The 461,373-nt window shown below is 44.6% G+C and carries 412 protein-coding genes, 29 tRNA genes, 7 rRNA genes, 1 other RNA gene, 1 pseudogene and 2 riboswitches (2 of these 452 only partly in view); of the genes and pseudogenes, 259 read left to right on the top strand and 191 right to left on the bottom strand.

Going from position 1 to position 461,373, the window contains the following annotated elements; translation table 11 throughout:
• The 6 genes from argF to aspA all read right to left on the bottom strand — a co-directional run.
• Positions 1-831 carry the 5' portion of an ornithine carbamoyltransferase gene (gene argF / locus Q5H80_RS13325; RefSeq protein ID WP_139685897.1) on the bottom strand. Its footprint begins 180 nt before the window's first position, so only the first 831 of its 1,011 coding nucleotides appear in the window; the start codon lies at positions 829-831; its stop codon lies off the left edge, out of view.
• Positions 832-1,022: 191 nt separating this feature from the next.
• Positions 1,023-1,934 (bottom strand): carbamate kinase, encoded by a 912-nt coding sequence (gene arcC, locus Q5H80_RS13320; RefSeq protein WP_009844708.1) that lies wholly within the window; start codon positions 1,932-1,934, stop codon positions 1,023-1,025.
• Positions 1,935-2,006: 72 nt separating this feature from the next.
• Positions 2,007-3,230 carry an arginine deiminase gene (gene arcA, locus Q5H80_RS13315; protein ID WP_304565493.1) on the bottom strand — a complete coding sequence of 408 codons (1,224 nt, stop codon included), beginning with the start codon at positions 3,228-3,230 and terminating at the stop codon, positions 2,007-2,009.
• An 803-nt stretch (positions 3,231-4,033) separates the two neighbouring features.
• Positions 4,034-5,482 carry a YfcC family protein gene (locus Q5H80_RS13310; protein ID WP_304565491.1) on the bottom strand — a complete coding sequence of 483 codons (1,449 nt, stop codon included), beginning with the start codon at positions 5,480-5,482 and terminating at the stop codon, positions 4,034-4,036.
• A gap of 510 nt (positions 5,483-5,992) precedes the next feature.
• Positions 5,993-7,300: an anaerobic C4-dicarboxylate transporter gene (locus Q5H80_RS13305; RefSeq protein ID WP_304565489.1), complete on the bottom strand. Its 1,308-nt coding sequence runs from the start codon at positions 7,298-7,300 to the stop codon at positions 5,993-5,995.
• Between the two features lie 182 nt (positions 7,301-7,482).
• The gene (aspA, locus tag Q5H80_RS13300; RefSeq protein ID WP_009844714.1) at positions 7,483-8,934 is read right to left on the bottom strand and encodes an aspartate ammonia-lyase; all 1,452 of its coding nucleotides are present in this window, start codon (positions 8,932-8,934) and stop codon (positions 7,483-7,485) included.
• 284 nt (positions 8,935-9,218) lie between these two features.
• Between aspA and Q5H80_RS13295 the strand changes: the two genes are divergently transcribed.
• Complete coding sequence (locus tag Q5H80_RS13295) at positions 9,219-9,743, top strand: FxsA family protein (protein ID WP_017077583.1); 525 nt, start codon at positions 9,219-9,221, stop codon at positions 9,741-9,743.
• Positions 9,744-9,928: 185 nt separating this feature from the next.
• Here the strand turns inward: Q5H80_RS13295 and trmL are convergent, their stop codons facing one another.
• The 4 genes from trmL to Q5H80_RS13275 form a co-directional block, all read right to left on the bottom strand.
• Positions 9,929-10,408: a tRNA (uridine(34)/cytosine(34)/5-carboxymethylaminomethyluridine(34)-2'-O)-methyltransferase TrmL gene (gene trmL, locus Q5H80_RS13290; RefSeq protein WP_009844716.1), complete on the bottom strand. Its 480-nt coding sequence runs from the start codon at positions 10,406-10,408 to the stop codon at positions 9,929-9,931.
• A gap of 77 nt (positions 10,409-10,485) precedes the next feature.
• Complete coding sequence (locus Q5H80_RS13285; RefSeq protein ID WP_304565462.1) at positions 10,486-11,103, bottom strand: superoxide dismutase; 618 nt, start codon at positions 11,101-11,103, stop codon at positions 10,486-10,488.
• Between the two features lie 76 nt (positions 11,104-11,179).
• Positions 11,180-12,559, bottom strand: a complete 1,380-nt coding sequence (cpxA, locus tag Q5H80_RS13280; protein ID WP_304565460.1) for an envelope stress sensor histidine kinase CpxA — start codon at positions 12,557-12,559, stop codon at positions 11,180-11,182.
• Positions 12,559-13,248, bottom strand: a complete 690-nt coding sequence (locus tag Q5H80_RS13275; protein ID WP_304565459.1) for a response regulator — start codon at positions 13,246-13,248, stop codon at positions 12,559-12,561. The genes cpxA and Q5H80_RS13275 overlap by 1 nt, the downstream gene beginning before the upstream one ends.
• Before the next feature lie 178 nt (positions 13,249-13,426).
• Between Q5H80_RS13275 and Q5H80_RS13270 the strand changes: the two genes are divergently transcribed.
• From Q5H80_RS13270 to pfkA, 3 genes are all read left to right on the top strand, one after another.
• Positions 13,427-13,936: a CpxP family protein gene (locus tag Q5H80_RS13270; RefSeq protein ID WP_012604971.1), complete on the top strand. Its 510-nt coding sequence runs from the start codon at positions 13,427-13,429 to the stop codon at positions 13,934-13,936.
• A 163-nt stretch (positions 13,937-14,099) separates the two neighbouring features.
• Positions 14,100-15,008 carry a CDF family cation-efflux transporter FieF gene (fieF, locus tag Q5H80_RS13265; protein ID WP_304565457.1) on the top strand — a complete coding sequence of 303 codons (909 nt, stop codon included), beginning with the start codon at positions 14,100-14,102 and terminating at the stop codon, positions 15,006-15,008.
• A 316-nt stretch (positions 15,009-15,324) separates the two neighbouring features.
• Complete coding sequence (pfkA, locus tag Q5H80_RS13260; RefSeq protein ID WP_304565455.1) at positions 15,325-16,287, top strand: 6-phosphofructokinase; 963 nt, start codon at positions 15,325-15,327, stop codon at positions 16,285-16,287.
• A gap of 150 nt (positions 16,288-16,437) precedes the next feature.
• On the opposite strand, the gene tpiA is transcribed toward pfkA, so the two are convergent.
• Positions 16,438-17,208, bottom strand: coding sequence for a triose-phosphate isomerase (tpiA, locus tag Q5H80_RS13255; RefSeq protein ID WP_012604968.1), 771 nt, complete (start codon positions 17,206-17,208; stop codon positions 16,438-16,440).
• Between the two features lie 249 nt (positions 17,209-17,457).
• Here tpiA and Q5H80_RS13250 point away from each other — a divergent pair, with 249 nt between their 5' ends.
• Both Q5H80_RS13250 and Q5H80_RS13245 read left to right on the top strand, forming a co-directional pair.
• Positions 17,458-17,805, top strand: coding sequence for a 5-carboxymethyl-2-hydroxymuconate Delta-isomerase (locus Q5H80_RS13250; protein WP_004729703.1), 348 nt, complete (start codon positions 17,458-17,460; stop codon positions 17,803-17,805).
• Positions 17,806-17,891: 86 nt separating this feature from the next.
• Positions 17,892-18,314, top strand: coding sequence for a DUF805 domain-containing protein (locus Q5H80_RS13245; RefSeq protein WP_009848873.1), 423 nt, complete (start codon positions 17,892-17,894; stop codon positions 18,312-18,314).
• A 103-nt stretch (positions 18,315-18,417) separates the two neighbouring features.
• Here the strand turns inward: Q5H80_RS13245 and Q5H80_RS13240 are convergent, their stop codons facing one another.
• From Q5H80_RS13240 to glpX, 3 genes are all read right to left on the bottom strand, one after another.
• Complete coding sequence (locus Q5H80_RS13240) at positions 18,418-18,765, bottom strand: DUF3135 domain-containing protein (RefSeq protein WP_304565445.1); 348 nt, start codon at positions 18,763-18,765, stop codon at positions 18,418-18,420.
• A gap of 136 nt (positions 18,766-18,901) precedes the next feature.
• Positions 18,902-19,528 carry a metalloregulator ArsR/SmtB family transcription factor gene (locus Q5H80_RS13235; protein WP_304565443.1) on the bottom strand — a complete coding sequence of 209 codons (627 nt, stop codon included), beginning with the start codon at positions 19,526-19,528 and terminating at the stop codon, positions 18,902-18,904.
• A 199-nt stretch (positions 19,529-19,727) separates the two neighbouring features.
• Positions 19,728-20,735 (bottom strand): class II fructose-bisphosphatase, encoded by a 1,008-nt coding sequence (gene glpX, locus Q5H80_RS13230; protein WP_009848876.1) that lies wholly within the window; start codon positions 20,733-20,735, stop codon positions 19,728-19,730.
• 324 nt (positions 20,736-21,059) lie between these two features.
• On the opposite strand from glpX, the gene zapB reads away from it, so the two are divergent.
• Entirely contained in the window at positions 21,060-21,302 is a 243-nt protein-coding gene (zapB, locus tag Q5H80_RS13225; RefSeq protein WP_009848877.1) for a cell division protein ZapB, read from the top strand.
• A 109-nt stretch (positions 21,303-21,411) separates the two neighbouring features.
• On the opposite strand, the gene rraA is transcribed toward zapB, so the two are convergent.
• The 7 genes from rraA to priA all read right to left on the bottom strand — a co-directional run bounded on the left by rraA (position 21,412) and on the right by priA (position 29,371).
• The gene (gene rraA, locus Q5H80_RS13220; protein WP_304565440.1) at positions 21,412-21,930 is read right to left on the bottom strand and encodes a ribonuclease E activity regulator RraA; all 519 of its coding nucleotides are present in this window, start codon (positions 21,928-21,930) and stop codon (positions 21,412-21,414) included.
• 73 nt (positions 21,931-22,003) lie between these two features.
• Positions 22,004-22,921 (bottom strand): 1,4-dihydroxy-2-naphthoate polyprenyltransferase, encoded by a 918-nt coding sequence (locus Q5H80_RS13215; protein WP_304565438.1) that lies wholly within the window; start codon positions 22,919-22,921, stop codon positions 22,004-22,006.
• Between the two features lie 155 nt (positions 22,922-23,076).
• Positions 23,077-24,417 (bottom strand): HslU--HslV peptidase ATPase subunit, encoded by a 1,341-nt coding sequence (hslU, locus tag Q5H80_RS13210; protein WP_304565436.1) that lies wholly within the window; start codon positions 24,415-24,417, stop codon positions 23,077-23,079.
• A gap of 58 nt (positions 24,418-24,475) precedes the next feature.
• Positions 24,476-25,024 carry an ATP-dependent protease subunit HslV gene (gene hslV, locus Q5H80_RS13205; RefSeq protein ID WP_004729692.1) on the bottom strand — a complete coding sequence of 183 codons (549 nt, stop codon included), beginning with the start codon at positions 25,022-25,024 and terminating at the stop codon, positions 24,476-24,478.
• A gap of 238 nt (positions 25,025-25,262) precedes the next feature.
• Entirely contained in the window at positions 25,263-25,802 is a 540-nt protein-coding gene (locus Q5H80_RS13200) for an SPOR domain-containing protein (protein ID WP_304565428.1), read from the bottom strand.
• 122 nt (positions 25,803-25,924) lie between these two features.
• Positions 25,925-26,929, bottom strand: coding sequence for a DNA-binding transcriptional regulator CytR (gene cytR / locus Q5H80_RS13195; RefSeq protein WP_086048605.1), 1,005 nt, complete (start codon positions 26,927-26,929; stop codon positions 25,925-25,927).
• Positions 26,930-27,169: 240 nt separating this feature from the next.
• The gene (gene priA, locus Q5H80_RS13190; protein ID WP_304565425.1) at positions 27,170-29,371 is read right to left on the bottom strand and encodes a primosomal protein N'; all 2,202 of its coding nucleotides are present in this window, start codon (positions 29,369-29,371) and stop codon (positions 27,170-27,172) included.
• Between the two features lie 330 nt (positions 29,372-29,701).
• Between priA and rpmE the strand changes: the two genes are divergently transcribed.
• Together rpmE and Q5H80_RS13180 are read left to right on the top strand one after the other, a co-directional pair.
• Positions 29,702-29,920, top strand: a complete 219-nt coding sequence (rpmE, locus tag Q5H80_RS13185) for a 50S ribosomal protein L31 (protein ID WP_009848884.1) — start codon at positions 29,702-29,704, stop codon at positions 29,918-29,920.
• A 331-nt stretch (positions 29,921-30,251) separates the two neighbouring features.
• Positions 30,252-31,559: a malic enzyme-like NAD(P)-binding protein gene (locus Q5H80_RS13180; RefSeq protein ID WP_304565421.1), complete on the top strand. Its 1,308-nt coding sequence runs from the start codon at positions 30,252-30,254 to the stop codon at positions 31,557-31,559.
• Between the two features lie 223 nt (positions 31,560-31,782).
• On the opposite strand, the gene metJ is transcribed toward Q5H80_RS13180, so the two are convergent.
• Entirely contained in the window at positions 31,783-32,103 is a 321-nt protein-coding gene (metJ, locus tag Q5H80_RS13175) for a met regulon transcriptional regulator MetJ (protein ID WP_004729686.1), read from the bottom strand.
• A 208-nt stretch (positions 32,104-32,311) separates the two neighbouring features.
• Here metJ and Q5H80_RS13170 point away from each other — a divergent pair, with 208 nt between their 5' ends.
• The 3 genes from Q5H80_RS13170 (at position 32,312) to metF (ending at position 37,105) form a co-directional block, all read left to right on the top strand.
• Positions 32,312-33,493, top strand: a complete 1,182-nt coding sequence (locus Q5H80_RS13170) for an O-succinylhomoserine (thiol)-lyase (protein ID WP_304565409.1) — start codon at positions 32,312-32,314, stop codon at positions 33,491-33,493.
• Between the two features lie 2 nt (positions 33,494-33,495).
• Complete coding sequence (locus Q5H80_RS13165) at positions 33,496-35,907, top strand: bifunctional aspartate kinase/homoserine dehydrogenase II (protein WP_304565407.1); 2,412 nt, start codon at positions 33,496-33,498, stop codon at positions 35,905-35,907.
• 298 nt (positions 35,908-36,205) lie between these two features.
• Positions 36,206-37,105, top strand: a complete 900-nt coding sequence (gene metF / locus Q5H80_RS13160) for a methylenetetrahydrofolate reductase (RefSeq protein WP_009848888.1) — start codon at positions 36,206-36,208, stop codon at positions 37,103-37,105.
• 146 nt (positions 37,106-37,251) lie between these two features.
• Here metF and Q5H80_RS13155 read toward each other — a convergent pair whose 3' ends face one another.
• From Q5H80_RS13155 to argE, 3 genes are all read right to left on the bottom strand, one after another.
• Complete coding sequence (locus Q5H80_RS13155; protein ID WP_009848889.1) at positions 37,252-37,791, bottom strand: PadR family transcriptional regulator; 540 nt, start codon at positions 37,789-37,791, stop codon at positions 37,252-37,254.
• A 371-nt stretch (positions 37,792-38,162) separates the two neighbouring features.
• Positions 38,163-40,799: a phosphoenolpyruvate carboxylase gene (ppc, locus tag Q5H80_RS13150; protein WP_304565403.1), complete on the bottom strand. Its 2,637-nt coding sequence runs from the start codon at positions 40,797-40,799 to the stop codon at positions 38,163-38,165.
• 251 nt (positions 40,800-41,050) lie between these two features.
• Complete coding sequence (gene argE / locus Q5H80_RS13145; RefSeq protein ID WP_004729680.1) at positions 41,051-42,187, bottom strand: acetylornithine deacetylase; 1,137 nt, start codon at positions 42,185-42,187, stop codon at positions 41,051-41,053.
• Positions 42,188-42,340: 153 nt separating this feature from the next.
• Here argE and argC point away from each other — a divergent pair, with 153 nt between their 5' ends.
• The 4 genes from argC to argH all read left to right on the top strand — a co-directional run bounded on the left by argC (position 42,341) and on the right by argH (position 47,684).
• Entirely contained in the window at positions 42,341-43,345 is a 1,005-nt protein-coding gene (gene argC, locus Q5H80_RS13140; RefSeq protein ID WP_304565400.1) for an N-acetyl-gamma-glutamyl-phosphate reductase, read from the top strand.
• Between the two features lie 12 nt (positions 43,346-43,357).
• Positions 43,358-44,146, top strand: a complete 789-nt coding sequence (argB, locus tag Q5H80_RS13135) for an acetylglutamate kinase (RefSeq protein WP_304565398.1) — start codon at positions 43,358-43,360, stop codon at positions 44,144-44,146.
• 113 nt (positions 44,147-44,259) lie between these two features.
• Positions 44,260-45,471, top strand: a complete 1,212-nt coding sequence (locus Q5H80_RS13130; RefSeq protein WP_192889519.1) for an argininosuccinate synthase — start codon at positions 44,260-44,262, stop codon at positions 45,469-45,471.
• 338 nt (positions 45,472-45,809) lie between these two features.
• The gene (gene argH / locus Q5H80_RS13125; RefSeq protein WP_086048612.1) at positions 45,810-47,684 is read left to right on the top strand and encodes an argininosuccinate lyase; all 1,875 of its coding nucleotides are present in this window, start codon (positions 45,810-45,812) and stop codon (positions 47,682-47,684) included.
• Positions 47,685-47,943: 259 nt separating this feature from the next.
• Here the strand turns inward: argH and Q5H80_RS13120 are convergent, their stop codons facing one another.
• The gene (locus tag Q5H80_RS13120) at positions 47,944-48,192 is read right to left on the bottom strand and encodes a DUF3624 domain-containing protein (protein ID WP_304565387.1); all 249 of its coding nucleotides are present in this window, start codon (positions 48,190-48,192) and stop codon (positions 47,944-47,946) included.
• 87 nt (positions 48,193-48,279) lie between these two features.
• On the opposite strand from Q5H80_RS13120, the gene Q5H80_RS13115 reads away from it, so the two are divergent.
• Complete coding sequence (locus Q5H80_RS13115) at positions 48,280-48,627, top strand: RidA family protein (protein ID WP_004729674.1); 348 nt, start codon at positions 48,280-48,282, stop codon at positions 48,625-48,627.
• A 256-nt stretch (positions 48,628-48,883) separates the two neighbouring features.
• On the opposite strand, the gene Q5H80_RS13110 is transcribed toward Q5H80_RS13115, so the two are convergent.
• Entirely contained in the window at positions 48,884-50,350 is a 1,467-nt protein-coding gene (locus tag Q5H80_RS13110) for a dihydrolipoyl dehydrogenase (RefSeq protein ID WP_304565369.1), read from the bottom strand.
• A 306-nt stretch (positions 50,351-50,656) separates the two neighbouring features.
• The gene (locus Q5H80_RS13105; protein ID WP_010435300.1) at positions 50,657-51,385 is read right to left on the bottom strand and encodes a glutathione peroxidase; all 729 of its coding nucleotides are present in this window, start codon (positions 51,383-51,385) and stop codon (positions 50,657-50,659) included.
• 221 nt (positions 51,386-51,606) lie between these two features.
• Between Q5H80_RS13105 and oxyR the strand changes: the two genes are divergently transcribed.
• On the top strand, positions 51,607-52,500 hold the full coding sequence (gene oxyR / locus Q5H80_RS13100) for a DNA-binding transcriptional regulator OxyR (RefSeq protein WP_009848900.1): 894 nt from the start codon (positions 51,607-51,609) through the stop codon (positions 52,498-52,500).
• Between the two features lie 111 nt (positions 52,501-52,611).
• On the opposite strand, the gene Q5H80_RS13095 is transcribed toward oxyR, so the two are convergent.
• Entirely contained in the window at positions 52,612-55,170 is a 2,559-nt protein-coding gene (locus Q5H80_RS13095) for a penicillin-binding protein 1A (protein ID WP_304565365.1), read from the bottom strand.
• A gap of 151 nt (positions 55,171-55,321) precedes the next feature.
• Between Q5H80_RS13095 and pilM the strand changes: the two genes are divergently transcribed.
• The 13 genes from pilM (at position 55,322) to Q5H80_RS13030 (ending at position 69,983) form a co-directional block, all read left to right on the top strand.
• On the top strand, positions 55,322-56,347 hold the full coding sequence (pilM, locus tag Q5H80_RS13090) for a type IV pilus assembly protein PilM (protein ID WP_304565363.1): 1,026 nt from the start codon (positions 55,322-55,324) through the stop codon (positions 56,345-56,347).
• Entirely contained in the window at positions 56,331-56,945 is a 615-nt protein-coding gene (locus Q5H80_RS13085) for a PilN domain-containing protein (RefSeq protein ID WP_304565361.1), read from the top strand. Before pilM ends, Q5H80_RS13085 begins: the two co-directional genes overlap by 17 nt.
• A complete protein-coding gene (locus Q5H80_RS13080; RefSeq protein ID WP_304565359.1) occupies positions 56,938-57,567 on the top strand; it encodes a type 4a pilus biogenesis protein PilO in 630 nt (209 codons plus the stop codon). Before Q5H80_RS13085 ends, Q5H80_RS13080 begins: the two co-directional genes overlap by 8 nt.
• Positions 57,554-58,072: a pilus assembly protein PilP gene (locus tag Q5H80_RS13075; protein WP_304569420.1), complete on the top strand. Its 519-nt coding sequence runs from the start codon at positions 57,554-57,556 to the stop codon at positions 58,070-58,072. The genes Q5H80_RS13080 and Q5H80_RS13075 overlap by 14 nt, the downstream gene beginning before the upstream one ends.
• A gap of 59 nt (positions 58,073-58,131) precedes the next feature.
• Positions 58,132-59,826: a type IV pilus secretin PilQ gene (locus tag Q5H80_RS13070; protein ID WP_369809718.1), complete on the top strand. Its 1,695-nt coding sequence runs from the start codon at positions 58,132-58,134 to the stop codon at positions 59,824-59,826.
• A 176-nt stretch (positions 59,827-60,002) separates the two neighbouring features.
• Positions 60,003-60,521 carry a shikimate kinase AroK gene (aroK, locus tag Q5H80_RS13065; RefSeq protein WP_009848907.1) on the top strand — a complete coding sequence of 173 codons (519 nt, stop codon included), beginning with the start codon at positions 60,003-60,005 and terminating at the stop codon, positions 60,519-60,521.
• A gap of 24 nt (positions 60,522-60,545) precedes the next feature.
• Positions 60,546-61,634 carry a 3-dehydroquinate synthase gene (aroB, locus tag Q5H80_RS13060; RefSeq protein WP_304565351.1) on the top strand — a complete coding sequence of 363 codons (1,089 nt, stop codon included), beginning with the start codon at positions 60,546-60,548 and terminating at the stop codon, positions 61,632-61,634.
• Positions 61,635-61,713: 79 nt separating this feature from the next.
• Positions 61,714-63,231 (top strand): SPOR domain-containing protein, encoded by a 1,518-nt coding sequence (locus Q5H80_RS13055; protein WP_304565349.1) that lies wholly within the window; start codon positions 61,714-61,716, stop codon positions 63,229-63,231.
• A gap of 69 nt (positions 63,232-63,300) precedes the next feature.
• Positions 63,301-64,152: a Dam family site-specific DNA-(adenine-N6)-methyltransferase gene (locus tag Q5H80_RS13050; protein ID WP_304565348.1), complete on the top strand. Its 852-nt coding sequence runs from the start codon at positions 63,301-63,303 to the stop codon at positions 64,150-64,152.
• A gap of 197 nt (positions 64,153-64,349) precedes the next feature.
• Positions 64,350-65,024, top strand: a complete 675-nt coding sequence (gene rpe / locus Q5H80_RS13045) for a ribulose-phosphate 3-epimerase (protein ID WP_029222055.1) — start codon at positions 64,350-64,352, stop codon at positions 65,022-65,024.
• Between the two features lie 102 nt (positions 65,025-65,126).
• A complete protein-coding gene (locus Q5H80_RS13040) occupies positions 65,127-65,813 on the top strand; it encodes a phosphoglycolate phosphatase (RefSeq protein ID WP_304565345.1) in 687 nt (228 codons plus the stop codon).
• Between the two features lie 174 nt (positions 65,814-65,987).
• Entirely contained in the window at positions 65,988-67,004 is a 1,017-nt protein-coding gene (trpS, locus tag Q5H80_RS13035) for a tryptophan--tRNA ligase (RefSeq protein ID WP_304565343.1), read from the top strand.
• 384 nt (positions 67,005-67,388) lie between these two features.
• Positions 67,389-69,983, top strand: a complete 2,595-nt coding sequence (locus tag Q5H80_RS13030; protein WP_304565340.1) for an ExeM/NucH family extracellular endonuclease — start codon at positions 67,389-67,391, stop codon at positions 69,981-69,983.
• 52 nt (positions 69,984-70,035) lie between these two features.
• Here Q5H80_RS13030 and Q5H80_RS13025 read toward each other — a convergent pair whose 3' ends face one another.
• A complete protein-coding gene (locus tag Q5H80_RS13025) occupies positions 70,036-72,519 on the bottom strand; it encodes an EAL domain-containing protein (RefSeq protein ID WP_304565338.1) in 2,484 nt (827 codons plus the stop codon).
• Between the two features lie 348 nt (positions 72,520-72,867).
• Here Q5H80_RS13025 and Q5H80_RS13020 point away from each other — a divergent pair, with 348 nt between their 5' ends.
• From Q5H80_RS13020 to Q5H80_RS13000, 5 genes are all read left to right on the top strand, one after another.
• Complete coding sequence (locus tag Q5H80_RS13020) at positions 72,868-73,446, top strand: aminodeoxychorismate/anthranilate synthase component II (RefSeq protein ID WP_304565335.1); 579 nt, start codon at positions 72,868-72,870, stop codon at positions 73,444-73,446.
• Positions 73,447-73,910: 464 nt separating this feature from the next.
• Positions 73,911-75,122, top strand: a complete 1,212-nt coding sequence (locus tag Q5H80_RS13015; RefSeq protein WP_304565333.1) for an aspartate aminotransferase family protein — start codon at positions 73,911-73,913, stop codon at positions 75,120-75,122.
• A gap of 106 nt (positions 75,123-75,228) precedes the next feature.
• Positions 75,229-76,248, top strand: a complete 1,020-nt coding sequence (gene astA, locus Q5H80_RS13010; RefSeq protein ID WP_304565331.1) for an arginine N-succinyltransferase — start codon at positions 75,229-75,231, stop codon at positions 76,246-76,248.
• 39 nt (positions 76,249-76,287) lie between these two features.
• Positions 76,288-77,745, top strand: coding sequence for a succinylglutamate-semialdehyde dehydrogenase (gene astD, locus Q5H80_RS13005; RefSeq protein WP_304565329.1), 1,458 nt, complete (start codon positions 76,288-76,290; stop codon positions 77,743-77,745).
• 219 nt (positions 77,746-77,964) lie between these two features.
• A complete protein-coding gene (locus tag Q5H80_RS13000) occupies positions 77,965-78,756 on the top strand; it encodes a DUF1338 domain-containing protein (RefSeq protein WP_304565327.1) in 792 nt (263 codons plus the stop codon).
• Between the two features lie 185 nt (positions 78,757-78,941).
• Here the strand turns inward: Q5H80_RS13000 and crp are convergent, their stop codons facing one another.
• The 6 genes from crp to Q5H80_RS12970 form a co-directional block, all read right to left on the bottom strand.
• Positions 78,942-79,574, bottom strand: coding sequence for a cAMP-activated global transcriptional regulator CRP (crp, locus tag Q5H80_RS12995; protein WP_004729651.1), 633 nt, complete (start codon positions 79,572-79,574; stop codon positions 78,942-78,944).
• A gap of 241 nt (positions 79,575-79,815) precedes the next feature.
• Positions 79,816-80,685: a phosphoribulokinase gene (locus Q5H80_RS12990; RefSeq protein ID WP_012604929.1), complete on the bottom strand. Its 870-nt coding sequence runs from the start codon at positions 80,683-80,685 to the stop codon at positions 79,816-79,818.
• Between the two features lie 77 nt (positions 80,686-80,762).
• Positions 80,763-80,975 (bottom strand): YheU family protein, encoded by a 213-nt coding sequence (locus Q5H80_RS12985; protein ID WP_304565291.1) that lies wholly within the window; start codon positions 80,973-80,975, stop codon positions 80,763-80,765.
• A gap of 94 nt (positions 80,976-81,069) precedes the next feature.
• Positions 81,070-82,062, bottom strand: coding sequence for a hydrolase (locus Q5H80_RS12980; RefSeq protein ID WP_012604928.1), 993 nt, complete (start codon positions 82,060-82,062; stop codon positions 81,070-81,072).
• Between the two features lie 276 nt (positions 82,063-82,338).
• The gene (locus tag Q5H80_RS12975; RefSeq protein WP_009848923.1) at positions 82,339-82,809 is read right to left on the bottom strand and encodes a TIGR02444 family protein; all 471 of its coding nucleotides are present in this window, start codon (positions 82,807-82,809) and stop codon (positions 82,339-82,341) included.
• Entirely contained in the window at positions 82,806-84,728 is a 1,923-nt protein-coding gene (locus Q5H80_RS12970; protein ID WP_304565287.1) for an ABC transporter ATP-binding protein, read from the bottom strand. The genes Q5H80_RS12975 and Q5H80_RS12970 overlap by 4 nt, the downstream gene beginning before the upstream one ends.
• A 174-nt stretch (positions 84,729-84,902) precedes the next feature.
• On the opposite strand from Q5H80_RS12970, the gene kefG reads away from it, so the two are divergent.
• The 5 genes from kefG (at position 84,903) to Q5H80_RS12945 (ending at position 89,533) form a co-directional block, all read left to right on the top strand.
• Positions 84,903-85,487 carry a glutathione-regulated potassium-efflux system ancillary protein KefG gene (gene kefG, locus Q5H80_RS12965; RefSeq protein ID WP_304565285.1) on the top strand — a complete coding sequence of 195 codons (585 nt, stop codon included), beginning with the start codon at positions 84,903-84,905 and terminating at the stop codon, positions 85,485-85,487.
• The gene (gene kefB / locus Q5H80_RS12960; RefSeq protein WP_304569419.1) at positions 85,474-87,270 is read left to right on the top strand and encodes a glutathione-regulated potassium-efflux system protein KefB; all 1,797 of its coding nucleotides are present in this window, start codon (positions 85,474-85,476) and stop codon (positions 87,268-87,270) included. The genes kefG and kefB overlap by 14 nt, the downstream gene beginning before the upstream one ends.
• 176 nt (positions 87,271-87,446) lie before the next feature.
• A complete protein-coding gene (locus Q5H80_RS12955; protein WP_009848927.1) occupies positions 87,447-87,647 on the top strand; it encodes a YheV family putative zinc ribbon protein in 201 nt (66 codons plus the stop codon).
• A gap of 94 nt (positions 87,648-87,741) precedes the next feature.
• Positions 87,742-88,332, top strand: a complete 591-nt coding sequence (gene slyD, locus Q5H80_RS12950; RefSeq protein WP_009848928.1) for a peptidylprolyl isomerase — start codon at positions 87,742-87,744, stop codon at positions 88,330-88,332.
• A 235-nt stretch (positions 88,333-88,567) separates the two neighbouring features.
• Complete coding sequence (locus tag Q5H80_RS12945) at positions 88,568-89,533, top strand: isoaspartyl peptidase/L-asparaginase family protein (protein WP_304565277.1); 966 nt, start codon at positions 88,568-88,570, stop codon at positions 89,531-89,533.
• 181 nt (positions 89,534-89,714) lie between these two features.
• On the opposite strand, the gene Q5H80_RS12940 is transcribed toward Q5H80_RS12945, so the two are convergent.
• A complete protein-coding gene (locus Q5H80_RS12940) occupies positions 89,715-89,942 on the bottom strand; it encodes a SlyX family protein (protein WP_009848930.1) in 228 nt (75 codons plus the stop codon).
• Between the two features lie 5 nt (positions 89,943-89,947).
• Positions 89,948-90,925 carry a WD40 repeat domain-containing protein gene (locus Q5H80_RS12935; protein ID WP_304569418.1) on the bottom strand — a complete coding sequence of 326 codons (978 nt, stop codon included), beginning with the start codon at positions 90,923-90,925 and terminating at the stop codon, positions 89,948-89,950.
• 131 nt (positions 90,926-91,056) lie between these two features.
• Here Q5H80_RS12935 and fkpA point away from each other — a divergent pair, with 131 nt between their 5' ends.
• The 37 genes from fkpA to rplQ all read left to right on the top strand — a co-directional run bounded on the left by fkpA (position 91,057) and on the right by rplQ (position 112,640).
• Positions 91,057-91,833, top strand: a complete 777-nt coding sequence (fkpA, locus tag Q5H80_RS12930; RefSeq protein ID WP_304565233.1) for an FKBP-type peptidyl-prolyl cis-trans isomerase — start codon at positions 91,057-91,059, stop codon at positions 91,831-91,833.
• Positions 91,834-92,038: 205 nt separating this feature from the next.
• Entirely contained in the window at positions 92,039-92,764 is a 726-nt protein-coding gene (locus tag Q5H80_RS12925; protein WP_012604921.1) for a transcriptional regulator, read from the top strand.
• Positions 92,758-93,147: a sulfurtransferase complex subunit TusD gene (gene tusD / locus Q5H80_RS12920; protein WP_304565230.1), complete on the top strand. Its 390-nt coding sequence runs from the start codon at positions 92,758-92,760 to the stop codon at positions 93,145-93,147. The genes Q5H80_RS12925 and tusD overlap by 7 nt, the downstream gene beginning before the upstream one ends.
• Complete coding sequence (gene tusC / locus Q5H80_RS12915; protein ID WP_304565228.1) at positions 93,144-93,500, top strand: sulfurtransferase complex subunit TusC; 357 nt, start codon at positions 93,144-93,146, stop codon at positions 93,498-93,500. Before tusD ends, tusC begins: the two co-directional genes overlap by 4 nt.
• Positions 93,501-93,508: 8 nt before the next feature.
• On the top strand, positions 93,509-93,784 hold the full coding sequence (gene tusB, locus Q5H80_RS12910; protein WP_304565226.1) for a sulfurtransferase complex subunit TusB: 276 nt from the start codon (positions 93,509-93,511) through the stop codon (positions 93,782-93,784).
• 181 nt (positions 93,785-93,965) lie between these two features.
• Positions 93,966-94,340, top strand: coding sequence for a 30S ribosomal protein S12 (rpsL, locus tag Q5H80_RS12905; protein ID WP_012604917.1), 375 nt, complete (start codon positions 93,966-93,968; stop codon positions 94,338-94,340).
• Positions 94,341-94,443: 103 nt separating this feature from the next.
• Positions 94,444-94,914, top strand: a complete 471-nt coding sequence (gene rpsG / locus Q5H80_RS12900) for a 30S ribosomal protein S7 (protein ID WP_012604916.1) — start codon at positions 94,444-94,446, stop codon at positions 94,912-94,914.
• Between the two features lie 166 nt (positions 94,915-95,080).
• Positions 95,081-97,177, top strand: coding sequence for an elongation factor G (fusA, locus tag Q5H80_RS12895; RefSeq protein ID WP_012604915.1), 2,097 nt, complete (start codon positions 95,081-95,083; stop codon positions 97,175-97,177).
• A 146-nt stretch (positions 97,178-97,323) separates the two neighbouring features.
• Positions 97,324-98,508 (top strand): elongation factor Tu, encoded by a 1,185-nt coding sequence (tuf, locus tag Q5H80_RS12890; RefSeq protein WP_012604914.1) that lies wholly within the window; start codon positions 97,324-97,326, stop codon positions 98,506-98,508.
• A gap of 480 nt (positions 98,509-98,988) precedes the next feature.
• The gene (gene rpsJ / locus Q5H80_RS12885; RefSeq protein ID WP_004736761.1) at positions 98,989-99,300 is read left to right on the top strand and encodes a 30S ribosomal protein S10; all 312 of its coding nucleotides are present in this window, start codon (positions 98,989-98,991) and stop codon (positions 99,298-99,300) included.
• A 14-nt stretch (positions 99,301-99,314) separates the two neighbouring features.
• Positions 99,315-99,944, top strand: a complete 630-nt coding sequence (gene rplC / locus Q5H80_RS12880) for a 50S ribosomal protein L3 (protein ID WP_004736763.1) — start codon at positions 99,315-99,317, stop codon at positions 99,942-99,944.
• A gap of 16 nt (positions 99,945-99,960) precedes the next feature.
• The gene (gene rplD / locus Q5H80_RS12875) at positions 99,961-100,563 is read left to right on the top strand and encodes a 50S ribosomal protein L4 (RefSeq protein ID WP_004736764.1); all 603 of its coding nucleotides are present in this window, start codon (positions 99,961-99,963) and stop codon (positions 100,561-100,563) included.
• Positions 100,560-100,862, top strand: a complete 303-nt coding sequence (rplW, locus tag Q5H80_RS12870; RefSeq protein ID WP_004736765.1) for a 50S ribosomal protein L23 — start codon at positions 100,560-100,562, stop codon at positions 100,860-100,862. Before rplD ends, rplW begins: the two co-directional genes overlap by 4 nt.
• A gap of 14 nt (positions 100,863-100,876) precedes the next feature.
• Positions 100,877-101,701, top strand: a complete 825-nt coding sequence (gene rplB / locus Q5H80_RS12865) for a 50S ribosomal protein L2 (protein ID WP_017076297.1) — start codon at positions 100,877-100,879, stop codon at positions 101,699-101,701.
• A gap of 19 nt (positions 101,702-101,720) precedes the next feature.
• Positions 101,721-101,999: a 30S ribosomal protein S19 gene (gene rpsS, locus Q5H80_RS12860; protein ID WP_004736729.1), complete on the top strand. Its 279-nt coding sequence runs from the start codon at positions 101,721-101,723 to the stop codon at positions 101,997-101,999.
• Between the two features lie 10 nt (positions 102,000-102,009).
• Positions 102,010-102,342 (top strand): 50S ribosomal protein L22, encoded by a 333-nt coding sequence (rplV, locus tag Q5H80_RS12855; RefSeq protein WP_004736732.1) that lies wholly within the window; start codon positions 102,010-102,012, stop codon positions 102,340-102,342.
• A gap of 18 nt (positions 102,343-102,360) precedes the next feature.
• Positions 102,361-103,059 (top strand): 30S ribosomal protein S3, encoded by a 699-nt coding sequence (gene rpsC, locus Q5H80_RS12850; protein WP_004736734.1) that lies wholly within the window; start codon positions 102,361-102,363, stop codon positions 103,057-103,059.
• Positions 103,060-103,070: 11 nt separating this feature from the next.
• Entirely contained in the window at positions 103,071-103,481 is a 411-nt protein-coding gene (gene rplP, locus Q5H80_RS12845) for a 50S ribosomal protein L16 (RefSeq protein WP_004736736.1), read from the top strand.
• Positions 103,481-103,672, top strand: a complete 192-nt coding sequence (gene rpmC / locus Q5H80_RS12840) for a 50S ribosomal protein L29 (RefSeq protein ID WP_004736737.1) — start codon at positions 103,481-103,483, stop codon at positions 103,670-103,672. Before rplP ends, rpmC begins: the two co-directional genes overlap by 1 nt.
• On the top strand, positions 103,672-103,926 hold the full coding sequence (gene rpsQ / locus Q5H80_RS12835; protein WP_004736739.1) for a 30S ribosomal protein S17: 255 nt from the start codon (positions 103,672-103,674) through the stop codon (positions 103,924-103,926). The genes rpmC and rpsQ overlap by 1 nt, the downstream gene beginning before the upstream one ends.
• A 162-nt stretch (positions 103,927-104,088) precedes the next feature.
• Complete coding sequence (rplN, locus tag Q5H80_RS12830) at positions 104,089-104,460, top strand: 50S ribosomal protein L14 (protein ID WP_004736740.1); 372 nt, start codon at positions 104,089-104,091, stop codon at positions 104,458-104,460.
• 11 nt (positions 104,461-104,471) lie between these two features.
• Positions 104,472-104,789 (top strand): 50S ribosomal protein L24, encoded by a 318-nt coding sequence (rplX, locus tag Q5H80_RS12825; RefSeq protein WP_004736742.1) that lies wholly within the window; start codon positions 104,472-104,474, stop codon positions 104,787-104,789.
• A gap of 24 nt (positions 104,790-104,813) precedes the next feature.
• Positions 104,814-105,353: a 50S ribosomal protein L5 gene (gene rplE, locus Q5H80_RS12820; RefSeq protein WP_004736744.1), complete on the top strand. Its 540-nt coding sequence runs from the start codon at positions 104,814-104,816 to the stop codon at positions 105,351-105,353.
• Between the two features lie 16 nt (positions 105,354-105,369).
• Positions 105,370-105,675 carry a 30S ribosomal protein S14 gene (rpsN, locus tag Q5H80_RS12815; protein WP_004736747.1) on the top strand — a complete coding sequence of 102 codons (306 nt, stop codon included), beginning with the start codon at positions 105,370-105,372 and terminating at the stop codon, positions 105,673-105,675.
• A gap of 29 nt (positions 105,676-105,704) precedes the next feature.
• Positions 105,705-106,097: a 30S ribosomal protein S8 gene (gene rpsH / locus Q5H80_RS12810; protein ID WP_009847785.1), complete on the top strand. Its 393-nt coding sequence runs from the start codon at positions 105,705-105,707 to the stop codon at positions 106,095-106,097.
• Positions 106,098-106,107: 10 nt separating this feature from the next.
• Positions 106,108-106,641, top strand: a complete 534-nt coding sequence (gene rplF / locus Q5H80_RS12805) for a 50S ribosomal protein L6 (protein ID WP_009847784.1) — start codon at positions 106,108-106,110, stop codon at positions 106,639-106,641.
• A 9-nt stretch (positions 106,642-106,650) separates the two neighbouring features.
• Complete coding sequence (gene rplR / locus Q5H80_RS12800; protein WP_009847783.1) at positions 106,651-107,004, top strand: 50S ribosomal protein L18; 354 nt, start codon at positions 106,651-106,653, stop codon at positions 107,002-107,004.
• Between the two features lie 14 nt (positions 107,005-107,018).
• Entirely contained in the window at positions 107,019-107,519 is a 501-nt protein-coding gene (gene rpsE, locus Q5H80_RS12795; RefSeq protein WP_004736754.1) for a 30S ribosomal protein S5, read from the top strand.
• Between the two features lie 7 nt (positions 107,520-107,526).
• A complete protein-coding gene (gene rpmD / locus Q5H80_RS12790; protein ID WP_004736756.1) occupies positions 107,527-107,703 on the top strand; it encodes a 50S ribosomal protein L30 in 177 nt (58 codons plus the stop codon).
• A 5-nt stretch (positions 107,704-107,708) separates the two neighbouring features.
• On the top strand, positions 107,709-108,143 hold the full coding sequence (rplO, locus tag Q5H80_RS12785; protein WP_004736758.1) for a 50S ribosomal protein L15: 435 nt from the start codon (positions 107,709-107,711) through the stop codon (positions 108,141-108,143).
• Positions 108,144-108,163: 20 nt separating this feature from the next.
• The gene (secY, locus tag Q5H80_RS12780) at positions 108,164-109,498 is read left to right on the top strand and encodes a preprotein translocase subunit SecY (RefSeq protein WP_004736759.1); all 1,335 of its coding nucleotides are present in this window, start codon (positions 108,164-108,166) and stop codon (positions 109,496-109,498) included.
• Positions 109,499-109,539: 41 nt separating this feature from the next.
• Entirely contained in the window at positions 109,540-109,653 is a 114-nt protein-coding gene (gene rpmJ, locus Q5H80_RS12775) for a 50S ribosomal protein L36 (RefSeq protein ID WP_000868186.1), read from the top strand.
• A 149-nt stretch (positions 109,654-109,802) separates the two neighbouring features.
• Positions 109,803-110,159, top strand: coding sequence for a 30S ribosomal protein S13 (rpsM, locus tag Q5H80_RS12770; protein ID WP_004738779.1), 357 nt, complete (start codon positions 109,803-109,805; stop codon positions 110,157-110,159).
• A 19-nt stretch (positions 110,160-110,178) separates the two neighbouring features.
• Positions 110,179-110,568, top strand: coding sequence for a 30S ribosomal protein S11 (gene rpsK / locus Q5H80_RS12765; protein WP_004738778.1), 390 nt, complete (start codon positions 110,179-110,181; stop codon positions 110,566-110,568).
• A 31-nt stretch (positions 110,569-110,599) separates the two neighbouring features.
• Complete coding sequence (gene rpsD, locus Q5H80_RS12760) at positions 110,600-111,220, top strand: 30S ribosomal protein S4 (RefSeq protein ID WP_004738777.1); 621 nt, start codon at positions 110,600-110,602, stop codon at positions 111,218-111,220.
• 22 nt (positions 111,221-111,242) lie between these two features.
• The gene (rpoA, locus tag Q5H80_RS12755; RefSeq protein ID WP_004729813.1) at positions 111,243-112,235 is read left to right on the top strand and encodes a DNA-directed RNA polymerase subunit alpha; all 993 of its coding nucleotides are present in this window, start codon (positions 111,243-111,245) and stop codon (positions 112,233-112,235) included.
• A 24-nt stretch (positions 112,236-112,259) separates the two neighbouring features.
• Positions 112,260-112,640 (top strand): 50S ribosomal protein L17, encoded by a 381-nt coding sequence (rplQ, locus tag Q5H80_RS12750; RefSeq protein ID WP_004729812.1) that lies wholly within the window; start codon positions 112,260-112,262, stop codon positions 112,638-112,640.
• A 222-nt stretch (positions 112,641-112,862) separates the two neighbouring features.
• On the opposite strand, the gene Q5H80_RS12745 is transcribed toward rplQ, so the two are convergent.
• Both Q5H80_RS12745 and Q5H80_RS12740 read right to left on the bottom strand, forming a co-directional pair.
• Positions 112,863-113,369, bottom strand: coding sequence for a DUF2780 domain-containing protein (locus Q5H80_RS12745; protein WP_304565095.1), 507 nt, complete (start codon positions 113,367-113,369; stop codon positions 112,863-112,865).
• 134 nt (positions 113,370-113,503) lie between these two features.
• A complete protein-coding gene (locus Q5H80_RS12740) occupies positions 113,504-114,124 on the bottom strand; it encodes an FKBP-type peptidyl-prolyl cis-trans isomerase (RefSeq protein WP_008220519.1) in 621 nt (206 codons plus the stop codon).
• Positions 114,125-114,337: 213 nt separating this feature from the next.
• Here Q5H80_RS12740 and Q5H80_RS12735 point away from each other — a divergent pair, with 213 nt between their 5' ends.
• Positions 114,338-114,922, top strand: coding sequence for a LysM-like peptidoglycan-binding domain-containing protein (locus Q5H80_RS12735; protein WP_304565039.1), 585 nt, complete (start codon positions 114,338-114,340; stop codon positions 114,920-114,922).
• 60 nt (positions 114,923-114,982) lie between these two features.
• Here the strand turns inward: Q5H80_RS12735 and Q5H80_RS12730 are convergent, their stop codons facing one another.
• The 11 genes from Q5H80_RS12730 to Q5H80_RS12680 form a co-directional block, all read right to left on the bottom strand.
• Positions 114,983-115,831, bottom strand: coding sequence for a DMT family transporter (locus tag Q5H80_RS12730; RefSeq protein ID WP_304565037.1), 849 nt, complete (start codon positions 115,829-115,831; stop codon positions 114,983-114,985).
• On the bottom strand, positions 115,831-116,283 hold the full coding sequence (locus tag Q5H80_RS12725; RefSeq protein ID WP_304565035.1) for a GNAT family N-acetyltransferase: 453 nt from the start codon (positions 116,281-116,283) through the stop codon (positions 115,831-115,833). The genes Q5H80_RS12730 and Q5H80_RS12725 overlap by 1 nt, the downstream gene beginning before the upstream one ends.
• 57 nt (positions 116,284-116,340) lie before the next feature.
• The gene (locus Q5H80_RS12720) at positions 116,341-116,907 is read right to left on the bottom strand and encodes a Crp/Fnr family transcriptional regulator (protein WP_304565033.1); all 567 of its coding nucleotides are present in this window, start codon (positions 116,905-116,907) and stop codon (positions 116,341-116,343) included.
• A gap of 71 nt (positions 116,908-116,978) precedes the next feature.
• Complete coding sequence (locus Q5H80_RS12715) at positions 116,979-118,733, bottom strand: lysophospholipid acyltransferase family protein (protein WP_304565032.1); 1,755 nt, start codon at positions 118,731-118,733, stop codon at positions 116,979-116,981.
• Positions 118,734-118,745: 12 nt separating this feature from the next.
• Positions 118,746-119,189 carry a hypothetical protein gene (locus Q5H80_RS12710; protein ID WP_304565030.1) on the bottom strand — a complete coding sequence of 148 codons (444 nt, stop codon included), beginning with the start codon at positions 119,187-119,189 and terminating at the stop codon, positions 118,746-118,748.
• Positions 119,190-119,199: 10 nt separating this feature from the next.
• Entirely contained in the window at positions 119,200-119,637 is a 438-nt protein-coding gene (locus tag Q5H80_RS12705; protein WP_012604897.1) for a YHS domain-containing (seleno)protein, read from the bottom strand.
• Between the two features lie 12 nt (positions 119,638-119,649).
• Positions 119,650-120,399 (bottom strand): NRDE family protein, encoded by a 750-nt coding sequence (locus Q5H80_RS12700; protein WP_304565027.1) that lies wholly within the window; start codon positions 120,397-120,399, stop codon positions 119,650-119,652.
• A gap of 2 nt (positions 120,400-120,401) precedes the next feature.
• Positions 120,402-120,944, bottom strand: a complete 543-nt coding sequence (locus tag Q5H80_RS12695; RefSeq protein WP_304565025.1) for a hypothetical protein — start codon at positions 120,942-120,944, stop codon at positions 120,402-120,404.
• Between the two features lie 19 nt (positions 120,945-120,963).
• A complete protein-coding gene (locus Q5H80_RS12690) occupies positions 120,964-122,097 on the bottom strand; it encodes an ATP-grasp domain-containing protein (protein ID WP_304565023.1) in 1,134 nt (377 codons plus the stop codon).
• Entirely contained in the window at positions 122,094-122,681 is a 588-nt protein-coding gene (locus tag Q5H80_RS12685; protein WP_304565021.1) for a DedA family protein, read from the bottom strand. The genes Q5H80_RS12690 and Q5H80_RS12685 overlap by 4 nt, the downstream gene beginning before the upstream one ends.
• 283 nt (positions 122,682-122,964) lie before the next feature.
• A complete protein-coding gene (locus Q5H80_RS12680; RefSeq protein ID WP_304565019.1) occupies positions 122,965-124,941 on the bottom strand; it encodes a bifunctional 2',3'-cyclic-nucleotide 2'-phosphodiesterase/3'-nucleotidase in 1,977 nt (658 codons plus the stop codon).
• Between the two features lie 451 nt (positions 124,942-125,392).
• Here Q5H80_RS12680 and cysD point away from each other — a divergent pair, with 451 nt between their 5' ends.
• From cysD to cysC, 4 genes are all read left to right on the top strand, one after another.
• The gene (gene cysD / locus Q5H80_RS12675) at positions 125,393-126,301 is read left to right on the top strand and encodes a sulfate adenylyltransferase subunit CysD (protein ID WP_004735271.1); all 909 of its coding nucleotides are present in this window, start codon (positions 125,393-125,395) and stop codon (positions 126,299-126,301) included.
• Between the two features lie 18 nt (positions 126,302-126,319).
• Positions 126,320-127,750 (top strand): sulfate adenylyltransferase subunit CysN, encoded by a 1,431-nt coding sequence (cysN, locus tag Q5H80_RS12670; protein WP_304565006.1) that lies wholly within the window; start codon positions 126,320-126,322, stop codon positions 127,748-127,750.
• Positions 127,751-127,815: 65 nt separating this feature from the next.
• Positions 127,816-129,540: an SLC13 family permease gene (locus tag Q5H80_RS12665; RefSeq protein ID WP_304565004.1), complete on the top strand. Its 1,725-nt coding sequence runs from the start codon at positions 127,816-127,818 to the stop codon at positions 129,538-129,540.
• Between the two features lie 24 nt (positions 129,541-129,564).
• Positions 129,565-130,185: an adenylyl-sulfate kinase gene (cysC, locus tag Q5H80_RS12660; protein WP_304565003.1), complete on the top strand. Its 621-nt coding sequence runs from the start codon at positions 129,565-129,567 to the stop codon at positions 130,183-130,185.
• Positions 130,186-130,352: 167 nt separating this feature from the next.
• Here the strand turns inward: cysC and Q5H80_RS12655 are convergent, their stop codons facing one another.
• The 7 genes from Q5H80_RS12655 to Q5H80_RS12625 form a co-directional block, all read right to left on the bottom strand.
• On the bottom strand, positions 130,353-131,261 hold the full coding sequence (locus Q5H80_RS12655) for a TIGR03899 family protein (protein ID WP_304565002.1): 909 nt from the start codon (positions 131,259-131,261) through the stop codon (positions 130,353-130,355).
• A 351-nt stretch (positions 131,262-131,612) separates the two neighbouring features.
• A complete protein-coding gene (locus Q5H80_RS12650; protein WP_304565000.1) occupies positions 131,613-132,128 on the bottom strand; it encodes a DUF3299 domain-containing protein in 516 nt (171 codons plus the stop codon).
• A gap of 14 nt (positions 132,129-132,142) precedes the next feature.
• On the bottom strand, positions 132,143-133,402 hold the full coding sequence (locus Q5H80_RS12645; RefSeq protein WP_304564998.1) for an ABC transporter permease: 1,260 nt from the start codon (positions 133,400-133,402) through the stop codon (positions 132,143-132,145).
• Positions 133,399-134,115 (bottom strand): ABC transporter ATP-binding protein, encoded by a 717-nt coding sequence (locus Q5H80_RS12640; RefSeq protein ID WP_304564996.1) that lies wholly within the window; start codon positions 134,113-134,115, stop codon positions 133,399-133,401. The genes Q5H80_RS12645 and Q5H80_RS12640 overlap by 4 nt, the downstream gene beginning before the upstream one ends.
• A 139-nt stretch (positions 134,116-134,254) precedes the next feature.
• Positions 134,255-134,992, bottom strand: coding sequence for a DUF2796 domain-containing protein (locus tag Q5H80_RS12635; RefSeq protein ID WP_304564994.1), 738 nt, complete (start codon positions 134,990-134,992; stop codon positions 134,255-134,257).
• Positions 134,993-135,033: 41 nt separating this feature from the next.
• Entirely contained in the window at positions 135,034-135,324 is a 291-nt protein-coding gene (locus tag Q5H80_RS12630) for a DUF2607 family protein (RefSeq protein WP_304564992.1), read from the bottom strand.
• A 90-nt stretch (positions 135,325-135,414) separates the two neighbouring features.
• Positions 135,415-135,966, bottom strand: coding sequence for a YtfJ family protein (locus Q5H80_RS12625; RefSeq protein ID WP_304564990.1), 552 nt, complete (start codon positions 135,964-135,966; stop codon positions 135,415-135,417).
• Positions 135,967-136,218: 252 nt separating this feature from the next.
• On the opposite strand from Q5H80_RS12625, the gene Q5H80_RS12620 reads away from it, so the two are divergent.
• The gene (locus Q5H80_RS12620; RefSeq protein WP_004735283.1) at positions 136,219-136,419 is read left to right on the top strand and encodes a DUF1107 family protein; all 201 of its coding nucleotides are present in this window, start codon (positions 136,219-136,221) and stop codon (positions 136,417-136,419) included.
• A 109-nt stretch (positions 136,420-136,528) separates the two neighbouring features.
• Here the strand turns inward: Q5H80_RS12620 and msrA are convergent, their stop codons facing one another.
• Complete coding sequence (msrA, locus tag Q5H80_RS12615; RefSeq protein ID WP_304564980.1) at positions 136,529-137,158, bottom strand: peptide-methionine (S)-S-oxide reductase MsrA; 630 nt, start codon at positions 137,156-137,158, stop codon at positions 136,529-136,531.
• Between the two features lie 212 nt (positions 137,159-137,370).
• Between msrA and Q5H80_RS12610 the strand changes: the two genes are divergently transcribed.
• The 4 genes from Q5H80_RS12610 (at position 137,371) to Q5H80_RS12595 (ending at position 143,680) form a co-directional block, all read left to right on the top strand.
• Entirely contained in the window at positions 137,371-139,083 is a 1,713-nt protein-coding gene (locus Q5H80_RS12610) for an autotransporter assembly complex family protein (RefSeq protein WP_304564977.1), read from the top strand.
• A complete protein-coding gene (locus tag Q5H80_RS12605; RefSeq protein ID WP_304564976.1) occupies positions 139,080-142,838 on the top strand; it encodes a translocation/assembly module TamB domain-containing protein in 3,759 nt (1,252 codons plus the stop codon). The genes Q5H80_RS12610 and Q5H80_RS12605 overlap by 4 nt, the downstream gene beginning before the upstream one ends.
• A 48-nt stretch (positions 142,839-142,886) precedes the next feature.
• Entirely contained in the window at positions 142,887-143,249 is a 363-nt protein-coding gene (locus Q5H80_RS12600) for a gamma-glutamylcyclotransferase (protein ID WP_304564974.1), read from the top strand.
• A gap of 74 nt (positions 143,250-143,323) precedes the next feature.
• Positions 143,324-143,680, top strand: a complete 357-nt coding sequence (locus tag Q5H80_RS12595; RefSeq protein WP_304564973.1) for a DUF2799 domain-containing protein — start codon at positions 143,324-143,326, stop codon at positions 143,678-143,680.
• Positions 143,681-143,772: 92 nt separating this feature from the next.
• On the opposite strand, the gene fbp is transcribed toward Q5H80_RS12595, so the two are convergent.
• Entirely contained in the window at positions 143,773-144,783 is a 1,011-nt protein-coding gene (gene fbp / locus Q5H80_RS12590) for a class 1 fructose-bisphosphatase (RefSeq protein WP_304564971.1), read from the bottom strand.
• Between the two features lie 268 nt (positions 144,784-145,051).
• Between fbp and mpl the strand changes: the two genes are divergently transcribed.
• The 5 genes from mpl (at position 145,052) to thiQ (ending at position 150,723) form a co-directional block, all read left to right on the top strand.
• Positions 145,052-146,410: a UDP-N-acetylmuramate:L-alanyl-gamma-D-glutamyl-meso-diaminopimelate ligase gene (mpl, locus tag Q5H80_RS12585; RefSeq protein ID WP_304564970.1), complete on the top strand. Its 1,359-nt coding sequence runs from the start codon at positions 145,052-145,054 to the stop codon at positions 146,408-146,410.
• A gap of 37 nt (positions 146,411-146,447) precedes the next feature.
• Positions 146,448-147,071 carry a flavin prenyltransferase UbiX gene (locus tag Q5H80_RS12580; RefSeq protein ID WP_304564969.1) on the top strand — a complete coding sequence of 208 codons (624 nt, stop codon included), beginning with the start codon at positions 146,448-146,450 and terminating at the stop codon, positions 147,069-147,071.
• A 43-nt stretch (positions 147,072-147,114) separates the two neighbouring features.
• Positions 147,115-147,234, top strand: a riboswitch (TPP riboswitch).
• A 53-nt stretch (positions 147,235-147,287) separates the two neighbouring features.
• The gene (gene thiB, locus Q5H80_RS12575) at positions 147,288-148,280 is read left to right on the top strand and encodes a thiamine ABC transporter substrate binding subunit (RefSeq protein ID WP_304564968.1); all 993 of its coding nucleotides are present in this window, start codon (positions 147,288-147,290) and stop codon (positions 148,278-148,280) included.
• Positions 148,281-148,405: 125 nt separating this feature from the next.
• Positions 148,406-150,019, top strand: coding sequence for a thiamine/thiamine pyrophosphate ABC transporter permease ThiP (gene thiP / locus Q5H80_RS12570; protein ID WP_304564967.1), 1,614 nt, complete (start codon positions 148,406-148,408; stop codon positions 150,017-150,019).
• The gene (thiQ, locus tag Q5H80_RS12565) at positions 150,019-150,723 is read left to right on the top strand and encodes a thiamine ABC transporter ATP-binding protein (protein WP_304569417.1); all 705 of its coding nucleotides are present in this window, start codon (positions 150,019-150,021) and stop codon (positions 150,721-150,723) included. The genes thiP and thiQ overlap by 1 nt, the downstream gene beginning before the upstream one ends.
• Before the next feature lie 105 nt (positions 150,724-150,828).
• Here thiQ and yjgA read toward each other — a convergent pair whose 3' ends face one another.
• Positions 150,829-151,353, bottom strand: a complete 525-nt coding sequence (gene yjgA / locus Q5H80_RS12560; protein WP_017097545.1) for a ribosome biogenesis factor YjgA — start codon at positions 151,351-151,353, stop codon at positions 150,829-150,831.
• Positions 151,354-151,471: 118 nt separating this feature from the next.
• Here yjgA and pmbA point away from each other — a divergent pair, with 118 nt between their 5' ends.
• Positions 151,472-152,815, top strand: a complete 1,344-nt coding sequence (gene pmbA / locus Q5H80_RS12555; protein WP_304564965.1) for a metalloprotease PmbA — start codon at positions 151,472-151,474, stop codon at positions 152,813-152,815.
• Between the two features lie 136 nt (positions 152,816-152,951).
• On the opposite strand, the gene mgtE is transcribed toward pmbA, so the two are convergent.
• From mgtE to Q5H80_RS12495, 12 genes are all read right to left on the bottom strand, one after another.
• Complete coding sequence (mgtE, locus tag Q5H80_RS12550) at positions 152,952-154,307, bottom strand: magnesium transporter (protein ID WP_048605905.1); 1,356 nt, start codon at positions 154,305-154,307, stop codon at positions 152,952-152,954.
• Positions 154,308-154,455: 148 nt separating this feature from the next.
• Positions 154,456-154,731, bottom strand: coding sequence for an HPr family phosphocarrier protein (locus tag Q5H80_RS12545; protein ID WP_009847745.1), 276 nt, complete (start codon positions 154,729-154,731; stop codon positions 154,456-154,458).
• Between the two features lie 2 nt (positions 154,732-154,733).
• Positions 154,734-155,603 (bottom strand): RNase adapter RapZ, encoded by an 870-nt coding sequence (gene rapZ / locus Q5H80_RS12540; protein ID WP_304564961.1) that lies wholly within the window; start codon positions 155,601-155,603, stop codon positions 154,734-154,736.
• Between the two features lie 4 nt (positions 155,604-155,607).
• A complete protein-coding gene (gene ptsN / locus Q5H80_RS12535) occupies positions 155,608-156,066 on the bottom strand; it encodes a PTS IIA-like nitrogen regulatory protein PtsN (protein ID WP_009847743.1) in 459 nt (152 codons plus the stop codon).
• Between the two features lies 1 nt (position 156,067).
• On the bottom strand, positions 156,068-156,355 hold the full coding sequence (hpf, locus tag Q5H80_RS12530; protein ID WP_009847742.1) for a ribosome hibernation promoting factor: 288 nt from the start codon (positions 156,353-156,355) through the stop codon (positions 156,068-156,070).
• A 90-nt stretch (positions 156,356-156,445) separates the two neighbouring features.
• A complete protein-coding gene (locus Q5H80_RS12525; RefSeq protein ID WP_304564956.1) occupies positions 156,446-157,915 on the bottom strand; it encodes an RNA polymerase factor sigma-54 in 1,470 nt (489 codons plus the stop codon).
• 54 nt (positions 157,916-157,969) lie between these two features.
• On the bottom strand, positions 157,970-158,695 hold the full coding sequence (gene lptB, locus Q5H80_RS12520; protein ID WP_304564954.1) for an LPS export ABC transporter ATP-binding protein: 726 nt from the start codon (positions 158,693-158,695) through the stop codon (positions 157,970-157,972).
• Between the two features lie 2 nt (positions 158,696-158,697).
• Positions 158,698-159,192 (bottom strand): lipopolysaccharide transport periplasmic protein LptA, encoded by a 495-nt coding sequence (lptA, locus tag Q5H80_RS12515; RefSeq protein ID WP_304564952.1) that lies wholly within the window; start codon positions 159,190-159,192, stop codon positions 158,698-158,700.
• Positions 159,173-159,736: an LPS export ABC transporter periplasmic protein LptC gene (gene lptC, locus Q5H80_RS12510; protein ID WP_304564950.1), complete on the bottom strand. Its 564-nt coding sequence runs from the start codon at positions 159,734-159,736 to the stop codon at positions 159,173-159,175. Before lptC ends, lptA begins: the two co-directional genes overlap by 20 nt.
• Positions 159,733-160,290: a 3-deoxy-manno-octulosonate-8-phosphatase KdsC gene (gene kdsC / locus Q5H80_RS12505; protein WP_304564948.1), complete on the bottom strand. Its 558-nt coding sequence runs from the start codon at positions 160,288-160,290 to the stop codon at positions 159,733-159,735. The genes lptC and kdsC overlap by 4 nt, the downstream gene beginning before the upstream one ends.
• Positions 160,290-161,261 (bottom strand): arabinose-5-phosphate isomerase KdsD, encoded by a 972-nt coding sequence (gene kdsD / locus Q5H80_RS12500; RefSeq protein WP_304564947.1) that lies wholly within the window; start codon positions 161,259-161,261, stop codon positions 160,290-160,292. The genes kdsC and kdsD overlap by 1 nt, the downstream gene beginning before the upstream one ends.
• Positions 161,262-161,295: 34 nt before the next feature.
• Positions 161,296-162,261 (bottom strand): calcium/sodium antiporter, encoded by a 966-nt coding sequence (locus Q5H80_RS12495; protein WP_009847735.1) that lies wholly within the window; start codon positions 162,259-162,261, stop codon positions 161,296-161,298.
• A 263-nt stretch (positions 162,262-162,524) separates the two neighbouring features.
• On the opposite strand from Q5H80_RS12495, the gene mlaF reads away from it, so the two are divergent.
• The 8 genes from mlaF to Q5H80_RS12455 all read left to right on the top strand — a co-directional run bounded on the left by mlaF (position 162,525) and on the right by Q5H80_RS12455 (position 168,022).
• Positions 162,525-163,331 carry a phospholipid ABC transporter ATP-binding protein MlaF gene (gene mlaF, locus Q5H80_RS12490; protein ID WP_304564944.1) on the top strand — a complete coding sequence of 269 codons (807 nt, stop codon included), beginning with the start codon at positions 162,525-162,527 and terminating at the stop codon, positions 163,329-163,331.
• Entirely contained in the window at positions 163,321-164,100 is a 780-nt protein-coding gene (gene mlaE / locus Q5H80_RS12485) for a lipid asymmetry maintenance ABC transporter permease subunit MlaE (protein ID WP_304564942.1), read from the top strand. The genes mlaF and mlaE overlap by 11 nt, the downstream gene beginning before the upstream one ends.
• A 2-nt stretch (positions 164,101-164,102) precedes the next feature.
• Positions 164,103-164,594: an outer membrane lipid asymmetry maintenance protein MlaD gene (gene mlaD / locus Q5H80_RS12480; protein WP_304564940.1), complete on the top strand. Its 492-nt coding sequence runs from the start codon at positions 164,103-164,105 to the stop codon at positions 164,592-164,594.
• A 4-nt stretch (positions 164,595-164,598) separates the two neighbouring features.
• Positions 164,599-165,294: a phospholipid-binding protein MlaC gene (locus Q5H80_RS12475; protein WP_304564938.1), complete on the top strand. Its 696-nt coding sequence runs from the start codon at positions 164,599-164,601 to the stop codon at positions 165,292-165,294.
• Complete coding sequence (locus Q5H80_RS12470; RefSeq protein ID WP_004735315.1) at positions 165,294-165,602, top strand: lipid asymmetry maintenance protein MlaB; 309 nt, start codon at positions 165,294-165,296, stop codon at positions 165,600-165,602. The genes Q5H80_RS12475 and Q5H80_RS12470 overlap by 1 nt, the downstream gene beginning before the upstream one ends.
• 13 nt (positions 165,603-165,615) lie before the next feature.
• Positions 165,616-165,870, top strand: coding sequence for a BolA family iron metabolism protein IbaG (ibaG, locus tag Q5H80_RS12465; protein WP_017058924.1), 255 nt, complete (start codon positions 165,616-165,618; stop codon positions 165,868-165,870).
• Positions 165,871-165,878: 8 nt separating this feature from the next.
• Positions 165,879-167,144 (top strand): UDP-N-acetylglucosamine 1-carboxyvinyltransferase, encoded by a 1,266-nt coding sequence (murA, locus tag Q5H80_RS12460; protein WP_304564924.1) that lies wholly within the window; start codon positions 165,879-165,881, stop codon positions 167,142-167,144.
• A gap of 152 nt (positions 167,145-167,296) precedes the next feature.
• Positions 167,297-168,022, top strand: a complete 726-nt coding sequence (locus Q5H80_RS12455; protein WP_004735318.1) for a 1-acylglycerol-3-phosphate O-acyltransferase — start codon at positions 167,297-167,299, stop codon at positions 168,020-168,022.
• 123 nt (positions 168,023-168,145) lie between these two features.
• On the opposite strand, the gene Q5H80_RS12450 is transcribed toward Q5H80_RS12455, so the two are convergent.
• The 5 genes from Q5H80_RS12450 to arcA (Q5H80_RS12430) form a co-directional block, all read right to left on the bottom strand.
• Positions 168,146-168,535 carry a RidA family protein gene (locus Q5H80_RS12450; RefSeq protein ID WP_004735319.1) on the bottom strand — a complete coding sequence of 130 codons (390 nt, stop codon included), beginning with the start codon at positions 168,533-168,535 and terminating at the stop codon, positions 168,146-168,148.
• Positions 168,536-168,670: 135 nt separating this feature from the next.
• A complete protein-coding gene (pyrI, locus tag Q5H80_RS12445) occupies positions 168,671-169,132 on the bottom strand; it encodes an aspartate carbamoyltransferase regulatory subunit (protein ID WP_004735320.1) in 462 nt (153 codons plus the stop codon).
• A gap of 12 nt (positions 169,133-169,144) precedes the next feature.
• Positions 169,145-170,074, bottom strand: a complete 930-nt coding sequence (gene pyrB / locus Q5H80_RS12440) for an aspartate carbamoyltransferase (RefSeq protein WP_004735321.1) — start codon at positions 170,072-170,074, stop codon at positions 169,145-169,147.
• Between the two features lie 266 nt (positions 170,075-170,340).
• A complete protein-coding gene (locus Q5H80_RS12435) occupies positions 170,341-171,345 on the bottom strand; it encodes an ornithine carbamoyltransferase (protein WP_304564923.1) in 1,005 nt (334 codons plus the stop codon).
• A gap of 156 nt (positions 171,346-171,501) precedes the next feature.
• Positions 171,502-172,722: an arginine deiminase gene (gene arcA / locus Q5H80_RS12430; RefSeq protein ID WP_009847726.1), complete on the bottom strand. Its 1,221-nt coding sequence runs from the start codon at positions 172,720-172,722 to the stop codon at positions 171,502-171,504.
• Positions 172,723-173,299: 577 nt separating this feature from the next.
• Between arcA (Q5H80_RS12430) and rraB the strand changes: the two genes are divergently transcribed.
• Both rraB and Q5H80_RS12420 read left to right on the top strand, forming a co-directional pair.
• Positions 173,300-173,716, top strand: a complete 417-nt coding sequence (gene rraB, locus Q5H80_RS12425; RefSeq protein ID WP_004735324.1) for a ribonuclease E inhibitor RraB — start codon at positions 173,300-173,302, stop codon at positions 173,714-173,716.
• Positions 173,717-173,840: 124 nt separating this feature from the next.
• Positions 173,841-174,638 carry a hypothetical protein gene (locus tag Q5H80_RS12420; protein ID WP_304564922.1) on the top strand — a complete coding sequence of 266 codons (798 nt, stop codon included), beginning with the start codon at positions 173,841-173,843 and terminating at the stop codon, positions 174,636-174,638.
• Positions 174,639-174,732: 94 nt separating this feature from the next.
• On the opposite strand, the gene Q5H80_RS12415 is transcribed toward Q5H80_RS12420, so the two are convergent.
• Entirely contained in the window at positions 174,733-175,227 is a 495-nt protein-coding gene (locus Q5H80_RS12415; protein ID WP_304564921.1) for a GNAT family N-acetyltransferase, read from the bottom strand.
• Between the two features lie 48 nt (positions 175,228-175,275).
• A complete protein-coding gene (locus Q5H80_RS12410) occupies positions 175,276-175,680 on the bottom strand; it encodes a DUF2061 domain-containing protein (RefSeq protein ID WP_304564920.1) in 405 nt (134 codons plus the stop codon).
• 331 nt (positions 175,681-176,011) lie between these two features.
• Between Q5H80_RS12410 and Q5H80_RS12405 the strand changes: the two genes are divergently transcribed.
• Together Q5H80_RS12405 and Q5H80_RS12400 are read left to right on the top strand one after the other, a co-directional pair.
• The gene (locus Q5H80_RS12405; RefSeq protein WP_304564919.1) at positions 176,012-177,184 is read left to right on the top strand and encodes a YjgN family protein; all 1,173 of its coding nucleotides are present in this window, start codon (positions 176,012-176,014) and stop codon (positions 177,182-177,184) included.
• A complete protein-coding gene (locus Q5H80_RS12400; RefSeq protein WP_304564918.1) occupies positions 177,184-178,185 on the top strand; it encodes a M48 family metallopeptidase in 1,002 nt (333 codons plus the stop codon). The genes Q5H80_RS12405 and Q5H80_RS12400 overlap by 1 nt, the downstream gene beginning before the upstream one ends.
• Before the next feature lie 78 nt (positions 178,186-178,263).
• On the opposite strand, the gene Q5H80_RS12395 is transcribed toward Q5H80_RS12400, so the two are convergent.
• The 3 genes from Q5H80_RS12395 to pepA all read right to left on the bottom strand — a co-directional run bounded on the left by Q5H80_RS12395 (position 178,264) and on the right by pepA (position 183,310).
• Complete coding sequence (locus Q5H80_RS12395) at positions 178,264-181,137, bottom strand: valine--tRNA ligase (protein WP_004735333.1); 2,874 nt, start codon at positions 181,135-181,137, stop codon at positions 178,264-178,266.
• Positions 181,138-181,240: 103 nt separating this feature from the next.
• Positions 181,241-181,690 carry a DNA polymerase III subunit chi gene (locus tag Q5H80_RS12390; RefSeq protein WP_009847719.1) on the bottom strand — a complete coding sequence of 150 codons (450 nt, stop codon included), beginning with the start codon at positions 181,688-181,690 and terminating at the stop codon, positions 181,241-181,243.
• A gap of 99 nt (positions 181,691-181,789) precedes the next feature.
• On the bottom strand, positions 181,790-183,310 hold the full coding sequence (gene pepA, locus Q5H80_RS12385; RefSeq protein WP_304564917.1) for a leucyl aminopeptidase: 1,521 nt from the start codon (positions 183,308-183,310) through the stop codon (positions 181,790-181,792).
• Between the two features lie 191 nt (positions 183,311-183,501).
• On the opposite strand from pepA, the gene lptF reads away from it, so the two are divergent.
• Both lptF and lptG read left to right on the top strand, forming a co-directional pair.
• Complete coding sequence (lptF, locus tag Q5H80_RS12380) at positions 183,502-184,602, top strand: LPS export ABC transporter permease LptF (RefSeq protein ID WP_009847716.1); 1,101 nt, start codon at positions 183,502-183,504, stop codon at positions 184,600-184,602.
• A gap of 3 nt (positions 184,603-184,605) precedes the next feature.
• Complete coding sequence (lptG, locus tag Q5H80_RS12375; protein WP_012604850.1) at positions 184,606-185,676, top strand: LPS export ABC transporter permease LptG; 1,071 nt, start codon at positions 184,606-184,608, stop codon at positions 185,674-185,676.
• 61 nt (positions 185,677-185,737) lie between these two features.
• Here lptG and Q5H80_RS12370 read toward each other — a convergent pair whose 3' ends face one another.
• On the bottom strand, positions 185,738-186,214 hold the full coding sequence (locus Q5H80_RS12370; RefSeq protein ID WP_304564916.1) for an RDD family protein: 477 nt from the start codon (positions 186,212-186,214) through the stop codon (positions 185,738-185,740).
• Between the two features lie 194 nt (positions 186,215-186,408).
• Between Q5H80_RS12370 and Q5H80_RS12365 the strand changes: the two genes are divergently transcribed.
• From Q5H80_RS12365 to Q5H80_RS12295, 15 genes are all read left to right on the top strand, one after another.
• Positions 186,409-186,493, top strand: a tRNA-Leu gene (locus tag Q5H80_RS12365).
• Positions 186,494-186,738: 245 nt separating this feature from the next.
• Positions 186,739-187,146, top strand: a complete 408-nt coding sequence (locus Q5H80_RS12360; RefSeq protein ID WP_029223884.1) for a VOC family protein — start codon at positions 186,739-186,741, stop codon at positions 187,144-187,146.
• 81 nt (positions 187,147-187,227) lie between these two features.
• Entirely contained in the window at positions 187,228-188,481 is a 1,254-nt protein-coding gene (locus tag Q5H80_RS12355) for an HD-GYP domain-containing protein (RefSeq protein WP_304564915.1), read from the top strand.
• Between the two features lie 640 nt (positions 188,482-189,121).
• Positions 189,122-190,676: ribosomal RNA gene (locus Q5H80_RS12350) — 16S ribosomal RNA — on the top strand.
• Between the two features lie 405 nt (positions 190,677-191,081).
• Positions 191,082-193,974, top strand: a 23S ribosomal RNA gene (locus Q5H80_RS12345).
• A 134-nt stretch (positions 193,975-194,108) separates the two neighbouring features.
• A 5S ribosomal RNA gene (gene rrf / locus Q5H80_RS12340) occupies positions 194,109-194,224 on the top strand.
• A 428-nt stretch (positions 194,225-194,652) separates the two neighbouring features.
• Positions 194,653-196,207 (top strand): 16S ribosomal RNA (locus Q5H80_RS12335).
• Positions 196,208-196,274: 67 nt separating this feature from the next.
• Positions 196,275-196,351 (top strand) — tRNA-Ile (locus Q5H80_RS12330).
• Positions 196,352-196,372: 21 nt separating this feature from the next.
• A tRNA-Ala gene (locus tag Q5H80_RS12325) sits at positions 196,373-196,448 on the top strand.
• A gap of 347 nt (positions 196,449-196,795) precedes the next feature.
• Positions 196,796-199,688, top strand: a 23S ribosomal RNA gene (locus tag Q5H80_RS12320).
• A 93-nt stretch (positions 199,689-199,781) separates the two neighbouring features.
• A 5S ribosomal RNA gene (gene rrf / locus Q5H80_RS12315) occupies positions 199,782-199,897 on the top strand.
• A gap of 72 nt (positions 199,898-199,969) precedes the next feature.
• A tRNA-Thr gene (locus Q5H80_RS12310) sits at positions 199,970-200,046 on the top strand.
• A gap of 42 nt (positions 200,047-200,088) precedes the next feature.
• A 5S ribosomal RNA gene (gene rrf / locus Q5H80_RS12305) occupies positions 200,089-200,204 on the top strand.
• The 16S, 23S and 5S rRNA genes sit together here with 4 tRNA genes alongside, the layout of an rRNA operon.
• Before the next feature lie 30 nt (positions 200,205-200,234).
• Positions 200,235-200,311 (top strand) — tRNA-Asp (locus Q5H80_RS12300).
• 1,195 nt (positions 200,312-201,506) lie between these two features.
• A complete protein-coding gene (locus tag Q5H80_RS12295; RefSeq protein WP_304564914.1) occupies positions 201,507-201,902 on the top strand; it encodes a DUF2391 family protein in 396 nt (131 codons plus the stop codon).
• 338 nt (positions 201,903-202,240) lie between these two features.
• Here the strand turns inward: Q5H80_RS12295 and Q5H80_RS12290 are convergent.
• From Q5H80_RS12290 to mutY, 16 genes are all read right to left on the bottom strand, one after another.
• Positions 202,241-202,316 (bottom strand) — tRNA-Asn (locus Q5H80_RS12290).
• 29 nt (positions 202,317-202,345) lie between these two features.
• Positions 202,346-202,421: transfer RNA gene (locus Q5H80_RS12285), tRNA-Thr, on the bottom strand.
• A gap of 36 nt (positions 202,422-202,457) precedes the next feature.
• A tRNA-Asn gene (locus Q5H80_RS12280) sits at positions 202,458-202,533 on the bottom strand.
• A gap of 25 nt (positions 202,534-202,558) precedes the next feature.
• A tRNA-Thr gene (locus Q5H80_RS12275) sits at positions 202,559-202,634 on the bottom strand.
• Between the two features lie 56 nt (positions 202,635-202,690).
• Positions 202,691-202,766 (bottom strand) — tRNA-Phe (locus tag Q5H80_RS12270).
• 235 nt (positions 202,767-203,001) lie between these two features.
• Positions 203,002-204,627: a methyl-accepting chemotaxis protein gene (locus tag Q5H80_RS12265; protein ID WP_304564913.1), complete on the bottom strand. Its 1,626-nt coding sequence runs from the start codon at positions 204,625-204,627 to the stop codon at positions 203,002-203,004.
• Positions 204,628-204,947: 320 nt separating this feature from the next.
• Positions 204,948-205,023, bottom strand: a tRNA-Asn gene (locus tag Q5H80_RS12260).
• Between the two features lie 57 nt (positions 205,024-205,080).
• Positions 205,081-205,156 (bottom strand) — tRNA-Phe (locus Q5H80_RS12255).
• Positions 205,157-205,163: 7 nt separating this feature from the next.
• Positions 205,164-205,239: transfer RNA gene (locus Q5H80_RS12250), tRNA-Thr, on the bottom strand.
• A 70-nt stretch (positions 205,240-205,309) separates the two neighbouring features.
• Positions 205,310-205,385 (bottom strand) — tRNA-Asn (locus Q5H80_RS12245).
• Between the two features lie 56 nt (positions 205,386-205,441).
• Positions 205,442-205,517 (bottom strand) — tRNA-Phe (locus Q5H80_RS12240).
• A gap of 7 nt (positions 205,518-205,524) precedes the next feature.
• Positions 205,525-205,600 (bottom strand) — tRNA-Thr (locus Q5H80_RS12235).
• 74 nt (positions 205,601-205,674) lie between these two features.
• Positions 205,675-205,750, bottom strand: a tRNA-Phe gene (locus Q5H80_RS12230).
• A gap of 103 nt (positions 205,751-205,853) precedes the next feature.
• The gene (mltC, locus tag Q5H80_RS12225; RefSeq protein ID WP_304564912.1) at positions 205,854-206,987 is read right to left on the bottom strand and encodes a membrane-bound lytic murein transglycosylase MltC; all 1,134 of its coding nucleotides are present in this window, start codon (positions 206,985-206,987) and stop codon (positions 205,854-205,856) included.
• Between the two features lie 69 nt (positions 206,988-207,056).
• Positions 207,057-207,329 (bottom strand): oxidative damage protection protein, encoded by a 273-nt coding sequence (locus Q5H80_RS12220; RefSeq protein WP_010435637.1) that lies wholly within the window; start codon positions 207,327-207,329, stop codon positions 207,057-207,059.
• A 28-nt stretch (positions 207,330-207,357) separates the two neighbouring features.
• On the bottom strand, positions 207,358-208,419 hold the full coding sequence (gene mutY / locus Q5H80_RS12215) for an A/G-specific adenine glycosylase (RefSeq protein WP_304564911.1): 1,062 nt from the start codon (positions 208,417-208,419) through the stop codon (positions 207,358-207,360).
• A gap of 165 nt (positions 208,420-208,584) precedes the next feature.
• Here mutY and trmB point away from each other — a divergent pair, with 165 nt between their 5' ends.
• Together trmB and glsB are read left to right on the top strand one after the other, a co-directional pair.
• Entirely contained in the window at positions 208,585-209,304 is a 720-nt protein-coding gene (trmB, locus tag Q5H80_RS12210; protein ID WP_004735468.1) for a tRNA (guanosine(46)-N7)-methyltransferase TrmB, read from the top strand.
• 187 nt (positions 209,305-209,491) lie between these two features.
• Positions 209,492-210,412 carry a glutaminase B gene (glsB, locus tag Q5H80_RS12205; RefSeq protein ID WP_304564910.1) on the top strand — a complete coding sequence of 307 codons (921 nt, stop codon included), beginning with the start codon at positions 209,492-209,494 and terminating at the stop codon, positions 210,410-210,412.
• A gap of 82 nt (positions 210,413-210,494) precedes the next feature.
• On the opposite strand, the gene hemW is transcribed toward glsB, so the two are convergent.
• The 7 genes from hemW to Q5H80_RS12170 form a co-directional block, all read right to left on the bottom strand.
• On the bottom strand, positions 210,495-211,682 hold the full coding sequence (hemW, locus tag Q5H80_RS12200) for a radical SAM family heme chaperone HemW (RefSeq protein WP_304564909.1): 1,188 nt from the start codon (positions 211,680-211,682) through the stop codon (positions 210,495-210,497).
• Complete coding sequence (locus tag Q5H80_RS12195) at positions 211,682-212,281, bottom strand: XTP/dITP diphosphatase (RefSeq protein WP_304564908.1); 600 nt, start codon at positions 212,279-212,281, stop codon at positions 211,682-211,684. Before Q5H80_RS12195 ends, hemW begins: the two co-directional genes overlap by 1 nt.
• A gap of 48 nt (positions 212,282-212,329) precedes the next feature.
• A complete protein-coding gene (locus tag Q5H80_RS12190; RefSeq protein ID WP_304564907.1) occupies positions 212,330-212,761 on the bottom strand; it encodes a DUF4426 domain-containing protein in 432 nt (143 codons plus the stop codon).
• A 28-nt stretch (positions 212,762-212,789) separates the two neighbouring features.
• Positions 212,790-213,080, bottom strand: a complete 291-nt coding sequence (yggU, locus tag Q5H80_RS12185; RefSeq protein ID WP_304564906.1) for a DUF167 family protein YggU — start codon at positions 213,078-213,080, stop codon at positions 212,790-212,792.
• 29 nt (positions 213,081-213,109) lie between these two features.
• Entirely contained in the window at positions 213,110-213,667 is a 558-nt protein-coding gene (locus Q5H80_RS12180; protein WP_012604836.1) for a YggT family protein, read from the bottom strand.
• A 76-nt stretch (positions 213,668-213,743) separates the two neighbouring features.
• Entirely contained in the window at positions 213,744-214,562 is an 819-nt protein-coding gene (gene proC / locus Q5H80_RS12175; protein WP_304564905.1) for a pyrroline-5-carboxylate reductase, read from the bottom strand.
• A gap of 69 nt (positions 214,563-214,631) precedes the next feature.
• The gene (locus Q5H80_RS12170; protein ID WP_304564904.1) at positions 214,632-215,348 is read right to left on the bottom strand and encodes a YggS family pyridoxal phosphate-dependent enzyme; all 717 of its coding nucleotides are present in this window, start codon (positions 215,346-215,348) and stop codon (positions 214,632-214,634) included.
• A 26-nt stretch (positions 215,349-215,374) separates the two neighbouring features.
• Between Q5H80_RS12170 and Q5H80_RS12165 the strand changes: the two genes are divergently transcribed.
• Entirely contained in the window at positions 215,375-216,412 is a 1,038-nt protein-coding gene (locus tag Q5H80_RS12165; RefSeq protein WP_304564903.1) for a type IV pilus twitching motility protein PilT, read from the top strand.
• Between the two features lie 14 nt (positions 216,413-216,426).
• Complete coding sequence (locus tag Q5H80_RS12160) at positions 216,427-217,536, top strand: PilT/PilU family type 4a pilus ATPase (RefSeq protein WP_304564902.1); 1,110 nt, start codon at positions 216,427-216,429, stop codon at positions 217,534-217,536.
• Positions 217,537-217,617: 81 nt separating this feature from the next.
• Here the strand turns inward: Q5H80_RS12160 and ruvX are convergent, their stop codons facing one another.
• The 4 genes from ruvX to rsmE all read right to left on the bottom strand — a co-directional run bounded on the left by ruvX (position 217,618) and on the right by rsmE (position 220,458).
• Positions 217,618-218,040, bottom strand: a complete 423-nt coding sequence (gene ruvX / locus Q5H80_RS12155; RefSeq protein WP_004735480.1) for a Holliday junction resolvase RuvX — start codon at positions 218,038-218,040, stop codon at positions 217,618-217,620.
• A gap of 46 nt (positions 218,041-218,086) precedes the next feature.
• Positions 218,087-218,650, bottom strand: a complete 564-nt coding sequence (locus Q5H80_RS12150; protein WP_102340779.1) for a YqgE/AlgH family protein — start codon at positions 218,648-218,650, stop codon at positions 218,087-218,089.
• Between the two features lie 116 nt (positions 218,651-218,766).
• Positions 218,767-219,717, bottom strand: a complete 951-nt coding sequence (gshB, locus tag Q5H80_RS12145) for a glutathione synthase (RefSeq protein ID WP_017629553.1) — start codon at positions 219,715-219,717, stop codon at positions 218,767-218,769.
• Positions 219,718-219,726: 9 nt separating this feature from the next.
• Positions 219,727-220,458, bottom strand: coding sequence for a 16S rRNA (uracil(1498)-N(3))-methyltransferase (rsmE, locus tag Q5H80_RS12140; RefSeq protein WP_304564901.1), 732 nt, complete (start codon positions 220,456-220,458; stop codon positions 219,727-219,729).
• 221 nt (positions 220,459-220,679) lie between these two features.
• Here rsmE and Q5H80_RS12135 point away from each other — a divergent pair, with 221 nt between their 5' ends.
• Positions 220,680-224,099, top strand: a complete 3,420-nt coding sequence (locus Q5H80_RS12135; protein WP_304564900.1) for an Ig-like domain-containing protein — start codon at positions 220,680-220,682, stop codon at positions 224,097-224,099.
• A 121-nt stretch (positions 224,100-224,220) separates the two neighbouring features.
• Here Q5H80_RS12135 and Q5H80_RS12130 read toward each other — a convergent pair whose 3' ends face one another.
• The 19 genes from Q5H80_RS12130 to metK form a co-directional block, all read right to left on the bottom strand.
• Entirely contained in the window at positions 224,221-224,952 is a 732-nt protein-coding gene (locus tag Q5H80_RS12130; protein ID WP_304564899.1) for an endonuclease, read from the bottom strand.
• Between the two features lie 97 nt (positions 224,953-225,049).
• On the bottom strand, positions 225,050-225,550 hold the full coding sequence (locus Q5H80_RS12125; protein WP_304564898.1) for a SprT family zinc-dependent metalloprotease: 501 nt from the start codon (positions 225,548-225,550) through the stop codon (positions 225,050-225,052).
• Positions 225,551-225,628: 78 nt separating this feature from the next.
• Entirely contained in the window at positions 225,629-226,426 is a 798-nt protein-coding gene (locus Q5H80_RS12120) for a DUF2189 domain-containing protein (protein ID WP_304564897.1), read from the bottom strand.
• A gap of 506 nt (positions 226,427-226,932) precedes the next feature.
• Complete coding sequence (locus tag Q5H80_RS12115; protein ID WP_304564896.1) at positions 226,933-228,237, bottom strand: cobyrinate a,c-diamide synthase; 1,305 nt, start codon at positions 228,235-228,237, stop codon at positions 226,933-226,935.
• A gap of 2 nt (positions 228,238-228,239) precedes the next feature.
• On the bottom strand, positions 228,240-229,310 hold the full coding sequence (locus Q5H80_RS12110; RefSeq protein WP_304564895.1) for a threonine-phosphate decarboxylase: 1,071 nt from the start codon (positions 229,308-229,310) through the stop codon (positions 228,240-228,242).
• Between the two features lie 38 nt (positions 229,311-229,348).
• Positions 229,349-230,260, bottom strand: a complete 912-nt coding sequence (cbiB, locus tag Q5H80_RS12105; protein ID WP_304564894.1) for an adenosylcobinamide-phosphate synthase CbiB — start codon at positions 230,258-230,260, stop codon at positions 229,349-229,351.
• A gap of 130 nt (positions 230,261-230,390) precedes the next feature.
• On the bottom strand, positions 230,391-231,203 hold the full coding sequence (gene cobM, locus Q5H80_RS12100; RefSeq protein ID WP_304564893.1) for a precorrin-4 C(11)-methyltransferase: 813 nt from the start codon (positions 231,201-231,203) through the stop codon (positions 230,391-230,393).
• A 1-nt stretch (position 231,204) separates the two neighbouring features.
• Positions 231,205-232,044 carry a precorrin-3B C(17)-methyltransferase gene (cobJ, locus tag Q5H80_RS12095; RefSeq protein ID WP_304564892.1) on the bottom strand — a complete coding sequence of 280 codons (840 nt, stop codon included), beginning with the start codon at positions 232,042-232,044 and terminating at the stop codon, positions 231,205-231,207.
• Between the two features lie 2 nt (positions 232,045-232,046).
• Positions 232,047-232,889, bottom strand: a complete 843-nt coding sequence (locus Q5H80_RS12090; RefSeq protein WP_304564891.1) for a sirohydrochlorin cobaltochelatase — start codon at positions 232,887-232,889, stop codon at positions 232,047-232,049.
• A gap of 211 nt (positions 232,890-233,100) precedes the next feature.
• On the bottom strand, positions 233,101-234,705 hold the full coding sequence (locus Q5H80_RS12085) for a cobalamin biosynthesis protein (protein WP_304564890.1): 1,605 nt from the start codon (positions 234,703-234,705) through the stop codon (positions 233,101-233,103).
• Positions 234,705-235,535, bottom strand: a complete 831-nt coding sequence (gene cobI / locus Q5H80_RS12080) for a precorrin-2 C(20)-methyltransferase (RefSeq protein WP_304564889.1) — start codon at positions 235,533-235,535, stop codon at positions 234,705-234,707. The genes Q5H80_RS12085 and cobI overlap by 1 nt, the downstream gene beginning before the upstream one ends.
• 66 nt (positions 235,536-235,601) lie before the next feature.
• Entirely contained in the window at positions 235,602-236,900 is a 1,299-nt protein-coding gene (gene cbiE, locus Q5H80_RS12075; protein WP_304564888.1) for a precorrin-6y C5,15-methyltransferase (decarboxylating) subunit CbiE, read from the bottom strand.
• Positions 236,897-237,556 carry a precorrin-8X methylmutase gene (locus Q5H80_RS12070; protein ID WP_304564887.1) on the bottom strand — a complete coding sequence of 220 codons (660 nt, stop codon included), beginning with the start codon at positions 237,554-237,556 and terminating at the stop codon, positions 236,897-236,899. The genes cbiE and Q5H80_RS12070 overlap by 4 nt, the downstream gene beginning before the upstream one ends.
• 20 nt (positions 237,557-237,576) lie before the next feature.
• Complete coding sequence (locus Q5H80_RS12065; protein WP_304564886.1) at positions 237,577-238,749, bottom strand: cobalt-precorrin-5B (C(1))-methyltransferase; 1,173 nt, start codon at positions 238,747-238,749, stop codon at positions 237,577-237,579.
• A 106-nt stretch (positions 238,750-238,855) separates the two neighbouring features.
• Positions 238,856-238,984, bottom strand: a riboswitch (cobalamin riboswitch).
• A 10-nt stretch (positions 238,985-238,994) separates the two neighbouring features.
• Entirely contained in the window at positions 238,995-239,459 is a 465-nt protein-coding gene (locus Q5H80_RS12060) for a phosphoglycerate mutase family protein (RefSeq protein WP_304564885.1), read from the bottom strand.
• On the bottom strand, positions 239,449-240,474 hold the full coding sequence (locus Q5H80_RS12055; RefSeq protein ID WP_304564884.1) for an iron ABC transporter permease: 1,026 nt from the start codon (positions 240,472-240,474) through the stop codon (positions 239,449-239,451). The genes Q5H80_RS12060 and Q5H80_RS12055 overlap by 11 nt, the downstream gene beginning before the upstream one ends.
• Positions 240,461-241,411: an ABC transporter substrate-binding protein gene (locus tag Q5H80_RS12050; protein ID WP_304564883.1), complete on the bottom strand. Its 951-nt coding sequence runs from the start codon at positions 241,409-241,411 to the stop codon at positions 240,461-240,463. Before Q5H80_RS12050 ends, Q5H80_RS12055 begins: the two co-directional genes overlap by 14 nt.
• Positions 241,408-242,166 (bottom strand): ABC transporter ATP-binding protein, encoded by a 759-nt coding sequence (locus tag Q5H80_RS12045; RefSeq protein ID WP_304564882.1) that lies wholly within the window; start codon positions 242,164-242,166, stop codon positions 241,408-241,410. Before Q5H80_RS12045 ends, Q5H80_RS12050 begins: the two co-directional genes overlap by 4 nt.
• 307 nt (positions 242,167-242,473) lie before the next feature.
• Positions 242,474-243,625, bottom strand: a complete 1,152-nt coding sequence (metK, locus tag Q5H80_RS12040) for a methionine adenosyltransferase (RefSeq protein ID WP_304564881.1) — start codon at positions 243,623-243,625, stop codon at positions 242,474-242,476.
• Between the two features lie 376 nt (positions 243,626-244,001).
• On the opposite strand from metK, the gene tkt reads away from it, so the two are divergent.
• Positions 244,002-245,996 carry a transketolase gene (gene tkt / locus Q5H80_RS12035; protein ID WP_304564880.1) on the top strand — a complete coding sequence of 665 codons (1,995 nt, stop codon included), beginning with the start codon at positions 244,002-244,004 and terminating at the stop codon, positions 245,994-245,996.
• A 78-nt stretch (positions 245,997-246,074) separates the two neighbouring features.
• Here the strand turns inward: tkt and Q5H80_RS12030 are convergent, their stop codons facing one another.
• The gene (locus tag Q5H80_RS12030; protein WP_304564879.1) at positions 246,075-246,311 is read right to left on the bottom strand and encodes a hypothetical protein; all 237 of its coding nucleotides are present in this window, start codon (positions 246,309-246,311) and stop codon (positions 246,075-246,077) included.
• 336 nt (positions 246,312-246,647) lie between these two features.
• Between Q5H80_RS12030 and Q5H80_RS12025 the strand changes: the two genes are divergently transcribed.
• The 8 genes from Q5H80_RS12025 to mscS all read left to right on the top strand — a co-directional run bounded on the left by Q5H80_RS12025 (position 246,648) and on the right by mscS (position 256,792).
• Positions 246,648-247,352: a response regulator gene (locus Q5H80_RS12025; protein WP_139685063.1), complete on the top strand. Its 705-nt coding sequence runs from the start codon at positions 246,648-246,650 to the stop codon at positions 247,350-247,352.
• A gap of 62 nt (positions 247,353-247,414) precedes the next feature.
• Positions 247,415-248,782: an ATP-binding protein gene (locus Q5H80_RS12020; RefSeq protein ID WP_253810838.1), complete on the top strand. Its 1,368-nt coding sequence runs from the start codon at positions 247,415-247,417 to the stop codon at positions 248,780-248,782.
• Complete coding sequence (locus Q5H80_RS12015; RefSeq protein ID WP_304564878.1) at positions 248,779-250,020, top strand: ABC transporter substrate-binding protein; 1,242 nt, start codon at positions 248,779-248,781, stop codon at positions 250,018-250,020. Before Q5H80_RS12020 ends, Q5H80_RS12015 begins: the two co-directional genes overlap by 4 nt.
• A 187-nt stretch (positions 250,021-250,207) precedes the next feature.
• Positions 250,208-251,731 carry a PTS transporter subunit EIIC gene (locus tag Q5H80_RS12010; RefSeq protein WP_304564877.1) on the top strand — a complete coding sequence of 508 codons (1,524 nt, stop codon included), beginning with the start codon at positions 250,208-250,210 and terminating at the stop codon, positions 251,729-251,731.
• Positions 251,732-251,937: 206 nt separating this feature from the next.
• A complete protein-coding gene (gene epd / locus Q5H80_RS12005; protein WP_304569416.1) occupies positions 251,938-252,987 on the top strand; it encodes an erythrose-4-phosphate dehydrogenase in 1,050 nt (349 codons plus the stop codon).
• 166 nt (positions 252,988-253,153) lie between these two features.
• Positions 253,154-254,317, top strand: coding sequence for a phosphoglycerate kinase (locus Q5H80_RS12000; protein WP_009847672.1), 1,164 nt, complete (start codon positions 253,154-253,156; stop codon positions 254,315-254,317).
• A gap of 155 nt (positions 254,318-254,472) precedes the next feature.
• A complete protein-coding gene (fbaA, locus tag Q5H80_RS11995) occupies positions 254,473-255,549 on the top strand; it encodes a class II fructose-bisphosphate aldolase (RefSeq protein ID WP_009847671.1) in 1,077 nt (358 codons plus the stop codon).
• A 376-nt stretch (positions 255,550-255,925) separates the two neighbouring features.
• On the top strand, positions 255,926-256,792 hold the full coding sequence (gene mscS, locus Q5H80_RS11990) for a small-conductance mechanosensitive channel MscS (protein ID WP_304564876.1): 867 nt from the start codon (positions 255,926-255,928) through the stop codon (positions 256,790-256,792).
• A 115-nt stretch (positions 256,793-256,907) separates the two neighbouring features.
• On the opposite strand, the gene Q5H80_RS11985 is transcribed toward mscS, so the two are convergent.
• Positions 256,908-257,537, bottom strand: coding sequence for a LysE/ArgO family amino acid transporter (locus Q5H80_RS11985; RefSeq protein WP_012604800.1), 630 nt, complete (start codon positions 257,535-257,537; stop codon positions 256,908-256,910).
• 142 nt (positions 257,538-257,679) lie between these two features.
• On the opposite strand from Q5H80_RS11985, the gene Q5H80_RS11980 reads away from it, so the two are divergent.
• Together Q5H80_RS11980 and Q5H80_RS11975 are read left to right on the top strand one after the other, a co-directional pair.
• Positions 257,680-258,576, top strand: coding sequence for a LysR family transcriptional regulator ArgP (locus Q5H80_RS11980; RefSeq protein WP_122047391.1), 897 nt, complete (start codon positions 257,680-257,682; stop codon positions 258,574-258,576).
• A gap of 110 nt (positions 258,577-258,686) precedes the next feature.
• Complete coding sequence (locus Q5H80_RS11975; protein ID WP_065679472.1) at positions 258,687-259,400, top strand: oxidative stress defense protein; 714 nt, start codon at positions 258,687-258,689, stop codon at positions 259,398-259,400.
• Between the two features lie 266 nt (positions 259,401-259,666).
• Here Q5H80_RS11975 and serA read toward each other — a convergent pair whose 3' ends face one another.
• The 5 genes from serA to zapA all read right to left on the bottom strand — a co-directional run bounded on the left by serA (position 259,667) and on the right by zapA (position 263,046).
• Positions 259,667-260,896: a phosphoglycerate dehydrogenase gene (gene serA / locus Q5H80_RS11970; protein WP_017097288.1), complete on the bottom strand. Its 1,230-nt coding sequence runs from the start codon at positions 260,894-260,896 to the stop codon at positions 259,667-259,669.
• 261 nt (positions 260,897-261,157) lie between these two features.
• A complete protein-coding gene (rpiA, locus tag Q5H80_RS11965; RefSeq protein WP_009847664.1) occupies positions 261,158-261,814 on the bottom strand; it encodes a ribose-5-phosphate isomerase RpiA in 657 nt (218 codons plus the stop codon).
• A gap of 123 nt (positions 261,815-261,937) precedes the next feature.
• Positions 261,938-262,537 carry a 5-formyltetrahydrofolate cyclo-ligase gene (locus Q5H80_RS11960; protein WP_304564875.1) on the bottom strand — a complete coding sequence of 200 codons (600 nt, stop codon included), beginning with the start codon at positions 262,535-262,537 and terminating at the stop codon, positions 261,938-261,940.
• Between the two features lie 6 nt (positions 262,538-262,543).
• A non-coding RNA gene (gene ssrS, locus Q5H80_RS11955) (6S RNA) lies at positions 262,544-262,726 on the bottom strand.
• An 11-nt stretch (positions 262,727-262,737) separates the two neighbouring features.
• Positions 262,738-263,046, bottom strand: coding sequence for a cell division protein ZapA (zapA, locus tag Q5H80_RS11950; RefSeq protein ID WP_004735366.1), 309 nt, complete (start codon positions 263,044-263,046; stop codon positions 262,738-262,740).
• A 307-nt stretch (positions 263,047-263,353) separates the two neighbouring features.
• On the opposite strand from zapA, the gene Q5H80_RS11945 reads away from it, so the two are divergent.
• Genes Q5H80_RS11945 through Q5H80_RS11935 form a run of 3 tightly spaced genes read left to right on the top strand, consistent with a single transcriptional unit; the run spans position 263,354 to position 266,367 of the window.
• Positions 263,354-263,929 (top strand): YecA family protein, encoded by a 576-nt coding sequence (locus Q5H80_RS11945; protein WP_304564874.1) that lies wholly within the window; start codon positions 263,354-263,356, stop codon positions 263,927-263,929.
• A 24-nt stretch (positions 263,930-263,953) separates the two neighbouring features.
• Positions 263,954-265,132, top strand: coding sequence for a 2-octaprenyl-6-methoxyphenyl hydroxylase (ubiH, locus tag Q5H80_RS11940; RefSeq protein WP_304564873.1), 1,179 nt, complete (start codon positions 263,954-263,956; stop codon positions 265,130-265,132).
• Positions 265,133-265,143: 11 nt separating this feature from the next.
• Positions 265,144-266,367 (top strand): FAD-dependent 2-octaprenylphenol hydroxylase, encoded by a 1,224-nt coding sequence (locus tag Q5H80_RS11935; protein ID WP_304564872.1) that lies wholly within the window; start codon positions 265,144-265,146, stop codon positions 266,365-266,367.
• A gap of 126 nt (positions 266,368-266,493) precedes the next feature.
• On the opposite strand, the gene Q5H80_RS11930 is transcribed toward Q5H80_RS11935, so the two are convergent.
• The 3 genes from Q5H80_RS11930 to ygfZ form a co-directional block, all read right to left on the bottom strand.
• A complete protein-coding gene (locus tag Q5H80_RS11930) occupies positions 266,494-266,700 on the bottom strand; it encodes a DUF1107 domain-containing protein (RefSeq protein WP_009847660.1) in 207 nt (68 codons plus the stop codon).
• Between the two features lie 563 nt (positions 266,701-267,263).
• Entirely contained in the window at positions 267,264-267,725 is a 462-nt protein-coding gene (locus Q5H80_RS11925; protein ID WP_304569415.1) for an aminoacyl-tRNA deacylase, read from the bottom strand.
• A 4-nt stretch (positions 267,726-267,729) separates the two neighbouring features.
• The gene (gene ygfZ, locus Q5H80_RS11920) at positions 267,730-268,701 is read right to left on the bottom strand and encodes a tRNA-modifying protein YgfZ (RefSeq protein WP_304564871.1); all 972 of its coding nucleotides are present in this window, start codon (positions 268,699-268,701) and stop codon (positions 267,730-267,732) included.
• A gap of 167 nt (positions 268,702-268,868) precedes the next feature.
• Here ygfZ and Q5H80_RS11915 point away from each other — a divergent pair, with 167 nt between their 5' ends.
• Both Q5H80_RS11915 and Q5H80_RS11910 read left to right on the top strand, forming a co-directional pair.
• A complete protein-coding gene (locus Q5H80_RS11915) occupies positions 268,869-269,129 on the top strand; it encodes a succinate dehydrogenase assembly factor 2 (RefSeq protein ID WP_004735374.1) in 261 nt (86 codons plus the stop codon).
• On the top strand, positions 269,077-269,517 hold the full coding sequence (locus Q5H80_RS11910; protein WP_369809700.1) for a protein YgfX: 441 nt from the start codon (positions 269,077-269,079) through the stop codon (positions 269,515-269,517). The genes Q5H80_RS11915 and Q5H80_RS11910 overlap by 53 nt, the downstream gene beginning before the upstream one ends.
• Before the next feature lie 65 nt (positions 269,518-269,582).
• Here Q5H80_RS11910 and nadB read toward each other — a convergent pair whose 3' ends face one another.
• Positions 269,583-271,199, bottom strand: coding sequence for an L-aspartate oxidase (gene nadB / locus Q5H80_RS11905; protein ID WP_304564869.1), 1,617 nt, complete (start codon positions 271,197-271,199; stop codon positions 269,583-269,585).
• A 388-nt stretch (positions 271,200-271,587) separates the two neighbouring features.
• Between nadB and rpoE the strand changes: the two genes are divergently transcribed.
• The 11 genes from rpoE to acpS all read left to right on the top strand — a co-directional run bounded on the left by rpoE (position 271,588) and on the right by acpS (position 280,870).
• On the top strand, positions 271,588-272,166 hold the full coding sequence (gene rpoE / locus Q5H80_RS11900; RefSeq protein WP_004735377.1) for an RNA polymerase sigma factor RpoE: 579 nt from the start codon (positions 271,588-271,590) through the stop codon (positions 272,164-272,166).
• A gap of 26 nt (positions 272,167-272,192) precedes the next feature.
• On the top strand, positions 272,193-272,816 hold the full coding sequence (locus Q5H80_RS11895) for a sigma-E factor negative regulatory protein (protein ID WP_304564868.1): 624 nt from the start codon (positions 272,193-272,195) through the stop codon (positions 272,814-272,816).
• A complete protein-coding gene (gene rseB, locus Q5H80_RS11890; RefSeq protein WP_304564867.1) occupies positions 272,813-273,775 on the top strand; it encodes a sigma-E factor regulatory protein RseB in 963 nt (320 codons plus the stop codon). The genes Q5H80_RS11895 and rseB overlap by 4 nt, the downstream gene beginning before the upstream one ends.
• The gene (locus Q5H80_RS11885) at positions 273,772-274,242 is read left to right on the top strand and encodes a SoxR reducing system RseC family protein (RefSeq protein ID WP_304564866.1); all 471 of its coding nucleotides are present in this window, start codon (positions 273,772-273,774) and stop codon (positions 274,240-274,242) included. Before rseB ends, Q5H80_RS11885 begins: the two co-directional genes overlap by 4 nt.
• Before the next feature lie 137 nt (positions 274,243-274,379).
• Positions 274,380-276,173 (top strand): translation elongation factor 4, encoded by a 1,794-nt coding sequence (lepA, locus tag Q5H80_RS11880; protein WP_009847653.1) that lies wholly within the window; start codon positions 274,380-274,382, stop codon positions 276,171-276,173.
• Between the two features lie 92 nt (positions 276,174-276,265).
• On the top strand, positions 276,266-277,162 hold the full coding sequence (gene lepB, locus Q5H80_RS11875) for a signal peptidase I (protein WP_304564865.1): 897 nt from the start codon (positions 276,266-276,268) through the stop codon (positions 277,160-277,162).
• Between the two features lie 26 nt (positions 277,163-277,188).
• Positions 277,189-277,866, top strand: coding sequence for a ribonuclease III (rnc, locus tag Q5H80_RS11870; RefSeq protein ID WP_004735383.1), 678 nt, complete (start codon positions 277,189-277,191; stop codon positions 277,864-277,866).
• Positions 277,859-278,830, top strand: a complete 972-nt coding sequence (gene era / locus Q5H80_RS11865; RefSeq protein ID WP_004735384.1) for a GTPase Era — start codon at positions 277,859-277,861, stop codon at positions 278,828-278,830. Before rnc ends, era begins: the two co-directional genes overlap by 8 nt.
• A gap of 102 nt (positions 278,831-278,932) precedes the next feature.
• Positions 278,933-279,661, top strand: a complete 729-nt coding sequence (gene recO / locus Q5H80_RS11860) for a DNA repair protein RecO (RefSeq protein ID WP_304564864.1) — start codon at positions 278,933-278,935, stop codon at positions 279,659-279,661.
• Entirely contained in the window at positions 279,658-280,395 is a 738-nt protein-coding gene (gene pdxJ, locus Q5H80_RS11855) for a pyridoxine 5'-phosphate synthase (protein ID WP_304564863.1), read from the top strand. Before recO ends, pdxJ begins: the two co-directional genes overlap by 4 nt.
• A 94-nt stretch (positions 280,396-280,489) precedes the next feature.
• Positions 280,490-280,870 (top strand): holo-ACP synthase, encoded by a 381-nt coding sequence (acpS, locus tag Q5H80_RS11850; RefSeq protein ID WP_304564862.1) that lies wholly within the window; start codon positions 280,490-280,492, stop codon positions 280,868-280,870.
• A 296-nt stretch (positions 280,871-281,166) separates the two neighbouring features.
• Here acpS and barA read toward each other — a convergent pair whose 3' ends face one another.
• Positions 281,167-283,980, bottom strand: coding sequence for a two-component sensor histidine kinase BarA (barA, locus tag Q5H80_RS11845; RefSeq protein WP_304564861.1), 2,814 nt, complete (start codon positions 283,978-283,980; stop codon positions 281,167-281,169).
• Positions 283,981-284,145: 165 nt separating this feature from the next.
• Here barA and rlmD point away from each other — a divergent pair, with 165 nt between their 5' ends.
• The 13 genes from rlmD (at position 284,146) to rpoS (ending at position 298,369) form a co-directional block, all read left to right on the top strand.
• On the top strand, positions 284,146-285,465 hold the full coding sequence (gene rlmD / locus Q5H80_RS11840; RefSeq protein WP_304564860.1) for a 23S rRNA (uracil(1939)-C(5))-methyltransferase RlmD: 1,320 nt from the start codon (positions 284,146-284,148) through the stop codon (positions 285,463-285,465).
• A 135-nt stretch (positions 285,466-285,600) separates the two neighbouring features.
• Positions 285,601-287,826 (top strand): GTP diphosphokinase, encoded by a 2,226-nt coding sequence (gene relA / locus Q5H80_RS11835; protein WP_304569414.1) that lies wholly within the window; start codon positions 285,601-285,603, stop codon positions 287,824-287,826.
• 262 nt (positions 287,827-288,088) lie between these two features.
• Positions 288,089-288,904: a nucleoside triphosphate pyrophosphohydrolase gene (mazG, locus tag Q5H80_RS11830; protein ID WP_304564859.1), complete on the top strand. Its 816-nt coding sequence runs from the start codon at positions 288,089-288,091 to the stop codon at positions 288,902-288,904.
• A gap of 132 nt (positions 288,905-289,036) precedes the next feature.
• Positions 289,037-290,677 (top strand): CTP synthase, encoded by a 1,641-nt coding sequence (locus tag Q5H80_RS11825; protein ID WP_012604779.1) that lies wholly within the window; start codon positions 289,037-289,039, stop codon positions 290,675-290,677.
• Between the two features lie 81 nt (positions 290,678-290,758).
• Positions 290,759-292,057: a phosphopyruvate hydratase gene (gene eno, locus Q5H80_RS11820; protein ID WP_009847644.1), complete on the top strand. Its 1,299-nt coding sequence runs from the start codon at positions 290,759-290,761 to the stop codon at positions 292,055-292,057.
• Between the two features lie 302 nt (positions 292,058-292,359).
• The gene (ftsB, locus tag Q5H80_RS11815) at positions 292,360-292,641 is read left to right on the top strand and encodes a cell division protein FtsB (protein ID WP_012604777.1); all 282 of its coding nucleotides are present in this window, start codon (positions 292,360-292,362) and stop codon (positions 292,639-292,641) included.
• A complete protein-coding gene (ispD, locus tag Q5H80_RS11810; RefSeq protein ID WP_304564858.1) occupies positions 292,641-293,342 on the top strand; it encodes a 2-C-methyl-D-erythritol 4-phosphate cytidylyltransferase in 702 nt (233 codons plus the stop codon). Before ftsB ends, ispD begins: the two co-directional genes overlap by 1 nt.
• 2 nt (positions 293,343-293,344) lie before the next feature.
• Complete coding sequence (ispF, locus tag Q5H80_RS11805) at positions 293,345-293,824, top strand: 2-C-methyl-D-erythritol 2,4-cyclodiphosphate synthase (RefSeq protein WP_029223073.1); 480 nt, start codon at positions 293,345-293,347, stop codon at positions 293,822-293,824.
• 22 nt (positions 293,825-293,846) lie between these two features.
• Complete coding sequence (gene truD / locus Q5H80_RS11800; protein ID WP_304564857.1) at positions 293,847-294,893, top strand: tRNA pseudouridine(13) synthase TruD; 1,047 nt, start codon at positions 293,847-293,849, stop codon at positions 294,891-294,893.
• A gap of 76 nt (positions 294,894-294,969) precedes the next feature.
• A complete protein-coding gene (gene surE, locus Q5H80_RS11795) occupies positions 294,970-295,713 on the top strand; it encodes a 5'/3'-nucleotidase SurE (RefSeq protein ID WP_304564856.1) in 744 nt (247 codons plus the stop codon).
• Positions 295,714-296,340, top strand: a complete 627-nt coding sequence (locus Q5H80_RS11790) for a protein-L-isoaspartate(D-aspartate) O-methyltransferase (RefSeq protein ID WP_304564855.1) — start codon at positions 295,714-295,716, stop codon at positions 296,338-296,340.
• Between the two features lie 35 nt (positions 296,341-296,375).
• Entirely contained in the window at positions 296,376-297,290 is a 915-nt protein-coding gene (gene nlpD / locus Q5H80_RS11785; protein ID WP_304564854.1) for a murein hydrolase activator NlpD, read from the top strand.
• Between the two features lie 98 nt (positions 297,291-297,388).
• Entirely contained in the window at positions 297,389-298,369 is a 981-nt protein-coding gene (gene rpoS, locus Q5H80_RS11780) for an RNA polymerase sigma factor RpoS (RefSeq protein WP_009847636.1), read from the top strand.
• Between the two features lie 150 nt (positions 298,370-298,519).
• On the opposite strand, the gene mutS is transcribed toward rpoS, so the two are convergent.
• Complete coding sequence (gene mutS / locus Q5H80_RS11775) at positions 298,520-301,081, bottom strand: DNA mismatch repair protein MutS (RefSeq protein ID WP_304564853.1); 2,562 nt, start codon at positions 301,079-301,081, stop codon at positions 298,520-298,522.
• A gap of 124 nt (positions 301,082-301,205) precedes the next feature.
• Here mutS and pncC point away from each other — a divergent pair, with 124 nt between their 5' ends.
• Both pncC and recA read left to right on the top strand, forming a co-directional pair.
• Positions 301,206-301,700 (top strand): nicotinamide-nucleotide amidase, encoded by a 495-nt coding sequence (gene pncC / locus Q5H80_RS11770; RefSeq protein ID WP_304569413.1) that lies wholly within the window; start codon positions 301,206-301,208, stop codon positions 301,698-301,700.
• Between the two features lie 139 nt (positions 301,701-301,839).
• Positions 301,840-302,880, top strand: coding sequence for a recombinase RecA (gene recA, locus Q5H80_RS11765; RefSeq protein ID WP_009847633.1), 1,041 nt, complete (start codon positions 301,840-301,842; stop codon positions 302,878-302,880).
• A gap of 259 nt (positions 302,881-303,139) precedes the next feature.
• Here recA and Q5H80_RS11760 read toward each other — a convergent pair whose 3' ends face one another.
• The 6 genes from Q5H80_RS11760 to Q5H80_RS11735 all read right to left on the bottom strand — a co-directional run bounded on the left by Q5H80_RS11760 (position 303,140) and on the right by Q5H80_RS11735 (position 310,437).
• Positions 303,140-303,940 carry a TrmB family transcriptional regulator gene (locus Q5H80_RS11760; protein WP_009847632.1) on the bottom strand — a complete coding sequence of 267 codons (801 nt, stop codon included), beginning with the start codon at positions 303,938-303,940 and terminating at the stop codon, positions 303,140-303,142.
• Between the two features lie 54 nt (positions 303,941-303,994).
• Positions 303,995-304,921 carry an ROK family protein gene (locus Q5H80_RS11755; RefSeq protein WP_304564852.1) on the bottom strand — a complete coding sequence of 309 codons (927 nt, stop codon included), beginning with the start codon at positions 304,919-304,921 and terminating at the stop codon, positions 303,995-303,997.
• Positions 304,922-305,047: 126 nt separating this feature from the next.
• Entirely contained in the window at positions 305,048-306,901 is a 1,854-nt protein-coding gene (locus Q5H80_RS11750; RefSeq protein WP_304564851.1) for a glycoside hydrolase family 13 protein, read from the bottom strand.
• A 9-nt stretch (positions 306,902-306,910) separates the two neighbouring features.
• Entirely contained in the window at positions 306,911-307,744 is an 834-nt protein-coding gene (locus tag Q5H80_RS11745; RefSeq protein ID WP_029223077.1) for a sugar ABC transporter permease, read from the bottom strand.
• 37 nt (positions 307,745-307,781) lie between these two features.
• On the bottom strand, positions 307,782-309,065 hold the full coding sequence (locus tag Q5H80_RS11740; protein ID WP_304564850.1) for a carbohydrate ABC transporter permease: 1,284 nt from the start codon (positions 309,063-309,065) through the stop codon (positions 307,782-307,784).
• A 127-nt stretch (positions 309,066-309,192) separates the two neighbouring features.
• The gene (locus Q5H80_RS11735) at positions 309,193-310,437 is read right to left on the bottom strand and encodes a maltose ABC transporter substrate-binding protein (RefSeq protein ID WP_369809699.1); all 1,245 of its coding nucleotides are present in this window, start codon (positions 310,435-310,437) and stop codon (positions 309,193-309,195) included.
• A 500-nt stretch (positions 310,438-310,937) separates the two neighbouring features.
• Between Q5H80_RS11735 and Q5H80_RS11730 the strand changes: the two genes are divergently transcribed.
• The 27 genes from Q5H80_RS11730 (at position 310,938) to luxS (ending at position 334,626) form a co-directional block, all read left to right on the top strand.
• Positions 310,938-311,969: a hypothetical protein gene (locus tag Q5H80_RS11730; protein ID WP_009847626.1), complete on the top strand. Its 1,032-nt coding sequence runs from the start codon at positions 310,938-310,940 to the stop codon at positions 311,967-311,969.
• 37 nt (positions 311,970-312,006) lie between these two features.
• Positions 312,007-313,047: a UDP-3-O-(3-hydroxymyristoyl)glucosamine N-acyltransferase gene (gene lpxD, locus Q5H80_RS11725; protein WP_304564849.1), complete on the top strand. Its 1,041-nt coding sequence runs from the start codon at positions 312,007-312,009 to the stop codon at positions 313,045-313,047.
• 96 nt (positions 313,048-313,143) lie between these two features.
• Positions 313,144-313,626, top strand: coding sequence for a glycosidase (locus tag Q5H80_RS11720; protein ID WP_304564848.1), 483 nt, complete (start codon positions 313,144-313,146; stop codon positions 313,624-313,626).
• 260 nt (positions 313,627-313,886) lie between these two features.
• On the top strand, positions 313,887-315,008 hold the full coding sequence (locus Q5H80_RS11715; protein WP_012604763.1) for an ABC transporter ATP-binding protein: 1,122 nt from the start codon (positions 313,887-313,889) through the stop codon (positions 315,006-315,008).
• Between the two features lie 350 nt (positions 315,009-315,358).
• A complete protein-coding gene (locus tag Q5H80_RS11710; protein ID WP_304564847.1) occupies positions 315,359-317,230 on the top strand; it encodes an alpha-amylase family glycosyl hydrolase in 1,872 nt (623 codons plus the stop codon).
• A gap of 250 nt (positions 317,231-317,480) precedes the next feature.
• A complete protein-coding gene (gene alaS / locus Q5H80_RS11705; protein ID WP_304564846.1) occupies positions 317,481-320,063 on the top strand; it encodes an alanine--tRNA ligase in 2,583 nt (860 codons plus the stop codon).
• Between the two features lie 219 nt (positions 320,064-320,282).
• Positions 320,283-321,464 carry an aspartate kinase gene (locus tag Q5H80_RS11700; protein ID WP_009847620.1) on the top strand — a complete coding sequence of 394 codons (1,182 nt, stop codon included), beginning with the start codon at positions 320,283-320,285 and terminating at the stop codon, positions 321,462-321,464.
• Positions 321,465-321,556: 92 nt separating this feature from the next.
• Positions 321,557-321,754 (top strand): carbon storage regulator CsrA, encoded by a 198-nt coding sequence (gene csrA, locus Q5H80_RS11695; RefSeq protein ID WP_009847619.1) that lies wholly within the window; start codon positions 321,557-321,559, stop codon positions 321,752-321,754.
• 474 nt (positions 321,755-322,228) lie between these two features.
• Positions 322,229-322,321 (top strand) — tRNA-Ser (locus Q5H80_RS11690).
• 46 nt (positions 322,322-322,367) lie between these two features.
• A tRNA-Arg gene (locus Q5H80_RS11685) sits at positions 322,368-322,444 on the top strand.
• Between the two features lie 44 nt (positions 322,445-322,488).
• Positions 322,489-322,581: transfer RNA gene (locus Q5H80_RS11680), tRNA-Ser, on the top strand.
• 84 nt (positions 322,582-322,665) lie between these two features.
• Positions 322,666-322,742 (top strand) — tRNA-Arg (locus Q5H80_RS11675).
• An 84-nt stretch (positions 322,743-322,826) separates the two neighbouring features.
• Positions 322,827-322,903, top strand: a tRNA-Arg gene (locus tag Q5H80_RS11670).
• Between the two features lie 71 nt (positions 322,904-322,974).
• Positions 322,975-323,051 (top strand) — tRNA-Arg (locus Q5H80_RS11665).
• 71 nt (positions 323,052-323,122) lie between these two features.
• Positions 323,123-323,199, top strand: a tRNA-Arg gene (locus Q5H80_RS11660).
• A gap of 71 nt (positions 323,200-323,270) precedes the next feature.
• Positions 323,271-323,347: transfer RNA gene (locus tag Q5H80_RS11655), tRNA-Arg, on the top strand.
• Between the two features lie 101 nt (positions 323,348-323,448).
• A tRNA-Arg gene (locus Q5H80_RS11650) sits at positions 323,449-323,525 on the top strand.
• A 101-nt stretch (positions 323,526-323,626) separates the two neighbouring features.
• Positions 323,627-323,703: transfer RNA gene (locus Q5H80_RS11645), tRNA-Arg, on the top strand.
• A gap of 374 nt (positions 323,704-324,077) precedes the next feature.
• Positions 324,078-324,335 carry an oxaloacetate decarboxylase subunit gamma gene (locus Q5H80_RS11640; RefSeq protein ID WP_004741884.1) on the top strand — a complete coding sequence of 86 codons (258 nt, stop codon included), beginning with the start codon at positions 324,078-324,080 and terminating at the stop codon, positions 324,333-324,335.
• 31 nt (positions 324,336-324,366) lie between these two features.
• Positions 324,367-326,151, top strand: a complete 1,785-nt coding sequence (oadA, locus tag Q5H80_RS11635; protein ID WP_304564845.1) for a sodium-extruding oxaloacetate decarboxylase subunit alpha — start codon at positions 324,367-324,369, stop codon at positions 326,149-326,151.
• Positions 326,152-326,160: 9 nt separating this feature from the next.
• The gene (locus Q5H80_RS11630; RefSeq protein WP_009847617.1) at positions 326,161-327,291 is read left to right on the top strand and encodes a sodium ion-translocating decarboxylase subunit beta; all 1,131 of its coding nucleotides are present in this window, start codon (positions 326,161-326,163) and stop codon (positions 327,289-327,291) included.
• Positions 327,292-327,464: 173 nt separating this feature from the next.
• The gene (locus Q5H80_RS11625; RefSeq protein ID WP_135444290.1) at positions 327,465-328,418 is read left to right on the top strand and encodes an NADP-dependent oxidoreductase; all 954 of its coding nucleotides are present in this window, start codon (positions 327,465-327,467) and stop codon (positions 328,416-328,418) included.
• Positions 328,419-328,424: 6 nt separating this feature from the next.
• Positions 328,425-328,886, top strand: a complete 462-nt coding sequence (locus Q5H80_RS11620) for a YqaA family protein (RefSeq protein WP_017097357.1) — start codon at positions 328,425-328,427, stop codon at positions 328,884-328,886.
• A 9-nt stretch (positions 328,887-328,895) separates the two neighbouring features.
• The gene (locus Q5H80_RS11615; protein ID WP_304564844.1) at positions 328,896-331,754 is read left to right on the top strand and encodes a pitrilysin family protein; all 2,859 of its coding nucleotides are present in this window, start codon (positions 328,896-328,898) and stop codon (positions 331,752-331,754) included.
• Positions 331,755-331,853: 99 nt separating this feature from the next.
• Complete coding sequence (gshA, locus tag Q5H80_RS11610) at positions 331,854-333,422, top strand: glutamate--cysteine ligase (protein WP_304564843.1); 1,569 nt, start codon at positions 331,854-331,856, stop codon at positions 333,420-333,422.
• A 10-nt stretch (positions 333,423-333,432) separates the two neighbouring features.
• Positions 333,433-334,083, top strand: coding sequence for a hypothetical protein (locus Q5H80_RS11605; RefSeq protein WP_304564842.1), 651 nt, complete (start codon positions 333,433-333,435; stop codon positions 334,081-334,083).
• A gap of 24 nt (positions 334,084-334,107) precedes the next feature.
• A complete protein-coding gene (gene luxS, locus Q5H80_RS11600; RefSeq protein WP_304564841.1) occupies positions 334,108-334,626 on the top strand; it encodes an S-ribosylhomocysteine lyase in 519 nt (172 codons plus the stop codon).
• 160 nt (positions 334,627-334,786) lie between these two features.
• Here luxS and Q5H80_RS11595 read toward each other — a convergent pair whose 3' ends face one another.
• On the bottom strand, positions 334,787-336,058 hold the full coding sequence (locus tag Q5H80_RS11595; protein WP_304564840.1) for an HlyC/CorC family transporter: 1,272 nt from the start codon (positions 336,056-336,058) through the stop codon (positions 334,787-334,789).
• Positions 336,059-336,185: 127 nt separating this feature from the next.
• Positions 336,186-336,980, bottom strand: a complete 795-nt coding sequence (locus Q5H80_RS11590; RefSeq protein WP_065678058.1) for an inner membrane protein YpjD — start codon at positions 336,978-336,980, stop codon at positions 336,186-336,188.
• A 200-nt stretch (positions 336,981-337,180) separates the two neighbouring features.
• Between Q5H80_RS11590 and ffh the strand changes: the two genes are divergently transcribed.
• The 5 genes from ffh to rplS all read left to right on the top strand — a co-directional run bounded on the left by ffh (position 337,181) and on the right by rplS (position 340,797).
• Positions 337,181-338,575 (top strand): signal recognition particle protein, encoded by a 1,395-nt coding sequence (gene ffh / locus Q5H80_RS11585; RefSeq protein WP_004735506.1) that lies wholly within the window; start codon positions 337,181-337,183, stop codon positions 338,573-338,575.
• Positions 338,576-338,787: 212 nt separating this feature from the next.
• Positions 338,788-339,036 carry a 30S ribosomal protein S16 gene (rpsP, locus tag Q5H80_RS11580; protein ID WP_004735508.1) on the top strand — a complete coding sequence of 83 codons (249 nt, stop codon included), beginning with the start codon at positions 338,788-338,790 and terminating at the stop codon, positions 339,034-339,036.
• 26 nt (positions 339,037-339,062) lie between these two features.
• Positions 339,063-339,617: a ribosome maturation factor RimM gene (gene rimM, locus Q5H80_RS11575; protein WP_009847609.1), complete on the top strand. Its 555-nt coding sequence runs from the start codon at positions 339,063-339,065 to the stop codon at positions 339,615-339,617.
• Positions 339,618-339,643: 26 nt separating this feature from the next.
• Positions 339,644-340,384, top strand: a complete 741-nt coding sequence (gene trmD, locus Q5H80_RS11570; protein WP_009847608.1) for a tRNA (guanosine(37)-N1)-methyltransferase TrmD — start codon at positions 339,644-339,646, stop codon at positions 340,382-340,384.
• A gap of 59 nt (positions 340,385-340,443) precedes the next feature.
• Positions 340,444-340,797, top strand: a complete 354-nt coding sequence (gene rplS, locus Q5H80_RS11565; RefSeq protein ID WP_009847607.1) for a 50S ribosomal protein L19 — start codon at positions 340,444-340,446, stop codon at positions 340,795-340,797.
• Between the two features lie 446 nt (positions 340,798-341,243).
• On the opposite strand, the gene yacG is transcribed toward rplS, so the two are convergent.
• The 8 genes from yacG to nadC form a co-directional block, all read right to left on the bottom strand.
• Entirely contained in the window at positions 341,244-341,441 is a 198-nt protein-coding gene (gene yacG, locus Q5H80_RS11560; RefSeq protein WP_017101236.1) for a DNA gyrase inhibitor YacG, read from the bottom strand.
• An 80-nt stretch (positions 341,442-341,521) separates the two neighbouring features.
• Complete coding sequence (gene zapD / locus Q5H80_RS11555) at positions 341,522-342,262, bottom strand: cell division protein ZapD (RefSeq protein ID WP_017101235.1); 741 nt, start codon at positions 342,260-342,262, stop codon at positions 341,522-341,524.
• 26 nt (positions 342,263-342,288) lie between these two features.
• Positions 342,289-342,903: a dephospho-CoA kinase gene (gene coaE, locus Q5H80_RS11550; RefSeq protein WP_304564838.1), complete on the bottom strand. Its 615-nt coding sequence runs from the start codon at positions 342,901-342,903 to the stop codon at positions 342,289-342,291.
• A 2-nt stretch (positions 342,904-342,905) separates the two neighbouring features.
• Positions 342,906-343,775 (bottom strand): A24 family peptidase, encoded by an 870-nt coding sequence (locus Q5H80_RS11545; protein ID WP_304564837.1) that lies wholly within the window; start codon positions 343,773-343,775, stop codon positions 342,906-342,908.
• 68 nt (positions 343,776-343,843) lie between these two features.
• Positions 343,844-345,070 (bottom strand): type II secretion system F family protein, encoded by a 1,227-nt coding sequence (locus Q5H80_RS11540; protein WP_304564836.1) that lies wholly within the window; start codon positions 345,068-345,070, stop codon positions 343,844-343,846.
• Positions 345,071-345,085: 15 nt separating this feature from the next.
• Positions 345,086-346,771: a type IV-A pilus assembly ATPase PilB gene (gene pilB / locus Q5H80_RS11535; RefSeq protein ID WP_304564835.1), complete on the bottom strand. Its 1,686-nt coding sequence runs from the start codon at positions 346,769-346,771 to the stop codon at positions 345,086-345,088.
• The gene (locus Q5H80_RS11530; protein ID WP_304564834.1) at positions 346,772-347,197 is read right to left on the bottom strand and encodes a pilin; all 426 of its coding nucleotides are present in this window, start codon (positions 347,195-347,197) and stop codon (positions 346,772-346,774) included.
• Between the two features lie 254 nt (positions 347,198-347,451).
• Positions 347,452-348,342, bottom strand: coding sequence for a carboxylating nicotinate-nucleotide diphosphorylase (nadC, locus tag Q5H80_RS11525; RefSeq protein ID WP_139685627.1), 891 nt, complete (start codon positions 348,340-348,342; stop codon positions 347,452-347,454).
• An 83-nt stretch (positions 348,343-348,425) separates the two neighbouring features.
• Between nadC and ampD the strand changes: the two are divergent.
• The 5 genes and pseudogenes from ampD (at position 348,426) to lpdA (ending at position 356,590) form a co-directional block, all read left to right on the top strand.
• Positions 348,426-349,026 (top strand): annotated as a pseudogene (gene ampD / locus Q5H80_RS11520) (1,6-anhydro-N-acetylmuramyl-L-alanine amidase AmpD).
• Between the two features lie 481 nt (positions 349,027-349,507).
• Positions 349,508-350,269, top strand: a complete 762-nt coding sequence (gene pdhR, locus Q5H80_RS11515; RefSeq protein WP_304564832.1) for a pyruvate dehydrogenase complex transcriptional repressor PdhR — start codon at positions 349,508-349,510, stop codon at positions 350,267-350,269.
• Between the two features lie 62 nt (positions 350,270-350,331).
• Complete coding sequence (gene aceE, locus Q5H80_RS11510) at positions 350,332-352,995, top strand: pyruvate dehydrogenase (acetyl-transferring), homodimeric type (RefSeq protein ID WP_304564831.1); 2,664 nt, start codon at positions 350,332-350,334, stop codon at positions 352,993-352,995.
• A 26-nt stretch (positions 352,996-353,021) separates the two neighbouring features.
• Positions 353,022-354,917 carry a pyruvate dehydrogenase complex dihydrolipoyllysine-residue acetyltransferase gene (gene aceF / locus Q5H80_RS11505; RefSeq protein ID WP_304564830.1) on the top strand — a complete coding sequence of 632 codons (1,896 nt, stop codon included), beginning with the start codon at positions 353,022-353,024 and terminating at the stop codon, positions 354,915-354,917.
• 242 nt (positions 354,918-355,159) lie between these two features.
• Positions 355,160-356,590: a dihydrolipoyl dehydrogenase gene (gene lpdA / locus Q5H80_RS11500; RefSeq protein ID WP_304564829.1), complete on the top strand. Its 1,431-nt coding sequence runs from the start codon at positions 355,160-355,162 to the stop codon at positions 356,588-356,590.
• Positions 356,591-356,931: 341 nt separating this feature from the next.
• Here lpdA and Q5H80_RS11495 read toward each other — a convergent pair whose 3' ends face one another.
• Positions 356,932-357,537, bottom strand: a complete 606-nt coding sequence (locus Q5H80_RS11495; protein WP_017103846.1) for a LuxR/HapR/OpaR family quorum-sensing transcriptional regulator — start codon at positions 357,535-357,537, stop codon at positions 356,932-356,934.
• A 337-nt stretch (positions 357,538-357,874) separates the two neighbouring features.
• On the opposite strand from Q5H80_RS11495, the gene hpt reads away from it, so the two are divergent.
• Positions 357,875-358,405, top strand: a complete 531-nt coding sequence (hpt, locus tag Q5H80_RS11490) for a hypoxanthine phosphoribosyltransferase (protein WP_009847591.1) — start codon at positions 357,875-357,877, stop codon at positions 358,403-358,405.
• Between the two features lie 93 nt (positions 358,406-358,498).
• Here the strand turns inward: hpt and can are convergent, their stop codons facing one another.
• Complete coding sequence (gene can, locus Q5H80_RS11485) at positions 358,499-359,158, bottom strand: carbonate dehydratase (protein WP_304564828.1); 660 nt, start codon at positions 359,156-359,158, stop codon at positions 358,499-358,501.
• Between the two features lie 286 nt (positions 359,159-359,444).
• Here can and Q5H80_RS11480 point away from each other — a divergent pair, with 286 nt between their 5' ends.
• The 3 genes from Q5H80_RS11480 to Q5H80_RS11470 all read left to right on the top strand — a co-directional run bounded on the left by Q5H80_RS11480 (position 359,445) and on the right by Q5H80_RS11470 (position 363,087).
• Positions 359,445-361,076: a SulP family inorganic anion transporter gene (locus tag Q5H80_RS11480; protein ID WP_304569410.1), complete on the top strand. Its 1,632-nt coding sequence runs from the start codon at positions 359,445-359,447 to the stop codon at positions 361,074-361,076.
• Positions 361,077-361,397: 321 nt separating this feature from the next.
• Positions 361,398-362,315, top strand: coding sequence for an ABC transporter ATP-binding protein (locus Q5H80_RS11475; protein WP_304564827.1), 918 nt, complete (start codon positions 361,398-361,400; stop codon positions 362,313-362,315).
• Between the two features lies 1 nt (position 362,316).
• Positions 362,317-363,087 (top strand): ABC transporter permease, encoded by a 771-nt coding sequence (locus Q5H80_RS11470; protein ID WP_239716616.1) that lies wholly within the window; start codon positions 362,317-362,319, stop codon positions 363,085-363,087.
• 157 nt (positions 363,088-363,244) lie between these two features.
• Here Q5H80_RS11470 and panC read toward each other — a convergent pair whose 3' ends face one another.
• The 7 genes from panC to sfsA all read right to left on the bottom strand — a co-directional run bounded on the left by panC (position 363,245) and on the right by sfsA (position 369,348).
• Positions 363,245-364,135, bottom strand: coding sequence for a pantoate--beta-alanine ligase (panC, locus tag Q5H80_RS11465; protein WP_304564826.1), 891 nt, complete (start codon positions 364,133-364,135; stop codon positions 363,245-363,247).
• An 8-nt stretch (positions 364,136-364,143) separates the two neighbouring features.
• Positions 364,144-364,938, bottom strand: a complete 795-nt coding sequence (gene panB / locus Q5H80_RS11460) for a 3-methyl-2-oxobutanoate hydroxymethyltransferase (RefSeq protein ID WP_304564825.1) — start codon at positions 364,936-364,938, stop codon at positions 364,144-364,146.
• A 22-nt stretch (positions 364,939-364,960) separates the two neighbouring features.
• On the bottom strand, positions 364,961-365,446 hold the full coding sequence (gene folK / locus Q5H80_RS11455) for a 2-amino-4-hydroxy-6-hydroxymethyldihydropteridine diphosphokinase (protein WP_009847584.1): 486 nt from the start codon (positions 365,444-365,446) through the stop codon (positions 364,961-364,963).
• On the bottom strand, positions 365,443-366,798 hold the full coding sequence (gene pcnB / locus Q5H80_RS11450; RefSeq protein WP_009847583.1) for a polynucleotide adenylyltransferase PcnB: 1,356 nt from the start codon (positions 366,796-366,798) through the stop codon (positions 365,443-365,445). The genes folK and pcnB overlap by 4 nt, the downstream gene beginning before the upstream one ends.
• 156 nt (positions 366,799-366,954) lie before the next feature.
• Positions 366,955-367,857 (bottom strand): tRNA glutamyl-Q(34) synthetase GluQRS, encoded by a 903-nt coding sequence (gluQRS, locus tag Q5H80_RS11445; protein WP_304564824.1) that lies wholly within the window; start codon positions 367,855-367,857, stop codon positions 366,955-366,957.
• Between the two features lie 147 nt (positions 367,858-368,004).
• The gene (gene dksA, locus Q5H80_RS11440; RefSeq protein WP_009847581.1) at positions 368,005-368,451 is read right to left on the bottom strand and encodes an RNA polymerase-binding protein DksA; all 447 of its coding nucleotides are present in this window, start codon (positions 368,449-368,451) and stop codon (positions 368,005-368,007) included.
• Positions 368,452-368,586: 135 nt separating this feature from the next.
• The gene (gene sfsA, locus Q5H80_RS11435) at positions 368,587-369,348 is read right to left on the bottom strand and encodes a DNA/RNA nuclease SfsA (protein ID WP_304564823.1); all 762 of its coding nucleotides are present in this window, start codon (positions 369,346-369,348) and stop codon (positions 368,587-368,589) included.
• A 94-nt stretch (positions 369,349-369,442) separates the two neighbouring features.
• Here sfsA and hrpB point away from each other — a divergent pair, with 94 nt between their 5' ends.
• The 10 genes from hrpB to Q5H80_RS11385 all read left to right on the top strand — a co-directional run bounded on the left by hrpB (position 369,443) and on the right by Q5H80_RS11385 (position 386,085).
• Complete coding sequence (hrpB, locus tag Q5H80_RS11430; RefSeq protein WP_304569409.1) at positions 369,443-371,881, top strand: ATP-dependent helicase HrpB; 2,439 nt, start codon at positions 369,443-369,445, stop codon at positions 371,879-371,881.
• Positions 371,878-374,277, top strand: coding sequence for a penicillin-binding protein 1B (mrcB, locus tag Q5H80_RS11425; protein WP_304564822.1), 2,400 nt, complete (start codon positions 371,878-371,880; stop codon positions 374,275-374,277). Before hrpB ends, mrcB begins: the two co-directional genes overlap by 4 nt.
• Before the next feature lie 38 nt (positions 374,278-374,315).
• Positions 374,316-376,655: a patatin-like phospholipase family protein gene (locus tag Q5H80_RS11420; protein ID WP_304564821.1), complete on the top strand. Its 2,340-nt coding sequence runs from the start codon at positions 374,316-374,318 to the stop codon at positions 376,653-376,655.
• Between the two features lie 272 nt (positions 376,656-376,927).
• A complete protein-coding gene (gene acnB, locus Q5H80_RS11415; RefSeq protein ID WP_304564820.1) occupies positions 376,928-379,516 on the top strand; it encodes a bifunctional aconitate hydratase 2/2-methylisocitrate dehydratase in 2,589 nt (862 codons plus the stop codon).
• A 268-nt stretch (positions 379,517-379,784) separates the two neighbouring features.
• Complete coding sequence (locus Q5H80_RS11410) at positions 379,785-380,153, top strand: YacL family protein (protein WP_304564819.1); 369 nt, start codon at positions 379,785-379,787, stop codon at positions 380,151-380,153.
• Between the two features lie 258 nt (positions 380,154-380,411).
• Complete coding sequence (gene glnK, locus Q5H80_RS11405; RefSeq protein WP_004738200.1) at positions 380,412-380,750, top strand: P-II family nitrogen regulator; 339 nt, start codon at positions 380,412-380,414, stop codon at positions 380,748-380,750.
• Positions 380,751-380,777: 27 nt separating this feature from the next.
• Positions 380,778-382,007: an ammonium transporter gene (locus Q5H80_RS11400; RefSeq protein WP_012604722.1), complete on the top strand. Its 1,230-nt coding sequence runs from the start codon at positions 380,778-380,780 to the stop codon at positions 382,005-382,007.
• A gap of 164 nt (positions 382,008-382,171) precedes the next feature.
• Positions 382,172-383,188: a Fe(3+) ABC transporter substrate-binding protein gene (locus tag Q5H80_RS11395; RefSeq protein WP_012604721.1), complete on the top strand. Its 1,017-nt coding sequence runs from the start codon at positions 382,172-382,174 to the stop codon at positions 383,186-383,188.
• Positions 383,189-383,431: 243 nt separating this feature from the next.
• Positions 383,432-385,057 (top strand): iron ABC transporter permease, encoded by a 1,626-nt coding sequence (locus Q5H80_RS11390; protein ID WP_304564818.1) that lies wholly within the window; start codon positions 383,432-383,434, stop codon positions 385,055-385,057.
• A complete protein-coding gene (locus Q5H80_RS11385; RefSeq protein ID WP_009847571.1) occupies positions 385,057-386,085 on the top strand; it encodes an ABC transporter ATP-binding protein in 1,029 nt (342 codons plus the stop codon). The genes Q5H80_RS11390 and Q5H80_RS11385 overlap by 1 nt, the downstream gene beginning before the upstream one ends.
• A 157-nt stretch (positions 386,086-386,242) precedes the next feature.
• Here Q5H80_RS11385 and Q5H80_RS11380 read toward each other — a convergent pair whose 3' ends face one another.
• From Q5H80_RS11380 to Q5H80_RS11320, 13 genes are all read right to left on the bottom strand, one after another.
• Positions 386,243-387,655, bottom strand: coding sequence for a phosphoglucomutase/phosphomannomutase family protein (locus tag Q5H80_RS11380; RefSeq protein WP_304564817.1), 1,413 nt, complete (start codon positions 387,653-387,655; stop codon positions 386,243-386,245).
• Between the two features lie 74 nt (positions 387,656-387,729).
• Entirely contained in the window at positions 387,730-390,135 is a 2,406-nt protein-coding gene (locus Q5H80_RS11375; protein WP_304564816.1) for a GH36-type glycosyl hydrolase domain-containing protein, read from the bottom strand.
• 129 nt (positions 390,136-390,264) lie between these two features.
• Positions 390,265-392,199, bottom strand: coding sequence for a beta-N-acetylhexosaminidase (locus Q5H80_RS11370; protein ID WP_304564815.1), 1,935 nt, complete (start codon positions 392,197-392,199; stop codon positions 390,265-390,267).
• A gap of 12 nt (positions 392,200-392,211) precedes the next feature.
• On the bottom strand, positions 392,212-393,096 hold the full coding sequence (locus tag Q5H80_RS11365; RefSeq protein ID WP_304564814.1) for an N-acetylglucosamine kinase: 885 nt from the start codon (positions 393,094-393,096) through the stop codon (positions 392,212-392,214).
• Between the two features lie 2 nt (positions 393,097-393,098).
• On the bottom strand, positions 393,099-394,820 hold the full coding sequence (locus tag Q5H80_RS11360; protein ID WP_304564813.1) for a glycoside hydrolase family 9 protein: 1,722 nt from the start codon (positions 394,818-394,820) through the stop codon (positions 393,099-393,101).
• A 97-nt stretch (positions 394,821-394,917) separates the two neighbouring features.
• A complete protein-coding gene (locus Q5H80_RS11355) occupies positions 394,918-395,913 on the bottom strand; it encodes an ABC transporter ATP-binding protein (protein ID WP_009847565.1) in 996 nt (331 codons plus the stop codon).
• 87 nt (positions 395,914-396,000) lie between these two features.
• Positions 396,001-396,984, bottom strand: coding sequence for an ABC transporter ATP-binding protein (locus Q5H80_RS11350; RefSeq protein ID WP_304564812.1), 984 nt, complete (start codon positions 396,982-396,984; stop codon positions 396,001-396,003).
• Between the two features lie 2 nt (positions 396,985-396,986).
• Entirely contained in the window at positions 396,987-398,012 is a 1,026-nt protein-coding gene (locus tag Q5H80_RS11345; protein WP_135382805.1) for an ABC transporter permease, read from the bottom strand.
• 2 nt (positions 398,013-398,014) lie between these two features.
• Positions 398,015-399,001: an ABC transporter permease gene (locus tag Q5H80_RS11340; protein ID WP_009847562.1), complete on the bottom strand. Its 987-nt coding sequence runs from the start codon at positions 398,999-399,001 to the stop codon at positions 398,015-398,017.
• Positions 399,002-399,170: 169 nt separating this feature from the next.
• Positions 399,171-400,853: an ABC transporter substrate-binding protein gene (locus Q5H80_RS11335; RefSeq protein ID WP_009847561.1), complete on the bottom strand. Its 1,683-nt coding sequence runs from the start codon at positions 400,851-400,853 to the stop codon at positions 399,171-399,173.
• Between the two features lie 709 nt (positions 400,854-401,562).
• Positions 401,563-404,952 carry a response regulator gene (locus Q5H80_RS11330; protein ID WP_304564811.1) on the bottom strand — a complete coding sequence of 1,130 codons (3,390 nt, stop codon included), beginning with the start codon at positions 404,950-404,952 and terminating at the stop codon, positions 401,563-401,565.
• Positions 404,953-405,169: 217 nt separating this feature from the next.
• Positions 405,170-406,192: a 16S rRNA (guanine(1207)-N(2))-methyltransferase RsmC gene (gene rsmC / locus Q5H80_RS11325; RefSeq protein ID WP_304564810.1), complete on the bottom strand. Its 1,023-nt coding sequence runs from the start codon at positions 406,190-406,192 to the stop codon at positions 405,170-405,172.
• A gap of 110 nt (positions 406,193-406,302) precedes the next feature.
• Complete coding sequence (locus Q5H80_RS11320; protein ID WP_009847558.1) at positions 406,303-407,388, bottom strand: AI-2E family transporter; 1,086 nt, start codon at positions 407,386-407,388, stop codon at positions 406,303-406,305.
• 76 nt (positions 407,389-407,464) lie between these two features.
• On the opposite strand from Q5H80_RS11320, the gene Q5H80_RS11315 reads away from it, so the two are divergent.
• On the top strand, positions 407,465-407,590 hold the full coding sequence (locus tag Q5H80_RS11315) for a hypothetical protein (RefSeq protein WP_304564809.1): 126 nt from the start codon (positions 407,465-407,467) through the stop codon (positions 407,588-407,590).
• A gap of 406 nt (positions 407,591-407,996) precedes the next feature.
• Here Q5H80_RS11315 and hemL read toward each other — a convergent pair whose 3' ends face one another.
• Complete coding sequence (gene hemL, locus Q5H80_RS11310; RefSeq protein ID WP_304564808.1) at positions 407,997-409,292, bottom strand: glutamate-1-semialdehyde 2,1-aminomutase; 1,296 nt, start codon at positions 409,290-409,292, stop codon at positions 407,997-407,999.
• Between the two features lie 296 nt (positions 409,293-409,588).
• Between hemL and erpA the strand changes: the two genes are divergently transcribed.
• From erpA to Q5H80_RS11295, 3 genes are all read left to right on the top strand, one after another.
• Entirely contained in the window at positions 409,589-409,930 is a 342-nt protein-coding gene (erpA, locus tag Q5H80_RS11305) for an iron-sulfur cluster insertion protein ErpA (RefSeq protein ID WP_004734539.1), read from the top strand.
• Between the two features lie 338 nt (positions 409,931-410,268).
• A complete protein-coding gene (locus Q5H80_RS11300; protein ID WP_304564807.1) occupies positions 410,269-411,393 on the top strand; it encodes an efflux RND transporter periplasmic adaptor subunit in 1,125 nt (374 codons plus the stop codon).
• 10 nt (positions 411,394-411,403) lie between these two features.
• On the top strand, positions 411,404-414,493 hold the full coding sequence (locus tag Q5H80_RS11295) for an efflux RND transporter permease subunit (protein WP_304564806.1): 3,090 nt from the start codon (positions 411,404-411,406) through the stop codon (positions 414,491-414,493).
• Positions 414,494-414,596: 103 nt separating this feature from the next.
• Here Q5H80_RS11295 and Q5H80_RS11290 read toward each other — a convergent pair whose 3' ends face one another.
• Entirely contained in the window at positions 414,597-415,886 is a 1,290-nt protein-coding gene (locus Q5H80_RS11290; protein WP_304564805.1) for a peptidoglycan DD-metalloendopeptidase family protein, read from the bottom strand.
• Positions 415,887-416,015: 129 nt separating this feature from the next.
• On the opposite strand from Q5H80_RS11290, the gene tyrS reads away from it, so the two are divergent.
• Together tyrS and Q5H80_RS11280 are read left to right on the top strand one after the other, a co-directional pair.
• Entirely contained in the window at positions 416,016-417,203 is a 1,188-nt protein-coding gene (gene tyrS, locus Q5H80_RS11285) for a tyrosine--tRNA ligase (RefSeq protein WP_004734518.1), read from the top strand.
• 438 nt (positions 417,204-417,641) lie between these two features.
• Positions 417,642-418,487 carry a magnesium transporter gene (locus Q5H80_RS11280; protein WP_304564804.1) on the top strand — a complete coding sequence of 282 codons (846 nt, stop codon included), beginning with the start codon at positions 417,642-417,644 and terminating at the stop codon, positions 418,485-418,487.
• 109 nt (positions 418,488-418,596) lie between these two features.
• Here the strand turns inward: Q5H80_RS11280 and dacB are convergent, their stop codons facing one another.
• Together dacB and Q5H80_RS11270 are read right to left on the bottom strand one after the other, a co-directional pair.
• Positions 418,597-420,030: a serine-type D-Ala-D-Ala carboxypeptidase gene (gene dacB, locus Q5H80_RS11275; protein ID WP_304564803.1), complete on the bottom strand. Its 1,434-nt coding sequence runs from the start codon at positions 420,028-420,030 to the stop codon at positions 418,597-418,599.
• A 112-nt stretch (positions 420,031-420,142) separates the two neighbouring features.
• The gene (locus Q5H80_RS11270) at positions 420,143-421,165 is read right to left on the bottom strand and encodes a porin (protein WP_304564802.1); all 1,023 of its coding nucleotides are present in this window, start codon (positions 421,163-421,165) and stop codon (positions 420,143-420,145) included.
• A gap of 516 nt (positions 421,166-421,681) precedes the next feature.
• On the opposite strand from Q5H80_RS11270, the gene greA reads away from it, so the two are divergent.
• A complete protein-coding gene (greA, locus tag Q5H80_RS11265; RefSeq protein ID WP_009847549.1) occupies positions 421,682-422,155 on the top strand; it encodes a transcription elongation factor GreA in 474 nt (157 codons plus the stop codon).
• A gap of 124 nt (positions 422,156-422,279) precedes the next feature.
• Here the strand turns inward: greA and yhbY are convergent, their stop codons facing one another.
• Positions 422,280-422,576 (bottom strand): ribosome assembly RNA-binding protein YhbY, encoded by a 297-nt coding sequence (gene yhbY / locus Q5H80_RS11260; protein ID WP_004734509.1) that lies wholly within the window; start codon positions 422,574-422,576, stop codon positions 422,280-422,282.
• A gap of 114 nt (positions 422,577-422,690) precedes the next feature.
• Between yhbY and rlmE the strand changes: the two genes are divergently transcribed.
• The 17 genes from rlmE (at position 422,691) to Q5H80_RS11175 (ending at position 440,954) form a co-directional block, all read left to right on the top strand.
• Positions 422,691-423,320 (top strand): 23S rRNA (uridine(2552)-2'-O)-methyltransferase RlmE, encoded by a 630-nt coding sequence (gene rlmE, locus Q5H80_RS11255; protein WP_017073081.1) that lies wholly within the window; start codon positions 422,691-422,693, stop codon positions 423,318-423,320.
• 107 nt (positions 423,321-423,427) lie between these two features.
• Positions 423,428-425,398, top strand: coding sequence for an ATP-dependent zinc metalloprotease FtsH (gene ftsH / locus Q5H80_RS11250; protein WP_304564801.1), 1,971 nt, complete (start codon positions 423,428-423,430; stop codon positions 425,396-425,398).
• Positions 425,399-425,486: 88 nt separating this feature from the next.
• The gene (folP, locus tag Q5H80_RS11245; RefSeq protein WP_304564800.1) at positions 425,487-426,317 is read left to right on the top strand and encodes a dihydropteroate synthase; all 831 of its coding nucleotides are present in this window, start codon (positions 425,487-425,489) and stop codon (positions 426,315-426,317) included.
• A gap of 18 nt (positions 426,318-426,335) precedes the next feature.
• Positions 426,336-427,676, top strand: coding sequence for a phosphoglucosamine mutase (glmM, locus tag Q5H80_RS11240; RefSeq protein ID WP_304564799.1), 1,341 nt, complete (start codon positions 426,336-426,338; stop codon positions 427,674-427,676).
• 277 nt (positions 427,677-427,953) lie between these two features.
• On the top strand, positions 427,954-428,286 hold the full coding sequence (secG, locus tag Q5H80_RS11235) for a preprotein translocase subunit SecG (RefSeq protein WP_009847546.1): 333 nt from the start codon (positions 427,954-427,956) through the stop codon (positions 428,284-428,286).
• Positions 428,287-428,302: 16 nt separating this feature from the next.
• Positions 428,303-428,387, top strand: a tRNA-Leu gene (locus Q5H80_RS11230).
• Between the two features lie 53 nt (positions 428,388-428,440).
• Positions 428,441-428,517 (top strand) — tRNA-Met (locus tag Q5H80_RS11225).
• A 237-nt stretch (positions 428,518-428,754) separates the two neighbouring features.
• Entirely contained in the window at positions 428,755-429,210 is a 456-nt protein-coding gene (gene rimP / locus Q5H80_RS11220; RefSeq protein ID WP_304564798.1) for a ribosome maturation factor RimP, read from the top strand.
• A gap of 35 nt (positions 429,211-429,245) precedes the next feature.
• Positions 429,246-430,733: a transcription termination factor NusA gene (gene nusA, locus Q5H80_RS11215; protein ID WP_009847542.1), complete on the top strand. Its 1,488-nt coding sequence runs from the start codon at positions 429,246-429,248 to the stop codon at positions 430,731-430,733.
• 22 nt (positions 430,734-430,755) lie between these two features.
• Positions 430,756-433,446, top strand: coding sequence for a translation initiation factor IF-2 (gene infB, locus Q5H80_RS11210; RefSeq protein ID WP_009847541.1), 2,691 nt, complete (start codon positions 430,756-430,758; stop codon positions 433,444-433,446).
• A 135-nt stretch (positions 433,447-433,581) separates the two neighbouring features.
• Positions 433,582-433,995: a 30S ribosome-binding factor RbfA gene (gene rbfA / locus Q5H80_RS11205; RefSeq protein WP_009847540.1), complete on the top strand. Its 414-nt coding sequence runs from the start codon at positions 433,582-433,584 to the stop codon at positions 433,993-433,995.
• A complete protein-coding gene (gene truB / locus Q5H80_RS11200; protein ID WP_012604702.1) occupies positions 433,995-434,948 on the top strand; it encodes a tRNA pseudouridine(55) synthase TruB in 954 nt (317 codons plus the stop codon). The genes rbfA and truB overlap by 1 nt, the downstream gene beginning before the upstream one ends.
• A gap of 218 nt (positions 434,949-435,166) precedes the next feature.
• A complete protein-coding gene (gene rpsO / locus Q5H80_RS11195; protein WP_004734493.1) occupies positions 435,167-435,436 on the top strand; it encodes a 30S ribosomal protein S15 in 270 nt (89 codons plus the stop codon).
• A gap of 360 nt (positions 435,437-435,796) precedes the next feature.
• The gene (pnp, locus tag Q5H80_RS11190) at positions 435,797-437,917 is read left to right on the top strand and encodes a polyribonucleotide nucleotidyltransferase (RefSeq protein ID WP_012604701.1); all 2,121 of its coding nucleotides are present in this window, start codon (positions 435,797-435,799) and stop codon (positions 437,915-437,917) included.
• A 124-nt stretch (positions 437,918-438,041) separates the two neighbouring features.
• Positions 438,042-438,962, top strand: coding sequence for a lipoprotein NlpI (gene nlpI, locus Q5H80_RS11185; RefSeq protein WP_304564797.1), 921 nt, complete (start codon positions 438,042-438,044; stop codon positions 438,960-438,962).
• 157 nt (positions 438,963-439,119) lie between these two features.
• Entirely contained in the window at positions 439,120-439,527 is a 408-nt protein-coding gene (locus Q5H80_RS11180; RefSeq protein WP_304564796.1) for a MarR family winged helix-turn-helix transcriptional regulator, read from the top strand.
• Positions 439,528-439,616: 89 nt separating this feature from the next.
• Entirely contained in the window at positions 439,617-440,954 is a 1,338-nt protein-coding gene (locus Q5H80_RS11175) for an MATE family efflux transporter (protein ID WP_304564795.1), read from the top strand.
• An 83-nt stretch (positions 440,955-441,037) separates the two neighbouring features.
• On the opposite strand, the gene Q5H80_RS11170 is transcribed toward Q5H80_RS11175, so the two are convergent.
• The 3 genes from Q5H80_RS11170 to Q5H80_RS11160 form a co-directional block, all read right to left on the bottom strand.
• Positions 441,038-441,916: a U32 family peptidase gene (locus Q5H80_RS11170; RefSeq protein WP_017096660.1), complete on the bottom strand. Its 879-nt coding sequence runs from the start codon at positions 441,914-441,916 to the stop codon at positions 441,038-441,040.
• A gap of 18 nt (positions 441,917-441,934) precedes the next feature.
• Positions 441,935-442,948 carry a peptidase U32 family protein gene (locus Q5H80_RS11165; RefSeq protein ID WP_009847533.1) on the bottom strand — a complete coding sequence of 338 codons (1,014 nt, stop codon included), beginning with the start codon at positions 442,946-442,948 and terminating at the stop codon, positions 441,935-441,937.
• Positions 442,949-443,125: 177 nt separating this feature from the next.
• Positions 443,126-445,165 (bottom strand): bifunctional diguanylate cyclase/phosphodiesterase, encoded by a 2,040-nt coding sequence (locus Q5H80_RS11160; RefSeq protein ID WP_304564794.1) that lies wholly within the window; start codon positions 445,163-445,165, stop codon positions 443,126-443,128.
• A gap of 215 nt (positions 445,166-445,380) precedes the next feature.
• Between Q5H80_RS11160 and Q5H80_RS11155 the strand changes: the two genes are divergently transcribed.
• From Q5H80_RS11155 to deoD, 12 genes are all read left to right on the top strand, one after another.
• Positions 445,381-445,950 (top strand): SCP2 domain-containing protein, encoded by a 570-nt coding sequence (locus Q5H80_RS11155; RefSeq protein WP_304564793.1) that lies wholly within the window; start codon positions 445,381-445,383, stop codon positions 445,948-445,950.
• Positions 445,934-446,437 carry a GNAT family N-acetyltransferase gene (locus Q5H80_RS11150; protein WP_304564792.1) on the top strand — a complete coding sequence of 168 codons (504 nt, stop codon included), beginning with the start codon at positions 445,934-445,936 and terminating at the stop codon, positions 446,435-446,437. The genes Q5H80_RS11155 and Q5H80_RS11150 overlap by 17 nt, the downstream gene beginning before the upstream one ends.
• A gap of 155 nt (positions 446,438-446,592) precedes the next feature.
• Positions 446,593-446,991 carry a DNA polymerase III subunit psi gene (locus Q5H80_RS11145; RefSeq protein WP_304564791.1) on the top strand — a complete coding sequence of 133 codons (399 nt, stop codon included), beginning with the start codon at positions 446,593-446,595 and terminating at the stop codon, positions 446,989-446,991.
• The gene (gene rimI, locus Q5H80_RS11140; RefSeq protein ID WP_048664534.1) at positions 446,984-447,439 is read left to right on the top strand and encodes a ribosomal protein S18-alanine N-acetyltransferase; all 456 of its coding nucleotides are present in this window, start codon (positions 446,984-446,986) and stop codon (positions 447,437-447,439) included. Before Q5H80_RS11145 ends, rimI begins: the two co-directional genes overlap by 8 nt.
• A gap of 173 nt (positions 447,440-447,612) precedes the next feature.
• A complete protein-coding gene (gene prfC, locus Q5H80_RS11135; RefSeq protein ID WP_304564790.1) occupies positions 447,613-449,193 on the top strand; it encodes a peptide chain release factor 3 in 1,581 nt (526 codons plus the stop codon).
• Positions 449,194-449,286: 93 nt separating this feature from the next.
• Entirely contained in the window at positions 449,287-449,454 is a 168-nt protein-coding gene (locus Q5H80_RS11130) for a hypothetical protein (RefSeq protein ID WP_304569425.1), read from the top strand.
• Positions 449,435-450,265, top strand: a complete 831-nt coding sequence (locus Q5H80_RS11125) for a TatD family hydrolase (protein WP_304564789.1) — start codon at positions 449,435-449,437, stop codon at positions 450,263-450,265. The genes Q5H80_RS11130 and Q5H80_RS11125 overlap by 20 nt, the downstream gene beginning before the upstream one ends.
• A gap of 204 nt (positions 450,266-450,469) precedes the next feature.
• On the top strand, positions 450,470-451,732 hold the full coding sequence (locus Q5H80_RS11120) for a NupC/NupG family nucleoside CNT transporter (RefSeq protein WP_304564788.1): 1,263 nt from the start codon (positions 450,470-450,472) through the stop codon (positions 451,730-451,732).
• A 533-nt stretch (positions 451,733-452,265) separates the two neighbouring features.
• Positions 452,266-453,042 (top strand): deoxyribose-phosphate aldolase, encoded by a 777-nt coding sequence (deoC, locus tag Q5H80_RS11115; protein WP_048605645.1) that lies wholly within the window; start codon positions 452,266-452,268, stop codon positions 453,040-453,042.
• 239 nt (positions 453,043-453,281) lie between these two features.
• Positions 453,282-454,610: a thymidine phosphorylase gene (deoA, locus tag Q5H80_RS11110; protein ID WP_304564787.1), complete on the top strand. Its 1,329-nt coding sequence runs from the start codon at positions 453,282-453,284 to the stop codon at positions 454,608-454,610.
• 76 nt (positions 454,611-454,686) lie between these two features.
• The gene (locus Q5H80_RS11105) at positions 454,687-455,907 is read left to right on the top strand and encodes a phosphopentomutase (protein ID WP_304564786.1); all 1,221 of its coding nucleotides are present in this window, start codon (positions 454,687-454,689) and stop codon (positions 455,905-455,907) included.
• Between the two features lie 63 nt (positions 455,908-455,970).
• On the top strand, positions 455,971-456,690 hold the full coding sequence (gene deoD / locus Q5H80_RS11100) for a purine-nucleoside phosphorylase (protein WP_009847519.1): 720 nt from the start codon (positions 455,971-455,973) through the stop codon (positions 456,688-456,690).
• A 95-nt stretch (positions 456,691-456,785) separates the two neighbouring features.
• Here deoD and Q5H80_RS11095 read toward each other — a convergent pair whose 3' ends face one another.
• Positions 456,786-457,397, bottom strand: a complete 612-nt coding sequence (locus Q5H80_RS11095) for a YtjB family periplasmic protein (RefSeq protein ID WP_304564785.1) — start codon at positions 457,395-457,397, stop codon at positions 456,786-456,788.
• 109 nt (positions 457,398-457,506) lie between these two features.
• Here Q5H80_RS11095 and serB point away from each other — a divergent pair, with 109 nt between their 5' ends.
• Positions 457,507-458,487, top strand: coding sequence for a phosphoserine phosphatase (gene serB, locus Q5H80_RS11090; RefSeq protein ID WP_304564784.1), 981 nt, complete (start codon positions 457,507-457,509; stop codon positions 458,485-458,487).
• Positions 458,488-458,787: 300 nt separating this feature from the next.
• On the opposite strand, the gene Q5H80_RS11085 is transcribed toward serB, so the two are convergent.
• Complete coding sequence (locus Q5H80_RS11085) at positions 458,788-461,136, bottom strand: PilZ domain-containing protein (RefSeq protein ID WP_304564783.1); 2,349 nt, start codon at positions 461,134-461,136, stop codon at positions 458,788-458,790.
• Positions 461,137-461,297: 161 nt separating this feature from the next.
• Here Q5H80_RS11085 and radA point away from each other — a divergent pair, with 161 nt between their 5' ends.
• On the top strand, positions 461,298-461,373 hold the 5' end (the start) of the coding sequence (radA, locus tag Q5H80_RS11080; RefSeq protein WP_009847515.1) for a DNA repair protein RadA. It continues 1,304 nt past the right edge of the window; 76 of the gene's 1,380 nt are visible here — the first part of the coding sequence; the start codon lies at positions 461,298-461,300; its stop codon lies beyond the right edge, outside the window.

Genomic DNA, 461,373 nt, shown 5'->3' with positions numbered 1-461,373 from the left:
CGGTAGGCAGTGCATGAATTTCACATGTGGGTTGCCCGTTGCTTTGATCATGTCCATGTTGACTTGGTAAGGCATCATTAGGTTGATACGCTCAGCCCACGCTTCTTTTGCTTCGCCCATTGATACCCAAACGTCGGTGTATAGGAAGTCACAACCTTGCACGCCTTCTTGAACATCTTCTGTTAGTGTAATTTTGCCGCCAGTGTGCTCTGCAATCTCACGACACTCAGCCAATAGCTCTTCTTGTGGCCAGAATTGTTTTGGAGCAACAAGGCGAATATCCATACCCATTTTCGCAGCGCCAACCATTAGAGAGTTACCCATGTTGTTGCGAGCATCACCTAGGTAAGCAAACTTGATTTCATGCAGTTGCTTGCCACGGCCGTATTCCGTCATAGTTAGGAAGTCAGCTAGGATTTGTGTTGGGTGGAATTCGTCAGTCAGGCCATTCCATACAGGAACGCCAGCGTAAGCGCCTAGCTCTTCAACGATTTCTTGACCAAAGCCGCGGTATTCGATGCCATCGTACATACGGCCTAGAACGCGAGCTGTATCTTTCATAGATTCTTTGTGGCCAATTTGAGAGCCAGATGGGCCTAAGTAAGACACGCGAGCACCTTGGTCGAATGCCGCTACTTCGAATGCACAGCGAGTACGAGTTGAGGTTTTCTCAAAGATAAGCGCAATGTTTTTGCCAGTCAGTGTTGGCTGTTCGTAACCGTTGTACTTCGCTTTTTTTAGCTCCATAGAAAGATCTAACAAGTGTTGAATTTCGCGTGGAGTGAAATCTAGTAGTTTTAGGAAGTTACGATTGCGTAGGTTAAAAGCCATGATGTATTCCTTCTTAGATTTAGGCGCTTCCTTGTTACAGGGAAATAAAATTCAAGAAAGCGCGATTCAATTTTTAGTTAAAGTTGTTCGGTTTTGTTTCGTTTGATTCTGTTTTCGTAAGCTTTAAAAGCGCTCAAGATTTAAGGTTCTCAAGCTTTTAGTTTTTCAAGATGATAAAACTCGTTAGTGCATTAACCTTTGGTGATATTGGTGCCCGCTTGGCCTTGCAGGATTTGCAAACCATCTTCGAGTGCGCCGATACCCACTACTTTGCCGCCTTGCTGAATGAACTCGCACGATGCTTCAATTTTTGGCCCCATTGAGCCTGCATCAAATGTAAACTTCGCCAATTCACTTGGTGTAGTACTGCGCAGTGCGTGTTGAGTCGGTTTGCCCCAATCAAGATAAACAGCGTCAGCATCGGTCAAAATAAGCAGCGCATCCGCATCCAATTGTTTCGCTAGGAAAGCCGCTGACATGTCTTTGTCGATAACCGCTTCAACGCCGACTAATTTGCCATTTTCTTTTTTCACTGGGATGCCACCACCGCCAGTACAAATTACGAGGTGACCCGCATCGATAAGCTGTGTGATCGCTTCGTGCTCAACAATGCCGGTAGGGCGTGGGCTTGGTACCACGCGACGGAAATGTTGGCCGTCAGGTTTTACGATCCAGTGGAATTTCTCCGCTAACTCACGCGCTTCTGCTTCTTCGTAGATCGGGCCAATTGGCTTGGTTGGATCTGCGAATGCAGGATCATTTGGATCAACGGTCATTTGCGTCAACATGCATGAGATGTTGCGGTCTGGCAGGTAGTTTTTGAACTCTTGCATCAGCATGTAGCCGATCATGCCTTGAGTCTCACTGCCCAATACATCCAACGGATACGGGTTTACTTTTTTGTACTCCAAACCTTGCAGAGCAAGTAAGCCAACTTGTGGGCCATTACCGTGCACTAGAACCACGTTGTACACTTTCGCGATTTCAGAGATGGTTTTAACAGCCGTTTCAATATTACGGCGTTGAACATCGGCTTCTAACGGCTCACCGCGACGAAGTAGGGCATTACCGCCGAGTGCAACAACAACAGTTTGCTTAGTCATAATTGTGTTCTCTCATTTTGGCCAAGTTGAGATTATTTAAGATCGTTTAACTTGGCCGTTTCGTCTTAGTGATTAGATACCATCACGCTCAATTGGGCAGCTCATGCAGCGTGCGCCACCGCGACCGCGACCAAGTTCGTCTCCTGGAATCGGAAGAACCGTGATGCCTGCTTTGTCGTATTTTTCGTTGGTGTATGTGTTGCCTTCGTAGCCAATAACGACGCCGGGTTTAACCGTTAGAACGTTGTTTGCATCGTTCCACTGTTCACGTTCTGCATGGAAGTTGTCGCCACCAGTTGTGATTAGGTTTAGCTTGTCTACGCCAAGTGCTTTTTCGATAGCCGTTACGAAGTAGCCTTCTTCTTTCGCTTTTACAGCGCCTGACTCATCACCAGTTAGGTTCCAGCACTGCACGTCTTTACTTACCACTTCCGGGTAAACAGAGAACGTATCTTCGTTCATGTGAGTCATCACGGTGTCTAAGTGCATGCAAGAACGGTGTTTTGGTAGTTGCATTGCGATAACTTGTGTCGCTTGACCGTGTTTGAATAGGCTAGACGCTAAGTGTTCAACACCTTGTGCTGTTGTACGCTCAGACATACCGATAAGAACCGCGCCACGGCCGAGAACAAGAACGTCACCACCTTCGATTGTTGAGTTGTCGTAGTTGATGTTTTCTTCATCACCGAAGTATTTAATGAAGTCTTCGCCTGCGAATGTTGGGTGCCAACGGTAAATAGCGCGAACGTGGTTGGTTTCACGTTGACGAGCAGGTTTCGCCATCGGGTTGATAGATACGCCACCGTATACCCAGCAAGATGTGTCGCGAGTAAATAGGTGGTTTGGTAGAGGTTCGATAATGAAGTCAGTTGGTGCGTGCATGCCTTGCATCATTGAAGATGATTTCATTGGCATCTCAGCGTAAGACAGACCGCCCGTTAGGATTTTTGCTAGCTCTAAGTTTGGTAAGTCGCCCAAGTAGCAGCGCACATCATTTGCGAATGTTTTACCCAAACGGTAATCAGATACCTGGCAGCTTAGTAGCCAGTCTTTCGCTTCTGGCACTGCTAGTGTGTCTGCTAGTAGGTCAGTAAGAAGAAGAACTTCAACACCCTGATCACGTAGCGTTTTAGTAAATGCGTCATGCTCTTTACCTGCGCGCTCAACAGCCAGTACGTCATCAAATAGTAAATCGTGACAGTTAGAGGGTGTTAGGTGAGTCAGTGCGCGTCTTGGGCGGTGAACTAGAACGCGGCGCAATTGACCTATTTCAGAACCTACATAGAACTTACTCATGATCGTCTCTCTCTTATATATTTGAATTACTTTTATCGCTAAGAGTAATTATTTATTTTCAGTGGAGAATAATGAATTATTTTATTCATATCTCTTGTCTGGAATTAATATTACGCCTGCTAGTCAGGTATTCTTAGAGATCTATCACAAATCGTTTTTTATCCCGCAGCCCTTTGAAATTAAGGGTTTTAACAAACTTTATGCACTTTTAGTCATGGCGATTACATTCTAAATAGTTAGCGGTTAGGGAACTTTATGCACGCTTTTTTGATGAACCTTCCTAGAATCAAAATTGTTAGGGATTATATGCACAATAAATTTATTGATAAGAATGTACTTAGCTTGGAAGTATGCAATGTTTCTATTTAGATATTTAATTTTGGATGTGAAATTAATTATTTATTAACAAAGTAAATGCGAATAAAGCTGTTGTGATCACATTTTATAATGGGGTGTTTAAAGTTGATTTTCTATAAAAATGGCTTTTATTTTTCCTTTGGTTATTACAGGGGGAATAACTTTAAATATAATTAACGTTAATAAATGACTAAATATTTCCTAAATATAATGGAGAGGAATGGATTGTTTTTTATTAGCCTTAACATCAATATTAAAACGTTGGTTTACTCTTTGTCGAAGGTGTCCTTGGATTGTTTAAGGTTGGCTGATGAGGTTGACCATAGAGAGGCTTTAAATAGAGTGTGTGCAGCTCGTGAGGTTGTTTTGGGGACTGGCTCTGGGGGCGATAGCAATAAAAAAGCCGCTAAGAAAGCGGCTTTGAACGAGAAGGTGGTGTGTAGTTTTTAGATAAGCGCACCAATACTTAGTACAACGATGCAGAACACCATCAAGATTCCGATTAATGGCATCACCCATTTAACCCAGCGCACGTAAGGGACACGAGCAATCGCCAAGCCGCCCATTACCACTGCAGAGGTTGGAGTGATTAAGTTGACCAAGCCAGATGCAGATTGGTAAGCGGTGATAACAAGGTCACGACCTACGCCAGCAAAATCGGCTAATGGTGCCATGATTGGCATAGTCAGTACTGCCAGGCCTGAGGTCGAAGGTACTAAGAATGACAGTAGAATTTCTAAGAAGAACATCACGTTAATGAAGACAACTGAAGAAAGGCCAGTCACCATTTGTTCTGCCGAGAAAAGAATAGTGTCGGTGATCATACCGCGGTCCATTACGACTACGATACCACGTGCAATACCTATGATAAGCGCAACGCCCAGTAGGTCTCGAGCACCGTCAATGAAGCTAGTTGTGAACTCTTCCTCGCTCATACGAGACACAATACCGACAATAATAGTCGCAGCTAAGAACATCGCGGAGATCTCTGCCATCCACCATCCAGCAACGGATACACCGTAAATCATGACAGCGAAAGAGCCACCAAAAATGGCCAGGATCAGTTTGCGAGTCGCGGTGAACTCCAGTTTTTCACCACTTGCGTTGCCAAGGAAGTGTGCTTTGTTCTCTTCGTATTTATCGTAAACAATTGATGTTGTTGGATCGGCTTGTACCATTCTTGCGTAGCGCATGACGTAGGCGACACAGATACCCCAACCAATAATCAGCATTCCAATACGCAGCGCGATACCGTCGGTAAATGGAATACCAGAGGCGTTGGCAGCAATAACGGTCGCGAATGGGTTAATGGTAGAGCCTAACACCCCAATCCCTGCGCCAAGCAATACCGTCGCAGCCGCAACTAGAGGGTCAAAGCGAGCAGCCATCATTACTGGTACTAGTAATGTATAGAATGGTAATGACTCTTCCGCCATGCCGTAGACAGTACCGCCAGCGGCAAACAATGCCATCAGTATCGGTATCATCAACTCTTCTCGCCCTTCTAAGCGGGCGGTAACGCGTTCGATACCAGCATCAATGGCACCTGTTTTGGTTACTAGTCCTAAGAAGCCACCAATGATTAAAATGAACAGTGAAACGTCGATTGCTGCGGCTTCATAGCTATTGTGGTCGTAGAAACCGTCAATCGGCGCTAGCAGTACATCAATCACGCCTTGAGGATTACCTTCTACCGCTTGATAGGTTCCGGTTACGGGTACTTCTCGACCTAACTCTTCATTCATTGCACGGTCGTACTGGCCTGCTGGAACAACCCAGGTAAGCAGAGCGACGAACGCAATCAGAATAAATAGAATGGTGTAGGCAGAAGGGAATTTAAAGTTGGCAAAGAAGCCGCCCTTTTTTTTCTCGTTTGGTATCGTTTGAGTTGTCATGGCTATCTCCTTACATCATCTTAATTAGAAGTGATGTGAATTAGCGACTAATGATTTATAGACTGTAAATATACTGATGTTTATAAGGTGTTCAACGATATAAAATTGCTCACCTTAAATTAATTTCGTTTATATATTTACTAATCCAAATGAAGTTGAATTTAATTTAGCTGCGGTTATTTTATTCCTTACTTCGGTATTTAAGTTTGGTGCTGTTCACAAAAATAATGGCTAGTGAATGAGTTGGAAAATGGCTGGAAATCGGCAAGGTTTTTTGGTTAGTTAGCTTGGATTAATATTCGATGGGGATGGCGGTAAATCAAAGGAAGATTGACTTAATAGGCATTCCTAATTAGTGGTCTGAATAATCCTGGAATTTTATTCAAACTTTATTTTTGGTTGGTTTTTGAATTTTATAACGGTTATTTGACGTGTATCAAATAACACATTGAGCAGAAAACAAAAAAGGAAGCCGAAGCTTCCTTTTTTAGTTTAGAACATTAGTGATTACTAGATGAATAGGCCGCCAAATGCGAAGCCGAGTGCAACCGCTGTACTGATTGTTACCACACCAGGAATGAAGAATGGGTGGTTGAAAACGTAGTTACCAATACGCGTTGAGCCTGTGTCATCCATCTCAACCGCTGCCAGTAGCGTAGGGTAAGTTGGAAGTACGAACAGTGCACTTACTGCAGCAAAAGAAGCCACGGCTGTTAGTGGTGCTACGCCAATCGCTAGAGCAGCTGGCATTAGTGCAACTGTTGTTGCGCCTTGAGAGTAAAGCAGCATAGAAGCGAAGAACAAAACAAGAGCTAGCATCCATGGGTAGTCAGCCAGTAGAGCGCCTGCTACGTCTTTGATCTCAGCAACGTGTGCGTTTACAAACGTTGAACCTAACCAAGCTACACCAAGTACACAAACACATGCTGTCATACCAGAGCGGAATGTTGGCGCTGAAGAAATCTTCGCAGCATCAATCTTAGTGAACATCACGATAGCCGCTGCTGCTGCTAGCATCACAGACATGATCGCTTCGTTACGACCAAGCGCTGGGTTTTCAATTAGGCCAACAGAGCTAGAGATAGCCGCTGCGTAGCAAACCACGAAACCAATCGCAGCTAGGAAGATGTACGTTGCTCTCTTCGCTGTTGGTAGAATTTCACGTTTCTCTTCTGTCGCCAGTTTGATTAGGCCTTTCTCTAGACGTTCTTGGTAAACAGGATCGTCTTTCAGTTCGCTACCCATGTAGTTAGCAACAACCGCGCCAACCATACAAGCGATGAAGGTTGTTGGGATACAAACCATCAATAGCGTTAGGTAATCAACACCAAATGGCGCCAGCATTGCTGCGAAAGCGACAACTGCAGCCGAGATTGGCGAAGCTGTGATAGCAATTTGAGAGGCTACAACTGCGATAGACAGTGGACGAGAAGGACGCACGCCTTGGCCTTTCGCTACTTCTGCGATTACAGGAAGCGTAGAGAATGCTGTGTGACCAGTACCTGCCATTAGTGTCATTACAAAGGTCACAATCGGCGCGTAAAAGGTGATGCGTTCAGGGTGTTTACGCAAAAAGTTTTCTGCAATTTGTACCAACCAGTCCATACCGCCAGCAACCTGCATAGCAGCAATTGCGGTGATAACCGACATGATGATCAAGATTACGTCGATCGGGATGAAAGACTGGCTTGTTGGAACGCCAAGAATCAGTGAAAGGGCAATAACACCAGCACCACCGGCAAAACCAATACCGATACCGCCAATTCGGGCCCCCAAAAAGATAAAGAGCAGGACGACAAATAGTTCTACTGCAATCATAAGTAACACCTCATTTTAGATTTTATTATGTGAACATTCGCCGCTGGAATGTTCACATAATAGTTCTATGGTTTAGATTCTATTTCGCAAAAGTGCAACCAACAGAAAAACCACAAAATTAACATGGTTAACCGTACTGGAGCCTAAAAAAGGGCTCCGTTTGGAGCCCTTTTTCGCTAACGTTATTCGTAGCGTTTTGCTTTATACTGAGGATGCATCAAATTTTCAACAGAGAAAATGTCATCAAGTTCTTCTTCGGTTAATAACCCGCGCTCTAGAACCACATCACGAACGCTTTTACCTGTTTCAGCACAGATCTTACCAACAACATCACCCTCGTGGTGGCCAATGTATGGGTTCAGGTAAGTGACGATACCGATAGAGTTAAATACGTGAGATTCACACACTTCTTTGTTCACAGTAATGCCGTCTACACACTTGTCGCGTAGGTTCACACATGCGTTTGTTAGAATGTCTAGAGACTCAAACATGCTTTGTGCGATAACAGGTTCCATTACGTTCAGTTGAAGCTGACCGCCTTCTGCTGCGAAAGAAACCGTGTTGTCGTTACCTAGAACTTTAAAGCAAACTTGGTTTACTACTTCAGGTACAACTGGGTTTACTTTAGCTGGCATGATTGAAGAACCCGCTTGCAGTTCAGGTAGGTTTAGCTCGTTGAAGCCAGTGCGTGGGCCTGAAGAGAGTAGACGTAAGTCGTTACAAATCTTAGACAGTTTAACCGCTAGGCGCTTAAGTGCACCGTGCGTCATTACGTATGCGCCACAGTCAGATGTTGCTTCGATAAGATCTTCAGCCGCGACACACTCTAGGCCAGTTACTTCCGCTAGGTGTTTAACTGCTAAGCCTTGGTAACCCGGTGCTGCGTTCAGACCTGTACCGATAGCCGTTGCGCCTAGGTTAACTTCAAGCAGTAGCTTTGAAGTGTATTCTAGGTTTTTGATTTCTTCGTTGATGGTTACAGCCCAAGCGTGGAACTCTTGGCCAACCGTCATAGGTACTGCATCTTGAAGTTGAGTACGACCCATCTTCAGGATTGTGTTGAATTCTTGGCTCTTAAGCTCGAATGCACCTTTTAGGTATTCGATAGCGTCAATCAGTTTACGAACGCTGTTGTAAACTGAGATACGGAAACCCGTTGGGTAAGCACAGTTAGTTGATTGGCTGCGGTTTACATGGTCATTTGGGTTGATGAACTCATATTGGCCTTTTTCTTTGCCCATAAGTTCAAGAGCCACGTTTGCCACTACTTCGTTAGCATTCATGTTTACAGAAGTACCAGCACCACCTTGGAATACATCCGATGGGAACTGATCCATGCACTTACCAGTGTCTAGAATGAGGTCACAAGCTTCGATGATGTATTTAGCTACTTCGCTTGGGATTACACCTAACTCTTTGTTTGCTAAAGCCGCTGCTTTCTTTGTCATCACCATGCCGCGAACGAATTCAGGTACATCTGAGATCGTTACATTTGAGATGTTGAAGTTTTCAACTGCGCGTAGAGTGTGGATGCCGTAGTAAGCATCAGCCGGAACATGACGTTGACCTAGTAGATCTTCTTCGAGACGAGTAGCTTGAGGAGCTTCAACTTGAGCTTCTGATAGATTAGCCATAACAGGATCCTTAGAGAATTATTCTGATTATATAGTTAGTTATTAGCCTATTCTGTGTGCAAATACTCCGTTCGCTAGAATATTGGGCTGATAAATCCGTCCTGACTTATGTGGCACATAATACTGTACTTAGCGCATAAAAATATTAAGTTGATCACCTTTTTCGGTTTTGTTTCGTCAATATTTTGCAAAGTTATTCTCGGTCAATAAACACGCTTATTTACAGGATAAATTTGAGATTGATAGGGCTTTCAGCGTAAACTGGATGTAACAAAGGAGGGCGTGTGTTTCCTATCTTATTATTACTATTTATCTTCGTACCCATCATTGAGATTGGGCTATTTATTCAAGTTGGTGGCTTCTTAGGATTGTGGCCAACTATTGCGTTGGTTTTGATTACTGCATTTGTTGGTGCATCGCTTGTTCGTAGCCAAGGCATTCAGACACTTATGTCTGTGCAAGGTCGACTGCAACAAGGTGAAATGCCGGCACAACAGATTCTTGAAGGCGTGATGCTGGCGGTTGCAGGTGTATTGCTGCTGACTCCTGGCTTTATGACGGACGCACTCGGTATGTTGGTATTGCTGCCTGCACCAAGAGCCATGATTGCCAAGAAAATGATGGAAAAAATGGTGGTTAGCAATATGTCTGGCGGCTTTCATGCGGGTGGCCAAGCTGGTTTTGGCCAGAGTCCATTTGGACAAGACCCATTCAATCGCGACCCATCAGATCAATCAAAAGACGGCAACACCTTTGAGGGTGAATTTGAGAAGAAAGACGACGACAACGATCGTAATCGCTTAAACTAACCCCGCCGCTTTACACTTTCTTTTATATAGAAAGATAAAAGACCAGAAACAGAAAAGGCTCTTACCTTTATTCTTCGCAAGAAAGAGATAACGGTAAGAGCCTTTTTTATTGCGTGTTAGCTATTTACTATTGTTAGCAGGAACAGGTAACAGGCCGTGTGAGCGGTTATTTACTGAGATTGGTATTATACCGCGCCTTCAAAGCCCATTTGTCGCCACGCTTCGAATGCAATAATAGCAACCGCGTTAGACAGGTTTAGGCTACGTGCATCTGGCATCATTGGGATACGAATACGTTGCTCCATTGGCATACTTTCGATGAACTCAGCAGGCAGACCGCGTGTTTCAGGGCCAAACATCAACACATCACCTTGTTGGAATTTCGCATCCACGTGGTGACCCGTAGTTTTGGTCGTGCAAGCGAAGATGCGGAAGTCACCTTCGCGTTCATTCTCTAGATACTCAAGAAAGGCTTCTAGGTTCTTGTGACGCTTAACACGCGCTAGGTCGTGGTAATCCAAGCCAGCACGACGAACTTTCTTCTCTTCAAAATCAAAGCCAAGCGGTTCAATCAGGTGCAGGTTTGCGCCGCAGTTAGCACATAGGCGGATGATGTTACCCGTATTGGGCGCAATTTCAGGTTCGTATAGAGCGATATCAAACATGTTGGTTCACAAGAATAATCAAAGATAGCCAGAGTATACGGTGGCAAGCTGAGTGAGTACAGTTCACCACCATTAGCTTACGCTTTATTCGCGAGTGCTTGTGCGTAGTTTTCAGAAACCGCATTCCAATTCACCACGTTCCACCATGCGTTGATGTAATCAGGGCGACGGTTTTGGTAGCTGATGTAGTAGGCGTGTTCCCAGACATCCAGTGCAAGAATAGGCTCACCGTTGCTGGCGATGGTATCCATCCACGGGTTGTCTTGGTTTGAGGTCGAGATGATTTTCAGTTGTCCTTCTTCTACTACCAACCAAGCAAAGCCTGAACCGAAGGTATTGATTGCCGCTTGAGCGAACTGATCTTGGAACGTCTCGAAATTTCCAAAAGTACTTTGGATCGCGTCGCCAAGTTGACCTGCCGGTTCACCCCCGCCATCTTGAGCCATGCAGTTCCAATATAAAATATGGTTGTAATAACCGCCGCCATTGTTGCGAACGGCAGGGCTGTGCTGAGAGATGTTAGCGAAGATCTCGGTCAGAGATTGCTGCTCAAGTTCACTGCCAGAAATTGCCGCAACAAACTTATCGTAGTAGGTTCTATGGTGCTTGCTGTAATGCACTTCCATCGTCTTAGCGTCAATGTAAGGTTCTAGGGCGTCGTAGGCGTAGGGTAGAGCAGGAAAAGAGTGTGACATGGTAAATCCTCCTTAATTAAAGGACTTACCATAATGATAATGGAAATCATTATCAACTGTGATCTTTGTGGGGGTATTACACTGGCAGGATAGGCAGGGTGATTTTGAGTTGTAATCCACCGAGCTGGCTACGACTTGCAGTGATGGTTCCACTGTGTTGACGAATCGCACTCTCTGTAATGGTTAGGCCAAGCCCTGTACCGCCGGAATTTCGGTCGCGTGCTGTTGAAACTCGATAGAAAGGTCTAAAGATAGAATCCAGTTCATCCTCCGGTACACCATCACCATTATCATTGACGCAAATCGTCAGCTGATCTTGGACAACATGGAATTGTACATCGACTTGGTCTTTACCGTAGTAGATAGCATTGCGCGTAATATTGTCCAAGGCACTCATCAGTAGCTTAGGATTACCCGAAATAGAACGGTCTGGGATCTCCGAAAACGTCAGTAATTTACCCATCTGTTCAGCTTCAAATTCTGCATCTTTTAAGATCTCTTCCCATAAGCTCGAAATAGGCTGAACCTCTCGAGTTATATGGCTGTCGACCTGCATGCGTGATAGCGTCAGTAGCTCACTGATCATCTGCTCTAAACGCTGTGCTTCAGTATCAATACGCTCTAATTCTTGGCTCTCCCCTTGTTTACGAATCGCCAGTGCATTCGCCATGCGTAGGCGGGTCAATGGCGATCGTAGCTCGTGTGAGATATCAGAAAGTAGGCGTTGTTGCCCCGAAATCATCTGATTAACCGCTTCTACCATCTGGTTAAAGCTCTCACCCGCTTGTCTGAACTCTGAGGTGCCTTTTTCGAGTGTTGGATCCACCTCGAATTGGCCTTTAGCCACACGTTGTGCTGCGCGTTCAAGCCTACGGGCAGGTTGGCTCAATGCCCAAGCTAACCATAATAGCAGTGGGGTACTTGCTAGCATTACCGCAAGCAATAGCTGTAAAGGTTTATCAAATAAGCGCAGCAAAAATGGAGGGGGTTGGTTCCATTTTACTCCGGCATACATCAGTAATTCTTCTCCAGCGAGTGTGATAGGGACCGGCCCTGCTACCATGTAATGTCCGTATAACTTTTGCTTGGGTATTTCAGGGTTATCTATCGAGGTAACAAAGTTGCGAATGGCTTTAAGTTTGTAATTTGAGTGCCTTTTCGACGTAAGGACTGCGCCCTCAAGGTCGGTTAGGTAAATACGAGCACGAGAATCCTTACGGCTACGCGGTGCCTCAAGTTGGAACACTATTTTTCCCAGGTTAGGTTCTTTGGCGTAGCGTTTCTCTGTGAATTTAGCGATACGTTCGAGTTTATCGAGATGATCGGCGGGCACATCGCGCGCCACTCTGGGGTCTAAATGGGGAAGTGACAGTACCGACAAAAGCACCAGTAACATGGTGAACCAAAAGATAGCAAAGATACGTCCATATAAGCTGGTGATTTTAGGGATACGCATTAATCTTCCTCTACCAATAAGTAGCCACGGCCTCGTAATGTCTTGATGCGAGATTTACCGTCACTGCGTTCTGGAATTTTTTTACGCAGGTTGGATATGTGCATGTCTATCGCACGGTCAAATGCTGCAAGCCTTTTGCCCAGTACATCCAAACTCAACGCTTCTTTGGTGATCACTTGCCCCGGGTTCTGGATTAGGTGACTCAGCAAAGCAAACTCTGTGGTGGTAAGATCGATAAGCTGGCCATTACAATAAGCTTCTTGTTTACCTGGAAAAACTTCAATGTCTTGATATTGAACCTTATCAGTGGCTGCTTTAGGTGCGGTGTTGATCTGCGTTCTACGTAAGATGGCACGAATCCGAGCGAGCAGCTCTCGGTCACTGAAAGGCTTTGGTAAGTAATCATCTGCGCCAAGCTCAAGGCCAATAACACGGTCGATCTCTTCACCTTTAGCTGTCAGCATCAGTACTGGTGTTTCCCAATTTTCTCTTAGTTTCTTTAGCGTTTCCATACCGTTAAGGCGCGGCATCATCACGTCCAAAAGAATCAAATCTATCTCATCATTGATAGCTTCCAGCCCCGCATAGCCGTCGTTGGCTTCGGAAACGGTGAATCCCTCAAAGCTCAGTATGTCTTTAAGTAAGCCGGTTAACTCGGTGTCGTCATCAATAAGAAGAATGTTCGCCATTGGGAAGCCTTAATCGTTGTTTATAGGTTAATAATACTGCTAATTATTCGTTAACTTTCACTCTTTACGATTCTTTACGCTTTCTAAACGTCGCTTTACGAGGGAAAGGCTAATCTATATCTAAGCGCTGAAAACAAACGCAACACATGACTGATTATACCGAATTGAGGCAAAAATTATGAAAATGACTAAGAAACTTGTACTAGTAGCTGCGGCACTTCCCCTTATGTTAGGTACAGCAAGCGCGTTCGCATATGGCGGTGGCGATAAAGGTGACCACAAAGGTATGCACGGCAAGTGTGGCGGCTTTGACAAAAAAGTGATGCGTCAACTGGATCTGACGGATGCTCAAAAAGCAGAGCTAAAAGAGATGCGTGAAGCGAACCGTGCTGAGATGAAAGCAAAACATTCAGGTAATAAAGCGGACAAGATGGCGCAGATGAAAGCGCACCACGAGAAAGTTCAAGATTTAGTTCTAGCCGATACTTTTGATGAAGCGGCGGCAAACGACCTCGCAAGCCAAATGGTAGAGAAGCAAACAGAGCGTCGTTTAACCATGCTGAAGAAGCAACACCAAATGATGAGCGTACTAACACCTGAACAGAAGACTCAACTGAAAGAAATCCAGCAAGATCGCATGGCTAAATGTGCGGACAAAATGGAAAAACGCATGAACAAAGATAAGTAATTCATGGTTTGATAACGCTGGATTGATTGAAAGTGTTTAGAAAGAAGCGGCCTAGTGCCGCTTTTTTTGATCTTTAAAATGAATGTATTAGATCCTAGCTGTCATATTCAATCGGTGTTTTGCGGGTTATACTTTGTGCTATCAGTCACTTTATAGCCAATTTATGAAACAAGAATACGCACGTTTAGTTACGCTCGCCGCTTGGGCTGCCACCATCATTGCCACCATATTATTGGTTGTGAAGGTTGCGGCGTGGTGGGTGACAGGCTCAGTCAGTTTATTAGCTTCTGTTGTTGACTCACTGTTGGATATCGCCGCTTCTGTCGTCAACCTTGTGGTGGTTCGTTACTCTCTGCAGCCAGCTGATAAAGAACATACCTTTGGTCATGGCAAGGCCGAATCTCTTGCTGCATTAGCACAAGCGATGTTTATTTCTGGTTCTGCTTGTTTCCTTATTCTTAACGGTATTGAACGTTTCTTCCGACCGCATGAGCTGAACTCTCCTGAAATTGGTATTTATGTCAGCTTGTTCGCAATGGTCATGACCTTCGGTTTGGTTCGATTCCAAAAGCATGTTGTGAGCAAAACGGGTAGCCAAGCAATTGCGGCTGACTCACTGCATTATCAATCTGACCTCTATATGAATGCGGCGATTATGCTGGCGCTAGCACTGAGCTGGTTTGGTATCGGTCAAGCAGATTCGGTATTCGCGATTGGTATCGGCATCTACATTCTTTACAGTGCTTATCAAATGGCGATGGAAGCGGTGCAATCTCTACTTGATCACAAGCTACCCGATGAAGAGCTCAAGCAAATTAAAGAGGCATCGTTGAGTGTGGAAGGGGTACTTGGTGTACATCAACTAAGAACGCGCCGTTCTGGGCCTGTTCGTTTCATTCAATTGCATTTAGAACTCGAAGATAATATCCCACTGATTGAAGCACACCGCATTTCTGACGAAGTAGAGGACAAGCTTATTTCAGTGTTCCCTGATGCTGATGTATTAATTCATCAAGACCCATATTCGGTCGTATTTGGACCAGAGAAGCAGCAGAAATTTCACTCATGGTAATGCGTCTAAAAATCAGGCTGCAAATGGCAAGTGAGTGGCTTTTGAACTAGAGTGAGTAAAAATTGCTAACTCAAAGGTGATTCAAAAATCACCTTAGTAACAATTAATGTTGATTCTGATGTGAATCAACAAAGTTATTGAGTAAAACTGTAATACTCTTACAGAAGTAGAAATGTTACATAATTTTACGTGATTTAAGTGCTATTCCTGTTGAGGAAATGTAACATAACGTACAAATATAGATTTAAAATCTTGTTGATATACAATCAGCAAGAACAAGAATTGAATAATAGATTCCCAAAAATCGAGGGTGAGCATGATTAAGAAGATCGGTGTTTTGACCAGTGGTGGTGACGCTCCAGGCATGAACGCAGCAGTTCGCGGTGTAGTTCGTACTGCGCTATCAGTTGGCATTGAAGTTTACGGTATTTACGACGGCTACCAAGGCCTTGTGGAAGACCGTATCGAAAAGCTTGACCGTTCAAGCGTATCTGACGTGATCAACCGTGGTGGTACTTTCTTAGGTTCTGCACGTTTCCCTGAGTTCAAAGACGTAGCTGTTCGTGAGAAAGGCATCGAGAACCTTAAGAAGCACGGTATCGAAGCTCTTGTTGTTATCGGTGGTGACGGTTCTTACATGGGCGCTAAGAAACTGACTGAGATGGGTTACCCATGTATCGGTCTTCCAGGCACAATCGATAATGATATCGCGGGTACTGATTACACTATCGGTTACCTAACTGCGCTTAACACTGTTATTGATTCAATCGACCGTCTACGTGATACGTCTTCTTCTCACCAACGTATTTCTATTGTTGAAATCATGGGCCGTCACTGTGGTGACCTTACGCTTATGTCAGCAATCGCGGGTGGTTGTGAGTACATCATTACACCTGAGACTGGCCTAGATAAAGATCAGCTAATCAGCAATATCCAAGATGGTATTGCGAAAGGCAAGAAGCACGCAATTATCGCTCTAACTGAGCTAATGATGGACGCGAACGAATTGGCTAAAGAGATTGAAACGGCCACAGGTCGTGAGACTCGCGCAACCGTTCTTGGTCACATTCAACGCGGTGGTCGTCCTACTGCATTTGACCGTGTATTAGCTTCTCGTATGGGCAACTACGCTGTTCACCTTCTTCAAGAAGGCCAAGGTGGTCGTTGTGTTGGTATCGAGAAAGAAGCTCTTGTTCACCACGATATCATCGACTGCATCGAGAACATGAAGAATCCAGACCGTTCTGAGTTGTTCCGCGTTGCAGAAGAGTTATTCTAAGCCAAGCTTAGTGCTCGCTTAAAAAATATTAAAAACCGTTGATTGTTCAGCGGTTTTTTTGTGCCTTTCGTTTGAGTTTTCACAAACGGCAGGCACAAAAAAGGCCAACCTAAGTTGACCTTTCATCTAATCTAAACGGTGAAGTTTAAATTAAGCTTTTGCTTCAGCTGCTGCTTTAGCGATAGCTGCGAAGCTTTTCGCGTCAAGTGCTGCACCGCCAACTAGAGCACCGTCGATGTCTGGTTGTGCGAAGTAAGCTGCTGCGTTTTCTGGCTTAACAGAACCGCCGTATTGGATAACAACTTTCTTAGCAACGTCTTCAGATTTCTCTGCGATGTGTGCACGGATTTGAGCGTGGATGCGTTGTGCATCTTCAGCTGTAGCTGCTTTACCAGTACCGATAGCCCAGATTGGTTCGTAAGCGATGATAGCGCCTTCAAGAGCTTCAACACCTTGAGTGTTGATAACAGCGTCAAGTTGACGAGCACATACAGCTACAGTTTCGCCTGCTTCGTTTTGTGCTTCAGATTCACCGATACAAAGAACTGGAGTTAGGCCGTTCTCTTTTAGGAATGCGAATTTTTTAGCAACGAATTCGTCAGACTCAGCGTGGTATTCACGACGCTCAGAGTGACCGATGATGATGTGAGATGCGCCGAACTCTTTAAGCATTGCTGGAGACATGTCGCCAGTGAATGCACCGCTGTTGTTTAGGTCAGAGTTTTGAGCACCTAGGATGATAGCGCTGCCCGCTTCAGTAAGCGTACGCTCAGCAAGATCAACGAAAAGTGCTGGTGGAGCAACTGCTACGTCTACGCCTGTTACGCCTTCAAGTTCAGCGTTAAGACCGTTTAGTAGATCAACAACCATTTCTTTGCTGCCGTTTAGTTTCCAGTTACCCATAACTACAGGATGACGCATAGGAATATCTCCAAAGTATTTAAATAAATCGAATGTAAAAAAGTAAACTTTATTACGAAATAATATAACAGAATAATATCAACAGATCATGACTGTGGTCATGACTTTCTTGGATCTTACTCAATGGTCAGAGTAGATTTTGAGCAAATATCAGTGATCCGGCAGACAGAATAATAGCTAACTTCTCGGATTTTTCATCGTTAGTTGCTATTAAGGGACAAACGATTGCGTTAACAATAGGAAGTAATAATGCCGAATCTAGTTCTAGAGTACTCAAATTCAGTGGATGAGCGAGTGAATATCCAAGGTTTACTGGAAGACCTTCATCAAGTTACATTAAACTGTGGTTTGTTTGATGTACCTTCTGTGAAGTCTCGTTCACTGCGCTGTCATAACTGGTTGGTCGGTGATGAAGAGGACAATGTAGATTTTGTTCATATTAGCTTCGAGTTACTTTCTGGACGTACTGAAGAACAGAAAAGAGAATTGTCGCGTTTGTTAATGCAAACCTTACAAGAACAGGCAAGCCATATCCGTAGCCTAACGGTCAACATACGGGATATGGATAAAAGTTGCTTTCAGAAAGTGATTAACTAGCTAAAAATAATCAACTAACTAAAAGTGATTCACTAACTATTTGCTGCTAACTTTTTGGTAGCGTATTAATTTTTGAGTGTTTTAAGATGTCGATGAAAGATTTACTGCTCTCTTTCAAAGGGAGAATTGGTCGTAAGACTTACTGGATTTGGAATATTTTCTACTACATAGCGATTACTGGTTTTGCTTCTGGTATCTCTGTGTTGTTCCCTGCTTATTCTTACATCCTGCTACCAGTATTCCTATTGTTGCTAGTGATCCCAGATCTTGCGGTCACCGCTAAGCGCTGGCACGATCGCAATAAGTCGAATTACTGGTTACTACTAAATGTGCCCCTAGTACTGGGTCGTTTGGCTTCGCCAATGGCTGCGACTACCACTGAGCCGGTATCGCCAATCCATATGGTTGCGACCGTTGCAGCGTTAGTGTGTGGCTTATGGATTCTGATTGAGTGTGGTTTGTTGAAAGGCACAGAAGGTCGTAATGATTACGGTGAAGATCCAGTTTAAAGATTGGATGATTCATCAGTAAGAAGGGAGCATTTTGCTCCCTTTTTCTTTTTTAAAGGCATTTTTCTTTTAATGTGTTTTTGTCGCTAATGCATTTCAACGGTTAGTACATTTTTGGTTCTGTATTTGGCCTGAAAGGCACGACATTTTCAGGTTGAGGTTCTTCAAAACTGCAGCGACCTTCGAGAGCATCTTGGAATTTACAGACCTGACAGCGAAGCTCTTGCATGAGCACGACATTAACATGATGTGGATTTTTACAGCGACCGACCACCAAATCGATGTGACTTTGCTGAGCGCGTAGCCTGTCTTGCATAGTTTCCGAGGCCGAACAAATCATCTGCTCGCACATTTCGTGTTTGAATTGATTGAATGCTTTCGGATCGCTTTTGGCGAGTTGGACCAGTTCATCAAAGGGGGGCAGTTTTTGATTTGGCTGTGGCTGTGCCATGATTCCTTCCTTAGCATTAAGCGTGTTTCATATGCTTTAAGCTTAAGAAATAAATCTGTACAAATTTCAGTCTATTCTCGTTTTCTCAATATTGAGACGGAATCGGTGGGTTGGGACTAGCCCTTAGCACTTGGTATTACGATAAAGGCGTGGGCGTTAAGGTATAAGTACAGCGTCTCTCACCGGCAATAATGTGTTCAGTGCGGCTTACATGACACTCATTTTTGAGCAGTTCAGTGAAAACATTGAGTTCAGATTGGCATAGGCTAGGGCAACGAGTTGCTGCTTTACAGATGGGGCAGTGGTTCTCAATTAAGATGTAGTGCTCATCATGCTCTTGAAGTTCAGCCATGTAGCCTTCGTCTTCACGAAGCTGTGTGAGTTTTTCAAGCTTACTCATGAGCGAATCACAGTCAGACAGTGCGGTTTGATATTGCTTGAGTGTGTGTTGTTCACGCTCGGCAGCAACCTTAGCTAACCCTTCTTTACCAAATAGGCTTTCAACGGCATCAATCACTTGAATGATGAGTTCACCATGTCGGTCTGAAAACTGGCTATGGCCTTGTTGAGTCAGGGACCAGTGGCGAGTCGGGCGGCCCACTTTTACTTTCACATCATGAAACGTAAGAATACCGTCATCTTCCAGGCTTTGCAGGTGTTGCCTTGCACCCATTGTCGTCATGCCAAATTCTTCTGACAGTTGTTTCGCGGTTACCGCGCCTTGACGCTTAATGGTCTGTAAGATTTTGTCGCTTGTTTTCATACTATCCCTACCTCATCAACCTTACTATTATGAGGCAAGGTGTTTATAAAGCAAACCATTTACTATATTGATGGGGATTTACTATATAGACAGCGTTTTACTCTAGCGACAGCAAATGGTGAGATTCTGGTGCACTAATAAAACAAAAGGCTGATACTTGGTATCAGCCTTCGAATGTTCTGTTGAACCTAGTTTAGGTCTACAGGATGTGACCGATTACTTCTGGGTCTTTACGCTCTAGGTAGTGGATAGATTTGATGCGGCGAATCGTACGACAGCGACCACGGATAAGCAGAGTTTCTGTGGTTGCGATATTGCCTGTGCGAGTGATGCCCTCTAGAAGATCACCCTTAGTAATACCTGTTGCCGAGAACACAACATTATCGCTGCGTGCCATGTCTTCCATCTTTAAGACGATGCCCGCTGTTACGCCCATTTCTGCACAACGCTCTAGTTCAAGCTCACCGTGCTTGCGGTTCTCTTCTGTATCGCCTTTTACTTCATGACGAGGAAGAAGACGAGCGTGCATGTCACCGTCGAGTGCGCGAATTACCGCAGCAGAAACGACACCCTCAGGCGCGCCGCCGATGCAGTACATGACGTCTACTTCGCTGTCTGGCATACACGTTAGGATAGAAGCTGCAACATCACCGTCTGGCACGGCAAATACACGAACGCCCATAGCTTGCATGTCGGCAATGACTTGATCGTGGCGAGGCTTAGCAAGTGTGGTTACGACTAGGGTATCGAGTGTTTTACCTAACGCTTTAGCGATGTTTTCTAGGTTTTCTGTTAGTGGCAGTTCTAGGTCAATTACGCCTTTAGCGCCAGGGCCAACAACTAGTTTTTCCATATACATATCAGGCGCTTTAAGGAAGCTGCCTTTTTCGCCTGCAGCAAGTACCGCCAATGCATTTGATTGGCCCATTGCTGTCATGCGTGTCCCTTCAATTGGGTCTACGGCGATATCGACAGCATCGCCGCCCACACCGACGTTTTCACCGATGTATAGCATAGGCGCATCATCGATTTCGCCTTCGCCGATAACAATCTCACCGCTAATTTCGGTTTTGTTTAGTAGGCTACGCATTACTTCTACAGCAGCGCCATCTGCAGCGTTTTTATCGCCACGACCAAGCCACTTGTAACCAGCGAGTGCTGCACCTTCTGTGACACGAGAGAATGACATTGCTAAATCGCGTTTCATGCGGACTCCAAAATTATCAAAGGGGGAATAAAAATTTCGCGGCGAATTTTACCATATCCCAAAGGAAACGTTTGCTTTTTTGTTTTTTGGAGATTGCTCTCGATCAATTCGCAGTGGAAAACAGTTATTATTCATCAAAATAATCGGTTTGCCCTTGTGGCGGTAATCACTCACGTCAATATTCGGTAAAAAGCGCTGTTTTTTTCATCGAATGGCGCAAAATATCGAATATATTGAGTGTTTATCCTTGCTCTGCTGAGTAGAATGGGGAAATAAGTGGAGTGAACCTTCACCATCAAACGGATAACTTAAAGGTAGGCCAGAATGTCTTTTGAAGTACTAGAGCAGCTAGAAGCAAAAATTCAAACAGCAGTAGATACAATTGCACTTCTTCAAATGGAAGTGGAAGAGCTTAAAGAAGAGAAACAAGCACTAGCAACAGAAGCTGGTGAGCTTAAAGCAAGCCGTCACGAGCTAGAGCAAAAAACTCAGCAAATGCAGGAAGAGCATTCAGCATGGCAAGATCGCATCCGTAACCTTCTAGGTAAAATGGATGATGTAGAGTAATCGACTCTTCAGATTTAAAAAAACGCCCGCTACTGAGTAGCGGGCGTTTTCGTTTGTATTCTTATGCTTTGTGTTCTTTGGCTTGTTTTATTATTTGAAGCTGAGTGAGTTACTCGACCTCTTCTTTTTCAACATCCAGATCGAGTTCTACATCCAAAGGCTCTGCCGAAAGAATAATGCCAGTGTTGTCTGCATAGAGGTAATCTTCCGGTAAGAAGGTCACGCTGCCAAAGTTGACAGGTACATCCAATTCGCCGACACCTTCTTGGCTCGCACCTACAGGTATAGAAGCTAAAGCCTGAATACCAATGTTCATGTCTTCTAGTTCATCGACTTCGCGTACGCAGCCGTAAACCACAATACCTTCCCACTCATTGTCTTCAGCAAGTAGGGCAATCTCAGCATCGATCAGCGCTTTACGCAGTGAGCCGCCACCATCGATTAACAACACACGTCCCAAACCATCTTGCTCTAATACGGAGCGAATTAAAGCATTGTCTTCAAAACACTTTAATGTCGTGATCTGTCCTGCGAAGGATGCACGTCCACCGAAGTTGCTGAACATTGGCTCCACGACATCAACTTGATCCAAATATATGTCGCACAGTGCTGAAGTGTTGTATTCCATTAGTATACCTTTTGAACAATGAGCTTACTTTGAGTATATCGGTGCTTGATCCCTTTGCAATGATTAGTCTCATTTAACTCAATAGAGTTTGAGCTACGACAACCCCTGCAAACAATAGGTTAGTGACCAGTGAACATTTCACTATCACGGGCATCATTGGTGCAATCTGCGCTGGCTTTTCGGTTTCCCAAACGGCCTTACCGTGCTTATAAACAATAATAATGCTCAGTAAAAACGGCAGGCTGATCCAGACCGGTTTTTCTTGAATCAGTAGGTAGATAGCGAAAGAGGCAAGGGCGAGCCCAAGCAGTGCAAAATGATAGTGCTTGGCTTTGCGTTGCCCTAGACGAACCGCCATGGTGCGCTTACCACATTCGCTGTCGTTTTCGATATCACGCATGTTGTTGATATTGAGCACCGCAACCGCCATCAATCCGCAGCCTAGTGCAGGCAGAGACAGGCTTGGTTCAACATGGCCAGTGTGTAAGAAATAAGTCCCTGAAACGCCTAACAAACCGAAGAAGATAAATACCGATAAGTCGCCAAGGCCAATATAACCATAAGGTTTATTGCCGACGGTGTAAGCGATGGCTGCAACAATGGCTAATACGCCTAACGCAATGAAAGATAAGATACTCTCAATCGAGGTTAAGGCATGAAAGATAAGAATCAGCCCAGCGAGCATGGTAAATACGATGTTGAGGATGATCGCTTGCTTCATGGTTTTCGCGGTCACCGCGCCAGATTGCATTGCACGTGTTGGCCCTAGACGGTTTTCGTTGTCTGTGCCTTTTACCGCGTCGCCATAGTCATTGGCTAAGTTCGACAGAATCTGTAATAGAGTGGCGGTTAAAAAAGCCAATAGTGCGATTGATAAAGAAAAATGACCACCAGCGAACGCTAAACTACTTCCTGTAAGAATAGAGACAAGTGCGAGAGGCAGAGTTTTTGGGCGTGCGGCATCAAGCCAAATCAGTAGAGATTGTTTCATCGTAGGTCTAATTCTTTGTAAGTCTTCGTTTCATACTGTGATTTGAGTATACGCCCATTTTTCGGGTAATAAAAAGCCCACTCGAAAGTGGGCCTTGAATTCGCTTATTAGCTGCTATTTCTTTGAGATAGAGCAATAAGTTGGAGTTTGGTGTGCTACAGGATGAAGCGGCTTAGGTCTTCGTCTTCTACGAGCTCGCCAAGCTTAGATATTACGTAAGCTTCATCAATCACCAATTTGCTGCCTGCTCGGTCTGTTGCGTCGAATGAAATCTCATCCATTAGGCGCTCCATGACTGTGTGCAGACGACGCGCGCCGATGTTTTCTGTGGTTTCGTTCACACGCCATGCTGCATCAGCAATTTGGTTGATGCCATCTTCAGTGAACTCAATGCCGACATCTTCTGTTTTCATCAGGGCAATGTACTGCTCTGTCAGTGATGCCTTTGGCTCAGTAAGAATACGTTTGAAATCATGTGCTGATAGTGCTTCAAGTTCAACACGGATTGGCAGGCGACCTTGCAGTTCAGGGATCAGGTCAGATGGCTTAGCCACTTGGAATGCACCTGAAGTAATAAACAAGATGTGGTCAGTTTTAACCATACCGTGCTTAGTTGATACTGTGCTGCCTTCGATCAGAGGGAGCAGGTCACGTTGAACACCTTCACGAGATACGTCTGGACCAGAGCTGTCGCCACGCTTACAGATTTTGTCGATCTCATCGATGAATACGATGCCGTTGTTTTCAGCGTTGAAGATCGCGCTCTCTTTTAGCTCTTCCTGGTTCACAAGCTTCGCAGCTTCTTCTTCCGTTAGTGCTTTGAATGCGTCTTTGATTTTCATCTTACGCTTTTTCTTGGTGTCGCCAGCGAGATTTTGGAACATGCCTTGTAGCTGGTTAGTCATCTCTTCCATGCCTGGAGGTGACATGATTTCAACACCCATTTGTGGCGCCGCTACATCAACTTCAATCTCTTTGTCGTCTAGCTTACCTTCACGCAGTTTCTTACGGAAAATCTGGCGAGTGTTTGAAGATGTTGTGTCTTCAGTTGATTGCTCGTTATGACCCCAAGCATCACGCGCTGGTGGTAGAAGGGCATCAAGAATACGTTCTTCAGCTTGTTCTTCAGCGCGGTATTGTACTTTTTCCATCGCTTGTTGATGTGTCATCTTAATCGCAACGTCCGTTAGATCACGGATGATGGTCTCAACCTCTTTACCAACGTAGCCAACTTCGGTGAACTTAGTCGCTTCTACTTTGATGAAGGGCGCATTAGCGAGTTTAGCTAGACGGCGAGCAATTTCAGTTTTACCGACACCCGTTGGGCCAATCATCAGGATGTTTTTTGGCGATACTTCAACACGTAGGCTTTCTTCAAGCTGCATACGACGCCAGCGGTTACGAAGAGCGATAGCTACTGAGCGCTTAGCGTTGTCTTGGCCGATAATGTGGCGATTGAGTTCGTGAACAATTTCGCGAGGAGTCATCTCAGACATGGTTTTTCCTTAATTCTTTAATCACTGTTGAATACAACGTTATTGATGGAAGCGGTCGTTACTCTGGCTTTGGTAGCTCAACGGTGCTTTCTAGTTCTTCAATAGTGTGGTGATGGTTGGTGAATACACAGATATCGCCCGCAATGTTCAGCGACTTTTCTGCGATTTCACGCGCATCTAAATCTGTATTTTCTAATAGTGCAGTGGCTGCTGCTTGAGCGAAGTTACCGCCCGAACCGATAGCAATCAGGTCGTTCTCTGGTTGAACTACGTCACCGTTACCTGTGATGATCAGGGAAGCGGTCTCATCCGCTACTGCTAACAGTGCTTCTAACTTACGTAGAGCACGGTCGCTACGCCAATCCTTCGCCAGCTCAACGGCAGCTTTGGTTAGGTGGCCTTGGTGCATTTGTAGCTTGCTTTCAAATTTTTCGAATAGCGTGAAAGCATCTGCGGTACCGCCAGCAAAACCAGCCAGTACTTTGTTGTTGTATAGGCGACGTACTTTACGGGCATTGCCCTTCATTACAGTATTGCCTAGAGATACTTGTCCATCACCCGCGATGACGACTTTATTATTACGACGTACAGATACAATGGTAGTCACGAGTAGGGCCTCTTAATATTTCTTATCTTTGGGTATAAAAAGTATATGAGGATGGTGCTCGGATAATTCAAGGAAGGTCGAGTGATGTCGCGCAACTTATCGGCGGAAGTTGTAAGGAAATTTGGCTAAAGGGTGTGGATAAAAGAAAACCTCCACAATGGGAGGCTTTCGGTGTTTGGTTTTTCTGCTTCTGCTTCTGCTTCTGCTTCTGCTTCTGCTTCTGCGGCTAAATCTATAACTACTCGGTGTCTTTCCAAATAGCACAAGGTTCGATTTTCGCTCGTTGCAGCTTATGGCGCTCTCGCTCTGCATCACGCTTCAACTTGTATGGTCCTAGAACCACACGATACCAGCTACTTCCATCCTTTTTACGGATTGAGCTTGAGATACCTTGGAAAGCAATATCCAACTTACGTGCTTCAGCTTGGCTTGAGGTTTTGTAAGCGCCACATTGCATGATGTAAGGGATTTTCGAGATCTGTTGCTCTTTGGCTTTTACTTCAATCTCACGGCTTGGCAAGGTTTCAACGTAATCCCATTTCTCCTCTGGAGGCGGCGGAATTACTTTTGTTGGTTTCGGCTTAGGCTTTGGTTTGGTTACCACTGGAGTCGGTGCTGGCGGCTCAGGATCATTACTCAATAGGTAAAGTCCGTAACCAAAACCACCGGCAAGGAGGATCGCCAAAAGACCACTGCGCCATGGTTTACGGCGAGGGGCTTGTTTCTTGGTCGGTTTTTTCGTGCCACGACCGCGCTTTACATAATCTCTATTAGCCACAAGACAATTCAATAGTTGGTGATTCTGCCCTCATGGTAATCCAGATTGAGCGAGGATAACAGTGCAGAAATGGAAGCGGCACATCAAAATGTGCCGCAGAGTTATAAGGGTATTTATGAGAACTACATTCGAGGTGGCGCAGTACTGCCTCGAACGACTAATTTAGCTTCAAGCAGGCGTGAACCAGCTTGTACATCGTTGCCTTTAAGTACGTCGAGCATCATCAGCATTGCTTGGCGTCCAATCTCATAACGAGGCTGAGAAATAGTGGTTAGCGGCGGATCGCAGTATTGAGCAAACTGGATATCATCGAAGCCGACAATCGATAGATCTTGAGGTACGCGCAAGCCCAACTTCTTCGCTTCTTGAATTGCACCGATGGCCATCGCATCGTTATGACAGAAGATCGCTGTAGGTTGTTCAGGAAGAGCGAGTAATTGACGAACTGCTTGAGCGCCGGCTTCAAAGGTAAAGTCACCGACAGTGCTGTAGGCTGGATTCATTGATACTCCAGCGCGACGTAGCGCTTGTTGGTAGCCTTGTTGACGGAACTTACAAAGCGTTGCCGATACTGGCCCAGAGATTTGCGCAATACGTTTATGACCTAGCTGAGCTAGGTAGTTTACCGCTTCAAATGCTGAGGTCAGGTTATCGATGTGTACGGTAGGGAGTTCAAGCTCTGGGGCAAACTCACACGCCATCACCATCGGCGGTAAATTTTTTTGTTCAGGCTTACTGACATCAAACGGGTGGTCGGTGCCAAGTAGTAGCATGCCGTCAGCTTGTTTGGTGAATACTAAGTTAACAAATGAAGACTCACGCTTCTTCTGTTGGCCGCTATCACCCAGTAAAACGAGGTAGTCATTTTCTACTGCGGCATCTTCGATACCACGAATGATCTCTGCGAAATACGGGTCACAGATATCAGGAACAATAGTGATGATGGTTTTTGATTCGTTGCGACGTAAGTTTCTAGCTAATGTATTGGGTGAGTATCCAGCTTCAAGTACTGCTGTCTCAACTCGCTTACGAGTAGAAACCGAGACTTTTTCAGGGTTCATCAATGCACGTGATACCGTGGCTGTTGAAACGCCTGCTAGCTGGGCAACATCCTTCATTGTCGCCATAAATTAAACCCTCTTTTTAATTCCTTTGTTGCCTAAGTATCTAAGGCATGAATAATAAATGTAATCGAATAGATATTGTGAAAGTGTTGCTAACACTTTTTTTATTGCAATATTTTATTCGTTTCACCCATGTAAAGTTACGGCTAGATTAACAAAAATCACATGACTAGTGTGAAGTTGCTCACGAGAAATATGAAATATTTGTGAACAAACTTATCATTAGTTTTAACCCAAGTGGGTTTAGCTCAGATCTTGCGGCTCAATATCGAGTGACCAACGGACTTTTTTCGCAGCGGGTAACATATTGATTGCTGGCTTGGCGCTCATTAATAGCTTTTGCATCAACGAGCGAGTCTGTGTTTGTAAAATAAGCTGCCAGCGCGATTTACCTGCTCGTTTGGCCAGTGGTGCAGGGGTTGGCCCTAGCACCATACAATATTGGTCAAATAACGGATGCGATTCCAATGTGTGGCGCACTTGACGCAAAAACTCTTCCACTAAGCGAGTGTCATTGGCTTCCGCTCTAAATAGAGTCATGAAGGTATAAGGTGGCAACATCGCTTGTTTACGCTCTGCCAATGCAGTTTGAGCAAAGTGGTTATAGTTTTTGTGCAGTAATGCCTGTAATAAGCCGTGTTCTGGATGGTGAGTTTGTAAGATAACTTCCCCCGGCTTACTGGCTCGTCCTGCTCGACCTGCGACTTGAGTAAACAACTGAGCTAATCGCTCAGAGGCGCGAAAGTCACTGCTATATAAAGAGGCATCAACATCCAGCAATGCCACAAGTGTGACATCTGGGAAGTGGTGCCCTTTAGCAAGCATCTGTGTACCAATCAGAATTTGGTATTCACCTTTACGAATCGACTCTAACGCGCTTTCTAAACTACCTTTGCGGCGAGTGCTGTCTCGGTCAATACGAATGGTTTTGTATTCAGGGAATAGTTGACCCAGTTGAGCCTCTAACTGTTCGGTACCAACACCTACTGTCACTAAGTTTGCTGAACCACAACCTTGGCAATGATGCACGATATGCTGCTGTGAACCACAGTGGTGGCAGCGCATCTCATTGCTGTATTGGTGGTAGGTGTAGTAGGCATCACAACGCTTACATTCCGCTGTCCAACCACAATCGTGACACATCAATGCGGGAGAAAACCCACGACGGTTGAGAAACAACATCACTTGGTTGCCTGCTTTGAGGTGTCTTTGCATTTCAGCAATTAACGATGCAGACAAGCCACTTTCTAGATATTCACCCTTAACGTCCAACACTTTATTGGTGGTCGGCAGAGCGACACCTGCACGAGAGGTCAGGGTGAGGTAACTGTATTTACCGATCTGAGCGTTGTGCAGCGTTTCAAAGGCCGGAGTCGCCGAGCCTAACACAACCGGAATCTGCGCTTTATGAGCACGCATGATGGCAACATCACGAGCGTGGTAGCGTAGGCTATCTTGCTGCTTATAAGAGGCGTCGTGCTCTTCATCGACAATGATAATGCCCAGATCCGCGAACGGTGTGAACAGAGCTGAACGAGTGCCGATCACAATGCCCGCTATTTTATCGCGCGCCGATAACCAAGCATTCAGTCGCTCAGAATCGTTTAACCCAGAGTGGATAACCTCAACTGGTACATTAAAGCGTCGCTTAAAGCGGTTAATCGTTTGAGGGGTTAGACCGATCTCGGGCACTAACACTAACGCTTGTTTTCCTTGGTCGAGAATCGGCTTGATCATATTCAGGTAGACTTCGGTCTTACCTGAGCCAGTTACACCCTCGAGCAAGAAGCAACCAAAGTCGGTTTGGCTATTTACAGTCGCTATTGCTATAGCCTGTTCTGCATTGAGTTTTGGCTTATCTTGATCGTTTTCGAGATCAACAGGCCATGCATGGCGTTTTGGCTTTTTCTCTACCGATTCAATCCAGCCCTTCTCTTCTAGTGTCTTGAGTACCGCGCTGCCCACCTCTTCATCGATGAATTCTTGATGGGGAACTGGGCCGTGCTCAAGCATGTGCATTACTTTGGCTTGTTTGACGGCACGGCCAAAGCCCTGCATCAGTTGATCTCTACCTGATGGGGTCAGTTGCCATTCAACAAGCGTCGCGAAGTCTGCAGCTTTGCCTTTTCGTAAGGCGCTTGGTAGTGCGTTGGCCAAGGTTTCACCAAGTGGATACTGATAGAACTGGCTGCACCATACCAAAAGTGAGTAGACCGATTCCGGCCAAACGGGTTGGTTGTCTAGTAAGGCTTTAATCGGCTTGAGTTTGTCTAACTCGAATTCAGATTCGTTAACCAGAGCCGTAACAATGCCTGTTAAGGTTTGTCGTCCAAAAGGCACAGAGACTCGACCGCCAATAATCGGAAATAGGTGGCTAGGAATCTTGTAATCGAACTGCTTGTCGAGTGGAACAGGCAGTGCCACACGGGCAATCATTGGACGCATAAAGGGACGGCTTTATCTGAGTTGACGAGAGCGAACAGTCTAATGGATAAGGGCGTTAAATTCGAGGAGCAGTTTAGATGACAGAGCTTACTTGAGGCTTGAATGCTACTGGAGCCAGAAAATAACGCTTAATAGAAGGTTTAAGGACAGTGTTGGTGAAAAATGTATCAAATCAGTTGATCCTACCTCACAGATTCATTACTATACTGCGCCTTAAAGGTATGGCTTTATCGCGGTTTAGTGATACAGCGGTGTCTTTATTTATTTTTTAACTACGTGTGGTGTCCGGCTTAGAATCGGATGGCGACACGGCCTAATTGAGGTTTTCCCATGAAAGTTGGTATCCACCCAGAATACAAAGCAGTTTCTGCAACTTGTTCTTGCGGCAACACATTTGAGTTCAACTCAACGCTAGCAAAAGAATCAATCCACCTAGACGTATGTGACAAATGTCACCCGTTCTACACTGGTAAGCAACGTATCGTAGATACAGGCGGCCGTGTTGATCGCTTCAACAAGCGTTTCGGTGCTCTTTCTAGCAAGAAGTAATTCTCGCTATTTAGACATAAAAAGGACACTTCGGTGTCCTTTTTTGTTGCCAGAAATTTGAAAAAATACTGAATCGTATTTCATTATTAGGTCATTTAAAGTGGTAGGTTACTGGCGTAAATTTTATTTCATCGCTTACCCCAACACTCCTTCCTCGAAATTCGCTCTAAAGTTGAGCAGGCGACAGTAATTTCAACTGCCCACTGGTCTTATTAGTAGTGAAATCTCGTTTTTTAATGATACAGATGCTTCAACCACCTAGGAACTTTGAAGTACATCCATTAACATGAACAAGATCCCCCAAATAATAATATCCTAGGAACCTACACCTATGTCTGAAGACAGCCGCCAAGATCAATCCTCTCAAGCGTTATCATCTGAACAATCTTTATCGCCTCAAGAACAATTCCGTCAGCAAGCTCTTGATTATCATGAGTTCCCAATTCCAGGCAAAATTGCCGTAGAACTGACGAAGCCTGCAAACTCTGCAGAAGACCTAGCACTGGCATACAGCCCTGGCGTAGCTGAGCCTGTTCGCGAGATCGCACAGAATGTCGATAACGTTTATAAGTACACAGGTAAAGGCAACATGGTTGCTGTTATCTCTAACGGTACAGCGATTCTTGGCCTAGGTAACCTTGGCCCTATTGCTTCTAAACCTGTTATGGAAGGTAAAGCGCTACTGTTTAAGCGTTTTGCTGGTTTAGATTCTATCGATATTGAAGTAAAACACCGCACAATTGATGAGTTCGTTGATACGGTTGCGAATATCGCAGATACATTTGGTGGTATTAACCTAGAAGACATCAAAGCACCAGACTGTTTTGAGATTGAACGTCGCCTGATTGAGCGTTGTGATGTACCTGTTTTCCATGATGATCAACACGGTACTGCGATTGTAACGGCTGCGGGTATGCTTAACGCGATCGAGCTTCAAGGTAAGAAACTGGAAGAGTGTAAGATCGTTTGTTTAGGTGCTGGCGCAGCAGCGGTTGCTTGTATGGAGCTATTGATTAAGTGTGGCGCTCAGCGTGAGAAGATCTACATGCTTGACCGTAAAGGTGTGATCCACACTCGTCGTGATGACTTGAATGAATACAAAGAGCTGTTCGCAAATAACACCGACAAGCGCACGCTTGAAGATGTTATCGAAGGCGCTGACCTGTTCTTGGGTGTATCGGGTCCTAATCTGCTACCAGCTAAGGCACTTACGCTGATGGCTGATAAGCCTGTTGTGTTTGCATGTTCAAATCCAGATCCAGAGATCAAGCCTGAGCTTGCACACGAAGTTCGTTCTGACTTAATCATGGGTACAGGCCGTAGTGATTACCCTAACCAAGTAAACAACGTACTTTGTTTCCCATTCATTTTCCGTGGTGCGCTAGACGTGCGTGCGAGCGAAATCAATGACGAAATGAAGCTAGCGGCGGTTAAAGCGATTCGTGAACTAGCGAAAGAAGAAGTTCCAGCTGAAGTACTGGCAGCTGCGGGCGAGACTGCACTGGAGTTCGGTAAGGGTTACATCATTCCTAAGCCAATGGACCCGCGTCTGCTTCCTCGAGTAGCAAAAGCAGTTGCTGAAGCGGCTGTTGAGTCTGGCGTTGCTCGTATTGAGATGCCTGCTAACTATATGGCTTAATGCCTTAGTAGCTTAGTAGCTTAGTAGCTTAGTAGCTTAGTAGCTTAGTAGCTTAGTAGCTGTTGCTCTATTGAGCGAAAAAGAATAATAAAAAACCGACTCATAGGAGTCGGTTTTTTTATGTCTATCATTCACAGCGCAGCTACAGATAACGTAGTGGGTGATGTGATAAATAGGGTTCAGCTATAGCGAATCAATAATGAAGGCGGTGACTGAGTTGTTTTTATTCTTCGTCAAACGCTTCGAACTCGATGCCCATCTCTGTCATCAGTTTTTTGACTTCAGTCGGGATGTCGTCTGGACGATCTTTACGAAGGTCTTCATCCGTTGGCAGTGGTTGGCCTGTGTACGCATGTAGAAAGGCTTCGCACAGTAGCTCACTGTTTGTTGCATGGCGTAGGTTATTGATCTGGCGGCGAGTGCGCTCGTCAGTAAGAACCTTTAACACTTTTAGAGGGATAGAAACTGTAATTTTCTTTACTTGTTCGCTTTTCTTTCCATGCTCAGCATATGGGCTTATGTATTCACCATTCCAGTCGGCCATTGCGTACCTTCATCACTTTAGTTGTTAGAATAAATTAATAGTGCTGATTTTAGCGGGATTTACTGCCATAAGCAAAGACATATAGACGTCCAGAAGTGTTGACGTCTCACGTTTATGAAAGTAAAGTGAGTAACATATATCTAACACAGCCGTAAAATGCCGACAAGCAGCTGTGACTCTCAGACGCAAAACTTGTAAGGAAGCACCTATGAGCAGCCGGAAGCCAGCAACCATCGCAGTACGTACTGGTATCGAGTCAGACACGCAACACCATGCCGTTGTCCCACCTATTTATCTTTCGACTAACTACGGGTTTCCCGCTTTTGGTGAAGTGCCAAAGTATGATTATACCCGCTCTGGTAACCCAAATCGCGGTCTATTAGAAACGGCACTGTTTGAGCTTGAATCAGGCAAAGGCGCGGTTGTGACTAACTGCGGTACGTCGGCACTTAACTTATGGGTATCCGCTTTCTTAGGTGGCGATGATCTTATCATTGCACCACACGACTGCTACGGCGGCACTTACCGTCTGTTTAACACACGCTCACTAAAAGGTGACTTCAAAGTTCTGTTCGTTGATCAATCGGATCAAGCTGCGCTGGATGCGGCGATCGCGTTTAAGCCAAAGTTGATCTTAATCGAAACGCCATCGAATCCATTGGTTCGTGTGGTTGATATTGCAGAAACTTGCCGTAAAGCGAAAGAAGTAGGTGCTCTGGTTGCTGTCGACAACACGTTTTTGACGCCTGTGTTTCAAAAGCCTTTAGAGCTGGGTGCGGATTTTGTTATCCACTCAACCACTAAATACATCAACGGACACTCAGATGTCATTGGTGGCGTTGTAGTTACTAAGACAGAAGAGCACGCTGAAGGGCTAGCATGGTGGGGCAACTGTATTGGTGCAACCGGCACACCGTTTGATAGCTACATGACGCTACGTGGTATTCGTACGTTAGGTGCGCGTATGCGTGTTCACGAAGAGAGTTCATGTGAAATTCTGACGGCTCTGCAACAACAAGATCTGGTGGGTACGATTTACCACCCAAGCCTTCCTGAACATCCGGGTCACGAGATCGCGAAGAAACAGCAGTTGGGCTTTGGTTCCATGCTGAGCTTTGAATTTTCGGGCTCTTTTGAAGCACTTAAATATTTTGTCGATAAGTTAGAACTATTCTCTTTGGCTGAATCACTGGGTGGTGTGGAAAGTTTGATTTGTCACCCTGCGTCGATGACTCACCGTGCGATGGGCGAAGAAGCATTGGCAGAAGCGGGGGTTTCTCAACAATTACTGCGCCTTTCTGTTGGCCTTGAAGATGCAGAAGACCTAATCGACGATCTCAAGCAAGCGTTTGAAAAAACACAAGGCTTTATCGCAGAAGGGGAGGCTTAATAATGACAACCTTTCGCCAGCTACATAAATTTGGTGGCAGCAGTTTAGCGAATCCTGAATGTTACCAACGAGTGGTCAACATTCTTAGAGAATACTCATCAGCTACTGACTTGGTCGTGGTATCGGCTGCAGGTAAAACAACTAACCGCTTGATTGAGTTTGTTGAAGCGCTCGACAAAGATGGTCGTATCGCTCATGAATGCCTACAAACCCTTCGTCAGTTCCAACTTGAGCTGATTGAAGCGCTGCTTGAAGGTGAGTCTGCGGCTCAGCTGACGGCTACCATTCAACAAGAATTCACTGCTTTGGGTGAGCTAACGGCTCCTCTAAGCGAAGCGCAAAAAGCACAGGTGCTAGGACACGGTGAGGTTTGGTCTTCACGTTTGTTGGCCGCTTTGTTGTGTCAGCATGACCTACAAGCCGTTGCTCAAGACGCACGTGCCTTTTTGCGTGCAGAAGCGGGGGCGCAACCTGAAGTCGACCGTGCGCGATCTTATCCTCTGATTAAAGAAGCCCTAGCGCAACATACTCATTGTCGCGTGGTGATTACTGGCTTTATGGCTCAGAACTGCGAAGGTGAAACCGTACTGCTTGGTCGTAACGGCTCGGATTATTCAGCCACTGTGATTGGTGCTTTGGCTGAAGTGGAACGCGTGACAATCTGGAGTGATGTAGCGGGTGTATACAGTGCTGATCCTCGTTTAGTTTCGGATGCGTGTTTATTGCAATTGCTTCGTCTTGATGAAGCGAGTGAGTTAGCTCGTCTGGCGGCTCCAGTGCTCCATAGTCGAACGCTACAGCCTGTCGCGCAAAGTGCTATGGACTTAAGCTTGCGCTGTAGCTACCAGCCAGAGGCGGGTTCTACACAGATAGAGCGTGTACTGGCATCGGGTCGCGGTGCAAAAATTATTACCTCTCTGGATGAAGTTCTGATCGTTCAGCTGACCTTTGGTCATGGCCATGATTTTGACCGCTTAGAAAGTGAAGTCCTTGAAGGTCTTAAGCGAGCTCAATTAGAGCCGCTTGCTTATGAGCTTGAACCGGATCAACACTGCTTGCGCCTTGCCTACACCGAAGAGATCGCTGGTGGTGCGTTGGAATATCTACAAGACCACGCGATTGAAGCGGAAATTAAGCTTAAAGAAGGCTTCTCTCTGATTGCGGCGGTGGGTGCTGGTGTGACTAAGAACCCGAACCATTGTTATGGGTTCTACCAACAACTCAAGAGCTCACCGGTTGAGTTTATCTCAGAAGCAAACTCAGGCTTAAGCTTGGTGGCTGTGATTCGTAAGAGTGAAACATCAAGTCTAGTGAAAGGCATTCACTCTCAACTGTTCCAAGCGCAGAAGCGTGTTGCGATTGCTTTGTGTGGTAAGGGCAACATTGGTTCAAGCTGGTTAAGCTTGTTTGCTGAACAAAAGGCTGAACTTGAAAAGCGCCGTGGAATGAACTTTGAATTGGTTGCAGTGGTTGATAGCCAAACCTATTGGTTCGACGAGCAAGGCATTGATGCGACTTCTGTGAGCAAGCGCTTTGACGATGAAGCCATTGCCAACAATGGTAACGACTGGTTAGAGCGTTTGGGTTCTATTCAGGGTTACGATGAAGCTGTAGTACTCGATGTCACCGCAAGCCCTGTGCTTGCAGCAAACTACCTGCAAATTGCACAACAAGGTATCCACCTGATCTCAGCTAACAAGGTGGCAGGCTCTGCATCAAGCGAGTATTACCATCAGGTACAAGATGCTTTCGCTAAGATCAGCCGTCACTGGCTGTACAATGCGACAGTGGGTGCTGGCTTACCGATTAACCACACGGTACGTGACCTGCGTGAAAGCGGCGATGATATCATTGCACTGTCAGGTATCTTCTCGGGCACTCTATCTTGGTTATTCCAACAGTTTGATGGCACGGTACCATTCAGCGAGCTGGTCGATTTAGCCTGGCAACAAGGCCTGACGGAACCGGATCCTCGTGCTGACCTCGATGGCTCAGACGTGATGCGTAAGCTAGTGATTTTGGCGCGTGAATCGGGTTTAGATATTGAGCCTGAAAATGTCAAAGTAGAATCATTGGTACCTGAAGAATTACAAGACCTGTCAGTGGATGACTTCTTTGATAAAGCTTCTGTACTGAGTGAAGAGTTGGCCGAGCGTTTAGAGAAAGCGCAGTCTCAACAGAAGGTTCTTCGTTACGTTGCGCGTTTAGAGAAGAATGGTAAGGCAACGGTAGGCGTTGAAGCGCTATCTAAAGAGCATGCCCTAGCGAACTTGCTGCCTTGCGACAACATCTTTGCGATTGAGAGCAAATGGTATAAAGATAATCCATTAGTTATTCGTGGCCCAGGTGCGGGACGTGAAGTTACAGCTGGCGCAATTCAATCTGACTTAAATAGAATGTCTAGCCTGTTTTAATACTCAGAGCGGTTGGCTTAATACTCAGATTGATTGTTTAAATGCGTAAATAGCATACTATTCACTAAGATAAATAAGGCTGAAAGCACGATGTGTTTATCAGCCTTTTTTCTACATTATTTCTGCTTTGCGACCCACTTATCGACTTGAGCTTTGCTCACGACCTACTTGAAAAAAATTCATAATGGATCTGTTGACATTAAATCGTATTCAATTCATTCTGGAGACATATAGACGTCTAAACGTCGCTAGGGATTTGAGATTATTTAGTGGTTGCTTTTGCCACAGGGAGAGTAAGATGGGATACACACACGCAAGTCATATCGACGCTTTAAATCAGAATATTGCAGAGCTTTCTGACAACATCAATGTGTCATTTGAATTTTTCCCACCAAGCAGTGAGAAGATGGAAGAGACCTTGTGGAATTCTGTTCACCGTCTTAAAACACTTCAACCTAAATTTGTATCAGTAACCTATGGTGCAAACTCGGGTGAGCGTGATCGTACCCACTCAATCATTAAAGAAATTAAGAACCAAACAGGCTTAGTTGCTGCACCACACTTAACGTGTATTGATGCTAGCCGCGAAGAGCTGATTCAAATTGCCGACGACTACTGGGCAAATGGCATTGAAAGTATTGTTGCGTTGCGTGGTGACATTCCAGCAGGCGGTGGTGCGCCAGATATGTATGCGTCTGATTTAGTCGAGCTGCTTAAATCTCGTCACGACTTTGATATATCAGTAGCGGCATTCCCTGAGGTTCACCCTGAAGCAAAAAGCGCTCAATCTGATCTTATTAACCTAAAACGTAAAGTGGATGCGGGTGCAAACCGTGCAATCACTCAGTTCTTCTTCGATGTAGAAAGCTACTTACGTTTTCGTGACCGTTGTGTGGCGGCCGGCGTTGACGTAGAGATTGTACCGGGTATCTTGCCAGTTTCTAACTTCAAGCAAGCGTCTCGTTTTGCTGCGATGAATAACGTAAAAGTACCGGGTTGGATGGCGAAGCAGTTCGAAGGCTTGGATGATGATCCAACAACTCGTCAGTTAGTCGGTGCTAGCCAAGCGATCGATATGGTTCGTACGCTAAGCCGTGAAGGTGTGAAAGATTTCCACTTCTACACGCTAAACCGTGCAGAAATGACTTATGCACTTTGCCATACGCTAGGTGTTCGCCCACAGGTTGCTGCGCTATAAGTAAAGCCCAAGCGCTTATAAAAGCTTCTGGCAGTAACATTTCAAATCCTATAGATACAAAAAAGGCTTGAACTCTAAGAGTTCAAGCCTTTTGCTTTTCTAGCTTCTAGCTTCTAGCTTCTAGCTTCTAGCTTCTAGCTTCTAGCTTAAGCAAGAGCGCCAAGTTCAAGCAGTACTTCGTCAGCCCATACAATCCATGCTTCACGGATCAGTAGGTTACGACGAAGCGTTAGACGCTCTAGGCGTGCTTGCTTGTCTAGTGTAGATGGTGTTGCGTAGTAAGCCGCTTCGATTTCTTTGTAGTGAGAAACCAGTTTGCGAGACTCTTCTACTAGTTCAGCAAGTTGTACACGGTACGCGTCAGAAGGTTGTACAGCACAAGCGATTAACTTAGCTGAGAACTCGTCACGAACGGTTGGGTGTGCAGTTGGTTGTTCAAACCATTCACCTAGCGCGCCACGGCCAGCATCGGTGATAGAGTAAACTTTACGATCAGGTTTGCCTTCTTGAGGCTCAAGTACGCAAGTTACCTGGTCGTTCTGAGCCATTTTATTGAGCTCGCGGTAAACTTGTTGGTGGCTAGCTTTCCAGAAGTAACCAATGCTTGCGGAGAATTCTTTTGTGATATCGTAACCAGTAGCATCGCGTGTACTTAAAACGGTTAAAATTACGTGTGGTAATGACATGTCTGAAATCCAAATGGTAAACAGTAAACAAATACTTGAACAACAAGTGTGCTTCTATGGCACGTTATATTGGTTATGTTCAAGTAGCACCAACTCAATCGTTGGTTATGTCACCTTACAAAGCCGTTTATCACCTAGGTTGACCAGTTTATTGGTCGAGTGCCGCAGATTATTATTTTGGAGTGTTTCTGCAGCGGAGCAGTAGTATATCTAAATAATAAGCATAAAGTAGAATACATGGACAAAATAACCCAAAAAAATGACAAAATACTCACCAGTGGTCATTTGGCAAAACAAAAAGGCCGCCCGTGGCGACCTTTTGTTCTTTTTGTGGATGTAAATGCTGATTAGGTTATAGTGGGAATCACTAATTAACCCGTATTTCGCATACCTGCTGCAATGCCTGCAATCGTCACCATTAGCGCTTCTTCTAGCTCTGCTGGTGGTGTTTCACACTTACGAGTACGGTAAAGCAGTTCCGCTTGAAGCATGTTTAGTGGCTCAACATAGATGTTACGTAGACGAATTGACTCAAGTCCCCAAGGGTCGCTTTGCATCAAGTTCTCGTTATTTTCTACATTCAACACCGCTTTGATGTCTTTTTGCAGCTGTTCACGGAGTAACTCACCCAGAGGTAATAGCTCTTCGTCAACAAGGCGCTGGTCGTAGTACTTAGCGATTTCCATGTTGCACTTCGAGTACACCATTTCCAACATACCTAGACGAGTCGAGAAGAATGGCCATTCACGACACATCTCTTCAAGTAGCGCTTGATGGCCTTGATCGACAGAGTATTGAATCGCTTCACCAGCGCCTAACCATGCAGGAAGTACCAAACGGTTTTGGCTCCATGAGAAGATCCATGGGATCGCACGTAGGCTTTCTACGCCGCCGTTCGGGTTACGTTTCGCAGGACGAGAACCAAGAGGTAACTTGCCTAACTCTAGCTCTGGCGTGGCTTGGCGGAAGTAAGGAACAAACTTCTCTTCACCACGAACTACGTTGCGGTAAGCTTCGCAAGATACTTCAGACAGCACTTCCATTAAGTCGCGCCATTCTTGTTTTGGCTCTGGTGGTGGCAGAAGGTTCGCTTCTAAAATCGCACTTGCGTATAGGTTGAAGCTATTAACCGCAACATCTGGCAAGCCAAGTTTAAAGCGGATCATTTCGCCTTGTTCAGTTACACGTAAGCCGCCTTTCAAGCTCTTAGGTGGTTGAGAAAGTAGGGCAGCGTGCGCTGGCGCACCACCACGACCAACCGTACCGCCACGACCGTGGAATAGAGTCAGTTCAATGCCTTCTTCTTCACAAACCTTAACTAGCTTGTCCATTGCGTCGTATTGCGCCCAACCTGCAGACATTACGCCAGCATCTTTTGCTGAGTCAGAATATCCGATCATCACCATTTGGTGGTTCTGGATAAAGCCACGGTACAAATCGATGCTCATTAGCTGTTTCATTACTGCTTCTGAGTTGTTCAAGTCGTCCAGCGTTTCGAACAATGGACATACGTCCATGCGGTACGGGCAACCACATTCTTGCAAAAGCAAGTGAACAGCTAGCACATCCGATGCTGTACGAGCCATAGAAATTACGTAAGCACCAAAGGCTTCGCGAGGTTGAGCAGCAACCACCTTACAGGTGTCTAAAACCTCTTTGACTTGTGCAGATGGCTCCCAGTCGCGCGGTAGCAGTGGACGTTTTGAGCTTAACTCATTGGTTAAGAAAGCAATCTTGTCTTGCTCGCTCCACTGGTCGTAATCGCCAATGCCTAGGTAGCGAGTCAGTTCAGATAGGACGTCTGAGTGACGTGTGCTTTCTTGACGAACATCGAGACGAACTAAATGCACACCGAATGCTTTTAGGCGACGTAGGGTATCAAGCAGAGAACCATCCGCGATTACGCCCATACCACATTCGTGCAGCGATTGGTAACACGCGTAAAGTGGTGTCCAAAGTTGGTCGATGTTCTGTAGTGTTTCTTTCTTCGGTACTTCAGCGTCGTGCAGTTTTGCGTCAAGCACTTCTAATGTGTTGTTCAGTAGAGTGCGTAGGCTCTTTAGGATTGCACGGTAAGCTTCATGCTCATCACCTGCTAGCTCACGAACGGCATCATTACACTTGGTCATCGACAGTTCGGTAATCAGCTCGTTCACGTCACCTAGGTACAGATCAGCGGCTTTCCAGCGAGACAGACGCAGTACTTCTTTGGTGATGGTGTGCGTTACGAATGGGTTACCATCGCGGTCACCCCCCATCCAAGATGAGAAGTGAACTGGACGTGCATCAATTGGTAGGCCTTCACCAAGGTAACCTTTTAGCCGGCCATCCATATCACGTAGGAAATCAGGCACGGCTTCCCATAGAGAGTTTTCTACAACCGCAAAGCCCCACTTAGCTTCATCAAGTGGTGTCGGGCGTTGCTGACGAATCACATCAGAGTGCCAACCTTGCGCGATAAGCTGCTCTAGGCGACGTTCTGTTTTCACGCGTTCTTTGTGTGATAGGTCGCTTAATTCTAATTTAGACAGACACTCGTTGATCTTAACCAGCTTGTTGATCATGGTGCGACGAGTGATTTCTGTTGGGTGAGCGGTCAAAACGAGTTCAATGTTCAGGTCGCGAACGGCTTGAGCCGCGTCTAGCTTGCTGATGTCATTTTGATTGAGTTTAGAAAATAGAGATTGCAGCACATCTGGTTCACAAACATGCTCCTCACAGTGGCGAGAGATGGTGTGGTATTGCTCTGCCATGTTGGTGAGGTTGAGAAATTGGTTAAATGCACGAGCAACAGGAGTGAGTTGTTCGTTCGGCAGGTTTTTGATTTCTTCAACTAGGCTGTCACGGTCAGCTTTGTTGCCTGCGCGGGCGGATTTGGAAAGTTTACGGATAGTCTCCACTTTCTCTAAGATAACGTCACCATGTGCATCTTGGATTGTGTTACCTAGCAAGCGTCCTAGCATGCTTACGTTACTCTTGAGAGCGGCGTATTTCTCGTTCATTGTCATCCTGCCTCGTAAAAAAATTACATCCATTGTTCCTTGTTAAGTACACAATCTAGCGAAAAGTGCTGTATCTAGTCAAATAAAGCATTCTAAGTTTGCAATTATTAGGTTTAAAAATGCGGGAGAAGTAAATTTTTCAAAACTTAGAGAAAAAGTGAAATTTAATTACAAGATCAGGCTGTGTCAGGGATAACAGAATAAAAGCCACCTTTTTGGGTGGCTTGTATACGAAAATATTGGAAGGGAAGTAATAACTAGAAACAATATTTACGGATAGATTTACTCAGAACATCAATTGTTGGGTCAATAAAATCGAAGCTTAAGAACTCATCCGGTTGGTGAGCTTGGTCAATTGAGCCTGGACCTAACACTAAGGTTGGACATAACTCTTGAAGAAAAGGTGCTTCAGTACAGTAGTTCACGGTTTGCGATTCAATTTCACAAACTGATTCCATTCCACCAATAAATGGATGGTCGTGCTGACACTCATAGCCTGGGATTGGCTCATGCAGGGGAGTAATCTCAATTCTGCCCGGCCATTTTGCTTCTACTTCTTTGAGCGCGCTTCGCAGCATGTTATCTAAACCGTCTAAGCTGATGCCCGGTAAAGGACGAACATCGTAGTGTAGTTCACAACAGCCACAGATACGGTTAGCGCTGTCGCCACCGTGAATATGACCAAGGTTTAGAGTAGGGCTTGGAATGGCGAAACCCGGGTGGTGGTACTCCTTGACTAACTTGTCACGCAGCTGCATTAAAGCAAACAGCACTTCATGCATGATCTCGATGGCGTTGACGCCTAACGCCGGATCAGAAGAGTGACCTGACTTACCCGTTACTCGCACAGCATTAGCGACATGGCCTTTGTGCCCGCGAATTGGCACTAGGCTAGTGGGTTCGCCAATGATGCAGTAGTCCGGTTTAAACGGCGCATTTTCAGTGAAATGACGTGCACCTAGCATGGTGGTTTCTTCGTCACACGTTGCTAAAACATAAAGCGGCTTGGTTTGCTTGCTCCAATCCATTTTCTTAGCAGCTTCATAAACGAAGGCAAAAAAGCCTTTCATATCGGCGGTGCCTAATCCGTAGAAGCGGTTGTTGTGTTCTGTCAATGCGTGAGGGTCGAAGTTCCAACGTCCTTCATCGAATGGCACGGTATCGCTGTGTCCTGCAAGCAATAAGCCCCCTTCGCCAGAACCCATCTTTGCGACCATATTATGCTTGCCGGGTTCGACTTCCACGACTTCAACGCTAAAGCCGACGTCTTTAAACCATTGAGCCATTTTTTCGATCACTTTCTCGTTGCCATGATCCCAGCTTGGATCTGTTGAGCTAATGGAGTCGGTGGAAATTAGGCCTTTATAGACCTCAAGGAAACTCGGTAATTGCATAATATCTTCACTTCTACTATTGACAGGAAAACCATAAGTCGGTAAAACACATATTAAATCATATTTAATGCATAAGAAATCAAATATAGCTAAAAATTAAGTATGAATAGTCAAATTTGAAATGTAACTTACCTCAAGAATGGATGTATTGAGATGTTGAAAACCACGATCATTGGTGCAAGCGGCTATACAGGAGCAGAACTGGCTCTAATGATAAACAGACACCCTGAGCTCACGCTATCAGGTTTATATGTCTCAGCCAATAGTGTAGATGCGGGCAAACCTATCGCTGCACTGCACGGTAAGTTAGCTGGCCTGATTGATATGCCAGTACAACCTTTAACAAATCCGGAAGAAGTGGCTAAACAGTCTGATGTGATTTTTCTAGCAACGGCACACGAAGTCAGTCACGACCTAGCGCCAATTTTTCTAGAGAACGATTGCCAAGTTTTCGACCTATCGGGTGCATTCAGAGTTAAAGGTGAAAACTTCTATCAAGAGTTTTACGGTTTTGAACATCAACACGAACAATGGCTAGACAAAGCGGCTTACGGCTTAGCTGAGTGGAATGAACAAGAAATAAAAGAAGCTCAACTAGTCGCTGTCGCGGGCTGTTACCCAACAGCATCACAATTGGCGATTAAACCTTTGGTTGAAGCAAAGTTGCTGGACGAGAGCCAATGGCCGGTGATTAACGCGACCAGCGGTGTGACTGGCGCCGGTCGCAAGGCGACCATGGTTAATAGCTTCTGTGAAGTGAGTCTGCAAGCTTATGGCGTCTTCAATCATCGTCATCAACCTGAAATGGCGGCGCATTTAGGATGTGATGTAATTTTCACTCCGCACCTCGGCAACTTTAAGCGCGGTATTTTGGCGACCATCACCATGAAATTGGCTGACGGCGTGACAGAACAACAGATACAAGATGCCTTCGAGCAAGCTTATCAAGGTAAGCCTGCCGTGAGATTACTCGAAGAGACATTGCCAAGAATTCAAGATGTAGAACAGACGCCTTTCTGCGATTTAGGCTGGAAGGTACAAGGTCAGCACATCATCGTTGTTTCAGCGATTGATAACTTATTAAAGGGTGCATCTAGCCAAGCGGTGCAGTGTTTAAATTTACGTTATGGTTTTGCGCCATTAACTGCGTTAGTGTAAAGGAATCTAGATATGAGCCTTAATAATCAACCATTAATCATAAAGTTAGGTGGCGCGGCGCTATCTTGTGGTGAAACACTTAGTAAGTTATTTGGTGCTATCTCTGCTTACCAACAACAAGCACAGCGACCAATCGTGATTGTTCACGGCGGTGGTTACCTTGTTGATGATTTGATGAATAAGTTGAACCTCGAAACCGTTAAGAAAGAGGGGCTACGTGTTACTCCTTATGATCAGATCCCTGTTATCGCTGGCGCGCTAGCGGGCACGGCCAACAAACTACTTCAAGGTCAGGCAATTAAAGACGGTATCAATGCCGTTGGCTTGAGCCTTGCAGATGGTGGTCTATGCAAAGTGAGCGAACTGAACCCTGAACTGGGCGCGGTAGGTAAAGCGGAGCCGGGCGACTCAACCGTCCTGCAAGCGATTCTTAATGAGGGCGCACTGCCAATCATTAGCTCAATTGGTCTGACTGAGCAAGGCCAACTGATGAATGTGAATGCCGACCAAGCTGCGGTTGCCGTTGCAGGCGCGCTTGATGCTGAACTAGTACTGCTTTCTGATGTAAGTGGTGTGTTGGATGGCAAAGGTCACCTGATTCCAAGCCTTAATCAACAACAAGCTGATGACCTTATTACAGGCAAAGTGATTACCGACGGCATGATCGTTAAGGTTCAAGCCGCACTAGAAGCCGCTAACGACCTTGGACGACCAATCGAAGTTGCTACTTGGCGATACCCAGAAAAACTGACACAACTTTTTGCAGGTAAAAGCATAGGAACGCAGTTTTTACCTCAGTAGACCTCACAACGAGTTACTACTAAAGAATTTAGATAAATAAATTAAATATATAATTATTAAAGTGATTTCCAACGCTGACCGCCATGTGCAGTATGGAAACTAGGAGAAAGAAAATGAGCAAAGTTAACGTAAAGAAAGTTGTAGTAGCCTACTCTGGCGGTCTAGACACATCAGTAATCATCCCATGGTTGAAAGAGAACTATGACTGCGAAGTTATCGCATTTGTTGCTGATGTAGGCCAAGGCGATGAAGAGCTGATTGGAATCGAAGAGAAAGCAAAAGCTTCTGGTGCGTCTGAGTGTTACATCGCTGACCTTAAAGAAGAGATGGTGGCAGATTACATCTACCCAACGCTTAAAACAGGTGCTTACTACGAAGGTAAATACTTGTTAGGTACTTCAATGGCTCGTCCAATCATTGCGAAAGCTCAGGTTGAAGTTGCACGTAAAGTCGGTGCAGACGCACTGTGTCACGGTTGTACAGGTAAGGGTAATGACCAAGTTCGTTTTGAAGGTGCATTTGCTGCTCTCGCCCCAGACTTACACGTAATTGCACCTTGGCGTGAATGGGATCTAGTAAGCCGTGAAGAGTGTCTGGATTACCTAGCAGAGCGTAACATCCCTTGTACGGCTTCCCTTACCAAGATTTACTCGCGTGATGCAAACGCATGGCACATCTCTACAGAAGGTGGCGTGCTAGAAAATACATGGAACGCACCGGATGAAGATTGCTGGGCTTGGACTGTAGACCCAGAGCAAGCGCCAAACGAATCTGAAACTGTGACGCTTAAAGTTGAAAAAGGCGAAGTGGTAGCGGTTGATGGCGAAACAATGACGCCATACAACGCACTGGTTTACCTAAATGAGAAGGGTGCGAAGCACGGTGTTGGTCGTATCGATATCGTAGAAAACCGTCTTGTTGGCATGAAGTCTCGTGGTTGTTACGAAACTCCAGGTGGCACAATCATGATGGAAGCACTGCGTGCAGTAGAGCAACTGGTTCTTGATAAAGCGGCATTCGAATTCCGTGAAGAGCTAGGTGTTAAAGCTTCTCACCTTGTATACGATGGTCGTTGGTTCACTCCACTATGTAAGTCAATCCTTGCCGCGACAGAAGAGCTAGCACAAGACGTGAATGGTGAAGTGGTTATTAAGCTTTACAAAGGCCATGCAACGGTGACTCAGAAGCGTTCTGACAACAGCCTGTACTCAGAAGAGTTTGCAACCTTTGGTGAAGATGAAGTTTACGACCAAAGCCACGCTGAAGGCTTTATCCGTCTTTACTCGCTATCAAGCCGTATCCGTGCTCTGAATAGCCAAAAGTAATCCTAACCATGAGTTAGCCTTTACGAATAACGGAAGGCTAGTAAATAGACATTATTATGCAAAGCCCATCCACTATTGATTAGTGAATGGGCTTTTTTCTATCTATTAGTCTAATAAATCAGCTTCGGTTTTTATCATTGAATGGCATATAATTCGCGAATCACGCTGAAAATAAATAATGGATTAAACCCTTGGTGAATAAATATGTGAAAATAATGAATTAATACTTTATTTTCATTTTGAATTGCCGTAAGTTTAAACCATCAGAAAAATACTGAATCTTAATCAGAATTATCATTTGCAAAAACAGTGAGCACTGTGCAATTAGGAGATACACAATGGCATTATGGGGCGGTAGATTTACCCAAGCAGCAGACACCCGGTTCAAAGATTTTAACGATTCTCTTCGTTTTGATTACCGATTGGCTGAGCAAGACATTGTGGGCTCAATTGCCTGGTCTAAAGCTCTACTGTCGGTCAACGTATTAACCGAAGAAGAGCAACAGAAGCTTGAGTTAGCGCTAAATGAGCTAAAACTTGAGGTGATGGAAGATCCTGAACAGATTCTACGTTCTGATGCAGAAGATATTCACAGCTGGGTTGAGCAACAACTTATCGGTAAAGTCGGTGACTTGGGCAAAAAACTTCACACTGGCCGTTCTCGTAATGACCAAGTGGCGACCGACCTTAAACTATGGTGTCGTCAACAAGGTAACCAACTGCTACTGGCACTGGATCGCCTACAAAGCCAAATGGTGAACGTTGCTTCTCAGCATCAAGAAACCGTGCTTCCAGGCTACACTCACTTACAACGTGCTCAGCCTGTAACTTTTGCTCACTGGTGCTTGGCTTACGTTGAAATGCTTGAGCGTGATTATTCTCGTTTGAATGATGCGATTAAGCGTCTAGATACATGTCCGCTGGGTTCTGGTGCCCTTGCTGGAACTGCTTACCCGATGGACCGTGAAGAGTTAGCTCACAACTTAGGTTTCCATCGTGCAACGCGTAACTCTCTAGATTCAGTTTCTGACCGTGACCATGTGATGGAGCTAATGTCGATTGCTTCTATCTCTATGCTCCACCTTTCGCGTCTTGCAGAAGATATGATTTTCTACAACTCCGGTGAATCAAACTTTATCGAGTTAGCGGATACCGTGACGTCAGGTTCATCTCTGATGCCACAAAAGAAGAACCCGGATGCGCTAGAGCTTATCCGTGGCAAAACGGGCCGTGTATACGGTTCATTAGCTGCAATGATGATGACAGTGAAAGCTCTGCCTTTGGCGTACAACAAAGACATGCAAGAAGATAAAGAAGGTCTGTTCGACGCTTTAGATACTTGGAATGATTGTATGGAAATGGCAGCACTCTGTTTTGACGGTATTAAAGTGAACGGCGAACGTACGCTTGAAGCAGCAAAACAAGGTTACGCGAACTCAACAGAACTGGCTGATTACTTAGTAGCGAAAGGCATTCCTTTCCGTGAAGCTCACCACATTGTTGGTGTAACAGTAGTCGCGGCGATTGCTAAAGGCTGCGCATTAGAAGAGTTAACCATCGCAGAGATGAAAGAGTTCTCTGAGGTGATTGAAGAGGATGTGTATGACATCCTGACTATTGAATCGTGTCTTGAAAAACGTAGTGCGCTAGGTGGTGTATCACCACAACAAGTGGCTTACGCGGTTGACCAAGCAGAGAAGCGTTTATCACAGCGTGATACTTCTATCGTTAAGGTTCGTTCTGCTCGTCTGACCGATATTGAAGCGTTGGAAGGCATGGTGGCCTACTGGGCGAATATGGGTGAAAACCTGCCTCGTTCTCGTAATGAACTGGTGCGTGATATTGGTTCGTTTGCCGTCGCAGAGCATCATGGTGAGGTGACAGGTTGTGCATCACTCTATGTGTATGACTCTGGCTTAGCGGAAATTCGTTCGTTAGGCGTTGAAGCTGGCTGGCAAGGCCAAGGGCAGGGCACCGCGATTGTGCAGCACTTGGTTGATAAAGCGCGACAAATGGCGATCAAGAAGGTATTTGTGCTGACTCGTACCCCAGAGTTCTTTATGAAGCATGACTTTTTACCAACATCAAAATCTCTGTTGCCTGAGAAGGTACTGAAAGATTGTGATCAGTGTCCTCGCCAACATGCATGTGATGAAGTGGCGTTGGAAGTGAACTTGGTTGAACAGGTCATCGCAAAGGTGAATGTTGCATAAGGCATTGATTTATGGCGCCTAAAAAAAAGATCAAAAATCTGATCTTTTTTGGGAACAAATTAAGAAAAGCCCGGTCTATTAAAGTACCACTGCTTTTTCTTAGAATTTTCTAAGAAAGCCCTAGAATCGATTGGTTCTGGGGCTTTTTTCTATCTGCTGTTTGGGAAATGATGATAGTTTGCGAAGTAGGGGCATTTAATTAGGCGTCTAGCCTTTATCACTTATCTAGCCTTATCACTTATCTAGCAACGTCTCTCTGTTAACGCTTTTTGTTCCTTAACGGCAGTACGACAAACTTCATTATCCAATGCAACGACAGCAACCCACTGAACGCGAAAGCGGCCATCATCAAGGCGATGGCATTGATGGTTTTTGGGTCTTCTTTGAAAAACACCCACCACACTCCCCAACTTAAAATCGACAACACCATCAGCTGATTCATACAACGCTGGCAGCGGCCGAGTTTGTTACGGATTTTTTCACTTTTATTGCAATGAACACATGTCATCTTAGGTTTGATTCACGTTATGCTTGTTGCCCTGATAATAACACGTCACAAGATATTAGATCACGGTGACACAGAGAGAGAAAATCGATGATTGAGCGCCAAGAAACCAAACAACGCATGAGCCGTATTGTTAAACACAACGGTACTATCTACCTATGTGGCCAAGTGTGTGCTGATGCAACCAAAGACATCACAGAACAAACACAAACGATGCTAGATAAAGTGGAAGCCCTACTTGAGCAAGCCGGCAGCGATAAAGAACACATGCTGTCAGCAACGATTTACTTGAAAGACATGAAAGACTTCCAAGAAATGAACGCTGTATGGGATGCATGGGTTCCTGAAGGTCACGCCCCAGCTCGCGCATGTGTAACGGGTGATATGGCTCGTGAAGCGCTACTGGTTGAGATCTCTGTGATTGCCGCTGAGAAGTAATTGCTTAAGCTTATAGTGACGCAATGGCATCAAGAGATTCCAGATACGTTGTCCCTAAGTTCTGGAATGACGCCGAGGATTTCGTTCCTACCATATTAGGAAAATTGTCGTCATTCCTGAAAGCGACGAAGGAGCGTAATCGGGAATCTATAGTTTGCTCATTGCCAAAAGAAAAAGGAAAGCCAATGGCTTTCCTTTTTAGTATCTAGTCTTTGTTGACAAATTAAGCTGCTAACTGCCTAGCAATATTCTGATGTTAACAACCAGGGCCACAATCTAGACAGTGTTTCACCATCTCTGGACCTAGGTGCAGTTTCGCATTGAGGTCACGTAGCGCTGTTCGTACACCTTCTTCAATCACTGGGTGGTAGAACGGCATGTCTAGCATTTCAGAAACCGTCATCTTGTTCTGGTGTGCCCAAGCTAATAGGTGAGCCAAGTGTTCTGCGTTTGGCCCCATCATTTCAGCACCAAGGAAGCGGCCTGTACCTTGCTCGCCGTAAACATGCAGAATACCTTTGTTGCGTAGCATCACTCGTGAGCGACCTTGGTTCTCGAAAGACACTTCACCTGTTGCGAAACAACCACATGTGCCTAAGCGGGTGGTGATCTCTTTGTAAGTTTCACCAACCATCGCGATTTGTGGGTCAGAGAATACCGCAGAGATTTTAGAGCGGCGTAGGCCTGCACGAATCTCAGGGAAGCGACCTGCATTATCACCCGCAATACGTGCTTGGTCTGCTGCTTCATGCAGTAGAGGCAGTTGGTTGCTTGCATCTCCGGCAATAAATACCGATGGTAACGATGTTTGTAGCGTGTAGTGGTCGGCGATTGGCACACCACGTTCATCAAGCTCTAGAGAGGTATTCTCTAGACCTAGTTTATCTGTATTCGGACGACGACCTGTTGCTGCAAGTACATACTCAACGATGTTGGTTTCTAGTTCACCTTGCTTATTGATGAACTGAATTTCGACGCGAGCTTCGCCTGATTCTGTCGTAATACGCTTCATGCTTTCGATTTTTACATCAGCATCTAGGTAGAACTCTTCATTGAAGGCTTTGTCTGCGTAAGCCATGATCTCTGGGTCGGTTACTGGGCCTACTTGACCACCTAAACCGAATAGTTTTGTTTTTACACCCAAGCGGTGCAGTGACTGACCAAGCTCTAGGCCAATAACACCAGGGCCAAATACCGCCACTGATTCTGGTAAATCATCCCAGCTGAATACGTCATCATTAATGATTAGACGGTCGCCAAGTTCATTCCAAACTGCAGGGTATGCAGGGCGAGAACCTGTTGCGATAACAATACGCTTAGCCGTCACAACTGTGTGGTCATCGATTTGTAGAGTATTGTCGTCTAAGAACTTTGCGTAGCCAGAAATCTTGTCTTGCTCTGGGATTTCATCAACACCTTCTAAAACAAAACCAACAAAACGGTCACGTTCAAACTTCACTCGGTCCATCACTTCACGGCCGTTAATCACGATATTACCTTGTGGGTGAACGCCAAAAGCCGGAGCTTTCTCGATTTGGTGTACACTTTCAGCCGCTGCAATAAGCAGTTTAGATGGCATACAACCAACACGAGCACAGGTTGTACCGTAAGGGCCGCCTTCAATCATCACAACACTGTCAGTGTGTGCTTTTGCAGCGCGGTAAGAACCTAAACCTGCCGTACCGCCCCCGATAACTGCTACATCTACATTGACTTGTTTCATAATAATTTTCTCGCAATAGCTAAATTTAGTGTGAACGACCCCTTCCAACTCTAGTTATTTTTTGAGTGAGTCAGGATAGCGGGTCAGTTTTGTGATTCTGTTTTATTAGGTTTAGCTTGTAGCTCTGCTTTATTGCTAACTGCTTCTTGTTACTAACTATAGGTTAGTTAAAGACGGGCGAGTCACAAGCTATATTCTTTTCCAAAGCTCAGATAAGAGTGTTTGGAATAGCTAACCCACAAGAGGGTGGGTTAGCTGATATTGCTTAGTTAACTTAACGATTAAGCTTATATCGATGGTAAGTCATTAACCTAGGAAAGCTTCAAGTTCTTCACTACCACCGATGTGTTTGCCACCGATGAAGACTTGAGGAACTGTAGTACGACCAGAGATTGCACGTAGGCTCACTGTTGTTGCGTCTTTTCCTAGTACTACTTCTTCGTAGTTCAGACCTTTGTCGATTAGGTTCTGTTTCGCTTTCATACAGAAAGGGCAGCCAGGTTTAGTGAATACTGTGATTGACTCTTGCTCTTTATGTTCAGGAGCAATGTAGTTAAGCATAGTATCTGCATCAGAAACCTTGAATGGGTCGCCTGGTACGTCTTCTTCGATGAACATTTTTTCTACCACGCCGTTTTTAACCAGCATGCTGTAGCGCCATGAACGTTTGCCGAAGCCGATGTCGTTTTTCTCAACTAGCATGCCCATACCGTCTGTGAAATCACCGTTACCATCTGGGATGAATGTGATTTTTTCAGCTTCTTGGTCTGCTTTCCAAGCGTTCATTACGAATGTGTCGTTTACTGAAACACATAGAATGTCATCAACACCGTTTTCTTTGAATACAGAATGTAGCTCGTTGTAACGAGGTAGGTGGCTTGAAGAACATGTCGGTGTAAACGCACCTGGTAAGCTGAATACGATAACTGTCTTGTCTTTGAATAGCTCTTCTGTCGTTACGTTAACCCATGCATCGCCTTGGCGAGTTGGGAATGTTACTTGAGGGATTGATTGACCTTCTTTAGATGCAAACATATTGATTTCCTTAAATAGTATTTTGAATTTTGTTCTATCAGAGCTTAACGTTTTTCTTTGCTCTGTTTCGTTTCGTTGAGCCCATTATTAGACAAATCCTTTGATAGCTCTAATCGTTTGATGTTATGGTTTTGATAGGTAAATTCTATCAAGAGCATTTTTCTTTTAAATGTTTCTATGAAACCCCTTGTTCTTATTAAACCAGAGGTAAGAGACTGATCATGAACATTCGTGACTTTGAATACTTGGTGGCGCTCGCAGAGCACAAACACTTCCGAAAAGCGGCAGAAGCGTGCTTTGTCAGTCAGCCGACACTAAGCGGTCAAATACGCAAACTAGAAGATGAAATTGGACTTCAGTTAACCGAGCGTAGTCCAAGGAAGGTCATATTTACAGAATCAGGGTTACAACTTGTTGAACAAGCCAAGCGTATTCTCAATGAAGTAAAGACTTTTAAGGATATGGCAAGTGGACATGGTGAAGCGATGACGGGGCCGATGCACATTGGTTTTATTCCGACCGTTGGCCCTTATATTTTACCTAAGATCATTCCTCATCTTAAAGATAGCTTTCCCGATCTTGAGCTTTACCTGCATGAAGCGCAGACCCATCAGCTAGTGAGTCAACTTGAAGATGGCAAGCTTGATTGTTTGGTATTGGCTGCAGTTGATGAAACGGCGGCGTTCAAAGAGATTGATGTGTATAACGAACCGTTAAGCGTCGCAGTACCGTGTGATCATGAGTGGGCTAAGCAAGACACTGTTGATATGCTGCAGTTAAATGGACAAACCGTACTTGCACTGGGCGATGGCCACTGCTTGCGAGACCAAGCCTTAGGCTTCTGTTTTGCTGCGGGTGCAAAAGATGATGAGCGCTTTAAAGCGACCAGCTTAGAAACGCTGCGTAACATGGTGGCGGCAGGGGCAGGTATTACCTTGCTTCCTCAGCTATCGGTACCGAAGGAAAAACAGAAAGATGGTGTGTGTTACGTTCCAGCGGTGAACCCAACACCTTCACGTCGCATTGTTGTTGCCTACCGACCGGGCTCTCCGTTAAAGGGGCGCTTTGAGCAATTGGCTGAGGCTATCCGAACTCAATTAGATAAAGCTGTTTAGTCATTTAATTTAAATCGAAGATAGATCAGATTATAGACATAAAAAAGGGTTGATATGAATACATATCAACCCTTTTTGTTGGTTCATGTTACTTGGTTCAACAAACCCTAACTAGAACAGCTCTTCTACTGCTTCACCTGATGACGTTGAGTAGATGTCATCATTGAAACGTTCAGTAATGTACTCGGTTGGCTCAGTGCCTTTCTCGAAATACTCGAACATTGATGAGCTATCGAACTTGTTGGTCAGTAAGCCAGTTTCACGGTCGATACGAACGCGAACGATATTTTCTGGAAGCTCTTTACGTTGTGCCGGAACACCCGCTAACGCTGTGCCCATGAAATCAACCCATGCCGGCTCTGCTGTTTTAGCGCCCGCTTCTGCACCTGTAATTTGATTCTTACCAAGGTTAGAGTTTGCTTTGGTTCGACCTAGATTACGGTTGTGGTTGTCAAAGCCAACCCATACCGTTGCAACCATGCCAGGGCCGTAACCGCTGTACCAAGTATCTTTCGAATCGTTGGTGGTACCGGTTTTTCCGCCAATATCGCGACGCTTCAGCGGTTGAGCACGCCAGCCTGTACCATTCCAGCCTGTGCCAGCACTCCAGTCACCGCCGCCCCAGATATTGCTGTACATCATTTCACGAACAAGGAACGCGTTCTGCTCAGTGATCACTTGAGGTGCGTACTGTACTTGGGCATCCACATCTTGCTCGGCAAACTCATCAGCCATTGAATCTGAGGTCATTGGCTGTTGGCAATCGTCTTTACACACTATTTTCGGTGTCGCTTGGAATTCAGTCTCTCCAAATGGTGTTTCAATGCGGCTGATGTAGAAAGGTTCAACGTAGTAGCCGCCATTCGCAAATACTGAGTAACCTTGTGCTACTTTCATTGGCGTTAAGCTACCCGCACCCAGAGCAATGGTTTCAGAGCGCGGTACTTCGTCAATATCAAAACCAAATCGAGTTAGGTAGTTACGAGTATCATCCAAGCCCACTTCGCGCAGTACACGTACCGCCATTACGTTTTTAGATTGAGCTAAGCCAATACGTAAACGAGTTGGGCCCACATAGGTCGGTGGTGAGTTCTTTGGTCGCCATGCCGTGCCTTGGCTCTTATCCCATTGATTGATAGGCGCATCGTTGATCAGTGAGGCTAGTGTTAAACCTTTTTCAATCGCCGCTGAGTAGATAAATGGTTTGATACCAGAACCCACCTGACGAATAGATTGGGTCGCACGGTTGAATTTGTTGTGTACAAAGTTAAAGCCACCCACCATCGACAATACTGCGCCGTTGTTAGGGTTCATGGCAACAAACGCGGTGTTTGCATTTGGCACTTGGCTTAGTCGCCATACAACCGGTGTTTCAGGTTCAGTTGTTGCTTCTTCGGTAGGCTCTTCAGATACTTCATCGCCTGTTACTGCTTCATGGCGAACCCAAACTTGCTCACCAACAGCCAAAATCTCCTTCGCTTGAGAAGGGGCAGGTCCTTGGCGGTTATCCGTTAGGAATTTACGTGCCCAGTTCATGCCTTGCCACTCGATAGTGCCTTCGCCTTGGTTCTTAACCCAAACTTGAGCGCTTTTCGAATCAACAGCGGTAACAACAGCAGGAACTAAGTCACCGTAGGTTGGTTGAGACTTAAGGTGTTTAATGATCTGTTCTTGATCCCAAGCTGATTGCGCCGTTTGCCATAATACTTTTTCAGCACCGCGGTAACCGTGACGTTCATCGTAGCCAAGTAGGTTCTTAATCGCGGCTTGGTTCGCTGCTTTTTGCAGTTTTGAATCAACGGTCGTGTAAACCTTCATGCCTGATGTGTAAGCGGCTTCACCATAGCGTTCAACCATCCAAGCTCGTGCAACTTCTGCTACATACGGCGCGCTCAGTTCAATCTCGGCACCGTGATATTTCGAGATAAGTTCTTCACTGCGAGCTTCATCGTACTCTGTTTGAGTGATGTATTTTTCGTCTAGCATACGACGTAATACTACGTTACGACGGTTGGTTGCACGCTCAACAGAATAGATAGGGTTCATGGTTGATGGTGCTTTTGGCATGCCCGCAAGTGTAGCAAGTTCACTTAAGGTGAGATCCGGCAGGTCCTTACCAAAATAAACACGCGCTGCTGCGCCAAAACCATAAGAGCGGTGACCAAGGAAAATCTTGTTTACGTAGAGTTCCATGATCTCTTCTTTGCTAAGAAGTTGTTCAATGTGGATCGCAATGAAGATCTCTTTGATCTTACGCATGATCTTTTTCTCATTAGATAAGAAGAAGTTACGCGCAAGTTGTTGAGTAATAGTACTCGCACCTTGTTTTGCTGAACCTGACATAGCGACCACGAGAGCAGCACGTGTGATACCGATTGGATCAATACCAGGATGCTCGTAGAAGCGGCTATCCTCGGTGGCAATCAAAGCTTCAACTAGGTGGCGAGGAATTTCGTCATAAGTCACTGGATTACGACGTTTTTCACCAAATTGAGAGATCAATTTACCGTCTTGACTGAAGACTTGCATTGGCGTTTGGAGTTCTACGTCACGCAAAGTGGCGACATCAGGCAATTCTGGTTTTACGTAATAATAAAACCCGAAAATTGTACTGACTCCAAGAATCATGCAAATCAATGTAAATATGAATAATCGCTTTATGAACTTCACCGGATAATCCCTGATTAGTTAAGGCTGATAAGCAGCAAACCCTTGTACTCTAGGCTAAAAACTTAGCTTTCGTTTATTAACGCTTATTTAACTAATAATCACAACCCCTAGATAATCAACGAAATGCTTGGCACTTCAGGAGCTAGGTCACATGGGTCCATCATTAATTACAGGTATAGATATAAATCATCACAGCATCAAAGCCGTGGTCCTAAAACCCGTGGGGGAGTTGTATGCCCTAGTGGGATACAAAGAGCTGCCGATTTCGGACGACATTTTTACAGCTAACCATACTTTGGAGTATCAGAAAACTGTTAAGAAACTTAAAGAACTTAGGAAAGGACTGCCTTTTGGCTGTCGCAACGTCGCTATTTCGGTACCTGATAACACGGTGATCAGCAAAGTACTGCAAATAGAGAGTGAATTAGAAGACAGAGAGAAAGAGTTTTCTATTTATCAAACCTTTGCTCATCAATCTCCCTTTCCTATCGAGGAGCTGAGTTTAGATTTTGTAAAGCTGGAAGACAAACGATTTGGTAAAGGATCGACAAGTAGCTATCAGGTATATGCGACTCGTAAGGAAGTTGTAGACAGTCGAGCGGGGGCTTTGACTAAGGCTGGCTTTAAACCTGTTGTGGTGGATACGCAGGCGCATGGGCTTCTCAATATTTGGCAGTTGGCTTCACGCCTTTATCCTGAAAAAGGTAACTGGTTGCTGGTGGACGTGGGAGTTGACCAAACGTCGTTAGGCATTATTCCACAAGATTCGGCACCGTTTTACAAAGATATCGCCTTTGGTACCCAAGACCTTCGTAGCACTGATGCCCCGGATGATATTGAGAGTGTGTTCGGTAGCGCTGAGGATACCCATCAATTTATTGTTCATTTAATTGAAAAGCTCAAGCGTCAATTGCAGCTCTATTCATCAGTGAATGCGCAACAACCTATCTCTGGGATCTGGCTGATGGGCGAGGGCGCTAGCACGCCGATGGTGATTGAAGAGCTAGAACGTCATTTTCAGCTGAGCTGTGAGCCATTGAATCCCTTGTCTCTGTTTGAGGACAAGGTAGCGAAGAGACACCGACTACCTATGGACTGGCAACACTTTGGTATTGCGGCGGGTATGGCGATGAGTGGGCTCAAGTGGCAGGGAGAAAAGCATGTTGCATCAAATTAACCTGCTGCCGTGGCGCGATGAAATTCATGCTCAGCACAAAAAGCGTTTTATCCATCTGGTCATTCTTGGCGTCATCATCGCGCTTACTGGGCAATGGGCGGTGGGAAACTATTTTTATGACCAACAAGCCAAACAGCAAGCTCGCCTCAATTATCTCAATCAATACATTGCAGAGCTCGACCGACAAATTCAGTCATTAAAAGTCGCGGAACAAGAGCACAAAGCCATTCTGACTCGACTTGATGTGGTTGAGTCTTTACAGCTTGGCCGCAATAAGACCACCGACTTTATGAATCTAATGCCGGAGCTGATTCCTGAAGGGGTGTATGTCGACAAGATAAAGATGAATGGTCAGGAGATTGAGATGGCCGGTATCAGCGACAGTACGGCTCGTCTCGCCACGATGTTGGATAACCTAGAGCGTTCTGATTCTCTAAAAGGGGTCGAGATGCACTCTATTATCCATAACCGCAAGCGCTTCAATAAAGAGTTTCAGACCTTCAAGGTCTCTTTTGTGTTTAGCCCTGTTTCTTTAGAAAACACAACCGCAGAGAACGCAACCGCGAGCAGAAAAGAGAAGGGGGCGAATCATGGCTAACCTTCAAAGTAGGATTAGCTGGCAAAATAGTGTGAGCTTACAAGACCTCGATGCTGATGAGATCACCGAATGGCCGTTGCTGCCTCAACTGTTAGTCATTCTGTTGCTGATGGTATTAATCCAAGGTGTCGGGACTTGGCTGTATGTGCTGCCTTTAGACGATGAACTGCAGCAGATGAAGCAGCAAGAGCAGACTTTGAAAGCAACGTTAAGGATAAAAGCGAACAAGGTTGCAGCTTTACCTAAACTCCAGAGCCAATTAGATGAGTTAACCAGCCGCTACGACTATCTGTTAGAACAATTGCCCGTTCAAAAGGAGTTGGCGAGCATGTTGGCCTCAGTGAATGAACTTGGTTTGGATAATGCGCTGACCTTTACGCGCATTGATTGGGGGCAAAAGCAGAACAAGGAATTTCTCTATCGTTTACCGCTCAACATCGAGCTGACGGGTGACTACCACGAGATTGGTGATTTCTCTGCGGCCATTGCTAAGCTGCCGCGCATCATCAGCTTTGATGACGTGAATTGGCAGCGAGTCAGTCAAGAAAGTAGCACGCTGCACTTCAGGGTTCGAGCTTATACCTACCAGTTTAAATCGGAGGTCAATGATGAAATTCAGTAGCGTCCTTTTTTCCCTATTATTACTGCTTGTGCTTTCAGGCTGTAAAGCCAATCAGGATTCGTTAGAAGATTTTGTGAGGCAAGTTGAAGCTAAGGCGAGAAAAGAGGTAGAAAAACTTGTCCCAGAAACGGAGTTCTTGGCCGCAACTTATCAACGCCACGCCTTTCGTCCTCCCTTTGAACTTCCTAAAGAAGCCATGGTGCAAAATCAACCCTTGGTGAAGAAAGACTGTTGGCAGCCGAACGCTCGTTCTCGGATTGGCAAGTTAGAAAAATACCCGCTGAGTAAGCTGCGTTTAAGAGGCGTAATGGGCAGTGGAACAAGCATTTCAGGGTTAGTACAAACCCCAAAAGGGAACGTGGTCAATGTGAAAAAAGGTCAGTTTATTGGCTTAAACAATGGTCGAGTTACTAAGGTGACGAGCCAGTACGTACAGATTAATGAAACTCTTCCAGATGGTTTAGGTTGTTGGCATAAGCGCAACGTTAGGCTCGCTCTGAAGTAAACCAATGTCACATGATGTGGATATGAGATGTAAATATGATTAAAGGACTAAGTAAGTCAATAAACAAAAGGCTACAAAGCCTAGTTGTGTCTGTGATGTTGGTGGTTAGCGTGTTCAGCTATGCCGAGAGCTTGCCAAATCAATTGGAAAATATTGATTTTAGGGTCAACAAGGGGAAAGACGCCGTCATCATTATCGAATTGGCAACCAGCACTGCTGTGGTGGATGTTCAACGTGCTCAGGAAGGTTTAAGTATCGAGTTACTCAATACTCAGGTGAATGACGATAAGCTTTACCTCCTGGATGTGAAGGACTTCGCGACCTTAGTTGAAGGTATTGAGGTGTATAAGGAAACGCCCAGTACGCGATTGTTGGCAATGATCGCTGGTGACTATCAATATGAATACAACTTAAAAGGTCGCTTTATTGAGGTAGTGATAAGTAGGCCTACTATTGATGAAGTGACAATAGAGAAAAATGTTTTAGAAAAAGAAGGCAAGGTGATATCGATTAACTTCCAAGATATCCCGGTACGTAATGTTTTGCAGCTTATTGCTGATTACAACGATTTCAATCTCGTTGTTTCTGATTCAGTCACGGGTAATCTGACTTTACGTTTAGATGGTGTGCCTTGGCAGCAAGTTCTCGACATAATCTTGCAAGTTAAGGGGCTAGATAAGCGTGTTGATGGCAACGTTATCTTGGTGGCACCTAAAGCTGAGCTCGACCTTAGAGAGCAACAAGCGCTAGAGAAATCTCGTTTGGAAGAAGAGCTAGGTGAACTCAAGTCGGAAATCATCAAGATTAACTTTGCTAAAGCCACCGACATTGCCGACATGATTGGTGGGGAAGGGACGGTAAGTATGTTGTCCGAGCGAGGCTCGATTACCATTGATGAGCGAACTAACTCTCTGTTGATCCGTGAATTGGAAGAAAATACAGCAGTGATACGAGGCATCATTGAGTCCTTGGATATCCCTGTGAAGCAAGTACAGATAGAAGCTCGCATAGTGACTGTCAGTGAGGGTAACCTTGATGAGTTAGGGGTACGCTGGGGCGTTTCTTCAACCAACGGAAGCTTCACCGTTGGTGGCTCAATAGAGGGCAACCACCCATCAGCCATTTCGCCGTATGATGATAACGGGGGGAGCAGTTTGATTGATGACTATCTTAACGTTAATTTAGGAGCAACTTCCCCGAGCGCGTCGAGTATTGCGTTCCAGGTGGCCAAGTTGGGCTCTGATACCTTGCTCGATCTTGAATTGTCAGCACTCCAACAAGAATCGAAAGCAGAGATTATTTCTAGCCCACGTTTAATTACCACCAATAAAAAGCCAGCTTATATTGAGCAAGGTACTGAAATTCCTTATTTAGAGTCATCTTCAAGTGGTGCTACTTCGGTCGCATTTAAGAAAGCGGTATTGAGTCTCAAGGTGACTCCGCAGATCACCCCCGACAATCGCTTGGTATTGGATTTAAGCGTGACTCAAGATAGGCCGGGGCAAGTGGTGAAAACCGGCACCGGTGAAGCTGTCGCCATTGATACGCAAAGAATTGGAACGCAAGTGCTTGTTAATAATGGTGAAACGGTCGTGTTGGGTGGTATTTTTCAACACAGTGTGAGCAGTCAAGTTGATAAAGTTCCACTGTTAGGAGACCTTCCTGTTCTTGGCGCATTGTTCCGTCGTAGCTATGAAAATGTAGGCAAAAGTGAACTACTTATTTTTGTTACACCTAAAGTTGTGATTCAGTAATGAGCAATTAGATTAAAAATAAAGTTGCATTAGTGGCACCTAACCTTGATAATTTCGGGTCTTATCACGAATTATCTGTGAGGAATCGGTGCCACGGGCCTTTTAATTTCAGTACTTGTACTGACCTACCTTGTGGCGATGTCATTGAATTAACGTTGTAAATTACTGCTAAAAACATGGCTGAGAAACGCAATATTTTTCTTGTTGGCCCAATGGGCGCCGGCAAAAGTACAATTGGTAGACACCTAGCTTCCCAACTTCATATGGAGTTTCTAGACTCTGACACTGTGATCGAAGAGCGCACTGGCGCAGACATCGCATGGGTTTTTGATGTTGAGGGCGAAGATGGTTTCCGTAAGCGCGAAGAATCTGTAATCAACGATCTGACAGAAGAACAAGGTATTGTTCTTGCGACAGGTGGTGGTTCAGTGCTGAGCAAAGAAAACCGTAACCGTCTATCTGCACGAGGCATTGTTGTATACCTAGAGACAACAATTGAAAAGCAACTTGCTCGCACTAACCGCGACAAGAAACGCCCTCTACTTCAAACAGACAACCCGCGTGATGTGCTAGAAGATCTAGCTGTATCTCGCAACGCACTATACGAAGAAGTGGCGGACTACACAGTTCGTACTGACGACCAAAGTGCAAAAGTGGTAGCCAACCAGATCGTAAAAATGCTAGAAGAACGTTAAGTTCATTTTTCGGAGAGCAAACCCATGGAACGGATTACGGTCAATCTAGCTGAGCGTAGCTACCCTATCTCTATTGGCGCCGGGTTATTTGAAGACCCGGCGTACCTTTCTTTTTTATCAGGTAAGCAGAAAGTTGTTGTTATCAGTAATGTGACAGTAGCGCCTCTTTATGCTGATAAAATTTTATCGCTATTGGATCAAGTCGGCTGTCAGACATCTCTTCTCGAGCTGCCAGATGGTGAACAGTACAAAAACCTTGAAACGTTCAATTCAGTGATGAGCTACATGCTTGAAGGAAATTACAGCCGCGATGTGGTGGTGATTGCTTTAGGTGGTGGTGTTATCGGTGATTTGGTTGGTTTTGCTGCTTCTTGTTACCAACGCGGTATTGATTTCATTCAAATTCCGACAACCCTTCTTTCTCAAGTGGATTCTTCTGTGGGTGGTAAAACCGCAGTGAATCACCCTCTTGGCAAGAATATGATCGGCGCTTTTTACCAACCAAAATCTGTGATCATCGATACCAACTGTTTATCAACGCTTCCAGAGCGTGAGTTTGCAGCGGGCATGGCTGAGGTGATCAAATACGGCATCATTTACGATGAAGCCTTTTTTGGCTGGTTGGAACAGAATCTAGAGAAACTGTATCAACTTGATGAAGACGCACTGATTACCGCGATTGCTCGTTGTTGTACGATTAAGGCTGAAGTGGTTGCTATCGATGAAAAAGAGTCAGGAATCAGAGCGTTATTGAACCTAGGTCATACATTTGGTCATGCGATTGAAGCAGAACTAGGCTATGGTAATTGGCTACATGGTGAAGCTGTGTCGTCAGGCACTGTAATGGCAGCAAAAACCGCCCAATTACAGGGACTGATTTCTCAGCAGCAACTTGAGCGAATTATTTCTATACTCAAGAATGCGAAATTACCAATCCATACGCCAGAAAGCATGTCTTTTGAAGACTTTATGAAGCACATGATGCGCGATAAAAAAGTGCTGTCTGGTCAGTTGCGTCTGGTATTACCAACAAGTATTGGTACTGCTGAAGTGGTTGCTGATGTACCTCAAGACATCATTAAACAAGCGATTGATTTCTGCCGTACTCTTTAAATTCGGTTGTGAGGTTGCCTAGCTAAACGCTAGGCAATTGTAGCGCTTTACAGATCGAACTTATCAGTAGGGATCCCCAATGAGTTTGGCTCATGATTTAAGAGTATTGGAGTTAGAGTCTCAAGTTGAGTTGCTAGAGCGTTTACAGCTTTTAACTAACTTTGGTTCAAACTTTGTAAATGTTGCTGGTAAAACGGGTTCTGGCCGATCTTGGTTAGCTCAGCGTTATCTTGAAGCATGGTCGACAGAAAAAAATCAGTGTTTACTGCTTTGTCACCCAAGCCAAGACGATCAACAGCGCCGCGCACTTATTCTTAGTCAGATTGTTTCTGACCCACTCTTTAATCAACATGATTCTTTATCTGATAGCCTTGCTAGGTTGCTGGATGGAGATACGTGTAATGTGCTTATTGTCATTGATGACGCCCACCGACTGTCTGAGCTACTGGTATCAGAATTATGGATGTTGGTACTTGAATCTCAATCAAACCCTCAATGGACGATCAATATCGTTCTCTTCTCGCAAACTGGTCACCTAGACACGCTATTAACACGACTTAGTTACGGTCAGCCGCACAAACCTATCGCCCTTGAGATCGATGATCTTTCGCAACCAGAAGCTGAACATTTCTTTGAGTCACTGGTGATTCGATATGTCGATGATGAGTCAGAATCTCGGGTGCGAAATGCATTTAAAAAAGCGCAGCCTCTACCCGGAGAGCTAATGGCTTTAGGAGACTTAAAAGTGGAAAAAAGGATTATTATTCGTTCTATTATTGGTTCACCTATAAATATTGCGATTGTGGTAGCCTTGCTGTTAGTTGTTATTGGTGGTGGTTATTGGTGGATGTTTAATCAACCAACGCCTGACGATAAAGCGCAATCTATTATCGCCCCTATTGAACAGACGGTTATTCCAACGTTGGCAGTGGAAAGTGCTACCGAGCAAGTTGGAGTCGACGGGACGCTAGATTCTGAAGCCGAAGCTGACATGAGTTACCAAGGTGCTGATGATGACAGCTCATCTCTGCCGCCGGTTGTGGTGGAAGAGACCGCCAGTGTTGGTCAGGTAGAACAAGACCAGCAGCGTGTCGTAATCACCTCTGATGTGGTTGACGCCTTACTTGATGATAAACCAGAGAGTGTTGATACCAGTGCAATTGAAGCTGTGGTTGAAGAAAATACAGGTGCCGCGATTAGCCCACAGCCAGATGCAGTAAAAGTGGAACCACAACCCTCAGTCGATGAAGAAGCTGACTTAACACAGTCCACGCCACCGACTAAGACGATAACATTCTCATTTGCACGCGAAGAGCTACAAGCTATCTCGCCACGCGCTTATACCCTGCAGTTGAGTGCAATGACATCATTGGAAGATGTACAATCTTTCATTGAAGAGTATGAGCTTGAGAACAAGGTTCGTATTTACCCAACACTTCGTAACGACACCAAGTGGTTTATTATCACTTATCAAGATTACCCAACGATTCAAGTGGCGCGAGATGCGGCAAGTGCGTTATCAAAACCACTTCAACAGTTGGAACCTTGGGCAAAATCGATGAATCAAGTGCATCGAGAGATAGAACGTGCGAAATAACCCTGAGCTTAGCCTCAAAATATGTTACATTCCGCAGCCTTATTTTTGAGTTGATAGATAGAGCAGTAAATGAAAAAGCAGCGTGCCTTTCTAAAATGGGCTGGTGGTAAATATGGCCTAGTTGAAGACATCCAACGTCACCTGCCACCTGCTCGTAAATTGGTAGAACCGTTTGTCGGTGCCGGATCAGTATTTCTGAATACTGATTTTGAACAGTACCTACTTGCAGATATTAATCCCGATCTTATCAACCTATACAATCTACTTAAAACCGATCCTGAAACCTATATCACTGAAGCGAAGCGTTGGTTCTGTCCAGAGAATAACCGTAGAGAAGTGTTCTTAGATGTTCGCGCTGAGTTCAATGGTACAGATAACGTTATGTATCGCTCGTTAGCTTTCTTGTACATGAACCGATTTGGCTTCAATGGCTTGTGTCGTTACAACAAGAAAGGTGGTTTTAATGTTCCGTTTGGTTCTTATAAAAAACCTTACTTCCCTGAAGCCGAGCTAGAGTTTTTTGCTGAGAAAGCGAAAAAAGCCACCTTCGTCTGTGAGGGATACCATGAAACTTTTAGCCGCGCGCGTAAAGGCTGCGTGGTTTACTGTGATCCTCCATACGCACCGCTGTCGAACACGGCTAACTTTACCTCTTACGCAGGTAATGGTTTTAGCTTAGATGACCAAGCTGCACTGGCGGATGTCGCTGAAAAAGCAGCGATGGAACGCGATATTCCTGTCTTGATTTCAAACCATGACACCACCTTAACGCGTCGTTTATACCATGGTGCGGAACTGAACGTGGTAAAGGTGAAGCGCACCATTAGCCGTAATGGCGCAGGGCGCAATAAAGTTGATGAGTTACTGGCGCTTTTCCATAAAGAGAAAAACCAGCAACCCGCTTCAACAGAATTGTCGTAGTCAGCATAATCCTCGAACTCATTAAATTGAGTGACCCACGGGTACTTTCTTAAACTAATCTTTCGAACTGCTAGGATCTGCTTAGGTGCTTAGGTAGAATTGCACACCAAATAGTCTTGGGATTGAGTCTTGTACTTGTGTATGAGAGGTCACAAGGCGGTGATATTCGCAATTTACTCACTCTTAAGAGGTTTGGTATGAAAGATTTTCTAATCGCTCCATCGATTTTGTCTGCAGATTTTGCTCGTCTTGGTGAAGACGTTGAAAAAGTACTCGCAGCCGGTGCCGACGTTGTGCACTTCGATGTGATGGATAACCACTACGTACCTAACCTGACTTTTGGTGCACCGATCTGTAAAGCATTGCGAGACTACGGCATCACAGCTCCTATCGATGTTCACCTAATGGTTAAGCCAGTAGACAGCATCGTACCTGAGTTTGCTAAAGCCGGCGCATCAATGATTACCTTCCACGTTGAAGCGTCTGAGCACGTTGACCGCACTCTACAGTTAATCAAAGAACACGGCTGTAAAGCAGGTGTCGTACTTAACCCAGCCACGCCACTTTCTTGCCTTGATTACATCTTAGATAAAGTCGATATGATTCTACTAATGTCGGTGAACCCAGGCTTCGGTGGTCAATCTTTCATTCCTCACACTCTTGATAAGCTGCGCGCAGTTCGTAAACTTATTGACGAATCAGGCCGTGATATCCGTCTTGAAATTGATGGCGGCGTGAAGGTAGATAATATCCGTGAAATCGCAGAAGCGGGCGCAGACATGTTTGTTGCAGGTTCCGCTATCTTCAATCAACCAGATTACAAAGAAGTGATTGATGAGATGCGTGCAGAGCTTGCAAAAGTAAACGCATAATCGTAAAACTACAGATAGATTGAATATTAAGGGGCTCATTGGCCCCTTTTTTACGTCTTGGAGCTCAACTCATAAGGCGAACATAATAAATAGGAAAGTAAGATGTCATTAAGCTCAATAAAACTGATTGCCTTTGATTTGGATGGAACCTTGTTAGATAGCGTACCTGATTTGGCCGTCGCCGCCGACCAAGCCTGCCAGGAACTGGGTTTTTCTTCTGTAAGCGAAGAGCAAGTTCGCGACTACGTGGGTAATGGTGCTGATGTTCTTATCGGGCGCTCACTGAGCCGCAACTTGACGGTTGATCCAAACCTAGATCCTGAACTGCTAAAGAAAGCGCGTATCCTGTTTGATGATTTCTACGAGCAGGGCGGCCATAAGCTAAGCCACCTTTATCCATCAGTAAAAGAAACGCTTGCTGAGTTGGATAAAGCAGGTTTCACTATGGCACTTGTTACCAACAAGCCATCGAAATTTGTACCAGACGTTCTGGCGCAACACGGTATCGATAAGTACTTTGTTGATGTGTTGGGCGGCGACTCTTTCCCAGAGAAAAAGCCGAATCCAGTAGCGTTGAACTGGTTGCTAGAAAAGCACAATGTAAAAGCGGAAGAGATGTTGATGGTTGGCGATTCAAGCAATGACATCAAAGCAGCTAAGAATGCCGGCTGTCACTCGTTTGGTCTGACATACGGCTACAACCACGGTGAGCCGATTTCAGTATCAACCCCTGACTATGTCGCAGGCAATATTGCGCAATTACTAGATGTCGTTCTAGTTTCAGCATAAAGCGGATAAAAGTTAGCTAACCTACTAGCAAAATACTTATCAATGAGTACACTGGATGAGCCGTGCAGAAGAGCTGTACGGCTTTCTATTTTAAAGTTAAGAAGCTAAGTTTTTCAGATACTAGGTTAAGAAACTAAGTTAACGAGCTTAGCTACAAGCAAAGGAATTAAAACCATGAGCAAGCCCATCGTATTGAGTGGTGTTCAACCATCTGGTGAACTAAGTATCGGTAACTACTTGGGTGCTCTACGTCAATGGCAACAGATGCAAGATGATTACGATTGCCAATACTGTGTTGTAGACCTTCACGCAATTACGGTTCGCCAAGATCCGAAAGCACTGCATGAAGCGACTCTAGATGCATTAGCAATCTGTCTTGCTGTCGGTGTTGATCCAAAGAAGAGCACGCTATTTGTTCAGTCACACGTACCAGAGCATGCTCAACTTGGTTGGCTTCTTAACTGTTACACGCAAATGGGTGAACTGAGCCGTATGACTCAGTTTAAAGATAAGTCTGCGCGTCACTCAAATGATGTAAACGTAGGTTTATACGACTACCCGGTGTTGATGGCTGCAGACATTCTGCTTTATGGCGCTCACCAAGTACCTGTAGGTAGCGACCAGAAACAGCACTTAGAGTTGGCGCGTGATATCGCAACTCGCTTTAACAACATCTACGGTCCTGAAACGCCAATCTTCCAAGTACCAGAACCTTACATTCCAACAGTGAATGCACGTGTAATGAGCCTACAAGATGCGACGAAGAAGATGTCTAAGTCGGATGACAACCGTAAGAACGTGATTACTCTGCTAGAAGAACCTAAGTCGATCATCAAGAAGATCAACAAAGCGCAAACCGATGCAGAAACGCCACCACGTATTGCCCACGATTGGGAAAATAAAGCGGGTATCTCTAACTTAATGGGTCTTTATTCAGCTGCGACGGGTAAAACGTTTGAAGAGATCGAAGCGCAGTACCAAGGCGTTGAAATGTACGGTCCATTTAAGAAAGATGTAGGCGCGGCATTGGTTGAGATGCTTGAGCCGATTCAAGCTGAATACCACCGTATCCGTGCTGACCGTGCTTACATGGACGCAGTAATGAAAGCCGGTGCTGAAAAAGCCTCTGAGCGTGCTGCAGTAATACTGAAAAAAGCATACGAAGCAGTAGGTTTTGTTACTCGCCCATAGGGTGAACTAAAACGACTCGTTTAAACATTTCAGCCCAAAGTAGACTCTGTTTACTTTGGGCTTTTTAGTGCCCATTCCTTTTACCTCCCCAGTAAGTCCCTTGTTTGAATCGATAATTTAAGAATTATCTAGTAACACATTGGTGACATTAATGTCGTGAATGGGATCTTGTTAATTACTTTTCAGGTTTATAGAATCTCACTCATTTCTATTTATGTTGGAAATATAAAATGTGCCAAATAATTGAAGATTTCAAAGTGATAAGTTCCTCATTTTCTTGCTAACTGACTTATTCCTTACATAAATAAACCGGATAGTTACCACAAAATACATGACTGCCCTTAGATGGCAGTAACTATAAATCGATGAACTCAGGTGAAACGGATGGCTCTTTTACACAAACCTTCATTGCTAGCAGTGGCAATTGGTAGCTTGCTAACAGCAAGTGCACACGCTGATTTGTTTATTTCACAATATGTGGAAGGCGGCAGCTACAACAAAGCGATTGAGATTGCTAATAATGGCGATATCAGCATTAATTTAGATGGTTACTCGTTGGCGAAGTCTGCGAATGGTAACGGAGCATGGGGTGCCACTTTACCTTTAGACGGCCACGTTTTAGCGCCCGGTGAAGTTCTTGTGGTTGCGCACACCAGCGCAAGTGACGAAATTAAAGCGGCGGCTGATATTCTTAACGCGTCGATTGCTAATCACAATGGTGACGATCCGCTGGCTATCTTGAATTCAGATGGTTCGATACATGATGTTGTCGGTTTGATGGGCGATGTGGATTGGGGTAAAGATGTTACTTTAGTTCGTGCTAAACAAACACCTTCGGCGACGTTTGATGCTTCACATTGGGTATCGCTACCAAAGGACAACATTGAAGGACTAGGTTCACTAGACAATGTTGAGTTACCTGACGCGTTTGCTTGTACACAAGATGGCTCTGCTCCTGTATTCACGACTATTCAAGAGATCCAAGGTGAAGGGGCAACATCACCGTTTATTAATGGCTATCCGTACATCACTGATGATGAGTATTTCGTCACAGGTGTTGTGAGTGCAGTGACAACGGGAATTACCAAAGGCTTCTATCTGCAAGCTCTTGATGACGATTTCAATTCAAGCACCTCTGAAGGGCTATTTATTCACACTAACCAATCAAGCTCAGAACTGGCTGCGGGCGATGTAGTGTGTGTGAAAGGTAAGGTTCAAGAATACTACAGCCATACTCAGCTTAAAGTTGAAAACAACCAATGGCTAAAACAGGGTGAGCAGCAGGCTCCAGAAGCGACAGCAATTGAAGCCTTAGACAATGACGAGAACTTCGCTGCAACGCTTGAACGCCATGAAGGTATGTTGGTGAAAACAACCGAAGCGCTTGATATGCGTGTAACGCGTACTTTCGGTTATGATTACGCAGGTCGTCGTAACAACATGGTACTGGCGCATGAGCGTATTAACATGCAGCCGAACCAGTTATCTGCAGCTGGCTCTGAAGATGCGAAACAGCAAACTAAAGATAACGCAGACCGTCGTCTTTTTGTTGAAACCGATCAAAAAGCCGGTGACGGACAGGTTCCTTTCTACCCAGATTTTGCGCGCACCGATATTGACCAAGATGGCTCAACGGAAGACTACATCCGTATCGATGACACCATTGTTGGCCTAGAAGGCGTATTGACCTACAGCTACGGTGAGTATCGCTTAGTGACAACTAACCAGATCTCGGCTGAGAACTTTGTACGTAATGACCCACGTACTGATAAGCCTGATATGGATGAAGGTGATCTACGTATCGCGACTTTCAATGTCTTGAACTACTTTAACTCTCCATTTGGTGGCGACGCGAACCAACACGGTAACAACCGTGGCGCGAATACCATCACTGAGTTTGAGATGCAGCAAGAGAAGATTGTGAACGCGATTCTTCGCTTAGATGCAGACATCATTGGTTTGATGGAAATTGAGAACAACGGTTTTGGTGAAGGCTCTGCCATTCAGCAGCTTGTTAACCAACTGAATGACCGCATTGAGCGTAAGAAAGACCGCTATACCTTTGTAGCTGTTGACTCTAATGAAGATGGCGTAACCGACGAGATGGACTCAATTGGTACTGACGTAATCACAACGGGTGTTATCTACCGTAAGAAGGTGGTTAAGCTTAAAGATAGCCGCGTTATCGCGATGCCAAGCCAACAAGCTCCAGAAGTATTAGACGATTCAGGCAAGGTGATTGAAGACGGTAAGAACTACCAACGTGACTCATTGGCGCCAACTTTTAAAGTGAAAGGTACTAAAGAGAAACTCACCGTTGCGATTAACCACTTTAAATCGAAAGGTTCTAAGTGTTGGGAAGATGCAGCCCCTGTTGAACAGGGCGGCCAAGGTGGTGTTGACGCCGACAAGCAAGGCTCATGTGAGAACTTCCGTGTGGCTGCAGCAGTTGCTCTGGGTGAAGCGCTAGACGGCATCAAAGGCCATAAAGTGATTCTGGGTGATATGAACTCGTACGGCATGGAAGACCCAATGCTAGTACTGACGGATTACTCTGAAGAGAAATACGGTAAGCAAATCAAAGCGGCGCGTAACACTTACATTGACGGCGTCGAGCAGTTTGGTGATAACGGTGCGGTGATTACTAAGAACTACGGCTACATTAATGCTGTGGCTCAAAAGCACCCAGACAGCTGGAGCTATTCATACAATGACGAAGTTGGCGCTTTGGATCACCTGTTGATCAGCGACAGCCTGAAAGACATGGTGGTGGATGCGACTGACTGGCACATCAATGGCGGTGAATCGAAGTTGCTTGACTATAACGAAGAGTACAAAGGTGATCTGCCGAAGTACCAAGATCACTTCCGTTCATCGGATCATGATCCGGCAGTTCTTGAGCTTAAAGTCGGTGGTTCGTTTGGTTTCGGTGCGCTGATGTCATTGTTTGGCTTAGCAATGTGGCGTCGTCGTAAGTAATAAGGCTTTTCGGGTCATAATAAACCGCTACCTATAGGTAGCGGTTTATATTTTAGTTACTTATGGATTTCATTTTTTCAAGGTCGTATTGGCGTATTTGTACAGCTTTTTCCAATGATACCGGTTTTGAAAATAAGTACCCTTGGACAATGTCACATCCATATTGTTTAACATATTCTAGTTGTTCAATGGTTTCGACACCTTCAGCGACGGTTCTTGTTCCTGTAGACCGCCCAATTGCGACAATGCTTTTTAATAGTTCATGAGCGGTATTCGATTCTGAAAGTTGCCAAATAAAGCTACGATCTATTTTAATTTCATGAATAGGAAGTAATGACAAATACTTCAACGAAGAGTACCCAGTACCAAAATCATCTAAGGCCAAGTGAAACCCTTTACTACGAAGTTGATGCGCAACTTTTGCTACCTCTTCCGGATTTTTTAGCATGATGCCTTCGGTGGCTTCTAAGCATATATGGGATGGGTTTATACCGTAGCGCTCTGTTATTTTTATGATATTTTCAGCAAAGTTTGTATCTCCAATTTGAACTGGTGATAAGTTCAGTGCCAGTAATATAGGAGCATTGTCTGGAAAATCGAGTTCTGAATACTGTTGGTAGGCTAATTCAATTAAATACCAACCTAATGCGCGTATATGACCACTGACTTCAGCGACGGAGATAAACTCATCAGGGTAAACGTTACCCAATGTTGGGCTTTTCCATCGAGCTAGCGCTTCGATTCCCCATAACCTCCCAGACTGTAAGCAATACTGAGGCTGATAATCTAAATAAATTTCTCTTCTTTCTATAGCGGTAAGTAAATTGTCTTCAATCAGAAACTTACGTTGATTTTTCGCAGAGGTTTTTGATGAGAAAATAGCACAGTTTGCTTTGCCTTCTGATTTCACAGAATGGAGCATAATATCAGAGCTTGCGAGTAACTCATCGACAGTGCGCCCGTGATCGGGATACACGGCGGCACCTAAGCTAAAACTGATATCAAATTCATGCTCAAAACATTGATACTTGGTCGCAAGCCCATCATGAAATAGTTTCATGACGCTTTCTGCCTGTTTTAGGCTGTTTAGATCAGGGAAAGTAACAATAAATTCATCACCTCCAAACCGGAACACTTCTGAAAAATTAGGGCATACTTTTTTAAGCGTTTGAGATATCTGTATTAAGAGTTCGTCCCCAACACTGTGTCCGTAGTAGTCGTTGATGTTTTTAAAGTTATCTACATCAATAAAACAGACAAGGAATTTATCGTCATCTGATTGAGTCTTTACCAGCTCTTTCTCCATATAGACTTCAAAAAAGTGTCGATTAAAAAGCCCAGTCAGTTGGTCATGATTAGCAAAGTGATTCAGCGTGCTGTTTGCAGTACAGAGCTTTTCAAAGTCAGATTGAATTTCAGCTTGATAAGATTCAAAGCGACGAGAAACTAGAGTGCTTACATAATATGAGAGTAGTCCGACTAATAGAACGACTATGCTATACATGAGTGCTAAGCGATTGAGCTCATCATTTCTTTTTTCAATCAACTCGGCATTTTTTTTAGCAACAAGTCTTTCTAATGCAGTGACACTAAAGCTCGCGCCTATCGTCCAGCCCCAAGTACTATTTTTGATGACATAACTAAGGTTTTCTAACGAGTGGTTGTCGGCAGCTAAGTGTCTAACATAGATATCTGATTGTTCCAACAGCGCGACTGCTTGAGTGCGGAAGTGTATGTTTTTAATATTATGGATATTAGTGCCAATAAAGCTAGGAGTGGTATGAGCCAGCACATCGCCTTTAGTGTCGATAACGTAGAAGTTACTCTGTTGACCAATTTGAAGCTTACTTAACCATTCGAGCACGTCACTTTGAATGTCTGCTTGGACATCTGTAATAAAGTCACTCGTACCTATATACCAACTATATGGCGAGAAATTAACGATATAGCCGATTTTTTCATACTGTTTTTCGAATGAATTCGGTTTTAGAAACCACCATTTATGAAAGCCTTCTTTTTCTTCAATCGCTTTTTTTGTTAATTCCTGAGCGACAAAGTGTCCTTTAGCATCTTGAAACTCCCATTTAGAGGCTCCTTGCATACTAGGAAAAACAGGGTGAAAAATAACAGTTCCATCATGGTGATAAATAAAAGGGTAACCACGACCGTCATTGAATCTGTAGTTTTTCAAACTCGAACGAACCAAGGTTGTAAACTCTTGTTCACTTAATTGTGGGTTGTCCTTGTACAGTTGATTTAGTATGGAGTGAGTGCGGAGAGTATGAGTTTTTATACTGTCGCGTAGTGTGGTTATTGTTGTTTCTTCTAAGTAGTTGAGCTGCTTGTTGACATAGCTGACTTGAGATTTTAAATAGGCTTTTTTTTCTTCAACAATATCGGATTCTATGTGAGTGATTTCTTGATTGGTTCGTCGATAGCTATCATTGACCGATAACGAAAAAACGATAATCGAAAATAGAACCACAGTTATAGTTGGTATGTAACGAATTAGGTAAACGAGTTTGTTCTCTTTCATTTTTTAATTAAAGTCAGTAAATACACCCTAATGATAACCTAAACAATTATTCATTGAGTTGTTGTTTGTTACAAAAAAAGAACTATGTCATAAAAAACGCGCAACTTATAAGGTTTTAATTTTTATGGGGACTTTGGCAGGGATGAGAGACATCTATGTCTTGAGAAGACAAAGTGGATCACTCTGGCTTCATTGCCAGTAACGTTTATGTATTTGTAGTGTAAAGTTATCAGGGCAGCGAAAGCTGGTTTGTTTTTTATCATTTTCACTTGCCTTTCTTGCTTTATATTGCACAATACCGCCCCTACATCTTCCAATCATTTAGTATTTAGCAAACGATTTCGACCCATGTTACTTATCATCGATAACTACGACTCTTTTACCTATAACTTGTATCAGTATTTCTGTGAGTTAGGGGTCACTGTAAAAGTTGTTCGCAACGATGAAATTGATATTGCGGGCATTGAATCGCTAAATCCTAGCCATCTTGTTATCTCGCCGGGCCCTTGTACACCTGATGATGCGGGAGTCTCTCTGCAAGTCATTGAACACTTCGCTGGTAAACTGCCGATCTTAGGTGTGTGTCTTGGTCATCAAGCCATTGCTCAAGTCTTTGGTGGTGAAGTGGTGCGAGCCAGACAAGTGATGCACGGTAAAACCTCTCCAATACGCCACAATGGAAAGAGCGTTTTTCAAGGGCTTAATAACCCTCTAACCGTGACTCGTTACCATTCTTTAGTGGTGAAAAATGGCACGCTACCTGATTGCTTTGAACTGACGTCTTGGACGGAATTTGAAGATGGCAGCATGGATGAGATCATGGGTTATCAACACAAAACCTTGCCGATTGATGCCGTACAATTTCACCCAGAGTCGATTAAAACAGAGCAAGGACACCAGCTTCTCGCTAACTTCTTAACGCGTTGAGTGTTTAAATTTGACTCTTTCTGCGTCTAAATAAGCCAGTTAAACCTATTAGCCCATTCGTTAAGCGTTTAAATTCGGGCTTTACGCACCTCTCTCCCCCTGACGCCGATCACTTTTTATAACATTTATCTCTCGCTTCGCTAAGTTTTTAGCCTATGCAAAATTATTCGCCTTATTTCCTCTCGAACCCTATATACCGCTGTGCCAGTAAGGCTTTGCTATTGCTGGTTATACGGTTAGGTAAAAAAAGCTTCATAAAACAGATTAATTGATGCATAAATAGTCATAGGTAGTGACGTTTAGCTAGTTGTTAGGGATGGCTAAAGAATAATCTACTATTGAAAACGTTAATTAAATGTAAATATAATGCTGCAGCGGGATTGTGGCGAGAGAAAATATCTTTGTCTCACTTATGAACCAGTACGCTTATTTGCGAAGCTTGCGGTATCGAAAAGGAATGTACGATGACAGTGGAAAAAAAAGTAGAACGTAGTCTGTTTAATGAGGTGATGGTGCCTTGTTATAACCCAATGGAAATGATCCCGGTAAAAGGGGAAGGCGCACGCGTTTGGGACCAACAAGGCCGAGAGTATATCGACTTTGCTGGTGGTATCGCTGTGAGCTGTTTGGGTCACTGTCACCCTGCAATGGTTAACGCAGTTACTGAGCAAGCAAACAAGATTTGGCATCTAAGTAACGTGATGACCAACGAACCTGCACTGCGTCTAGCGAAAAAGCTAACAGACGTATGTTTTGCAGAAAAAGTATTCTTTGCGAACTCTGGCGCGGAAGCGAACGAAGCAGCATTGAAGCTAGCTCGTCGTTGGGCGGTGGATGTTCACGGTCCTGAGAAATCTGAAATCATTGCATTCAAACAAGGTTTCCACGGTCGTACTTTCTTTACCGTAACCGTTGGCGGACAAGAGGCTTACTCTGATGGCTTCGGTCCTAAACCAGGTGATGTTACGCACCTGCCTTACAACGATATTGCAGCGTTAGAAGCGCACATCTCTGATCGCACTTGTGCAATCATGATGGAACCTCTGCAAGGTGAGGGCGGTATCATCTCTCCAACATCTGAGTTTGTGAACACAGTTCGTGAACTGTGCGACAAACACAATGCATTGCTTATCTTTGATGAAGTGCAAACAGGTAATGGCCGTACGGGGAACTTTTACGCTTACCAAGGCCTAGGTGTTACACCTGACATCCTAACCACTGCGAAATCACTAGGTGGTGGTTTCCCTATCGGTGCAATGCTAACAACATCTAAACTCGCGACACATCTAAAAGTGGGTACGCACGGTTCTACTTACGGTGGTAACCCACTGGCATGTGCCGTTGCTGAAGCGGTTGTTGACGTGGTTAGCCAGCCTGAAACTTTGGCTGGCGTCAAAGAGCGTGAAGCAATGTTCCGTGATGGTTTAGCTAAGATTAACGATAAATACCAAATATTCAGTGAAGTTCGCGGTAAAGGCCTATTGCTAGGTGCTGCGCTTAATGAAGCATGGCAAGGTCGTGCTCGTGATGTATTAGTAGCTGCAGGCGAGCAAGGCTTGATGGTACTGGTTGCGGGCACAAACGTGGTTCGTTTCACGCCATCACTGGTTATCACTACACAAGAAATTGAAGAAGGTTTATCAAAACTAGACAAAGCAATCGCTACGCTAGTTTAGCCTGAGCGGCGTCATAGGAATGATCGCCATTAGAGCGATCCCATGACGTATGCTAAAGGCCCAAGCTTCTGGTTTTGGGCCTGTTTTGCATCTGGAGGGAATATTGATGCTAGTTGTTCGCCCAATAAAATTATCTGATTACGATGCGCTGCATACCTGCGCGGTTGAATCTGGTCACGGATTCACATCTCTTCCGGTTAACGAAGAACTGTTAACCAACCGAATTACTCATTCTGAATACAGCTTTGCTAAACAAGACGTGACTGAACCCGGTGATGAAGGCTACCTGATGGTTGGCTTCGACACTGAAACGGGAGAAGTCGCCGGTACGACAGGCATCGAAGCCTCAATTGGCTGGGATGTTCCGTTTTACTCTTACCACATCAGCAAGGTGGTTCACTCATCGCAAAAGCTTGGCGTAAATAACGTGGTGAAGCTGCTGACTTTCGGTAATAACTACACCGGATGCAGTGAAATCTGCACACTGTTCTTGCGCCCTGACTTCCGTGGTGGCCTGAACGGCCGTTTAATGTCGAAGTGCCGATTCCTGCTTATGGCAGAGTATCCAGAGCGTTTCTCAAAAACGATTTTTGCTGAGATGCGTGGCGTATCAGATGCTGAAGGTAACTCTCCTTTCTGGAAATGGCTGCAAGAGCACTTTTTCTCAATTGATTTTACGCTTGCTGATTACTTAACGGGTATTGGTAAAAAAGGCTTTATTGCTGACCTTATGCCCAAGCTGCCAATTTACGTGAACCTACTTAGTGAGGAAGCACAGGCGGTCATTGGAGAGGTACACGACAATACGCGTCCGGCACTTAAGTTGCTGGAACGTGAAGGTTTCACTAACCGTGGCTATGTCGACATCTTTGATGCGGGTCCAACGGTTGAATGTGATCTGAGAAATATCGAATCAGTGCGTCATGCGATTCGAGCTCAAGTGAAAATTGCAGAGCACTCTAGCTCTAAAGACTTCCTAATTGGCAATACCTCGTTTGAGAACTTCCGCGCAGTAGCCGCGAAAGGTGCGTATGACCAAGCAAGCGACACAGTGATTTTATCACCTGAAGTAGCAAGCGCTCTTGAAGTAAAAGAAGGCGAATTCGTTCGCATGTTGGCTCAGTAAGAGCGGCGATTATCTGTCGAAGATTTTAAGGATAGAAGTATGACTCAGTGGATAGCAGGACAGTGGGTGGCAGGTCAAGGCGACGCCATGACATCAGTAAGCCCATACAATAATGAAGTAGTGTGGCAGGGTGAAAGCGCAACACCAGCACAGGTTGAATCTGCAGTAGCAGCAGCTCGTGAAGCCTTCTTGGTTTGGAAAAAATTGAGCTTTGCAGAGCGTGAAGCGATCGTGTTGAATTTTGCTGAGAAAGTAAAAGAGAACAGCGAAGAAATCGCACAAATCATCGCAAAAGAGACGGGAAAGCCTATTTGGGAAACTCGTACTGAAGCGGGTGCGATGGCGGGTAAAATCGCTATCTCAATCCGAGCTTACCACGAACGTACCGGCGAAGCTTCGCGTGAAGCGGCAGGCAACCAAATCGTACTGCGTCATCGCCCATTAGGCGTAATGGCGGTGTTTGGCCCTTACAACTTCCCAGGTCATCTGCCTAACGGTCATATTGTTCCGGCGTTGTTATCGGGTAATACCGTGGTATTTAAGCCTTCAGAACAGACACCTTGGACGGGTGAGTTTGCAATGAAACTGTGGCAAGAAGCGGGTCTTCCTGCTGGCGTAATCAACCTAGTACAGGGCGCTAAAGAGACAGGTATTGCATTGGCGGATGCTAAAGGCCTTGATGGCGTGCTATTCACTGGCAGTGCTAATACCGGTCATATCCTTCACCGTCAATTCGCGGGTCAACCGGGCAAGATGCTGGCACTAGAAATGGGCGGCAACAACCCTATGGTGATCAGTGACCAATACGGTGATGCTGACGCAACGGTTTATACCATTATCCAATCTGCTTTCATCAGTGCAGGTCAACGTTGTACATGTGCACGTCGCTTGTATGTTCCTGTTGGCGAGAAGGGCGATCAACTGCTCGATAAGCTCGTTGCGGCTACCTTGAAGATTCGTGTTGATCAGCCATTCGCTGAGCCAGCACCCTTCATGGGACCACAAATCTCGGAAGCGGCAGCTAAGTTCATTCTGGACGCGCAAGCTAATCTGCAATCGTTAGGTGGTGTAAGCCTAGTCGAAGCAAAAGCGGGCGAAGCGGCGTTTGTTTCTCCGGGGATTATCGATGCAACCAACATTGCTGAGTTGCCAGATGAAGAGTACTTCGGCCCATTGCTGCAAGTGGTTCGCTGCCAATCGCTAGAGCAAGCCGTTGAACTGGCTAATGACACACGCTTTGGTTTGTCTGCAGGCCTAGTTTCAACCGACGATTCAGAGTGGGAATACTTCGTTGACCATATCCGTGCGGGTATTGTTAACCGTAACCGCCAACTAACAGGCGCAAGTGGTGATGCACCATTTGGTGGCCCGGGTGCTTCAGGTAACCTACGCCCAAGTGCTTACTACGCGGCTGACTACTGTGCTTACCCAATGGCGTCAATGGAAGGCGGTGAAACTCAACTGCCAGCGACGTTTAGCCCAGGTATTGAGCTGTAGTTTAGGCTAATGAGTTATAGAACTGGGCTCATTCGCTAACAATGGAGAGAGGAAGTAGCAATTACACTTCCTCTTTTCATCCACGTCCAACACCTAGATTGGGCGGTAGATAATAATAGAACAAGTATGTCACAGGCTGATGGCTGCTGACTCTATGTCCAGCCTCTCCCTTTCTAATCCAAATTACTAGCTTGCTAGAACCTCTGACAAGGAGTCACCATGACGCCCGATCTACTCTTTAAATCATTATGGGACGATTACATTCACAGGCTTTGTCCATCGGCTGAGAAAGTTCATCATCTGCTGAAAGAAGATGAAGCGCTGATTAATGATCACATTGCATTACGTACTTTCAATGTTGCCCCTTTGGGCATTGAAACACTGGCTAAGCCTTTCCTTGAATTAGGCTACAAGGCTTGTGGCGACTACTTGTTTGAGAGCAAGAAGTTAGTGGCTAAGCATTACGAGCATCCAGATCCAAAACAACCAAAAGTGTTCATTAGTGAGTTGAAGGTCGAAGAGTGTTCAAGCGACTTACAACAGATCGTTGCTAAGTTGGTTGAGCAAGTTGACGCAAGTAAGCTTCAAGGTCATGAATTCTTGTTTGGGGGGCGCCTTTGGGGTTTGAGCTTCACGGATTTCCAAGCGCTAGCAAAAGAGAGTGAATACGCGTCTTGGTTAGCGGCTCATGGCTACGGTGCAAACCACTTTACGGTGAGTGTGAACCAACTCGATGCTTTTGGTGAAGTGCAGGCAGTGAATGATTACCTGAGCGAATCAGGCTTCACTATCAATGCATCTGGTGGTGAGGTGAAAGGCTCTCCAGAGGTATTATTAGAGCAATCATCAACAATGGCAGACAAAGTCCCAGTTTCATTTGTCGAAGGCAATGAGATGATTCCTGGCGGCTTCTATGAGTTCGCTAAGCGTTATGCGATGGCCAATGGTGAGCTATATACAGGTTTTGTCGCGGCATCGGCTGACAAGATCTTTGAAAGCACCAATGGTTAAAGAAAAATAAGAGCAAGGGATTTTCCCTAGAGATGCGGGTACGCTTCGCTTCGAGATACTTTAGAATAGTGAAGTCCGATTTCTAACTTTGCTTCCCGCATCTGTTCTCTAGATCTTTAGAAAACAAAAAAAGCCACTAAATTCGCATTTGGTGGCTTTCAAATTTTTGGCTCAGTTAATCGAGATTAACGAGTGCCGTATACCACGATGGTCTTACCGTGTGCAGAAATTAGGTTCTGCTCTTCTAGCATCTTCAAGATACGACCTACGGTCTCACGAGAACAACCAACAATCTGGCCAATCTCTTGACGAGTGATCTTGATTTGCATGCCGTCAGGGTGAGTCATTGCATCTGGCTGTTTTGCTAGGTTTAGTAGCGTTTGAGCGATACGACCTGTTACGTCAAGGAACGCTAAGTCACCAACCTTTTGGCTAGTTACTTGTAGACGGTTTGCCATTTGCGCTGAAAGACGCATTAGAATATCTGGGTTCACTTGGATAAGTTGACGGAATTTCTTGAAAGAAATCTCAGCAACTTCACAAGGAGATTTTGCACGAACCCATGCAGTACGCTCTTGGTCTTCTTCGAACAAGCCAAGCTCACCGATGAAGTCACCTTGGTTTAGGTAAGAAAGAATCATTTCCTTACCTTCTTCGTCTTTGATAAGAACTGCCACAGAACCTTTAACGATGTAGTACAAGGTTTCTGCCTTTTCACCAGCATGAATCAAAGTACTTTTTGAAGGGTACTTATGAATATGACAGTGTGAAAGGAACCACTCTAATGTTGGATCGGTTTGGGGTTTACCTAGAACCATAATATCTTACTTCCTCTGCAGGGTATGCTTGCCGCTTTCCATATTTTAGCTAAGCCTGAATTGACGTAGCTAGGATAAGAGCACTCGTTGAGTGCTGCAAGCTATCTTGTGTTTCGTTTAAGAATAGTATCCTTTTTCAGGTACTATTTCTTGATTTTAATCGTGACCAAGCTACGATTTTTTACGCAAAATTGTGCACATGATCACGGTATGAAAAGTAATCAACCAGAATGTTGTTTTGTTAGCCTATTTTCCCGGTTTCTATAAGTTGTTGCAGGATAGGCCTTACAATGAGCTCCATAGCAAAACTCATCTTGCCTCCTGGCACTACAAGCGTGTTATGACGTGACATAAATGAGCCATCAATCATAGCCAACAGGTAAGGGAAATCGACGTTTTTGATGCCGCGCAAACGTATAACAACGAAGCTTTCGTCTAAACTTGGGATCCCTTTTGCATTCAGTGGATTCGATGTATCTACGGTAGGGACACGCTGAAAGTTGATATGAGTTCGCGAAAACTGCGGGGTAATGTAGTTAAGGTAATCATCCATTGAGCGAACAATAGAATCCATCACCGCTTCGCGAGAGTGACCACGATCGCGTGTGTCACGAACGAATTTCTGGATCCACTCCAAGTTTACGATAGGTACCATGCCGATAAGCAGATCGACGTGTTGAGAAACATTGATGTCACCATCGACTACGCCACCGTGAAGACCTTCGTAGAACATCACATCTGAGTTTTCAGGGATCTCTTGCCATGGCGTAAAGGTGCCGGGCATTTGATTGTAAGGCACTGCTTCATCGAAGGTATGCAGATAGCTACGGACTTTTCCCGTGCCTTCATTGCCGTATTGACGGAAGAAATCTTCTAATGCACCAAAATCGTTAGCTTGTGGACCAAAGTAGCTGATGTGCTTACCTTGCTCGCGAGCCTTACGGATCTCGACATCCATCTCTGGTCGAGTGAAGCGATGGAAACTATCCCCTTCAACCCAAGCTGCCTTCACGTCCATCATATTGAACATTTTTCGGAAGGCTTCTGAGGTAGTGGTGGTGCCGGCTCCAGATGAACCCGTCACCGCAATAATTGGATGTTTAGCGGACATGACAACCCTTGTCTTTTGAGTAACTTACTTGTTAGCAATCGTTTACCACTATAACACGGCTCCTTTATGAGCGCAGCTTAGAAGCGTTTTGTGACTTGAATATCAACGGTTTCATGCAGTTCAGAAAACACGATACTCACTTCTCCTGAGGCTAATTGATGTTTCACTTGGTCAATTTTGTTTTGCAGTGAAATTTCTATGTCACCATAGTCTGTACCTTCACGCAGTACGAATTCTTTGATGAGGTTTTCCAGTGTCTCTGGCGCAATTTCTTGCCATGGGATGATCATAAATACTTCTCTCTTTTATGTTCATGGATAGGTTTATTGATGTCGAAATGAGTGAGTTTAGTTATATTTTACTGCTATTTACTAAGGCTCGTCATTATGCCGAATCTTGTAGACTTTCATAGTAGGCGGGTAATGCTTCTTCTAACCAAAACCTTGGCTTGAGTGTGCTGCCAGTAATGAACCCCACATGACCGCCTTTTTGAAACAGTCGATAATCGATGTTATCAGGTAGAACGAACTTTGGAATCACATCATCGGTCATGAAAGGATCGTCTTTGGCATGAATGATCTGAGTTGGCAGTTTGATCTTCTTGAGTTTAGGCAGTGCGGAGCATTGTGCATAATAATCTTGGGCATTTTTGAACCCATGCAGAGGCGCCGTGATTTGTTCATCAAACTCATACAGTTTGGTGATCTTCTTAATGGTTTCCGCTGTGACCCCCAGCTTTTCCTGTAGCAGGTTAACTTTTTTCAAGGCGTTTGATTTTAGAGAGTTGAGTAGATACTTCTTATAGAGCTTGGAGAAGCCCTGCTCAATGCGACTAGAACAACAAGCCAAGTCAAATGGAGCAGATACTATGGTCGCCGCCGACAGCAATGGGTCGTCTGCATACTCAGCCAAATAATTCGCCAGCATGTTACCACCCAAAGAGATACCAACTGCAACTTTGGGGTTGTTGGGGAACTGCGCGTGCAGATGCCTTAGGAAAAAGCGCGCATCTTCGACTTCACCTGAATGGTATGCACGAGCCAAGCGATTTGGTTTTCCGCTGCAACCTCTAAAGTGCATCATCACTGATAGCCAACCATCTTTAGCAAATGCATTCATCAGCCCGTTGGCGTAAGGGCTCTCAAAGCTCCCTTCTAATCCGTGGAATAGAACGAATATTGGCTTGTTACTTTTATCATCATTGCTTGGCGTGTCACCGTCTGGCGATTCACTCCATGCAAGGTCTAGGAAATCGCCGTCGGGAGTTTCTAAGGTCTGCCATTGAGGAGCAAACAACGCCTGCTTTCTAATAAATCTTGGCACTAAGGTTTGTAAATGTGGATTCGATAGGCCAGCGGCAGCGGTAAATATTGTCATAAAAACAGTCCATGCTTCTTTTATGGGCTTTGATAAAGTGTTGAGCTTTTAGCGAAACGCCCACGTTTTTATTTGAGCTTGGTTGATTCTTAGCATAAGCGCAAGGGTTTCACTGATATGATCGACCAAAACAGGCGATGGGTAACTGGTTGAATAATATCAAGGTTGGGCGTATTAAAGACTCCCCCAAATGTGTTTTAGTCAGCATGCGATCATGGTAGCGAGCGAGCGCAGTTAAGCTTGGAGCTTGATTGAATAAAAGGAAAAGGAAATGCGTTAGGGCTGTGGTGCTGGTTCAGAAAAAGCGTCGTAGAGATTTTCCGCCCCTAATAAACGACAGTACTGTAAAGCGAGCGGTGATTGTTGGTTCGCTGTAAGCTGAAGAGACTTAATACAGTCGACGAGGTCGGACTGTTGTTGCTTTTCAAGCTGCAGCTCAAATTGTAAGGCTTCACGGTAGAGTGAATCAACAACGTGTGCTTTGAGGTGTTTACGCAGCTCTCGATAACTATGAAGCAAGGTTTCAGAGCGACTTAAGCATTGTTGCACCTTGTGCCACTCCTCCTCAGCGAAAGAGAGTTGCTGCTCATCAAGCCATTTGAGAAGCAGCAGTAGATTGACGTTGCCATGGAATTGGTTTTGCAAAGCTAAGCACGCATCCTTAACACCGCGCACACTGTAATACTGAAGGCTAAATTGCCATAGTCGTTCCAGTGTTAATGATATTGGTGCGTGCTCTGGGCTCATAAGCTATCCATATCCAGTTCCATCTGCTCAAGCTCTTCTTGAGTGGACATCCAATCCATTTCAACTTCTTCTAGCTGTGACTTACTGCTCGCTTGTAGAGCGAGTACTTTATTCAGTTTAGCCTTATTTTCAGCTTCATAAAGTGAAGTGTCAGATAATTGCTGTTCAGCCTCTTCAAGATCAAGCGTCAACTTATCCATTTTCTTTTCAAACTGAGTCAATTGTTTGCGAATCGGCGCGGTTAGTTTTCTGAACTCTGCTTCTTTACGTTTCTGCTCTTTTTTTGCTGCTGCACTGTTGGCGCCATCTTTTGCTGGTGCCAATGCTTGTGCTTCTTTGCGCTCAACTTTCTGTTGTTCGGTTAGCCACTTGTAGTAATCGCTTAAATCACCATCAAACGGTGCTACTTGGCGGTCGTGTACAAGGTATAAATCATCGGTAGTCGCACGCAGTAGGTAACGGTCGTGCGATACGATAACCATTGCGCCTTCAAACGTCTGCAGGGCAAAAGTTAGCGCTTGACGCATGTCGAGATCCAAGTGGTTGGTTGGTTCATCGAGTAGTAATAGGTTCGGTTTTTGCCATACCAGCAGAGCCAATACCAAACGCGCTTTTTCACCACCAGAGAACGGTGCCACTTTATCGAGCGCTTTTTCACCTTGGAAACCGAAGCTACCTAGGTAATCACGCAGTTGTTGCTCGGTGTGTCTTGGCGCAATCTGCATCATGTGCTGAAGTGGTGTCTCTTCCGGGTGCAGTGTCTCTAATTGGTGTTGGGCAAAGTAACCCATTTTAACGCCTTGCGAATAACTTAGCTCGCCACCTTGTTGTTTCAGTTCACCTGAAAGCAGCTTAATCAGCGTCGATTTACCTGCACCATTTCGACCAAGCAAACCAATACGGCTGCCCGGTACTAGGTTTAGGCGAATCTTCTCTAGAATCAGATTGTCATCGTAACCTGCAGATACCTCGTCCATCATCATGATTGGGTTTGGTAGTGCGTCTGGTTCTCTAAATTCAAAGCTGAAAGGGTTATCAAACTGAGCGGGCAGTACTTGTTCCATTTTCTCTAGCGCTTTAATACGGCTTTGCGCTTGGCGAGCTTTTGAAGCTTTATAACGGAAACGGTCAATGTAGCTCTGCATGTGCGACATTTGTTTCTGCTGCTTTTGGTACATCGCTTGTTGCAGAATTAGTTTTTGCGCTCGTTGGGTTTCGAACGACGAGTAGTTACCGGTGTATTCATTGAGCAGTTGATTTTCAACATGCACGATGCGATTGACGATAGGATCCAAGAAGTCCCTATCGTGTGAGATAAGAACGAGTGTACCTGGGTAGTTTTGTAACCAGCGTTCTAGCCACATTACAGCGTCTAAATCCAAGTGGTTGGTTGGCTCATCGAGTAACAGTAGGTCACTGCGACACAGTAGGGCTTGCGCTAGGTTCAAACGCATACGCCAACCCCCTGAAAATTGAGTCAGGTTCCATGTCATTTGTTCTTGGCGAAAGCCTAGGCCGTCTAACAGCTCAGCCGCGCGTGCCTTGATGCTATAACCACCAATGGTTTCAATCTTGCCATGGATCTCTGCGACTAATGTGCCGTTGTCGGCTTGTTCGGCTTTCTCAAGTTGATCTTCAAGGCCACGGTATTCACGGTCGCCATCAATCACGTATTCAATTGCTGTTCTTTCTAATGCAGGTGTTTCTTGAGCAACCCAAGCCATTTCCCAATGGGCTGGTTTACTGAATGAGCCAGCATCAATAGACAGTTCGTCCTTAATTAGGGCGAACAGCGTAGATTTACCACAGCCATTTTTACCAACCAAACCGATTTTGTCGCCAGGCTGAAAAGTGGCAGACGCTTGGTCGAGGAGTGGCTTACCGCCGCGTAGCAATTGAATATCAGAGAAAGTAATCATAATTGAAATAGCATAGAAATTAGAGGTGAACAGACGCCTGCATAGTAGGCTGAAACCAGATAAAAGTCGATCACAATGCAATTTGCGTTATGATGCCAATAACATATTAGTAACTTTTGCTTAAATTCTTGTGGCCTTGCCACCGTTTAGCCTTCAAAGGAATGTTTCAAAGGAATGAGTAATACTCCCTCGACAGACAACCCCGTGCCAAAGGTGCTGGTCATCTATGCGCACCCAGAGCCGCAAACCTCTATCGCTAACCAGATCATGGTTAAAAAGATAGAGTCGCTTGGGAATGTCAAAGTCCACGATCTCTACGCCATCTATCCTGACTTCTTTATTGATGTGCCTTCTGAGCATGCATTGCTGCTTGAATATGATGTGATCGTGTTCCAACACCCTTTGTTTATGTATTCGTGCCCATCACTACTTAAAGAGTGGTTTGACCGAGTATTAGGCAAGGGGTTTGCGTTTGGTGAGCAAAGTGCGCTTAAAGGTAAACACTGGCGCAGTGTGATTACTACCGGTGGTAAAGAAGAGGCGTTTGGTGCCGCAGGCTATAATAAATATCCATTACAAGAGATTTTGCAACCATTCGAGCTAACCGCTGCTTTGTGTCAGATGCACTGGATACCCCCTTTGGTTTTACACTGGGCACGAAATGTCACCGATATGACGCGTTATCAACACGCAGAAGCGTATCGAAATTGGTTGCGAGACCCGCTACAAGATATAGGAGCAGATGATGGCTCTGACTAATGATTTTCTACAAAGTAGCGTTATATTTTTAGCGGCTGCTGTGGTTGCGGTTCCTATCGCGCAGCGAGCTGGCTTGGGTTCAGTACTCGGTTACTTATTAGCGGGTGTGGCGATTGGCCCATGGGGACTTGGTTTAATCAGTGATGTAGAGGCGATTCTACACTTCTCCGAATTCGGGGTGGTACTGCTGCTCTTTTTGATTGGTCTCGAACTTAATCCGAAAAAACTGTGGCAGATGCGAGCCCCCATTCTCGGACTCGGTGGCGCGCAAGTTCTGATCACCACTCTGATTATTACCGCCATCGCGTGTATGTTTGGTTTAACTTGGCAAACTAGCTTAGTCATCGGCATGGGTTTAGCTTTGTCTTCGACCGCTATTGCGTTACGTGTTATTGAAGAGCGAGAGCTTGGTGGAAAAGAAGCGGGGCAGTCAGGCTTTGCAGTATTACTTTTCCAAGATATAGCCGTTATCCCTATGTTGGCGATGCTGCCTTTGCTCGCTGGCAATACGGGCGGCAGTTGGGCTGACATGTTGTGGATGCTAGGTGGTGTCATTGGCTTGCTTGTCGGTGGTCACTTCTTGTTGAGGCCGCTGTTCCGCTACGTAGTCATGAGCGGTGTTCGTGAGTTGTTCACCGTCGCAGCGCTGTTATTGGTGATTGGTATTGCTGTCATTATGCAGCAGATTGGTTTGTCGATGGCATTAGGTACTTTCTTGGCGGGCGTACTTCTGGCTGAAAGTGAATATCGACACGAGTTAGAAATCGCGATTGACCCATTCAAAGGGTTACTGCTTGGTCTGTTCTTTATCTCTGTAGGTATGGCGGTAAACTTAGGTTTACTGGCAGAAAGCCCATTCGCAATACTTATCGCGGTATCGTCTCTGGTCGTATTGAAAGGCTTAGTGCTGTATGCGCTAGCTCGTATCTTCGGAACACTTGCAAAAGCGCGTAGTCGCATGGCGATGATTCTCAGCCAAGGTGGTGAGTTTGCCTTCGTTATTTTTACCGCGGCGAGTGCACAAGGCATCTTAAGCGGCGACCAAGTGTCGTTCTTACTGGTTGTTGTGAGCCTATCTATGGTGACAACTCCATTGATGCTTAAGCTGCAAGACCGATTCTTTGCGCGTCAGCTTAATCAAATCAGTGAAAGCGCGATGTCTTCGGATGTGGTTGATCGTAGCCCTCGAGTGATTATTGCAGGCTTTGGTCGTTTCGGTCAGATCATTGGTCGTCTGATGTATGCCAACAAGATTCGTATCACCGTCCTTGAAAGTGATGCCAGCCAAATACATATCCTTAGGAAGTTCGGCTACAAGGTATTTTACGGTGACTCGACTCATCTTGAATTATTACGCGCAGCCGGAGCTGATAAAGCGGAAGCGATCGTGTTGTGTACCGACTCTCCAGACGAAATCATGAAAACTGTCGACTTGTGTAAGCAGCACTTCCCACAGTTAAAGATTTTAGCGCGTGCTCGAAGCCGTGTTGAAGCGTATCAATTACTTAACCACGGTGTGAGCAACTACTCGCGTGAAACCTTCCTTGGGGCATTAGATTTAGGTCGTCAAACATTGACCGAACTTGGCATGCATCCATATAAAGCGAAGCGAGCAGAAGCACATTTTAGGAAACTGGATAATGGTATGCTGAAAGAGTTGCTGCCTCAGCATAACGAAGATGCCGAGTTAGCTCAAAGAGCGAAAGAGGCTCGCAAAGAGCTTGAAGAGATTTTTGGACACGAGATGGAAAACGATCACCAATCTCGAAACTATTGGCAGTAGCTTGAAGTGATAACTAATGCTTGAGCTTAGAAATGAAGCTTGGGCATAGAAATATAGCTTGAGCTCTAGAAATAAAAGTCTAGATAACTAATCTAATAATAAACGTGGTCTCTGCTTTGCCTTTAATAGAGCTAGAGCGGAAGAACTGCGAATCCAGAGTAGTAAAGGATATGAACGTGAAACAGAAAAAACGCTTTATCGCAGGGGCGAGCTGCCCAAGCTGCAAGACTCAAGACACACTCCGTTGGTGGATTGAAAATAATATCGAGCTGGTGGAATGTGTCGATTGTGACTTCACAGAACAGCGTAAACCGAAAACTGTAGAGAAATCTGAACACGCGAATCAAGAAATGATCGGTATTTTTAAGCCTGAGTGATTGAGTTTCGTCAATTGATCCCCATAATATCCGGGTACAGAATTTTTCCTAAGCTCAACTGTTCGAGCTTAGTCCAAACCTCCTTGGAGCTCTCATGAAAATTGAAAAGAACGTAGTAGTTAGTGTTGCATATCAAGTGAAACTTGAAGATGGCGTAGTAGTTGACCAATCAACTGCAGAAGCTCCACTAGATTACCTTCACGGTCACAACAACCTAATTACAGGTCTTGAAAAAGAGCTTGAAGGCAAAGTCGCTGGCGACAAGTTCTCAGCAACTGTTACTCCAGAAGACGCTTACGGCGAGCACAACGATGACTTAGTTCAACGTGTTCCTGCAGACGTATTCCAAGGTGTTGAGCAAATCGAAGTTGGCATGCGTTTCCTAGCGGATACTGACCAAGGTCCAATCCCAGTTGAAGTTACTGAAGTAGATGGCGACGAAGTTGTTGTTGACGGTAACCACATGCTAGCTGGCCAAACTCTAACGTTTGACGTTGAAGTTGTAGCGGTTCGTGAAGCGACTGAAGAAGAAGTTCAACACGGTCACGTACACCAAGAAGGCGGCTGTGGCGGTCACGACCACGATCATGATCACGAAGGTGGTTGCTGTGGTGGCGAAGGCCATGACCACGCTGAAGAGAAAAAAGACGGCTGCTGCGGCGGCGGTAGCTGTGGTTCTCACTAATACCGAATTAACGGTTTAGTTTAAGAATATTGAAAGCCTCCCTTGTGGAGGTTTTTTTCGTTTAGGGTGCTAGCTGTTTGAGTTGGCTTTTCGTCTACTAAACTAATTGTCTGCAAATCTTAGTGTCCGCAAATCTAAGCGTTCGTAAATAGTTTGGTTTTCGCTATCAGACATCAAACCTTGGATGTGGTATTGATAGCACAACATTATAAGTCGACGTCAGTGGAGAGTTTGTATGTCACAGCCTTTTTCAATTGCCATTCATGGTGGTGCAGGCACCATCTTACGAGAGCAAATGAGTGATGAATTAAAAACGGGTATTACCGAGGCTTTGGAAAAATCGGTTTTGGCTGGCTATCAAGTATTACAGTCGGGTGGCGATGCTCTGGATGCAGTGGTTGCTTCAGTTAAGGTGATGGAAGACAGTCCCCACTTTAATGCCGGAAAAGGTTCTGTTCTGACTCATGATGAATTTGTTGAGATGGATGCTTCTGTGATGCACGGTCGTGAAATGGATGCGGGGGCTATTGCCGGTGTCCGCCATATCAAAAATCCAATTGAGCTTGCGCGTGATGTGATGCTTAAAAGTGACCATGTGCTGCTGATTGGTGAAGGCGCCGAGAAGTTTGCATTTGAGCATGAACATATCTTCACTGAGCAAGATTACTTCTTTACTGAGCGTCGTTATGACCAACTTCAGTCGATGAAAGAGAAAGGTATTTTTGCTTTGTCTGAAGCGAAATATGATGAAGAGCAAGCTGATAAATATCCCGATGATAAAAAGTACGGCACGGTTGGCGCGGTCGCATTAGATCAAGCCGGAAACTTAGCAGCCGCAACCAGCACTGGTGGCGTAACCAATAAAAAATACGGTCGTGTGGGAGATTCTCCAATCATCGGTGCAGGCACTGTTGCTGAAAATGGCAACGTGGCCGTTTCAACAACAGGTATGGGGGAGTTCTTCCTTAGAAAGATGGTTGCCAGTGATGTGGCGGCACGAATGCGTTACCTCAAGGAAGATGTGCATACGGCTTGTGAAACGATTATTCAAGGTGAATTGAAAACCATGGGTGGTGAAGGCGGCTTGATTGCTATCGATGGACAAGGTGATATTCATTTCGGTATGAACAGTTCTGGAATGTATCGCGCGAGCGTTGATACTAACGGTTGCGTGGAAGTGAAGATTTATGCCGATGACTAAGCTTGTATTGGCTTAACTGGCTTTAGTTAAATTAGCGCAGACTAAATAAACAAAAGGGCGACAGATAAGCATCTGTCGCCCTTTTAGTTTTCTATGTCCCGTCCTGAAATGTGTTTACACATCGAGGATGAGAGACTAGCGATGTGCGTCGCTAGAACCAATTCGTTATTTGGAACCGCACTTAATAGTGTGGAGGTGGCGTCTCTTCTGATGCGTCTGCTAGGTTAGAGCCATCCATATTTTTCACTTTGCCCACCACGAACTTCATTTGGTCTTGCATTCTCGTGATCAACATCTGTTGTTGGCTAAGCGCTTCATTGAGTTCTTCAATGGTTTGTTCTTGGAAAGCCAACTGACATTCTAGGTCATTCACGCGGCTTTCTAATTGTTCAACTCGCTTTTCTGTCATCGTTCTTAATCCACATTCCAAGCTTGGGCAATGCCCGCAGAGGTGCCCGATATCACACGGTTCTTATCATCAAAGGCTGCATCATACACTACCGCACGAGGAGGGCGAGCATCTTTTAATGGCTCGGCGTCGTGGCGAGAAATGCGTTTACCATCTTGAGTATTCCACACGCTTACTTGGCTAGATGGCGTACCCGTTACTAACATACTGCCGTCATCAGAAAAGCGAGCACTCGAGAAAATCAGCTGTCGAGACCAGCTCTGCAATTGCGCTTGAGGATGACCTGTTTCTAGATCCCAGATCATCGCTTGATTACCTCCATCGGAGGTAAAAGCTAGCTCTCCATCTCGTTGTAAGGCAACTCGTACGACTCTTTGTTCATGCTCGAATGTACGTAATACCAAGCCTGATTCGGTATCCCAAAGGTAAGCTTTATAGTCGTTACCACCTGATAATGCGTAGCGCCCATTCGAAGATAGGGAGACGGAATTAACTTTTTCTCGGTGAGCGAGGAACTCCAGACGGCGTCCGGTGACTAAGTCCACATAGATAGCTTTGCCATTAGACAGGCCCAGCAGTACTTTTTCACCGTTGCTAGAGATATCAACATCGCGAATTAAGCCATCGGAAATCGACCATAGCCCTTCAGCTTGTGTCCAAGATAAGTCCCAAACGGCGAAATTCATCTGACTGGCGGTAATGGCAAAGCGACCATTGTCAGAGATGCGAATACGCGATACTTGATTTTCGGATTGATCTTGTGGACCAAGCTGAGCCAGTTCTTTGTTCTGGGCAAGATCCCAAAGGAGCAGCTGTTTTTGTTGCGAGTAGAGCAGGGCGAAGCGTCCATCTCTACTTAGCGCAAAGCTGGTGGCGCCGTTGGGTTCAATTTCCCAGCGTTGGTCATCATCTTGGAAGAAAAAGCAGCCATTTAACAAGGTGATGACAATCGTACATAGCAATGAGTGGAAAAATATTCGCATCACATCCAATAATCCGGTTTGTGTCGAAAGACATATGACTAGTATATTGTTATAACTAACGTATTCACACCAATCTAATCATTAGATTTGTGCACAATAACCAATGGCTTGGCCATTAATTGGAGAATTCAATGAAATCAGTTTTAAAAGTATCACTGCTTGCCGCAACGGTTATGCTAGCAGTTGGTTGTCAGAAAGAAGAACCAAAGGCAGAAGCTCCACAGGTAGAAGAAGTTAAAGTTGCAGCAGTAAACTTTAAAACAGAAGATGACAAAGCGGCATACGCAATCGGTGTATCTTTCGCTAACTACTTAAGCACAAGCATTGATAAGCCAAGCGAGCTAGGTATTAACCTAGACAAAGCGATGGTTCTTCAAGGTATCGAAGACGTATTCGCAGAGAAGACGGCACTTAACGAAGAAGAGACACGTGCAGCTCTTGAAGCTCTAGACAAGCGTGTTGCTGAAACGATGCAAGCACAAGCAGCAGAAAAGTCAGCAGAAGTGAAGAAAGCGGGTGATGATTTCCGTGCTGAGTTCGCTAAAACTGAAGGCGTTAAGCAAACTGAATCTGGTCTACTTTACCAAGTAATGACGGCTGGTGAAGGCGCTTCTCCAAAAGACACTGATACGGTTCAAGTACACTACAAAGGTACGCTAACAGACGGTACTCAGTTCGATAGCTCTTACGATCGTGGCGAACCAGCAACATTCCCACTAAACCGAGTAATCCCAGGCTGGACTGAAGGTGTACAACTGATGCAAGTGGGTTCTAAGTACAAGTTCGTTATCCCGCCAGAGCTAGCATACGGTGAGCAAGATACACCGACTATCCCAGCTAACTCAACGCTAGTATTCGAAGTGGAACTACTAAACATCGATAACGCTGGAGCAGCTCCTGCACAATAATATCGGTTAAAAGCCTCGTACTAAAATACGTTGATTGAATAAAAAGCCTAACTTTAAGTTGGGCTTTTTTTATGACTTGAATATGAGTATTTGATTTTTAAACTTGTTCTAAATCACTAGTTGCAATGTTAGCTAGGTGTGCAATTAAAATTTTCTGATAAACTTACATAAATTTGTTGATTTTTCACACGAAGGTAAGGAATAAGTGACTACTACAGAAACAGTCAATGCGGACATGTTACTCGAAATGGAATCAGTCCATGTCATGCCATTCAGTGAACACGATAAAATTATCTTAAGATCTTATGAGGCCGTAGTTGATGGTATTGCGAGTCTTATAGGTCCGTTTTGTGAAATCGTTTTACACTCTTTAGAAGACCTCAATACTTCAGCGATTAAAATTGCCAATGGTGAAAATACAGGTCGTCAGGTTGGTTCGCCAATCACCGATCTTGCATTGAAAATGTTGAAAGATATTGAAGGTTCTAAGCGTAACTTCTCTCGTTCATATTTTACTCGCGCTAAAGGCGGGGTGCTAATGAAGTCGATCACGGTTGCTATCCGCAATGGTGAAGACCGAGTGATTGGCTTACTGTGTATTAACGTGAACTTAGATGCGCCATTCTCACAAGTGCTGCAATCTTTCATGCCTACGCAAGATGCGGACGAAGCTGCGTCATCTGTTAACTTTGCTAGTGATGTTGAAGAACTTGTCGACCAAACGGTTGAACGCACGATTGAAGAAATCAATGCAGACAAATCAGTATCGAACAACACCAAAAATCGCCAAATCGTGATGGAGCTGTACGACAAAGGTATTTTCGATATCAAAGACGCGATTAACCGTGTTGCTGAGCGATTGAATATCTCTAAGCACACAGTGTACTTGTACATCCGTCAACGTAAAACAGAGGATGAAGAGGGTTGTTAAGCTATACACTCTTAGTTAATGGACCCGTTTACGGCTCACAATCCGCAAGAAGTGCTTATCAGTTTGCTGTGGCTCTATTGAAACAGGGCCACAAACTTCACAGTGTGTTCTTCTATCAAGACGGCGTCAGTAATGGCTCTGGCATTACTGTGCCTGCTAATGATGAATTTGATTTAGCTGCCGCTTGGAAAAAACTGGCGGACGAGCACAATGTTAGCTTAGAGACATGTGTTGCAGCTGCGCTAAGGCGTGGAGTTATCAGCACTGAAGAAGCGACGCAACATCAACTGAGTGCATCTAACTTGGCGACAGGGTTTACCCAAGCTGGCTTAGGGAGCTTATCTGAAGCACTTCTGACGCAAGATAGGGTTGTCCAGTTTTGAGCACATTAGCATTTGTATTTAACAGCTTCCCTCATACAACGGCCGCGGGTAGGGAAGGGCTAGACGCATTGTTAGCGGCTTCAGCTTACAGTGAAGACATTAGCGTATTCTTTGTCGGTGATGGCGTTACACAGCTTCTCAAAGCGCAACAGCCTGATGAATCCCTATCACGTGACTATATTTCTGCATTCAAGCTTATGGACCTCTACGACATCGAGCAGGTTTACGTGTGTCAACATAGCCTCAATCAGTTTGGTCTCTCGACTGATAATTTACTGATCGATGTGACTGCGCTAGAAATGAATGAGTTGACGCAGAAGTTAGCTCAGAGCCAAAAAATACTGACTTTCTAGGGAACGTTATGCTTCATATTGTAAAATCAGTAGACAAACTCAAGCTTGCATTGATGTACTCGCAACAAAAGGACCATATCCTTTTAGTTGAAGATGCGGTGTATGTTTGCCTTCCAAATCATGAGTTATTCAATCAAATCTCAACCGTTAAACATGTGTCGGTATTAAAAACAGATCTTTATAGCCGAGGTTTACAACAACTTGCTTCAAGCACTCTGGATCAAGTGGACTTCGATGGGTTCGTAAAACTGACTGTTTTGATCGCCAAATCAGTCACTTGGTAGCTGCATTTTATCAGTGTGGTTAAAAAAAGACCATCCTGAGCTCTAGACGGCTAAAAAAGATCTGTATATTTCTTGACACACATCCCACTGCTGAATAGAATTTTGCGTCCCTATTTACACTATGTGTAATAGGGCTAGATTTTTCATCAAGCTTACTTTCAAGTAAATCAGGAGCTAGTTAATGGCAACTATTAACCAGTTGGTACGTACTCCTCGTGTAAAGCAGGTTGTTAAAAGCAACGTGCCTGCACTAGAAGCGTGCCCACAAAAACGTGGTGTATGTACTCGCGTATATACTACTACTCCAAAAAAACCGAACTCAGCACTACGTAAAGTATGTCGTGTTCGTCTAACTAACGGCTTTGAAGTTACTTCATACATCGGCGGTGAAGGTCATAACCTTCAAGAACACAGTGTTGTTCTTATCCGTGGTGGTCGTGTTAAAGATTTACCAGGTGTGCGTTACCACACTGTTCGCGGTGCACTTGACTGTGCAGGCGTTAACGACCGTAAGAAAGGTCGTTCTAAGTATGGTGTGAAACGTCCTAAGTCTTAATGCGTCTTTTTTTAAAAGAAAGCGTTAAGTAAGGCCAAACACTATTTATTTATTATTCTGAAAAGTTTTGGAAAAAACCTGAAGAAGACAACGGAGAAATTCCATGCCACGTCGTCGCGTAATAGGCCAGCGTAAGATCCTTCCAGATCCTAAGTTCAAATCTGAACTGCTGGCAAAATTCGTTAACATCCTTATGGTTGACGGAAAAAAATCTACTGCAGAGAAGATTGTTTACACTGCACTAGAAGTTATGGCTGAGAAATCTGGTAAAGATCACTTAGCTGTATTTGAAGAAGCTCTTGAAAATGTTCGTCCAGCGGTAGAAGTTAAATCTCGCCGTGTGGGTGGTTCAACTTACCAAGTACCTGTAGAAGTTCGTCCGGTTCGCCGTAACGCTCTTGCTATGCGTTGGGTAGTTGAAGCTGCGCGTAAGCGTGGTGAAAAATCTATGGCTCAACGCCTAGCTGCTGAAATGCTAGACGCGTCTGAGAACAAAGGTACTTCGGTTAAGAAACGTGAAGACGTTCACCGTATGGCTGACGCAAACAAAGCGTTCGCACATTACCGCTGGTAATACCTTTTTAGTGCTGCAAGTTTCCTTGCAGCACTTCTTTAGTTCCTATGCTTATGCTAGGAACTATTGCTATTTCTAGGGCAAGCACTTTTTAGCGAAGTATCGCTTTTAACGCATAATCTAGACATAGCAATAGTCCCTAAGTCTCTAATAAGAGGATTCAACCGTGGCTCGTAAAACTCCTATTGAGCAATACCGTAATATCGGTATCGTTGCTCACGTAGATGCAGGTAAAACAACCACAAGTGAACGTATTCTGTTCTATACCGGTCTTTCTCACAAAATCGGCGAAGTTCACGATGGTGCAGCAACCATGGATTGGATGGAGCAAGAGCAAGAGCGCGGTATTACGATCACTTCAGCAGCAACTACTACGTTTTGGCGTGGTATGGAAGCTCAGTACTCTGACCACCGTATTAATATCATCGACACTCCGGGGCACGTTGACTTCACAATCGAAGTAGAACGTTCTCTGCGTGTACTTGATGGTGCAGTTGTTGTGTTCTGTGGCTCATCTGGTGTTGAACCTCAGTCAGAGACAGTATGGCGTCAAGCTGATAAGTACCAAGTTCCACGTATGGTTTTCGTTAATAAAATGGACCGTACAGGCGCAGACTTCTTGCGTGTAGTTGAACAGATCAAGGATCGCCTAGGCGCAACTCCTGTTCCAATTCAACTGAACATTGGTGCTGAAGAAAACTTCCAAGGCGTTGTCGATCTTATCAAGATGAAAGCGATTAACTGGAACGAAGCTGACCAAGGCATGACTTTCACGTACGAAGATATTCCTGCAGACATGCAAGAAATGGCTGAAGAATATCGTACAGAACTTGTTGAAGCTGCTGCAGAAGCAAATGAAGAGCTGATGGATAAGTACCTTGAAGAAGGTGAATTAACAGAAGCTGAAATTAAACAAGGTCTTCGTACTCGTACCCTTAATAATGAAATCGTACTTGCTACTTGTGGTAGTGCATTCAAAAACAAAGGTGTACAAGCTGTTCTAGATGCAGTTGTTGACTTCCTTCCTTCTCCAGTCGATGTACCTGCAATTAAAGGTATCGATGAAGACGAGAACGAAGCAGAGCGTCATGCAGACGACAAAGAACCGTTCTCAGCGCTAGCATTTAAGATTGCAACAGACCCATTTGTTGGTACTTTGACTTTCATCCGTGTTTACTCTGGTGTTGTTGAAAGTGGTAAAACAGCTTACAACTCCGTGAAAAAACAACGTGAACGTTTAGGGCGCATTGTTCAAATGCACTCAAACAAGCGTGAAGAAGTAAAAGAAGTACGAGCAGGTGACATCGCAGCCATTATCGGCCTTAAAGATGTAACTACTGGTGAAACTCTATGTGATCAGAACCATAAAATCGTTCTTGAGCGTATGGAATTCCCAGATCCAGTTATTCAGATCGTTGTAGAGCCTCGCTCTCAAGCTGATCAAGATAAAATGACTATCGCGTTAGGTAAGCTAGCGGCAGAAGATCCATCGTTCCGTGTTGAAACGGATGACGAGACTGGCCAGACACTAATATCTGGTATGGGTGAACTGCACTTAGATATCATCGTTGACCGCATGAAGCGCGAATTTAGCGTGAACTGCAACGTTGGTAACCCGCAAGTTGCTTATCGTGAAACCATTCGTGGTACAGCGAAAGCTGAAGGTAAATTTATCCGCGAACATGGTGGTAAAGGACAGTACGGTCACGTGTGGCTGAAACTGGAACCATCAGAAGCCGGTGAAGGCTTTGTCTTCGTAGATGAAATTGCCAATGGTATCGTGCCAAAAGAGTTCATTACCTCTGTCGCTAAAGGCGTTGAAGAACAAATGAACAATGGTGTATTAGCGGGCTATCCAGTTTTGGATATCAAAGCTACACTATATGATGGTTCTTACCATGAAGTAGATTCAAGTGAGATGGCGTTTACAATCGCTGCCTCTATGGCTTTCAGAACGGGTGCACTAGAAGCGCAACCAGTTTTGCTTGAGCCTATGATGAAAGTTGAAGTAACTACTCCAGAAGACTGGATGGGTGACGTTGTTGGCGATATTAACCGTCGTCGTGGCATCATCGAAGGTATGGACGAGGGGACAGCTGGCCTGAAGATAATTCGTGCACAAGTTCCGTTGTCTGTCATGTTCGGTTACGCAACTGATTTACGTTCTGCGACACAAGGTCGTGCTTCTTACTCTATGGAGTTTAGTGAGTACGCTGAAGTGCCAAAAAATGTTGCTAATGCAATCATTGCAGAGCGTGGTTAAACAAAAGGGACGCATTTTTTTCATTTTTTGAAAGAACAATGCGTCCAAATATTGCGCTAACGAGAGTTGGCGCATAAAATAGCAATTTCTGGCGCGTCTCGCTCAATAATGAACGTGGCGAATCATAACTAGGAAGGAACACGATTGTGTCTAAAGAAAAATTTGAACGTACGAAACCGCACGTAAACGTTGGTACTATCGGCCACGTTGACCACGGTAAAACAACTCTAACTGCTGCTATCTGTACTACACTTGCAAAAGTGTACGGCGGTGTTGCTAAAGATTTCGCATCTATCGATAACGCTCCTGAAGAGCGCGAGCGCGGTATCACAATCGCAACTTCTCACGTTGAGTACGATACTCCTGAACGTCACTACGCACACGTAGACTGTCCTGGACACGCCGATTATGTTAAAAACATGATCACTGGTGCTGCTCAAATGGACGGCGGTATCCTAGTTGTTGCTGCTACAGATGGCCCTATGCCACAAACTCGTGAGCACATCCTACTTGGTCGTCAAGTTGGTATCCCTTACATCATCGTATTCATGAACAAATGTGACATGGTTGATGACGAAGAGCTACTTGAGCTAGTAGAAATGGAAGTTCGTGAACTTCTTTCTGAGTACGAGTACCCAGGAGACGACCTTCCAGTAATTCAAGGTTCTGCACTTGGCGCTCTAAACGGCGAAAAGCAGTGGGAAGACAAGATCGTTGAGCTTGCAGAAGCACTAGATTCTTACATTCCACTTCCAGAGCGTGCTGTTGATCTACCGTTCCTACTTCCTATTGAAGATGTATTCTCAATCCAAGGTCGTGGTACTGTAGTTACTGGTCGTATCGAGCGCGGTATCCTACGTGTAGGTGACGAAGTAGAAATCGTTGGTATCAAAGAGACTACTCTTACTACTTGTACTGGTGTTGAAATGTTCCGTAAGCTGCTTGACGAAGGTCGTGCAGGTGAGAACGTTGGTGCACTTCTACGTGGTACTAAGCGTGATGATGTTGAACGTGGCCAAGTACTTTCTGCTAAAGGTTCAATCAACCCACACACTAAGTTTGAGTCTGAAGTATACGTACTTTCTAAAGACGAAGGCGGCCGTCACACTCCTTTCTTCAAGGGTTACCGTCCACAGTTCTACTTCCGTACAACTGACGTAACAGGCGATATCACTCTACCTGAAGGCGTAGAAATGGTAATGCCAGGTGACAACGTTCAAATGACTGTTGAGCTAATCGCTCCAATCGCAATGGACGAAGGTCTACGTTTCGCAATCCGCGAAGGTGGCCGTACAGTTGGTGCTGGTGTTGTAGCTAAAATCTTCGCTTAATAGCATTTAGATTTTTGCACACTCTTCATTAGAAGAACTGCATAAGAAAAGGGATGCTTCGGCTTCCCTTTTGTTTTTCTGACCCCTTTCGTTTTTATAATCCCCCAAGTGTCCCCCTGTTCTTTGTAATTCGACTTTCGTCATTCAACTACCGTCGATTACCCTCATCAAAGAAATTCCGATTATTTTTCCAACACCACTTGCATACTAAAACGTGATCTGTATAATGCATCGCACTGGCTAACGCCGGTTTGTGAACCAATGAGCACTGAGGAGTAGGTCTTACCTAGTAATGTATACTCAGCTTATGTTCGCGGTTAATAAAAATAGTAAGCCTTGTGTTTACTTCAAAAGTTAACTGACAATGCGTCCTAATCTTGGATGCTACGGTTTCACATAAATCAATCGGCATTCTCTCGTTCTTTCGAGCTTGAGTGGCGATATTGTTTGTGTAATTTTTAATAATTGGAGCTCTGTCTCATGCAGAACCAACGTATTCGTATCCGCCTTAAAGCGTTTGATTACAAGCTAATCGATGCTTCAACTGCGGAAATCGTTGAAACAGCAAAACGTACTGGCGCACAGGTTCGTGGTCCTATTCCACTTCCTACTCGTAAAGAGCGTTTCACTGTTCTTACCTCTCCACACGTCAACAAAGATGCACGTGATCAGTACGAAATTCGTACTCACAAGCGTTTGATCGACATCGTTGAGCCAACAGATAAAACTGTTGATGCTCTAATGCGTCTTGATCTTGCAGCTGGCGTTGATGTTCAAATCAGCCTAGGTTAAGGGAGATAAGAATAATGATTGGTCTAGTCGGACGTAAAGTGGGTATGACCCGCGTATTTACTGAAGAAGGCGTTTCTATCCCAGTAACTGTTGTTGAGGTTGAAGCGAACCGTATTTCTCAAGTTAAAACTCTTGAGACAGACGGCTACGCAGCAATCCAAGTAACTACTGGTGCTAAGAAAGCTAACCGTGTAACTAAACCTGAAGCTGGTCACTTCGCGAAAGCGGGTGTTGAAGCAGGTCGCGGTCTTTGGGAATTCCGTTTAGAAAACGGCGAAGAGTTTGAAGTTGGCGCTGAGCTAAACGTAGAACTTTTCAACGAAATTAAAAAAGTAGACGTTACTGGTACATCTAAAGGTAAAGGCTTCCAAGGCGCTATCAAGCGTTGGAACTTCTCTACTCAAGATATGACTCACGGTAACTCTTTGTCTCACCGCGCACCGGGTTCAATTGGCCAATGTCAAACTCCAGGCCGCGTGTTTAAAGGCAAGAAAATGGCAGGTCACATGGGTGCTGAGCGTGTAACGACTCAAAACCTAGAGATCGTACGTGTTGACGCTGAGCGCAATCTACTCCTTATTAAAGGTGCAGTACCAGGCTCAACAGGCGGTAACGTGATCGTAAAACCTGCTGTTAAAGCATAACGTCTAGGAGTAAGTAATGGAATTGATGGTTAAAGGTGCTGATGCACTAACTGTTTCCGAGACTACTTTCGGACGTGACTTTAACGAAGCTCTAGTACACCAAGTAGTTGTTGCGTATGCAGCAGGTGCTCGTCAAGGTACTCGTGCTCAAAAGACTCGTTCTGAAGTATCAGGCGGCGGTGCTAAGCCATGGCGCCAAAAAGGTACTGGCCGTGCACGTGCTGGTACAATTCGTAGCCCAATCTGGCGTACAGGTGGTGTTACTTTTGCTGCGAAACCACAAGATCACAGCCAAAAAGTAAACAAAAAAATGTACCGCGGTGCTATGAAGAGCATTCTGTCTGAGTTGATTCGTCAAGAGCGTCTAATCGTTGTTGATAACTTCTCTGTAGAAGCACCAAAAACAAAAGAACTTGTAGCTAAGCTTAAAGAGCTTGAGCTAAACGACGTTCTGATTGTGACTGGCGAAGTAGATGAAAATCTATTCTTAGCTGCTCGTAACCTATACAAAGTAGATGCACGTGATGTTGCTGGTGTTGATCCAGTATCACTAATCGCTTTCGACAAGGTTCTGATGACTGCTGACGCAGTTAAGCAAGTTGAGGAGATGCTAGCATGATCACTGAAGAGCGTATCTTAAAAGTTCTACGTGCTCCGCACATCTCTGAAAAAGCAACTATGGCAGCTGAGAAAGCGAACACTATCGTTTTCAAAGTAGCTAAAGATGCAACTAAGAAAGAGATCAAAGCAGCTGTAGAAAAGCTATTTGAAGTTGAAGTTAAGTCTGTAAATACTCTTGTATTAAAGGGTAAGACCAAGCGTCAAGGTATGCGTGAAGGCCGTCGTTCAGACGTTAAGAAAGCCTACGTTACTTTGAAAGAAGGTCAAGATCTTGACTTCGTTGGCGGCGCGGAATAACAGGAGTAGTAAAAATGGCTATTGTTAAATGTAAGCCGACTTCCCCTGGTCGTCGTCACGTCGTTAAAGTTGTTAACGCTGACCTGCACAAGGGTAAGCCATACGCACCACTTTTAGAGAAAAACTCTAAGAACGGTGGTCGTAACAACAACGGTCGTATTACAGTACGTCACATCGGTGGTGGTCATAAACATCATTACCGTCTGATTGACTTCAAACGTACTAAAGATGGCATCCCAGCGAAAGTTGAGCGTCTAGAATACGATCCAAACCGTAGTGCTAACATCGCTCTAGTTCTGTACGCAGACGGTGAGCGTCGTTACATCATTGCACCTAAAGGTGTTAACGCAGGCGACCAGATTCAATCTGGCGTAGATGCTGCAATCAAAGCAGGTAACACTCTGCCGATGCGCAACATCCCAGTAGGTTCTACTGTACACTGTGTTGAACTTAAGCCTGGTAAAGGTGCTCAACTAGCTCGTTCGGCTGGTGCTTATGCTCAAATCATCGCTCGCGATGGTGCATACGTAACTATCCGTCTACGTTCTGGTGAAATGCGCAAAGTTCTTTCTGAAGGTCGTGCAACGATCGGTGAAGTTGGTAACTCTGAGCATATGCTACGTGAACTTGGTAAAGCTGGTGCTTCACGCTGGCGCGGCGTACGTCCAACCGTACGTGGTGTAGTAATGAACCCGGTGGATCACCCACATGGTGGTGGTGAAGGCCGCACATCTGGTGGTCGTCACCCAGTTTCTCCTTGGGGCGTTCCTACTAAGGGCTTCAAGACTCGTAAGAACAAGCGCACTGACAAGTACATCGTACGTCGTCGCACTAAATAATTTATAAAGAGGAATCGCCATGCCACGTTCTCTCAAGAAAGGTCCTTTTATTGACCTACACTTGCTGAAGAAGGTAGAGAAAGCGGTGGAAAGCGGAGACAAAAAGCCTATTAAGACTTGGTCCCGTCGCTCAATGATCATCCCAACAATGATTGGTTTGACCATCGCTGTCCATAATGGTCGTCAGCACGTCCCTGTTTTCGTTACCGAAGAAATGATCGGTCACAAACTAGGCGAATTTGCACCAACTCGTACTTATCGCGGTCATGCTGCAGATAAGAAAGCTAAGAAGAAATAAGGAGTAGATGATGGAAGCTTTAGCTAAACATAACTTTGCTCGTATTTCTCCACAGAAAGCTCGCTTAGTTGCAGACCAAATTCGCGGTAAGTCGGTAGACCAGGCTCTAGAAATTCTAACTTTCAGCAACAAAAAAGCTGCTGTTTTAGTTAAGAAAGTTCTTGAGTCAGCTATCGCTAACGCGGAACATAACGAAGGTGCAGATATCGACGATCTAAATGTCGCTAAAATCTTCGTAGATGAGGGCCCTATCATGAAGCGTATTATGCCTCGTGCTAAAGGCCGTGCGGATCGTATCTTGAAGCGTTCAAGCCACATCACTATTGTTGTAGCAGATCGCTAAAGACTAGGAGAGTAAGCAATGGGTCAGAAAGTACATCCTAATGGTATTCGTCTTGGCATCGTTAAGCCTTGGAATGCTACATGGTTTGCTAATACCAACGAATTCGCTGACAACCTAGACGGCGACTTCAAGGTACGTCAGTTCCTTACCAAGGAACTACAAAAAGCATCATTATCTCGTATCGTTATCGAGCGTCCAGCGAAGAGCATCCGTGTGACTATTCACACTGCTCGTCCTGGCGTTGTTATCGGTAAGAAAGGTGAAGACGTAGAGAAGCTACGCGCAGCTGTAGCTAAAATCGCAGGTGTACCAGCGCAAATTAACATCGCTGAAGTACGTAAGCCTGAGCTAGATGGTCAGCTTGTAGCTGATAGCATCGCGTCTCAACTAGAGCGTCGTGTTATGTTCCGTCGTGCAATGAAGCGTGCGGTACAAAATGCTATGCGTCTAGGCGCTAAAGGCATCAAAGTACAAGTAGGCGGCCGTCTTGGCGGTGCTGAAATCGCACGTTCGGAGTGGTACCGTGAAGGCCGTGTGCCTCTACACACTCTACGTGCAGACATTGATTACGCAACTTCTTCGGCTCACACCCAATACGGTGTGATCGGCATTAAAGTTTGGATCTTCAAAGGTGAGATTCTAGGCGGTATGCCAGCTGCTAACGCAGTAGAGCCAAAAGGCGATAAGCCTAAGAAGCAGCGTAAAGGCCGTAAGTAAGGAGTCGAACGATGCTACAACCAAAACGTACTAAGTTCCGCAAGGTTATGACTGGTCGTAACCGTGGTCTAGCTAAAGGTACTGAAGTAAGCTTCGGCGAATTCGGTCTTAAAGCTGTTGGCCGTGGTCGTCTGACTGCACGTCAAATCGAAGCGGCACGTCGTGCTATGACACGTCACATTAAGCGTCAAGGTCAAATCTGGATCCGTGTTTTCCCAGACAAACCGATTACTGAAAAGCCTCTTGAAGTTCGTCAAGGTAAAGGTAAAGGTTCAGTTGCGTACTGGGTTGCTCAAATCCAACCAGGCAAAGTTATGTACGAGATGAATGGCGTACCTGAAGAGTTGGCACGTGAAGCGTTCCGCCTAGCGGCACGTAAACTGCCTGTTAAAACTACTTTTGTAACTAAGCAGGTGATGTGATGAAAGCACAAGATCTACGCGAAAAGAACGTTGAAGAGCTTAACGCTGAGCTATTGAATTTGCTACGTGAACAGTTCAACTTGCGCATGCAAGCTGCAACTGGTCAACTACAGCAAACTCATACTCTAAAAGCTGTACGCCGTGACATCGCACGTGTGAAAACTGTTTTGACTGAAAAGGCAGGCGCATAATGAGCGAAACTAACCGCATCCAGCAAGGCCGTGTAGTAAGTGACAAGATGGACAAGTCTATCGTTGTTGCTATTGAACGTACTGTAAAACACCCGATTTACGGTAAGTTCATCAAACGCACGACTAAAGTACACGCACACGACGAAGACAACACTTGTGGCCTAGGCGACAAAGTTGAAATCGCTGAGTGTCGTCCTCTGTCTAAGACTAAGTCTTGGACATTGGTTAAAGTTCTAGAAAAAGCGAAGATTTAATCTTTGTAATTCTATAACTTATAAGCGGCTCCAAATAATTTTTTGGAGCCGCTTGTTTTTTGTCTACCCAATTTAAAAAAAGGGTGGTACAATTCGCGTCCCTTTTAAAGAGGCAGCCCGACCCGAGAGGGTCTAGTTTTAATATTTAGCGGAGCACTAACAATGATCCAGATGCAAAGTACACTTGACGCAGCAGATAACTCTGGCGCGCGCAAGGTAATGTGTATTAAGGTTCTGGGTGGCTCTCACCGCCGTTATGCACATATCGGTGACGTCATCAAGGTTACAGTGAAGGAAGCGATTCCTCGCGGTAAAGTAAAGAAAGGTGATGTTCTGAAGGCGGTAGTAGTGCGCACCCGTAAAGGCGTTCGTCGCCCAGACGGTTCTGTCATTCGCTTCGACAGTAATGCTTGTGTATTGTTAAATGACACTACTGAGCAACCAGTCGGCACACGTATCTTTGGTCCTGTGACTCGTGAACTTCGTAACGCGAAATTCATGAAGATTGTATCACTTGCACCTGAAGTTCTGTAAGGAGCGGCAACATGGCAGCTAAAATCCGTCGTAATGACGAAGTAATCATTCTTGCTGGTAAAGATAAAGGCAAGAAAGGTAAAGTAACTAAGGTTCTGACAACTGGTAAAGTTGTTGTTGAAGGCATCAATCTTGTTAAAAAACACCAAAAGCCGGTTCCGGCTCTAGGTCAACAAGGTGGCATCGTTGAACAAGAAGCAGCTATTGATGCTTCTAACGTTGCAGTCTTTAACGCGGCTACTGGTAAAGCAGACCGTATCGGTTTCCGTATCGAAGATGGCAAGAAAGTTCGTTTCTTCAAATCTAACGGCGAAACTGTTTCTAACTAATTAGAAGTAATTTGGAGTTCTACTATGGCGAAACTGCATGATTACTACAAGTCGTCTGTAGTCGCTGAGCTTACCAAAGAGTTCAGCTACACAAGCGTCATGCAAGTCCCTAGGATTGAGAAAATCACCCTAAACATGGGCGTTGGTGAAGCAATCAACGATAAGAAACTGCTAGAAAACGCAGCATCTGATATGGCAACGATCTCTGGTCAAAAGCCTCTTATCACGAAAGCGCGTAAATCTGTAGCTGGTTTCAAAATTCGTGAAGGCTACCCAATTGGTTGTAAAGTAACCTTGCGTGGTGAGCGCATGTGGGAATTTTTAGAGCGTTTAATCTCTATCGCACTTCCACGTGTACGTGATTTCCGTGGTGTTAGCGCTAAGTCTTTTGACGGACGCGGTAACTACAGCATGGGCGTTCGCGAGCAAATCATCTTTCCGGAAATCGACTACGATAAAGTCGATCGTGTCCGCGGTCTTGATATTACTATCACGACATCTGCGGGATCCGATGAGGAAGGCCGAGCTCTGCTGGCTGCCTTTAACTTCCCATTCCGTAAGTAAGGGTAGGGTTACTGTTATGGCTAAACAATCAATGAAAGCACGTGAAGCTAAACGTGCAAAACTAGTAGTTAAGTTCGCTGAAAAGCGTTCTGCGCTAAAAGTTATCATTAGCGATGTAAACGCATCTGAAGAAGATCGTTGGAATGCGGTTCTTAAACTGCAATCTCTTCCACGTGATTCAAGTGCATCACGTCAGCGCAACCGTTGCAACCAAACTGGTCGTCCACACGGTTACCTACGTAAATTCGGTCTAAGCCGTATTAAGGTTCGCGAAGCTTGCATGAAAGGCGAGATTCCGGGTCTTCGTAAGGCTAGCTGGTAATTGCCACTTAATCATTTGGAGTAAATCTTATGAGCATGCAAGATCCGATTTCGGATATGCTGACCCGAGTTCGTAACGGTCAGGCAGCAAATAAAGTTGCTGTAAAAATGCCTTCTTCAAAGCTTAAAGTTGCAATTGCTGCATTACTTAAAGCTGAAGGTTACATCGTAGACTTCGCTGTTGACAGCGAAGCAAAACCTGAGCTAGAAGTTACTCTTAAGTACTTCCAAGCTAAACCTGTAATCGAGCAAATCAAGCGCGTATCACGTCCTGGTTTAAGAGTTTATAAAAATAAAGACTCTTTACCAACAGTGATGGGTGGTCTTGGTATTGCAGTTGTTTCTACTTCCAAGGGTCTGATGTCTGACCGTGCTGCTCGTAAAGCAGGTCTTGGCGGTGAAATCATCTGTTACGTAGCTTAAGGAGTAGATTATGTCTCGTGTTGCTAAAGCACCTGTCGCTATTCCAGCTGGCGTAGAGGTGAAACTAAACGGCCAAGAAGTTACTGTAAAAGGTAGCAAAGGTGAGCTTACTCGCGTTCTTAACAGCGCCGTAGTTATTGCACAGGAAGAAAACAACCTAACTTTCGGTCCGAAAGAAGGTGTTACTAACGCATGGGCACAAGCTGGTACAGCTCGCGCTCTAGTTAATAACATGGTTGTGGGTGTTACTGAGGGCTTCACTAAGAAGCTAACTCTTAAGGGTGTTGGTTACCGTGCTGCTATGAAAGGCAATGCTGTAGGTCTAACTCTTGGTTTTTCTCACCCAGTAGAGCACGCTCTACCTGAAGGTATTAAAGCTGAGTGCCCTAGCCAAACTGAGATCGTTATTACTGGTTGCGATAAGCAAGTAGTAGGTCAAGTTGCGGCTGACATTCGTTCTTACCGTGCTCCTGAGCCTTACAAAGGCAAAGGTGTTCGTTACGCAGATGAAAATGTGCGTACTAAAGAAGCTAAGAAGAAGTAAGGTATCACTATGGATAAGAAAGCATCTCGCATCCGTCGTGCTACACGTGCACGTCGTAAGATTGCAGAACTTGGTGCAACTCGCCTGGTAGTACATCGTACTCCTCGCCATGTTTACGCTCAAGTTATCTCGGCAAACGGCTCTGAGGTTATCGCAGCTGCTTCTACTGTAGAAAAAGCGATCCGTGAGCAAGTTAAGAACACTGGTAACGTCGATGCAGCTAAAGCAGTTGGTAAAGCTGTTGCTGAGCGCGCTCTTGAAAAAGGCGTAGCTTCAGTTGCATTTGACCGTTCTGGTTTCCAATACCACGGTCGAGTAGCGGCGCTAGCAGAATCTGCTCGCGAAGCTGGTCTGAAATTCTAAGGTAGGGTTGGAAGATGGCTAAAGAACAACAACAAGCTAATGATTTGCAAGAAAAGCTGATCGCTGTTAACCGTGTATCTAAGACGGTTAAAGGTGGTCGAATCATGAGCTTCACTGCACTAACAGTAGTTGGTGACGGTAATGGTCGCGTAGGTTTCGGTTACGGCAAAGCTCGTGAAGTACCTGCTGCGATTCAAAAAGCAATGGAAAAAGCGCGTCGTAACATGGTTACTGTTGCGCTTAACGAAGGCACTCTTCACCACCCGGTGAAAGGTCGTCATTCGGGCTCTAAAGTTTACATGCAGCCAGCTGCTGAAGGTACAGGTGTTATTGCCGGTGGTGCAATGCGTGCCGTACTTGAAGTTGCAGGCGTACATAACGTTCTTTCTAAAGCATACGGTTCAACGAACCCAATCAACGTTGTTCGCGCAACGATTGGTGCTCTAGTAGACGTTAAGTCACCAGAAATGGTTGCTGCTAAACGTGGTCTAACTGTTGAATCTATTTCGGAGTAAGCACACGATGGCAACTATTAAAGTAACTCAAACTAAAAGCTCAATTGGTCGCCTACCTAAGCACAAAGCGTGTCTTAAAGGTCTAGGTCTTCGTCGCATCAACCATACAGTAGAACTTGAAGATACTCCGTGCGTACGCGGTATGATCAACAAGGTTTACTACATGGTTAAGATTGAGGAGTAATCAGAATGCGTTTGAATACTCTATCACCGGCTGCTGGCTCTAAACCTTCTAAGAAGCGTGTAGGTCGTGGTATCGGTTCTGGCCTTGGTAAAACAGGTGGCCGCGGTCACAAAGGTCAAAAGTCACGTTCTGGCGGCTCTGTTCGTCCAGGTTTTGAAGGCGGTCAAATGCCTCTAAAACAACGTCTACCTAAATTCGGTTTCACTTCTCGTAAGAGCCTTGTGTCTGCTGAAGTTCGTCTAGCTGAGCTAGCGAAAGTAACAGGTGACGTAGTTGATCTTAACAGCCTTAAAGCTGCTAACGTTATCACTAAGAACATCGAGTTTGTTAAGATCGTTCTTTCTGGTGACCTAAGCAAAGCTGTGACTGTTAAAGGTCTACGCGTGACTAAAGGCGCTAAAGCTGCAATCGAAGCTGCAGGCGGTAAAATCGAGGAATAATCTCGAGGAACGAGGTACAGATGGCTAAGAAACCAGGAAAAGATTTTCGTAGTGCTCAGAGCGGCTTAAGTGAACTAAAGTCGCGCTTATTATTCGTAATTGGTGCACTTTTAGTATTCCGAGCCGGCTCTTTTGTGCCGATCCCTGGTATTGACGCAGCTGTACTTGCCGATTTGTTCGATCAGCAAAAAGGTACCATCGTAGAAATGTTTAACATGTTCTCCGGTGGTGCTCTTGAGCGTGCATCTATATTAGCATTGGGTATCATGCCGTACATTTCGGCATCGATCGTAGTCCAATTGCTAACTGTAGTTCATCCAGCGTTAGCGGAACTCAAAAAAGAGGGTGAAGCAGGCCGTCGTAAGATAAGCCAATATACACGCTACGGCACGCTTGTACTTGCAACATTCCAAGCTATTGGTATCGCAACAGGCTTACCAAACATGGTCGACAATCTGGTTGTTATCAACCAAACCATGTTTACGCTTATTGCTACCGTGAGTTTAGTAACTGGTACCATGTTTTTGATGTGGTTAGGTGAACAAATCACTGAGCGAGGAATCGGTAATGGTATTTCCATTCTGATTTTTGCAGGTATTGTTGCTGGATTGCCTTCTGCAATCGGTCAAACAATCGAGCAAGCGCGTCAAGGTGAATTGCATGTGCTTCTTCTGTTGTTTATCGCGGTATTGTCTTTTGCTGTAATTTACTTCGTAGTTTTCATGGAGCGTGGTCAACGTCGTATCGTCGTTAACTATGCGAAGCGTCAACAAGGTCGTAAAGTTTTTGCAGCTCAAAGCTCTCACTTGCCTCTTAAGATTAATATGGCAGGTGTTATTCCAGCGATTTTTGCATCGAGTATTATTTTGTTCCCAGGAACATTAGCGCAATGGTTTGGTCAAAATGGTGAAAGCAGCGCGTTCGGTTGGTTAACTGACGTGTCATTAGCTCTTAGCCCTGGTCAACCTTTGTATGTAATGCTTTATGCAGCAGCTATAATCTTCTTCTGTTTCTTCTATACAGCGTTGGTGTTTAACCCGCGTGAAACAGCTGATAATTTGAAGAAGTCTGGTGCATTCGTACCCGGTATCCGCCCAGGTGAGCAGACAGCGAAATATATCGATAAAGTGATGACTAGACTAACCCTAGCGGGCGCTCTATACATTACTTTTATATGTCTGATTCCTGAATTCATGATGGTCGCGTGGAACGTTCGTTTCTACTTCGGCGGCACATCACTACTAATCGTAGTGGTAGTTATCATGGATTTCATGGCACAGGTACAGACTCATCTGATGTCACAACAGTATGATTCTGTGTTAAAGAAAGCGAATCTGAAAGGTTACGGCCGTTAATTCGGTAGTAATTATTTCGATTCCATTTACGGAGTTTAGCAATGAAAGTTCGTGCTTCCGTTAAAAAAATCTGCCGTAACTGTAAAGTTATCAAGCGTAACGGTGTCGTTCGCGTGATTTGCAGTGAGCCAAAGCATAAGCAACGCCAAGGCTAATCAGCAGAAATTTTTACTTGAAATACTAGGTAGAGTCGAGTATATTCCTCGGCCTACCTTTTGCGTGCAAAAGAAGTAGTATGCCGCAGCGTATCCATAACGGGCTTTGCTGCGGATAATTCTTTTATGAACCCCCTTAGGAGTGAATAATGGCCCGTATAGCCGGCATTAACATTCCTGATCATAAGCATTCTGTAATTGCACTTACTGCAATCTACGGTATTGGCAAAACTCGCTCTCAAGCTATTCTAGCTGAAGTGGGTATTGCTGAAGATGCTAAGATCAGTGAACTAACTGAAGAGCAGATCGATCAACTGCGTGATGGTGTAGCTAAATACACTGTAGAAGGTGATCTACGTCGTGAAGTATCGATGAACATCAAGCGTCTTATGGACCTTGGCTGTTACCGCGGTCTTCGTCATCGTCGCAGTCTACCACTACGTGGACAGCGTACTAAAACCAACGCTCGCACCCGTAAGGGTCCGCGCAAGCCGATCAAGAAATAGTCGGATAAGGTAGAGTACAATGGCAAAACAACCAACTCGCGCGCGTAAGCGCGTACGCAAGCAAGTAGCTGATGGCGTAGCGCACATTCATGCTTCTTTCAACAACACAATCGTAACTATCACTGACCGCCAAGGCAACGCTCTTGCATGGGCTACAGCAGGTGGTTCAGGTTTCCGTGGTTCTCGTAAATCTACTCCGTTCGCAGCACAAGTTGCAGCTGAGCGTTGTGGTGAAATGGCTAAAGAATATGGCCTAAAGAACTTGGAAGTTATGGTTAAGGGTCCAGGTCCAGGTCGCGAATCTACTGTTCGTGCACTGAACGCTGCTGGTTTCCGTATCACTAACATTGTTGATGCGACACCAATCCCTCATAACGGTTGTCGTCCACCTAAGAAACGTCGCGTTTAAGTTTCGTTTCTAGGAATATTGGAGAAAGATCATGGCAAGATATTTGGGTCCTAAGCTGAAGCTTAGCCGTCGCGAAGGTACTGACTTATTCCTTAAGTCTGGTGTCCGTGCGATCGATACCAAGTGTAAAATTGATAACGCACCAGGTGTACACGGCGCTCGTCGCGGTCGTCTATCTGAGTATGGCGTTCAGCTTCGTGAGAAGCAAAAAGTTCGTCGTATCTACGGCGTTCTAGAAAAACAATTCCGCAACTACTACAAAGAAGCTGCACGTCTTAAAGGCAACACAGGTGCAAACCTGCTTCAGCTTCTTGAAGGTCGTCTTGATAACGTAGTTTACCGTATGGGCTTTGGCGCTACTCGTGCTGAATCTCGTCAACTAGTTAGCCACAAGTCTATTCTAGTTAACGGTAAAGTTGTAAACGTTCCTTCTTTCAAAGTAGCGGCAAACGACGTTGTTTCTATCCGCGAGAAAGCTAAACAGCAATCTCGTATTAAAGCGGCTCTAGAAGTTGCTGAACAACGTGAAAAGCCAACTTGGATTGAAGTAGATGCTGGCAAAATGGAAGGTACATTCAAGCGTATGCCTGAGCGTTCTGACCTATCAGCTGACATCAATGAACACTTGATCGTCGAACTTTACTCTAAGTAAGGTTAAAAAAAGAGAGGACACAATGCAGGGTTCTGTAACAGAATTTCTTAAGCCGCGTCTTGTTGACATTGAACAGATCAATACGACACACGCGAAAGTAACTCTTGAGCCATTAGAGCGCGGTTTCGGCCATACTCTAGGTAATGCTCTTCGCCGCATTCTTCTATCTTCTATGCCGGGTTGTGCCGTAACAGAAGTTGAAATCGAAGGTGTGCTACACGAATACAGCACTAAAGAAGGCGTTCAGGAAGATATCCTAGAAATCCTTCTAAACCTTAAAGGTTTAGCTGTACGCGTTGCTGAAGGCAAAGATGAAGTGTTTATTACACTGAACAAATCAGGCTCAGGCCCTGTTGTTGCAGGTGACATCACCCACGATGGTGATGTAGAGATCGCTAACCCTGAGCACGTAATTTGTCACCTAACGGATGACAACGCTGAGATCGCTATGCGTATCAAAGTAGAACGTGGTCGTGGTTACGTTCCAGCTTCAGCTCGTATCCATACTGAAGAAGATGAGCGTCCAATCGGTCGTCTACTTGTTGACGCTACTTACAGCCCGGTCGATAAAATCGCCTATGCTGTTGAAGCGGCACGTGTAGAACAACGTACTGACTTAGACAAGCTTGTTATCGATATGGAAACGAACGGTACTCTAGAACCTGAGGAAGCAATCCGTCGTGCAGCTACTATTTTAGCTGAACAACTGGATGCGTTCGTAGATCTTCGTGATGTACGTGTACCTGAGGAGAAGGAAGAGAAGCCAGAATTCGATCCTATCCTACTACGTCCTGTAGACGATCTTGAACTAACAGTTCGCTCTGCTAACTGTTTGAAAGCAGAAGCGATTCACTACATCGGTGATCTTGTACAGCGCACTGAGGTTGAGCTACTTAAAACGCCAAACCTTGGTAAGAAATCTCTTACAGAGATTAAAGATGTGCTTGCTTCACGTGGTCTTTCTCTAGGCATGCGCCTAGAAAACTGGCCACCAGCGTCAATCGCTGAAGATTAATCGAAAAGTTAGAAGGATTAGGTCATGCGCCATCGTAAAAGTGGTCGTCAACTCAACCGCAACAGCAGTCATCGCAAAGCGATGTTCAGCAACATGGCTAGCTCTCTTGTTCGTCACGAAGTTATTAAAACTACCGTGCCTAAAGCAAAAGAACTACGTCGCGTAATTGAGCCATTGATTACCCTAGCTAAGACAGACAGTGTTGCTAACCGTCGTCTTGCATTTGCTCGCACTCGTGATAACGAAGTTGTGGCAAAACTATTTAATGAACTAGGCCCGCGTTTCGCGGCTCGCCAAGGTGGTTACACTCGCATTCTTAAATGTGGTTTCCGTACTGGTGATAAAGCTCCAATGGCTTACATTGAGCTTGTAGACCGCCCAGCTGCTGAAGAAGCTGCTGAGTAATCTAAACTAGATTCTTAATACAAAAGCCGAGCATTAGCTCGGCTTTTTTGTATCTGTAGAATAAGGAGACCGACATAAGAATTGCACCACGATATTTGGCACTTTTCTTTACCTTCTCAGCTCCACTTCTCAATAATATCTCGTATCTCTTTTGCTCAACGCACAAAAAAGAGCACCGAAGCGCCCTTTAAGTATTTTAAATCAATTATTAATCACTGGTTATTACAACCAAATAGCTTCGAGTGAATCAACGAGACCGCTTGTTGCGCCTTGTGACTCTAGCCCTTGAATAATGATTGGTGCAAACGCCGCAACCATTGATGAATCCATACCTAATCCTGAAAATGCATTTTCAACAGATGTTTTTGAGTCCAAGACTGACGTTAAACCGCTAGAATCAAGCGTCGACATTCCAGGGAAAAGCATTTCGAGCTCTTGGTTGTCAAAGTTATCAAGGGTATTCTGGGCAAGAGCTAGCATGGAACCTACTCCACCTATAGCTTGCTCATTTGTTACAGATGCTTTGTCACTTAGGGAATTAGCAAGGGTGCTCGTAAATGGTGTTGCTTCATTTTTTTTAGACCACATGTCTACAGCAGCCATAAGGGCTGTTTGTGATAGTTGGGAGTAGTTAATCTCAGAAGTTGAACTGACTTGTTCAGAGTCGCTAGTACTAGCGCAAGATACCACAGCAAAGCTGCTTAAAACGGTGATGAGTACTTTCTTCATTATTCGTCCTTAAGTAATAAAGTAATTTACTCTTTCACTATAAACGAAAAACGGCGATGTAGTCACATCGCCGTTGAGCTAATTCAGTCTAATTTACCTATAGTTTTTTGTTTCACTATAGGTTTTTATAGAAATTAAAGAATTGCTAGGAGTTCTACTTCGAATACTAGAGCAGCAAATGGTGGGATTGCAGCACCTGCGCCACGCTCACCGTATGCTAGATCTTGAGGGATGTATAGCTTCCACTTAGAGCCAACAGGCATCATTTGTAGAGCTTGTACCCAACCTTGAATTACGCCAGTTACTGGGAATTCAGCAGGTTGACCGCGAGATACAGAGCTGTCGAAAACTGTACCGTCAGTTAGTTCACCGTGGTAGTGAACACGTACTTGCTTGTCTGCAGTTGGGATTTCGCCAGTACCTTCAGTTAGTACTTCGTACTGAAGACCAGACTCAAGAACTGTAACTTCTGAACGAAGAGCGTTGTCAGCTAGGAAAGCTTCGCCGTCAGCAGCAGCAGCTTTAGCTAGTTCTTGACGTGCAGCTTCACCACGAGTGTGTAGCTCTTGTAGTGCGTTGTTGATTTCGTCAACTTCGATAGCTGGCATGTCGCCAACTAGAGCTGTTGCGATACCAGCAGCGATTGCATCAACGTTTAGGCCTTCAAGACCAGAACCAGCAAGTTGTTGGCCCATTTGTAGACCGATACCGTAGCTAGCTTTTTGCTCTACAGTTTCAAATTTTACTTCAGACATGAAAAGTCACTCTTTTTGTCAGTACGAAAAGAGTAAGAATACCAGTATTAGCAGCCTGAATAAACGGCTAGTCCCTGATCACTTACGCTTTAGCCTATCCAAATCACAGCTATGTCAATTTTCTTGTATTGGTCCCTGTTGTAGCGGAAAGATCTATACTGTTGGTACTTTGGTTTTTATACTGTAGTTATTCAATGTATAGGACGCAGTGGCATGAATCGTCGTCAAAAGAAAAAACAGAAAGTAGACCACTTAGCAGAGTTCAAGGATCGACTGAATCAGGTCAAAGAGAAATTAGGTTCGATCGATATAAAGAAAATGAAAACCTCAACAGTACAAACTTGGGGATCACTACCGAAATTACACCAGAGACTATTGATGGTGATTTCGCCGATCATATTAATCTTACTGTTTGTTCCACTACCTGAGCCTAATGTAGAGACCGCGCCATCAACATCTCGTGTTGAGCTTGAAATTAACACCGTTGGCTTAAGCGAACAGCAAAATACCAAGAGCAGTTCATCAGAACCGAGTAACAACAACTGGCAGGAGTACCTGGTTAAGCAGGGCGATACGTTGGCGCAGGTTTTTCGAAACAACGATTTACCGTTGTCTGATCTGAATGCGTTAGTACGAATTGAAGGTTCAGACAAGCCGCTGAGTCAGATCAGAAAAGGTCAGCTGGTTCGATTCAAGTTAGCCGAAACTGGGCAGCTCGATATTCTTCAGCTAGAGAAAGGCGACACTTCGGTGATGTTTTTCCGTTTGTCTGATGGTGGCTTTGGCCGCAGCAAATAGGTCTAGCGATGAACCTTGAGCTATACGCTTTAGTTGACATAGATAGACGATAGAAAAGAGCTAAGTGTTAGCTCTTTTTTTTGGTCGCTTGAAAGGGGCGAGTGGCAATATGATCAGCATAATACCGATAAAGGTTAACGTATCTGGTATCTCATCGAACCATATTGCGCCTATTAGCGCGACAAACACCAGTCCTGAATACTCAGCCAATGCGATTTGGCTAGAGTGCGCTTTCTGGTAGGCGGAAACAGCGAGGCCGTTATAGCTCAATATGAGTGTTGCGCTGAGTGCTATGTATCCAAGATGTTCTAAAGACACGGGTTGCCAATACAGTAAGCACAGTATTAACGAGGCTGGTATTGAGAAGAGGGTTGTCCACCACAGCGTCGTCACTACGGATTGTTCACTAGGAAGTTTTCTTACCAGTACATTAAACAGGGCAAGTGTCAGTGCTGTGCCCAATGCAAATAGTGCTGCCCAGTGAAACTGCGATGGCCGTAACACGATCAGCGCGCCAATAAAGCCGACAGTTGTGGCGATGACCTTGCCTAGCGCAGGTTGCTCTTTTAGTAGCAGTACTGACAGAGGCAGCATCAGTAATGGGGCTACGTAAAATACCGCGTTAGCTGTCGCTAAAGACATATGGGTGATCGCGACCACCATACATCCACTGCCGATTAAGATCAGTTGTCCGCGAATTAAGGTGACCTTGGCTTGTTGTAAGCGGCGTTGCTCTTTGCTTTGTTGCAGCCACAAAGGAGTAATGAGTAACAGAGATATCAACTGACGGAAAAAAATATACTGAAGAGGTGGTACTTCGCCGTTCAATAGCTTCACAGCGACGTCAGAGAGCGAGGCAAACAGGTTGCCCGCAATCAAAAGTAGTATACCGACAGTGATATTCGACATTACTTCTCTAATCTCATGTCTACGTGTGGAATATCATCTTCCAAATACATATCTGAGATTGTTTTGAATCCATGGCTAGCGTAGAAGCTTTCTAGGTGCTCTTGCGCACCAATGTCGATGGTCGTGTTCGGCCATAATGCCTCACAGCGTGTTAACGCTTCTTTTATCAATTGATGTCCTAAACCATCACCTCTTGCCGATTGCTTCGTCGCCACTCGGCCTATGCTCGTGTTGTCGTAAGAAGTACCTGGTGGTAACAAGCGTGCACACGCTACTAGCTCTGCATCAGCATAACCAAGCAAGTGTTCAACACCTGCGATTGTATCTTTACCGTCGAGATCTGGATAAGGGCAATTTTGCTCAACGACGAACACATCTACTCGTAATTTAAGTAGTTGATAAAGCTGTTGTGTTGAAAGTTCAGAGAAGGGAATTGAGTGCCAAGTGATCATGTTTACATCCAGAGGTTATCGATGCTCTGAATGTACTATGTGCGATGAGTGTTGGCATTAACTATTGTTAATTCGACCTTTAATTCTGCTCAGACTGATCGCGGTTATTCCTAGGTAAGCGGCAATCTGGTTGTCGTTCAAGCGCTGCTCAAGGTCGGGATAATGTTCGCAGAAAAGTTGATAGCGTTGCTCGGGAGTATAGAGCAGCATAAAGCGTTCTTTGTTTTCCTTATGCATGAGTTGAGTTTCTAATAACTTTAAATACAAAGGGTTGTTTGATGCGCGCCACTCGATAACCGCGTTCATTGGCAGTTCTAACATAGTAATTGGTGTGAGCGTTTCTAATAGGTAAGGGGACGCTTGGTTTTTTATCAGACTCTCAAAGCCGATGATCCAATCTTGTTCCCAGTAGAACTCTTTGCTGTATTGCTTACCGTCATTAGTGAGATAACAAGCGTGGCACAAGCCTTCAAGTACAAAGTAGATTGAACTCGCCATCTCACCTTGATTGATCAGGATGTGTCTGGTTGGTAGCTCAAGCGGTTTCACGACGGCTAATAGAGATTCGATCTGACTTTCAGAGAAGCCGAAGCTTTGTAGCTGTTCGATAAAAGAGGTGTGCATGTAAATAACCTAACCCAAATAAGTGTCGAAATCATCGCACTTATTTGAGTATAGGTACAGAGTGGGCTAAATCAGCGTCGAGCGTGCTGTTCTAGATAATCTTGAGCGAGCTCTCTGCCCATGTATTTACTTAAGGTCTTCAGTGGTACCTTTTTAAGGTTAACCACAATCAAGCCATCCAAAGCATCATTAAATGATGGGTCGACGTTAAAGCATACTAACTTGCCGTTCATCCCTAGGTATTGGCGCAGTAGTACTGGCAGGCCTTTTCCTTGCTCCATACGTGCTAACACTTTAGAGAGCAGAGGAACACTCGCCAATGACGATAACAGGTGGTTTTGCCAGAACACATGATTACTGGTATTGAGTGGTGAAGAAGGAGAAACCAGATTTGCCTTTTCTTCGTCATAATGATGTATCGATAAAGTCGTCGCAATCAACAGGCGCGCGTTATGGCTGTAATCATTACTGATACTGACTGGGCCGAATAGGTGGGTGTATTGAGGATGACGATACACGAAGGCCGCGATACCTTTCCATAATAGTAACAGCGAGTTAAGGCTCTTTTGATAAGGTTTGCTCACTACAGATCGCCCAAGCTCAATACTGTTGTCTAGGGTATCAATGAACTCTTGATTGTAGTTAAACAGACTTCGAGAGTAGAGCTGGTCAAGCCCATGCTCTGCGATTAACTTGTCGACCATACCGAGTCGATATGCACCGACTAATTCAGCCTTAGCTTTGTTCCAGACAAACAGTTGATGGTAATAAAGATCATACTCATCTAAATCACAGGCAAGCCCGCTACCTTCACCGACTTCACGGAAGCTTTCCTCTCTGACTCGACCAATTTCACGCATTAAATTGGGGATCGTCTGGCTCGGTGTGCAGTAGACTTCGAAGTCACCTTGCTCGAGCAGTTTCATCTCCTCTGGAAGAGAATTGACCTCAATTGCCAACACTTCTGGCGGAATAGGCGTAATAACCTGAGTGTCAAAAGAGGGCGCTTGGATTAGCGTGCTAGGGCTATCTTGTTGACTCATCAGATAGGTATTGAGTCGCAGATAGTTGACGATATCCATCTCTTGTTCAAATGTTTTTATCTCTGAGTATGGGATTGAAGAACCGATAGAAATAGAGATGGTAGTCGCTCGTTTATTAAGAAGTTCACGGCCGAGTAGAGCAGTTCTCAACAACGGATGAACACGACCTGCTTGATAGAAAAGTTCACTGTTTTTACCATTGATAAAGATAGGAACTGTAGTGGCTTGGTGTCGTTTAACGAACTTGGCAACCGATTTGCTCCATTCGATGTCTGTCAGTGTTTTTACCCCTTTACGATAACTCGATACTTCGCCGGCAGGGAACACAATCAACAATCCACCGTCTGCCAAATGACGATTGGCATCTCGAATGGCTTTAGCGTTAGTTCGTTTCGATTCTTTACTATTAAAGACATCGACTCCGATGAAAAGATCATCCAGTTCAGGTAGTCGCTTGAGCAACTCATTCGCCAACACCTTCACATCTTTCCTTACCGATCCTACGAGATCAGCAAGGATCACACCTTCAATTGCGCCAAGTGGGTGGTTAGCCACAATGACTACAGGTCCTTCTTTAGGGATATTATCAGTAGCGCCTGCTGAAACGGAATAGTCGATATTCAATGCCGACAGGGTGTGATGCATGAATTCAAAGCTAGATAACTCATCCGGTCTATCTTGATAGAGTTTATCTAGCTTAGATAGCCCAGTTGCCCACTCGACAACAGACTCACCTAAACCAAAAGGCGTGTAACGTGGTAAACGAAAAGGACTATCAATCATAATGAAGCTACCTTATTGACTAAAGTTGTTTAGGAAACCGTCTTGATTATTGAAATCTTTCACACTTAAAAATGCACCGCACAGCCACACGAGGCATGCCATACCAAACAGTAATCCGCCGTCATAGCCGACAATTTCACCGGCTGCATTAAACTCAGGCATTTGAATACCGAGCGGCGTAAACAGGTGGAAGAAAATTGCGCCACTCATAATCCCAACACTCATGATGGCACCCAAGCCATGCCAACGAGTAAATAATAAAATGGCAGCAATCAATTCAGCGAACCCAATCAAGTAGCCGCCAAATGAACCGAACCAACTTAAGCCAGACCATGTCGCTAAGGTGCCAAAGATATGTTCTGTCTCGTATGAGCCGGTGAACTTAAAAAACAGCGACTGAATAAATACGAAAGCGATAAATGCTGCAGGGATATGTTTAGCTGGAGTGAGTGTCATGGTTATTCCTTTATTTGATCAGTTGCGGCCAAATGGTGTCGGCTTTTTGAATATGTTGTGCTCGGTCTTGTTCCCAACGCTGTTTAATCTCTTGGTCGTAGTTGAGGTAAAGCTTGTTATCAACAATCGTCCATTGATTTGGGTCTCCGGGTGCAAAATCACTTTTTGCTGAAACAGCCCAAGCGCAATAACCACCATATTGAGGGGCATATTTTTCAGGATTATTAACAAATAAAGTCAGATTCTTTTCAGAAGAGAAATACCAGTCCGCGCCTTTGTACTCGGTGCTGAATTTTTTACTGCCTTCAATAGGCTTACCTGAAGTGAAATAAGCCACAGTGTCGTAGCCATCGAGCGCCTTACTGCTAAAGAACCCTGTGTAGATTTCATCGGCGGCAAATACATATGGGCTAACAAGTAGCATGACCATGGTTAATAGTTTTCTCATGATGGACTCCATCTATAGGTTGATTGCTGGTGATAAATCGAAGGTAAAATGCTGTTGATTTATCTGGCATGGTTTAATGGGTTCACAAGGCGAGCCGGGTGCGTAAAACATAAAGGCTTGGCCGTGTAGATTGCGTAAGTGTGTAAAGCTCACGGTGTGCGCGTCTTCACGATGCATACAGGTCGCTAAATGAGGCTGTTTGCTGTGATGGTGAGAGTGAAATTGAAGTAAATTCTGTTGATTCTTACCTGTTTCCATAAGCTGATCGTATTTTGCTTGTCGGTAGGCTTGTACTCGATCTAAATCAACACCGGATGAGAAGAGCGGAGAATCGGTTTCGACTATTTTTTGTTGAATGCCATCCCACATATAGGCGATAACCAAACCATTGTGTTGAGTTAAGTTCGGCGCGAAAGCCAGCAAGGTAAATGGGGCAAAAGAGTGCAGGTCGAGCTTATGAAATGCTTCAGAAATCTGACTGATATTACGACTCGATGATAGGTTCTTGAGTAACAAACCACGGCTGACTAAAAGGCCATCAGGTACGATACCTTGATAGTTATTGAGTAGGCATAACGAAAGCCCGAACTCATTGATACTGATCCAGCTACCACCACCGGTTGGGTCGAGTGGCATGATGATATCGACGCCGTTAACTCGATATTGTTTAGGTGGCATCGCCAGTGCACGTGTCTTTTGCTCATCACGATTAAAAAAGACCTGATAGCCATTGTCTTCAAGCAGCCAAGATACTGAACACATGATTATTGCTCCCTCAGATAGCTGCTGGTGGTTGGGGCATAGCCAAAGGTGCTGCATGTTTCGACATCAAGAAAGGTCGTGATCACCTTGATCATCGCGTAATGGTGATTGGCATGCAGCGCGGCAAAGGTGACCTCTCTTTCTAGCGTAGAAGGCAGGCTGGCGAATACTTGTGTATCCATTGAAACTTCGGTTTGGATCATGATAGGCGCTTCGAGATCTCTGCGGTCTAATCGTTCAAGCCAGTTGATCACGTAATGGATCTCTTTCAACGCAATAGACCTATCGAATTCGACGGGGTGACCACGACGACGAGTGTTGTAATCAACGGTCGCATTCTCTTTTAAAATCAGAGCGTGAAAAAGATCGAGCGTGTGACGAGTATGCTCACCAATAGAACTTGTGACGTGCGGCTTTGCTCGTGTCAGATAGTCGCTGTCAGATATCGCTAACAAAAACTCTAAACCCTGATTCAATATTTCTACCGCTCCCTTGATACTAGGAGAGAAAGAGGTGAGGGCGATCGGTTGGGCTATGGGGTTCATTCATGATCCTCGTACAAAGTTAATCGGTGGTCGGATATTGTTGAACAAGACGTCGCTCTTCTTGCCACGCGTTAAATAAGCTCTTAAAAGAAGGAGGCTGGTGGCCTCTTTGTTTCTGTTGAGCGCCAATATCAAAAAGAATGCGGTATTGCAGGAGTAGCGTCGAAAATATCTCTCGCAGCGGTGTGTTGCGATCCCAGATGTGCCCGGCCTCACTGCTTGCGCCATTGACCTCAAGGATAGTGAAGTCCTCGCCGTTCATTAGGCTGTGCATGTCCTTGAATTTGACGTCGAGTCGTCCAAAGTGAAAGCCATCGAAGTCGTCGAATATCTCATCTAAGCGTTCGGTTAAAGCCTGAGTGACGTATTGGTTGCCGTCGCGGAAGATACAGCCACGGCTATGGCTACCTGCAAACGCGAGTTGGAACTCTTCACCCTCTGCGAGCACTTGATCCAATTTATCTTCATGTCTTGGTAGATAGAGGTGACTAAGCTGCCCAGCACGCGGGCTATTTTCAATTAACTGCTTGAGTGTCGAGCTGCCATCGCCCACCACCATTGGTGCGTATTTGAGTGTGATCGAGATGATCTCGCCTTGCTTTTTATTTGGGTAGCGAACGTAGAAAACACCCGCTTCGGCTTGATAAGGCGCCTTTTCTTGCAATAGAAAGCGAGCATTATTTGGGAAAGATTCAACATACTGCTCAAGTTGCTCTTGTGTGTTGATCAGCTTAACGCCAACACCTCGACAGCCAAGATCCGGTTTGGCCACAATGGGGAAATCGAGATCCGACTGTATGAGTGCGCTGCGCGCATCTTCGGCTTGTTTCTTACTGCTAAGATCCGTTTTGGTTAAGGTGATAAACGGAGAGATCCAACGTTGGCTCGATGATCCGGCAAGGCTCAGTATCTCGTGTTTCGATTCGCCTACCATGCCGCTTAACTTAATACTTGGGTTGGCGATGAGCGGCAGCGCCCAATCAAAGTGCCGTAACCCTTGCATCAGGCTTTGAATCACCACTGGCGTGTAGAAAAACCAAGTGGGAAGAAACTCATAAGGAGAGACACTGCGCACGGTATCTTTTTCAAGCAAGGGCATGCCTGCATTGATTTGATGTGCTGGAATGATGCGAATATCTTGCGGTGAACTCATGATAATCCTCTAGAGTAGGTTCTATTCATTAATCGATTGCCGATAAACAGCAAAGCGATGGCACACGGGATGATGATCCATTGATATTCAGAGGCTTGCAGCCACGCTGATGTCCCTAAATAGTAGATCGCAGAGAAGACAATGCCAGTCCAGAGCGCAGTGGCACTAATAACGGCAAACAAAAAAGTAGGCAGTGGGATTGCGAAAAAGCCACTTAAAGTAAAACCAACGGTACGAAGCCCGGGAATAAAGCGGATGACAAAAAGACTGCTGAAAGCGTTTTGACGTAATTTAGTGCGAAGTGCACGAAAGTATCGGTTGGTGAGGGCTTTGTAACGAACGCCTCGGAAGTAACGTCCTGACTTTCCTAGGTAGTAGAGACCTAAGTCACCTGTCGCAATGCCGATGAAAATGGCAAGCAACGCATATTGAGGAAAAATGAGGCCTTGAGTGGCTAAACCTGCCGCTGTAACAATCGCCAGATCTTCAAGCAGGTAAGAAAGCGCGATAATGCCAATCATCAGCCATAGCAGCGACTCCTCTCCAGTATTTAACCATGCTTGAATGCTCTCGACGGTGCTCATCAAATGTCCTTATCTATCCTATAGATGAATGGCTTAATGACCATTCATTGAGTGTAGTAAATTAAATAGACAGGAGGAGCGGAGAAAAACTTACAGGCGATTGCTGATTTTTTATGTGCTTAATTTAATTGGCGGTTGGAGTCGCGCTGTTTGGGTGTTGAATTAGCGGGCGTTTACGGTGAGAAAAGTAGGGCAGTGGATTTGGTTTATAAATAACAAAAGAAAAAGGCTGAGTCGTTAAACTCAGCCTTTCAGAACGTTAACTATGTATTACTTAAGCAATCTATTTAGTTAGGTCAATCTGGTAAACAGCAAAACCAACATCGTCAGTCGCAACACGTTTCATCGGGTATTGACCCTTTTCTTTGATGAACTCTGCCGCTTTGTCGCTTGGAGATGTTTCAAAGCGGATATCTAGCTTTTTATCCGTTTTGATTGGCGCAAATGACCAGTTGTTATCAGCCGTTGGGCTCACTTGACCTTGCTCTTTGCTCACTCGAGAGATGTAGTTCGCTAGAACAGTACGGTTCTCATCTGGTGCATCAAATGCGATGAAGCCTTCACCCGTACCTGGGAACTTATTGCTGTATGCTCGGTAGTTGTTGGTTGCGATCAGGAAGTCTTGCTTCACGTCGATTGGCTTACCTTGGTAAGTTAGACCTACGATACGCTCAGAGCCTTCATTAATAACTTTACAGTTACCATCGTATTTTGCTGGTTGTGTAACATCGATTTGGTACTCAACGCCATCGATGACATCAAAGTTGTAAGTACGGAAGCCGTCCCATTCAACCAACTGCTGTGGTACGGTCGAATTAACATCTATTTGTTGGAATTGACCAGCAGAACACTCAAGCCACTCTTTTACTTCGTGGCCTGTTACCTTCATTGCAACTAGCGTGTTCGGGTAAAGGTATAAGTCAGCCGCGTTACGGAATGTCAGTTGACCAGATTCAACTTCAGTGAAGTTCGCTGGGTCATTCTTACGGCCGCCCGCTTTGAATGGCGCAGCCGCTGAAAGTACTGGTGTACCGTCTAGGTCTGGGTCACCTTGAATGAACTGTTCAACGTAATCTTTTTGTGCAAGGTTGACGATTTGTACTGTTGGATCGTCTTGTACTAGAGACAGGAAGCTGTACATCACATCGTCTGCTTTACCAATCGGTTGGTTAACAAACTCACGAGTACCTGCGTGGTCTTTTTCTAGTGCAGAAACGATGCCTTCATCAGCAGCAGCAAGAGATTTCTTTTCTATTTTGTTGTAGATTGGGCGTGCTTCTGATTGGCCTTTAACGACTTCCCACTTACCGTCTTTTTGTGCAAGTGTTAGATCCATGACACCAACGTGGCTACCCCAGCGGCCTGGCATGACTGCCGCAACGCCGTTCATTGTGCCAGTCTCGTTGTTAATGCCTTGAATGTCATCAAAACCTTTACCTGGGAACACTGCGTGAGAGTGGCCGAATGCGATTGCATCAATGCCATCTACTTCAGATAGGTAGAACGTTGAGTTCTCTTCGCCATTTTTGTACGGGTCAGTTGATACGCCTGAGTGAGGGATAGCAACGATTACTTCAGCGCCTTCCGCTTTCATTTGAGGCACTAACTCGTTAGCTGTCTCAATGATATCGCGAGCGATCACTTTACCTTCTAGGTTCTTCTTATCCCACGTCATGATTTGTGGTGGAACAAAACCGATGTAACCCACTTTTACTTCATGTTCTACGCCAGCAGTATCTTCAAAGGTGTGCGTCTTGATGATGTAAGGCGTGAAGTAGTGTTCTTTGGTTTCTGCGTCGTAAACGTTAGCACTGATGTACGGGAAATCAGCGTCGTTGATAGATTCTTCTAGGAACTCAAGACCGTAGTTGAATTCGTGGTTACCTAGGTTTGCAGCGTCGTAGCTTAGTTGGTTCATTGCTTTATATGCAGGGTGAACTTCGCCAGCTTCGATGCCTTTGTCTGCCATGTAGTCACCCATTGGGCTACCTTGCAGCAAGTCACCGTTATCAACTAATACGCTGTTGGTTACTTCGCTTTGAGCTTCTTTTACTAGAGTTGCAGTACGTGCTAAGCCGATTTTTTTCGATGGCTTGTCTTTGTAGTAGTCGTAATCCATTAGGTTGGTATGGATATCCGTCGTTTCTACGACACGTAATTTAATCACTTCATCGGTATCTGGTGTTGTTGTGCAGCCTGCTAAAGTCAGACCAAGACCCGCAAGTACAGCCAATGACAAAGGTTTCATTGCAACTTTCATTTTGGAGCTCCAAAGTGGATTAGTAGAAAATTCGTTGCGTAATGTAACAAAATGGAATGAAACAATGATTACAACGAATGTTAATTCGTGACTTAGATCGATTACTTTATGGTGTTCTGCAAGACGCCTCCCAAACCTGTTCAATCAATGTACAAATCACATCGATAGTATTAGTCCATTCATTTCACCTATTTATCGATGAATCTCATCCCTTATCAGCTTTTCGAATAAAAAATGAAATTTTAGAATTTCCAGTAATATGAGAGGCTCGTCATAATGCCTATATCAAGGACGTATCAGGCAGATGAATAGCAAGGATAGCTCAAAACGAAGCTTCTGTTTTCTTCTAGTGCCAATACTCCCATTCACTCAAGTGGATGAGTTAAATCCCTTGCTTGGCAAGACCAAGTAATGAATTGCTCGTACTGCGAGCCTTAAAGGAAGCACTGAAATGGACCAAGAACGTTTAACCCACCTAAAACAGCTTGAAGCGGAAAGTATTCATATTATCCGTGAAGTTGCTGCTGAGTTTGATAACCCAGTGATGATGTACTCTATCGGTAAAGATTCTTCTGTGATGCTTCATTTAGCTCGCAAAGCGTTTTATCCAGGCAAGATTCCATTCCCACTATTGCATGTTGATACAGATTGGAAATTCCGCGAAATGATAGAGTTTCGTGATCGTACGGCTAAAAAGTACGGCTTCGACCTTTTAGTACATAAGAACCCAGAAGGTATTGAGATGGGGTGTAGCCCGTTCGTACATGGTTCTTCTAAGCACACTGACATCATGAAAACTCAAGGCCTTAAGCAGGCGTTAAACAAGTACGGGTTCGATGCCGCTTTTGGTGGTGCGCGTCGTGATGAAGAAAAATCTCGAGCGAAAGAGCGTGTTTATTCTTTCCGCGATAAGAACCATACATGGGACCCTAAAAACCAGCGTCCTGAGCTTTGGCACACCTACAACGGTCAAGTGAATAAGGGCGAAAGCATTCGTGTCTTCCCACTATCTAACTGGACTGAGCTTGATATCTGGCAATACATCTATCTAGAGAGCATCGATATTGTTCCACTTTACCTTTCAGACAAGCGTCCTGTGGTTGAGCGTGATGGCATGCTGATCATGGTTGATGACGACCGTATGGAACTGCAAGAAGGTGAAGTGATTGAAGAGAAAAGCGTTCGCTTCCGTACTTTGGGCTGTTACCCACTAACCGGAGCCGTTGAATCTGAGGCGAATACGCTAACAGGCATTATTGAAGAGATGCTGGTGGCGACGTCTAGTGAGCGTCAAGGTCGAGCGATTGACCATGATCAGTCGGGCTCTATGGAGCTGAAAAAGCGCCAAGGTTATTTCTAAGAATCTAAGGAAAGAAAAATGAATAGTGCAGTAGAAGCCGAATTGGCTGAACTAGGGATTGAAGGTTATCTAAGTCAGCATCAGCATAAATCTATGCTTAGATTTTTAACTTGTGGCTCGGTAGACGACGGTAAAAGTACCTTAATCGGTCGCTTACTCCATGATACAAAACAGATTTATGAAGATCAGCTAGCAGCAGTTCACTCGGATAGCCAACGAGTGGGTACTACGGGTGAGAAGCCCGATTTGGCATTGCTTGTTGATGGCTTGCAGGCTGAGCGTGAGCAAGGGATTACGATCGATGTGGCTTATCGCTACTTTTCGACTCAAAAGCGTAAATTCATTATTGCTGATACCCCAGGGCATGAGCAGTACACGCGCAACATGGCAACAGGCGCTTCAACGTGTGATCTGGCTGTGATCTTGATTGATGCTCGTAAGGGCGTACTGGATCAAACACGTCGTCACTCGTTTATTTCTAACCTACTTGGCTTGAAGCATTTCATCGTCGCAGTCAACAAGATGGATCTGGTGGAGTACTCGCAGGATCGTTTTGAAGAGATTCGCGATCAGTATCTAGAGTTTGCTGAAAACCTAGAAGGCGAAACTAACATTCAGATCTTGCCCGTTTCGGCACTTGAAGGCATTAACGTTGCAGCGCCAAGCAAAGAGCTTGCATGGTTCGAAGGTCCATCCTTATTAGAAGTGTTAGAGAACGTCGACATTGACCAAAAACGTTCTGCGGGCGAATTCCGTTTTCCTGTGCAGTACGTAAACCGTCCTAACTTAGATTTCCGTGGCTTTGCCGGCACCGTGGCTTCTGGTCGTGTCAGCGTGGGTGATGAAATCAAGGCGTTGCCTTCAGGTAAAACCTCTAAGGTGGCAAGCATTGTGACCTTTGATGGTGAACTTGAATCAGCACAAGCGGGTTTGGCGGTAACACTGACTCTTGAAGATGAAATCGATATCAGCCGTGGTGATTTGATTGTGCTAGAAGATGCACAGATTGAATCCACCAACCATGTATTGGCAGATATCGTGTGGATGACAGAGCAACCACTGCAACCGGGTAAAGCTTACGACATCAAGATCGCAGGCAAGAAAACCGTCGGTCAGGTTGAAACGGTTCGTCACCAATATGACATCAACAACCTGTCGACTCACGCTGTTGATGAGTTGCCACTGAATGGTATTGGTTTGTGTGAATGGTCATTGAACGAGACAGTCGCGCTGGATAAATACCGTGAGAGTGCCGATACCGGTGGTTTCATTGTTATCGACCGTCTGACTAATGTGACGGTTGGTGCTGGTTTGATTCGAGACCGTTTGGACTCTGTTGAACAGCAAGTCGGTAACTTCTCTGCATTTGAACTTGAGTTCAACGCATTGGTACGCAAGCACTTCCCTCATTGGGATGCCAAAGATCTAAGCCAACTACTGAAGTCATAAACGACCAAGTAACAGCTTATTGAATCAGGCGGAAACCCATCGTTTCCGCCATAAAGGACGGGTATATGTGGCAACAAGGATTTGTATTAGCGATTTTGCTCGGCATCATTACTTGCCTGCTCGTTACCCGTATTAAGCCAAGCTTTATCTTTGCTGGCGCGGCGTTTATTGCTTTTATGGCTGGCATGATCGATCTGTCGAGCTTAGCCAATAACTTCACTAACTCCTCGTTACTGACTTTAATTCTTCTTATCCTCGCATCAAGTGCGTTGGAGAAAACTCGCTTAATCAGCTGGGTTAGCCGTAATATCTCTGAAGGTAGGCTAGGTACCGTGGTTGCGAAGTTGGGTATTTCCACAGCGTTACTTTCTTCTTTTACTAATAACACGGCGGTGGTTGTTTCTTTGATCGGGGCGATCAAACGTAATCAACAACATGCGCCATCTAAACTGCTTATCCCTTTGTCATATGCTGCCATCTTAGGTGGAACCCTGACATTGATCGGCACCTCTACCAACTTGATCATCAATAGTTTCGTTGAAGATGCGGGTTTGCCGAGCCTAAACTTTTTTACACCGACCTTGATCGGTTTAGCGGTTTTGGTCGGTGGTGTATTGATCCTCATTCCTCTGAGCTACTTCTTACCCAGCTACGATGATGGATCTCAAGACGATCTACCTTACTTTCTCGAGGCGCGAGTTGAGCCGGGTTCTCCTTTAGTTGGCCGCAGCGTCAGCGAGAATAACCTCAGAGCATTGAGAAAACTGTTCTTAGCAGAAGTGATTCGAGACGGTAAGACCACGGCATCTATTGACCCTGATTTTATTCTTCAAGCTCGTGATCGATTGCTGTTTTGTGGTGATGTCGAGAGCGTGGCGACACTGCAAGAAATCCAAGGATTGACTCTGTTTGGTCAGCACCATTTGAATGGCCAGAGCTTTGTTGAAGTCGTGGTGAGTTCGTCGGCAAGCTTCTGTAACAAAACCCTCAAAACCAGCCAGTTTAGAGATCGTTTCGATGCGGTTGTGGTTGCTATTCGTCGTGGCCATGAGCGCCTTGAAGGTGGCCTTGGAAACATCACACTAACCGCTGGTGATACCTTGATTTTGGTTCCCGGTAAGCGTTTTGAAGAGCAGCGTCAGCAACACAACAAAGAGTTTGTGTTGATGAATGACTTGGATTCAAGTGCCAAGCTTGACGCAGATAAATCGACGCTTGTATTGATCGGTTTTGCCTGTGTGATTGGTCTAGCCCTTGCTGAAGTCGTGCCGATTATCAAAGGACTAGCGGGATTTTTATTATTGCTGGTGGCATTTGGAGTCGTGCAACTGGGTGAACTCCGTCGCCGTTTTCCTGTTGATATTGTGGTGATCGTTGGCTCCGCTCTGTCTATTGCTCAACTGATGATTTCATCTGGGCTGTCTGAGCGTATGGGGTTGATGTTTATGGAAGCCTTTAATGGCTGGGGCGTGTTCGGTGCGTTAGTCGCGACCTATTTCATGACCTTGGTTCTGACTGAGTTGGTGACCAATAACGCGGCCGCAGCACTCTCGTTTCCGATTGGCTACAGCATGGCTATCGGCTATGGCGTTGACCCTATGCCATTCATTATGGCGGTTCTGTTTGGTGCCAGCGCCAGCTTTATTTCGCCCTACGGCTACCAAACCAATTTACTTGTTTATAGCGTAGGTAATTACCATCTCACGGATTATCTACGCATCGGTATCCCAATCTCGATTGTCTATTCGGGCTTGGTGCTGACCCTAATTCCTTACTTTTTCCCATTTTAATGCTGTTTATTTAAAGGACTAATTATGACCGCAGTACTCAAACCAAAAGATGAGAATGTTGTGTGGCATCAACACTCGATTGATAAAGCATTTCGCTCTAATCTGAAATCACAAAAGCCAGCCGTGCTCTGGTTCACGGGATTATCTGGTTCTGGGAAGTCGACAGTCGCTGGAGCATTAGAAAACCGCTTGGCACAGCTTGGTTACCATACTTACTTATTGGATGGCGATAATGTTCGTCACGGATTATGTAGTGACCTTGGCTTCTCTGAGCAAGACCGTCGAGAGAATATTCGTCGTATTGGTGAGCTCGCTAAATTGATGGCGGATGCGGGTTTGATCGTGTTGTCAGCGTTTATTTCTCCACATCAAGCGGAGAGACAGTTGGTGCGAGACTTATTGCCGGAAGGTGAGTTTCTTGAGGTGTTTGTGAACACACCACTTGAGGTGTGTGAGCAGCGTGACCCGAAAGGCCTGTACAAGAAAGCACGCGCTGGAGAAATCCCGAATTTCACGGGTATTAGCTCAGTGTACGAAGCGCCTCAGAGCCCTGAGATAGATCTACCTGCGGGTGAGAAGACACTCGATGAATTGGTCGAGCTGTGTATTGATGCGTTAGAGAAGCGTAATATTTTATCCAATTGAGCTCGCTGGTATGACTAAGGCTACTCTCCTGTTTATCTGCTTATTCACGGCGGATAAATAGTGCAGCCTTGGTTTTCCGAGACAAGAATCCTATCCTCTAGATTCTCTTTACTCTTATCAATACTCTTCACAGCGTACACCGTCTATTTTTTACAGTATCCGATTGTCTAGACGGTGTAGTTCACACTGCTTTTAACTTCTGTTTGAACCGTGAATTTTTGGCTCAATAGCGTAATCAGTTGGTCGTAATACTGCATGTTAGGCTTGTTGCCAAGTAAGTTGCAAAGCTCATTGCCTGTTGGACTGAATCGGTAGTAAATCAGCTTCACCCCTTTTGATAATGGTGCCAGTGACATGCCCTTACCTTGATAAGTTAAGTGCAGAGCTGGATCGAAATCAATCTCTCCAGATTCTAATTCTGTGCCCAGAATAATCCCGAGTTCAATCAAGTGGAGCAAGCTAGAGTAGGGAAGGTTGTGTCCACCAAGATTGATGGTGTTGGTGGTGTCCCTTTTACCAAAGCTGAAGATTCCAGCATGGGATTTAAAGCCGAGTAATAGTTTTCTGCTGTTATCACTACCAAAGCTACAACCAAGTGACGCTGCTCTTTGTAGGGTGAGCGCTTCTTTTGGTGTCATGTCTTTCAAGATCTGCAGTGCCTTCATCGAAGTCGAGCCTGGGTTGGTGACTTCTCGTTTCAGTACTTGAGCCCATAGCCTCTGCATCGATGTATTGTGGATCTCTTGTGCCATATCGAAGAAACGGTATAGCCAGTCCTGATCAGGGTCTCCAGCCGCTTCATCCTTACATGAAGAGTGTGCCAATTTTAGAATCTGTTCTAGGTTTTTTTGGCGAAGTTCTCTACGTTTTTTCTCTCGTAATAGTGCCCGTTCGATAAGCGTACTCTCAGCTTTATCGTTTGGCTTTGTACTATGACTAATTAAGGAATCGAGGCCGAAGCTTTGTGCGATGTGCAGCATTCTGCTGGCACTGTCGGCAATATGAGGCTTTTTCTCATGCTTTTGCTGTGTATCGCTAGCATGCTCGATGATCACTGGCTGTTTGGTTTCTGACATAAGAGTACCCTAAGGAAACGACCTAACTGTCTAAAATGTAACTCTTTATCTTATTGGTGGCTAGATTTTGCGTACAGAGTTGAAGGTTTCAACAAAATTTCACTTTTGCTAATGATAATAAAATGTTAAATTTGTTGTAATTCTCAAGGAGGAGTTATGAATCAAGTCAATGATAACAAGCTGAAGAAACAGCTTAGTATAGGGTTATTACTCGCTACTTATGTCGCTGTTCTAGCGTACTTATCTAATTACATCGCGTAATTTAGAAGAAAATTATCGTTACTAAACTGTTATTGAATAATCTCACTCGTTCAGTGACGGCAGCTCATCCTTGAGCCACCCTTCTAATGACTACATGTCGTCATATTCTTCAATCGCAGTACCTTCAATAAGATAACCGGTTTGAGCTAAGTCGTGGCTTATTGACTCGGTTTTTAGTGTACCTACTAAATAAATCACATCCCATAGCTGCTGTATTGGTGCACCTTTAGGGAACTTCACGTAGATGATTTGGTTCGGCGGCGGTGGCGGTACGTGGATACATGCGCCAAAGTACGGTACTAACAGAAACTCAGTGATCATGTTCTCATCGCCTTCCAATGGAATCACAAAGCCAGGAATCTTGACTGTGCTGCCATTCAGCTCTGGGCGAACAGCGCCAAGTGTCGATTGTTGAGGTTTGTCCATACTGTCGTGGTTAACCATCGGCATACCAAATGAGTCGAGTTGTGCTCGCTCTGACTCTGGAATCAAGTCAATCCAATCGAGTGTTAATACCGATTCGTCAGTCTGAGTGGTTTCAGCGTGAGCTGTGCTGATAAATGGGAACATAAGTCCCCCAAGTATCAGTAGGAATTTGCGTTGCATCGTAGGTTCCTATTTTAGATTCGAATAGTCATGCCATCAGACAATGACTGACGGTAAGCTCTGAAAGCGGGAATAAAGCCAATAATGATTCCGGCAACTTGCACCAACATAAGCAGTTTCCACTCATGAGGTGTGATTGCGGATATCGATATGTTGATACCATAACTTTGTTGCACAATAGGAGCAACTACTGCGATTAGCGCAAACAACACGGCAACACCCAGTGTGATACCGAGGAAGGTCAGTGCACTGGCTTCACTAATTAGCAAACCAAATACATGGCGAGGCCTTGCTCCCATCGCGCGCAGAATGGCCATCTCTCGACGCCTTTCTTGCAAGCTAGTGAGTAGACTACTCAGCATCCCTAATAGTCCCGCGATTACCACAAACCCTGAAACAATCAGTAGTGCTTGCTCTGCTACGGCCATCATTCCCCACAATTCATGCAGAGCAATACCTGGCATAATGGCGCTCAAAGGTTCTTGGCGGTAGTTATTGATTTCTCGTTGCAGTGCAAAGGTTTGGATCTTCGATTTAAGGCCAACCATCATCGCGGTAACCTGCTTTGGTTGGAAGTTACGTTGCTTTAGCGCTTCAGCGTTTGGTGTGTGTCCTAGGTTGGCACCTGACTCCCAGCCAACATGAATCGCTTCAATTGCCTCTAACGAAACATGCACGGTTTTATCTACTGGTGTCCCGGTTGGCGCGAGTATTCCGACAATGGTGAAGGGCAGGTTGTCGTGGCGACTGAATGCCACATCACTGATACCGTGCGCTAGAATGATGTGATCACCAATCTTGTAATCTAACTTCTTCGCGACATCGGCACCAATCACGACATCAAATAGCTGATTAAACTCTTTACCTTGCTGAAAAGTAAGTGGTTGCTTACTTCCATAGCGATAATTCTCGAAGTAGCTATGGTTCGTGCCCATTACGCGGAAGCCTTTATGTGAATCACCTAATGAGATTGGGATCGCCCACTTTACAGCGTTGTGCTGGCTAAATTCTGCATAGCTTTTCCAGTCGATGTTGTTGGTCGCATTACCAATTCTAAATACGGAATAAAGCAGCAGGTTTACCTGACCAGAGCGGCCACCAACAATAAGGTCGGTTCCTGAAATCGTATTCGCAAAGCTGCTCTTAGCTTCGGTTCTTACACGTTCAACACCGAGTAATAGAATCACTGACACTGCTACGGTGAGAATAGTCAGAATGGCTGTGGCTTTACGGTTGAGTACGCTTTTTAAGGCTAAGTGAGTAATTACTTTCATACGACAACCTTAGCTTGGTTAACGGTTTTTAAATCTATGGTTAGAGTGAACAGCTTTTCTAATGTTGGATCGTGACTGACAAAGATCAGGGTAGACCCCGCCTGATTCGCTTGTTCTAGCAACAGTTCGATAAAGGCTTCTCGGTTGTCATGATCCAGAGCCGATGTCGGTTCGTCGGCAATAATGATTTTGGGTTGGCCGATCAAAGCACGAGCGGCAGCAACGCGTTGTTGTTGACCAATACTCAACTCGGTAACGGGCTTGTCCATTAGAGCTTGAGGTAGCTTTAATCTGAGCAACAACTCTTGAGCGGTTGCTTGCAGGCTATTCTGACTTTCAGCGACTTGCTGCTTACGAATCTTAGAAAACTGACAAGGAAGCGTCACGTTGTCGATGACTGACAAGTAAGGAAGCAGGTTAAATTGTTGGAATATATAACCAATATGATCGGCTCTGAACTTGTCCCTCTGACGAGGTGTTAGCTGTGTGAGGTCTTGGCCAAGGATAGAAACTTCACCTTGTGCAGCTTGGTTGATTCCGGTCAGTAACCCTAATAATGTTGACTTCCCACAGCCACTTGGCCCTTTGATGAAAAGGTGCTCTTGGGCTTGGATATGCAGTGAGGGAATCTCTAGCGTTGGGGATAATTCAGGCTTCCAACGAAAGCTGATATTTTCGAGTTTGACCACAAGTGATGAACTGTCAAAAGACATATTAGCTCCAATGATTAAAGCGGTGTATTTACTGGACAGTTATTAGAAAAATAAATTTCCAGAACACACCGATTTGCACAGCCAAGTAAGTGACTACTTACTTGGCTGCTTATCTACGTTTAATTCAATCTAATACTGATTAGAATCGAAAACTAATACGATCTGCGTTAAGCACTTCTTGAATTTGAGCGCTGTCAGTTAGAAGGTTTACCGTCATTGATTTTGTATTACTGAACTTAGAGAACCATTGAGTGATCACAGTATCTAGCTTCGCAATATCTGAACATTGGTAATGGTACTCGACAGTGAACTCTCCGTGCCCACCTTCTGAGTGATCATGGCCTTCGTGGTCGTCATGATCGTGTTCTGCGTGGTCATGGCCTTCGTGGTCATCATGATTATGTTCTGCGTGGTCATGGCCTTTGTGGTCGTCATGATCGTGTTCTGCGTGGTCATGGCCTTTGTGGTCGTCATGAGCGTGTTCTGCGTGGTCATGGCCTTCGTGGTCATCATGATTATGTTCTGCATGGTCATGGCCTTTGTGGTCATCATGATCGTCTTCCAAGGTGTTCGTCACCGACTTGAACTTCAGAGTACAGCTTGCATTTTTGAAACTAAATAGCTCATCTGGCTTGTTTAATTGCGCAATTGCTTGTTCAAATACTTTCTTTTGCTCAGCAGTTTCTGGAGCATGTTCAAAGCCAACCACATCAGCGCCGGGAGCTGTTACTTCAACAAGTAGTTCTTGCCCATCTTGAGCGATGTTCACTTCAACTTTACCGTGCACGTGTGCTTCGTGAGAGCGGAATTCTTCGTTAGCTAGAACATTAGTAGAGACAGTCATACCGATAACAACGGCTAGAATAGTAGGTTTCATGTTTTTTTCCTGAATAAAGGTTAATTAAAAAGTAGTGGTAATTAATAAATCTTTACAGGAGGTGAACGTGCTAAATAAGCGAAATACAGGCGCTGTAACGAAATGACTGACTCTGTGATAGCGACAGTAAATTCCGAATGGAGCTCTGGGATCTGTGGAAGTGAATGCGCCGTAATGAACTGATTTATCGAAAACAGCTCACAATGATGTGAAGAGTGATGATGTGGGTCGATATCCACAATATGTGTCGCTGCTAACACGCTCAACATGAGCATCAGCCCAAGCAAGAAGCCTGTTTTACGTTTCACATTATTAGGTGTGTTTTTCCACATCAGGATGATTAACCACAGAATTAAAAAAGGATACTGTTATAATATAACAATATCCTTTAGTCAGGTCTCGAAAAAGACGCGAATATCTTATTAAAGATTCGCTTTAATCAACTCAATGACTTGAGTGACTTCTGAGTCGTTTAATGCTCCTTCTTTAACAAACAATATTTTACCTTGCTTGTCTTGAACGATAATCGCTGAGCTCTCTTCTTTTAAAGCCCATGATGACGCTACGGTTCCGTCTTCATCTAGCACCATAGAAGACCATGGAAACTCTTCTTTGCTACTTTCTGCTGACGATTTAACAAAAGACCCAGTTCCCCAAATCGCATCATCTTGGTTGATGATGGTAGTGGTTTGGTAGCTGTCTTTTGCGAATTTCGATGCTGTAATGGCTGCCATCAGTTGTGCGTTGAGCTCTTTCGAGCTGCTACGGCCAGCAATAGCTTGAACGACGCGAACTTTACCTAGAAGATCATTGGTAGCCCAAGCTTGATATCCAGTATTTCCGTCGTTTAGTACGATTTCACCATAGTTGCTAACATCGACAGCAGGCAGAGTTGCACCGACTGATAGATTATGAGCATTGGCGAAAAGTGGAGAGGCTGCGGCTAAAAAAGCCAGTAGAGTTTTGTTTTTCATTATATTTTTGTTCCGCTTATTGGTTTGCTCTGGAAGTATAATATGAAATTTGAAAAATGCCTCTTTAACTTTTTTATCGTACGGTGTGTAAATAAGTTGCAGGCTTGTTACCAAAAGGTATAATGCATCAATATCGAGATAAACAATAGATTATCTTGCTGTTTGCTAAAGGAATTAGCGATTTAATGTGCTTTGAATACGTTGGTGTTCAGGTACGTGGCTGTAGTACTCAAATGGAATTGAGGTTGTATTATGTTAAGAAAATTTTCTACTTACCGTCCACATCAGGTGGCGCGTTTCGTTAAAGTCCTGTTCAAAGGCCAGTTTGCTATAGAGGGTATCGGAGAGTTTCGCTTCGACCAAGGCAAGGTGCTTCTTCCTGAAGTTTCAGACAAACAAAAGCTAACGATTTTTAAAGAAGTTAACGGCACCATTGCTGCGCTGCCGGTGTAATTGCTTTTATAGATTTGTCTTGCGTCAAATAGATTTTCAATGAAAAAGGGCTTCCTAGCGGAAGCCCTTTATTAATGGATGTTGTTCTAGTTTGTATGCCTAACACTCATTATTGCGGAGGGAAGCACACACCTGTTCCACCCAACCCGCAATAACCATTCGGATTTTTAGCTAGATATTGCTGGTGGTAGGTTTCTGCGAAAAAATATTTTCCAGCAGGCAGAACTTCCGTCGTGATTTCGTTGCCTAATGATTCAGTCATTGCTCGTTGGTATTCACGTTTAGAGTGCTCAGCGATAGTTTGTTGTTCTTCGCTGAAGGTGTATATCGCAGAACGGTATTGAGTCCCTAAATCGTTGCCTTGGCGCATCCCTTGAGTCGGGTCATGACGCTCCCAAAAGATTTCAAGTACTTGAGCCAGAGATGTTTGTTCGCTATCAAAAATGACACGAACGACTTCGGTATGGCCAGTTTGTCCGCTACATACCTGCTCATAAGTGGGGTTAATCGTGTATCCACCAGCGTAGCCAACGGATGTTGAAATAACGCCGTCCAACTGCCAGAACAAACGCTCTGCTCCCCAGAAGCATCCCATACCAAGTAGGACTTCTTGTTGAGAACCCGTAGGGGAAGTGAGCAAGTCAGTTTGATTGACGAAATGGCGCTCAGTGATGCGGATTGGGTCAGCATTTCCAGGTAATGCGGTTGCTGCGGAAACCAGTTGTTGTTTGTTTAGCATGTTATATTCCTTTTCGCATACGTTTACCGCGTTAGTTAACATTAGATCTAGGTTTATATTAACTGTAGGCTCATATTAACGGCTGGTGAATATTGATTAAGTCTTTACATTAGACCGTGTTATTACCGGATTTATTACAGACTCAATGTCGTTTTAGCGGTATGATTTATTTTCACTTATTAACGTATTGATAACTTCTTCACCAATTAAACATGATAAGAAAAACTTTACCAGTTCTGATTGGCACTCTACTGTCATCGACGCTCGCTTTCGCTGACGTTTCCCTTGATATTAAAGGGCTTGATGGCGCGCTTGCTGATAATGTGGATGCTTATCTGAGTGCGATTCCTGAAGAAGAGTATTCGGTTTCATTGAGGTTCCAATCTCGCTTGGAGTCGATGATCAAAGAAGCGCTGAATGCATTAGGCTACTACCAACCGAATATCACATTTACTCACTCTGAAGATGATACCGAATTGATTGTTACGGTTGAACCGGGAGAGCCTGTTCTTATTTATGCTTCAGATATTGTTCTGACTGGTGAAGCCAAAGATGATCCTGATTTTTTTGCCTTGATAGCTAAGAGCAAATTGTCTAAAGGTTCGATTTTGAATCATGGTAATTATGACTCTTTAAAGTCATCGATACGCAACCTTGGATTAGCGAAAGGTTACTTCGATGGGGCGTATGATCTTAGCAAATTAGAAGTCGCTCCTGAATTAAACCGCGCTTATGTCCGACTTCATTATAACAGTGGTATTCGCTATCACTTTGGCTCTACTCAGGTTACTGGTAGCCAAATAGAAGAAGAGAAGGTGCAGTCTCTTAAACCATTTGAAGATGGCGAACCTTACTCGATAACCAAAGTTGGCGAATACAACCAAAACCTTTCCAATACGGATTGGTTTTCTTCAGTCTTTGTTGAGCCAGATTTAAGTCAATTGGGTGAAGGTCGAGAAATTCCGATGAAGGTAAGCCTTGCTCCGCAAGCGCGGAACCAAATTGAAACGGGTATCGGTGTATCAACAGACTTGGGTGTAAAAGGTACCCTTAAATGGAAGAAACCTTGGGTTAACGAGAAAGGTCATAGTTTTAATAGTAGTTTATCGATCTCTAAGCCTGAGCAGACGATTACGGCGGCTTATAAAATCCCATTGGATGACGTACTTAATGACTACTATCAAATTAAGTATGGAATGAAGAATCTGGATAACCGTGATACCAAGAGTTTGGAGTCAAACTTAGCCTTAGAAAGGTACTGGCGTCTGGATAATGGCTGGCAACGCACGGTATTCATTCGATACCTAGTCGAAAACTATAAACAAGGTTTACAAGACGATTTGGCGCAGTTTGTGTTGCCTGGTGTCTCTTTCTCACGCACTCGAACACGAGGCGGTTCAATGCCGATGTGGGGCGATAAACAAACCATCATGGTTGAAGCGGCTGATGATACCTTGTTATCTGAAACCCAAGTCGTGCGCTTTCAAGGGCAAACCGCATGGATTCGAAGCATTGGTAATAACCACCGAGGTTTAACCCGCCTTCAATTCGGCGGAAACTTTGCGGACGAATTTGATAAGTTATCTCCTTCTTTAAGATTTTTTGCGGGTGGTGATAATAGCATCCGTGGTTATGGCTATGAGTCTATCTCTCCTCGAGATGAAAGTGGCGCACTAACGGGTGCGAAATTCATTGCAACCAGTTCGTTTGAATACCAATATCGCTTAGTAGGGAATTGGTGGGGAGCGGCTTTCTACGATATTGGTGACGCATTCAATGACACGCCAGAGTGGAAGCATGGTACTGGTGTAGGGATTCGTTGGGCGTCCCCCGTCGGCCCTGTGAGTTTAGATTTTGCTTGGGGTCTAGATGCGAAAAAAGGTGATGAGTTCCAACTGCACTTTAGTTTAGGGCCAGAATTATGATCAAAGTGGTGGGTAAGTGTATAAAGTGGGCGTCGATTTCAGTGACGTCGATTTTGCTACTGTTAATCGCCCTACTAGGTTTTGTTTTGTTCACCAATTTGGGGTTGAAAACTGTGTTGTGGGGCGCTGAAAAAGCATTGCCACAACTGAAAGTGGAAAGTACTAAAGGCGCTCTTTTCCCAAGCTTTACGCTTAATAATGTTCAGTTTAAAGATGACAGCCTGCATATTGACACCAAGGTTCAAAAGCTGAACTTGGCTATCAATCCGCGCTGTCTGCTTGACCCTCAAGTGTGTGTTGACCGCTTAGCGATTCAAGGGCTGGACTTTACATTTACTGAATTGCCACTAGCTTCTACAGAAGAGGCAGAACCTACTCCGCCCGTAACATCGGTAAAAACACCACTACCAATCGTCATTAATCGAATCGCTTTATCTGATATCAAGCTGAATATCTTAGGTCATGAAATTGAATGGAGCCTGTTCTCTACGGCTTTGAGTATGCAGGGTGAAAAGCTGACAGTATCGCCAACCTTATTCAATGATCTTAAAGTTGAACTTGCAGAGTCTACTGAAGCGCCGCAATCAGAAATGGTCGAGCCAGAGACTGCAACTAAGACAGCTATCGAGTTGCCAGAAGTCTTAATTCCTTTGCAGGTTGTACTTGAGCGTTTTGATCTCAACAATTTCACTTTAGAACAAGAAACCCCGATTGTGGTAAACCACCTTGGATTAGAAGCTCGAGCGGGTAAACATATGGTTGATGTTTCAGCTCTCGAACTCGATATGCCACAAGTAAGCGCGAATTTAGCGACGAAGGTTGAGCTCAAGGATGGCTATCCGCTAGAACTTTCTTTGGATGCGTTAGTGAAAGAAACCGACCTCGCTGGTCAGAAACTATCGCTGAAAGCACAAGGCAGCGTGGCTAAGCTGCACTTAGATTCTCAGCTTTCTGAATTGATTGAGGCACAACTGTCTGGTGATATTCAACCCTTAGAACCGACTCTGCCATTTGACCTTCTTTTAGAGAGAGGTAAAGCGCAATGGCCTTTGACAGGTAAAAGTGACTACCAAGCTGCAATTGAGAAATTCAAAGCCGATGGTTCATTAGATGGTTTTAATGTGCAGCTTAAAGGTGAAGCAGATGGTAAGGATATACCTGCCTTAACAATAGATCTGGAAGGGAAAGGCACTACGGAACAGATTGAACTTGAACGCTTGAAACTGAATACCTTGGGTGGCGAACTAAATGGTGTAGTCAAAGCGAACTGGAAGAAGCTCGTTAATTGGCAAGCCGATGTGACGCTCAAAGACATACAACCGGGTCTGCAGTGGCCAGAAGCCGAGGGTAACATTAGCGGAAGTATTGTCACTTCTGGTGAACTGACACAAGCGGGTGGTTGGGCGATTGAACTGTCTAAGCTCGATATTGAGGGGATCCTACGTGAATACCCTCTGGATATCGAAGGGCAGTTGTCAGCGTCAGATCGCAGCGCGAGCGGTGAACCTAAACTGAAAACCAGTGGTTTGAGCTTGGCTCACGGTGTTAATTCGATTAAGGCTCAAGGGCAACTGGATAAGCAATGGGGTATGGGCGTTGCGATAAATTTCCCACAGTTAGATAAGAGTGTTCCAGAGCTGACGGGTAAAGTGATGGGTAATATCCAGCTTAGTGGCCCAACGAAAGAGCCAAAGGTCGATCTCGCGCTTAATGTTGACAAGGTCGATTGGAATAACGAAGCAACATTAGAATCCTTATCGCTTAATGGTTCGGTCGTTCCCCTGCCATTGCCTGAAGCTCAAGCAGATCTTGTATTAAAAGCTAAGAACTTAACCTATCAAGATCAAAGCGTGGAAAGCATTGATTTAACCGTGAATGGCGGTGAGAAGCAGCATACCGTAACACTTGATGTGATATCCGATATAGTGTCGACAAGCTTGGCCATCTCTGGTGAGTTGATTCAAAAGCCCTCTCTTATTTGGGATGGGTCGTTAGACAGAGTAAAAATTACCACTCAGCAGGGGCCTTGGGTATTAGATCAACCTGTCGCTATTAAAGCCGATGTCGACAAGCAGTTAGCTGATGTACAAGCGCACTGTTGGAAGCAATCGGGTTCGAGTGTGTGTTTGGATGAAGATGTTCGTGTTGGAAAGTCGGGTGAGGCAAAACTGGGCGTTAACCAATTCGATTTTGAGCAGATCCAAGCCCTCATGCCTAAAGAAACGCAATTACAGGGCTTAGTCAATGCGACCGTTCATGCCACGTGGTCGGAACAAGGTGAACCAGAGGTGACGGTTAGCGTCGATATGCGGAAAGGACAGGTTGTTCAACAAGTTGGTGAGCCAATCACACTCGGTTGGGAAAGCGTTGCATTGAATGCCCAACTAAAAGACAACAAACTGGATGCCGACTTTAAGCTGGATGTTTCCGACAATGGTGACCTGTCTGGCACTGTGTCGTTACCAGACATTCTCGCCGAAGACAAAATGGTCGATGCGGCAATTAAGCTGACAACCTTCCATCTGGACTTCTTACAACCAATCTTAGGTGAGTACAGCCTGTTGAAGGCCGATCTTGAGAGTGACCTACAGGTAAAAGGCTCTTTGATGCATCCTCAAGTCTTTGGTCAGTTCTCGGTTGATGGTATTCAAGTCAAAGGCGATGTCACGCCAGTGGATATTAAAGACGGCCGTATTGACCTCGATTTTGACGGCTACAGCGCGAAGTTAGATGCCAATGTTGAAACTCCTGATGGTCACCTTGATATCGAAGGCTCCGGGGATTGGCAAGATCTTAAAGCATGGCACTCTAACGTTAGAGTTTTTGCTGATGAGTTGATGGTTGATATTCCGCCTATGGTTAAGGTGAAGGTCGTGCCTGATATGACCATTGATGTCACGCCAGAGCTTGCAAAAATCACTGGTGATATCGCATTACCGTGGGGACGTATCGTTGTCGAAGACTTACCACCGTCAGCGGTTGGAGTGTCTTCTGATCAAGTTATCTTGAATAAAGATCTTGAGCCAGAGAACGAAGACACGATTCCATTCAATGTGATGACCAATATTAATATTTCCATTGGCGATGACTTTAAACTGTCTGCTTTTGGTCTTGAAGGTGATTTGGTCGGCAAGCTCAACGTGGCTCAAAAAGATCAAGGTCCTTTTATTACAGGTGAGGTAAACATCGTCGATGGTACTTACCAATCCTTTGGACAAGATCTCTTGATCAAAGAAGGTAAGATTCTAATGAATGGGCCTCCGGATCAGCCATATGTAGCGATCAATGCGATACGTAACCCTGATAATACTCAGGATGATGTGACAGCTGGTATTCGAGTGACAGGCCCGGCGACAGAGCCGACCATCGAAATTTATTCTGATCCTGCGATGCCGCAAGCCAACGCGTTGTCTTATATTTTGCGTGGTCAAGATATTGATGGTGAGTCGAATGGTTCAATGACAACGACCTTAATTGGCTTAAGCTTGGCGAAGAGCGGTAAGGTTGTCGGTGAAATTGGTGAGGCTTTTGGCGTACAGGACTTGCAACTGGATACTGCAGGCTCTGGAGATGATTCCCAGGTTACGGTCAGCGGCTACATTCTCCCTGGTTTACAGGTGAAGTATGGCGTAGGTATCTTTAACTCGTTAGGTGAGTTTACTGTTCGTTATCGATTGATGCAGGATCTCTATGTTGAAGCCGTGTCGGGGCTAGACAGCGCCGTGGATCTTCTCTATCAATTTGAATTCGAGTAACACTGGAGTCGTGAGTGATTAGCGGATGACGAATGCTGAGGAGGGGTTATGCAGCAACTTGTTTTTGTTTATGGAACCTTGAGACAAGGTCAGTCCAACCACCACTATTTGCAGCAGTGTGCGTGCTTAGGAAGGTTTGACACCCCTGAGGAATACGCTCTTTTTGATTTAGGTGCCTATCCGGCGATGATTTCTGGAAAGAAAAATGTCGTTGGCGAGGTCTATATCATTAACGATGAAGTTTTGGCTTCGCTCGATCGGCTAGAAGATGTTCCTGTTGAGTATCGTCGCGAGCAAATAGAGACTATATTTGGATTAGCATGGGTATATTTGTATCAGCTTGATCTAACGGCTAATAAAGAAATACTTTCGGGTGACTGGTGTAAGCGAAAAACTTACGAAAGTGAATGAACTACTGGAAGCTTTCTGACGTAATAGCTAGAAGTCTCAATGTATAGGCTAGTCTTTTCCATCAGGAGGAAATTATGAAATATCTATTATTAGTGCTTTCCATCATGCTATTTGGTTGTGCGCAAACTCCGCCACCAACGTCAATGAATACGACAGACTGGCAGAACTTTGGCGAAGAAATGGCGCGGAAAGGTAAGACCAAACAAACCGAAGCCAGTTTAGCTGAAGCTGTATCTTCACCATCGATTGATGCCGATTTGTATGCTGCTTATGGCAAAGGTTATGAAATGGGTAAAACTCAATATTGTTCTCAAAACCCAAGAGCGTTAGGACGCCGAGGTGATACTTACCTTGGAATTTGCGATGATGTCGATAAGTGGTTCCGCTTCAAGTATGAAAGAGGCGCAGAATCGAAATTTGACCTTCGATAGCCCTGTGAACAATTAGCTCAGAGAACAACAAAAAGCCAGCATATGAATGCTGGCTTTTTTAATGGCGTTAATTTGAAAAATAAGCGAGACGATTAGTCTCGGTTAAGTTCAAGAAACTCTTCTACTTTTTTAACCATGTTTTTAGAACCAACAAAGAAAGGCACACGCTGGTGCAGCTCGGTTGGTTTAATATCCATGATGCGTTGCGCTCCGTCTGATGCGGTACCACCGGCCTGCTCCATAATAAAGGCTATTGGGTTGCACTCGTACAGCAGACGCAGTTTACCTTGAGGGTGGCTTTGCGTACTCGGGTATAAGTAGATACCGCCTTTCAGAAGATTACGGTGGAAATCTGATACTAGAGAACCGATGTAACGTGATGTGTAAGGGCGGTTGTCGCTTGGCTCATTTTCTTGGCAGTACTTGATGTACTTCTTAACACCCGTAGGGAAGCGAATGTAGTTACCTTCGTTGATGGAATAAATCTTACCTTCATCAGGGATCATCATGTTTTCATGAGACAGACAGAAGGTGCCCAGAGATGGGTCGTAGGTGAAGCCATTTACACCTGCACCAGTTGTGTAAACAAGCATAGTTGAAGAGCCGTAAATTACGTAACCCGCGGCTACTTGCTTGTGTCCTGGCTGAAGGAAGTCTTCTTGTGTTGGTGGGGTGCCAACAGGTGATACTCGACGGTAGATAGAGAAGATTGTACCAACAGATACATTGACATCGATGTTTGAAGAACCATCAAGGGGGTCCATCAGAACGACGTATTTTGCGTTTTTGTTGAGCTCTTTATTGAAGGCGACAGCTTCGTCTTCTTCTTCACTTGCAACACCACAAACTTGATCACGAGCTTCTAGAGCCGCTTTAAATTTGTCGTTCGCGTAAAGGTCTAGCTTTTGCTGTTCTTCACCTTGAACGTTGTCTGTACCAACAGCGCCAGTGATATCGACTAGACCAGCCTTGTTGATCTCACGGTTAACAATTTTTGCAGCAAGTCGAATAGACGACAAAAGGGATGATAGATCACCGCTTGCATGGGGGAAGTCACTCTGTTTCTCAACAATGAACTCACCAAGGGTGCGCATCTCAGACATGTTATTTCCTTAAACTTCTCTCAATATTAGGGGGATTTGAGCACTATAGAATTTGCCTCTTACTCGGGCTTTATTCACCTAGACGCCTACTTAAATTCTAAAGGTTAGATCTTTTTAATGGTAATGAACTAAGCGACGCAGATCTCACTTACTATGTCGACTAAATTTGTTTTGCATTGCTACTCGCTTTTAATCGTCATTTAATGATAATGAGTGCAGTAGTTTGATTTAGACATGGTTCATTTAGCCAAGCGTTTGGAAGCAATTTATGCATATTCATATCTTAGGAATTTGTGGCACCTTCATGGGAGGTGCTGCGGTATTGGCTCGTCAATTAGGTCACAAGGTTACCGGTAGTGACGCGAATGTTTACCCACCAATGAGCACTTTGTTGGAGTCTCAAGGGATTGAAATTATTGAAGGGTTTGACCCAAGCCAGTTAGAACCAAGGCCGGATCTCGTGGTGATTGGTAATGCGATGAGTCGTGGCAACCCATGTGTTGAGTATGTATTGGATAACAATCTTAGATACACCTCAGGCCCGCAATGGTTGCAAGAGTTCTTGTTGCATGATCGTTGGGTATTAGCGGTATCGGGAACACATGGCAAGACAACAACATCGAGCATGCTGGCTTGGATTTTAGAAGACTGTGGCTATGCGCCTGGCTTCTTAGTTGGCGGCGTGTTGGGTAACTTTGGTATCTCTGCTCGCCTTGGTGAAAGCATGTTCTTCGTGGTCGAAGCCGACGAATACGACAGTGCTTTTTTTGATAAACGATCTAAGTTCGTCCATTACCACCCAAGAACCTTGGTAATGAATAACCTCGAGTTCGATCATGCTGACATCTTCGATGATCTTGAGGCGATTAAGCGTCAGTTCCACCACTTAGTGCGCACTGTCCCAGGTAATGGCCGAATTTTCTCTCCTAAACAAGATACGGCTATTCAAGATGTTCTAGCTCGTGGGTGCTGGAGTGAGACTGAATCGAGCGGTGAACTCGGTGATTGGGATGCGAAGAAGCTGGTTAAAGACGGCTCTAAATTTGAGGTTTACTTCCAAGGCGAGTGTGTTGGAACGGTAGACTGGGATTTAGTAGGCGACCATAACGTTAACAATGCCTTAATGGCGATTGCGGCGGCAAGACATGTTGGTGTGACACCTGATTTAGCGTGTGAATCGTTGGCTACTTTCATTAACACCAAACGTCGTTTGGAGTTTAAAGGCGAAGTGGCTGGTGTGTCTGTTTATGATGACTTTGCTCATCACCCAACGGCAATTGAACTTACGCTGGGCGGCTTACGTAATAAGGTCGACACGAAAAAAATCATTGCCGTTTTAGAGCCTCGCTCTGCCACCATGAAGCGCGGTGTACACAAAGAAACTTTAGCTGATTCTCTTAAGCAAGCGGATTCTACCTACTTATTCCAACCGGGTAATATTGATTGGTCGGTACAAGACGTTGCCGATGCGTGTCACCAACCCGCGCACGTGAGTGATGACATGGATGCATTCGTTGCTAAAATTGTCTCAGAGGCACAAGCAGGCGATCAAATCTTGGTAATGAGTAATGGTGGCTTTGGTGGTATTCATCAGAAACTGTTGGATGGATTAGCACTCAAAGGCTAAAGCATCCACGACCTTATAATTTGAAGTAATTGAGAACATGACAAAACACGATAAAGCGATAACTCTTGCTTTCACTGGCGCATCCGGTGCGCCTTATGGCCTGCGTTTACTTGAATGCCTTTTGGCTGCCGATTATCAGGTCTACTTGCTGATATCATCGGCAGCGCGAGTGGTGTTGGCGACCGAGCATGAACTGAAGTTACCTGCTGGGCCAGATGCTGCGAAACAAGCTTTGGTTAAGCATTTAGATTGCGACCCAGAAAAGCTGGTGGTGTGTGGCAAAGATGATTGGTTCTCACCGGTTGCCTCTGGTTCAGCAGCACCGAAGCAGATGGTAGTGTGTCCATGCTCTGCGGGAAGCTTGGCATCGATTGCTCATGGCCTATCAGATAACTTGATCGAGCGCGCAGCAGACGTAGTTATGAAAGAGCGAGGTCAGCTGTTATTGGTGGTTCGTGAGACGCCATTTTCTACGTTGCATCTAGAGAATATGCACAAACTCTCGACCATGGGCGTGACGATTATGCCTGCAGCTCCGGGTTTTTATCATCAACCTAAGTCGATTGAAGACCTGGTCGACTTTATGGTGGCACGTATTCTCGATCACCTTGGTATCGAGCAAGGTTTAGTGCCACGTTGGGGGTACGATCTACGTAATTGATCCAAACTTGATGGCTTATTGTTAAAAATCAAATTACAATCCTGAACACTCATCGGGGAGCGAACCATTCAAATAGTGAATGCGAGCTGAGATCAAGCAGACACTTGGGACCCGTAAACCTGAACCAGATAATGCTGGCGTAGGAATTGAGTTAGGAACAACCTCTACCGTTCTCCTCCCTCAAACCTGTGCCGCTCAGACCATGGAGAGCGTCCAGTGAAATTAACATTAACAACTCTTGCTGTTACTACAGCCATCTCTTTTTCTGCCTTCGCCGCAGACAACACCTTAACGGTTTACACTTACGACTCTTTTGCTGCGGATTGGGGCCCTCGCCCTGTCGTTGAAAAAGCATTCGAAGAAAAGTGTGGCTGTGATGTGAATTTTGTCGCGTTAGAAGATGGTGTATCTATTTTAAACCGCTTACGTCTTGAAGGTGGCAACAGCAAAGCTGACATCATTTTAGGCCTAGATAATAATCTCATGGCTGAAGCGAAATCTACGGGTTTATTGGCTGAGCACAGTGTTGATACATCATCTGTGGCGCTTCCTAACGGTTGGAACGACAGTACCTTTGTTCCTTATGATTTTGGTTACTTTGCGTTTATTTATAACAAAGAAAAGCTAGCAAATCCGCCAAAGAGCCTGAAAGAACTGGTTGAGCAACGTGACGATCTTAAGGTTATCTATCAAGATCCACGTACATCAACACCAGGTCAAGGCATGATGCTATGGATGAAGTCTGTTTACGGTGATGAAGCAACTGCGGCGTGGAAGAAGCTCGCTCAGAAAACGGTTACTGTGACTAAAGGCTGGTCTGAAGCTTACTCTATGTTCCTAGAAGGCGAGTCGGATTTAGTGTTGTCTTACACAACTTCTCCTGCTTACCACATCATTGCAGAAAGTGATTCTAAGTACGCAGCAGCAAGCTTTGAAGAAGGTCATTACACTCAAGTGGAAGTGGCAGCGAAGGTTAAAGGTAGCAAGAACGAAAAGCTTGCCGATGAGTTTATGGCATTTATCTTAAGTGATGAGTTCCAATCGGCGATGCCTACTGGTAACTGGATGTACCCAGTGACCGATGTTGAGCTACCAAAAGGGTTCGAGCAACTTACGGTTCCTCAGAAAGCGCTAAGCTTCACACCAGAAGAGATTGCCGAGAAGCGTAAGCCTTGGATTCGTGAATGGCAGAGTGCACTTACTTTTTAACTTACTATTTAACTTATTATTTAAGAAAATGAGTTTTCTAACGTACTTTTAAAAAACTAGCTTTCTGTATTTAAAGGTTCATTCGTTATGTTTGGAGTGAACCATTTACGGTAAAAAATCAATTTATGATAAAGAAAACACCTAAGGTCGGGGTTTGGGTTGCGATACTCATTACCGCCTTCGTGGTTTCAGCAGTTGGGGCATTGCTAAGCAATGCCCCTTCTCTTGATATCAGCCAAGTATGGTCCGATCCTTACTATTGGCATGTAACGAAATTCAGTTTCTATCAAGCGACACTCTCAACTGTGCTGAGTGTTGGCTTTGCTATACCTATTGCTCATGCTCTGTGTCGCAGACAATTTTTTGGACGAGCCTTGTTGTTAAGGCTTTTTGCTTCGACCTTGGTTTTGCCCGTATTAGTTGGTGTATTTGGTTTGCTCGCGATTTATGGTAACAGTGGTTGGTTAGCTAAATTTCTGGCGAACTTCGATATTAAACTACCATTCTCGATTTATGGGTTGAATGGTATTTTGCTCGCACATGTCTTTTTTAACCTGCCTTATGCTAGCCGTTTACTTTTACAAGCTTTAGATACCGTACCTGCCGAGCAGCATAAGCTGTGTGCTCATTTGGGTATGAGTCATTGGAACAAATTCAGATGGGTTGAATGGCCTCGCTTAAGACAGCAACTGCCACATGTGTGTGGTTTGGTCTTCATGCTGTGTTTTACCAGCTTTGCTACCGTGATGGCACTAGGCGGTGGACCTAAATCAACCACTATCGAACTTGCGATTTATCAGGCGATTAAATTCGACTTTGACCTGCAGGCCGGTGCCTTGCTCGCGATATGGCAAATGCTGCTGTGTGGTGTGTTAGCTGTGAGCATTCAACGTCTATCGAAACCTATTTCAGTGACAGCCAGTCAATTGTCGGAAGAGAAATATTTGGTTAAGGACAGCTGGTGGTCAAAAGCTTGGGATAGCTTTTGGATCATCATCGTCTCAATGCTGGTATTGCCGCCATTAGCTATGGTTATCGTCAGTGGCATTAACTCGCAGGCATTAATTGTGCTGAGCAGCGAGCCGTTTTGGGCTGCGTTAATGGCCTCGGTTAAAGTCGCGTCATTAGCAAGTGTTATCGCTGTTGGTATTGGTATCGCCATACTACTGACTAGTCGAGCATGGCGTTTACAGAACAGGAATTTTCGAGCCGATAAAATCGAGCTGATTGGCACTATTATCTTAGTGACTCCCGGGCTTGTGATCAGTACGGGCCTCTTCTTATTACTGCGTTCATTCACCGATGTTTTCAGCTTAGCTTTCTTTATCGTGATTGCAGTAAACAGTTTAATGGCGCTGCCTTACGTAATTAAAACCTTGGCTCAACCTATGCTGCATTTGTCTCAGCAGTATCAGTATGTGTGCGCAAGTTTGGGAATGACTGGTTTCACGCGTTTTAGGCTAGTGGAGTGGCGCGCATTGCGTAAACCGATGGCACAAGCCTTCTCGATCAGCTTTATGTTAGCAATGGGTGACTTAAGCGCGATTGCTTTGTTTGGTAGCCAAGATTTTAGAACTCTGCCCTTGTACCTATTCCAATTATTAGGCAGCTATCAAATGGAAGCCGCAGCTGTGGTTTCCGTGAGCTTACTGTTACTGAGTGTTGGCAGCTTTAGCCTGATTGAATTTTTATTTACTCGAAGATCTAAGCTCGATGCTAAAGAGTTGAGGAACCGATGATGTTAGTGATGAAAGATGTGGACTACCACTATCACAGAGAGTTGTTTTGCTTTGATTTTCAAGCTGAGCAGGGCGATATTGTTGCGCTAATGGGGCCAAGTGGCGCCGGTAAATCAACGCTGTTGGCACTGGTTGCTGGGTTTATTGAGCCCACTTCGGGTGAGATCTCTGTAGCGGGACAATCACTGATTGGCAAAGAAGCACATCAGCGTCCATTAGCGATGTTGTTTCAAGAGCACAACCTGTTTGCCCATCTCACCGTACGTGAAAATATTGGCTTAGGCTTGCATCCAGGGTTAAAGCTTACGGCAACCCAAAAGCACGAAGTCGTACAGGCCGCTGCACAAGTGGGTGTCGCTGAGTATTTAGATAGATTGCCTGAGCACTTATCGGGTGGTCAACGTCAGCGTGTCGCGTTAGCTCGTTGTTTTGTTCAGCCTCATGATATTTGGTTGCTTGATGAACCTTTCTCTGCGCTTGACCCTTTGCTTCGTGAGGAAATGCTTAACCTTGTTAGGCGATTAGCCGCAGAGCGAAACATTACGGTATTGATGGTTACTCACCACTTAGGTGATGCACGCAGTATCGCAAACAAGTTTGTTTTTGTAGCGCTAGGTAAGGTGTTGGTTGCAGACTCGATAGAGGCACTGACGGCTGAACATCCACAGCAAGAGCTAAGCTCGTTTGTTAAAGCGGGTGAATGATTTTTCACTCCTGTGAGTACTTCTTAATATTGAGTGCGTCGAAAACAAAAAGACCTAGCATGTGCTAGGTCTTTTATTATCTTTCTGATTAAAGGGCGGCGAAGATTAGTCGCCTAGCTTTAGCTCTTTTAAGATTTGGAATATTTCACGAGAAGACTTAGCCGGTTTATTTGCCGCTTTCTCTTTGTTAGCTTGACGAGCGAGCTGACGAAGACGTTGACGGTCTGCTTCTGGGTACATTTCCATAACGTCTGAAATGGCCGCATCGCCTTCTGCAACAACACGATCACGCAGTTGTTCTAGTTTGTGCAGTTCAACTGTTGCTTGAGAGTGTTTGTTGCGAATCTTATCTAAAGCCGCTTGAATTGGCTCTGGATCGACACTGCGCATTACTTTACCGATGTATTGAAGTTGACGGCGCTTCGCTTCATTTTTAAAGCGTTGTGCATCTTTAATCGCTTGTGCCAAATCTTCAGACAGCGGAAATTTGTCTAATACAGAAGGCTTTAATTCAACAAGCTCTTCTCCCAGCTTTTGCAGGGCGTCCATGTCCGTTTTCATTTCTGTCTTACTTACCCAGATGATTTCTTCTTCTGGTTCCCATGGGGCTTTTTGGTTTTTGCGAGCCATCTTTTCTGCCTATGTCACTATCTCAAACGAATATATTGCCTATTTTAGCAAGAATCTTGGGGAGAAAGCGAAATTCTTGTTATCCTACGTAATATTGACCTAAAAAATTAGAATAGATATGGATGTAAAACAGCAAGTCGCCCAACAACGAGTTGAGCTAGAAGCCGCAGTAGCTAAAGCGTTGGGTATGGCATCAGTGAGTGCAGACGCAGCTGAGGTTGCTATTACTAAGTCAACGGGTTTAAGTGTTTCAACACGTATGTGTGAGGTGGAAAACGTTGAATTTAATAGTGATGGTGCTCTAGGTATTACTGTTTACCGCGGTCAGAAAAAAGGCAGCGCATCTACATCTGATCTGAGTGAGAAGGCCATTGCTCAAACAGTCGCGGCTGCGCTTGATATCGCTCAGTACACTTCTGAAGACCCATTTTCGGGTCCTGCAGCAAAAGAATACATGGTCAAAGACATTCCAGACTTGGATCTTTTTCACCCTGATGAACCAAACCCTGATTATGCCGCTGAGATTGCGATTGCTGCTGAGAAGCAAGCGCTAGCTTATAGCGACAAGATCAAGCAAAGTGATGGTGCGAGCTACGACAGTCATTACGGCGTTAAGGTTTACGGTAACAGCCATGGCTTACTAGCTAGCTATGCTTCAAGTCGCCATAGCACGAGCTGCTGTGTCATTGGACAAGGCGCTAACGGTGAGATGGAGCGAGATTACAGCTACACCGTTGCACGTCATCGTGATGAGCTATGGACGCCTGAGCGCGTAGGTCAAGAAGCAGCAGAAAAGACCATTAGCCGTTTGGATGCGAAAAAGTTACCAACAGGCCAATACCCAATAATGTTCGCTAACGATGTCGCTACTGGCTTGATTGGCCACCTTGTGATGGCGATCAGTGGTGGTAACCTATACCGTAAGTCGTCGTTCTTATTGGATCACCTAGGTCAGAAAATTCTACCAGATTGGTTCAATATCTCTGAGCGTCCTCATATCTTACGTGGTTTGGCTTCAAGCCCATTCGATAGCGAAGGTGTGTTCACTCAAGATCGTGAAATCATCACTGATGGTGTGTTAGCAACCTACCTGCTAACCAGCTATGCCGCACGTAAAATGGATATGACACCAACAGGTCATGCGGGTGGTATTCATAACTGGTTTGTTAAATCGACGGGTCAAAACTTTGAGCAGATGCTAAAAGAGCTCGGCACCGGCTTCCTTGTGACTGAAGTAATGGGTCAAGGCGTTAATACCGTGACAGGTGATTATTCACGTGGCGCAGCAGGTTTCTGGGTTGAGAATGGAGAAATCCAATACCCAGTATCTGAAGTGACGATCGCGGGTAACCTAAAAGACATGTTCACTCAGATTGTTGCAGTTGGTAACGACGTAGAAACACGTTCGCAAATTCAAACGGGTTCTATCTTGCTTGAATCAATGAAAGTTGCGGGTGAGTAATTAGCTCAATTTACTTCAGTTTTAATCTGGAGCTTAAAATCTGACACATTAAAAAGGGAGCCGATGGCTCCCTTTTTGTATTCAGTGTATCGTCTTAGAATTTGCTATCTGTTTATTCACACTAGATAAGTCTGATTTAAATAAGAATGGTTGCTAAGCCTAAGAACACCGATAGGCCAATAACATCGGTTACTGTGGTCAAAGCCATACCGCCCGCAAGTGCTGGATCGATATTCATCTTTTTCAGCATTACCGGGATGGTTACACCGGCGATACCAGCGACAATCAAGTTGGTCATCATCGCAGCTGAGATGATGCCTCCCAGTATCCAGTTACCTTTCCAAGCAACCACAATACCACCAATGATAACAGCCCATAACACGCCGTTTAGGAAGCCGATAGCCGCCTCTTTGAGTAGTAGTTCGCGTTTGTTACTGTCACCGATATGACCGAGTGCTAAACCACGAATCACCAAAGCAACGGTTTGGTTACCCGCAACACCACCCATTGAAGGTACGATAGTCATTAGAACCGCAATCGCTGCCATTTGGTCCAGTGTTGCTTCAAACATATTTGAAACGGATGCAGCAGCAAGTGCTGCAAGTACGTTAGCACCCAACCAGACACTACGACGACGAGCTGATTTTACGACCGGAGCGAAGGTATCTTCGTCATCGTCCATACCCGCCATGCTCATCATTGAGTGCTCGGCGTCTTCACGGATAACATCAACCACGTCATCGATGGTGATACGACCAACAAGGTGTTGATTGCTATCGACTACTGGCGCTGAAACCCAATTACGACGTTCGAACAGGCTCGCAATATCGGAAGCGCTGGTTTCAACCGCGATCGCTTCGTCGGCATCCTCCATCACTTCGGAAACTGCCACATCAGGCTGAGTCGTTACCAGTGTGGTAAGCGATAGGTTACCGATAAGACGCTCTTCTTCATCAATAACATACAGAGCGTCAGTTGCATCGGGCAGTTCGCCACGCATACGCATGTAGCGCAAAACAACGTCAACATCGACATCACCACGAATCGTGATTACGTCGGTATTCATGATCGCACCCGCTGAATCCTCAGGGTACGACAGGGCAGTTTCAACTAATGCACGATCGACGGAGTCCATTTGAGAAAGGACTTCGCGAGAAACATCGTCGGGTAGGCTTCGAAGTACGTACGCAACGTCATCGGTTTCCATGCCTTCGGTTGCTTCTGCCAAGGTCTCGGGTGCCATTTTTGACACAAGAGCATCTTTGACGTCTTCGTTTAGTTCATCAAGAATTTCACCGTAGTCTTCAGGATCGGTGAGTTGCCAGAGTACGTCACGACTTTTGCGAGGGGAGGCTTCTAAAAGGTGTGCAATATCCTCAGGTTCCATGTCCTGAAGTTGTCGACGTACGTGAACAAATCGGCCGTTTTCTAGGGCTTCGCTGACTTCTTGGAGGGTTTGGTGAGCTTGGTCGAATTCTAATTGCTCTGCCATATTTTCCTCCTATTTCATTATTCTAACAATGCTTGGAATAGTAACTTAATTCTGGGGCTTATTTAAATCATAAACTTAGCTAGAACTAAGATTTAATACTGGTTGATTCGAAGTTTGAGTCTTCAGTGTTGTGAGTGATGAGTTTTCGCTACTCACCCTCATCAAACTTATCTTCAATAAGGTGGCAAACAGCATCAAGTGCTTGTTGTGAATCGGTGCCTGTAGCTTGGATCGTGATGTGTTGCCCTTGCGCTGATTCCAGCATAAGCAGACCCATCACACTGTCTGCAGTTGCGATTTTATCTTCTTCGCTATGGATAGTGATAGTTGCATCAAAACTTTGGGCAAGCTCAACCAATTTTACGGCTGCTCTAGCGTGAAGACCCAAGCGATTTTGGATCAGTACAGTTCGAGTTAATTCCATGGTTAGCCCTGTTGGTGCTTCTCTAGGGAGGCATGTCTGATTTGAACTTGATGACCGAGTTGTTCGAAGTATTCACCAATTTTCTGAGTTAGATAAACCGAGCGGTGTTTGCCGCCAGTGCAACCAATCGCGACCGTTAGGTAACTGCGATTATTTTTCTCTAACATGGGTAACCACTGCTCAACAAAGCCTTGAATTTGTTGTTTTAGTTCAAGCACTTCAGAGTGTTTTTCTAGAAAAGAATGGATAGGTGCATCAAGCCCTGTCAATGGTCGAAGAGCCGGTTCCCAGTGAGGGTTCGGCAAGAAACGAACATCAAACACATAATCGGCATCACTTGGTAAGCCGAACTTAAAGCCGAAAGATTGAAAAACGATAATGAGTTCTTGTTTTTCTTTGCCCTCAACTTTGAAACGAACCTGTTCACTCAATTCGTAGAGGTTACAATCACTGCTATCAATCACAATGCTGGCTTGCTCTACCAGAGGAGTTAGAAGTGTTTTTTCTAAATCAATAGCTTGTTCAAGAGAGAGTTTTTCTTGGCCGATTGATAAAGGATGAATTCTGCGTGTTTCGCTGTAGCGCTTGAGTAGCGTCCGTTTACTCGCATCTAGAAATAAGACGTTTAGGTCAATATCTGTGGCGGCTTCTAGTTGGTCTAGCGTTTCTGTAACTAACTGAGGCTCTTTAGGTAGGTTACGAATATCAATGCTAACAGCGACGTTTTGATTGATCTCGCGTACCGATTCGACGAAGTCGTTGAGCAGGTTTACTGGTAGGTTATCAACACAGTAATACCCCAAGTCTTCAAGGACTCGTAGCGCAACACTTTTCCCGGCTCCTGATTGGCCACTAACAACGATTAATCGCATGTTATTACTCGCAAGTTGGCACTTGAATCATGATGTCGTAAAGCTCTTGATCGCTTTGAGCATTACGCAACTGTTTAAGAGTCTGCTTGTCGTTAAGTCGCTCTGCCATACAAGAAAGGGTTTTTAGATGCTCCTTGCACTGTTCACTTGGAACAAGTAGGGCAAACAGTAGGTCGACAGGACGATTATCAATCGCATCAAATTCGATGGGATCTTGGCATTGTATTAATACAGCAATCGCTTTATCACTGACGTTCATGCGTGCATGGGGAATCGCGATACCGTTACCTATACCTGTACTGCCCATTTTTTCACGGCTCAGCATGCACTCAAACAGTTCTGTTGAATCTTGACCGCAGCTTTCTGCTGCGATTTGACTGATCAGTTCAAGGGCTCTTTTTTTGCTTGTGCATTGGACTGCACTTTTAGTGCAGTCCAATGAAAGTACTTCGCTTAATTGCATGTTAGTGACTACTTAGTTTTTCTTTGTGCTTGTTGAGTTGGCGAACCAGTTTATCAACCAATGAATCAATAGCGGCATACATGCTTTCATCTGTTGCTGTCGCATGAATTTCCCCTTGATTTATATGCAGGGTAGCTTCTGCGATTTGATTGATTTTCTCAACTTTTAAAACAACTTGAACACTATTGATATGATCAAAGAAGCGCTCAAGTTTGTCGAATTTGGTGTGAACATAGTCTTGCATTGAATCGGTAAGATCAACGTGATGGCCTTGAATATTGATTTGCATAGACTTTCCTTTTCAGTTGGTTGCCAGGTTACAACTAAATTAATAGTTAACTAATCAATCGTTAATGAATAAAGAGCTAACTACTTTAGTTTATAGCAGGCGTTTACGCTGACTCGATGGGGCAATGCCCAGAGATTCACGGTATTTCGCTATGGTACGTCTAGCTACCTGAATTCCTTGGTCAGCCAGTAAAGCAGCAATCTTACTATCACTTAGAGGCTTTGCGGTATTTTCCGCTGCGACAAGCTTCTTAATGAGTGCGCGAATTGCTGTAGATGAACATTCACCGCCATTGTCAGTGCTGACATGGCTTGAGAAAAAGTACTTGAGTTCGAAGATGCCACGCGGTGTGTGCATGAATTTTTGAGTCGTCACACGAGAGATCGTGGATTCGTGCATATCAACAGCTAAAGCCACATCATTCAGTACCATCGGCTTCATGGCTTCTGCGCCATGTTCGAAGAAACCGCGTTGATGTTCAACAATACACCGAGCGACTTTTAGTAGCGTTTCATTTCGGCTCTCTAGACTTTTAATTAGCCATTTTGCTTCTTGCAAATTTGAGCGGATAAATTGGTTGTCAGCACTACTGCCTTTGCTACTAAGGGCAGCGTATTGTTGATTCACTTTTAGTTTTGGCACGCTATCTGGATTGATGGTGACCAACCATTTCCCAAGCTCTTTGAAGACGGACACGTCAGGAACCACATACTCGGTTTCGTCTGGCGTGATCTTACTGCCAGGGCGAGGGTCCAGCTGTTGGATTAATTGCAAAACTTCGCGTAGTTCCGCTTCTTTCAACTTGGTCTCTTTGATAACCAGTTTGTAATCGCGATTGCCGAGTTGGTCGATATGGCTAGTAAGTACTAACTTAGCTTCGTTAAGCCAAGGGGTATCTTGTGGGAAGGTCGCCAATTGCAGTAACAAGCAATCTTGCAGATTCACAGAACCGACACCTAGCGGATCAAACTGCTGAATTCGTTTACGAACGGCTTCAATTTCATCAAGCTCGATCTCTTCGTTGTCGAAGTTCTCAAGGATGTCTTCACAAGATACGGTAAGGTAACCGCGGTCATCGATAGCATCAATTAGCGCAAAAGCTATGCTGCGGTCAGTTTCAGTAAATGGTGTTAAATCGAGTTGCCAGAGCAGGTAATCGTATAGACTTTGTGTGGTTTCGCCTTGATAAACGGGCATGTCGTCATCAATCACAATGCCAGTGTTACCTGTGTTTGCGCTGTAAACATCTTCCCAAGTTGTATCGATTTCTAGTTCGTTGCCAATCTCTGATTTTTCGATCAAATCGGAGCTATCAGGTAAGTCTTGTTCAACTGTTTCAACTGTTTCAACTGTTTCTTTCTCGTCACTGCTAGGTTTTTCTTCCGATGTTGGCGTATCTTCATTGCCGTCTTCGACATCGAGTAGTGGGTTCGATTCAAGTGCTTCTTGAATCTCTTGTTGCAAATCCAAAGTAGACAATTGCAACAAACGAATCGCTTGTTGCAATTGAGGAGTCATTGCTAACTGTTGGCCTAGCTTAAGTTGTAATGAGGGTTTCATTCAGTGTTACTTACCTAGTTATTATTCTAAGAACTCTCGATACTCTCTATCTAATCATAGACGGAATTGTTCGCCTAGATAAACTTGTTTAACTTGTTCGTTATTGAGAACATCTTCAGGAGTTCCCTCAGCTATTAGATGCCCTTGACTTACGATGTAAGCTTTTTCACACACGTCTAATGTTTCACGAACGTTGTGGTCGGTAATCAAAACGCCTAAGCCGCGATCGCGTAAGTGAACAATGATTTTTTTGATATCGATAACCGATATAGGGTCAACACCGGCAAAAGGTTCGTCCAGAAGAATGAACTGAGGGTTTGCTGCTAGTGCGCGAGCAATCTCAACACGGCGACGCTCACCACCTGACAAAGCCATACCATTACTCGTTCGAATATGTTGGATGTGAAACTCTTCGAGAAGATCTTCCAGCTTATCTTGGCGTTGCGCGTTAGTCATCTCATCGCGCGTTTGCAAAACAGCCATAATGTTGTCTTCAACTGACAATTTACGAAAAATCGATGCTTCTTGAGGTAGGTAGCCGATACCAAGACGAGAACGACTGTGCATTGGTAAGATACTGATGTCTCGGTCGTCAATACTGATAGTACCTTCATCACGCGCAACCAGACCTACTATCATATAGAAAGAGGTAGTTTTACCTGCACCGTTTGGGCCAAGTAGCCCGACGATCTGACCTGACTCTACTTGCAAGCTTACGTCAGTCACAACTTTACGTTTGCCGTAGGTTTTCGCTAAGTTCTTTGCTGTAAGGACTGCCATTATTACTTATTCACTTCCGCTGGTTGTAAAACCGTTGATACACGCTCACTGCTATCACTATCGGCAACCAATTTCTGAGAGGTGATCTGATAGGTAATCTTAGAGCCGCGAATGATACTGCCATCTTGAGATAGCATCGCATTCTTAGTCATGATCAATTTATCGGCAATCAGCTGGTAATGTAAATCGTCAGCTTCACCATAGAGTGTTTTCCCATCGTCAGTAAGTTGAGAAAAGGTTGCTGGCTTTCCGAAACCTTGTATTTCTTCAATTTCACCGTTGACGGCATTACGTGTAACAATGACCTTATCGGCATTGATATTGATGCTACCTTGTTTAAGGTTCACATCGCCAAGAAAGGTTACTTGATTGCTTTTCATATCTAATTGCTGACTGTCTGAATCAATATAGACAGGCTGCTCGCTATCCGAAGATAGAGCATAGACATTAGACGCCGCAAGGGTCAAAGCGAATAAACTAAGGTGTGAGAGTTTCATATCTACCTTGAACAGAATTAAAGAGAGTCGCATTGTTGGTACCGAAGTTCCCTTTCATTGCTTGCCCCTCATTTTCAAAAAATGTACCGATCATATGGACCGGAGTGTCTGAATAAAAATCTCGGCTAGTCAGTTCAACAACCATTTTATCTGTGGTCATTGTATCGAAACTAGCATCTGGCAACAGGTTCTTCGCCACAACGTTGTCATAAAAAGTGATGACTTGATTTTCATCCATAATTGCGCGCTCAGCGGTCACTCGCCATTCTATCGTATGCCCTTCACGGAATACTGAAAGAGTAGGGGCTTGAAAGTGCGTATCGCCAACGACGGAGTAGTGCTCTAGATGAGTTGATTCAACTCGGTAGCTACGAATACCGCTTTCGCCATAGCTAATGTTATCAAGATTCTTGCCACTAAACGCAGGCAGTTCCAAGTTTGGATCTACTTGTATCGTTGAAGTTTGCTCTTTGTCGTACAAGTAATAGGCCGACCAAGAGGCAATAAAGATGAGTATTAAGTAGATAATACGATTAAAACTCATATGCTTAAACCTTTGTGCACGTCGAGTTCGTTTCTTGCTTGTAAAATAAGGTCGCAGACTTCACGTACTGCACCGTAACCGCCGTTAATGGTTGTTACGTAGTTTGCTCTTTGTGCAAGTAATGGGTGACCGTCTGCCACACATACCTTCAAGCCAACCTTTTCCATTACAGGCCAGTCGATTAAATCGTCTCCGATATAACCTGTGTTTTCAGGATTAACGGAAAGCTTATCGCAAATATCTTGGTAGGCCTTAACTTTATCATCCTGACCTTGATAAATTAGCTTAATACCGAGAGCGGTCATTCGATTCTCAACAATTTGAGATTTACGGCCAGTGATGATTGCGATTTCAACGCCCGCGTTCATCAACGATTTAATGCCGTAACCGTCGCGCGTATGGAAAGTTTTTAGCTCTTCACCGTTGTTACCCATGTAGATGCGGCCATCAGAGAATACGCCATCGACATCGCAAATCAGCAGTTTGATATCTTTTGCTATCGCAAATACACGTGAATCCACTGTGCCGTAAAGGGTTTCAATTGCCTGTGACATTACATTACTCCTGCTTTCAGTAAGTCATGCATATTTAAAGCGCCTACTAATTTTCCATTATCACACAACATAAGGCCATTGATGCTCTTAGCTTGCATCAAATTTAAGCCCTCAACTGCGAGCATATTTGGTTCTGCTACCGTTGGGTTCAGTGTCATCACATCGCCGATCTGCGTGTTATGAATATCAATACGTTTATCTAAGATACGGCGTAAATCCCCATCGGTAAAAATGCCGGCCATTTGGCCATCTTCATCGACGATTGCCGTCATACCCAAGCCTTTTTGAGATATCTCTAACAGGGCATCTCGAACTAGTGCATCTGGAGCAACAATTGGGAGTGCATCGCCGGTGTGCATGATGTCGTCTAGTTTCAGCAGAAGTTGACGCCCTAAAGCACCACCAGGATGAGACAGTGCAAAATCTTGAGCGGTAAAACCTCTTGCCTGTAAAAGTGCAACGGCTAATGCATCACCCATAACTAAAGTAGCGGTAGTGCTGGTTGTTGGTGCTAAACCAAGGGGACACGCTTCTTCGGGTACTGAAATCTGTAAATGAATATCAGATAAAGTCGCCATGTTTGATGCTGGCTTGCCAGTCATGCTGATAATCTTGATGTTCAAACGCTTTAATACTGGGAATAGGCTGAGGATTTCTCCTGATTCACCTGAGTTGGATATTGCAATCACAATATCGCCAGGTTCGATCATGCCCAAATCACCATGCGCCGCTTCACCTGGGTGTACAAAGAAAGCCGATGTACCAGTACTTGCCAGTGTAGCTGCTATTTTGTTACCAATGTGGCCTGATTTACCCATGCCCATCACTACGACTTTGCCTTTGTTGTTCAGGATTAGGTCGCAAGCTTTGCTAAAATCATCATTAAAATATTGGTCTAATTGCGTGAGACCTGCAACTTCAGTTTCCAAAACTTGTTTTGCAACGCTGCAATAATCAAATGGCTGAGACATCAAATACTCCAAGTACAGGAAGTTAAATCAACAATTAAGCTGACATGTTCATTAGTAGGTAACTTTGATATGCCACAAACGTCACAATTAACACGCCGCCTTCGATACGATTCACGCTACGAGATTTTCCTAGTGCCATGATAACAAGGAGTAACGATACGCCGAGCATTACCCAGAAGTCACGACCCATTGCAAACTCGCTCAAGATTGAAGGGTTTAGGATGCCTGGGATACCCATCACGGCAAGGATGTTGAATACGTTTGAGCCAATGATATTACCCACAGCCATATCATCTTCACCTTTCATAACACCGGCTAGTGATGCTGCAAGTTCAGGTAAACTTGTACCAACGGCAATAATGGTTAAACCAATCACAAGGTCGCTCATACCAAAGAACTTCGCGATAACAACCGCGTTATCAACCAACATGTTGGCCGCTAGAGGTAGAATAATCAGACCAACCACCACCCACATTGCGGCTTTGGGGTTGCTCACGCCTTCAGGAACTTCAGATTCTTGTTCGTCAAGAAAGGCATCACCGTTCTTTTTCTCACTACGGCTGATTTGCAGCATCGCAAATAAGAAAGCGGCAAAAAGAACAAACAACAACACACCTTCATAGAAACCTAAGTGATTATCCCAAAGCAGTGCGCCCGCTAATAGAGTGACACCTATCATTAAAGGTAGTTCACGACGAATCACACCAGAGCTAATCGATAATGGTTTGATAAGGGCTGTTATACCTAAAATCAGCGCGATGTTAGCGATGTTTGAGCCTAATACGTTACCTACCGCCGTATCTGTTTTACCATCAAGAGCCGCTGTTGCTGAAACCATCATTTCAGGAGCTGAAGAGCCCATTGCTAAGATTGTCATACCGATAACTAGTGGTGAAATACCGAAGTTGCGAGCAAGAGCAGCGGCACCGTAGACCAGCTTATCTGCACTCCACACCAAAAAACCTAGACCGATAATAAGAAACGCAATCGCTTCAAGCATGATGATTCCTAAACATTAATAAAAAACGGAGAATTAACCGCTAATTTTGACTTGTTGCTAGATAAAAGGGAAGTCACTCGACAAATTAATTGCCAGTTAGTGGTAAAGAAATGTTGATGAGGAATGAATTTCTCAATGCTTTCAAATCCCTGCCTTTGTTTTCTGTTTTTAATAATTAATTGAACAGCGCTTTTAATTCTAAAGTAGACTCATTATTATTGCAGCCATAATTGGCGTTTTTAAAGCAAGGAAACAACAAAAGTATGTTGAACACTGAGCTTGTGAAAGTTAAGAATCTCAGCTTCTCACGCGGTGAACGAATTATCTTTGATGACATCAGTTTAGAAGTTCCTCAAGGAAAAATAACCGCGATCATGGGGCCGTCAGGGATCGGCAAAACAACCTTATTACGTCTGATTGGTGGACAATTACCACCAGATGAAGGTGAAATTTGGTTTGATGGCGACAACATCCCTGCATTGCCACGTCGAAAGCTATATCAAGCACGCAAGAAAATGAGCATGCTTTTCCAATCGGGGGCACTTTTCACGGATCTGAATGTCTTTGATAATGTGGCGTTTCCTTTGCGAGAGCACACTGAACTTAACGAAAAATTCATTCGTACCATTGTATTGCTTAAGCTTGAGGCGGTAGGGTTGCGAGGCGCGGCGCAATTAATGCCGAGTGAGTTGTCTGGTGGTATGGCGAGACGAGCGGCGTTGGCCCGTGCGATCGCATTGGACCCAGAACTTATTATGTATGATGAGCCTTTTGTTGGCCAAGACCCAATCACCATGGGTGTTTTGGTTGAGTTGATTCGTAACCTCAATCAAGCCTTGGGTTTAACCTCTATTGTCGTTTCTCATGATGTCCCGGAGGTGATGAGCATTGCTGATTGGGTTTATTTGATGGCTGATGGGAAAATTATTGCTGCAGGTTCTCCTGATGAGTTGTACAACAACAGCGACCCAAGAGTGCAGCAATTTTTGCAAGGTGAATCGGATGGCCCTGTGCCATTTAGGTTTCCTGCAAATAGCTTAGAAAAGGATTTGTTTGAATATGATAGCTAAAACTATTGCGGGTGTCGGTAGGCGCGCACTTGCGATCTGTGAGTCATTTGGTCGAGCAAGCCTAATGCTATTTGGAGCTTTGTTTGGCATCCCGAAACTAAAAAACTTCCCTCTATTAGTTAAACAATTTTATAGCGTTGGCGTTCAGTCATTGGCTATCATTTTAGTTTCAGGCTTGTTTATTGGCATGGTACTCAGTCTGCAGGGCTATGTCGTATTAATCGACTATGGCGCAGAGGGTAACCTTGGGCAAATGGTCGCGCTCTCGTTGTTACGGGAATTGGGCCCTGTGGTGACAGCACTTCTGTTTGCTGGCCGTGCGGGTTCAGCATTAACGGCTGAGATCGGCTTAATGAAAGCAACGGAACAGATCTCTAGCCTTGAGATGATGGCGGTTGATCCTCTTAAACGCATTATTGCGCCACGTCTCTGGGCCGGCCTTATTTCAATGCCACTGCTCGCTATGATCTTTATGGCGGTCGGGATTTGGGGGGCTCAGTTAGTCGGTGTGGATTGGAAAGGTATTGACCACGGCAGTTTCTGGTCTGCGATGCAGTCTTCCGTTGAGCTTGGCCGTGATATTGGTAACAGCATGATCAAATGTATGGTCTTCGCTATCACCGTAACTTGGATCGCACTTTTTAATGGTTATGATGCAGTACCGACATCCGAAGGTATTAGTCAGGCAACCACACGCACAGTAGTACACTCTTCTCTAGCGGTATTAGGGCTAGATTTTGTTCTTACCGCATTGATGTTTGGGAATTAATCATGCAACAAACTCGAAAATTAGAATTATGGGTCGGCACCTTTGTTATTGCCGGAATTTGCGCAATCTTAATCATGATCTTTCAAGTCGCTGACGTAAAAGGTATCGGTTCAAACCATACTTATAACCTAAAAGCGACCTTTGACAATATTGGCAGCCTAAAGGTTCGCTCACCTGTAAAGGTGGGGGGCGTCGTTGTTGGTCGAGTTCAAAGTATTGAACTTGATACTGAGAGCTACCTTCCTGTGGTTGAACTGTCTATTGATGCGAAGTACTCACAATTTCCTGATACCTCTAGTGCTCAAATCTTAACGTCGGGTTTGATCGGTGAGCAGTATATCAGCTTAGTTCCGGGCTTCATCTTTGATGATGAAGAGATGTTGGTTGATGGTGATTCTATCGAAGACACCAAGTCAGCATTAGTATTAGAAGATTTGATTGGCCAAGTGCTGTATAGCGTCGGTGGTTCTGATAATAGCGAAGCTAAGGAGTAGGCTCATGTTAAAGACGAATAATTTATTGAAGATTAATTACTTATTGAAAGCTAATTACTTATTGAAAATATGGTTTCTGGCAGCAGTCGCTTTACTGATGTCGACTCCAGCTTTTTCGGCAAAACCGATTGACCGAACTCAGCCTTATCAGATGATGACTCAAGTTGCAGAAGAGGCTTTCGCCCGTTTGAAGAACGAGCAAGAGAATATCCATCAAGATCCTGAGTTACTGAAGGTCATCGTGGAAGAAGAGTTGATGCCTTATGTGAATGCTCAATATGCGGCGCTGAAGTTGCTAGGGCCGAACTTGAAAGGTGCTGATAGAGGAGACGTACGCGTATTTATTGATGCATTTCGTAAATATCTCGTTTCTTCTTATGCTCAAGTGTTGACTCAATATACAGATCAGACGATTAAATTTGGTCCAGAACCAACAATTAAAACAGATAGCCGTATTACCAGTATTAAGGTTGATATCATTGATACGCCTCGACCAAACATTAACCTTGAGTTTAAACTGCGCAAAGATAAGAAGTCAGGTGAGTGGAAGGCATTTGATATGGTTGCCGAAGGTATAAGCCTGCTATCAAGTAAGAAGTCTGAGTGGAACACTAAGATTCGTCAAGAAGGCATCTTACAAGTAGCCGACGAACTCGAGAAACTGGCTTCTCAACCGATTCGTTTTGAGAGTAATAAATAATGAGTCATTCTCAGTGGCAAGCGCTAAGCTCTAAAGAATATCAACTTCTTGGTGATATAGATCGAGATAGTGTACCTGCAATCTGGCGTATATTGGAAAAGTGGCAAACGACGGAATCGAGCGTTGAAATTGACCTTAGCCATATAAATCGAGTCGATTCAGCAGGAATGGTGATGCTAATTCACTTATTAGAGCATGCAAAAAATCAAAACTGTCATATAATGCTCAGTTTCGTGCCAGAACAATTACGAACGTTGTTCCAATTGAGCAATATCCAGCCAATGATGGCAGAACACATAAAAAATTAGGCAGGAGCTATTTGTGGACAGCACAAAAGTACAAGAATTATTAGCAGAGGCTCTGAACCTTCAGGAAATTTTCGTGAAGGGTGAAGGCAGTCATTACGAAGTTGTTGCGGTTGATCCATGTTTTGACGGCATGAATCGAGTTAAGAAGCAGCAACTAATCTACGGCCCACTAATGGAATACATTCAACGCAATGACATCCATGCTCTTTCTATTAAGGCTTTCACGCCGGAAGAGTGGGAACGTGATAAGAAACTGATGTCACTTTAAGGTTTATGATGGAAAAGTTTCGAGTTATTGGATCAGACAAGCCGCTAAGCGGTGAAGTGACGATCTCAGGCGCAAAAAATGCAGCGCTACCAATCCTATTTGCTTCAATTCTAGCTGAAGAGCCGGTTGAAGTGAGTAATGTTCCTCATCTACGTGACATCGATACTACGATGGAATTGCTTAAGCGTTTAGGCGCAAAAGTATCACGTAACGGTAGTGTTCATGTTGATGGCAGCGAAATTAATGAATTTTGTGCGCCTTACGATTTAGTAAAAACAATGCGTGCTTCTATCTGGGCTTTGGGGCCGCTAGTTGCTCGTTTTGGTGAAGGCCAAGTGTCACTTCCTGGTGGTTGTGCGATTGGTGCTCGTCCTGTTGATCTGCATATCCATGGCCTAGAACAGTTAGGTGCAACGATTACGTTGGAAGATGGTTATGTTAAAGCAAGCGTTGATGGCCGTCTGAAAGGCGCGCACATCGTGATGGATAAAGTAAGCGTTGGCGCTACGATTACGATCATGTGTGCAGCAACACTCGCGGAAGGTAAAACTGTATTAGATAATTCAGCGCGTGAGCCTGAGATTGTAGATACGGCTGATTTCCTAAACAAGCTGGGTGCTAAGATTTCTGGCGCAGGTACAGACACGATTACTATTGAAGGTGTTGAACGCCTTGGTGGTGGTCAACACTCTGTGGTTGCAGACCGTATTGAAACAGGCACGTTCCTTGTTGCTGCGGCAGTGTCTGGCGGTAAAGTAGTTTGTCGTAACACTAACGCTCATCTTCTTGAAGCTGCCCTAGCGAAGCTTGAAGAAGCGGGTGCGAAGGTTGAAACGGGCGAAGACTGGGTCAGCCTTGATATGACAGGTCGTGAGCTGAAAGCGGTGAAAATCGTAACAGCACCTCACCCTGGTTTCCCAACCGACATGCAAGCTCAGTTTACTCTGCTTAACATGATGGCGAAGGGCAGTGGTGTTATCACTGAGACTATCTTTGAAAACCGCTTCATGCATATTCCTGAATTACAGCGAATGGGTGCAAAAGCGGAAATCGAAGGGAACACGGCTATCTGTGGTGAAACGGAAAAATTGAGCGGCGCTCAAGTAATGGCAACGGACCTTCGTGCATCTGCGAGTCTTGTTATTGCTGGCTGTATCGCTCAAGGTGAAACCATTGTTGACCGTATTTATCACATCGATCGTGGTTACGATAAGATTGAAGATAAACTGTCAGCCCTAGGCGCAAACATTACACGATTTCGTGAGTCTAGCTAACTTAGGTTAGTGAGTTCATGAATCAGTAAGATGAAAACACAAAAGTCGGAACCTTGGTTTCGGCTTTTTTATAGTTGTATTTACCGCAAGTAAACCTATTGCCAATGTTTGTGTGAATAGATGAATCTGCTTAGCGGTTGGTGAGGAAAAAAATGATAGCAATATTACGTATTTTCGCAGTGGCGATATTTGCGATTCTTATGTTTGTATTTGGGTGTGGTTACTGTTTACTAAGCCCACGAAACCCGAAACACGTATTTACCTTTGGTCGTTATTTCGGTCGCATGTCGAAAATCTTTGGTATGAAATTAGAGCTTCGTATCCCGGAAGATGCTTACTCTCGTGGCCAACATGTTTACGTTGCAAACCACCAAAATAGCTGGGATCTATTCACGATTTCATCAGCGGTAACACCTAAAGTTGTGACAGTAGGCAAGAAAAGCCTAGCGTGGATGCCTCTTTTTGGTCAGCTGTACTGGTTGACGGGTAATATCCTCATTGACCGAGCTAACCGCAGCAAAGCGGTAGGTACGATCGATCAAGTGGTTACTAGCCTTAAAGAGAGTGATGTTTCAGTATGGATGTTCCCTGAAGGGACGCGTTCTCGTGGTCGTGGTTTGTTGCCATTCAAAACGGGTGCTTTCCATGCTGCGATTGGCGCTGGCTTACCTATTATCCCTATCGTGTGTAGCTCAACAGGTGGCGTGAAGCTGAACCGTTGGAACAATGGTCATGTGATTGTTGAGATGCTGCCACCAATCAGCACTGAAGACTACGATAAGTCTAATGTTCGTCAACTGGCTAACCTAGCTCGTGAGCAGATGGCAGCTAAACTTGAAGAGTTAGACAAAGAAGTCGTTGAGCTTAATAAGAAGTAATCATCTAAGCGAAACGATGAACAATAAAAAGGTTGCCAACTGGGCAACCTTTTTTGTATCTGATAAACGCTCAGCTTTATGCCAACTTGTTTACTAGAAACCGTTTATTCTAGATATTAAAATCTATTTGCGAACTGCAATAGCTTCGATCTCGATACCTACATCTTTTGGCAGACGAGCTACTTCAACACATGAACGTGCAGGGTAGTTTGCAACACCGTGCTCATCGAAGAATTTACCGTAAACTTCGTTTACTGTGCCGAAGTCGTTTAGGTCTTTAACGAATACCGTTAGTTTTACGATGTCTTTTACAGTCAGGCCAGAAGCTTCAACAACCGCTTGAACGTTGTCTAGAGATTGGCGAGCTTGCTCTGCGATATCAGCAGATACTTCACCAGTTGCTGGGTTTACTGGGATTTGGCCAGAAGTCAGAACCATGTTGCCAAGGTCAACACCTTGTACGTATGGGCCGATTGCAGCTGGAGCTGATTCTGTGTGAAGTACTTTAGTCATTGGTTATTCCATCAGTTATTGGATAAAAAGCGATTTTTAGTGTGCCTTCAAACTTAGGATAGGTAAAGAGCAAAATACCCCGCACAGGCGAGGTATTGAATAGTTTTTGCGTTCGATCGTCGTTGCCGTATGACGTTATCTTTCTGTCACGATCTCACGAGAGAAGACTTTTTCGCAGTATTTACACTTCAATCGAATATCTTCTTTCTTTTCAAAGATCTTAAAGCTGCTTTCAACCGGTTCATTGTGAGTAATACAGTTGGTGTTTGGACACTCGAACACATCGTTGATTTGCTCTGGAAGTTCTAGTGGTAGCTTCTTAACCACTTCGTAATCTTCGATTTGGTTTACGGTCGCATGAGGAGCGTAAAGTGCTAACTTGCTCGCCTGTTCTTCAGTGATAAACACATTCTCTATCTTGAGTAAGTCTTTACCGCCTAGAGCAGAAGATGGCAGGTTTAGGCCGATGGTTACTCGCTGATTAGAGTTATGCATGTCGAACAGTTTGAGTACTTTGATCCCGATGTTGGCTGGGATATGGTCGATAACCGTTCCGTTCTTGATTGCTTCAACTTTTAATTGAGTCTCTTTAGACATGATATCTCTCCTCTACAGCGTTTCGTTAAGAACAAGGGCTAGCAGTGCTTCACGTGCGTAAACACCGTTCTCTGCTTGCTGGAAGTAGTAAGCGTAAGGTGTTTTATCGACATCGACAGTAATTTCATCAACACGAGGAAGAGGGTGAAGAACTTTTAGGTTATCACGTGCATTTTCCAGCATAGGAGCTGTCAGGATGTACGCTGATTTGATGTGCGCGTATTCCGATTCATCAAAACGTTCTTTCTGAACTCGAGTCATGTACAGAACATCCAGCTCAGGAATCACATCTTCCATGTCTGTCAGTAGTTGGTACTTGATTCCCGCTTCATCAAGCTCTTCACAAATGTAGTCAGGCATCGCCAGTGCTTCTGGAGCAACGAAATAGAAACAGATGTTGTCGAACTTCGCTAGTGCTTGAGTCAGCGAGTGAACCGTGCGGCCGTACTTAAGGTCACCAACGAATGCCACGTTTAGGTTATCTAAGCGACCTTGAGTTTCGGCAATAGAGAACAGGTCTAATAGTGTTTGTGTTGGGTGTTGGTTTGCGCCGTCGCCCGCGTTAATCACAGGTACACCGTTAGAGAACTCAGAAGCTAGACGCGCTGCGCCTTCTTGAGGGTGGCGCATTACGTAAGCATCAACGTATGAAGAGATAACCTGTACTGAGTCCGCTAGCGTTTCGCCTTTCTTCGCCAGTGACGTGTTACCACCGCTGTCGAAACCAATTACGTCACCACCGATGCGTTGAATTGCCGTTTCAAAAGAGAGACGAGTTCGCGTTGAAGGTTCGAAGAAGCAGCTTGCAACAACTTTGTTCTTGATGAGTTCTGGGTTTGGTTCAGCTTTGAGTTGACCTGCCGTTTGAACAATTAATTCTAGCTCTTCACGAGAAAGCTCTGGAATTGAGATGATGTGCTTTTGATAGAGCGAATTCGCCATGATCTTCTTCCCCACAATAATGTATTGGCCATAAAAAAGCCCCCCATAATGGGAGGCTTTAAAAAAGTGCTGAAAAGCAGAATAGACGGCCTGGCAAGCATGCTAGCTTGCGAGCAATATTAGGTGTTTTCACAATTTTATTATGTTTTATCACAACATTGCTTGGCGTCATTTTCACTACTCTCAGACAAATTGCCGAGAATTATACGCTTTCAATTTGTGAGCGCAAGCGATTACATCAAGCTTTTGTTTACTTTCATTATTCTCTATTGGCCAAGTGTTGCGACCATTACCGCTTTGATGGTGTGCATGCGATTCTCTGCTTCATCAAACACAATCGAGTAGTCAGACTCAAATACTTCGTCTGTCACTTCTAAACCGTTCATTCCATATTTGTCTGCGACTTGCTGGCCGATCACGGTTTCATTATTGTGGAAAGCAGGCAGGCAATGCATGAACTTCACTTGGGGGTTACCTGTGAGCTTTATGACATCCATATTCACTTGGTAAGGCGTCATTACAGCCACACGTTCGTCCCAAGCTTCTGCTGCTTCACCCATAGAAACCCAAACATCGGTGTAAAGGAAATCACAGCTTTTCACGCCTTCGGTAACGTCTTCTGTTAGCGTGATTTTTGCACCTGTAGTTTGTGCTATAGCTTGGCATTCTTCCACAAGCTGTTCTTCTGGCCAGAACGCTTTAGGTGCGACAAGGCGAATATCCATGCCCATTTTCGCCGCACCGACTAACAGAGAGTTACCCATGTTATTGCGTGCATCACCTAGATAAGCAAAGCTGATTTGGTGCAGATGCTTTCCTCGACCATGCTCAAGCATAGTGAGGAAATCAGCCAAGATCTGAGTAGGGTGGAATTCATCGGTTAGACCATTCCAAACCGGTACACCCGCATAAGCGCCAAGATCTTCGACAATACTCTGGCCAAAACCACGGTATTCAATACCATCGTACATACGACCTAATACACGCGCTGTATCTTTCATTGATTCTTTCTGACCAATCTGAGAGCCAGAAGGACCTAAGTAAGAGACTTGAGCACCTTGATCAAAGGCGGCTACCTCAAAAGCACAACGTGTTCGAGTTGATGCTTTTTCAAAGATCAGAGCGATGTTTTTACCATTAAGCTTCTTCTGCTCTGTACCTGCATACTTTGCTTTTTTTAGATCGGCAGACAGGTCGAGTAAAAACTGAATCTCTTTAGGAGTAAAGTCGAGAAGTTTTAGAAAGTTACGATTGCGAAGATTAAAGGCCATCTCTCGCTCCTTGGGTATATAGAGTCAATGAAGAACCTAGTTAAACATAAAGATGCTATATTTGTGAATATTTATTTTATTGGGTTAATAAAAAAGGCCAGTACAATGGTACTGGCCTAGGTAAGTTAGTGTGTTCGTTTTATTGAGTTTTGTAGCTTAGATACCGTCTCTTTCGATAGGACAGCTCATACAGCGAGCGCCACCACGACCACGACCTAGCTCATTGCCCGGAATCGTCAGAACTTCGATACCGGCTTTGTCGTATTTTTCATTGGTGTATACATTACGCTCATAGCCGATAACCGTACCCGGTTTCACCGTCAGTACGTTGTTAGCGTCATTCCACTGCTCACGTTCAGCTTCGTAGTTATCACCACCAGTTGTGATGATCTTCAGCTGATCGAGGTCCAGCGCGCCTTCAATCGCTGTTAGGTAGTTTTCAGCTTTCTCTACTCGCATTTCGCCATTTTCTTTAGGCGTTAAGCGCCAAGTATCTAGGTCTTTGCGAACGATCTCTGGATAGACTGAGAATGTGTCGATATCCATGTGCGTCATAACCGTATCAAGGTGCATACAAGAGCGATGCTTCGGTAAATCAATCGCAATCACTTCTTTAGCTTGACCGGATTTGAATAAACTAGCCGCTAGGTTTTCAACACCTTGTGGTTTAGTACGCTCTGAAATACCGATAAGAACAGCGCCTTTACCGATAACCAGTACATCTCCACCTTCAATATTCGCATTGTCGTAATGAAGATCTTCATCACCGAAATACTTAATGAAATCTTGACCAGCGAATACAGGGTGCCAACGGTATATTGCTCGTAAGTGATTCGTTTCTCGTTGGCGAGCAGGCATCATCATAGGGTTAAGAGAGACGCCTCCATAAACCCAGCAAGAAGTATCGCGAGTAAATAGATGGTTAGGTAGCGGCTCAATAACGAAATCAAGCGGGCGGTGCATCTTCGGTAGCATTGAAGAAGATTTAATAGGAAGTTCAGAGTAGGCTAAACCACCAAGTAGGATCGTGGCTAAGTGCTCATTGTCCATTTGAGCAAGGTACTCTCTTAAATCACGTGCGAATGTAGGGCCGTAACGGAAATCAGAGATTTGAGTATTAAGCAGCCACTCACGAGCTTGAGCTACAGCGAGTGTCTCAACCAGTAGGTCATGCAGTAATAATACTTCAACGTCTTGGTTACGAAGTGTCGTCGCAAAGGCATCGTGTTCTTCACCTGCTGCTTCTACTGCAAGTACATCATCAAAAAGTAGCTCATGGCAGTTAGAAGGGGTGAGGTGGGTGAGCGCCCTTTCAGGCCTATTTAGGAGAACTCGTCTTAATTGACCGACTTCGGAGCCAACGTACAGCTTACTCATTTTGCATCCTTACTATTAATCCAGCGTCTATTTATGACAAGCTTGTTCGTAATATGCAAGTTTTGAAACTTGTGTAAAGGTTGTGTTATTTTGATATTTTTGGTTTTAAATTCTGAGTTGTTTGGGATTGTTAATATTAAAATCCAAACGAAAGACTGGGTTCTAGAACAAACTTTTTGCGGTTCTATGCTCAAATTTCAGTGATTTGATAATCCACTTTGCTTGGTGAACGTGATTTTTCATTCAAAATTTATGCAGTTACTTACTTATAAGTGAGGTTTTATGCATCGATGAAGTGATCGGCAGTATGCATCTCATATGACTAACCACTCAATTTTGAAGGAGTAAGGCAAAAAGTAACAATAAAAATGAAATGCTAAAACACACGATGGTTAATAATATGTTGAAAATTTGTTTCTGTGATTTTGATTTCACTTTTTAATTGATATCCCTTCTGTTATCTAGCGATAAACTTACTCTTCTACACCTGATCTAGGTGGCTTTTCTAGGCGATCCGTGCCATATTTCGTGGCAATCAAATTTGATCTTTTCATAGTCAACACTCTGGAGCAGACACATGTCTCACGAAGATGAATATCTATCAGTAGCGGAATTAATTGAATTTCAAAAGGGAGAGACTCGCGACATCATTGAAGCACTAATCGAAGATGGTAGCGATCCTGAAGCTCTATACGATATCGAGCATCACCTATTCGCTGAAGATTTCGCAGTACTTGAGAAAGCCGTTGTTGAAGCATTCAAAATGGGCTTTGAAGTGCTTGAAGCTGAAGAGACTGAAGACGAAGATGGCAACAAGCTACTTTGTTGTGATGCAACGATGCAGTGTACTCTGAACGCAGAAGCGATTGATGAGCAAGTTGAGAAGCTTGTAAATCTTGCAGAGAAGTTTGACATTATCTACGACGGTTGGGGCACTTACTATGAAGGTGAAGATGCTATCTACCCTGACGAAGATGATGAAGACGAAGAGTAATCTCTCCCAGTTTTAAAGAATGCCAGCCTTGAGCTGGCATTTTTTTGTCCTCAGAAAAATAAATGTCTTTATATGCATTCATTCATTATAATGCGGTCAAAATTGATCTAGCTCAAGGAATGACATGCGGCTACCTCTCGACGGTCTTTGGCAAATCTCGCCACTGACGGATCTCTCAATCCCACAAGATGACATTACCTTTCCTGCTCCATTAAGCTTAAAGCTCCCTGATAGCTTGAGTGAAAATGAAATCGCAGAGCAAGAGTGGCACCTGATGCATGACATCGAAGTGGATGACGCTATGTTGGCGTGCCCATTTGTAGAGTTAGTGATGGCAGGAGTCGATTACTTTGCTGAAGTTCGACTTAATGGTGTGGCTGTGTTTGATTGTGATGGCAGCGAAGCCGAATATCGTAAAGACATCCGTCCTTATATGCAGCTTGGTCGAAATCGTTTTGAGATCCTTTTCCTTGAAGAAGAGGAGAGCCTGTTACTTGAAGAGGATATGGATGACTCTACCCCTTCACAGGTCGTCACTAAATCAGATTCTCGTATCGGAATCTGGCAAGCACCATATCTGCAGTTCGTTCGTAACGTCAAGCTTGAGCAAGTTGTCACCGAGCAAATCTGGCATCACGGTGGTGGCTGTGAGTTTAAAGTCGATGTTATCTATCAAACGCTAAAGCCAGGGTTAATATCGGCATCAATCAAGTTTAATGGTATGACTCTCGTAACGCCTATTGATGTGCGAGCAGAACATACCGGTGTTGTGTTTCAGGTTGAGGCTCCAATGGTATTTAACCTTGAAAAGCCCAACCCTAAGCATTTATATCAGTTAGAAGTGGAACTCGATGGGCAAAAAGAGAGCTCTTTTGTCGTCTTGAATCCAGCCTCTTGCGTGAGTAACTTTTTGCGTAACTAGCGGTTATTTAATTAGCCCGTTACGCAATGAATCAATTTACTCACTCGCTTGTCATCTAATAAACTGCCGACGCTAACCCTATTTCAAAAACACATTATAGCGTTTTGGCCATGACAACCTCACAAGCGTCATGGCCTGTTTCTCCCCAAGCTGAATCAAGGTGTTCAAAGCCCAACTTTTCGTAAAGTTTAACGGCGGCATTTAGACATTCAGTTGTTTCTAGATACATATGTTGATAACCCAGTTTCTTAGCTTTCTCCATCGACATATTAACCAACTTCTTCGCTAAGCCTTTACCTCTGGTTTCTGGTAAGAAGTACATCTTTTGCAGTTCACAGACTTCTGGCATACCTGGTAATGGTGCAAATCCACCACCACCGACAACCTTTCCATCAAGTTCAATTACCCAATACTGAGACCTTTCATTGTTATAAACGCTGAACATGTCTTCTAAGGTGGGATCAGCCACACCATAACCTTTATCTTCAGTTAGCCCGTTCTCATAAGAGACTTGGCGAATTACGTTAGCAATGCTTGGATTATCTTCTAATTCAATTGAGCGAATGGTGATGTTAGCAATCTGTTCCATGTTCTGCCTATAAAATGGGTTACTCATCAGTGACCCAATATATTGTGATTAAGCATGTTGGTGCAAACAAAACTGTGGTTGTGTTGTTTGGCTTTCTGCTTTCCGTAGCCAAATTTTCTCATGGAAGTAGTAAGACACGGTATTCAAAGCGGGTTCTAACGTTGCCATCACACCACCAACAAAGGCATCGCCAGTTAATAAGTAGACAACGGTAAAGGCAACACTAAAGTGGATAGTAGCGAAGCTTGCTGTTTTTAACTTTGTCATCCACAGACGAGCTTTAAGCGCTGGAACTTGAGTCCACGCCTTTTCATGAAAATAGAAGGCGACGGTATTCACAGAAGGCTCAATCATAGCGATTAAGCTACCAATTAAGATGTCGCCTGTTAGTACGTAAGCGACACTAAATGCGATAGTAAAATGTAATGCAGCAAAGGTTAGTGTCTTTTTCATGATAATTACTCAGTCGTTGTGTTGTTTCGATAGAACTATTATTGAGAATTATTATCATTAAATATAATGGGTAGTTCAGATTGTTTTGATAGGCAAAAGCTATCAAAGAATTCTAGAGATAATATTACCCCTAGTTAAGTGTATTTGTATGGTGACAAATACCTTAGTAAGAGTTATTCAACCCTTTGTTATTATTTGTAAAGTTTATGATAACTCCCTTTGATTTATCCACTCAAATTATTGATTAACTTGGCGTGTTTCTATAGCGTGCATTCTCTCAATGAGCACTAAGATGCGCATGGTTTAATGATAAACGTCAGATGGAGTTAAAATGGAAAACAAAGAGTTGGAAACTAAGGTTCTCTTTAGTGGGAAAGGGAAAGAGTACTTTGGAATATGGATTGTTAACATTCTATTATCAGTGATCACGTTCGGTATTTATTCGGCGTGGGCAAAAGTACGTAATAAGCGATATTTCTACGGCCATACGTCGATCGCAGGTGATAGCTTTGAATATCATGGGCAACCAATGCAGATCCTAAAAGGGCGCATTATTGCGGTCGTTTGTGTAGTGATTTGGTTTGTTTCTGAACAAGTTTCACCTTTGTTGTCTTTAGGGCTAATAGTCGCGTTTGTACTACTGTTGCCTTTATTGTCTCGTAGCAATGCTCGCTTTGATTCGGCGATGACCAGCTTTCGTAATGTACATTTTTCATTTAATGGAACAATTGCAGGCGCATATTGGGCGATTCTAGGGCGCGGTACTTTAGCGACTCTAGGATTTGTTGTAGCAATTGGTGTGGTTGTGTTTGCAATGAAGCTGAATATAGTGGCAGGCGTGCTAGCAACGTTGGTGTTATTACCTGCTTATGTATACCTACAAGCGTGGTCGTTGGTTGGCATTGCAAACTACTTCTCTAATGGTTATCGCTATGGCGAACGCCAGTTTAAAGCGGGTTACAAAAATGCGTTTTACTTTAAAACCTATATTATCGCGACACTGATTTGGTTGGCGCTGATGGCTCTGGTTTTGGTGAGCTTTGTTGCTATTGTTGGCGTAAACCTAGTTAGTAACCTTGAATCATTTACTGAGATCATGAGTCATAGCGATATTGCTACCTTTATGATCGGGTACTACTTGGTCTTTATTGCTATCGGTCTTGCGATTGGTGCGTACCTTAAAGTAAAAGTGCGCAACTACACATTCTCTCGATTGGTTCTAGAAGGAAAAGGCTCAGAGGCTGCGTCTGAATTTAGCTTTGCATCGACGTTGACCGTTAAAGGTTATGTGAGCTTAGTAGTAACTAATTTCTTACTTCAAGTTGTGACTATTGGTCTTGCTCGACCTTGGGTTATGGTAAGAACGACGAACTATCTTGCTAATAATACCTTTGTTTACGGTGACATAGAGTTATTAGTTGCTAGCGATCAAGACTCTAATGTGAAGTCAGCTGTTGCTGATGAAGTAGCGCAAGCTTTTGATGTCGATCTCGGTATTGGCTAATGTTATTGGGATTGGCTCACCCGCCTCGCAGCTCTGAACGCTGTGAGGCAAAGCTTGATACTTCATTGGATGGTATGTTGGTGCTTTATGTCGGAGAGCAACGTATACCTGCAGGGCTTGAGAGGGTCGAGGTCAGTGTTGGTGTTGGTTCAACGCCAAGTAAAATTACTTTTCCTGATGGTTGGCTTTTTGTCGCTCAACCTTGTGATGAACTAACGACATTTTTAAAGCAGCATAACCAGTATGATTGGGTCGGAAAGTTAGAAAAGAACGCACTAGCGCTCGTAATCTGCAGCGTAGTCATACTTTCCTTGACGGTTGGAACATTTACTCATGGTATTCCGTGGATGACTGAGCGTGTTGTCGCTTATCTTCCTGAACCGGTCTCAAAAATGGTAGAAGAGCGAGTTTTAGTTTCTCTGGACAAGCAATTATTTGAGCCGTCTGAATTAGCTTTGTCTCGTCAGGGCAAAATTCGGCAGCGATTTGAAGGACATTTAAGAGAGCTTGGTATTGATGGAAAGGTTCGTTTACTATTTCGCTCTTCCGATTTAGGAGTAAATGCTTTTGCGTTAAGCCATAACACCATTATTGTGCTCGATGACTTGGTAAAGCTCATGGAAACCCAGCAGCAATTGGATGGTATTTTGTTTCATGAATTGGGGCATTTAGAGCATCAGCATGTCATGAAAAGCATTGTGCGTTCGAGCTTGCTCTCGCTCTCTGTCGCATTGTTGACCGGAGAGAGTTCCGGAGTGATTGATAACTTAGCGGGAATTGGTGTATTTGTTGCTAACAATGGTCAGTCACAGCAAGCGGAACGCGAAGCTGATAGGTATGCTGAGGACTCGATGTGGTTGATACATGGTACCAACAAGCCAATGAGTGAGATGTTTGAATTGTTGCAAGGAAGCTCTGACCATATGACTGAGTTGCCAGCTTGGTTAAGGACTCATCCTGAGTTAACAGAGCGTATTGATTTACTGAAAAGTGTTCAATAGTAATAACTAACAAGATCAAAAAAGGGCAGAATAATCTGCCCTTTTTTATATGCTTGAATTGGTAGGTTAATTTACCAATTACAATGCAGCAATTGTTGCTTTTTGCTCTTCAAGCTTCACAAGAGTCTCTTGGTAGCCTTCAAGCTTTTCACGCTCTTTCGCGATAACCGCTTCTGGCGCTTTAGCAACGAAACCTTCGTTACCTAGCTTACCTTCGATACGCTTAATCTCACCGTGAGTCTTCGCTACTTCTTTATCTAGACGAGCAAGCTCAGCATCTTTGTCGATAAGACCCGCCATTGGGATCATCAGCTCAGATTTGCCAACTAACTTAGTTGCACAAGCTGGAGTTGCTTCGCCGTCTGCTAGAACTTTAATATCGTCTAGCTTAGCTAGAGAGGTCAGAACGATCTTGTTTGCTTCGATACGAGCGGCATCTTTCTCATCAGCGACTTTGATCATTACTTCTAAGCCTTGGCTTGGTGCAATGTCGTATTCCGCACGTAGGTTACGGATAGCGGTAATGAAAGTTTTAACCCACTCGATGTCGTCAACGATCTCAGCATTGAAGTTAGCTTCATTAAACTGAGGAAGCGCTTGAGTCATAATGGTCTCGCCTTCAACGCCGTCTACTAGCGGCTTAACGCTTTGCCAGATAGATTCAGTGATGTAAGGAAGAACAGGGTGTGCAAGACGCAGAGTCTTCTCAAGAACCGTAATAAGCGTGTAACGAGTCGCTTGTTGTTGAGCTTCAGTACCTTTCCAAAGAACAGGTTTAGTTAGCTCTAGGTACCAGTCACAGAATTGGTTCCAGATGAATTCGTAAAGCGTGTTTGCTGCCATGTCTAGACGGTAGTTGTCTAGGTGAGCATTAAACTCTTTCGCTGCAACTTCAAACTGAGATTCAATCCACTTATCCGCTAGAGAGAATTCCATGTTTGCACGGTCTTCAACAGATAGTGACATGCCACAATCGTGCTCTTCTGTGTTCATCAGTACGTAACGGCTTGCGTTCCATAGCTTGTTACAGAAGTTACGGTAACCTTCAAGACGCTTCATGTCCCAGTTGATGTCACGGCCAGTTGAAGCCATAGCAGCAAGAGTGAAACGCAGTGCATCAGTACCGTATGGTTCGATACCATCTTCGAAAGTTTTACGTGTAGCTTTTTCGATCTTAGCAGCCAGTTTCGGTTGCATCATGTTGCCGCAACGCTTCTCTACTAGCTCTTCAAGGCCGATGCCGTCAATCATATCGATAGGGTCAAGTACGTTACCTTTCGACTTAGACATCTTGTCGCCGTTTTCATCACGGATAAGGCCCGTCATGTAAACTGTTTTGAAAGGTACTTGAGCCTTGCCATCTTCGTCTTTCACGAAGTGCATAGTCATCATGATCATACGAGCAACCCAGAAGAAGATAATATCAAAACCAGATACTAGTACTTCTGATGGGTGGAATGTTTTCATTGCTTCAGTATCTTCAGGCCAGCCTTGTGTGCCGAACGTCCAAAGTGCAGAAGAGAACCATGTATCAAGAACGTCGTTGTCTTGCTTAAGAACAATTACCGGTGAAAGGTTGTTCTTTTCACGAACTTCTTCTTCAGTGCGACCTACGTAAACTTTACCATCATTGTCGTACCAGGCTGGGATACGGTGACCCCACCAAAGTTGACGAGAGATACACCAGTCTTGCACGTCACGCATCCACGCGAAGTACATGTTTTCGTACTGCTTAGGCACGAATTGGATCTCACCATCTTCAACGGCTTTAACAGCAGGAGCAGCAAGAGGCGCTGTACGTACGTACCATTGGTCCGTTAGCATTGGTTCGATAACCACGCCACCACGGTCACCGTAAGGAACAGTTAGGTCGTGATCTTTGATTTCTTCAAGTAAGCCTAGCTCTTCAAACTCAGCAACCGTTGCACGACGAGCTGCAAAACGCTCCATACCTTGGTATTTTGCTGGAAGCTCTGTTGAGTACACATCGCTTTCTTCACCGTTAGTTGTGAAGATTTCTGCCGCATCACGGATATCACCGTTGAACGTTAGGATGTTGATCATTGGTAGGCTATGGCGCTTGCCCACTTCGTAATCGTTAAAGTCATGAGCTGGCGTAATTTTCACACAGCCTGTGCCTTTATCCATGTCAGCGTGCTCATCACCTACGATAGGGATAAGACGATTTACGATAGGAAGCAGGATTTCTTTACCGATAAGATCTTTGTAGCGAGGATCTTCAGGGTTAACCGCAACGCCTGTATCACCAAGCATGGTTTCAGGACGCGTAGTCGCAACGACAATGTAGTCTTTGCCATCAGCGGTTTTAACACCATTCGCTAGCGGGTAGCGGAAGTGCCACATGAAACCTTTTTTGTCTTTGTTTTCAACTTCAAGATCAGAAATTGCAGTGTGCAGTTTAGGATCCCAGTTTACTAGACGCTTACCACGGTAGATTAGGTCTTCTTCGTATAGACGAACAAACACTTCTTGAGTCGCAGCCGATAGGCCATCATCCATAGTGAATCGCTCACGATCCCAGTCTACAGATGCACCAAGACGACGAAGTTGTTGAGTGATCGTGCCACCTGATTCGCCTTTCCATTCCCAGATCTTGTCGATGAAAGCTTCACGGCCGTAGTCGTGTTTTGTTTTGCCTTCTTCAGCAGCGATCTTACGCTCAACAACCATTTGAGTTGCGATACCAGCGTGGTCAGTACCCACTTGCCAAAGCGTGTTTTTGCCTTTCATACGTTGAGCACGGATAAGCGTATCCATGATCGTATCTTGGAACGCGTGACCCATGTGTAGGCTACCAGTGACGTTCGGTGGCGGGATCATGATGCTGTAAGCTTCTTTTGATGTGTCACCGTGTGGCTTAAAGTAGCCTTTCTCTTCCCAAGTCTTATACAGAGCTTGTTCGATTGATGTTGGGTTGTATGTCTTTTCCATAGTGCTCTTATAACGGATACTGTGAATGGTTAATCGTGGTCAAACTTCATAAGTGAAGCTTCTTGAATCTAAATTCAAAGATAGCTTTAACTATGAGGTTTGACTATGGATGTTGAATCTCGATAGTTTGTAGCTGATATCCAGCCTGACGGTAAATTTTATACCTTTCTCGAGCGAGTTGCTTAGCTTTTTCTTCGCAAGGAACGAAGTCTATCACCTGAGCAAAGGCGTTCGCAAAGGTTGTATGATTATCGGCCAGATTTATTACCAATTGGCGGTTCCAATTAGGTTTGACTCCTTGATGGCCTATCTCAATATTCGTTGAATATTTTGGACCTTCGCCAACCAAGTTGTGCGCGATAAATTCAGTAGGCTCTACCTGCCAAAAAACTTCAGCGATACGCTCAGCATGAACTTTATCGTTACAGTTGAGATAAAGTTTAGCGCCTTGTTTTGCAAAATGCTGAGCAAGAAACAACACGTAGTGAGCAAAACCCTCTTCGCCGGCTTGTGGGCTGTCTGAAGACACAATGTAAAATGTTGCAGTCTGCATACTGAATACTCGAACTTGGAATCGTGGAAACCAATCATACTTGGTCAACAGGAGCTAGCAAATAACGCTTATTAAAAAAGGGCCCGTAGGCCCTTTCTATTATTTTGAAGATTGCTCTTCAGTCTCATGGCCGCTGCGGTTCAATAAGAATTGGACAAGCATTGAGACAGGACGACCTGTCGAGCCTTTCGATGCGCCTGACTTCCAAGCTGTGCCGGCACTGTCAATGTGTGCCCAGTGGTACTTTTTAGCAAATTTAGATAAGAAACATGCTGCTGTGATTGTACCAGCAGGTCGGCCACCGATATTTGCCATATCTGCAAATGGACTCGTTAGTTGCTCATGGTATTCATCGGCCATTGGCATGCGCCATGCTCTGTCACTTGCTTGCTCAGAAGCATTCACTAACTCGTGAGATAGTGGGTTGTGATTAGACAGTACAGCACTGATGTGGTGACCTAACGCCATCACACACGCGCCAGTGAGTGTTGCTACATCGACAACACAGTCTGGTTCAAAGCGTTCAACGTAAGTAAGCGCATCACATAGAACCAAGCGACCTTCAGCATCCGTGTTTAACACTTCAACTGTTTGGCCTGACATGGTCGTTAGGATATCACCTGGGCGGTAAGCATTGCTGCCTGGCATGTTTTCACAACCTGCTAGGATACCAACTACATTAATCGGTAGGTTCAGTTTAGCTAGTGCCTTCATTGTACCGAATACAGAAGCCGCACCACACATGTCGTACTTCATCTCATCCATACCTTCACCAGGCTTAAGCGAAATACCGCCTGAATCGAAAGTAAGACCTTTACCGACTAGAACAATCGGTTTTGCATCTGGGTCAGCAGCACCTTTATATTCCATGATAGACATCATAGATTCGTTCTTAGAACCACGGCCTACCGCTAAGTATGAAGTCATACCCAGCTTTTCCATCTCTTCTTCGCCAATGATCTTAGTTTTCACTGTCTCGTAATCATCGGCCAAGCGACGAGCTTGAGAAGCAAGGTAAGCAGGATTTGCGATGTTAGGTGGCATGTTGCCTAGATCTTTAGACGCTTTCACACCTGAAGCAATCGCAAGACCGTGAGAGATTGCTTTCTCACCAAGGCTCAATTCACGACGAGTTGGTACGTTGAATACTAATTTACGTAGTGGGCGACGAGTCTCTGGTTTATTACTCTTGAATTGGTCAAAAGTGTAAAGGCCATCTTTAGTCGCTTCTACTGCTTGGCGAACTTTCCAGTAAGTATCACGACCTTTAACGTGCAGTTCAGTCAGGAAACATACTGCTTCCATAGAACCCGTTTCGTTTAGCGTGCTGATGGTTTTTTGGATAATTTCTTTATATTGACGCTCGCCTAGCTCACGCTCTTTACCACACCCTACAAGTAGAACACGTTCTGAAAGTACACCGGGTACTTGATGCAGTAGTAGCATCTGGCCAGGTTTACCCTCTAGATCACCGCGACGAAGCAGTGAACTAATATAGCCATCGCTAATCTTATCTAATTGCTCGGCTACTGGAGAAAGGCGGCGCGGTTCGAATACACCGACAACGATACATGCGCTGCGCTGTTTCTCTGGGCTGCCACTTTTTACACTGAACTCCATGCGTACTCCTACATCCTGAAGACAAATCGAACTAAATGTTGGATAATGGGTTCTTACTTGTTGGATCCTATAATGGAACTGACCTTAAAGAAGAACGTTAACACTTAGCTAAAAATTTAAAAAATAAAAGGTTCAACGGGAAATTATAGTGATTCAATCAAAAAAACAAGTTTTGTATAGGTAATTTGAGCGTGATTATTGTTAGATATTTGATCCGAGAGACAATCAAGAGCCAATTTGCGATATTTTTTGTTCTCTTTCTCGTGTTTCTCAGCCAAAAGTTCATCAGTGTTTTAGCCGACGCCTCTGATGGTGATATTCCAGCAAGCCTTGTATTATCGATCGTGGGGCTAAATATGCCAGCGATGGGGCTCTTGATGCTTCCACTTAGTATCTATATTGGCATTTTGCTGACTTTTGGTCGCCTTTATGCCGAAAGTGAGATTGTGGTGATGAATGCTACGGGTATTGGCAATAAATTCCTTATCCAATCAGCACTTTATCTGGCGTTAATTACCGCAACTGTCGCTGCTTTTAACTCCTTTTGGCTGTCTCCATGGTCACAAGATAAAGTAGAACAAATGTATGAGGAAGTGGCTGCAGAGAACAGCGTCGATTTACTACCCAAAGGCAAATTTGCAAGGACTCCCGATGGTTCTTCTGTTGTGTTTATCGAGGGTATCGATGGTAATCAATTAGACAATGTGTTCGTTTCTCAAATGCGACCTCGTGACTCAGTGCTTCCTAGTGTGATGTTTTCCAAGTCGGGAGACGTAAAAGAATTGAGCGATGGCCGCCAAGTTATTGTGATGTACGATGGTACTCGTCATGAAGGAGTGCCTTCTCGCCTTGATTATAGAGTTACGCACTTTGAAGAGTATGAAGGCTTAATTGGTCAGCGTGAAGTAGAGAAGAAAGGTCGAGAGTGGGAAGCGATTCCAACTATTGATCTTATTGGAAATCAAGATAATCGTGCCAAGGCTGAATTGCAGTGGCGCATGTCACTGGTGTTGTGTATCCCATTGTTGACTATGCTCGTTGTACCGCTGTCAGCAGTTAATCCACGACAAGGTCGTTTTGCAAAAATAGGTCCGGCAATCCTGATTTATCTGACTTACTTCTTAGCAATCAGTGCAACCAAATCTTCAATTGAAGAAGGGGACATTCCTGCTGCAATAGGCATGTGGCCAATCAATGCATTATTATTGTTTGTCGCGATTGGTGCCAACTTTATGGATAGTGTGCCTGTTAGGCGTTTGAAAGAAAAATTCAAGAATAAGAGGTTGGCTTAAGCCGTGTTTAAGATTCTCGATTTATATATAGGCAGAACCATCATCGCGACCACCTCACTGGTATTGGTAACGTTTGTCGGTCTCTCTGGAATTATCAAGTACGTTGAGCAATTGCGGAAGGTAGGTCGTGGTACATATGATCTATTACAAGCGTTGTATTTCGTTTTATTGAGTATTCCTCGTGATATCGAAATGTTCTTCCCAATGGCTGCATTACTTGGTGCATTGATTGGGCTTGGTATGCTTGCTGCGAGTTCTGAGCTTGTGGTTATGCAAGCCGCGGGTTTCTCTAAGTTAGATATTGGTTTATCGGTACTTAAGACTGCGATTCCGTTAATGGTGATAGTGACATTACTTGGGCAGTGGGGAGCTCCGCAAGCGCAGAAGATGGCTCGTGACTTAAGAACCATCTCGGTTGCTGGTGGTAGTATTATCTCTACTCAAAGCGGTGTTTGGGCTCGAGATGCCAATGACTTCATTTTCATTGTTAAAATAGACGATGATAAGCTCTATGGTTTGAACATGTGGCGCTATGATGAGAACAAGGCTCTGAAAACGGCCATATACTCAAAAGAAGTCGATTACGTTGGAGACAACGTTTGGACAATGCGCGATGTTGAGGTCACCTCTTTTGAGAATGAAATTCAGGTCACTAAAGAGAGTTTACCGACTTTCTCTTGGGAAACATCGTTAGCTCCAGACAAACTCGCGATAGTGACGGTGAAACCGGAAGAGCTGTCGTTGAGTGGTTTGTATGATTATGTTTCTTATCTCAAGGCATCGGAGCAAGATGCTGCACGTTATGAGCTAGCGTTGTGGAGAAAAATAACTCAACCTATTTCGATAGCGGTCATGATGTTGATGGCATTATCGTTTATCTTTGGTCCTTTACGTAGCGTGACCATGGGAGCAAGGATTCTCTCTGGTGTGATTGCTGGCTTTACTTTCTATATATCCAGTGAGTTCTTTGGGCCAATCAGCTTGGTTTATCAAATACCACCTGCCTTTGGTGCGATAGCCCCTAGCGTGGTGTTCTTCGGAATTGCCATCATGCTCTTGAGGCGGAAACTATAAATGAAAAAGGAAGGCGTTAAGCCTTCCTTTTTTGATCTAGCATTAAGTTCGCTTAATTGCGTTATTGTGCCTTTGGTAACACAACGACTTCGGTCTTTGCCCAGATATCGTGAAAGCCACGTTTCTGAGGATCGAATGGAACACATAAATTTGCTAATCCAAATCCCGAAGTACCTAAGCGTATTAGCGCTTGAGTTACTGTGATCGCGGAGCCGTCTTTGTTTTGAACGCGTAGTTTCCAAGCCCTCATTCCTAGCGTTTGGCCAGCCCTAGTCCAGAAGAACACAAAGAAGTACACCCAAACGATGACTAAGTAAAAAGTATACGTCGGGCTCCAAATAGGATGGTTGGTTAAGAAGTCACTGACATCGGCGTAGCCGCTATGGTTAAAAATACCAAGAGCCATGAGCGCGTGCAGTAGAGCAACAATGATGCCGGCCGCCATCATTTCAATGGCGATTACGATAAGGGCGTCATAGAACAAGGCACCGAATCGGCGCATTACCCCTGCTGGTGGCAGAGTGTTTGTTGATGTCATGTGTTATTACTTCTTTAAAAATTGAGGCGTCAGAATATAGTTTAAGGCTTAGCCTGAAAAGAGACATAACGCACAGCTTATGACTTAGTGGCGAAATTATCGGCAAACACACATGAATTCAAGTTTTTATACTTGCCACATCGGTGCGCATACGTATAATGCCAGACATCGAAAGGGCAATGCCCCAAGATAATGCCGGTATGGTGAAATTGGTATACACGACGGATTCAAAATCCGTTGCCTTCGGGCGTGGCGGTTCAAGTCCGCCTACCGGTACCATATTTAAATGATAAAGCCTCGACTCAAGTCGGGGCTTTGTTGTATCTGGAGAACAGAAAGCGTTACCTTCGTAGTAACGGCAGGAATGCCGACCCAATCAGTCCGATCTTGTTGTGCCACTCCCAAATATCGCAGTTTCCCTTCGCAATTCGATTTCTTAGTAAATTAATTATCTTAAATCAGAATGTTACCTGTCATTCTCTCGTCTATTGTCTATGTTTAAAGGACTAACAGAGGAGAAACATATGCTGACAGTAACCCCTTACTTGTTTTTTGATGGTCGTTGTAGTGAAGCGTTAGATTTTTATCATAAATGCTTTGGTGGTGTTGTTTTATCGAAGCAACTCTTTAGTGATGCGCCACAAGTAATAGAGGGTGCACAACCTAGTTGGGTTATGCACGCTGAGTTCGAAGCATTTGGTATGAAGCTTATGATGTCTGATGGCGTTAAAGCTAAAGAACTTGAAGGGAACAATCTGGCACTTTCCTTGGTTACAGAGGATACCGCGACTCAAGAGAAAATTTTTGAGAAGCTTAAACAAGGGGGGCGAATAATGACGCCACTCGCAGATACGTTTTGGGGCGCTAGATTTGGTAAAGTGGAAGATAAGTTCGGTATTCGTTGGATGGTGCATTGTGACTCTTTAAGTTGAACCTGTGAAATTGGATAGTGAAATTCCCGCGTGGTTTTATTAGAATTATAAATATAGATTATTAATCAATATTATATAAATATGGGCAGCATAAAGATTACTGTAGATCGCATCCAGCCCGGCCTACATATACGACTCCCCCTAAAATGGAATGAACACCCATTTTTATTCAACAGCTTCAAAATAAAAGATGACGCTCAAGTGAAAATAATTCGGCATCTTGGGATTAAGCATGTCTATATAAATCTAAGTCAAAGCGATACAGCACCTTTACCTTCTAATCACGAGATAGAGCAAGAGTCCGATTCAGAACTACGGATAAGCCTTGAAACTGAAAGGATGTGGAAAGATAAGCATGAACGTATCGAAACCCTAAGCTCTTACCGTCGTAGAGTCAGTCATTGTGAGAAAGAATTCGAGCGCTCGCTTGCTCGAATGCGTTCAGTCATGACAAAAATTCGTAACCGACCTATAGATGCGGTAGGAGAGGTTAAGAGTCTAGTTGATGATATTGTTGAAATACTGGCAAGTGACGATAGCGTTACCTTGCATCTTATGAATGCTAAAGCTGATTTTGAAGACATTTACTTTCATACATTAAATGTCTCTGTCGTTGCGTTAATGATAGGTAAAGCTAAAGGCTACAATACTCAACAATTGAAAGCGCTTTCTTTTGCTGCGTTGTTCCATGATGTAGGAAAGATCAAAATACCAGCTGCAATACTTAGAAAGCAGAGTACGCTGACAGTACCGGAAGAGAATTACTTAAAACTTCATACGAAATATGGTGCTGATATTGTCTCGGGAATTGATGACTTTCCTGAAAGTGCCAAAAAAGTAATCGTTCAACATCATGAAATGAATGATGGCTCTGGTTATCCTGAAGGCTTAAAAGAAGAAGAGATAGATGAACTTACCAAAATAGTTTCAGTGGCTAACGCATTCGATAATCTTTGTCATGGTAAAGCGCAATCTCAACAAATGATCCCATACTTGGCATTGTCCCACTTATATAAGAACTGCAAACATCTATATAGTCAGGATAATTTGAGTCTATTGGTTAAGTTCATGGGAGTCTATCCGCCGGGTACTGTCGTGCAGCTTTCCAATGAATCAATTGGAATCGTGATTTCGGTTAATGCCAAACATATGCTTTATCCGAACGTACTGATCTATGATCCTAGCGTTCCAAGAACCCAAGCCCCGATTATTGACCTATTTACTAAAGAGATAAAAATTGTCAATGCAGTTCATCCAAGCAAGTTACCGGAGCAAGTTAGAGAATATCTAAACCCTAGGGCTCGTTTATCTTACTTTTTTGATAATGGTGAGTAGTTATCCACAGGCTGTTGTGGGTAGTTTGTTCGAAACTTGGATTGAAAGTGGTATAAACAAGCGCTTGGTTGAAATGTCTTCACTTAACCTCTTTTTTTAATAAAAAACGTATTTAATGCTTGCCAATATGAGCGGCATCTCTATAATGCCGCCTCACTGACACGGCAGACGCCACAAGGCTTTAGCGCAGAATGTTAGTAAGGCAACTAGCTTAAAGCGATTAATCGCTTCTACTTTTAAAAAGTAGAAATTAATTCCCAATAAGTGTTTGACACTGAGAATTAAAACGCTAGAATGGCCGTCCACTTCGAGAGGCTCCTTACTTAAAAGGAACGCTCAATAAGTGAAGCTCTTTAACAATTTAAACCTATCAATCTGTGTGGGCACTCGTTGATGAATATCAAAACGTTTTATCTTTCCTTTTTATTAAGAGAAGTAAAACAGATTCCTCGGAATCAACTTTGGTTTCAATGAACTGAGTGACCAATACGAATAACTACTTTCTCTTGTAGAAAGAAAGTATTTGGCACAGTCAATTCATTATCTTTCTGTTCCTATTTATTTAAGAAGAGAGGGATAATAGCTTTAGAATTACTTTTTGTAGTTTTGAAGTCAGTATTCATTGAGCCGACAAAATCTTAAATTGAAGAGTTTGATCATGGCTCAGATTGAACGCTGGCGGCAGGCCTAACACATGCAAGTCGAGCGGAAACGACACTAACAATCCTTCGGGTGCGTTAATGGGCGTCGAGCGGCGGACGGGTGAGTAATGCCTAGGAAATTGCCTTGATGTGGGGGATAACCATTGGAAACGATGGCTAATACCGCATAATGCCTACGGGCCAAAGAGGGGGACCTTCGGGCCTCTCGCGTCAAGATATGCCTAGGTGGGATTAGCTAGTTGGTGAGGTAATGGCTCACCAAGGCGACGATCCCTAGCTGGTCTGAGAGGATGATCAGCCACACTGGAACTGAGACACGGTCCAGACTCCTACGGGAGGCAGCAGTGGGGAATATTGCACAATGGGCGAAAGCCTGATGCAGCCATGCCGCGTGTATGAAGAAGGCCTTCGGGTTGTAAAGTACTTTCAGTTGTGAGGAAGGGGGTGTTGTTAATAGCAACATCTCTTGACGTTAGCAACAGAAGAAGCACCGGCTAACTCCGTGCCAGCAGCCGCGGTAATACGGAGGGTGCGAGCGTTAATCGGAATTACTGGGCGTAAAGCGCATGCAGGTGGTTCATTAAGTCAGATGTGAAAGCCCGGGGCTCAACCTCGGAACTGCATTTGAAACTGGTGAACTAGAGTACTGTAGAGGGGGGTAGAATTTCAGGTGTAGCGGTGAAATGCGTAGAGATCTGAAGGAATACCAGTGGCGAAGGCGGCCCCCTGGACAGATACTGACACTCAGATGCGAAAGCGTGGGGAGCAAACAGGATTAGATACCCTGGTAGTCCACGCCGTAAACGATGTCTACTTGGAGGTTGTGGCCTTGAGCCGTGGCTTTCGGAGCTAACGCGTTAAGTAGACCGCCTGGGGAGTACGGTCGCAAGATTAAAACTCAAATGAATTGACGGGGGCCCGCACAAGCGGTGGAGCATGTGGTTTAATTCGATGCAACGCGAAGAACCTTACCTACTCTTGACATCCAGAGAAGCCAGTGGAGACACAGGTGTGCCTTCGGGAGCTCTGAGACAGGTGCTGCATGGCTGTCGTCAGCTCGTGTTGTGAAATGTTGGGTTAAGTCCCGCAACGAGCGCAACCCTTATCCTTGTTTGCCAGCGAGTAATGTCGGGAACTCCAGGGAGACTGCCGGTGATAAACCGGAGGAAGGTGGGGACGACGTCAAGTCATCATGGCCCTTACGAGTAGGGCTACACACGTGCTACAATGGCGCATACAGAGGGCAGCAAGCTAGCGATAGTGAGCGAATCCCAAAAAGTGCGTCGTAGTCCGGATTGGAGTCTGCAACTCGACTCCATGAAGTCGGAATCGCTAGTAATCGTGAATCAGAATGTCACGGTGAATACGTTCCCGGGCCTTGTACACACCGCCCGTCACACCATGGGAGTGGGCTGCAAAAGAAGTGGGTAGTTTAACCTTTCGGGGAGGACGCTCACCACTTTGTGGTTCATGACTGGGGTGAAGTCGTAACAAGGTAGCCCTAGGGGAACCTGGGGCTGGATCACCTCCTTATACGAAGATAGTCACGATGAGTGTCCACACAGATTGATGGTTTAGATTTAGTTAAAGCCAGAGCTTTAATTAATAACGTAAGTTATTGATTAAAGCTTTTTGCTTTATGCTCTTTAACAATTTGGAAAGCTGACTGATTTGATTACTTACGAGTAATTCAAATCAAATTTAAAAGTTCTCAATGTTTATCTGCTCTTAGTTAATAAGAACGGTATAAACACAACAAACACATTCAAGTGTCTTGTATTCGAATCAAACTTTAGTTTGATTCACAATTGAGTCCGGCAAACAGTTATCAAGAATTAACCCTTCTTGATGACAACCAAAAACCTTGGTTAGTTGCCATACTAGTTTGTTTTCACTTTTCAAAAGTGAAAGTAAAACAGAGACCCTTTCGGGTTGTATGGTTAAGTGACTAAGCGTACACGGTGGATGCCTTGGCAGTCAGAGGCGATGAAAGACGTAATAACTTGCGATAAGCCCAGATTAGGTAGTAATAACCTTTTGAGTCTGGGATTTCTGAATGGGGAAACCCACGTGCATAAGCACGTATCCTGTTGTGAATACATAGCAACAGGAGGCAAACCGGGGGAACTGAAACATCTAAGTACCCCGAGGAAGAGAAATCAACCGAGATTCCGAAAGTAGCGGCGAGCGAAATTGGATTAGCCCTTAAGCTTTTAATGATGCAGGTGAAGAGTCTGGAAAGTCTCGCAATAAAGGGTGATAGCCCCGTAACCGACACATCATAATCAGTGAAAACGAGTAGGGCGGGACACGTGATATCCTGTCTGAATATGGGGGGACCATCCTCCAAGGCTAAATACTACTGACTGACCGATAGTGAACCAGTACCGTGAGGGAAAGGCGAAAAGAACCCCTGTGAGGGGAGTGAAATAGAACCTGAAACCGTGTACGTACAAGCAGTAGGAGCACCTTCGTGGTGTGACTGCGTACCTTTTGTATAATGGGTCAGCGACTTAATTTTAGTAGCAAGGTTAACCGTTTAGGGGAGCCGTAGGGAAACCGAGTCTTAACTGGGCGTACAGTTGCTAGGATTAGACCCGAAACCAGGTGATCTAGCCATGGGCAGGTTGAAGGTTGAGTAACATCAACTGGAGGACCGAACCGACTAATGTTGAAAAATTAGCGGATGACTTGTGGCTAGGGGTGAAAGGCCAATCAAACCTGGAGATAGCTGGTTCTCCCCGAAAGCTATTTAGGTAGCGCCTCGGACGAATACTACTGGGGGTAGAGCACTGTTAAGGCTAGGGGGTCATCCCGACTTACCAACCCTTTGCAAACTCCGAATACCAGTAAGTACTATCCGGGAGACACACGGCGGGTGCTAACGTCCGTCGTGGAGAGGGAAACAACCCAGACCGCCAGCTAAGGTCCCAAAGTATAGCTAAGTGGGAAACGATGTGGGAAGGCTCAGACAGCCAGGATGTTGGCTTAGAAGCAGCCATCATTTAAAGAAAGCGTAATAGCTCACTGGTCGAGTCGGCCTGCGCGGAAGATGTAACGGGGCTAAGCTATACACCGAAGCTGCGGCTACGTACCTTAGGGTATGTGGGGTAGGGGAGCGTTCTGTAAGCCGTTGAAGGTGTGCTGTAAGGCATGCTGGAGGTATCAGAAGTGCGAATGCTGACATGAGTAACGATAAAGGGAGTGAAAAACTCCCTCGCCGGAAGACCAAGGGTTCCTGTCCAACGTTAATCGGGGCAGGGTAAGTCGACTCCTAAGGCGAGGCCGAAAGGCGTAGTCGATGGGAAACGGGTTAATATTCCCGTACTTCTTACAATTGCGATGGGGGGACGGAGAAGGCTAGGTGGGCCTGGCGACGGTTGTCCAGGTTCAAGTACGTAGGCGGAAAGTTTAGGTAAATCCGGACTTTCTTAACGCTGAGATACGATGTCGAGCTACTACGGTAGTGAAGTCATTGATGCCATGCTTCCAGGAAAAGCCTCTAAGCTTCAGATTGTAAGGAATCGTACCCCAAACCGACACAGGTGGTCGGGTAGAGAATACCAAGGCGCTTGAGAGAACTCGGGTGAAGGAACTAGGCAAAATGGTACCGTAACTTCGGGAGAAGGTACGCTCTTATCAGTGAAGTCCCTTGCGGATGGAGCAGACGAGAGTCGCAGATACCAGGTGGCTGCAACTGTTTATTAAAAACACAGCACTGTGCAAAATCGTAAGATGACGTATACGGTGTGACGCCTGCCCGGTGCCGGAAGGTTAATTGATGGGGTTAGACTTCGGTCGAAGCTCTTGATCGAAGCCCCGGTAAACGGCGGCCGTAACTATAACGGTCCTAAGGTAGCGAAATTCCTTGTCGGGTAAGTTCCGACCTGCACGAATGGCGTAATGATGGCCACGCTGTCTCCACCCGAGACTCAGTGAAATTGAAATCGCTGTGAAGATGCAGTGTACCCGCGGCTAGACGGAAAGACCCCGTGAACCTTTACTACAGCTTGGCACTGAACATTGAACCTACATGTGTAGGATAGGTGGGAGACTATGAAACCGCGTCGCTAGATGTGGTGGAGTCGTCCTTGAAATACCACCCTTGTAGTTTTGATGTTCTAACGTTGGTCCCTGAATCGGGATTACGGACAGTGCCTGGTGGGTAGTTTGACTGGGGCGGTCTCCTCCCAAAGAGTAACGGAGGAGCACGAAGGTGGGCTAAACACGGTTGGACATCGTGTGGTTAGTGCAATGGCATAAGCCCGCTTGACTGCGAGAATGACAATTCGAGCAGGTGCGAAAGCAGGTCATAGTGATCCGGTGGTTCTGAATGGAAGGGCCATCGCTCAACGGATAAAAGGTACTCCGGGGATAACAGGCTGATACCGCCCAAGAGTTCATATCGACGGCGGTGTTTGGCACCTCGATGTCGGCTCATCACATCCTGGGGCTGAAGTCGGTCCCAAGGGTATGGCTGTTCGCCATTTAAAGTGGTACGCGAGCTGGGTTTAGAACGTCGTGAGACAGTTCGGTCCCTATCTGCCGTGGGCGTTGGAAAATTGAAAGGGGCTGCTCCTAGTACGAGAGGACCGGAGTGGACGAACCTCTGGTGTTCGGGTTGTCATGCCAATGGCATTGCCCGGTAGCTAAGTTCGGAATCGATAACCGCTGAAAGCATCTAAGCGGGAAGCGAGCCTTGAGATGAGTTTTCCCTGGCACTATAAGTGTCCTAAAGGGTTGTCGTAGACTACGACGTTGATAGGCAGGGTGTGTAAGTGCTGTGAGGCATTGAGCTAACCTGTACTAATTGCCCGTGAGGCTTAACCATACAACACCCAAGGGGTTTTGTGGACTCAATAGAAAGACCAGACCTTGAATGAGTTTGAAGAGAGACTTTTAAATCAGTTTTCCAGATTATTTTGCCTTCAGTTTTTAAAAAGCTGAAAGTAAAAGCAAAATTTGTTTGGCGACCATAGCATTGTGGACCCACCTGATTCCATGCCGAACTCAGAAGTGAAACACAATAGCGCCGATGGTAGTGTGGGGTTTCCCCATGTGAGAGTAGGACATCGCCAGGCTTTAATTTCGACTTTGTCTACAAAGTAGACAAGTCACCATAGAATTCTAAGTTTCTTAGAGTTTTATGTTGACTTTCAAAGTGGAAAGCGTATTATACGCGTCCTGCTTGAGTGCTAAGGCACTGAAAGCGTTCTCTTTTTAGAGAACAAGCTCTTTAACAATTTAAACCTATCAATCTGTGTGGGCACTCGTTGATGAATATCAAAACGTTTTATCGTTAGATAAAACAGATTCTTCGGAATCAAAATTGATTTCAATGAACTGAGTGACCAATACAAAATTAAGTTTACTTAATTTTGGCACAGTCAATTCATTACCATTCTGTTGGAATGGTAATAGCTTTAGAATTACATGTTCACGTTCCTTTTTCGAAAAGAGCGAATGAATATTAGTTTTGAAGTCAGTATTCGTTGAGTCACAAAATCTTAAATTGAAGAGTTTGATCATGGCTCAGATTGAACGCTGGCGGCAGGCCTAACACATGCAAGTCGAGCGGAAACGACACTAACAATCCTTCGGGTGCGTTAATGGGCGTCGAGCGGCGGACGGGTGAGTAATGCCTAGGAAATTGCCTTGATGTGGGGGATAACCATTGGAAACGATGGCTAATACCGCATAATGCCTACGGGCCAAAGAGGGGGACCTTCGGGCCTCTCGCGTCAAGATATGCCTAGGTGGGATTAGCTAGTTGGTGAGGTAATGGCTCACCAAGGCGACGATCCCTAGCTGGTCTGAGAGGATGATCAGCCACACTGGAACTGAGACACGGTCCAGACTCCTACGGGAGGCAGCAGTGGGGAATATTGCACAATGGGCGAAAGCCTGATGCAGCCATGCCGCGTGTATGAAGAAGGCCTTCGGGTTGTAAAGTACTTTCAGTTGTGAGGAAGGGGGTGTTGTTAATAGCAACATCTCTTGACGTTAGCAACAGAAGAAGCACCGGCTAACTCCGTGCCAGCAGCCGCGGTAATACGGAGGGTGCGAGCGTTAATCGGAATTACTGGGCGTAAAGCGCATGCAGGTGGTTCATTAAGTCAGATGTGAAAGCCCGGGGCTCAACCTCGGAACTGCATTTGAAACTGGTGAACTAGAGTACTGTAGAGGGGGGTAGAATTTCAGGTGTAGCGGTGAAATGCGTAGAGATCTGAAGGAATACCAGTGGCGAAGGCGGCCCCCTGGACAGATACTGACACTCAGATGCGAAAGCGTGGGGAGCAAACAGGATTAGATACCCTGGTAGTCCACGCCGTAAACGATGTCTACTTGGAGGTTGTGGCCTTGAGCCGTGGCTTTCGGAGCTAACGCGTTAAGTAGACCGCCTGGGGAGTACGGTCGCAAGATTAAAACTCAAATGAATTGACGGGGGCCCGCACAAGCGGTGGAGCATGTGGTTTAATTCGATGCAACGCGAAGAACCTTACCTACTCTTGACATCCAGAGAAGCCAGTGGAGACACAGGTGTGCCTTCGGGAGCTCTGAGACAGGTGCTGCATGGCTGTCGTCAGCTCGTGTTGTGAAATGTTGGGTTAAGTCCCGCAACGAGCGCAACCCTTATCCTTGTTTGCCAGCGAGTAATGTCGGGAACTCCAGGGAGACTGCCGGTGATAAACCGGAGGAAGGTGGGGACGACGTCAAGTCATCATGGCCCTTACGAGTAGGGCTACACACGTGCTACAATGGCGCATACAGAGGGCAGCAAGCTAGCGATAGTGAGCGAATCCCAAAAAGTGCGTCGTAGTCCGGATTGGAGTCTGCAACTCGACTCCATGAAGTCGGAATCGCTAGTAATCGTGAATCAGAATGTCACGGTGAATACGTTCCCGGGCCTTGTACACACCGCCCGTCACACCATGGGAGTGGGCTGCAAAAGAAGTGGGTAGTTTAACCTTTCGGGGAGGACGCTCACCACTTTGTGGTTCATGACTGGGGTGAAGTCGTAACAAGGTAGCCCTAGGGGAACCTGGGGCTGGATCACCTCCTTATACGAAGATACTTACGATGAGTGTCCACACAGATTGATTAGGTTTAGAAAAGTAAAGAGACGATATTGGGTCTGTAGCTCAGCTGGTTAGAGCGCTCGCCTGATAAGCGGGAGGTCGGTGGTTCGAGTCCACTCAGACCCACCAATATCGACTAGAAACAAAGATGGGGCTATAGCTCAGCTGGGAGAGCGCCTGCCTTGCACGCAGGAGGTCTGCGGTTCGATCCCGCATAGCTCCACCATCTTTAAGTGTTTTTATCTGAAAATATTTAAAAATGGTTCTTTATGAATCAAGCTCTTTAACAATTTGGAAAGCTGACTGATTGATTACTTACGAGTAATTCAATCAAATTTAAAAGTTCTCAATGTTTATCTGCTCTTATTTAATAAGAACGGTATAAACACAACAAACACATTCAAGTGTCTTGTATTCGAATCAAACTTTAGTTTGATTCACAATTGAGTCCGGCAAACAGTTATCAAGAATTAACCCTTCTTGATGACAACCAAAAACCTTGGTTAGTTGCCATACTAGTTTGTTTTCACTTTTCAAAAGTGAAAGTAAAACAGAGACCCTTTCGGGTTGTATGGTTAAGTGACTAAGCGTACACGGTGGATGCCTTGGCAGTCAGAGGCGATGAAAGACGTAATAACTTGCGATAAGCCCAGATTAGGTAGTAATAACCTTTAGAGTCTGGGATTTCTGAATGGGGAAACCCACGTGCATAAGCACGTATCCTGTTGTGAATACATAGCAACAGGAGGCAAACCGGGGGAACTGAAACATCTAAGTACCCCGAGGAAGAGAAATCAACCGAGATTCCGAAAGTAGCGGCGAGCGAAATTGGATTAGCCCTTAAGCTTTTAATGAGACAGATGAAGGCTCTGGAAAGTGCCGCAATAAAGGGTGATAGCCCCGTAATCGACATCTCATAATCAGTGAAAACGAGTAGGGCGGGACACGTGATATCCTGTCTGAATATGGGGGGACCATCCTCCAAGGCTAAATACTACTGACTGACCGATAGTGAACCAGTACCGTGAGGGAAAGGCGAAAAGAACCCCTGTGAGGGGAGTGAAATAGAACCTGAAACCGTGTACGTACAAGCAGTAGGAGCACCTTCGTGGTGTGACTGCGTACCTTTTGTATAATGGGTCAGCGACTTAATTTTAGTAGCAAGGTTAACCGTTTAGGGGAGCCGTAGGGAAACCGAGTCTTAACTGGGCGTACAGTTGCTAGGATTAGACCCGAAACCAGGTGATCTAGCCATGGGCAGGTTGAAGGTTGAGTAACATCAACTGGAGGACCGAACCGACTAATGTTGAAAAATTAGCGGATGACTTGTGGCTAGGGGTGAAAGGCCAATCAAACCTGGAGATAGCTGGTTCTCCCCGAAAGCTATTTAGGTAGCGCCTCGGACGAATACTACTGGGGGTAGAGCACTGTTAAGGCTAGGGGGTCATCCCGACTTACCAACCCTTTGCAAACTCCGAATACCAGTAAGTACTATCCGGGAGACACACGGCGGGTGCTAACGTCCGTCGTGGAGAGGGAAACAACCCAGACCGCCAGCTAAGGTCCCAAAGTATAGCTAAGTGGGAAACGATGTGGGAAGGCTCAGACAGCCAGGATGTTGGCTTAGAAGCAGCCATCATTTAAAGAAAGCGTAATAGCTCACTGGTCGAGTCGGCCTGCGCGGAAGATGTAACGGGGCTAAGCTATACACCGAAGCTGCGGCTACGTACCTTAGGGTATGTGGGGTAGGGGAGCGTTCTGTAAGCCGTTGAAGGTGTGCTGTAAGGCATGCTGGAGGTATCAGAAGTGCGAATGCTGACATGAGTAACGATAAAGGGAGTGAAAAACTCCCTCGCCGGAAGACCAAGGGTTCCTGTCCAACGTTAATCGGGGCAGGGTAAGTCGACTCCTAAGGCGAGGCCGAAAGGCGTAGTCGATGGGAAACGGGTTAATATTCCCGTACTTCTTACAATTGCGATGGGGGGACGGAGAAGGCTAGGTGGGCCTGGCGACGGTTGTCCAGGTTCAAGTATGTAGGCGGAAAGTTTAGGTAAATCCGGACTTTCTTAACGCTGAGATACGATGTCGAGCTACTACGGTAGTGAAGTCATTGATGCCATGCTTCCAGGAAAAGCCTCTAAGCTTCAGATTGTAAGGAATCGTACCCCAAACCGACACAGGTGGTCGGGTAGAGAATACCAAGGCGCTTGAGAGAACTCGGGTGAAGGAACTAGGCAAAATGGTACCGTAACTTCGGGAGAAGGTACGCTCTTATCAGTGAAGTCCCTTGCGGATGGAGCAGACGAGAGTCGCAGATACCAGGTGGCTGCAACTGTTTATTAAAAACACAGCACTGTGCAAAATCGTAAGATGACGTATACGGTGTGACGCCTGCCCGGTGCCGGAAGGTTAATTGATGGGGTTAGACTTCGGTCGAAGCTCTTGATCGAAGCCCCGGTAAACGGCGGCCGTAACTATAACGGTCCTAAGGTAGCGAAATTCCTTGTCGGGTAAGTTCCGACCTGCACGAATGGCGTAATGATGGCCACGCTGTCTCCACCCGAGACTCAGTGAAATTGAAATCGCTGTGAAGATGCAGTGTACCCGCGGCTAGACGGAAAGACCCCGTGAACCTTTACTACAGCTTGGCACTGAACATTGAACCTACATGTGTAGGATAGGTGGGAGACTATGAAACCGCGTCGCTAGATGTGGTGGAGTCGTCCTTGAAATACCACCCTTGTAGTTTTGATGTTCTAACGTTGGTCCCTGAATCGGGATTACGGACAGTGCCTGGTGGGTAGTTTGACTGGGGCGGTCTCCTCCCAAAGAGTAACGGAGGAGCACGAAGGTGGGCTAAACACGGTTGGACATCGTGTGGTTAGTGCAATGGCATAAGCCCGCTTGACTGCGAGAATGACAATTCGAGCAGGTGCGAAAGCAGGTCATAGTGATCCGGTGGTTCTGAATGGAAGGGCCATCGCTCAACGGATAAAAGGTACTCCGGGGATAACAGGCTGATACCGCCCAAGAGTTCATATCGACGGCGGTGTTTGGCACCTCGATGTCGGCTCATCACATCCTGGGGCTGAAGTCGGTCCCAAGGGTATGGCTGTTCGCCATTTAAAGTGGTACGCGAGCTGGGTTTAGAACGTCGTGAGACAGTTCGGTCCCTATCTGCCGTGGGCGTTGGAAAATTGAAAGGGGCTGCTCCTAGTACGAGAGGACCGGAGTGGACGAACCTCTGGTGTTCGGGTTGTCATGCCAATGGCATTGCCCGGTAGCTAAGTTCGGAATCGATAACCGCTGAAAGCATCTAAGCGGGAAGCGAGCCTTGAGATGAGTTTTCCCTGACGCTATAAGCGTCCTAAAGGGTTGTCGTAGACTACGACGTTGATAGGCAGGGTGTGTAAGTGCTGCGAGGCATTGAGCTAACCTGTACTAATTGCCCGTGAGGCTTAACCATACAACACCCAAGGGGTTTTGTGGACTCAAAGACAGACCTTGAATGAGTTTGAGAGATACTTTTAAATTATAGCTTTCCGAATTTTAAAATTTGCTTGGCGACCATAGCATTGTGGACCCACCTGATTCCATGCCGAACTCAGAAGTGAAACACAATAGCGCCGATGGTAGTGTGGGGCTTCCCCATGTGAGAGTAGGACATCGCCAGGCTCCAAATTTATTTTCACTTTTTAAAAGTGAAGACAAAAAGTTTTCAAAATCGTTTTAAACGGTTCTTGAATTGCTGATATAGCTCAGCCCGGTAGAGCGCACCCTTGGTAAGGGTGAGGTCCCCAGTTCGAGTCTGGGTATCAGCACCACTATTTAGTTGATTTGATTAATCAAGTTAACAACAGAATTTGTTTGACGACCATAGCATTGTGGACCCACCTGATTCCATGCCGAACTCAGAAGTGAAACATAATAGCGCCGATGGTAGTGTGGGGTTTCCCCATGTGAGAGTAGGACATCGTCAGGCTTAAATTGCATTATGCTGAATAGACACTGCGGAGTGGTAGTTCAGTTGGTTAGAATACCGGCCTGTCACGCCGGGGGTCGCGGGTTCGAGTCCCGTCCACTCCGCCACTTATTTAGAAGCCTCGCTAGAAATAGCGGGGTTTTTTTACATCTAAATAATAGTAATTCCCCTCTTTGGTCGAACGAGTCCCGTGAGGGTTTTCCTGAAGTCATAAACTTCAACTATTCTGCCTCTTATTAGAAAGCCTAATCTCACGACTAGGCTTTCGCCGTTTCTGGCATCATTATTTGGTTGTCGCCCAGCTAGTACCGCAAAAGGTTTCCCAACAATGCCATCACTGACCCAAATGTCTCGTTAGAAATAGTGAGGCTTTCTACATTTTGAAAATGGGCTTAGCTCATTGAGGGACCGTGTCAATTTGGGCCATTTCAGCTCCTCTCATAAAACCAGTCTTTACAGACTAGGTTTACCTGTATCTTAGGTAATGTTACTCGGGGTTACCTACAATCCCAATCCCTTGCAATGTACTATATCTAGATATTTTTTAGAGAAGCTCTGTTATCAATAACTAGGCTTTCTTGCGACTCTAATCGAGATGATTTAGATATGTTTTAACTGCCTACATAATTAGCTACTTAAATTATGTAGGCATCGCTATCTAGCATTGTTCATATGCTTGCCTGCAAAGATCACTACCTATTAGGTTGGAATTCCTTGATGGAGACAAGAGCTTGCTGTGCGTCAGAAACCTCTTTAGAGCGTGGTAGAGCTCGTTTTTTATTACTTAACGACTCTTACATACAGATCAACCTAAAGCCATTCCGAAACGGATTTGAGCACCTTGTTTAATGGGCTTAATAAAGGCTAACAATTCCAAGGATAGTATTTAAGTGATTAGCAATGTGTTGCCCTGCAGTTAATGATTAGAATAGCGGAGGTTTGAAATTACAATCTTCGATCAATCAAATAGATAGAACATCTCCCGTATCCCGATTTGGAGGAAGAATAGACACTACCTTAGTGACGTTTCAGGCTTTCTTTTACTCAGGTGTGTTTGTTTACTCGATATTAGTTATTGATTTGTCATGATGAGTTATGAGTGTTGTAGCGATAACCTTTTTTCTGTGAGTGATTTGATTTACTGCTTACTAATTCAAGTTGTGCTTTGGTAAATGCGACTAGTATAAAGTTACACAAAGTTATCTTTGTTAGTTGGAAGCCCAAACTCTCCAAGATCATGAACGGATAGTTTGGTATTACTTCGATAAATTGATTGAGTCCAAAAGCCTTAAAGGTAGTTCTATGAAACTAAGCTTTAACTTTGAAGATGCGAGCCAGATCTTTGTAGGATCTTTTGCTTTAGCTGTGCCGATTTCCTTTTCTGAAGAGGCCTGGAAGTTAGGGGAGACTTTACCTACAGCTAACTTGATGTTGTTGTTTCTATTGTCTGCTGTATTCCTTGGCTTTTATACGTATGAGAGTGTATTTCAGAAAGATATCATCGCTCGGTTGCCGGTATTTATTTTCAGAATTGTTATTGCTTATGTGATGACTGCATTGGTTGTTGCTTTGGTGCTGACTTGTTTGGATAAACTGCCTTTGTTAAGCGATCCAATTATATCTATCAAAAGGGTGATTGTCATTTCTATGCCAGCGTCTATGGGAGCGATTGTGGTGGATAGTTTCGATAAAGAATGAATTCGTGCATCACTTCAATTTAAGGAACCCGCTGAGCCTTTCTAGAGCTTATTTGAATTCATTCTTTAGCTTTTCAATTCCCGTACTCATTACTAGCGTTTTTCAGCAAGGTAACCAAACTAGTACGTTTGTGATGACTGACTTTTTACAAGAGTGACTAGCTCGTTGTTGTGATAGCTTAAACGGAATTAAAGAGAAAAGTTTGATTGCTTTAGAAGAGTATTAAAAGGGTTGGTTTTCGAATTAAATGAGGTAGTAGAAAGGTGAGTGGACTTGTATGAATAAGTTTGAATCTTCAGATGCAAAAAAGCCGCATCAATGATGCGGCTTTCTTTAATTGGCTCCCCTTGCAAGACTTGAACTTGCGACATACGGATTAACAGTCCGCCGTTCTACCAACTGAACTAAAGGGGAATTGATTGTTTTATCTCTAATCAAGAGAATGGTGCCGACTACCGGAATCGAACTGGTGACCTACTGATTACAAGTCAGTTGCTCTACCTACTGAGCTAAGTCGGCATCATATATCAAGAAGCTTACGCTTAATGATTAACTTGGCTCCCCTTGCAAGACTTGAACTTGCGACATACGGATTAACAGTCCGCCGTTCTACCAACTGAACTAAAGGGGAATTATTCTTAAAGCTTTAAAAGAAATGGTGCCGACTACCGGAGTCGAACTGGTGACCTACTGATTACAAGTCAGTTGCTCTACCTACTGAGCTAAGTCGGCACATAATATTTCTTTGTGCTTTACTGTTGTTGTCTAAGACACCAACAAATAAATTGTGGTGCCCGGAGGCGGAATCGAACCACCGACACGAGGATTTTCAATCCTCTGCTCTACCGACTGAGCTATCCGGGCGACGAGGTGTATTAAACGTGTTTTCGCGTTCTGGGTCAACATTAAATTGCAAAAAAAGTATTGTTTGATGTTTTTCTATACTTAGTGGGGTGTTTTTGTTCGTTTGGGCTGAAAAACCTAGGTCTAGCATGCCTTAAAAGACGGCAAAACTACGATTAACTGCTTTGAATGTGCACTTAAATAAAAAAAGCACGTATGAAAACGTGCTTTAATATTTAAGTCTTTTCTCGAAAGTTTAGTGTTTTACTTCAAACCTATTTACCCAAGTCTCTAATTCGTTAGAAAGAGAAGCTAAAGTTTGAGTACTGTTATGGCTTTCCGTTACGACATCGCTCAGTTGGTTACCACTTTCTTCGATCATATTGATACGCTTCGATATATCATCGCTTACCTGAGTTTGCTCTGCGGCTGCTGTAGCGATTTGATGACTCATTGATGATATGGACTCTAATGCAATCACAATCTGTTGTAAGGCCTCAGAGGCATTCTGAGACTCAGTCACAGTGCTTTCACTCGTTGCAGCACATACATTCATCGTTTGAATTGCGTTGCGGGAGCCTTCTTGAAGGTTATTGATCATTAACTGAATTTCTTTGGTGCTTGATTGCGTTCGACCAGCAAGATTACGCACCTCATCTGCCACTACAGCAAAGCCGCGACCTTGCTCACCTGCTCGTGCAGCCTCGATAGCAGCGTTAAGTGCTAGCAGGTTAGTTTGCTCTGCGATATCACCTATAACGTCCAGTACTTTTACAATATTGTTTACGTCGTTATCTAGGTTAGCGACAGCTTCACTCGCTGTACCTAATTGTCCTGCTAGGCCTTGAATATTATCTACTGTGTTGTGAATTAGGAGCTGAGTATGTTGGCTTTGCTTGTCGGCCTCGTCGGTGTTACGTGCAGTATCGCCAGCTGAATCAGCAACATTATTTGCTGAAGACGCCATCTCGGTCATTGCTGTTGCGATCATTTCAGTTGATTGTTGCTGAGTTTCAGTCAGTTGAGCGATAGAACCTGCACGATCTTCTACGCGCTGTAATTCGCCTCTTAATGCCAACATTGAAGAGTTAAGGTTTGATACTAACTCTGCCAGTGATTGACTCATTTGTTGTACTGCGTGGTAGATACTACCTTGTTCTGCTTGAGTCTCGAACGATGTTTGGATTTTTCCTTTTGCGACAGCTTGTACTGCTTCTCTTACGTCTTTGGGTTCACCGCCAAGTAGAGATAGCATACGTTTAATTGAGATAATCAAGCTTGAAAGAATGACACCAGCAATAGCCAAACACAAAATCAGTTGCCATTGTGCTGTTGACCAAAATCTTTCGTTGACTTCATTGAAGCCAATACCTGTACCTACAACCCATCCCCAGTGAGGTGTTTTTTCTGCTATTGACAGTTTTTCTTCAATGCTTCCGTCGGGTAGTTTCTGTGTCCAGGTGTACTCGACTATTTGCCCGGTTCGATTACCAAGTGCTCGCTGGATCAGTTGGCCAACGCTATTTCCATCACCGTCTTTAAAATCATTAAAGCTGGTTCCGTGTAGTTGCGGATCCAAAGGTGTCGCGACAAAGGTCATGTTTTCATCAGCAACGTATACGTATTCGTTGTCTTTATAGATGTTATTGCGTAGCAGGCGAGTGGCAAGTTGTTTAGCTTGCTGTTCTTCTAGAGTGCCATCAATAGCCATTTTTTCGACTTCATTTAGGATGCTGTATGCACTTTTAAACAGCTCTGTTACGCGAGCTTTGTTGTCTATGTTACTAGCAACTCTTAGGGTCCATAAACCAGTAGCCGTCAGTGCGAGCAGAGCGATCAAAATGATGCCAGATAATAAGTAAGCTTGCGTTTTTAATTTCATATTTCCCCGCGCAGCGATTTAATAATAAGTATGGTGTATCATTCAACGAATCTTAATCTAAGTCGTGTAGTGCAGGTATCAGAAAGGTATCAAAACATGATGAAGATTAAATTTACGAAGAAAAAAAAGTCCCAAAAAGAACATTTGTTTAGTGTTAGTGAATAAATCGAGCAAAGAGCAATTACTCTACTGGGAGTGGCGAGAGTGTTATTTTTACTAGTCTATCAAGATTTAATGTTGTTCTGATGTGTATATTGAATGGAGTTTACCTTTGCTCAAACGAAAAAAAGCCAAGTCTTTCGACTTGGCTTTCTTGAATGTGGCTCCCCTTGCAAGACTTGAACTTGCGACATACGGATTAACAGTCCGCCGTTCTACCAACTGAACTAAAGGGGAATTACTTGTCTCAACATCAGGTCTATTAAAGACCATTATTTGTTAAGTACCAAATAATGGTGCCTCGAGGCGGAATCGAACCACCGACACGCGGATTTTCAATCCGCTGCTCTACCGACTGAGCTATCGAGGCAAAAGAATGGTGCCGACTACCGGAGTCGAACTGGTGACCTACTGATTACAAGTCAGTTGCTCTACCTACTGAGCTAAGTCGGCACACTAAATTCTTTGCTTTAGAGAGTAAACTCTCTAATTAAAACCTCATATAAAATGAAATTCTTTAAAATGGCTCCCCTTGCAAGACTTGAACTTGCGACATACGGATTAACAGTCCGCCGTTCTACCAACTGAACTAAAGGGGAATTACTTGTCTCAACATTAGGTCTATAAAGACCATCATTTGTTAAGTACCAAATAATGGTGCCTCGAGGCGGAATCGAACCACCGACACGCGGATTTTCAATCCGCTGCTCTACCGACTGAGCTATCGAGGCAAAAGAATGGTGCCGACTACCGGAGTCGAACTGGTGACCTACTGATTACAAGTCAGTTGCTCTACCTACTGAGCTAAGTCGGCACACTAAATTCTTTATGCTTTTGTCCGTGTTGCTACTCCCTGTTAAAGAGTATTGACACCAACAAATCAAATTGTGGTGCCCGGAGGCGGAATCGAACCACCGACACGAGGATTTTCAATCCTCTGCTCTACCGACTGAGCTATCCGGGCAACGGAGCGCTATTAAACGGATTTTCTGCATAACCGTCAACACCTTTTTTGAAAATAACTAAAAAAAACGTTCGTTAGTTGTTTTTTTATTCAAAAGTGAGGCTTACGTTTTACCTTGGTTAAAATCTTTCTTGAATTTTGTTACTTTCTCTAAATATCGGCGCGACTCTTTATTGGGGTGTTTCTTTGTCAGTGCCCAGTAAGCTTGGCTCGGTTGCAATGAATTTAAGTCACGCATTGCTCGCTTTCTATCCTTACTGAAAGTATTGAGTACGCCACCAGTGCCGCCGTTATATGCTGAGATCATGCTGTACTCAAGCGTTGTCGGGTGTTTTACGTCTTTCAAATAACGATTTTTAAGAATGTAAAAGTATGCGGTGCCCGCATCAATGTTGTTTTCTGGATTGAATAAGTACTCAGGACTTGGTTCTCCCGGTTTCTTTTTAACGAGCTTAAAGACATCTCGACCTGCGGTTTTTGGTACGACCTGCATAAGACCATAAGCATTTGCCCAGCTCACAGCGTAGGGGTTGAAGCTACTTTCTGTTTTGATGATTGCGTAAATCAAGTCTTCAGGGATGTCATAGCGTTGAGATGCTCGTTGTACTATATCGGCATACTTATAACTACGTTTACTCGCATGATCTGCCACCATTGGGATTTCGACGTAGTAGGCTTTTTTAAAGTCGACTTCTTTGGTTTTTAGATTGTTGGCGATCAGGTAATCTGCGAATTTGTTAGCACGCCATGTCCATTGAATGGGCTTTTTCTCTTGGTCTACGACTTGGTTGTAGAGGAAGGGTTGACCTTCTAGCTTTATGCTTTTGGACGAAAATAGATCGACATGAGCTGGGTCATCGGGCGTCAGGAGCGTCGTCATGATCGCATTTTTGAGATGCTTTTTAGGATCTGTTAAGGAGACGGTTTCTACCGTTATGATACCTTGACTGAAGTTAACTTCTGAACGGCTTAGATAATTGTCTATGTATTTCACATAGTTACTCTTACCTGCCATCTTTACTTCACTGTTGCCCCAGCGCTTTTGGATATTGCCAGAAAAGCTACTAATCAAAGCATCCAGCGCACCAGTATCTTTTTCAAATTGCCCTGGTAGTTCTGCCAAATTACTTACAAACCGGTTGGTTGGTTCGTAATTAACATCATAAATGCTTTCGACAAACTCACGACTGCACCCGGTTAACAACATGGCAGTTAGGAAGTAACTTAGCTTTTTCATAGTTCCTCATACAAAAATGACATCGCGGCGCTAACCATGATGTCATTAAAATTTACTGAAATAAATGTCTTATTCGCTTGGTGGGGTATAGCCATCAATAACGACATCTTTACCTTCGAAAAGGAAGTTAACCATCTCAGTTTCAAGAAGTTTACGATGTTCTGGATCCATCATATTTAGCTTCTTTTCATTGATAAGCATGGTTTGTTTGCTTTGCCATTGTCCCCAAGCTTCTTTAGATACGTTGTCAAAGATACGCTTACCTAGGTCACCCGGGTAAAGTTGAAAATCTAGGCCTTCAGCATCTTTTTGAAGGCGAGCACAAAATACAGTGCGGCTCATAGTGGTTCCTCTTATCGCGTTCGTTGGTTCAAACGTCGTCGTTCAGTTCAAAGGGTAGGCTCTCAATAAGCTGCTTTACAGGAGCGGCTAGGCCAATTTCTTCCGGTTTTGATAAGTTATACCAGAGACCTTTAGTCCCTTCCATTATCAAATCTGGTTGTTTATCTAATTTTACTAATACAGGCGTGATATCTAAGTGGTAGTGGCTGAAAGTATGTCGAAACGCAATCATGGTCTTGATCGAATCGGTTTCATTGTCTTTGATCGAACGAAGGTCTAACTGATGTTCGATCTCTGCATTTTCATTCTGAGGGAAACAGAATAGCCCTCCCCAGATACCTGTTTGAGGGCGTTGTTCAAGCCATACTTGATTGTCGTGGTACAAAATCACAAACCATGTTTCTTTCACTGGTTTTTCTTTCTTCGGCTTTTTTTCCGGAAAATCGAGCTGTCTATCGAGCTTCTTGGCTTCACACATGGTCTCAATTGGGCACAAAGTACATTTAGGCTTGCTACGAGTACAAACCATTGCACCCATATCCATCATCGCTTGATTGTACTTATCGACGTCTTGTTTCGGGGTATGAACTTCAGCGTATTCCCAAAGCTGGTTCTCGACTTTCTTTTGCCCCGGCCAACCTTCTACTGCAAAGCTTCTCGCCAAGGTGCGCTTGACGTTGCCATCAAGAATCGCATGAGGGAGTTTATGAACAGATGATAGAACTGCTGCAGCAGTTGAGCGACCGATGCCCGGTAGCGCGTTCATCTCTTCGATAGACAGCGGAAATTCACCACCATATTGCTCAGCAACGATCTTGGCTGCTTTATGTAGATTGCGAGCTCGTGCGTAATAACCAAGCCCCGTCCATAAGTGCAGCACCTCATCTTGTTCGGCGTTCGCTAGATCGATAACCGTAGGAAAGCGTTCTAAGAAGCGTTGGTAATATGGAATCACAGTAGCGACTTGAGTCTGCTGAAGCATGATTTCAGATAGCCAAACGGTGTAGGCGGTTTTGTTTTGTTGCCAAGGTAATTCTTTACGCCCGTAGGCGTCATACCACTTTAATATGGCGGTTGCGAAAGGAGTCACGACATGCTCTATGCTTTGCTATTATTAGGAGTGAAATTGCACCACACTTACGGTTGGATGTAAAACAGACAAATTGTGTGGGAATTTATCCACGGAAAGACTTGCACCGGAGGCAATTCTTTGGATAATCCCCGCTTTGATTAATCAATGTGCAGGCAAAAATCAATGAGTGAAGTGACCACTAACGAATATACTGAAGACGGCAAACTGGTTCGTAAGATCCGTAGTTTTGTTCGCCGCGAAGGCCGCTTAACAAAAGGCCAAGAAAACGCGATGAACGAATGTTGGCCAACAATGGGTATCGACTACAATCCAGAACTTCTTAACTGGAAAGAAGTATTTGGCAACGATAACCCTGTTGTACTAGAGATTGGCTTCGGTATGGGTGCATCACTGGTTGAAATGGCAAAGAACGCACCTGAGAAAAACTTCTTAGGTATTGAAGTTCATAGCCCAGGTGTTGGTGCGTGTCTAGGTACAGCTCGCGATGCTGGCGTAACTAACCTGCGTGTAATGTGTCACGATGCAGTAGAAGTATTTGAACACATGATCCCAGACAGCAGCCTGCATACACTGCAACTGTTCTTCCCTGACCCATGGCATAAAGCTCGTCACCACAAACGTCGTATCGTTAAGGCTGAGTTTGCAGAGATGGTTCGCGGTAAGCTTCAACTTGATACTGGTATTTTCCATATGGCGACTGACTGGGAAAACTACGCAGAACATATGATTGAAGTGATGAACGTTGCTCCAGGTTTCGAGAATATCGCTGAAGATGGTGATTACATTCCTCGTCCGGATGAGCGCCCGCTAACTAAGTTTGAAGCTCGTGGCCACCGTTTAGGTCATGGTGTTTGGGACATTAAGTTCAAGCGTACTAAGTAATTCTGAATTAAATTAAGTGAAGGTGAATCCGACTTAGGATTTAACCCCTACACTTTATGGGATTGATTAAAGCCAACATTATTGTAGTGTTGGCTTTTTTGTCCTTAGGCTTTTATTGCGATAAAGGTTTAAGGACAGAAAGTAATGTCACCCCCCTACAAAAATAACAATAAAGAAGTAAGCACACATGAAACCAACTCAAGCTATTTTGGCCGAGATTTTAGATGAAGTTCGCCCTTTAATTGGTCAGGGAAAGGTCGCAGATTATATTCCTGCATTGGCTCGTGTATCGAACCAGAAATTGGCGATTGCGGTATATACCAATGAAGGTGAAGTCATTCAAGCTGGCGATGCCGATGAAGCCTTTTCCGTGCAATCAATCTCTAAAGCTTTAAGCCTGACGCTAGCAATGGTGTTGTATAAGCCGGAAGAAATTTGGCAACGCGTTGGGAAGGAGCCTTCAGGACAAGCCTTTAACTCGATGATTCAGCTTGAGATGGAACACGGCATCCCTCGTAACCCGTTTATTAACGCAGGTGCAATTATCGTTGCTGACTTATTGCAAAGCCGTCTATCAGCGCCGAGACATCGTTTATTAGAATTTGTACGTCAGTTATCAGGTGATACTCATATTGTGTATGACAAGGTTGTGGCGGCTTCTGAGATGATGCACAGCGATCGTAATGCTGCTATCGCTTATTTGATGCGTTCATTTGGTAATTTTGAGAACGATGTTATCCCCGTACTCAACAATTACTTTCATGCTTGTGCGCTTAAAATGACCTGTGTTGACTTGGCGAAGACCTTTAGCTATTTGGCAAACAAAGGCGTGTCGGTTCAGACTAAGAAAGAGATCATCACGCCAGTTCAAACCAAACAGCTGAATGCTTTGCTTGCAACATGTGGCTTGTACGATGGGGCTGGTGAGTTTGCCTACCGTGTTGGCATGCCAGGAAAATCGGGTGTCGGTGGCGGTATTATTGCTATCGTTCCGGGTGAGATGACAATCGCGGTGTGGTCTCCAGAGCTTGATCCTTCTGGTAACTCTCTTGCTGGTACTAAGGCTCTAGAGTTGCTTTCAGAGCGTATTGGTCGTTCTATTTTCTAAGCTCTAAGCTCTAAGCTCTAAGCTCTAAGCTCGACAAAAAAGCCTCTCGTGATGAGAGGCTTTTTGCATTCTAGCGTTCGAACTATTCGTCTTCTTCTGCCATAAAGGCTTCAAGTAGATCATTTAGGAACAGCTTTCCTTTTTCAGTGATCTGCCAATGGCTGTCGGTTTCATTAAGATAACCGAGGTCTTTGGCCCACTCTATCGTTGGCTGAATCGAATCAAACTCTAACCCAGTCGTATCAATGAAGTCTTGTTTTGGACACGCTTCCATTAGCCTGAAGCGGTTCATGAAGAACTCGAAAGGGCGGTCCTCGTTCGGTACTTCAAGTTCATCAGATAAATAAGGCTTCACCAGATTTTGATACGCTGCTAGGTAGCCTCTAGGGTGTTTAACCTTAGTGGTGCGAACAATACGTCCATCTGCAAAACTTAGCTTGCCATGAGAACCACAGCCAATTCCTAGGTAGTCACCAAAGCGCCAGTAATTGAGATTATGCCGACACTGATATCCCGGCTTGCTGTAGCCTGAAATTTCGTACTGTACATAACCTGCGTCTGCGAGCTTCTTATGGCCTAAGTCGAAAATATCCCAAAGGTCATCATCGTCAGGCAGCTTTGGCGTTTTGTAATAGAACATGGTGTTAGGTTCTATTGTTAGCTGATACCAAGATAAATGCGGAGGATTAAGCTCGATCGCTTTGTCTAAATCAGCCAAGGCCTGATCAATGCTTTGATCGGGTAAGCCATGCATTAAATCTAGGTTGAAGCTATTTAATCCAATTTTATGCGCTAAGTGAGCTGCGTTAACCGCTTCGTCTTGACCGTGAATACGCCCAAGCCTTTCCAGTTTCTCTTGCTCAAAACTTTGTACACCCACTGAGATACGACTAATACCTGCCTTTTGGTAACCTGCAAAACGTTCAGCTTCGATAGTTCCCGGATTAGCTTCCATGGTGATTTCTATTTCAGGTTTGAACGGGATGCGTTGTTCAATGCCTTGCAGCAATCGACCTATTCCTTCTGGAGAAAATAGACTCGGCGTGCCGCCACCAATAAAGATCGAATGCAATGGGCGAGGTGCGCCATTGAGTTGGTATTTTTCGATATCGGTATCGAGATCCTCAAGTAGCGCATCGATGTACTCTTTTTCAGGAATCTCGGCTTTTAGAGCATGAGAGTTAAAATCACAATACGGACACTTTTGTACACACCATGGGATGTGGACATAGAGGCTAAGTGCGGGTGGTATAAGCGCTGTATTGTGCATTACAGAGCTTGCTCCTTGAGCGTCTTAAATAATGACGTGAGGGCTTTACCACGGTGTGACAGTTGCTTCTTACGTGATGATTCAAGCTCTGCTGCGGCGCAGTTATCTTCTGGTACAAAGAATACAGGATCGTAGCCAAAGCCATTCTCACCGTGCTCTTCAGTCAGAATGCGACCTTCCCATTTACCGTGACACACCAATGGTGTTGGATCGTTTTCGTGACGCATTAGTACCAACACACAGTGGAAACGAGCGGTACGCTTTTCAGTTTCCACACCTTGCATGGTATCAAGCAGTTTTTCGATGTTTTGCTTATCCGTCGCCCCCTCACCTGAGTAACGCGCTGAGTAGATACCGGGTGCACCATTAAGGTAATCAACTTCTAAACCAGAGTCGTCCGCAATGGCTGGTAGCCCTGTTTCTTTCGCTGCGTGGCGAGCTTTGATGATGGCATTTTCAATGAAAGTCGTTCCTGTTTCTGCGACTTCTGAAACGTTAAATTCATTTTGCGCGACAACGTCGAAACCAAACTCAGACAGAATATCTGCCATCTCGCGAACTTTGCCTTGGTTGCCTGTTGCTAAAACAATCTTACTCATGGGGATGTGGCTCTAATAAGTTAATGACTAGAAATGTGAGCTTTGAAGCTACTCTTCTATATAGAATTTTTGTGTGAAACGCAGTGGACCTGTGCCTTTCAAACCGGCGTTAACATCGATATTAAAAGTGATGTTTTCTTCGTGAGTGATAGGGAACTCTGCAAGGTAATAAATCGCATCACCTTCCTTTATTTCACGGAAGTTAAGCGTGCGAGTGTTGCCTACTAGGTTTCGTGCTGTTCCCGTAATTTTAGCCGTTGTTGCAGGCTTGCCTAGAGAAGCGTTGTCTAGCACGCTGATATTTAGAATCGCAGAGTATCCGTTTCGTTTAAGTGTATATTGTTTAGCGACCTGCGCAGTTAGAAACGTGGAATTGAAAGCCGAGTAGTGAACCTCGACATCCTTGATACTTTTAAACTGCCCTGCCGAACTTGGTAAGGCAACAAGAGCGGTGAGTAGTGCTGTTATCCATAAACGCATAATGACTCCAATAAATAGCAAAAAGCCATCATAGGATGGCTTTGACTTCAGTTGGGATTTGGCTTGGCGAGCATATTCGAACTTGCTTGTGCCTACCTAGCTCTCCCTTTTCTATCGTAATTTGCCCTTTAGCGACCTTAAATTGTTTCGCAAGGTATTTCGCTAAGTGAGCATTGGCTTTGCCATCAACCGGTGGTGCTGTAATGGCAATTTTCAGTTCCTCGCCGTGTAAGCCGACAATTTTGTCTCGGCTTGCTTTGGGTTGGATATAGAGCCTAAGAAGAATATCGTCTTCCTCGGCCCAAACCGATTTTGGCATCGTCAAAGTACCTGATGTTTGTACTTGAATTATAGCTGATACCAAATAGGACCAATTAGGTCACCCATTAAGAAGTTCGCAAATTGCAGAACAATAAACAGTACCAGTACGCTTAAATCAAAACCGCCCATTGCTGGAAGAATACGACGAATTGGAGCAAGCATTGGTTCCGTCAGTTGATGGAACACGTATTCGATTGGGCTACGGCCTTGGCTAACCCAGCTCAGGATTGCACGGATTAGTAGAACCCAGAAAATCAAACCACCAGCCGCTTTGAGCAGAGATAGTGCGCCAAAGATCAGGAAGCTGATGTCAAATACAGCCGCACCGCCAGAGATAATGAGATTTAGAGCGACGAACTTAAGTACACATAGCACATAAGCGAAAACAACCGTCGCAAGGTCAAGGCTGCCGATTGATGGAATCACTCGGCGTAGTGGGGCAACAACTGGTTGTGTCGCTTTTACGATAAATTGTGAGAATGGGTTGTAGAAATCTGCACGTGATGCTTGTAGCCAGATACGCAAGATCACAACCATGATGTAAAGATCAAAAACGGTCGAGATCAGAAAGCTCATCGAGTTCATATTGTTTCCTTTTTCGGATTTACTTGCCGTTTAGGTATCGCCTGAACGACACAATGCTTTTTTACTGTAATTAGTATTAAAACAGTTTTTCCATCTCTTCAGCTCGAGCAACCGCCGCTTGCATGGCTTTTGCTACGATGTCTGATAGTTGATGGTCGTTAAACGTGCGCAGTGCTTCTGCGGTCGTTCCACCTTTTGAAGTCACTTGCTCACGCAGTGTAGATAATTCTGTGTCTGGATTAGCAATCACCATCTCTGCCGCGCCTAATGCCGACTGCTGCACTAATTTACGAGCGGTTTCTTGGTCGAAGCCTTGGTTGATTGCCTCGGCTTGCATCGCTTCCATAAACAGGAAGAAGTAAGCTGGAGCACTGCCCGCCGCCGCAATGATGTTATTAATCCCAGACTCTTGCTCAACCCAGCTAACTTCACCTACAGCTTGCATCAGCTGAGAAGCAAAGTCTTTATCATTTTGGCTGACCGTTGAATCGGCATAAAGACCGCTCATCCCTTTACCAAGCAGCGATGGCGTGTTTGGCATCACACGAACAAGGTTCAGCTGGCAGTTTAACATCTCATTGAATCGATTCGCATTAATACCCGCAGCAATTGATATAACCAGTTTGTTGCTAAAGTCGATGCTTTGTAAGGGTTTACATACATCAGCCATCATCTGTGGCTTCACGGATAACACAACAACGTCTGCTTGCTCTGCTGCGGCAACATTATCGCTGGTGGTATTGATGCCGTACTCTTGCTCTAACGGCAGCCTTCTGGTGTCTGAAGGCGCTGTTGCAGTAATCTTTTGCGCTGGGTAACCACTTGCCACTAAGCCCGCCACAATCGAGCGAACCATATTTCCCGCCCCAATAAAGGCGATGTTCTTATGTTCCATATATAAAATCCTGAGCGTGTCGCTGCGCGGTTCAAGCGAAGCGGTATCAATACTTGTACTTGTCGTTGGTTACTTACTACGGTTATTCGCGTAATCACGAGCACCAAAGATGGCCGTTCCAATACGAACCATGGTACTTCCAGCCTCAACTGCTGCATCCATATCACCACTCATACCCATAGACAGGGTATCGATGTCTGGATACTTCGCTGCGAGCTTTTGTTGAAGCTCTGCCAGTTGAGAAAATGCCTTAAGCTGAGATTGATAGTCAGATACGTTAGCGGGAATCGACATCAATCCTCTTAAAGTGAGGTTGGGGAGTGACGAAATCAACTCTGCCAGTGCAAAAACTGTCTCTTCTGACGTTCCTGATTTCGAATCTTCACCACTGGTGTTCACTTGAATGAGCACTTGTAGAGGTGGAAGCTCGTTTGGTCGCTGATCATTAAGCCTTTGTGCGATCTTATCGCGATCAACGGAATGCACCCATTGGAAGCTTTCCGCAATAGGGCGAGTTTTATTAGATTGGATTGGGCCAATAAAATGCCATTCTAAATTTAGGTTAGAATGTTGTTCTGAAAAGTGTTTTACTTTATCGACACCTTCTTGAACATAGTTTTCACCAAAGGCAACTTGGCCTCCGAGTGCGGCTTCTAGAATCGCATCAATAGGTTTAGTTTTGCTGACGGCTAAAAGTTGCACGGACTCTGGAGCTCGTCCGCACTTTTGCTCAGCACTACGAATCTGTGAGGTGATTTGTTCGATATTTTGTTGAATACTACTCATAGCTGACTTTACTTAAGGGAAAATAAATGGATATCACTGAGTTACTAGATTTTAGTGTAAAGCATAACGCGTCAGATCTACATCTTTCAGCGGGTGTATCTCCAATGGTACGTATAGATGGTGAAGTAAGGAAGCTTGGAATACCAGCTTTGAGTCATGCTGATGTCCATCGTTTGGTTTTTGAGATCATGAGCGATTCACAGCGTGGTGAGTTTGAAGAAAAATTGGAAGTCGACTTCTCTTTTGAATTACCCAATGTTGGTCGATTCCGTGTTAATGCTTTTAACCAAGCTCGTGGGTGCGCAGCGGTCTTTCGAACCATCCCTGTAGAAATCCCAACGTTAGAGCAGTTGGGCGCACCTGATATTTTTGAAAAAATTGCCAATTATGAAAAAGGCTTAGTGCTGGTGACGGGCCCTACGGGGTCTGGTAAATCGACAACTTTGGCGGCGATGGTTGATTATGTTAACCGTAACCACAATAAGCACATCCTAACGATTGAAGACCCGATTGAATTCGTTCATACCAACAATAAATGCCTTGTTAACCAACGAGAGGTCCATCGTGATACCCACAGCTTTAAAGCTGCGCTGCGCAGCGCGTTACGTGAAGACCCAGACGTAATTCTTGTAGGTGAGCTTCGTGACCAAGAGACGATCAGCTTAGCGTTAACGGCCGCAGAAACTGGTCACCTAGTTTTTGGTACTTTGCATACCAGCTCTGCAGCAAAAACCGTAGACCGTATTATCGATGTATTCCCGGGTAGCGACAAAGATATGGTTCGTTCGATGCTGTCTGAATCGTTACGTTCGGTGATTGCCCAGAAGCTGTTAAAGCGTGTCGGTGGTGGTCGTGTCGCTTGTCACGAAATCATGATGGCGACACCTGCAATCAGAAACTTGATTCGTGAAGATAAAGTCGCGCAGATGTACTCGATTATTCAAACGGGCGCGGCACATGGTATGCAGACCATGGAGCAAAACGCGAAACAGCTGATGTCGCAAGGCTTGGTTGACTCGGAAGAGGTCGAGAAAAAGATCGAAATTGAAACCTCAATGTTTTAATCAAGGTGAACAAAATGGAATTGAATCAAATTCTTGAAGGGATGCTTTCTCAAAAGGCGTCGGATCTTTACATCACTGTCGATGCGCCAATCCTATTTCGTGTGGATGGTGAACTGCGACCTCAGGGAGAGAAGTTGAATGCTGATCAAGTATCTCAGTTACTTGATGCAATGATGGATCAAGATCGACGCGATGAATACAAACAAACGCGTGAGGCTAATTTTGCCATCGTGCGTGATTTTGGTCGTTTTCGTGTCAGTGCGTTCTTTCAGCGAGAGCTACCAGGAGCAGTAATTCGACGCATCGAGACTAACATCCCAACCTTTGAGCAATTAAAGCTTCCTGACGTACTACAAGACCTTTCAATCGCTAAGCGCGGGCTTGTGCTGGTGGTTGGTGCGACTGGCTCTGGCAAATCGACCTCGATGGCTGCGATGACAGGCTATCGCAATACCAATCGTTCAGGACATATCTTAACGGTTGAAGACCCAATTGAATTCGTACACGAACATAAAAAGTGCATCGTGACTCAACGTGAGGTTGGACTCGACACCGAAAGCTATGAAGTCGCGCTTAAAAACTCGTTACGCCAAGCCCCTGATATGATTTTGATTGGCGAAATCCGTAGTCGTGAAACCATGGAATACGCAATGACCTTTGCTGAAACGGGTCACTTGTGTATGGCAACCCTGCATGCCAATAACGCTAACCAGGCGCTAGAGCGTATTCTTCACTTGGTGCCGAAAGAGCAGAAAGAACAGTTCCTGTTTGATCTGTCGATGAATCTGCGTGGTGTGGTTGCTCAGCAGTTAATACGCGATAAAAATGGCAATGGTCGTCATGGTGTCTTCGAAATTCTGCTGAATAGCCCTCGTATATCTGACTTGATTCGTCGTGGTGACTTGCATGAGTTAAAAGCGACTATGGCCAAATCGAAAGAGATTGGTATGCAGACTTTTGACCAAGCTTTGTATGATTTAGTGCTTGCGGACAAGATTAGCGAGGATGATGCGTTCCATAGTGCAGATTCTGCCAATGACTTGCGCTTAATGCTTAAGACTAAACGTGGCGATGATGACTACGGAACTGGTGCGTTGGCTGGCGTGAAGATTGATATGGGGTAGAAGCTATAGGCTCTAAAGAAGAACGCCTGAGATTAAAAACTCAGGCGTTTGCAGATGCGTATTCAATTGTCATTATTTTCGTTAAGAATATTGTGCTTCAAACCAGCTCTCTAAAATGACGACTGCAGACTGGTTATCGACGTTACCTTTACTTAGCGCTTTATAGCCGCCCATTTCAAAAAGGTCGGCCCTTGCTTCTGTCGTAGAAAGTCTTTCATCATGCAGTTCAACATCCACACCAAAGCGTCCTTTAAGACGGTTAGCGAACTTCTTCGCTCTGGGTGTAATAGCTGCTAGATCTTTACCATGAAGGTCGGTAGGAAGGCCAACCACGATAAGATTTGGCTGCCATTCCTTAATTTGCTTCTCGATATCGTCCCAGTTAGGGATGCCATCTTTGGCTTTAAAAGCTTTTAGAGGGCTTGCGGTGCCCGTGATTTCTTGTCCTATCGCACTGCCGATACTTTTTGTACCGTAGTCAAATGCCATAATTGTTCGTGACATGGGGTTTCCAAATTTATCTGTGTTTGAGAGTGGTGACTGATTTGAGCTAGGCGTGTCCTGCGTCTGCTGAAAGCTGAGCCGCGTTAATACCTAACATTTGCACAGCAACTTTCCAGCGATCCGAAATTGGCGTGTCGAAGATAACCTTTGGATCGGCCTCAACGGTTAGCCATGAGTTTTCAGTCAGCTCGATTTCCAGTTGTCCTGGTTCCCATCCTGCATAACCAAGCGCGACCAGATAATGCATAGGTTCATCTTCTGTCCCTAAGACCATCAGAATATCTTTCGAGGTTGTTACCGAGATTTGATCCGTCATGTTGATGCTGGATTGATAACTGCCTTTGGGTTTGTGCAAAATAAACCCACGATCTTCTGCGACTGGCCCACCATTAAGTACTGGCTTATCAAGGCTTGCTTGGTTGGGTTTCGGCTGTTCAGAATCAACCTCAACTTGCTTAAGCATACTGCCGACAGTGACATCGATAGGAGCGTTGATCATCAAACCCATCGCACCTTCGTCATTGTGCTCACAAAGATAGATCACCGAATTTTGAAAGTATGGGTCTTTCATTCCGGGCATAGCGACCAGAAAGTGGTTCGTTAAATTCATAGAGCCTCCTGCCAGTGTGTTCCCAGTAAAGGAAAAAGAGCGGCGTAAAGCCGCTCATTGTTCTTTGCCTAGATATTTCTGTGTTTTCGAATAGCTAAGGCTTTCTTTAGTTTAGGCTATTTAGCGTTAACGCGACGCTCGATTGCATCCATTAATTTGCCTGTTACCGAAATATCAAAAGCAGCTTCAATTTCACGGATACAGGTAGGGCTTGTCACGTTGATTTCAGTCAGCTTATCGCCGATAACATCAAGTCCTACAAAGATTAAGCCTTTCTCTTTTAGTGCCGGTGCAACCGCTCTTGCGATAGCCCAGTCTGTTTCACTCAACGGGCGAGCTTCACCTGTACCGCCAGCAGCAAGGTTACCTCGAGTTTCCCCTTTAGCTGGAATACGCGCTAGGCAGTAAGGCATTGGCTCACCGTCAACCACAAGAATACGCTTATCACCATTGCTGATGTCTGGAACAAAGGTTTGTGCCATTGCGTAGTTTTGACCATGGTTAGTCAAGGTTTCAATGATCACGGATACGTTTGGATCGCCTTCTTTCACTCGGAAAATTGACGCACCACCCATACCATCAAGTGGTTTTAGGATCACGTCACCGTGCTTCTCGCGAAATTCTTTAATCTTTTCCGCTTTACGAGTCACGATGGTGGTTGGTGTCAGTTCAGGGAACCAAGCCGTGAACAACTTCTCGTTACAGTCACGCAGGCTTTGTGGCTTGTTTACGATCAGTGCGCCGTTCTCTTCAGCACGTTCAAGAATGTAAGTCGCGTAAATGTACTCAGTATCAAACGGAGGATCTTTACGCATCAGTACAGCATCCAAATCAGAGAGAGCGATAGTTTGTTCTGATTTGAATTCGTACCAGCCGTTTGGATCTTCTTTTAGTTCAACAACCTTAGTGTCAGCAATGGCTACGCCTTGATCTAAATGTAGATCATCCATTTCCATGTAATGGATTTCGTAACCACGACGCTGAGCTTCAAGCATCATGGCAAAGCTAGAGTCTTTTTTGATGTTAATGGATGAAATTGGATCCATTACGATGCCAAGTTTGATCATTTCTTTCTCCTAGCCTAGATCGCCAAAACGGACTTGTAAGGCAGTAATTGCGGTTAGAGCTGCTGTCTCGGTACGAAGTACACGTGGGCCGAGTAGCGTCTCTTCAAATTTGTATTGTTCTGTCATGCCGATTTCTTCAGCTGACAGTCCGCCTTCTGGGCCAATCAATAGGCGTACTTTGTTGATTGGTTCTGGAAGGGTATTAATTGAGTATTTTGCACGAGGGTGTAGGTTCAGCTTTAACGCTTCACTCGGTTCGCTGCACCACTCTTCAAGTTGCATGATTGGGCGAATAACTGGAACCGTATTGCGACCAGATTGTTCACATGCCGCGATAGCAATCTTTTGCCACTGTGCGAGCTTTTTCTCGAAGCGTTTAGTATCAAGCTTAACGCCACAGCGCTCTGAAATCAGCGGGGTAATAGTGTTCACACCAAGCTCAACCGATTTCTGTATCGTGAATTCCATTTTGTCGCCACGTGAAATCACTTGGCCTAAATGTAAGTCTAACGGAGATTCGCTGCTACGCTCGATACGCTCAGTAACATTAACCGTGACGTTCTTTTTTGATACTTCAGCAATTGTCGCAGGGAATTCTGCGCCACTGCCATCAAACAGAAGAACATCTTGACCTTCTTTCATACGAAGGACTCGACCAACATGACCCGCGGCATCTTCGCTAAGAGCGAGTTGGCCCAGTTGGTGAATCAATTCAGGGTGGTAAATTCTTGGAGTTCGCATTATTTAATATCTCACGCTGTAGAGCAGAACAATAGGATGGAGTCTAAGGTGAAATAAAACAAGTCGGTACATAAATATTTACACGAAAAGACCACTCTAAATGGAGTGATATATTCATCATTATTATTGTTTACTGTATGCTCCCCAAAAAATAAATGTGACATTGATCCCGTATTTTCAGGGTTACCTATTCCCACTTACCTATGCAGCAATCGATATATATGAAAAAAACACTGTTATTAATCTCTACGTTAATATTTCTCTCTGGATGTGGAGGAGGTGGTTCTGAAGGAAAAGCAACTGATAATACACAAGTTGGCTCAGGTGGAAGTGGCGGCGGTGCTGGAAGTGGTTCTGGTGGCTCAGGTGGAAGTGGCGGCGGAGACGGCAGTGGTTCGGGCGGCTCTGGTGGAAGTGGCGGCGGAGACGGCAGTGGTTCTGGTGGCTCAGGTGGAAGTGGCGGCGGAGACGGCAGTGGTTCGGGCGGCTCTGGTGGAAGTGGCGGCGGAGACGGCAGTGGTTCGGGCGGCTCAGGTGGAAGTGGCGGCGGAGACGGCAGTGGTTCGGGCGGCTCAGGTGGAAGTGGTGGTGGAGACGGAAGTGGTTCTGGTGGCGGCCAGGTCAAACCTACATTAGATAAATATGAGACATTACCTTTAACGTTCTCAGCGGATGTGACTCGTAATGGACATACCGTACAAATTAAGGTGTCTAAGTATTCGGTAAGAAGAGTAGATACAGAGTTTTACTATTATGACGCTTCAAAATCCTCTTCTTTAATTGCTTTTGACTATACTCCCGAAGTTCGTAGCTATCGCGGACAAATTGTGGGGGAGCCAAGCTCGCAAGTTATTGGATATGTGGATTCTAAAAATCAATTTTATGGCTTCGTCTTTTATGGTGAGGACAAAGCGTGGATAATTGAAAATCTTCCAGTTCCGAATTTGAACAGTTCAGCCCAAAAGAAATTAGATAAGGCTCTACATCGTTCACCAACAGAGCTCGTGCCAGTCGAAAATAATCATCAGTTGCCGGGGCCTTCTTTAAGTTCACCGATTCCGGTTCGTTCGCTCATGAAGCTTCAGATGAGTAGCATCGGTTACCATGTTGATATTGAATCGTTTGAGACATCATTCAATAAAAACATGACAGATGCTATTGCGGCAATGGATCATACAACCAACTCTTTGGATTACTTTTTTGCTAGGGACGCGCTCATTCGAGTGGATTATCCTATAGGGGTAATTACGGTAAACAGCGGCGGTAAACCTGCATCTGATCTTCACTCTAAATTGAAGTCGTTGGTCAAAAGTACGTCATCGAGCCCATTTTCGATATATCAAAACTTTTTTAAGAAAGGTTTACGTTGTGCTGCTTCAGGTTTGAGTAGTAACTGTGACTTTCATCCAGATCTCGCGCATACACTACATGAAATCGGGCATACATTTTCACTGGGTCACCATGTGGGCCCTGAAACCAGTACTTTGATGAGCTTTTCATTGGCTATTGATACCAACATGATATCTACAATGAAATCATCAAGTGCCATTGATAGACGTTTGGCTCCTGCAATGGAGTCTCGTATGAACCCTAAGGCAAACATTGATCATGTAGGCACAACTCGAAATACCTCCATTATCGTTGATGTACTTGAAAACGACTTTGATGCAAATGGAATGAATGTTGGTGGAAAGTTATCTTTAGATGGCCATACGAAGTTGAGCCAAAAAGGAGGTACTATAGAGCTGCAATCCGGTAAGTTAAAATATACACCTGTTGAAGGCTATGTGGGAGAAGACCATTTTAGTTATACGATTACTGATGACACAGGCCTGAAAGATAGCTCAGAAGTGCACGTCAGTGTGAAAAGTAATGCGCGCGTACTCTACCTGTCAGATAGCAAGTTTACGACCAGACAAGATATAAAAAACCATGCAAAACTAAGTCAACCTAACTTTAAACATTTGATCAACCGGGCTGGCAGAGAGATGTTTTTTAGTAAGCCTACTTTTGCAGCTTATCCAGATATTGGTTTTCATCAATATGTGCTTGATCAAACTTCAACGAATACACCCGCTGCGCAAACAGAGCCGACTTTTTCAGAAAATAATTTGATGACGTTGCAAAAGCACATGCCTCATGATTTGGCGCCAGGTAAACAAAGCTTTACGGTTGTTGCTCGTTATAAACAAGATGGTTTTTATCGGACGGTTCCGGAAAACAAAGGCATCCATGAAATAAGTCTATTTAGTTCGGGTAAGATTGATGATGGTTTTGCGTTGTCACAATTTAATGGTAACTCTCACCGTTCAGGAGAGCCTGAAAAAGGATTAGGTTGGACGTTAGTCAGCCGTCAAATGTACACAAGAACTTCATTCTCGAATAGTCCTCATACTGTTCATGCATTTGCTAAGCCAGATGAAGCCAATATCGCGAATAATGTTTGGCACTCTGTTGCGTGGGTCATCGATAGAGAAAATAATCAGGTTTCAACTTGGGTTGACGGTAACTTAATCCCTATGGCATTGAGTTCTGAACCTACCAACTTTCGAAATTACATCCCTTTACCTTCTAATTTTGAGGGGGTATACCCGGGAGGCACTCATGCTTGGATTGATTCGAGTTGGGATGCGGCAACCGAGGTTTATGGCCCTTGGTTTATGAATACTAACGGACAGAATAAAGGAACGGGTGCAAATGGGATTTGGGAGTCATCTACTCGGTTTATTTCTGATAACTTCGCGGTCGATGACGTGCAAATTTATACTTATGCTCTTGGGGAACAAGAGATTAAAAACATAGCTCACAATAAAGAAAAGGCCTTTACGAATAACCCTGTTAATGGAGGAAGCCTGTCTTTTTCTCAACCAATTACATTGACGTGGGATAGCCAACATGCGACAGCTTATAAGCTTCGTTGGGGGTACACATCAGCTATGGTGAATATAATAAGTGAACAGAATGCAGAATCTTTTCAAATTGGTTCGCCTGACGCTACCCAAAAAGCCTTGTATTGGAGAGTTGACAGTAAACATGGCAGTGAATGGGTTGAAGGAAATGTGTGGAGTATCACTAATGCTAATGTTATTGGCGAAGCTTTAGCGCTAGCTTTTACCAAGGATGAGGTAACTGGCTCAGGTTTTGGTTCGGATAATGCTCCATGGCCTAAAAATGTGAGTAAGGTTATTGATGGCTTTAATGTTGTAGTCACAGGACAAACAAGAGACAACGATGCATCAATATTGAGGTTAAGTAACAATACTTCCATTACTTTGACCGATAATAACAACCGTCCATTTAAGCAAGTACGTTTTTCTGCAGCACAGTGGGTGTCAGGTAGTGAAGGGCATTTACAAGCTGAGTATTACAATGGTACAGCTTGGATGCCGTTGATAACGTTGTATAAAGGTGGCGTTGCAAGTGGGTACGATTTTGGTGGGCTGCGCTCTGGCTTCCCTGGAATAGGTTCAACCTCAACTCGAGGAAGTCATCCTGACTGGTATGATCCTGCGAGTCTTGATGCTTCTGCTTATTATACGGTTGATTTTCCGGCAAATACGACTGAAGTTCGATTTAAGTTTTACAGTACTGGTAGTGCGACTAACCAAGTTGCGATCGATCAACTGAATTTATACCGATAATGTATGTAGTGGTCGAAACTTAGCTTTTTGATAGCTTCCATCCAAGATGAAAAACGGCTTAAACAAGATATTGTTTAAGCCGTTTTTTATTCCACGCTTTGCAAGGCGATCTGTAATGAAGTTATCGACATGCTTTGGCAACAAAAGGATTATGGTTGCCTTGAATTTTATAGATGCGTTGGTCGCGGGTACACTCCCAATCATCCACCGGGAACTGTTTATTCCACGCCATCATCAGGTTAGTTTGTTGCTTAGATAGCTTGAAACCATACTCTTGGCTCATGTAGAGGTAAGTTCGTGCGATAGAACCTTTTGCTCGGTCTGGCGGCATCACTTTGCGCTGCTTAAAGTTGACCTGCATTTCACACTGACCATAGCTCACGCCATCCATTCCATTCCACTGACTGAAATTGTAATTAGAGCGATCACCGTTAACCTCGCCAATTGCCGGAGTCAGATTATGAAGATCGGCTTCCATCGATTTGAATACTTTGTCATTGCGAGTGCAGTTCTTACGTCCGCCATCTTGCCAGCACTGACGCTGGTGGCCGAATTGCCAAGCTGGAACCACGTGTTCCCATTCAATTCGACTCGCTCGTTTTTGCTGTTTTCTGACTTGGTAACCACAGCCATCAAGGTCAGGGATGCCTTTCTTTTTGTCTTTCCAAGTAATATCACAACCACAATAAAATGAAGTTGGGTGATCGAGATAAATCTTCACGGCTTCTTTTTTTGCTTTGGAGAATGAACTTGGTGGAGCGGCGAAAACGCTTTGGGTTACCAGTAGGCCAAATACTATTGATAGGTAAAAAGACAGTGGTAGGCCAAATGCTTTTAGAGTGGTTTTTTGCATAGAAGAAGACTGATGAAAGTATGATAAACAACAGTCTAGCACTCAAATGTTAGTTCTCTCTATTACATTTATTCGCGTTACCTTGTGAGCTTAAGACTTAGCTCAGTTGAAGGCCGGTAAAAGCTAAGGTTTGCTGGCATTGTTGGCAACGATAAGTTGATTGGTTGCGGATGACTTTGTTGTGTCGTCTTATCGACAGGGGATAAGTGGTGCAATCACAGCTGTACTCAAAGGTTTTTCCCTGCACTGAGGTTATTTCCAAGCTGTGGGTGGTTCTGGCAGGTACATTGAATACCTTTTCCATCACGTATTTCCACTCATTCCCGTGAGGCCTAACTCGTCCGAAGACTTGATGTGTGATCAGATGTGCGAGTTCATGAGGCACGACTTCGTTAATAAAGGCGTCTTCATTTTCGCTGAATAGCACTTGGTTGAGTTTTATCTCGTTTAACTGGAGGTAGGCTTTTCCCGCTGCTTTTCCTCTTAACTTGTAAGTGACGGTTGGGCATGGAAATTCACGAGAAAAATGTTGATTAGCAATAGCTAGGCATTCGCCCAGTTTTTTATTTACTCGATGTTGTTGTGGGGTGTAAGACAAGCGTTGTTAACTCCAAAAAAAGCCTCAGCGTTTAAGCTAAGGCCTCATCATAACATTGCTCATCGATCGTGAAACGATTTAAACGTGATGTTTCTTTTTGATGATTTCGTGGTAAGCATGCCATGTTCCGTAACCAAGTAATGGCATCGTTACAATCATACCCACACCGTAGGTCGCGAAGCCGACTAAGATACCAGTACCAATGATGCCAGCCCAAACGACCATCGCAGGGATGTTTGATTTAACAGCGTTGAAGCTAGTAAAAATCGCACTCATTACATCTACACGTCTCTCCATCATTAGTGGAATTGAAAATGCTGAGATACTAAATATCAGGCTAGCAATAACAAAACCAATCACAGACCCTGTAATTAAGAAGGGAGCAAATTCGGTCAATGGTGCCCCTTGTACTGAAGGGTAAAGTGCGTGCAATAATGCAGCGATACGCATCCAGAATATCATCGCAACCATTAATACAATCGCAAACGCCCATTGGTGGGTTGAGTTGCGTGTGATGGCTTTCATAGAGTGCAGTAGGCTAGCGTTGTGCCCCTTTTCTCTTTCCCAGGCTGCGTCATACAAGCCTAGGGCAAGAAACGGCCCTATTAGCATGTACACAATCAAGCTTGGCATCACGACTAAGTGTGTTCCTTGCCATTGGACAAGTTGAACGATGGCGATGGCCGCACCCATAAAGCACAAACCGTAAAATGCGCTGATTAATGGCATTCTCACTAAATCGTGTAGAGCAAGCGACAACCAATGAAAGGGGGCTGAAATGCTCACCTGATTACATGGTATTGTACGAGCGTATTCTGAGTCTTTGATTTCTTTTTGTTTATCGTCGAAGTCTTGCGTATTCAATGTACGAGGCATAGATCCTCCTTGATCGGTTTTCTACCTGCGCTGCAGTTAAATTGCAGCGAACGAAACTCGATGCCCGACTTGGCGACGTCTTTGATGTAAGCGCGCATCAGCTAAATAGTTCACGAAACAAAGTCTGATCTTGATTTGTTCGTTAACATTATTTTAACTATTGACCGTGAAGCGGCAAATATCAACTTTTGACTGGCTGTTATTAGGGCGCGTTGACCTTTCGTGGTTAAATTTTGTTCGAGATAAAAGCGTTTTAATCGCGGCGAGGGGGAAGTAGCCTAGTCATTCTAAGCAAATCTCCCTTAACAAAGAGGAAAACGCTTTTAGCCGAACCCTTCGGGCAGCGTTTGCTGGTCATTTCTACTACGTTATCGGCTTCTCATGTAGGCTAGCTACACCTCAAAGCCTCTGCCTTGTATAAATACCCTGCAACTCGCTGCAACAATTAGCTCGAAAGATCAACACGCCCTATTGAAAGCGTTCAAGGCGTATTTTTTCGTCGATGCTTAATAAAACTTTCCTTTGAATATTTTCGCTACCAAATCAGGGTTATACGGGAAGTACCAATGTGCGTAAGAAGCGATGGTTCTGTGTTTTATCCAAACAGGATCGGTTGGCCTACCATATTGAGATTCAGGCTGAGTTAGCACGGTTTCTTTACTGTCTGTTTTTGAATAATGGAAAGTATGACCACGCAGCATTTGACCATCGAAATTAGCTTCTAGGATCCCAAGCGCAGCTAGCTTCTTCTGCATCGTTGCTCTGGCATTTAATGCGCCAACCATATTTTCTGTTTGGCTTTCTAAATCGGTTAGAGCTTTGTTCAGGTACAGCATTCCGCCACATTCGGCTAGGCAGGGTTTTCCTTGTTCAATGTGGGTAATGATTTGTTGTTTCAGAACATGATTGAGCGCTAACTTATCCATGTGTAATTCTGGGTATCCTCCCGGTAAATACAAGCCGTCACACTCTGGTAAATCATCATGTGCCAGCGGTGAGAAGAATGACAATGTTGCGCCTAATTCAACCAGCAGATCAAGGTTGGCTTGATACAAAAAAGCAAAACTCTTGTCTCGAGCAACAGCAATGGTATGGCCCGATAAAGATTCACTTCTGATAGGAAGTACATGTTCTGGTTTTTCAAACGCTTGTACAGGAGGAAGTGGTATATCACCATGTTTTAGTAGTAGCTTGGCTGCGTGATTAAATCGCTCCTCTATGTCATCTAACTCTTGTGCTTGTACTAAACCTAAGTGGCGTTCTGGCAGCGACAAATCCATGTCTTTTGGTAACCAACCACAAAACTCGGTTTCAGGTTTTAGGCTTTCTTTTAGCATTTCAGCGTGACGTTCTGAACCTACGCGGTTGGCAACTACACCAAATACATCCACGTCATCACGGAATGTCGATAAGCCATTAACAATGGCTCCAAACGTTTGTGCCATTGCGCCAGCATCAACGACGGCCAGCATCGGAAGGTTAAATTTAGCGGCAATATCAGCACTGGAGCATTTGCCATCAAACATGCCCATTACGCCTTCAATGAGAATCACATCCGCTTCTTGAGCGGCTTGATAAATTAAGTGTTGGCATTCTGCTTCGCCACACATCCATAAATCTAATTGGTAGGTGGGCGTATCTGATGCAATAGATAAAAATTGTGGGTCAATAAAATCAGGCCCAGTTTTGAAGACTCGAACTTTCTTTCCTTGTTGAACCAAAGCTCTTGCTAAAGCGGCGACCACGGTTGTTTTTCCGCTTCCAGAAGAAGGAGCACCTACCACTAGGGCAGAACAATAAGCTGTAGACATAATTATTCCTTGAGTTGTTCGAGTGCGCGAGTGAGCGCTTGCCATTGTGATTCGTTTGCGGGTAACCCGAAACGAAGTGCATCTTTTTCATCACAATGACGAGTGAAAATACCGAGCTGGGCGAGCTGGCGGTGCCATGATGCAGAGTCTGAAATTTCAACTCGGTGAAAGAGTATCTGTGACGTTATTTTTACCGAGTCCGCGGTTTGGCCAAAATGTTGTTGTAAGAGTTGGTTCATACGCACAGCCTCTTCATGTAGGCGCTGGCGGTTTTCTTTTTGCCAGTGAGAATTGAGCAAGGCATGTGTGGTGACATAGCGAGTTGGGCCACTGAGTGTCCAAGGGCCAAGGTGTTGTTTAAGAATTTGTAAACGTAATGATGAGGTAAAACAAAAGCCCGCGCGAATACCCGCCAGTCCAAAAAATTTACCCACTGAACGCAATACAATCAGCTTATCTGGGACTCCTGTTGGGAAACTTGGTAACACTGAAAGCTCAGGAGTACAGTCTACAAACGCCTCATCAATCACGAGCGTTGAATGATCTTGGATATGATCTAGCCAAGTCAGTACTTCACTTGGTGGCACACTCAGCGCGGTTGGATTATTGGGATTAATCACTACGACCACGTCTGCTGTTTTCAGCTGTTCTATTGTCGGTTTATGTCGGTAAAAGTCGAATATGACGGCTTGTATGCTTTGTTCTGCGTACTGCTGCCAAGCATGTTGATGTTCTTTGTAACCCGTATGAGGTAATAGGATGTGCGTCAATGTTGGCTGTGTCTTTGCAATCATATGTGGTAGCGATTGAATAGCTGCCTGACTGCCAGCTACGGGTAACAAGGCATCACTTTGATAGTACGTTTGCGCTGCTGTGATTAAGCCATCATCGTCTTCTGGTAGCCGATTCCATACCGATGCCGGGATTTCAGGTATAGGGTAGTGGTGCGGGCTTACTCCAGTTGAAAGGTCGACCCATTGTTCGATTGGCCTTTGATAGCGCAATGAAAACTCGATTAACTTACCACCGTGATGCGGAAGTTCGTTTGAGGTTGAGTGTTGTTTAATCGTCATTAGCGTACTTAAAGTAAAGAGTTAAAATAGACATGAAATCAAAATAAACAAAGAGTTAAAAGAGAAAGCAATAGCATTACGATGGCCCAAAGCACACTGGTTTTTTGAACCAAAGATATCGCTCGTGGAATATCGTCTAAAGTCGCAATGTTGCCTTTTCCCATCGGACGTTTTCTCACAAGCTTTCCATGGTAATAAGTATCACCACCTATGATGATTTGTAGTGCGCCGGCACCTGATGTCATCACTGGCCCACCATTTGGGCTAGAGCAATGTTTTGCTTGTTCTTTCCAGCATTTCAGGGCCAATTTAGTGTTGCCTAAAAGGCTGTAGCTAAGTGCGGTTAAGCGCGCAGGTATCCAGCCCATTGCATCATCGATTTTTGCTGCCACATAACCAAACTCTCGCCAGCGTTCGTTTTTGTAGCCCCACATGGCGTCGAGTGTATTGACTAAGCGAAACAGTAATGCCCCAGGAGCTCCAAGCAGTGCAAACCAAAATAGAGTGCCGAAGATCGCATCGTTACCATTCTCTAATACCGACTCAATCGTCGATGACGTGATCTGGCGTGAATCCATGGTTTCAGTATTACGGCTAACGATCCAACTGAGTTTCTCTCTCGCTTGTTCAAGATCGCCTTTACTCAATGGTTGATGGATCCACTGTGCATGTTCAAGCAGGCTACGTTGACCTATCGCGATATACAAAACCACAATATTAAATAGCCAAACGCCTAATGTGTTCCCCATGCTTAGTAGCGTATGTTGCAGCCAAAAGCTGAGTAAGCACAATGGAAGGGTCGCGGTTAACCACGCGATCAAACCTGAGAGTTTAGTGGCTCGGTTTAACAGCTTCTCGATTTTCTGAACCGCATTGCCAAAACCGATCAAAGGGTGAAATCGTTTAGGCTCACCCAATAAGTGATCAAGCAATAAAGCACAAATCATCATGAGCGAGATCGCTAAACTTGAATAACCAAAATTTAAATCAAAAAAGATCATCATATTTGCCAAATAATGCTGCTGACTGGATAGTGAAAATGAATAAACGCATAAACCAATCAACAGCTAATGAGCGAGGTTAGTCTGCGCTCTTATCGTCTTCCAATGTTCTACTTTCAGCTATATCCTCTTCAACGATACGTGCTTTTCGGCAAGCGTGTGAAAAGGTGGGATCGTAGAGTTTAGAATCAACAAAATCATTATCGCCTAGCACTTTACTGACGATGATCATTGCGGTGGAACGAATCCCTTCATCATGCATAATTTGAGCGATCGTACCGAGTGTACCTCGGAATATTCGTTGCTCAGGATGGCTGGCTTTTTCAACGACAGCCACTGGCCAATCTTGTGGGTAAACATCCGATAATTCACGAACCACTTTGCGGATCAATGTTGCGCTAAGAAATAAACACAGTGTCGCTTCGTGAGAGGCAAGGGCGCGTAGGTTCTCTTTTTCAGGTACAGGTGTCCGGCCTGATGCTCGACTAAGAATAATGGTTTGGCATTTTTCAGGAAGCGTCAGTTCTTGGCCAAGAGCCGCAGCACTCGCTTGGAAAGACGATACCCCCGGAACCACCTTCCAATCGATGCCAAGTTCGTTCAAGCGACGAGTTTGTTCGGCAAGCGACGAGTAAATCGAAAGATCGCCCGTTTGTACACGTGCAACATTTTGCCCTTTTTTGTGTGCGGTTAGATACACATTGGTTAGATCATCTAGATCCATATCAGCGGAGTTATAGACCAGTGCATCTGGGTGAGCGCGATCGATGACGGCTTTAGGGACTAAACTGCCCGCGTAAACGATCACAGGGCACTCTTCAACTAAGCGTGCACCTTTTACTGTGATCAGGTCTGGGTCGCCTGGACCTGCACCTATGAAAAATACCGTCATATTAGTTCGCCTCTTCCGTCATTGCTTCTGTTCTTGGCTCAACTTTTAACGAGTGGCCACGCTTTTGTCCTTCTAGTACCTTACCGTCTTTTAACTGATACTTATTGGTGTAACCACGAGGTGTTACGATCCAATCGCCGAAGCGGTAGCTGTTGCTGTTACCAATAACGACAGCTGCGTTCATGCCGAATTCTACTTTGGTAAATTCAGCCAGCGTTGTCAGTGTGACTTTTTGCTCATCACGGTACGCAGCGTTAACCACAGCGACAGGAGTATTTGGCTTACGATGTTCCAAAAGGATTTCACGTGCCGTTTCGATGTGCTGAGTACGCTTTTTAGAGCGAGGGTTGTAGAAAGTAATCGCGAAATCAGCCATAGCCGCAGCTTCTATACGTTTAGTGATGACTTCCCAAGGGGTTAATAAATCAGACAGAGAAATGGTACAGCTATCGTGGCCAAGAGGTGCGCCAACTAAAGACGCACAGGCGTTTGCAGCTGTGATGCCTGGAATAATATCCAGTTCAACTTGCGAATTAAGCTCTGCGTTTTGCTCTAATAATTCAAGCACTAAAGGCGCCATCGCGTACATGCCTGAATCACCAGAACACACGAGTACCACTTCTCTGCCTTTTGCTGCTTCTTCTACCGCTGCTTGAGCGCGATCCCATTCGCGAGTCATTCCGCTTTGAATGACTTCTTGCGACTCGATAAGCGTTCTAATGGATTCTACGTAGGGTTTGTAACCCGCGACTACGTCCGCATTTTTAATGGCGTGTTGCGCCGCGGGTGTTACTAGGTCAATTGCGCCAGGCCCTAGGCCTACCAGTGTTAGTTTTGCCATTATTATTTCTCTTTCTCTGGTGCGCCTAAACGAATTAAGCCTTCTTTAATTTGCTTATCGATAATCTGTAAGAGTTCTGGCATGTCGAGCATGCAGAATTTGTCGCCTTGGATTGGCTCTGCTACTTGAACATCAGCGTCCTCTGCTAGCATCTCTTTGATTTCTTTAAGATCGTTGATGAAGTGGTTGCCAGAAACAAGCAGTAGTGGAACTAGATTAAGAAGGGGCTTGCCTTGGCCTGTGTATTGATCTTTGATGCGACGAATCATTTCATCTTTCATCAACTTAAATGGCCACGCGCCTTCTAGTGAACAAGTGAAGTTACGCTGCGATAGTTTGCCTAGTAGATCATCGCAGTAATGGATCGACTGGTGGCCCGGGTTATCTAACATAGGCGCACCGTGGTGAACGAACACGTTGAAATGATCTTGTGGAGCAAAACGGTCGTGTAGGGCTGAAAGCAAGTTGGTCGTCAATTGGCTGTGATGCATGATCGCCGGAGTTTGTTCGATGCGCGCAAATGAGAACTGCTTGAAGCCATCGACAATGGATGTCATGTAGCGATGCTCATCGGTAGGGAATAGGTACACTGAAACAATCAAAATGCGTTCGTAACCTTGAGTGTCTAGATCGGCGAGTACCTGAGGTAGGCTGAAACATGGCGTGTCTTTACGAGCCAGCTTCTTGATCACCATCTTTGAGCTGGTGGCGATACGCACTGGCACATCTGGGTAACTTTGACGTACGCGCTCTGCGAGAGTTTCATAACGTTGTTGTTCTACAACGCTACCAAAGCAGCTCAGTACAATGGCTGTGCCTTGGTTATAATGACGAAGTCGTTTCATAATTGTCGCTGTCCTTATCAAATCTATATCACAAGATAAACGGGTTATCTCATGTTGGTAATGAGGTTAAAGTGAGCTTTGAAATATCATGTTCATAGCTTGCAAAGTATTTGGCCTACTATGTTCCTAAAGCTCAGTGATACCTAAAGTTCAGTGGTTCTTAAAGCTAAGTAGTTCTTAAAGCTAAGTAGTTCTTAAAACTAAGTGTTCCCTAAAGCTCAGTGGTGCCGTCTGCATTTTCAATTGGTGCGATAAACTTAGGATCTAAATAAGCTTTTAATGATTTCCTCTCGACTAAATTTGTGAACAAATCTTTCCAGTCTTGCTCGGTAAATTCTTCGATACCTCGAATCCAAAGCCCGTTATTAACAGGTGTTTCATGCTCAAGTAAACGTTCGTAAATCACCATTGCGGCGCGGTTTCGGCAGGTGCCCGCACAGTGTGTGCGGCTTATCTTGATGCGCTGTTCACCGTCGGAAAAATTGAGCGCTTTAAGTACCTGTCTTAGATCGTGTGCAAGGTTTTTACTGCCTTCTTTCGCACAGCGACCACCTTCACATAGCAATACGTGATGGCGGTGGTACAGCATTGGGCGGTTTAAATCGACATGCTTAGGTTTGCACTGAAAACCATCAACCACTTCATTACCGTGCAGGTTGATTTTGACGCTTTCATCTAGCCAGTTTTTCCATTTCTTCTTGGCTAGAGGTTCATCGTATTCGATGCGAGTACAAGACAAAGTCATGTTGAAACCGTCTTGTTTGAACTTCCACTTAGGAACCAATAGTTGATCTCGTTTACCGTGCTTTAGCGCGGCCGCTTCAGAAACCGATGATACCCCCGTGATTTTTTTTACGTATTCTGATGGGTTTTCAATCCCTTCAACACCATCGAGTTGCTCGGCTGAATAAGTGTGGAAAGGAGTTTGGCTTTCAGACGAGAGTTCTAAAATACCTTTTTCATCCGCTTTTAAAGCGATACTGGCGAAAGCTGAAACACTTGCTTTTGCTAGGTTATATTCAGTCAGGAAAACATCGATACCTGCTTTCAATACATGCAAAGGAGTATTGCGGTCACAGCCTATTCCAAGCACAAGCGATTTTGGTCGCCACAGTACGGTTTTATTTTTAAAGTCGGCGTAACCTTTTGGTTGTGCTTCATCTGAAATCAGAACTAAACCATCCCAATCATCAGTACTGATTTGAGAAAGGTCTGTATCGCTTAGTGCAGGGTGGGTAATGATGTGTCTTGGCATGGAACGTTTGTTCTGCCACCAATTTTGTTCACCGGCATGTTGAACCACTAGAATGCGTTTTTCATTCACAACCGCCGCGCTGGTGGCGGTGATCGCGGGTTCGCATTGTGGATCAAGTGTCCAACCAAAAGGTGATCCGAGCATATCAACCGATAAGCTGCCGGCGGCGTCAGAAGCGGTGGTGATCACAGGGATCGCATTGAGTGCTTGTGAGACTTGTAACGCGATCCCATTTGCTCCACCGCGATGCCCAGATAACATAGGGATCACGAATTGGCCGTGATCGTCAATGCAGATCACGCCGGGGTCGGTGCGTTTGTCTTCTAGCAAAGGGCCGATCATTCGGCTGACAATGCCCGCAGCAAAAAAGCAGATATGGTGATCATATTGCTTAAATTGAGGAGGAAGAAAACCAGAAAGCGGCAGGGTTAACTCATCGGCTTCTGGGTATTCTTCTTGTCCAACTGGCGCAATAAAGACATCAGCAAACGGAAACGTTTTAGCTAAGCGTTTGGCTTGCCTTGCTCCGTGCAGCGTAATGGCATAAATGGCGATTTTCATTACGCTTTACCGCTATTAGTTTTATTGATGTCATCTTTACCACTATCTGCTTTATCACTATCAAGAACGGCACATTTCTTTGATTCATTAGTACCACGTAGAACGCCACGACGAGCGCGAACAGAAAGCTGAACCATAGAGAAGTAACGGTTTTCATTCGGTACATCACGTAAGTCAGAGTAAAGCTCTTGTTTCTCTGTGGTGGCATGCGACACGTAGGTTGCACAATCCAACATGTCCATCGACTCAAGTTGAGTGATCAGCTTGGGGATAACGCGACCTGCTTTGATTAGCATGATGGTGTCAAAATCTTCGACTAGCTTTTCTAAACACTCAATCCCCCATGTTGCAGGTACAACACAAAAACGTTCTTGGCCGTCGGCAAGTGGGATCTTGGTTTGCGATGGAATAGCCGTTACTGAGGTGATCCCCGGAATGATCACCGGGTCAAGTTCAGGAAGCAGCTCTGTCAGCTCTTCTTGGATGTATGCCCATGTGCTGTAAACCGAAGGATCTCCTTCGGTCGCGAAGGCAACATCTTTACCTTGCTTCAATAGGTCAACAATAGTGACCGCTGCTTTACGCCATGCAGGAACGTTGATGCTTGGGTCGCGCGTCATTGGGAAATGCAAAAATAGGTATTCGCCTTTCATGCTTTCAGGGCTAACAGAACCCGCTGCAATTTGTTGAGCAAAAGAGTGATTACTGCCCGCGTCTTTTTCAGGAAAGGCGACAATGTCGACGGTGCTGAGAAGTCGGTGAGCTTTAAGTGTCAATAATTCTGGGTCGCCAGTACCGACACCAATTGCATACATAGTTCCTAATTTCATCTGTGCTTTCTCTAATTATGTTTTTATTTAATATGTTGAGTGGCGCTTAATTAAAAAATTAAGCGCCTATTTCTGAATAAACGGTTTGGTAAAAATAAATAAGTGAATCGGATTTTCTGATTGATAACGGGTGTAGTGAGCGAGTGGTACGCCTGTTGATATAGAGACCAGTTGAACCTGTGTCGGAGCATTATTATCTTTACTCCATTGGTGAAGTTCGCAAACTGAATCTACTGTTACCGCTGAACCAATGACCACGCCACCGGGTTTTACAGCGGACCAACAGAAATCTAAAATGGTGTGCATGTTGCCGCGGCTTCCACCAATAAAAATACTGTCAGGTTTGGGTAATGTGTCGAGCTGCATTGGAGCTTTATCTCGAATCAGTTGTACGTTGTCAGTACCGTGCGCTTTAAAGTTAGCTTCGATAGACTCGTAACACTCTTGATTCGATTCAATGGTAAACACTTGCCCTTGACTACACTGTTTCGCCGCTTCAATCGCAATCGAACCTGAGCCTGTGCCAATATCCCACACCACAGATTTAGGCTGAATTCGCATACTGGCGAGAGCCAAATGACGAACTGGCTGTTTGGTAATTAAGCCGCGTTTAGGCATGCGCTTCATGAAGTCATCATCGTTGGCGTATTGGCCCAATTCACCCCATACGTGTGGTTCACTTCTGTGAAGTACCATGACGTTCAGAGCAGAGAAATCTTCCGCACTTTTTAGTGCGAGATCTTCGAGAGCCCACTGGCTAACTTTTTCTTCTGTACCACCTAAATTCTCACATACCCAAACCGTCCAACCTTGTTGATTAAAGTCGACCAAATGTTTCGCAATACGAGCGGGATTGTTTTGAACATCGGTTAGCAAGCAGTAGCTAGTTCCCCATTGCATTTGGCTTGCGATACCTTTAATGCCATCGTAATGCTGCTTTCGTCCATGTAGCGAGATCGCTTTGGTTTCTTGCCATGCAATGCCGACTCGGCTGCAAGCGAGTTGCATTGAACAAGGGGAGGGAATAAAGCGCACTTCATCATTAGGCAGTTTTTTTAATAACGATTCGCCAATGCCAAAGAACAATGGGTCGCCAGAAGCTAATACGACGACGCTGCCTTCCTCGCATTCATCAAGCAACTTAGCAAACCAAGACTGATAGCCTTCTTTCATCGATAAGCGTTGACCTTTGAATTGGGGGAACCAATCCAATAGTCGGTCGTTACCTGCAACAACGCGTGCAGATTCAACTGCATTAACAGCTCGACTGGTTAGGCTTAAGCAGCCATCTTCGGGTACTCCGACTACCGTGATAGCCGATTGATAGTAATCGATGAGCTGAGAGTGAGTACTTACATTATTCATTTTACTGACTCAGCAAGTAGGGCGTGAATAGTCGATACCACTAACGGGCTGCCACCTTTACGGCCTAGGCTGGCAATGTAGGGCACTGTGTCTTGTTCTGTTAGCGCTTGCTTAGATTCATCTGCTTTTACAAAACCAACAGGAATACCGATAATCAGAGCTGGTTTTACTTCACCTGCCTCAATCATTCGTAATAGTTCAAGTAGTGCTGTCGGAGCGTTGCCCACACCTATGATAGAGCCGTCGAGTAGGCCGTTATCACGCGCGTAACGCATAGAGTGAATGGCACGTGTTTCTCCTGTCTCTTTCGCGGTGGTAATGACATCTGGATGACTAATGAAACATTGGGCTTTATTGCCGTAAGTATTAAGGCGTGCTTGATTTAGTCCTGTGACTATCATGCTGACATCGGTGATTATGTTGGCACCACTTTTCAGTGCTGAAATTGCAGCTTCAACGGCGTCCTCACTGAATTGGTACAGTTTTGCGTATTCAAAATCCCCCGTGGTATGAATAGCACGGCGAACTACATTCCATTCTCCTTGGTTGAAGTTGTGACCACCATGGAGTGTTTCGATTTCTTCATCAATGATAGAGAAAGAGTCACTTTCAATTTGACGACCTTGCTTGGTCATTTGACGCATATCATTAGTCATGGGATTTTCCTTGTTCATGCTTATTCATCATGAAAGTGAGTACTAGCTTCACTTCCTTTTGAGCAGAGATGTTCTGCTAACAGATCGCCATTAAAATCGATCAACTTGAATTCAATGCTGACGTGATGTTTGACATACACAGCGGCGTGCTCTGCAGCTTGTTTGCAGAGCAAGGTAAGAAAGTCGTAATTAGGTGTATCTTGGCCTGATTGGGCTTCTTTCCATGTATCTAGTACGTGGCGACCTGTGTTTGCTTGGCTAACAGCTTCGGCAAACTCATATGGTGCGCCTGATTGAGTGGCGAGATCGGCAAGCAATGAAAAGTCGATCGCTTTACCGGATACGTGAGTCATCATGTGCCCAGCGACCATCTTGCCTAGTTTGCCTATCATGGCGACCACGGTGATTTTGCTCACTTGATAACGTTTTGCCGCGCGCAGTCCGACCCCAACAAAATCACCAGCTTGGATAAAACACATCGAGTCATAACTTGGTAGCATGGCCATCGCTGACTTTTCGGTGCGAGATCCTGTTGTGAGAACCAAGTGGTTTTGGCCATTTTGTTTCGCTATTTGTACCGATTGACGCACAGATGCTGAAAACGCTGAAGTGGAGTAGGGTTTTACCGTTCCGCGTGTCCCTAGAATGGAAATACCACCGATTAAACCAAGTCTTGGCCCAATGGTTTCCTTGGCTCGCTCTTCGCCATCAGGGACGCAAATTTCCAGTGATATACCGACGTGTTTTTTCTGTTGACTGGTAGCTTGGTTCCATTCCAAAGTCACCATATCGAGAATGTTTTTTCGAGGAACAGGATTAATCGCCGCCTGACCGACGGGAAGTTCTAATCCGGGGAGAGTCACACGAGCTACGCCAACCCCGCCATCGATGTGAAAACCGGGATCTGAATGCCAGCGGGCAATACTCTGAATATGGGCTTCGTGGGTACAATCAGGATCGTCCCCTGCATCTTTAACGATGCTGGCGGTCACCGCATCGTTGGATGTTTGGATAAACGCGACCTTAAACGTAGCGGGCTCACCATTAGGTAAAGTGATGGAAATGTAGTCGGGCTTTTGTCCGGTCAACAGTGTTTGAACTGCCGCCCTGCTAGCTGCAGCCGCGCATGCTCCTGTGGTAAACCCACTGCGGAGATCGGACTTATTTTTTGATCGTTTAACTTTTGTGACCACAGTATTCTTCATCTACGTTTGAGGTATTGACGAATACAGAGCGTTCCCTTGCTAGACAAGGTATGGATTGGTGTTGAGTTTTCCCGCTCGATATTCATGTGTGCCCAGGTATTCTGACTTACGATGTTGAAAATATTCACTGCGTTTCGCCTTCCCAAATTTATGATTCAGTGGCCTATGAAACGCTCATCGCTTACAGCTGCGGGTACAGTTCAGGAGTTACACCTGATTCCCTGATGTTGACGTTATATTTCGATATCTATTCTGAGGATTTCTCCGTTGTTTGGTGTTTCAATTATTTGCTTTGGTGTCCCTAAACTGGCTAATGTTTTTATCCAATCGCCGTGTCCGAGGAGCAACACTGTTTTTTCATTGTTTTGATGACGAGATATTCGTTTTAGCCACTGAATCGCCATTGCTTTACGCTGTTCTTCAGAGTTGAATTCATTGAGTTCCACCTGTGAAATAACGGGTACGTTGAGGTAACGAGCTATAGTTTTAGCACTGGAAATGGCACGTCCTAATTGACTGGTGTAAATAGCATGGATAGTCAACGGTCTTTGAGTCGAAAGATAACGACCTACTTTATGCATCTGTCGTTTGCCTTCCATTGTCAGAGGGCTATCCAGTTGATTCTGTGCTTTGCCAATTCGATTCCATTCTGTTTCGCCATGACGAATCGCAATGATGGTTAAGCATTTAGTATTCATTACGCTTCTCCATCAAAATAGAAACAATGAATAGTGCGCCAAATGCAGTGGTGACGACACCAAGCGGAAGTTCCTGAGGGGCAACTAAGGTTCTCGCCAAAATATCACTTAATAGCATAAGCAAAGCCCCAATCAGCCCTGAAGAGATGAGTAACTTTTTGTGTAATGGGCCGATGATTTTCTTCGCGATATGAGGAACCATCAAGCCAATAAATCCGACAACTCCAATGATAGAAACAAAACATGCAGTAGCAAAAGCGCAGACAATAAAGACACCGCTTTGCAGGCGTTTTGTGTCTACGCCCATTGTTTGTGCTACGTCGTCTCCCGCAAGTAAACAATCTAACTGGCGATGTTTTAATATACTTAGGGCTATCAAGGCGATAAGTCCAGCAAGCACAATTAGCACATTGTCCCAGCGTGCGTTTCCTAGGCCTCCCAGCGACCAAAATAGAATTGAGTGGGCAGCTCGTTGATCACCATGGAAGACCAAGAAGTTAGTCAAGGCTGTAAATAAGAATGAAATAGCCAACCCGGCTAAAACAATTTGAGAAGACGCTTGCCCATCTACTTTTCTGACTAGAAATAGCACTGCCGAAGCCGAGATTATTCCGCCGATAAAAGCGGCGAGTGGAAGCGTCCAAATACCGATAGCGCTGCCGATTACTGTAATCACAAAGACAGCCCCAGTCGCAGCACCGGATGACAGCCCAAAAATGAAGGGGTCGGCAAGATCGTTTTTTGTGACGGTTTGCAATAACGCCCCAACAATACCTAGGCCAGCACCGCAAATAATGGCGATGAATGTTCTTGGCAGGCGTAAGTGTAGTACGACTTGATCTATCGGAGAGTCGATCTGTTGATTCATAGCCGCTGAAAAAATCGTAGCGACTTGTGCAAAAGATAGCTGAACGCTGCCTAAACTCAGAGAAAACATCGCTAAGAGGGCAAAAACAGAGCTGAATACGCAGGTGTTCAGTACGGTTCGGTTTAGGTTAGTACTAAGACTTGTCATGGATTTCTTGGATACGCTGTGCCAATTTTTCAATTGCAGCTATGTTTGCTGGCCCGGGAGTGATTTCCTCATAACGCAGAGGAAGGTATTGGGTGGTCTTTACCGCTGTTGTTAGTTTCATTGCTGGGTGTTGTTCTAAAAAGGCTTGCATGCCTTTAGCACCTGTACCATTTTGATAATCGAGAAGAATAATGACATCGGGGTTATGCATCGCAACCGACTCCCATGATGTGGTCCCCCAACTGATATCAAGTTCTTTCATGACATTGTTGCCACCTGCCGCTTCTATCATGGCACTCACGGTTGCGTATTTCCCTGCTGTAAATGGTTTCTCTTCCCCAGAATCATATAGAAAGACTTTAAGCGGAGTTTGATTCTCAGTTTGCTGTTGAATCAATACTAATTGCTCTTTCCAAGTGGAGATAAGTGTTTGAGCCCTGTCTTGCTGACCGAATAAAGTCGCAAGGCGTGTCACGTCATCGAACATTTGTTCCATGTTAGCTGGCTGCTTATCTTTACGGATGTGGCTGCAACTCTCATTAAGAATCAGAGTATTAATACCAAACTCTTTCAGAGAATCAGGCGTGACAGAGCCGCCCAAGCGCATACCGTAATTCCATCCAGCAAAGAAAACATCAGGGTTGGCATTAACTAATACCTCCAAAGAAGGGTATTTAGGTGCGAGCTCCGGAATGCTGCCTTGGAGGCGATTAAATTCAGGGGTCGTTTTGTAGTATCCGCTAATACCGGTCACTCCGATCATATTGCCTTCAAGCCCGAGAGAAAATGCCATCTCAGACATATTGATATCGTGAGTGATTAAGGTTTTAGGCGCTTTATCTAAGGTGAGTGTAGAGTCGCAGTTTTTTACCGTAATTTGGGCTTGTGCGGACATGGAAAGCAATAAAGTGAATGCTGATGCTGATAGTTTTTTCATGAAATTTCCTGTCCTTGGTCTAGTTCAATATCGAAAAATTTGCTTGTTTTCTGTGTTCGCTCATTGGTTGAGCTGATTAAATCGACTTCAAAAATCGGCTGAAGCTGTTTGTGGGTCAGTAGCTCTTCTACTTTCCCTTTGGTTACCACCTTACCGTGCTCTAAAATCACAATGTGCGTCGCGAACTTGGCCGCAAGGGAAATATCATGCAGTGAGCAAATCAGTGTTTTATCTTGATCTTTCAATAGTGATAAAACTTCCCCTTGAGCGCATGGGTCTAGGTGATTTAGAGGCTCATCCAATACCAGAAATTCTGCGTTCTGACATAAAGTTCGAGCAATATGCGCTCTCTGCTTCTGGCCTCCTGAAAGTTGTCCAATTCTTCGTTCGAGGAAAGCATTGATCTTTAGTGCTTCAGTTATATGATCAAGTGAAAAGCTAGAACTGGCTTGATGGGAAGCGGTAAGTTGAATGTACTCTCTTAGTGCTAAACGGCCATCCACTTGACTGTGTTGTGGAAGGTAACTGATTTGTTTTGCTCTTTGCTGGCAAGTTAACTTACGTAGCGGCAATTGGTTTATGACGACTTCGCCTTTGAAGGGAAGCAAATTAACAAGTGCCTTTAATAACGTGGTTTTTCCTGAACCATTACGCCCAATGACAACCCAGCGCTCACCTTGACTAATTTTTAGATCGAGTGGGTGTAGTCGTTGAGTGTTTTGTTGTTGAACAGAAAGGTTGTGGCAATAGAGCATGAGTTACTGAGAATGGTTTGTTTTTAACAAGTGCTATTACATTAAAATTTAAACGTTTGCGTAACATTGATCTCAGCACGTAAAATTCCCACTATTATCAAAATAATCTATAAGTTAACGCTTGCTTTACGTGAGAGGGCTAGGATTAGTGGAAGAATAGGAAGAATAGGAAGAATAGGAAGAATAGGAAGAATAGGAAGAATAGGAAGAATAGGAAGAATAGGAAGAATAGGAAGAATAGAAAGCAAAAAGCCTCTGAGAACAGAGGCTTTAAAATTACGTTTCAGCTAAGCATGTTGCGTAATGCTTACAGGCCCGCGAAGTCCGCAAGGATTGCTGCTTTGTCCGTTGCTTCCCAAGGGAATTCTTCACGACCGAAGTGGCCGTATGCTGCAGTCTTCTTGTAGATAGGTTGAAGAAGGTTCAACATCTCTTGAAGGCCGTATGGACGTAAATCGAAGTTTTGACGAACTGCTTCAATGATGATTTCGTGAGCTACTTTCTCAGTACCAAACGTTTCAACCATGATAGATGTTGGATCGGCAACACCGATAGCGTAAGACAGCTGAATCTCACAACGATCAGCCATGCCAGCTGCAACGATGTTTTTCGCTACGTAACGAGCTGCGTAAGCTGCAGAACGGTCAACTTTCGATGGATCTTTACCAGAAAATGCACCGCCACCGTGACGAGCGGCACCGCCGTACGTATCAACAATGATCTTACGACCTGTTAGACCACAGTCACCCATTGGACCACCGATTACAAAGCGGCCTGTTGGGTTAATGAAGAAGTTCGTGTCTTTGTTGATCCACTCAGCAGGAAGTACTGGCTTGATGATCTCTTCCATTACCGCTTCACGTAGGTCAGGTGTTGTTACTGAATCACAGTGTTGAGTCGAAAGAACAACAGCGTCGATACCAACGATTTTACCTTGGTCGTATTGGAACGTTACTTGAGATTTCGCATCTGGGCGAAGGAAGTTAAGCTTGCCGCTCTTACGTACTTCAGCTTGCTTTTTAACAAGAAGGTGAGAGTAAGTAATTGGAGCTGGCATTAGGATTGGCGTTTCGTTAGTCGCGTAACCAAACATGATACCTTGGTCGCCTGCGCCTTGATCTTTAGGATCGGCTTTATCAACACCTTGGTTGATGTCTGGAGACTGCTTACCAATGGTGTTTAGTACTGCACAAGAGTCAGCATCAAAGCCCATGTCAGAATGCACGTAACCAATTTCACGTACTGTTTCACGAGTGATTTCCTCGATATCAACCCATGCAGACGTGGTTACTTCACCACCAACCATTACCATGCCGGTTTTTACGTAAGTCTCACAAGCAACACGTGCTTTTGGATCTTGTTCAATGATGGCATCAAGAACAGCATCAGAGATTTGGTCTGCAATTTTATCTGGATGGCCTTCTGAAACAGATTCAGAAGTGAATAGGTGCTTAGCCATGAGAGCTCCACTTTTAGTTTAGTTTTTAGTTGCAAATAGTTAAATGCAAATAATTTATGCCGTCGCAATCGAGGAAGCGCCGCCATTCAATACAGTATATTTCGTAGGTGTTTCTACATCTAGACGGCTATTTTAAATTTCAGCGGTCGAATTACAAGCTCTTTTTTATGATATGTCATAACTAAACGTTTGCGCGTTGGTCGTGGAAAGGCATGTTAAGTGATGTAAATGATCGAAAATTGCGGAAAATGACAGTTAAAGTGCCAGTAAAACGTTTGCAGTCGCTATAGTCGTTTGAGAGAATACCCGCGCTAATAAAAATGAAAACTTTAGCATCTATCTCTTTTTTAAATCGCTTATGTATCCAGGAGCAGACATGCCTTCTCGTAAAGATCTAGCCAATGCAATCCGCGCACTTAGCATGGACGGTGTTCAACAAGCAAATTCAGGCCACCCAGGCGCACCTATGGGTATGGCTGACATAGCTGAAGTTCTTTGGCGTGGCCACTTGAACCACAACCCAGCAAATCCAGAGTGGGCTGACCGCGACCGTTTTATTCTGTCTAACGGTCATGGTTCTATGCTGATTTACTCTCTGCTTCACTTAGCAGGTTACGAGCTTTCAATTGAAGACCTAAAAAACTTCCGTCAACTGCACTCTAAGACTCCAGGTCACCCAGAGTACGGTTACGCTCCTGGTATCGAGACAACGACTGGCCCTCTAGGTCAAGGCATCACGAATGCTGTTGGCATGGCAATGGCTGAAAAAGCGCTTGCTGCACAGTTCAACAAAGAAGGCCACGACATCGTAGACCACTACACTTATGCATTCATGGGTGACGGTTGTCTGATGGAAGGTATTTCTCACGAAGCATGTTCGCTAGCGGGTACGCTAGGTCTTGGCAAGCTGGTTGCTTTCTGGGATGACAATGGCATCTCTATCGATGGTGAAGTTGAAGGTTGGTTCTCTGACGATACACCTAAGCGTTTTGAAGCATACGGTTGGCACGTAATCCCAGCGGTTGATGGTCACAATGCTGACGCTATTAACGCAGCTATCGAAGCGGCTAAAGCGGATCCTCGTCCAACGCTTATCTGTACTAAGACTATTATCGGTTTTGGTTCTCCAAACAAAGCGGGTACGCACGACTGTCACGGTGCTCCACTAGGCGCTGATGAAATCACAGCAACTAAAGCGGCACTGGGTTGGGAACACGGTCCTTTCGAAATTCCAGCTGATATCTCAGCTGAGTGGGATGCGAAAGAAGCTGGCGCAGCGAAAGAAGCAGCGTGGAATGCTAAGTTTGACGCATACGCAGCGGCTCACCCAGAGCTAGCAGCAGAATTCAAACGTCGTACTAACGGCGAGCTTCCAGCTGAATGGGAAGAGAAAGCAAACGCAATCATTGCTGATCTTCAAGCTAACCCAGCAAACATCGCATCACGTAAAGCATCTCAAAACGCACTAGAAGCGTTCGGTGCTATGCTACCTGAATTCATGGGCGGCTCTGCTGACCTTGCGCCTTCTAACCTGACTATGTGGTCTGGTTCTAAGTCTCTTGAAGCAAACGACTTCTCTGGTAACTACATCCACTACGGTGTACGTGAATTCGGTATGACGGCTATCATGAACGGTATCGCTCTGCACGGTGGTTTCGTACCATACGGCGCAACATTCCTAATGTTCATGGAATACGCACGTAACGCAATGCGTATGGCTGCTCTGATGAAAGTTCAGAACATTCAAGTTTACACGCATGACTCTATCGGTCTTGGCGAAGATGGTCCTACTCACCAACCGGTTGAGCAGATCGCTTCTCTACGTTTGACTCCAAACATGAGCACATGGCGCCCATGTGACCAAGTTGAGTCTGCTGTTGCTTGGAAACTAGCAATCGAACGCAAAGATGGCCCTTCTGCACTTATCTTCTCTCGTCAAAACCTTGCACAGCAAGACCGTGACGCTGAGCAAGTAGCTAACATCGCCAAGGGTGGTTACATCCTGAAAGATTGTGCTGGTAAGCCAGAGCTAATCATCATCGCTACAGGTTCTGAAGTTGAGCTAGCGGTTAGCGCTGCTGCTGAACTTACAGCTGAAGGTAAAGCGGTACGCGTAGTATCTATGCTTGCAACTGACGCGTTCGATAAGCAAGACGCGCAGTACCGTGAGTCTGTACTGCCATCTGACGTTACAGCTCGTATCGCTGTAGAAGCTGGCATCGCTGACTTCTGGTACAAGTATGTTGGTTTCGGTGGCAAGATCATCGGTATGACAACGTTCGGCGAATCTGCACCAGCAGGCGAGCTATTCAAGATGTTCGGTTTCACTACTGAAAATGTAGTAAACACAGCTAAAGAGCTTCTAGCTTAATAAATAGCCGTATATGAACATAAAAACCGAGCCAATGGCTCGGTTTTTTTATGCGTTCAAATTGAAGAAACGTAATGATTACTCAAATTTATTGCCCCAGTTATCTTTCTCTTTATGACCACATACTTTACACGTGACATATCTGTCCATGTCATAGTATTCGCCGCCATTAATAAAAGTATGAATCATTAATTTGATCCTACCTAAAAGAGAAGTATCCGTATCGTAGCTGCTGGTCTTTCTTACAAGCACTTCACGATGAGGTGTTTTTTGTTCGCATTGTTTACAAAAGTGAGCTGCTGGGTATCCAGACATAGTCATTTCCTTTGGTTGATAAAACGAGGTTAGAAACAGCCAATAGAAAATGACACTCTCATAGATACTATGAACAGTATGAATGTATTAATCAAATTCATAAGGTAGGGTTTGTACCCATTTCACTCAGTTTGGCACTCTAATATATTGTTTTTATTAAACTATAAGGAGGTGCACATAAAGGTGAAGGCCTAAATTATCGGATGATAAGGGCAACCTATTTGTAACGGACAGCTTACATTGTGGAGTTTGAACGCATTTCATCACTCATGTTCTTGAAATGAATGAGGAAGTGAGCGAATGTATCCATAATCATTTAGTGGCATAGGTTAGGTCATGGCTAATAAGATTGTTTTGATTGTGGATGATAATCAGGAAATTCTCGATGCTTTAAGCGAATATCTAGAACGCTCAAGCTTCACTGTGATTACTGCACTTGAAGGTAACGCGATGTGGAAACAGCTAGAAACTGTCACCCCAGACCTCATTATTTTAGACATCATGCTACCAGGAGATGATGGTTTAACTTTGTGCCAAAAGTTACGCTTACGATCTCAAGTCCCTATCATTATGCTAACCGCAGTAACTGATGATGCAGATCGTATTGCGGGGTTAGAAATTGGCGCTGATGATTACATAACCAAGTCGTTTAACCCTCGTGAACTATTAGCAAGAATCAAAGCTCTACTCAGGCGTTCAACATTCAGTCACAGCACAAATGAACGTAAGTTAAAATTTATGGATTGGACGTTCGATACCCTAAAACGACAATTGAAACATGAAGATGGTGAGGCTGTCTCTCTTTCTAGCGCCGATTATAACTTGCTTACCCTTATGCTTGACTCTCCTAATCAATTATTAAGTCGTAATGACATTGCACAAGCACTCTGGGGGAGGGATGCCGAGCCACTAGAGAGAGGGATTGATGTACAAATTAGCCGGTTGAGAAGGCAATTGAGGGACGATGACCGAAATACGATTATGACGGTAAGGCATCGTGGCTACATGCTTGTGATTGACTCTCATGGACTTCAATGTTGAAAAAAAACTTCTTTCAGTCAATGATCGTACGTATTACGTTGTCTACGTTCTTGGTTATTGTCATGGCTGAAGTTCTGGCAGGTGCAGCTTGGTTTTCCACTACCTCGGTATCTAAACGAGAATCGGCGAGCCATGCTATGTTTGCGATAGCCTCTGCAGCTTCGGACACTATAAATTACTTTTCAGGGCTTCCAGTCAATTATCGTCATTTGGTTCTCGATCAATTACGAAATATTGGGGGAACACGATTCTTTATTTCCATGAATAATCATAGGCTTCCTGTTCCTTCGCTTAGTCATCACTCTTTAGTGCCTCAAATGCAGGTGCAAGCATCAGATCTTTTAGAACAACAACTTAAAACGTCACACTCAGTACACGTCACTTTGACCAAGCGAGACGATCTTCTATTGTTCAACTCAGGTATCAAGCTGAATGAGCTGCCTGCATTGTGGAAAGATTACAGCTTAGTGTTAGGTAAACTCGATCTCCCAATAGCCGTTATTCAAGTTCAACTAGAAAATAATGAGTGGCTCTATTTAGCGACCGTTATTCCGCTGTCTTTCGATAGCTTGACCGATAATTTTATAGATAGTCGCCAGATCACCTTTCTTTTAATTGTCACTTTTATGCTCATGGGGGTCTCATACGTTGTGCTACAAAAAGAAATTCGTCCTTTTCGATCTCTTGCTCGTTCCGCAACGCTTATGGGGTCGGAAATGCAGATTGAAGAAATCAAAGAAGAAGGAAGTTCAGAAACCAGAGCTGCGATCCATGCTTTCAACAAAATGAATCGTCGTATTAAAGCGAACTTACGTGACCGAAATATGTTCTTTAATGCTATTTCACATGACATAAAAACACCTCTAGCCTGCTTAAAACTTCGTACAGAAATGCTCAGCGACAATACGACAAGGCTTAAATTTGAAAAGCTGTTGAATGAAGTCGAGATGATGTTAAACGGAGCGTTACAGTGCATGCGAGATAATGATATTCATGAAGAATTTGAGTGGATAGACATGAATGATATTTTTGAACAATGTGCGGCTATTCATAACAAAAACAACTTATGCGTGAACCTTGTCGATATGCCCGATGTTAAATTCTATGGTAAACCATTAGCAATTAAGCGTTGTCTTTTTAACCTAGTGGATAATGGCATTAAATATGGGAATGTCGTGAATATCAGCATGTTTGTTAACTCTGATTCTATTCATATTGTACTGCGCGATTCAGGTGCAGGGATTGACGAAAGCATACTAGAAAAAGTATTTGAGCCTTATTTTAGAGGTAGCGATTCAAGCGTGGATGGATCCGGTTTAGGCTTAGCTATTTCTCGAAGTATCGCAAGAAGCCATGGAGGGGATATTAAATTATCGAATGCACCAGAAGGAGGACTAGAAGTCGATATTATTTTGGTAAGCAGCTTATGAAAATGTGGGTATTCTTGGTTGCTCTTTTTGTTACACAGCCTGCATTATCTACCCCCTCTATAGAGATGTTGCATTGGTGGACGGCAGAAGGTGAAGACTCAGCACTGTCGGTGATCGAAGACAGGTTTCGTCTGCTGCCTTTTACATTAAAAAGTGATCCAATTGCAGGAGGAGGAGGTGGGCCTGCTAAATCTATCCTTCAAGCGAGAGCGATTGCTGGCTATTCACCAGACATAGCGCAGATGGAAGGACCTGCTATTCAGTCTTGGGCAGCACTCGGGTTCTTAATGGACATGAATGAAGTCGCTAAATTGAATCTGTGGGATCAATCGCTGTACCCTGATATTCAAGCCATTCACAAATATAATGGGAACTATGTTGCCATTCCTCTTAATATTCATCGACTAAACTGGATGTGGATAAACACAGAGGTATTAGCTGAACACCAGTTGTCTCCCCCTAATGATTGGGATTCACTATTGCTAGCATTGAATGTACTAAAAAACAAAGGTATTACACCACTGGCTTTGGGGGAAGACCCTTGGCAAGTTGTTCAAATTTTTGAAAACATTGCATTCGGAGTGGGGGGGGCTCACTATTATCGCCAGGCTTTTGTTGATTTAGACTCCGCAGCTTTGAACAGCCCCGAAACACTAGAAGCACTAGATCGCTTTCGATCTCTTGCTAATATTGTTGGAAATGATTTATCAAAAATAAGTTGGGATCAAGGAACAAAAGCACTGCTCAAGGGGGAATACGCATTTCAATTTACAGGAGATTGGGCTTTAGGAGCAATGCTAAGCTCTGGCTCTAGCATTCCTGACTACATTCAATGCAGCCCATTTCCTTCTACGGAAAATGGTTTTATCTACAATGTAGATAGCCTAGCCTTTTTTTCCACTCGTTCAAATGAAGAACAGAATATAACCTCAATTATGGCCGCGCTATCTGCCCCTGAGTTTCTTTTAGAGTTCAGTGAAAAAAAGGGCTCAATACCAGCACAAGCTAATATTCCAATTGATGACTTATCGCGGTGCCAACAGAAATCTTATGATGACTATATACGAGCGAGTCGGGATGGTTCGGCAATGCCAAGCTTGACCGATTCAATGGCTGTTAATCCCGTCATTCAGAATGCAGTTTCGAATGAACTTTATCGTTATTTTATTGATTCATCGATAACGTCTAAAACGCTTATCGGTCACCTTAATGCTATTAATAATGAAATGTTTCGATAGTTGATAGCCTACCTACATTGATATGTCATGAACGAATAGGCATTACTCTTAACCACATTTCTCTGCCATTGGTTAGGGCGAACCTAATGTAAAAAACGAGTTACAAACTGCTTGCTATTTGTAACCTTGAGATTCAATTAGCTTGATAAAGTTCGTTGGTATTCTAACGATATTAAAGGACTTTATTATGCTAGATAGTTTTAAAAGCGGCTTATCTAAGCTTTCCTTAATTGGTAAAGCATTGATGTTGCCCATATCTATATTACCCGCTGCGGGGTTATTACTTGCCTTCGGTGCTAAGCTCGACATTCCCCTAATGATGCGTGCTGGTGGCGTTATATTTGATAACTTAGCCTTACTGTTTGCGGTAGGAGCCGCGGTTGGTTTGACTAAGGAGTCAGGGATTGCCGCTTTAGCCGCGATTGTCGCCATGGTCGTGATGAATGCGACAATGGGGGTGGCGCTCGGCATTACACCTGAGATGGCGATGGGAGGTGGCCGTTATGCAATGGTGATGGGTATTCCTTCATTGCAAACAGGTGTCTTTGGCGGACTCATTGCAGGTATCCTCGCAGCCGTTATGTATCAACGTTTTTATGATACTAAGCTGCCTGATTTCCTTGGTTTCTTTGCCGGTAAACGCTTTGTACCGATTGTGACTGCGTTTTCTGCATTCCTAATTGGTTTAGTTTTACCCCATATTTGGTCATATATTCAATCAGGTATTGATGCGCTATCGCATATGGCGAATGGCGGAAACATGTACGTATCAACTTTCATCTACGGATTTATGGAGCGCGCTTTAATTCCAGTTGGTCTCCATCATATTTTTTATAGCCCTTATTGGTTTTCTTTCGGTGAGTACACAACTGCCGCGGGTACCATTGTAAATGGCGATCATACCATTTGGTTTAAAATGCTTGAAGATGGAGTAAAAACGTTCTCAACCAGTGAATACCAAGAAGCAGGAAAATTCCTATCGGGTAATTTTGCTATCTACATGTTTGCTTTCCCTGCTGCATGTTTAGCTATGTATCATGAAGCGAATGATAAAAATAAAAAAATTGCAGCAGGTATTTTAGGCTCTGCTGCTCTTACTTCTTTTGTTACAGGTATAACAGAACCCGTTGAATTTGCGTTTATCTTTGTCGCACCTTTACTTTATGTTTTTTCTGCAATCATGGCAGGGGTGTCTTACGCGGTGAGTTATGCGTTGGATGTTCATATTGGTAAAACCTTCTCAGCCGGCATTATTGATTTCGTGTCTTTTGGTGTTCTTCCCGCGATGGATGGGTTCAAAACTAACTGGATCAATGTGATTCTTTGGGGGCTAACCATGGCCGCTATTTATTACACGGTTTTCCGTTTTGCTATTCGAAAGTTCAATTTGAAAACAGTAGGACGTGAGGATACTCAAAGTAAGGCGATCACTTTGGACAATGAAGATTTAGCTAGTGAAATCACAATCTTGATTGGTGGTGCCGCTAACATTACTTCGATAGGAGCATGTATTACGAGATTGCGTTTACAGATTAAAGATCAGGCTCTTGTGAATGAACAAGGAATCAAAGACCTAGGTGCTATGGGGGTCATAAAAGTAGGTTCAAGTGGCCTGCAAATTATTTTGGGCTCAAGAGCTCAATTTGTGGCTGATCTTATGAGTGAAAGAACTGGTGAGTCACCAAGTGCACTATCAACTAACCCAAGTTAAAAGTACGGGCGACTTCCGATAAAGCTGATGACAACAAGCTTGTTGTCTCTTATACATAAATAGTAACGCTATCAACGTTATGGTTGGTGGCGTCTATTTATATTTAAAGTTTTGAAGTTATGACTGCTTTAGTATTCAACTAATGCGCTTTGAGTAGGATTCAGTTATCATCTGTTGCACGAAATTTTGGTTAGATGTACGGAACTATGCTAAAAGTCGCGATAAATGGATTTGGACGAATAGGGCGCAATGTATTGCGCGCTATCTATGAAAGTGGCAAAAGCCAACAAATCAAAGTAGTAGCGGTCAATGAGCTTGCTCAGCCTGATGCTATGGCTCACCTATTGCAGTATGACACCAGTCACGGCCGCTTCGGCAAGAAAATATCTAATGATCAAGAGCACATCTATGTTCATCATGGCATTGGTGCTGAAGATAAAGGCGAGTTTGATACCATTCGTATCTTACATCTGGCTGATATTGAACTGTTGCCTTGGCGTGATCTTGAAGTCGATATTGTTCTCGATTGTACCGGTGTTTACGGTTGCCGAGATGATGGCCTAGCGCACATCGCTGCTGGAGCTAAAAAGGTACTGTTTTCACACCCTGGTGCTAACGACCTTGATAACACCATTATCTATGGTGTGAATCACGATACCATCCAAGCTGACCACCGAATCGTTTCCAATGGTTCATGCACCACTAACTGTATTGTCCCTATCATTAAAGTACTTGATGATGCCTTTGGTATTGAGTCAGGTACCATTACGACTATTCACTCTTCAATGAATGATCAGCAAGTTATTGATGCATACCATAGCGACTTGCGTCGTACTCGAGCGGCAAGCCAATCTATCATTCCTGTCGACACCAAATTGCATAAAGGTATTGAAAGAATCTTCCCGAAATTTTCTAACAAGTTCGAAGCGATATCTGTGCGTGTGCCGACGGTAAACGTCACTGCGATGGATTTAAGTGTCACAATTAATACAAATGTGAAAGTTAATGACGTAAATCAAACCATTGTTAATGCTTCCCAGTGTACATTACACAATATAGTTGACTATACTGAAGCGCCGCTCGTTTCCATCGACTTTAATCACGATCCCCATAGCGCAATCGTTGATGGTTCACAAACTCGAGTGAGCAATGGCACCTTAGTGAAAATGCTGGTGTGGTGTGACAATGAATGGGGCTTTGCGAACCGAATGCTGGATACGGTTCTTGCAATGCAAGCTTCAGAAGGCAAGAAGTAAGACCTAGAAGCAAATGTGTGGATTATTTATTTTTTAGCTTGAAATAAATACTAAGTGTCCACATATTATTAGCAGTTAAAGCATTACCAGTTGAATAATTTATAGGCTTAGCAGGGTTGCTGAGTTTCCAAAACTTTATTTTTATTTAAATTTGAGAGGACAAATCATGTCTGTGATCAAGATGACTGACCTGGAACTTGCAGGTAAACGCGTATTCATCCGTGCTGACCTAAACGTACCAGTAAAAGACGGTAAAGTAACTTCAGATGCTCGTATCCTTGCATCTCTACCAACTATCAAACTTTGCCTAGAAGCTGGCGCAAAAGTTATGGTTACTTCTCACCTTGGTCGTCCTACTGAAGGCGAGTACAACGAAGAGTTCTCTCTAGCTCCTGTAGTTAACTACCTAAACGACGCACTAGACTGTGACGTTAAACTAGCGAAAGATTACGTAAATGGTCTTGAGCTAAACGCTGGTGAACTAACTGTTCTTGAAAATGTTCGCTTTAACAAAGGCGAGAAGAAGAACGAAGAAGCTCTTTCTAAGCAATATGCTGCACTATGTGACATCTTCGTAATGGATGCATTTGGTACAGCTCACCGTGCTCAAGCGTCTACACACGGTGTGGGTACTTACGCTCCTGTAGCATGTGCTGGCCCTCTTCTAGCTGCTGAGCTTGAAGCGCTTGGTAAAGCAATGGACAACCCAGCTCGCCCGCTAGTGGCTATCGTTGGTGGTTCTAAAGTTTCTACTAAACTAACCGTTCTAGAATCTCTTTCTAAAATCGCTGACCAACTTGTTGTTGGCGGTGGTATCGCGAACACGTTCATCGCTGCTGAAGGCCACAACGTAGGTAAGTCTCTATACGAAGCTGACCTAGTTGAAACGGCTCAGAAACTAATGAAAGAGTGTGCTATCCCTGTAGCGACTGACGTTGCATGTGCTAAAGCATTCGACGAAAACGCAGAAGCTGAAATCAAGCACGTTTCTGAAGTTCAAGACGACGACATGATCTTCGACCTTGGTCCAGATTCAACTGCAGCTCTAGCTGAAATCATCGGCAACGCGAAAACTATTCTTTGGAACGGCCCTGTAGGCGTATTCGAATTCAAGAACTTCGAAGCGGGTACAGCTGGTATTTCTAAAGCAATCGCTGATTCTGAAGGTTTCTCAGTAGCAGGCGGTGGTGACACGCTAGCAGCTATCGACAAGTTCGGTATCAAAGCAGATGTTTCTTACATCTCTACTGGTGGCGGTGCTTTCCTTGAGTTTGTTGAAGGTAAAGTACTTCCTGCAGTAGCTATGCTTGAAGAGCGTGCTAAAGCGTAATTGATTTAGAAAGGCGAGATACGAATCTCGCCTTTTAACGTTTGCTGCATATCACACTTATTTGCTAGAATAGCGGAAGTTGTGAGCAAACGATTGCAAATTTTTAAACTTAAGTTTTTTATCTTAAAACGAATAGAATAAATAGGACTATTTCCATGTCTAAGATCTTCGATTTTGTAAAACCTGGTGTAATTTCTGGCGATGACGTACAGAAAGTATTTGAAGTAGCAAAAGAAAACAAATTTGCTCTTCCTGCAGTAAACGTTGTTGGTACTGACTCTATTAACGCAGTACTAGAAGCGGCTGCTAAAGTTAAGTCTCCAGTTGTTGTTCAGTTCTCTAACGGCGGCGCTGCATTCTTCGCAGGTAAAGGCGTTAAACTTGAAGGTCAAGGCGCACAAGTTCTTGGTGCTGTAGCTGGTGCAAAATACGTACACGCTGTCGCTGAGTCTTACGGTGTTCCAGTTATCCTGCATACTGACCACGCTGCTAAGAAACTTCTACCATGGATCGACGGTCTACTAGACGCTGGTGAAGAGTTCTTCGCACAAACTGGTAAGCCTCTATTCTCTTCTCACATGCTAGACCTTTCTGAAGAGTCTCTAGAAGAGAACATCGAAACATGTGCTACTTACCTAGCTCGCATGGCGAAAATGGACATGACAATCGAGATCGAACTTGGTTGTACTGGTGGTGAAGAAGACGGCGTTGATAACTCTGATATGGACGCATCTGAGCTTTACACTTCTCCAGAAGACGTAGCATACGCATACGAGAAGCTAATGGCTGTTAGCCCTCGTTTCACTATCGCTGCATCTTTCGGTAACGTACACGGTGTTTACCAAGCTGGTAACGTTGTACTTACTCCAACTATCCTACGTGACTCTCAAGCATACTGTGCAGAGAAGTTCGGTATTGCACCTAACGCTCTAAACTTCGTATTCCACGGTGGTTCTGGTTCTTCTGAAGCAGAAATCCAAGAGTCTATCGGTTACGGTGTTATCAAAATGAACATCGATACTGATACACAGTGGGCAACTTGGGATGGTATCCGTCAGTACTCTGCTGATAACTTCGATTTCCTACAAGGTCAAATCGGTAACCCAACTGGCGAAGCTGCGCCAAACAAGAAGTACTACGATCCACGCGTATGGCTACGTGCTGCTCAGTCTTCAATGGTTACTCGTCTTGAGAAAGCATTCGCTGACCTTAACGCTGTAGACGTACTATAATTCTTTGAATTAAGTACTCTTTAAGTTTTAAAAACCCGCTCATTGAGCGGGTTTTTTTATGTCTGATAAAAACTTGTATTAAATATGTGAAAAACCTAGCCTACGGTGAATAAATTTCGTAGTCTTTTAGTTATCGATATTTGCGTTTATTGGGAAGTTTTATTAATTCAAAAGCTTACATAAATATGACTTTGCAATCGGTCAAAGATAGGATATCGTGCCGAAAAACTGGACCTGGTTCAGTTTATAAAAAGGACTTGGCTTTAATTTACTTTTAACACAGTGACTTAACAGGAGTTAAACTGTTTATTATTGTAAAAGTAACTTTGGCTTAAGACAGTTTAGCTCATAGCATATTATATAGAGGATGCACATTATGGCTGATAGTTCGACAGCGCTTGAGACTCCAATTGTGGATGGTTTATCTCAGGCCGAGCAGTGGTTAACAAATAATTCAGATCTATTTATCCAATACGGTGTAAACATTATCTCTGCACTGATAATTCTATTTATTGGTAACTTGATTGTTAAAGCAGTCGCGAATAGCGTATCTAAAGTTCTTGAGAAGAAGAAGATGGACCGAGCTGTTGTGGAATTTATCCATGGTTTAGTTCGTTACTTATTGTTTGTTATTGTTCTTATCGCTGCACTTGGTCGTTTAGGCGTTCAAACTGCATCTGTAGTTGCTGTTATTGGTGCGGCTGGTTTAGCTGTTGGTCTTGCACTGCAAGGCTCACTATCTAACTTTGCAGCGGGTGTACTTATTGTTGCATTCCGTCCATTCAAGTCTGGTGACTACGTGGAAATTGGTGGTGTAGCGGGTTCAGTTGAGTCAATTCAGATCTTCCAAACTGTTTTAACAACACCAGACAACAAAATGGTTGTAGTACCTAACGGAAGCGTTATCGGTAGCCCAATCACTAACTATTCTCGTCATGCGACGCGCCGTATTGACCTAATGATTGGTGTTTCTTACAACGCTGATCTTCAGAAGACAAAAGCGCTACTGACTAAGATCTGTGAATCTGATGAGCGCGTATTGAAAGATCCAGGTGTACAAGTTGGTGTTCACACGCTAGCTGACTCTTCAGTTAATTTTGTTGTTCGTCCATGGGTTAGCACTGCTGACTACTGGAATGTTTATTTCGACCTTATGCAAGCTATCAAAGAAGGCTTGGATAACGAAGGTATCGAAATCCCATTCCCGCAAATGGATGTACACATGAATAAAGTTGAAGCTTAATTTCTAGTTAGTTTTTATAGCTATAAACTTTTATAAGGAAAGGCGGATAACTTAGGTTATTCGCCTTTTTTTGTTGGATGAGTAACGTTTGTTTGATGACTAAAGAAGAATAGGTTTACCCGTATTGCTCAATGAGTCCATTGGCGAGTACAAGTGCAATAGCGAACATCATGGTTGCTACTGCGATATCGATGCCTTTCTTAACTTTAGGTTTCGATAGCGTTGGACCTAGCTTTGCTGCGCCTAATGATAAGGAATAAAACCACACGAATGAAGCTAAGATAGTCCCCATCGCAAACGCAACTCTGTCGTTGCCTTCAAATTGCCCACCAATAGATCCAAGAATCACTACGGTATCCAAATAGAGGTGTGGGTTTAATACTGTTACAGCTAATGCACCCAAAATAACGGTGCGCTTGCCACGAGCCAATACCTCACCTTTTGATTCATCACTGGTGCGCGTTTTGAATGCACTGCGCAGTGATAGCAAACCATATACCGTTAGAAAAGCGATACCGCCCAATGTGACAGAGGTAAGCAGTAATTCATTTTGAGACAGAATTGCTCCGCCACCAAAAATACCCAATGAGATAAACAGGGTATCGAGCAGGCTACAAATCGTTGCAGTCGTTAAATGATGATTGCGTTTTATTCCTTGATTTAGGACGTACGCATTTTGTGCACCTATAGGGATTATCATACTTGCCCCTAGACCAAAACCTTGTAATAAAACCCAAAAACTCATTTTAACCTCCACTTAATTAACGATATTTACGTGCTATGTAGCGAAGATACTCCGACCCTGTAAATAAGTATAATTAATGATTTTAATCCATTATTAGAGTTGCTAATGTGGTGTTGGGTTAGCTTAAAAAGGAAGCAAATTGATGCGTGGATTGGATTATAAATGGATTGAAGCACTGGATGCCGTGGTGAAACAACGTAGCTTTGAGAGGGCTGCTGAGCAGTTATACATCTCCCAATCAGCGGTGTCCCAACGTATCAAACAGCTAGAAAAGTGGTTAGCCCAGCCAGCGCTTGTGAGAGAAAACCCACCAAGGCCGACACCAGCAGGAAAAAAACTGTTGGGTTTGTATCGTCGTGTTCGCTTGCTAGAGCACGAGCTTGTGCCTGAGTTAATGAATGAAGAGGGTACTCAACCACTATCGATATCCATAGCCACCAACGCTGATAGTTTGGCGACATGGTTGTTACCTGCACTGTCGGATGTGATGAAGTCTCGCCAAGTCGAGTTGAACCTCGCGATTCATGGCGAGTCTAGAACCATTGAAAAAATAAAAAGCGGTGAGGTTGCCGGTGCGATCAGTTTGGAGCCCCAAGCGATCCCTGGATGCAGTGCTGACTACCTCGGTAGGATGGATTATGTGTGTGTGGCGAGCCCTGGCTTTCATCAGCGTTACTTCTCTGAGGGCGTAAACTACGCCACATTAAGCAAGGCGCCTGCGGTTTCCTATGATCAATACGATGATCTGCATAAGAAATTTCTGCATGATCATTTCAATGTACCCAGAGACAGTGTGATCAATCATACGGTCGGCAGTTCAGAAGCATTTGTGCGCTTGGCATTATCGGGTGTTGCCTATTGCTTGATTCCTCGATTGCAGATTATCGAGGAACTAGAGTCTGGTGCTTTGATTGATATTACCCCTGGCTTTCTGCTGTCTTATCGCATCTATTGGCACCATTGGCAGCTTGAGAGCGGGGTGCTAAAAGAGGTATCCCAAGCGATATTAAGTTTTGCTCACAATCATTTACCTCAGTAAGTTGTCGGTTTTTTCAGCGTCAAAGTTCTGTTAGATGTGCACAATCAGGATTGGCTAAACGATAAATTACTCTATGATGGAAGGACATTTGTTTAGCATAGGTCTACCTAATGAAGTTTGTACCAAAGATGTTAGCAACGTCTCTTACTCTTACTGCTGCGTTGAGTGCTGTGAGCTTTCCATCACTGGCTGACTCTCCATCCTTTCCGCATATTTCAACAACAGGCTATGGTGAAGTGATCGCGACACCAGATATGGCGACATTCTCAGTGAGAGTGGTTGAGTCAACGATGACAGCTGAACAGGCTAAAAGCACGGTTGATAAAGTGGTAACGGGCTTTCTAAATAAGCTGCATCAAGCCGGCGTAGATGAGGCGAGCGTACACAGCTCTAATCTGTACCTATCTCCTCAGTACCATTATCCAAAAGATGGCAAACCAGAATTGGTCGGCTACCGAGCTTCACGTAATGTGACCGTTCAAGTGAATGAACTCGCCAATCTAAACGAGTACATGGATATTGCGATAGGACAGGGTATTAACCAGATCGATAACATCCAGCTGCAAGTTCGTGACCAAGCTAAGTATCAAGAGCAAGCACGCTTAGAAGCGATCAAAGATGCGACATCAAAAGCTAAATCATTAGCGAGTGGTTTTGAGCGTGAGCTCGGTGATGTTTGGCGTGTTGATTACAACGCACAATCTTCTCAGCCGGTGCTAATGCGTTCAATGGCGATGGATGCAAGAACAGAGTCGAACTCTTATGAAGACTCAACGATCACCATTCGTGATCGTGTCAATGTGATCTATCAGATCGAAGAGTAACAGCAGCGTTATCGAAGGTTTTGGATCATGATGATCTAATAGTAAATAACTGTTCACCCTAGCTTGTTAAAATGCTCGATAGCTGCGTTGGAATTTTTGATTGTAGAATAACTACTTATCGAAAAATGCCGCCTTGTTCTCAAGCCTTTTTCCTACGCTATTTTTGATCACTTACTTACTGTGATTGGTATAATTACCTACGATAGGCCAAATACGAAAAAGGCTCTCATCATGAGAGCCTTTTTTATGCATTTTGAGTACGATGATTAGTGAAGAAGACGAGCACGGATTGTGCCTTCGATCTCTTTCAGTTTAAGCAGTGCTTCTTCAGAGCGATCGGCTTCTACATCGATAACAACATAACCCATATCTGCTGCGGTCTGTAGGTACTGACCTGCGATGTTGATCCCTTCTTCTGCGAAGATGGTGTTGATCTGAGTTAGGATACCTGGGCGGTTTTCGTGAATGTGTAGCAAGCGAGATGTGCCCGTATGCAATGGCAGTGATACCTCTGGGAAGTTAACACTTGATAGCGTAGAGCCGTTATCAGAGTATTTCGCTAGTTTACCAGCAACTTCAACTCCGATGTTCTCTTGTGCTTCTTGAGTTGAACCACCCACGTGAGGCGTTAGAATCACGTTATCGAACTGCATTAATGGAGACTCAAACGGGTCTGCATTGGTTTTTGGTTCTGTTGGGAAAACATCAATAGCCGCACCAGAAAGGTGACCAGAATCCAGAGCGCCACACAGAGCAGGGATGTCAACTACCGTGCCACGAGCTGCATTGATAAAGATAGAGCCTGGCTTCATGCGCTCGAACTCTTCTTTACCCATCATGTCTTTAGTTTCATTCGTTTCAGGTACGTGTAAAGAGATCACGTCACACTTATTCAGCAACTCGGTCATAGTATGAACTTGAGTGGCATTACCTAGAGACAGCTTGTTTTCGATATCGTAAAAGTAAACACGCATACCAAGGTTTTCAGCAATAATACCCAGCTGAGTACCGATGTGACCGTAGCCAATAATACCTAAACGCTTACCACGAGCTTCGTAAGAGTTGTCTGCACTCTTTTTCCAGATACCACGGTGAGCAAGAGCATTCTTCTCTGGGATACCGCGAAGCAGCAATAGAACCTGACCTAGAACGAGTTCAGCAACACTTCGAGTGTTTGAGAACGGTGCATTGAAAACAGGGATACCGCGCTTTGCTGCTGCTTGAAGGTTGACTTGGTTGGTACCAATACAGAAACAACCGACTGCAACCAGCTTTTCAGCCGCATCAATAACTTCTTGGGAGATGTTGGTGCGAGAACGGATACCAATGAAGTGAGCATCTTTAACTGCTTCAAGAAGTTCATCTTCAGGTAGTGAGCCTTTGTGGTACTCAATGTTTGTGTAACCAGCGGCTTGCAGAACTTCTACAGAAGAAGGGTGAAGACCTTCTAGAAGTAGAATTTTTATTTTTTCTTTTTCCAGTGAAACTTTGGCCATTGTTCTCGTCCTTAAAATGGAAAGGTTGGGCAAATGCGGCGCACGTGCTACAAAATGGCTGAAAGGGGAACAAATTCACCACTTTGTTAGGAGACAAACGTTTTCCCTGTGCGTCTTCTGAACAATAAAGTAACAAAAAAAAAATGTTTTGGGTAAGAAAATTACGGAATAAGACATAATTTTACAGCAATAAAGCAAAAAAAACGGCGCCCTAGGGCACCGTCTGTAATGAAGTAACAGAAAAACTCAATCTTCTATTATTTATTCTTCGATTTTTGCACCTTCAGGCGTGCCAGTGATAACTACATCAGCACCACGGTGAGCGAACAGACCAACCGTTACCACACCAGCGATGCCATTGATGATATCTTCTAGCTGTTTTGGGTTTTCGATCGCCATGCCGTACACATCTAGGATCACGTTGCCGTTATCGGTTGTGCAGCCTTCGCGGTAAACTGGGTCACCACCAAGTTTTACTAGTTCACGTGCTACGTATGAGCGTGCCATTGGGATAACTTCAACAGGCAGTGGGAATTTACCCAACACATCAACTGCTTTGGTACCATCAACGATACAAATAAACTTATCAGAAATAGCTGCTACGATTTTTTCACGAGTCAAAGCAGCGCCGCCGCCTTTGATCATATCGCGAGAACCGTTAATCTCGTCAGCGCCATCAACATAGATGTCTAGCTTGAATACGTCGTTGCATTCGAATACTTTGATTTCTAGCGCTTCTAGTTTTTCAGTAGAGGCTACAGAGCTTGAAACCGCACCCTTGATTTTGTCTTTCATTGTGCCAAGTGCGTCGATGAAGTGATTTACTGTTGAGCCAGTACCTACACCTACAATGCTGCCTTCTTCAACATATTGAAGTGCTGCCCAGCCCGCTGCTTTTTTCATTTCATCTTGAGTCATGCCATTCTCCTGAATAAGGTCTTGCGCTTTGAATTAATCGTTTGCGTAATGATGAAGTTAACGTTTAGATATTGGGTAACTTTTGGATATCGAGGTTAACGTTTGCGGCGCGATTATAGCGCTTTAATGGTTGTTTTCCCATTGCCAAGTTTTACTCGGAGTCACGATTTTAGGTAACGGAATATCCCAACCTTCAATTGGTAAGCGATCGACATGTTGGCAATCGTGAGCAAGGCCAATAGGTGTTGCGCCAGTGCCCGTCTCGAACCATCGAGCCAAGGTGCGATCGTAATATCCACCGCCCATGCCTAAGCGATGCCCCTTAGAGTCAAAGCCCACCAATGGTGTGAGAATAAGATCGAGTTGTTGGCATGGTTTGACGAGCAATTGATTGAGCTGGGGTTCAACGATACCGTATTTATTAAGGACGGTCGGTGTGTCTGAAGAATAATGAAGAAATAACAGGTGTCCGGCAGAGAAGGGGTGCAATACTGGTAAATAAGTTTGCTTACCTTGCGCCCATAACCATTCAATTAACGGCTGGGTATCGAGTTCGCCATCAATCGAAATATAGAGGGCTATATGTTGAGCTGACTGAATCTCATCAAGCTGAGCACACTGCTTAACTAAGTCTATACCGGATTGAGTTTGTTGATTGCCAGATAAGGCATTGCGTTTGATACGGATCTGTTTGCGAAATTCGCTGCGTGTGAGCGTCTTCATATGAAGGGATACCCCAAAGTGCCGTTGAGAATAGATGGCCCTTGAACCAGCGAGTTCAAGGCGGATCAGCAATGATTACCGTAGGCTTCTCGGCGGACCGAGCATGCTCAATAGCACTCAAGTACTAACCCTTAGGGATTGCTTATCGGCTCGGGGACGTGAATCCTCTGACAAACACTCCAGGGTAAATTTTGTGTACGCTATTGCTGTCCGTGCTTAACTTTACTGAGGACATCTGAAAGCGATGTCGTGAGCTGTTCCATTCGCTCGGTCAGTGCGTTTTGTTCATCATTTGCTTCAAACTTCTTGGTTTGTAATTCATAGCAAATGTTCAGAGCTGCGATCGTTAGCAGCTTCACTTCATTGGTTACCTTAGTACGTTCAGCCATCTCTTTCAATCGATTATCAAGATCGGCCGCCGCTGCAATCAATGACTCTTCTTGCCCTGGGGGACAATTCACTCGAGTCAGTTTTCCTAATATTTCAACGTCTACCGCTTGATTACTCATGATGGATGAACTCTTTAACGCACTATTTAAGGCTGTTGCCCTTTATCATTTTTTGAGAAAGAAAAAGTGCAAGTACCGATGAGGAAGCAATCTCCTCTGAGGGAGAAACTATAGGTAAACCGCTATTAAGATTCAAGCTTTTCAGAGTGACTGTTTGTAAATGAGAGCTTGAGCACACAGTAATTCAGCAAATTGAACAATTGGTAGTCAGTCATCCTTCAATTGCTCAGGATCGATGCTTACCAGAATTGGGGTGAAGTGGTACGATTATACTATCGATATAAAGAATAACTGAGCGAGCTATTTGATGAGCGAAACTACTTTACCTGACTACCTAACGGTTGCGACTGAACTTCAATCGGCAAGCCTAGCCGTAAACCCTGCTGAGATGCATGGTTTATTAACGGGTATGTTGAGCGGAGGCTTAAACCTAGCAGATAAAAGCTGGCAACCACTTATCTTTGATTACACCAATGAAGGTATGGGGTGGCCAGATCGCGCATTAACGTTAGCGGAAGCGACATTAAAGGTGACGACCAGCGAAATCACAGGTTCAGGCATGGAGCTGTCCATGTTGTTGCCTGACGAAGACGCAAGCGCAAGCTTGTATGATTTGGCTGATGGCGTGTCTGATTGGATTAACCACTTTATTTCTGGTTTAGGCTTGGTTGGCGCTCAATTGAATAAAGCGTCTGACGGTACCAAAGAAGCATTAGCTGATCTTGAAGAGATGGCCAAGCTAGGCATTGACGAAGACGATGATATGGAAGAGCAGGCGCAGCTTCTAGAGCACGTTATTGAACACGTAAAAGCGTGTGCACTAACGATTCATGCTGAATTCGGTGCTCGCCCATCTGAAGATGCGGCTCCAACCATTCATTAATCCGCTTGTCGGTTTGAGGTTATAATGGCTCAGTATGATGTTGTAATTGCTGGTGGCGCAATGGCGGGGGCGACCTTAGCCCTTGCTCTGAATCACCTCAGTCAAGGTTCACTATCGATCGCGGTAGTAGAGCCTTATCAGGTTGATCATCAAGCTCACCCTGGCTTTGATTCTCGTTCGATCGCTCTGTCTTATGGCACGGTGCAGATCCTCGACTCTTTGCACCTTTGGCAATCTATCGCTCCGGTCGCGACCCCAATTAAAGATATCCATGTGTCGGATAGGGGCCATGCCGGAATGACGGACATCTACAGCGAAGAGCTCGCTGTTGATGCGCTTGGCTATGTGGTTGAGTTGGCGGATGTGGGGCGAATCTATCAGCAGAAGCTTGAATCAGAAGCTGCAATTACGATGCTTTGCCCTGAGTCTGTTAGAACCGTTGAACGTGATGAATCGTTAACGACGATTGAGCTGACAAGTGGACAGACAGTAACCACTAAGTTATTGGTTGCAGCTGACGGTGCTATCTCAACCTGTTGTCAGCAACTCAATATCTCATTGAGTGAGCATGACTTTGAACAGGTTGCTGTGATTGCCAATATCGTAGCGAGCGAACCCCATCAAGGTCGAGCATTTGAGCGTTTTACTCATCATGGGCCAGTCGCTCTATTACCGATGAGTGATAACCGTTTGTCGCTGGTTTGGTGTCTGCCACCAGAGCAAGCACAGCAAGTCACCGCTTTAAGCGATGATGAATTTCTTGAGCAGCTGCAGAAAGATTTTGGTTGGCGGTTAGGTCGATTAGAAAAAGTGGGCAAGCGTGCGAGTTACCCATTAATTCTTCGTCATCGCCAGCAGAATATTTCTCATCGTTTTGCGATCGTAGGCAATGCTGCTCAAACACTTCACCCTATTGCGGGACAAGGTTTTAATCTTGGCATCCGTGATGTGGCTTCCTTGGCTGAAGAGTTATGTACTCAATTGGATGATGTGGGTCGTTACACAGGTCTTGTTAACTTTAGAAAGCGCAGAGAACAAGACAGAGACACGACGATTACGTTGACTTCAAGCCTAGTTCATCTGTTCTCAAACGATTTTTTGACCGCTCGTATTGGGCGAAATCTTGGGTTAGCCGTAATTGATAGCCTCCCACCACTTAAAGGTCCACTTTTGCGTCATACGCTTGGCCTAGTAGAAAGATAAGGTAATAAATAATGATGCAAAGTGTTGATATCGCGATTGTTGGTGGTGGCATGGTTGGCCTAGCGCTTGCCGCTGCACTAAAAGACAGTGACCTAAGAATTGCTGTAATTGAAGGCCGAGCGCCTAGCGAAGGGCTTAGCGAATTGCCTGATGTGCGTGTGTCGGCATTGAGCCGCTCGAGTGAAGTGATTCTTCGTAACCTAGGCGCATGGCAAGGTATCGAACAAAGACGTGCTGCGCCCTACCAAGCAATGGAAGTGTGGGAACAAGACAGCTTTGCTCGCATCGAGTTTGACTCGACACGCTTGGCTCAGCCGAACTTGGGCCATATTGTAGAGAACCGTGTGATCCAATTAGCGCTGCTTGATCAGGTTAAGAAGCAAGATAATGTCAGCCTATACATGCCTGCAACGTGTAAAACGATGGCGATTGGTGAGAGCGAAGCATGGCTAACGTTAGATAACGGCCAAGCGCTGACAGCAAAGTTAGTTGTTGGAGCTGACGGTGCAAACTCTTGGGTTCGTAAACAACAAGATATCCCATTAACTCATTGGGATTACGGCCACAGTGCGATTGTCGCGAACATCAAAACCTCAGAGCCGCACCATAGCGTTGCTCGTCAAATATTCACACCGCAAGGGCCGTTGGCGTTCCTGCCAATGCAACCAACGAATATGAGCTCGATAGTTTGGTCTACGGAGCCTAATCGTGCCGAGAAGCTTGTATCAATGTCGGATGCTGATTTTAATAAGCAGCTAACGGCAGAGTTCGACTCAAAGCTTGGATTATGCGAAGTGGTTGGTGACCGTTTTGCCTTCCCACTGCGCATGCGTTATGCACGTGACTTTGCTGTAGAGCGTGTCGCTTTGGTAGGTGATGCTGCTCATACTATTCACCCATTAGCAGGGCAAGGCGTGAACCTTGGTCTATTAGACGCAGCAAGCTTAGCGCAAGAGCTGTTAACGCTATGGGCTTCTGGTGAGGATATTGGCACCAAGCGTAACCTTCGTGGCTATGAGCGCTGGAGAAAAGCTGAGGCGGCGAAAATGATTGCTTCAATGCAGGGCTTTAAAGATCTGTTTGAAGGCGATAATCCGGCTAAGAAGCTGATTCGTGGTATCGGTATGAAGCTTGCAGGTCAATTACCGGGTGCGAAAGATGAGATAATGAAGCGAGCGCTAGGTTTGTCGGGCAACCTTCCGAATTTAGCTAAGCGCCCCGTAGCACACCGATAGTCGCGTGAGATGGATTGTTTTGATGGTCAGTAGCTAAAGTTGATAGTAATTGACGACATCACGAACACGAAAAAAGGGTTGGCATTATGCCAACCCTTTTTGTTTTTAATTCTGTAGATAATCAGGTTATGCGTACGCGCAGCGCAGTTTCATGATTTCACTATTTATTTCTTTCACTGTCTGAAAGTGACGCTTTTCTGCTCGGTCTGGTAGCACTAGCTTACCGTTATCAAATTCAAATTTTCCTACGCCGTAAATGTAGATTCGTCCTTTGAAAAGTCGACTTACATGTTTAGCAATCATACTCGGTGTATAGCGCTTAAACAGTCTCATTTTTAATTATCCTTATATTTACCTAGCCTGCATATTATAGAAAAACTCCGAGATAATTATTGTGATGAGCATGGAGTAATATGCAGTAGAGTTGACGTTAATTAGATATTTGTGCTGTTCTGAGCACTTTCTTCAGTAAATATCTATTTTTACGTGAGCTTCTCCCCAAAATAATACTGAGTAGTGAACTGCTACGAACTTTCTTGTTTGGTATTAAGCAGTATTAATGTTACAAGTATAAGAATAGGCGGGATTTTTTTGTTTGTGTAATCAAATTGTAAATTTTGAACAAAAAAAAAGCCCGTCTAAAACGGGCGAATAGTCACAGATGCATTACACAAAAGTGGATACTGATGTTACTCAGTGGATTCACTTGTACTGATTTGCTTAAAGGCTAGTCAGTAAAATTACAATAACGCAAATTCAACCTTGTGACTACTTATGCTTTTATTTTGAGTAACTATTTAATGTGGGTGTGTTTTTCTTATGACGAAGTTCACACTAAAAATGTACTCAATGAAATATTGAAATGAAGTTTGCGAAGCATGATCTGTTCGAAACGATCATCGACTGATGTCAGCGACGATCGGTGCACATAGTGCTATAAGATCATTGGGCTCCAACGCAACACCAGCCATTCGATCACCCGAGCTAATGGTAACGGTCGAGTTGCTCTGAATGGAAGGATCAAAAATGATCGGCATGTATCTCTTTAGAGCAATAGGCCCAACACATCCAGCTTTAAAGCCGGTGATGGCTTCAACATCAGCAAGTGATACGCAGGTCATTCGACGGCAATTCAGTACCGAGCGTACTTTCTTTGGATCGATAGAGCGATCGCCAGGAGTACATGCCAACGCATACTGGTTTCCCATATCCTTAAGCAGGATGCACTTCACCATTTGAGAGGCATTAATACCTCGTTCTTGCGCGGTCTCTTCGATGCTGGTGGTTGGCTTGCTTTGCACCAGCAGGCGATAGTCCACCTGCTGTTGATCCAACCATTGTGTAATCAGTGTTTCCACGTGGCTACTCTTCGTCAAGGCTGTAAGGCAGTGGCAGAATGTTCCATATTTGCTCAGGTTGCGCAGTCAATCGAAGCTGAACATCGTCATCAAGGTTGTTTGGCAACACCATCAAACCAATCGCCTTATTATCAGCAAATTGATAGACGTTTAATAGTCGGCCTGCACCGCGCCAGTTCTCACCTACGCTGCGCTCTAGTTCAATCGTATTCTCTAGAGACAATACATCTGAACTCGTTCCAGAAACAATGCGCATTTCACGCTTGTTCATGCCTCGGTATTTAGCACGAGCAACCGTTTCTTGACCTGTGTAACAGCCTTTTGAAAAGCTGATACCGCCAATCGCTTGCAGGTTGAGTGCTTGAGGGATGTGTTCGTTTTGCTCTGCTTTCGATAGGTTCGGCTGAGCATCAAGAATTTCATGATACTGCCAAAGCGCTTCTGATACTTTTTCTGCAGTGCTGCTTGATACCAAGGCTTTTGCTACTTGTTGCGTAACAAGTAGAGCCCAACGGTTGTCAGAGACTTGAACCGCTGTACCACCAGAGATTACACGCACTTTACCTTGGCTTTCTGAAATCGAGTCAATGTATTGATCAGCTGACGCGCCCATGACACCGATAACAACGTCAGACGTTTGCTCGATATCAACCTTAGAGAATACGGCGTATTTTTTAATTTCAACTAATTCGATTTCAATCGCAGACTTAGGCTGCATAAGAGCGTAGCCACCATTGTGGTGGAACAAACGAAAGATACTCCAAACCTTTCCTTTCGCATCACAATGCGCGCCTAACGTGGATTCATCATTAGGAAGAGTGACGACATCGCACGTTACTTGACCTTGTAGGTACGACTTTTTGTCATCGCCTATCATGGTGATTGCACTCCAGTCTGACACGTGTGTCATCATCAGATCTGGAAGCGATTCATTTTGCGTATGAGCGAGCGGCTGAAATGTGTTTTTCCAATCCATTTTATCTTTCCTAAGAATTTTATTTGGCTCTATGTTAATCCGGTTCTGTTTCTTTGTCAGCTTAGGTTTTTTTGTGAGCTTAGATAGGGACTGTGACTCACATAGTAGTTGCAGAGCGTATGACTTGTTACACTCCGAGAAAGAAAAATTATAGGTGAGGATAGCCAATGTACACTGCAGAGCAGAAAGCACGAATTAAATGGGGTTGCCGTCGTGGCATGTTAGAACTTGATGTAGTTATCATGCCATTTTTCGAAGAGTGTTTTGATTCGTTGCAAGAGCAGGAGCAGCGTGAGTTTGTTTCTCTATTAGAGTGTGATGACCCAGACCTGTTTACTTGGGTAATGGGACACGGACGTAGTGAAAACCTAGGCCATGCTTCAATGGTTGATAAAATTGTCGCGCATAACCTCAGCAAGGTTCGTTAAGCTTCAGCTTAACCCTTCGTATTCCGCATTATTTGCAAAAGGCACTGTTTTTGGGTGCCTTTTGTTTTTCATCGTTTTCTCTTCTATTCCGCTCGTTGTTGCCCTCTATTGTTTAGCTTTAGTGTTCAGTTTGTTTAAAGCCAATCATGTAATCTTGAATACAGCACATGGATGCTTTGACTATAAAGAAGATGGCGAGATTCGACTCAATGGGCAAGCCTACACACTTAAGTCCGTTGATAAGATCTGGGCGCAGTTCTTCGTTAAATTGCAGTTTGAGTGCGGATATTCAGTCTTGTTGTGGCGAGATAGTTGCAATGAACGTGAATATCGACACTTCTTGGCGCATTTACAACGAGTCCGTTTGATAAACGAAAGCATTGGATAAACAAGAACCAAAGATAAAAGAAAGGGAGCTCTAGGCTCCCTGTCGTCTTTTTCCATGACCAAAAATTAAGACTGGCTTTTCTCTGGTGTCAGAATGGTTGGGCCGCTGTCTTCTGCAAGTTCAGGGTAATCCAGCGTGTAGTGTAGGCCGCGGCTCTCTTTACGTTGCACTGCACAGCGAACCATCAACTCAGCCACTTGTAGTAAGTTACGCAGTTCTAATAGGTTATTTGAAACCTTAAAGTAGCTGTAGTACTCATGAGTTTCCTGCTGCAACATCTGAATGCGGCGCATTGCACGTTCAAGGCGTTTGTCCGTTCGAACAATACCCATGTAATCCCACATGAACAGTCTTAGCTCGTGCCAGTTGTGTTGAATGATCACTTCTTCATCACTGTTGGTGACTTGGCTTTCATCCCATGCCGGAAGTTCAGCGCACAGTTGAGATTGGTCGATGTTTTCAACGATATCTTTTGCTGCTGCCCACGCGTATACCACACACTCAAGCAGTGAGTTTGAAGCCATACGGTTTGCACCGTGCAAGCCGGTATAACTCACTTCGCCAATCGCATATAGGTTAGTGAGGTCAGTTTGACCTTGCTTATTGACCATGACACCACCACAAGTGTAGTGAGCAGCCGGTACGATTGGAATCGGTTCTTTGGTCATATCAATCCCCAAATCCATCAAGCGAGTATGGATCATTGGGAAATGTGTCGTGATGAATTCTTCAGGCTTGTGGCTGATATCAACATACATGCAGTCAGCACCTAAGCGCTTCATTTCAAAGTCAATCGCACGAGCAACCACATCACGTGGAGCCAATTCACCGCGCTCATCGAAGTCCTTCATAAAGCGAGAGCCATCTGGGCGACGCAAATAGGCACCTTCACCACGTAATGCTTCCGTTAGTAGGAAGTTACGCGCTTCTGGGTGGAATAAGCAAGTCGGGTGGAACTGGTTGAACTCAAGGTTTGCCACACGACAACCCGCACGCCAAGCGATAGCAATACCATCACCTGAAGAGACATCTGGGTTAGAAGTGTATTGGTAAACCTTTGAAGCGCCGCCTGTTGCCAATACAACAAATTTAGCGCGCACGGTTTCAACGTGTTCTTGGTTACGGTTCCAAATGTAGGCACCGATAACCTTGTCTTTCGAACCACCAATCTTATCTTCGGTGATTAAATCCAGCGCATTATGACGCTCGAAGATCTCGATATTTGGGTGATTATTGACGTTATCTTGCAGTGAGGTTTGCATCGCCATGCCAGTTGCATCGGCAGCGTGCAGGATTCTGCGGTGACTGTGGCCACCCTCACGAGTGAGGTGATATTTTGGTTGGCCTTCTGTGCTGTTTTCATCTTTATCAAATGGAACACCACCATCAATCAGCCATTGCACACACTCTTTAGCATTTTCAGCAATGAATTGAACTGTATCTTCTTCGCATAACCCAGCCCCAGCAATTTGAGTATCTTCTACATGAGACTCAATACTGTCCGATTCATCGAACACCGCCGCAATACCACCTTGTGCGTAATACGTCGATCCTTCGCTGCGTGGTCCTTTGCTTAATACAATTACTTTTGCATGTTCTGCTACGCGTAAGGCTAATGACAAGCCTGCCGCACCACTTCCTACCACTAATACATCACACTGATGTTCACGGTTTGCGTTCATAAAACTTATTAAATCCCGGGCTATAGTCGAGTTGTCCATGCTCAATTGACTTCGTCTTGTTTTAGGAGTTTGGGTAAGACTGTTATAATCTTTCCTAGTCATCCTAAAACACGACACAAAATCAATATATAGACAGCTATCTAGAAATATTTAATTGCTCAATACCATTGCTTTTGCTCAAGTTTCCCCAAATTGATAGGGATAACTATTTTTATTACATCACATTGTGAAACAATAATGGCAAATAATTTTAGGAAAGTTGGAACTTTCGGTATTTGGCTTAGTCACAATAGTGCTCTTGTAGACGGTGGTGTCAATACTACATTTCGCATAATTAGTACCCATATCTGTGAAGGTAAGGGTTATAACAATAGGAGTACCCGCTCGAATGAACGAGCAGCTAACCGATCAAGTGTTGATTGAGCGAGTTCAGAGTGGAGATAAGCAGGCATTTAACTTATTAGTGGTTAAGTATCAAAACAAAGTTTGTAATCTTATCTCTCGATACGTGAATAATTCCGGTGATGTACCAGATGTAGCACAAGAAGCTTTTATTAAAGCTTACCGCGCGATACCTAACTTTCGTGGTGAGAGTGCTTTTTATACATGGTTGTACCGAATTGCCGTGAACACCGCTAAAAATCATATCGTTGCCCAGAGCCGCAGGCCGCCAGCAACAGATGTAGATGCAGAAGATGCAGAATATTACGAAACAGGCAGCGCGTTAAAAGAAATATCGAACCCTGAGAACTTAACGCTGTCAAACGAATTGAAACAAGTTGTTTTTGGAGCGATTGAAGCGCTACCCGAAGACTTAAAAACTGCAATGACGTTGCGTGAGCTCGAAGGTTTGAGCTACGAAGAGATTGCAGAAGTAATGGATTGCCCTGTAGGAACCGTACGTTCGCGTATTTTCCGAGCTCGTGAAGCGGTGGAAAAGAAAATCAAACCTCTTTTGCAACGCTAGAACTTGTAATAATTATGGTGAAAATAATGGCTGATAAAGAAAAGCTTTCGGCACTCATGGATGGTGAAACGATCGATAAAGCTCTCATAGTAGATCTCGAATCTGATCAAGAAAGCATGGATACCTGGCAGAGTTACCATTTAATTGGTGATGTTATGCGTGGGGATGCGCCAGAAACTCCAGAGTGGAACATTGCTAACAGTGTAGCGACAGCGCTTGATGATGAGCTTGCACATGGCTCAATGTCGAAACTGCACCAAGTGAATGTTGAACCTACTATTGCTCCAATTGAAGAGCAGCCTAAACCTCAGCAAGCGAAGCGTCAGCTTCCTGCATGGTTACAACAGTTTGGACAAGTTGCCGTGGCAGCGTGTGTTTCATTAGCGGTTGTATTAGGTGTTCAGCAATATGGCGGCAGCGATCCCGCAGCTCCAGAGCAGTTGCCTGTACTCCAGACGATTCCATTTGCAGGTTCTGCGGAACCAGTAAGCTTAACGCGTGACTCTGTTGAGAGACCTGCATCTGAAGCTAACATGCAAGAACAACGCAAACGCGTTCATGCATTGTTAGAAGATTATGAGCTACAACTAAGATTAAACAGTGATGCATCGCCAATGGAAGATGCACACCTAGAATCGGATATTGAATGAAGAAAATCCTGGTCAGTGCACTGACACTGTTCAGCTTGATGTCTCCAACAGCCTTTGCAGAGGAAACCACTGCAAAGGCCTTGTTACATCAAATGAACGAGGCCAGTCAGCATCTAAATTACGAACTCTCCTACATATTGATAAAGAAGAGCAGTATTGAACCTCTGCTTTATCGTCATGCAGTTAACGACGACCGACAACTTGCACACCTTGTTTATCTGAGCGGCCCTGTTCGTGAGGTTATTCGACGTGGCAATGAAGTTAGCTACATCGAACCGGGTACAGAGCCATTTACTATTCAGTCTGGCAGTATGGTTGCACCTGTCATTCCGATGATTAATCGAGATATTGATTCTCTCAACCAATACTACGATTTTGTAAAAGTTGGGCGTTCTCGTGAGGCGGGCAGTACCACGCAAGTATTACGCGTCGTGCCGAAAGACGGCCTTCGATACTCTTACGTGGTTTGGGTCGACGAGAAAACCAACCTTCCTTTGCGTGCCGATCTTTTGGATCGTGATGGCGAAGTGCTTGAGCAGTACCGCACTATCTCTTATGTCGTGAACGATAAAATTGCAGAAGCAATGGGCGGCTTGAATCAAGCTAAATTGCCGAAGGTTTTGTCATTGCCAGAAGGCTTGGTGAGCGAGACTGATTGGCAAGCCTCGTGGGTGCCAGAAGGATTTAAATCGAAAGAACTCAGCCGTTACCAAATGGCTGCGACCGAAAAAATGGTTGAAAGCCAGCTTTTCAGTGATGGATTATTTAGCTTTTCGGTTTATATCGCCGATAAAGACGAACATTCATTGAAAGGACAGCTGGTACGCCAAGGACGAAGAACCTTGCACAGCTTAGTGATTGGCGACAAAGAAATATCTGTGGTTGGTGATATTCCGCCAGCAACGGCCAAGCGTATCGCTCAATCCGTCACGTTCAATAAACCGGCACCAGCGCAATGATGACTGCGTTGGCTACCGTTAGCTCAGTCGAACAAAAAGGTAAGCAATATTTTGTTCAACTGAGCTGCGAACAACAAACCAGTTGCAGCAGCTGCTCATCTCAAAAAAGCTGCGGAACGGGTATTGTGACCAAGGCTGTTGGCAATAAATCCTTGTTTTGGCAGCTTAAAACCCAAAGCTTAGTTAAAGCAGGCCAGATCGTAGAAATTGGCTTTCCAGAAAAAAGCCTACTTCAGTCTGCGGCTATTGTTTATCTTATCCCGCTTTTCATGTTGATGTTTGGTGCTGGTTTCGGACAACTCTTGTTACAACCCTTACTCCAAGGGGGCGAGGGCATTGTTATCTTAACTGCAGCGCTGTTTACTGCTGGTGGTATTGGCTTGGCGAAGCGCTTAGCTAAACCAATGGAAGACAAATCCAAGCAAGAAGTTGTCTTGATTAGAATCCTAGGCAAGTCTCTCATCTAATTTATGATGCTTATTGCCCTTAAATTGGGTAGAATCTGCCAACTTGATTGAAATGCCGCCACCAATGCTGACTGTAGATTGGACGCGTTGCGGCTTTCTTATTATCCCTATTCAAAGAGTTTAGTCACACCAAGCCTATGAAGCACATTCGTAATTTTTCGATTATCGCCCACATCGACCACGGTAAGTCGACCCTTTCTGACCGCTTAATCCAAGTTTGTGGAGGGTTAAGTGAACGTGAGATGGCAGCTCAAGTCCTCGATTCTATGGATATAGAACGCGAGCGTGGTATTACAATTAAAGCGCAGAGTGTGACTTTAGATTACAAAGCTAAAGATGGTGAAACTTACCAACTTAACTTTATCGATACCCCTGGACACGTAGACTTCTCTTACGAAGTATCTCGCTCTCTAGCCGCTTGTGAAGGCGCGCTTCTTGTAGTAGATGCCGGCCAAGGTGTTGAAGCTCAAACTCTAGCAAACTGTTACACCGCGATCGAAATGGAACTGGAAGTAGTGCCAATCTTGAACAAGATTGACTTACCTGCTGCTGAACCTGAACGTGTTGCTGAAGAAATCGAAGAGATCGTTGGTATCGATGCGATGGAAGCGACGCGTTGTTCTGCAAAAACCGGTATCGGTGTTGATGACGTTCTTGAAAACATCGTAACGGCTATCCCGCCACCGGAAGGTGACCCAGAAGCGCCACTACAAGCTCTGATCATTGACTCTTGGTTCGATAACTACTTAGGTGTTGTTTCTTTGGTTCGTATTAAGAACGGTAAGCTGAAGAAGAACGACAAGATTAAAGTAATGTCGACAGACCAAGTTTGGGGTGTTGACCGTCTAGGTATCTTCACACCTAAGCAAATCGACACAACTGAGCTAAATACTGGCGAAGTTGGCTGGGTTGTTTGTGGTATTAAAGACATCCTTGGCGCACCTGTTGGTGATACGTTGACGCTTGCAAAAGGCGGCAGCACAGAACGTCTACCTGGTTTCCAAAAAGTGAAGCCTCAGGTATACGCAGGTCTATTCCCAGTATCGTCTGATGACTACGAAAACTTCCGTGACGCACTAGGCAAACTAAGCCTGAACGATGCATCACTGTTTTACGAACCAGAAAGTTCAGCAGCACTTGGCTTTGGTTTCCGTTGTGGCTTCTTAGGAATGCTTCACATGGAGATCATCCAAGAGCGTTTAGAGCGTGAATACGACCTAGACCTAATCACAACGGCACCAACCGTAGTGTACGAAGTTGTAAAAACGGATGGCACAATTCTCTATGTTGATAGCCCGGCTAAACTGCCTGCTATTAATGACTTAGAAGAAATTCGTGAACCGATTGCTCGCTGTAATATTCTGGTACCTTCGGATTACCTAGGCAACGTGATCACACTGTGTGTTGAGAAGCGTGGCGTGCAAGTCGACATGGTTTATCACGGTAACCAAGTTGCTGTGACGTACGATCTTCCTATGGCTGAGGTGGTTCTAGACTTCTTCGACCGTCTGAAGTCAACGTCTCGCGGGTACGCATCATTGGATTACAACTTCCAACGTTACGAAGCATCAAACATGGTACGTGTAGATGTACTGTTGAATGGTGAAACGGTTGATGCATTGGCGATCATTACACACAAAGATATTGCCCAGTCTCGTGGTCGTCTACTGGTTGAGAAGATGAAAGAATTCATCCCTCGTCAGATGTTTGATATCGCGATTCAAGCCGCGATTGGCAACCACATTATTGCTCGTTCTACAGTGAAACAACTGCGTAAGAACGTAATCGCAAAATGTTACGGTGGTGATATCAGTCGTAAGAAGAAACTTCTTAAGAAACAAAAAGAAGGTAAGAAGCGTATGAAGCAGATCGGTAACGTTGAACTGCCTCAAGAAGCATTCTTAGCAATCCTTCATGTTGGTAAAGATTAACTTTCTCCAGCAGTAAACGAATAATTGAAAGTGAAAGGGTTATACTCTTTCACTTTCGTTATTTTTAAAGAAATGAAATTTAAGGGATATCAATGGCTAATACATTTTCGCTTATCTTAGTGATCGTAACTCTAGTGACCGGCATTGTATGGGCGTTGGAAAAGTTTGTGTGGGCGAAGAAGCGCCAACAAAAACTAGCTGACGTTGAAGCACAGTCGAATGGCCTAGACGCTGCAACCAGCGCAAGAGTTACGGCTCAGCCTTGGTGGGTTGAGAACAGTGTGTCCATTTTCCCTGTAATTGCATTTGTTTTGGTTTTGCGTTCATTTATTTATGAACCGTTTCAAATTCCATCTGGCTCGATGATGCCAACACTATTGGTTGGTGATTTCATCTTGGTAGAAAAGTACGCTTATGGTCTAAAAGACCCTGTATGGCGCACTCAATTGGTAGAAACAGGCAAACCAGAACGTGGTGATTCAATCGTATTCAAATACCCACCTCAGCCGAATATCGACTACATCAAGCGTGTTATTGGTATGCCGGGTGATACTATTCGCTACAGCAGCAATAAAGAAGTCTGCATTCAAGCGAAGGGTGGCAGTAGCTGTAAACCAGTGAAGTTAAGTAACGTTGAAGAAAGCCAATTTATTCAAGATGGTGTGCCTCTAATTCAGTTGAATGAACAACTGGGTGACGTGGAGCACCAAATATTAGTTAACCCATTACGCCGTGATCGTGTGCAAGCATATCAACCTCGCAATGGTGTTAACGAGTGGATCGTTCCAGAAGGCCAATACTTTGTTATGGGTGATAACCGTGACAACAGTGCTGACAGCCGTTACTGGGGCTTTGTCCCTGAAGCAAACCTTGTTGGTAAGGCCGTTGCTATTTGGATCAGCTTCGAATTCGAACGCGGTTCAGACAGTGTACTTCCAACATGGATTCCTACTGGTGTGCGTTTTAATCGCATCGGTGGGATTCACTAATCGATCACATAACACATCGAGAGAGCATGAATTCTCCAATTGATAAACTAGAGAGAAAGATTGGCTATCAGTTTAATGATGCCGATCTTATCCATTTGGCGCTGACTCACCGCAGTGCCGCAGGTAAACATAACGAACGTCTTGAGTTTCTGGGCGATTCAATTTTAAGTTTTGTTATCGCTGATGATCTTTACCACCGTTTCCCTAAGGTAAACGAAGGTGATATGAGCCGCATGCGCGCAACATTAGTACGTGGTCATACATTGGCAGAACTAGGTCGTGAATTCGAACTAGGAGATTACTTAAAATTAGGTCCAGGTGAGTTGAAGAGTGGCGGTTTCCGTCGTGATTCTATTCTAGCGGATGCGGTTGAAGCGATCATCGGCGCTGTCTATTTAGATAGTGATACCGAGGTTGTTCGCCGTATTATTTTAAGCTGGTACCAATCTCGCCTAGAGTCTATTCAGCCTGGTGTATCTCAAAAAGATCCAAAAACTCGCTTACAAGAGTTTTTACAAGGTCGAAGAAATCCCCTACCTGTCTACACAGTGACTAATATTAAAGGTGAAGCACACAACCAAGAGTTTACGGTTGAGTGTGAAGTGGCAGGTGTGGATAAACCTGTTATCGGTAAAGGCACTAGCCGCCGCAAGGCAGAACAAGCGGCTGCTGAAACAGCATTAGAGCAACTAAGCAATGTCTGATAACAATCAAGATTTCGATATCGATGCATTCTTTTCATCTGATAGCAAAAAAACGGGCCTACCGGAAAACCAACACTGTGGCTTCATCGCTATCGTGGGTCGACCAAACGTAGGTAAATCGACGCTTCTGAACCATATTTTGGGGCAGAAAATCTCGATCACATCACGTAAACCTCAGACGACACGCCACCGTATTATGGGCGTAGAAACTGAAGGCGATTACCAAGCGATCTACGTTGATACTCCTGGACTTCATATTGAAGAAAAGCGTGCAATTAACCGTTTGATGAACCGTGCGGCGAACAGCTCACTGAGCGATGTGAACCTAGTATTCTTCCTTGTTGACGGTACTCACTGGACTGACGACGATGAGATGGTATTGAACAAGCTGAGAAAAACAGATTTCCCAGTTGTCCTTTGTATTAACAAAGTAGACAACGTTCAAGACCGTACAGACGTGATGCAACATATGATGGAAGTGTCTAAGAAGATGGACTTCCTTGATGTTGTGCCAATCTCAGCGAAGCAAGGTAAGAATATCGACGTACTGCGTAAGCACGTTCGTAACTCTTTACCAAAAGCGACGCACCACTTCCCTGAAGAGTACGTAACGGATCGCTCACAGCGCTTTATGGCCTCTGAAATCATCCGTGAAAAACTGATGCGATTCACAGGCGAAGAGCTACCTTACTCAGTAACGGTTGAAATCGAGCGTTTCGATTACAACCCTGATAACGATGGTTTCCACATCAATGCTTTGATTCTTGTTGAACGTACTGGTCAGAAGAAGATGGTGATTGGTAAAGCGGGCGAGAAGATCAAAACGATTGGTCGTGAAGCTCGTATCGACATGGAAGAACTGTTCGGTCGTAAGGTTTACCTAGAGACTTGGGTTAAAGTTAAGTCTGGTTGGGCTGACGATGAGCGTGCACTTCGCTCGCTAGGCTACATCGACGATCTATAATATATTGAACGTCACTTTCTGATATTAAGAAAGTTGAATTGAATATAAATACAAGAGAGAGTGCGAACTCTCTCTTTTTGTATCTGTAAGAAGGGTAAGTGATTGAGCGAAGGATTACAGCGATGCTTTGTGTTGCACCGTCGACCATACAGTGAGTCGAGCCTGATTCTGGACGTCTTCAGTGAAGAGTACGGTCGGGTGACGTTGATGTCTAAAGGTGCGCGGAGTAAGCGTTCTAATTTGAAAGGTGCACTGCAACCTTTTACGCCTCTGCTGCTTAAGTGGTCTGGCAATGGTTCAATGAAAACATTGCGCCAAGCTGAGCCCATCAGCTTGGGGCTTCCTCTTGCCGGCATTAATCTGTATTCCGCTATGTATGTCAATGAGCTAGTTGGGCGTGTGTTGATGGCCGAAGTCGCCATGCCTGCATTTTTTCACGACTATCTTCATGCCTTAACAGAACTCGCTCATAATGAGAACCCTGAGCCAGCGCTACGTCGTTTTGAATTGGCTCTACTTTCCGCTATGGGGTATGGCGTCGACTTTTTGCATTGTGCTGGTACTGGTGAAGCGATTGAGCCGAGCATGACTTATCGCTATCGAGAGCAGAAAGGTTTCATCGCTTCTGTACGTCGAGATAACCTGACATTTATGGGCGATGAACTTATCGCAATCAGTGAACGTAGGTTTATCACTAAAGAGCAGTTAAAAGCAGCAAAACGCTTTACACGCATAGCCTTAAAGCCGTATCTTGGCGGCAAACCATTAAAAAGTAGAGAGCTATTTATGCCAACAATAGCCCTCTCTAGAGCACGGAGTATTGGAAAATGAGCTCAATCCTTTTAGGCGTTAATATCGACCATATTGCTACACTACGTAATGCACGTGGTACTAAATACCCAGATCCAGTACACGCAGCTGAAATTGCTGAACGTGCGGGTGCTGACGGCATTACGATTCACCTGCGTGAAGATCGTCGTCATATTGTTGATCGTGATGTACGCATTCTTGCTGAGACAATCCAAACTCGTATGAACTTAGAGATGGCCGTGACGGACGAAATGGTTCAAATTGCCCTTGATACTAATCCTGAGTTCGTTTGTCTGGTTCCAGAAAAGCGTGAAGAGCTGACAACGGAAGGTGGCTTGGATGTTGTCGGTCAACTAGAGAAGATCAAAGCGGCGACCGAAAAACTGTCGGCTGCTGGTATCAAAGTATCTCTGTTTATCGATGCTGATCGTGAACAAATTGATGCCGCAAAAGCGTGTGGTGCACCGTTCATAGAACTGCACACTGGCCACTATGCTGATGCTAAAACTGAAGAAGACCAACAAGACGAGCTGAAAAAGATTGCTGCAGGCGCAAGCTACGCTGACGATCTTGGTATCACAGTTAATGCTGGTCATGGTCTGACTTACCACAACGTAGCGCCGATTGCGGCACTTCCAGAGATTTACGAGCTGAACATCGGTCACTCGATCATGGGACGTGCAGTGTTTGATGGTTTGAATAAAGCCGTTGCAGACATGAAATCCGTGATGGAAACAGCACGCAACAACGCTTAGTTCTTTAACTCGGCATTCATTTAGTTGTAAGCGTTAAGCGGTTAATCAGTAGAATCGAAAAAGTTAATAGATAGAAGTTGGTAGTAGGGTAAACATGGCTGTTGTTGGATTAGGTACAGATATCGCAGAAATTGAACGTGTTGAAAAGGCATTATCACGAAGTGGTGAGGCTTTCGCTCAGCGTATTTTGACGGATTCTGAATTTGAAGTCTTCCAGCAGCTTAAGCAAAAAGGGCGTTACCTTGCCAAGCGTTTTGCTGCAAAAGAGGCGGCGTCTAAGGCGTTAGGCACAGGGATCGCTCTTGGTGTGACTTTCCACGATTTCGAGATTTCAAATGATGAGCATGGCAAGCCAGTATTAAGCCTGCATAAAAAAGCGCGTGAAATTGCAGAAGCGAGTGGTACAACGTCGATTCACCTGACTATCTCGGATGAGCGCCATTATGCAGTGGCGACGGTACTACTCGAATCGTAAATAGATTACCGCTACTTTATACCAATCGTAGTAAATAACTGGTCACCCTAGCTTGTTAAAACGCTCGATAACTGCGTTATAATTTTTTATTGTAGAATAACTACTTATCAAAAAACCACGCCTTGTTCTCAAGCCTTTTTCCTGCGCTATTTCTGAACACTTACTTACTTACTTACTGTGATTGGTATTATATCTAGTACCCTAGGTTCTAGACAGAAAAAAGCAGAGCTCATGAGCTCTGCTTTTTTATTGGCTGGTAAACCGTTTAATGAGTATTTGTGTGCAAGAAATATTAGCTAGGTCTTGGCTGGTTTCAAATAATGAATCGCGGTTGCTTGAACCTTATCTAATTCATCCTGAAGTTCAAAAAGTTCAGGTTCAATATCTTCAACGGAAGTGCCGGAACGCAGCTCTTTCTCTATCGTTGCACAGACCAATTTTAACCTTGGTACGCCGCTGTACGAGCTGCTGCCATGCATCTTGTGGATTATGTGTGTCAGCTCTTCAACGGGGTAGTCACTGTCTTCTATCGCCTTGTCTGCAGCCTCATAAACTTCAGGAATAAAATCTACGAGCATTTGCAGCATATCGCGAGCGAGGTCTTCTTTATTCGCGGCTTGTTTCAAAGCTGCTTGCCAATCAATGATGATGTTTTTGTGCTCGCTGGCTTCAACTTCTGAAACTGAGTTGTGGTCGATTTCAGCAGAGACCGCCGGGTGGTCTGGGTCTATTTTATCAATGTGCTCAATCTCTGAGGTAGGGCTCCAATGAATAAGAACCTGCTGTAATACATGCTCTTCAATGGGTTTTGTTAGGTAGTCATCCATGCCAGCTTCGAGCAGTCGGTCACGTTCCCCCACCATTGCATGTGCTGTAACGGCAATTACAGGCGTATTCGCATTGTTCGCCAGCGCCTTAATCTTTTGACAAGCGGTCACGCCGTCCATCTGCGGCATTTGAATGTCCATAAAAATGACATCAAATGGGGTCTCTGTCGCTTTGTCGATAGCTTGCTGACCGCTAGTACAACTGATGACTGTCTCTACGCGCTCTTTTAGCAGCGCAGTAATCAGTTTAAGGTTGGCGGGGTTATCGTCGACAGCCAATACTGTAAGCGGTAATTTCTCTTCTGAATGTGTTTCGATAGCGGGCGCAATTAAGGTTGGTGCCTGATTCGATACCAAAGTTTGTAGCAACTTCTTGCGAGAGAGAGGCTTAGTAATGCACTGAACATCGACTTCTTTCATCAATTGTTCACCCAGCGCAAGCTCCGTACTAGGCGTACCAATAATTACGTTTTGAGCGATCTTCTTCGCGCCAATCGCCCAACCACTCACGGTATCAAATTGGTACTCCTGGTTCGCGGCTAGGTTAAGAAGGACGTAGTCATATGAGGTAGACTCATCAGGCATAACCGAACGATACGTTACCACTAATCCTTCTTGGGTTAGGATCTGCTGAGTAATCGATGCCGCTTGCATGTTTGGCTCGATGAGCAACAGTTGCTTGTCTTGCAGGCACTGAGTTTCTATTAGTTCAGTCATCGGCATATCGGTAGTCGATAGCCTCAAGGTAAACCAGAAGGTGGAGCCTTGATGGAGACGACTGGTTAGGCTGATCTCCCCGCCCATTTGGCTGACCAGTTTTTGGGTGATAACCAGACCTAAGCCTGTACCACCATATCGGCGAGAGATACTTGCATCTGCTTGGCTGAAGGCTTGGAAAAGCTGAGCTTGCTGGCGTTCAGATATACCTATCCCTGTATCGCGAACCATGAATTGCAACTCGATGCTGTCTTCACTTTGTGAACGAAGTTCAACGCTGATATCAATGTTGCCACGCTCGGTAAACTTGATTGAGTTACCCACGAGGTTGGTTAGTATCTGCTGAATACGTAGCGGGTCACCAACAACGCCTGGTGGCACTTTCGGATCGATCTTAAGTGTTAACTCTAGGCCTTTTTCATGAGCATTGGTTGCTTGAAGACTTACAACCTCTTCAAGGCTTGCTTGGAACTCGAATGGAATGTTTTCTAGAGCGAGCTTACCGGCTTCCAGTTTCGAGAAGTCCAAAATATCGTTGATGATGCTGAGTAGGTTATTGGCCGAGCGTTCAATGGTTTGCAAGTAGTCGGTTTGGCTGTTCGATAGGTGGGTCTTGAGCATCTGACGAGTAAAGCCAATCACACCATTGAGTGGGGTTCTCAGTTCGTGAGACATATTCGCCAAGAACTCAGATTTAACACGAGCCGCTTCTTGAGCACGTTTTTTCGCAATGTCTAACTCAACGTTTTGAATCTCTAATTGCTCTAGAGTTTCACGCAGATCAGACGTCGCTTGGTCGATGCTGTGCTGCATCTCGACGTGATATTCTGATAGCGAGACTGCCATCGCGTTGATACCGTTTTTCAGTGAGTCCAGTTCACCGTGCATTTTGCCTTCGATACGCACATCTAAATGACCACGACGAATTCGGTCGACCATGTTTTTCATGTGTGTGATCGGTTGGGTTACATCATGCATCAAACGGAAGGCAAATACCCCAGAGAGTCCAAGACCAAGGATCAGCACCAAAAACGCAGAGAACACTTCTTGATATTGCTGCAATCGCAGAGAAGAGAGGTCTAGCTCTATCGCAATATAGCCGATCGCTTGGTTCGCTTGAGACTGGCCATTAGCTGAGTTGATGTATTGTCCTTCAGCGATGATGGGGGTCCGAAGAATCAGCGTGTTATCGAGCAGGTTCGATGAGCTTAAATGCGGAATCGGTTTATCTTTCGGATAGGTCAGGCTTTCAAAGTCAGGGTGGAAGTTTGAGGTTACAAACAACTCATGACGTTCATCAAACACCGCAATACTGCGCACTAGCTTAGAATTTTTTCGATGTGCATAGCTAATAAGCTGACGAACAGACTCTCGACTTTCGAGCTTCATGCCAGACTCACTCGCAATCGCCAGTGGTTCAATGATGCTAGTACCAGTGTTAACCACTTGACCCTCAAGGTCTTGATAGCGGTTAAATGAGAAAAATGCACTCAATAGCAGCCCAATAATCAGGGTTGGAGCTAGAGTTAAGGTAATTACACGGGCTCTTAAGCCATATCTGGTCATGTTCTTTAATTACATCGAGGTCTGGATATGGGAAAATAACGCACACAATGGCGGTTAAGTGAACGGTAAGCTTAATCAAAGCCGTGACGTTCGACAATGATTCCAAGACAGAATAGTGAGTCCTGGATACCAATTACTTATTAAAAGATACATTAGGCACAAGCAATGGCACGTTTTTTCCAACCAAAAAAGAAAACTCAACTCGAGACCAAGCATCAATCGGTTTTGGTTGAACGAATGGATCACAATGGCGCTGGCATCGCTTATCAGAAGAACAAACCAGTTTTCATTGATGGCGCATTGCCCGGTGAGAAGGTGGTTATTCAACTTACTGAGAACAAAAGTAAGTTTTCGCGAGCAAAACTCATCAAATTACTTCAACCGAGTGAGCTGCGTTTAAAGCCATTTTGTAAGCACTTTAATCAGTGCGGTGGCTGTCATCTTCAACATCTCGGTTACTCATCTCAGGTTGAGCATAAATCACAATCTTTGACGCACCTGATGAGCAAATACCAAACGGCTCACACCGAAGTCGCCCAGCCGATTGTCGGTGATGAAACCGGTTATCGTCGTCGCGCGCGTATCAGTCTATTTGTTGATAAGAAGACACAGCAGCTTCAGTTTGGTTTCCGTAAGAAACAAAGTAAACAGATTGAAAACATCACCGACTGCGCGGTGCTTGACCCTCGCCTTAATGTATTGCTGCCAAAACTGAAAAGTTTACTGAACACTTTCAGTAGCCTTACGTCTTTAGGACATGTTGAATTGGTGTTGGGTGATACTGGCCCTGTTATGGTGCTGCGTCACCTTAAGCCTTTGGTTGAAAAAGATGAGCAAGCGTTGATAACGCTCGCGAAAGAAGAAGGTGCAACGCTGTACTCGATGCCAGAAACCGATAAGTTGGTTCGTTTGGTGGGTGATACGCCAAGCTACAGTGAAACCGGCGTAACCTTACCTTTTGAGCCAAACCACTTTATACAAGTGAATCAGAAAGTGAACCAACAGATGGTTGCTCAAGCGATTGAGTGGTTAGAGCCTCAAGCAGATGAGCGTGTGCTTGACCTGTTTTGTGGTTTAGGCAACTTCAGTCTGCCTATCGCACAACAATCGACGTTTGTCGTTGGTGTGGAAGGCGTTGATGAAATGGTTCAACAGGCAACGGCTAATGCGGCGTTAAACCAGTTAAGCAATACGGAGTTTTACCAAGCTAACCTTGAAGAAGATTTATCTTCACAGCTTTGGGCAAAAGAAAAATTCGATAAAGTATTACTTGACCCAGCACGTGCTGGAGCGAGTGGGATCGTTGATCAAATTTCAGCGTTAGGAGCGAAGCGTGTAGTTTATGTTTCGTGTAATCCTGCTACTCTAGCGAGAGATTCTGAGAGTCTAGAAAAACAAGGCTATCAATTAGCCAAACTTGGTATGTTGGACATGTTCCCCCATACCAGTCATCTAGAATCGATGGCTCTCTTTATCAAGGCTTAGAAGCCCTTAAATAAGGTTGGAAATGTATCACAAAGGCGCAGGGAAGCCTGCGCTGATATCAATATGAGTCGAACTAACTTGGAACCAGTTAGTCATATTGAGTTGGGTATAAAACATAATAACTAGGAAGGCATGATGGTTGCGGTACGAAGCGCACATTTAAACCCAAGCGAACAGTTTGAGCTAGAAAGTTGGATTACGTCACTGAATCAAGACGTAAAAACCTCGAATAAACTGACCAAAGTTTATCGTCACTGTGAAGAGCTATTAAAAGATCACGAGCAAGCGTCGCTCCTGCTTTGGCGTGGACGCGAGATGATCGAAATCTTGGTTACGTTGTCGATGGACCGTGCCACTTTAATTGCAGCGCAACTTTTCCCCGTTGTTTCAAGCGGCGTTTTTGGACGCGAAGCGTTTGAAGAAAGCTACGGTAAAGAAACCGTAAAATTAATTGATGGCGTTGAAGAAATGGCAGCTTTGGGCCAGCTCAACGTTACCCTTGAAGGCAGTGCTGCCTCGGGTCAAGTAGATAACGTTCGTCGAATGCTACTGGCCATGGTCGATGATTTCCGCTGCGTCGTCATTAAGCTAGCAGAACGAATTTGCAACCTCATAGAAGTGAAAAAGGCCCCTGATGCTGTGCGCCGTGCGGCCGCAAAAGAGTGTGCCAACATCTATGCTCCACTTGCAAACCGTTTGGGTATTGGTCAGCTGAAATGGGAAATTGAAGATTACGCTTTCCGCTATCAACAACCAGACACCTACAAGCAGATTGCCAAACAGTTGTCAGAGCGCCGTATCGTGCGCGAACAATACATTACCGATTTTGTTGACGATTTAACGTCAGAAATGAGCCGCTCAAGTATCAATGCTGAAGTCAGCGGGCGGCCCAAACATATCTACAGTATCTGGCGTAAAATGCAGAAAAAAGGCTTAGAGTTTGATGAGCTTTTTGACGTGCGTGCGGTACGTATTATTGCCGACCAACTGCAAGACTGTTATGCCGGTCTAGGTGTGGTTCACACCAAGTATAAACACCTCCCTAGTGAATTTGATGACTATGTGGCGAATCCTAAGCCCAATGGTTACCAATCGATTCATACTGTGGTTCTTGGCCCTGAAGGCAAGACCATCGAAATTCAGATCCGTACCAAGCAAATGCACGAAGATTCTGAGTTGGGTGTGGCTGCGCACTGGAAGTACAAAGAAGGTGCTTCTAGCGGTGTACGCAGTGGCTACGATGAGAAAATTACGTGGTTGCGTAAGCTTATCGACTGGCAAGAAGAGATGTCAGATTCTGGCGAAATGCTGGATGAAGTACGTAGCCAAGTCTTTGATGACCGTGTCTATGCCTTTACACCACGCGGTGATGTGGTCGATTTACCAATGGGTGCAACGCCGTTGGATTTTGCTTACCACATTCACTCTATGGTTGGACACCGTTGTATCGGTGCCAAAGTCGCAGGTCGAATCGTTCCGTTTACTCATAAGTTGGCGATGGGCGATCAAGTTGAGATCATTACTCAAAAAGAACCGAATCCATCACGTGATTGGTTAAATCCGACCACAGGTTTTGTTCATTCAAGTCGAGCTCGAGCAAAAATTAACGCTTGGTTCCGCGCTCAGAGTCGTGAGAAAAACCTCGAAGCTGGACGAGACATCCTAGAAGTCGAGCTAGGCAGAGTCGGCGCAACACTGAAAGATGCTGAGCAATACGCGCTGAAACGATTCAACGTCAATACACCTGATGAATTGTATGCAGGTATTGGTAGCGGCGATTTGCGTATTAACCAAGTGGTTAATCACATCAATGCTCTGGTCAATAAGCCGACGGCGGAAGAAGAAGATAAGAAAGCTCTCGAGAAGTTGCTTGAGTCTGACAATAAGCCAGCGCATCAGAGCCGCCCTAAGAAGGATGCTGTCGTTGTTGAAGGTGTCGATAACCTAATGACCCACTTGGCTCGTTGTTGTCAGCCTATCCCGGGTGATGTGATCAAAGGTTATATTACTCAAGGGCGTGGTATCTCAGTACACCGCAGCGATTGTGAGCAGTTAAGTGAACTTAACCTACATGCCCCTGAACGTATCATCGATACGGTGTGGGGAGATGGTTTTGTAGGTTCGTATATCTTAACACTGCGTGTAGAGGCCCTTGAGCGTACAGGCTTGTTGAAAGACATAACATCCCTGTTCTTGAATGAAAAAGTCAGTGTGACGACAATGAAGAGCCGTATCGACTATAAACGTCAGCTGTCGGTGATGGATTTCGATTTGGAAGTGACCAATATTGAGATTCTGAGTCGAGTGACGAGCCGAGTCGAGCAGATCAAAGATGTCATGAGTGTTAAACGATTAGGCTAGTTTTTACGTCGTACTTGGCTTTCTAACTTCGTTAGTTTCACTTATTTCACTCCATCACATAGGCAAGCTATGCTCAGGAGCCTCATAAGTTTACTGCCTTGTTACAAGAGCCAATTACTTAGTAAAAAACGAACAATACATTGAATGACACGTTGGCTTAACAAGAAGAATAGAAAGGTGAGTGGTTTTGGCTGCTCACCTTTTTTAGTTTTAGAAGACGTTATAAATTTAAAAATCAAAGACAGTGAATAGGAATAAAACGATGAATCACCCGATTGAACAACTTGAACAGATCATGACTAAGCTGCGCGATCCTGAAGGTGGCTGTCCTTGGGATTTGAAACAAAATTTTGAAACCATTGTGCCGCATACGATCGAAGAGACTTACGAGGTGGTGGACGCGATTCACAATAAAGATTGGTCAAACTTACAAGAAGAGTTGGGTGACCTGTTGTTTCAGGTGATCTTCTACAGTCAATTAGCAAAAGAGCAGGGCTTGTTTGACTTCTCTGATGTGGTCGACGGTATCAATGAGAAACTGACGCGCCGTCATCCACACGTATTTTCTGATACAGAGTTTGCCAGTGATGAAGAAATTAATGCCAACTGGGAAGCTGAAAAAGCCAAAGAGAAAGCACAGGCAGGCAAAACTCAAGAAAGTATTCTAGACTCAATACCAAACTCTCTACCTGCACTTTTACGTGCTACAAAAATTCAAAAGCAAGTCGCGAAATTTGGCTTTGATTGGGACTCTATTGGTCCAGTCGCCGACAAGGTTTTAGAGGAAGTTGATGAGGTGCTAGAAGAAGCGCTTCAAGTAACGCCAAACGAAGATTTAGTTGAAGAAGAACTGGGTGATTTGTTGTTTGCTACCGTCAATTTAGTGCGACATTTGGGTAAAAATCCAGAAACGGCTCTCAATAAAGCCAATCTGAAATTTTCACGCCGCTTTAAAGGTGTGGAACAAAAAGTTCGTCAGCAAGATAAAATTTTGACCGACTTTTCTCTACAACAGCTTGATTCCATATGGGATGAAGTCAAAGTGGCGGAGAAAAGATCATCAAAGCTTTTATCATGAATTGATTTGAAGCAAAAAATAAAAAATAGCAGTGTGATAGATTTCACGTTGTGGCGATAAGGGGCTTCTGGTATATTTTCATCCCGTCCAGAAGTAATCCATTTCCCTCATTCAACCAATTTCAGGTTAAACATGACGACAAATTACATTTTTGTTACTGGCGGGGTTGTATCCTCTCTAGGTAAAGGTATTGCAGCAGCATCTCTTGCGGCTATTTTAGAAGCTCGTGGTCTTAAAGTGACTATGATGAAGCTTGACCCTTACATCAACGTTGATCCAGGCACAATGAGCCCGACTCAACACGGTGAAGTGTTCGTTACGGAAGATGGCGCTGAAACTGACCTTGACCTTGGTCACTACGAGCGATTCATTCGCACAAAGATGACTAAGCGTAACAACTTCACTGCAGGTCGTGTTTACTCAGACGTACTCGCTAAAGAGCGTCGCGGTGATTACCTAGGTGCAACTATTCAGGTTATCCCGCACATCACTAACTCTATCAAAGAACGTGTAATTTCTGGCGCAGCTGGCCACGATATCGCGCTTGTTGAAGTTGGTGGTACGGTTGGTGATATCGAATCTCTACCATTTATGGAAGCGATTCGTCAGCTAGCAGTAGAGCTAGGCCGTGAACGCGCAATGTTCATGCACCTTACTCTAGTGCCATACCTAGCAGCTGCGGGCGAAGTGAAAACTAAGCCAACGCAACACTCAGTAAAAGAGCTGCTGTCTATTGGTATTCAGCCAGATATTCTAGTTTGTCGTTCAGACCGCAACATTCCTTCGAACGAGCGTAAGAAAATCGCTCTGTTCTGTAATGTGCAAGAAAATGCAGTTATTTCTATGCGCGATGTTGACTCTATCTACAAGATCCCTCAGCTTATTAAAGCTCAAGGCACTGATGAACTTGTATGTAAACGTTTCGGCATCACAGCTCCAGAAGCAGACCTGTCTGAATGGGAACAAGTAATTTACGAAGAAGCTAACCCAACGGGTGAAGTGACGATTGGTATGGTTGGTAAGTACATTGAACTACCAGACGCATACAAATCAGTAAATGAAGCGCTAAAACACGCGGGCTTGAAAAATCGCCTAAGCGTTAATATTAAATACGTAGATTCACAAGACGTTGAGTCTCGTGGCGTAGAAGTTTTAGAAGGCCTAGATGCAATCCTAGTTCCTGGTGGCTTTGGTGATCGTGGTGTTGAAGGTAAGATTCTTGCAGCTCAATACGCTCGTGAAAACAAAGTACCGTACTTAGGTATCTGTCTAGGTATGCAAGTAGCACTTATCGAGTACGCTCGTAACGTTGCGAAAATGGAAGGGGCACACTCTTCTGAATTCTGTACTGAAACTAAGTACCCAGTTGTTGGTCTTATCACTGAGTGGACTGATGGCGAAGGTAAAGTTGAAGAGCGTACAGAAACATCTGATCTTGGCGGCACAATGCGTCTTGGTTCACAGCTTTGTCACCTAGCGAAAGGGACAAAAGCTTACGAATTATACGGTAGCGCGACGATCCATGAACGTCATCGTCACCGTTACGAAGTGAACAACAATCTTCGTCCACAAATTGAAAAAGCGGGCCTAAAAGTATCGGGTCTATCTGCGGACAAAAAACTGGTTGAAGTTATCGAGAACCCGAACCATCCATGGTTCGTTGCTGCTCAATTCCACCCAGAGTTCACTTCAACACCTCGCGATGGTCACCCATTGTTTGCAGGTTTCGTTAAAGCCGCTGGTGAGTTCCAGCGCGGCGAATTAGAGAAGTAAAAAGGAATACAGGTAGCTGCGTAAGTTGCGCTGCTACCTTTAAATTTGACATTTATATATTCAACGAGAAGGAAACATTCAATGTCTAAGATCGTTAAAGTTCTAGGTCGTGAAATCATCGATTCACGTGGTAACCCAACTGTAGAAGCTGAAGTACACCTAGAAGGCGGTTTCGTAGGTATGGCTGCTGCTCCATCTGGCGCATCTACTGGTTCACGCGAAGCTCTTGAGCTACGTGACGGCGACAAATCACGTTTCCTAGGTAAAGGTGTTCTTAAAGCTATTGAAGCTGTAAACGGCCCAATCGCTGAAGCTCTAGTAGGTTCTGACGCTAAAGCACAAGCTGACGTTGACCAAATCATGCTTGACCTAGACGGTACTGAAAACAAGTCTAAGTTCGGTGCGAACGCTATCCTAGCTGTATCTCTAGCTAACGCAAAAGCTGCTGCTGCTGCGAAAGGCATGCCTCTTTACGAGCACATTGCTGAGCTAAACGGTACTGCTGGTCAATTCTCTATGCCTCTACCAATGATGAACATCATCAACGGTGGTGAGCACGCAGATAACAACGTTGACATCCAAGAGTTCATGATCCAACCAGTTGGCGCTAAGACTCTTAAAGAAGGTCTACGTATCGGCGCTGAAGTATTCCACAACCTAGCTAAAGTTCTTAAGTCTAAAGGCTACAGCACTGCAGTTGGTGATGAAGGTGGTTTCGCTCCTAACCTTAAGTCTAACGCTGAAGCTCTAGAAGTTATCGCAGAAGCTGTTGCAGCTGCTGGTTACGAACTAGGTAAAGACGTTACTCTTGCTATGGACTGTGCAGCATCTGAGTTCTTCGACAAAGAAGCTGGTATCTACAACATGAAGGGCGAAGGTAAAACTTTCACTTCTGTAGAGTTCAACCACTACCTAGCTGAGCTAGCGAACAACTTCCCAATCGTTTCTATCGAAGACGGTCTTGACGAGTCTGATTGGGATGGCTTCAAGCACCAAACAGAACTTCTAGGCGACAAGCTTCAAATCGTTGGTGACGATCTGTTCGTTACAAACACTAAGATTCTTGCTGAAGGTATCGAGAAAGGCGTAGCTAACTCTATCCTTATCAAGTTCAACCAAATCGGTTCTCTAACAGAGACTCTAGCTGCTATCAAGATGGCTAAAGACGCTGGCTACACTGCAGTAATCTCTCACCGTTCTGGCGAAACTGAAGATGCAACTATCGCTGATCTAGCGGTAGGTACAGCTGCAGGTCAAATCAAAACTGGTTCTATGAGCCGTTCTGACCGTGTTGCTAAGTACAACCAACTTATCCGTATCGAAGAAGCTCTAGGTTCTAAAGCTCCTTACAACGGTCTTAAAGAAGTTAAAGGTCAATAATCTCTCGTAGATTGTTAATCTAAGCTTTTTAAATGCCTCGCTTATGCGGGGCATTTTTTTGTCTGTAGAAAATGACGGGAAGAAACTCTAGGTTCTAAAGCTCCTCTTCGTTACATCTAAAGTTCGTCATTCCCTAGACTGACGAAGGAAGGTGTAGGGAATTTCATTGTTACCTTACCTATCCCGACAATAATTCCCCGACTTATTGATTCCCTTACACCACATATCTCGCACCAATAAGCTCATTATGGTATATATGTGCCTTATTCTAGTTCCTTCTTTTTCAACCGGCGAAAGGTGTTATGCGAATTTTTGCTTTAGTACTGCTCATAGTGTTTGGCTGGCTACAACACACACTGTGGCTCGGTAAAAATGGTATTTCTGATTACTACGGTGTGAACAACGAAATCCAAGTTCAACAGCAAGTAAACGAAAAGCTCCATCTTCGTAACGCAGAGATGTTTGCGGAAATCGATGATCTACGCCAAGGCTTAGACGCGATAGAAGAGCGCGCACGTCATGAGCTTGGAATGGTAAAAGAAGGCGAAACGTTTTTCCGCATCATTGGTGAGGAATCCCATTAATGTCGATTCAACTTCAAAGTGTGATTGCCGTTGTACCTGCAGCGGGCGTCGGTAGCCGAATGAAAGCAGACCGCCCTAAGCAATATCTTGAGATTAACGGCAAAACGATTTTAGAGCACACCATTGAGAAATTACTGTCTCATCCACAAGTCTCTCAAATTATCGTTGCGATCAGCGATGATGACCCCTATTACCCGGAGCTAGCACTCAACCAGAATCCAAAAGTGGTCAGAGTGTCTGGCGGAAGCGAACGAGCGGACTCGGTACTCTCTGCGCTAAACTGTATCGCTGAGCAGCAGCTTAGCGATTGGGTAATGGTTCACGATGCGGCAAGGCCTTGTGTTCAACTCAGTGATATCGACAAGCTAATTTCCGGCGCGATGAGCCATGATGTAGGGGCTATTTTAGCGGCGCCAGTTCGTGACACGATGAAGCGAGGTGCCCAAGGGCAGATCGAACATACCGTTGAGCGAGCAGATCTATGGCATGCACTTACGCCGCAAATGTTCAGAGCAAAGCCTCTGTGGAATGCATTAAGCGAGGCGTTGCAACAAGGCGTTTTGATTACCGATGAAGCCTCAGCCTTTGAATGGAAAGGTTTATCGCCCGCTTTAGTGGCAGGGCGTTCAGATAATTTTAAGATTACTCAGCCTGAAGATTTAGCGCTTGCTGAGTTCTATTTAAGTCAGAATAAGGAATAATGATGATTCGTATTGGCCATGGCTTTGATGTACATAAGTTTGGTGGTGAAGGTCCGGTAATTATAGGTGGCGTTAGAGTCCCTTATGAGCAGGGTCTTATCGCACACTCAGATGGTGATGTTGCCCTTCACGCGTTGTGTGATGCTTTATTAGGTGCTATTGCTGCAGGTGATATTGGTCGTCATTTCCCCGATACCGATGATGAGTGGAAAGGCGCGGATAGCCGTGAACTTCTAAAAGATGTTTATCGTCGAGTAAAAGAACAAGGCTACGTGATTGGTAATGCCGATATTACTATCATGGCGCAAGCTCCAAAGATGGCGCCTCATATAGACTCTATGTGCCACGCTATCGCACAAGATTTAGAAACCAGCATTAGCAATGTGAATGTAAAAGCGACGACCACTGAACGTTTAGGTTTTACAGGTCGCAAAGAGGGCATCGCATGTGAAGCGGTGGTCCTAATTACTAAAAGTGCGTAAGCACCAACACGAAAAGAACAGCATGTCAGATATTTTATCTTCATTGGCTTATCTAAACGGTAAACCAACTGCGAAAGCAAAACTAAAAGCAAAAGCCGAACACTTTGTCGTTAATGAAGACTTAGGTTTTGAGTTCACTGGTGAAGGCGAACACCTTATGGTTCGTATTCGTAAAACGGGCGAGAACACGAGCTTTGTAGCAAACGAGCTGGCTAAAGCGTGTGGTGTTAAGTCGAAAGACGTGAGCTGGGCAGGTTTGAAAGACCGTCATGCTGTGACAGAACAGTGGTTGAGCGTGCATCTACCAAAAGGTGAACCTGACTTTTCTGCTTTTCTTGCACAATATCCAAGCATTGAGATCTTGGCGACAGCACGCCACAACAAAAAGTTACGTCCAGGCGATTTAGTTGGCAACCAATTCGAGCTAACTTTGTCTGAAGTAACGGACTGCGATGATGTGGTAAAACGTTTGGAAAAAGTCGCTCAAGTGGGCGTGCCAAATTACTTTGGTGCTCAGAGGTTTGGTAATGAAGGTAACAACTTATCTGAAGCTCGCCGTTGGGGACGTGAAAACGTTCGTACGCGTAATCAAAATAAGCGCAGCTTGTACCTCTCAGCAGCTCGTTCTTGGATCTACAACTTAATTCTTTCTGACCGTATTGAGCACGATGCGTTTGCTTCGGCATTAGTCGGCGATATTGTTGTTAAAAACGACGCTCAACTTACTGTGACTGCCGCTAATATCGAAGCTGTAAACCAAGATATCGCCAATGGGTCTGCGTTTATTACCGTTGCTTTAGCTGGAGATAATGCGTTACCGACGACGGATGCGTCTCAAGCTCTAGAGCAAAAACACCTTGATGCTGAACCGGATCTAATGGCTCTTATTTGTGGCAACCGTATGCGCCATGATCGCCGTGAAGCGTCTTTGAAGCCGATGGGTTTAGTGTGGGAAGTAAACGAAGACAATGTCACTCTTAAATTCTCTCTGGACGCAGGCTGTTTCGCAACCGCTATCGTTCGTGAGTTAGTTGAAGAAGTACACGTAGAAAGAACCTACGAGCAATAATGATTCTGCTTGGGTCTAAGTCACTTAATCTTGGAATTTAAGTGACTTGGCATTGGTACAAAAGAAAGGATACAAGATGAAGATTTTACTCAGCAACGATGATGGTGTGCATGCTCAAGGTATTCATGAGCTGGCAAATGAATTACGTGATCTTGCTGAAGTTATCATTGTGGCACCTGACCGTAATCGCTCTGGTGCTTCAAATTCATTAACTTTAGAACAGCCTTTACGTGTTCAAGAGATTGCTAGAAATACCTATTCGGTACAAGGAACACCGACCGACTGTGTACATTTTGCATTGAACGAACTCCTAAAGAGTGACATGCCTGATCTGGTTTTAACGGGTATTAATCACGGAGCTAACCTTGGTGATGACGTGCTTTATTCAGGTACTGTCGCAGCAGCAATGGAAGGCCACTTTCTAGGTGTTCAATCGGTGGCATTTTCTCTGGTTGGAAAACAACATTTTAAGACAGCGGCAGCGGTTGCTCGCCGTATTGTCGAACAACATTTAGCAAACCCAATCCCGACCAATCGCCTGTTAAACGTGAACGTCCCTGACTTAGCATTCGAACAACTATCGGGTACTCAGGTGACACGCTTAGGTGCTCGTCACCATGCTGAAGATATGATTAAGCAGAAAGACCCACGTGGTCATGATATCTATTGGCTTGGCCCTCCTGGTAAGGAGCAAGATGCTGGTGAGGGCACCGATTTTTACGCCATTGAACATGGTTTTGTGTCGGTAACACCACTACAAGTTGATCTGACGGCACATGAGTCGTTGGGTGCGATGACTACATGGTTAGGGGATAAATAAGTGAGTAATCCACAAGCTGAGCGCTTAGTTACTTTTCTGATAGAAAATGGTATTCAGGATCAAAAGGTTCTTGATGCTATTTACTTACTACCGAGAGAGAGCTTTTTATCACAAGCTATGTATCACCAAGCCTATGATAATAATGCCCTGCCGATCGGGCAGGGGCAGACAATTTCTCAGCCTTATATTGTTGCTAAGATGACAGAGCTACTTGAGTTACAACAAGACAGCCGCGTTTTGGAGATCGGAACGGGTTCTGGTTACCAAACGGCTGTTTTAGCTCAGTTGGTTGATCACGTGTATTCGGTCGAAAGAATAAAGTCGCTACAATGGGATGCTAAGCGTAGGTTGAAGCAACTCGATTTCTACAACATCTCAACCAAGCACGGTGATGGTTGGCAAGGTTGGTCTTCTAAGGCGCCTTTTGATGCGATTATTGTCACAGCTGCTGCAGAGTCGATCCCTCAAGCGCTTTTGCAGCAGTTGAAAGATGGAGGCCGCTTACTAATTCCGGTCGGAGATGACGAACAACAACTGTTGAAGATTGTTCGCCACGGCGATGAGTTCTTATCGAGTGTTATCGAGATGGTGCGATTTGTACCTCTTGTACCTGGTGAGTTAGCTTAATAAAATTATTAATGGTGTAGGTGGATAGAAAGTCGATGCGTTCGAAGGTTTTTAAAGGAAGTTCTCTACTGCTTAGCTGTGCACTTGTTGGGTGTGCTGCGAATTCGCCTGCGCCAGTTTCAAGCTTAAACAAGAATTACTCATCGATTGATCGTGGTAGTTATCGTGGTAGTTACTATGAAGTGAAAAAAGGCGATACCCTTTATTTTATTGCTTACGTAACAAATAAAGATGTTAAAGAGCTGATTCGCTATAACAATCTGTCTGCACCTTATACCATCCATCCAGGGCAGAGCCTTAAGTTATGGCGTCCTAGCTACAACGCTCCAGCGTATGGTAAATCAACGGTAGCGGTTGCAGCCGTTGCTACGCCTGTTGCCGCATCCACAACTTTGTTGGCCTCAAGCAAACCTAAAACAACACCTAAAAAGAGTAAAAGCTCTAAATCTGCGCCCGCTCAAACAACCACCAAAGTGGCGAAAAAAGATCCACAAAAGAAGGTTGTACAATCCAAATCAAAGGAGTATGTTGGTTCTAAAGGTAAACAGAATGTTACACCGCCAACAAAACCAACGAGTAACAAAGTATCCAAATGGTTATGGCCAACGAAAGGGAGAGTAATTAAGAATTTCTCTGTAGGCGAACAAGGAAATAAAGGCATAGACATAGCAGGACAGCGAGGTCAGCCAATAGTATCTACTGCAGGGGGAACGGTTGTTTATTCGGGTAATGCACTACGAGGCTACGGCAATCTAGTGATTGTGAAGCACAATGATAATTACTTAAGTGCATACGCGCATAACGACCGACTATTAGTATCTGAAGGGCAAAGTGTGAAACCAGGGCAGAAGATTGCAACAATGGGAAGCTCTGGAGCCAGCAGTGTCAGGCTGCACTTTGAGATTCGTTACCAAGGTAAATCAGTTAATCCAAAACGGTATTTACCTTAAATACAATATGCAAAAATTACGTATTGTATGGAGTGACATAGTCATTTAGCGACATATGAAGTTGTAATGTCATGCTAATTTCGCCAGGGGGAGGCGTTATGAGTATAAGCAATGCAGTAACCAAAGAAGAGTTCGATCTTAACCAAGCAACCACGGAACAGGAAGCTCTTGGAAAAGCAAAACGAACAGTCACTAAGAAAACCGAAGCGAAAGAAGAGACTGAAGTTACGTCTAAAAGCTTAGATGCGACTCAACTCTACTTAGGCGAAATCGGTTTCTCACCACTATTAACCGCTGAAGAAGAGGTGCTTTATGCACGTCGAGCTCTACGCGGTGATGAAGCAGCACGCAAACGCATGATCGAAAGTAACCTGCGTTTGGTGGTAAAAATTTCTCGTCGTTATAGCAACCGCGGCTTGGCACTTCTCGATCTAATCGAAGAAGGCAACCTAGGCTTGATCCGCGCCGTAGAGAAGTTTGATCCAGAGCGTGGCTTCCGCTTCTCAACTTACGCGACATGGTGGATTCGTCAAACCATTGAACGTGCGCTAATGAATCAGACTCGCACTATCCGTTTGCCAATTCATGTTGTGAAAGAGCTGAACATCTACCTACGTACCGCAAGAGAACTTTCACAAAAACTTGACCATGAACCAACGGCAGAAGAAATTGCTTCTAAGCTAGACAAACCTGTTGGTGATGTGAGCAAGATGCTTCGTCTAAACGAAAGAGTGAGCTCTGTTGATACGCCTATTGGTGGTGATGGTGAGAAAGCGCTACTGGATATAATTCCGGACATCAACAACTCAGACCCTGAGGTTTCAACTCAAGATAGCGATATTAAGAACTCGTTGATTTTCTGGCTTGATGAGCTGAATCCTAAGCAGAAAGAGGTGCTTGCGCGTCGCTTTGGATTACTTGGCTATGAACCATCAACACTAGAAGAAGTAGGCCGTGAAATTAGCCTGACTCGTGAACGTGTTCGTCAAATTCAAGTTGAAGGGCTTCGTCGTCTACGTGAGATTCTTATCAAGCAAGGCTTGAATATGGAAAACCTGTTCAACGTAGAAAACGACTAAATGAACAGATGATGCTTCTCTAAACAGAAGACAAATAAAAACGCTGACTTTAAGTCAGCGTTTTTTTGTTTGTAGCTTGTACCTTTTACCTTTCATGTCGCCGAATAAAAATAGCAGTACGACGACAATAACAGGCTAATTGGACTGAGACTAAAGCAACTTCTTCAAGCGGTAGAGCTCTTCTAATGCTTGGCGAGGAGTTAAATCATCAGGATCAACATTTGCTAGTGCTTGTTCTACTTCACTAGGCTCAGGTATTAGGCTCAGTTGGTTCGCGATATCAACGCCACTTGGTTTTGATGTTGGTGACTCCATGCTTAACGCTTCTAGTTGAGTCAACTTCGCACGAGCATTCTTGATTACCGCTTTCGGTACACCAGCCAAGCCAGCTACCGCTAGACCGTAAGATTTACTTGCAGCTCCTTCTTGAACTGCGTGCATAAAGGCAATGCTGTCACCATGCTCAACCGCATCCAAGTGCACGTTGGCCAGTGTTAGAAGTTGGTTAGGCAGCTCAGTTAGCTCAAAGTAGTGCGTTGCAAATAGTGTCATCGCATTGATTTGATTAGCTAGCCATTCCGCACTTGCCCAAGCCAGAGACAGACCATCGTAAGTACTGGTACCACGACCGATTTCATCCATTAACACAAGGCTATTTGGTGTTGCGTTGTGCAGGATATTCGCGGTCTCTGTCATCTCAACCATGAAGGTTGAACGACCCGAAGCCAAATCATCCGATGCGCCAATACGCGTAAAGATACGGTCGATAGAGCCGATGGTTGCGCTTTCTGCTGGAACATAACAACCAATATGAGCCATCAGCGCAATGAGTGCGGTTTGACGCATGTAGGTCGACTTACCACCCATGTTTGGACCTGTGATGATCAGCATCTTACGTTGATCATTGAGGTCGATAGGGTTAGCAATAAAGGGTTCGTCCATTACTTGTTCAACCACAGGGTGACGACCTGCCTGAATTTGTACGCCAGCAGACTCTGTCATGGTTGGACGACAGTAATCAAGGGTGTCTGCACGTTCAGCTAAGTTTTGTAGAACATCAAGCTGAGACACTGAAGATGCAATGTTTTGTAGTCGTTCTAGATAAGGCAATAACAAATCAAACAACTCTTCCCACAGCTGTTTCTCGATTGCGAGTGCTTTCGACTTAGAGCTAAGCACTTTGTCTTCATGCTCTTTTAGCTCAGGAATGATGTAACGCTCTGCATTTTTTAGTGTTTGACGGCGCACATAGTGAGGAGGCACTAGATGGCTTTGTCCGCGGCTTACCTGAATGAAGAAACCGTGTACGTTGTTGTAGCCAACTTTAAGCGTGTCGATACCGTGACGTTCACGTTCTTCTTGTTCAAGCTTATCCAAAAACTCGGTTGCACCCGCGGCAAGGTCGCGCCATTCATCGAGTTCGGCGTTGTAGCCTTCAGCTATCACGCCACCGTCCCGAATCACTACGGGCGGGTTCTCTTTGATCGCTCGCTCAAGTAGTTCAGATACTTCATCCACAGGAGAAGCATACTGAGCAAGCTGGGTCAGGTATGGGTGTTTAAGTTGCGTCAGCGTTTCAGCGAGTTCTGGCAAGTATTCCATTGCTTGGCGAAGACGTGCCATATCGCGAGGACGAGCAGAGCGAAGTGCTAAACGCGCCAAGATTCGTTCGATATCACCAATCTGCTTTAAGGTTGGTTGTAGTTCTGTGAATAGAGCTAAATCTTTCATCTCACCAATCGCATCTAGGCGTTGATCAAGAGCTGAAATATTGCGCATTGGTTGATGTAACCAACGCTTTAGCATGCGACTGCCCATTGCTGTCGCAGTGTGATCAAGTACTTCGGCAAGGGTGTTATCAGTACCACCACCAAGATTTTGCGTGATCTCTAGATTGCGGCGAGTCGCTGCATCGAGGATCACCGAGTGATCTTGTTTATCCATCGTTAAAGAACGGATGTGTGGAAGGGCAGTTCGCTGGGTATCTTTCACGTATTGAATCAAACAACCAGCCGCACATAGACCCAGTTTCGCGCTTTCTACGCCAAAGCCAACCAGGTCACGAGTACCAAACTGCTTATTCAATTGCTGCTTAGCGGTATCTAATTCAAATTCCCACACAGGGCGACGGCGGTTGCCATTACGACTTGCCATCAAATTTACGGGTTCGAAATCTTCAGGGAATAGCAGTTCACGTGGTGACGTTCTTTGTAGCTCTGCCGCCATCGCTTCTTCGGTTTCTGGTTCGCAAAGTTGGAATCGACCGGAGGTAATATCAAGTGTCGCGTAACCAAACTTACCGTTGTGATGGTAAATGGCTGCAATCAGGTTATCAACACGCTCAGAAAGCAATGCTTCATCCGTTACGGTACCAGGCGTCACGATGCGTACAACAGCACGTTCAACCGGGCCTTTTGAAGTTGCTGGATTACCAATCTGTTCACAAATAGCTACGGATTCACCAAGTTGCACTAACTTCGCAAGATATCCCTCAACGGCATGGTACGGAACACCTGCCATAGGAATCGGCTCACCATTTGAAGAGCCACGCTTGGTCAGTGAAATATCGAGGAGTTGAGAGGCTTTTTTAGCATCATCGTAGAAAAGCTCGTAGAAATCGCCCATGCGGTAGAACAGCAGAATTTCTGGATTTTCTGCTTTTAGCTTTAGGTACTGCTGCATCATGGGGGTATGTTTTTGATCGGCTTTCACAGTTAACTTCTTTCGTTTATTTCTATTGCGGCTTAGGATACGTGAAAGCGTTTCGTGCGAAAAGCGACACATGCGAAAAGATGCGAATCCGAATGATATGACAGTAAATAAAGGGAGGTTGATGATGCAGATGACTCAAGATCTTAGTGAACAGCTTGGACACTTACTCGCTAGACATAAACACGTTTTAGTGACGGCTGAATCTTGCACTGGCGGTGGGGTTGCTAGCGCGGTGACGGATATCGCTGGGAGCTCTGGTTGGTTTGATCGTGCTTTTGTTACTTATAGCAATGAAGCAAAGCAAGAGATGATCGGTGTACAGCTTAAAACCTTAGTTGAGTTCGGTGCAGTGAGTGAGCCGGTGGTTATAGAAATGGCGAACGGGGCATTGCAACATTCAAATGGGACTATCTCTGTATCGATCAGTGGCATTGCAGGCCCAGGTGGCGCGACCGAAGATAAGCCTGTTGGAACGGTATGTTTCGCTTGGAAAGCACTAAACGGTTGGGATAAAGTGGAAACGCATCTATTTACAGGCGACAGATCACAAGTACGCCAACAAGCCACGCACCATGCCCTGCAAGTTATTTATGATTACCTATCAATGGAAGGTAAGTAACATTTGTACAAATTATTTTCATACAGGTATAGACACTGTATGAATCAACAGTATAATGAAAGCCAATTAGTCACCCCTATGTGGGTTAGAAATAGATTCTAGATCGCTTGTTAAGACAACCGATTATGTGGAGATAGTAATGGACGAGAATAAACAAAAAGCGTTAGCCGCAGCCCTTGGTCAGATTGAAAAGCAATTTGGTAAAGGTTCAATCATGCGTCTTGGTGATAACCGCACAATGGACGTAGAAACTATTTCTACAGGTTCTCTATCTCTAGATATCGCACTAGGTGCTGGTGGCCTACCTATGGGACGTATCGTAGAAGTTTACGGTCCGGAATCATCAGGTAAAACAACGCTAACGCTTGAGCTTATCGCAGCAGCACAGAAAGTGGGTAAAACGTGTGCATTCGTCGATGCCGAGCACGCACTAGACCCTATCTACGCTCAAAAGTTGGGGGTTGATATCGATGCTCTTCTTGTTTCTCAACCTGATACGGGTGAGCAAGCGCTTGAAATCTGTGATGCACTGGCTCGTTCAGGTGCTATCGACGTTCTTGTTATTGACTCAGTAGCAGCACTGACACCTAAAGCAGAAATCGAAGGCGAAATGGGCGACAGCCACATGGGTCTTCAGGCTCGTATGCTTTCTCAAGCGATGCGTAAGCTGACTGGTAACCTCAAGCAGTCTAACTGTATGGCTATCTTCATTAACCAAATTCGTATGAAAATTGGTGTGATGTTTGGTAACCCTGAAACAACAACAGGTGGTAACGCACTTAAGTTCTACGCATCTGTTCGTCTTGATATTCGCCGTACTGGCGCGATTAAAGATGGTGATGAAGTTGTTGGTAACGAAACTCGTATCAAGGTTGTTAAGAACAAGATTGCTGCACCATTCAAACAAGCTGAAACTCAAATCCTTTACGGTAAAGGCTTCAACCGCGAAGGTGAGCTTATCGACTTAGGTGTTAAGAATAAGCTAGTAGAAAAAGCAGGCGCTTGGTACAGCTACAAAGGCGACAAGATCGGCCAAGGTAAAGCTAACGCTGGTAAATACCTGCGTGAAAACCCAGAAGTTGCTCTAGAAATTGATACTAAACTTCGTGAGTTACTGCTAACTCCTGCTGTGCTTGAAGAGAAAGGTGCAGAGAAGGAAGAAGAAAACGAAGAGCTATAAGCTAACGTTTTGTTAAGTCATCTTCATAAGAAAGCATGACTTTGAAAGATTTTAAAGCCTCGAATTTTCGAGGCTTTATTGTTTCTGTTGTAAAAATGTAAGGTATTTGATTGTTTAGAGGAAAGTGACGGTGGTTGCTCTAGATTACTTACAGTCATGCACTCATAAGTCTATTCTATCTCGAACGAAATTTAACCGCGAAAGGTCAACAGCCCCTAAACCTTTGTTCGTATCTGATTATTGAATTCGAGCTGCTGAGTTAGTGCTTCTTAAGTTCGTCGAGTACCATAGCATTGTGCTGTTCGTGAATCGTATTTACTCTGACGTGTTGGTGCTGATTAGGAGCTAGGCGCTCGTATTCTGTTAGGTAAATATCGCTGTGAATATGCTCTGCTATCATTTTTACAATTAAGCGATTATTGGCATACAAACCTAAGGTTTCTTCACGGTGTGAGAACATGAGGGCGAGCTTCATATCGGCTACGCACATAAAGCGGTGTGAAGGGTATTCGGTTTCTTCATTTTCAGAACGCGAATGTAGTTCTATCTTTTCATGTGGGCTCGCCATTTTGTTGAATGAAAAGCCAATCACTCGTACTCCACGTTCCACGGCGTCGCATAATTCTTTGCCAAACAACTCAAGGTTAAAATCGGTATTCAGGTAAATTTCTAGATTTGCCTGATTAATGATTTCCTTGGCCTTTTGAAGTAAGTTGTCGAACCCCGATACGTTGTAAACGAACTCTTTTTCCTCTTTCAGCATCATCTTAGATAATTCTGATTTAAGGAAATTAATATTGGTGACGGTCTTTTTTTCTATCTGGCTGAAAATTAAGTCTGGTGATTTAGCTTCGTACTCTTTAGTGTCGCCATCAGACATGAAAATGTAGCCATTGGCGTAAAGGTTATCGATAGACGAGTAAACAGAAGAGCGGGAGATAGAGATCTCTTTCGCGATTTTATATCCGCTGGATTGGCCATTTTTGAGTAAATTAATATAAACAAGCGCATCGGTTTTGGTAAACCCAAAATCCATTAATTTGGTGACTAGCTCTGACACGGGTTGTCCTCTGAAACTATTCAATATCTTCTCCTTCTAAGGTTACCATTCTTGTCACGACGAGCGTAAATGATTGTTGTGATTTTTTTCAGCGATGAGAAATGCTCCGCGAGCAAAGGTGAATTCATCTTGTTTTGGGTGAACAATCACTGGAATTTCATTAACGTGAATGTAGCGAGACAATGCGACTTTTAAATCTGCCGTTAATGTAGGATAGGTCGTTGCTTCGCCTGATAATACGAGTCGTGTAGGCTGTAATTGCTGAATTGGATTAACTAAACTGCGCGCCAATTGGTCGATATAAGTACGATAGATGCGCGATGCATGCGCTTCACTTTGGTCTACGCCTGAAAAAATTTGCGTTAAAGTTTGGTCTTTTAGCACGACTTGATGATATTGCCGCTCAATACTTGGTGCGGATAAAAACTGTTCAATGCAGGCCTCATTTCCACAGCGACATACAGGAGTTAAACCATCAACGAGCCATTGAAAATTTGGTAACGTTGAATGTGCCCAATGTGAGCTTAATGGGTGGTGCACTTGCTCGTTATTTTGATAAAAACTTATGCCACAACCATCGCCCAAAAATACGCTGAGTATGGCCTCTTTGTGTAAATCTCTAGCCCTCTTATTTAGACTTAAATCTGCCGAGAGTGGTTGTTCAATTAAGTCAGCGTTCGTCATTGCATTACTAATAGCGTCAATAGCGTCGCACGCAATGGCCGCACTGTGTGAATGCGCCACAAGCGAGCAGTCGACCTTGAAATGCTGATTCAGGTTTAGTGTTAATTGGGTGATTTCTGGCGAGTGAGTAGGACTTGATTTTGCAAGTTTATGTGCGGATTGGCGATGAGATAAAAAAAACTCAGATACACTTATGCCTATCGCGGCGATACGTCCATAGCGGTAGCTGACGCTTGATATTCGGCTTATCAAATGCTGAGTCAAGTGGGCAAGGTCGCCAGGAGTGCTCTGCACCATTCTATACACCTCTTGTCCGTTAGAAGTGCTGGCGACCGAGTAAATAGAGTGGGAATCAATTGCGATTCCCATCACTATATTTGGTTCTGCTTTAATGAGCATGATTTGATTAACGACACACTTGATTTAGTTCGCTTGCTCAATCACGTAGCTATAAGCGCTAATGGTCAGTGATTTTCCATCGAGCATGATCTGTTTATCTTTATCGCTGTTGTTTAAAACAAACATTAAATTGCCACGGCGGTAAGCGATACACTCTTTGTCTGCCGTCCCTTTTTCATCCTTCACGTTTAACCAGTCAATGCTAGGCTGATTAAAATCGGGATTAGCTTTACGCAAAGCGATCATTTCTTGAATGAAGTTTTTGAATTCTAAGTCTTGCTTTGATTCTTCCCATATCATGCATTTTCGGTTGTCTTCGCTGCCCATGCCGCGGCCGCCATCCATACCAATTTCGCCACCATAATAAATGCATGGAGCACCGACTTGAGTGAACATAAATAAATAGGCTAATTTAGCTTTACGTTTGTCGCCCTGACATAAAGAGATAATGCGAGTGGTGTCATGGCTATCCAATAAGTTAAACATCGCTTCGTTTACGTTGCGTGGGTATGCCATGTACGATGCGTTCACAGCATTTACAAAGCTCTCTTTATCAACGTCGCCAAGACCAAAGTAGTCGGTAATGGCTTGTGTCAGCGGGTAATTCATCAACGAATCGTATTGGTCGCCGCGTAGCCAAGGCATACCTTCGTGCCAAATCTCCCCAAGAATGTAGCAGTCTGGGTTGACATCTTTTACGACTTTTCGGAAGTCACGCCAAAACGCATGGTCCACTTCGTTGGCTACGTCTAAACGCCAACCATCAATATTGAACTCTTCTACCCAGTGGCGCGCTACGTCTAGCAAGTATGCGCGACACTCTTCATTTTCAGTATTCAGCTTGGGCATTTCGACGACATTCGCGAAGGTTTCGTAGTTCAAGTTCCAGAAATCCCAGTCTTCTTTTGGCGTGTCTGGGTATACAGGGAATTGATTGATCCAAAACCAGTCGGCGTATTTGGATTCTGCCCCGTTATTCACAACGTCTAGCCATAGTGGTGATTGAGACCCAATGTGGTTGAACACCGCGTCGAGCATAATTTTCATGCCGCGTTTATGGGCTTCATCGACGAGTGCTTTAAAAGCTTCATTGCCGCCAAAGTGCGGGTCTACATTGTAGTAGTCGACAGTGTCGTATTTATGGTTGGCGTTGGCTGTGAAAATAGGGCACAAATACAAACCATTCACGCCAAGATCTTGCAGGTAATCGAGCTTATCGATCACGCCCCATAAATCGCCACCCATAAAGTTGTCGGATACAGGTCTGGTTCCCCAAGGCTGCACATTGGCAGGTGATGTTTCAGGGCGACCATTGGCAAAGCGTTCTGGGAATATTTGGTACCAAATGGTGTCTTTTATCCACGTCGGTGTCTTTAAAACGTCACGAGGGTTTATGTAAGGAAAACAGAAGAAATTACTTAAGTTGCTCAGCTCGATTTCTGCGTTTTCAGTCGTTGAAATGTCGGCGCAGCGTTTTTCTCCAAATAGAATCTTTTCGCCGCCTTTTCCATACAAAATAAAACCATAGCGGCTACGACGTTTCGGTGGAGTAAACTCAGCAAACCAGTGGTCGTGGTACTCGGTTTCCCCTTCGTGAATCATGGTCACTTCATTGCCGCCCACCCAACCGTGTGCATCACTGCCACCTAAGTTGCCACCATCGAGGCCGCCTTCTGCCCAGTGGTACGGGTCGCCTATCCAAAGTGAAACCTTGTCTAGTTCACCTTTTGCACAGCGTAAGCGAAGGTGAAGCGTTTCATTGTTGTAAGCGTAGCTGTCTGCGCTTTTTGCTGAGTGAGTCAGCGAGCTTTTTGTTATTGAACTTTTTGTAATCGGTTTGTTGATAACTGAATTTGTAATAGCCATAGCGGAAATCATCCCTAATTATTATTCTTTAACTGCGCCGCTGACGAGGCCGGTAGTAATGTGTTTTTGAGTCGCAACAAATAGCAAAGTGATGGGCACAGCAACCAATAATGAACCCGCGGCAAACAGAGTAAAGTTCTCCGCTGAGTTAGATGAAATCCAACTGAAAATACCGATGGCTAGCGTCATTTTTTCTTCGCTGCGTAAGATAAGCGTAGGTAAAATGAAGTCCATCCAAGGTGCGGTGAAAGACACTAAACCAACAAACACTAAGATAGGTTTCGCGAGAGGGAGAATGATCTCGAGGAAAATCGTCATGTGGCCTGCGCCATCAATTTTTGCTGCTTCATCCAATGAAGTGGGAATGGCATCGAAATAACCTTTCACCAACCAAATCATGAATGGTAATGAGCCCGTTACATACACAAATAACAAGCCAGCATAGGTATCAATCAATCCCATTTTTGATAGTAAGATGTAGATAGCCGTCATCGAAAGAAAGGCCGGGAACATCTGCAATACAAGAATGCTCATCATAATGTTGCGCTTACCATTGAAGCGGTAGCGAGAGAACACAAACGCTGAAATAGTCACGACAACCAGTGAGATAACCATATTCGCTGTAGCGAGAAGAAAGGTGTTTTTATACCAGTCTAAATACGGTGTGTCCGTGAACAATGCGCGGTAGTGGTCGAGTGTAAAGTCAATACTTGTGAAAGAAGAACTGAATAAGTTATTCCCCGTTTTGAATGAAGCTAGCACTGTCCAAATCACTGGGCCAAGTACTAATAATGCGTTGGCAATGAGAAATAAGTACACGACTAGGGTGCCTATTTTGCCAATGTATTTGTCCATGTTAATTAACTTATCCGTACTATTTAAATTAGCCATGTTACATACCTACATCGTCTTTGAATGACTTCATGCGGCTGAATTGCCATATCGCAATACCAGACAAGAACAAGAAGATAATGATTGAGATAACCGAAGCGATTTGATACTGCTGGAAGTCGAGCGTGAGCTTGTAAATCCAAGTGATCAGAATGTCGGTGTGCCCTGCAAATCGATATTCAGGGTTGATAGGCCCCCCTTCGGTTAACAGGTAAATCGCCCCAAAGTTATTGAAGTTATGGGCAAAGGTCATGACCAACGATGGGGCCACTTGGTGCAACACCATAGGCAGGGTGATTTCTTTAAATTGCTGGAACTTGCTTGCACCATCGACTTCACTGGCTTCATAAAGTTCGCTTGAAATGTTAGTCAGTGCCCCTGCAATAAGCAGCATAAAGTAAGGTGCGCCAACCCAAACACTCACCGCGATAACGGTAATTTTTGCGGTGAAGGGATCTGATAAGAAGGCAATCGAATCAAAGCCCCACGAGTTTAACGTTGCGTTGACTGGTCCAATGCCATTCAGTAGCAAGCGGAACATTAATAAGGTCACGAAAGCAGGAATGGCATAAGGGAGAATAAAGATAAAGCGCCATGCTTTTTTGGCTTTAATGTTTCGATTTTGTAGCGCAAGCGCCAGTAAAAAACCAAACCCACAAGTACATATGGTGGCAAAAAATGCCCACAGAACCGTCCAAGAAGCGACACCGAAGAAAGTGCTCGACCATATTTTTAGTTCAAATAGTGAAACAAAGTTTTTAAACCCCACCCAATCTACGAGGTTTCTTGGTGGGATATGATGAGGTGCCGAATAGTTAGTGAAAGAGACGAGTACCGTAATAATGATTGGTAAAATAATGAATGCGATACTGGCAATAAAAGCTGGCGATAGCATGATGAACGCGAACTTTTGGTCGTAAATGTCTTTAAATTGTTCTCGAAGGTTCAGTCGTGACTTGAGGCTGACTTTTGCATCTTGGACATTAGCGATGTACAGACAGATAAATAAGAAGCTGTAGAGTAGGGCTATGACACCTTCTACTAACATAAAGACAGAGTTATCGCCCTGTAATATTTTAAAGCCTTCACGAACTTGAGCGACATCTCCTAAAGTGACTAAGCCTTTTAGCGAGGTCAACAGCTCCGGGAGAATCAACAATGTGATTAGCTGCATGGCTAAAAATACACCGCCTTTTATCCAATGACCTTTTACGATCTGTGTACTCCCCATAATAAGGAGTGAAGCGGGCATTCGTGATGCCGGCTGATTCTCTGTTAACAACATTGTTTATCTCTATTGTTTAGGTTGTCGTTATGTATTCGTTTTCTAGTCTCGCCCTGAACTAGCGCCGTGGCGTTATGACATAGCGCATGAGCTAAGTCGCTTGTGAGTCGCGACGGCAGTTCAGAGGTTACTCTTGTAATTCTATTTGTTCTTCGATGATCGAAAGCGCACGGTCAAGAACAGCACTCGCGGGTTTATCGTTTACCCAGTAATCTGTAATAGCACTGGCCATTGGTGACCAAATGAAGCCCATTTCAGGAATCGATGGCATTGCGTCTGAGTAGAAACCTTGCGTAATAATGGCGTAAGTTGCTTCATCGGCATCAACAATGATCTCTTCCATAACTGACTGGATCGGAGGGAGAGCTCTTGACATCTCATAGCGTTTTTTCAGCATCGCGTCGGAAGTAAGGTAGTCAGCAAATAATTGTGCGGCTTTCGGATATTGAGTGTAAGAAGATACAACTGCTAGGCGAACGGTTGCAAAAGTGCGTGGTTGTTGGCCTGCTAATTTTGGCATAGGTACAACACCAAGATTTATCCCTGATTCTTGATACCCTTCAATTGCCCAAGGACCGTCGATAATAGCGGCGACTTTTCCTTCATTAAATAAGCCACGACGTACTTGCGGGTTGCGCATATCAACCGGATTTGAATTGTTGGCCACTTGCAGGGTTTTCATTGCTTCTAAGCCTTGTTGGGCTTTTTCAGAATTGATGCCGATGTCTTTTGCATCGGTACCGTTATTACCAAATTCGTATGCGCCGTAAAGCGTGACAAACATACGAGACTCGTAATAGTTCTGAATGTCCCAAAGCAGCGCGTATTTGTGTTCTTGCTTATTGTTGAAAGTTTTTGAAAATTCGATAATTTCTTCAAAAGTTTCAGGTGCTTTAGTCAGTAAATCTTTATTGTAGAACAGAGCGGTAGTGGCGAAGCTAACTGGGAAGCCATAGCTCACCCCTTCAGCTTGAGACGCATTAATTGCGTTTGGCATAAAAGTATTCGAGATACGTTCGGCAGACACCAAATTCTCCATCGCCCCACCAGCCACAACTAATCGCCCTAATAAGTCATGTTCAATCTCTACCACATCTGCCACGCGTGCAGAGCCGCCATCCTGAATCAAACGAGAAGCGGCATCGATAGGCGCTAACCCACGGAATGAAAAATCAATATCGTATCCTAACTCCTTGTTAAAGGACTGAGCGGCGTACTCCATGTAGTCGAGTGTTGTTTTGTCGGTCCAGATTAACAACTCAGCCCCATTTTCTGGCTGAATTGTGTCTGCGTTTGCATCGGCTGCAACCGTTAATGTACTGGTCGTTAACGTTGCCGCCATTAAGGCTGCCGCGAATAGATTCTTTTTCATTCCTGAATTTTTCATACTGACCCCGCGCTAGTTAAATTCTTAGTAGTCGTTCGTTAAGTACTACTATGGTATGTCTCACTGACAATATGTCAACATTACCTGGTTAAAATGTCAGCGTATTTGTGATGGTTATCACCTTCTGTTTGTGCTTTTTACATCTGGTAGCTATAGGGTTTTATGTCTTGTTTATTGGGGCTTTTGAACGGTGCGTTGTTCGTTTTGATACTTAGATTAATGAAAAGCCTACCGTTTGTGATGGTGATCAATAATCTCTGCAGTCAAGGGTGATTGATCTCTCATTTCTAAATTCAATAGGAAGCAAAACATTTATAATTCTAGAACAATAAATAGGCGTTCATTACGGACGACTATGTTTTTCTGGTTAAATGTTGCGAAATCAGCAAGCCTATCAAGAGACACAGTGGATAGAGAAAGAGAAACAGTGAACAAAAATAACCCTACAAATAACAACAAATGATTCAGTGAAGAATCAATAAGGAATGACCGTGAAAAAAACATTATTGTCTGTAGTGATCACCAACACTTTACTTATTAGTGCTGGCGCTTCGGCTGCTGATGACCGAACTATGTCTCCAAGTGATATCTTTTTTTATGACGCTTTAAAATTTGGTGGGCATGTTGGAACATCGATTGAAGTCGAAGAGAAAAACATCACTGATTTTGCATCATGGGGTGGCGGCAAGTCTAAAGAGCGTACAACGACTCATGAAGTGTTTAACGTCTTCTATAACAACGCTGCGTGGAATGCGACAGCACTTTACGCGTTCAAACTTGAAAATCGTAAGAAAAAGAAAGGCGCATACGCAGAAACAGAAAATGGATATAAGCACTTATTATCATTAAACAAAAGTTTTCAACTAGGAAATGGTTGGGGAACGGGCTTGATCTATGAGTTGGAATATACAAAGGGTGATATTGTTACCTCTGCGAAAGTAGACGGCTTGAAAACCACGAAAGCTGAGCACAGTATTCGTCCATACCTTACGTACTGGAATAATGAATATTCAGCGGGTTTCTATTCAAACCTAGAGTACCTATACAACGATTCAGATAAGAGTGCTTGGGGTTCTCGTGAAGAGGAAGGTTACAGCCTCTTATTTAAACCTTACAAGCGCTTTGGTCAGTGGGAAGTTGCAGCTGAGCTCTACTATCAAGTTAAAGAAAATAAAGCGAAAACTGGAAACGGTTCACTCAATGAAGCCAGCGATTTCACCGAGATGTACATTGAGCCAATCGTTCAGTACAGCTTTGAAGAAGCCGGCACCATGTACGTTCGTGCTCGTATTGGTGAAAACGAAACGAAACATACAGACGGTTGGGCAAAGAACGAAACGTTCTTCAAAGATATTCGTAAGGCAACTTTAGGCTATGAGCAAGCAATTGGCGACGATTGGTTGGTAAAAGGCGAACTTGAGTGGGCTAAAGATACAGAGACCTTCTCTAAGCTGAAAGGCGAAGAGAAAACTGTAGAACAAGAAACAATGTACCTACAAGCGCTTTACCGCTTCTAAGTGGTATTCATCACAACTCAAATGACAGAGTAATATTATGATCAAAGTTTCAGATATCGCCCAAATCGTTGGTGGAAAAATTGAAGGTGATAACACGGTAGAAATATCGAAGATTCGCCCAGTTTCCAGCGCAGAAGAGGGCGGCTTAGCCATTGTCTTTGCTAAAGCCGATTTAAAAGGGCTATCTGAAACTTTGGCTGATGTCATTGTTGGACCAGAAGCCATTTTACAGACCAAAGCAAAAACAAAAATCGTGATTGAGAAGCTTGAAGCTGAGAAGCTCAATCAACTAATGCGTCATTATAAAGTTCAAAAATATCAACTATTTGATCAAGGGAATACATCAGATACTCCCGATGTTTATATCGGCAAGCATTGTCAAATAGGTGAAGGTTGCCATTTCATGCCCGGTGTTAGAATCATGAACGGTGTAACAATCGGCAATAACGTTGCAATTCATGCCAATACAGTCATCAAAGAAGGCACTGTGATTGGTAATAATGTCACCATCGATTCTAATAACTCCATTGGTAACTACAGTTTCGAATACATGACAGGGCACAAGACCCGTTATGAACGTGTGGAAAGTGTGGGTAGAGTGATCATTGGTGATGATGTTGAAATTGGCTGTAATAACACCATCGACAGAGGCACTTTAGGCGACACCGTTATTGGTCGTGGAACCAAAATAGATAACCTAGTGCAAATAGGGCATGACTGCAAAATAGGCCAACATTGTTTACTGGTATCTCAGGCTGGTTTTGCGGGCCACACCACTTTGGAAGATCATGTCATTGTACATGGTCAAGCCGGTACCGCAGGGCACCTTACTATCGGGAAAAACTCCGTTATCAAAGCAAAATCAGGTGTGAGCCACTCTTTCCCTGCCAATAGTGATCTGTTCGGTTATCCGGCGAAAGATGCACGTTCTTATTATAAAAACTTAGCCGTATTGAACAAATTAACTCATCAAAAAAACAGTAACCCCCGTCCAAACTCTAAATCGTTAGAACTTGATACAGACAAAAGAGCGGTGGTACCGAAAAAGAGCTTAATAGCGAGACTATTTCGTTTATAGGTTGCCGAAGCGAGAGATTTAAAAATTAAAGCCTAACTCGCGATGACTAAAACGGAATAGAACTCTACATATATAAAAAATAATAAGGAAATGACAATGAAACGTACTCTACTTGTAGCCGCACTTTTATCTTCAGCGTTAATGGGCTGTGCGAGCACAACTGACACGCCAGCAGCTGATCAAATGAAAGCAACAGGTCCTTTCGCCGATTGTAACCTCGCCACGGTGGAAGATCGCGGGCCAATTCGTCCTTCACTTTATGTTATAGGCACTTTCCCTGATGGTCAGTGGATCCACATGGAAAACCGTCAAATGTCGCATAAAGGCAAAGGTATTTACCAAGTGGTAAGCGAAGAAAAAGCGGGCAACGTAAGTTTGCAGTTCGCAACGATGGGCTGGTCTCCGCAATTTACCGCAGCTGGCATGTCGATGACGGCGGGTTATGAGAAAACGCTAAAACGCGGTGGCTTTGCAAAAAACACAACCGTTAATATTCCAGAGGATGGCAAATATTTATGGAGTGTTGAAATTAGCGAAGATAAGAAGCCAGTTCGTGCATTGGTTAAAGCGTGTAAATAAGCGATGTAGCCAGCCGACATAAGCCACTTTATATCACTACGATGTATAACACCGTTTATAAACTCGTGGTTGAACGCAGTAATACAGAAGAAAGGTGCTCTGAATATCAGAGTGCCTATGTTTTGAAACTAAATATAAAAATAAACCCTAAATGTTCAATGATTAACGTTTACGTCTTTTTAGCCAGTAACTTGAGAGCTCCAGTCACTGGCTAAAAAGATTTTTACCTATCAAGATTTAACCCGTATTCGGAGTTTCAAATGGCAACAGTTAGCCTGCGTAAAGTAGAAAAACAGTACGATAATGGTTTTAAAGCCGTACACGGAATTGACTTAGATATTCACGAAGGTGAGTTCATGGTATTTGTGGGGCCGTCTGGTTGCGCCAAATCTACCACATTGCGAATGATTGCTGGCTTAGAAGATATCTCAGCAGGTGAAGTGCGTATTGGCGATAGAGTGGTGAATGATTTAGCGCCTAAAGAGCGTGGTATTGCCATGGTATTCCAAAACTATGCGTTGTACCCACACAAAACGGTCTTCGATAACATGGCCTTTGGTTTGAAAATGCAAAAGCGACCAAAAGAAGAGATCAAACAACGCGTAGAAGATGCCGCTGAAAAACTAGAAATTACTGATCTCCTGTACCGTAAGCCTAAAGAAATGTCGGGTGGTCAGCGTCAGCGTGTCGCGGTGGGGCGAGCCATTGTTCGTAAACCGGACGTGTTCTTATTTGATGAGCCTCTATCCAACCTTGACGCCAAATTGCGTGTTTCGATGCGTGTGAAAATCGCCCAGTTGCATAAATCTCTTAAAGATGAAGGTAACCCTGCGACCATGATTTATGTCACGCACGATCAAACGGAAGCTTTAACTTTAGGCGACCGAATTTGTGTATTAAATCAAGGTAACATTATGCAGGTGGACACGCCTACTAACTTGTACAACGCACCACAGAACAAGTTTGTGGCGGGTTTTATCGGCTCCCCAGCCATGAATCTAGTGAACACAACCCTACGAAAGTTAGGTGATGATATTTACGTGGAACTTGCCCCTAACGCGCAAATTATTATCCCTAAACGTTTACAAGAAAAGCTTGTGGATCATATTGATAAGCCAGTGTGTCTAGGTATTCGACCTGAACACATAAATATTGCCGCTGATGATGAGATGGTGAACGTACACCCTGGTGAGCTGACCGTGGTTGAAAACTTAGGGAATGAAAAATACCTGTATTTCAAATTGGGTGATAACGAAATTGTTGCGCGAGTGAACAACCAAAGCATAAGTACATCAGATATTGGCAGCCAAGTACGCTTTAATTTTGATTCTGCGTTCTGTCATATTTTTGATGGTGAAACCGAACAGAACCTGACGTTGTAAAATCAGGTCTTATTGTATTAACTATCGTGGATGAATGGTTTCAATAGAACGTTCTAACACCTCACCTTAATAATATGCCCTAAGTAGCAAGGGCATAATTGAAATATAAATGAATCCTGAGAATTCATTCTCAAGATACTGTCGCGCCTCAATTAAATAGAACTTACATAAGGAAGGTTTTATTCGTACAGCTGACTTCATCGCTTCTGACATTATTTAACGCGGCCGCAATGGTTGTATGGGAGGGAGGCTATATAGCATGCTCACGAAACACGACCTGATAGTTAAATCGCGTGACAAGAATATAAAACAATAACCTACACCAACATAACGTGAATAAAGGACGACACATGAAGAATAAGCTTATTGTGCTATCAGCATTACTGGCTTCCCTACCTGCTATGGCAGATTGGAACCAGGCCTATTTCCGTGGTACAGCCAATAACTGGCAAGCCGAATCTATGGTTAAAGTGAAAGCAAACCACTGGCAAATAGTGAAAAAATTTAATACCGGTGATGGAACGAACTCTCCTAGTTTTAAGGTTGATCGCTTTGGTGATTGGTCTGAAAACTACCCTTTATCAAATTTCTCTGTTGACCCTAATAAAACCTACGAAATTAATTTCTATGATGACACGAATAAAGTGGTGGTCCATGAAAAACTTCCCTTTGATATGCGTGATGAAACCATGTATTTCGTGTTTCTTGACCGTTTCTATGATGGCGATTCAGCCAATAATACATCGACGGGTGCCGACATGTATTCGGCAGACAAATCGGATTTCAAAAAATACTTTGGTGGTGACTTAAAAGGTTTAACTGCAAAGCTAGATTACTTGCATGATATGGGGATCACGGCCATTTGGATAACGCCTCCAGCTGATAACATTAACGTATCTGACAGTCGGGGTGGAGCGGGTTACCACGGCTACTGGGGACGTGACTTCTTTAAAGTTGATGAGCACCTAGGTACTGTTGAAGATTTTAAAGCATTAAAGACGAAAATGGATAGTTACGGCATGAAACTCGTGCTGGACTATGCGCCTAATCACTCTAACCCAGACGATGAAGGGGAATACGGTGCACTTTATAAAAAGGGTGTCCGAGTTACCGACTACAAAAATGATAATGCAGGGTATTACCATCATAATGGAGCGATCGCTGAAAACGGTAAAGATTGGGAATGGAACGACGCATGGGCGGTTCGTAATAAAACCTTATTTAACTTAACCGATTTTGACCAACGTAAAGATGGTCCTGCGCGTCAGTACTTGATTGATGGCGCGAAATTCTGGGTTGATTTAGGGGTTGATGCGATCCGTATTGATGCGGTGAAACATATGGATAAAGAGTTTATCCAAGATTTTACTGGCCAGATAAACGCGTACGCGAAGAAAAGCCAAGGTAAAGATTTCTATTTCTTTGGTGAGTGGATGGATTCAGGTGCTGACGCAACGGGATCAAACTTTGCCTCTATCGATTTTGCCAATACATCAGGCTCTGCATTGCTTGATTTTGGCTTGAGAAACATCATCGAAAACGCCTTGCTAAACCACAATGGTACTGGCATGTATGCCATTAATAACTACATGAAGCTGAGAGACCAAAAATTCACAAGCAGTGATTGGCAAGTGGTGTTCTTAGATAACCACGATGCGTCACGTATTTCTACGGTTTTGCGTTCCGATGCGAAGAACTTTGGCGCAGGTAAAGACAAGTGGGGTGGTCGTCAAAGTGTTGCATTTGCACAAGACAGAGTGGAGCTGGGTTTAGCGCTTATCATGACCTCTCGTGGTATTCCATGTATTTACTATGGAACAGAGCACTACGCAGCTAACTTCACTACCAATGGTTTTGGCCAGCAAGGTAACGACCCATACAACCGTGAAATGATGCCAAGTTTTGATAAAACGACCAATGCTTACAAGATGATTAAAAAGTTGAGTAAGTTACGTAAAGAAAGCTATGCGGTGCAGCAAGGTGATTATATTGAGCGCTGGATCAGCAATGATGTATTGGTATATGAACGTAACGCAGGCGATGACGTAGTTGTGGTTGCAATGAACCTTGGTCAAGGTACATCGGTTAACGCGGTGAATTTAGGATTGGCAAACGGAACTTACGATAGTGTATTAGGCACTGACCAAGTGGTTGTTTCTAATGGCAGCGGCACATTTAACCTAGACCAAAATGAAGTGGTTATCTTACGCACTAAGCATTAACCAGTAAGACAGACTCTTAATAACGGTTTACTGGTTTTCGATTGAGTTTCAACTGTTTAAGCCTCGTACATATTGTGCGAGGTTTTTTTTGTTTTTTCTTTGCTCGAGCTAGTGGAATATTCTTCATTTTATCTAATTCCAATTAAAACCCTGCCCAAGGGAGTCTTTTCTACAAGAAAACTAGTCGAAGCCTTAACCATGATCTACAATACGGCAAAATTCTAACTCGACTATTTTCAGGAAGAGCTGCATGTACATGAGCACTGATGAGGTTCGCAACGCGTTCCTTAAGTTCTTTGAGAGCAAAGAACACCAAATCGTAGACAGTTCATCGTTAGTTCCACATAACGATCCAACCCTGCTATTCACTAACGCAGGTATGAACCAATTCAAAGATTGCTTCTTAGGCGCCGAAAAACGTGCCTACACTCGAGCAACTACGGCTCAGCGTTGTGTACGTGCGGGTGGTAAACACAATGACCTTGAAAACGTAGGTTTCACGGCTCGTCACCACACGTTCTTCGAAATGCTAGGCAACTTCAGCTTTGGCGACTACTTCAAAGAAGAAGCGATTGGCTTTGCTTGGGAATTCCTGACTGAAACACTAGGTCTGCCAAAAGAGCGCCTGTTAGTAACGGTTTACGAGACAGATGACGAAGCATTCGAAATCTGGAACAAGAAAGTGGGCATCCCAGCTGACAAGATTGTTCGCATCGGCGACAAAGAAGGCGGCAAGAAGTTTGAATCTGATAACTTCTGGACAATGGGTGATACAGGTCCTTGTGGTCCATGTACTGAAATCTTCTACGATCACGGTGAGCACATCTGGGGCGGCCGTCCTGGTACACCTGAAGAAGATGGTGACCGTTTCATCGAGATCTGGAACAACGTATTCATGCAGTTCAACCGTCATGCTGACGGCACTATGGAACCGCTACCTAAGCCAGCTGTAGATACTGGTATGGGTATTGAGCGTATTTCTGCAATCATGCAGGGCGTTCACTCTAACTACGAAATTGATGTATTCCAAAAGCTAATCAAAGCGACAGCTGAAGTTGTGGGTCATGACGACCTATCTAACCAATCGCTGCGCGTTATTGCTGATCATATCCGTTCTTGTTCATTCCTAATCGCTGATGGCGTTATGCCTTCAAACGAAGGTCGTGGCTACGTTCTACGTCGTATTATTCGTCGTGCAGTTCGTCACGGTAACAAGATTGGTGCACAAGGCGTGTTCTTCCACAAGCTTGTAGGTGTACTGGCTGAAGTGATGGGTTCTGCTGCAGATGAACTTAAGAAACAGCAAGAGCTTGTTGAAAAAGTACTTCGCATTGAAGAAGAGAACTTTGGTCGCACGCTAGAGCGTGGCATGGTTATCCTTAACGACGCATTAGACGCACTTGAAGGCAAAGAGCTTGACGGTGAAACAGTCTTCAAACTTTACGATACATATGGCTTCCCAGCTGACCTTACTAACGATGTAGCTCGTGAACGCGACTTTACTATCGATGAAGAAGGCTTTGAGAAGGCGATGGAAGCACAGCGTAAGCGTGCACGTGAAGCGGGTCAGTTCGGTACTGATTACAACGCAACGATCAAAGTAGACACTAACACTGAGTTCTGTGGTTACACAGGTACTGAAGGTGCGGGTGAGATTTCTGCGTTATTCGTTGACGGCGAAGAAGTATCTTCACTATCGGCTGGCGACAAAGCAATCATCATCCTTGAAGAGACACCATTCTACGCAGAGTCAGGCGGTCAATGTGGTGACGCTGGTACGCTAAAAACAGCATCTGGTCTATTCAAAGTACAAGACACTCAGAAGCTAGGTAACGCATTTGCTCACCACGGTGAGCTAGTTGAAGGTGTATTTGCTCAAGGCGATAAAGTAGAAGCAACGGTTGACGCTGAGCGTCGTGCTGCTATCTCACTAAACCACTCAGCAACTCACTTACTTCACTCTGCACTACGCGAAGTTCTAGGTGAGCACGTTGCTCAAAAAGGTTCTTTAGTTAAGCCAGACAACCTACGTTTTGACTTCTCTAACCTTGAAGCGGTAACACCAGCACAGATTAAAGAAGTAGAGCGTCTAGTTAACGCACAAGTTCGTAAGAACCATGTGATTGAAACTAACATCATGGACATCGAGTCAGCGAAAGAAAAAGGTGCGATGGCACTGTTTGGCGAGAAGTACGATGATGAAGTTCGCGTTCTGTCTATGGGCGATTTCTCTACTGAGCTTTGTGGTGGTATCCACGCAAGCAACACGGGTGATATCGGTCTATTCAAGATCACTTCAGAAGGTGGTATCGCTGCAGGTATTCGTCGTATTGAAGCGGTAACGGGTGAAGCTGCTCTAGATGCAGTAGAAGCTCAGGCTAACGCTTACGAAGAGAAGCTTGCTGAATCAGCTAAGAAAGCGAAATCTCTAGAGAAAGAAATCCAACTGCTTAAAGAAAAGATGGCTGCAGCTGAAGGTGCAAACATCATGGGTAAAGTAGAAGAGATCTCTGGTACTAAGGTACTGGTTGCTGCCATTGAAGGTGCAGACAACAAGAACCTACGTACTATGGTTGATAACGCTAAAAACCAAGTAGGTAGCGGCATCATCCTGATCGCGAACGTAGCAGACGGTAAAGTTGGCCTGATTGCTGGCGTAACTAAAGACCTTATCGGCAAAGTTAAAGCGGGTGACCTCGTTAAGATGGTTGCTGAGCAAGTTGGTGGTAAAGGCGGCGGTCGTCCAGATATGGCTCAAGCGGGTGGTACTGACGTTGAAGCATTACCTGAAGCGCTTAAATCAGTACGTATTTGGCTTGAAGAGCGTCTTTAAGCTTAAGTAATTGATAAAAAGATGCCCAATCAGATGATTGGGCATCTTTATTTTGACTAGTAGAAGAGTCTCTTAATCAGGTTTGATTGAGATTAACCAAGAAGTTTAATGGTTGCGTTAGACTCCTTGGTTAATTTTTTATTGCTTCGCTCTGACGCGGAGTATGTGTTTTTTTGTCATATATAGACATTGGTCTTGGGAAGGTGAGGACGGGTGAAAATGCCTCTTATCGTGCAGAAATTTGGTGGAACGTCGGTGGGTTCAATTGAACGAATCCATCATGTAGCAGAAAAAATCATTGAAGCGAAAAATGAAGGGAACCAGATCCTGGTTGTCGTTTCTGCTATGTCAGGTGAAACAAATCGGTTAGTTAACTTAGCTTCACAAGTTGATAGCGTACCAAACGCTAGAGAGTTGGATGTGCTGTTGACGGCCGGAGAACAAGTTTCCATGGCTTTGTTAGCGATGACGTTGCACAAGTTGGGTTATGAAGCGACATCGATGACTGGCTATCAAGCCAAAATACACACCGATTCTAATCATAATAATGCGACGATTGAGCGTATTGATACCGCTCCTATTAAAGCGCTGTTAGATGATGACCAGATTGTCATTGTTGCAGGTTTTCAAGGCGTTAATGCGAAAGGTGATATCACAACCTTAGGGCGAGGTGGTTCAGACACCACAGCCGTTGCGTTGGCGGGCGCCCTTCAAGCGAAAGAGTGTCAGATATATACCGATGTTGATGGCGTATATTCCTGCGACCCTAGAGTGGTTAAGCAATCTAAGAAATTAGATACCTTAGACTTTCCCTCTATGGAAGAAATGGCTCGCAGAGGCGCTAAGGTTTTACACCTTCCATGTGTTCAACATGCGTGGCGACATAATGTACCATTGAGAGTGCTTTCGAGCTTTGAAGAAGGCGAGGGAACTCTTATCGCGGGTAATGACTGTTTGAATGATATTGCTGGGATAGCTATTCAAAGAGATATGGTTCGCATCGAGTGTTTGAATCAAGATTTACCGTCTCTCATGTCGCATTGCCATTTATTAGGGATTGAAGTCTGTAGTGTGATCGAGGAAACAGAACGGGCAGCACTCATTATCAAACCGGACATTAGTGCTAAATTAAAACTAGTTTTTGACGAGAAAATCCGTAATAGTGAACAGGTTAGTTTGTTAACTGTGGTAGGAAGCCGAACACAAGAAATTGTGGTCAGTTCACATGGATTGTTGTCTGAAGGCGAAATTGATGTACAGCATCACTTATTGCAACAGCAGTCTTTAACTTTGGTGATATCACCAACGCAAGTCGATATGGCTGCTAACATATTACACAATGCATACATCGTAGCGCGTGAAACACAGGGTTATCCTAAAAAAGAAGTGCATTTTGGTTAAATAAACTCAATCGATAGTTTACGAAAATATAACTTTTGTTGGATAATGCTCGCGTAGCTAGATAAATTTAGAGATTACTCAAGGAGCAAAGAATGCTAATTTTGACTCGCCGCGTTGGCGAAACACTGATGATTGGTGACGAAGTAACAGTTACTGTACTAGGCGTTAAAGGTAACCAAGTACGTATTGGTGTTAACGCACCTAAAGAAGTATCTGTTCACCGTGAAGAGATCTACATGCGCATTCAAGCTGAAAAAGGTAATGGTAACGTTGCACCTGGCAACTACTAATACTTTTGCGTAGAGAAGAGGCTAGCATTGTTGCTAGCCTTTTTTGATCTTGGGGGAATGGAAATACGTATGTGAACATCGATGAGGTGGTAGCGGGTTAGTCTCAACGCGGTGAAGTGAGAGCTTTATGACGTTATGAAATACAAATAGGATCGATCATCGCTATTACACGGTATTTTGTCTGCGCAAACTCAAGATTTGTTAGCTTCCCCTATGGCGCAAATACGCATCCCGTAGTATTGTGCAAACAGCGGTAGCACTTGCTGCTGGATAAATTAGATAATTGTTTTCGGCTATTTATTATTGCCAATCTTTCACCTTAATTTTTAAGGGAAAAAGCGCGATTTGAAGCTTATAAGTTCAATTTGCAAGCGCTTTGATTAAATAGCAAACGGTTGAGTGTTTTTGTCCAATTTTTTTCAATAAAGTGTTTGACATATTTTCGGTAAAACGTAATATGTGCCTCCGCAAGACGGTGAGGTGGCCGAGAGGCCGAAGGCGCTCCCCTGCTAAGGGAGTATGTGGTTTGTAGCCGCATCGAGGGTTCGAATCCCTCCCTCACCGCCATTTCTTGCACGTTTGAATTTGCAAGCAAACACAGAAGTAATAATGTGCGCCCTTAGCTCAGCTGGATAGAGTACCTGGCTACGAACCAGGCGGTCGGAGGTTCGAATCCTCCAGGGCGCACCATTCTCTTTACTCTTACTTGTAAGTGTTTCGAGAATAATGAATAAGGTGAGGTGGCCGAGTGGCCGAAGGCGCTCCCCTGCTAAGGGAGTATGTGGTTTGTAGCCGCATCGAGGGTTCGAATCCCTCCCTCACCGCCATTCATTACAGGCCTATGGCCTTTTTTTTGTTTCGTAGAAACAGAATGTGATATATTTCACAACTTCTTCTCTTGAAGATACCGTGCGCCCTTAGCTCAGCTGGATAGAGTACCTGGCTACGAACCAGGCGGTCGGAGGTTCGAATCCTCCAGGGCGCACCACTATTTAGGGTTTTCATTAATCCTGATGTTGAACGTTTAGTTTTGCTTTATTTCCTTAACTGAAAGCTTAATGTCAAAACCGTTGCGCCCTTAGCTCAGCTGGATAGAGTACCTGGCTACGAACCAGGCGGTCGGAGGTTCGAATCCTCCAGGGCGCACCACTATTTAGGGTTTTCATTAATCCTGATATTGAATGTTTAGTTTTAACTTGATGCTCAATATCGAAACCGTTGCGCCCTTAGCTCAGCTGGATAGAGTACCTGGCTACGAACCAGGCGGTCGGAGGTTCGAATCCTCCAGGGCGCACCACTATTTAGGGTTTTCATTAATCCTGATGTTGAATGTTTAGTTTTAACTTGATGCTCAATGTCGAAACCGTTGCGCCCTTAGCTCAGCTGGATAGAGTACCTGGCTACGAACCAGGCGGTCGGAGGTTCGAATCCTCCAGGGCGCACCACTATTTAGGGTTTTCATTAATCCTGATGTTGAATATTTAGTTTTAACTTCATACTCAATATCGAAACCGTTGCGCCCTTAGCTCAGCTGGATAGAGTACCTGGCTACGAACCAGGCGGTCGGAGGTTCGAATCCTCCAGGGCGCACCACTATTTAGGGTTTTCATTAATCCTGATGTTGAACATTTAGTTTTGCTTTATAGTATTAACTGCTTTATTGCCTTAACTAACAGCTCAATATCGAAACCGTTGCGCCCTTAGCTCAGCTGGATAGAGTACCTGGCTACGAACCAGGCGGTCGGAGGTTCGAATCCTCCAGGGCGCACCACTATTTAGGGTTTTCATTAATCCTGATGTTGAACATTTAGTTTTGCTTTATAGTATTAACTGCCTTATTGCCTTAACTAACAGCTCAATATCGAAACCGTTGCGCCCTTAGCTCAGCTGGATAGAGTACCTGGCTACGAACCAGGCGGTCGGAGGTTCGAATCCTCCAGGGCGCACCACATTATTAGAGAAAGCCTCGTTTTTACGAGGCTTTTTTTATGTCCGTTGTAATGTTGTTGCAATAATGTTAAATTTAAGTATTTTTAACTTGTTGTATTTAAAGTGATTCTTGATTGCTTCTTTGTTATTCCACCTTTCTCATATCATTTCTCCTAAAAGCCCCGTTTAAGTCACAGTTTAAATATCTAAAAATGACTCATTTGACAGATTTATGTGATCTGATAGGCGAATAATTAACCTTATGTGTGCGTTATCCGTAACAGAACCTTAAACAAAATTGACAAACTTTTACCAATCGAGATAATCCATGGGTCGGGATCACTATTCGCTGAAATCCTGCACCTATGTCAGGATGACGAAGAAAGGAAGCAACATGACTAATATTGGAAGCCTGCTAGGAGATGCGGCGACTCTAATGATAACGGGGATGTCCGTTGTCTTTATTTTCTTAACTATTCTAGTTTACCTCGTTCGGTTGATGTCAAAACTGGTACCAGAAGAAGTACCGGAGCCGATCGCAGCACCTAAAAAAATTCAAAAATCACAATCAAACCCTTCAGCTGTTAGTCCACAGGTAGTGGCAGCAATTTCGGCCGCGGTTCATCAATACCGTGCGTCTACTGCTAAGTAGCATTTAAAGGATTAAAAAGGAGTTTATGAGCATGTCTAAACCACTAGCTATCACAGATGTGGTACTTCGTGACGCGCACCAGTCACTATTTGCTACTCGTATGCGTATCGAAGATATGCTGCCAATTGCGGCAGAACTGGATAAAGTCGGTTACTGGTCACTTGAGACTTGGGGCGGCGCAACGTTTGATTCGTGTATCCGTTTTCTTGGAGAAGATCCGTGGGAACGTTTGCGAGAGCTGAAAAAAGCGATGCCCAACACACCAATGCAGATGCTACTGCGTGGTCAAAATTTATTGGGTTACCGTCACTACGCGGATGATGTAGTAGAAAAGTTTGTTGAACGTGCCCATAGTAACGGCATGGACGTATTCCGTATTTTTGATGCGATGAATGACGTACGTAACTTTGAAACCGCAGTGAAAGCAACGATTGATGTTGGTGGTCACGCTCAAGGTACGTTGTCTTACACAACCAGTCCGGTTCACAACTCAGATACGTGGGTTGATTTGGCTAAGCGCCTAGAGGATCTAGGTTGTCATTCACTATGCATCAAAGATATGTCAGGTTTATTAAAACCCTATGAAGCGGAAGAGCTGATTACACGTATCAAAACATCGTGTGACGTTCCTCTAGCATTGCATAGCCACGCGACAACGGGTCTATCGACAGCAACAGCGGTTAAAGCCGTTGAAGCGGGTATTGATATTCTAGACACTGCTATTTCTTCAATGAGCTGTACTTACGGGCATACGCCAACCGAAACGGTTGTTGCTATGTTAGAAGGCACAGAGCGCGACACGAATCTCAAACTAGACCAAATCGAACCAATCGCGGCTTACTTCCGTGATGTACGTAAAAAGTATGCGAAATGGGAAGGCCAGCTTAAAGGTGTCGATTCTCGAATCTTGATCGCTCAAGTTCCTGGCGGCATGTTAACCAACATGGAAGGCCAGCTTAAAGAGCAAGGCGCTGCCGATCGCATGGATGAAGTTCTAGAAGAGATCCCACGCGTACGTAAAGAGTTGGGTTACATTCCTTTGGTAACACCTACTTCTCAGATTGTCGGTACTCAAGCGGTTATCAACGTTCTAACGGGTGAGCGCTACAAGAGCATCACTAAAGAGGCTGCGGGTCTACTGAAAGGTGAATACGGTCAAGCTCCTGCTGAAGTTGATGCTGTACTGCAAGCGAAAGTGTTAGATGGTGCTGAGCCAATCACGTGTCGTCCTGCTGATTTACTTAAGTCTGAAATGGATACGTTAACGACTGACCTTTTAGAAAAAGCGAAATCAGATGGTATTTCACTCGCTGAAGATACCGTTGATGATGTACTGACGTACGCACTATTCCCACAAGTGGGCCTTAAGTTCCTTAAAAACCGTCACAACCCTGAAGCATTTGAACCTGCACCAACGGCTGAAGCTGCAACTCCTGTTGCGGCTGCACCACAACCTGCTGCTGGCGGTATTGAGAGCTACAGCGTGAAGGTTGATGGTCAAGTTTATGATGTTGAGGTTGGCCCTCAAGGTGAACTGACATCGGTATCTCCATCTGCGAAACCAGCACAAGCGGCCCAAGCAGCACCTGCTGCGGCTTCTGATGCAGAAGCAGTTCCAGCTCCATTGGCCGGCAACATCTTTAAAGTCATCGTTCAGGCGGGTGCTGAAGTGGCCGAAGGTGATGTTCTGCTGATCCTAGAAGCGATGAAAATGGAAACGGAAGTTCGAGCTGCTCGCAGTGGTATCGTTCAAGAATTGAATGTTAAAGAAGGCGATGCAGTTACTGTAGGCGCTCCACTACTAAGCTTAGCGTAAGGGAGTACCATGGAAGGATTGATGACCTTATGGTCTGAAACAGGGATTGCTAACTTTGAGTTCGGCCAGATCTGTATGATGTTGGTTGGTTGCTCACTGTTGTTTTTGGCAATTCGCAAAGGGTTTGAACCTTTACTGCTGTTACCTATTGGTTTTGGTGCTGTATTAGCCAATATTCCAAATGCTGGATTCACGGATCCCGGCGGTTTGCTTTACTACGTTTACTACATTGGTATTGAAACTGGCATTTTCCCACTGCTGATCTTTATGGGTGTTGGAGCTATGACGGACTTTGGTGCGTTGATTGCTAACCCTAAAACACTGTGGCTCGGGGCAGCTGCTCAGTTTGGTATATTCGCAACGCTATTTGGCGCGATCTTGCTGAACTATGTACCAGGAATGGAGTTCTCAATGGCAGATGCTTCGTCAATTGCGATCATTGGTGGTGCCGATGGCCCAACCGCGATCTTTTTGGCGAGCAAGCTATCTCCTGATCTATTAGGTGCGATTGCGGTAGCGGCGTATAGCTACATGGCTTTAGTTCCTATTATTCAGCCACCAATCATGAAAGCGTTAACGTCTCCTGAAGAGCGCCAAATTAAGATGGCTCAACTTCGTCATGTAAGCAAAGCTGAGAAGATCCTTTTCCCGCTAGCTGTACTGCTGATGACGATTTTGTTCCTACCTTCAGCAACCCCTCTAGTAGGTATGTTCTGTTTGGGTAACTTAATGCGTGAAGCGGGTGTGGTTGATCGTCTTTCAAAAACAGCCCAAAACGAACTGATTAACGTTGTGACTATTTTCCTTGGTCTAGGTGTTGGCTCTAAGCTTCAAGCAGATACTTTCTTGAATTTAGAGACGCTAGGTATTTTAGGTTTAGGTGCGGTGGCGTTTAGTATTGGTACGGCTGGTGGTGTATTGATGGCGAAGCTGCTGAACCGCTTCTCGAAAGAAGACATTAACCCACTGATTGGCGCAGCTGGTGTATCAGCGGTTCCGATGGCGGCTCGTGTTGTAAACAAGGTTGGACTTGAGGCAAATCCTCAGAACTTCCTGTTGATGCATGCGATGGGTCCGAACGTAGCGGGTGTACTTGGTAGTGCCGTTGCTGCGGGTATCCTATTAGCTCTCGTAGGTTAATGAGTTACTTGGCTATGCTGCTCGTTACGTTAATTGGTCGTCAATTTACGCATGAGCGGTTAACTTCGCCTTATTAAATGGTTTATAGTCAAAGGGATGCTTTCGCATCCCTTTCTTTTTATTAATTAGGGTGCTTACTCATCAGGGCTTCTATCAATCAAGGAAATGTGGAAATGGAAAATAAACAGATTGCGATTACTCAATTCGGCGGCGTCGAAAACCTCAGTATTCAAACCAGTGCTATTCCTGAGCCTAAGGCCGGAGAAGTGGTGGTTAAAGTTTCCTTTTCAGGCATTAATCCTATTGATGTCAAAACCCGAGCTGGCCTTGGTTGGGCCGCGGCACAGAATAAAGATAACCTTCCTTGGGTACCTGGTTACGATATTTCAGGGCAAATTGTCACGCTAGGCGAACAGGCAGAGCGTTTTACTGTTGGTGATAACGTAGCTGGCTTTATTGGTTTTCCACTGCAAGGTGGCGGTTATAGCCAGTATGTGTGTGTTCCAGAGGTCGCATTAAGTATGGTCCCAGACTCGGTTGCGTTAGAAGCAGCTGCAGCATTACCACTCGCTAGCCAAACCGCAGCACAAGCGCTTAACAAAGCGGAAGTGAAAGAGGGCGATCGCGTACTTATCTTAGCGGGCGCCGGCGGCGTTGGTCATCTTGCGGTTCAAATCGCAGTGGCTGCAAAAGCTGAGGTTTACACGACCTGCAGCGAAGCCAACCTTGATTACCTTGCTACGTTAGGGGCTCATGCTATTAACTATAAATTTGCGCCAGCATCGGAAAGAGTCTCTGATGTTGATGTACTGATTGATTTAGTGGGGGGTGATACCGCGCTTGATGCGTTGAAGTGTTTGAAAGATGGTGCGAGAGTGGTAACGGTGCCTACGCTGTCTGCTGAATTAATTTGCGAGAAAGCGACATTATTGGGTTTCACCGCTTCAGGTATGCTCGTTGAGCCAAATCCAGAGCAAATGGACACTATGCTTTACATGGTTAGCGTAGGATTGCTCAAAACAGAAATTCAAACTATCTACCCGTTAGATGAAGCACAGTCGGCGCATCTACAAGTAGAAACCGGACACACCAGAGGCAAGGTATTACTTAAAATGCAAGAAGGTTGATATGCAGTGCTAGAGTTCTTTAATTCTCTTTTTGAAAACATAGCGTTGTGGTTTTCTGACTCGGCGCTGTGGGTGCTCTTCATTAGTGGCTTCTTGAGTGCCACATTGTTACCTGGGGGCTCAGAAGCAAGCCTTGTGGCAGCATTGAGCTTAGAACAGTTCTCAACATCATCAATCATTCTTCTGGCGACACTCGGTAATACTTTAGGCGGGCTGACCAACTATTGGATTGGTTTGTGGCTGCCTAATCGAACTCAATCTGAAAAGCATGGTCATAAGGCTATGGCTTGGCTGAGCCGCTATGGCTATTGGACACTGTTATTCAGTTGGTTGCCGATCATTGGTGACCCTTTGTGCTTAGCTGCGGGTTGGTTAAGAATGAAATTTATTCCTAGCGTTATTTTGATAGCGATTGGCAAAGCCGCTCGCTACAGCTTACTTGCTGCTATCTACTTCGGTTTTTTCTAAGGAGAACCCATGAAAAAGGTTTTACTTGGTACATTTTCTCTTATCGCCATTGCAGGCTGTTCTTACAATGTACCTAGCTCAACACCCTTCTTTTCCTCGTTACCTGAAGGTGTCACTCTGTTAGAAGAGGTTAAGCCTTCTAAAGATAAAGTGGTGATCCCTTACACCAAATATCAGCTTGAAAACGGCCTGACAGTTATTCTTTCTCCTGATGATTCTGATCCTCTTGTGCATGTGGATGTGACCTATCATGTCGGCTCAGCTCGTGAAGAAATAGGCAAATCGGGCTTTGCTCATTTCTTCGAACACATGATGTTCCAAGGCTCTGAGAACGTCGGTGACCAGCAGCACTTTAAGATCATTACCGAAGCGGGTGGCTCGTTAAACGGCACCACTAACCGTGATCGTACTAACTACTTTGAAACCGTTCCATCTAACCAACTTGAGAAAATGTTGTGGTTAGAATCAGACCGAATGGGTTTTTTATTGGATGCGGTTTCTCAGAAGAAATTCGAAGTTCAAAGAGGCACGGTTAAAAACGAACGTGCTCAAAGTTATGAAAACCGTCCTTATGGCTTGATGTGGGAACGCATGGGTGAAGCGCTTTATCCTGAAGGTCACCCTTACTCATGGCAACCAATCGGTTATGTGGAAGATCTAGACCGTGTTGATGTGAATGACCTTAAGGCGTTCTTCCTACGTTGGTACGGCCCAAATAATGCGGTACTGACTATCGGTGGTGATATCGACGTTGATGACACGCTAGAGTGGGTTAATAAGTACTTTGGCCCAATCCTTCAAGGTCCGGAAGTTAAGGCTGCTGAGAAGCAACCAGCTGTTCTAGCAGAAGATAAGTACATCACCTTAGAAGACAACGTTCGTCAGCCGATGGTGCTTGTTGGTTGGCCAACAACCTACCGGGGTGAAGATACGCAAGCTTCACTGAATGCGCTGTCTAACGTGTTAGGTTCAGGGACCAACAGTTATCTGTACCAAAACCTTGTAAAAACGCAAAAAGCGGTGAGTGCAGGCTCTTTCCACGATTGTGCTGAGCTCGCTTGTACTATGTATGTCTATGCGATGGGGGACTCAGGTGAAAAAGGGGATTTGACAGTTCTAAATAAAGAACTGATGGAAACCCTAGAACAATTCTCGAAAGGTGGTGTGGAACAAGATCGTCTAGATCAAATTACCGGCATGGCTGAAGCGAATGCGGTGTTTGCACTGCAAAGTGTTAGAGGCAAGGTTTCACAGCTCGCGTCAAATCAAACCTTCTATGGCCAGCCTGATCGTATTGAATCACAACTCGATCAAATCCGAGCTGTTACCCCTGAAAGCGTAAGCAAGGCGTATCAAGATTTTATCGAAGGTAAGCACAAGGTTACCTTGAGTGTGGTTCCTAAGAAAAAACTCGATTTAGCGGTTCGCGAGGCTACATTTAGCACTCCTGCTCGTACCCTTCCTGAATACAGCAAGGTGACAGAAGAACAATTGGATTTCAGAAAGGCACCGAACACATTTGATCGCAGCGTGATGCCTGAAGTGAACTTTGGTGTTGAAGCGACCATGCCTGAGCTGTATCGCATGCATTTTGCTAATGGTACTGACTTGATTGGTACTGTGACCAGCGAAACGCCGACAGTGCAGCTACAGATTCAACTCCCTGCGGGTGAGCGCTATGTTGGTAAAGGTCAAGAGGGTTTGGCGAATCTAACTGCATCGATGATGGAAGAAGGTTCGACTAAACGAACGGTTGAAGAGTTACAGGCTACCTTAGATAAGCTTGGTAGTAGCGTTAGCATTAGTGCCGGCAGCTATACCACAGATATTTCAGTCTCGACGTTAGAGAAAAACCTACCTCAAACCTTAGCTATCGTGCAAGAAGTTCTATTCGAGCCTAAGTTTGATGTTCAAGATTTCCAACGCGTTAAGAGTCAGATGTTAGAAGGCGTAGTCTACCAGCATCAACAACCGAGCTGGATGGCTTCTCAAGCAACCCGAGAAGTGTTGTTCGGTAGCACTGTTTTTGGTCGAGCGAGTGATGGCACCAAGGACTCTCTAGAATCGTTAACTCTAGACGATGTAAAACTGTTTTACAGTCAGCACTATACTCCTGAGGGAGCTAATATTGTTATTGTAGGGGACATCTCGAAGGAGGAGGTTGGAAAGCAGCTTCAGTTCTTTGAAGAATGGCAAGGTGACGCTGCACCACTCACTCGTCCACAGATCATCAAGGAGCTTTCGGGCCAGAACTTGTACTTAGTGGATAAGCCGGGAGCACCACAAAGTATTGTACGCTTAGTTCGTAAAGGGTTACCGTTTGATGCGACCGGTGAATTGTATTTAAGTCAATTGGCTAACTTTAATTTAGCCGGTAACTTCAATAGCCGTATCAACCAGAACCTGCGTGAAGACAAAGCCTACACTTACGGTGCAAGCGGATACTTTGCGAGTACGCGTGAAACTGGTGCGGTAGTGTTTAGTGCTCAAGTTAGAGCCAATGCGACGGTTCCATCGATTCAAGAGTTTATTGCTGAGCTAAATGAATTTAGTCAGAGTGGATTAACTGACGAAGAGGTGAAATTTATGCGCCTTGCCGTCGGTCAACAAGATGCGCTTAAATACGAAACACCAAGCCAAAAGGCTGGATTGTTGAGTAATATTGTTGCGCTGAGCCTTGATGACGACTACCTACAGCAGCGCAACCAGATAGTAGAAACGGTTTCAAAAGAGACTTTAAATGAGCTCTCGAAGAAATGGTTTGACCCGAATGATTATCAAATAATTGTTGTTGGTGACGCGACTTCGCTGCGCCCTCAATTAGAAAAGTTAGATATTCCAATAGAAGAGCTTGAAATCATTCGTTAGAGTACACATTAAAGGGGGAGGGAAGAGATTCTACTTTTCTCCTCCAACCTAATTTATGATAGTTCTAATAAGAACAATATAAGATAAGTGAACAGAATTTTGACTGATTTTGCTGCGCGACTAAAGCAAGTTGCAACCAACCCTAAGACCTTCTCTCAATTTGGTCGTGGTGTTGAAAGGGAAACATTGCGCTACACGGAAGATGGGCATCTTGCTACTGGGCCGCACCCTAAGGCTTTAGGATCTGCGTTGATGAACGAATGGGTAACGACCGATTTCTCTGAGTCGCTACTGGAGTTTATCACGCCTGTTTCTAACGACGTTCCGACGCTTTTGAATCAGTTGTCTGATATCCATCACTTCACGCAAACCAAGTTAGACGGCGAAAAGCTGTGGCCACTCTCTATGCCTTGTTATGTGGGGAGTGAAGATTACATTCAGCTAGCGCAATACGGTACTTCTAACAACGGTAAGATGAAGACGCTATATCGTGAAGGCCTAAAGCGTCGCTACGGTAGTCTGATGCAGATTATTTCGGGTGTTCACTTCAACTTCTCTTTCCCAGAAAGCTTTTGGGACAGTCTGTTTGGAGAGCAAACCGAAGAAGCGCGTTGCGAAGCTAAATCAGATGCGTACTTCGGTTTGATTCGTAATTACTACCGCTTTGGTTGGTTAATCCCATACTTCTTCGGTGCTTCACCTGCGCTATGTTCTTCTTTTATCAAAGGAAGAGAAACCAACCTACCTTTTGAAAAGGTTGGAGAAACACTGTATCTACCCAAAGCAACGGCATTGCGCTTAAGTGACCTTGGTTACACCAACAGTGCGCAAAGTGTATTGAAGATTGGTTTCAACAGCCTAGACCAATACCTTGAAGGTTTGAATCAAGCGATTCGCACACCATCTGAAGAATTCGCGGAGATTGGCACTAAGGTTGATGGGGAATACCGTCAGCTAAATAGCAACGTACTGCAAATTGAGAATGAGCTTTATGCTCCAATCCGTCCTAAGCGTGTGGCGAAAAGTGGCGAGAAACCATCTGAAGCACTGGCTCGTGCTGGTGTTGAGTACATCGAGGTTCGCTCTTTAGACGTAAATCCATTCAGTTCAATTGGTATCAATGAACAGCAAGTTCGCTTCTTAGATCTATTCTTAACGTGGAGCGTGTTATCAGACTCTGCTGAGATGGATAACTGCGAGCTTGAATGCTGGCGCGATAACTGGAATAAGGTGATCTTAGAAGGTCGTCAGGTTGGTTTAGAGCTCAAGATTGGTTGTGATGGCGAAAGACTGTCTCTGCAAGACTGGGCTAAAAATGTATTCAAAGATCTTCGAGTTATCGCTGAGTTGATGGATGCTGAGCAAGGTGGGCGTGCATACCAAGAAACGTGCGATACGCTTGAAGGTTGGATTGATAACCCAGAGCTGACCATTTCTGGCCAGTTGCTAGAAGAGACCAAAAAATTAGGTGGCTTGGGTAAAGTTGGCTGTGCGTATGGAAAAACGTACGCTCAGCAACACAAAGCACACCAATATAAAGTTTACTCAGCTGAGTTGATGGAAGCAGAAGTTCAACGCTCTGTCACTGCTCAGCAACAAAGTGAAGAAGCAAGCACGCAAGATTTTGATAGCTTCTTGACGGATTATTTTTCGTATCTAAAAGCATAGCGAGACTTTGGTGGAAAGGAAGCAAGCCTTATTAGGCCAGTCTACTCATGTGGGTGGAAAATGGTTACCTGTCGTGACTGTTGGTGTTGTCTCTAGCCTATTAGTTGGATGTGCGACGCCTCCACCTAAGCAGCAAGATAATATATGTAGCATCTTCAGAGAGCACCCTTCGTGGTATGAAGATGCACTCGATATGCAAGATGAGTGGGGCACACCGATTAACGTCGCGATGGCTTTTGTGAAACAAGAGAGCAGCTTTCGTCATGATGCGCGCCCGCCTAAAGATTACATTCTTGGTTTTATTCCTTGGGGGCGTGTAAGCAGTGCCTACGGTTATGCACAAGCCCAAGACCCTGCTTGGGAAGACTTCCAAAAGGCGACCAATAACGGTGGTTCGAGAACCAACTTTGATGATGCATTAATGTTCATCGGTTGGTACACCAGCGAGACGCGCCGTCAGTTAGGGATCTCATTATGGGACCCGTATAACCAATACCTGGCTTATCATGAAGGCCGTGGTGGCTATAAGCGCAAATCATACAACAGCAAACCATCGTTGATTAAGGTGGCTCGCAAAGTCGAACAGCAAGCAAAAGATTATGGATGGCAACTTAAACAGTGCCGTCAAGAACTAGAAGACAATCGAAGTTGGTTTTTTTAAAGCCAACCGTCATGGAGAATAGTAATGCCTTTATTAGATAGTTTCACTGTTGATCACACACGCATGAACGCACCAGCAGTTCGTGTTGCTAAAACAATGCAAACCCCAAAAGGGGACACTATAACGGTGTTTGACCTGCGTTTTACTGCGCCAAACAAAGATATCCTATCTGAGAGAGGTATCCATACTCTAGAGCACTTATACGCTGGATTCATGCGTGCTCATCTCAATGGTTCTACGGTTGAGATCATTGATATTTCACCGATGGGTTGTCGTACAGGTTTCTACATGAGCTTGATTGGTACGCCTTCTGAGCAGCAAGTGGCTGACGCTTGGTTAGCGGCTATGAAAGACGTATTGAAAGTTGAGAATCAGAATAAGATCCCTGAGTTGAATGAATACCAATGTGGTACAGCTGCGATGCACTCTTTGGATGAAGCGAAAGAGATTGCTAATGTCATCATTGCTGCAGGTATCTCTGTAAACAAAAATGATGAATTGGCATTACCAGAGTCGATGCTTCAAGAGCTTAAAATCGACTAATCACTTTTCTTTACTTTAGATGCGCTTCACTCTAGATACATTTCAATCTAGAGGCAGAGCGAGTTTGATACTAAAAGGCCCGGTTCAATGAACCGGGCCTTTTGTTGTAGAGGGACTTAGTTGGTAACTCAGTTGGTTACTTTCATGTAATTAGTCGCCTTTATCCGTTTACGATCTGCGGAAACACACGCACCAGCTTGATGCGGTTCTCTTCGAGTTCAACGATTTCCATTGGGTGACTGGCAACCTGAACACTCAGGTGACTCTCTGGAATATCTTCAAGATGCTCCAGTATCAAACCATTAAGTGTTCTTGGTCCATCGGTAGGCAGTGCCCACTGCAAACCTTTGTTGATATCTCGGATATTAGCGCTGCCTTCAATCAAGAAGCTACCATCGCTTTGCGGTGTGATCTCTTCAGATAAACTTGGTGCGATTGAAGTCGTAAATTCTCCCACGATCTCTTCGAGAATATCTTCGAGGGTAACCAAACCGTTAATATCGCCATACTCGTCAACAATCAAACCGATACGCTGTTTGTTGCGTTGGAATTTAAGCAGTTGGGTATTAAGCGGTGTCGATTCCGGAATAAAGTAGATCTCATCTGCAGCACGCAGCAGGGTCTCTTTATTGAATTCGTTCTTTTCGAGCATCAAGCGATAAGCTTCACGTAGCCTCAGCATGCCAACCACTTCATCTATCTGATCACGGTACAGCACGATGCGACCATGAGGTGAATGAGTGAGCTGACGCACGATCGATTTCCAGTCGTCATTGATGTCGATGCCAGTGATTTCATTCCTAGGCACCATTATGTCATTCACGGTGACGTGTTCTAAATCGAGAATAGACACCAACATATCTTGGTGACGCTGTGGTATTAGGCTACCCGCTTCATTTACTACCGTTCTGAGTTCTTCTGAGCTTAGATGATCGGTTGCATCATGGTTGGCTTGAACGCCTAAGATACGAATGAAGCCATTGGTAATAAAGTTGACCAAGATAACCAATGGAGATAACACCTTCATCAGTATTATCAATAGAATACTGCTGGCGTAAGAAACTCGTTCAGGGAAAAGAGAAGCGATGGTTTTTGGTGTAACCTCAGCAAACACGAGGATCACTAGGGTCAGGGCTCCGGTTGCGATTGCAACGCCGATGTCTCCGTAGATACGCATACCAAGAATAGTCGCGATCGCGGATGCAAGAATATTGACGAGATTGTTGCCGATGAGAATAAGGCCAATCAATCTGTCTGGGCGACTTAGAAGTTTTTCTACGCGTTTGGCACCTTTATGGCCCGTATTGGCCAAGTGCTTTAAACGGTAGCGGTTCAAGGACATCATGCCCGTTTCGGAACCAGAGAAATAACCAGAAATTACAATGAGACACGCGAGTAGCGCAAATAAGATACCCGTTGATATGTCGTCCAAAACTATTCTTTTCCTTTTTGTGTATCTTGATTAATTTATGACCGAACATGGTCGAGATGTCAATTGAATGTATCGTACTCAATATTTTAAAGACAAGGTGTGTGAGACCTTGCCTTCATTATACAGATTAATTCAGGATTATTTCCTGAACGAAGCGGCTACCGAAGTAAGCTAATGTGAGCATGGTGGCACCCGCAAGGGCAAACCATGTGACTTTTTGCCCACGCCAACCTTTCTGATAGTGGCCCCACAGAAGGATGGAATAGATAACCCAAGCTATAAAAGACAATACCGCTTTATGTGCTTTACCTTGAGCAAACATATCTTGTACGAAGATAAGTCCAGTTAATAAAGTACCTGTTAACAAACCATTACCGATTAAAATGATCTTGAAAAGCTGTCTTTCCACCATCATTAAAGGAGGTAGGTTAGGATTTATTACTAACGCTTTTTTCTTTTTAAGTTTGTGATCTAGCCACGCGAGTTGCATAGCGTATAGCGCACCGATGGTAAGTGTCGCGTATGAGAACAGAGCTAAAGATATGTGTAGCAACAGCTTTGGGTCATTCTCTAAGTGTTTGATGAAGGTGCTAGGAAGAAAAGTGGCAGCCATTAGATTTAGAGCAGCGAAGCTATAAACAACAGGCAAGATGAACCACAAACGGGTTTTGAGCATAGCACCGCTCATGACCACAGATATGATTAAACTGATTAAAGAAGCAACGTTTAAGATACTGAGGTTTTGACCACTGGCATTAAAGATTAAATCGCCAAGCAACCAAGCATGGAAAGCTAAAGCAAGTAATGCGCTGATAAACACCGTTTTTACACGGATTCCTGTTTGGTGCACGAGACCTGGAATGATCGTGAAAATCGCCATTGTATAAAGAAAGGCTGCTGCGATCGCAATAAGACTGTCCATGGTATCCATTTAAATGATTACTAATTGGCGAATTATACCTCGCATCGCTCTTTGGGGCTATGGTGAACCTCATTCAATTCCAAGTGAATAATGTCTCACATCACATGCGTGGATGATTAACGCTCCACAACGGGTATGACTCTAATCCGCGCTAATGTATACTCACAGTAATAGTCGCAGTTTTGAGCGAAGAGAAAACTATGTTTGATAATTTAACGGATCGTCTATCCAAAACGCTGAAAAACATCAGCGGTAAAGGTCGCCTGACCGAAGACAATATTAAAGAGACGCTGCGTGAAGTACGTATGGCGCTACTTGAAGCCGACGTTGCACTGCCAGTTGTCCGCGATTTTGTTAAGCGCGTAAAAGAAGGCGCTGTAGGTGTTGAGGTTTCTAAATCTCTCACACCGGGTCAAGAGTTCATTAAGATCGTTCAAGCTGAACTTGAAGCTGTGATGGGGGAGTCTAACGAGGCTCTTGACCTAGCAGCACAACCGCCAGCAGTTATCTTAATGGCGGGTCTACAAGGTGCGGGTAAAACCACATCGGTAGGTAAGCTATCTAAGCTCCTGACTGAGCGTGATAAGAAGAAAGTTTTGGTTGTGTCTGCCGACGTTTACCGTCCAGCCGCGATCAAACAGCTTGAAACCTTAGCAAGCGATGTGGGTGTTGATTTCTTCCCATCTTCAGCTGACCAAAAGCCTCTTGATATTGCAAACGCTGCAATCGACCACGCGAAGAAGAAATTCTACGACGTGCTAATTGTCGATACTGCCGGTCGTTTGGCTATCGATGAAGAGATGATGGGCGAGATCAAAGAGCTTCATACTGCCATTAAACCAGTAGAGACGTTGTTTGTTGTTGATGCAATGACAGGTCAAGATGCTGCGAATACTGCAAAAGCCTTTGGTGATACGCTACCACTAACCGGTGTTATCTTGACGAAAGTTGATGGTGATGCGCGTGGTGGTGCAGCACTGTCTGTTCGTCATATCACAGGCAAACCGATTAAATTCTTAGGTGTTGGTGAAAAGACTGACGCACTAGAACCATTCCACCCAGATCGTGTTGCTTCTCGTATTCTAGGTATGGGCGACGTACTGTCTCTTATTGAAGATCTACAGAAGAACGTTGATACCGAGAAAGCAGAGAAACTGGCTAAGAAGTTCAAAGAGAAGAAAGGTTTTGACCTTGAAGACTTCCGCGAGCAACTTGGTCAAATGAAAAACATGGGCGGCATGATGGGCATGATGGATAAGCTTCCAGGTATGTCTCAGCTACCAGACAACGTTAAAGATAAAGTTGATGACAAGATGTTCAAGCAGATGGAAGCGATCATCAACTCTATGACAATGAAAGAGCGTCAACGCCCTGATCTAATCAAAGGCTCACGCAAAAAGCGTATTGCCGCTGGTTCTGGTACGCAAGTACAAGATGTAAACCGTATGCTTAAGCAGTTCACCCAGATGCAGAAGATGATGAAGAAGATGCAGAAAGGTGGCATGAAAGGCATGATGCGCAACATGCAAGGCATGATGGGCGGCGGTGGAGGTATGGGCGGAATGGGTGGTGGTTTTAACCCGTTTGGCCGATAACCTACAAATGTAAGCTTTAGCTACGTTACTTTTCATAGTGTTAGCCGTGTCACAGAAAGTGTACGGAAGCTATGTTGGTGAAAAAATAGCTAAAGCCCTTGCATTGCCCCGGAATAAGAGTAAAATTCCGGGGCTTTAATTTGGCACGAGACCCCAAGCTATTTACTTATACTTGGGGTTAATTATTTTATTAAGAAAGCAAAGAGGACGACATGGTAACCATTCGTTTGGCACGTCACGGTGCAAAGAAGCGCCCATTTTATCAAATCGTAGTTGCGGATAGCCGTAACTCTGTAACTGGCCGTTTCATCGAGAAAGTAGGTTTCTTTAACCCTACTGCTCAAGGTCAAGAAGAAGGTCTACGTCTAGACCTAGATCGTGTTAACCACTGGGTTGGTCAAGGCGCATCTCTATCTGACCGCGTAGCTAAGCTAGTTAAAGACGCTCAAAAAGCGGCTTAATTCTTTTTTAAAAAGAGAAATAGCTTATGTCGATGAAGGGTAAAGAAACGATGAGCGAGCAAAACGAAAGAATTGTTATGGGTAAACTTGGGTCTACCTATGGTATTCGTGGCTGGCTTAAAGTGTTCTCCTACACAGACAATGCTGAAAGCATATTTGATTACAGTCCTTGGTATTTAAAGCTAAAGGGCGAGTGGGTTGAGTATAAAGTTGAAAGCTGGAAACGTCATGGTCAAGGCTATGTCTGTAAGCTAGCGGGATTAGATGTACGTGAAGACGCGCAACTGATGACCAACTTTGAAATTGCTATTGACCCTGCTTCATTACCTGAATTGTCAGAAGATGAATTCTACTGGCGCGAATTGTTCGGTATGCAAGTTTTTACCACTAAAGGTTACAACCTTGGTGAGGTCACTGACCTATTAGAAACTGGCTCGAACGATGTTCTAGTAATAAAAGCAAATCTTAAAGATGCTTTTGGCCAAAAGGAACGGTTAATCCCGTACCTTGAAGAGCAAGTGATCAAGAAAGTTGATCGCGAAGCTCGCCGGATCGAAGTTGACTGGGATCCTGGATTCTAACTCCAAATTACAGAGCGAGAGAACACATGTGGGTTGGCATTATTAGCCTTTTTCCTGAAATGTTCCGTTCTGTTACTGATTTTGGAGTAACAGGTCAAGCGGTTAAAAAAGGTCTTTTATCTATTGAGACATGGAATCCTCGTGATTTCACTCATGATAAACATCGCACTGTTGATGACAGACCTTACGGTGGTGGTCCTGGCATGTTAATGATGGTTCAGCCTTTGCGCGATGCTATCCAAACAGCCAAACAGGCAGCACCGGGAAAGACGAAGGTTATTTACCTTTCACCTCAAGGTCGTAAACTCGACCAACAAGGTGTTGAAGAGCTGGCAACAAACGAGAACTTGCTTCTTATTTGTGGTCGCTATGAAGGGGTAGATGAGCGCATCATTCAATCTGAAGTCGACGAAGAATGGTCGATTGGAGATTTTGTGATGACGGGTGGCGAGCTGCCAGCCATGACGTTGATTGATTCAGTCTCTCGGTTTGTTCCGGGTGTACTTGGAGATTTCGCTTCAGCAGAAGAAGATTCTTTTGCAAATGGTTTGCTAGATTGTCCCCATTATACGCGCCCTGAGGTACTAGACGATAAAGATGTGCCATCGGTACTCAAGTCTGGAAACCATAAGGACATTCGTCGCTGGCGATTAAAACAATCGTTGGGCCGAACTTGGCTAAGAAGACCAGAACTCCTGGAAAACCTAGCTCTGACTGACGAACAGGAACAATTACTGGCTGAATTCATTAAAGAGCAACGCTCTTAACGAAAAGCAAGCAGTAACCTATTAAATTTAGTATCAGTTTATTCTAGGAATTTATACAAATGAGCAACATCATCAAGGCTCTTGAAGAAGAGCAACTAAAATCAGACCTTCCTAAATTCGCACCAGGTGACACTGTTGTAGTTAAGGTTAAGGTAAAAGAAGGTGACCGTGAGCGTCTACAGGCTTTCGAAGGCGTTGTAATCGCTATTCGTAACCGTGGTCTACACTCTGCATTCACAGTTCGTAAGATCTCGAACGGTGAAGGCGTAGAGCGTGCGTTCCAAACTCACTCTCCAATGGTTGATAGCATCGAAGTTAAACGCCGTGGTGCAGTACGTCGTGCCAAGTTGTACTACCTACGTGAGCGTTCTGGTAAGTCAGCTCGTATTAAAGAGAAGCTTACTAAGAAGTAATTCTTTTTGCATTCTATCGATAAAAGCGGAGCCACTTGGCTCCGCTTTTTTGTGTCTGCTATTTAGAGTTTCATAGGTAAGAGAGCCTCAATTCGCTCGTTGCTCGCTCTGGGGCGGATATAGAGAGATGAGAAGAGTGTCATACGTGAGTATACCGTCGGAAAGCTAGGTAGTTCGAGGTTATTAGATTTCCAACTCGTTAGTTCCTCACTCTTGAGAATGACGAATGGGTAACTGGAATCTGGCATTGGATGATGAAGACTTATTACGGAAGAGGACAAGTAGGAAGGCTGTGGCTAATCGAATCCCGTAGTGACGGTAACCGTCATTCCCTAGACTGACGAAGGAAGGAGTAGGGAATCTCTACTCATACCATCTTACCGGCAATAAAAAAGGATTGACGTAAAACGCCAACCCTTCAAAATTTACTCGTTACGCTAAGTTGCTTAATATGGATCTTCCGACCAACCATCGCTATCCGACATGTCCGGTGCGCCAGCGATACTGTTCTCTTCGTCCGCCCATTCACCGAAATCAATCATCTGACATTGCTTGCTGCAAAACGGGCGATGTGGGCTTTGTTCACCCCATTCAACGTCAGTGTTACATTGAGGGCATTTAACGATGGTGATTTTGTTCGACATAGTGATTCTTAATTAGAGGGTGTTGTAAGAAATAGTTTAGGCTCAAGTGACAACTCAAGCCAAACAATAAAGGAAATGAATTAGCTGCAGATAGCCAACTCAAATTCAATATCTTGAGTACAGGCTTGCCCAGTTTCAAAGCTCATAAATTTAATAGCGAAACGGTTTTTATGTCCCGAGATCATCGGGTAGGCACCGTACTGCATTGGAATTGAAAGGCGAAGGATATTCGCTTCATCAGCATCGCTTTGGAAGAAACCTGTACGAGCGATCTGATCCTTAAAGTGACCAGTCTCTCTGGTGAGCTTCAACCATAGTGTTAATGCTTCATACAGAGGCTGTAGGCTATCCATCCATGTCTTAGCATCTCTAACTCTCTTATCAAGAGGAAGATGAAGCCAATAATGTAGAGCCGGTAAATCAAAGCAACATGAGCCACCTGGCAAGTTAAAGCGTTGACGAATGGCGCTAAGGAAGCGGTCTTCCTTTAATGATTGCCCAAAACGTTCCGCCTGCATCAATTCACGATAGATATGGCTAATATCATTGAGCAATGATGTCAGCATCTCTTGATCGACACCTTCAACATCTAACCAACTTTTATAGGTTACACGCTGTTTCTCAATATCTTTTGCGAGTTCGCTCTTAAGTTGTATCTGTTCGAAGATTTCAATCAGATCAAAGATAGAACGGAAAAAGAGTTGATACTGTTGAGCATCGGAAAATGCAGAAGACAGGTGTAACTGCCTCAAGAGTGATTCAACTCTTAAGTAAATGCGTGTTTTCTCATTTAGAGGATGTTCAAATTTGTGGGTGATCATCGAGCAAACCTTCATTCAACATTGTTCTATTCTGACCCATCTACAGCACTGATTGCCAGATACTTTTGATGTAAATCTGTGATTTGAGGCAAAAGTTCTTGGTTTTTAGTATGGTTTTTAATCACGTCATCTGCAACTGCTAAGCGCTGTTCTCTTGATGCCTGTGATTTTAATATTGATTCAACTTGTTTCCTAGAAACATTATCGCGACTCATCGTACGTTCTATTTGCACTTCTACCGGCACATCAACGATTAATACGCGATCGGTCATGCCTTGCATTTGGTTTTCAACCAATAGCGGTGCGACTAATAAAGCATAAGGGGATGTGACTTTAGACAGGTCACTGTCAATTTTGTCGCGAATCATTGGGTGAAGAAGGTCATTGAGCCACTGTTTCTCTTTAGGATCGGAGAAGATCAGCTCACGCAGTTTACTGCGGTCGAGTGTTCCATCTTCAAGCAAGATAACCTCACCAAAATGAGCGATTATCTGCTTTAAGCCGTTACTGCCCAACGCCACCACTTTGCGTGCCACGATATCAGCATCGACAATATCAATATTGAAATGCTCATTGAACAGGTTGGCTACTGTGGTTTTACCGCTGGCGATCCCACCGCTTAATCCGATAATAATTGCCATGGTTAAATTCCTAGTACAGAAGTGAAATACCAACCCATGATGTCGTTACCCCACATCAAACTTACCCAACCTGCAATCGCAAGATAAGGCCCAAATGGGAAGGCTCTATCTATACCTTGCTGTTTCAGGCGAAGCTGAATTAATCCGAAAACAAGGCCGACAAGTGAAGATAAAAGGATGATCATCGGCAGGTGTTGCCAACCCAGCCATGCACCTAATGCCGCTAGGAGTTTGAAATCTCCATACCCCATGCCTTCTTTGCCTGTTAGTAGCTTGAACAACCAATAAACCGACCACAAAGCTAGGTAGCCGGCCATTGCGCCAACTACGGAATCTTGAAGCGATACAGGGCTGATGTTAAACAGTGCTAAAGCGATACCAGACCAAACCAAAGGTAAGGTGATTTGATCAGGTAACATCATGGTATCCAAGTCGATAAAGGTTGCGGCAATCAATGCAAAGGTGAAAAAAATCAAAGCAATGGCGTAGTAACTGAAACCAAAGTGGCTAGCCACGACGGTGCATAGTATTGCAGTCAGCAGTTCGACCAATGGATAGCGAGCACTGATTGGATTAGCACAGCTATGACACTTACCTTTCAAGAACAACCAGCTTAATACTGGAACATTGTCGACGATTCTTAATTGGGTTTTACATTTCGGGCAAGCCGAACGAGGGATACTGAGATTGAACTTCCCCTCTGGCGCTGGAATTTTATATTGAGAGAAATACTCCGAGCACTCTTGTTGCCACTCTCGCTCCATCATAATCGGTAAACGGTGTATGACTACGTTGAGGAAACTGCCAATAAGAAGGCTAAAAATGAAAGCTAATACGGGGAATAGCCAAGGATAGTAGTGAAATACTTCCATAGTGTCCTTTACCACTTAATCAATACAAGCAGTGGTTCTCTGCTTGAGGGGTGTTTGGTTGCTTTTAGCTATCCTAACACACTCATAAGATTAAAGATCGGTAAGTACATCGCGACAACAAGCCCACCAATAGCGGTGCCTAAAAATACGATGATCAGTGGCTCTAGAATCTTACCTAAATTATCGACGGTGTTGTCGACTTCAAATTCATAAATAGATGCGATTTTATTAAGCATGTCATCAAGGTTACCGGACTCTTCTCCTATCATGACCATCTGTAAAACCATTTCAGGAAAGGCATCGGTATTGCGCATCGCGATATACATCGGCATGCCAGCGGCTGTTTCACGGTGAACTTCGATGATGGCCGCTTCATAATGCAGGTTACCTGCTGTTTTAGCTGTGGTCTTCAGGCTGGTTAAAATGGGAATCCCTGAACTAAAACTGGTTGATAAGGTTCGGCTGAATTTGGCGATAGAGGCTTTGGCTAATACTCCGCCAAGAATAGGAAGTCTTAACCCTAGACGGCTGAATGATAAACGAATGGAATAATACCGTTGACGCAGTTGGTAGGTAAATAATGTGACTAACCCTATGCCAACGGCAGCATAAAGACTGTAAGCCTGTACCCAATGCGAAAGGGAGAGTACTTGTTGAGTAAACCAAGGGAGGTCTGCCCCGAAGCCTGAAAACATCGATTCAAATTCAGGAATGACCATGGTGAGCATTAAGTAAGAGACAGTCAGCGCGACAGCGACCACCATTGTGGGGTAAATCAATGCTTTTATGACCTTAGATTTTAGCTGCTCACTCTTTTCTCTATAGGTTGCCAAGCGTTCAAAGACTTGCGCTAGGTTTCCGGAAAGCTCGCCAGTAGCGACCAAATCGGTGTATAAGTCATCAAAGTGAGTGCTTGCCGTCCGCATCGCTTTTGATATAGGGGTTCCCGCTTCGACACCTCGACAGATGTGCAATAGAATTGATTTCATTTCAGCTTTACGGTGATTGTCTGACACTAGCTTAATGGCCTGAACGATAGGCACGCCAGTGGCAAGCATGGTCGCAAGTTGTCGAGTCAAAATGGTGATGTCTTTGGCTTTGACTCGGTGTGTTAAACGAGTGACGGCTGAGATACTTTTCTTTTTGATTTTCTTAATCTGAATATGCTGATCTTTGAGCTTTTCTCGTACTTCTAATTCGGCGAGTGCCAAGGTTTGCCCAGACACCTTTTTGCCTGAGCTGTTTATGCCTTTCCAGTGGTAGTTTTTTAATGGTGACTGCAGTTTAGTGCTCATGAGTGCTCCGATGGATTATAGATACAGAACACGTTGCAGTTCTTGATAGCTGGTCGTGCCTTCAAGCAACTTATCGATACCGGATTCTTGCAGTGTTCTCATTCCTTCTCTACGCGCGAGATCTTCAATCTCTAACGCGTTAGGTTTATTGATCAGACTATTTTTTAGTTTGTCGGTGAACGGCATCACTTCGTAGATACCCACTCGACCGGAGTAACCCTGATTACACTCATTGCACCCTTGTGGGGTGGCTTTGTAGAGTGTTTGATTGTTAGGAATAGAGTGACGCAGAAATATGTCCGGCGAGTTGTCAGCTGCTTTACAGTGGTTGCACAGTCGCCTTGCCAGTCGCTGCGCGATAATCAGGCTTAATGACGAAGCGAGGTTAAATGGTTCAATCCCCATATGGGCGAGCCGAGTCACGGTTTCCGAAGCTGAGTTAGTATGGAGTGTCGAGAGGACTAAGTGACCCGTTTGTGACGCTTTGATCGCGATCTCGGCGGTTTCTAAATCACGGATCTCACCGACCATCACCACATCAGGGTCTTGTCGCAAGAAAGAGCGTAGTGCTTCGGCAAATCCAAAACCAATCTTTGGTGTCACCTGTACCTGATTGATACCACACAGGTTGATCTCCACCGGATCTTCAGCTGTTGAGATATTGCGCTCAGAGGTGTTAAGCATGCGAAGCCCCGTATAAAGAGATACCGTTTTGCCGCTGCCAGTGGGCCCAGTCATTAAGATCATCCCTTGCGGGCGTTTTAGGGCATTGAGATAGAGCGCTTTTTGATCCTCGCTGTAACCGAGCTTATCAATGTCGAGATTGGCTGCGCTGCTGTCTAGAAGGCGCAGTACGATCTTTTCTCCCCATAATGTCGGTAGAGTCGATACACGCATATCGATCGCGAGTTCGTCATTCAAACGCAGCTTAATGCGACCGTCTTGCGGCAGGCGACGTTCGGCGATATCAAGCTTTGCAAGGATCTTTAAACGAGCGGATAACCGACGGCTTAAATGAGAAGCGGGCTGTTGGACCTCAACAAGGATCCCATCGCAACGCAGACGTACTCGGTAGTTTTCTTCATAAGGTTCGAAGTGGATGTCTGATGCGCCTTTACGGGCCGCATCCACTAATATTTGATTGATAAAACGGCTAACAGGGGAGTCGTCTTTGCTAAGGTCTTCAATTGAAGTCATTTCGTCGTCAGAGACTTCAACGAGATTGGCGAGCTCATCTTGGGTGATCTCTTTGCGCTTGGAGTCTTGCCCGGAAATAGATCGGCCATACAGCTTTCGTATGGCGCCTTCTAATTCGGAGTAGTTAGCGACAACCAACTCAATCTGTAATCCTGTTGCAAATCGAAAGTCGTCTTCAGCTTGCAAGTCGGTTGGATCGGCAGAGGCGAGCGTGAGAGTAGAGTTAGAGATGACAACTGGGATAGCACGATACTTAGTGATCAATTCACGAAGCCCTAATTGGTCACACAAGACTTCATAGTCAGTATTGGCTAGCTGCACCAACGGCAAACCGAAAATGGTTTTGATGTTATGTGCGAGGCTATCGCCAGTGAATAAGCCCAGAGTGAGCAAAGCTTCAGGCGTTGACCTGCCAGAAGCATGAACTAGCTCTGCAACAGCTTGTTCCTGAGTCAGGCTAAGTAAGCTAGCCTGACGGAGAACGGTTGGGAGGTTGGTTAGCACTTATGAACAGCCATCAATAGCAATTGCAGGTGCTGTTGGAGCACAAGTCCACCCTGTTGCAGCATCACGAGTAAATGTAACTATTCCAGTGTTAATTGAGCTACTCGCATCGAATGTAAACACCACTGTTGGGTTACCGCCAGCGTTTAGAGCTGATGTTATAGCTCCTAAGTCATTGGCTGCACCATCAATTCCTAATTGAGCTAATGTCGCAGCGGCAGCAATGCCATTTTCTTGATAAAACAATTCTGCAGGAGTGATTAATGATTTGACCGTTGCTAACCCAGAGGATACCTCAGAGCGAGTAACATAGTTTTGATATGCAGGTACAGCAATAGCAGACAGCACACCAATAATCGCAACTACAATCATCAATTCAATCAGCGTAAAGCCTTTCTGGTTTGTTCTTTTACTTTTATTTTTCATTGTTCTATTCCATTTGTTTAGTTTGTTTCAGTGCAAGCACCAGTTGATGGAAAGAATAGAAGTTGAGATTTAGAAGTGGAATGGTGTTCAGGTGTGGGCGCGAGTGGTTTTGTATTTGTTGGTGTGTTGTTTCATATGGGGCGCAAAATTATGCGATCAGCTTAGTTAACTGATTGATATACTGATAATAAGAGCAATAAAAAAGGCACCGTTATCAACAGTGCCTTTACAGAAGTTATTTACTATTCAGTAAATTACGCTTTAAATCTCATCGATAGATCCATTGCTTTTAGGTGCTTAGTCAGTGCACCCACAGAGATGTAATCCACACCCGTTTCCGCGAATTCTGCAATCGTATCTAGAGTCACGTTACCAGAGTTTTCTAGTGCTGCACGACCTGCGTTGATTTTAACCGCTTCACGCATCATGTCTGTGGTGAAGTTGTCTAGCATGATGATGTCTGCGCCAGCGCTGATCGCTTGCTCTAGCTCTTCTAGGCTTTCCGTTTCAACTTCTACCGGCTTACCCGGGTTAAGCTCTTTTGCTGTCGAGATCGCTTTCTCAATCCCACCACAAGCGATGATGTGGTTTTCTTTGATTAGGTATGCATCGAAAACACCGATACGGTGGTTGAAGCCACCACCACAAGCCACGGCATATTTTAGTGCGCTACGTAGACCTGGAATCGTTTTGCGAGTGTCTAACAGGCGGCATTCTGTGTGTTTGATCTTATCAGCATAGATTGCTGTCGCCGTTGCACAACCAGATAGTGTTTGAATGAAGTTCATTGCATTACGCTCACCCGTTAATAGTGCGCGTGCTGGACCTGTTAGGCTACAAAGCGTTTGATTTGGTTCAACCTTGTCACCGTCTTCTACGTTCCACTCAATAGTGACTTCACCGCCCAGTTGCTTAAACACTTCATCGGCCCAAGCTTTACCACAGAATACGCCATGTTCACGGGTAATAATGGTTGCGCTGTTGATTGCGTCTACAGGGATTAGACTTGCTGTAATATCAGCCGCTGGATCTAACGTTCCACCTAGATCTTCTTTGATGGTCTCAGCGACTGCGCGAGTGATCTCTAGCGGCAGCTGCTCTTTTAAGTAATCAAGGCGTTGGTGGCTGTTATGTGTGTTTTTCATCGCAAATCTAATCTTGAAAGGGAGTGGGAATGGAATGATACTCTTGCTTAACTTCAAATTAAAGAGGCTAGCGCGACTGCTCTATGGGCAAAGTCACAATCTTATTGCGCTAGTAGAAAAGAAAGCGAGACCAAGATGACGATGAGCTCCAACGGATGGTACGACAACGCTCGGCATGTTCCTTCTCCGTATTTTGATGCTAGACCTAGCGGCGAGGATATCTCTCTGCTGGTGGTCCATAACATTAGTTTACCACCGGGCCAATTTGGCGGCCCTTACATTGAACAGTTTTTCACGGGAAAACTTGATCCGGCAGATCATCCATTTTTTAAAGTGATTCATCAAATGGGCGTTTCGGCACATTGCTTGATTCGCCGTGATGGTGAGGTGGTGCAGTTTGTATCGTTTCTTGATCGAGCTTGGCATGCGGGTCAATCGAGTTTCGCTGGCCGTGAAAGATGTAATGACTACTCGATTGGTATTGAACTGGAAGGAAGCGATTTTATCGCTTATACAGAGCCGCAGTACCAAGCGCTTACTCGATTAACAGAAACGATCGTATCGACTTTCCCTCAAATAACCACCGAGCGTATCACCGGTCATCAATATATAGCCCCGCTACGCAAAACTGACCCTGGCTTGGTTTTCGACTGGCAGAAGTTTAAAGGCGAGCTCAAGGTTTAAGCCTCATTATTGAAGGTGCTCTATTGTTGCTGGTGGTTGAATAGTCAACGCCTAGCATAATCACTTGTGAATTTTTGTTGTTGCGATGTAAATAAAGTGGTTAGGGGGAGGGCGTCAATAAATCGAGAGTGTGACGAGCTTATCAAACGATCTAATATTAAAACTTATGAACAGGATTTCTACCTCTAATGTGCGCTTGGTTTGATTTTTAATCAAGTGGCACTCATCTTTCTGAAACAATCCATTTTTATCCTGAAACTTTCTAGCACGGATACTCCCCAAAAGTATTACCCCTGTAAATGGTAAGACCAAATTGGTTGCTGTTTTAAATTTCATTTGTTAAATCATGGTTAATTCGCGCTGTGTTCTATGATTCAGGTCAATTTTACTCTGGACAGTGGCGTTTTAATTATGTTAATTTCTGCCCAAATTAAAATTGGTATTACCAATTGTCAGCGAAGAAAAAGAAGAACAACAAACTATGGCTTATCAAAGGATTCGTCAGCCAAAACTCTCGGACGTTATCGAACAAGAGTTAGAAAGGTTGATAGTGGAAGGAACACTGGCTCCAGGGCAGCAGCTGCCGCCTGAGCGCGAACTGGCGAAACAGTTCGATGTGTCTCGTCCTTCAATCCGAGAAGCGATACAACGTTTGGAAGCAAAACGCTTGCTTACTCGCCGTCAAGGTGGAGGTACGTTTGTTAGCGAAAATATCTGGAAGAGCTTTTCAGATCCTTTGCTTAATTTGTTGTCGTCTCATTCTGAAACCCAACTAGACTTGTTGGAATCGCGTCATGCGATGGAAGGGATTTCGGCTTACTTCGCGGCATTGCGTGGCACTGATGAAGACTTTGCTCGAATTCAAGCATGCCAAGGAAAAATTCACGGTGCGCAAGATAAGGGTGATATTGAAGCCGAATCTGCAGCTGTGATGGCTTTTCTTATTGCTTTAACAGAGGCAGCGCACAATGTGGTGTTATTGCACATTGTTCGTAGTTTGGCTCCGTTACTCGAACAAAATGTCTTAGAAAATTTAAAGCTGTTGCATCGTCGTAAAGACGTTGTGGAAAAAGTGAGTATACATCGAGCTAATATTGTAGATGCGATTGTTTCAGGAGAGCCAGAACAGGCGCGTGAAATGTCACACTCTCATTTAGCTTACATCGAAGAAACATTGATGGATTTGACTAAAGAAGAATCGCGTCGCGAACGTTCTTTACGTCGAATTCAACAGGGTAAATAGCCGTAATACTTCGACTATTTACGTGTTTAGTAGAATCCAACTAACAAAAAGGATAGATCGCCATGTCTGACATGAAGCATGACGTTGATGCTCTGGAAACTCAAGATTGGTTAGAAGCTCTTGAGTCAGTAGTACGTGAAGAAGGTGTAGAACGTGCACAGTTTTTACTAGAACAAGTTCTAGATAAAGCGCGTTTAGATGGTGTTGATATGGCTACAGGCATCAACACGAACTACATCAACACAATTCCAGCAGCACAAGAGCCAGCTTACCCTGGTGACGTAACTCTTGAGCGTCGTATTCGTTCGATTATTCGCTGGAACGCAATCATGATTGTATTGCGTGCTTCTAAGAAAGACCTAGACCTTGGTGGTCACATGGCTTCTTACCAGTCAGCTGCTGCGTTCTACGAAGTATGTTTTAACCACTTCTTCCGTGCTCCAAACGAGACAGACGGTGGCGATCTAGTTTACTACCAAGGTCACATCTCTCCAGGTATCTACTCTCGTGCATTCGTTGAAGGTCGTCTAACTGAAGAGCAGCTAGATAACTTCCGTCAAGAAGTTGATGGTAAAGGTATTCCTTCATACCCGCACCCTAAACTAATGCCTGAATTCTGGCAGTTCCCGACAGTATCTATGGGTCTAGGCCCTATCTCTGCTATCTACCAAGCGCGCTTCCTTAAGTACCTTGAAGGTCGTGGCATGAAAGATACTTCAGGTCAACGTGTATACGCGTTCCTAGGTGACGGTGAGATGGATGAGCCAGAATCACGTGGTGCTATCTCTTTCGCTGCACGTGAGAAGCTAGACAACCTATGTTTCCTAATCAACTGTAACCTACAGCGTCTAGACGGCCCTGTAATGGGTAACGGTAGCATCATCCAAGAACTTGAAGGCCTATTCAAAGGCGCAGGTTGGAACGTTGTTAAAGTTATCTGGGGTAGCAACTGGGATTCTCTACTAGCTAAAGACACGACTGGTAAGCTTCTTCAACTAATGAACGAAACTATCGACGGTGACTACCAAACATTCAAATCTAAAGATGGCGCATACGTACGTGAGCACTTCTTTGGTAAGTACCCAGAAACAGCTGCACTAGTTGCAGACATGACTGACGACCAAATCTTCGAACTGAAACGTGGTGGTCACGATTCTTCTAAACTGTTCGCTGCATTCAACAATGCAAAAGAGACAGGTGGCAAACCAACAGTAATCCTAGCTAAGACAGTTAAAGGTTACGGTATGGGTGAAGCAGCAGAAGGTAAGAACATCGCTCACGGTGTTAAGAAGATGGACATGACTCACGTACAATACCTACGTGACCGTCTAGGCCTACAAGACATCCTTTCTGATGAGAAAGTATCTGAGCTTCCTTACCTAACACTGGAAGAAGGTTCTGCTGAGTACGAATACCTACATGCTCGTCGTAAAGCTCTACAAGGTTACACTCCTCAGCGTCTGCCAAAATTCACTCAAGAGTTCAAAGTTCCTGAGCTAGACGCGTTCGCACCTCTGCTGGGTGAACAGAAGCGTGATATCTCTACAACGATGGCTTATGTACGTACGCTAAACATCCTTCTTAAAGATAAGAACATTGGTAAGAACATCGTTCCTATCATCTGTGATGAAGCTCGTACATTCGGCATGGAAGGTCTATTCCGTCAGGTTGGTATCTACAACCCACACGGTCAAGACTACACGCCTGAAGATAAAGGCATCGTTTCTTACTACAAAGAAGCAACGTCTGGTCAAGTTCTTCAAGAAGGTATCAACGAACTAGGTTCTATGGCTTCATGGGTTGCAGCTGCAACTTCATACAGCACAAACGATCTACCGATGATTCCGTTCTACATCTACTACTCAATGTTCGGTTTCCAACGTATTGGAGATATGGCTTGGTTAGCAGGTGACCAACAAGCTCGTGGTTTCCTACTTGGTGCAACTGCAGGTCGTACAACGCTAAACGGCGAAGGTCTACAGCACGAAGATGGCCACTCGCACATCATGGCGAACACAGTACCTAACTGTATATCTTACGACCCAACGTTTGCTTACGAGCTAGCGGTAATCATGCAAGACGGTATCCGTCGCATGTACGGTGAGAACCAAGAGAACGTTTACTACTACCTAACAGTAATGAACGAAAACTACGCAATGCCAGCAATGCCAGAAGGCGCTGAAGAAGGCATCCGTAAGGGTATCTACAAGCTTGAATCTCACGCTGGTGCTAAGGGCAAAGTTCAACTAATGAGCTCTGGTACTATCATGAACGAAGCGCGTAAAGCCGCTAAGATCCTGAGCGAAGAGTACGGCGTAGCATCTGATGTATTCTCTGTAACGTCGTTCAACGAACTGACTCGTGACGGCCAAGCGGTAGAGCGTGACAACATGCTTCACCCAGAAGCTGAAGAGAAAGTACCGTACATCACAACTGTTCTTGGTAACGAACCTGCAATCGCAGTAACGGATTACATGAAGAACTACGCTGAGCAAGTACGTGCATTCATGCCTTCTGAGTCTTACAAAGTACTTGGTACTGACGGTTTCGGTCGTTCAGACAGCCGTGAAAACCTACGTCGTCACTTCGAAGTAAATGCAGGCTACGTTGTAGTTGCCGCGCTGACTGAACTGGCTAAACGTGGTGATGTTGAGAAATCAGTAGTTGCTGAAGCAATTGCTAAATTCGGCATCGACGCAGACAAAATTAACCCGCAATACGCATAAGACTGGCATTAAGGTAGGTAAATACAATGACAATCGAAATTAATGTACCAGACATCGGTGCTGACGAGGTTGAAGTAACTGAGATTCTTGTAAACGTTGGCGACAAGGTTGAAGAAGAGCAGTCACTGATCGCTGTTGAAGGCGACAAAGCTTCAATGGAAGTTCCTGCGTCTCAAGCGGGTATCGTTAAAGAAATCAAAGTAGCAGAAGGCGATTCTGTTTCTACTGGTTCTCTTATCATGATCTTCGAAGCGGAAGGTGCTGTAGCAGCACCGGCGGCACCAGCAGTTGAAGCGGCGGCACCAGTTGCAGCCGCTCCTTCTGTTGCGGACGAACTGAAAGAAGTTCACGTTCCTGATATCGGCGGTGATGAAGTTGAAGTAACTGAAATCATGGTTGCTATCGGTGATGCAGTAGAAGAAGAGCAATCTCTTCTTACTGTTGAAGGTGACAAGGCTTCAATGGAAGTTCCTGCACCATTCGCTGGTATCGTTAAAGAAATCAAGATCGCTTCTGGTGACTCAGTATCTACTGGTTCTCTAGTAATGGTATTCGAAGTAGCGGGCTCTGCATCTGCAGCAGCTCCTGCTCCAGCGGCAGCAGCACCAGTTGCAGCGGCTCCAGCAGCATCTGCTGAGAAAGAAGTGAACGTTCCTGATATCGGTGGTGATGAAGTAGAAGTTACTGAAATCATGGTTGCGGTTGGCGATACAGTAGAAGAAGAGCAATCTCTAATTACTGTTGAAGGCGACAAAGCTTCAATGGAAGTGCCTGCACCATTCGCTGGTACAGTAAAAGAAATCAAGATTGCAGCTGGCGACAAAGTGTCAACAGGCTCTTCAATCATGACTTTCGTTGTTGAAGGCGCAGCTCCAGTAGCAGTAGCGGCTTCTGCTCCAGCTCCAGCACAAGCAGCAGCTCCGGCAGCAGCACCTGCACCTAAAGCAGAAGCAGTAGCTCCAGCAGCTGGCGACTTCCAAGAGAACGGCGAGTACGCTCACGCATCTCCAGTTGTTCGTCGTCTAGCTCGTGAATTCGGTGTAAACCTAGCGAAAGTTAAAGGTACTGGTCGTAAGAGTCGCGTACTTAAAGAAGACGTTCAGTCTTACGTTAAAGATGCACTTAAGCGTCTAGAGTCTGGTGCAGCAGCATCTGGCAAAGGCGGCGATGGTTCTGCTCTTGGTCTACTACCTTGGCCAAAAGTTGACTTCAGCAAGTTCGGCGAAACTGAAGTTCAGAAGCTTTCTAAGATTAAGAAGATCTCTGGCGCTAACCTGCACCGTAACTGGGTAATGATCCCTCACGTTACACAGTGGGACAACGCAGACATCACTGAGCTAGAAGCATTCCGTAAAGAACAGAACGCAATCGAAGCGAAGAAAGACACTGGAATGAAGATCACTCCACTTGTGTTCATCATGAAGGCTGTTGCTAAAGCGCTAGAAGCATTCCCAGCGTTTAACTCTTCTCTTTCTGAAGATGGCGAAAGCATCATTCTTAAGAAGTACGTAAACGTGGGTATCGCTGTTGATACACCAAACGGTCTAGTTGTTCCTGTCTTCAAAGACGTGAACAAGAAAGGCATTTACGAGCTATCTGAAGAGCTGATGGCTGTTTCTAAGAAAGCACGTTCTGGTAAGCTAACAGCGGCAGACATGCAAGGCGGTTGTTTCACAATCTCTAGCCTTGGTGGTATTGGCGGTACTGCATTTACTCCAATCGTAAATGCTCCAGAAGTAGGTATCCTAGGTGTATCTAAGTCTGAAATTAAGCCAGTTTGGAATGGTAAAGAGTTCCAACCACGCCTACAGCTTCCACTGTCTCTATCATACGATCACCGTGTGATCGATGGTGCTGAAGGTGCACGCTTCATTACTTTCCTAAACAGCGCACTATCTGACATTCGTCGTCTAGTACTGTAATTGAGAAAGTAATTATTAAGGTGACTTTCGGGTCACCTTAATTCTTTATATAAAGACTATTTTTAGAGAACAGTTTCCGGCATTTCTCATAAACTGCGGGGGAATTGTTGTCTAGCTCACAGGCTAACTTAAAGCTACTTTCACACTGTTAACATCTCTGTAAAATGTTTCCTGTTTGAAAGCCCAATAATTTTAAGAACATCTACTCAGCCTGTTAGGGATAATGACTACAAGAGGTCACAATGAGCAAAGAAATTAAAGCCCAAGTTGTTGTACTTGGTTCAGGTCCTGCTGGTTACTCAGCGGCATTCCGTTGTGCGGATTTAGGTCTAGAAACAGTACTAGTTGAACGTTACAGCACTCTTGGTGGTGTATGTCTAAACGTTGGCTGTATTCCATCAAAAGCACTTCTTCACGTATCTAAAGTAATTGAAGAAGCAAAAGCGATGGCAGAGCACGGCGTTGTATTCGGCGAGCCACAGACGGACATCAACAAGATCCGTATCTGGAAAGAGAAAGTCGTTGATCAACTGACTGGCGGTCTTGGCGGTATGGCTAAGATGCGTAACGTTACAGTTGTTAACGGTTTTGGTAAGTTCACAGGTCCTAACAGCATTCTTGTTGAAGGCGAAGGCGAAGCAACGACAGTTAACTTCGACAACGCAATCATTGCTGCGGGTTCTCGCCCAATCAAACTTCCTTTCATCCCACATGAAGACCCACGTATTTGGGATTCTACGGATGCACTAGAACTAAACGAAGTACCAGAAAAACTGCTTATCATGGGCGGTGGTATCATCGGTCTTGAGATGGGTACGGTTTACCACTCTCTAGGTTCTAAAGTTGAAGTTGTTGAGATGTTCGATCAAGTTATCCCTGCTGCGGATAAAGATATCGTTAAAGTCTTCACTAAGCGCATTAAGAACAAGTTCAAGCTAATGCTTGAAACTAAAGTGACTGCGGTTGAAGCGAAAGAAGACGGTATCTACGTTTCAATGGAAGGCAAGAAAGCACCAGCAGAAGCTGAGCGCTACGATGCAGTTCTTGTTGCTATCGGTCGTGTTCCAAACGGTGCACTTATCGACGCTGAAAAAGCAGGTATCGAAGTTGATGAGCGTGGCTTCATCAACGTTGATAAGCAAATGCGTACTAACGTTCCTCACATTCACGCGATCGGTGATGTTGTTGGTCAACCAATGCTTGCTCACAAAGGTGTGCATGAAGGTCACGTAGCTGCTGAAGTTATCTCTGGTAAGAAGCACTACTTCGATCCTAAAGTAATCCCATCAATTGCATACACTGAGCCAGAAGTTGCTTGGGTAGGTAAGACTGAGAAAGAAGCGAAAGCGGAAGGTCTGAACTACGAAGTTGCTACTTTCCCTTGGGCTGCTTCTGGTCGTGCAATCGCTTCAGACTGTGCTGACGGTATGACTAAGATGATCTTCGATAAAGAGACTCATCGTGTAATCGGTGGTGCTGTTGTTGGTACTAACGGTGGTGAACTTCTTGGCGAAATCGGCCTAGCAATCGAAATGGGTTGTGATGCAGAAGATATCGCTCTTACTATCCACGCTCACCCAACTCTACACGAGTCTGTTGGTCTAGCTGCGGAAGTATTCGAAGGTTCAATCACTGACCTTCCAAATAAGAAAGCAGTGAAAAAGAAAAAGTAAATACTCTTCATACTTGAAGCTGCAGCGTTGTTAACTGCGTAAGTTCACCCTAATCACATAGTAAATCTATGCTCATAGGGCTGAACTTACTTGTTGCCTAGCTGCAACTCCAATTATTTTGAGTATATCTAGATTATAAAAGCCGCTGATTCGTCAGCGGTTTTTTTATGTCTGAAGAAAAGAGCAGTAACGTTTCACTCCGAGATGCGAGTACGCTGCGCTTCGGGATGCGAAGAGACATTCCATTCTACAAAAAAGGGTTGACCCATTAGGCCAACCCTTAAATTATTTACTCGAATCTCGAATCTCGAATCTCGAATCTCGAATCTCGAATCTCGAATCTACTTATAAATACACAGCATATTTAGGTAGCTATCCGTCAAGGTCGAAAGTTCTTCTTGCGTATCTACACGTTTCGCTTGGATGAATAGCGAGTAGCAAATGCCGTGGAATAGATTTGCTAGATGTTTAGGGTCGTGATCGTCACAGACTTCGCCGCGTTCAATCGCCTTGCTAAACATGTTTTGCACTAACATTTGGTTGGTGCGGTTAGTGGTTACGAATAGTGGCCATACTTCATCGCGAGTTGATGCACTCCATTCGAACCATACATTTAACCAATTGCTATCTTGAGCCACTAAAGTCACCATTTCAGTCGCAATATTACGTAGATTTTCTTTTGCGTGAATATCTAGGTCAATGTTGTCTGAAAGGAAGTTCGAGAATTGACGAACAACGTGGTTAAGTACTTCATCAACCAGATCTTCACGGGTAGGGAAGTAGTTAAATACTGTTGCTACTGACACCTGAGCGATGTCTGCGATATCAGCGTGTCCACCGCGGCCAATGCCACGGCGAGAGAATACTTCAAGTGCGATTTCCATCAATTGAAGTTTTCTTTTTAAGGGTGAAAGCCTAGTTCTAGGTCTCTTCGTTATTGAGTCCATTTTATTTTTCCTTGCCAACGAATTTTTATATTAATGATTTTATTATTATTTAAGCCAAGATGAGTGTAATGGTGCATATGTGAATGGTCAATCCCTTGTGCTTGTTTTATAGACAGTTACATCAAACTTGATACATAAAGCGTGATCAGTGTTGATGTGAAAGGATGCGAGTATTGGATTACGCACCAATGCACATTTCATTGAGAATCTAACAGTAAATTCGAACCATAAGGTGGTGTGGGTATTTGAGCAGTGCTAGACTTACGCACAAAATTGAGCGACACAACTGACGAAAGTGTCAACATTCGTCGCAATCACCAAATAAAATGAGAGCAGTATGAAGCATACAGTTGAAGTCATGATCTCTGAGCAAGAAGTTCAGGATCGAGTGAACGAACTAGGCAAGCAGATCACGGAGCACTACCAAGGTAGTGAAGATCTAGTTTTAGTTGGCTTATTGCGCGGATCTTTTGTCTTTATGGCGGATCTTGCTCGTGCTATCGATTTAACTCACCAAGTGGATTTCATGACTGCGTCTAGCTACGGCAACGGCATGGAAAGCTCACGTGATGTTCGTATTTTGAAAGACCTTGATGATGATATTCAAGGTAAAGATGTTCTACTTGTAGAAGACATTATCGATACTGGTAACACACTGACTAAAGTAAAAGAGATCCTGAGCCTACGTGGTCCTAAATCTATCGAAATTTGTACGTTATTAGACAAGCCTTCTCGTCGTGAAGTCATTGTAGATACAAAGTGGATTGGTTTTGAAATCCCAGATGAATTTGTTGTTGGTGTGGGTATCGACTACGCACAAAAATATCGTCACCTACCGTACATCGGTAAAGTTGTACCTCAAGAGTAATAACGACTCTGTTGAATACAAACAAAAGGCTCGCAAAATGCGAGCCTTTCTTATATCTATTCTTTCTTATATCTACTGGTTAGACATTAAGAATTAACCTAGGATTGGAGACGATAGGATTTTATCAAGCGCCGCTAAATGGCTGTTTTCTAACGTGTCATTACTTGAGCAACGAACACCAAGATCTTGTAGCTTGCCATTACCAATACCATAAACCACACCGTGGATTTCAATATCTTGTCCACGTTCCCAGGCGCTTTGCATGATGGTTGAGTTACCAAGGTTGTAGACTTGCTCTGCAACGTTAATTTCGCATAACTTGTCACCCCATTGCTCACGAGGTAGAGATTCAATTTGCTTGCGGTACTTAAGGTAGTTATCGCGAATGTGCAGTAGCCAGTTGTTGATAAGACCCAGTTTAGGGTTATCAATCGCCGCGTTAACGCCACCACAGCCGTAGTGACCACAAACAATAACGTGTTTCACTTTGAGTACATCGACAGCGTATTGCACCACCGATAGGCAATTTAGGTCGGTATGAACTACTTGGTTCGCGACGTTTCGATGAACAAACAGTTCGCCAGAATACAAACCAGTGAGACGCTCGGCCGGAACGCGGCTATCTGAGCAGCCTATCCATAGAAAACCGGGGCTTTGGCCCTCTTCAAGTGTTGTAAAATACTCAGGTCGTTGAGCTCGAATTTCTTCTGACCATTTAGAGTTGTTTTCAAAAAGCTGTTTAATCTCTGGCATTTTGCGTTTTACACCCCTTAATTAAGAATCCTAACTATACACAATGTTACAAATTCAATCTTGTAAAAACTGTGTCAAATAGTACTCATCTGACGTGTACTAGTCGTTAAAATCATTAACTTTGCGTAAAAGGCATAATCCGAATATAAGAGACGAATAGTGTGATTAAATTAACACTTTCTGAACCGTTGATACATTTGTTAAAGTGATAAGGTTTGTCATTTCATCATCAGGAAGGTGTGTTTTGTTTGGAAGTCGTTTTACGGATATCAATCTCAAAGGAGATATGTTTGGCGGTGTAACTACAGCCATCATCTCATTGCCTTTAGCGTTGGCATTTGGTGTCGCTTCTGGTGCGGGCGCGGAAGCTGGCCTTTGGGGCGCCATCATGGTGGGCCTATTTGCGGCATTGTTTGGTGGCTCAAGCAGCTTGATATCAGAGCCTACTGGGCCGATGACAGTGATCATGACGGCTGTAATGACCAGCATGGTGGCCAAGTACCCTGAAACCGGGATGGCAATGACCTTTACCGTGGTAATGATGGCGGGTGCTTTTCAGATATTACTCGGTACATTAAAACTAGGAAAGTACGTTACTTTGATGCCATATAGCGTGATATCTGGCTTTATGTCCGGTATCGGCGTGATTCTTGTCATTCTGCAACTTTCTCCTTTGCTAGGGCACGCAGCCCCTTCTGGCGGAGTGATGGGCACACTTTCGGCACTTCCTGATACGCTAGCTAATCTGAAAGTCAGCGAGCTGTTTTTAGGGGTATTAACGCTTGGTATCCTTTTCGGTTTTCCAGCTAAATATCGTAAGTATGTGCCCGCTCAATTGGTCGCTTTAGTGGCTGTAACGCTTTTATCCGTTATTATCTTTGATACCGACTCTATTCGCCGTATTGGTGAAATTCCCGCAGGCTTACCTTCTCTTGTTATTCCGACTATCAGCGCTGAGCAATTCACTACAATGGTTATCGATGCTTTGGTGCTGGGCACTCTTGGTTGTATTGATACGCTTTTGACTGCGGTTATCGGAGATTCATTGACTCGTAAAGAGCATGATTCAGACAAAGAACTTCGTGGCCAAGGCATTGCGAATATGATTTCTGGTCTGTTTGGTGCGCTACCCGGTGCGGGCGCAACCATGGGCACAGTGACCAACATTCAGGTAGGGGCTCGTTCTCCGCTTTCTGGTGTTATTCGTGCTTTGGTGCTTGCGCTAGTGGTATTGGTTGCGGGAGGCTTAACAGAACCGATCCCTATGGCGGTGTTAGCTGGTATCGCGATGTATGTCGGCTTCAACATCCTTGATTGGAGTTTTATTCAGCGCGCACACAAGGTGAGCTATGCCGGCATGGGGGTCATGTACGGTGTGATGTTATTGACCGTATTCGTTGATCTAATTATTGCTGTCGGGCTGGGCGTTTTTATCTCAAACATTCTGATTATTGAAAGGTTGAGTCGAGAGCAAGCTAGACAAGTTAAGGCGATCAGTGATGGCGATGATGAAGACGATATCCCATTGACTGACAGTGAACGTCAGTTACTGGATAGTGCCAATGGTAAAGTGCTGTTCTTCTACCTTTCTGGGCCGATGATATTCAGTGTTTCAAAAGCGATTTCACGTCAACACTCGAGTATTTCTGATTATGAAGCGATGATCTTAGATCTAACCGATGTGCCTATGATTGATGTTACCGTTGGCCTGGCGCTAGAAAATGCGATTAAAGATGCCCTAGATGCGCAGTGTGAGGTGTACTTATTGTGTCCTAATGAGAATACTCGTCAGCAATTAGAGAAATTCCATGTGATTGACCTTGTGCCTGAATCCAATACTTATCGATTCAGATATGAAGCCCTGACGGCTGCAACTAGCTACGTAGACAGAGATGAACATCAATTTGACTCGGTTTAATCTTCAGTAATAATTTGACATGAATCAGTTATAGACGCCAAATATAGTATTGGTGATTAATGCCGTTAAGTTAATAACTTAACGGCATTTTTATGTTTACTGAACACTGAATTGGTCTTTACGTACCGAATATTCTTGTTCGCTTTCGAAAGAAACCCTCACTCGGTATTTGTATTAATCGTTAATCAACGATAAACTTATTTGCAAAATGGCCGAGTAAACAAGTTTGAGTTAGTTTTCTGCTAGCTCGTTTTAAGCATTACTCTCTTCCTCAAGCTCGGTCATCAACATCTTATCTATAGCAAATGGCAGTCTATCTCTATGTATGCATTAGAAATTGAGCAACTAAGAAAAACTTATGCAGGGGGCTTTGAGGCTCTTAAAGGCATTAGCTTACAAGTAGAAAAAGGCGACTTTTACGCATTGCTTGGTCCAAATGGCGCAGGTAAATCCACCACTATTGGTGTTATCTCTTCTCTGGTTAACAAGAGTTCAGGCAAGGTTAAAGTATTTGGCTACGACATTGATACCGATCTGGAGCTAGCGAAGTTGAACTTAGGTTTAGTCCCGCAAGAGTTTAACTTTAACCCGTTCGAAACGGTTGAGCAGATCGTGCTACAACAAGCCGGCTACTACGGTGTACCGAAAGTACTTGCTAAAGAACGCGCTAAAAAGTACTTATCTCAACTCGATTTGTGGGAAAAGCGTGGCGAACGTGCACGTAACTTATCTGGTGGTATGAAGCGTCGTTTGATGATCGCGCGTGCACTGATGCATGAGCCTCATTTGCTGATCCTTGATGAACCAACGGCGGGTGTTGATATTGAATTGCGTCGTTCAATGTGGGAATTCCTCAAGGAGATCAACGAGAAACAGGGCATCACCATTATTTTGACTACGCACTATCTAGAAGAAGCGGAAATGCTGTGTCGTAACATTGGTATCATCAATCGTGGTGAGTTGATTGAGAACACCACAATGAAGTCGCTGCTGGGTAAGTTGAGTGCTGAGACTTTTATTCTTGATCTTGAAGAGGGTGCGACTGAACCTAAACTTGAAGGTGTGAATAGCCAAGTGATGGTGAATGGCTCGCTAGAAATCGAAATCGACAAGAATCTAGGTTTGAATACCATCTTTGATCAATTGAGTGAGCAGCAGGTAAAAGTCCTCTCTATGCGTAACAAAGCAAACCGCCTAGAAGAGCTATTTGTGAGTATCGTCCGTGAGGGGAATAAATAATATGTACAGCCTATATTGGACAGCTTTCTGTAGTTTGTTGACCAAAGAGATCAATCGCTTCACGCGTATCTGGGTGCAAACTTTAGTCCCACCTGCGATTACCATGACGCTCTATTTCATCATTTTTGGCAACCTTATCGGTGCGCGCATTGGTGAAATGAACGGCTTTAGTTACATGGAGTACATTGTGCCGGGTCTGATCATGATGTCGGTGATTACCAACTCATATTCCAACGTTGCTTCGTCGTTCTTTAGTGCCAAGTTCCAAAAGAACATTGAAGAGCTACTCGTAGCTCCTGTCCCTAACTATGTGATTATTGCCGGCTTCGTGATGGGCGGTGTGGTGCGTGGCTTGTTAGTGGGCACTATCGTAACCTTTGTATCGCTGTTCTTTGTTGACCTTCAAGTTGACCACTGGGGCGTGATCATTGCGACGGTATTTCTAACGTCGGTTGTGTTTGCTCTGGGTGGTTTGATCAACGCTGTATTCGCACGCACGTTTGATGATATTTCTATTATCCCAACCTTCATTTTAACGCCGCTGACGTACCTCGGTGGTGTGTTCTACTCGATCAGCCTATTGCCTGAATTCTGGCAAGGTATATCGAAGTTGAACCCTATCGTATATATGGTCAACGCGTTTAGATATGGCTTCTTGGGTGTGTCTGATGTGGGTATTGTGACGTCGTTTGGTGTCTTGGGTGTGTTTATTGTCGTGCTGTATGGCATTGCGCATTACTTAGTTACAAAGGGGATCGGCTTACGTAGCTAAGTTTTAGTTATCCAAGAGCAATTGGTTATCCAGGATCTATTAATAATCCTGAATCGCAGGCAAGAAAAAGGTCGATATTACATCGACCTTTTTTATGTTTTTCATTTGTGCTTTTGCTTTACGTTAGGAGCTGGTTTACGTAAAGAGAAGAAAGCGATTACTCAGCAGTTTCTTCTTTCACTTCTTCTTTCGTTTCCGTGACCAAATCTAAAACTTGGTTGTCGATAAGACGAGTCTTACCTAGGAAAGCCGACATTAGAATCACTGCTTGAGTCGATTCTGAAGTGATCGCTTGTAACGTTTTCACATCACAAATGAATATTTCATCCGGTTGCAGGTCTGCTGCGCGTAGTTGGTCTGTTGCATCTTCAATGACAGACGCGTAATCATCACGACCACCACGAATAGCACTGCTGATCCAACGCATAGTGCGCGCTAGAACTGGAGCTCGCTGACGTTCGTCAATCGTTAGGTTGCTATTGCGAGAGCTCATTGCTAAACCATCCATTTCACGAACAGTCGCTACGCCCACAACTTCAATGTCTAGCGCTAAGTCAGTTGTCATCTGGCGAATCACAGCAAGTTGTTGGAAATCTTTCTCACCGAAGCATGCAAAGTCTGGCTGAACGATATTAAACAGTTTCGTGACAATTGTTGATACACCGCGGAAGTGACCTGGGCGAGAGGCACCTTCAAGCATATGAGATATACCAGGGACTTCAACATACGTCTGTTTGTCCAATCCTTCTGGGTACATAACCTCTGGTGTTGGCGTAAAGACTAACTCAACACCTTCGCCTGTTAGTTTGTTTAAATCGGCTTCTAACGTACGAGGGTAGTTATTTAGGTCGTCGGCGCGATCAAACTGCATTGGGTTAACAAAAATGCTTACAACAACAATGTCAGCCAGTTCACGAGCTTTCTTTACTAGAGTTAGGTGACCTTCATGTAGGTTTCCCATTGTTGGGACAAAAGCAACCGTACGTCCATCACGCTTAAACTGTTTAATCTGCTCACGAAGAGCCGCTATTTCAGCAAAAGTTTGCATAGTTACTCCTAAGCGATTGTATGAGCATCATCAGGGAAACGTGCGCTCTCTACTTCTTCTTTGTATAGAGCGACGGCTTTACGCATATCACCTGTTTCTGCTAGGAAATTCTTAGAGAATTTCGGCATGTAGTTCGCAGAAATACCGAACATGTCATGCATAACCAAGATCTGACCATCGGTAACATTACCTGCGCCGATGCCGATAACCGGTACGTCACAAGCTTCTGTAATTCTTTTTGCTAATGAAGCTGGTACACATTCAAGAAGAACGATTTGAGCACCTGCATTTTGTAGTGCTAGCGCATCAGCAACCATTTTATCGGCTTGCTCGTTGTCACGACCTTGAACTTTGTAACCACCAAAAATGTTTACCGATTGAGGCGTTAAGCCTAAGTGTGCACATACTGGTACAGCACGTTCTGTTAGCATCTTCACAGTTTCAATCAACCAGCTCCCGCCTTCGATTTTTACCATATTCGCACCAGCACGCATTAAGGTTGCTGCGTTCTCACAGGCTTGCTCAGGTGTTGCATAACTCATGAATGGCATGTCAGCCATAAGAAGACAGTTTGGGCTCCCAGCACGCACTGAGCGAGTATGGTAAGCAATGTCGTCAACGGTTACTGGTAATGTATCGTTACGACCTTGTAGAACCATGCCAAGTGAGTCACCGACAAGCAGAACTGGCATATCTTGGCTTTCGAATAATTGAGCAAAACTCGCATCATAAGCTGTCGACGTCGCGAATTTACGGCCTTCTTGTTTGCACTTGATCAGGTCGTTAATGGTTACTTTTTTCATTGATTTTCCTTAATGCGCTTGGCTATTGCTGCCAAACATTGAGCCCGTTCTTATCTACTATTTTTAGCAGCTCTGTCAGCTCAGTCCCATCAGGGAGTTGTAAACTTGGTGCGATTTCAGCAAGCGGGTAGAGCACAAACTCTCTTTCTTTCATTCCGTAATGAGGAACGGTTAAGCGCTCTGAATCGATCACCTCATTGCCGTATAACACGATATCGAGATCCAAGGTTCTTGGCCCCCAACGCTCGTCTTTACGGACGCGCCCTTGTTCTTGCTCGATCTTTTGAGTGCAATCAAGCAGTTCAATTGGCGTTAATTCTGTTTTAATTGCTACTACCGCGTTGATGTAGTCGGGTTGGTTTTGCGGCCCCATTGGAGTGCTACTATATAGCTGTGAGGTCGCGACAAACGTTGTTCGCGGAAGATTCTTTAGCGTTTCGATAGCCAAATTTGCTTGGCTAACGGGGTCGGCAAGATTGCTGCCGACCGCAATGTAAGCCGTTATCATTCTGATTGCTTACTCTTTTTGTTCCTGTAAGTCTTACGGCGGCGATGACCCGACTTTGATGGTGCTGCTACGTCATTAGCCATGGCTTGACGCATGTTGCGTCCTGCTGTCTGATAACGCTCCCACCATTTTGCTAGTTCTTTGGTTTCGCCACCTTCAATTTCGCCACGCATTTCTAGGAAATCGTAGCCAGCACGGAACTTGTTGAGTTCCATCAGGCGAACGGCACGTTTACCGTTGCGACGAGGCAGTCGCAGTTGCAGTTGCCAAACTTCGCGAATGGTTGCGGTATGGCGACGAGGAATCGCAATTGATTTTACTTGTCGATCAAGAATGATGTTACTTGCTTCCATGATCGCATCGTAGTGCGCCATACCCTGTTCCGCGACAAGCTTGTCTGCCAACTTGTTCATTGGGTACCAAAGCATTGCTGCAAACATAAACGCGGGATTTACTCGCTTGCCATCTTCGATACGAAGGTCAGTCGAGTCGAGTACCAGATCAAGCATCTGCTCGGTATGTGAGTCGTAGCCTTCTGTGAAGTGTTCCGCTACTGAAGGGAACATCTGCTGGAATAGGTTGTACTCACGCATCAAGTGGTAGGTTTCTAAACCGTGACCTGATTGCAGTAATTTTAGAGACTCTTCGTAAAGACGCGCTGCTGGGATATCTTTTAGAAGATGTGCTAACTCTTCAATTGGGTCGGCTGTATCTTCCTCAATATCAAAATCCAGTTTAGCGGCGAAGCGCATTGCACGTAGCATGCGTACTGGGTCTTCGCGGTAACGCGTTTCTGGGTCGCCAATCAGGCGGATCAGCTTATCTTCTAAATCTTCTACACCACCCGCGTAATCGTGGATGCTATAGTCTGCAATGTTGTAGTACATCGCATTGATTGTGAAGTCACGACGTTCTGCATCTTCATCAACATTGCCGTACACGTTATCGCGTAGCAACATACCTTCTTCAGATTGCGCAGAAACGTTTTTCGATGGCTCTTGGTGGTGACCACGGAAAGTTGCTACTTCAATGATGTCACGACCAAACATAATATGTGCCAAGCGAAAACGTCGACCGATAAGACGACAGTTTCTGAATAGGTGCTTGATTTGCTCTGGCGTTGCGTTGGTCGCGATATCAAAATCTTTTGGCTGAGAGCCTAATAAGATGTCGCGTACACCACCACCGACTAGAAATGCGTCAAAACCCGCACCATTCAGGCGATATAACACTTTAAGTGCATTGTCGCTGATCTGCTTGCGTGAAATATTGTGCTCTTGACGAGTATAAATATTCAGAGCTAATTCGTGGAATCCGCGTTGTTCGCTTGGGGTATTGTCGTTTGTATTCATTAGTTTATAACAAAGTAGGTATCGCCAGCTTTGTTTTTCTCTTAGTCCAAAGTGGTAGTGCAGAGTTTAATTGCGGCTAATAATAGCTTAGCGCGAGCCATTTGAGAACATCGTCTGCTTAGTCACAGGTATTTGTTACGGTATTTTTATGTATCGTTATTGCGATTTGCCGTTAGTTTCGAACTCATTGCTGTGCTCTTTTTGTAAACTATCAGGTAACTGACGGACGTTCCATTGCTGGCAGCCCCACAATAAAACTTCATCCATTGACGCCTCGCAAAGAGCATTCGGGATATCAAAACCTAAGAATCGCATCGCGTTGATTAATGTCGGTTTTGGGTTGTCGAGATCTATCGCGGTGGCATGGTTCTGTTTTGACAGTTTATTCCCCAAGCCATCGGTTGCCAATGGTAAGTGCAAGTAGCTCACGTTTTTTTGCTTGAGCGTCTTATACAAACTGATTTGTCGACCTGTTGGTTCTATCAGATCGGCACCTCTAACGACTTCTGTTACCCCTTGTTCGATGTCATCAAGGACAACCGCCAAGTTATAGGCAAACAATCCATCTCTGCGTTTGATAATAAAATCTTCTTCAGCCAATGCTTTGGGAATTTGAATTGTGCCGTAACGAACATCGTCAAAGGACTCGATGGGAAAGTCCATGCACAAGCGCACAGCCTGTTCGCCTGAATCAATTAAACCTTTGTCTCGGCAGTGGCCACTATAAAACCCACCCAAGGACTTTATCTGCTTGCGGGTGCACTCACAGTAATAGGCTTGATTGTCAGCGACCCATTGATCAATTTGAGCTTGATATAGGTCATGACGCTGGCTTTGATAAACGACATCACCATCCCAATACAGGTGGTAAGTCTCAAGCGTCTTAAGAATGAGGTCTGCAGCGCCAGCCATTTCTCTTGGTGGATCTAGGTCTTCCATACGAACTAACCATTGTCCTTGGTTAGATTTCGCTTGAAAGTAGCTACCAAGAGCAGCAACCAGTGAGCCAAAATGAAGAGGACCTGACGGTGATGGTGCAAAGCGTCCGATATAATTCATAAGTGAAAACCTAATCTTGATGGTACCGCAGTAGTCGATTCTTAAGACGTTTGGCGATTAGTTTATCGTTATCAACAACGATATAAACCGCTTTTTAGAACAAACAAAAAAGGGAGCCAAAGCTCCCTTTCTTTACATCCGCAAGAATTAACCTTGCATCTGTTTCTCTTTGATCTCTGCAAGTGTTTTACAGTCAATACAAAGGTCAGCAGTTGGACGAGCTTCAAGACGACGAATACCAATCTCGACACCGCAAGAGTCGCAGAAGCCGAAATCGTCTTCTTCGATCTTATCTAGTGTCTTCTCAATTTTCTTGATAAGACGGCGCTCACGGTCACGGTTACGTAACTCAAGGCTGAATTCTTCTTCTTGAGAAGCTCGGTCAACAGGATCTGGAAAATTCGCTGCTTCGTCCTGCATGTGGTGCACAGTACGATCAACTTCTTCCCTGAGCTGGTTGCGCCAAGCTGATAAAATTTTTGTAAAATGTTCCGTTTGCTCAGGTGACATGTACTCTTCACCTGTCTTTGCTTGGTACGGTTCAACACCTGCGATGGCTAGGATGCCTAGCGCTTTTTTCTTAGATTCTGGCATACAGCATCTCCTATTTACACCTAGTCAACTGCAAAGCAGCTAATTTTAAGGCGGGTATCTATAGCAGAAAGAACGAATGGTGGCAAATACTCTTGTTAAAACTTGCAATCAATGTGAATAGTTCAGCATTTTTGCTTAGCTATTGATAAATTCAACGGCTTGTTTTAGTTGTATTTGAGTACTGCTGAGCTCTGCTTTATAGCAAAGCACTTCAACTCCAGCGTCTTGTGCTTGTTTTAGTAATAACGAATATTTGGCGTCTATATGGTGTGCAGCAGACACTTTTTCAATGCCTGAATGTAAAACAGTGAATAAAAGTACGGCTCTACTTCCAGATTCGACCATTTCTGTGAGTTCTCGCAGATGTTTTTGGCCTCGAGTTGTCACTGCATCAGGGAAAAAACCTTGCCCTTCGGTTGATGCTTGTTGTTTAGTTGATATTTGTCGCTTAGTTGACACTTGTTGTTCGTCGAGCAAAGTGACGCTTTTTACTTCGATATAGCAAGGCGGCTTTTCGTTATCTTCAAGCAGAATATCAATGCGACTATTCTCACTGCCATATTTCACTTCGGTTCGTAACGCGTTATAACCTAAGAGTTCAACTATAGTCCCATTTTCAATTGCTTCCACCGCTAGCTGGTTTGCCCGCGCAGTATTTACACAAATACGGTGACCTTTGTCTGTTTCTGAGATCTCCCAGCTGTTTGGGTACTTTCTTTTTGCATTGTCTGATGTTGAGTACCACACCGTATTGCCAGGAGTCGCACATCCTGTCATCGCTCCAGTGTTAGCGCAGTGGATAGTACGCTCGCTGCCGTCTGGAAGTTGGATGTCAGTGAGAAAGCGTTTATAGCGTTTAATAAGAGTCGCTGGCTCTAATGGAGGATTGAAGTGCATATTACTTATTTAGAGAGGTAGGTTTTTATGTACAATGTTGCCAACATTACACCACAAGGTTCACCCATTGCCACAACTGCCCATAGAAGCTGTGATGCCAGATCTGCTCGCTGGCGTACAAACACACACTCAACTTATTCTAAAGGCCGCTCCCGGTGCCGGTAAGTCAACATTCTTCCCTTTACAGTTGGTTAAGACTAATGCCGTTCAAGGCAAAATCATTATGCTTGAACCAAGGCGTTTGGCTGCAAGGAATATTGCTACTTACTTAGCGAGCCAACTAGGAGAGAAAGTGGGAGAGAGCATAGGTTTTAGGGTTCGTGGTGAATCTAAAACCAGTAGTGCGACTCGCTTGGAAATCGTTACTGAAGGGATCATGACGAGAATGATCCAAACCGACCCTGAATTGATCGGGGTTGATATGGTGATCTTTGATGAATTTCATGAGCGCAGCATTCACGCAGATACCGCATTGTCGTTTAGCTTGGAGATCCAAGATGCGCTGCGTGACGATCTAAAAGTGGTGGTGATGTCGGCAACCTTAGATCAATACGCTCTGCAATCTTTGTTACCTGATGCCAAGTATGTTGAATCGCAAGGGCGAACTTTCCCGGTCGACTTCCGCTATCAGCCTCTCAATGCCAATGAATATTTAGCCCCTAAAATGGCTAATGTAATTCGCTCTTTGATGGAGAAGGAATCCGGTTCGTTGTTAGCATTCTTGCCTGGCGTTTCTGCAATTAAGCAGGTGGAGTCTCAACTAGAACAACTCTCTAGCGATATCGATGTGTGTCCTTTATATGGTCAACTCAGCTTTCCTCAACAGCAGAAAGCGATAGCACCATCAGAGAAAGAGCGTCGAAAAGTGGTTCTGGCCACCAATATTGCTGAAACCTCTTTGACCATTGAGGGCATTCGGTTAGTGGTGGACTCTGGTCTTGAACGAGTCGCCAAGTTTGATTTGAAAACCGGCATTACCAAGCTTGAACAAGTAAAAATTTCGCAGTCATCAGCTGAGCAAAGAGCGGGTCGTGCAGGGCGAATCGAAGAGGGCTTGTGTGTTCGTTTGTACAGCGAAACACAGCTTATGCAGCAACCTGCTGTACCAGAACCTGAAATTCTTCATTCTGATTTGTCTTCGTTGGTGTCTGAATTGACGCAATGGGGCGCTGCGAGTGCTGATGAACTGCAATGGTTAGACGTTCCACCAAAAGCTTCAACAGAACAAGGTAAGCAACTCTTACAAAACCTGGAACTGTTAGACGGTAATGGGCAGTTCACTCCGCTCGGTAAGCAAGCCCAGAGCCTAGGTATTGAGCCGCGTATCGCCAGCATGCTGATCAAAGCTCAGCAAAACAGTCCAGCCTTGTTGAATGTCGCGATTGTCGCTGCCGCTTTACTCGAAGAGCCGGAACGCAATGTGACGGATATTCAGCACTCTTTGCATCGACTTAAGCAAAGACAACATTCGAGAAATAGCGTGGTGATGCAGCGAGCGAAGAGTCTCGCTAGCAAACTCAATCATCACTTAGATTTGTCACAAGTTGACGAATCATTGCTACCATTAGTGCTTTGTTTTGCATTCCCAGACCGAATTGCACAAGCGAGAAGTGCGAGCAGCAGTGCCTTTCTTCTGGCGAATGGCCACGGCGCTGAAGTTCGTGATGATGACCCATTGGCGAACAATGACTATATCGTCGTGATTGATTTGATGCGTAGCACTGGGCAAGCCAGTCAAATTTTCTTAGCTACCGCGGTTGATATTGCGCAGCTAGAAGTTGAATTTCCAAAACTGTTTGTGCGTTCCGATTACGCCGATTGGGATGAGAAGCGTGGTCGCTTAGTGGCAGAGCAGCGAGTGTCTTTGGGTAGGTTGATTATCAGCACCAAAGCTTTACCTGAACCAGATTCGAATCAGGCGAGCCAAGCGCTACTCAATTATATCGCTCGCTGCGGACTGGAGCGCTTACATTGGACACCTTCGGCTAAACAGCTCGTTGAGCGTGTACGCTGCGCACAGCTTTGGATGCCAGAGCATGATTGGCCAGCGATGGATGACGCGAGTTTGATTGAACATATTGATGAGTGGCTATCACCATATCTGAATGGCATTAAGTCAGCCAAAGGGCTGTCGAATGTATCGATTGAACAAGCACTGTCGGCTTATCTTGGCTGGCCTCTGAATCAAGAAATAGATCAATGGCTACCTACTAATTACCTGATGCCAACGGGCAGTAAGAAGTCGATTCGATACCAATATCAATCTGAGCCAATGATCTCTGTTCGAATGCAGGAAGTCTTTGGTGAGCAAGATTCACCCTTGATTGCCCAAGGGCGTAAAAAGGTGGTGCTTGAGTTGCTTTCTCCTGCGCAACGACCACTGCAAATTACTCAGGATTTAGCCGGCTTTTGGGCTGGCGCGTACAAAGAAGTACAAAAAGAGATGAAAGGCCGTTACCCAAAACATCCTTGGCCGGATGACCCTGCTAATCATGTAGCAACCACTAAAACTAAACGACAGTTGAACCGATGATGACCAAAATGTTAACGCCAAAAAAGGCACCACCTAAAAAAGCGCCAGCAAAGAAGTCACCAGCGACGAAAGGCAAGCCTAGAAAGCCAAGAGCAGCAGCGAAAAAGACTAAACCTAAGGCTAAGCCGTCTGGCAAGAGAGGTTGGTTGAAGATTCTGTGGGGCATTTCTTGGAAAGCTGGCTTAGCACTTGCCGCATTGCTGTTGTTCGTCGGTATTTATCTGGATTCAGTGGTTAAGCAGCGTTTTGAAGGTCAGCTTTTTGATCTGCCAACCGTTGTTTATGCTCGTGTATTGGACCTATCTCCGGGTACTGCCGTTAGTTTGGTGCAAGTCAAAAATGAATTGGATGTGCTGAATTACCGCAAGGTGAACTCTCCTCGTCATCCGGGTGAGTACTCTTCTTCTTCAACCAAGATTGAAATGATTCGTCGTCCGTTCGAGTTTGTCGATGGACCGGAAGCGGATCGTCATGTGATGCTGCATTTCAACGGTAACGAGTTAACTCGTATACAGTCGCTAGAGAAGAAAGGCGACATGGGCTATCTACGTGTTGAACCGAAAATGCTTGGCATGCTTGAAAAAAGTAACGATGAGCAACGCCTGTTCTTAAAACGTAATCAGTTCCCAGAAGTGATGGTTGATGCCTTATTAGCGACTGAAGACCGAAGCTTCTATCAACACGATGGGGTATCGCCATTAGCAATCGCTCGTGCAATGGTCGTTAACGTCAAAGCTGGGCGAACGGTGCAGGGGGGGAGTACGCTGACACAACAGTTGGCAAAAAACCTATTCCTGTCCAGTGAGCGTACATTGTGGCGTAAGGTTCGTGAAGCCTACATTGCGCTTATCTTGGACCATCGTTACAGCAAAGATCGTATTCTAGAGGCTTACTTAAACGAGGTTTACCTTGGACAAAATGGTGGGCAAGCGATTCATGGCTTCGGTTTAGCATCCCGCTTGTACTTCGGTCAACCAATTCAAGAGCTCCGTATCGATCAGCTGGCACTGCTTGTAGGTATGGTGAAAGGACCCTCGTATTACAATCCGGTTCGTTATCCTGAGCGTGCTAAGACTCGACGCGATCTGGTTCTTCGTTTATTGATGCAGCAAGACATATTAACTCCGCGACAATACGAAGAAGCGGCGAGTCGTGATTTAGATATTCAAGACAACCCACGTATTGCTAGCCGTCAGCCAGCTTACTTCCAGCAAGTAAACATTGAGCTTAAGAGATATGTCGGCGATCGATTTGAAGCGAAAAAAGGGATTCGAGTCTTTACCTCTCTGGATCCAGTTTCCCAAGACAAGTTAGAAAAGTCGATTGCTCGTAAAGTGCCTGATTTATCTAAAACGGCAGGTAACAAGTTGGAAGCTGCTGCGATTGCTGTCGATAGAAATACTGGAGAAATCCGAGCGATGGTCGGCGGTAAACGTACCGGTTACGATGGTTTTAACCGAGCCTTGAACGCGAGTCGCCCTATTGGTTCTTTGGTTAAGCCAGCAATCTACTTGACTGCATTAGAACAACCTCAGAAATACACGTTGGCGACAACATTGAAGGACACGCCACTGAGCTTAAAAGGCAGTAAGGGTAGCGTATGGAGCCCAAGAAACTTCGATCGTAAGTTCCGTGGCGATGTGCCCTTGTATGTGGCGCTTTCTAAGTCTTACAACGTACCTACCGTTCGTTTAGGCATGCAGTTAGGCATTGATAGCGTCTCGGATACCATTGGAAAGCTGGGTGTCGATAAAAATGAGATTCGCCCTGTGCCGTCGATGTTTTTGGGTTCGTTCTCACTGACTCCGTTCCAAGTTGCTCAGATGTACCAAACCATTACCAACTCTGGCCGCATCGCACCTTTGTCTGCACTTCGTTCTGTTGTTGATAATGATGGCGAGGTTCTGTATCAGTCGATTCCTCGTGTATCACAAAGCGTTGACCAGCAAGCAGCTTGGTTAACAACCTATGCGATGAAGCGGGGTGTATCGGAAGGTACAGGCCGTTTCTTACAAGGTCAATTTGCGTGGGCTGGGTTAGCTGGTAAAACGGGCACGAGTAATGACAGTCGAGACAGTTGGTTTGTTGGTGTTGATGGTCGTGAAGTCACGACGATTTGGTTAGGCCGAGATGACAATAAACCGACTAAACTAACAGGTTCTAGCGGTGCGTTGCGTGTCTATGCCGATTATCTGAAGCAAAGAACGCCTGAACAGCTATTGCTGCCTTGGCCAACAGGAATTGCGACCGTTAGCTTCACTCGAACTTCTGAAGGGGCGTTAGAGTTTGACTGCGGTGGTACAGTGAAATTGCCGGTCTGGGATGAAAGTGGCAGCATTAAAAAGGGCTGTGAAAGTCAACCAAAACAGTGGCTAAAGAAGCTTTTTCAGTGGTAAAGTCATAACAGAAAAGAATGACAAGGATAGTTTAGATAATGATTTATCGTTGGTTAGTGAGTAGCTTGGGTATTGTCGGTACTGTGATCAGTTTTCAACTGTTTGCCGCTACTGCAGCACAGGTTGATTCATCAGAACATGTTGAACTTAAAGAAGCTCATAAAAGGCCAACCGTTGCTGTCGTTCTTGCTGGTGGTGGTGCAAAAGGTGCAGCTCACATTGGTGTGCTTAAAGCCCTAGAAGAGATGCAAATCCCGGTTGATTACATTACTGGTACCAGTATGGGCTCATACGTTGGTGGTCTTTATGCGACAGGGATGAGCGCAGACGAGATCGAGAGCTTTATTTATACGGTTGATTGGAATCGCGGTTATCGTGATCGCGTTAACCGTAGTGATCGTCGTGTACGTGATAAAGAATATGAAGACCGTTATCAACTGAATACCGATCTCGGTTTAGGTTGGGGCGAAATCAAAGCAAGGAAAGGTGTGGTTCAAGGTCAGAATATGTTGCGTATTCTGCGTGAGACCACAGGTAACCTCTCTCCACTCGACTCTTTTGACCATCTTGCTATTCCCTACCGTTCAGTAGCAACTGACATTATCGAACTGGAAGAGGTCGTCATCGATCATGGTCATCTTGTCGATGCGATGATGGCCAGCATGTCGGTACCCGGAGCGCTTCCCCCTTATTCCTTAGATGGTCGAATGCTGGTTGATGGCGGTGTCACCAATAATATGCCCGTCGACGTTGCCAGAGCGATGGGGGCGGATATTGTCATTGCGGTGGATATCAGTACCAATTACAAAGGCAAAGAAGACTTCACTACCTTTTTAGCCGCAGCCGATCAACTTTCTAACTACCTTGTTCGTCGCAGCACTCAAGAGCAAGCGAAAACATTGACGGAAGAGGATGTATTCCTACGGCCAGATGTTGGGCAAATGGATACTACAGAATTCGATAAAATGCCGGGCGCCTACCTAGCGGGTTATGATGCTGCGATCCAGAACAGCTCTGAGCTTTCTAAGTTGTCACTCTCTAACGCGGATTATCAGAAGTATATCGATCATAAGCAGCAAGCTCGAAAGCAGCTAAAACATGGCGATCAGACTGTGGTTGATAGAGTTGTTATTAACAACAACACCCACTATTCAGATAAGTTGATCGAAAATCGTTTAAACCTCGATTCTGGTCAGGTTATTAAAACCAGTGAAATCGAATCTAAAGTGAAAGATCTTTATGCCTTAGATCGGTTCGAGTTGGTTACTTATGAATTTGAAAATGTTGATGGCGAGGATCAGCTGCTGGTCGATGTGAACGAAAAATCTTGGGGTCCAAACTACCTCAATTTTCGATTTTTTCTTGAAGATGACTTTTCTACTACCAGCCAGTACTCGCTCGGTGTCTCTGCCAACTTTACCGATATTAATAAGCATGGTGCAGAGCTAAGAACTAATATCGAGATGGGAACGGACAAACGTATTGAGGCGGAACTCTTCTCACCATTCTTTTCGAGTCAAAAATTGTTCACATCTGTGTCTATTGCTTACAGCAACCAGAATCGAAACCTGCCAGCAGGAATCGGCGAGATTGGAGAACCTACACTGGATGCAACCAAAGACTATTTACCAATGTCTTATCAAGAGTATCTGAGTGAATTGGCATTGGGCTATCAACCGACATTGTGGCAAGAGCTGAAATTTGGTGCACGTTATACAGATGGTAGTATTGAGGTGGCATCATTACCTTCACTAGGAAGTGGTGGCTATAAACGTATTGGTGCCTTTGCCAGTTATAGATTGGATACTTTGGATAACTTCAGTCTTCCTACCGAAGGTTATTTTGTCGATTTAGAGTACCTTATCTCTCATGACGATTTTGAGAATGAGAGTTCTAATGGTGGTTCAGATTTTTCTTCTGAGAGTGATACAGTCTTTGAACTTTCGGCCAATTTTATGGCAGCACAAAGCATTGAAAAGCATACTTTAGTCGCAAAGGTTGATTACGGCATCGTAGAAAGTAAAAACTCAGTCTTTCCGATTGATCCGAAAGAGCTAGGAGGGTTCCTTAATCTATCCGGTATTCCAAGGAATAGTCTGATCGGGCAAAACTTGGCGTACACCAGTTTGATCTACCGTTATAAGTGGTTTGAAAATGACTTCGGCCTCTTTGAATCACCGTTCTACGTGGGCGCCTCTATTGAACATGGTGGTGTTTGGTCGAACAATGACTTAAAACTGGATGAAGCACCAATGTATACTGCAGGTTCTGTTTTTGCGGGTGTCGACTCACCCATCGGGCCGATCATATTAGCTTATGGTCGAACCGAAGATAACTTTGATTCGGTGTATCTGATTGTCGGTACTTCCTACAAATAATCATGCGTAGAGTCACTGTTTAACTGCGTAAATAGGCAAAAATAGTGGGACTTTCGTCTTAACTTGCTATGTTGGTCAAAATGATAAGATTTTAATTTAACGTTAAATTTGCTATTCTACCGCCCACAGTTTGGCCTCTAAGACGCCGCTCATCAATACAAATTGAATGACAAAAATGGCAATGGAGAGCCAAGTTTCCAAGGATGTTCGCTTCTTTATTTTACTAATAATTATGAAGGTAAGAAGTGAACCGCAATGAGAGGAAAAAAGTCGTGCTTGAAGCCTACCGTAAACACGTCGAAGAACGTGCTGCCGAGGGAGTTGTCCCAAGACCACTAGATGCTGAGCAAGTCGCTGGCCTAGTTGAACTTCTGAAGAATCCACCTCAAGGTGAAGAAGAAATCATTCTTGATCTACTAGAAAACCGCATTCCACCGGGTGTAGATGAAGCTGCTTACGTAAAAGCAGGCTTCCTTACTGCTATCACTAAAGGTGAAGTAACATCTCCACTAGTAAGCAAAGCAAAAGCTGCACAGCTACTTGGTACTATGCAAGGCGGTTACAACATCGAATCTCTAGTATCTCTACTAGATGACGCTGAGCTTGCTCCAATCGCAGTTAAAGCCCTGTCTCATACTCTACTGATGTTCGATGCGTTCTATGACGTAGAAGAGAAAGCGAAAGCAGGTAACGCTTCAGCACAACAAGTACTTCAATCTTGGGCTGATGCTGAATGGTTCACAGCTAAAAACAAAGTAGCGGAAAAGATCACCGTTAAAGTATTTAAAGTTACCGGTGAAACCAACACTGATGACTTATCGCCAGCGCCTGATGCATGGTCACGTCCCGATATCCCAGTGCACGCGAAAGCGATGCTGAAGATGGAACGTGATGGCATTACTCCTGATGAACAGGGTAGCGTTGGTCCAATCAATCAAATTGAAGAAATGCAAAAAGACGGCGTTCCACTGGCTTACGTTGGTGATGTTGTTGGTACAGGTTCTTCACGTAAATCGGCAACAAACTCAGTACTTTGGTTCATGGGTGAAGATATCCCATTCGTACCAAACAAGCGTACTGGCGGTGTTTGCCTTGGTGGTAAAATTGCACCAATCTTCTACAACACAATGGAAGATTCAGGCGCACTACCAATTGAACTGAACGTACAAGACATGAACATGGGCGATATCATTGATATCTACCCGTACGAAGGTGTTGTTCACAAGAACGGTTCTGTGATTTCAAACTTTGAGCTAAGCAAAGTACTTCTTGATGAAGTGCGTGCTGGTGGCCGTATTCCACTGATCATTGGTCGTGGCCTAACTGGTCGTGCTCGTGATGCTCTAGGCCTAGCTGAAACCGATCTGTTTGCTAAACCAATCGATCCTTCTGCTTCTGATAAAGGCTACACGTTAGCTCAGAAGATGGTAGGTAAAGCGTGTGGCGTTGAAGGTGTGCGTGCGGGTCAGTACTGCGAACCTAAAATGACAACGGTAGGTTCTCAAGATACTACCGGTCCTATGACGCGTGATGAGCTGAAAGATCTGGCTTGTCTTGGCTTCTCTGCGGATCTTGTGATGCAGTCTTTCTGTCACACATCTGCATACCCGAAACCAGTTGATGTAAACACTCACCATACACTGCCTGATTTCATCATGAACCGCGCGGGTGTTTCACTTCGTCCGGGTGATGGTGTTATCCACTCATGGTTAAACCGTATGCTTCTTCCTGATACTGTAGGTACAGGTGGTGACTCGCATACTCGTTTCCCTCTAGGTATTTCATTCCCTGCTGGTTCTGGTTTGGTAGCATTTGCTGCGGCAACAGGCGTTATGCCTCTTGATATGCCTGAATCTATCTTGGTTCGCTTTAAAGGCGAAATGCAACCGGGTATCACACTACGTGACCTAGTACATGCAATTCCGCTTTACGGCATCAAGCAAGGTCTACTAACGGTAGAGAAAGCAGGAAAGATCAATGAGTTCTCTGGTCGTGTACTAGAAATTGAAGGTGTTGAGCACTTATCTGTTGAGCAAGCATTTGAGCTTTCTGATGCATCTGCTGAGCGTTCTGCTGCAGGTTGTACGGTTAAGCTATCTCAAGAGTCTATCGATGAGTACCTGAACTCGAATATCGTTATGCTTAAGTGGATGATTGCTGAAGGTTATGGGGATGTTCGTACGATTGAGCGTCGTATCACGGCAATGGAAGAGTGGTTAGCGAACCCTGAGTTGCTATCTGCTGATTCAGATGCGGAATACGCGCACGTTATCGAGATTGACCTTGCTGACATCGATCAACCAATCCTATGTGCACCAAACGATCCAGATGATGCTCGTCTTCTATCTGACGTTCAAGGCACAGAGATTCAAGAAGTGTTCATCGGTTCTTGTATGACCAACATCGGCCACTTCCGTGCTGCTGGTAAGATGCTTGAAGAGTTCAATGGCTCTTTAAATACTCGCCTATGGGTTGCTCCGCCAACTAAGATGGATAAAGACCAACTGACAGAAGAAGGCTACTACGGCATCTTCGGTCGTGCTGGGGTACGTATCGAAACTCCGGGTTGTTCATTATGTATGGGTAACCAAGCTCGTGTTGCTGATGCTTCGACGGTTATGTCTACGTCTACTCGTAACTTCCCGAACCGTTTAGGTAATGGTGCGAACGTTTATCTAGCTTCTGCCGAACTTTCTGCTGTTGGTGCGATTCTTGGTCGTATTCCAACTAAAGAAGAGTACTTAGCGTACGCTGATAAGATCAATGCAACCGCTGCCGATACATACCGTTACCTGAATTTCCATAAAATGGGTCAGTACACGGACAAAGCAGACACGGTTATTTTCCAAGAACCAGCCTAGTTCCTCGTTATATTTGTAGCAGCAGCGTTGTTGACTGCGTACGTTCACCCTAATCACATAGAGCTTCTATGCTCATAGGGGGGGGAACGTACTTGTCGCCTAGCTGCAACTCCAACTATTTAGGGGAACCCAAATGATAGAGCGTCTACTTCGGTAGGCGTTTTTTTATGTCTGAATGCTGGACGACGAGCGACTCGATCTCTTGATGACTTCGCTATATACTCTCGCCTCATTTTTACCCTATCTGTCATTAGTGCGCGGAGCCTTTATGGAATTTGAATTTACACGAAACACTTTAATGGGCGAGTACTATGTAAAGTGCAGCATGGGTCATGAAATTGTTGGCCGCTGGCTTCAAGAAGAGATCGGGAAAGATAAGCAGAAACTGGATCATGTGATGGCGTTGATTGAGCAATCTCGACAAGATCTGAGCAATGAAGTGACGCTACTAGGCAAAGAGATCAGCCTAGCGATCAATGAAGATGACGTAACGATTCAAGAAAATGTGCTAGGGCACGAACAAGAGATGGAAGAGGGCAGTGAGTTCGATTTCTATAATTGTGAAAGCGAAGCAAGCTGCGGAATTGACGATTTCGAGTTGCTCATCGAACGTTGGATGGACTTTTTAGGTTATTAAGGTCTAACTTTCTAATCTTAGTTAGCCTCTATTCTTGAGTCACTTAGAGTTTTGAAGGCTCAGTTGCCCAAAACTGGAGCAACAATAGCGCTACGCATTAAGATAGTGAAAAGGCCGCACCATATTGGTGCGGCCTTTTTTGTTTTTACCATTCAATACTCTTCATGTTATTTAAAATCAAATACTTAAAGTTTTGGCACGCTACTTGGATTGTAATAAGAGTATTAACGGATTAAGTGAAGAATTTAAGGAAAGAATATGAAATTAATAAATGCCATTGTTAAGCCATTCAAATTAGACGATGTACGCGAAGCGCTCTCTGATGTGGGTATTGAAGGTATGACGGTTTCTGAAGTGAAAGGCTTTGGTCGTCAGAAGGGGCACACTGAATTGTATCGTGGTGCAGAGTACCAAGTGGACTTCCTACCAAAGGTAAAGCTAGAGATTGCAACCCAAGCTGAAAATGTTGACCGAGTTGTTGAAGCGATTAGCCAAGCGGCGCACACCGGAAAAATCGGCGATGGCAAAATTTTTGTGTATGACCTAAGCCAAGCCGTACGAATTCGTACCGGTGAAATGGATGCTGAAGCACTTTAAAGAATTACAAGGACTGGAGACTTTAATATGGAACTTACAACAACAGTAACGGAACTACGTTACGCACTAGACACTTTTTTCTTCCTCATTTCAGGTGCGTTGGTAATGTGGATGGCTGCAGGCTTTGCGATGTTAGAAGCTGGCCTCGTTCGTTCAAAGAACACCACAGAAATTTTAACTAAGAACATTTGTTTGTACGCAATTGCTTGTACGACTTTCTTAGTCGTTGGTTACAACATTATGTATGTAGATAACGGCGAAGGTGGCTGGTTGCCGTCATTTGGTACTCTGATTGGTACTCAAGGTGAAGGTGCAGACCACTCATTAGAATCAGACTTCTTCTTCCAAGTCGTTTTCGTTGCAACAGCAATGTCTGTGGTATCAGGTGCGGTTGCTGAGCGAATGAAACTTTGGTCATTCCTTATCTTCTCTGTCGTGCTAACAGCATTCATCTACCCAATGGAAGGTTACTGGACTTGGGGCGGTGGTTTTCTATCAGAAGCTGGTTTCAGTGACTTTGCTGGTTCAGGTATCGTACACATGGCCGGTGCTTCAGCAGCGTTAGCGGGTGTGCTTCTACTGGGTGCTCGTAAAGGTAAATATGGTAAGAACGGTGAAATCTACCCGATTCCAGGTTCAAACATGCCACTGGCAACGCTAGGTACATTTATCCTTTGGTTTGGTTGGTTCGGTTTCAACGGCGGTTCTCAACTAATGGTTTCGGATTTTGAGAACGCAACAGCAGTAGGTCAAATCTTCCTTAACACCAACGCAGCAGCTGCAGCAGGTGCGATTGCAGCACTACTAGTATGTAAAACAACTTGGGGTAAAGCCGACCTAACAATGATTCTGAACGGTGCGTTAGCTGGCCTAGTTGCAATCACTGCAGATCCTCTATCTCCATCCCCCCTATTTTCGGTAGCGATTGGTTCTGTATCTGGTGCCTTGGTTGTATTCAGTATCATTGCTCTAGATAAAGCTAAGATTGACGATCCAGTGGGTGCTATCTCGGTACACGGTGTATGTGGTTTCTTCGGTTTAATGGCTGTTCCACTAAGCAATGCTGATGCAACATTTGGTGCTCAATTGTTGGGTGCAGCAGTCATCTTTGCATGGGTATTCGGAGCGAGCTTAGCGGTATGGGCAGTGCTTAAAGCGACAATCGGTATCCGAGTAACTGAAGATGAAGAGCTGGAAGGTATGGACATGCACGATTGTGGTGTTGGCGCTTACCCAGAGTTTGTGTCTGTAAAATAGAACGTTGTTAACTAATCTATAATTTACAAACATTTACATATTACCCACTTGAAACCTGCTCTCATGAGCAGGTTTTTTTGTGTTCTATCATTGAAATTAATATTTTAATAAATATAATAACGCAACTGATAGACATTATCATTTCGATATAAAGGACTTTACCAATGAAAAAACTGCTAACTCTTTCAGCTCTAGCATGTAGCGCAATCGCACCAACGGCTGCAATCGCTGCTGAAGAAGTAAACGTATACTCTTACCGTCAACCTTTCCTTGTTGAACCTATGTTTGATGAGTTCACAAAAGAGACTGGCATCGAGGTGAATGTTAAGTTTGCTAAGAAAGGTTTAGCAGAGAAGCTAGCTCAAGAGGGCGAATACAGCCCAGCAGATGTGGTATTAACTGTTGATATCAGCCGTCTATCCGAGCTAACTGAAAAAGGTTTAGTTCAAGCTGTAGAAAGTGATGTTCTAGAAAAGAATATCCCAGCTCAGTACCAAGACACAGCTAACGAGTGGTTCGCTCTAACAACTCGTACACGTAGTGTTTACTCTTCTCGTGACCGTGTTGGTCGTCTAGGTGAAGATTTCACTTACGCTGATCTAGCTAAGCCAGAGTTCAAAGGTAAAATCTGTACTCGTAGCGGTAAGCACCCATACAATGTTTCTCTAGTATCTTCGATGATTGCTCACAAAGGTGAAGCTGAAACGAAAGAATGGCTAGAAGGCGTAAAAGCAAACCTAGCACGTAAGCCTCAAGGTAATGACCGTGCACAAGTTAAAGCGATCAAAGAAGGTCTATGTGACGTTTCTCTTGGTAACAGCTACTACTTAGGTAAGATGGTTAACGATAAAGAGCAAAAAGCTTGGGCTGACGCTGTTTACCTTAACTTCCCTAACCAAGAGACAACAGGTACTCACGTAAATATCTCTGGTATGGCAATGGCTAAATTCTCTCCAAATAAAGAGAACGCAGTTAAGCTAATGGAATTCCTATCTGGTGACGTGGCGCAAGGCATGTACGCAGAAGTGAACTACGAATACCCAGTTAAAGCTGATGTTAAACCTTCAGAGCTTGTTGCTTCTTGGGGTGAATTCAAAGCTGATACAATTTCTCTAGACCAAATTGCTGACCACCACGCAGCAGCAATCAAGCTACTAGACGAAGTTAAGTTCGATCTATAATTTTTTACTGTAGGCTTCGGCCCAAGTAAAATGACAGCCTCAAGTCGCCATTTCGGTAACTTGGGGTTGTTTTGTTTTGGAAAATCACTTTTTGATACAAAGCTCCCCATTAATCCCCAGAGTTATGAGCATCTCACCTTGAAGTCATTACAGTATATGGGTATAAATAACCCCCCATTAAAAGGATATGAGATGTATTTGCAAATGCATTTGTGTTTCATTAAGCCTCGTTGTAGTTAGGCGATGAAAGAAAAGAATTATTTATGGAACACCAGTAGCTGTATCATTGCTGTATTGCTGGTTTTACCGATTTTAGCGATTTTTACGACTGCTGTTGGAGAAACTGATGAGCTATTTTCTCATCTTATGTCCACAGTAATGCCCACCTATACTTATAATACGGTGGTTTTAGTCATAGGAACCTTATCCCTGTCTTTGGCTTTTGGTATTCCGTCAGCTTGGATTATGGCAATGTGCCGTGTTCCAGGAGAGCGCGTTTTACAGTGGGCGTTAGTGCTGCCATTAGCAATGCCAGGCTATATTGTCGGGTATATCTTTACCGATTGGTTCGACTTTGCTGGTCCGGTTCAAATTCTGCTACGAGATTTAACAGGGTGGGGCCCTGGAGAGTACTGGTTCCCAGACATTAGAACCTTGTTCGGAGCTATTATTGTTCTGTCACTTGTTCTCTACCCCTATGTTTATTTGCTATGCCGCGCGGCGTTTATGGAGCAAAACGTCTCCTTATTGCAATCCGCTCGGTTGCTAAAATGTTCACCTTGGGTAAGTTTTCGTCGTATTTCCTTGCCGCTTGTTCGTCCATCAATGGCGGTCGGTCTATCGCTGGTTGCAATGGAAACCATTGGTGACTTTGGTACCGTAAGTTACTTTGCAGTCAATACCTTAACGACTGCGGTTTACGATACTTGGTTAGGTTACTCCAGCTTAACGGCTGCTGCGAAAATATCGGCGATCATGCTGGTTATCGTGATCCTACTATTGAGTTCAGAGCGCTATAGCCGTCGCAAACAGAAATTATTCCAGAATCAATTCAGTAGTCGTGAAGATTTTCGTTACGACCTTTCCGGTTGGAAGAAGTGGCTAGCATTGTTTTGGTGTTGGGGGTTGGTGTGTGTCGCATTCTTGTTCCCTCTTGCCCAGTTAATGATTTATGCCTACAAATATTTTGCTCAAAGCTGGACCCCTGAATTCAGAGAGTATGCCGTTAATAGCCTTTATGTTTCGGTAGTCGCTGCAATTATTGGTGTCGTTATTGCTTTGATTGTGAACTTCAATCAACGTGTTAGCCCAAGTAAGAAAAACCAGGCTTATATGCGTATCGCTTCCATGGGCTACGCCGTTCCAGGCACCGTGTTAGCCATTGGTGTGATGGTCCCTGTGTTGTTTATGGATCACTTAGTCAACGACATTGCAAAAGTGATGGAATGGACAGGACCAGGTTTGATCTTCTCTGGTTCTATGTTTGCACTTATCTTTGCCATGGTCGTGCGTTTTTCAGCGGTTGCAATTGGCAGCATTGAAAGTAGCTTGAGTAAAGTTTCTCCTTCATTGGATATGGCATCTAAGACAATGGGCTGCAATACCAACCAGATGTTACGTCGTGTTCATTTACCTTTGATTAAACGAGGCGCATTGATCGCCGGATTATTGGTGTTTATCGAATCAATGAAAGAGTTAAATGCGGCATTACTGCTACGCCCTTTCAATTTCGAAACATTGGCGACTTATGTTTATAACTATGCCTCAGATGAACACCTCGAGTTGGCGGCGATGCCTGCTGTATTATTGGTGTTAGTGGGTTTAATTCCTCTGATTATCGTAAACCGTTCCTTGGAGCAGAAACACTAATGAGTTGTGCATTATCAATTAAAGATCTGACTTGTAAGTACGAGTCCCAAACTATTTTGGAATCTCTTTCTTTAGAAGTTGAGCATGGTGAAATTGTTTGTCTGCTTGGTGCCAGTGGTTGTGGTAAAACTACGCTGCTTAAAGCGATTGCCGGCTTGCTTCCATTGAGTAGTGGTGTCATGAGCTTGAACTGTCAAACCATCGACGATGGGGACAACTGGTTACCACCTGAGCAGAGAAACATCGGAATGATCTTTCAAGATTACGCCCTGTTTCCGCACTTGACGGTAAACCAGAATATCTGCTTTGGCCTCAAAGGCCTCTCTGAGCAGCAAAAGAAAGAGAAAGTTCAAGAGATGTTGGAGCTCGTTCACTTAGATGAGTTCGGTGACCGATACCCACATCAACTTTCTGGTGGTCAACAGCAGCGCGTAGCGATTGCTCGTTCTTTAGCGTACAAGCCAGACTTATTGTTATTGGATGAACCCTTCTCAAATATTGATACTCAAGTTCGCCATGAGTTGATCTCTCAGATTCGTAAAATATTTAAAAAGCAGGGTGTTACTGCTATTTTTGTAACGCACAGCCGTGAAGAAGCATTCGCTTTTTCAGATAAAATGGCGGTAATGAACCATGGTGTGATTGAGCAATATGGTTCAGCATCTGAGTTGTACTTCCACCCATCGAGTAAGTTTGTTGCTGATTTCTTAGGTGGTGGTAGCTACTTGAATGCAAAGCGTATTTCAGATAACGAATTTGAAACGAGCTTGGGTCTGATAGAAGCGAAAGCACAAACTCAGATTGAAGTGGGTGCGGAATGTGCGTTGTTACTAAGACCACAACATATAGTGGCGAGTCATGATGTTGACAGTAATTTGTCCGTGTTGGAACAACAATTTATGGGCGACCACTGTCGTTATGTGATTGAAGCTAACGGTCAGAAACTGTTAGCAACCTCTTCAGAGGCTCTAGGTGTTGGCATGCCGGTAACCGTAAAAGTAGATACTAAAGGTGTGTTGGCGTTTTAATGATACGCAGTAAGTATACTTTCTGCCGAAAGTAAAATGCATTCGTAAAAAAGCCCAGTACTTTGATACAGAGTACTGGGCAAGAGTTCTTCACCTATAGGCTTTAACAAGGCAGTGGTTTGTTAAGTCCCATTCAAAACTGCTGCACTCTATAAATCTATAGAGAGAGGAAGTCTTTCACTTTTTGAAGAACACGTTCTGCAGTGTCTTTATCTTCCATTTCTGCGAAGATTCGCAGTAACGGCTCTGTTCCGGAGAAGCGGGCGATCACCCAGCCGCCATTTTTGAAGTACACTTTGGCACCATCTTCATAGCTAACTTTTTCAATTTCGTATTCAAATTCAGGCAGTTGTTTCTCTACGTAAATCTTGGTGTAGAGCGCTTCTTTCTCTGAAGGTTTAAACTGGCAATCTCCTTCAGCGGTGTAGGCATAGCCATACTTAGAGTAAATTTCATCAAGTAATTCAGACAGCTTCTTGCCTGTCACACTGATCATCTCAACCAGTAAGCTTGAAGCAAATACGCCATCCTTACCTTTGATGTGACCTCGAATGGTTAAACCGCCCGAGCTTTCACCACCAATCAGTGAATCATCCGCATCCATTTGAGAGCTGATATGCTTAAAGCCTACAGGAACCTCAAAGCTCTTCTCACCATGATCCGCCGCTACTTTGTCTAGTAGATGCGTGGTGGCGATGTTACGAACGACAGAGCCCTTCCAGCCTTTGTATTCCAGTAAGTAGTAGTAAAGTAGGAGTAGTACTTCGTTAGGGTGAATGAAGTGACCTTTCTCATCAATGATCCCTAAACGGTCGGCATCGCCATCAGTACCAATACCAATGTCATATCCTTCTGCTGCCACCAAGTGCTTCAAGCGATAGAGCGTAGCGGCATTCGGAGAAGGCATTAGGCCCCCGAAATCTGGGTTCTTACCATCGTTGATTACATCGACATCACAGCGACCGTTGATCAGTACTGTTTGCAGAGCATTTTTCGCAACACCAAACATTGGATCAATCAGTACGCGCAGATTGGCTTTCTTTATCGAATCGATATCAATGAAGTTGATGATTGAATCAACAAAGTCGTTCATCGGGTTGATGATCTCGATTTCTTTGTCGTTTAACGCTTGTTCGAAATCGACTCGTATAACATCTTCGTTGGTCAGTGTTGCGATTTGCTGTTCGATCTTCTCTGTGATGATCTCGTCAGCATCGCGTCCACCTTCAATGAACACCTTGATGCCGTTATAGTCCGCAGGGTTGTGAGAAGCGGTAATACACGCAGAGTAAATACACCCCATCTCTTTTGCTTGGAACATCACGATAGGTGTTGGAACGAACTTATCAATGAAGCTTACTTTGATGTTGTTCGCCGCAAGTACTTCAGCAAACCAACATGCCGCTTTATCGGAAAGGAAGCGACGGTCATAGCCAATAACGAAGCCATTTTTCGCTGCATCTTCATTATTGATGATGTTAGCGAGCGCTTGCGCTACAAGGCGAACATTGTCTCTGGTGAACTCTTCACCAATAAACGCGCGCCAGCCACCTGTACCAAATTTAATCATTAGAAAATCCTTTTAGTCTCATTGCCTCAAGTTGATAAAGACTTGAGGCAAGAGCTGTTCGTTAAATTAAGTGACTAGCCTAGAACAACGACAACATCGTTCACGCTGCCTTCTGCTTGTACTGGGATTGCACCTTCAACTGACTCACCGTTGATAGTGATAGAGGCAACCCCTTTGCTTACTGCATTCGGGTTTTGCACTGTGATGTTGTAAGTCGCGCCACGCCATTGACGAGTAACCTCGAATTCCGGCCAATCAGTCGGGATACAAGGATCGACTGTTAATCCTTCAAAGCCTGTGCGAACACCAAGAATAAAGTTGGTTACCGCGAAGTAAGCCCAACCAGAGGTACCCGTTAACCAAGGGTGGTTTGCACGACCATGGTCTTGGTGATCTTTACCCATGATGAACTGCACGTACGAGTAGGGTTCTGCGTAACGCGTTTCAATCATGTCGTTTTGGTTGTACGGGTTCAGTGCGTCGTAGAACTTCATCGCACGGTCACCACGACCTAGCTTCGCTTCTGCTACCCAAGCCCATGGGTTCGGGTGAGAGAAGATTGCGCCATTCTCTTTTACGCCTTGATAAACGCGAGTCACAAAGCCGATATCATCGTTTGGTGTTGCGAATGAAGGAGAATTTAGGTGCAAGCCGTATTCAGAGAATAGGTTCTCATCAACTGCATCCATCGCTTTCTCGCCACGCTCTTGAGAAACCGCGCCAGATAGAACCGCTAGCGTGTTTGACTCAAGGTGTACACGACCTTCAGCTTGTTGAGCGGTACCGATCTTGTCGCCATTTTTTGTTAGACCACGGATGTACCAACCACCCTCGTCATCCCAAAGGTGCGTTTCACAAGCTTCGCGAACATTAGCTGCCATTTCAGTGTATTTAGTAACGTCAGCATCGTTATTGCGGAACTTAGCCAGGTCTAAAAATTCTTGTAGAGCCCAGAAATGTAGGAATGAAACCATTGAAGATTCACCACCACCTAGGTTCAAACAGTCATTCCAGTCTGCGCGAAGACCCTTACAGATACCTGTTTGACCCACGTATTCAGCAGAGAAGTTCAGTGCGGCTTTCATGTGTTCGTAAACCGTTGCTTCGCCACCATCTGCGTATGGAATCACTTCGTCAAAGAAATCGTGTTCTCCGGTTTCCATCACATATTTGATGATGGTTGGTACGATCCATAAGTGATCATCAGAACAGGTATCGTCAATGCCGTGGATCTTGTCGTCGTCTGAAGGCGTTGGAACAACCGTTGGCGATTTTGAAGGTTCAACGTCAGCTTTCTCTGGATCAAACCAGTCTGGATCAAATAGGTGTAGACCGTAGCCGGCTTTCACTTGGCCGCGAAGCAGGTCGATAATACGTTTCTTAGTCATTTGTGGGTTGGCATGAGGTACTGAAATCGCATCTTGCGCAGTATCACGGTAACCAAGACCAGTACGGCCGCCAACTTCAATGAATGATGCAAAACGCGACCAAACTACACAGGTTTCTGCTTGGTACAGTGTCCAAGTGTTGATCATGGTGTCTAAGCCTTCGTTTGGAGACTTAACTTGGAACTTGTTGCAGCGTTCATCCCAGTGATCTTTGATGCCTTGGAAAGCCGCATCTACATTGGCTGTGTCTTGGTACTTCTCACGTAGGCGCTCACCGTTGCCTTTGCCGATACCTAGCACGTAAGCAAAGCGAACTTCTTCACCCGGCTGAATCGTAAATTGCTTGTGCAGAGAACCACAGTGGTTGTAACAAGTTTGAGCGCTGTTAGAACACTTACCGTTTTCAACCGCAATTGGATTTGCTTCATCACGGTACATGCCAAGGAAGTTGTCACGTTGGCCATCGTAGCTGTCTGGTGAGAAAGTTGAAGCTAGGTAGTAGAAGCCTTCAAAGTCGTTAGTGTTGTAGTACAGGTCGTATTCCAGAACACCTTCTTGGTAAGACGTGCCCGCAGAGTACAAAGACATCTGATGGTTTTGATTGTCTGATTGAATATGGCTGAAAGAGAACTCAACAAACGAGAAAGTGCTGATGGTTCTTGGCTTGTCAGTGTTGTTCTTTAGTACAACGTCCCAAACTTCTGCATCTTCACCCTTAGGCACAAAGAGAGTCTTAGTTGCTGTAATGCCGCTGTATTCACATTTGAACTTTGAGTATGACAGGCCGTGACGAACTTCGTAGTTCGCTTCATCTAGGCTCTTTGCCACTGGCTGCCAAGAGATAGACCAGTAATCACCTGTCTCATCATCACGTAGGTAAACATAGTGTCCTGGACGGTCGAAGGTACCGTTTGGACGGAATTTAGTAACACGGTTGTATTCCGGAGAATTGTAGAACGAGTAACCGCCCGCATTGTGCGAAATCACGGTACAAAACTTTTCAGTACCTAGGTAGTTTGTCCAAGGTGCTGGTATATCAGGGCGAGTGATGACGTATTCGCGATTGTCGTTATCGAAATAGCCGTATTTCATTGTCATTTCCTTTTTAACAAACTGCATCTATGCAGCTAATTTTCTAAATAGTGATGCTGAGTCTTATCTGACTGAACACCTTAATCAGGGTTAAGCTGATACTCGGTGTGAGTATGCTTTGGTTTTGTTTTATTCAGCTTTCCAAGGGTTGCGATAGTCAATATTGAGTCTGTCGAGTAATGGCAGGTGACCCTTTAGGCGAGATAGGTAATCTAGCCAGTTTCGGTTGTTTTTATGTGTCCAACATCCTTCAGCTAAAGCGCTAATTCTTGGGAATACCATGTAATCCATACGCTTTTGGTTGGTGACGATCTCACACCATAGAGCACACTGAATTCCGCGGATCCGCTTACGAATTGGGTCGGTGTCGGATATCTCAGCAAGCGCTTCGTAGGTATAAGCTTGTTCTAATGGGATAACGGCAGCCCAATCGACGCCCGGTTCTTCCGGTGCATAATCTTGGGTCATGTCGAGATAGGTAAACTGTGCAGGTTGTAGAACCACATCAAAGCCTTGGCGAGCGCAATTAACAGCTGCTTCTTCACTGAGCCACGAGTAGATGATCGTCTCTTTGCTCACCTTGTCGCCGTGCTGTGCTTCTTCCCAGCCGACCATTCGCTTACCGAGTTGCTTGAGCTTGTTTTCGGCATAGCGGAATAGGTGACCTTGCAAGTCTTTGCTGTCTTGGTACTGGTGTTCTTTCATCAAAGTTTGAGCTGCAGGGCTGTTGGTCCACACTCCGGGTGGTACTTCGTCTGCACCCATGTGAATTAGTTCGCTAGGGAAGAGTTCAGCCACTTCTTCAATGACGGCATCTAGAAATTGGTAAGTACCCGGTAAACCTGGGTTTAGTACGTTGTCATTGTAGTGCTGAATACTCTTGTATTGAGTGGTGTCGGCTTGCTCAACTAGCATGTCTGGTAGTGATTTGATCGCGGCGCGGCAGTGGCCTGGGATGTCAATCTCAGGGATAACCGTGATGCTACGCTGCTCTGCGTATTCAATGACTTCACGAACCTGTTGTTGCGTGTAGAAACCGCCATAGTTATCTGAAATGTGGGTGTATTGCGGTTCTAATGCATGATCAGGACCACGCCATGCGCCGACTTCTGTTAGCTGAGGTAGGCTCTTGATCTCGATTCTCCAACCTTCATCATCGGTTAGGTGCCAATGAAAAACGTTGAACTTGTAGTGCGCTAGTTGATTGATTAAGCGCTTCACTTGCTCTACTGAGTGGAAGTGACGCGCGCAATCCAACATCATGCCTCGGTACTTAAAGCGGGGGTGATCGACGATTTTGCAGCATGGAATAGAAAAATTTTCGGCATCCAGTTGTTGAACCAATTGAATCAGACTTGCCACGGCGTGTGTAAACCCAGACTGGCTACCTGATTCAACAATTATCTGTTGTTCAGTAATGCGGAGTTTGTATTCTGCTTCGTCTAATGTTGGATTGCTGCGAAATAGAATGTCATCGCCTTCTTCTGTTGGAAGCTCATTCGAAATCGACAGTTCAAAGGTAGAAAGTAACTCTTGCTGCAACCAAGAGACGGCTTTATCTGCAAGGTGAGATTGAACCTCAATCTTGCATTCACAGCTTAGCGCGAAGCTACCTTGCTTGAGTTCGAGCTGATTTGGCTGAGGAATCAATGCAATTTCAGCAGCGTTAACTTCAGGTATTTGATTGCGTTCACGGTACGGCGAAGCCAGTACTATGGGTGATATCGCGACTGGTAGCACAGATGTTTCTCCATCATGATGTGATTGGATAAAGGCATCATTAAGGCCATCAGAATAGAAGCGGAATGGGGCGCTTTGAATACTGAATTCAAGGTAGTAATGGTTATTTGCCTTTAACACTGGCGAACTTGGTTTGAACGAGCAATAGCTTCCAACTTGAGTCAGTTCACCTTGCGATAGACTCTCTGGAAGGATAAAGCGGTCAAATGCAAAATGCAGAGACCAATCTTTTACGTCGAGGTCACTTAAGTTATGTACCGTAAGGCCAAATCGGCAGTTATTTTTTTGTTCAGAAAGAACAGCTAAGTCGATGCGATAATTCATATAACTTCCCTGCTAAGCCTGTTGATACAAGTTGTGTTGTGACTTTCCGGCAAACATCAATGCGCCTTCGATAGCGTCAAATTGAGGTTTAACGATCCATTGTTGTACTGGTGGTGATAGCCAGTTGAGAATGCGTTCAGCGATACTTCCCATTAAGCACACCTTGTCAGCGCCTTTTCGATGCAGCGCTAACACAAACATTTCGATATCGGCAGCAGTCTGCTTAAGCATCGCTATAGCCAGTTCATCGCCTTCATTTGCCAGTTGAAAAATGACGGGTGAGAATTGACCGTAATCCTTTGGAATCGCGTCTTTTGACCATGCCACGATGGCATCAACATCATTATTGAAATGATTCATAACATGTTGAGTCAGCGCGGTTTTGCTACGAATACCATCTTCAGCGAGTAGAACTTGCTGAATTAAACGAAGGCCCATCACTGCGCCGCCGCCTTGGTCAGAAATTGGAAATTCACGACCGCCAACCACGTGTTGTTCGCCGTTGTTTAGGTAGATACCACATGAACCTGTACCACCAATCATGATCGCGCCGTCTTGGCCATTATGTGCACCAATACATGCACCATAGGCGTCTGTATTGAGTGTCATACTTGCGAAAGGGTGTGCTTGTGCCATGAAGTCGAGCCATGCTGACTTCTGTTCAGCACCAGCTAGTGCCAAACCAACATGCATATTAGAAAAATCGTTAGAGTCGAGTTGCCCTTGTTGTGCGGCTTTGGTAATGGCATAAATAATAGAGTTCATCGCAACATCAACGCCCAAGAGGATGTTGGCACTACCGCTCTTAGCTTCACCAATGAGTTTGCCTTGGTCATCTCTGATTCGAGCTCGACAAGACGTGCCTCCACCATCAATACCTACGTAGTAAAGAGTCATGATTATTGCTCCTTACTTTGTGCGAGGAAGTTGAACTGCGCAGCCGTTGCTAGCAAATACCACGCCCCATGAGGGATCCATTGTTCACCCCAGCGCCAGTTTTGAAGCATGTCGTCTTTCTGTGCTGGTGGGTTGAATGCTATGTCTTGTTCGTCTTCGAACCCTGCCGTGATGCCGTTGCAGACACCACCTTTTGCATTGAAAAAACCAAGCTGAGGTAAGTAGTCTGGATTGTTATGACCGTGACCATCCAGCATGCACATATGGTATGGGTTGAGACCTAAGACCCAATCAAGGCTGTTTTGTGAAAGCTGGATTAAGCGCTTTTGAAGACCGGCATCTTGAATGTGTGGTTGAACTAAGTACGCCATGGTCGCAATTGAGCCAAGACGCGCGTTTTCGCCTTGCCACCAGTAACCAGTTTCGTTCTGTTGAGCGACAAAGAATGCATCACGCTTATCACCGTCGACAGACTTAACGTACTGTCTTGGGTAGCCAAATGGGTTGATGACTTTGTCGGTAATATTGATTTCGAACAGACAAGCTTGCTCAACAACCACACGTGCTTGTTCTTTCAACTCAGTGTCAGTTTCATTATCGATGTACTCGCACAGAGCAATTACAGGAAGGCCAGCTTCAGCTGCATGGAAATAGGGGCGAGAGCCATCAGAGTTTGCCGACCAGAAGTGCGCAAACGAATCATCGGATTGCTGACGAGAGATCAAGCGACTAGCCCAAGCTCTTGCTTCTGAAAGGTATTGTTCGTCTTGTGTTACTCGGTACAGCTCATTGGCTGCGAGTAGGGCGCAATACTCATCGATGATGTTTTCTTCACCATCGTTTAGGTACTGCAGGTTATGTTCTTTTAGGTGCCAATAACCGCTAACGGCAGTTTCAAGGTAAGTTTGGCTCGAGTAACTGCCCGAGGTTTCAAGTTCAGATGCAGCAGCTAATGCGGCGATAGCAACGCCCGCACCTTGTCGGTAGCCCGCTTGCAAGTCCGTTGATTTGTTACCTTCTTGAGTGGCGTATGTACAGATGTCACGTTGATTGATGTCTTTACTCCACTTGTCGAATACCGTCATGTAAAAGTATCCGTCAGCGTCTTGCATACGCACTAAGAAATCGGCACCGAATAGGGCTTCTTCCACTAAACGAGTCATTGAGAATTTAGGAAAGTCTGGGTTATTGCTAGTTAAGCGCACGCTTTTGAGCATGTTCCAAACAACCATTGGAATTTGTTGTGGGTTGAGATAATTGCCATAAGATAGGTGGCTAAAGTACTTACTTACATCACCTGATGCGTCGTACCAACCGCCATGAACATCGACGTATCTGTCAGTGCCCAGAATTTGTGCTTGTCGATCTTTTTTGTCGAAAGTACCGCCACAGCGTTGTGACTTGAAGTAATGAAGTACATCAGAAAACGTGTGGTTCATTAATAAGTTGCTACCAATTTCAAATGCTTCTGAGCGAAGGTTATCAAAGCGCAAGTAGTAGCGACCTGATTCAGTGAATGAACTGAAATCGATAGTGAAGAATTGCCCTTGATGCCAATTTGCTACGCGGCCTTGTTTAACCACATCAAAACTTCCGACAGTGATATGGTTGTCTGCACAGACGAGTAGAGCTGTTGTGCTAGATAGGCGAGCTTTCTTGGTTTGTAAGATAGCCTGCTTGGGGCCTGTTGATTCATAGCCAATATGGTTGGTCAATAACAGCATCAATATTCTCCGACAGTCCTAGTTTCTATTGGCTAGGTACTTGAATGTTTTGGATATAAATAGTTAGGGCCCGCAGACCCTAACTTGGTTTTATTGCTTAGCTTTCGTGTAGGTAACAACGTACAAAGTGGTTATCGGCTAATTGCGTAACCCCTGGTAACTGCTCTTTACACTTATCCATTGCATGAGTACAACGACCTGCAAATGGGCAACCAGCTGAGACTGGTGTCCAAAGAGGGATCTCACCTTTGTTGCCTGCGAGTTGTTCGTGGATCGATTTTTTAGGATCTGGAACCGCAGAAACAAGCAGTTGGGTATAAGGGTGCTGAGGGTTGGCAATCACGTCATCGGTATCGCCCCATTCCACCATGTGCCCCACGTACATCACTGAAAGGTCTTCAGCAATGTAACGAGCGGTTGCGATATCGTGGGTGATGTAAAGTAGAGACATTTGTTTCTCAAACTTCATCTCTTCCATCAGGTTCAAAACACCAGCACGAATCGATACATCAAGCATCGATGTTGGTTCATCGGCTAATACAACTTCTGCGCCAACCGCAATATTACGGGCTAGGTTGACACGTTGACGCTGACCACCAGAGAGTTGATGAGGGTACTTCTCTGCCGTTGCTTGTGGTGGCACTAAGCCAACTTGCTCTAGAAGATCGTATACACGTTCCTGTAACTCTTTCTTGTTGCCCGGAGATACTTTTTTGTGGATCAACAATGGTCGAGCTATGTGGTGGAAGATGTTATGTGTTGGGTTCAGGGAACCAAACGGGTCTTGCCATACCATCTGCACGCCTTCACGGTAGTGCATAAGATCTTTTCTGCTTGAGATCTCTTGGATATCACGACCTTTGTATTCGATCGTACCGCCCGAAGGCGCGTACATTTTTGCGATCATTTTTGCTGTTGTTGATTTGCCTGAACCAGACTCACCAACCACAGCTAGGCCGCGACTTTTATACATCTTGAATGATACGTCGTTAATCGCACGCATCATTGGGGTTTGAATTGTGGTACTGCTTATTGGGAAGTCTTTTACGACATTCTTGCCTTCTACCAATAATTGACCGAAATCTTTGCTCATAATTGTCTCCAGAATCCTGATTCGCTTTGCTTGCATTTCGGCGGTTGAGCCGCCTTATTTGTTATTCACGCTGAATCAGCGTGCAAGCTATAGCTTCCTTTGTACTATTGGGTCACTGTACAGGTGGCAGTTAGACAAATGTCCCGGGTCGATAGAACGCAGCTTGGTTGGTACCTTGGTACATGTTTCATGTACACGGTCACAACGAGCTTGGAAACGACACCCTTCAGGAATCTCTAACAAGTTCAGAGGGTTGCCCGGAATACCCGCTAGTTTTGTCTTTGGCCCTGTTAGTGGAGGGAAAGAACTTCCCAGCCCTTTGGTATAAGGGTGGTAAGGGTTTTCTAGAATATCTTGAGCATTGGCAACCTCGATAAGCTCACCTGAGTACATGATGCCGATACGGTCAGAGAACTCGACCATCAATGACAAGTCATGGGTGATGAACAGAATCGAGAAGCCAAACTCTTCTTTTAGTGCATAGATCTTTTGTAGGATTTCGCGTTGAACAACTACATCAAGTGCGGTCGTTGGCTCATCCATAATGATCAGCTTTGGATTCAATGCTAAAGCGATAGCAATAACCAAGCGCTGACGCATGCCGCCAGAGAATTGGTGAGGGTAGTCACTCAATCGGCTCGGGTGAATATCTACGATTTCAAGTAGACCTTCAGCGCGTTGCTTAGCTTGCTCACGAGTCATGTTGGTGTGACGCATAATTACGTCACAGAACTGCTCTTCCATTGGTAATACAGGGTTGAGTGCGTTCATCGCACTCTGGAATACCATCGACATCTCGCTCCAACGGAACGCTTGCATACGGTCATCACTGTATTCAAGGATGTTCTCACCATTGAAGATAACCTCACCACCACTGATGTAAGCGGGCGGCTTATGCAGACGCATAAGAGAGAAAGCAACAGTTGATTTACCACAGCCAGATTCACCTGCTAGGCCGAATACTTCACCTGGAGCAATGTCGAAACTTACGTTGTTACATGCACGTACATCGCCAGACTCTGTGATGTAATCCACGCATAAATTGCGGATAGAAATTAGTGGTTCAGACATGATTATTTATCTCCGCTCCAAAGTGCATTTTGTGGTGGTAGTTCAGGTTCACGTTCTTCTTTGTCTTGTGCTGCTAATTTCTTCCAACGCTTCATGCCCTTGTGAGAACGCAGTTGCGGGTTGGCAATTTCATCGACAGCGAAGTTAAGTAGAGCAAGACCAGTTACAAGTAGTGTCAATGCGATACAAGGAGCCAATAGTTCCCACCAAGCGCCAATCAGCATTGATGAAGAGGTTTGAACGTTGTAAAGCATGATGCCCCAGCTGATTGTGTTCGGGTCACCAAGACCTAAGAACGAAATCGTTGCTTCCATCATGATTGCGTACATCACTGAACCGATGAAGCTCGCGCCAACAATAGAGATAAGGTTTGGAAGAATCTCTACGAAGATAATACGGAATGAAGATTCACCCAGAACTTCAGCGGCTTTTACAAACTCTTTTTCACGCAGTGCTAAGGTCTGGGAACGAACAACACGCGCGCCCCAAGCCCAGGACATAAAGCCGATAACCAAGGTTATGGTGAGTGGCCCTGCCTCGCCGATAAAGGCTGCAACTACAAACAGTAATGGGTATTGAGGAATAACTAGCATGATGTTCATTGCGGCTGTCAGAACATCATCGACACGTCCGCCAAAGTAACCTGCCGAAACACCGATCACTGTCGCGAGTAAACATACGGTAAGACCCGCACCAAAACCTACAGCAAGAGATACGCGTGCGCCGTATACCACTTGTGACCAAACGTCACGACCCATACGAGTTGTCCCAAGTACGTGGTCAGCCTTTTTAGACATTATCAATGTACGACGATCGTCTGCTAGGTTTTGAGCAACCCAGCCATCAGGGCTTGTTTGTGCAGACTTAACCACGAAGCCAGGGTATTCGTGCGGGTTACCTGTACGTTTGTCTGGTACGTGTTTAGTTATCAATGGAGCCGCAATCGCACCAAGAATAAAAATACTTAGGATGATGACGCCTGTTAAGGCCATCGGGTTACGCCAAATGAGTTTTAGAATATCTTTCATGATTATTTACCACCCTTACGAAGACGAGGGTCAAGAACAACGTAAAGCATGTCTGCAACTAGGTTAAAGAACAGCATGAATAGCGTCATGATAAGCAGTTGACCTTGCAGTACTTGGTAATCACGAGCGTTAATTGCGTTGAAAAGTACGCTGCCAAGGCCTGGGTAGTTAAAGATGATTTCGATAATTAACTGACCACCGATTGCCATACCTAGCGACATAGAAAGTGCTGTCACACTTGGTAGCATCGCGTTACGAGCTGCGTAATTGAATACCACTCGGTTTTCGCTAAGGCCTTTGCCTTTCGCCATGGTGATGTAATCTTCAGCTAGCAGGTTGATCATGTTGTTACGCATGTTTACTAGGAAGCCACCAATTTGAACAATAGATGCACATAGCAAAGGTAAGAAGGCGTGGTAAGCGACATCTTTAATGAATGCCCAGCTTGTCCAATCTGGAATCGTACCCGCGGTATAGGCGTAACCTGTTGGGAACCATTTCAAGCCGATTGCGAAGGTAAACAGCGCAATCATGGCAATAACAACCTGAGGAACGGCTTGTAAAATCAGCATCCCTGGAGTCACAAAGGCATCGTATTTGCTGCCACGTTTCCACGCTGCAAAAATACCTAGGATTGAACCAATAGAGAAAGAAAGAATAACGGCGGTGCCTGCTAAGAATAGCGACCAACCAAATGCTCCACCCAACAGAGTATTTACAGAAAGTGGGTAGAATTGAATTGATGTGCCAAGCTCCCAGCTTAGAATGTTCTTCATGTATGCGCCGTATTGAACCAGTAAGCCGCCATCAACGAAGCCTAATAGTTCTTTCATTGCAGCAATACGCTCAGGAGTAACTTGTACAGAAGCGTTCGCAAACATCATGGTAACTGGGTCACCAGGCATTGCTCTTGGAATAATAAAGTTTAACGTCGCTGCAACTAATAGCGCGACAAAATAAAATGACAAACGTCTTAAAAAATAACCCATAACTCACACCTTACTCACCCAGATTGTTTCCCTGTTTCTGGATTCAGGTCGCTCCTAGCGAAATTTGGAACGAAAAATCCCCTGACGACTAGCGCCATACTTTCAATTGATAGTGTGGGGATTTTTATAAGCGGCGTAAGAAGTTACGCCGCAAAGATTGAACGATTACTTATTTAACTGGTTTTAGGTCCAGTACATGAAGTAGACGCTCTGGAATACCAGCCCAAATGTTCGGACGGCCTTTTGGATTTTCTTCGTTCCACCAACCAGTGAATCGAGTTGTGTTGTATTGGTACATGTAAGCACCAGACATCACAGGGATTGTCACTTGGTCTGCAGCGATAATTTGCTGGATACCATGTGCAATATCTAGCTGTTCGTTCTTGTCAGCTGTTTTGTAGAAGCTATTTAGAAGACCATCTAGCTTGTCATTTTTGTAGAAGTGCATAGCGAAACGAGGCATACCATCACCAGATTGTAGTGATGAGTTGTAAGCACTGTTCCAGTACGTGTATGGATCCGCACCGTGGAAGTAGTTTGTGTATGCTACGTCGTATGTACCTTCAAGCATTGCTTGGTTGTAAACAGAGAAGTCAGGTGTACGAGCTTTCGCTTTAATACCGATTTCGTTTAGTTGCTCTACCGCAAGTTGAACTGTGTTGTTGAAGTCAGTCCAGCCGTTTGGCGATTGAATCATTAGTTCGAAAGATTTACCTGATGGAGTGTCAACAAAACCATCTTTGTTTACATCTTTGAAGCCAGCGTCAGCAAGAAGCTTCTTCGCGCCTTCAGCGTTGTAAGTGTTGAAGCCTTTGTACTTGTCATGAGTTTTTTCATCAGACCAAGCTTCAAACGCGTAGCCAAGACCCGATGCGAAATCGTTCACAGTACCGCCACCGTAGAATGCGATGTCGATGATAGTTTGGCGGTCAAGTGCCATAGAGAAAGCACGACGGAATTCAACGTTGCTCAATGCTTCATGCTTCGCAGCATCAGGGTGCTTGAAGTTAACGATGAACGCTTGTGTACCTGCTGGCGGGTACCAGTAGTGGTGTTTAGGGCTTGCTGCAGCGTATGTACGATCGATATCTGGAACGAAAGAAGACGTCCAGTCCATTTCACTGTTTACAACTTTACCTAAGAACTGGTCGTTGTTCGCAATTTGTGGAACACGTAGACAGTCAACATCTAGGTTGTCTGCATCCCAGTAGTTCGGGTTTGCACACTGGATGTATAGTTGCGCTGTAAACGTATCGATTTCTGTAAATGGACCAGAACCTACCGGGTTCTCATTGGTAAACGTTGATGGATCTTTAACGTCTTTCCAGATGTGCTTAGGTACTACAGGTACTTTAGCAATCTCGTAAGGTACGTTTGAGTTTGCTTCTGTTAGTGTGAACTTAACTTGGTTGTCGTTCAGTTTTTCTACAGAAGTTACCCAAGAGTTGATACCAGATTGGTCAAGTTCTGGTTTCTCTTTTACAAGGTTGAAAGAAAAAACAACATCATCAGCAGAGAAAGTTTCTCCATCAGACCATTTAACACCCTTACGAATGTCGAAAACAACGCTCATCAGATCATCTGACATTTTGAAGTTTTCAGCTAGACGGAACACCGGAGTGTTACCGTGCATTTCGTTAAATACTACTAAAGGCTCGTACATGAAGTCAGTGGTAGTATGTAGGTTAGTAGCACCAAGGTACGGGTTAAAGTTACGTACGAATGTAGTGTACTCTTTCGGGTGAACGGTCAGTTCGCTGCGCTCTGCAGCTGTTGCTACTGATGCAAAACCTGTTGTAGCAGTTGCAATAATTGCTGTTGCTATTGCTGTTTTTTTTATATTGGCAAGCATAGCTGTTCCTTACTATTTGCTTTCATTTCACTAATGGATTGAATGTTATCTGTCGCTAATTAGTTAGTAGATACACACTCTAGTTAAAGGCCTACCTCTTCTTCGTTACTCCAGATTCATCTTTGATTCCGAGAAGTGGTAAGAGTGGCCTGTAGGCCTTTGGCAGGAGTAAGAAAACACCTTATCGATGAATTAATCAAACTCGTTTCCCGTCAAAAACGTTAAAAACACACAACACCACGTCATTAACGTCAAAATAGCTTTCTTTGGTGGTTTTTTGTGCGTAATTGTTAAGGTGATGTGACTCGCATTTGGTTTTGTGGTGGCGGTTTCTTGTGAGTGGTTACTAACCTCAGTGGCTTTTAACTATAGGAGGTTATCTTGCTATGGTGTAATTGTAGATCTCGGTCACTTACCTATTTTACGTTAAATTTTTCTAGAAAATTAAATCTGCCGTTCTGTTGTGACTCGCTTCTCAAACTGCAACAAAGAGCCGGAGGAATGTGAAAATCAGCCAAGAATAAGACTAAAAATAGTAACTGAACTGGTGATTATTTAAGATTGAGTAACGTGTCATTTTGCTTGTTTAATGCCGTAAAAGAAGTGTATTTTAATCGACGTCATTGTCCTTTGGACGCGTACGATATTCACAAAAAAGCCCACGCTAGGTGGGCTTCATTATTTACAGTAGCCTGAGCTTACTTCAGGGCTAACTGGTCAGTAGTTTTTGTAGCTTATCCCTTAGTGTCTCAATATGAGTTCTTTCAGGTGTCTGTTCTTTACAGTGCTCAAGTATAAACTCGATAGAGCTCAGTACCGTTCGCCAGCGAGGAGTTTTCGGTAGAGTTTCTACACGTAGATATTTGTCTAGCGTTCTAGTTTGCAGGGTACTGCGGTCTAGGTAGACGCGCCACAAGCCACTCTTCTCTGCGAAGGCAAACTTGGTTTCCCCTGTAACAGACTCCCAGTAGATGATGGCATTAGTCATGACATCGACCAGCACTTCACGCATCAGCTCTTGTTTGTTTTTACCTTCACCGGTTGCTTTATCTGCAAGGCGAGTAAATTCACCGCCAAGCTCTTTCAGTTGTTGTAGTTTATCTTTGTCACCCTCAAAGGCGTAGCTTGAAAGTGCCTCAACCGCCGTTTCAAGGTTATTGACTCGGTTTGAGTTAACCCCACCACCAACATTAAAGATATACATGGTGTCGAGCCCTGAGCCTTCAGGTAGCTTAAGGATATCACTTGGTATGCGCTGACGAGTGTCGTCTATATAGATGTCAATATCACCACAGTAGTGAGCGTGTTCCACCTTAAGATATTTAGGCGCAATGATCTCATCGGCCATAGAGCGTTTAAGCTGCTCTTGCCCGCGCCTAAATAGTTTTGCTGCAGCTTCGTTGGCAAATCGAATTCGTTGGTCATCACGAATACAGATGATCGCCTCAGGGGCTGATTCTAACTGCTCTAGCAAACGTCCTTGAGTTTCTAGTAAGTTCGCTTCAACCATGGCTCTGTGTTTAAGCTCCAGTTGCAATTGATCATTCTCAAGACGCCTTTGCTCAGCTTTACTTGCTGATAAGTGAGCCGTAATTCGCGCCGCCAGTTCTTGTTTGTTGAACGGTTTAGACAAGTAATCATTGGCTCCTGCTTCAAAGCCACGAACCCGGTCTTCTGCTTGGTTTAGTGCCGTGAGCATAATGATTGGCAATTGTGCATGGTCATACTGTTTACGCAGCGCCTCACACACCTGATAGCCACTCATACCCGGCATCATAATATCGAGCAGAAGTAATTCTGGCTTCTCTTTCTCAATCAGTTCAATGGTTTCAGGGCCGTCACATGCGGTGCGTACTCGATAACCTTCCAATTTCAAGAAACTGTCTAGCACGCGTAAGTTTACTGGCTCATCGTCGGCGATAACCAGTAACGGACCGTTTGGATCTTCACTGATAACACTATTTTCTTGTTGGCTGTTATCAATTAAATCTGGCGCTTGGAAGTGCGAATAGCTTCCTGAATCACTGTAGTTATCCAATTCTTCTTGGGTGGCTAAAGGCAGGGTAAAGCTGAACGTCGTGCCAAGCATTGGTTGACTACTTACGTACAGTGAACCGCCCATCAGTTCAATCAGCTGACGACTTATGGACAACCCAAGCCCTGCACCTTGGCGATAGTTACTTGAGTCTTGTCCTGCTTGAATTAACGGTTCAAAGATATGTTCTAGGTATTCAGCAGGTATGCCTTGGCCTGTATCAACAACTTGTACACGAATGTTGTCGTCGATAACGCTTGCAGAGATAACAATTTTACCTTCTGATGTGTACTTGATGGCATTGCCGACCAAGTTATACATCACTTGTTCCAGTCGTTGAGGATCGGACGAAACCAGCCCTAAATCACAGGGTACTTGGTTAATAATTCGGATTGGCTTATTGCCCAACAGGTGATGAGACAATTCTAGTACCAAGCTGGTAGCAGCAGATAAATCAACAGCAGATTTATTTATGTCTAAACTGCCGTAGCGCATTTTGTGGTAATCAAGTAGATCATCGACCAGTGTTGCCAATCTCTGGCCACTATTGATGATGATATCCAACTGGTACTTCTGGTTGGCAGGAATAGGACCGTTTGCGCCGGATATTAGCGCTTCAGCGATACCTACCATGCCATGTAATGGCGTTCTCAATTCGTGTGATGTTGTAGCTAAGAATTCATCTTTAAGTTTGTTGGCCAGTTGTAACTCTTCATTTTGTTTTTGAATGGTCTTAAGGTTGTCCTCAAGCTCATCATTTTGACTCTTAATGAGCAGCATCTTTTCACGAATCGAACGCTGCATTCTTTCGAAGCTTACCGCGAGGCGGCCTATCTCATCTTTTCGTTCGGTATTAATCATGGTTTCATCAAGGTCACCCGCAGAGACTTTCTCTGCTGCCCATGTGAGCTTGAGCAACGGTGATGTGATGAAGTTAGACAGATAATGGGATGCGACAAATACAAGAATAATCGCCGTCAGCATCACGATCACAAAGATCTTTTCTAGCTGATGAATACGAGCAAATGCTTCTTTCTCAGGAAGCTCGACGACGAGTGCCCAAGTCGCATATTTGAGCTCAATTGGAGTATATGCAGCGATGATCGCTTGATCTTGAGCGTTGTCGAAGGTGCCAACGGCCGTTTCTCCTGCCAGAGCTTTATCAACAACATCTAAACTCAGATTAATCGACTCTTGCGAATGGGCAAGGCTACGTGGCAGATGATCATCGCCGACAAGCAAGGTTTGAATATTCGAACTCTTGTTGAGATCGGCAATAAGCTTAGTAATACCATTGATGGGCAGTCTAAACATGGCGTAACTGTGTAGGTAGCCCTGTTGAACGATAGGTGCGCCTAACCATGCGGTCTGTTTACCATTTTCGTCTTTAAAGTCAGAAACGATAACCGGCGTGTAGTCTTCGTTGGATTTACGTTTGTCTTTTACGTCTTTTTCCAGGCGTTGAAAGGTTTTGCCGAGGTTTGCATCTTTGTACTTACCTGTCAGCAAGTTGGTGCCGTAGTCATCGCGCTTAAATACTGAATAAGCGATGTTACCGTTAATGTCGACTAATAGAATGTCGTCAAAATCAGAACGCTTAAGCAGTTCTAAATAAGAGTTGTGGTAACGCTTATGAAGTAGACGATAGCGCTCGCTGCCAATAAAGCTGCTGGATTCAGGAAGAATCGATGTTTTGATTTGATCGCCAGAACCTTTTATATAACGCTGCTGCGCATTGGCGCGTGCTTCGTCAATATCTAACCCTAGGCGTTGAAATGCATTGATCAAACCATAGAATCGCCCGCCACTGGCATTGGCAAGCTCTGAGCGAACAAAGCCCATCACTTGAGATTCTTGAGCTTGTAGGTAATCGACAATTTGCTGCTGTTTAGTATCACGGACCGAAACAAGGTGCGAAGTACTTTGTTCCTGAAGATCCTGACTGTGCGATTGGAGGAAAAATATCGCGATAAGTGTCACAGGGGTAATACTAAGGACAAGAAATGCCAGCATTAGAGTGTTTTGAAGGCGCTTAAACTTCTGCTTACGATAGAATCTAAACATAAATTGGGTACTACTTTCCTTTGATGTACTGCTTGAAAGGGATGAAAACAAGTACAGAGAATAGAATTAACGGGTTCCAATTTAACGAAATTAACGAGTTTTTTTACTTTGACAAGTAAGTGGTATTTAAAGCGTGTGCAAAAGCTCATTTTTATGGGCTTTTGATAGAAATATGAACAGACAGCGCAGATGTTGACCCTGCGCTGTGTTAGATAGGCTATTTGCTTGCGTGATAGATCGCGAATTTGGTGGTCTTATTTAGAGTCGCGCATTTTCCAAAAGCTTGCTCAATAATTGGAATGTATTTTAAAAAGCTGTTCGCAACAATAATCATCTCACCAGAACGCTTTATGTGGTTAGGAGCCTGAGCAAGTAAGGTTTCAGTCGCGTTGTAGCTTGTATCCAAACCAGAATGGAATGGTGGATTACTGATGATGAATTGGTAATCTTTTGATGTATCAGAGTAGACATCTGAGGCGAAGACATTCCCCGTTAAACCGTTCGCTTCTAACGTAGCTTGGCTTGATGCTACGGCAAATGCACTGATGTCGCACATTTCCAGTTCGATATCAGGGTGACGAGATGCCATTACCGCGCCTAATACGCCTGCACCACAGCCAAAATCCAGTACCTTGCCTTTTAGTTTTGGCAGAGTATCCAACAGAAGTTGGCTACCGACATCGAATTGCCCGTGGCTGAAGACGCCAGGAAGGCTTTTCACGGTCAGTGATTGCTCACCAATGTTAACCGTGTAGGTTTTAAACCACTCTTGCAGGTTGAAGGCTGGTGGTTGCTCGAAGCATTTACCCCAGTAGAAAGAACAACGACGCGCTGAATCGTATTTCACGACTTTGCCGTAAGGAGCGAACATCTTCTCGATACTTTTAACACCAGAACGATTTTCGCCAACTACGACAATCTCGGTATCTTTACCTAGCTTGGCAAATAACATTGCCAACAGAAATTCCGCTTCCGCTTTGGCCTTTGGCCAGTACAGCATCACTAAGTCGGCTTTGGTTTCTTCGGTAAACTCCGCACCATAAAAACGTTGGATGGTGTTGCTGCCTTCTAATTGACGGTAGTAGCTGTAATTAGAAGTAAACACGGTGACTGATTCACAATGTTTCGCTAATTCAACAGGGAATAAGTCTTCAGCCTCACCTGCAACTAAAACATGTTTGCCTTCAAAGTAGGCGAGTTGACGTTGAGCAATTTGGCTTGGGGCAATATAAGCTGACATAGGACACTCTATTGAATCGTTAGCAAAAAATGAGGGCGGATTTTCGCATAATCCGCCCAAAGCTTGAAGTGTTTAATACGGGGTCGGCAACCAAGTTGCTGAACAGTTGATCAACTCTTGTCTTGCTGGTTTAAAAAGTCTTTAAACTCTTCATCGTAAATATTGAAAAGAACGATAGTAATAGCAAAGATCAGTGGGCCGTAGATAAGACCAATGAGGCCAAACAGTTGAATACCACCCAACAGTGAGAAGAAGATCATTAGCGTATTCATACCTGCACTGCCTTGCATCAGCAGCGGGCGCAGTAGGTTGTCAATTGAGCCAACAATCGCGACACAGTAAACCGTTAGGAAAATTGCCCACGTGGTATCGCCGGTTAGGAATAAGTAGGTTGCGGCTGGGATCCAGATTAGAGCGGTACCGACCACTGGGATGAAAGAGGCAAAGCCCATCATAGTGCCCCAGAACAACCCAGGGAAACCTGCAATCCACATACCTAAACCACCCGCAAAACCTTGCGCTATTGCGGTTAAGAATGAGCCCATAACTGCAGACTTAGAAACTTGCTCAATCTCAGTGAGGAGCTTGTCTTCTTGGCTACGAGATAGCGGAAGAATATGACGAACCACACTGATGATTTTGTCGTGATCTCTTAATAAGAAGAACAGAACAAACAGCATCAAGAAAAAATCCATTAAGAAGTTGGTCGCATCACCAAGGATTTTCGCACTGATACCAACCAGTTTAGAACCAAAACTTGTCGCGAATTCTCCGACTTTCTGTGCGATGGCTTGGGGCTCAATGTTGTCGAAAGGCAGGTAGTTATTCACAAACGACAGCGCTTTGACCACGAGTGGGTGTGCAAACAGAGTCTGAATACCGCCGTGTGTCACCCATTGGTAGGTGTTCTGAGAGAACAGAGAGCCTTGCTGAACAATTGCTGCAAATACTGCCAATAAAGGGATAACAATAATGAAAGTCAGGATCACACAAGAAAGCAGAGAGACTACGTTCTCTTTATTCGGTATTTTCTTTTCAAGCCATTCGTGAATTGGAAACATCAGCAACGAGATGATGAATGCCATAACTATGGAATTTACATAAGGCTCGATAAGCAAGTAACAAGCATAAGCCGCCGCAAGCAGGGCAATGATGATCACCCAGTGGCTAGTATTGATTTTGAGTTTTTCTGACACGTTAATGGTCTCTATATTTACGTTCTGAGTTTATAATGGCTGCAAAACAGAGAGTTAGCAATGAGGAGTTTTGATAATGGGATGCTGTAATAAAGATAAGAAATGCCAAGACGAAGAACAGAAAATAAAAAAAGAGATCCCTTGGTTCAGAATGTTCCTAGGTACGATGATGTTGCTGGTTTTTCTTTTCTGGGAACGTTAGACGTTTTTCGTTAGGTTTTCGAATAAATTGACGGGTAATTAGGCGGAGATATCCGCGGTTGATTACTTGAACGTACTAGGGCGTGTTGACCTTTCGTGGTTAAATTTTGTTCGAGATAAAAGGGTTTTAATCGCGGTGAGGGGGAAGTAGCCTAGCATTCTAAGCAAATCCCCCTCAACAAAGAGTAAAACGCTTTTAGCCGAACCCTTCGGGCAGCGTTTGCTGGTCATTTCTACTGCGTTATCGGCTTCTCATGTAGGCTAGCTACACATCAAAGCCTCTGCCTTGTATAAATACCCAGCAACTCGCTGCAAAAATTAGCTCGAAAGATCAATACGCCCTAAAAAGGGCTGCATTTAATGCAGCCCTAAATTCAATCGGTTAGCGACTTATAAAGTGCTTTCGATTATTTGCTTTCAGCAGCAATGATCGCAAGAGAGCGGTCAGCAGCTTCTAGTGTTGCATCCAGTTCTTTTGAACCATGAGCAAGAGAAGTAAAGCTTGCTTCGAATGCTGAAGGTGCAAGGTAAACACCGTGATCTAACATTAGATGGAAGAAGCGCTTGAAGCGTTCTACATCACACTTAGTTACATCTTCGTAGCACGTTACTGTTTCTTGGTCTGTGAAGAAGAAACCAAACATACCGCCAACTTGGTGCACTAGCATAGGGATGCCGTGCTTGTCAGCAAGTTGCTTGAAGCCATTTGCCAACTGCTTAGTTTTTGATGCTAGACGCTTTTCGTTGCCTTCTTCTCTTAGAAGGTTCAAACATGCGTAGCCAGCAGCCATTGCAACAGGGTTACCTGAAAGCGTACCTGCTTGGTAAACTGGACCCGTTGGTGCGATGTATTGCATCACGTCTTTACGACCACCAAAAGCCCCCACAGGCATGCCGCCGCCGATCACTTTACCAAGACACGTTAAGTCTGGCTTGATGTTGTAGTAAGCCTGAGCACAACCTTCAGCAACGCGGAAACCTGTCATTACTTCATCAAAGATTAGCAACGCACCTTCTTGGTCACAGATTTCACGTAGACCTTCGTGGAAGCCATCTACTGGTGGGATACAGTTCATGTTGCCCGCTACAGGCTCAACGATGATACAAGCGATCTCACCTTTGTTTGCTGCGAAGATTTCACGTACTGAATCTAGATTATTGAAAGTTGCAGTTAGCGTTAGTTTCGCAAAATCAGCCGGTACGCCAGGAGAGCTTGGTTGACCTAAAGTCAGTGCTCCAGAACCTGCTTTTACAAGTAGGCTGTCTGCGTGACCGTGGTAACAACCTTCAAACTTAAGGATTTTGTCACGACCAGTAAAGCCTCGAGCGAGACGAATCGCACTCATTGTTGCTTCTGTACCTGAGCTCACCATACGCAGTTGTTCCATTGATGGGACCATCTCAGATACAAGTTCAGCCATCTTGATTTCAGTTTCGGTTGGAGCACCGAAGCTAAGGCCGCGTTGAGCTGCTGCAATAACAGCGTCACGAATAACAACGTGGTTGTGACCAAGGATCATTGGACCCCAAGAGCCAACGTAATCGATATATGCTTTACCATCAGCATCAAAAATAAGTGGGCCATCAGCGCGTTCAACGAAGATAGGAGAACCACCTACGCCATTGAATGCACGAACTGGAGAGTTTACGCCACCAGGAATAGTTTGCTGTGCTTTTTCGTACAGCTCTGCTGATTTGGTCATTGATATATCCTCTTTTGACTGTCGGACCAATTGGCACGCATTGTACCTATCCGGAATCCAACTAGGAATGCCTTCGCTGATATAATCACCCGAATCTGGTTGTTTTGTGTGGTTACGCGTTTTAATTGTCAGATATTAGCGAGTTTACAGCAGTAAAAGGAACGATCCTGTGGTGAATACTTGAACGTTTCAGTCAGGTATTAGATAATCACCAGAATATAAGAAAATACTCAACAACTATGGTCTCGATTTAGATTTGTATCATGTTGTTTTTGACACAGGTAAGAGAGGTTGTCGTGAGCGAAGTAAATATCCCATTGTCTTTTTCTGATGCAGCAGCTACCCGCGTACAAACGCTAATTGCTGAAGAGGAAAACCCAGAGCTAAAACTACGTGTCTACATTACAGGCGGTGGTTGTAGTGGCTTCCAATACGGCTTCACATTTGATGAAAAAGTAAATGATGGCGACACTACCATTGTAAATAGCGGTGTGACGCTGGTTGTTGACCCAATGAGCCTACAGTACTTAATGGGCGGCATGGTTGATTACACTGAAGGCCTAGAAGGCGCACGTTTCTTTGTGAACAACCCGAACGCGACAACAACATGTGGTTGTGGCGCATCATTTAGCGTTTAGCGTGCACTGAAAGGTAGCTTGAACGAAAAGCTACATTAGAAATATTTTAAACGCCGAGCCAATGCTCGGTGTTTTTTTTTGTAAAAAATACACCATATAAAACAGACAGTAAGTCGACTTATTCTAGGCATGTACGCCAAGGCTATTTTAGGTGGTTATATTTAAGTTCTACTTTATTTATTCGGTTTATAGTAAACGCCATATTTTTTAAACTGTCGATAGCGTCCAACTTCGTTGGGTGTGGGTCTGTTAAGGTTACCTCTGTGCATCAGGATGTTGCATATGACGGTGTTAAGCTAATTAGCGCGCCTTAATCACATCGGACAAAAGGATTTGCTATGCCCACTCTATTTTCTAACTCTCCATTTTTTCAGAAACTGAAGCAGCCGTGGTTGGTTTCTCTGGTTCTAGTTGTGCTGTTGTCGATTTGGCTTGGTTTAGGAGTGGGGCAAGCGGAAGAGTCGTCAGAAAAAAAAGCGACAGAAATTCCGTTGGCTAAGGTTTCCTTTCAAACATTTACATCATCCCCCACCTTTAAAACCATTGACCTCTATGGTCGCACAGCACCCGATAGGCATGCTCGATTGGGAGCTGAAGTCGCGGGCAAGATTGTTAGGTTGAACGTTGTAAAAGGCGATACCGTTAAAGTAGGGCAGGCCATTGCTCAGATAGATAAAGGTGACTTAGAGATTCAACTAGAGCGAGCTTCGGCTTTATATCGCTTGAAGCAGAAGGAATTCAAAGCGGCGCAGTCGTTGAAAAAAAGAGGGCTGCAAGGCGAAATAGCTTATACCACAGCAGAGGCTTCGTTAACCGAAGCAAAGGCCATGAAGCGTAATGCGGAACTAGCTCTAAAAAATACAGTCATCACATCGCCTTTCTCCGGTGTGGTTCAAGATTTGATGGTTGAGCTTGGAGATTTCGTAGGCGTCGGCGATCCGGTTGCTGGTGTGATTGATCTTGACCCTCTGGTGATTGAGGCCGATGTCAGTGAGCGCCATATCCAACATCTATTAGTCAATCAATCTGCTTTGGTTCGCTTACTTGGAAGAGAAGAGGCAGAAGGGCGCTTGCGTTATGTGTCTCGAATTTCTTCGGCCTCAACCAATACTTTCCCAATCGAAATTGAAATTGATAATTCTGAAGGCCTATTACCTGCTGGTGTCAGCGCTGAAGTAACACTCAACCTAGAAACAAGTGATGCTATCAAGATAACACCTGCGATGCTGGCTCTGGATGAGGCCGGTAATCTTGGGGTCAAAACTTTGGTTTCAGTCGATGACTCACCAACCGTGAAATTTGTAGGTATTCAGCTAGTAAAGGCAGAACAAGATGGAGTTTGGCTCACAGGGTTAGGTCAGCGAGTTGATATTATAACTGTAGGCCAAGGGTTTGTGCGTGATGGTGATTCTGTGATTGCTGTTGAGCAAGGCGTTGAACTCTCTAACGTAACCGCAGAGTAGGAGATAACCGATGTATTCAATTATTGATGCAGCCTTGTCTCGTGCTCGAACAATGCTCTCTCTTTTGGCACTCATATTGGTCGCAGGTGTCGTCACCTATATCACGATCCCCAAAGAATCTAGCCCCGACATTACCATCCCGATTATCTACGTCTCTGTTGGGCACCAGGGTATTTCGCCAACCGATGCAGAACGCTTATTGGTTAGACCGATAGAACAAGAGCTGAGGTCGATTGAAGGCGTAAAAGAGATGACCGCAACCGCAGCAGAAGGCCACGCCTCTGTTGTGTTGGAGTTTAATGTTGGCGTTGATCTCACCAAAGCGATGGCTGATGTGCGTGATGCTGTCGATTTAGCCAAACCAAAATTGCCAGAAGACAGTGATGAGCCGACCGTAAATGAAGTAACACTCGCGTCTGAGCAACCTGTTCTGTCTGTTGTGCTATTCGGTACTGTTCCTGAACGCACCATTGTTCAAATTGCCCGAGAGCTCGAAGATAAGCTCGAAAGCTATCGCCAAATTCTAGAGGTCGATATTGCAGGCGATCGCGATGACATCGTCGAAATTGTTGTTGATCCTCTGTTGATGGAGAGCTACAGCTTAGATCAAGCGGATATCTATAACCTGATCGCTCTGAACAATCGAGTAGTTGCAGCTGGCTTTGTTGATACTGGCTACGGACGTTTCTCAGTCAAAGTCCCTTCGGTGTTTAACTCTTTAAAAGACGTACTTGAGTTGCCTATTAAAGTGGATGGTAAACAGGTCGTAACCTTTGGTGATGTGGCCACGGTTCGTCGAGCATTTCGAGATCCTGAAAGCTTTGCCCGTTTAGATGGTAAATCTGCAGTGGTCTTGGATATCAAGAAGCGTGCGGGTGAAAATATCATCGAAACCGTAGAGTTAGTTAAAGCGGTTATGGCTGGTGCTCAACAACAAGCGGAATGGCCAAATAACTTATTGGTTACATACACCTGGGATGAATCTAAAGATGTGAAGATCATGCTCAACGATCTTCAAAACAATATTTTATCCGCCATAATTTTGGTCGTGATCGTTATCATCGCCATTCTTGGTGTGCGTACCGCTTTGTTAGTGGGTATCTCCATTCCTGGTTCCTTTCTTACGGGATTATTGGTGTTGTCTGTGTTCGGCTTAACTGTCAACATAGTGGTGTTGTTCTCTTTGATCATGGCCGTTGGTATGTTGGTCGACGGCGCGATTGTTGTTACCGAGTTTGCCGATAGACGAATGCAAGAAGGCGAAGGTAGAAAAGAAGCTTACCGAGACGCAGCGAAACGGATGGCGTGGCCGATAACCGCATCGACAGCGACAACCTTAGCTGCATTTGCTCCGTTACTATTTTGGCCGGATGTAACGGGCGAATTCATGAAGTTTCTGCCACTAACACTGATTGCAACGCTAACCGCTTCATTGATTATGGCGTTGTTGTTTGTACCGGTATTAGGTGGCTTAATTGGCAAACCTCAATACGTATCGCCTAAAAGCCAAGCTCGAATGGTGGCACTGCATAATGGTGACTTTTCACAAGCAACGGGCTTAACCAAGGCGTATTACCACACGCTTTCGATTGCGATTAATCATCCCTTTAAGATTCTGTTCAGTGCGATATTACTCGCGGTTGCAGTTGGTTTTACTTATTCAAAAGCGGGCCTAGGTGCAGAGTTCTTCCCTGAAGTTGATCCACCATTCTTTAACGTTAAAGTTCGTTCTCATGGTGATCTTTCTATTCAAGAAAAAGATGACATCATGCGCGATATTGAGCAAATGATGCTTAATCATGATGAGTTCGATACTGTTTACACACGAACGGGTGGGGACGACCAGATTGGCTTGATCTCGATTACTCCTGTTGATTGGCAATATCGTCGTAGTGTTAAAGCGATTATTGATGAATTAAAGGTGCAAACCGATCAATATGCTGGTGTTGAGGTTGAATATAAGTTCCCGGATGCAGGGCCTCCAGTTGAAAATGATTTAGTGATTGAGCTGTCAGCAACAACACCAGATCAGCTGAATCAGGCTGCAAAAATAGTAAGAAACTGGGCGGATAGCAATCAAGCACTGACTAACATCAGTGATACTGCGAGCAAAGATGGCATAGATTGGAAGGTGGATATTCGCCGCGACGATGCCGCGCGCTTTTCCGCTGATGCGACCTTGGTGGGTAATACCGTTCAATTCGTTACCAATGGTCTCAAGATTGGTGATTACCTGCCTGATGATTCTTCAGAAGAGGTCGATATCTTGGTGCGTTACCCTAATGATAAAAGAGATATCGGACGCTTTGACCAGTTGAGAGTCAAAACACCTGCTGGCTTGGTACCGATCACCAATTTTGCTCAGATTGTTCCCGACCATAAGCAAGATACGATTAAACGCCTCGATGGTAAGCGTGTAGTGAACATCAAGGCGGATATGGAAGAGGGCTATAACCTTGCCCTCGAACTGCCAAAGATTGAGCAAGCGTTAAGTGAATTGGGGCTACCGAGTAGCGTAGAATTTCGTATCCGTGGTCAAAATGAAGAGCAAGAAAACTCTTCTGCCTTCTTACAAAGTGCATTCATGGTTGCACTGGCGGTAATGGCGTTGATTTTGATTACTCAGTTCAATAGCTTCTATCAAGCGTTCTTGATTCTAAGTGCGGTGTTGTTCTCGACGGTTGGCGTGTTTGTTGGCCTGCTTATCTTCCAACGTCCGTTTGGTATCGTGATGTCCGGAATTGGAGTGATAGCGTTGGCAGGTATAGTGGTGAACAACAATATCGTGCTGATCGATACCTATAACCAGTTGATAAAACGCGGCTTGGATAAGCGAGATGCGATTCTAAGAACTGGTGTTCAGCGTTTAAGGCCAGTGATGCTTACTACGGTTACTACCATATTAGGCTTGATGCCGATGGTGTTAGAGATGAACATCGACTTGATCAACCAAAAAATAGAGTTTGGCGCGCCGAGTACGCAATGGTGGTCGCAACTCGCTACGGCAATTGCAGGAGGCTTAGCATTCGCGACAGTCTTAACCTTGGTACTGACTCCTTGTCTATTAATGCTAGGGCGAGACAAGAAGACTGAAAAATAGTAGATACAGTGGTTCGATGAACATAAAAAAGAGCGCCTTGATGGGCGCTCTTCTTTTGGTCTTTATAGTGATTAGGCTTTCAATCTAATTGGTTGCGAGTAACCTAATTAGTCGCTAGTAACTGGCCGTATCGCTCTAGGTTATTCAGTCGAATCTCTGAGTTCGCAATAAATGTTGCTTTTGCTTTACCGGTTAACGATTTTGATTGAGGTAACTTTACGGTACGCGCATTTTTATGTACGCCATTGACCAAGAATTCATAGTGTAAGTGCGGGCCAGTCACACGACCTGTACCACCCAAGGTACCAATGGTTTGACCTTGTTTTACGCGCTGACCTGTTTTCACCATACGTCGCTTCATGTGCAGGTACTTAGTGATATAGGTGTTGCTGTGGCGAATGAACACGTAGTTACCATTGAATTGGTTGTAACCCGATTTCTGAACAATACCGTCACCGGCTGCCCAGATAGGTGTGCCAACAGGGGCAGCGTAGTCGGTGCCTCGGTGAGCTCGAACCTTACCTGTCACTGGGTGTTTTCTGCGTGGATTAAAGTTCGATGTCACACGACGGAAATCAATAGGGGAGCGTAAGAAAGCTTTTTTCATCGCTCGACCATTTTCATCGAAGTAATTGCCGCTTCTATCATCTAATACCGCGGTAAATGAATCACCTTGGTTTTTAAACACAGCAGCCATGATCTTACCGCGACCTATCACTTCGCCTTCAACGACTTTCTCTTGGTACAAGATTTTAAAGCTGTCGTTGTTGCGAATATCCAAAGCAAAGTCGATATCCCAACCGAAGATACCAGCTAGTTCCATAATTTGGTTTGCGGTTAGGCCTGCATTGACGCCGGCGTTCCAGAAGTTAGACGTGATGTTGGCTTCGGCATAGTTGTATTGGTAAGCCACTTCCTTTTTGTCGAAGCTAGAGGCGAATGAATCGCCAGACTTAGTGATCTTAAAGCTTTCAAACGCACTAAGTTGTCGCTTTAACTGAATAAGGTCGTTGTTTTCATCGAAGCCGAACTGCAATACATCGCCAGGTCTTAGGTTGGACAGCTGCTTCTTAATATCATTATTGGTATTGAGTAGAGTGATCAGCAAACGGTATGAAAGGCCAATACGTTCAAATAAAACAGAGGTGCTTTCGCCAGAGCGAACGGTGTATTTCTCCCATTTGAGTACTGCCGTCGGTGGTGCGTCACTTGAGCTAACAAGTGCTGATGCACTGATCGTCAGTGGGTAGTGTTTTCCAACGACTAAAGCTCCCGTATCGTCACGCAAGCTGTTGACGTCGGGGAGTAAGAAAATAGCGATAAAAATTACGGCACTAAAAAATGCGATAAATGCCCGGTGCAAAATGGGAAGGCGTGCAAAAATAGACAACATGTTCCGGTTCGTTCTGTAAATATTATGAAAATAGACGACGGAATAGTGTAACTGGTTTCAAAATACATCGCTATTCAAGTAAGATGTCTAATTATTATATTTTTGCCAAATCTGTGGGAGTGAACAAGAATGGCGAGTATTGAAGCTGCACTAGCCGAGATCAAACGTGGCGTAGAAGAACTGATTCCAGAAGACGAACTGATTGCGAAACTAAAAGAAGGTCGTCCTTTACGCATTAAACTGGGTGCCGATCCAACCGCTCCAGATATCCACCTAGGCCATACGGTTATCTTTAACAAGCTTCGTGCTTTCCAAGAGCTTGGTCATGAAGTGACGTTCCTTATCGGTGATTTCACAGCAATGGTTGGTGATCCATCAGGTAAGAACTCAACACGTCCACCGCTAAGCCGTGAAGACGTATTGAAGAATGCTGAAACTTACAAAGAGCAAGTATTCAAGATTCTAGATCCAGCGAAAACGCAAATTCGTTTCAACTCTGAGTGGTTATCTGAGCTTGGTGCAGAAGGCATGATTCGTCTTGCTTCTAACCAAACTGTTGCTCGTATGCTTGAGCGTGATGACTTTAAAAAGCGTTACGCTGGTGGCCAACCGATCGCAATCCACGAATTCATGTACCCACTTCTTCAAGGTCACGACTCTGTTGCACTAGAGAGCGATGTTGAGCTTGGCGGTACTGACCAGAAGTTTAACCTTCTAATGGGGCGTGAACTGCAAAAAGCTGCAGGTCAAAAACCACAAGCGGTACTAATGATGCCACTACTTGTTGGTTTAGACGGCGTTAAGAAGATGTCTAAGTCTGCGCACAACTACATCGGTATCAGCGAAGCACCAAGCGAGATGTTTGGTAAGATCATGTCTATCTCTGACGATCTAATGTGGAGCTACTACGAGCTGCTGTCTTTCCGTCCTCTTGAAGAAGTTGCGGAACTGAAAGCTGGCGTTGAGGCGGGCAAAAATCCTCGTGACGTGAAAGTACTTCTTGCTAAAGAGATCATTGCTCGTTTTCACAGCGAAGCAGATGCTGAAGCGGCTGAGCAAGAGTTCGTTAACCGTTTTGCTAAGAACCAAGTTCCTGATGAAATGCCTGAATTTGAATTCGAAGCAGGCCTGCCAATTGCGAACGTTCTAAAGGAAGCAGGTCTTGTAAACTCGACTTCTGATGCGATGCGTATGATCAAGCAAGGCGCAGCTAAGCTTGAAGGCGAGAAGATTGAAGACAGCAAATTCGTACCTGAAGCCGGTACTGCGGTTTACCAAGTAGGTAAGCGTAAGTTTGCTCGTATTACTATCAAGTAATATTAAATCTCAATGATTTATAGAAAAGGCATCTTCGGATGCCTTTTTTATTGACCCTTATTTATTGACAGAAAGTTGACGAAGAATTTTTTACAGGATTGCTACACTATGCGCGCTGTCGAGCTGACAGTAATTTTGGAGATTTTTATGAACAATACCGACCATCCTCCTAGTTTGAATGGAGAAGAATAACCTGTCTCGGTATTGATCTATTGTCCTGCCGTTCGGGTAGGGTATCTGTTTTCCCCTCATTCTTTTCCACACTCTAGATTCTAACAAGTAGACACATCAGTGCTTTAAGCTCTTGGTGCGCTTAGTTGTATATTCTTGATGTATATAGCTATACGCTCTTGGTGTACACCGCTTTATACTCTCGGGGTACTCTCTATAGGCTACTTGTTTTGATGGTCGTTACCTTTGCCAATCGGGAGATTCGCCATGACGGTAATGAACAACACTTTTTTATCTATTGAAGCTCTGTACTCAGAGCAAGACATCCAAGCTGTATCGAATGCCTTTCAACAGTACGGACGTGAGCAACAAATTAACCTTTTGAACCGTATGCCACTTGAAGATGCGGTGCTAGTGCTTGGGCAATGCTCTCTTAGTACGATTCAGACTTTACTTAGTGAGCTAGAAGAGCAGGGCTTTGAGAAGCGCTCTCGGCATCTAGCTCACCAACTAGGGCTGATCTACTCAGAAGTTGAACCTCAACAGGGTTACCTTTCAACTGGAGTGCTTAGCCATGTTAGGCAGCGTATCGGTTGGATTATTGCCTTAGCACTGCTGGGCATTGTCTCTGGGCTTATCATTGCTCAGTATGAAGACATTCTTAGCCAGCTAGTACTTCTGGCGATCTATATGCCGGTAATCGCTGCTGCGGGTGGCAACACAGGAACACAAGCTGCGACTTTGGTCATTAGGGCCTTAGCCACAGGGGAATTGAAGAAACGCCAGTGGGCCAACGTTCTATGGAAAGAGCTTAGAGTTGCTATCTGTTTAGCTCTTGCGATCGCCTTAGTGATGATTGGCCGAATCTTATTATTCAGTGACAACCAGTCAACGGGTGGTTACGACATTAATATGATTGCTTACGCGATTGCTGTTGCTCTGTTTATTCAAGTGACCATATCAACTGTACTCGGCGGCGGGTTACCGATAGTCGCTCGATTCTTCAACCTTGATCCTGCTGTGTTAGTGAGCCCTGTACTGGCTTCGATAGTCGATATCTCTGGAATGTGGATCTACTTCACTGTGGTTAATTCATTCTTAGGGATCGCTTAGCGTTTATAAAAATAGCTAAAAACACCTTAGAGACAAAAATGGCGCTGAAGATTCAAGATTTTCAGTGCCATTTTTATTTCTTAAGTAGAAGCTTAAACAGAGTTGAACATTACTTAGGTTTGCTTTGTGTTTGACTGAATTCAACTACATCTGTGTAGAAAGCTCGTTCAAATTGGGTGATGGGTGCTTCTACTGGTTTTTCTGGATCTGGTGTGTCAGGAAAGTAATCACGGACAAACTGTACAAATAGAGAGTTTGGTCTTCCCGCTTTATCTAAACCAAAGCCTGCCATGTTGTAGCTCCCATACAAAGAACCACTTTTGGCAATAATGTTGCCTTGGATTGGTGCTTTTCTCATGCTTTGACGGTATTTGAGTGTTCCATCAGTACCAGATGTAGGCATAGCCTCAATCAGGTTGAGCTGTTGGTCGTTCTCCCAGATATAACGAAGCACCTGAGCCATGGTTTGCGTGGTCATGCGGTTATTTCTCGATAGCCCTGAACCATCGACCAACTGTGTTTTGCTTAGGTCAATATCGGCTTTGGTCAGTAATATCTGCTTTATCGCTTCAGTGCCGTTATTAAAGCTGCCCGGTTGAACATAAAATGTCGCACCCAGCGTTTTAGTTAGATTGTCAGCGATCAGGTTGTCTGATTTCTTGAGCATGATATTGAGTAGTTCGGGAAGTTTCTCCGAGCTGTGACTAGCGATTAACGTAGTTTTACCTGCTTTAACTTTTTTACCAACGACCACATTGCCTTTTACTTCGATTCTCAGTTCTTTAAGAATCGATGTAACGACTTGATAGGTGTAAAGTTCTGGACTTTGAATCGCGAACTTGAGTGGCAACGGTTTTTTACGTTCAACCAAGCAACCAGAGAGCTTGTAAGTGTTGTCTGGGGTAGTAACAAGCTCAAGGTCGCATTGCGTTGCCTTTTGGCCAGAGCGAGTTACCGTGGCTGCTGAGGTTGTCACGTCTATCGGGTAATGAGCTGGGATATAGACGCGTGTTGTACCGTTATCTTTTGTATAAATAGAGGCTTGTGCGCAGTTACTGTCTAAGGTCATTGCACTAGAGGGAGCGCTGTAACAAACGCCTAAAATGTCCCAAGGCCAACCAACCGCTCGTTGATAGCCAGTATAAGCCGAGTTATCGAGATACAAGTTACCTTTGATGCTTTTAGATTGCGATTTAGCATATTGATCTAAAAGGTTTTTTAGATGCCCTCTTTGTAGCGTAGGGTCACCACTGAATGAAATCACGACATCTTTATTAGAACGCGTAATGCTGGTCGTGTAGTTAAAATTATCTCCTAACTCCAATTTGGCTGCTAAAGCGGTGACTAGCTTTAACGTACTGGCGGGTGGGTAAAAGCCATCGCTATTGGTGTTCAACTCACTCGAATCATCACTCAATGACTTCAGTATCAAGCTCGTGCTACTGCCATCGGGCAGTTTATCTAGAGGGATGTATTCGAAAGCATTAATTGAATAGCTACACAGTGACAAACCATATAGGAGTAAGCTGGATAGAAGGCGCATAGAAGGTTTTCTTGGATGGCTGATGTTTTCAGTATACAGATATAAAAAACGCCCGCTATAGAGCGGGCGTTTTGATTCCAAATTAACTAATTAATCAATTAGATAATCAGAATTAGAAGTCGTAACGTAGACCTAGAGCTAGCTCGTCTTCAGCTTGTGCTGAAGTTGCAGCAAGGTTGCCACCAACAGTACCGAACTGATCTCCCGCTGAGATTAGGTTGAAGTTGTACGATACGTAGCCACGGAAGTTAGGCTTGAAGTAGTACGTTGCGTCGATAGCGATGTTGTCTGCAGACGTTTCACCGTTAGTTTCAGCATTGTTGTAAGTTGAAGATAATACTGTTTGACCTAGAGTGTAAGCCGCAGCTAGCTCGTAACCAGTGTAGTCGCCGTTGTTCTTAGCTTTTTCACCGTCAGTAAATACACCTGCGAAGTAAAGGTCGCCCATTGTGTAAGAACCAGAAAGCATGTATTCGTTTTCTTCAGCTTGGTCTGCGTAACCAGCACCTAGCTTAACGCCAGTTTCACCGATTGCGTAGATACCAGATAGAGAGTAACCGTCTTCACCGTTATCAACATACGTTGTGTCACCGTTAGCTGTTTTTGTTGAACGATCTGCGAAGCGGTAGCTTGCTTTTAAGTTTAGGTCTTGGAATTGACCTTTGTAAGAAAGCATGTTGTCAGTACGGTCAGCTGCCGCAATTTTGTCTGCAGCCGAGTTACCGTGGTAAGCCATGATATCGGTAAAGTCAGTGATTACGCCTAGAGCGCCGTCGTTTTTACCGAAAGTTACTTCACCGTAAGTGCCGCCAAGTCCGGCGTAAGCGTAACGGTTATCTAAGCTATCAACTGTAACGTCATTGCCATCAATATCTTTAACTGTTTTAGGGTTAGTAACGAATTCACCTTCGTAGAAACCAACGCCGTATAGGCCGTCTTGGATTTCAACTTTACCTAGAAAGTTAAGACGGACACGAGTTTTGTCTTCAGCTTTACCATCTTTCATAGATAGACGAGCTTCCGCACGGCCACCCATTTCTAAAGAAGTACCGTCTTGGTTGTATAGTTCTGAAGCGTTAGCACCAGTAGCAAGAGCTGCAGCAGATACAGCAAGCGCGATCATAGTCTTGTTCATGTTATTAATTCCTAATTACTGTCCATAAAGGTATTTATCAAGGATTTGAATCCTTTTTGTGTATTGTTCGTATTAATCAAGCTTCATAATCATGCTTAGAACAAAAGCGTGAAACTTGCCAGAACAATCCGTGGGGTACTTTTTAACCCTAAAGTTCCACCATCAGGTAGTAAAATGATATCAATAAAAATTATGAACACTGTTTTATTGGGTCTTCTCCTGTTTAAGTTGTTGTTTTTGTGTTGCTTTTAGAAAAGTGTGATCTGTGTTTATTTGGTTTATTTTTGTTTTTTTTTAGATATTTCATCGCCAACTTATTGATGGTGAGGTTATTATTCATTTTTGTGATGTCTGTAATTTAGACCTAGATAAAGCTTTTATAACGCAAAGTGGAATAAAGGTGATTTAGCCATAAAGTTTGTTTACACTAAGACAAATCGTTTTGTTTCTATCACCCAATAAGTATGTTGGGTGGATTTATGTTGGCCAAAGAAAGCTTTGGCATAGAGGTAAAAAATGGAAAAGGTTCCAATGACAGTACGTGGCGCTCAGCAGCTACGTGACGAATTAGATCGCCTACTTAAGCTACGTCCTATTATTTCAGCAGCAATTGGTGAAGCTCGTGAACTCGGTGACTTGAAAGAGAATGCTGAATACCACGCCGCTCGTGAAGAGCAGGGTATCTGTGAAGCTCAAATTCGAGATATTGAATATAAGTTATCACTGGCTCAGATCATCGATGTAACGCAGATGGATAACACAGGTAAGATTATCTTTGGCACGACAGTGACTTTGATTGACGTAGATACGGATGAAGAATTCCGCTACCAAATCGTTTCTGAAGATGAAGCCGATATCAAAACGGGTCGCATTTCTGTGAAATCCCCAATTGCACGTGGTCTTATCGGTAAGATGGAAGGCGATGAAGTACTGATCTCTACCCCTGGTGGTGATAAAGACTTCGAAATCGACAAAGTAGAATACATCTAATTGAATTTTCTTTGTTTTTGATAAGTAAAAAGGTCGCTAATGCGACCTTTTTCGTTTCTCACGCTACACTAAAAGCTAAGCGCAGTGGCTTTCTTTTAATGAAGTTAGCTTATATTAAGCTCGCTTACTTGCGTGGAATCTCGATTTTACGTGCTTCTGACTGACGGAACAGTACTAGAACTTTACCGATAGTCTGTACTTTCTCAGCTTTAGATTCACGTACAATTGCATCGATAATCAGTTGCTTAGTCTCACGGTCTTCTGATGCAACTTTAATCTTGATCAGTTCGTGGTGGTCTAGAGCTAATTCGATTTCCGCTAGAACAGCTTCAGTAAGTCCATTTGCGCCCATTAGCACAACAGGTTTTAAACTGTGAGCTAGGCCCTTTAGATGCTGCTTTTGTTTGGTACTTAGGTTCATTACGCGGCCAATTTTATTTAGTATTAGGGTTGAAAAAACCTATTTTAACGCCATCTAAAGCTGAAGACTATAATTTATTCAGCAATTAGTACTTTCCTCCAATTTAGGTATCCAATGAGCAAACAGAAACACTCGGCCAGTTCGGGCCGTTGGTTGAAGGAACACTTCGACGACAAGTACGCAAATGAAGCCAGAAAAAAAGGCTATCGTTCGCGTGCTTATTTCAAAATGGAAGAGATTCAAACGAAAGATAAATTGCTGACTCCTGGGATGACCATTGTGGATTTGGGTGCAGCGCCTGGCGGTTGGTCTCAATATGCTGCTAAGATTATCGGAGACAATGGTCAAATCATTGCGTGTGATTTGTTACCAATGGATCCGATTGCTGGAGTGAGCTTTTTACAAGGCGATTTCCGCGAAGAAGCTGTGCTAGAAGCGTTGCTGGAGCGTATACAACCAAACATGGTTGATGTCGTGATGTCTGATATGGCACCTAATATAGCAGGCAACAATTCTGTGGATCAGCCAAGAGCTATGTATTTAGTTGAATTAGCTTTGGATATGTGTCGACAAGTTCTAGCTACCAATGGTAGTTTTGTTGTAAAAGTATTCCAAGGCGAAGGGTTTGACCAATATGTTAAGGACGTCCGTGAGATGTTTAAAACAGTCAAAGTTAGAAAACCCGACTCTTCTCGAGCTCGCTCTCGTGAAGTGTTTATCGTAGCAACTGGTTACAAAGGTTAACGATTCTCTTCCAAGAGTGAGAGTTAACAACATGGCTACAGGTTACAAACTGTAGTACCCTACCTTTAATTACAATTAGTTATCGAGAGGCTTACACCTTGAGTGACATGGCAAAAAATTTAATTCTGTGGCTTGTTATCGCGGTAGTGTTGATGTCGGTATTCCAGAGCTTCGGCCCTGGGGAAAGTAACGGCAGAGCAGTAGATTACACCACGTTTGTACAGGAAGTTGGCCAAGGCCAGATTCAAGACGCACAGTTCAATAACAGCGAAATCACTTTCACACGTCGTGGTGGTGGCTCTAAGTATGTAACTTACATGCCTGTTTATGATCAAAAGCTACTTGATGACTTAATTAATCAAAACGTAAAAGTTCAGGGTACACCACCTGAAGAGCAGAGCCTGCTTGGCACTATCTTCATTTCATGGTTCCCAATGATCTTACTGATTGGTGTGTGGATTTTCTTCATGCGTCAAATGCAAGGCGGCGGCGGCGGTAAAGGCGCGATGTCTTTTGGTAAGAGCAAAGCTCGAATGATGAGCGAAGAACAAATCAAAACGATGTTTGCTGATGTTGCTGGTTGTGACGAAGCAAAAGAAGACGTGAAAGAGCTTGTGGATTACCTTCGTGACCCAAGCCGCTTCCAAAAGCTTGGTGGTAAGATCCCGACCGGTATCCTGTTGGTAGGTCCTCCTGGTACAGGTAAGACATTGCTTGCAAAAGCGATTGCTGGTGAAGCGAAAGTGCCATTCTTTACTATCTCTGGTTCTGACTTCGTTGAAATGTTTGTTGGTGTTGGTGCATCTCGTGTGCGTGACATGTTCGAACAAGCGAAGAAAGCAGCGCCTTGTATCATCTTTATCGATGAAATCGATGCTGTAGGTCGTCAACGTGGCGCTGGTGTTGGTGGTGGTCACGATGAACGTGAACAAACACTTAACCAAATGCTGGTTGAGATGGATGGTTTCGAAGGTAACGAAGGTATTATTGTTATCGCTGCGACGAACCGTCCAGACGTACTAGACCCTGCATTACTTCGTCCTGGTCGTTTTGACCGTCAAGTTGTGGTTGGTCTACCTGATGTACGTGGTCGTGAACAGATTCTTAAAGTACACATGCGTAAAGTGCCACTATCTGGTGATGTTGAACCATCTCTGATTGCTCGTGGTACTCCAGGTTTCTCTGGTGCAGACCTTGCGAACCTTGTTAACGAAGCGGCTCTATTTGCTGCTCGTGGTAACAAACGCAATGTATCTATGGTTGAGTTTGAACTTGCGAAAGACAAAATTATGATGGGTGCAGAGCGCCGTTCAATGGTGATGTCTGAGGAAGTGAAAGAGTCAACGGCTTACCACGAAGCAGGTCACGCAATTGTTGGTCGTTTGGTACCTGAACACGATCCAGTGTACAAAGTATCAATCATCCCACGTGGTCGTGCGCTTGGTGTAACTATGTACTTACCTGAGCAAGATCGCGTCAGCATGTCTCGCCAACATCTAGAATCAATGATCTCTAGCTTGTACGGTGGCCGTCTGGCTGAAGAACTTATCTACGGTAAAGACAAAGTTTCGACCGGTGCGTCAAACGATATCGAGCGTGCAACTGATATTGCTCGTAAGATGGTAACGCAGTGGGGCTTCTCGGAAAAACTAGGTCCTCTTCTATATGCTGAAGAAGAAGGCGAAGTTTTCTTAGGTCGCGGCATGAGCCAAGCGAAACATGTTTCTGACGATACAACTAGATTAATCGATGAAGAAATTCGTATTCTTATCGACCGTAACTATGCTCGTGCGAAACAGATTCTTGAAGAGAACATGGATATCATGCACTCGATGAAAGATGCGCTAATGAAGTTTGAAACGATTGATGCAGGTCAGATTGATGACTTGATGGAACGTAAAGACGACATTCGTGAGCCTGCTGGTTGGGGTGATCAGGCGAAAGCAGAACCTGCAAAGGAAGAAGCTAAACCTGAAGCTAAATCAGAAGAGCAAGCCGAAGCCGAGCCAAAAGCTGAAGAATCGACAGTTGAAGAAGTTAAATCTGAAACAGATGATGCTCAAAACAAAGATTCTTAATTGCTAAGCTTTAAATTAAAACCCTGAGTACGCTCAGGGTTTTTCTGTTTCTAGCCCAAGATGTTTTTACCTTTAAGACCCACCTTCCATGATATTAAAAGCACATAATAAAACACTCGTTTTAGACCGCCCACATGTGATGGGTATCCTCAATGTTACGCCTGATTCTTTCTCTGATGGCGGAAAATTCAATTCATTAGATAATGCTTTACTGCAAGCAGAGCGAATGATTCAGGCTGGCGTTAGCATTATTGATATTGGTGGTGAGTCGACTCGTCCGGGTGCTCCAGAGGTGTCCTTAGAGGAAGAGTTAGCTCGAGTTATCCCTGCGATTAAAGCGATTCGCGCCAAGTTTGATGTTTGGATCTCGATTGATACCAGCAAAGCTGAGGTGATGCGCCAAGCTGTTGAAGCAGGGGCAGATTTGATCAATGATGTACGCGCACTGCAAGAGCCCGGAACTCTAGAAGTGGCCGCAGAGGCTAATGTACCTATTTGCTTGATGCACATGAAAGGTCAGCCAAGAACCATGCAAGCCAATCCAAGCTACGAAGATGTTCTAACAGATGTCGAAGCCTTTTTACAAGAAAGGGTCGAAGCTTGTGAGGCGGTCGGTATCTCAAAAGAGCAGCTGATTCTTGACCCTGGTTTTGGTTTTGGTAAAACCATCGAACACAATTACCACTTATTAGCGCACTTTGAAAAGTTTCATACGCTTGGTTTGCCTGTCTTGGCGGGAATGTCGAGAAAATCGATGATCTTTAAGCTACTAGACAAAGTCCCAGCTGACTGCATGGTCGCTAGCGTTACTTGCGCAACTATCGCAGCAATGAAAGGTGCACAAATTATTCGCGTTCACGATGTTGAAGATACATTGGAAGCGATGAAGATAATCGAAGTGATGAATAACAATCACTAATAATTAAGGAAAATCGATATGTCTGATAAAAGACGTTACTTCGGTACAGATGGCGTACGTGGCAAAGTTGGCCAGTACCCGATTACACCTGATTTTGTTCTGAAGCTTGGCTGGGCTGCTGGTCGTGTTCTTGCAAAACAGGGCACAAAGAAAGTGATCATTGGTAAAGATACTCGTATCTCTGGCTACATGCTTGAGTCTGCACTAGAAGCGGGACTTGCTGCTGCTGGTCTTCAAGCTACGTTTACTGGTCCAATGCCAACACCTGCAGTTGCTTATCTAACACAAACTTTCCGCGCTGAAGCGGGGATTGTTATCTCTGCATCGCACAACCCTTTTTATGATAACGGTATTAAGTTTTTCTCTTCTGAAGGTACGAAATTGTCGGATGACATTGAGCTCGCCATCGAAGCTGAACTAGATAAAGATATCGAGTGCGTAGAATCTTCAGTATTAGGTAAAGCGGTGCGCCTAAATGATGCTGCAGGCCGTTATATTGAATTTTGTAAAAGTACATTCCCACACAAAATGACGCTAGCTGGTATGAAAATTGTAGTGGATTGCGCACATGGTGCGACTTACCACATTGCGCCGGCTGTATTTAAAGAGCTAGGGGCTGAGGTTGTTGCGATTGGTGTGGAACCAAATGGCACTAACATCAACCATGAAGTCGGTGCGACTGATGTACGAGCTCTGCAAGCTAAAGTGCTTGAAGAAAAAGCGGCGTTAGGCCTAGGCTTTGATGGTGACGGTGACCGTATCATCATGGTTGATGAGCTAGGTAATAAGGTTGATGGTGACCAAATCGCTTACATCATTGCTCGTGATGCGTTGCGTCGTGGTGAGTTGAAAGGCGGAGTTGTTGGTACGCTAATGACCAACCTTGGTATGGAAAATGGCCTTAAGCAGTTAGGTATTCCATTTGTACGTGCTGCTGTTGGTGACCGTTACGTTATGGAACAACTTCTAGCTAAAGGCTGGAAGATCGGTGCTGAGAACTCGGGGCACGTTATCCTATTAGATAAAGTGACGACAGGTGATGCTATCGTTGCTGCTCTGCAAGTATTGGCCTCAGTTGTCGATAGTCAAATGACACTGAATGAACTGTCTCAAGGTATGACGTTATACCCTCAAGTTCTAGAAAACGTTCGTTTCAGTGGTGATTCAAACCCACTAGAAGCAGAGGCTGTGAAAGCGGCTGTTATTGAAGTCGAGACGGAACTCGGTGAGAAAGGTCGTGTGCTATTACGCAAATCGGGTACTGAGCCACTACTGCGCGTAATGGTCGAAGGTGAAGATGCTGAACTTGTTCAGAGTTCTGCACTGAAAATTGCTGATGCAGTAAAAGCGAATTGCTAATAAAACGTTTGCCGTCACAAGTGAGGTGGTCTCACTTGTGGGGGCAGGGTTTTAGTTATGTGATGATTTAAAAGGGACGCAAATGAGTTTTGTGTCCCTTTTGCCCTTTTTTTGACCACTTACTTGGTAAAGGCTTATTTTTTAGTAAATTCCCCTTGTCAGTCATCGTTGCATTCGCTAGTATTGCTCGGCCTTCAGTTAGGAGGTCGCTAGCCTTGTTCTTAAAAATAGTTTTTTGAACGGCGCTGGCTCAACAATTAGGAACATAGGTGGAAAAATGTTTACAGTTCTACTTGTGATTTACCTGTTGGCAGCGCTTGGTGTAATTGGCCTAGTGTTGATTCAACAAGGTAAAGGCGCAGATATGGGAGCCTCTTTCGGTGCTGGCGCTTCAAACACTGTGTTTGGTGCTGGTGGCTCAGGAAATTTCCTTACCCGAATGACTGCAATTTTTGCAACTACATTTTTTATCCTTAGCTTAGTGCTTGGTAATATGTCTACACATAAAACTGAGTCACAATGGATTGACCCGACCCAAGGTCAGGTGATTCAACAAGCTGAAGATGCAGTGAGTGAAGTTCCGGCGCAAGGCGACGAAATTCCACAATAATCTGTAAAGATTTGATGCCGAGATGGTGAAATTGGTAGACACGCTAGCATGAGGTGCTAGTGCCTTAGGGTGTGAGGGTTCGAGTCCCTCTCTCGGCACCATGTTTACAAACTTGTAAAACATCTTGTTGGGCGTATAATGCTCACAAGTCGGACGCGGGATGGAGCAGTTTGGTAGCTCGTCGGGCTCATAACCCGAAGGTCGTCGGTTCAAATCCGGCTCCCGCAACCAATTTCAATGCTATTATATAGCTTGTATTGGTAGCAAGTTTGCACAGTGTGAACCTCACTGTGAGTTAAGTGTGATATCAAATATGATGACACTTAACATATAAGGGTCCAGCAACAAAAACCCCGGCTTATACGGGGTTTTTTGTTATCTAAGCATTTATAAATGCATTTAGATGATAATGTTTGCTTGGAATTTAAATTGGGCTTTGAGCCCTTTTTTTGTTTCTGGAGTGGTTAAATGACTGGTTTAGAAAGACAACTTACTGAAATGCTTGACGCTCCAGTAGCAGCATCAGGTTATGAGTTAGTTGGATTAGAATTTATTCGTGCTGGTGAGCACTCAACGCTACGCATTTACATCGATTCACCAAATGGTATCAATGTAGATGATTGCTCTGAAGTTAGTCACCAAGTAAGTGCCGTAATGGACGTTGAAGATCCAATTTCAGTGGCTTATAACCTTGAAGTGTCTTCACCAGGTTTAGAGAGACCACTGTTCAAAGCTGAGCATTACCAACAATTTATTGGTCACGAGGTAAGCATCGTTTTGAAAATGGCTGTCGGCAACCGTCGTAAATGGAAAGGTGATATCCTATCTATCGAAGGCGAGACAGTGAAAGTATTGGTTGAAGGACAAGAAGAAGAATTCGTCCTGAGCAATATTGCGAAAGCTAACCTGATCCCTAAATTTTAGTTCTCCTAGAGAGAAGAGCTTAAGAGGCTAGATTAATGAACAAAGAAATTTTGGCGGTAGTAGAAGCTGTTTCTAATGAGAAAGCAGTTCCTCGTGAGCGTATTTTTGAAGCGCTTGAAATCGCGCTTGCAACGGCAACAAAAAAGAAAAGCGAATTAGAAATCGAAGTTCGTGTTGAGATTGACCGTAAAACGGGTAATTTCGAAACTTTCCGCCGTTGGGAAGCTGTTGAGGAAGTTGAATTCCCAACAAAAGAAATCTCTATTGAAGCTGCAAAGTACGATGATCCAGAGATCGAACTTGGCGGTTTCATCGAAGATGATATCGAATCAGTAACGTTTGACCGTATTACGACTCAAACGGCTAAGCAAGTTATCGTACAGAAAGTACGTGAAGCTGAACGCGCTCAAATCGTTGAGCAGTTTATCGATAACGAAGGCGAGCTAGTCACTGGCGCAGTTAAGAAAGTTAACCGTGACACAGTGATTCTAGACCTAGGTAACAACGCTGAAGCGGTAATCCTTCGTGATGACCAACTTCCTCGTGAAAACTTCCGTCCAGGTGACCGTGTTCGTGGTCTTCTATACGCAGTTAAGCCAGAAGCTCGTGGCTTCCAGCTTTTTGTTACTCGTTCTAAGCCAGAAATGCTAGCTGAACTATTCCGTGTTGAAGTGCCTGAGATTGGTGAAGAGCTAATTGAACTTAAAGGTGCTGCACGTGACGCTGGTTCTCGTGCTAAAATCGCTGTTAAAACAAACGACAAACGTATTGACCCTGTTGGTGCGTGTGTTGGTATGCGTGGCGCACGTGTACAAGCTGTATCTAACGACCTTGGCGGTGAGCGTATCGATATCGTGCTTTGGGATGATAACCCGGCGCAATTCGTTATCAATGCAATGGCTCCTGCTGATGTTGCTTCTATCATCGTTGATGAAGATACGCACTCAATGGACATCGCGGTTGAAGCTGACAACCTAGCGCAAGCTATCGGTCGTAGCGGTCAAAACGTACGTCTAGCATCTCAACTTACTGGTTGGGAACTGAACGTAATGACTGTTGCTGATCTAGAGAAGAAGCACCAAGAAGAAGCTGTTGCTTCTATTGAAAACTTCATGAAGCACCTAGATATCGAAGAAGACTTTGCTCAAATGCTTGTTGAAGAAGGCTTCTCTACGCTTGAAGAAGTAGCCTACGTTCCTGTGAACGAGCTTCTTGAAGTAGATGGTCTAGATGAAGGTATCGTTGAAGAATTGCGTAACCGCGCGAAAGACGCACTGACAACTCTGGCGCTAGCGAAAGAAGAAACTTTCGATGGTGTTGAGCCAGCTGAAGACCTACTTGCACTTGAAGGTCTTGAGCGTGAAATGGCTTACAAGCTAGCGGCAAAAGGCGTTGCGACATTGGAAGACCTAGCTGACCAAGGCGTTGATGAACTAGAAGGCATCGAAGACCTAACTGCAGAGCGTGCAGGCGAGCTAATTATGGCTGCGCGTAACATCTGTTGGTTCGGCGACGAAGAATAATTCAGCAAGGAGAGAGAGCGGTATGACACAATTAACAGTTAAAGCACTGAGTGAAGAGATTGGTACGCCAGTTGACCGCTTAATTGAACAACTTGCTGATGCAGGCATGAAGAAAGCAGGGTCGGACCAAGTGACTGATTCAGAGAAGCAAACATTGCTAACGCACCTTAAAAAGGAGCACGGCGATACTTCTGGTGAAACAGAACCGACTCGTTTAACTCTTCAACGCAAGACCCGCAGCACGCTAAGTGTTGCTGCTGGAGGCGGTAAGAGTAAGGATGTTCAAGTTGAGGTACGTAAAAAGCGTACTTACGTGAAGCGCAGCACTATTGAAGATGAAGCGAAACGTGAAGCTGAGGAAGTAGCTAATCGTGAAGCGGAAGAGAAAGCACAACGCGATGCTGAAGAGCAAGCGAAACGTGATGCTGCAGAGAAAGCACAGCGCGAAGCCGAAGCAAAAGTAACACGTGAAGCGGATGCAAAACGTGAAGCTGAAGAGAAGGCTCAACGCGCACAAGCTGAAAAGGCTAAAAAAGACATGAATTCAAAAAATGCAGACGCTAACGCACAAGCGAAAAAAGAAGCGGATGAACTTAAAGCTCGTCAAGAGCAAGAAGCAACTCGTAAAGCCGAAGCTGAAGCAGCTAAGCTTGTTGAAGAAGCTCGTAAGTTAGCAGAAGAGAACCAAGAACGTTGGTCTGAAGAAGAGAAGAAGAAGAAAGAGCAAGAGAAATCTGCGGATTACCATGTGACGACTTCTACTTACGCTCGTGAAGCTGAAGATGCGGCAGACAAAAAAGACGAGAAAGCACCTCGTCGTCGCAAGAAGAAACCAGCTCCAGCAACTCAACCTGGCAATAACCGTGGTGGTCGTAACCAACGTGGTCGTGGCGGTAAAGGTAAGCTTGCTAAACCAACTTCAATGCAGCAAGGCTTCGATAAGTCAGCGACTGTTGCAAAATCTGACGTTGCTATCGGCGAAACTATCGTTGTTTCTGAACTGGCTAGCAAAATGTCAGTTAAAGCAACTGAAGTTATCAAAGTAATGATGAAGATGGGCGCTATGGCGACTATCAACCAAGTGATCGACCAAGAAACAGCACAACTTGTTGCTGAAGAAATGGGTCACAAGGTAATCCTACGTAAAGAAAACGAACTTGAAGAAGCAGTACTAGCTGACCGTGATAGCGATGCTATCGCTGAAGGTCGTGCTCCTGTTGTTACTATCATGGGTCACGTTGACCACGGTAAAACTTCAACACTTGACTACATTCGTAAAGCACACGTTGCTTCTGGCGAAGCTGGCGGTATCACGCAGCACATTGGTGCTTACCACGTAGATACTGACAACGGCATGATCACGTTCCTTGATACTCCTGGACACGCGGCCTTTACTGCTATGCGTGCTCGTGGTGCTCAAGCGACAGATATCGTTGTACTTGTTGTTGCTGCAGACGATGGCGTAATGCCACAAACAATCGAAGCAATCCAGCACGCGAAAGCGGCAGGCGTTCCTCTGATTGTTGCTGTGAACAAGATCGACAAAGAGGGTGCAAACCCAGACAACGTTAAGAATGAGCTAGCTCAATACGACGTTATCCCTGAAGAATGGGGCGGTGAGAACATCTTCGTTCACATCTCTGCAAAACAGGGTACAAACATTGATGGTCTTCTAGAATCTATCCTTCTTCAGTCTGAAGTTCTTGAGCTTACAGCGGTTAAAGAAGGCATGGCATCTGGTGTTGTTGTTGAATCTCGTCTTGATAAAGGTCGCGGTCCAGTTGCAACAGTACTAGTACAGTCAGGTACTCTAAACAAAGGCGATATCGTTCTTTGTGGTCAAGAGTACGGCCGTGTTCGTGCAATGCGCGATGAAAACGGTAAAGACATCGAAACTGCAGGTCCATCTATCCCTGTAGAAATTCTAGGTCTTTCTGGCGTTCCTGCTTCAGGTGATGAAGCGACTGTTGTACGTGATGAGCGTAAAGCTCGTGAAGTTGCAAACTACCGTCAAGGTAAATTCCGTGATGTTAAACTAGCTCGCCAACAAAAAGCGAAACTAGAGAACATGTTCGCGAACATGACGGCTGGTGAAGTTGCTGAACTTAATGTTGTACTTAAAGCTGACGTTCAAGGTTCTGTAGAAGCGATTGCTGACTCTCTACTGAAACTGTCAACTGACGAAGTTAAAGTGAACATCGTAGGTTCTGGTGTTGGTGGTATTACTGAAACTGACGCAACGCTTGCTGCAGCTTCTAACGCTATCATCCTTGGTTTCAACGTTCGTGCTGACGCAACTGCGCGTAATACAGTTCAGAACGAAAACCTAGATCTACGTTACTACTCAATCATCTACCAACTGATTGACGAAGTTAAACAGGCAATGGGCGGTATGCTTGCTCCTGAATTCCGTCAAGAAATCATTGGTCTTGCACAAGTTCGTGACGTATTTAAGTCGCCTAAACTTGGTGCAATCGCTGGTTGTATCGTTACTGAAGGTACGATTAAGCGTAGCAACCCAATCCGTGTACTTCGTGAAAACGTTGTTATCTACGAAGGTGAACTAGAGTCACTTCGTCGCTTTAAAGATGACGTTCAAGAAGTTAAGAATGGTTACGAGTGTGGTGTTGGCGTTAAGAACTACAACGACGTTCGCGTTGGTGACCAGATCGAAGTATTCGAAATCGTTGAGGTTAAACGTACTCTAGACTAATCAGTCTGTACGACTCGACATATTGACTAAGGTTACTAACATTACTAATAGAGGTAATAAGGTAATCGGTTGTTGAATACACCATGGGGGGCTGGTAATTACCAAGCCCCCCATCTTTCTAAGTGAGAAAAGAAAATGTCAAAAGAATTTAGCCGCACACAACGTGTGTCTCAGCAGCTTCAAAAGGAGCTTGCGCTTATCCTACAACGTGAAGTTCGTGACTCACGTATCGGTATGGTAACTATCTCAGACGTAGAAGTGTCTCGTGACCTTGCTTACGCAAAAGTGTTCGTTACTTTCCTATGTATCGGTGAGCAAACACCTGAATCATGTCTTGCTGCTCTTAAAGAGCATGAAGTGCCAGTTCGTATGGCTCTTGGTAAGCGTATTCGTCACCGTCTAACGCCTGAAGTACGTTTTACTTACGACAACACACTAGTAGAAGGCATGCGTATGTCTAACTTAGTAAGTGAAGTTTTAAACGACGATAAGCGTAAGCAAGAAGAGTCTGGCCGTACTGACGAAACTCAGTCTAAGGGTGAAGAGTAATGGCTCGCCGTCGTAAAGGTCGCCCTATCAACGGGGTAATTCTGTTAGATAAGCCAACGGGCATTTCGTCTAATGATGCACTGCAAAAAGTAAAACGTATTTACTTTGCAGAGAAGGCAGGGCACACCGGTGCTCTTGATCCTCTTGCGACTGGCATGCTGCCAATTTGTCTTGGTGAAGCAACGAAGTTCTCTCAGTTTCTTCTAGATTCTGATAAGCGCTACGTAGTAATTGCTAAGCTTGGTGAGCGTACCAATACCTCTGACTCTGATGGTGAAGTGGTAGAGACACGTGATGTTAACGTGACTCAAGAACAGCTTGAGCGTTGCATTGCGAGCTTCAAGGGTGAAACCGATCAGATACCATCAATGTTTTCGGCATTGAAGTATCAAGGTAAGCCTTTGTACGAATACGCACGTGCAGGTATCGAGGTGCCTCGTGAGTCTCGTAAGATCACTGTGTACTCTATTGAACTGCTTCGCTTTGAAGGTGATGAAGTTGAAATGGAAGTGCATTGTTCAAAAGGTACTTACATCCGCACAATTACCGACGATCTTGGTGAAATGCTAGGTTGTGGTGCTCATGTGACCATGCTTCGCCGTACTGGTGTCGCTAAGTATCCGTACGATCGTATGGTGACTTTGGAGCAGTTGAACGAGATCCTAGAGCAAGCGCAGGCGCAAGAAATTGCACCCAAAGAGCTGCTTGATCCACTATTAATGCCAATGGACACAGCCGTTGAAGACTTACCAGAAGTTAACTTAAACGCGGAACTGACTGACCTAGTTCAGCACGGTATGCCCGTTCAGGTTTCTGGTGCGCCAACTGAAGGTACGGTTCGCATGACAAGTGGTGAAGAGAAACTGTTTGTTGGTGTTGCTCAGATTGCTGAAGATGGCCGAGTTGCACCGAAGCGTTTGGTTGTTTTCAGAGATGAAGAGCCCCAAGCATAACGCTGAAACCTAGTTAGGTATTGGCGCTTAGCCTGGAAAAGCGAATCAATAATATAGAAAGCGAGCCCTTAATTTTAATGGTTCGCTTTTTTCGTTTTTCATCAGTTCGATTGTTATTGCACCAACTCGTAAACTTCCCTATAATCCTCGGCTCGCGTAGCGGCTGAATCAGAGATTGGCTGCTACAAATATAAACTTACTCTTATCAGGAGAGATTTATGTCTCTGAATGCAGAAACTAAAGCAGCAATCGTTGCAGAATACGCACAATCTGAAGGCGACACAGGTTCACCAGAAGTACAAGTAGCACTACTTACTGCTTCTATCAACCACCTACAAGGTCACTTCAAAGCGCACAAACACGATCACCACAGCCGTCGTGGTCTATTACGTATGGTTTCTAGCCGTCGTAAGCTTCTTGATTACTTGAAAGGCAAAAACCTTACTCGTTACCAAGACCTAATCAAGCGTCTAGGCCTACGTCGCTAATAGCGATGTCTGCAAAGACAGTTTGAAGAAAAGGAGCATTTATGCTCCTTTTTTTGTGCCTGTTATATTTTTAATGTTAAAAATGAAGGTTCTCTGTGCGGTTAACCTGATTTTTAATCGTGAAAATGTCTCTTGCCAAGAAAATAGTTTATACTCTCGCACGCGAATAATTGTTTGATTATTTCGCACCCTAATTAGCTCAACAATAACAGTCACAGATGTCGGCCAATAGGTCGCGACTATTAAAAGCAGATGTTTAGTCTGATTGAACTTCTCGTCTTTTTTTACTAGTCGCGATTAGTTATTGCTGAGCATTCATTCACTTATTCTGAAAAGAGATTTTCAGATGAAGGATATACAATGTTTGAAAAACCAGTTGTAAAGTCATTCCAGTACGGTAACCACACCGTTACTCTAGAAACGGGCGTAATGGCACGTCAAGCTACTGCTGCTGTAATGGCGACTATGGACGATACATCAGTATTCGTTTCTGTTGTTGCTAAAAAAGAAGCTGTTGCGGGTCAAGATTTCTTCCCTCTAACAGTCAACTACCAAGAGCGTACATACGCTGCGGGTAAAATCCCTGGTGGTTTCTTTAAGCGTGAAGGTCGTCCATCTGAAGGCGAAACACTAACAGCTCGTCTGATTGACCGTCCAATTCGTCCACTTTTCCCAAGTGCGTTTAAAAACGAAGTTCAAGTTATCGCTACGGTTGTTTCTATCAACCCTGACGTAAACCCAGACATGATCACTATGATCGCAACGTCTGCTGCACTTGCTATCTCTGGTGCTCCATTCAATGGTCCTATCGGTGCAGCACGTGTTGGTCACATCGACGGTGAACTTGTTCTTAACCCATCAAATACTGAGCTTGAAAACTCTAAACTAGACCTAGTTGTGTCTGGTACAGAAGGCGCAGTACTTATGGTTGAATCTGAAGCAGATAACCTATCTGAAGAAGAAATGCTTTCAGCTGTTGTTTACGGTCACGACCAACAACAAGTTGTAATCAAAGCAATCAACGAGTTTGCTGCTGAAGTTGCAACTCCATCTTGGAACTGGGAAGCGCCAGCAGTTAACACTGAGCTTAAAGCTCAAGTTGCTGAACTTGCTGAAACTCGTCTATCTGACGCGTACCAGATCACTGAGAAAATGGCTCGTTACGAGCAAGTTGGCGCAATCAAGAACGACACTGTTGAAGCTCTAATTGCACAAGACGAAAACCTAGATGAGCGCGAAATCCGCGGCATGCTTGGTTCTCTAGAGAAAAACGTAGTACGTAGCCGCATCATTGCTGGCAACCCACGTATCGATGGCCGTGAAAAAGACATGGTTCGTGCTCTAGACGTACGTACTGGTGTTCTTCCACGTACACACGGTTCTTCTCTATTCACTCGTGGTGAAACTCAAGCACTTGTTACTGCAACGCTTGGTACACAACGTGATGCACAAATCATCGACAGCCTAATGGGTGAGAAGAAAGACAACTTCCTTCTACACTACAACTTCCCTCCATACTGTGTAGGTGAGACTGGTTTCGTTGGTTCTCCTAAGCGTCGTGAAATTGGTCACGGTAAGCTTGCTAAACGTGGTATCCAAGCAGTAATGCCTTCTGTTGACGAATTCCCATACACAGTTCGTGTTGTATCGGAAATCACAGAATCTAACGGTTCTTCTTCAATGGCTTCTGTATGTGGTACATCTCTAGCACTTATGGATGCTGGTGTTCCAATCAAAGCTTCTGTTGCGGGTATCGCAATGGGTCTTGTTAAAGAAGGCGACGATTTCGTAGTTCTTTCTGACATCCTTGGCGACGAAGATCACCTAGGTGACATGGACTTTAAAGTAGCAGGTACTAACGCTGGTATCACTGCACTTCAAATGGACATCAAGATCGAAGGTATCACTAAAGAGATCATGCAAATTGCTCTTAACCAAGCGCAAGGTGCACGTAAGCACATCCTTTCTGTTATGGATGAAGCTATCTCAGGTGCTCGTGAAGATATCTCTGAATTCGCTCCACGTATCCACACAATGAAAATCAGCTCTGATAAGATCAAAGATGTTATCGGTAAAGGCGGCGCAGTTATCCGTGCTCTTTGTGAAGAAACAGGTACTACAATCGAAATCGAAGACGATGGCACAATCAAGATTGCTGCTACTGAAGGCGCAGCTGCTAAAGAAGCTATCCGTCGTATCGAAGAGATCACAGCTGAAGTTGAAGTTGGCCGCATTTACCAAGGTAAAGTTGCTCGTCTAGCTGACTTCGGTGCATTCGTTACTATCCTTCCAGGTAAAGATGGTCTAGTACACATCTCTCAAATCGCTGATAAGCGCGTTGAGAAAGTGTCTGACTACCTAACTGAAGGTCAAGAAGTACCAGTTAAGGTTCTTGAAATTGACCGTCAAGGCCGTGTACGTCTAAGCATGAAAGAAGCAGTTGAAACGCCAGCTGAAGGCGAAGCACCTGCTGCTGAGTAATTCTTAGCCTATTAATGGGACTATCGCTTTTTAGTGATTTCTAACCCATTGGTAAAAAAGCATGTTATAAAGGGGAGCATATCGCTCCCCTTTTTTATTGCGGTCATAACAGGAGTAATTATTTGTGAAATGGTTTCAAACCGCGAGTATGTGTTTACTGCTTGTACTGACAGGTTGTGCGACAACATCAGATAACACCTCACGCTGGGTTTATCCACCAATGGCTGTGCCGCTGCAACCAAGCGTTCAGCAAGAAGTTCAAATTGCACGTCTTAGTCAATTATTGCAGCGCCCGGATTTGAACGATGAAGTTCGAGCTAAGATGCTGTTTGAACGTGGTAACTATTACGACAGTGTTGGCCTGCGTGATCTAGCGCGTCTCGACTTCAACCAATCTCTTTCATTGAACCCTGCTCAACCTGATATCTTCAACCTTTTGGGTGTTTACTTTACGCAGGTAGGGGAGTTTGATGCGGCTTATGAATCTTTTGATTCTACGTTAGAGCTTGATCCTGCAAACTCTTACGCAGAAAGAAATCGCTCTATCGCACTCTACTACGGCGAGCGCTATGACTTAGCCAATGAAGAGATGATGAAGCACTACACCGATGATCCTAGCGATCCGTTTAGCGCTCTGTGGCTTTACATCATTCAGCATGAACTCACGCCAGAGCAAGCCCTGCTTGATTTGCAAAAACGTTACGAGAGCCGTGATGAGCAGTGGGGTTGGGTATTAGTCGCGATTATGCTTGATGACATTACTGAAGAGCAGGCTTTTAAGGCGATCTTGACCGGTACTCGTGACAACACGTTACTTGCGCAGCGCCTGACAGAGACATATTTCTACCTTGCTAAGCGTTACCACATGAATGGGGACTACGCGAATGCGATCTCTCTGTACAAGTTGTCAGTTTCTTTCAATGTGTATGAATATGTAGAGCATCGTTACTCTTTCTTAGAGCTAAGCCGTATATTTACTACTCTTAAAGCCGAGCACTTAGCAAAAGTTAAGTTGGCTGAGGCCGAAGAAGCTAAAGCTAAGTAAGAGATACATTTTGATTCCGAAAAACCGCTGCCTGTCAGCGGTTTTTTTATGCTCCTTTTTTATAAGCAGGGGGGGCTCATTTTTGATTGCTTTTAATTTAAACAATACTAAAATAGTTAGCCTTGCTAACTAAATGTTATTCTTTGATTGAGTGGGTATGCTGAACCAGAATTTAGAAAAGATTGAGCGCTTCGCCTCTAAGATATGGCGCACTCAGGTGAATGAAGATCCCATCTGCCAATTGAGCTTCAACGAATATGACTATTTGAAGGTCATTCAGGCTTCTCCAGAACCAATTCGATTGACTGATCTTGCCATTGAAATGCAAGTAACTAAGCCTTCTGCAACCACTATGGTTCAAAGGCTTGAGAGAAAAGGCCTTGTCGAACGCAAACCGTCTCTTGAAGATGCGAGATCTAAGTTGGTGGTTTTGACCCAAAAGGCTGAAGTGGGTTTAGAAGAAGAAAGCAAGATCTATCAGGTCATGGCACAGGTACTGGAAAGTCGTTTGTCTGAGCAAGAGTCTCAGCAGCTAAACCTGTTATTAAATAAAGCTTTGAAGTAAATAATTTAGATATTTAGTTAGCCTTGTTAACTAATTTTTCGAGTCATATCTTGTTGATATGCGACTCACAGATGAAAGTAGAGTAAGAAATGAGTAACTCAATTAATCGCCAGTTTTGGCGATACACAATTCCTACTGTGGCTGCCATGTTGGTTAATGGCCTGTACCAAGTGGTGGATGGCATCTTCATTGGCCGCTATGTGGGGGCTGATGGACTTGCAGGTATCAATGTTGCGTGGCCTGTGATTGGTTCGATTCTCGGTATTGGTATGTTGGTGGGTGTAGGTACAGGTGCGCTTGTCTCGATTCGCCAAGGTGAAAAAGATACTCAAGGCGCTAAGCAGATCTTAGCAACAGGTTTAACCTTGTTGTTGGCGATAACACCTATTGTTTCTGCATTGCTGTTTTTGTTTGCTGATAACTTCTTGCTTTGGCAGGGCGCAGAAGAGAGAGTGTATGAACTTGGCCTGCAATACTTACACATTCTGATTGGCGCGAGTGTGTTCACGCTAGGTTCGATCGCGATGCCGTTTTTACTGCGTAACGATGACAGCCCGAACTTAGCCACAATACTGATGATTGTCGGTGCGGTGATCAATATAGCTCTGGATTATCTGTTTATTGCTCAGCTTGGTTGGGAGTTGAAGGGTGCAGCATTGGCAACCGCGATTGCTCAGTTTGTAGTAACAGGTTTGGGGTTAGCTTACTTCTTCTCACGTCGAGCAAACCTGCGCTTGAGTTGGAATGAACTGAGACTGAAGCTTGATGTGATTCCACAAATCTTTGCCATTGGTACATCAAGCTTCTTTATGTACGCTTACGGTTCGATGATGGTCGCGCTGCACAATGCGTTATTCTCCCAATATGGCGATCAGTTGATGATCGGTGCTTACGCTATTTTGGGCTACATAGTGACGGTCTATTATCTCACGGCTGAAGGTATCGCCAACGGCATGCAACCATTGGTGAGTTATAACCATGGTGCGCGTAACCAAGCGAATATCCGTAAGCTACTTAAGATTGCGATGATGAGTTCGGTATTGATTGGTGTGGCGTTCGTGCTGCTTCTGAACGCGTTCCCACGTGAGTTTGTGTCAGTCTTTAACTCAGATGAACCTCAGCTAGTTGAGTACACCGTGTTGGGTATTCGATTGCACATGTTTGCACTGGCGCTTGATGGCTTCTTAGTGGTAGCGGGTGCTTACTATCAGGCGGTCAACAAAGGCAGTAAAGCGATGTTTGTCATGCTAGGCAATATGCTTATTCAGTTACCTTTCTTGTACATTATGCCTAAGTTATACGGTGTGCCGGGGATCTGGGTTGCGTACCCACTGTCTAATATCGCGTTAAGTGCGGTGGTGGTGGTGATGCTCTACAAAGATGTAAAGAAGCTCGATGTCTCACCGATGGAAACAGCAGCGGTATAGGTCGTATTTCTTAAGTCGAATTAAAAGGTCTAGCGAATGCTAGACCTTTTTGTCTCTGTGGCTGATGGGTTTAACTCTAGAAACTAGATGTTTTTAACGTCTAAACCCGCAAGCTGATGCCAGTAGCCATTGCACTGGCGGCTTTCAATCTTCATCGGTTTTTGACCTTGCTCGTTCGCTCTGAAATTATTAATTTCAGAGAAGGTATCGATACCGAGTGGGCTTAAACGAACCACATCAACAAGGTCGTGCATGCTCGGCAGATCATTGACTAGGTTGTAACAGTAACCTGATTGCGTCTGGATACCATTAAGGTTAAATACCGATTGGCCTTCTTGGCTTTCGACCTGCAGGCCTGTTGGGTACTTGATGCAGCAGGTTTCGCAATCGTCTTTGGCTTTGTTCTCTGCACGGGCTGTAAAGCAACGTGCAGAGTAAGCTAGAGGTAAGTAGCCATGGCTAAACACTTCTACTTCGAACTTATTACGTATATTAAGCTCTTCGCACTGTGTCATCACGTTGCTTAGCCACTCGCGAGAAAGCTCAACGGGCATACACCAACGCGTCATACCTTGTTTCAAGAACAGGTTCAGAGTGCGTGCATTGTAGGTGTTCACCGCAGGGCCAACAACAAAAGGCACCTTACTTTCACTTGCCAGTTGAATCGCAGATACATCATTGGCTTCAATGGCGAAGTCACCGTTATCAATGTACTTCTTCATGATGTTGACTTCGCTTGGGGCTTCTAGCAATGCCATGGTTGAAAGTACCACTTGCTTACCTGAATCAGACAGCTCTTTTGCTATGTCCATCCAGTGTTTTGCTTTCATCTCACGGCGCTTTGAGCACACCGCTTCACCGAGGTAGATGATGTCGGCAGAGCTTGATTTCGCTTGTTCATAGAAGCTTTCAACATCTTGTTTTGGCCAAAAATAAAGTAGAGGGCCTAATGCGTATTTCATTGAGTTCTCCATTTGGCTCTATTGCCATTTACGGTGATAAGCGCCAAGCGTGGTTTGTGTACCTTCAGATACATTCGCCAGTGTCGCATTCCAAGCTTGTTCCACTTGGTATTGTTCTGGGTTCGCTAAGTAGCGATCGATGGCTGCGCGCCAAGTGCGAGTAACTTGCTCGACATAAGCAGGGCTACGTTGGCGTCCTTCAATCTTCACAGAAGCAACATTCGCGGCGAAAAGCTCAGGCAACATAGATAGTGTGTTAAGGCTAGTTGGCTCTTCAAGTGCGTGATAACGCTTTCGCTCACCATCTACTTCTGCTTCAAATCGGCCTTTACATAGCGTTGGGTAACCTGCGTTCTCACCTGCTTCATACTTGTCGATAAGGATTTCGTTCAAGCGAGATTCAAGTCCGCCATCCGTTTCTTGCCAGCGAACGTATTTTGCTGGAGAACATGCCCCAACCGTATTTGGCGATTCACCCGTCATGTATGAAGAGAGGTAGCAACGGCCTTCTGCCATGATACATAAGCTACCAAAAGCGAATACTTCAAGGTCAACGTCAGAAGTGATGTTGCGAGAAAGCTGTTTGACCTGATGAATTGACAATACGCGCGGCAGTACGACACGCTTAACGTTGAAATTTTTATGGTAGAAGTCGATAGCGGCCGCATTGGTCGCAGATGCTTGTACTGATAAGTGCAGCTCTAGTTCTGGATATTTATTTGCAGCGTACTCGAGCACCGCAATGTCAGCGATGATCAGCGCATCAACGCCTAGTGCGGCGGCGTTATCTACAGCATTAGTCCAGCGTTCGAAGCCGTTTGGGTGAGCAAAAGTATTTAAGGCAACGTGAATTTTCTTGTTTCGGTCATGTACATACTGCACAGCACGATCGAGCTTTTTACCCGCAAAGTTAAGGCCTGCGAAGTGTCGGGCATTCGTATCGTCTTTGAATCCGATATAGACAGCATCTGCACCGCAATCAATAGCGGTTTTCAAAGCAGGTAAGTTACCCGCTGGGCATAAGAGTTCCATTTGCTCACTACCAATAGAATAAAATTGAAGCGAGTATTTTATGAAGAATTATGAATGACGGAATTGATGTAAGGCAGGTTTAGATGGATAAATCTGCTTTTACCCCATTTGAGGTACTGACGAGTGACCGTTTTACATGTTGGCTTGGCTTGAACGTGAGATATTTGAATCGGCTAGTTAGTTCTTATGGCGACGATTTTGGGCAAATAGCTCTTCGACATCTTGTTTTGGTTGAGGGCGATAGAAGTGGAAGCCTTGAATTGAACTGCAGTTGAGGTTAGACAGCAGGGTTGCTTGTTCACTGGTTTCGACACCCTCTGCAACCACGGTTAAATCGAGAGATTTCCCAAGGTTGATGATGTTTTCAATTACGGTAATTTGCTTTGGTAAGGTATCGATATCTGAGATAAAAGCCCGGTCAATTTTGAGTTCATCAATCGGAAAGCGAGCAAGGTAAGATAGAGAAGAGTAACCCGTACCAAAATCATCAATGGATAGTGCAAAGCCAAGTCTCTTAATTGCGTTTAGCATTTGCAGGGTGTGTTCACTATCACTCATTACGGCACTTTCTGTAAGCTCAAAGGTAATTGCACTTGGATCTAGCTCAGTAGAACGCAGCAACTTCTCCATGAAATCAATCAATTTTGGATTACCGAACTGCTCTGGTGAAAGGTTGATCGCGACGCGGCCAGGTAAAATACCCTGCATCTTCCACCGTTTCACTGTGGCAAATACTTCGCGCATGACCACACGACCAAGTTGTTCAATAAGGCCTGCTCGTTCCGCTACTGGGATAAATGCTGCAGGACTAATATAACCTTCTACAGGGTGCTTCCAACGTACCAGAGCTTCTGCTCCGTTAATGGTGAAGTCACGCGCATTTACTTTGGGTTGGTACCAAACTTCAAGCCCGTTCTGTTGCAGTGCTTTTTGCAATTCTATCTCAAGCCACAGTCGCATTCGTGCTTCTTTGTTCATCTGTTCGTTGAACTTGATCAGGCGGTTGCGTCCACGATCCTTAGCTTCATACATTGCGGTGTCAGCATTTTGTAGCAAGATACGTGCGTCGCTGCCATCGTGAGGAAAGCTCACACTACCAATCGAGCAGGCTAAACGCTTGCTAAAATGGTGGAGATCGAAGGGTTGATTGATCAGAGATATGATCTTTTCAGAGAGTATTTCAGGCGTTCGTGGATGTTCAGGCTCAGGTAGAATAATACCAAATTCATCACCGCCTAAATGGCCAATAATAGCTTGACGAGGCAGTTGTCGTTTTAAGCGAGATGCGACCTCTTTAATCACTTTATCACCGATATGGTGGCCAAGTGAGTCATTGATATTTTTGAAGTTATCGATGTCTAAGTAGAGCATCACAACAGGGGTCTTGTTGAGAATGAACTGCTCAAGGCTTTTGGTAAACCCAAGTCGGTTGTAGAGCTTAGTCAGTGTATCGATGTAGGCATCTTCACTGTTAGCGGGTGTGTATTGTTTTGTTGTTTCTTGGGCGTCTTGAATAAGTACGAGTTGGGTACTGCTTCCAAGAATGACCGTCGAGTCGATATTTAACTGAACTTTACGTTCAAAGCCACATCGAGCACCCGTTAAACAAACCAAGCCAGACTCAGAAATAATGGAGCTGAGGTCATTATTAAAGACTGTTTTGGTTTGTTTATCGATAAATAAGCGGCCTAACTCTTCGCCAATCAATTCTGTGGTGGAGTTAAAACCAAGTAAGCGCGCAGCTGCAGGGTTCGAAGACAGAATGTAGTCGTTTTCAACTAACAGCAATCCGTCTGGGAGCAGGTGCGAGAGTTTGTGGAATTTCGCTTCGGATTCTTCTAAAGAACGGACGAGTACTTGGTTTTCTGATGTATCGAAGGCGTGAAAGATGATGTATTCAGTTTTTTGACCATTGGTAAGCGGAGATAGGCTGAAATGAAGGCTAGTATCTAGAGCCGTTTCGTTTAGGGTGATTTCCGCTTCAATCGTTTCGCCATTGAATGCACGCTCATAGTAAGGCTTAAGGTGTTGATAGAATTGCTCACCTAAGGTTTGGCGGTCATTCATGCCTACAAGCTCTGTTTTACTTAAACCAGCAATATCACAGTAACGCTCATTCACCATAAAATAGTTATGTTGAGCATCAAGTACCGCAAAAAAGAACGGGCTGTTTGCAGTAAGCTGTGTAAACCAATGTTGTAGTTGCTGGGGAGGCATCAAAGTACTACCAATTCTCCAAGAGCTTGAATATTCACTATCGATAAACATTGATTGCTTTTTGTTCAGCTATCGATGTTTACTTGTGAGTGCAGCGATTCGCTGAGATTTTCATGACCAGAGTTACTATAACTGCGATTATCAATATATTAAAGGTCGAGTATCAAACTGAATTAATTTGATACATAACAGTAACTGAGATCTCAACATCATCTATGATGCATTCTATATTATTGACAAAGTTACGGATAAGTCACGTGATAAACAAGATACGCACTCAACTAGTTCAAAATGCCGCATCAATTTTGCGATCTCCAGTCCAGTTATTACCGAAATCAGTACAAAAAAAAGCCTTATTAGAAGCATTGAAAAATGTATTCAAGGAGGCTTTAGAAGATGGTGATTTTGAGTTCTTAGAAGACAAGTGGCTTAAAGTTTCAATAAAAGATATGGGGTTAAGTTGGTGTATTAGCTACAAAAATGAGCAACTAATTGTCGCAGATCAAGAGGTCAATGAAGATGTGAGTTTTAGTGGCAACCTAAATGATCTCGTGTTGATTGCGGGGCGAAAAGAAGACCCAGATACGCTTTTCTTCCAACGTCGACTGTCTATCGAGGGAGATACCGAGCTAGGTTTGGAAGTGAAAAATTTGATGGATAGCGTCGATTTAGATTTATTGCCGACTCCTATGAAAACTTTGTTAAATCAATTAGCTGATTTTGTGCAGAAGGGAGTACAATCCCCAGATACACAAAGTGAGGTAATGAATGCTTATTCGAACTGAAGCACCGGCAGATATACTTGTCATCGATCGTTTATTGAAATCTGTTTTTGAAACGGATGCAGAAGCTAATTTGGTTATGAGCTTGCGTGAGAATAGCCATTTAACGCTGTCGCTGGTGGCTTGTTCTGATGAAGGGGAGGTGGTTGGTCACCTGATGTTTAGCCCTCTTACTCTTGATGGTAACGATCATAACTGGCAGGGGCTTGCACCTCTCGCTGTGAAAGAAGAGTTCCGTAATCAAGGCATTGCCAAATCACTGGTTGAAGACGCATTTTCTACTTTGGTAGATTTTGGTTACCCAGCCTGTGTTGTGCTCGGTGATCCTGCTTACTACGGTCGTTTTGGTTTTAAGGCGGCGAGCGAATTTGGCCTGAGTTGTGTTTGGGACGTGCCTGAAGGTGCTTTTCAAGCGATTGAGTTGGTAGAAGGGGCGTTTGCTGGGCATTCTGGTAAAATTGTTTACAGCCCAGAGTTCAACGACTTATAAGCTGATTTACCACTCAATGAGATACAAACTGATTTAGTCTAAATAAAGGAGCTTGATGCTCCTTTATTTTTTGTTAGTATCAGCCCCAATGAGCACCGTTTAAGTTCGCTCGAAGAATATTAATACCAACAAACCAAAGGTTACGACCGCTAGATATGTCACAAACACACGCGCAATATCTACAAGAGATGGGCATTAGCCAATGGGAGTTAAGTCACCCAGAGCGTTTGGCTGGTTATGAATCTGAATTGACTCTGTTATCGAATGATTGCAAGTTACTGTTGGTTTCACCAGAAAAACCTCAGGAAGATCTCGCCGTGATGTTTGAGCGAGTACTCAAAAGTATCAAGCTCGACTTATCTCAGGCATTACATATTCAACCTCAGCATCTATCTTCTGTGGATTTAAGGGCGGTTGAGTGGGTATGGCTTGCTGGTTGCGAATCTGCTCATGAACTGAAGACCAAAACACTTCAATCTCCATTACTGTCTGACATTAACGGTAATAACCAACATCGCCGCGACTTATGGCAACAAATTTGTGCTTATGACTAATCAATTTTTACCGACTTCACAACAACACCTAGATGCTATTTGGCAGATAGAGCAGGCCGCGCATTCTCATCCATGGTCTGAAACCATGATCCGAGATCTTGAGAGTCGAGGTGCTTGTCATCATGTCCTTGAAGTCGATGGGCAAGTGGTCGGGTACTTCTTTGCGCAAAACATTGTTGGCGAAGTCACGTTGCTTAATATCGCGGTAGACCCAAGCCAGCAAGGCAAAGGGTATGGGAAAGCGTTAACTGAACATTTTCTTGATATGTGCGAACAAGCTGACGCGGAAAGCGCTTGGCTGGAAGTTCGCGAAAGTAATGTGAACGCGTTTAATCTGTACGAAAAGGCCGGCTTCAATGAAGTGGACCGCCGTCGTAACTATTACCCAACCAAGCAAGGCAACGAAGATGCCATCATTATGAGCTATCTTTTTATGTCGTTTAGCTAGCAATCTACGTCTTTTAGCTAACCCTAGATAGCTAACCACAGAATTGGCGACAAAATAGGGTGTAAACTGACCCTTTAGAAAGTGACACGCTTTCTGTATAATCCGCACACAGAATTCAAGGGCAAGTATTATCTACTTGCCCTTTTTACGCTTTAGATCAGCAAAGGGCGACTATGTCTTTCCAACAAGAAGTGAGCAAACGTAGAACGTTTGCAATTATCTCTCACCCGGATGCGGGTAAAACCACGATTACTGAAAAAGTTCTTTTATTCGGAAACGCGATTCAAAAAGCGGGTACCGTAAAAGGCCGTGGCTCTAACCAGCACGCTAAATCTGACTGGATGGAGATGGAAAAAGAACGTGGTATCTCGGTAACTACGTCGGTAATGCAATTCCCATACAACGATTGCCTAGTAAACTTACTCGATACTCCAGGACACGAAGATTTCTCGGAAGATACGTACCGTACGTTAACAGCGGTTGACTCTTGTTTGATGGTTATCGATGCTGCGAAAGGTGTCGAGGATCGTACTCGTAAATTGATGGAAGTAACGCGTCTACGTGATACACCAATCGTAACGTTTATGAACAAACTTGACCGTGATGTTCGTGACCCAATGGAAGTGCTAGATGAAGTGGAAAGCGAGCTAGGTATGGCTTGTGCTCCAATCTCTTGGCCTATCGGTTGTGGTAAAGAGTTTAAAGGCGTTTACCACATTCACCGTGATGAAACGATCTTGTATGAATCTGGTCACGGCCATGAGATCCAAGAAGTTCGTATCATCAAAGGTCTAGATAACCCTGAACTAGACGAAGCTGTTGGCGAAGATCTTGCGAGCAGCGTTCGTGAAGAGCTCGAATTGGTTATCGGCGCATGTCCTGAGTTTGATCTCGAACTGTTCCTTGCGGGTGAACTAACGCCGGTTTACTTCGGTACTGCATTAGGTAACTTTGGTGTTGACCACATGCTTGACGGCCTAACTCGATGGGCTCCAGCACCTCAAACGCGTCAAGCGAATGAGCGTGATGTTGAAGCTACTGAAGAGAAGTTCTCTGGTTTCGTCTTTAAGATCCAAGCAAACATGGATCCAAAACACCGTGACCGTATCGCATTCATGCGTATCGTATCGGGTACTTACGACCAAGGTATGAAGATGAACCATGTTCGTACTGGTAAGAACGTCAGTATCTCAGATGCAGTAACCTTCATGGCGGGTGACCGTGCTCGTGCTGAAAAAGCATACGCGGGTGACATCATTGGTCTGCATAACCACGGCACAATTCAGATTGGCGATACCTTTACACAAGGCGAAAGCTTGAAGTTTGCTGGTATTCCTAACTTCGCACCTGAGTTATTCCGTCGTATCCGTCTGCGTGATCCACTGAAGCAGAAGCAACTTCTAAAAGGCTTAGTTCAGCTTTCAGAAGAGGGCGCAGTACAAGTATTCCGTCCTTTGCAAAATAATGATTTGATCGTTGGTGCAGTTGGTGTACTTCAGTTTGATGTGGTTGTAGCGCGCTTAAAAGCGGAATACAACGTTGAAGCGATTTACGAAGGTGTAAACGTTGCTACAGCTCGTTGGGTTGAATGTGATGACGCTAAGAAATTAGAAGAATTCAAACGTAAGAGTCAAGCTAACCTAGCGTTAGATGGTGGTGATAACCTGTCTTACATTGCACCGACTATGGTGAATTTGAACCTAGCTTCTGAACGTTTCCCAGAAGTTCAATTCCGAGCGACGCGCGAGCACTAATTACTCTGCGCTCTATTAGAGTTAAACAAAAACGTCTATTGTTCTGCAATAGACGTTTTTTTATACGTGTTATTTGAGGATGGAGACTGAGATTTGAGCATGAGTATGTTCGGTTGGATAAAAGCTTGTATTAATAGATACGATAAGTGGTGTGAAGAGCTTGGCTTAACGCCTGAAAACAAGCGCAGCTGTGTTGCGTATCGTCGCGAACCTCAAGGAAAACAAACAGAGAGCAGGGAAGATGACATCGAAAATAAGTGACTTTCCGCTGTTTGATACTCATTGCCACGCGGATTTTGAGGCGTTTGAGCAAAATATTGTCGTTGATCAGGGAACTACACTTGATCAAAGTATTGATGGCTACCTTAAAGAAGCCCAACAGGCACAAGTTGAGAAGTTTCTCATTCCTTCTATCGGTCAAAATAACTGGCATAAGCTTGAGAAAATTGCGGAATCCCACCCAAATGTTTACTACGCGTTAGGTTTCCACCCTTACTTTTTGGAGCAAGCTAGTGACGAGCAATTCTCAGAGCTTCGTCAATTACTCTCATTAAAAAACAGCCAATGCGTTGCGATAGGAGAGTGTGGTCTCGACTTTTTTGTCGATGTTGTTCAGGAGAAACAAGAGCGTTTTTTCATCCAACAAATAGAGCTAGCTAAGGCGTTTAAGCTGCCTTTAATCATCCATGAAAGGAAGTCCTTTAATCGACTTATTGAACTAATAAAGCAGCATAAATTTACTTTAGGTGGCGTGATTCATGGATTTTCAGGGAGCGAACAGCAGGCTTTAGCGTGGATCAAGCTTGGTTTCTATATTGGTGTCGGTGGAACGATTACTTACCCAAGAGCACAAAAAACACGCACCACTATCTCAAAACTGCCTCTTGAGTGCTTGGTATTAGAAACGGATGCCCCGGATATGCCCATGCATGGAAAACAAGGAAATGTTAATCATTCCAAGTATTTAGTGGTGATTTTAAATGAACTATTTTTGCTTAGAAAAGAACCGAAGCAATCGGTTGCAGCGCAAATTTGGCAAAATAGCCATCGAGCATTCGGTATATGTGAATAAAATCGAAGGTTTTTGTTTATCGTTTGCGTAAATTGCACTTGGCTTGTGATTTGGCTCACATTTGCGTGTGAATGGTACATGAATCTTCTACGAAAGTGTGAGGACTGCATTACTTTATTAGTGGTCGCATGAGTATAATTGCCTCCGCTTTATAGCCCCATTTTGTAACACGCCAATAAATAACTAATAAGGAAGTCATAAACTATGAGCCTGTTTATGAGCCTAGTCGGTATGGTCGTACTGATTGCAATCGCAGTACTACTATCTGACAACCGCAAAGCTATTAACATAAGAACAGTGGGTGGCGCTTTCGCTATCCAATTCGCACTTGGTGCATTCGTACTTTACATCCCTTGGGGTCGTGATCTACTTGCAGGTTTCTCTGCTGGTGTAGCAAACGTGATCGACTACGGTAAAGACGGTACTGGTTTCCTATTCGGCAGCCTAGTTAACTTCTCAGTTGACGGTATCGGTTTCATCTTTGCTTTCCAAGTACTACCAACTCTGATTTTCTTCTCTGCACTTATCTCTGTACTTTACTACATTGGTGTAATGCAAATTGTAATCAAAGTTCTAGGTGGTGGTCTTCAGAAAGCTCTAGGTACTTCTCGCGCCGAGTCAATGTCTGCAGCAGCAAACATCTTCGTTGGTCAAACAGAAGCACCTCTAGTTGTTCGTCCATTTGTTCCTAAAATGACTAACTCTGAACTATTCGCAGTAATGTGTGGTGGTTTGGCTTCTGTAGCTGGTGGTGTACTAGCAGGTTACGCATCTATGGGTGTACCTCTAGAATACCTAGTTGCAGCGTCATTCATGGCAGCACCTGGTGGTCTACTGTTCGCTAAAATCATCAAGCCTGAAACAGATACGCCAGACGATAACATCGCTGACGATATGGACGGTGGCGATGACAAACCAGCTAACGTTATCGATGCAGCAGCAGGTGGCGCATCAGTTGGTCTACAACTAGCTCTTAACGTTGGTGCAATGCTACTAGCATTCATCGGTCTTATTGCCCTAATCAACGGTATCCTAGGTGGCATCGGTGGTTGGTTCGGTATGGAAAACCTAACTCTAGAACTTCTTCTAGGTTGGATCTTCGCACCGCTAGCATTCATCATTGGTGTGCCATGGGAAGAAGCAACTATTGCTGGTTCTTTCATTGGTCAGAAGACAGTTGTTAACGAATTCGTTGCATACCTAAACTTCGTACCATACATCGGTGACAACGCTCAAATCGTTGAAGCGACTGGTCAAGTAATGTCTGTTAAGACTCAAGCAATTATCTCGTTCGCTCTATGTGGTTTCGCAAACCTTTCTTCAATTGCGATTCTTCTAGGTGGTCTAGGTGGTATTGCACCAAGCCGTCGCCACGACATCGCTCGTATGGGTGTTAAAGCGGTTATTGCTGGTACTCTATCTAACCTGATGGCAGCAACAATTGCTGGCTTCTTCCTATCTTTCTAATTCATTAGAAATCGAGATATAGACGCCATAATAATATCGCCCCGTAGCAAGAAATTGCTACGGGGCTTTTTTAGTTTTTAGGCCTAGTGATTTTTTAGCATGAGCATGTGCTTGGATTCAATGTAGGGTCTAGAATGTTTTTTTGAGATACAAACCGTTTGCGTTCTAAGGAGCACTACAATTTATTGATGGATACCTATAATGTATTAGCTAAAGGGATAGGATGTCTCTGTTGGCAAGAAAATAACATTGAGATTAACTCGAACGTTATTCTTCTGGGATTAAGCCAAACTTAGCAATACGCTATATTAGCAATACACTATAAATGTTAGACACAACATGACTGATTTGTTGTGCCATAGACCAAACTGGTACTGTGCGGTGACAAGGATTGCAATTGATAGTGAAAGTTATCAAGTCTTCAGGGAACCAAGTCCGTTCATTTGTGACTACTGAGCATGACTAAAATATCTATCTATACTGGATGGATGGCGAAGTAGTTAACTATTTGAATATATTGATCGGAGATAGAAATGAGCGATTTAAAAGCAGCAGCTCTACGTGCACTTAAACTTATGGACCTAACTACGCTAAATGACGACGATACTACTGAAAAAGTAGTGGCACTTTGTCATGACGCGAAGACTGCAGTTGGCAACACCGCTGCAATCTGTATTTACCCTCGCTTCATCCCAGCAGCTAAAAAGGCGTTGCGTGAGCAAGGTACTCCAGAAGTACGCATCGCGACTGTAACTAACTTCCCTCATGGTAATGACGACATCGAAATTGCTGTTGCTGAAACAAAAGCAGCGGTAGCGTACGGCGCAGACGAAGTTGACGTAGTATTCCCATACCGTGCTCTTATTGCTGGCAACGAAGAAGTGGGTTTTGAGCTAGTTAAACAGTGTAAAGCCGCTTGTGGAGACATCACGCTTAAAGTGATCATCGAAACAGGTGAACTTAAAGAAGAAGCACTGATCAAGAAAGCTTCTCAAATCTGTATCGAAGCAGGTGCAGACTTCATCAAAACTTCAACAGGTAAAGTGCCAGTAAACGCGACTCCAGAGTTCGCGCGCATGATGCTTGAGGTTATTCGTGACATGGGCGTTGCTAAAACAGTTGGTTTCAAACCTGCTGGTGGCGTACGTACTGCTGAAGATGCAGCACTTTACCTAGCAATGGCTGATGAGCTACTAGGCGCTGAGTGGGCAGACAACATGCACTACCGTTTTGGCGCTTCAAGCCTACTAACTAACCTTCTTAATACATTAGAAGTGACAGACCAAACTGCTGATCCAGCAGCGTACTAATTTACTCGTCATATTTGACGCCGCAGCGTTGTTGACTGCGTAAGTTCATCTTAATCACATAGAGCCTCTATGCTCATAGGAATGAACTTCGATTTTCTTTCAAGAGAATAGTCGCCTAGCTGCAACGCCAAATATTTAGAGTATTGATAATAACAAGTCTGTTTGATGGAGTGGCGTTAAGTCACTCCATATTACCTCTTTCCCTACAAACCATACTCACTAGAGTTTGGGAGGCACTAATGTATTTACCTCAAGAAATTATTCGCAGAAAACGTGATGGTGAAGTCCTAACGACTGAAGAAATTAACTTCTTCATTCAAGGCGTGGCTAAAAATACGGTTTCTGAAGGTCAAATTGCAGCATTCGCAATGGCTATCTTTTTTAATGAAATGACGATGCCAGAACGTATCGCACTGACGTGTGCAATGCGTGATTCAGGCATGGTGATTGACTGGAGCCACATGAACTTTGATGGCCCAATCGTTGATAAACACTCTACTGGTGGTGTTGGTGACGTAACTTCTCTAATGCTTGGCCCTATGGTGGCAGCATGTGGTGGTTTCGTTCCAATGATCTCTGGTCGTGGTTTAGGCCACACTGGCGGTACGCTAGACAAACTTGAATCTATCCCTGGTTACAATATTACCCCAACCAACGATGTATTTGGTGCTGTAACCAAAGAAGCTGGCGTAGCGATCATCGGCCAAACTGGCGATTTAGCACCGGCTGATAAGCGTGTTTACTCAACTCGTGATATCACGGCAACAGTCGACAACATCTCGTTGATCACAGCTTCAATTCTGTCTAAGAAATTGGCTGCTGGTCTTGATTCTTTAGTGATGGACGTAAAAGTAGGTTCAGGCGCATTCATGCCGACTTACGAAGCGTCTGAAGAGTTAGCAAAATCTATCGTTGCAGTAGCAAACGGCGCGGGTACTAAAACTACGGCAATCCTAACGGACATGAACCAAGTTCTGGCTTCTTCAGCGGGTAACGCAGTAGAAGTACGTGAAGCGGTTCAATTTCTAACCGGCGAATATCGTAACCCTCGTTTGCTAGAAATTACGATGGCATCGTGTGCTGAAATGCTGGTTCTGGGTAACCTTGCAAAAGATTCAGACGAAGCGCGTGAAAAACTGATGGCAGTACTGGATAACGGTAAAGCAGCAGAGTGCTTCGGTAAAATGGTAGCGGGCCTTGGTGGTCCAACTGATTTCGTAACGAACTACGATAACTACCTAGAAAAAGCAGAAATTGTTAAACCAGTGTACGCGCTAGAAAGCGGTGTAGTATCAGCAATGGATACGCGTGCAATTGGTATGGCTGTAGTTGGTATGGGCGGTGGTCGCCGCGTAGCAACAGACAGCATTGATTACGCAGTCGGTTTTGATAGCTTCATTCGCCTTGGTGAAGTAGCAAGTGATGATAAGCCATTAGCAATGATTCATGCTCGCAATGAACAACAGTGGCAAGAAGCTGCAAAAGCATTACAAAATGCAATCACTGTGGGCGGAGAATATACAGCAACGCCAGATGTTTACCGTCAGATTCGTTCTGAAGACGTGTAAATAATAGATATCGGTATACCTCGTGTATACCGAGAAACAGAGTTCTGGTGCAAAGAGCAATAAGTTGGTGAAGAAAATGAAAAGAGCATTTATTTTAGTTTTAGATTCATTCGGTATCGGCGAAACAGCAGATGCGGACACATTCGGTGATGTAGGTTCAGACACAATGGGTCACATTGCTGACCATTGTGATCAAGGCCTTGCAGACAATGCGGATCGTAAAGGTCCACTAACGCTGCCAAACCTGTCTAAGCTAGGTTTAGCTATGGCTCACAAAGAGTCTACAGGTCGCTTTGCTCCTGGTATGGATGCAGACGCTGAGATCATTGGCGCTTACGGTCACGCTGCTGAGCTGTCTTCTGGTAAAGACACGCCATCAGGTCACTGGGAAATCGCAGGTGTACCGGTACTGTTTGACTGGGGCTACTTCACCGACAAACAGAACAGCTTTCCAAAAGAACTGACTGACCGCATTCTTGAGCGTGCTGGTCTATCTGACTTCTTAGGTAACTGCCACTCATCGGGCACTGAAATCCTAGATAACCTAGGTGAAGAACACATGAAGACTGGCTTGCCAATCTTCTACACTTCTGCAGACTCTGTTTTCCAGATCGCTTGTCATGAAGAGACATTCGGCCTACAAAACCTATTAGACCTTTGTCAGATCGCTCGTGAAGAGCTAGCTGACTACAATATTGGTCGTGTTATCGCTCGTCCGTTTATTGGTGCTGGTAAAGGTCAGTTTGAGCGTACAGGTAACCGTCGTGATCTTTCTGTTGAGCCACCAGCGGCGACTATTCTCCAGAAGCTGGTTGATGAGAAGGGCGGTAACGTTCACTCAATCGGTAAGATCTCTGATATTTACGCAGGTTGTGGCATCAGTCAGAAAACCAAAGCAACAGGTATTCCTGCGCTATTTGAAGCAACCAAAGAAGCGATCAATGAAGCGGGCGATAACACTATCGTGTTCACTAACTTCGTTGATTTCGACTCAGCTTACGGCCACCGCCGTGATGTTGCAGGTTACGCAGCTGCGCTTGAGTACTTCGATGGCCGTATCAATGAAATCATCGATATGATGAAAGAAGATGACGTGCTTATCCTAACAGCAGACCACGGTTGTGACCCAACATGGCCGGGTTCAGACCATACTCGTGAACATATCCCAGTGATTGTTTACGGTAACAAGGTTCCTGCTGGCTCTCTAGGCCGTCGTGATACCTTCGCTGATATCGGTCAAAGCTTAGCGTCATACTTTGGTACATCGCCAATGGGTTACGGTACAAGCTTTTTATAATAGTTAGCTAGAGAGAGGGAAACCTCTCTCTTCTTTTTTGTTTTGAGATTAAGGATATTTTCAATGGCTACTCCACATATTAATGCTGAAATGGGTGATTTCGCTGACGTTGTTCTAATGCCAGGCGATCCGCTACGTGCTAAATACATTGCTGAAACCTTCTTAGAAGAGGTGGTTCAGGTGTGTGATGTTCGTAACATGTTTGGTTACACGGGGACTTACAAAGGTCGTAAGGTGTCAGTAATGGGACATGGTATGGGCATCCCATCTTGTTCTATTTACGCGACGGAACTGATCAAAGACTTTGGTGTGAAAAAGATCATTCGTGTCGGCAGTTGTGGTGCAGTAAGCGAAGATATCAAAGTGCGCGATGTGGTTATCGGCATGGGGGCGTGTACCGACTCAAAAGTGAATCGTATTCGCTTTAAAGGGCATGACTTCGCGGCTATTGCGGATTACAAAATGGTGCGTGCTGCTGAAGATGCAGCAAAAGCGCGTGGTGTAGACGTAAAGGTTGGCAACCTATTCTCGGCTGAGTTGTTCTACACACCAGATCCTGAAATGTTCGAAGTCATGGACAAGTACGGCATTGTCGGCGTAGAGATGGAAGCGGCGGGTATCTATGGTGTGTGTGCTGAATACGGCGCAAAAGCTCTGACTATTTGTACTGTTTCTGATCACATCAAAACTGGTGAGCAAACAACATCAGATGAACGTCAAACGACTTTCAACGACATGATGGTTATCGCACTAGACTCTGTGCTCCTTGGTGACCAAGACTAATTATTTTTCTATAGCTTGATAAGCTAACAGATAACAAAAAGCCCCTTAGCTGCCTGAGCTTCGGGGCTTTTTCTTGGATGTCTTAAAGTAAGCCGTTAAGAGCTTACATTTTTAAGCAGCCAGTTCTCTCCGGACTTAGCCTTTCTTTTACGAATAAGCATGATGAACAACACGCCACTGACAAACCCCATTAAGACCATACCGATCATGTAGCGATCGCTCTTACGGTAGTGATGATCAGAAATAGCTGTCATTTTGCCTGTCTCAAAAGTCACGCGGATAAAGCCAATGATCGTACTCTCTGGAGAGTAAATAGGTTCAACGAGTTGCTGCCTGCCGATACTTGCCGTTGAAAGAGGTGTGTCTAAGCCAAGAACCTCGCGTACCGAGAGTGCTTTTTCACTCGAGGCCAGTCGGATCCCTTCTGCATCGTAGATGGTGGTATCAAATACCAATCGATCCTGAGACAGTTGGTTAGTGAGCTCTAGCAGGCGCTCTTGGTCTTGCTGAATGATCATCTTACTGGCTGAAAGTGATGCCTGTGAGATCAGTAGTTTGGTCAGCGTTTCCAACTGTTTTGCTTGGATCTTCTCATTACCTTTACTGATCACTACTGTGTTTTTAATTGTTACCACGAACATAGCAGCCAACAGAATTAGGGCTAGTACTCGTAAAGCGTTACGTATTGAGAACAATGATTCATTCATGTTTCACGAAGCCTGAAATAAACAAATGTTATGATTAAGACATATTGAGACTTGCGTTTTCAAATTGCAATAGGTTAACGTTTAGCATAGTTAATTAGGAATCATACACATGGACGCTCAGAAATATCTGCCGATTAAAAGGCATACGACATTATTAACCCGACTCCCCGAGACACGTTTCGCTTCTCAACTCGCTAAATCTAAAGCCAATTGGATTGTGTTCGGTGAGTACCTATCTCCACAATCATTCGATGACATCGACTTTTTCACTGGTACCTACAACACCATCCTCGATACGTGGAAGGTGGGACATTATGAAGTGGCACTGATGTCAGGGAACTTAACCCCTGCACACGAAGAAATTTTACAAGCACTGAAGCTTGATTATGCTTGCCTTAGCGAGGTCCCAGACTTATCTAAGCCAGGTTTGATCGTGATGGATATGGACTCCACAGCAATTCAAATTGAATGCATTGATGAGATAGCAAAGCTCGCAGGAGTAGGAGAGTTAGTTTCTGAAATCACAGAGCGTGCGATGCAAGGCGAGATCGACTTTGAACAGAGCCTGCGTCAACGCGTTGGGGCACTTAAAGGTGCTGATGAAGCTATCTTAGAACAGGTTCGTCAGTCACTGCCATTCATGCCAGACTTGGTTGAGCTGGTGAATACTCTGAATAAGCTTGGTTGGAAAACGGCGATTGCTTCTGGTGGCTTCACATACTTCTCTGATTACTTAAAAGATACGCTTGAACTTGACCATGCACAGGCAAATATTCTCGAAATCGTTAACGGAAAACTGACAGGTGAAGTATTAGGCGATGTTGTTTCCGCACAGAGCAAAGCGGATATCTTGGTAGAACTTGCTGAAGAGTATGAACTGGAACTGCATAACACCGTTGCCGTGGGTGATGGTGCCAATGACTTAGTTATGATGGGGTCTGCCGGTTTAGGGATTGCTTACCATGCAAAACCGAAAGTTGAACAACAAGCTCAAACTGCTGTACGTTATGCTGGCTTAGGTGGGGTGCTTTGTATCTTGTCAGGTGTATTAGCTAAGCAGCAAAAAATCAGCTGGCAAGCTAAACCTTAGGTTTCCTATCTAAGTGCTATTAGTGATTTAGCGTAATGTAATACCAATCGTAGTAAATAACTGGTCATCCTAGCTGGTTAAAACGCTCAATAACTGCGTTAGAAATTTTGAATGTAGAATAACTACTTATCGAAACTTCTTATCGACAAGAGCTGCCTTGTTCTCAAGCCTTTTTCCTACGCTATTTATGAGCACTTACTGTGATTGGTATAACGGAGAGACAAAAAAAGCAGGTGATGAGCCTGCTTTTTCTATTTTTAAATCCGATAAATCTACAAACCGATAAGTTGATCTGGTTATTTAGTGCGAGAGTTCCAATCGAATCAATACTTCATCGGTAATGTCTTCTATCTCACCATAACCAATAAAAGCGGTGACCTCACTCTCTAACTTCTTCGCTTGGTGCATACTGATGCGCGAAAGCTCGGCTAAGTCTGATTGGAACAAGCTGGTTAATGGATTAAAGATAGGTGCGGTAGTGACTCGAAGTACATACACATCACCCAGGTCTTGCGCGTTCTTGATGAACGAAATACGTTCTTTCGTAGATGCAAAGTCTTTAACCAACTTAGTATGCACAGATTGAATCTTGTTACCAAACTTTATCGCTGCAATGTATACGTCATGATGTTTTGGCTCTGCACCTTCAATTCTTTTCAGTGGCTCAGCTAATAGTGAATTAGAGTGACCTTTAAAAATAGGTTCGAGTGAGAACTTTTGGTTGTGCCCAAGTTTAGCGAGTAACGCTAGGTGCTTGTTCAGCGGGAAGTTCACACCAATGAGCTTACAACGCAACGTTGAGCCCGGCTTATCAATGAAGATTGGATTACTGACCATTTTGTTAAGCAAAACAGTGTGCAGAGATTTAAGCAGTGAATCGGTGGGCAGTATTTCTTGCTTCTTATTTAGCTTACTTTGGTTCTGATCGATAAGCCCATTGAGGAAGGCGATGGTACGCATTGTTTTTGCATTCTCGGTTATAACCAATTGAACGTTGCAACCGTTCGGGCTTACACGAATTACATGGTAAGGCACTGTGCTTAATGGCAAGTTTTTATCATAGAGTTGCAGTTCATTGAAGTTCACCACAACCGGATCATCAATTTTGAGTACCATTGGGTGTTCAAGGGTAATGCTTAGGCCACGTTTTGATATGTCTACAGTGTGTCCGTTTATTGTTGGGCTATCTTGTGATGTGAGTTGAATTGGCGATTTAAAGCTATATCTCGGTTCTTTACGACGACTTTGGGAATCAAAGTAGATACTTTGAATGTTCCCCACCACCGTTCGCGGATGACGAAAGCGATTAAGGTCACTGCTTGGAATGCGTGGTTTTTCACTTAATAGATAATCGGCTGCACTTTCGTGATCACCGATCTCTTGCAAGATACCGCAATGAGTCAGTTGCGCTGAGCTTTGAGCAAGCGTATCTGAATGCTCAGCTAAGGCTTGTCGCTCAGAGTCGGATAATTCGAAAACCGAGAATTTGAACGCCTTCCAACTTTTACGTTTACCGCCGATGTGCCAGAACAGTTGCCTCTCTTCACGAGAAGCTTCAGGCAGCATCATCGAGTAGAACAAGGTCTTATTTTTATGTTCATGGGTAAAAGAGTAGATAACGTTACTGGTTCCCTTCACTCCAGGCTTAGCGAGTAAGTTCATACGTTGTTCGTTGAACAAAGTGCCCAGAGCCTGTTGGTTACGCTCATCATGCCAGTATTGCCATTGGGGATGATTGTTATCCGTAAGTAGGGCGAGCTTCAACTCACTACCACTGAAGAATAGAGGGAGATTACAGGTGTACTTTAGATAGGTGTGTTCAATACCGCGAGTTCGCGTTCGAATGAGCCTATCTTGATTCTCATGGCTGGTTTTCTTGCTGACACTATTTAGAGATTCATCGAGTAAACGAGCCACACTCGTTGTATCGCTGATTCTCATGCATCTTAAAAATTTGACTGCATTGTTCTCGTAGGATTCATCAATACCCAGAATACGAAATTTAACCGCCTCATTAACATCGGGTTCTAGTGACTTCTCAACAAGCTCAGTGAATTTAACACTGATGATTTCCCCTAGGTTGTATTTAAACGCTCTTGGTACCTTGAACTTTGCACCTGACGGAGAAATATCAACCGTCACACCATATAGGCTTTGTCCTTTAGGTGTGGTGATTTCAACCTGTGAGCTAATTTTGAGCCTATTTTCTTTACGTTTTAAATCGTAACCGAGGTTAATGGCTTCTGCTTCATAGGGGCTATCAGCGTTAGTGATATCGTGGTCATCTTGAGAGGATGTCTTAACAATATTACGAAGAGGTTGAATGCGAGGTGTCATTACTAACTCCCACACGCCCTCGGTATAACCTTTAAATTTTTTAGTACCACGTTGATACGCGTTCAAAGCTATGTCATCAAGCCAATGTTTACGCTCGTCTAGCGTGAATTGATGACATTCATTATCAATACGCCCGCGTAAATCAATGCTCTTTGTGCACGGAGCCATGATACGATTCAGTTCCATTTTAACGAGCAGTTTTAGAGACGGAGATTCGCCTTCTGTCATTTGAGAAAGAAGGAATTCGAAATCTTCGGCATGGTAGGCCGGAATAAGTCGTTCTGCTACAGATAGAATTTCAGATTGCTGCATACTTTTCTTGTTAGAATGGATGGTGCGTTATTGTTATCGACGAGTTGTATTTGATCTTTAGGTATTCGTGGCCCTACTGCAACTTTTATTTTCACCTGTACGGTCAACGGGGTCACAAAATAGCAACATTTACCCGTTACCAAGCAAATTATTGAGGTTTTATGGCTAAGGCAAAGCGAGCTTATGTGTGTAATGACTGTGGTGCTGACTTTCCACGTTGGCAAGGGCAGTGCAATG

This window comes from Vibrio sp. SNU_ST1 (assembly GCF_030563405.1).
GTDB lineage: Bacteria > Pseudomonadota > Gammaproteobacteria > Enterobacterales > Vibrionaceae > Vibrio.
The sequence above is the reverse complement of the archived record's forward strand: the minus strand, read 5'-3'. Positions and strand labels throughout refer to the sequence as shown.

Excerpts from the sequence above, each read along its gene's own strand:
- arcC (WP_009844708.1), bottom strand. The coding sequence starts at position 1,934 with ATGACTAAGCAAACTGTTGTTGTTGCACTCGGCGGTAATGCCCTACTT.
- arcA (WP_304565493.1), bottom strand. The coding sequence starts at position 3,230 with ATGAGTAAGTTCTATGTAGGTTCTGAAATAGGTCAATTGCGCCGCGTT.
- Q5H80_RS13310 (WP_304565491.1), bottom strand. The coding sequence starts at position 5,482 with ATGACAACTCAAACGATACCAAACGAGAAAAAAAAGGGCGGCTTCTTT.
- Q5H80_RS13305 (WP_304565489.1), bottom strand. The coding sequence starts at position 7,300 with ATGATTGCAGTAGAACTATTTGTCGTCCTGCTCTTTATCTTTTTGGGG.
- aspA (WP_009844714.1), bottom strand. The coding sequence starts at position 8,934 with ATGGCTAATCTATCAGAAGCTCAAGTTGAAGCTCCTCAAGCTACTCGT.
- trmL (WP_009844716.1), bottom strand. The coding sequence starts at position 10,408 with ATGTTTGATATCGCTCTATACGAACCTGAAATTGCGCCCAATACGGGT.
- Q5H80_RS13285 (WP_304565462.1), bottom strand. The coding sequence starts at position 11,103 with ATGTCACACTCTTTTCCTGCTCTACCCTACGCCTACGACGCCCTAGAA.
- cpxA (WP_304565460.1), bottom strand. The coding sequence starts at position 12,559 with ATGCGTATCCCTAAAATCACCAGCTTATATGGACGTATCTTTGCTATC.
- Q5H80_RS13275 (WP_304565459.1), bottom strand. The coding sequence starts at position 13,248 with ATGGCGAACATTCTTCTTATTGATGACGACACCGAGTTAACCGGCTTA.
- Q5H80_RS13270 (WP_012604971.1), top strand. The coding sequence starts at position 13,427 with ATGAAAATGACTAAGAAACTTGTACTAGTAGCTGCGGCACTTCCCCTT.
- fieF (WP_304565457.1), top strand. The coding sequence starts at position 14,100 with ATGAAACAAGAATACGCACGTTTAGTTACGCTCGCCGCTTGGGCTGCC.
- pfkA (WP_304565455.1), top strand. The coding sequence starts at position 15,325 with ATGATTAAGAAGATCGGTGTTTTGACCAGTGGTGGTGACGCTCCAGGC.
- tpiA (WP_012604968.1), bottom strand. The coding sequence starts at position 17,208 with ATGCGTCATCCTGTAGTTATGGGTAACTGGAAACTAAACGGCAGCAAA.
- Q5H80_RS13250 (WP_004729703.1), top strand. The coding sequence starts at position 17,458 with ATGCCGAATCTAGTTCTAGAGTACTCAAATTCAGTGGATGAGCGAGTG.
- Q5H80_RS13245 (WP_009848873.1), top strand. The coding sequence starts at position 17,892 with ATGTCGATGAAAGATTTACTGCTCTCTTTCAAAGGGAGAATTGGTCGT.
- Q5H80_RS13240 (WP_304565445.1), bottom strand. The coding sequence starts at position 18,765 with ATGGCACAGCCACAGCCAAATCAAAAACTGCCCCCCTTTGATGAACTG.
- Q5H80_RS13235 (WP_304565443.1), bottom strand. The coding sequence starts at position 19,528 with ATGAAAACAAGCGACAAAATCTTACAGACCATTAAGCGTCAAGGCGCG.
- glpX (WP_009848876.1), bottom strand. The coding sequence starts at position 20,735 with ATGAAACGCGATTTAGCAATGTCATTCTCTCGTGTCACAGAAGGTGCA.
- zapB (WP_009848877.1), top strand. The coding sequence starts at position 21,060 with ATGTCTTTTGAAGTACTAGAGCAGCTAGAAGCAAAAATTCAAACAGCA.
- rraA (WP_304565440.1), bottom strand. The coding sequence starts at position 21,930 with ATGGAATACAACACTTCAGCACTGTGCGACATATATTTGGATCAAGTT.
- Q5H80_RS13215 (WP_304565438.1), bottom strand. The coding sequence starts at position 22,921 with ATGAAACAATCTCTACTGATTTGGCTTGATGCCGCACGCCCAAAAACT.
- hslU (WP_304565436.1), bottom strand. The coding sequence starts at position 24,417 with ATGTCTGAGATGACTCCTCGCGAAATTGTTCACGAACTCAATCGCCAC.
- cytR (WP_086048605.1), bottom strand. The coding sequence starts at position 26,929 with ATGGCGACAATGAAGGATGTTGCCCAGCTAGCAGGCGTTTCAACAGCC.
- priA (WP_304565425.1), bottom strand. The coding sequence starts at position 29,371 with ATGCGTCCAATGATTGCCCGTGTGGCACTGCCTGTTCCACTCGACAAG.
- rpmE (WP_009848884.1), top strand. The coding sequence starts at position 29,702 with ATGAAAGTTGGTATCCACCCAGAATACAAAGCAGTTTCTGCAACTTGT.
- Q5H80_RS13180 (WP_304565421.1), top strand. The coding sequence starts at position 30,252 with ATGTCTGAAGACAGCCGCCAAGATCAATCCTCTCAAGCGTTATCATCT.
- metJ (WP_004729686.1), bottom strand. The coding sequence starts at position 32,103 with ATGGCCGACTGGAATGGTGAATACATAAGCCCATATGCTGAGCATGGA.
- Q5H80_RS13170 (WP_304565409.1), top strand. The coding sequence starts at position 32,312 with ATGAGCAGCCGGAAGCCAGCAACCATCGCAGTACGTACTGGTATCGAG.
- Q5H80_RS13165 (WP_304565407.1), top strand. The coding sequence starts at position 33,496 with ATGACAACCTTTCGCCAGCTACATAAATTTGGTGGCAGCAGTTTAGCG.
- metF (WP_009848888.1), top strand. The coding sequence starts at position 36,206 with ATGGGATACACACACGCAAGTCATATCGACGCTTTAAATCAGAATATT.
- Q5H80_RS13155 (WP_009848889.1), bottom strand. The coding sequence starts at position 37,791 with ATGTCATTACCACACGTAATTTTAACCGTTTTAAGTACACGCGATGCT.
- ppc (WP_304565403.1), bottom strand. The coding sequence starts at position 40,799 with ATGACAATGAACGAGAAATACGCCGCTCTCAAGAGTAACGTAAGCATG.
- argE (WP_004729680.1), bottom strand. The coding sequence starts at position 42,187 with ATGCAATTACCGAGTTTCCTTGAGGTCTATAAAGGCCTAATTTCCACC.
- argC (WP_304565400.1), top strand. The coding sequence starts at position 42,341 with ATGTTGAAAACCACGATCATTGGTGCAAGCGGCTATACAGGAGCAGAA.
- argB (WP_304565398.1), top strand. The coding sequence starts at position 43,358 with ATGAGCCTTAATAATCAACCATTAATCATAAAGTTAGGTGGCGCGGCG.
- Q5H80_RS13130 (WP_192889519.1), top strand. The coding sequence starts at position 44,260 with ATGAGCAAAGTTAACGTAAAGAAAGTTGTAGTAGCCTACTCTGGCGGT.
- argH (WP_086048612.1), top strand. The coding sequence starts at position 45,810 with ATGGCATTATGGGGCGGTAGATTTACCCAAGCAGCAGACACCCGGTTC.
- Q5H80_RS13120 (WP_304565387.1), bottom strand. The coding sequence starts at position 48,192 with ATGACATGTGTTCATTGCAATAAAAGTGAAAAAATCCGTAACAAACTC.
- Q5H80_RS13115 (WP_004729674.1), top strand. The coding sequence starts at position 48,280 with ATGATTGAGCGCCAAGAAACCAAACAACGCATGAGCCGTATTGTTAAA.
- Q5H80_RS13110 (WP_304565369.1), bottom strand. The coding sequence starts at position 50,350 with ATGAAACAAGTCAATGTAGATGTAGCAGTTATCGGGGGCGGTACGGCA.
- Q5H80_RS13105 (WP_010435300.1), bottom strand. The coding sequence starts at position 51,385 with ATGTTTGCATCTAAAGAAGGTCAATCAATCCCTCAAGTAACATTCCCA.
- oxyR (WP_009848900.1), top strand. The coding sequence starts at position 51,607 with ATGAACATTCGTGACTTTGAATACTTGGTGGCGCTCGCAGAGCACAAA.
- pilM (WP_304565363.1), top strand. The coding sequence starts at position 55,322 with ATGGGTCCATCATTAATTACAGGTATAGATATAAATCATCACAGCATC.
- Q5H80_RS13085 (WP_304565361.1), top strand. The coding sequence starts at position 56,331 with ATGTTGCATCAAATTAACCTGCTGCCGTGGCGCGATGAAATTCATGCT.
- Q5H80_RS13080 (WP_304565359.1), top strand. The coding sequence starts at position 56,938 with ATGGCTAACCTTCAAAGTAGGATTAGCTGGCAAAATAGTGTGAGCTTA.
- Q5H80_RS13075 (WP_304569420.1), top strand. The coding sequence starts at position 57,554 with ATGAAATTCAGTAGCGTCCTTTTTTCCCTATTATTACTGCTTGTGCTT.
- aroK (WP_009848907.1), top strand. The coding sequence starts at position 60,003 with ATGGCTGAGAAACGCAATATTTTTCTTGTTGGCCCAATGGGCGCCGGC.
- aroB (WP_304565351.1), top strand. The coding sequence starts at position 60,546 with ATGGAACGGATTACGGTCAATCTAGCTGAGCGTAGCTACCCTATCTCT.
- Q5H80_RS13055 (WP_304565349.1), top strand. The coding sequence starts at position 61,714 with ATGAGTTTGGCTCATGATTTAAGAGTATTGGAGTTAGAGTCTCAAGTT.
- Q5H80_RS13050 (WP_304565348.1), top strand. The coding sequence starts at position 63,301 with ATGAAAAAGCAGCGTGCCTTTCTAAAATGGGCTGGTGGTAAATATGGC.
- rpe (WP_029222055.1), top strand. The coding sequence starts at position 64,350 with ATGAAAGATTTTCTAATCGCTCCATCGATTTTGTCTGCAGATTTTGCT.
- Q5H80_RS13040 (WP_304565345.1), top strand. The coding sequence starts at position 65,127 with ATGTCATTAAGCTCAATAAAACTGATTGCCTTTGATTTGGATGGAACC.
- trpS (WP_304565343.1), top strand. The coding sequence starts at position 65,988 with ATGAGCAAGCCCATCGTATTGAGTGGTGTTCAACCATCTGGTGAACTA.
- Q5H80_RS13030 (WP_304565340.1), top strand. The coding sequence starts at position 67,389 with ATGGCTCTTTTACACAAACCTTCATTGCTAGCAGTGGCAATTGGTAGC.
- Q5H80_RS13025 (WP_304565338.1), bottom strand. The coding sequence starts at position 72,519 with ATGAAAGAGAACAAACTCGTTTACCTAATTCGTTACATACCAACTATA.
- Q5H80_RS13020 (WP_304565335.1), top strand. The coding sequence starts at position 72,868 with ATGTTACTTATCATCGATAACTACGACTCTTTTACCTATAACTTGTAT.
- Q5H80_RS13015 (WP_304565333.1), top strand. The coding sequence starts at position 73,911 with ATGACAGTGGAAAAAAAAGTAGAACGTAGTCTGTTTAATGAGGTGATG.
- astA (WP_304565331.1), top strand. The coding sequence starts at position 75,229 with ATGCTAGTTGTTCGCCCAATAAAATTATCTGATTACGATGCGCTGCAT.
- astD (WP_304565329.1), top strand. The coding sequence starts at position 76,288 with ATGACTCAGTGGATAGCAGGACAGTGGGTGGCAGGTCAAGGCGACGCC.
- Q5H80_RS13000 (WP_304565327.1), top strand. The coding sequence starts at position 77,965 with ATGACGCCCGATCTACTCTTTAAATCATTATGGGACGATTACATTCAC.
- crp (WP_004729651.1), bottom strand. The coding sequence starts at position 79,574 with ATGGTTCTAGGTAAACCCCAAACCGATCCAACATTAGAGTGGTTCCTT.
- Q5H80_RS12990 (WP_012604929.1), bottom strand. The coding sequence starts at position 80,685 with ATGTCCGCTAAACATCCAATTATTGCGGTGACGGGTTCATCTGGAGCC.
- Q5H80_RS12985 (WP_304565291.1), bottom strand. The coding sequence starts at position 80,975 with ATGATCATCCCATGGCAAGAAATTGCGCCAGAGACACTGGAAAACCTC.
- Q5H80_RS12980 (WP_012604928.1), bottom strand. The coding sequence starts at position 82,062 with ATGACAATATTTACCGCTGCCGCTGGCCTATCGAATCCACATTTACAA.
- Q5H80_RS12975 (WP_009848923.1), bottom strand. The coding sequence starts at position 82,809 with ATGAGCCCAGAGCACGCACCAATATCATTAACACTGGAACGACTATGG.
- Q5H80_RS12970 (WP_304565287.1), bottom strand. The coding sequence starts at position 84,728 with ATGATTACTTTCTCTGATATTCAATTGCTACGCGGCGGTAAGCCACTC.
- kefG (WP_304565285.1), top strand. The coding sequence starts at position 84,903 with ATGAGTAATACTCCCTCGACAGACAACCCCGTGCCAAAGGTGCTGGTC.
- kefB (WP_304569419.1), top strand. The coding sequence starts at position 85,474 with ATGGCTCTGACTAATGATTTTCTACAAAGTAGCGTTATATTTTTAGCG.
- slyD (WP_009848928.1), top strand. The coding sequence starts at position 87,742 with ATGAAAATTGAAAAGAACGTAGTAGTTAGTGTTGCATATCAAGTGAAA.
- Q5H80_RS12945 (WP_304565277.1), top strand. The coding sequence starts at position 88,568 with ATGTCACAGCCTTTTTCAATTGCCATTCATGGTGGTGCAGGCACCATC.
- Q5H80_RS12940 (WP_009848930.1), bottom strand. The coding sequence starts at position 89,942 with ATGACAGAAAAGCGAGTTGAACAATTAGAAAGCCGCGTGAATGACCTA.
- Q5H80_RS12935 (WP_304569418.1), bottom strand. The coding sequence starts at position 90,925 with ATGCGAATATTTTTCCACTCATTGCTATGTACGATTGTCATCACCTTG.
- fkpA (WP_304565233.1), top strand. The coding sequence starts at position 91,057 with ATGAAATCAGTTTTAAAAGTATCACTGCTTGCCGCAACGGTTATGCTA.
- tusB (WP_304565226.1), top strand. The coding sequence starts at position 93,509 with ATGCTTCATATTGTAAAATCAGTAGACAAACTCAAGCTTGCATTGATG.
- rpsL (WP_012604917.1), top strand. The coding sequence starts at position 93,966 with ATGGCAACTATTAACCAGTTGGTACGTACTCCTCGTGTAAAGCAGGTT.
- rpsG (WP_012604916.1), top strand. The coding sequence starts at position 94,444 with ATGCCACGTCGTCGCGTAATAGGCCAGCGTAAGATCCTTCCAGATCCT.
- rpsJ (WP_004736761.1), top strand. The coding sequence starts at position 98,989 with ATGCAGAACCAACGTATTCGTATCCGCCTTAAAGCGTTTGATTACAAG.
- rplC (WP_004736763.1), top strand. The coding sequence starts at position 99,315 with ATGATTGGTCTAGTCGGACGTAAAGTGGGTATGACCCGCGTATTTACT.
- rplD (WP_004736764.1), top strand. The coding sequence starts at position 99,961 with ATGGAATTGATGGTTAAAGGTGCTGATGCACTAACTGTTTCCGAGACT.
- rplW (WP_004736765.1), top strand. The coding sequence starts at position 100,560 with ATGATCACTGAAGAGCGTATCTTAAAAGTTCTACGTGCTCCGCACATC.
- rplB (WP_017076297.1), top strand. The coding sequence starts at position 100,877 with ATGGCTATTGTTAAATGTAAGCCGACTTCCCCTGGTCGTCGTCACGTC.
- rpsS (WP_004736729.1), top strand. The coding sequence starts at position 101,721 with ATGCCACGTTCTCTCAAGAAAGGTCCTTTTATTGACCTACACTTGCTG.
- rplV (WP_004736732.1), top strand. The coding sequence starts at position 102,010 with ATGGAAGCTTTAGCTAAACATAACTTTGCTCGTATTTCTCCACAGAAA.
- rpsC (WP_004736734.1), top strand. The coding sequence starts at position 102,361 with ATGGGTCAGAAAGTACATCCTAATGGTATTCGTCTTGGCATCGTTAAG.
- rplP (WP_004736736.1), top strand. The coding sequence starts at position 103,071 with ATGCTACAACCAAAACGTACTAAGTTCCGCAAGGTTATGACTGGTCGT.
- rpmC (WP_004736737.1), top strand. The coding sequence starts at position 103,481 with ATGAAAGCACAAGATCTACGCGAAAAGAACGTTGAAGAGCTTAACGCT.
- rpsQ (WP_004736739.1), top strand. The coding sequence starts at position 103,672 with ATGAGCGAAACTAACCGCATCCAGCAAGGCCGTGTAGTAAGTGACAAG.
- rplN (WP_004736740.1), top strand. The coding sequence starts at position 104,089 with ATGATCCAGATGCAAAGTACACTTGACGCAGCAGATAACTCTGGCGCG.
- rplX (WP_004736742.1), top strand. The coding sequence starts at position 104,472 with ATGGCAGCTAAAATCCGTCGTAATGACGAAGTAATCATTCTTGCTGGT.
- rplE (WP_004736744.1), top strand. The coding sequence starts at position 104,814 with ATGGCGAAACTGCATGATTACTACAAGTCGTCTGTAGTCGCTGAGCTT.
- rpsN (WP_004736747.1), top strand. The coding sequence starts at position 105,370 with ATGGCTAAACAATCAATGAAAGCACGTGAAGCTAAACGTGCAAAACTA.
- rpsH (WP_009847785.1), top strand. The coding sequence starts at position 105,705 with ATGAGCATGCAAGATCCGATTTCGGATATGCTGACCCGAGTTCGTAAC.
- rplF (WP_009847784.1), top strand. The coding sequence starts at position 106,108 with ATGTCTCGTGTTGCTAAAGCACCTGTCGCTATTCCAGCTGGCGTAGAG.
- rplR (WP_009847783.1), top strand. The coding sequence starts at position 106,651 with ATGGATAAGAAAGCATCTCGCATCCGTCGTGCTACACGTGCACGTCGT.
- rpsE (WP_004736754.1), top strand. The coding sequence starts at position 107,019 with ATGGCTAAAGAACAACAACAAGCTAATGATTTGCAAGAAAAGCTGATC.
- rpmD (WP_004736756.1), top strand. The coding sequence starts at position 107,527 with ATGGCAACTATTAAAGTAACTCAAACTAAAAGCTCAATTGGTCGCCTA.
- rplO (WP_004736758.1), top strand. The coding sequence starts at position 107,709 with ATGCGTTTGAATACTCTATCACCGGCTGCTGGCTCTAAACCTTCTAAG.
- secY (WP_004736759.1), top strand. The coding sequence starts at position 108,164 with ATGGCTAAGAAACCAGGAAAAGATTTTCGTAGTGCTCAGAGCGGCTTA.
- rpmJ (WP_000868186.1), top strand. The coding sequence starts at position 109,540 with ATGAAAGTTCGTGCTTCCGTTAAAAAAATCTGCCGTAACTGTAAAGTT.
- rpsM (WP_004738779.1), top strand. The coding sequence starts at position 109,803 with ATGGCCCGTATAGCCGGCATTAACATTCCTGATCATAAGCATTCTGTA.
- rpsK (WP_004738778.1), top strand. The coding sequence starts at position 110,179 with ATGGCAAAACAACCAACTCGCGCGCGTAAGCGCGTACGCAAGCAAGTA.
- rpsD (WP_004738777.1), top strand. The coding sequence starts at position 110,600 with ATGGCAAGATATTTGGGTCCTAAGCTGAAGCTTAGCCGTCGCGAAGGT.
- rpoA (WP_004729813.1), top strand. The coding sequence starts at position 111,243 with ATGCAGGGTTCTGTAACAGAATTTCTTAAGCCGCGTCTTGTTGACATT.
- rplQ (WP_004729812.1), top strand. The coding sequence starts at position 112,260 with ATGCGCCATCGTAAAAGTGGTCGTCAACTCAACCGCAACAGCAGTCAT.
- Q5H80_RS12745 (WP_304565095.1), bottom strand. The coding sequence starts at position 113,369 with ATGAAGAAAGTACTCATCACCGTTTTAAGCAGCTTTGCTGTGGTATCT.
- Q5H80_RS12740 (WP_008220519.1), bottom strand. The coding sequence starts at position 114,124 with ATGTCTGAAGTAAAATTTGAAACTGTAGAGCAAAAAGCTAGCTACGGT.
- Q5H80_RS12735 (WP_304565039.1), top strand. The coding sequence starts at position 114,338 with ATGAATCGTCGTCAAAAGAAAAAACAGAAAGTAGACCACTTAGCAGAG.
- Q5H80_RS12730 (WP_304565037.1), bottom strand. The coding sequence starts at position 115,831 with ATGTCGAATATCACTGTCGGTATACTACTTTTGATTGCGGGCAACCTG.
- Q5H80_RS12725 (WP_304565035.1), bottom strand. The coding sequence starts at position 116,283 with ATGATCACTTGGCACTCAATTCCCTTCTCTGAACTTTCAACACAACAG.
- Q5H80_RS12720 (WP_304565033.1), bottom strand. The coding sequence starts at position 116,907 with ATGCACACCTCTTTTATCGAACAGCTACAAAGCTTCGGCTTCTCTGAA.
- Q5H80_RS12715 (WP_304565032.1), bottom strand. The coding sequence starts at position 118,733 with ATGATTGATAGTCCTTTTCGTTTACCACGTTACACGCCTTTTGGTTTA.
- Q5H80_RS12710 (WP_304565030.1), bottom strand. The coding sequence starts at position 119,189 with ATGACACTCACTCCAGCTAAACATATCCCTGCAGCATTTATCGCTTTC.
- Q5H80_RS12705 (WP_012604897.1), bottom strand. The coding sequence starts at position 119,637 with ATGAGAAAACTATTAACCATGGTCATGCTACTTGTTAGCCCATATGTA.
- Q5H80_RS12700 (WP_304565027.1), bottom strand. The coding sequence starts at position 120,399 with ATGTGTTCAGTATCTTGGCTGCTTGAAGACAATGGCTATCAGGTCTTT.
- Q5H80_RS12695 (WP_304565025.1), bottom strand. The coding sequence starts at position 120,944 with ATGAACCCCATAGCCCAACCGATCGCCCTCACCTCTTTCTCTCCTAGT.
- Q5H80_RS12690 (WP_304565023.1), bottom strand. The coding sequence starts at position 122,097 with ATGAGTTCACCGCAAGATATTCGCATCATTCCAGCACATCAAATCAAT.
- Q5H80_RS12685 (WP_304565021.1), bottom strand. The coding sequence starts at position 122,681 with ATGAGCACCGTCGAGAGCATTCAAGCATGGTTAAATACTGGAGAGGAG.
- Q5H80_RS12680 (WP_304565019.1), bottom strand. The coding sequence starts at position 124,941 with ATGAAAGTTGCAATGAAACCTTTGTCATTGGCTGTACTTGCGGGTCTT.
- cysD (WP_004735271.1), top strand. The coding sequence starts at position 125,393 with ATGGACCAAGAACGTTTAACCCACCTAAAACAGCTTGAAGCGGAAAGT.
- cysN (WP_304565006.1), top strand. The coding sequence starts at position 126,320 with ATGAATAGTGCAGTAGAAGCCGAATTGGCTGAACTAGGGATTGAAGGT.
- Q5H80_RS12665 (WP_304565004.1), top strand. The coding sequence starts at position 127,816 with ATGTGGCAACAAGGATTTGTATTAGCGATTTTGCTCGGCATCATTACT.
- cysC (WP_304565003.1), top strand. The coding sequence starts at position 129,565 with ATGACCGCAGTACTCAAACCAAAAGATGAGAATGTTGTGTGGCATCAA.
- Q5H80_RS12655 (WP_304565002.1), bottom strand. The coding sequence starts at position 131,261 with ATGTCAGAAACCAAACAGCCAGTGATCATCGAGCATGCTAGCGATACA.
- Q5H80_RS12650 (WP_304565000.1), bottom strand. The coding sequence starts at position 132,128 with ATGCAACGCAAATTCCTACTGATACTTGGGGGACTTATGTTCCCATTT.
- Q5H80_RS12645 (WP_304564998.1), bottom strand. The coding sequence starts at position 133,402 with ATGAAAGTAATTACTCACTTAGCCTTAAAAAGCGTACTCAACCGTAAA.
- Q5H80_RS12640 (WP_304564996.1), bottom strand. The coding sequence starts at position 134,115 with ATGTCTTTTGACAGTTCATCACTTGTGGTCAAACTCGAAAATATCAGC.
- Q5H80_RS12635 (WP_304564994.1), bottom strand. The coding sequence starts at position 134,992 with ATGAAACCTACTATTCTAGCCGTTGTTATCGGTATGACTGTCTCTACT.
- Q5H80_RS12630 (WP_304564992.1), bottom strand. The coding sequence starts at position 135,324 with ATGTGGAAAAACACACCTAATAATGTGAAACGTAAAACAGGCTTCTTG.
- Q5H80_RS12625 (WP_304564990.1), bottom strand. The coding sequence starts at position 135,966 with ATGAAAAACAAAACTCTACTGGCTTTTTTAGCCGCAGCCTCTCCACTT.
- Q5H80_RS12620 (WP_004735283.1), top strand. The coding sequence starts at position 136,219 with ATGTTAAGAAAATTTTCTACTTACCGTCCACATCAGGTGGCGCGTTTC.
- msrA (WP_304564980.1), bottom strand. The coding sequence starts at position 137,158 with ATGCTAAACAAACAACAACTGGTTTCCGCAGCAACCGCATTACCTGGA.
- Q5H80_RS12610 (WP_304564977.1), top strand. The coding sequence starts at position 137,371 with ATGATAAGAAAAACTTTACCAGTTCTGATTGGCACTCTACTGTCATCG.
- Q5H80_RS12605 (WP_304564976.1), top strand. The coding sequence starts at position 139,080 with ATGATCAAAGTGGTGGGTAAGTGTATAAAGTGGGCGTCGATTTCAGTG.
- Q5H80_RS12600 (WP_304564974.1), top strand. The coding sequence starts at position 142,887 with ATGCAGCAACTTGTTTTTGTTTATGGAACCTTGAGACAAGGTCAGTCC.
- Q5H80_RS12595 (WP_304564973.1), top strand. The coding sequence starts at position 143,324 with ATGAAATATCTATTATTAGTGCTTTCCATCATGCTATTTGGTTGTGCG.
- fbp (WP_304564971.1), bottom strand. The coding sequence starts at position 144,783 with ATGTCTGAGATGCGCACCCTTGGTGAGTTCATTGTTGAGAAACAGAGT.
- mpl (WP_304564970.1), top strand. The coding sequence starts at position 145,052 with ATGCATATTCATATCTTAGGAATTTGTGGCACCTTCATGGGAGGTGCT.
- Q5H80_RS12580 (WP_304564969.1), top strand. The coding sequence starts at position 146,448 with ATGACAAAACACGATAAAGCGATAACTCTTGCTTTCACTGGCGCATCC.
- thiP (WP_304564967.1), top strand. The coding sequence starts at position 148,406 with ATGATAAAGAAAACACCTAAGGTCGGGGTTTGGGTTGCGATACTCATT.
- thiQ (WP_304569417.1), top strand. The coding sequence starts at position 150,019 with ATGTTAGTGATGAAAGATGTGGACTACCACTATCACAGAGAGTTGTTT.
- yjgA (WP_017097545.1), bottom strand. The coding sequence starts at position 151,353 with ATGGCTCGCAAAAACCAAAAAGCCCCATGGGAACCAGAAGAAGAAATC.
- pmbA (WP_304564965.1), top strand. The coding sequence starts at position 151,472 with ATGGATGTAAAACAGCAAGTCGCCCAACAACGAGTTGAGCTAGAAGCC.
- mgtE (WP_048605905.1), bottom strand. The coding sequence starts at position 154,307 with ATGGCAGAGCAATTAGAATTCGACCAAGCTCACCAAACCCTCCAAGAA.
- Q5H80_RS12545 (WP_009847745.1), bottom strand. The coding sequence starts at position 154,731 with ATGGAATTAACTCGAACTGTACTGATCCAAAATCGCTTGGGTCTTCAC.
- rapZ (WP_304564961.1), bottom strand. The coding sequence starts at position 155,603 with ATGCGATTAATCGTTGTTAGTGGCCAATCAGGAGCCGGGAAAAGTGTT.
- ptsN (WP_009847743.1), bottom strand. The coding sequence starts at position 156,066 with ATGCAATTAAGCGAAGTACTTTCATTGGACTGCACTAAAAGTGCAGTC.
- hpf (WP_009847742.1), bottom strand. The coding sequence starts at position 156,355 with ATGCAAATCAATATTCAAGGCCATCACGTTGATCTTACCGATTCAATG.
- Q5H80_RS12525 (WP_304564956.1), bottom strand. The coding sequence starts at position 157,915 with ATGAAACCCTCATTACAACTTAAGCTAGGCCAACAGTTAGCAATGACT.
- lptB (WP_304564954.1), bottom strand. The coding sequence starts at position 158,695 with ATGGCAGTCCTTACAGCAAAGAACTTAGCGAAAACCTACGGCAAACGT.
- lptA (WP_304564952.1), bottom strand. The coding sequence starts at position 159,192 with ATGAAACTCTCACACCTTAGTTTATTCGCTTTGACCCTTGCGGCGTCT.
- lptC (WP_304564950.1), bottom strand. The coding sequence starts at position 159,736 with ATGAGTTTTAATCGTATTATCTACTTAATACTCATCTTTATTGCCTCT.
- kdsC (WP_304564948.1), bottom strand. The coding sequence starts at position 160,290 with ATGTCACAGGCAATTGAAACCCTTTACGGCACAGTGGATTCACGTGTA.
- kdsD (WP_304564947.1), bottom strand. The coding sequence starts at position 161,261 with ATGTCTCAGCCATTTGATTATTGCAGCGTTGCAAAACAAGTTTTGGAA.
- Q5H80_RS12495 (WP_009847735.1), bottom strand. The coding sequence starts at position 162,261 with ATGCTTGAAGCGATTGCGTTTCTTATTATCGGTCTAGGTTTTTTGGTG.
- mlaF (WP_304564944.1), top strand. The coding sequence starts at position 162,525 with ATGTTGAACACTGAGCTTGTGAAAGTTAAGAATCTCAGCTTCTCACGC.
- mlaE (WP_304564942.1), top strand. The coding sequence starts at position 163,321 with ATGATAGCTAAAACTATTGCGGGTGTCGGTAGGCGCGCACTTGCGATC.
- mlaD (WP_304564940.1), top strand. The coding sequence starts at position 164,103 with ATGCAACAAACTCGAAAATTAGAATTATGGGTCGGCACCTTTGTTATT.
- Q5H80_RS12475 (WP_304564938.1), top strand. The coding sequence starts at position 164,599 with ATGTTAAAGACGAATAATTTATTGAAGATTAATTACTTATTGAAAGCT.
- Q5H80_RS12470 (WP_004735315.1), top strand. The coding sequence starts at position 165,294 with ATGAGTCATTCTCAGTGGCAAGCGCTAAGCTCTAAAGAATATCAACTT.
- murA (WP_304564924.1), top strand. The coding sequence starts at position 165,879 with ATGGAAAAGTTTCGAGTTATTGGATCAGACAAGCCGCTAAGCGGTGAA.
- Q5H80_RS12455 (WP_004735318.1), top strand. The coding sequence starts at position 167,297 with ATGATAGCAATATTACGTATTTTCGCAGTGGCGATATTTGCGATTCTT.
- Q5H80_RS12450 (WP_004735319.1), bottom strand. The coding sequence starts at position 168,535 with ATGACTAAAGTACTTCACACAGAATCAGCTCCAGCTGCAATCGGCCCA.
- pyrI (WP_004735320.1), bottom strand. The coding sequence starts at position 169,132 with ATGTCTAAAGAGACTCAATTAAAAGTTGAAGCAATCAAGAACGGAACG.
- pyrB (WP_004735321.1), bottom strand. The coding sequence starts at position 170,074 with ATGGCGAATTCGCTCTATCAAAAGCACATCATCTCAATTCCAGAGCTT.
- Q5H80_RS12435 (WP_304564923.1), bottom strand. The coding sequence starts at position 171,345 with ATGGCCTTTAATCTTCGCAATCGTAACTTTCTAAAACTTCTCGACTTT.
- arcA (WP_009847726.1), bottom strand. The coding sequence starts at position 172,722 with ATGAGTAAGCTGTACGTTGGCTCCGAAGTCGGTCAATTAAGACGAGTT.
- rraB (WP_004735324.1), top strand. The coding sequence starts at position 173,300 with ATGTCTCACGAAGATGAATATCTATCAGTAGCGGAATTAATTGAATTT.
- Q5H80_RS12420 (WP_304564922.1), top strand. The coding sequence starts at position 173,841 with ATGCGGCTACCTCTCGACGGTCTTTGGCAAATCTCGCCACTGACGGAT.
- Q5H80_RS12415 (WP_304564921.1), bottom strand. The coding sequence starts at position 175,227 with ATGGAACAGATTGCTAACATCACCATTCGCTCAATTGAATTAGAAGAT.
- Q5H80_RS12410 (WP_304564920.1), bottom strand. The coding sequence starts at position 175,680 with ATGAAAAAGACACTAACCTTTGCTGCATTACATTTTACTATCGCATTT.
- Q5H80_RS12405 (WP_304564919.1), top strand. The coding sequence starts at position 176,012 with ATGGAAAACAAAGAGTTGGAAACTAAGGTTCTCTTTAGTGGGAAAGGG.
- Q5H80_RS12400 (WP_304564918.1), top strand. The coding sequence starts at position 177,184 with ATGTTATTGGGATTGGCTCACCCGCCTCGCAGCTCTGAACGCTGTGAG.
- Q5H80_RS12395 (WP_004735333.1), bottom strand. The coding sequence starts at position 181,137 with ATGGAAAAGACATACAACCCAACATCAATCGAACAAGCTCTGTATAAG.
- Q5H80_RS12390 (WP_009847719.1), bottom strand. The coding sequence starts at position 181,690 with ATGCAGACTGCAACATTTTACATTGTGTCTTCAGACAGCCCACAAGCC.
- pepA (WP_304564917.1), bottom strand. The coding sequence starts at position 183,310 with ATGGAGTTCAGTGTAAAAAGTGGCAGCCCAGAGAAACAGCGCAGCGCA.
- Q5H80_RS12370 (WP_304564916.1), bottom strand. The coding sequence starts at position 186,214 with ATGACATCAACAAACACTCTGCCACCAGCAGGGGTAATGCGCCGATTC.
- Q5H80_RS12360 (WP_029223884.1), top strand. The coding sequence starts at position 186,739 with ATGCTGACAGTAACCCCTTACTTGTTTTTTGATGGTCGTTGTAGTGAA.
- Q5H80_RS12355 (WP_304564915.1), top strand. The coding sequence starts at position 187,228 with ATGGGCAGCATAAAGATTACTGTAGATCGCATCCAGCCCGGCCTACAT.
- Q5H80_RS12295 (WP_304564914.1), top strand. The coding sequence starts at position 201,507 with ATGAAACTAAGCTTTAACTTTGAAGATGCGAGCCAGATCTTTGTAGGA.
- Q5H80_RS12265 (WP_304564913.1), bottom strand. The coding sequence starts at position 204,627 with ATGAAATTAAAAACGCAAGCTTACTTATTATCTGGCATCATTTTGATC.
- mltC (WP_304564912.1), bottom strand. The coding sequence starts at position 206,987 with ATGAAAAAGCTAAGTTACTTCCTAACTGCCATGTTGTTAACCGGGTGC.
- Q5H80_RS12220 (WP_010435637.1), bottom strand. The coding sequence starts at position 207,329 with ATGAGCCGCACTGTATTTTGTGCTCGCCTTCAAAAAGATGCTGAAGGC.
- trmB (WP_004735468.1), top strand. The coding sequence starts at position 208,585 with ATGAGTGAAGTGACCACTAACGAATATACTGAAGACGGCAAACTGGTT.
- glsB (WP_304564910.1), top strand. The coding sequence starts at position 209,492 with ATGAAACCAACTCAAGCTATTTTGGCCGAGATTTTAGATGAAGTTCGC.
- hemW (WP_304564909.1), bottom strand. The coding sequence starts at position 211,682 with ATGCACAATACAGCGCTTATACCACCCGCACTTAGCCTCTATGTCCAC.
- Q5H80_RS12195 (WP_304564908.1), bottom strand. The coding sequence starts at position 212,281 with ATGAGTAAGATTGTTTTAGCAACAGGCAACCAAGGCAAAGTTCGCGAG.
- Q5H80_RS12190 (WP_304564907.1), bottom strand. The coding sequence starts at position 212,761 with ATGCGTTTATGGATAACAGCACTACTCACCGCTCTTGTTGCCTTACCA.
- yggU (WP_304564906.1), bottom strand. The coding sequence starts at position 213,080 with ATGCCAAAATCGGTTTGGGCCGAGGAAGACGATATTCTTCTTAGGCTC.
- Q5H80_RS12180 (WP_012604836.1), bottom strand. The coding sequence starts at position 213,667 with ATGAACTCGATGAGCTTTCTGATCTCGACCGTTTTTGATCTTTACATC.
- proC (WP_304564905.1), bottom strand. The coding sequence starts at position 214,562 with ATGGAACATAAGAACATCGCCTTTATTGGGGCGGGAAATATGGTTCGC.
- Q5H80_RS12170 (WP_304564904.1), bottom strand. The coding sequence starts at position 215,348 with ATGAGTAGTATTCAACAAAATATCGAACAAATCACCTCACAGATTCGT.
- Q5H80_RS12165 (WP_304564903.1), top strand. The coding sequence starts at position 215,375 with ATGGATATCACTGAGTTACTAGATTTTAGTGTAAAGCATAACGCGTCA.
- Q5H80_RS12160 (WP_304564902.1), top strand. The coding sequence starts at position 216,427 with ATGGAATTGAATCAAATTCTTGAAGGGATGCTTTCTCAAAAGGCGTCG.
- ruvX (WP_004735480.1), bottom strand. The coding sequence starts at position 218,040 with ATGTCACGAACAATTATGGCATTTGACTACGGTACAAAAAGTATCGGC.
- Q5H80_RS12150 (WP_102340779.1), bottom strand. The coding sequence starts at position 218,650 with ATGAATTTAACGAACCACTTTCTGGTCGCTATGCCCGGAATGAAAGAC.
- gshB (WP_017629553.1), bottom strand. The coding sequence starts at position 219,717 with ATGATCAAACTTGGCATCGTAATGGATCCAATTTCATCCATTAACATC.
- rsmE (WP_304564901.1), bottom strand. The coding sequence starts at position 220,458 with ATGCGAACTCCAAGAATTTACCACCCTGAATTGATTCACCAACTGGGC.
- Q5H80_RS12135 (WP_304564900.1), top strand. The coding sequence starts at position 220,680 with ATGAAAAAAACACTGTTATTAATCTCTACGTTAATATTTCTCTCTGGA.
- Q5H80_RS12130 (WP_304564899.1), bottom strand. The coding sequence starts at position 224,952 with ATGCAAAAAACCACTCTAAAAGCATTTGGCCTACCACTGTCTTTTTAC.
- Q5H80_RS12120 (WP_304564897.1), bottom strand. The coding sequence starts at position 226,426 with ATGCCTCGTACATTGAATACGCAAGACTTCGACGATAAACAAAAAGAA.
- Q5H80_RS12115 (WP_304564896.1), bottom strand. The coding sequence starts at position 228,237 with ATGTCTACAGCTTATTGTTCTGCCCTAGTGGTAGGTGCTCCTTCTTCT.
- Q5H80_RS12110 (WP_304564895.1), bottom strand. The coding sequence starts at position 229,310 with ATGACGATTAAACAACACTCAACCTCAAACGAACTTCCGCATCACGGT.
- cbiB (WP_304564894.1), bottom strand. The coding sequence starts at position 230,260 with ATGATGATTTGTGCTTTATTGCTTGATCACTTATTGGGTGAGCCTAAA.
- cobM (WP_304564893.1), bottom strand. The coding sequence starts at position 231,203 with ATGACGGTATTTTTCATAGGTGCAGGTCCAGGCGACCCAGACCTGATC.
- cobJ (WP_304564892.1), bottom strand. The coding sequence starts at position 232,044 with ATGGCAAAACTAACACTGGTAGGCCTAGGGCCTGGCGCAATTGACCTA.
- Q5H80_RS12090 (WP_304564891.1), bottom strand. The coding sequence starts at position 232,889 with ATGAAACGACTTCGTCATTATAACCAAGGCACAGCCATTGTACTGAGC.
- Q5H80_RS12085 (WP_304564890.1), bottom strand. The coding sequence starts at position 234,705 with ATGAAAATCGCCATTTATGCCATTACGCTGCACGGAGCAAGGCAAGCC.
- cobI (WP_304564889.1), bottom strand. The coding sequence starts at position 235,535 with ATGAAATTAGGAACTATGTATGCAATTGGTGTCGGTACTGGCGACCCA.
- cbiE (WP_304564888.1), bottom strand. The coding sequence starts at position 236,900 with ATGAATAATGTAAGTACTCACTCTCAGCTCATCGATTACTATCAATCG.
- Q5H80_RS12070 (WP_304564887.1), bottom strand. The coding sequence starts at position 237,556 with ATGACTAATGATATGCGTCAAATGACCAAGCAAGGTCGTCAAATTGAA.
- Q5H80_RS12060 (WP_304564885.1), bottom strand. The coding sequence starts at position 239,459 with ATGAATACTAAATGCTTAACCATCATTGCGATTCGTCATGGCGAAACA.
- Q5H80_RS12055 (WP_304564884.1), bottom strand. The coding sequence starts at position 240,474 with ATGACAAGTCTTAGTACTAACCTAAACCGAACCGTACTGAACACCTGC.
- Q5H80_RS12050 (WP_304564883.1), bottom strand. The coding sequence starts at position 241,411 with ATGAAAAAACTATCAGCATCAGCATTCACTTTATTGCTTTCCATGTCC.
- Q5H80_RS12045 (WP_304564882.1), bottom strand. The coding sequence starts at position 242,166 with ATGCTCTATTGCCACAACCTTTCTGTTCAACAACAAAACACTCAACGA.
- metK (WP_304564881.1), bottom strand. The coding sequence starts at position 243,625 with ATGGCTAAGCACCTATTCACTTCTGAATCTGTTTCAGAAGGCCATCCA.
- tkt (WP_304564880.1), top strand. The coding sequence starts at position 244,002 with ATGCCTTCTCGTAAAGATCTAGCCAATGCAATCCGCGCACTTAGCATG.
- Q5H80_RS12030 (WP_304564879.1), bottom strand. The coding sequence starts at position 246,311 with ATGTCTGGATACCCAGCAGCTCACTTTTGTAAACAATGCGAACAAAAA.
- Q5H80_RS12025 (WP_139685063.1), top strand. The coding sequence starts at position 246,648 with ATGGCTAATAAGATTGTTTTGATTGTGGATGATAATCAGGAAATTCTC.
- Q5H80_RS12020 (WP_253810838.1), top strand. The coding sequence starts at position 247,415 with ATGGCTGAAGTTCTGGCAGGTGCAGCTTGGTTTTCCACTACCTCGGTA.
- Q5H80_RS12015 (WP_304564878.1), top strand. The coding sequence starts at position 248,779 with ATGAAAATGTGGGTATTCTTGGTTGCTCTTTTTGTTACACAGCCTGCA.
- Q5H80_RS12010 (WP_304564877.1), top strand. The coding sequence starts at position 250,208 with ATGCTAGATAGTTTTAAAAGCGGCTTATCTAAGCTTTCCTTAATTGGT.
- epd (WP_304569416.1), top strand. The coding sequence starts at position 251,938 with ATGCTAAAAGTCGCGATAAATGGATTTGGACGAATAGGGCGCAATGTA.
- Q5H80_RS12000 (WP_009847672.1), top strand. The coding sequence starts at position 253,154 with ATGTCTGTGATCAAGATGACTGACCTGGAACTTGCAGGTAAACGCGTA.
- fbaA (WP_009847671.1), top strand. The coding sequence starts at position 254,473 with ATGTCTAAGATCTTCGATTTTGTAAAACCTGGTGTAATTTCTGGCGAT.
- mscS (WP_304564876.1), top strand. The coding sequence starts at position 255,926 with ATGGCTGATAGTTCGACAGCGCTTGAGACTCCAATTGTGGATGGTTTA.
- Q5H80_RS11985 (WP_012604800.1), bottom strand. The coding sequence starts at position 257,537 with ATGAGTTTTTGGGTTTTATTACAAGGTTTTGGTCTAGGGGCAAGTATG.
- Q5H80_RS11980 (WP_122047391.1), top strand. The coding sequence starts at position 257,680 with ATGCGTGGATTGGATTATAAATGGATTGAAGCACTGGATGCCGTGGTG.
- Q5H80_RS11975 (WP_065679472.1), top strand. The coding sequence starts at position 258,687 with ATGAAGTTTGTACCAAAGATGTTAGCAACGTCTCTTACTCTTACTGCT.
- serA (WP_017097288.1), bottom strand. The coding sequence starts at position 260,896 with ATGGCCAAAGTTTCACTGGAAAAAGAAAAAATAAAAATTCTACTTCTA.
- rpiA (WP_009847664.1), bottom strand. The coding sequence starts at position 261,814 with ATGACTCAAGATGAAATGAAAAAAGCAGCGGGCTGGGCAGCACTTCAA.
- Q5H80_RS11960 (WP_304564875.1), bottom strand. The coding sequence starts at position 262,537 with ATGAAGACGCTCACACGCAGCGAATTTCGCAAACAGATCCGTATCAAA.
- zapA (WP_004735366.1), bottom strand. The coding sequence starts at position 263,046 with ATGAGTAATCAAGCGGTAGACGTTGAAATATTAGGAAAACTGACTCGA.
- Q5H80_RS11945 (WP_304564874.1), top strand. The coding sequence starts at position 263,354 with ATGAGCGAAACTACTTTACCTGACTACCTAACGGTTGCGACTGAACTT.
- ubiH (WP_304564873.1), top strand. The coding sequence starts at position 263,954 with ATGGCTCAGTATGATGTTGTAATTGCTGGTGGCGCAATGGCGGGGGCG.
- Q5H80_RS11935 (WP_304564872.1), top strand. The coding sequence starts at position 265,144 with ATGATGCAAAGTGTTGATATCGCGATTGTTGGTGGTGGCATGGTTGGC.
- Q5H80_RS11930 (WP_009847660.1), bottom strand. The coding sequence starts at position 266,700 with ATGAGACTGTTTAAGCGCTATACACCGAGTATGATTGCTAAACATGTA.
- ygfZ (WP_304564871.1), bottom strand. The coding sequence starts at position 268,701 with ATGGATTGGAAAAACACATTTCAGCCGCTCGCTCATACGCAAAATGAA.
- Q5H80_RS11915 (WP_004735374.1), top strand. The coding sequence starts at position 268,869 with ATGTACACTGCAGAGCAGAAAGCACGAATTAAATGGGGTTGCCGTCGT.
- Q5H80_RS11910 (WP_369809700.1), top strand. The coding sequence starts at position 269,077 with ATGCTTCAATGGTTGATAAAATTGTCGCGCATAACCTCAGCAAGGTTC.
- nadB (WP_304564869.1), bottom strand. The coding sequence starts at position 271,199 with ATGAACGCAAACCGTGAACATCAGTGTGATGTATTAGTGGTAGGAAGT.
- rpoE (WP_004735377.1), top strand. The coding sequence starts at position 271,588 with ATGAACGAGCAGCTAACCGATCAAGTGTTGATTGAGCGAGTTCAGAGT.
- Q5H80_RS11895 (WP_304564868.1), top strand. The coding sequence starts at position 272,193 with ATGGCTGATAAAGAAAAGCTTTCGGCACTCATGGATGGTGAAACGATC.
- rseB (WP_304564867.1), top strand. The coding sequence starts at position 272,813 with ATGAAGAAAATCCTGGTCAGTGCACTGACACTGTTCAGCTTGATGTCT.
- Q5H80_RS11885 (WP_304564866.1), top strand. The coding sequence starts at position 273,772 with ATGATGACTGCGTTGGCTACCGTTAGCTCAGTCGAACAAAAAGGTAAG.
- lepA (WP_009847653.1), top strand. The coding sequence starts at position 274,380 with ATGAAGCACATTCGTAATTTTTCGATTATCGCCCACATCGACCACGGT.
- lepB (WP_304564865.1), top strand. The coding sequence starts at position 276,266 with ATGGCTAATACATTTTCGCTTATCTTAGTGATCGTAACTCTAGTGACC.
- rnc (WP_004735383.1), top strand. The coding sequence starts at position 277,189 with ATGAATTCTCCAATTGATAAACTAGAGAGAAAGATTGGCTATCAGTTT.
- era (WP_004735384.1), top strand. The coding sequence starts at position 277,859 with ATGTCTGATAACAATCAAGATTTCGATATCGATGCATTCTTTTCATCT.
- pdxJ (WP_304564863.1), top strand. The coding sequence starts at position 279,658 with ATGAGCTCAATCCTTTTAGGCGTTAATATCGACCATATTGCTACACTA.
- acpS (WP_304564862.1), top strand. The coding sequence starts at position 280,490 with ATGGCTGTTGTTGGATTAGGTACAGATATCGCAGAAATTGAACGTGTT.
- barA (WP_304564861.1), bottom strand. The coding sequence starts at position 283,980 with ATGACCAGATATGGCTTAAGAGCCCGTGTAATTACCTTAACTCTAGCT.
- rlmD (WP_304564860.1), top strand. The coding sequence starts at position 284,146 with ATGGCACGTTTTTTCCAACCAAAAAAGAAAACTCAACTCGAGACCAAG.
- relA (WP_304569414.1), top strand. The coding sequence starts at position 285,601 with ATGGTTGCGGTACGAAGCGCACATTTAAACCCAAGCGAACAGTTTGAG.
- mazG (WP_304564859.1), top strand. The coding sequence starts at position 288,089 with ATGAATCACCCGATTGAACAACTTGAACAGATCATGACTAAGCTGCGC.
- Q5H80_RS11825 (WP_012604779.1), top strand. The coding sequence starts at position 289,037 with ATGACGACAAATTACATTTTTGTTACTGGCGGGGTTGTATCCTCTCTA.
- eno (WP_009847644.1), top strand. The coding sequence starts at position 290,759 with ATGTCTAAGATCGTTAAAGTTCTAGGTCGTGAAATCATCGATTCACGT.
- ftsB (WP_012604777.1), top strand. The coding sequence starts at position 292,360 with ATGCGAATTTTTGCTTTAGTACTGCTCATAGTGTTTGGCTGGCTACAA.
- ispD (WP_304564858.1), top strand. The coding sequence starts at position 292,641 with ATGTCGATTCAACTTCAAAGTGTGATTGCCGTTGTACCTGCAGCGGGC.
- ispF (WP_029223073.1), top strand. The coding sequence starts at position 293,345 with ATGATTCGTATTGGCCATGGCTTTGATGTACATAAGTTTGGTGGTGAA.
- truD (WP_304564857.1), top strand. The coding sequence starts at position 293,847 with ATGTCAGATATTTTATCTTCATTGGCTTATCTAAACGGTAAACCAACT.
- surE (WP_304564856.1), top strand. The coding sequence starts at position 294,970 with ATGAAGATTTTACTCAGCAACGATGATGGTGTGCATGCTCAAGGTATT.
- nlpD (WP_304564854.1), top strand. The coding sequence starts at position 296,376 with ATGCGTTCGAAGGTTTTTAAAGGAAGTTCTCTACTGCTTAGCTGTGCA.
- rpoS (WP_009847636.1), top strand. The coding sequence starts at position 297,389 with ATGAGTATAAGCAATGCAGTAACCAAAGAAGAGTTCGATCTTAACCAA.
- pncC (WP_304569413.1), top strand. The coding sequence starts at position 301,206 with ATGCAGATGACTCAAGATCTTAGTGAACAGCTTGGACACTTACTCGCT.
- recA (WP_009847633.1), top strand. The coding sequence starts at position 301,840 with ATGGACGAGAATAAACAAAAAGCGTTAGCCGCAGCCCTTGGTCAGATT.
- Q5H80_RS11755 (WP_304564852.1), bottom strand. The coding sequence starts at position 304,921 with ATGGTGCAGAGCACTCCTGGCGACCTTGCCCACTTGACTCAGCATTTG.
- Q5H80_RS11750 (WP_304564851.1), bottom strand. The coding sequence starts at position 306,901 with ATGATTTCCGCTATGGCTATTACAAATTCAGTTATCAACAAACCGATT.
- Q5H80_RS11745 (WP_029223077.1), bottom strand. The coding sequence starts at position 307,744 with ATGGACAAATACATTGGCAAAATAGGCACCCTAGTCGTGTACTTATTT.
- Q5H80_RS11740 (WP_304564850.1), bottom strand. The coding sequence starts at position 309,065 with ATGTTGTTAACAGAGAATCAGCCGGCATCACGAATGCCCGCTTCACTC.
- Q5H80_RS11735 (WP_369809699.1), bottom strand. The coding sequence starts at position 310,437 with ATGAAAAAGAATCTATTCGCGGCAGCCTTAATGGCGGCAACGTTAACG.
- Q5H80_RS11730 (WP_009847626.1), top strand. The coding sequence starts at position 310,938 with ATGACCGTGAAAAAAACATTATTGTCTGTAGTGATCACCAACACTTTA.
- lpxD (WP_304564849.1), top strand. The coding sequence starts at position 312,007 with ATGATCAAAGTTTCAGATATCGCCCAAATCGTTGGTGGAAAAATTGAA.
- Q5H80_RS11720 (WP_304564848.1), top strand. The coding sequence starts at position 313,144 with ATGAAACGTACTCTACTTGTAGCCGCACTTTTATCTTCAGCGTTAATG.
- Q5H80_RS11715 (WP_012604763.1), top strand. The coding sequence starts at position 313,887 with ATGGCAACAGTTAGCCTGCGTAAAGTAGAAAAACAGTACGATAATGGT.
- Q5H80_RS11710 (WP_304564847.1), top strand. The coding sequence starts at position 315,359 with ATGAAGAATAAGCTTATTGTGCTATCAGCATTACTGGCTTCCCTACCT.
- alaS (WP_304564846.1), top strand. The coding sequence starts at position 317,481 with ATGTACATGAGCACTGATGAGGTTCGCAACGCGTTCCTTAAGTTCTTT.
- Q5H80_RS11700 (WP_009847620.1), top strand. The coding sequence starts at position 320,283 with ATGCCTCTTATCGTGCAGAAATTTGGTGGAACGTCGGTGGGTTCAATT.
- csrA (WP_009847619.1), top strand. The coding sequence starts at position 321,557 with ATGCTAATTTTGACTCGCCGCGTTGGCGAAACACTGATGATTGGTGAC.
- Q5H80_RS11640 (WP_004741884.1), top strand. The coding sequence starts at position 324,078 with ATGACTAATATTGGAAGCCTGCTAGGAGATGCGGCGACTCTAATGATA.
- oadA (WP_304564845.1), top strand. The coding sequence starts at position 324,367 with ATGTCTAAACCACTAGCTATCACAGATGTGGTACTTCGTGACGCGCAC.
- Q5H80_RS11630 (WP_009847617.1), top strand. The coding sequence starts at position 326,161 with ATGGAAGGATTGATGACCTTATGGTCTGAAACAGGGATTGCTAACTTT.
- Q5H80_RS11625 (WP_135444290.1), top strand. The coding sequence starts at position 327,465 with ATGGAAAATAAACAGATTGCGATTACTCAATTCGGCGGCGTCGAAAAC.
- Q5H80_RS11615 (WP_304564844.1), top strand. The coding sequence starts at position 328,896 with ATGAAAAAGGTTTTACTTGGTACATTTTCTCTTATCGCCATTGCAGGC.
- luxS (WP_304564841.1), top strand. The coding sequence starts at position 334,108 with ATGCCTTTATTAGATAGTTTCACTGTTGATCACACACGCATGAACGCA.
- Q5H80_RS11590 (WP_065678058.1), bottom strand. The coding sequence starts at position 336,980 with ATGGACAGTCTTATTGCGATCGCAGCAGCCTTTCTTTATACAATGGCG.
- ffh (WP_004735506.1), top strand. The coding sequence starts at position 337,181 with ATGTTTGATAATTTAACGGATCGTCTATCCAAAACGCTGAAAAACATC.
- rpsP (WP_004735508.1), top strand. The coding sequence starts at position 338,788 with ATGGTAACCATTCGTTTGGCACGTCACGGTGCAAAGAAGCGCCCATTT.
- rimM (WP_009847609.1), top strand. The coding sequence starts at position 339,063 with ATGTCGATGAAGGGTAAAGAAACGATGAGCGAGCAAAACGAAAGAATT.
- trmD (WP_009847608.1), top strand. The coding sequence starts at position 339,644 with ATGTGGGTTGGCATTATTAGCCTTTTTCCTGAAATGTTCCGTTCTGTT.
- rplS (WP_009847607.1), top strand. The coding sequence starts at position 340,444 with ATGAGCAACATCATCAAGGCTCTTGAAGAAGAGCAACTAAAATCAGAC.
- yacG (WP_017101236.1), bottom strand. The coding sequence starts at position 341,441 with ATGTCGAACAAAATCACCATCGTTAAATGCCCTCAATGTAACACTGAC.
- zapD (WP_017101235.1), bottom strand. The coding sequence starts at position 342,262 with ATGATCACCCACAAATTTGAACATCCTCTAAATGAGAAAACACGCATT.
- coaE (WP_304564838.1), bottom strand. The coding sequence starts at position 342,903 with ATGGCAATTATTATCGGATTAAGCGGTGGGATCGCCAGCGGTAAAACC.
- Q5H80_RS11545 (WP_304564837.1), bottom strand. The coding sequence starts at position 343,775 with ATGGAAGTATTTCACTACTATCCTTGGCTATTCCCCGTATTAGCTTTC.
- Q5H80_RS11540 (WP_304564836.1), bottom strand. The coding sequence starts at position 345,070 with ATGAGCACTAAACTGCAGTCACCATTAAAAAACTACCACTGGAAAGGC.
- Q5H80_RS11530 (WP_304564834.1), bottom strand. The coding sequence starts at position 347,197 with ATGAAAAATAAAAGTAAAAGAACAAACCAGAAAGGCTTTACGCTGATT.
- nadC (WP_139685627.1), bottom strand. The coding sequence starts at position 348,342 with ATGAAAAACACACATAACAGCCACCAACGCCTTGATTACTTAAAAGAG.
- pdhR (WP_304564832.1), top strand. The coding sequence starts at position 349,508 with ATGGCTTATCAAAGGATTCGTCAGCCAAAACTCTCGGACGTTATCGAA.
- aceE (WP_304564831.1), top strand. The coding sequence starts at position 350,332 with ATGTCTGACATGAAGCATGACGTTGATGCTCTGGAAACTCAAGATTGG.
- aceF (WP_304564830.1), top strand. The coding sequence starts at position 353,022 with ATGACAATCGAAATTAATGTACCAGACATCGGTGCTGACGAGGTTGAA.
- lpdA (WP_304564829.1), top strand. The coding sequence starts at position 355,160 with ATGAGCAAAGAAATTAAAGCCCAAGTTGTTGTACTTGGTTCAGGTCCT.
- Q5H80_RS11495 (WP_017103846.1), bottom strand. The coding sequence starts at position 357,537 with ATGGACTCAATAACGAAGAGACCTAGAACTAGGCTTTCACCCTTAAAA.
- hpt (WP_009847591.1), top strand. The coding sequence starts at position 357,875 with ATGAAGCATACAGTTGAAGTCATGATCTCTGAGCAAGAAGTTCAGGAT.
- can (WP_304564828.1), bottom strand. The coding sequence starts at position 359,158 with ATGCCAGAGATTAAACAGCTTTTTGAAAACAACTCTAAATGGTCAGAA.
- Q5H80_RS11480 (WP_304569410.1), top strand. The coding sequence starts at position 359,445 with ATGTTTGGCGGTGTAACTACAGCCATCATCTCATTGCCTTTAGCGTTG.
- Q5H80_RS11475 (WP_304564827.1), top strand. The coding sequence starts at position 361,398 with ATGTATGCATTAGAAATTGAGCAACTAAGAAAAACTTATGCAGGGGGC.
- Q5H80_RS11470 (WP_239716616.1), top strand. The coding sequence starts at position 362,317 with ATGTACAGCCTATATTGGACAGCTTTCTGTAGTTTGTTGACCAAAGAG.
- panC (WP_304564826.1), bottom strand. The coding sequence starts at position 364,135 with ATGCAAACTTTTGCTGAAATAGCGGCTCTTCGTGAGCAGATTAAACAG.
- panB (WP_304564825.1), bottom strand. The coding sequence starts at position 364,938 with ATGAAAAAAGTAACCATTAACGACCTGATCAAGTGCAAACAAGAAGGC.
- folK (WP_009847584.1), bottom strand. The coding sequence starts at position 365,446 with ATGATAACGGCTTACATTGCGGTCGGCAGCAATCTTGCCGACCCCGTT.
- pcnB (WP_009847583.1), bottom strand. The coding sequence starts at position 366,798 with ATGAATACAAACGACAATACCCCAAGCGAACAACGCGGATTCCACGAA.
- gluQRS (WP_304564824.1), bottom strand. The coding sequence starts at position 367,857 with ATGAATTATATCGGACGCTTTGCACCATCACCGTCAGGTCCTCTTCAT.
- dksA (WP_009847581.1), bottom strand. The coding sequence starts at position 368,451 with ATGCCAGAATCTAAGAAAAAAGCGCTAGGCATCCTAGCCATCGCAGGT.
- sfsA (WP_304564823.1), bottom strand. The coding sequence starts at position 369,348 with ATGCACTTCAATCCTCCATTAGAGCCAGCGACTCTTATTAAACGCTAT.
- hrpB (WP_304569409.1), top strand. The coding sequence starts at position 369,443 with ATGCCAGATCTGCTCGCTGGCGTACAAACACACACTCAACTTATTCTA.
- mrcB (WP_304564822.1), top strand. The coding sequence starts at position 371,878 with ATGATGACCAAAATGTTAACGCCAAAAAAGGCACCACCTAAAAAAGCG.
- Q5H80_RS11420 (WP_304564821.1), top strand. The coding sequence starts at position 374,316 with ATGATTTATCGTTGGTTAGTGAGTAGCTTGGGTATTGTCGGTACTGTG.
- Q5H80_RS11410 (WP_304564819.1), top strand. The coding sequence starts at position 379,785 with ATGGAATTTGAATTTACACGAAACACTTTAATGGGCGAGTACTATGTA.
- glnK (WP_004738200.1), top strand. The coding sequence starts at position 380,412 with ATGAAATTAATAAATGCCATTGTTAAGCCATTCAAATTAGACGATGTA.
- Q5H80_RS11400 (WP_012604722.1), top strand. The coding sequence starts at position 380,778 with ATGGAACTTACAACAACAGTAACGGAACTACGTTACGCACTAGACACT.
- Q5H80_RS11395 (WP_012604721.1), top strand. The coding sequence starts at position 382,172 with ATGAAAAAACTGCTAACTCTTTCAGCTCTAGCATGTAGCGCAATCGCA.
- Q5H80_RS11390 (WP_304564818.1), top strand. The coding sequence starts at position 383,432 with ATGAAAGAAAAGAATTATTTATGGAACACCAGTAGCTGTATCATTGCT.
- Q5H80_RS11385 (WP_009847571.1), top strand. The coding sequence starts at position 385,057 with ATGAGTTGTGCATTATCAATTAAAGATCTGACTTGTAAGTACGAGTCC.
- Q5H80_RS11380 (WP_304564817.1), bottom strand. The coding sequence starts at position 387,655 with ATGATTAAATTTGGTACAGGTGGCTGGCGCGCGTTTATTGGTGAAGAG.
- Q5H80_RS11375 (WP_304564816.1), bottom strand. The coding sequence starts at position 390,135 with ATGAAATACGGCTATTTCGATAACGACAATCGCGAATACGTCATCACT.
- Q5H80_RS11370 (WP_304564815.1), bottom strand. The coding sequence starts at position 392,199 with ATGAATTATCGCATCGACTTAGCTGTTCTTTCTGAACAAAAAAATAAC.
- Q5H80_RS11365 (WP_304564814.1), bottom strand. The coding sequence starts at position 393,096 with ATGACTCTTTACTACGTAGGTATTGATGGTGGAGGCACGTCTTGTCGA.
- Q5H80_RS11360 (WP_304564813.1), bottom strand. The coding sequence starts at position 394,820 with ATGCTGTTATTGACCAACCATATTGGCTATGAATCAACAGGCCCCAAG.
- Q5H80_RS11355 (WP_009847565.1), bottom strand. The coding sequence starts at position 395,913 with ATGAGCAAAGATTTCGGTCAATTATTGGTAGAAGGCAAGAATGTCGTA.
- Q5H80_RS11350 (WP_304564812.1), bottom strand. The coding sequence starts at position 396,984 with ATGTCTGAACCACTAATTTCTATCCGCAATTTATGCGTGGATTACATC.
- Q5H80_RS11345 (WP_135382805.1), bottom strand. The coding sequence starts at position 398,012 with ATGAAAGATATTCTAAAACTCATTTGGCGTAACCCGATGGCCTTAACA.
- Q5H80_RS11340 (WP_009847562.1), bottom strand. The coding sequence starts at position 399,001 with ATGGGTTATTTTTTAAGACGTTTGTCATTTTATTTTGTCGCGCTATTA.
- Q5H80_RS11335 (WP_009847561.1), bottom strand. The coding sequence starts at position 400,853 with ATGCTTGCCAATATAAAAAAAACAGCAATAGCAACAGCAATTATTGCA.
- Q5H80_RS11330 (WP_304564811.1), bottom strand. The coding sequence starts at position 404,952 with ATGTTTAGATTCTATCGTAAGCAGAAGTTTAAGCGCCTTCAAAACACT.
- rsmC (WP_304564810.1), bottom strand. The coding sequence starts at position 406,192 with ATGTCAGCTTATATTGCCCCAAGCCAAATTGCTCAACGTCAACTCGCC.
- Q5H80_RS11315 (WP_304564809.1), top strand. The coding sequence starts at position 407,465 with ATGGGATGCTGTAATAAAGATAAGAAATGCCAAGACGAAGAACAGAAA.
- hemL (WP_304564808.1), bottom strand. The coding sequence starts at position 409,292 with ATGACCAAATCAGCAGAGCTGTACGAAAAAGCACAGCAAACTATTCCT.
- Q5H80_RS11300 (WP_304564807.1), top strand. The coding sequence starts at position 410,269 with ATGCCCACTCTATTTTCTAACTCTCCATTTTTTCAGAAACTGAAGCAG.
- Q5H80_RS11295 (WP_304564806.1), top strand. The coding sequence starts at position 411,404 with ATGTATTCAATTATTGATGCAGCCTTGTCTCGTGCTCGAACAATGCTC.
- Q5H80_RS11290 (WP_304564805.1), bottom strand. The coding sequence starts at position 415,886 with ATGTTGTCTATTTTTGCACGCCTTCCCATTTTGCACCGGGCATTTATC.
- tyrS (WP_004734518.1), top strand. The coding sequence starts at position 416,016 with ATGGCGAGTATTGAAGCTGCACTAGCCGAGATCAAACGTGGCGTAGAA.
- Q5H80_RS11280 (WP_304564804.1), top strand. The coding sequence starts at position 417,642 with ATGACGGTAATGAACAACACTTTTTTATCTATTGAAGCTCTGTACTCA.
- dacB (WP_304564803.1), bottom strand. The coding sequence starts at position 420,030 with ATGCGCCTTCTATCCAGCTTACTCCTATATGGTTTGTCACTGTGTAGC.
- Q5H80_RS11270 (WP_304564802.1), bottom strand. The coding sequence starts at position 421,165 with ATGAACAAGACTATGATCGCGCTTGCTGTATCTGCTGCAGCTCTTGCT.
- greA (WP_009847549.1), top strand. The coding sequence starts at position 421,682 with ATGGAAAAGGTTCCAATGACAGTACGTGGCGCTCAGCAGCTACGTGAC.
- yhbY (WP_004734509.1), bottom strand. The coding sequence starts at position 422,576 with ATGAACCTAAGTACCAAACAAAAGCAGCATCTAAAGGGCCTAGCTCAC.
- rlmE (WP_017073081.1), top strand. The coding sequence starts at position 422,691 with ATGAGCAAACAGAAACACTCGGCCAGTTCGGGCCGTTGGTTGAAGGAA.
- ftsH (WP_304564801.1), top strand. The coding sequence starts at position 423,428 with ATGGCAAAAAATTTAATTCTGTGGCTTGTTATCGCGGTAGTGTTGATG.
- folP (WP_304564800.1), top strand. The coding sequence starts at position 425,487 with ATGATATTAAAAGCACATAATAAAACACTCGTTTTAGACCGCCCACAT.
- glmM (WP_304564799.1), top strand. The coding sequence starts at position 426,336 with ATGTCTGATAAAAGACGTTACTTCGGTACAGATGGCGTACGTGGCAAA.
- secG (WP_009847546.1), top strand. The coding sequence starts at position 427,954 with ATGTTTACAGTTCTACTTGTGATTTACCTGTTGGCAGCGCTTGGTGTA.
- rimP (WP_304564798.1), top strand. The coding sequence starts at position 428,755 with ATGACTGGTTTAGAAAGACAACTTACTGAAATGCTTGACGCTCCAGTA.
- nusA (WP_009847542.1), top strand. The coding sequence starts at position 429,246 with ATGAACAAAGAAATTTTGGCGGTAGTAGAAGCTGTTTCTAATGAGAAA.
- infB (WP_009847541.1), top strand. The coding sequence starts at position 430,756 with ATGACACAATTAACAGTTAAAGCACTGAGTGAAGAGATTGGTACGCCA.
- rbfA (WP_009847540.1), top strand. The coding sequence starts at position 433,582 with ATGTCAAAAGAATTTAGCCGCACACAACGTGTGTCTCAGCAGCTTCAA.
- truB (WP_012604702.1), top strand. The coding sequence starts at position 433,995 with ATGGCTCGCCGTCGTAAAGGTCGCCCTATCAACGGGGTAATTCTGTTA.
- rpsO (WP_004734493.1), top strand. The coding sequence starts at position 435,167 with ATGTCTCTGAATGCAGAAACTAAAGCAGCAATCGTTGCAGAATACGCA.
- pnp (WP_012604701.1), top strand. The coding sequence starts at position 435,797 with ATGTTTGAAAAACCAGTTGTAAAGTCATTCCAGTACGGTAACCACACC.
- Q5H80_RS11180 (WP_304564796.1), top strand. The coding sequence starts at position 439,120 with ATGCTGAACCAGAATTTAGAAAAGATTGAGCGCTTCGCCTCTAAGATA.
- Q5H80_RS11175 (WP_304564795.1), top strand. The coding sequence starts at position 439,617 with ATGAGTAACTCAATTAATCGCCAGTTTTGGCGATACACAATTCCTACT.
- Q5H80_RS11170 (WP_017096660.1), bottom strand. The coding sequence starts at position 441,916 with ATGAAATACGCATTAGGCCCTCTACTTTATTTTTGGCCAAAACAAGAT.
- Q5H80_RS11165 (WP_009847533.1), bottom strand. The coding sequence starts at position 442,948 with ATGGAACTCTTATGCCCAGCGGGTAACTTACCTGCTTTGAAAACCGCT.
- Q5H80_RS11160 (WP_304564794.1), bottom strand. The coding sequence starts at position 445,165 with ATGCCTCCCCAGCAACTACAACATTGGTTTACACAGCTTACTGCAAAC.
- Q5H80_RS11155 (WP_304564793.1), top strand. The coding sequence starts at position 445,381 with ATGATGCATTCTATATTATTGACAAAGTTACGGATAAGTCACGTGATA.
- Q5H80_RS11150 (WP_304564792.1), top strand. The coding sequence starts at position 445,934 with ATGCTTATTCGAACTGAAGCACCGGCAGATATACTTGTCATCGATCGT.
- Q5H80_RS11145 (WP_304564791.1), top strand. The coding sequence starts at position 446,593 with ATGTCACAAACACACGCGCAATATCTACAAGAGATGGGCATTAGCCAA.
- rimI (WP_048664534.1), top strand. The coding sequence starts at position 446,984 with ATGACTAATCAATTTTTACCGACTTCACAACAACACCTAGATGCTATT.
- prfC (WP_304564790.1), top strand. The coding sequence starts at position 447,613 with ATGTCTTTCCAACAAGAAGTGAGCAAACGTAGAACGTTTGCAATTATC.
- Q5H80_RS11125 (WP_304564789.1), top strand. The coding sequence starts at position 449,435 with ATGACATCGAAAATAAGTGACTTTCCGCTGTTTGATACTCATTGCCAC.
- Q5H80_RS11120 (WP_304564788.1), top strand. The coding sequence starts at position 450,470 with ATGAGCCTGTTTATGAGCCTAGTCGGTATGGTCGTACTGATTGCAATC.
- deoC (WP_048605645.1), top strand. The coding sequence starts at position 452,266 with ATGAGCGATTTAAAAGCAGCAGCTCTACGTGCACTTAAACTTATGGAC.
- deoA (WP_304564787.1), top strand. The coding sequence starts at position 453,282 with ATGTATTTACCTCAAGAAATTATTCGCAGAAAACGTGATGGTGAAGTC.
- Q5H80_RS11105 (WP_304564786.1), top strand. The coding sequence starts at position 454,687 with ATGAAAAGAGCATTTATTTTAGTTTTAGATTCATTCGGTATCGGCGAA.
- deoD (WP_009847519.1), top strand. The coding sequence starts at position 455,971 with ATGGCTACTCCACATATTAATGCTGAAATGGGTGATTTCGCTGACGTT.
- Q5H80_RS11095 (WP_304564785.1), bottom strand. The coding sequence starts at position 457,397 with ATGAATGAATCATTGTTCTCAATACGTAACGCTTTACGAGTACTAGCC.
- serB (WP_304564784.1), top strand. The coding sequence starts at position 457,507 with ATGGACGCTCAGAAATATCTGCCGATTAAAAGGCATACGACATTATTA.
- Q5H80_RS11085 (WP_304564783.1), bottom strand. The coding sequence starts at position 461,136 with ATGCAGCAATCTGAAATTCTATCTGTAGCAGAACGACTTATTCCGGCC.